The sequence below is a fragment of the Variovorax sp. OV084 genome (assembly GCF_900111625.1).
Taxonomy (GTDB): Bacteria; Pseudomonadota; Gammaproteobacteria; order Burkholderiales; family Burkholderiaceae_C; genus Variovorax.
Genome location: NZ_FOII01000002.1, coordinates 56,193 through 504,884 on the forward strand (window position 1 = coordinate 56,193; position 448,692 = coordinate 504,884).

The 448,692-nt window shown below is 66.8% G+C and carries 418 protein-coding genes, 5 tRNA genes and 2 pseudogenes (2 of these 425 running past the window's edge); 204 read left to right on the plus strand and 221 right to left on the minus strand.

Features of this window, described 5'->3' with window-relative positions; all coding sequences use genetic code 11:
- The 3 genes in view from dxs to xseB are tightly spaced (at most 20 nt apart) and all read right to left on the minus strand, a layout consistent with a single transcriptional unit that may run on beyond the window.
- On the minus strand, positions 1–1,107 hold the 5' portion of the coding sequence (gene dxs / locus BMW87_RS06585; RefSeq protein ID WP_093075345.1) for a 1-deoxy-D-xylulose-5-phosphate synthase. It extends 750 nt beyond the left edge of the window; only the first 1,107 of its 1,857 coding nucleotides appear in the window; the start codon lies at positions 1,105–1,107; its stop codon lies off the left edge, out of view.
- Between the two features lie 20 nt (positions 1,108–1,127).
- Positions 1,128–2,048 (minus strand): polyprenyl synthetase family protein, encoded by a 921-nt coding sequence (locus BMW87_RS06590; protein ID WP_093075348.1) that lies wholly within the window; start codon positions 2,046–2,048, stop codon positions 1,128–1,130.
- Positions 2,045–2,311: an exodeoxyribonuclease VII small subunit gene (gene xseB / locus BMW87_RS06595; RefSeq protein WP_007829283.1), complete on the minus strand. Its 267-nt coding sequence runs from the start codon at positions 2,309–2,311 to the stop codon at positions 2,045–2,047. The genes BMW87_RS06590 and xseB overlap by 4 nt, the downstream gene beginning before the upstream one ends.
- A 227-nt stretch (positions 2,312–2,538) precedes the next feature.
- Here xseB and BMW87_RS06600 point away from each other — a divergent pair, with 227 nt between their 5' ends.
- From BMW87_RS06600 to BMW87_RS06635, 8 genes are all read left to right on the plus strand, one after another.
- Positions 2,539–3,681, plus strand: a complete 1,143-nt coding sequence (locus BMW87_RS06600) for an aromatic ring-hydroxylating oxygenase subunit alpha (protein ID WP_093075350.1) — start codon at positions 2,539–2,541, stop codon at positions 3,679–3,681.
- Between the two features lie 58 nt (positions 3,682–3,739).
- On the plus strand, positions 3,740–4,672 hold the full coding sequence (locus tag BMW87_RS06605) for a DMT family transporter (RefSeq protein ID WP_256216693.1): 933 nt from the start codon (positions 3,740–3,742) through the stop codon (positions 4,670–4,672).
- A 39-nt stretch (positions 4,673–4,711) separates the two neighbouring features.
- Positions 4,712–5,620, plus strand: coding sequence for a sulfurtransferase (locus BMW87_RS06610; protein WP_093075353.1), 909 nt, complete (start codon positions 4,712–4,714; stop codon positions 5,618–5,620).
- Entirely contained in the window at positions 5,617–6,216 is a 600-nt protein-coding gene (locus BMW87_RS06615) for a DUF2796 domain-containing protein (protein WP_093049964.1), read from the plus strand. Before BMW87_RS06610 ends, BMW87_RS06615 begins: the two co-directional genes overlap by 4 nt.
- Before the next feature lie 4 nt (positions 6,217–6,220).
- Complete coding sequence (locus BMW87_RS06620) at positions 6,221–6,967, plus strand: ABC transporter ATP-binding protein (RefSeq protein ID WP_093075356.1); 747 nt, start codon at positions 6,221–6,223, stop codon at positions 6,965–6,967.
- Positions 6,964–8,226: an ABC transporter permease gene (locus tag BMW87_RS06625; RefSeq protein ID WP_093075358.1), complete on the plus strand. Its 1,263-nt coding sequence runs from the start codon at positions 6,964–6,966 to the stop codon at positions 8,224–8,226. Before BMW87_RS06620 ends, BMW87_RS06625 begins: the two co-directional genes overlap by 4 nt.
- A gap of 3 nt (positions 8,227–8,229) precedes the next feature.
- Positions 8,230–8,868 (plus strand): DUF3299 domain-containing protein, encoded by a 639-nt coding sequence (locus tag BMW87_RS06630; protein WP_093049955.1) that lies wholly within the window; start codon positions 8,230–8,232, stop codon positions 8,866–8,868.
- 180 nt (positions 8,869–9,048) lie between these two features.
- A complete protein-coding gene (locus BMW87_RS06635; RefSeq protein WP_093076051.1) occupies positions 9,049–11,025 on the plus strand; it encodes a DUF3300 domain-containing protein in 1,977 nt (658 codons plus the stop codon).
- Between the two features lie 27 nt (positions 11,026–11,052).
- On the opposite strand, the gene BMW87_RS06640 is transcribed toward BMW87_RS06635, so the two are convergent.
- Positions 11,053–12,321, minus strand: coding sequence for a M20/M25/M40 family metallo-hydrolase (locus BMW87_RS06640; protein WP_177142245.1), 1,269 nt, complete (start codon positions 12,319–12,321; stop codon positions 11,053–11,055).
- Between the two features lie 234 nt (positions 12,322–12,555).
- Between BMW87_RS06640 and BMW87_RS06645 the strand changes: the two genes are divergently transcribed.
- On the plus strand, positions 12,556–13,794 hold the full coding sequence (locus BMW87_RS06645) for an MFS transporter (protein ID WP_177192744.1): 1,239 nt from the start codon (positions 12,556–12,558) through the stop codon (positions 13,792–13,794).
- Positions 13,795–13,804: 10 nt separating this feature from the next.
- On the opposite strand, the gene BMW87_RS35335 is transcribed toward BMW87_RS06645, so the two are convergent.
- Positions 13,805–14,713 carry a LysR substrate-binding domain-containing protein gene (locus BMW87_RS35335; RefSeq protein ID WP_093075366.1) on the minus strand — a complete coding sequence of 303 codons (909 nt, stop codon included), beginning with the start codon at positions 14,711–14,713 and terminating at the stop codon, positions 13,805–13,807.
- Between the two features lie 111 nt (positions 14,714–14,824).
- Here BMW87_RS35335 and BMW87_RS06655 point away from each other — a divergent pair, with 111 nt between their 5' ends.
- The 5 genes from BMW87_RS06655 to BMW87_RS06675 are packed head-to-tail and all read left to right on the plus strand — an operon-like array spanning position 14,825 to position 19,902.
- Positions 14,825–15,670, plus strand: coding sequence for an HpcH/HpaI aldolase family protein (locus BMW87_RS06655; protein ID WP_093075368.1), 846 nt, complete (start codon positions 14,825–14,827; stop codon positions 15,668–15,670).
- On the plus strand, positions 15,654–16,655 hold the full coding sequence (locus BMW87_RS06660) for a Bug family tripartite tricarboxylate transporter substrate binding protein (protein WP_093075371.1): 1,002 nt from the start codon (positions 15,654–15,656) through the stop codon (positions 16,653–16,655). The genes BMW87_RS06655 and BMW87_RS06660 overlap by 17 nt, the downstream gene beginning before the upstream one ends.
- Before the next feature lie 42 nt (positions 16,656–16,697).
- The gene (locus tag BMW87_RS06665) at positions 16,698–17,591 is read left to right on the plus strand and encodes an amidohydrolase family protein (protein ID WP_093075373.1); all 894 of its coding nucleotides are present in this window, start codon (positions 16,698–16,700) and stop codon (positions 17,589–17,591) included.
- Between the two features lie 31 nt (positions 17,592–17,622).
- A complete protein-coding gene (locus tag BMW87_RS06670; protein ID WP_177192745.1) occupies positions 17,623–18,699 on the plus strand; it encodes a hypothetical protein in 1,077 nt (358 codons plus the stop codon).
- A 12-nt stretch (positions 18,700–18,711) separates the two neighbouring features.
- Positions 18,712–19,902 (plus strand): DUF5624 domain-containing protein, encoded by a 1,191-nt coding sequence (locus tag BMW87_RS06675; protein ID WP_093075378.1) that lies wholly within the window; start codon positions 18,712–18,714, stop codon positions 19,900–19,902.
- A 4-nt stretch (positions 19,903–19,906) separates the two neighbouring features.
- On the opposite strand, the gene BMW87_RS06680 is transcribed toward BMW87_RS06675, so the two are convergent.
- Positions 19,907–20,641 (minus strand): helix-turn-helix domain-containing protein, encoded by a 735-nt coding sequence (locus BMW87_RS06680; RefSeq protein ID WP_093075381.1) that lies wholly within the window; start codon positions 20,639–20,641, stop codon positions 19,907–19,909.
- A 203-nt stretch (positions 20,642–20,844) separates the two neighbouring features.
- Here BMW87_RS06680 and BMW87_RS06685 point away from each other — a divergent pair, with 203 nt between their 5' ends.
- The 8 genes from BMW87_RS06685 to BMW87_RS06720 are packed head-to-tail and all read left to right on the plus strand — an operon-like array spanning position 20,845 to position 30,506.
- Positions 20,845–22,002: an NAD(P)/FAD-dependent oxidoreductase gene (locus tag BMW87_RS06685; RefSeq protein ID WP_093075384.1), complete on the plus strand. Its 1,158-nt coding sequence runs from the start codon at positions 20,845–20,847 to the stop codon at positions 22,000–22,002.
- A gap of 44 nt (positions 22,003–22,046) precedes the next feature.
- Positions 22,047–23,498, plus strand: coding sequence for a M81 family metallopeptidase (locus BMW87_RS06690; protein ID WP_093075386.1), 1,452 nt, complete (start codon positions 22,047–22,049; stop codon positions 23,496–23,498).
- 43 nt (positions 23,499–23,541) lie between these two features.
- Positions 23,542–25,113 (plus strand): ABC transporter substrate-binding protein, encoded by a 1,572-nt coding sequence (locus BMW87_RS06695; protein ID WP_093075388.1) that lies wholly within the window; start codon positions 23,542–23,544, stop codon positions 25,111–25,113.
- Positions 25,114–25,140: 27 nt separating this feature from the next.
- A complete protein-coding gene (locus BMW87_RS06700) occupies positions 25,141–26,076 on the plus strand; it encodes an ABC transporter permease (protein ID WP_093075391.1) in 936 nt (311 codons plus the stop codon).
- Between the two features lie 19 nt (positions 26,077–26,095).
- A complete protein-coding gene (locus BMW87_RS06705; RefSeq protein WP_093075394.1) occupies positions 26,096–26,998 on the plus strand; it encodes an ABC transporter permease in 903 nt (300 codons plus the stop codon).
- Between the two features lie 10 nt (positions 26,999–27,008).
- On the plus strand, positions 27,009–28,040 hold the full coding sequence (locus BMW87_RS06710) for an ABC transporter ATP-binding protein (RefSeq protein ID WP_093075396.1): 1,032 nt from the start codon (positions 27,009–27,011) through the stop codon (positions 28,038–28,040).
- On the plus strand, positions 28,037–29,026 hold the full coding sequence (locus BMW87_RS06715) for an ABC transporter ATP-binding protein (protein ID WP_093049917.1): 990 nt from the start codon (positions 28,037–28,039) through the stop codon (positions 29,024–29,026). Before BMW87_RS06710 ends, BMW87_RS06715 begins: the two co-directional genes overlap by 4 nt.
- 22 nt (positions 29,027–29,048) lie before the next feature.
- Positions 29,049–30,506: an N-acyl-D-amino-acid deacylase family protein gene (locus BMW87_RS06720; RefSeq protein WP_093075399.1), complete on the plus strand. Its 1,458-nt coding sequence runs from the start codon at positions 29,049–29,051 to the stop codon at positions 30,504–30,506.
- Positions 30,507–30,521: 15 nt separating this feature from the next.
- On the opposite strand, the gene BMW87_RS06725 is transcribed toward BMW87_RS06720, so the two are convergent.
- The 5 genes from BMW87_RS06725 to BMW87_RS06745 all read right to left on the minus strand — a co-directional run bounded on the left by BMW87_RS06725 (position 30,522) and on the right by BMW87_RS06745 (position 34,537).
- A complete protein-coding gene (locus BMW87_RS06725; RefSeq protein WP_093049911.1) occupies positions 30,522–30,734 on the minus strand; it encodes a hypothetical protein in 213 nt (70 codons plus the stop codon).
- Between the two features lie 129 nt (positions 30,735–30,863).
- On the minus strand, positions 30,864–31,754 hold the full coding sequence (locus BMW87_RS06730; RefSeq protein WP_093049908.1) for a ZIP family metal transporter: 891 nt from the start codon (positions 31,752–31,754) through the stop codon (positions 30,864–30,866).
- Positions 31,755–31,875: 121 nt separating this feature from the next.
- On the minus strand, positions 31,876–32,772 hold the full coding sequence (locus tag BMW87_RS06735; protein ID WP_093075402.1) for a dienelactone hydrolase family protein: 897 nt from the start codon (positions 32,770–32,772) through the stop codon (positions 31,876–31,878).
- 102 nt (positions 32,773–32,874) lie between these two features.
- Entirely contained in the window at positions 32,875–33,615 is a 741-nt protein-coding gene (locus tag BMW87_RS06740) for an aspartate/glutamate racemase family protein (protein ID WP_093075405.1), read from the minus strand.
- 31 nt (positions 33,616–33,646) lie between these two features.
- Entirely contained in the window at positions 33,647–34,537 is an 891-nt protein-coding gene (locus BMW87_RS06745) for a transporter substrate-binding domain-containing protein (RefSeq protein ID WP_093075407.1), read from the minus strand.
- A 187-nt stretch (positions 34,538–34,724) separates the two neighbouring features.
- Here BMW87_RS06745 and BMW87_RS06750 point away from each other — a divergent pair, with 187 nt between their 5' ends.
- Positions 34,725–35,936, plus strand: a complete 1,212-nt coding sequence (locus tag BMW87_RS06750; RefSeq protein WP_093075410.1) for a D-amino acid dehydrogenase — start codon at positions 34,725–34,727, stop codon at positions 35,934–35,936.
- Between the two features lie 18 nt (positions 35,937–35,954).
- On the opposite strand, the gene BMW87_RS06755 is transcribed toward BMW87_RS06750, so the two are convergent.
- From BMW87_RS06755 to BMW87_RS06765, 3 genes are all read right to left on the minus strand, one after another.
- Positions 35,955–36,275, minus strand: a complete 321-nt coding sequence (locus tag BMW87_RS06755) for a DMT family transporter (RefSeq protein ID WP_093075413.1) — start codon at positions 36,273–36,275, stop codon at positions 35,955–35,957.
- A gap of 5 nt (positions 36,276–36,280) precedes the next feature.
- On the minus strand, positions 36,281–36,745 hold the full coding sequence (locus BMW87_RS06760) for a carboxymuconolactone decarboxylase family protein (protein WP_093075415.1): 465 nt from the start codon (positions 36,743–36,745) through the stop codon (positions 36,281–36,283).
- A gap of 107 nt (positions 36,746–36,852) precedes the next feature.
- Positions 36,853–38,274: a MocR-like pyridoxine biosynthesis transcription factor PdxR gene (locus BMW87_RS06765; protein WP_093075418.1), complete on the minus strand. Its 1,422-nt coding sequence runs from the start codon at positions 38,272–38,274 to the stop codon at positions 36,853–36,855.
- Positions 38,275–38,362: 88 nt separating this feature from the next.
- On the opposite strand from BMW87_RS06765, the gene BMW87_RS06770 reads away from it, so the two are divergent.
- Positions 38,363–38,965 (plus strand): FMN-dependent NADH-azoreductase, encoded by a 603-nt coding sequence (locus tag BMW87_RS06770; protein WP_093075420.1) that lies wholly within the window; start codon positions 38,363–38,365, stop codon positions 38,963–38,965.
- Here the strand turns inward: BMW87_RS06770 and BMW87_RS06775 are convergent.
- The 3 genes from BMW87_RS06775 to polA are packed head-to-tail and all read right to left on the minus strand — an operon-like array spanning position 38,962 to position 44,030.
- The gene (locus tag BMW87_RS06775) at positions 38,962–39,864 is read right to left on the minus strand and encodes a LysR family transcriptional regulator (protein WP_093049884.1); all 903 of its coding nucleotides are present in this window, start codon (positions 39,862–39,864) and stop codon (positions 38,962–38,964) included. The genes BMW87_RS06770 and BMW87_RS06775 overlap by 4 nt on opposite strands.
- A 13-nt stretch (positions 39,865–39,877) precedes the next feature.
- Positions 39,878–41,170 (minus strand): M20/M25/M40 family metallo-hydrolase, encoded by a 1,293-nt coding sequence (locus BMW87_RS06780; protein ID WP_093075423.1) that lies wholly within the window; start codon positions 41,168–41,170, stop codon positions 39,878–39,880.
- Between the two features lie 43 nt (positions 41,171–41,213).
- A complete protein-coding gene (gene polA / locus BMW87_RS06785) occupies positions 41,214–44,030 on the minus strand; it encodes a DNA polymerase I (RefSeq protein WP_093075426.1) in 2,817 nt (938 codons plus the stop codon).
- Positions 44,031–44,127: 97 nt separating this feature from the next.
- Between polA and BMW87_RS06790 the strand changes: the two genes are divergently transcribed.
- The 3 genes from BMW87_RS06790 to BMW87_RS06800 are packed head-to-tail and all read left to right on the plus strand — an operon-like array spanning position 44,128 to position 46,459.
- Entirely contained in the window at positions 44,128–44,499 is a 372-nt protein-coding gene (locus BMW87_RS06790) for a hypothetical protein (protein WP_093049875.1), read from the plus strand.
- 55 nt (positions 44,500–44,554) lie between these two features.
- On the plus strand, positions 44,555–45,613 hold the full coding sequence (locus BMW87_RS06795; protein ID WP_093075429.1) for a homoserine kinase: 1,059 nt from the start codon (positions 44,555–44,557) through the stop codon (positions 45,611–45,613).
- Positions 45,614–45,622: 9 nt separating this feature from the next.
- A complete protein-coding gene (locus BMW87_RS06800) occupies positions 45,623–46,459 on the plus strand; it encodes a BPSS1780 family membrane protein (protein ID WP_093075430.1) in 837 nt (278 codons plus the stop codon).
- 29 nt (positions 46,460–46,488) lie between these two features.
- Here the strand turns inward: BMW87_RS06800 and BMW87_RS06805 are convergent, their stop codons facing one another.
- Positions 46,489–48,909, minus strand: coding sequence for a UvrD-helicase domain-containing protein (locus tag BMW87_RS06805; protein ID WP_371258794.1), 2,421 nt, complete (start codon positions 48,907–48,909; stop codon positions 46,489–46,491).
- 206 nt (positions 48,910–49,115) lie between these two features.
- Here BMW87_RS06805 and BMW87_RS06810 point away from each other — a divergent pair, with 206 nt between their 5' ends.
- A complete protein-coding gene (locus tag BMW87_RS06810) occupies positions 49,116–50,093 on the plus strand; it encodes a GMP reductase (protein ID WP_093075435.1) in 978 nt (325 codons plus the stop codon).
- Positions 50,094–50,114: 21 nt separating this feature from the next.
- On the opposite strand, the gene BMW87_RS06815 is transcribed toward BMW87_RS06810, so the two are convergent.
- Entirely contained in the window at positions 50,115–50,981 is an 867-nt protein-coding gene (locus BMW87_RS06815) for an alpha/beta hydrolase (RefSeq protein ID WP_093075438.1), read from the minus strand.
- A gap of 90 nt (positions 50,982–51,071) precedes the next feature.
- Here BMW87_RS06815 and BMW87_RS06820 point away from each other — a divergent pair.
- A tRNA-Ala gene (locus BMW87_RS06820) sits at positions 51,072–51,147 on the plus strand.
- 52 nt (positions 51,148–51,199) lie between these two features.
- Here the strand turns inward: BMW87_RS06820 and BMW87_RS06825 are convergent.
- On the minus strand, positions 51,200–51,907 hold the full coding sequence (locus tag BMW87_RS06825; RefSeq protein WP_093075441.1) for an SDR family NAD(P)-dependent oxidoreductase: 708 nt from the start codon (positions 51,905–51,907) through the stop codon (positions 51,200–51,202).
- A 142-nt stretch (positions 51,908–52,049) separates the two neighbouring features.
- Between BMW87_RS06825 and BMW87_RS06830 the strand changes: the two genes are divergently transcribed.
- Positions 52,050–52,125, plus strand: a tRNA-Lys gene (locus BMW87_RS06830).
- A gap of 67 nt (positions 52,126–52,192) precedes the next feature.
- Here the strand turns inward: BMW87_RS06830 and BMW87_RS06835 are convergent.
- Complete coding sequence (locus BMW87_RS06835; protein WP_093075444.1) at positions 52,193–52,972, minus strand: AraC family transcriptional regulator; 780 nt, start codon at positions 52,970–52,972, stop codon at positions 52,193–52,195.
- A 129-nt stretch (positions 52,973–53,101) separates the two neighbouring features.
- Between BMW87_RS06835 and BMW87_RS06840 the strand changes: the two genes are divergently transcribed.
- Together BMW87_RS06840 and BMW87_RS06845 are read left to right on the plus strand one after the other, a co-directional pair.
- Positions 53,102–53,728 (plus strand): MSMEG_1061 family FMN-dependent PPOX-type flavoprotein, encoded by a 627-nt coding sequence (locus BMW87_RS06840; protein ID WP_256216716.1) that lies wholly within the window; start codon positions 53,102–53,104, stop codon positions 53,726–53,728.
- Positions 53,729–53,741: 13 nt separating this feature from the next.
- Positions 53,742–54,560, plus strand: a complete 819-nt coding sequence (locus BMW87_RS06845; RefSeq protein ID WP_093075449.1) for an SDR family NAD(P)-dependent oxidoreductase — start codon at positions 53,742–53,744, stop codon at positions 54,558–54,560.
- Positions 54,561–54,587: 27 nt separating this feature from the next.
- On the opposite strand, the gene BMW87_RS06850 is transcribed toward BMW87_RS06845, so the two are convergent.
- The gene (locus tag BMW87_RS06850) at positions 54,588–54,998 is read right to left on the minus strand and encodes a hypothetical protein (protein ID WP_093049845.1); all 411 of its coding nucleotides are present in this window, start codon (positions 54,996–54,998) and stop codon (positions 54,588–54,590) included.
- 274 nt (positions 54,999–55,272) lie between these two features.
- Here BMW87_RS06850 and BMW87_RS35060 point away from each other — a divergent pair, with 274 nt between their 5' ends.
- Complete coding sequence (locus BMW87_RS35060) at positions 55,273–55,443, plus strand: hypothetical protein (protein ID WP_176928697.1); 171 nt, start codon at positions 55,273–55,275, stop codon at positions 55,441–55,443.
- Between the two features lie 88 nt (positions 55,444–55,531).
- Here the strand turns inward: BMW87_RS35060 and BMW87_RS06855 are convergent, their stop codons facing one another.
- The 4 genes from BMW87_RS06855 to BMW87_RS06870 form a co-directional block, all read right to left on the minus strand.
- Entirely contained in the window at positions 55,532–56,095 is a 564-nt protein-coding gene (locus BMW87_RS06855) for an HNH endonuclease (protein WP_093075451.1), read from the minus strand.
- Positions 56,096–56,146: 51 nt separating this feature from the next.
- Positions 56,147–56,220: transfer RNA gene (locus BMW87_RS06860), tRNA-His, on the minus strand.
- Positions 56,221–56,245: 25 nt separating this feature from the next.
- Entirely contained in the window at positions 56,246–56,452 is a 207-nt protein-coding gene (locus BMW87_RS06865; RefSeq protein WP_093075455.1) for a short-chain dehydrogenase, read from the minus strand.
- A 41-nt stretch (positions 56,453–56,493) separates the two neighbouring features.
- Positions 56,494–56,570: transfer RNA gene (locus BMW87_RS06870), tRNA-Arg, on the minus strand.
- Between the two features lie 723 nt (positions 56,571–57,293).
- Here BMW87_RS06870 and BMW87_RS06875 point away from each other — a divergent pair.
- Positions 57,294–57,686 carry a hypothetical protein gene (locus BMW87_RS06875; RefSeq protein WP_093075458.1) on the plus strand — a complete coding sequence of 131 codons (393 nt, stop codon included), beginning with the start codon at positions 57,294–57,296 and terminating at the stop codon, positions 57,684–57,686.
- 7 nt (positions 57,687–57,693) lie between these two features.
- Here BMW87_RS06875 and BMW87_RS06880 read toward each other — a convergent pair whose 3' ends face one another.
- From BMW87_RS06880 to BMW87_RS06990, 23 genes are all read right to left on the minus strand, one after another.
- Positions 57,694–58,155 carry an acyl-CoA thioesterase gene (locus tag BMW87_RS06880; RefSeq protein ID WP_093049791.1) on the minus strand — a complete coding sequence of 154 codons (462 nt, stop codon included), beginning with the start codon at positions 58,153–58,155 and terminating at the stop codon, positions 57,694–57,696.
- A gap of 2 nt (positions 58,156–58,157) precedes the next feature.
- Positions 58,158–58,691 carry a MarR family winged helix-turn-helix transcriptional regulator gene (locus BMW87_RS06885; RefSeq protein WP_093049788.1) on the minus strand — a complete coding sequence of 178 codons (534 nt, stop codon included), beginning with the start codon at positions 58,689–58,691 and terminating at the stop codon, positions 58,158–58,160.
- Positions 58,688–59,464: an SDR family NAD(P)-dependent oxidoreductase gene (locus tag BMW87_RS06890; protein WP_093075460.1), complete on the minus strand. Its 777-nt coding sequence runs from the start codon at positions 59,462–59,464 to the stop codon at positions 58,688–58,690. The genes BMW87_RS06885 and BMW87_RS06890 overlap by 4 nt, the downstream gene beginning before the upstream one ends.
- Positions 59,465–59,517: 53 nt before the next feature.
- Positions 59,518–60,267: an SDR family NAD(P)-dependent oxidoreductase gene (locus tag BMW87_RS06895; protein ID WP_093075463.1), complete on the minus strand. Its 750-nt coding sequence runs from the start codon at positions 60,265–60,267 to the stop codon at positions 59,518–59,520.
- Between the two features lie 10 nt (positions 60,268–60,277).
- Positions 60,278–61,867 carry an ATP-dependent acyl-CoA ligase gene (locus BMW87_RS06900; protein WP_093075466.1) on the minus strand — a complete coding sequence of 530 codons (1,590 nt, stop codon included), beginning with the start codon at positions 61,865–61,867 and terminating at the stop codon, positions 60,278–60,280.
- Positions 61,857–62,588: an ABC transporter ATP-binding protein gene (locus tag BMW87_RS06905; RefSeq protein WP_007831224.1), complete on the minus strand. Its 732-nt coding sequence runs from the start codon at positions 62,586–62,588 to the stop codon at positions 61,857–61,859. The genes BMW87_RS06900 and BMW87_RS06905 overlap by 11 nt, the downstream gene beginning before the upstream one ends.
- Positions 62,585–64,375, minus strand: coding sequence for a branched-chain amino acid ABC transporter ATP-binding protein/permease (locus BMW87_RS06910; protein WP_093049776.1), 1,791 nt, complete (start codon positions 64,373–64,375; stop codon positions 62,585–62,587). The genes BMW87_RS06905 and BMW87_RS06910 overlap by 4 nt, the downstream gene beginning before the upstream one ends.
- Positions 64,372–65,427, minus strand: a complete 1,056-nt coding sequence (locus BMW87_RS06915; RefSeq protein ID WP_093075469.1) for a branched-chain amino acid ABC transporter permease — start codon at positions 65,425–65,427, stop codon at positions 64,372–64,374. The genes BMW87_RS06910 and BMW87_RS06915 overlap by 4 nt, the downstream gene beginning before the upstream one ends.
- Before the next feature lie 34 nt (positions 65,428–65,461).
- Positions 65,462–66,625: an ABC transporter substrate-binding protein gene (locus BMW87_RS06920; RefSeq protein ID WP_093049770.1), complete on the minus strand. Its 1,164-nt coding sequence runs from the start codon at positions 66,623–66,625 to the stop codon at positions 65,462–65,464.
- A 44-nt stretch (positions 66,626–66,669) separates the two neighbouring features.
- Positions 66,670–67,134 carry an aromatic-ring-hydroxylating dioxygenase subunit beta gene (locus BMW87_RS06925; RefSeq protein WP_093075471.1) on the minus strand — a complete coding sequence of 155 codons (465 nt, stop codon included), beginning with the start codon at positions 67,132–67,134 and terminating at the stop codon, positions 66,670–66,672.
- Positions 67,131–68,456 (minus strand): aromatic ring-hydroxylating dioxygenase subunit alpha, encoded by a 1,326-nt coding sequence (locus BMW87_RS06930; protein ID WP_093075474.1) that lies wholly within the window; start codon positions 68,454–68,456, stop codon positions 67,131–67,133. Before BMW87_RS06930 ends, BMW87_RS06925 begins: the two co-directional genes overlap by 4 nt.
- A gap of 28 nt (positions 68,457–68,484) precedes the next feature.
- Positions 68,485–69,630 (minus strand): ABC transporter substrate-binding protein, encoded by a 1,146-nt coding sequence (locus BMW87_RS06935; RefSeq protein ID WP_093049760.1) that lies wholly within the window; start codon positions 69,628–69,630, stop codon positions 68,485–68,487.
- A gap of 1 nt (position 69,631) precedes the next feature.
- Positions 69,632–70,798, minus strand: a complete 1,167-nt coding sequence (locus BMW87_RS06940; protein WP_093075477.1) for an ABC transporter substrate-binding protein — start codon at positions 70,796–70,798, stop codon at positions 69,632–69,634.
- 49 nt (positions 70,799–70,847) lie between these two features.
- Positions 70,848–71,579 carry an SDR family oxidoreductase gene (locus tag BMW87_RS06945; protein WP_093075480.1) on the minus strand — a complete coding sequence of 244 codons (732 nt, stop codon included), beginning with the start codon at positions 71,577–71,579 and terminating at the stop codon, positions 70,848–70,850.
- On the minus strand, positions 71,576–72,388 hold the full coding sequence (locus tag BMW87_RS06950) for a cyclase family protein (protein ID WP_093049750.1): 813 nt from the start codon (positions 72,386–72,388) through the stop codon (positions 71,576–71,578). Before BMW87_RS06950 ends, BMW87_RS06945 begins: the two co-directional genes overlap by 4 nt.
- A 16-nt stretch (positions 72,389–72,404) precedes the next feature.
- Positions 72,405–73,658, minus strand: coding sequence for an SDR family NAD(P)-dependent oxidoreductase (locus BMW87_RS06955; RefSeq protein WP_093075482.1), 1,254 nt, complete (start codon positions 73,656–73,658; stop codon positions 72,405–72,407).
- An 85-nt stretch (positions 73,659–73,743) separates the two neighbouring features.
- On the minus strand, positions 73,744–74,919 hold the full coding sequence (locus BMW87_RS06960; protein WP_093049744.1) for a thiolase family protein: 1,176 nt from the start codon (positions 74,917–74,919) through the stop codon (positions 73,744–73,746).
- Positions 74,916–76,541: an AMP-binding protein gene (locus BMW87_RS06965; RefSeq protein ID WP_093075485.1), complete on the minus strand. Its 1,626-nt coding sequence runs from the start codon at positions 76,539–76,541 to the stop codon at positions 74,916–74,918. The genes BMW87_RS06960 and BMW87_RS06965 overlap by 4 nt, the downstream gene beginning before the upstream one ends.
- A gap of 10 nt (positions 76,542–76,551) precedes the next feature.
- Positions 76,552–77,040, minus strand: a complete 489-nt coding sequence (locus tag BMW87_RS06970; RefSeq protein ID WP_093075487.1) for an aromatic-ring-hydroxylating dioxygenase subunit beta — start codon at positions 77,038–77,040, stop codon at positions 76,552–76,554.
- Positions 77,040–78,353 (minus strand): aromatic ring-hydroxylating dioxygenase subunit alpha, encoded by a 1,314-nt coding sequence (locus BMW87_RS06975; RefSeq protein ID WP_093049735.1) that lies wholly within the window; start codon positions 78,351–78,353, stop codon positions 77,040–77,042. Before BMW87_RS06975 ends, BMW87_RS06970 begins: the two co-directional genes overlap by 1 nt.
- Positions 78,354–78,376: 23 nt before the next feature.
- Entirely contained in the window at positions 78,377–79,369 is a 993-nt protein-coding gene (locus BMW87_RS06980; RefSeq protein ID WP_093075488.1) for a PDR/VanB family oxidoreductase, read from the minus strand.
- Between the two features lie 13 nt (positions 79,370–79,382).
- Positions 79,383–80,918, minus strand: coding sequence for an indolepyruvate oxidoreductase subunit beta family protein (locus BMW87_RS06985; RefSeq protein ID WP_256216694.1), 1,536 nt, complete (start codon positions 80,916–80,918; stop codon positions 79,383–79,385).
- A gap of 99 nt (positions 80,919–81,017) precedes the next feature.
- Entirely contained in the window at positions 81,018–83,210 is a 2,193-nt protein-coding gene (locus BMW87_RS06990) for a thiamine pyrophosphate-dependent enzyme (RefSeq protein WP_093075491.1), read from the minus strand.
- 144 nt (positions 83,211–83,354) lie between these two features.
- Here BMW87_RS06990 and BMW87_RS06995 point away from each other — a divergent pair, with 144 nt between their 5' ends.
- On the plus strand, positions 83,355–83,834 hold the full coding sequence (locus BMW87_RS06995; RefSeq protein ID WP_093075493.1) for a MarR family winged helix-turn-helix transcriptional regulator: 480 nt from the start codon (positions 83,355–83,357) through the stop codon (positions 83,832–83,834).
- A 26-nt stretch (positions 83,835–83,860) separates the two neighbouring features.
- Here BMW87_RS06995 and BMW87_RS07000 read toward each other — a convergent pair whose 3' ends face one another.
- The 6 genes from BMW87_RS07000 to orn all read right to left on the minus strand — a co-directional run bounded on the left by BMW87_RS07000 (position 83,861) and on the right by orn (position 90,563).
- Positions 83,861–84,745 (minus strand): quinone oxidoreductase family protein, encoded by an 885-nt coding sequence (locus BMW87_RS07000; RefSeq protein ID WP_093075494.1) that lies wholly within the window; start codon positions 84,743–84,745, stop codon positions 83,861–83,863.
- On the minus strand, positions 84,742–85,539 hold the full coding sequence (locus BMW87_RS07005) for an alpha/beta fold hydrolase (protein WP_093075496.1): 798 nt from the start codon (positions 85,537–85,539) through the stop codon (positions 84,742–84,744). Before BMW87_RS07005 ends, BMW87_RS07000 begins: the two co-directional genes overlap by 4 nt.
- Positions 85,536–86,540 carry a 3-hydroxybutyryl-CoA dehydrogenase gene (locus BMW87_RS07010; protein ID WP_093049717.1) on the minus strand — a complete coding sequence of 335 codons (1,005 nt, stop codon included), beginning with the start codon at positions 86,538–86,540 and terminating at the stop codon, positions 85,536–85,538. The genes BMW87_RS07005 and BMW87_RS07010 overlap by 4 nt, the downstream gene beginning before the upstream one ends.
- Positions 86,530–87,603, minus strand: a complete 1,074-nt coding sequence (locus tag BMW87_RS07015; protein WP_093075498.1) for an NAD/NADP-dependent octopine/nopaline dehydrogenase family protein — start codon at positions 87,601–87,603, stop codon at positions 86,530–86,532. The genes BMW87_RS07010 and BMW87_RS07015 overlap by 11 nt, the downstream gene beginning before the upstream one ends.
- 213 nt (positions 87,604–87,816) lie before the next feature.
- Positions 87,817–89,712 (minus strand): DEAD/DEAH box helicase, encoded by a 1,896-nt coding sequence (locus BMW87_RS07020; protein ID WP_093075499.1) that lies wholly within the window; start codon positions 89,710–89,712, stop codon positions 87,817–87,819.
- Between the two features lie 254 nt (positions 89,713–89,966).
- Complete coding sequence (gene orn, locus BMW87_RS07025) at positions 89,967–90,563, minus strand: oligoribonuclease (protein ID WP_093075501.1); 597 nt, start codon at positions 90,561–90,563, stop codon at positions 89,967–89,969.
- Positions 90,564–90,622: 59 nt separating this feature from the next.
- Between orn and BMW87_RS07030 the strand changes: the two genes are divergently transcribed.
- From BMW87_RS07030 to rsgA, 3 genes are read left to right on the plus strand one after another with little or no spacing between them, the layout of a single operon-like run.
- The gene (locus BMW87_RS07030) at positions 90,623–91,882 is read left to right on the plus strand and encodes a M48 family metallopeptidase (RefSeq protein WP_093075502.1); all 1,260 of its coding nucleotides are present in this window, start codon (positions 90,623–90,625) and stop codon (positions 91,880–91,882) included.
- Between the two features lie 31 nt (positions 91,883–91,913).
- Entirely contained in the window at positions 91,914–92,264 is a 351-nt protein-coding gene (locus BMW87_RS07035) for a 4a-hydroxytetrahydrobiopterin dehydratase (RefSeq protein ID WP_093075504.1), read from the plus strand.
- A 12-nt stretch (positions 92,265–92,276) separates the two neighbouring features.
- A complete protein-coding gene (gene rsgA / locus BMW87_RS07040) occupies positions 92,277–93,230 on the plus strand; it encodes a ribosome small subunit-dependent GTPase A (RefSeq protein ID WP_093075505.1) in 954 nt (317 codons plus the stop codon).
- 13 nt (positions 93,231–93,243) lie between these two features.
- Here the strand turns inward: rsgA and BMW87_RS07045 are convergent, their stop codons facing one another.
- From BMW87_RS07045 to rpsP, 8 genes are all read right to left on the minus strand, one after another.
- The gene (locus BMW87_RS07045; protein ID WP_093075507.1) at positions 93,244–94,269 is read right to left on the minus strand and encodes a hypothetical protein; all 1,026 of its coding nucleotides are present in this window, start codon (positions 94,267–94,269) and stop codon (positions 93,244–93,246) included.
- 14 nt (positions 94,270–94,283) lie between these two features.
- A complete protein-coding gene (hisC, locus tag BMW87_RS07050; protein WP_093075508.1) occupies positions 94,284–95,375 on the minus strand; it encodes a histidinol-phosphate transaminase in 1,092 nt (363 codons plus the stop codon).
- A 19-nt stretch (positions 95,376–95,394) separates the two neighbouring features.
- The gene (locus BMW87_RS07055) at positions 95,395–96,396 is read right to left on the minus strand and encodes a CobD/CbiB family protein (RefSeq protein ID WP_093075510.1); all 1,002 of its coding nucleotides are present in this window, start codon (positions 96,394–96,396) and stop codon (positions 95,395–95,397) included.
- A 62-nt stretch (positions 96,397–96,458) separates the two neighbouring features.
- Positions 96,459–97,202, minus strand: a complete 744-nt coding sequence (locus tag BMW87_RS07060) for a CoA pyrophosphatase (protein ID WP_093075512.1) — start codon at positions 97,200–97,202, stop codon at positions 96,459–96,461.
- Between the two features lie 130 nt (positions 97,203–97,332).
- Entirely contained in the window at positions 97,333–97,716 is a 384-nt protein-coding gene (rplS, locus tag BMW87_RS07065; RefSeq protein ID WP_093049685.1) for a 50S ribosomal protein L19, read from the minus strand.
- A 110-nt stretch (positions 97,717–97,826) separates the two neighbouring features.
- Positions 97,827–98,573: a tRNA (guanosine(37)-N1)-methyltransferase TrmD gene (gene trmD / locus BMW87_RS07070; protein ID WP_093075514.1), complete on the minus strand. Its 747-nt coding sequence runs from the start codon at positions 98,571–98,573 to the stop codon at positions 97,827–97,829.
- A 16-nt stretch (positions 98,574–98,589) separates the two neighbouring features.
- The gene (rimM, locus tag BMW87_RS07075; protein ID WP_093049679.1) at positions 98,590–99,144 is read right to left on the minus strand and encodes a ribosome maturation factor RimM; all 555 of its coding nucleotides are present in this window, start codon (positions 99,142–99,144) and stop codon (positions 98,590–98,592) included.
- A gap of 15 nt (positions 99,145–99,159) precedes the next feature.
- A complete protein-coding gene (gene rpsP / locus BMW87_RS07080; RefSeq protein ID WP_093049676.1) occupies positions 99,160–99,423 on the minus strand; it encodes a 30S ribosomal protein S16 in 264 nt (87 codons plus the stop codon).
- A gap of 179 nt (positions 99,424–99,602) precedes the next feature.
- Between rpsP and BMW87_RS07085 the strand changes: the two genes are divergently transcribed.
- Complete coding sequence (locus BMW87_RS07085) at positions 99,603–100,127, plus strand: GNAT family N-acetyltransferase (RefSeq protein WP_093049672.1); 525 nt, start codon at positions 99,603–99,605, stop codon at positions 100,125–100,127.
- Positions 100,124–100,570 carry a TM2 domain-containing protein gene (locus BMW87_RS07090; RefSeq protein ID WP_093049669.1) on the plus strand — a complete coding sequence of 149 codons (447 nt, stop codon included), beginning with the start codon at positions 100,124–100,126 and terminating at the stop codon, positions 100,568–100,570. The genes BMW87_RS07085 and BMW87_RS07090 overlap by 4 nt, the downstream gene beginning before the upstream one ends.
- Before the next feature lie 3 nt (positions 100,571–100,573).
- On the opposite strand, the gene BMW87_RS07095 is transcribed toward BMW87_RS07090, so the two are convergent.
- The 6 genes from BMW87_RS07095 to hda form a co-directional block, all read right to left on the minus strand.
- A complete protein-coding gene (locus BMW87_RS07095; RefSeq protein WP_093075515.1) occupies positions 100,574–101,584 on the minus strand; it encodes an inorganic phosphate transporter in 1,011 nt (336 codons plus the stop codon).
- A 13-nt stretch (positions 101,585–101,597) separates the two neighbouring features.
- Entirely contained in the window at positions 101,598–102,242 is a 645-nt protein-coding gene (locus BMW87_RS07100) for a DUF47 domain-containing protein (protein WP_012746613.1), read from the minus strand.
- A gap of 125 nt (positions 102,243–102,367) precedes the next feature.
- The gene (locus tag BMW87_RS07105; protein ID WP_093075517.1) at positions 102,368–102,976 is read right to left on the minus strand and encodes a trimeric intracellular cation channel family protein; all 609 of its coding nucleotides are present in this window, start codon (positions 102,974–102,976) and stop codon (positions 102,368–102,370) included.
- Positions 102,977–102,981: 5 nt separating this feature from the next.
- A complete protein-coding gene (folK, locus tag BMW87_RS07110; protein WP_093049659.1) occupies positions 102,982–103,620 on the minus strand; it encodes a 2-amino-4-hydroxy-6-hydroxymethyldihydropteridine diphosphokinase in 639 nt (212 codons plus the stop codon).
- Positions 103,617–105,251 carry a polynucleotide adenylyltransferase PcnB gene (gene pcnB, locus BMW87_RS07115; RefSeq protein WP_093075518.1) on the minus strand — a complete coding sequence of 545 codons (1,635 nt, stop codon included), beginning with the start codon at positions 105,249–105,251 and terminating at the stop codon, positions 103,617–103,619. The genes folK and pcnB overlap by 4 nt, the downstream gene beginning before the upstream one ends.
- Positions 105,252–105,278: 27 nt before the next feature.
- Complete coding sequence (gene hda, locus BMW87_RS07120; protein WP_305367572.1) at positions 105,279–105,965, minus strand: DnaA regulatory inactivator Hda; 687 nt, start codon at positions 105,963–105,965, stop codon at positions 105,279–105,281.
- Positions 105,966–106,095: 130 nt separating this feature from the next.
- On the opposite strand from hda, the gene purM reads away from it, so the two are divergent.
- From purM to BMW87_RS07145, 5 genes are all read left to right on the plus strand, one after another.
- Positions 106,096–107,136, plus strand: coding sequence for a phosphoribosylformylglycinamidine cyclo-ligase (gene purM / locus BMW87_RS07125; protein WP_093049650.1), 1,041 nt, complete (start codon positions 106,096–106,098; stop codon positions 107,134–107,136).
- 50 nt (positions 107,137–107,186) lie between these two features.
- Positions 107,187–108,272, plus strand: coding sequence for an AI-2E family transporter (locus BMW87_RS07130; protein ID WP_176928696.1), 1,086 nt, complete (start codon positions 107,187–107,189; stop codon positions 108,270–108,272).
- Positions 108,273–108,392: 120 nt separating this feature from the next.
- A complete protein-coding gene (locus BMW87_RS07135) occupies positions 108,393–108,953 on the plus strand; it encodes a cysteine hydrolase family protein (RefSeq protein ID WP_093075520.1) in 561 nt (186 codons plus the stop codon).
- A 5-nt stretch (positions 108,954–108,958) separates the two neighbouring features.
- Positions 108,959–109,588, plus strand: a complete 630-nt coding sequence (locus BMW87_RS07140) for a DJ-1/PfpI family protein (protein WP_093075521.1) — start codon at positions 108,959–108,961, stop codon at positions 109,586–109,588.
- Positions 109,552–110,553, plus strand: coding sequence for a GlxA family transcriptional regulator (locus BMW87_RS07145; protein ID WP_093075523.1), 1,002 nt, complete (start codon positions 109,552–109,554; stop codon positions 110,551–110,553). Before BMW87_RS07140 ends, BMW87_RS07145 begins: the two co-directional genes overlap by 37 nt.
- 6 nt (positions 110,554–110,559) lie before the next feature.
- On the opposite strand, the gene BMW87_RS07150 is transcribed toward BMW87_RS07145, so the two are convergent.
- The 7 genes from BMW87_RS07150 to murJ all read right to left on the minus strand — a co-directional run bounded on the left by BMW87_RS07150 (position 110,560) and on the right by murJ (position 117,493).
- Positions 110,560–112,167 carry a M14 family metallopeptidase gene (locus tag BMW87_RS07150; protein ID WP_177192746.1) on the minus strand — a complete coding sequence of 536 codons (1,608 nt, stop codon included), beginning with the start codon at positions 112,165–112,167 and terminating at the stop codon, positions 110,560–110,562.
- A 61-nt stretch (positions 112,168–112,228) separates the two neighbouring features.
- A complete protein-coding gene (locus BMW87_RS07155; protein ID WP_256216718.1) occupies positions 112,229–113,473 on the minus strand; it encodes an RNA polymerase sigma factor in 1,245 nt (414 codons plus the stop codon).
- Positions 113,474–113,543: 70 nt separating this feature from the next.
- Positions 113,544–113,969 (minus strand): YciI family protein, encoded by a 426-nt coding sequence (locus tag BMW87_RS07160; protein ID WP_093049636.1) that lies wholly within the window; start codon positions 113,967–113,969, stop codon positions 113,544–113,546.
- Positions 113,970–114,006: 37 nt separating this feature from the next.
- Positions 114,007–114,438 carry a YciI family protein gene (locus tag BMW87_RS07165; RefSeq protein WP_093049633.1) on the minus strand — a complete coding sequence of 144 codons (432 nt, stop codon included), beginning with the start codon at positions 114,436–114,438 and terminating at the stop codon, positions 114,007–114,009.
- Positions 114,439–114,582: 144 nt separating this feature from the next.
- On the minus strand, positions 114,583–115,011 hold the full coding sequence (locus BMW87_RS07170; protein WP_093049630.1) for a bleomycin resistance protein: 429 nt from the start codon (positions 115,009–115,011) through the stop codon (positions 114,583–114,585).
- A gap of 1 nt (position 115,012) precedes the next feature.
- Complete coding sequence (locus tag BMW87_RS07175) at positions 115,013–115,864, minus strand: SirB1 family protein (RefSeq protein ID WP_093049627.1); 852 nt, start codon at positions 115,862–115,864, stop codon at positions 115,013–115,015.
- A 75-nt stretch (positions 115,865–115,939) separates the two neighbouring features.
- The gene (gene murJ / locus BMW87_RS07180) at positions 115,940–117,493 is read right to left on the minus strand and encodes a murein biosynthesis integral membrane protein MurJ (RefSeq protein WP_093049624.1); all 1,554 of its coding nucleotides are present in this window, start codon (positions 117,491–117,493) and stop codon (positions 115,940–115,942) included.
- A 131-nt stretch (positions 117,494–117,624) separates the two neighbouring features.
- Here murJ and rpsT point away from each other — a divergent pair, with 131 nt between their 5' ends.
- The gene (rpsT, locus tag BMW87_RS07185; RefSeq protein ID WP_007831346.1) at positions 117,625–117,939 is read left to right on the plus strand and encodes a 30S ribosomal protein S20; all 315 of its coding nucleotides are present in this window, start codon (positions 117,625–117,627) and stop codon (positions 117,937–117,939) included.
- A gap of 145 nt (positions 117,940–118,084) precedes the next feature.
- On the opposite strand, the gene BMW87_RS07190 is transcribed toward rpsT, so the two are convergent.
- A complete protein-coding gene (locus BMW87_RS07190) occupies positions 118,085–118,414 on the minus strand; it encodes a DUF3579 domain-containing protein (RefSeq protein ID WP_093049621.1) in 330 nt (109 codons plus the stop codon).
- Between the two features lie 161 nt (positions 118,415–118,575).
- Here BMW87_RS07190 and BMW87_RS07195 point away from each other — a divergent pair, with 161 nt between their 5' ends.
- The 9 genes from BMW87_RS07195 (at position 118,576) to BMW87_RS07235 (ending at position 127,397) form a co-directional block, all read left to right on the plus strand.
- Positions 118,576–119,784, plus strand: a complete 1,209-nt coding sequence (locus BMW87_RS07195) for an aspartate aminotransferase family protein (protein ID WP_093075526.1) — start codon at positions 118,576–118,578, stop codon at positions 119,782–119,784.
- Positions 119,781–120,722 (plus strand): ornithine carbamoyltransferase, encoded by a 942-nt coding sequence (argF, locus tag BMW87_RS07200; protein WP_093075528.1) that lies wholly within the window; start codon positions 119,781–119,783, stop codon positions 120,720–120,722. Before BMW87_RS07195 ends, argF begins: the two co-directional genes overlap by 4 nt.
- 26 nt (positions 120,723–120,748) lie before the next feature.
- Complete coding sequence (locus BMW87_RS07205; protein WP_093049612.1) at positions 120,749–121,063, plus strand: YkgJ family cysteine cluster protein; 315 nt, start codon at positions 120,749–120,751, stop codon at positions 121,061–121,063.
- A gap of 74 nt (positions 121,064–121,137) precedes the next feature.
- Positions 121,138–121,788: an arylformamidase gene (gene kynB, locus BMW87_RS07210; RefSeq protein WP_093075529.1), complete on the plus strand. Its 651-nt coding sequence runs from the start codon at positions 121,138–121,140 to the stop codon at positions 121,786–121,788.
- 10 nt (positions 121,789–121,798) lie between these two features.
- Positions 121,799–123,085, plus strand: a complete 1,287-nt coding sequence (gene kynU / locus BMW87_RS07215; protein ID WP_093075531.1) for a kynureninase — start codon at positions 121,799–121,801, stop codon at positions 123,083–123,085.
- Positions 123,086–123,098: 13 nt separating this feature from the next.
- Positions 123,099–123,584, plus strand: coding sequence for a hypothetical protein (locus BMW87_RS07220; protein ID WP_093049603.1), 486 nt, complete (start codon positions 123,099–123,101; stop codon positions 123,582–123,584).
- A 16-nt stretch (positions 123,585–123,600) separates the two neighbouring features.
- Complete coding sequence (gene kynA / locus BMW87_RS07225; RefSeq protein ID WP_093075533.1) at positions 123,601–124,449, plus strand: tryptophan 2,3-dioxygenase; 849 nt, start codon at positions 123,601–123,603, stop codon at positions 124,447–124,449.
- 241 nt (positions 124,450–124,690) lie between these two features.
- The gene (locus BMW87_RS07230; protein WP_093075534.1) at positions 124,691–126,076 is read left to right on the plus strand and encodes a reverse transcriptase family protein; all 1,386 of its coding nucleotides are present in this window, start codon (positions 124,691–124,693) and stop codon (positions 126,074–126,076) included.
- A 70-nt stretch (positions 126,077–126,146) separates the two neighbouring features.
- On the plus strand, positions 126,147–127,397 hold the full coding sequence (locus BMW87_RS07235) for an SMI1/KNR4 family protein (RefSeq protein WP_093075535.1): 1,251 nt from the start codon (positions 126,147–126,149) through the stop codon (positions 127,395–127,397).
- Between the two features lie 22 nt (positions 127,398–127,419).
- On the opposite strand, the gene BMW87_RS07240 is transcribed toward BMW87_RS07235, so the two are convergent.
- The 5 genes from BMW87_RS07240 to BMW87_RS07260 all read right to left on the minus strand — a co-directional run bounded on the left by BMW87_RS07240 (position 127,420) and on the right by BMW87_RS07260 (position 131,754).
- Positions 127,420–128,604 (minus strand): FAD-dependent monooxygenase, encoded by a 1,185-nt coding sequence (locus tag BMW87_RS07240; RefSeq protein ID WP_093075536.1) that lies wholly within the window; start codon positions 128,602–128,604, stop codon positions 127,420–127,422.
- Positions 128,605–128,609: 5 nt separating this feature from the next.
- The gene (locus tag BMW87_RS07245) at positions 128,610–128,897 is read right to left on the minus strand and encodes a DUF6587 family protein (protein ID WP_093049590.1); all 288 of its coding nucleotides are present in this window, start codon (positions 128,895–128,897) and stop codon (positions 128,610–128,612) included.
- A gap of 28 nt (positions 128,898–128,925) precedes the next feature.
- Entirely contained in the window at positions 128,926–130,821 is a 1,896-nt protein-coding gene (locus BMW87_RS07250) for a ferrous iron transporter B (protein WP_093049588.1), read from the minus strand.
- The gene (locus tag BMW87_RS07255; RefSeq protein WP_093075538.1) at positions 130,814–131,116 is read right to left on the minus strand and encodes a FeoA family protein; all 303 of its coding nucleotides are present in this window, start codon (positions 131,114–131,116) and stop codon (positions 130,814–130,816) included. Before BMW87_RS07255 ends, BMW87_RS07250 begins: the two co-directional genes overlap by 8 nt.
- A 143-nt stretch (positions 131,117–131,259) precedes the next feature.
- Positions 131,260–131,754, minus strand: a complete 495-nt coding sequence (locus tag BMW87_RS07260; protein WP_093075539.1) for a metallophosphoesterase family protein — start codon at positions 131,752–131,754, stop codon at positions 131,260–131,262.
- Positions 131,755–131,823: 69 nt separating this feature from the next.
- On the opposite strand from BMW87_RS07260, the gene BMW87_RS07265 reads away from it, so the two are divergent.
- Positions 131,824–133,302, plus strand: coding sequence for a C13 family peptidase (locus BMW87_RS07265; RefSeq protein ID WP_256216695.1), 1,479 nt, complete (start codon positions 131,824–131,826; stop codon positions 133,300–133,302).
- Between the two features lie 27 nt (positions 133,303–133,329).
- On the opposite strand, the gene BMW87_RS07270 is transcribed toward BMW87_RS07265, so the two are convergent.
- Both BMW87_RS07270 and BMW87_RS07275 read right to left on the minus strand, forming a co-directional pair.
- Positions 133,330–136,194, minus strand: coding sequence for an aconitate hydratase (locus tag BMW87_RS07270; protein ID WP_093075541.1), 2,865 nt, complete (start codon positions 136,192–136,194; stop codon positions 133,330–133,332).
- 159 nt (positions 136,195–136,353) lie between these two features.
- Positions 136,354–136,788, minus strand: a complete 435-nt coding sequence (locus BMW87_RS07275; RefSeq protein WP_093049576.1) for a hypothetical protein — start codon at positions 136,786–136,788, stop codon at positions 136,354–136,356.
- Between the two features lie 131 nt (positions 136,789–136,919).
- Between BMW87_RS07275 and BMW87_RS07280 the strand changes: the two genes are divergently transcribed.
- Positions 136,920–137,771, plus strand: a complete 852-nt coding sequence (locus tag BMW87_RS07280; RefSeq protein WP_093075542.1) for a helix-turn-helix domain-containing protein — start codon at positions 136,920–136,922, stop codon at positions 137,769–137,771.
- Here BMW87_RS07280 and BMW87_RS07285 read toward each other — a convergent pair.
- The 6 genes and pseudogenes from BMW87_RS07285 to BMW87_RS07305 all read right to left on the minus strand — a co-directional run.
- Entirely contained in the window at positions 137,671–139,935 is a 2,265-nt protein-coding gene (locus tag BMW87_RS07285) for an acyl-CoA dehydrogenase (RefSeq protein ID WP_093075544.1), read from the minus strand. The two genes, BMW87_RS07280 and BMW87_RS07285, sit on opposite strands and share 101 nt — an antisense overlap.
- Before the next feature lie 110 nt (positions 139,936–140,045).
- Complete coding sequence (locus BMW87_RS07290; protein WP_093075545.1) at positions 140,046–140,639, minus strand: hypothetical protein; 594 nt, start codon at positions 140,637–140,639, stop codon at positions 140,046–140,048.
- Positions 140,640–140,647: 8 nt separating this feature from the next.
- Positions 140,648–141,802: a DUF2827 domain-containing protein gene (locus BMW87_RS07295; RefSeq protein ID WP_093075547.1), complete on the minus strand. Its 1,155-nt coding sequence runs from the start codon at positions 141,800–141,802 to the stop codon at positions 140,648–140,650.
- Positions 141,799–142,950, minus strand: a complete 1,152-nt coding sequence (locus tag BMW87_RS07300) for a DUF2827 domain-containing protein (RefSeq protein WP_093075548.1) — start codon at positions 142,948–142,950, stop codon at positions 141,799–141,801. Before BMW87_RS07300 ends, BMW87_RS07295 begins: the two co-directional genes overlap by 4 nt.
- An 82-nt stretch (positions 142,951–143,032) precedes the next feature.
- Positions 143,033–143,830 carry a YadA-like family protein gene (locus tag BMW87_RS35735; RefSeq protein WP_371258801.1) on the minus strand — a complete coding sequence of 266 codons (798 nt, stop codon included), beginning with the start codon at positions 143,828–143,830 and terminating at the stop codon, positions 143,033–143,035.
- Positions 143,828–150,421, minus strand: a pseudogene (locus tag BMW87_RS07305) (ESPR-type extended signal peptide-containing protein); the annotation flags it as partial. The pseudogene BMW87_RS07305 and the gene BMW87_RS35735, both read right to left, overlap by 3 nt.
- A gap of 501 nt (positions 150,422–150,922) precedes the next feature.
- Between BMW87_RS07305 and BMW87_RS07310 the strand changes: the two are divergent.
- Both BMW87_RS07310 and BMW87_RS07315 read left to right on the plus strand, forming a co-directional pair.
- Positions 150,923–152,059 carry a DUF2827 domain-containing protein gene (locus BMW87_RS07310; RefSeq protein WP_093075552.1) on the plus strand — a complete coding sequence of 379 codons (1,137 nt, stop codon included), beginning with the start codon at positions 150,923–150,925 and terminating at the stop codon, positions 152,057–152,059.
- Positions 152,060–152,079: 20 nt separating this feature from the next.
- A complete protein-coding gene (locus BMW87_RS07315) occupies positions 152,080–152,940 on the plus strand; it encodes a hypothetical protein (RefSeq protein ID WP_093075553.1) in 861 nt (286 codons plus the stop codon).
- A 75-nt stretch (positions 152,941–153,015) separates the two neighbouring features.
- On the opposite strand, the gene BMW87_RS07320 is transcribed toward BMW87_RS07315, so the two are convergent.
- From BMW87_RS07320 to BMW87_RS07340, 5 genes are all read right to left on the minus strand, one after another.
- Positions 153,016–155,601, minus strand: coding sequence for a bifunctional aconitate hydratase 2/2-methylisocitrate dehydratase (locus tag BMW87_RS07320; protein ID WP_093049553.1), 2,586 nt, complete (start codon positions 155,599–155,601; stop codon positions 153,016–153,018).
- 76 nt (positions 155,602–155,677) lie between these two features.
- The gene (locus BMW87_RS07325; protein WP_093049550.1) at positions 155,678–156,235 is read right to left on the minus strand and encodes a hypothetical protein; all 558 of its coding nucleotides are present in this window, start codon (positions 156,233–156,235) and stop codon (positions 155,678–155,680) included.
- A 34-nt stretch (positions 156,236–156,269) separates the two neighbouring features.
- Complete coding sequence (locus tag BMW87_RS07330) at positions 156,270–157,268, minus strand: HpcH/HpaI aldolase/citrate lyase family protein (RefSeq protein WP_093075555.1); 999 nt, start codon at positions 157,266–157,268, stop codon at positions 156,270–156,272.
- On the minus strand, positions 157,265–158,050 hold the full coding sequence (gene tam, locus BMW87_RS07335; protein WP_093075556.1) for a trans-aconitate 2-methyltransferase: 786 nt from the start codon (positions 158,048–158,050) through the stop codon (positions 157,265–157,267). The genes BMW87_RS07330 and tam overlap by 4 nt, the downstream gene beginning before the upstream one ends.
- A gap of 16 nt (positions 158,051–158,066) precedes the next feature.
- A complete protein-coding gene (locus BMW87_RS07340) occupies positions 158,067–159,053 on the minus strand; it encodes a malate dehydrogenase (RefSeq protein WP_042578072.1) in 987 nt (328 codons plus the stop codon).
- A gap of 184 nt (positions 159,054–159,237) precedes the next feature.
- On the opposite strand from BMW87_RS07340, the gene BMW87_RS07345 reads away from it, so the two are divergent.
- The 8 genes from BMW87_RS07345 to BMW87_RS07380 all read left to right on the plus strand — a co-directional run bounded on the left by BMW87_RS07345 (position 159,238) and on the right by BMW87_RS07380 (position 166,459).
- Positions 159,238–159,996, plus strand: a complete 759-nt coding sequence (locus BMW87_RS07345) for a GntR family transcriptional regulator (protein WP_093049541.1) — start codon at positions 159,238–159,240, stop codon at positions 159,994–159,996.
- Between the two features lie 235 nt (positions 159,997–160,231).
- Positions 160,232–160,678, plus strand: coding sequence for a succinate dehydrogenase, cytochrome b556 subunit (gene sdhC / locus BMW87_RS07350; RefSeq protein WP_093049538.1), 447 nt, complete (start codon positions 160,232–160,234; stop codon positions 160,676–160,678).
- A 13-nt stretch (positions 160,679–160,691) separates the two neighbouring features.
- Entirely contained in the window at positions 160,692–161,057 is a 366-nt protein-coding gene (gene sdhD / locus BMW87_RS07355; protein ID WP_093049535.1) for a succinate dehydrogenase, hydrophobic membrane anchor protein, read from the plus strand.
- Between the two features lie 7 nt (positions 161,058–161,064).
- Positions 161,065–162,873 carry a succinate dehydrogenase flavoprotein subunit gene (gene sdhA, locus BMW87_RS07360; RefSeq protein WP_093049532.1) on the plus strand — a complete coding sequence of 603 codons (1,809 nt, stop codon included), beginning with the start codon at positions 161,065–161,067 and terminating at the stop codon, positions 162,871–162,873.
- Between the two features lie 49 nt (positions 162,874–162,922).
- Positions 162,923–163,624, plus strand: a complete 702-nt coding sequence (locus BMW87_RS07365; RefSeq protein WP_093049529.1) for a succinate dehydrogenase iron-sulfur subunit — start codon at positions 162,923–162,925, stop codon at positions 163,622–163,624.
- A 28-nt stretch (positions 163,625–163,652) separates the two neighbouring features.
- On the plus strand, positions 163,653–163,967 hold the full coding sequence (locus tag BMW87_RS07370; protein WP_093049525.1) for an FAD assembly factor SdhE: 315 nt from the start codon (positions 163,653–163,655) through the stop codon (positions 163,965–163,967).
- A gap of 24 nt (positions 163,968–163,991) precedes the next feature.
- Positions 163,992–165,302: a citrate synthase gene (gene gltA, locus BMW87_RS07375; RefSeq protein WP_093049522.1), complete on the plus strand. Its 1,311-nt coding sequence runs from the start codon at positions 163,992–163,994 to the stop codon at positions 165,300–165,302.
- 98 nt (positions 165,303–165,400) lie between these two features.
- Positions 165,401–166,459 carry a purine-nucleoside phosphorylase gene (locus BMW87_RS07380; protein ID WP_093075558.1) on the plus strand — a complete coding sequence of 353 codons (1,059 nt, stop codon included), beginning with the start codon at positions 165,401–165,403 and terminating at the stop codon, positions 166,457–166,459.
- A 20-nt stretch (positions 166,460–166,479) separates the two neighbouring features.
- On the opposite strand, the gene BMW87_RS07385 is transcribed toward BMW87_RS07380, so the two are convergent.
- Positions 166,480–169,824 carry an autotransporter outer membrane beta-barrel domain-containing protein gene (locus BMW87_RS07385; RefSeq protein WP_093075559.1) on the minus strand — a complete coding sequence of 1,115 codons (3,345 nt, stop codon included), beginning with the start codon at positions 169,822–169,824 and terminating at the stop codon, positions 166,480–166,482.
- A 171-nt stretch (positions 169,825–169,995) separates the two neighbouring features.
- On the opposite strand from BMW87_RS07385, the gene BMW87_RS07390 reads away from it, so the two are divergent.
- The 12 genes from BMW87_RS07390 (at position 169,996) to accD (ending at position 184,027) form a co-directional block, all read left to right on the plus strand.
- On the plus strand, positions 169,996–170,817 hold the full coding sequence (locus BMW87_RS07390) for a helix-turn-helix transcriptional regulator (RefSeq protein ID WP_093075561.1): 822 nt from the start codon (positions 169,996–169,998) through the stop codon (positions 170,815–170,817).
- 141 nt (positions 170,818–170,958) lie between these two features.
- A complete protein-coding gene (locus BMW87_RS07395; RefSeq protein ID WP_093075563.1) occupies positions 170,959–171,903 on the plus strand; it encodes a LysR substrate-binding domain-containing protein in 945 nt (314 codons plus the stop codon).
- 62 nt (positions 171,904–171,965) lie between these two features.
- On the plus strand, positions 171,966–173,387 hold the full coding sequence (gene leuC, locus BMW87_RS07400) for a 3-isopropylmalate dehydratase large subunit (protein ID WP_093049506.1): 1,422 nt from the start codon (positions 171,966–171,968) through the stop codon (positions 173,385–173,387).
- 14 nt (positions 173,388–173,401) lie between these two features.
- The gene (leuD, locus tag BMW87_RS07405; RefSeq protein WP_093075564.1) at positions 173,402–174,052 is read left to right on the plus strand and encodes a 3-isopropylmalate dehydratase small subunit; all 651 of its coding nucleotides are present in this window, start codon (positions 173,402–173,404) and stop codon (positions 174,050–174,052) included.
- Between the two features lie 40 nt (positions 174,053–174,092).
- On the plus strand, positions 174,093–175,181 hold the full coding sequence (gene leuB, locus BMW87_RS07410; protein ID WP_093049500.1) for a 3-isopropylmalate dehydrogenase: 1,089 nt from the start codon (positions 174,093–174,095) through the stop codon (positions 175,179–175,181).
- A gap of 90 nt (positions 175,182–175,271) precedes the next feature.
- Entirely contained in the window at positions 175,272–176,414 is a 1,143-nt protein-coding gene (asd, locus tag BMW87_RS07415; RefSeq protein WP_093075565.1) for an aspartate-semialdehyde dehydrogenase, read from the plus strand.
- A gap of 169 nt (positions 176,415–176,583) precedes the next feature.
- Positions 176,584–179,406: a FimV/HubP family polar landmark protein gene (locus BMW87_RS07420; RefSeq protein ID WP_093075567.1), complete on the plus strand. Its 2,823-nt coding sequence runs from the start codon at positions 176,584–176,586 to the stop codon at positions 179,404–179,406.
- A gap of 33 nt (positions 179,407–179,439) precedes the next feature.
- Complete coding sequence (gene truA, locus BMW87_RS07425; protein WP_093075568.1) at positions 179,440–180,252, plus strand: tRNA pseudouridine(38-40) synthase TruA; 813 nt, start codon at positions 179,440–179,442, stop codon at positions 180,250–180,252.
- Positions 180,249–180,950, plus strand: coding sequence for a phosphoribosylanthranilate isomerase (locus tag BMW87_RS07430; RefSeq protein ID WP_093075570.1), 702 nt, complete (start codon positions 180,249–180,251; stop codon positions 180,948–180,950). The genes truA and BMW87_RS07430 overlap by 4 nt, the downstream gene beginning before the upstream one ends.
- A 47-nt stretch (positions 180,951–180,997) precedes the next feature.
- A complete protein-coding gene (gene trpB / locus BMW87_RS07435) occupies positions 180,998–182,284 on the plus strand; it encodes a tryptophan synthase subunit beta (protein WP_093075571.1) in 1,287 nt (428 codons plus the stop codon).
- The gene (gene trpA, locus BMW87_RS07440) at positions 182,284–183,129 is read left to right on the plus strand and encodes a tryptophan synthase subunit alpha (RefSeq protein WP_093049483.1); all 846 of its coding nucleotides are present in this window, start codon (positions 182,284–182,286) and stop codon (positions 183,127–183,129) included. Before trpB ends, trpA begins: the two co-directional genes overlap by 1 nt.
- Before the next feature lie 25 nt (positions 183,130–183,154).
- Positions 183,155–184,027: an acetyl-CoA carboxylase, carboxyltransferase subunit beta gene (accD, locus tag BMW87_RS07445; protein WP_012746558.1), complete on the plus strand. Its 873-nt coding sequence runs from the start codon at positions 183,155–183,157 to the stop codon at positions 184,025–184,027.
- Positions 184,028–184,091: 64 nt separating this feature from the next.
- Here the strand turns inward: accD and BMW87_RS07450 are convergent, their stop codons facing one another.
- Positions 184,092–184,652 carry a YggT family protein gene (locus BMW87_RS07450; RefSeq protein WP_093049480.1) on the minus strand — a complete coding sequence of 187 codons (561 nt, stop codon included), beginning with the start codon at positions 184,650–184,652 and terminating at the stop codon, positions 184,092–184,094.
- 49 nt (positions 184,653–184,701) lie between these two features.
- On the opposite strand from BMW87_RS07450, the gene BMW87_RS07455 reads away from it, so the two are divergent.
- The 4 genes from BMW87_RS07455 to BMW87_RS07470 all read left to right on the plus strand — a co-directional run bounded on the left by BMW87_RS07455 (position 184,702) and on the right by BMW87_RS07470 (position 188,801).
- Positions 184,702–185,346 (plus strand): LON peptidase substrate-binding domain-containing protein, encoded by a 645-nt coding sequence (locus BMW87_RS07455; RefSeq protein ID WP_256216697.1) that lies wholly within the window; start codon positions 184,702–184,704, stop codon positions 185,344–185,346.
- Between the two features lie 124 nt (positions 185,347–185,470).
- Positions 185,471–187,009 carry a lysine--tRNA ligase gene (gene lysS / locus BMW87_RS07460; RefSeq protein ID WP_093075573.1) on the plus strand — a complete coding sequence of 513 codons (1,539 nt, stop codon included), beginning with the start codon at positions 185,471–185,473 and terminating at the stop codon, positions 187,007–187,009.
- Positions 187,006–188,286 carry an Hsp70 family protein gene (locus BMW87_RS07465; RefSeq protein ID WP_371258797.1) on the plus strand — a complete coding sequence of 427 codons (1,281 nt, stop codon included), beginning with the start codon at positions 187,006–187,008 and terminating at the stop codon, positions 188,284–188,286. Before lysS ends, BMW87_RS07465 begins: the two co-directional genes overlap by 4 nt.
- Positions 188,283–188,801 carry a M48 metallopeptidase family protein gene (locus BMW87_RS07470; protein ID WP_093075576.1) on the plus strand — a complete coding sequence of 173 codons (519 nt, stop codon included), beginning with the start codon at positions 188,283–188,285 and terminating at the stop codon, positions 188,799–188,801. The genes BMW87_RS07465 and BMW87_RS07470 overlap by 4 nt, the downstream gene beginning before the upstream one ends.
- On the opposite strand, the gene BMW87_RS07475 is transcribed toward BMW87_RS07470, so the two are convergent.
- The 24 genes from BMW87_RS07475 to BMW87_RS07590 form a co-directional block, all read right to left on the minus strand.
- A complete protein-coding gene (locus BMW87_RS07475; RefSeq protein WP_177192747.1) occupies positions 188,802–189,617 on the minus strand; it encodes a glycosyltransferase family 2 protein in 816 nt (271 codons plus the stop codon).
- Between the two features lie 13 nt (positions 189,618–189,630).
- Positions 189,631–190,305, minus strand: a complete 675-nt coding sequence (locus tag BMW87_RS07480) for a class I SAM-dependent methyltransferase (protein ID WP_093075580.1) — start codon at positions 190,303–190,305, stop codon at positions 189,631–189,633.
- Between the two features lie 125 nt (positions 190,306–190,430).
- Positions 190,431–191,510, minus strand: coding sequence for a beta-N-acetylhexosaminidase (nagZ, locus tag BMW87_RS07485; protein ID WP_093049463.1), 1,080 nt, complete (start codon positions 191,508–191,510; stop codon positions 190,431–190,433).
- Entirely contained in the window at positions 191,507–191,899 is a 393-nt protein-coding gene (acpS, locus tag BMW87_RS07490; RefSeq protein ID WP_093049461.1) for a holo-ACP synthase, read from the minus strand. Before acpS ends, nagZ begins: the two co-directional genes overlap by 4 nt.
- A gap of 13 nt (positions 191,900–191,912) precedes the next feature.
- Entirely contained in the window at positions 191,913–192,680 is a 768-nt protein-coding gene (locus BMW87_RS07495; RefSeq protein WP_093075582.1) for a pyridoxine 5'-phosphate synthase, read from the minus strand.
- Positions 192,677–193,450 carry a DNA repair protein RecO gene (recO, locus tag BMW87_RS07500; RefSeq protein WP_093075584.1) on the minus strand — a complete coding sequence of 258 codons (774 nt, stop codon included), beginning with the start codon at positions 193,448–193,450 and terminating at the stop codon, positions 192,677–192,679. Before recO ends, BMW87_RS07495 begins: the two co-directional genes overlap by 4 nt.
- Position 193,451: 1 nt before the next feature.
- Positions 193,452–194,417, minus strand: a complete 966-nt coding sequence (gene era, locus BMW87_RS07505) for a GTPase Era (protein WP_093075586.1) — start codon at positions 194,415–194,417, stop codon at positions 193,452–193,454.
- Positions 194,418–194,424: 7 nt separating this feature from the next.
- Positions 194,425–195,111 carry a ribonuclease III gene (gene rnc, locus BMW87_RS07510; RefSeq protein WP_093049449.1) on the minus strand — a complete coding sequence of 229 codons (687 nt, stop codon included), beginning with the start codon at positions 195,109–195,111 and terminating at the stop codon, positions 194,425–194,427.
- 17 nt (positions 195,112–195,128) lie between these two features.
- Entirely contained in the window at positions 195,129–195,497 is a 369-nt protein-coding gene (locus BMW87_RS07515; protein WP_093075587.1) for a DUF4845 domain-containing protein, read from the minus strand.
- 39 nt (positions 195,498–195,536) lie between these two features.
- The gene (lepB, locus tag BMW87_RS07520; RefSeq protein ID WP_093075589.1) at positions 195,537–196,508 is read right to left on the minus strand and encodes a signal peptidase I; all 972 of its coding nucleotides are present in this window, start codon (positions 196,506–196,508) and stop codon (positions 195,537–195,539) included.
- Between the two features lie 8 nt (positions 196,509–196,516).
- Positions 196,517–198,328, minus strand: a complete 1,812-nt coding sequence (gene lepA / locus BMW87_RS07525; RefSeq protein WP_093049440.1) for a translation elongation factor 4 — start codon at positions 198,326–198,328, stop codon at positions 196,517–196,519.
- Between the two features lie 522 nt (positions 198,329–198,850).
- On the minus strand, positions 198,851–200,332 hold the full coding sequence (locus tag BMW87_RS07530; protein WP_093075590.1) for a DegQ family serine endoprotease: 1,482 nt from the start codon (positions 200,330–200,332) through the stop codon (positions 198,851–198,853).
- Between the two features lie 94 nt (positions 200,333–200,426).
- Entirely contained in the window at positions 200,427–201,512 is a 1,086-nt protein-coding gene (locus BMW87_RS07535) for a MucB/RseB C-terminal domain-containing protein (RefSeq protein WP_093049434.1), read from the minus strand.
- 25 nt (positions 201,513–201,537) lie between these two features.
- Positions 201,538–202,212, minus strand: a complete 675-nt coding sequence (locus BMW87_RS07540) for a sigma-E factor negative regulatory protein (RefSeq protein WP_093075592.1) — start codon at positions 202,210–202,212, stop codon at positions 201,538–201,540.
- A gap of 17 nt (positions 202,213–202,229) precedes the next feature.
- On the minus strand, positions 202,230–202,898 hold the full coding sequence (rpoE, locus tag BMW87_RS07545) for an RNA polymerase sigma factor RpoE (protein WP_093049428.1): 669 nt from the start codon (positions 202,896–202,898) through the stop codon (positions 202,230–202,232).
- 10 nt (positions 202,899–202,908) lie between these two features.
- Positions 202,909–203,391, minus strand: coding sequence for a hypothetical protein (locus BMW87_RS07550; RefSeq protein ID WP_093049425.1), 483 nt, complete (start codon positions 203,389–203,391; stop codon positions 202,909–202,911).
- A 13-nt stretch (positions 203,392–203,404) separates the two neighbouring features.
- On the minus strand, positions 203,405–204,649 hold the full coding sequence (gene fabF, locus BMW87_RS07555; protein WP_093049422.1) for a beta-ketoacyl-ACP synthase II: 1,245 nt from the start codon (positions 204,647–204,649) through the stop codon (positions 203,405–203,407).
- Between the two features lie 102 nt (positions 204,650–204,751).
- Entirely contained in the window at positions 204,752–204,991 is a 240-nt protein-coding gene (gene acpP / locus BMW87_RS07560) for an acyl carrier protein (protein ID WP_007830471.1), read from the minus strand.
- A 99-nt stretch (positions 204,992–205,090) separates the two neighbouring features.
- Complete coding sequence (gene fabG, locus BMW87_RS07565; RefSeq protein WP_093049420.1) at positions 205,091–205,834, minus strand: 3-oxoacyl-ACP reductase FabG; 744 nt, start codon at positions 205,832–205,834, stop codon at positions 205,091–205,093.
- Positions 205,835–205,862: 28 nt separating this feature from the next.
- Positions 205,863–206,816 carry an ACP S-malonyltransferase gene (gene fabD / locus BMW87_RS07570; protein WP_093075593.1) on the minus strand — a complete coding sequence of 318 codons (954 nt, stop codon included), beginning with the start codon at positions 206,814–206,816 and terminating at the stop codon, positions 205,863–205,865.
- Between the two features lie 55 nt (positions 206,817–206,871).
- Positions 206,872–207,852, minus strand: a complete 981-nt coding sequence (locus tag BMW87_RS07575; protein ID WP_093049413.1) for a beta-ketoacyl-ACP synthase III — start codon at positions 207,850–207,852, stop codon at positions 206,872–206,874.
- Positions 207,852–208,949 (minus strand): phosphate acyltransferase PlsX, encoded by a 1,098-nt coding sequence (gene plsX, locus BMW87_RS07580; protein WP_093049410.1) that lies wholly within the window; start codon positions 208,947–208,949, stop codon positions 207,852–207,854. The genes BMW87_RS07575 and plsX overlap by 1 nt, the downstream gene beginning before the upstream one ends.
- Before the next feature lie 61 nt (positions 208,950–209,010).
- Positions 209,011–209,193, minus strand: a complete 183-nt coding sequence (gene rpmF / locus BMW87_RS07585; RefSeq protein WP_007830466.1) for a 50S ribosomal protein L32 — start codon at positions 209,191–209,193, stop codon at positions 209,011–209,013.
- 155 nt (positions 209,194–209,348) lie between these two features.
- On the minus strand, positions 209,349–209,906 hold the full coding sequence (locus BMW87_RS07590) for a YceD family protein (protein WP_093075595.1): 558 nt from the start codon (positions 209,904–209,906) through the stop codon (positions 209,349–209,351).
- Positions 209,907–209,988: 82 nt separating this feature from the next.
- On the opposite strand from BMW87_RS07590, the gene BMW87_RS07595 reads away from it, so the two are divergent.
- From BMW87_RS07595 to BMW87_RS07605, 3 genes are read left to right on the plus strand one after another with little or no spacing between them, the layout of a single operon-like run.
- On the plus strand, positions 209,989–210,570 hold the full coding sequence (locus BMW87_RS07595) for a Maf family nucleotide pyrophosphatase (RefSeq protein WP_093075596.1): 582 nt from the start codon (positions 209,989–209,991) through the stop codon (positions 210,568–210,570).
- Entirely contained in the window at positions 210,567–211,334 is a 768-nt protein-coding gene (locus BMW87_RS07600; RefSeq protein ID WP_093075598.1) for an SAM-dependent methyltransferase, read from the plus strand. The genes BMW87_RS07595 and BMW87_RS07600 overlap by 4 nt, the downstream gene beginning before the upstream one ends.
- Before the next feature lie 2 nt (positions 211,335–211,336).
- Complete coding sequence (locus tag BMW87_RS07605) at positions 211,337–212,488, plus strand: MFS transporter (protein WP_093075599.1); 1,152 nt, start codon at positions 211,337–211,339, stop codon at positions 212,486–212,488.
- A gap of 4 nt (positions 212,489–212,492) precedes the next feature.
- On the opposite strand, the gene BMW87_RS07610 is transcribed toward BMW87_RS07605, so the two are convergent.
- From BMW87_RS07610 to BMW87_RS07625, 4 genes are read right to left on the minus strand one after another with little or no spacing between them, the layout of a single operon-like run.
- Positions 212,493–213,509 carry a S49 family peptidase gene (locus BMW87_RS07610; RefSeq protein WP_093075601.1) on the minus strand — a complete coding sequence of 339 codons (1,017 nt, stop codon included), beginning with the start codon at positions 213,507–213,509 and terminating at the stop codon, positions 212,493–212,495.
- A 1-nt stretch (position 213,510) separates the two neighbouring features.
- Positions 213,511–213,882 (minus strand): Rieske (2Fe-2S) protein, encoded by a 372-nt coding sequence (locus tag BMW87_RS07615; RefSeq protein WP_093075602.1) that lies wholly within the window; start codon positions 213,880–213,882, stop codon positions 213,511–213,513.
- A 12-nt stretch (positions 213,883–213,894) separates the two neighbouring features.
- Entirely contained in the window at positions 213,895–214,566 is a 672-nt protein-coding gene (locus tag BMW87_RS07620; protein WP_093075604.1) for an HAD family hydrolase, read from the minus strand.
- Positions 214,559–215,659 (minus strand): RluA family pseudouridine synthase, encoded by a 1,101-nt coding sequence (locus tag BMW87_RS07625; RefSeq protein ID WP_093076054.1) that lies wholly within the window; start codon positions 215,657–215,659, stop codon positions 214,559–214,561. The genes BMW87_RS07620 and BMW87_RS07625 overlap by 8 nt, the downstream gene beginning before the upstream one ends.
- Positions 215,660–216,221: 562 nt before the next feature.
- On the opposite strand from BMW87_RS07625, the gene BMW87_RS07630 reads away from it, so the two are divergent.
- Positions 216,222–219,419: an Rne/Rng family ribonuclease gene (locus tag BMW87_RS07630; RefSeq protein WP_093075605.1), complete on the plus strand. Its 3,198-nt coding sequence runs from the start codon at positions 216,222–216,224 to the stop codon at positions 219,417–219,419.
- A 46-nt stretch (positions 219,420–219,465) separates the two neighbouring features.
- On the opposite strand, the gene BMW87_RS07635 is transcribed toward BMW87_RS07630, so the two are convergent.
- On the minus strand, positions 219,466–220,332 hold the full coding sequence (locus BMW87_RS07635; protein WP_093049383.1) for a LysR family transcriptional regulator: 867 nt from the start codon (positions 220,330–220,332) through the stop codon (positions 219,466–219,468).
- 122 nt (positions 220,333–220,454) lie between these two features.
- On the opposite strand from BMW87_RS07635, the gene BMW87_RS07640 reads away from it, so the two are divergent.
- The gene (locus BMW87_RS07640) at positions 220,455–222,017 is read left to right on the plus strand and encodes an MFS transporter (RefSeq protein ID WP_093075607.1); all 1,563 of its coding nucleotides are present in this window, start codon (positions 220,455–220,457) and stop codon (positions 222,015–222,017) included.
- Positions 222,018–222,023: 6 nt separating this feature from the next.
- Here BMW87_RS07640 and BMW87_RS07645 read toward each other — a convergent pair whose 3' ends face one another.
- Genes BMW87_RS07645 through hemC form a run of 4 tightly spaced genes read right to left on the minus strand, consistent with a single transcriptional unit; the run spans position 222,024 to position 226,106 of the window.
- Entirely contained in the window at positions 222,024–223,307 is a 1,284-nt protein-coding gene (locus tag BMW87_RS07645; RefSeq protein WP_093075608.1) for a heme biosynthesis protein HemY, read from the minus strand.
- A gap of 6 nt (positions 223,308–223,313) precedes the next feature.
- Positions 223,314–224,414: a uroporphyrinogen-III C-methyltransferase gene (locus tag BMW87_RS07650; protein ID WP_093049375.1), complete on the minus strand. Its 1,101-nt coding sequence runs from the start codon at positions 224,412–224,414 to the stop codon at positions 223,314–223,316.
- Positions 224,411–225,184 (minus strand): uroporphyrinogen-III synthase, encoded by a 774-nt coding sequence (locus BMW87_RS07655; protein ID WP_093075610.1) that lies wholly within the window; start codon positions 225,182–225,184, stop codon positions 224,411–224,413. Before BMW87_RS07655 ends, BMW87_RS07650 begins: the two co-directional genes overlap by 4 nt.
- A 16-nt stretch (positions 225,185–225,200) precedes the next feature.
- Positions 225,201–226,106, minus strand: a complete 906-nt coding sequence (gene hemC, locus BMW87_RS07660) for a hydroxymethylbilane synthase (RefSeq protein ID WP_256216698.1) — start codon at positions 226,104–226,106, stop codon at positions 225,201–225,203.
- 112 nt (positions 226,107–226,218) lie between these two features.
- Here hemC and ppc point away from each other — a divergent pair, with 112 nt between their 5' ends.
- From ppc to BMW87_RS07685, 5 genes are all read left to right on the plus strand, one after another.
- Positions 226,219–229,062: a phosphoenolpyruvate carboxylase gene (gene ppc, locus BMW87_RS07665; RefSeq protein ID WP_093049367.1), complete on the plus strand. Its 2,844-nt coding sequence runs from the start codon at positions 226,219–226,221 to the stop codon at positions 229,060–229,062.
- Between the two features lie 163 nt (positions 229,063–229,225).
- Positions 229,226–229,444: a hypothetical protein gene (locus BMW87_RS07670; RefSeq protein WP_093049364.1), complete on the plus strand. Its 219-nt coding sequence runs from the start codon at positions 229,226–229,228 to the stop codon at positions 229,442–229,444.
- Complete coding sequence (locus BMW87_RS07675; protein WP_093075613.1) at positions 229,441–237,606, plus strand: glycoside hydrolase family 94 protein; 8,166 nt, start codon at positions 229,441–229,443, stop codon at positions 237,604–237,606. Before BMW87_RS07670 ends, BMW87_RS07675 begins: the two co-directional genes overlap by 4 nt.
- Before the next feature lie 109 nt (positions 237,607–237,715).
- A complete protein-coding gene (locus tag BMW87_RS07680) occupies positions 237,716–238,249 on the plus strand; it encodes a hypothetical protein (RefSeq protein WP_093075614.1) in 534 nt (177 codons plus the stop codon).
- A 197-nt stretch (positions 238,250–238,446) separates the two neighbouring features.
- Entirely contained in the window at positions 238,447–239,697 is a 1,251-nt protein-coding gene (locus BMW87_RS07685) for an MFS transporter (protein ID WP_093075616.1), read from the plus strand.
- 21 nt (positions 239,698–239,718) lie between these two features.
- On the opposite strand, the gene BMW87_RS07690 is transcribed toward BMW87_RS07685, so the two are convergent.
- Complete coding sequence (locus BMW87_RS07690; RefSeq protein ID WP_093075617.1) at positions 239,719–240,645, minus strand: LysR family transcriptional regulator; 927 nt, start codon at positions 240,643–240,645, stop codon at positions 239,719–239,721.
- 48 nt (positions 240,646–240,693) lie between these two features.
- On the opposite strand from BMW87_RS07690, the gene BMW87_RS07695 reads away from it, so the two are divergent.
- On the plus strand, positions 240,694–241,218 hold the full coding sequence (locus BMW87_RS07695; protein ID WP_093075619.1) for a GNAT family N-acetyltransferase: 525 nt from the start codon (positions 240,694–240,696) through the stop codon (positions 241,216–241,218).
- Entirely contained in the window at positions 241,205–242,461 is a 1,257-nt protein-coding gene (locus BMW87_RS07700; protein ID WP_093075620.1) for an MFS transporter, read from the plus strand. The genes BMW87_RS07695 and BMW87_RS07700 overlap by 14 nt, the downstream gene beginning before the upstream one ends.
- Here BMW87_RS07700 and BMW87_RS07705 read toward each other — a convergent pair.
- Positions 242,455–242,850: a tautomerase family protein gene (locus BMW87_RS07705; RefSeq protein ID WP_093049343.1), complete on the minus strand. Its 396-nt coding sequence runs from the start codon at positions 242,848–242,850 to the stop codon at positions 242,455–242,457. The two genes, BMW87_RS07700 and BMW87_RS07705, sit on opposite strands and share 7 nt — an antisense overlap.
- Before the next feature lie 99 nt (positions 242,851–242,949).
- Between BMW87_RS07705 and BMW87_RS07710 the strand changes: the two genes are divergently transcribed.
- Positions 242,950–243,441 carry a winged helix-turn-helix transcriptional regulator gene (locus BMW87_RS07710; protein ID WP_093049340.1) on the plus strand — a complete coding sequence of 164 codons (492 nt, stop codon included), beginning with the start codon at positions 242,950–242,952 and terminating at the stop codon, positions 243,439–243,441.
- Positions 243,442–243,678: 237 nt separating this feature from the next.
- Here BMW87_RS07710 and BMW87_RS07715 read toward each other — a convergent pair whose 3' ends face one another.
- From BMW87_RS07715 to BMW87_RS07725, 3 genes are read right to left on the minus strand one after another with little or no spacing between them, the layout of a single operon-like run.
- Entirely contained in the window at positions 243,679–244,962 is a 1,284-nt protein-coding gene (locus BMW87_RS07715) for an AI-2E family transporter (RefSeq protein WP_093075622.1), read from the minus strand.
- Positions 244,959–245,705 carry a LytR/AlgR family response regulator transcription factor gene (locus tag BMW87_RS07720; RefSeq protein ID WP_093049334.1) on the minus strand — a complete coding sequence of 249 codons (747 nt, stop codon included), beginning with the start codon at positions 245,703–245,705 and terminating at the stop codon, positions 244,959–244,961. Before BMW87_RS07720 ends, BMW87_RS07715 begins: the two co-directional genes overlap by 4 nt.
- The gene (locus BMW87_RS07725) at positions 245,702–246,775 is read right to left on the minus strand and encodes a sensor histidine kinase (protein ID WP_143062572.1); all 1,074 of its coding nucleotides are present in this window, start codon (positions 246,773–246,775) and stop codon (positions 245,702–245,704) included. The genes BMW87_RS07720 and BMW87_RS07725 overlap by 4 nt, the downstream gene beginning before the upstream one ends.
- 56 nt (positions 246,776–246,831) lie before the next feature.
- Here BMW87_RS07725 and argH point away from each other — a divergent pair, with 56 nt between their 5' ends.
- Together argH and BMW87_RS07735 are read left to right on the plus strand one after the other, a co-directional pair.
- On the plus strand, positions 246,832–248,229 hold the full coding sequence (gene argH / locus BMW87_RS07730) for an argininosuccinate lyase (protein ID WP_093049331.1): 1,398 nt from the start codon (positions 246,832–246,834) through the stop codon (positions 248,227–248,229).
- 19 nt (positions 248,230–248,248) lie between these two features.
- Complete coding sequence (locus BMW87_RS07735) at positions 248,249–249,727, plus strand: rhomboid family intramembrane serine protease (RefSeq protein WP_093075624.1); 1,479 nt, start codon at positions 248,249–248,251, stop codon at positions 249,725–249,727.
- A gap of 18 nt (positions 249,728–249,745) precedes the next feature.
- Here the strand turns inward: BMW87_RS07735 and BMW87_RS07740 are convergent, their stop codons facing one another.
- From BMW87_RS07740 to BMW87_RS07760, 5 genes are read right to left on the minus strand one after another with little or no spacing between them, the layout of a single operon-like run.
- A complete protein-coding gene (locus tag BMW87_RS07740; RefSeq protein ID WP_093075625.1) occupies positions 249,746–250,423 on the minus strand; it encodes a GntR family transcriptional regulator in 678 nt (225 codons plus the stop codon).
- Between the two features lie 57 nt (positions 250,424–250,480).
- Complete coding sequence (locus BMW87_RS07745; RefSeq protein ID WP_093075627.1) at positions 250,481–251,452, minus strand: Bug family tripartite tricarboxylate transporter substrate binding protein; 972 nt, start codon at positions 251,450–251,452, stop codon at positions 250,481–250,483.
- A 51-nt stretch (positions 251,453–251,503) separates the two neighbouring features.
- Entirely contained in the window at positions 251,504–252,490 is a 987-nt protein-coding gene (locus BMW87_RS07750) for a zinc-binding dehydrogenase (RefSeq protein WP_093075628.1), read from the minus strand.
- A 23-nt stretch (positions 252,491–252,513) separates the two neighbouring features.
- Positions 252,514–253,323, minus strand: coding sequence for an enoyl-CoA hydratase (locus BMW87_RS07755; RefSeq protein ID WP_093075630.1), 810 nt, complete (start codon positions 253,321–253,323; stop codon positions 252,514–252,516).
- Positions 253,324–253,333: 10 nt separating this feature from the next.
- Positions 253,334–254,524 carry a CaiB/BaiF CoA transferase family protein gene (locus BMW87_RS07760; protein WP_093075631.1) on the minus strand — a complete coding sequence of 397 codons (1,191 nt, stop codon included), beginning with the start codon at positions 254,522–254,524 and terminating at the stop codon, positions 253,334–253,336.
- A 137-nt stretch (positions 254,525–254,661) separates the two neighbouring features.
- On the opposite strand from BMW87_RS07760, the gene BMW87_RS07765 reads away from it, so the two are divergent.
- From BMW87_RS07765 to BMW87_RS07780, 4 genes and pseudogenes are all read left to right on the plus strand, one after another.
- Positions 254,662–255,354, plus strand: a complete 693-nt coding sequence (locus tag BMW87_RS07765; protein ID WP_093075633.1) for a GntR family transcriptional regulator — start codon at positions 254,662–254,664, stop codon at positions 255,352–255,354.
- 47 nt (positions 255,355–255,401) lie between these two features.
- Positions 255,402–256,376, plus strand: coding sequence for a Bug family tripartite tricarboxylate transporter substrate binding protein (locus BMW87_RS07770; RefSeq protein ID WP_093049305.1), 975 nt, complete (start codon positions 255,402–255,404; stop codon positions 256,374–256,376).
- A gap of 58 nt (positions 256,377–256,434) precedes the next feature.
- Positions 256,435–257,805, plus strand: a complete 1,371-nt coding sequence (locus tag BMW87_RS07775; protein ID WP_093075635.1) for an MmgE/PrpD family protein — start codon at positions 256,435–256,437, stop codon at positions 257,803–257,805.
- 20 nt (positions 257,806–257,825) lie between these two features.
- Positions 257,826–258,635: pseudogene (locus BMW87_RS07780) on the plus strand (ABC transporter substrate-binding protein); the annotation flags it as partial.
- A 19-nt stretch (positions 258,636–258,654) separates the two neighbouring features.
- Here the strand turns inward: BMW87_RS07780 and BMW87_RS07785 are convergent.
- Positions 258,655–259,965, minus strand: a complete 1,311-nt coding sequence (locus tag BMW87_RS07785; RefSeq protein WP_093075636.1) for a hypothetical protein — start codon at positions 259,963–259,965, stop codon at positions 258,655–258,657.
- Positions 259,966–259,995: 30 nt separating this feature from the next.
- On the minus strand, positions 259,996–260,535 hold the full coding sequence (locus tag BMW87_RS07790; protein ID WP_093049294.1) for a hypothetical protein: 540 nt from the start codon (positions 260,533–260,535) through the stop codon (positions 259,996–259,998).
- A gap of 166 nt (positions 260,536–260,701) precedes the next feature.
- On the opposite strand from BMW87_RS07790, the gene BMW87_RS07795 reads away from it, so the two are divergent.
- From BMW87_RS07795 to BMW87_RS07805, 3 genes are all read left to right on the plus strand, one after another.
- Positions 260,702–261,277, plus strand: a complete 576-nt coding sequence (locus BMW87_RS07795; RefSeq protein ID WP_371127341.1) for an RNA polymerase sigma factor — start codon at positions 260,702–260,704, stop codon at positions 261,275–261,277.
- 28 nt (positions 261,278–261,305) lie between these two features.
- Positions 261,306–262,067 (plus strand): anti-sigma factor, encoded by a 762-nt coding sequence (locus BMW87_RS07800; RefSeq protein WP_093075638.1) that lies wholly within the window; start codon positions 261,306–261,308, stop codon positions 262,065–262,067.
- Between the two features lie 101 nt (positions 262,068–262,168).
- Positions 262,169–262,927: an SGNH/GDSL hydrolase family protein gene (locus BMW87_RS07805; protein WP_093050382.1), complete on the plus strand. Its 759-nt coding sequence runs from the start codon at positions 262,169–262,171 to the stop codon at positions 262,925–262,927.
- Positions 262,928–262,937: 10 nt separating this feature from the next.
- Here BMW87_RS07805 and opgC read toward each other — a convergent pair whose 3' ends face one another.
- Positions 262,938–264,080 (minus strand): OpgC domain-containing protein, encoded by a 1,143-nt coding sequence (opgC, locus tag BMW87_RS07810; RefSeq protein ID WP_093049285.1) that lies wholly within the window; start codon positions 264,078–264,080, stop codon positions 262,938–262,940.
- Positions 264,081–264,345: 265 nt separating this feature from the next.
- On the opposite strand from opgC, the gene BMW87_RS07815 reads away from it, so the two are divergent.
- The 8 genes from BMW87_RS07815 to BMW87_RS07850 all read left to right on the plus strand — a co-directional run bounded on the left by BMW87_RS07815 (position 264,346) and on the right by BMW87_RS07850 (position 276,813).
- Positions 264,346–270,327, plus strand: coding sequence for an alpha-2-macroglobulin family protein (locus BMW87_RS07815; RefSeq protein WP_371258802.1), 5,982 nt, complete (start codon positions 264,346–264,348; stop codon positions 270,325–270,327).
- A 73-nt stretch (positions 270,328–270,400) separates the two neighbouring features.
- Entirely contained in the window at positions 270,401–271,090 is a 690-nt protein-coding gene (locus BMW87_RS07820) for a hypothetical protein (protein ID WP_093049279.1), read from the plus strand.
- Positions 271,091–271,199: 109 nt separating this feature from the next.
- Positions 271,200–271,568 (plus strand): nuclear transport factor 2 family protein, encoded by a 369-nt coding sequence (locus tag BMW87_RS07825; RefSeq protein ID WP_093049273.1) that lies wholly within the window; start codon positions 271,200–271,202, stop codon positions 271,566–271,568.
- A 47-nt stretch (positions 271,569–271,615) separates the two neighbouring features.
- A complete protein-coding gene (locus tag BMW87_RS07830) occupies positions 271,616–272,533 on the plus strand; it encodes a LysR family transcriptional regulator (protein WP_093049270.1) in 918 nt (305 codons plus the stop codon).
- Between the two features lie 144 nt (positions 272,534–272,677).
- On the plus strand, positions 272,678–273,358 hold the full coding sequence (locus BMW87_RS07835; RefSeq protein WP_093075641.1) for a DUF4286 family protein: 681 nt from the start codon (positions 272,678–272,680) through the stop codon (positions 273,356–273,358).
- Positions 273,359–273,395: 37 nt separating this feature from the next.
- A complete protein-coding gene (locus tag BMW87_RS07840) occupies positions 273,396–274,721 on the plus strand; it encodes an MFS transporter (protein WP_177192748.1) in 1,326 nt (441 codons plus the stop codon).
- Positions 274,721–275,464: a DUF2848 domain-containing protein gene (locus BMW87_RS07845; protein WP_093075642.1), complete on the plus strand. Its 744-nt coding sequence runs from the start codon at positions 274,721–274,723 to the stop codon at positions 275,462–275,464. The genes BMW87_RS07840 and BMW87_RS07845 overlap by 1 nt, the downstream gene beginning before the upstream one ends.
- Positions 275,464–276,813 (plus strand): amidase, encoded by a 1,350-nt coding sequence (locus BMW87_RS07850; protein ID WP_093075644.1) that lies wholly within the window; start codon positions 275,464–275,466, stop codon positions 276,811–276,813. Before BMW87_RS07845 ends, BMW87_RS07850 begins: the two co-directional genes overlap by 1 nt.
- A gap of 1 nt (position 276,814) precedes the next feature.
- On the opposite strand, the gene BMW87_RS07855 is transcribed toward BMW87_RS07850, so the two are convergent.
- Entirely contained in the window at positions 276,815–277,723 is a 909-nt protein-coding gene (locus BMW87_RS07855; RefSeq protein WP_093075645.1) for a LysR substrate-binding domain-containing protein, read from the minus strand.
- A 185-nt stretch (positions 277,724–277,908) separates the two neighbouring features.
- On the opposite strand from BMW87_RS07855, the gene BMW87_RS07860 reads away from it, so the two are divergent.
- The 9 genes from BMW87_RS07860 to BMW87_RS07900 are packed head-to-tail and all read left to right on the plus strand — an operon-like array spanning position 277,909 to position 286,157.
- Positions 277,909–278,973, plus strand: coding sequence for an ABC transporter substrate-binding protein (locus BMW87_RS07860; protein ID WP_371258798.1), 1,065 nt, complete (start codon positions 277,909–277,911; stop codon positions 278,971–278,973).
- Between the two features lie 6 nt (positions 278,974–278,979).
- The gene (locus tag BMW87_RS07865; protein WP_093075647.1) at positions 278,980–280,050 is read left to right on the plus strand and encodes an ABC transporter ATP-binding protein; all 1,071 of its coding nucleotides are present in this window, start codon (positions 278,980–278,982) and stop codon (positions 280,048–280,050) included.
- On the plus strand, positions 280,043–280,921 hold the full coding sequence (locus BMW87_RS07870) for an ABC transporter permease (protein WP_093049256.1): 879 nt from the start codon (positions 280,043–280,045) through the stop codon (positions 280,919–280,921). Before BMW87_RS07865 ends, BMW87_RS07870 begins: the two co-directional genes overlap by 8 nt.
- A 16-nt stretch (positions 280,922–280,937) precedes the next feature.
- The gene (locus BMW87_RS07875) at positions 280,938–281,732 is read left to right on the plus strand and encodes an ABC transporter permease (RefSeq protein WP_093049254.1); all 795 of its coding nucleotides are present in this window, start codon (positions 280,938–280,940) and stop codon (positions 281,730–281,732) included.
- A gap of 60 nt (positions 281,733–281,792) precedes the next feature.
- Positions 281,793–282,929 carry an NAD(P)/FAD-dependent oxidoreductase gene (locus BMW87_RS07880; RefSeq protein ID WP_093075648.1) on the plus strand — a complete coding sequence of 379 codons (1,137 nt, stop codon included), beginning with the start codon at positions 281,793–281,795 and terminating at the stop codon, positions 282,927–282,929.
- Entirely contained in the window at positions 282,919–283,284 is a 366-nt protein-coding gene (locus tag BMW87_RS07885) for a (2Fe-2S)-binding protein (RefSeq protein ID WP_093075650.1), read from the plus strand. Before BMW87_RS07880 ends, BMW87_RS07885 begins: the two co-directional genes overlap by 11 nt.
- On the plus strand, positions 283,274–284,653 hold the full coding sequence (locus tag BMW87_RS07890) for an NAD(P)/FAD-dependent oxidoreductase (RefSeq protein ID WP_093075651.1): 1,380 nt from the start codon (positions 283,274–283,276) through the stop codon (positions 284,651–284,653). The genes BMW87_RS07885 and BMW87_RS07890 overlap by 11 nt, the downstream gene beginning before the upstream one ends.
- Complete coding sequence (locus BMW87_RS07895; protein WP_093049242.1) at positions 284,650–285,807, plus strand: NAD(P)/FAD-dependent oxidoreductase; 1,158 nt, start codon at positions 284,650–284,652, stop codon at positions 285,805–285,807. The genes BMW87_RS07890 and BMW87_RS07895 overlap by 4 nt, the downstream gene beginning before the upstream one ends.
- The gene (locus BMW87_RS07900; RefSeq protein WP_093049240.1) at positions 285,804–286,157 is read left to right on the plus strand and encodes a RidA family protein; all 354 of its coding nucleotides are present in this window, start codon (positions 285,804–285,806) and stop codon (positions 286,155–286,157) included. Before BMW87_RS07895 ends, BMW87_RS07900 begins: the two co-directional genes overlap by 4 nt.
- A 9-nt stretch (positions 286,158–286,166) precedes the next feature.
- On the opposite strand, the gene BMW87_RS07905 is transcribed toward BMW87_RS07900, so the two are convergent.
- Positions 286,167–286,601, minus strand: a complete 435-nt coding sequence (locus tag BMW87_RS07905; RefSeq protein ID WP_093049237.1) for a MarR family winged helix-turn-helix transcriptional regulator — start codon at positions 286,599–286,601, stop codon at positions 286,167–286,169.
- A gap of 142 nt (positions 286,602–286,743) precedes the next feature.
- Here BMW87_RS07905 and BMW87_RS07910 point away from each other — a divergent pair, with 142 nt between their 5' ends.
- The 9 genes from BMW87_RS07910 (at position 286,744) to BMW87_RS07950 (ending at position 297,273) form a co-directional block, all read left to right on the plus strand.
- Entirely contained in the window at positions 286,744–287,853 is a 1,110-nt protein-coding gene (locus BMW87_RS07910) for a substrate-binding domain-containing protein (protein ID WP_093049234.1), read from the plus strand.
- 200 nt (positions 287,854–288,053) lie between these two features.
- Positions 288,054–289,571: an amidase gene (locus BMW87_RS07915; protein ID WP_093075653.1), complete on the plus strand. Its 1,518-nt coding sequence runs from the start codon at positions 288,054–288,056 to the stop codon at positions 289,569–289,571.
- Between the two features lie 84 nt (positions 289,572–289,655).
- Positions 289,656–290,882, plus strand: a complete 1,227-nt coding sequence (locus BMW87_RS07920; protein WP_093075654.1) for an urea ABC transporter substrate-binding protein — start codon at positions 289,656–289,658, stop codon at positions 290,880–290,882.
- 15 nt (positions 290,883–290,897) lie between these two features.
- Positions 290,898–291,764 (plus strand): ABC transporter permease subunit, encoded by an 867-nt coding sequence (locus BMW87_RS07925; protein ID WP_093075656.1) that lies wholly within the window; start codon positions 290,898–290,900, stop codon positions 291,762–291,764.
- Positions 291,761–292,858: a branched-chain amino acid ABC transporter permease gene (locus BMW87_RS07930; RefSeq protein ID WP_256216699.1), complete on the plus strand. Its 1,098-nt coding sequence runs from the start codon at positions 291,761–291,763 to the stop codon at positions 292,856–292,858. The genes BMW87_RS07925 and BMW87_RS07930 overlap by 4 nt, the downstream gene beginning before the upstream one ends.
- The gene (locus BMW87_RS07935) at positions 292,855–293,574 is read left to right on the plus strand and encodes an ATP-binding cassette domain-containing protein (protein WP_093049222.1); all 720 of its coding nucleotides are present in this window, start codon (positions 292,855–292,857) and stop codon (positions 293,572–293,574) included. The genes BMW87_RS07930 and BMW87_RS07935 overlap by 4 nt, the downstream gene beginning before the upstream one ends.
- Before the next feature lie 20 nt (positions 293,575–293,594).
- Positions 293,595–294,299, plus strand: coding sequence for an ABC transporter ATP-binding protein (locus BMW87_RS07940; protein WP_093049219.1), 705 nt, complete (start codon positions 293,595–293,597; stop codon positions 294,297–294,299).
- Positions 294,296–295,693 carry an amidase gene (locus BMW87_RS07945; RefSeq protein ID WP_093075657.1) on the plus strand — a complete coding sequence of 466 codons (1,398 nt, stop codon included), beginning with the start codon at positions 294,296–294,298 and terminating at the stop codon, positions 295,691–295,693. Before BMW87_RS07940 ends, BMW87_RS07945 begins: the two co-directional genes overlap by 4 nt.
- Complete coding sequence (locus tag BMW87_RS07950) at positions 295,690–297,273, plus strand: GMC family oxidoreductase (protein ID WP_093075659.1); 1,584 nt, start codon at positions 295,690–295,692, stop codon at positions 297,271–297,273. Before BMW87_RS07945 ends, BMW87_RS07950 begins: the two co-directional genes overlap by 4 nt.
- A gap of 8 nt (positions 297,274–297,281) precedes the next feature.
- Here the strand turns inward: BMW87_RS07950 and BMW87_RS07955 are convergent, their stop codons facing one another.
- On the minus strand, positions 297,282–297,704 hold the full coding sequence (locus BMW87_RS07955) for a hypothetical protein (RefSeq protein ID WP_093049210.1): 423 nt from the start codon (positions 297,702–297,704) through the stop codon (positions 297,282–297,284).
- 114 nt (positions 297,705–297,818) lie between these two features.
- On the opposite strand from BMW87_RS07955, the gene BMW87_RS07960 reads away from it, so the two are divergent.
- From BMW87_RS07960 to BMW87_RS07975, 4 genes are all read left to right on the plus strand, one after another.
- Positions 297,819–298,403, plus strand: coding sequence for a GNAT family N-acetyltransferase (locus BMW87_RS07960; protein ID WP_093075660.1), 585 nt, complete (start codon positions 297,819–297,821; stop codon positions 298,401–298,403).
- Positions 298,404–298,434: 31 nt separating this feature from the next.
- Positions 298,435–298,716, plus strand: coding sequence for a DUF2277 domain-containing protein (locus BMW87_RS07965; RefSeq protein WP_093050367.1), 282 nt, complete (start codon positions 298,435–298,437; stop codon positions 298,714–298,716).
- Positions 298,717–298,786: 70 nt separating this feature from the next.
- Positions 298,787–299,188, plus strand: coding sequence for a GFA family protein (locus tag BMW87_RS07970; RefSeq protein WP_093075662.1), 402 nt, complete (start codon positions 298,787–298,789; stop codon positions 299,186–299,188).
- Between the two features lie 46 nt (positions 299,189–299,234).
- On the plus strand, positions 299,235–299,861 hold the full coding sequence (locus BMW87_RS07975; protein ID WP_093050364.1) for a LysE family translocator: 627 nt from the start codon (positions 299,235–299,237) through the stop codon (positions 299,859–299,861).
- 69 nt (positions 299,862–299,930) lie between these two features.
- On the opposite strand, the gene BMW87_RS07980 is transcribed toward BMW87_RS07975, so the two are convergent.
- Entirely contained in the window at positions 299,931–300,140 is a 210-nt protein-coding gene (locus BMW87_RS07980; protein ID WP_093049198.1) for a thrombospondin type 3 repeat-containing protein, read from the minus strand.
- Positions 300,141–300,406: 266 nt separating this feature from the next.
- Here BMW87_RS07980 and pbpC point away from each other — a divergent pair, with 266 nt between their 5' ends.
- The 3 genes from pbpC to BMW87_RS07995 all read left to right on the plus strand — a co-directional run bounded on the left by pbpC (position 300,407) and on the right by BMW87_RS07995 (position 304,735).
- Complete coding sequence (gene pbpC / locus BMW87_RS07985) at positions 300,407–302,662, plus strand: penicillin-binding protein 1C (RefSeq protein ID WP_093075663.1); 2,256 nt, start codon at positions 300,407–300,409, stop codon at positions 302,660–302,662.
- 94 nt (positions 302,663–302,756) lie between these two features.
- Positions 302,757–303,437 (plus strand): FadR/GntR family transcriptional regulator, encoded by a 681-nt coding sequence (locus tag BMW87_RS07990; protein ID WP_093049192.1) that lies wholly within the window; start codon positions 302,757–302,759, stop codon positions 303,435–303,437.
- Positions 303,437–304,735 (plus strand): CynX/NimT family MFS transporter, encoded by a 1,299-nt coding sequence (locus tag BMW87_RS07995; protein WP_093049190.1) that lies wholly within the window; start codon positions 303,437–303,439, stop codon positions 304,733–304,735. Before BMW87_RS07990 ends, BMW87_RS07995 begins: the two co-directional genes overlap by 1 nt.
- Before the next feature lie 14 nt (positions 304,736–304,749).
- Here BMW87_RS07995 and BMW87_RS08000 read toward each other — a convergent pair whose 3' ends face one another.
- Positions 304,750–305,517 (minus strand): hypothetical protein, encoded by a 768-nt coding sequence (locus tag BMW87_RS08000; protein ID WP_093075665.1) that lies wholly within the window; start codon positions 305,515–305,517, stop codon positions 304,750–304,752.
- A gap of 65 nt (positions 305,518–305,582) precedes the next feature.
- On the opposite strand from BMW87_RS08000, the gene BMW87_RS08005 reads away from it, so the two are divergent.
- Positions 305,583–306,218: an ABC transporter ATP-binding protein gene (locus BMW87_RS08005; protein ID WP_093075666.1), complete on the plus strand. Its 636-nt coding sequence runs from the start codon at positions 305,583–305,585 to the stop codon at positions 306,216–306,218.
- Positions 306,219–306,227: 9 nt separating this feature from the next.
- On the opposite strand, the gene BMW87_RS08010 is transcribed toward BMW87_RS08005, so the two are convergent.
- Positions 306,228–307,088 carry an oxidoreductase gene (locus BMW87_RS08010; protein WP_093075668.1) on the minus strand — a complete coding sequence of 287 codons (861 nt, stop codon included), beginning with the start codon at positions 307,086–307,088 and terminating at the stop codon, positions 306,228–306,230.
- A 117-nt stretch (positions 307,089–307,205) separates the two neighbouring features.
- On the opposite strand from BMW87_RS08010, the gene BMW87_RS08015 reads away from it, so the two are divergent.
- From BMW87_RS08015 to BMW87_RS08025, 3 genes are all read left to right on the plus strand, one after another.
- Complete coding sequence (locus tag BMW87_RS08015) at positions 307,206–308,108, plus strand: LysR family transcriptional regulator (RefSeq protein ID WP_093075669.1); 903 nt, start codon at positions 307,206–307,208, stop codon at positions 308,106–308,108.
- A 150-nt stretch (positions 308,109–308,258) separates the two neighbouring features.
- Complete coding sequence (locus BMW87_RS08020; protein WP_093049177.1) at positions 308,259–310,496, plus strand: NADP-dependent isocitrate dehydrogenase; 2,238 nt, start codon at positions 308,259–308,261, stop codon at positions 310,494–310,496.
- 23 nt (positions 310,497–310,519) lie between these two features.
- The gene (locus BMW87_RS08025; protein ID WP_093076061.1) at positions 310,520–310,864 is read left to right on the plus strand and encodes a DUF1161 domain-containing protein; all 345 of its coding nucleotides are present in this window, start codon (positions 310,520–310,522) and stop codon (positions 310,862–310,864) included.
- A 12-nt stretch (positions 310,865–310,876) separates the two neighbouring features.
- Here BMW87_RS08025 and BMW87_RS08030 read toward each other — a convergent pair whose 3' ends face one another.
- Both BMW87_RS08030 and BMW87_RS08035 read right to left on the minus strand, forming a co-directional pair.
- Entirely contained in the window at positions 310,877–311,749 is an 873-nt protein-coding gene (locus BMW87_RS08030) for an alpha/beta hydrolase (RefSeq protein WP_093075671.1), read from the minus strand.
- Between the two features lie 56 nt (positions 311,750–311,805).
- A complete protein-coding gene (locus BMW87_RS08035) occupies positions 311,806–312,366 on the minus strand; it encodes a nucleoside 2-deoxyribosyltransferase (protein WP_093075672.1) in 561 nt (186 codons plus the stop codon).
- 202 nt (positions 312,367–312,568) lie between these two features.
- On the opposite strand from BMW87_RS08035, the gene BMW87_RS08040 reads away from it, so the two are divergent.
- On the plus strand, positions 312,569–312,928 hold the full coding sequence (locus BMW87_RS08040) for an Atu4866 domain-containing protein (RefSeq protein ID WP_256216700.1): 360 nt from the start codon (positions 312,569–312,571) through the stop codon (positions 312,926–312,928).
- Between the two features lie 162 nt (positions 312,929–313,090).
- Positions 313,091–313,849, plus strand: coding sequence for an SDR family oxidoreductase (locus BMW87_RS08045; protein WP_093049169.1), 759 nt, complete (start codon positions 313,091–313,093; stop codon positions 313,847–313,849).
- A 1-nt stretch (position 313,850) separates the two neighbouring features.
- Here BMW87_RS08045 and cynS read toward each other — a convergent pair whose 3' ends face one another.
- The 7 genes from cynS to BMW87_RS08080 form a co-directional block, all read right to left on the minus strand.
- A complete protein-coding gene (cynS, locus tag BMW87_RS08050; protein WP_093049166.1) occupies positions 313,851–314,294 on the minus strand; it encodes a cyanase in 444 nt (147 codons plus the stop codon).
- Between the two features lie 40 nt (positions 314,295–314,334).
- Positions 314,335–315,177 (minus strand): ABC transporter ATP-binding protein, encoded by an 843-nt coding sequence (locus tag BMW87_RS08055; RefSeq protein WP_093075674.1) that lies wholly within the window; start codon positions 315,175–315,177, stop codon positions 314,335–314,337.
- A 31-nt stretch (positions 315,178–315,208) separates the two neighbouring features.
- Positions 315,209–316,078 carry a nitrate ABC transporter permease gene (ntrB, locus tag BMW87_RS08060; protein ID WP_093075675.1) on the minus strand — a complete coding sequence of 290 codons (870 nt, stop codon included), beginning with the start codon at positions 316,076–316,078 and terminating at the stop codon, positions 315,209–315,211.
- 3 nt (positions 316,079–316,081) lie between these two features.
- A complete protein-coding gene (locus BMW87_RS08065; protein ID WP_371258803.1) occupies positions 316,082–317,365 on the minus strand; it encodes a CmpA/NrtA family ABC transporter substrate-binding protein in 1,284 nt (427 codons plus the stop codon).
- A gap of 218 nt (positions 317,366–317,583) precedes the next feature.
- The gene (locus tag BMW87_RS08070; protein ID WP_093075678.1) at positions 317,584–318,252 is read right to left on the minus strand and encodes a response regulator transcription factor; all 669 of its coding nucleotides are present in this window, start codon (positions 318,250–318,252) and stop codon (positions 317,584–317,586) included.
- A 129-nt stretch (positions 318,253–318,381) separates the two neighbouring features.
- Positions 318,382–319,560 carry a sensor histidine kinase gene (locus BMW87_RS08075; RefSeq protein ID WP_093075680.1) on the minus strand — a complete coding sequence of 393 codons (1,179 nt, stop codon included), beginning with the start codon at positions 319,558–319,560 and terminating at the stop codon, positions 318,382–318,384.
- 44 nt (positions 319,561–319,604) lie between these two features.
- Positions 319,605–320,030 carry a nuclear transport factor 2 family protein gene (locus BMW87_RS08080; RefSeq protein ID WP_093075681.1) on the minus strand — a complete coding sequence of 142 codons (426 nt, stop codon included), beginning with the start codon at positions 320,028–320,030 and terminating at the stop codon, positions 319,605–319,607.
- An 86-nt stretch (positions 320,031–320,116) separates the two neighbouring features.
- Here BMW87_RS08080 and BMW87_RS08085 point away from each other — a divergent pair, with 86 nt between their 5' ends.
- The gene (locus BMW87_RS08085; RefSeq protein WP_093075683.1) at positions 320,117–320,728 is read left to right on the plus strand and encodes a TetR/AcrR family transcriptional regulator; all 612 of its coding nucleotides are present in this window, start codon (positions 320,117–320,119) and stop codon (positions 320,726–320,728) included.
- Here the strand turns inward: BMW87_RS08085 and BMW87_RS08090 are convergent.
- Positions 320,706–322,367 (minus strand): L-lactate permease, encoded by a 1,662-nt coding sequence (locus BMW87_RS08090; protein WP_093075685.1) that lies wholly within the window; start codon positions 322,365–322,367, stop codon positions 320,706–320,708. The two genes, BMW87_RS08085 and BMW87_RS08090, sit on opposite strands and share 23 nt — an antisense overlap.
- A gap of 120 nt (positions 322,368–322,487) precedes the next feature.
- On the opposite strand from BMW87_RS08090, the gene BMW87_RS08095 reads away from it, so the two are divergent.
- The 3 genes from BMW87_RS08095 (at position 322,488) to BMW87_RS08105 (ending at position 326,120) form a co-directional block, all read left to right on the plus strand.
- The gene (locus BMW87_RS08095) at positions 322,488–323,372 is read left to right on the plus strand and encodes a LysR substrate-binding domain-containing protein (protein WP_093075686.1); all 885 of its coding nucleotides are present in this window, start codon (positions 322,488–322,490) and stop codon (positions 323,370–323,372) included.
- Between the two features lie 123 nt (positions 323,373–323,495).
- A complete protein-coding gene (locus BMW87_RS08100) occupies positions 323,496–324,653 on the plus strand; it encodes an alpha-hydroxy acid oxidase (RefSeq protein ID WP_093049139.1) in 1,158 nt (385 codons plus the stop codon).
- A gap of 132 nt (positions 324,654–324,785) precedes the next feature.
- The gene (locus tag BMW87_RS08105) at positions 324,786–326,120 is read left to right on the plus strand and encodes an MFS family transporter (protein WP_093076064.1); all 1,335 of its coding nucleotides are present in this window, start codon (positions 324,786–324,788) and stop codon (positions 326,118–326,120) included.
- An 18-nt stretch (positions 326,121–326,138) separates the two neighbouring features.
- Here the strand turns inward: BMW87_RS08105 and BMW87_RS08110 are convergent, their stop codons facing one another.
- From BMW87_RS08110 to BMW87_RS08145, 8 genes are all read right to left on the minus strand, one after another.
- Positions 326,139–326,579: a helix-turn-helix domain-containing protein gene (locus tag BMW87_RS08110; RefSeq protein ID WP_093075688.1), complete on the minus strand. Its 441-nt coding sequence runs from the start codon at positions 326,577–326,579 to the stop codon at positions 326,139–326,141.
- Between the two features lie 73 nt (positions 326,580–326,652).
- The gene (locus BMW87_RS08115) at positions 326,653–326,982 is read right to left on the minus strand and encodes an L-rhamnose mutarotase (RefSeq protein WP_093075690.1); all 330 of its coding nucleotides are present in this window, start codon (positions 326,980–326,982) and stop codon (positions 326,653–326,655) included.
- Positions 326,983–327,011: 29 nt separating this feature from the next.
- On the minus strand, positions 327,012–327,788 hold the full coding sequence (locus tag BMW87_RS08120) for an SDR family oxidoreductase (RefSeq protein ID WP_093075691.1): 777 nt from the start codon (positions 327,786–327,788) through the stop codon (positions 327,012–327,014).
- Between the two features lie 18 nt (positions 327,789–327,806).
- On the minus strand, positions 327,807–329,084 hold the full coding sequence (locus BMW87_RS08125) for an L-fuconate dehydratase (protein ID WP_093075693.1): 1,278 nt from the start codon (positions 329,082–329,084) through the stop codon (positions 327,807–327,809).
- 20 nt (positions 329,085–329,104) lie between these two features.
- Positions 329,105–330,058, minus strand: a complete 954-nt coding sequence (locus BMW87_RS08130) for an ABC transporter substrate-binding protein (RefSeq protein WP_093049126.1) — start codon at positions 330,056–330,058, stop codon at positions 329,105–329,107.
- A gap of 44 nt (positions 330,059–330,102) precedes the next feature.
- Positions 330,103–331,128, minus strand: coding sequence for an ABC transporter permease (locus BMW87_RS08135; RefSeq protein ID WP_093049123.1), 1,026 nt, complete (start codon positions 331,126–331,128; stop codon positions 330,103–330,105).
- A 16-nt stretch (positions 331,129–331,144) separates the two neighbouring features.
- Positions 331,145–332,671: a sugar ABC transporter ATP-binding protein gene (locus BMW87_RS08140; RefSeq protein WP_093075694.1), complete on the minus strand. Its 1,527-nt coding sequence runs from the start codon at positions 332,669–332,671 to the stop codon at positions 331,145–331,147.
- 12 nt (positions 332,672–332,683) lie between these two features.
- Positions 332,684–333,559 carry an amidohydrolase family protein gene (locus tag BMW87_RS08145; RefSeq protein WP_093075696.1) on the minus strand — a complete coding sequence of 292 codons (876 nt, stop codon included), beginning with the start codon at positions 333,557–333,559 and terminating at the stop codon, positions 332,684–332,686.
- 188 nt (positions 333,560–333,747) lie between these two features.
- Here BMW87_RS08145 and BMW87_RS08150 point away from each other — a divergent pair, with 188 nt between their 5' ends.
- Positions 333,748–334,527, plus strand: a complete 780-nt coding sequence (locus BMW87_RS08150; RefSeq protein ID WP_093076066.1) for an IclR family transcriptional regulator — start codon at positions 333,748–333,750, stop codon at positions 334,525–334,527.
- Here BMW87_RS08150 and BMW87_RS08155 read toward each other — a convergent pair.
- Positions 334,524–334,961 carry a helix-turn-helix domain-containing protein gene (locus BMW87_RS08155; protein ID WP_093075697.1) on the minus strand — a complete coding sequence of 146 codons (438 nt, stop codon included), beginning with the start codon at positions 334,959–334,961 and terminating at the stop codon, positions 334,524–334,526. The genes BMW87_RS08150 and BMW87_RS08155 overlap by 4 nt on opposite strands.
- A gap of 78 nt (positions 334,962–335,039) precedes the next feature.
- Between BMW87_RS08155 and BMW87_RS08160 the strand changes: the two genes are divergently transcribed.
- Positions 335,040–335,888: a class I SAM-dependent methyltransferase gene (locus tag BMW87_RS08160; protein ID WP_093075699.1), complete on the plus strand. Its 849-nt coding sequence runs from the start codon at positions 335,040–335,042 to the stop codon at positions 335,886–335,888.
- A 70-nt stretch (positions 335,889–335,958) separates the two neighbouring features.
- A complete protein-coding gene (locus BMW87_RS08165; RefSeq protein WP_093075700.1) occupies positions 335,959–337,845 on the plus strand; it encodes an ATP-binding response regulator in 1,887 nt (628 codons plus the stop codon).
- Here BMW87_RS08165 and BMW87_RS08170 read toward each other — a convergent pair.
- From BMW87_RS08170 to BMW87_RS08180, 3 genes are read right to left on the minus strand one after another with little or no spacing between them, the layout of a single operon-like run.
- Positions 337,817–338,794: a tripartite tricarboxylate transporter substrate-binding protein gene (locus BMW87_RS08170; protein WP_093075702.1), complete on the minus strand. Its 978-nt coding sequence runs from the start codon at positions 338,792–338,794 to the stop codon at positions 337,817–337,819. The two genes, BMW87_RS08165 and BMW87_RS08170, sit on opposite strands and share 29 nt — an antisense overlap.
- A 43-nt stretch (positions 338,795–338,837) precedes the next feature.
- The gene (locus BMW87_RS08175) at positions 338,838–340,133 is read right to left on the minus strand and encodes an alpha/beta hydrolase family protein (RefSeq protein WP_371258804.1); all 1,296 of its coding nucleotides are present in this window, start codon (positions 340,131–340,133) and stop codon (positions 338,838–338,840) included.
- A gap of 50 nt (positions 340,134–340,183) precedes the next feature.
- Positions 340,184–342,931 carry a tannase/feruloyl esterase family alpha/beta hydrolase gene (locus BMW87_RS08180; protein ID WP_093075705.1) on the minus strand — a complete coding sequence of 916 codons (2,748 nt, stop codon included), beginning with the start codon at positions 342,929–342,931 and terminating at the stop codon, positions 340,184–340,186.
- Between the two features lie 118 nt (positions 342,932–343,049).
- On the opposite strand from BMW87_RS08180, the gene BMW87_RS08185 reads away from it, so the two are divergent.
- Both BMW87_RS08185 and BMW87_RS08190 read left to right on the plus strand, forming a co-directional pair.
- Positions 343,050–343,970 (plus strand): LysR family transcriptional regulator, encoded by a 921-nt coding sequence (locus tag BMW87_RS08185; protein WP_093075707.1) that lies wholly within the window; start codon positions 343,050–343,052, stop codon positions 343,968–343,970.
- A complete protein-coding gene (locus BMW87_RS08190; RefSeq protein WP_093075708.1) occupies positions 343,967–344,959 on the plus strand; it encodes a Bug family tripartite tricarboxylate transporter substrate binding protein in 993 nt (330 codons plus the stop codon). Before BMW87_RS08185 ends, BMW87_RS08190 begins: the two co-directional genes overlap by 4 nt.
- Here the strand turns inward: BMW87_RS08190 and BMW87_RS08195 are convergent, their stop codons facing one another.
- On the minus strand, positions 344,960–345,523 hold the full coding sequence (locus tag BMW87_RS08195; protein ID WP_093076067.1) for a putative glycolipid-binding domain-containing protein: 564 nt from the start codon (positions 345,521–345,523) through the stop codon (positions 344,960–344,962).
- Positions 345,524–345,618: 95 nt separating this feature from the next.
- Between BMW87_RS08195 and BMW87_RS08200 the strand changes: the two genes are divergently transcribed.
- The 5 genes from BMW87_RS08200 to BMW87_RS08220 all read left to right on the plus strand — a co-directional run bounded on the left by BMW87_RS08200 (position 345,619) and on the right by BMW87_RS08220 (position 350,271).
- On the plus strand, positions 345,619–346,143 hold the full coding sequence (locus BMW87_RS08200) for a C4-dicarboxylate ABC transporter substrate-binding protein (protein WP_093075710.1): 525 nt from the start codon (positions 345,619–345,621) through the stop codon (positions 346,141–346,143).
- A complete protein-coding gene (locus BMW87_RS08205; RefSeq protein ID WP_093075711.1) occupies positions 346,144–347,631 on the plus strand; it encodes a TRAP transporter large permease subunit in 1,488 nt (495 codons plus the stop codon).
- Positions 347,632–347,661: 30 nt separating this feature from the next.
- A complete protein-coding gene (locus BMW87_RS08210) occupies positions 347,662–348,267 on the plus strand; it encodes a YiiX family permuted papain-like enzyme (protein ID WP_093075713.1) in 606 nt (201 codons plus the stop codon).
- 119 nt (positions 348,268–348,386) lie between these two features.
- Positions 348,387–349,580: a Y-family DNA polymerase gene (locus tag BMW87_RS08215; RefSeq protein WP_093049081.1), complete on the plus strand. Its 1,194-nt coding sequence runs from the start codon at positions 348,387–348,389 to the stop codon at positions 349,578–349,580.
- A gap of 7 nt (positions 349,581–349,587) precedes the next feature.
- Positions 349,588–350,271, plus strand: coding sequence for a TIGR02117 family protein (locus tag BMW87_RS08220; RefSeq protein WP_093075714.1), 684 nt, complete (start codon positions 349,588–349,590; stop codon positions 350,269–350,271).
- A gap of 10 nt (positions 350,272–350,281) precedes the next feature.
- Here the strand turns inward: BMW87_RS08220 and BMW87_RS08225 are convergent, their stop codons facing one another.
- The gene (locus BMW87_RS08225; RefSeq protein ID WP_093075716.1) at positions 350,282–351,325 is read right to left on the minus strand and encodes a purine-nucleoside phosphorylase; all 1,044 of its coding nucleotides are present in this window, start codon (positions 351,323–351,325) and stop codon (positions 350,282–350,284) included.
- 121 nt (positions 351,326–351,446) lie between these two features.
- On the opposite strand from BMW87_RS08225, the gene BMW87_RS08230 reads away from it, so the two are divergent.
- On the plus strand, positions 351,447–352,655 hold the full coding sequence (locus tag BMW87_RS08230) for a DNA topoisomerase IB (RefSeq protein ID WP_093075717.1): 1,209 nt from the start codon (positions 351,447–351,449) through the stop codon (positions 352,653–352,655).
- Here BMW87_RS08230 and BMW87_RS08235 read toward each other — a convergent pair.
- From BMW87_RS08235 to BMW87_RS08250, 4 genes are all read right to left on the minus strand, one after another.
- On the minus strand, positions 352,598–353,278 hold the full coding sequence (locus BMW87_RS08235) for a hypothetical protein (protein ID WP_093049069.1): 681 nt from the start codon (positions 353,276–353,278) through the stop codon (positions 352,598–352,600). The genes BMW87_RS08230 and BMW87_RS08235 overlap by 58 nt on opposite strands.
- Positions 353,279–353,389: 111 nt before the next feature.
- Entirely contained in the window at positions 353,390–354,919 is a 1,530-nt protein-coding gene (locus BMW87_RS08240) for a class I adenylate-forming enzyme family protein (protein WP_093075719.1), read from the minus strand.
- Positions 354,920–354,922: 3 nt separating this feature from the next.
- Complete coding sequence (locus BMW87_RS08245) at positions 354,923–355,909, minus strand: Bug family tripartite tricarboxylate transporter substrate binding protein (protein ID WP_093049060.1); 987 nt, start codon at positions 355,907–355,909, stop codon at positions 354,923–354,925.
- A gap of 43 nt (positions 355,910–355,952) precedes the next feature.
- Positions 355,953–358,280 (minus strand): acyl-CoA dehydrogenase family protein, encoded by a 2,328-nt coding sequence (locus BMW87_RS08250; protein WP_093075720.1) that lies wholly within the window; start codon positions 358,278–358,280, stop codon positions 355,953–355,955.
- A 107-nt stretch (positions 358,281–358,387) separates the two neighbouring features.
- On the opposite strand from BMW87_RS08250, the gene BMW87_RS08255 reads away from it, so the two are divergent.
- Genes BMW87_RS08255 through BMW87_RS08265 form a run of 3 tightly spaced genes read left to right on the plus strand, consistent with a single transcriptional unit; the run spans position 358,388 to position 361,727 of the window.
- Positions 358,388–359,170 (plus strand): citryl-CoA lyase, encoded by a 783-nt coding sequence (locus tag BMW87_RS08255; RefSeq protein ID WP_093075722.1) that lies wholly within the window; start codon positions 358,388–358,390, stop codon positions 359,168–359,170.
- Between the two features lie 14 nt (positions 359,171–359,184).
- Entirely contained in the window at positions 359,185–360,348 is a 1,164-nt protein-coding gene (locus BMW87_RS08260; protein WP_093049052.1) for an acyl-CoA dehydrogenase family protein, read from the plus strand.
- A gap of 14 nt (positions 360,349–360,362) precedes the next feature.
- Positions 360,363–361,727 (plus strand): MmgE/PrpD family protein, encoded by a 1,365-nt coding sequence (locus tag BMW87_RS08265; RefSeq protein WP_093075724.1) that lies wholly within the window; start codon positions 360,363–360,365, stop codon positions 361,725–361,727.
- Positions 361,728–361,733: 6 nt separating this feature from the next.
- Here BMW87_RS08265 and BMW87_RS08270 read toward each other — a convergent pair whose 3' ends face one another.
- The 10 genes from BMW87_RS08270 to yaaA form a co-directional block, all read right to left on the minus strand.
- Positions 361,734–362,441 carry an arylmalonate decarboxylase gene (locus BMW87_RS08270; RefSeq protein WP_093049049.1) on the minus strand — a complete coding sequence of 236 codons (708 nt, stop codon included), beginning with the start codon at positions 362,439–362,441 and terminating at the stop codon, positions 361,734–361,736.
- Between the two features lie 297 nt (positions 362,442–362,738).
- Complete coding sequence (locus BMW87_RS08275; protein WP_093075725.1) at positions 362,739–363,722, minus strand: Bug family tripartite tricarboxylate transporter substrate binding protein; 984 nt, start codon at positions 363,720–363,722, stop codon at positions 362,739–362,741.
- A gap of 36 nt (positions 363,723–363,758) precedes the next feature.
- Positions 363,759–364,913, minus strand: a complete 1,155-nt coding sequence (locus BMW87_RS08280; RefSeq protein WP_093075727.1) for a mandelate racemase/muconate lactonizing enzyme family protein — start codon at positions 364,911–364,913, stop codon at positions 363,759–363,761.
- 99 nt (positions 364,914–365,012) lie between these two features.
- Entirely contained in the window at positions 365,013–365,900 is an 888-nt protein-coding gene (locus tag BMW87_RS08285; RefSeq protein ID WP_093075728.1) for a LysR family transcriptional regulator, read from the minus strand.
- A gap of 13 nt (positions 365,901–365,913) precedes the next feature.
- Positions 365,914–366,804, minus strand: coding sequence for a LysR family transcriptional regulator (locus BMW87_RS08290; RefSeq protein WP_093049037.1), 891 nt, complete (start codon positions 366,802–366,804; stop codon positions 365,914–365,916).
- 79 nt (positions 366,805–366,883) lie between these two features.
- Positions 366,884–367,813, minus strand: coding sequence for an SDR family NAD(P)-dependent oxidoreductase (locus BMW87_RS08295; RefSeq protein ID WP_093075730.1), 930 nt, complete (start codon positions 367,811–367,813; stop codon positions 366,884–366,886).
- A gap of 116 nt (positions 367,814–367,929) precedes the next feature.
- Complete coding sequence (gene queF, locus BMW87_RS08300) at positions 367,930–368,799, minus strand: NADPH-dependent 7-cyano-7-deazaguanine reductase QueF (protein WP_093075731.1); 870 nt, start codon at positions 368,797–368,799, stop codon at positions 367,930–367,932.
- Complete coding sequence (locus BMW87_RS08305) at positions 368,796–369,698, minus strand: alpha/beta fold hydrolase (protein WP_093075733.1); 903 nt, start codon at positions 369,696–369,698, stop codon at positions 368,796–368,798. The genes queF and BMW87_RS08305 overlap by 4 nt, the downstream gene beginning before the upstream one ends.
- A 29-nt stretch (positions 369,699–369,727) precedes the next feature.
- Positions 369,728–370,570 (minus strand): 2OG-Fe(II) oxygenase, encoded by an 843-nt coding sequence (locus BMW87_RS08310; RefSeq protein WP_093075735.1) that lies wholly within the window; start codon positions 370,568–370,570, stop codon positions 369,728–369,730.
- Positions 370,570–371,352: a peroxide stress protein YaaA gene (yaaA, locus tag BMW87_RS08315; RefSeq protein ID WP_093075736.1), complete on the minus strand. Its 783-nt coding sequence runs from the start codon at positions 371,350–371,352 to the stop codon at positions 370,570–370,572. The genes BMW87_RS08310 and yaaA overlap by 1 nt, the downstream gene beginning before the upstream one ends.
- A gap of 106 nt (positions 371,353–371,458) precedes the next feature.
- On the opposite strand from yaaA, the gene BMW87_RS08320 reads away from it, so the two are divergent.
- Both BMW87_RS08320 and galU read left to right on the plus strand, forming a co-directional pair.
- Positions 371,459–374,338 (plus strand): valine--tRNA ligase, encoded by a 2,880-nt coding sequence (locus tag BMW87_RS08320; protein WP_093075738.1) that lies wholly within the window; start codon positions 371,459–371,461, stop codon positions 374,336–374,338.
- A 96-nt stretch (positions 374,339–374,434) separates the two neighbouring features.
- Complete coding sequence (gene galU / locus BMW87_RS08325) at positions 374,435–375,325, plus strand: UTP--glucose-1-phosphate uridylyltransferase GalU (protein WP_093075739.1); 891 nt, start codon at positions 374,435–374,437, stop codon at positions 375,323–375,325.
- 75 nt (positions 375,326–375,400) lie between these two features.
- On the opposite strand, the gene BMW87_RS08330 is transcribed toward galU, so the two are convergent.
- The 3 genes from BMW87_RS08330 to cysM all read right to left on the minus strand — a co-directional run bounded on the left by BMW87_RS08330 (position 375,401) and on the right by cysM (position 377,160).
- Positions 375,401–375,628: a sulfurtransferase TusA family protein gene (locus BMW87_RS08330; protein ID WP_056509850.1), complete on the minus strand. Its 228-nt coding sequence runs from the start codon at positions 375,626–375,628 to the stop codon at positions 375,401–375,403.
- On the minus strand, positions 375,618–376,193 hold the full coding sequence (locus tag BMW87_RS08335; protein ID WP_093075741.1) for an NUDIX domain-containing protein: 576 nt from the start codon (positions 376,191–376,193) through the stop codon (positions 375,618–375,620). The genes BMW87_RS08330 and BMW87_RS08335 overlap by 11 nt, the downstream gene beginning before the upstream one ends.
- Positions 376,194–376,257: 64 nt before the next feature.
- Entirely contained in the window at positions 376,258–377,160 is a 903-nt protein-coding gene (gene cysM / locus BMW87_RS08340) for a cysteine synthase CysM (protein ID WP_093049007.1), read from the minus strand.
- Positions 377,161–377,202: 42 nt separating this feature from the next.
- Between cysM and BMW87_RS08345 the strand changes: the two genes are divergently transcribed.
- A tRNA-Leu gene (locus BMW87_RS08345) sits at positions 377,203–377,287 on the plus strand.
- A gap of 130 nt (positions 377,288–377,417) precedes the next feature.
- On the opposite strand, the gene BMW87_RS08350 is transcribed toward BMW87_RS08345, so the two are convergent.
- Positions 377,418–378,359: an NAD-dependent epimerase/dehydratase family protein gene (locus BMW87_RS08350; RefSeq protein ID WP_093075742.1), complete on the minus strand. Its 942-nt coding sequence runs from the start codon at positions 378,357–378,359 to the stop codon at positions 377,418–377,420.
- 79 nt (positions 378,360–378,438) lie between these two features.
- On the opposite strand from BMW87_RS08350, the gene BMW87_RS08355 reads away from it, so the two are divergent.
- Together BMW87_RS08355 and BMW87_RS08360 are read left to right on the plus strand one after the other, a co-directional pair.
- Positions 378,439–379,503 carry a CDP-6-deoxy-delta-3,4-glucoseen reductase gene (locus BMW87_RS08355; protein ID WP_093075744.1) on the plus strand — a complete coding sequence of 355 codons (1,065 nt, stop codon included), beginning with the start codon at positions 378,439–378,441 and terminating at the stop codon, positions 379,501–379,503.
- Between the two features lie 31 nt (positions 379,504–379,534).
- On the plus strand, positions 379,535–380,512 hold the full coding sequence (locus BMW87_RS08360; RefSeq protein ID WP_093048997.1) for a Bug family tripartite tricarboxylate transporter substrate binding protein: 978 nt from the start codon (positions 379,535–379,537) through the stop codon (positions 380,510–380,512).
- Between the two features lie 107 nt (positions 380,513–380,619).
- On the opposite strand, the gene BMW87_RS08365 is transcribed toward BMW87_RS08360, so the two are convergent.
- From BMW87_RS08365 to BMW87_RS08400, 8 genes are all read right to left on the minus strand, one after another.
- The gene (locus tag BMW87_RS08365) at positions 380,620–381,387 is read right to left on the minus strand and encodes an ABC transporter ATP-binding protein (RefSeq protein WP_093050343.1); all 768 of its coding nucleotides are present in this window, start codon (positions 381,385–381,387) and stop codon (positions 380,620–380,622) included.
- Between the two features lie 16 nt (positions 381,388–381,403).
- The gene (locus BMW87_RS08370) at positions 381,404–382,177 is read right to left on the minus strand and encodes an ABC transporter ATP-binding protein (RefSeq protein WP_093048994.1); all 774 of its coding nucleotides are present in this window, start codon (positions 382,175–382,177) and stop codon (positions 381,404–381,406) included.
- 20 nt (positions 382,178–382,197) lie between these two features.
- Positions 382,198–383,406, minus strand: a complete 1,209-nt coding sequence (locus BMW87_RS08375; RefSeq protein WP_093075745.1) for a branched-chain amino acid ABC transporter permease — start codon at positions 383,404–383,406, stop codon at positions 382,198–382,200.
- A gap of 10 nt (positions 383,407–383,416) precedes the next feature.
- Positions 383,417–384,346 carry a branched-chain amino acid ABC transporter permease gene (locus BMW87_RS08380; RefSeq protein WP_093048988.1) on the minus strand — a complete coding sequence of 310 codons (930 nt, stop codon included), beginning with the start codon at positions 384,344–384,346 and terminating at the stop codon, positions 383,417–383,419.
- Positions 384,347–384,611: 265 nt separating this feature from the next.
- Positions 384,612–385,904, minus strand: a complete 1,293-nt coding sequence (locus tag BMW87_RS08385; RefSeq protein ID WP_093075747.1) for a replication-associated recombination protein A — start codon at positions 385,902–385,904, stop codon at positions 384,612–384,614.
- A gap of 9 nt (positions 385,905–385,913) precedes the next feature.
- Positions 385,914–386,546, minus strand: coding sequence for an outer membrane lipoprotein periplasmic chaperone LolA (gene lolA, locus BMW87_RS08390; RefSeq protein WP_093048981.1), 633 nt, complete (start codon positions 386,544–386,546; stop codon positions 385,914–385,916).
- Positions 386,547–386,702: 156 nt separating this feature from the next.
- Positions 386,703–389,138 carry a DNA translocase FtsK gene (locus tag BMW87_RS08395; RefSeq protein WP_093048978.1) on the minus strand — a complete coding sequence of 812 codons (2,436 nt, stop codon included), beginning with the start codon at positions 389,136–389,138 and terminating at the stop codon, positions 386,703–386,705.
- A gap of 100 nt (positions 389,139–389,238) precedes the next feature.
- The gene (locus BMW87_RS08400) at positions 389,239–389,913 is read right to left on the minus strand and encodes a Crp/Fnr family transcriptional regulator (protein ID WP_093048975.1); all 675 of its coding nucleotides are present in this window, start codon (positions 389,911–389,913) and stop codon (positions 389,239–389,241) included.
- 180 nt (positions 389,914–390,093) lie between these two features.
- Here BMW87_RS08400 and trxB point away from each other — a divergent pair, with 180 nt between their 5' ends.
- From trxB to rpmG, 3 genes are all read left to right on the plus strand, one after another.
- A complete protein-coding gene (gene trxB, locus BMW87_RS08405) occupies positions 390,094–391,053 on the plus strand; it encodes a thioredoxin-disulfide reductase (RefSeq protein WP_093075748.1) in 960 nt (319 codons plus the stop codon).
- Positions 391,054–391,225: 172 nt separating this feature from the next.
- Entirely contained in the window at positions 391,226–391,459 is a 234-nt protein-coding gene (rpmB, locus tag BMW87_RS08410; RefSeq protein ID WP_007830293.1) for a 50S ribosomal protein L28, read from the plus strand.
- 11 nt (positions 391,460–391,470) lie between these two features.
- Complete coding sequence (gene rpmG / locus BMW87_RS08415) at positions 391,471–391,644, plus strand: 50S ribosomal protein L33 (protein ID WP_007830291.1); 174 nt, start codon at positions 391,471–391,473, stop codon at positions 391,642–391,644.
- A gap of 135 nt (positions 391,645–391,779) precedes the next feature.
- Here rpmG and BMW87_RS08420 read toward each other — a convergent pair whose 3' ends face one another.
- From BMW87_RS08420 to BMW87_RS08430, 3 genes are all read right to left on the minus strand, one after another.
- Complete coding sequence (locus BMW87_RS08420) at positions 391,780–392,994, minus strand: DesA family fatty acid desaturase (RefSeq protein WP_093048969.1); 1,215 nt, start codon at positions 392,992–392,994, stop codon at positions 391,780–391,782.
- Positions 392,995–393,126: 132 nt separating this feature from the next.
- On the minus strand, positions 393,127–394,398 hold the full coding sequence (locus BMW87_RS08425; RefSeq protein WP_093048966.1) for an RsmB/NOP family class I SAM-dependent RNA methyltransferase: 1,272 nt from the start codon (positions 394,396–394,398) through the stop codon (positions 393,127–393,129).
- 41 nt (positions 394,399–394,439) lie between these two features.
- The gene (locus BMW87_RS08430; protein ID WP_093075750.1) at positions 394,440–396,293 is read right to left on the minus strand and encodes a M48 family metallopeptidase; all 1,854 of its coding nucleotides are present in this window, start codon (positions 396,291–396,293) and stop codon (positions 394,440–394,442) included.
- Positions 396,294–396,343: 50 nt separating this feature from the next.
- On the opposite strand from BMW87_RS08430, the gene BMW87_RS08435 reads away from it, so the two are divergent.
- Complete coding sequence (locus BMW87_RS08435) at positions 396,344–396,577, plus strand: DUF1653 domain-containing protein (protein WP_093048960.1); 234 nt, start codon at positions 396,344–396,346, stop codon at positions 396,575–396,577.
- 69 nt (positions 396,578–396,646) lie between these two features.
- Here the strand turns inward: BMW87_RS08435 and BMW87_RS08440 are convergent, their stop codons facing one another.
- The gene (locus BMW87_RS08440; protein ID WP_093048957.1) at positions 396,647–396,961 is read right to left on the minus strand and encodes an I78 family peptidase inhibitor; all 315 of its coding nucleotides are present in this window, start codon (positions 396,959–396,961) and stop codon (positions 396,647–396,649) included.
- 37 nt (positions 396,962–396,998) lie between these two features.
- Positions 396,999–397,595 (minus strand): phosphoribosylglycinamide formyltransferase, encoded by a 597-nt coding sequence (gene purN / locus BMW87_RS08445; protein WP_093075751.1) that lies wholly within the window; start codon positions 397,593–397,595, stop codon positions 396,999–397,001.
- Positions 397,596–397,727: 132 nt separating this feature from the next.
- On the opposite strand from purN, the gene BMW87_RS08450 reads away from it, so the two are divergent.
- The 4 genes from BMW87_RS08450 (at position 397,728) to BMW87_RS08465 (ending at position 402,299) form a co-directional block, all read left to right on the plus strand.
- On the plus strand, positions 397,728–398,909 hold the full coding sequence (locus BMW87_RS08450; protein ID WP_093048951.1) for an acyl-CoA dehydrogenase family protein: 1,182 nt from the start codon (positions 397,728–397,730) through the stop codon (positions 398,907–398,909).
- A gap of 12 nt (positions 398,910–398,921) precedes the next feature.
- Positions 398,922–400,037: an acyl-CoA dehydrogenase family protein gene (locus tag BMW87_RS08455; protein WP_093075753.1), complete on the plus strand. Its 1,116-nt coding sequence runs from the start codon at positions 398,922–398,924 to the stop codon at positions 400,035–400,037.
- Between the two features lie 95 nt (positions 400,038–400,132).
- Complete coding sequence (locus BMW87_RS08460) at positions 400,133–401,497, plus strand: alpha/beta fold hydrolase (RefSeq protein WP_093075754.1); 1,365 nt, start codon at positions 400,133–400,135, stop codon at positions 401,495–401,497.
- A gap of 13 nt (positions 401,498–401,510) precedes the next feature.
- Positions 401,511–402,299 (plus strand): enoyl-CoA hydratase, encoded by a 789-nt coding sequence (locus BMW87_RS08465; RefSeq protein ID WP_093075755.1) that lies wholly within the window; start codon positions 401,511–401,513, stop codon positions 402,297–402,299.
- 4 nt (positions 402,300–402,303) lie between these two features.
- Here the strand turns inward: BMW87_RS08465 and BMW87_RS08470 are convergent, their stop codons facing one another.
- Positions 402,304–402,864: an HNH endonuclease gene (locus BMW87_RS08470; RefSeq protein ID WP_093048940.1), complete on the minus strand. Its 561-nt coding sequence runs from the start codon at positions 402,862–402,864 to the stop codon at positions 402,304–402,306.
- 166 nt (positions 402,865–403,030) lie between these two features.
- On the opposite strand from BMW87_RS08470, the gene BMW87_RS08475 reads away from it, so the two are divergent.
- The 10 genes from BMW87_RS08475 (at position 403,031) to BMW87_RS08520 (ending at position 415,083) form a co-directional block, all read left to right on the plus strand.
- Positions 403,031–404,068: a bifunctional riboflavin kinase/FAD synthetase gene (locus tag BMW87_RS08475; protein WP_093048937.1), complete on the plus strand. Its 1,038-nt coding sequence runs from the start codon at positions 403,031–403,033 to the stop codon at positions 404,066–404,068.
- A 122-nt stretch (positions 404,069–404,190) separates the two neighbouring features.
- A complete protein-coding gene (gene ileS, locus BMW87_RS08480) occupies positions 404,191–407,040 on the plus strand; it encodes an isoleucine--tRNA ligase (RefSeq protein ID WP_093076069.1) in 2,850 nt (949 codons plus the stop codon).
- Positions 407,040–407,555 carry a signal peptidase II gene (gene lspA / locus BMW87_RS08485; RefSeq protein WP_093048934.1) on the plus strand — a complete coding sequence of 172 codons (516 nt, stop codon included), beginning with the start codon at positions 407,040–407,042 and terminating at the stop codon, positions 407,553–407,555. Before ileS ends, lspA begins: the two co-directional genes overlap by 1 nt.
- A gap of 146 nt (positions 407,556–407,701) precedes the next feature.
- A complete protein-coding gene (locus tag BMW87_RS08490; protein WP_093075757.1) occupies positions 407,702–408,727 on the plus strand; it encodes a LacI family DNA-binding transcriptional regulator in 1,026 nt (341 codons plus the stop codon).
- A 46-nt stretch (positions 408,728–408,773) separates the two neighbouring features.
- Positions 408,774–409,784: an ABC transporter substrate-binding protein gene (locus BMW87_RS08495; protein ID WP_093075759.1), complete on the plus strand. Its 1,011-nt coding sequence runs from the start codon at positions 408,774–408,776 to the stop codon at positions 409,782–409,784.
- Positions 409,785–409,800: 16 nt separating this feature from the next.
- Positions 409,801–410,640 (plus strand): ABC transporter permease, encoded by an 840-nt coding sequence (locus BMW87_RS08500; RefSeq protein ID WP_093075761.1) that lies wholly within the window; start codon positions 409,801–409,803, stop codon positions 410,638–410,640.
- Positions 410,641–410,651: 11 nt separating this feature from the next.
- Entirely contained in the window at positions 410,652–411,452 is an 801-nt protein-coding gene (locus BMW87_RS08505) for an ABC transporter permease (protein WP_093048921.1), read from the plus strand.
- Positions 411,442–412,503 carry an ABC transporter ATP-binding protein gene (locus BMW87_RS08510; protein ID WP_093075762.1) on the plus strand — a complete coding sequence of 354 codons (1,062 nt, stop codon included), beginning with the start codon at positions 411,442–411,444 and terminating at the stop codon, positions 412,501–412,503. The genes BMW87_RS08505 and BMW87_RS08510 overlap by 11 nt, the downstream gene beginning before the upstream one ends.
- Complete coding sequence (locus BMW87_RS08515; protein WP_093075764.1) at positions 412,500–413,357, plus strand: phosphodiesterase; 858 nt, start codon at positions 412,500–412,502, stop codon at positions 413,355–413,357. Before BMW87_RS08510 ends, BMW87_RS08515 begins: the two co-directional genes overlap by 4 nt.
- Before the next feature lie 64 nt (positions 413,358–413,421).
- Positions 413,422–415,083, plus strand: a complete 1,662-nt coding sequence (locus BMW87_RS08520) for a Na/Pi cotransporter family protein (protein ID WP_093048912.1) — start codon at positions 413,422–413,424, stop codon at positions 415,081–415,083.
- Between the two features lie 4 nt (positions 415,084–415,087).
- On the opposite strand, the gene BMW87_RS08525 is transcribed toward BMW87_RS08520, so the two are convergent.
- From BMW87_RS08525 to BMW87_RS08535, 3 genes are all read right to left on the minus strand, one after another.
- Entirely contained in the window at positions 415,088–416,092 is a 1,005-nt protein-coding gene (locus BMW87_RS08525) for a bile acid:sodium symporter family protein (RefSeq protein ID WP_093075765.1), read from the minus strand.
- Positions 416,093–416,276: 184 nt separating this feature from the next.
- Positions 416,277–416,678: a response regulator gene (locus tag BMW87_RS08530; protein WP_093075767.1), complete on the minus strand. Its 402-nt coding sequence runs from the start codon at positions 416,676–416,678 to the stop codon at positions 416,277–416,279.
- 117 nt (positions 416,679–416,795) lie between these two features.
- Complete coding sequence (locus tag BMW87_RS08535; protein WP_093050337.1) at positions 416,796–417,779, minus strand: quinone oxidoreductase family protein; 984 nt, start codon at positions 417,777–417,779, stop codon at positions 416,796–416,798.
- A 107-nt stretch (positions 417,780–417,886) separates the two neighbouring features.
- Here BMW87_RS08535 and BMW87_RS08540 point away from each other — a divergent pair, with 107 nt between their 5' ends.
- Positions 417,887–418,795, plus strand: a complete 909-nt coding sequence (locus tag BMW87_RS08540; protein WP_093075768.1) for a DMT family transporter — start codon at positions 417,887–417,889, stop codon at positions 418,793–418,795.
- Positions 418,796–418,828: 33 nt separating this feature from the next.
- Here the strand turns inward: BMW87_RS08540 and BMW87_RS08545 are convergent, their stop codons facing one another.
- From BMW87_RS08545 to BMW87_RS08560, 4 genes are read right to left on the minus strand one after another with little or no spacing between them, the layout of a single operon-like run.
- The gene (locus BMW87_RS08545; protein ID WP_093048901.1) at positions 418,829–419,620 is read right to left on the minus strand and encodes an SDR family oxidoreductase; all 792 of its coding nucleotides are present in this window, start codon (positions 419,618–419,620) and stop codon (positions 418,829–418,831) included.
- A 39-nt stretch (positions 419,621–419,659) separates the two neighbouring features.
- A complete protein-coding gene (locus BMW87_RS08550; protein ID WP_093075770.1) occupies positions 419,660–420,607 on the minus strand; it encodes a DMT family transporter in 948 nt (315 codons plus the stop codon).
- Between the two features lie 33 nt (positions 420,608–420,640).
- The gene (locus tag BMW87_RS08555) at positions 420,641–422,254 is read right to left on the minus strand and encodes a gamma-glutamyltransferase family protein (RefSeq protein WP_093075771.1); all 1,614 of its coding nucleotides are present in this window, start codon (positions 422,252–422,254) and stop codon (positions 420,641–420,643) included.
- Positions 422,255–422,279: 25 nt separating this feature from the next.
- Positions 422,280–423,251 carry a Bug family tripartite tricarboxylate transporter substrate binding protein gene (locus BMW87_RS08560; RefSeq protein ID WP_093075773.1) on the minus strand — a complete coding sequence of 324 codons (972 nt, stop codon included), beginning with the start codon at positions 423,249–423,251 and terminating at the stop codon, positions 422,280–422,282.
- Between the two features lie 95 nt (positions 423,252–423,346).
- Between BMW87_RS08560 and BMW87_RS08565 the strand changes: the two genes are divergently transcribed.
- Positions 423,347–424,270 carry a LysR family transcriptional regulator gene (locus BMW87_RS08565; protein WP_093075774.1) on the plus strand — a complete coding sequence of 308 codons (924 nt, stop codon included), beginning with the start codon at positions 423,347–423,349 and terminating at the stop codon, positions 424,268–424,270.
- A 63-nt stretch (positions 424,271–424,333) separates the two neighbouring features.
- Here BMW87_RS08565 and BMW87_RS08570 read toward each other — a convergent pair whose 3' ends face one another.
- The 7 genes from BMW87_RS08570 to BMW87_RS08600 form a co-directional block, all read right to left on the minus strand.
- On the minus strand, positions 424,334–425,845 hold the full coding sequence (locus tag BMW87_RS08570; protein ID WP_093048886.1) for a tripartite tricarboxylate transporter permease: 1,512 nt from the start codon (positions 425,843–425,845) through the stop codon (positions 424,334–424,336).
- Positions 425,846–425,864: 19 nt separating this feature from the next.
- The gene (locus BMW87_RS08575; RefSeq protein ID WP_093048883.1) at positions 425,865–426,353 is read right to left on the minus strand and encodes a tripartite tricarboxylate transporter TctB family protein; all 489 of its coding nucleotides are present in this window, start codon (positions 426,351–426,353) and stop codon (positions 425,865–425,867) included.
- A 136-nt stretch (positions 426,354–426,489) separates the two neighbouring features.
- Positions 426,490–428,286 carry a type IV pilus assembly ATPase TfpB gene (locus BMW87_RS08580; protein WP_093048880.1) on the minus strand — a complete coding sequence of 599 codons (1,797 nt, stop codon included), beginning with the start codon at positions 428,284–428,286 and terminating at the stop codon, positions 426,490–426,492.
- A complete protein-coding gene (locus tag BMW87_RS08585; RefSeq protein WP_093075776.1) occupies positions 428,283–429,068 on the minus strand; it encodes a class I SAM-dependent methyltransferase in 786 nt (261 codons plus the stop codon). Before BMW87_RS08585 ends, BMW87_RS08580 begins: the two co-directional genes overlap by 4 nt.
- Positions 429,069–429,076: 8 nt before the next feature.
- The gene (locus BMW87_RS08590; RefSeq protein WP_093048874.1) at positions 429,077–429,607 is read right to left on the minus strand and encodes a DNA-deoxyinosine glycosylase; all 531 of its coding nucleotides are present in this window, start codon (positions 429,605–429,607) and stop codon (positions 429,077–429,079) included.
- Positions 429,608–429,708: 101 nt separating this feature from the next.
- The gene (locus BMW87_RS08595; protein ID WP_093075777.1) at positions 429,709–430,116 is read right to left on the minus strand and encodes a hypothetical protein; all 408 of its coding nucleotides are present in this window, start codon (positions 430,114–430,116) and stop codon (positions 429,709–429,711) included.
- Between the two features lie 129 nt (positions 430,117–430,245).
- On the minus strand, positions 430,246–431,106 hold the full coding sequence (locus BMW87_RS08600; RefSeq protein ID WP_093075779.1) for a TatD family hydrolase: 861 nt from the start codon (positions 431,104–431,106) through the stop codon (positions 430,246–430,248).
- 88 nt (positions 431,107–431,194) lie between these two features.
- On the opposite strand from BMW87_RS08600, the gene BMW87_RS08605 reads away from it, so the two are divergent.
- The 4 genes from BMW87_RS08605 to BMW87_RS08620 all read left to right on the plus strand — a co-directional run bounded on the left by BMW87_RS08605 (position 431,195) and on the right by BMW87_RS08620 (position 435,386).
- The gene (locus BMW87_RS08605) at positions 431,195–432,205 is read left to right on the plus strand and encodes a S1C family serine protease (protein WP_093048866.1); all 1,011 of its coding nucleotides are present in this window, start codon (positions 431,195–431,197) and stop codon (positions 432,203–432,205) included.
- Positions 432,206–432,231: 26 nt separating this feature from the next.
- Positions 432,232–433,248, plus strand: a complete 1,017-nt coding sequence (locus BMW87_RS08610; RefSeq protein ID WP_093048863.1) for an AAA family ATPase — start codon at positions 432,232–432,234, stop codon at positions 433,246–433,248.
- A gap of 111 nt (positions 433,249–433,359) precedes the next feature.
- Complete coding sequence (locus BMW87_RS08615; RefSeq protein ID WP_093075780.1) at positions 433,360–434,352, plus strand: DUF58 domain-containing protein; 993 nt, start codon at positions 433,360–433,362, stop codon at positions 434,350–434,352.
- Entirely contained in the window at positions 434,349–435,386 is a 1,038-nt protein-coding gene (locus BMW87_RS08620; RefSeq protein WP_093075782.1) for a VWA domain-containing protein, read from the plus strand. The genes BMW87_RS08615 and BMW87_RS08620 overlap by 4 nt, the downstream gene beginning before the upstream one ends.
- Here BMW87_RS08620 and BMW87_RS08625 read toward each other — a convergent pair.
- Entirely contained in the window at positions 435,370–436,014 is a 645-nt protein-coding gene (locus BMW87_RS08625) for a TetR/AcrR family transcriptional regulator (RefSeq protein ID WP_093048854.1), read from the minus strand. The two genes, BMW87_RS08620 and BMW87_RS08625, sit on opposite strands and share 17 nt — an antisense overlap.
- A 65-nt stretch (positions 436,015–436,079) precedes the next feature.
- Entirely contained in the window at positions 436,080–436,682 is a 603-nt protein-coding gene (locus BMW87_RS08630) for a phenylacetic acid degradation protein PaaY (protein WP_093048851.1), read from the minus strand.
- 151 nt (positions 436,683–436,833) lie between these two features.
- Between BMW87_RS08630 and BMW87_RS08635 the strand changes: the two genes are divergently transcribed.
- From BMW87_RS08635 to paaZ, 13 genes are all read left to right on the plus strand, one after another.
- A complete protein-coding gene (locus BMW87_RS08635; protein ID WP_093075783.1) occupies positions 436,834–437,637 on the plus strand; it encodes an enoyl-CoA hydratase-related protein in 804 nt (267 codons plus the stop codon).
- A 3-nt stretch (positions 437,638–437,640) separates the two neighbouring features.
- Positions 437,641–438,096, plus strand: a complete 456-nt coding sequence (gene paaI, locus BMW87_RS08640; RefSeq protein WP_093075785.1) for a hydroxyphenylacetyl-CoA thioesterase PaaI — start codon at positions 437,641–437,643, stop codon at positions 438,094–438,096.
- A gap of 13 nt (positions 438,097–438,109) precedes the next feature.
- Positions 438,110–439,420 (plus strand): phenylacetate--CoA ligase PaaK, encoded by a 1,311-nt coding sequence (gene paaK / locus BMW87_RS08645; protein WP_093075786.1) that lies wholly within the window; start codon positions 438,110–438,112, stop codon positions 439,418–439,420.
- 34 nt (positions 439,421–439,454) lie between these two features.
- On the plus strand, positions 439,455–440,465 hold the full coding sequence (gene paaA, locus BMW87_RS08650; RefSeq protein ID WP_093075788.1) for a 1,2-phenylacetyl-CoA epoxidase subunit PaaA: 1,011 nt from the start codon (positions 439,455–439,457) through the stop codon (positions 440,463–440,465).
- Entirely contained in the window at positions 440,462–440,758 is a 297-nt protein-coding gene (paaB, locus tag BMW87_RS08655) for a 1,2-phenylacetyl-CoA epoxidase subunit PaaB (protein ID WP_081265691.1), read from the plus strand. Before paaA ends, paaB begins: the two co-directional genes overlap by 4 nt.
- Positions 440,759–440,772: 14 nt before the next feature.
- The gene (paaC, locus tag BMW87_RS08660; protein WP_093075789.1) at positions 440,773–441,552 is read left to right on the plus strand and encodes a 1,2-phenylacetyl-CoA epoxidase subunit PaaC; all 780 of its coding nucleotides are present in this window, start codon (positions 440,773–440,775) and stop codon (positions 441,550–441,552) included.
- A 14-nt stretch (positions 441,553–441,566) separates the two neighbouring features.
- Positions 441,567–442,085 (plus strand): 1,2-phenylacetyl-CoA epoxidase subunit PaaD, encoded by a 519-nt coding sequence (gene paaD, locus BMW87_RS08665; RefSeq protein WP_093076070.1) that lies wholly within the window; start codon positions 441,567–441,569, stop codon positions 442,083–442,085.
- Positions 442,086–442,100: 15 nt separating this feature from the next.
- Positions 442,101–443,186, plus strand: a complete 1,086-nt coding sequence (paaE, locus tag BMW87_RS08670) for a 1,2-phenylacetyl-CoA epoxidase subunit PaaE (protein ID WP_093075791.1) — start codon at positions 442,101–442,103, stop codon at positions 443,184–443,186.
- Positions 443,187–443,223: 37 nt separating this feature from the next.
- Entirely contained in the window at positions 443,224–444,372 is a 1,149-nt protein-coding gene (locus BMW87_RS08675; protein ID WP_093075793.1) for an ABC transporter substrate-binding protein, read from the plus strand.
- Between the two features lie 142 nt (positions 444,373–444,514).
- Positions 444,515–445,543 carry a branched-chain amino acid ABC transporter permease gene (locus BMW87_RS08680; RefSeq protein ID WP_093075794.1) on the plus strand — a complete coding sequence of 343 codons (1,029 nt, stop codon included), beginning with the start codon at positions 444,515–444,517 and terminating at the stop codon, positions 445,541–445,543.
- The gene (locus BMW87_RS08685; protein WP_093075796.1) at positions 445,540–447,456 is read left to right on the plus strand and encodes a branched-chain amino acid ABC transporter ATP-binding protein/permease; all 1,917 of its coding nucleotides are present in this window, start codon (positions 445,540–445,542) and stop codon (positions 447,454–447,456) included. Before BMW87_RS08680 ends, BMW87_RS08685 begins: the two co-directional genes overlap by 4 nt.
- The gene (locus tag BMW87_RS08690; RefSeq protein ID WP_093048821.1) at positions 447,453–448,184 is read left to right on the plus strand and encodes an ABC transporter ATP-binding protein; all 732 of its coding nucleotides are present in this window, start codon (positions 447,453–447,455) and stop codon (positions 448,182–448,184) included. Before BMW87_RS08685 ends, BMW87_RS08690 begins: the two co-directional genes overlap by 4 nt.
- A 42-nt stretch (positions 448,185–448,226) precedes the next feature.
- Positions 448,227–448,692, plus strand: partial view of a phenylacetic acid degradation bifunctional protein PaaZ gene (paaZ, locus tag BMW87_RS08695; protein ID WP_093075797.1) — the 5' end (the start) only. It continues 1,607 nt past the right edge of the window; the window shows 466 of its 2,073 coding nt (coding positions 1–466); it begins with the start codon at positions 448,227–448,229; the stop codon falls past the right edge of the window.

Sequence of the window (448,692 nt, forward strand, 5' to 3'; positions counted from 1 at the left end):
GGTCACGGCGTGCTGCTCGGCAATGCCGACGTCGTAGTAGCGATCGGGAAAGCGCTTCTCGAATTCAACGAGGCCCGAGCCTTCGCGCATCGCGGGCGTGATGCCCACGAGGCGGCCGTCGTGCGCGGCCGTGTCGCACAGCCACTGGCCGAATACCTGCGTGAAGGTCTGCTTGGCCACCGCGGCGGACTTGACCAGCCCCACCTGCGGATCGAACTTGCCGGGGCCGTGATAGGCCACCGGATCGGCCTCGGCCAGCTTGTAGCCCTGCCCCTTCTTCGTGACCACGTGCAGGAACTGCGGGCCTTCGAGGTGCTTGAGGTTCTCGAGCGTGGGCACCAGCGAGTCGATGTCGTGGCCGTCGATCGGGCCCACGTAGTTGAAGCCGAACTGCTCGAACAGCGTGGCCGGCACGACCATGCCCTTGGCATGCTGCTCCAGGCGCTTGGCCAGCTCGAACAGCGGCGGTGCGTTGCGCAGCATGCTCTTGCCGACGTTCTTGGCGGCGGCGTAGAAGTTGCCGCTCATCAGTTGCGCGAGGTAGCGGTTGAGCGCACCCACCGGCGGGCTGATCGACATGTCGTTGTCGTTCAGGATCACGAGCAGCTTGCAGTCGCACACGCCCGCATTGTTCAGCGCCTCGAAGGCCATGCCCGCCGTGAGCGCGCCGTCGCCGATGATGGCCACGGTGTGGCGGTCTTCGCCCTTCTGCTTGGCAGCCATGGCCATGCCGAGCGCGGCCGAGATGCTGGTCGACGAGTGGGCAGTGCCGAAGGTGTCGTACTCGCTCTCGCTGCGCTGCGGAAAGCCCGAGATGCCGCCGATCTGCCGCAGCGTGGGCATGCGCTCGCGCCGGCCCGTGAGGATCTTGTGCGGGTAGGTCTGATGGCCCACGTCCCACACCAGCCGGTCGTGCGGCGTGTTGAACACGTGGTGCAGCGCGACCGTAAGTTCGACCGTGCCGAGGTTGGAGCTCAGGTGGCCGCCGGTGCGCGAGACGTTGTCGAGCACGCTGGCGCGCACCTCGTCGGACAGCTGGCGCAGTTGCGCCCGGTCGTATTTGCGGATCGGCGAGGGGTCGTGAAGTGTGGGAAGCAGCGGAGCCATGTGGGGGTTGTTCTTTTCTCTCAGCGGTCGCGGTCGACCACCATGTGGGCCAACGCTCGCAAAGCGGCGGTGTCGGCCAGGCCGCTGCGCTCCAGGGCGGCGAGCGCATCGGCCAGCAGCTGGCGCGCCTGGGCGCGCGCGCCGTCGAGGCCGAGCAGAGACACGTAGGTGGGCTTGTCGGCCGCGGCGTCCTTGCCGGCGGTCTTGCCCAGGGTCTGCGAGTCGGCCGTGACGTCGAGGATGTCATCGACCACCTGGAACGCGAGGCCGATGGCGGCGCCGTAGTCGCGCAGCGCGGCCAGCGCCGCGGGAGTGACCGAACCGCAGGCGGCGCCCATCTCGACGCTGCCCTGAAGCAGCGCGCCGGTCTTCAGGCGATGCATTTCGCGCAGCTGCGTTTCGTCGAGCGCAATGCCGACGCTGGCCAGGTCGATGGCCTGGCCGCCGGCCATGCCCTGGCTGCCCGCGGCGCGCGCGAGCAGGCGGCACAGCAGGGCCTGGGTGGAGGCGGGAATCTCGTCGCCATCGGGCGTGAGCAGTTCGAAGGCCAGGGCCTGCAGCGCGTCGCCAGCCAACAGGGCATCGGCCTCGCCGAATTTCACGTGCACGGTGGGCTTGCCGCGGCGCAGGACGTCGTTGTCCATGCACGGCAGGTCGTCGTGCACCAGCGAATAGGCGTGAATCAGTTCGGTGGCGCAGGCCGCGCGCAGGGCAGCGGCCCGGTTGCCGCCGACGGCCTCGCTGGCGGCCAGCACCAGCAGGGGCCGCAGTCGCTTGCCGCCGTCGAGCACGGCATAGCGCATGGCGTCGCCCAGCAGCACGGGGGCGTCGACGCCGACCCAGCGCGACAGCGCCGCTTCAACATTCGCCAGGTGGGGGTCGCTCCAGCCGGCTAGCGTGCGGGCGTCCCAATGGCTGGAATTCAGCGCGGCGGCGCTCATTCAGGCGTCCAGACCTTCAGGCTGCCCGAATCGAGCACCTTGATCTGGTCTTCGACCGCCTGCAGCTTGTCGCGGCAGAAGGCGAGCAGCGCCGCGCCGCGCTGGTAGCTGACTAGCAGCTGGTCGAGGGGCAACTGGCCCGATTCGAGTTCCGCCACCAGTTGCTCCAGTTCCTGGAGCCCGGCTTCGTAACTGGCAGGCAGCGGGCCCGTATCGGGCGTTGCCGCCGGGCTGGACGAGGAAGGGGGGGGCACCTTGGGCATGCAAGCGAAACGTGGGTGAAATCGGGCATTTTAGGACTGGGATCGAAACAACTGGCGACCGCCGCCGGACCGGGTGAAAAGCCGGGGGCACAAAAATGCCCCCCGGGTACAATGCGAACTTCTCTCGTTGACGACGTCAACACATTCTTCGGGCCGCCGACCCTTCCTGGCGGCGCCTTCCGTTCTTTTCTCTTTTTCTCCCTGTGGGGAGCTTGGTCAGGTCCTCCATGTCTGATTTAAGTCTTCAACTGCAGCAGGCCGCGAGCCAACTTCCAGTTTCCGCGTATTTCGATGAGGCGCTCTACGCCCGCGAAATGCAAAACCTTTTCGCGCGAGGGCCCCGCTATGTCGGCCATCGCCTGGCCGTACCCGAAATGGGCGACTTCCACACCCTGCCGCAGGAGCATCAGGGCCGGGCGCTGGTCCATACGCCCAAGGGCGTAGAGCTGATTTCCAACGTCTGCCGCCACCGCCAGGCACTGATCCTCCAGGGCCGGGGCCAGCTCGACAACCAGGCCGGCGGCAACATCGTGTGCCCGCTGCACCGCTGGACCTACGCCGCGAGCGATTCGCGCACCACCGGCACGCTGATCGGCGCCCCGCATTTCGAGCAGGACCCCTGCCTGAACCTGCACAACTACCCGCTCACCGAGTGGAACGGCCTTCTTTTCGAGAAGAACGCAGACGGCTCCGGCCCCGACGTGGCGGCCGACATGGCCGGCCTCGGCCCGCAGGCCGACCTGGATTTCAGCGGCTACGCGCTCGACCGCGTCGAGCTGCACGAGTGCAACTACAACTGGAAGACCTTCATCGAGGTCTACCTCGAGGACTACCACGTCGGCCCGTTCCACCCGGGCCTGGGCAGCTTCGTCACCTGCGATGACCTGCGCTGGGAGTTCAAGCCCCGCTACTCGGTGCAGACGGTGGGCGTGGCCAACCGCCTGGGCCGCGCAGGCAGCCCGGTCTACCAGAAGTGGCAGGAGCAGCTGCTCAAGTACCGCGACGGCAAGCCGCCGAAGTACGGCGCCATCTGGCTCACCTACTACCCGCACGTGATGGTCGAGTGGTATCCGCACGTGCTCACGGTGTCGACCCTGCACCCCGTGAGCCCGACGAAGACGCTCAACATGGTCGAGTTCTTCTACCCCGAGGAAATCGTCGCCTTCGAGCGCGAGTTCGTCGAAGCCCAGCAGGCTGCCTACATGGAAACCTGCGTGGAAGACGACGAGATCGCCGAGCGCATGGACGCCGGACGCCGCGCGCTGATGCTGCGCGGCGACAACGAGACCGGCCCCTACCAGAGCCCGATGGAAGACGGCATGCAGCAGTTCCACGAGTGGTACAAGGCCGCGATGCAGAAACCAGCCTGAGACCGGCCCGCCCCGCACTCGGCGGGGCACTCTTTTTCCTTACCTTAGAGTCGAAACGATGCAAGCGCTGTGGATGGTGCTGGGGGCCTTTTTGTTCGCCACGATGAGCGTGGTCGTGAAAGTCGCCTCGGAGTGGTTCAACAGCGGTGAGATGGTCCTGGGCCGCGGCCTCATCGGCATCGTGTTTCTCTGGCTGCTGGCCCGCAATCGCGGCGTCTCGCTGGCCACCCGATACCCCGGCATGCACGCCTGGCGCAGCACCATCGGCGTGCTGTCGCTGGGCGCCTGGTTCTATGCCATCGCCCACCTGCCGCTGGCCACGGCCGTCACCCTCAACTACATGAGCAGCGTGTGGGTCGCAGCCTTCCTGGTCGGCGGCTCGCTGCTGGCCTGGGTGCCGGTGCCCGGGCGCGACGGCCGCGTGGAGCGCCCGCCGCTGCAGGGCACGCTGGTGCTGACCGTGCTCGCCGGCTTCGTGGGCGTGGTGCTGATGCTCAAGCCCAGCGTCAACGGCAGCGAGGGCTTCGCGGGCATGCTGGGTTTGCTGTCGGGCCTGACGGCCGCGTTTGCCTACATGCAGGTGATGGCGCTGTCGCGCATCGGCGAACCCGAGCTGCGCACGGTGTTCTATTTCGCGGTCGGCTCGGCAGTGGCCGGAGCCTTCGCCACGGCGGCCACCGGGTTTTCGGGCGGTGGCGCCTGGACCTGGCAGCATGCGCTGTGGCTGCTGCCCATCGGATTGCTGGCCGCCCTCGGACAACTCTGCATGACCCGCGCCTACGCCACCGCCAAGACCCAGGCCGGCACACTGGTGGTGGCCAACCTGCAGTATTCGGGCATCGTCTTCGCGGCGTTCTACAGCGTGGTGCTGTTCAACGACCGTATCGATGCCACCGGCTGGGCGGGCATGGCCCTTATCATCGCCAGCGGCATTGCTGCAACCGTGTTGCGACAACGGGCGGTGCCCAAGGCGCCGGCCGAGGAACATTGACTCTTTCTGCATTGACCTGACCAGAGAAGGACACACACCATGTACACCACCCTCATCAGCGTCGAACAACTCCGCAAGCTGCAATCGACGGACACGCCTCTCATGGTGTTCGACTGCACCTTCGACCTCATGAAGCCCGAGAGCGGCGCGCAGCAATACGCGGCCGCGCGCATTCCGGGCGCGCTGTACGCAAACCTCGACACCGACCTCAGCGCGAAGCACGGCGCCCCCGGCGCGCACGGCGAGGTGGTCGTGGCGCAGGAAGACGGCCTGCCCGCCTCGGGTGGACGCCATCCGCTGCCCAGCCGCGAGAAGTTCGCGGCCTGGCTCTCGAGCATCGGCTTCGCCAACGGCATGCAGGCCGTGGTGTACGACCGCAACGGCGCCAATTACTGCGGCCGCCTGTGGTGGATGCTCAAGTGGATGGGCCACGACGCAGTGGCCGTGCTCGACGGCGGCCTGCAGGCCTGGCAGGCCTCGGGCGGCGAAGTCACGAGCAGCGAGGAGCCCGCGCGCTTCCAGTCGAACTTCGTCATGGGCGAGCCGATTGCGAAGCTCGTCACCACCGACACCGTGGTGCGCCGGCTCGGCCAGCCTGACCAGAACCTGATCGACGCACGCGCCGGTGCACGTTACCGCGGCGAGGTGGAACCTCTGGACCCGATTGCCGGTCACATCCCCGGGGCCCTCAACCGGCCTTTCGCCGACAACCTCGGCCCCGACGGCAAATTCAAGCCGGCATCGCAATTGCGTGCCGAGTTCGAAGCGCTGCTCGCGGGACGCGATGCGGCGACAGTCGTCCACCAGTGCGGCAGCGGCGTGAGCGCCGTGCCGAATCTGCTCGCCATGCAGATCGCGGGATTCGGGACGACCGCGCTCTATGCCGGCAGCTGGAGCGAATGGAGCAACACGCCGGGGCTGCCGACCCGGCAAGGCGCTGAACCATGACATTGACGACGACGAATCGACGTTCCCGAAGCCTTGGCCGCACCACCGGCCTCGCCATCGCCGCCGCCCTCCTCGCGGCCGCCCCGTTCCTCACCGCACAGGCCCAGCAGCAGCACGCCCACGTGCACGGCCAGCTCAAGCTCGACGTGGCCGTCGACGGCCCCACGGTGGTGATCGACATGGAGTCACCGCTCGACAACATCGTCGGCTTCGAACGCGCACCCAAGACCGACGCCGAGAAGAAGCTCGTCGAGGAAGCAGTTGCGCAGCTGCGCGCGGCCGACAAGCTCTTCATCGTCGATCCCGCCGCCAACTGCAAGCTCGGCCCGGTCGACCTGCGCTCCGGCGCACTGGGCCTGGGCAACCCCGATCCGAGCGAGCCCGTCGGCCATGCCGACCTCGACGCCACCTTCTCCTTCAATTGCACCAACGCGGCCGCCGCGAAGTTCATCGACCTGAACCTGTTCAGCGTGTTCAAGGGCCTGCGCCAGATCGACTCGCAGATTGCCACGGCGCAAGGCCAGTTCAAGCGCCAGCTCAAGCGCCCGGCCGGCGCGCAGGCAAGCCAGCCCGCCCGGCTCAGCTGGGGCAAGTAACGCTGTGAGTACCCATCCCGAGGCAGAGTCGTCGCCCTTGCGCGTCGTGCTCGCCGCCGAAGCGCTGCGCTTCGCATGGCCCGGCGTGAAAACGCCGTGCATCGACATCGAGGCCTTTCGTATCACCGCAGGTGAATCGGTGTTCCTGCATGGCCCGAGCGGCTGTGGCAAGAGCACGCTGCTGTCATTGCTGGCCGGCGTGCTGGTGGCAGACGAAGGCCGCGTCACGCTGCTGGGACACGACTGGTCCAAGCTCTCGGGCGCAGCGCGCGACCGCAGCCGCGTGGCGCACGTGGGCTACATCTTCCAGCAGTTCAACCTGCTGCCGTACCTGAGCGTGATCGACAACGTACTGCTGCCCTGCCGCTTCTCGCAGCGGCGCGAAGCAAATGCCGCACGCAACGGCAGCTCGCGCGACGAAGCCGAGCACCTGCTTCACCAGATGGGCCTCGACCGCAACCTGTGGAAGCGCCAGGCGCTGCAGTTGTCGGTCGGCCAGCAGCAGCGCGTGGCCGCTGCACGAGCGCTCATTGGCCAGCCCGAAGTAGTGATTGCCGACGAGCCCACTTCGGCACTCGACGAAGACCGGCGCGAAGCCTTTCTCGACGTGTTGCTGACAGCCTGCGCCGAGAACCACAGCGCGCTCGTGTTCGTGAGCCATGACCAGCGCATCGCGCAGCGCTTTGTGCGACACGTGCTGCTGCCCGAGATCAACCGCGCCGCCACCAGCGCAATGGCGGTGGACGCATGAAAGCACTTTTCTCGATTGCCTGGCGCAGCGCCTGGAACCGCCGCTTCACGCTGGCACTCACGGTGTTCTCGATCGCGCTGTCGACCTTTCTTCTTCTGGGTGTCGAACGCATCCGCACCGAGCTGCGCGAGAACTTCGCATCCTCCGTCTCGGGCACCGACCTGATCGTGGGCGCGCGCACCGGCTCCACGCAGCTGCTGCTGTACTCGGTGTTCCGCATCGGCGCGGCCACCAACAACATCTCGTGGAAGAGCGTGCAGGCGCTGTCGGAGCACCCGGGCGTCGACTGGGTGGTGCCGCTGTCGCTCGGCGATTCGCATCGCGGCTTCGCAGTGCTGGCCACTTCCACCGACTACTTCACGCACTTCCGCTACGGCGACAAACAGACGCTGAAGCTGCGCGAGGGCAAGCCCTTCAGCGAACTGTTCGACGCGGTGGTCGGTGCCGAAGTGGCCGACAAGCTCGGCTACCACGTGGGCCAGAAGATCACGCTCGCGCACGGCAGCGGCGAGCTCAACGTGGCCGAGCATGCGGACAAGCCTTTCACCGTGGTCGGCGTGCTCGCGCGCACCGGCACGCCGGTCGACCGCACGGTGCACATCGGCCTCGCGGCCATGGAAGCCATCCACCTCGAATGGGTGGGCGGCGCGCCGATGCCGGGCGTGCACATTCCGGCCGAGCAGGTGCGCAAGTTCGACCTCACGCCCAAGAACGTGACAGCCGCGCTGGTGGGCCTGAAGAACCGCGCCGCCGTGTTCGGCGTGCAGCGCTGGATCTCGACCTACACCGGCGAGCCGCTGATGGCCATCCTGCCCGGCGTGGCGCTCGACGAACTGTGGAGCGTGATCGGCATCGGCGAGAACGCGCTGCTGCTGATGTCGGCGCTGGTCGCGCTGGTAAGCCTTGCGGGGCTGGTGTCTGTGGTGATGGCCGGCCTCAACGAACGCCGCCGCGAACTCGCCGTGCTGCGCGCCGTGGGCGCGGGCCTGCGCCACGTGCTGACGCTGCTCGCACTCGAAGGCGCGATGGTCACCGTGCTGGGCGTGGCCTTCGGCGTGGTGATGGCGGTGCTCGGCATCGCCCTGCTCTCGCCATGGCTGCAGGCACAGTTCGGGCTGACATTGAGCCTTTCAGAACCTACACTGAACGAATGGTTGCTCATGGCAAGCCTGCTGGTCGCTGGATGGCTGGCAAGCCTCTTGCCTGGCATCCGCGCCTACCGACTCTCCCTTGCCGACGGCCTCTCACCGAGGATTTGAACCATGCCCATTGCACACACGACGTCCAAGAGCAAAGCTTTCATCCGGCTTTCAATGCTGATCGCCGGTGCCGGCCTCACCGCCGCCGCCTGGGCCGCCGAGCCCGCGCCCAAGGACACCACCGCCACCAACCCATTGGGTGGCAAGGCTGCAGCACCCGCCGCCGCCAAGGCCGCACCGGGCCAGCCTCGCCAGATCACCTGGGAAGAACTGGTGCCCAAGGACTGGGACCCGGCCAAGGAGTTCAAGGGCATGGACCTGAGCGCACTCGACGATGGCGACCCGCGCGCCAACGAGCTGCTCATGAAGATGCAGGAGGTGTCGAACAACGCGCCGACCAACCCCGCGATGAATGGCACCGAAGTCAAGATTCCGGGCTTCATCGTGCCGCTCGAAGAGGCCAAGGGCGAAGTCACCGAGTTCCTGCTGGTGCCCTACTTCGGCGCCTGCATCCACACGCCGCCGCCGCCCGCCAACCAGATCCTGCACGTGGTGCCGCAGAAGGGCGCCAAGTTCCGCGCCATGGACACCGTGTGGGTCACCGGCAAGCTGCAGACCCTGCGCAACGACTCGATGATGGGCGTGAGCGGCTACCACGTGAGCGCCGCCAGCGTCACCAAGTACACGGGCGGCGCCAAGTAGCAGCAACGCAGCAGCGCGGGAGGCAGCGGCCTCCCTGCCGTGTGGTTCTGCGCCGACAGGTTTGACGGCGCACCACCGACACAGACCGTTGCATCCACGGCGCAGGCTTTGTCATCGCCTGCTGCCGCGCACCGTTGAAAGAGTTCCGGGCACGACGCCGGCGTCCTCATGGAACTCCAGATGACAAAAAATCTCCCCCTCGCTCCGCGACTGCTGACGATCTCGCTGTGCATCGGCGCCCTCGTCCTCGCAGGCTGCGACAAGACCCCCAGTACGCCGGCTGCCGCACCCACTGCCGCCGCCACCGACCCGGCAACCACCATTCCCGCGCCCTCGGTGCCGCAGACACCGGCCCCTGCCGCAGCCCCGGTGCAGGCTGCCTATACGCCGCCCGCCGCCGAGCAGCTCTACCAGATGGTCGCGCCCATCGCGCTCTACCCCGACAAGCTGGTGGCCCAGATCCTGGCCGGTGCCACCTACCCCGAGCAGATCACCGCCGCGCACGAATGGCTTGCGCAGAACCGCAACCTCAAGGCCGGTCCGCTGTCCGATGCAGCCAACCAGCAGCCTTGGGACCCGAGCGTGAAGTCGCTCACCGCATTCCGCCCTGTCATCGACCAGATGGCCGGCAACATCCCGTGGACCGAGGCGCTCGGGCAGGCCTACTACAACGACCCGGCCGATGTGATGAACGCGATCCAGGTCATGCGCCAGCGCGCATCGAAGGCGGGCCGCCTCAAGAACAACGACAAGCTGCGCGTGGCCAGCGCCGCGCCACCGCAGAACTACGCGCCCTCGCCGGACATGCAGCCCATGTACGCAGGCCCCGCGGTGATCGAGCCGCCGCCGCAGTTCATCACCATCGAGCCCGTGCAGCCTGACGTGGTGTACGTGCCAGCCTATGACCCGCAGGTCATCTACGGCGATCCGCAGCCGATCTATCCCGGCTATGCCTATGCACCGCCGGTCGAGGTGGTGTCGCGGGGCTACAGCGGCGGCCAGGTGGCGGCTGCCGGTGCGCTCGCGTTCGGAGCCGGCGTGATCGTGGGCGCCGCGCTGGAGCGGCACGACTGGGGCTGGCACTCGTGGAACATGAACTGGGGCGCGCCGCGCGGGCGTGACCGCGATCGTGGCCCCGCCGTGCAGCCAGCCTTCGCCCGGCCGGCCGTGGTCTACAACAACAGTACCTACATCTCGCGCTCGACGACGGTGGTCAACAACAACGTGCGCAATGTCTACAACAACAATGGCGGACCGCGCGGCGCGCTGCCGCCGGGAGCGCCGCCACCCAACTTCGCGGCCGGCCCGGGCCCTGCGCAACAGCAGCAGGCACTATTCGCGCAGCAACAGCAACAACGCCAGCAGCAACAGCAGCAGGCGGCGCTTGCGCAACAACAGCAACAACAGCAACAACAAGTCCGCCAGCAGCAAGCCCTGATGCATCAACAGCAGGCGCAGCAACAAGCCCAGCAACGTTCGCAGCAGCAGACCCAGCAGTTGCAGGCACAACAGCAACAACAGCAAGCGCGCGAGCAACAGCAGCAGGCACGCCAGGCCCGGCTCCAGCAGCAGCAAGACCCTGCGCGCCGCCAGCAAGCCCAACCAGCGCAACAACAGCTGGCCCAACAGCAGGCGCAGCAACAGCAGCGCCAACAGCAGCAGGCGGTACAGGAACAGCAACGCCAGCAACAGGCCCAGCAAGAGCAGTCGCGCCGCCAGCAGATGCAGCAGCAACAGCAGGCGCAGCAACAGGCCCGTGCGCAACAGCAGGCCCAACAACAGCAACAGCAGGTCCAGCGCCAACAAGCTCAACAGCAGCAGGCACAGAACCAGGCCCGGCAGCAGCAGCAAGCCCAGCAGGAGCAGCTACGCCGCCAGCAGCAGGCGCAACAACAGGCACAGCAGCAAGCCGCGCGCGCTCAACAGCAACAGGCGATGCAGCAACAGCAGCAGCAACGTCAGCAGCAGATGCAGCAGCAGGCCCGTGCCCAGCAACAGGCGCAGCAGCAGCAACAGCAGATCCAGCGCCAGCAGCAACAGCAGCAGCACCAACAACAGCAGGCCCAGCAGCAGCAACAGCGCGCGGCCGCAGCGGCTGCGGTCGCGGCGCGGCGCCCACCGGGACGGCCCGGCGAGCCCGGACAGCAACAGCAGTAGCGCGCCCGCGCCGCCGGGCGGCGTCTATCAGTTCTTGCCGATCTCGGTCAGCAGCCGCGTGACGAGGTAGAGGCGCGGCACGATCGAGTCGACTTCGATGTACTCGTCGCGCGCGTGGTAGCCGAAGCCCGCGAGACCGAAGCTCTCGACCACCGTCGCCTTGCCCGAACGACCCGCATAGCCCGCGTCGGTGCCGCCGCCGGTCATCGGCGTCAGCGCGAGGTCGCGGTCGATTTCCTTGTAGATGGCCTGCGCCTTCTCGGCCAGCGCGCGGCCCTTGTCGCCCGCGATGAAGGCCGGGCGGCCCACTTCCACCTTCACCGTGGTCTCGGTGTCGGGAATCAGCTTGCCGGCCGCAATCTTCGCCTGCAGCGCCTCGTTGAGCTTCTTCTCGGCGCCGGGCTGCGTGATGCGGATATCACCCAGCGCCTGCGCCTTCTCGGTGATCTGGTTGATCGGGCCGGTGGCGCGCGCCACGGTCCAGTTGAGCGTAACGCCGGGGATGTCCTTGGCGAGATCCTTGGTCTGGAGCATCTGGTACGACAGCTCGTACAGCGCGTTGCGGCCCAGTTCGGGCGCGGCGCCGGCGTGTGCCGCGCGGCCTTTCACTTCCATCGTGGCCTGCGCGATGCCGGCCGCGCCCAGCAGCAGCGACTCGCCCTTGACCACGGACTTCGCCACCGTCGGCTCGAACGACAGCACCGTGTCGTGCTGGTCGGCCATCGTGGCGATCAGCTCGCCGGAACCGACCGAGCCCACTTCCTCGTCGGGGTTCATCACAACAGTGAGCGTGTCGTAGTCGCGCCAGCCGGCATCGGCCAGGATCTTGAGCGAGGCCATCATCACGGCCAGGCCGCCCTTGTCGTCGGCTATGCCGGGGCCGTAGATACGGTTGCCGTCAACCTTGTAGGGCTGGCTGCTCAAGATGCCCGGTGAATACACCGTGTCCATATGGCCCTGCAGCATGATCTTGCGCTTGCCCGTGCCCTTGATGGTGCCGATCACGAGGTCGGCGCCCGCGCCGGCCGTGGCCTTGCGGCGCTCGGTCTTGAAGCCGGCGGCCTTCAGGCGCCCTTCCACCACGTCGGCCATCTTGAGCAGGCCGTCGACGTTGAGGCTGCCCGATTCGATCAGCACCATCTCCTTGAGGTTGTCGATCACCGCGGGCTGCGCCTTCTCGGCGGCGGCGAGCAGCTTCGCATCGGGCGCGGCGTGCGCGCCGGCGACAGCGCCGAGCGCGAGGCCACAGGCCAGGGCCATGGAGCGAAGCGGGAAGGAGGACAAACGCAAAGTCATGGTGTTTTTCTCGGGAGTGAATGACGGCACACAGCATAGCCACGCGCTCGTGCCGGGCGAGCAAATCGGAGACACGGCAACGACAGGGTTTGCCCGACTGGTTCACCGCAGGGCTCCATACGCAAAAGCTACCGCAATGCATTCCGGAAAATGTATTTGTGGATATGCATGGCGGCTCCTAGCATCGGCCGCATCAGCGCCAAAGAGCAGCTGCATCCATCAGGAGACAAAAACATGTCATCGCTCCCACTCGCCGGCGCCAGCCGCCCGCCACGCGCCCTCCCCTACGCCAGCCGCTTCTCGATCGTCGTCTGCTTCCTGATCGCATTGATCGACGGCTACGACACGCTGATGCTGTCCTTCGTCGCACCGCTCATCTCCAGGGAATGGGGCATGCCGCCCGGCGCCTTCGGCAAGGTGTTCGCCGTGAGCTTCGCGGGCGCTGTGGTGGGCGCACTCACCGTGGGTGCGGCGGCCGACCGCTTCGGCAGGCGCCGGCTGCTGCTTGCTTCGATCCTGGTGGCAGGCGGCTTCATCCTGCTGAGTGCGACATCGGCCAGCCCGGAGCAGCTGATGCTGTGGCGCTTTCTCTCGGGCATCGGCCTCGGCGGCGCGATTCCCACCATCTCGGCGCTGGCGGCCGAGCATGCGCATCCGGACCAACGCAGCGCGACGGTCTCGCGCATGTTCCTGGGCTTTCCCATCGGGGCCGTGGCCGGTGGCGCCATCACGGCAGCGCTGATGCAGTCGGTGGGCTGGCGCGGCATCTTCATCGGTGGTGGCACGTTCGCGCTGGCGCTGCTGCCGCTGGTGTTCGCGATATCCGAGTCGGGGCGCACGAGCACCACGGCAGCGGACGCAAGCCCCGTCCATGCCAGGCGCCCGCTCGCCGAACTCGTCGCCGAAGGACGCGGCCCCGGCACGGTGCTGATCGCCACCGCCGCCTTCATGATCCTGCTGGTCAGCTACTTCCTGCTGAGCTGGACGCCCAGCGTGCTCGCCATGAACGGCATGAGCCCGCAGCGCTCGGCGCTCGCTGGCGTGATGCTCAACGTGGGCGGCGTTGCCGGCGCCTTCGCCATGTCCTTCGTGGTGGCGCGGCGCAGCCCCTTCGGACCGGTGGCGCTGTGCCTGGCGCTGGGCGCTGCGCTCGTGCCCTTCTTCGGCTTCCACATCGTCGGCAGCGAGGTCGCCGCCTTCTGCCTGGTGTTCGCCATCGGCCTGCTGGTGATCGGCGGACAGATGAACATCCCCGCGCTGTGCGTGCACTACTACCCGGCGAGCGTGCGCGCAACCGGCGTGGGGCTGTCGATGTCCGTCGGCCGCATCGGCTCCATCGTGGGGCCGCTGGTCGGTGGGCTGCTGGTGGGTGCGAAGTTGCCGTGGGGGCAGCTGTTCTTGCTCGCCGCGATCCCGGCCTTCATCGCGGCGGCGGCCCTGGGCTGGATCGCTTACCGCAAGCCGCGCGGCTGACAGATCGTCGTCAGCGCTTGCGGCTCGACGCGACCTGCGTGCCGCGCAACAGCCGCAACAGGCTGTCGAGGTGCGGATTGGCGTCTGCATCGCGGTAGCCCAGATACAGGCTCGACACCGCGTCCTTGTCGAGGATGCGGCTGTACAGCACCCCTTCGAGCTGGATGCACTGCGTGTCGGCCGGCACGATGGCCACGCCGAAGCCCGCCGCCACCAGCCCGACCATGGTCGAGGCCTCCCGCGTCTCGTGCATCACCGCCGGGCGGAAGCCCGCCTTAGCGCACAGCTCTTGCACCTTCCAGTACAGGCCGATGCCCGCGTCGCGCGGATAGACGATCAGCGGCACGTCCTTCAGTTCGCGGATGTGGATGCCCTTGCCACGCGTGAGCACGTGCTGCTGCGGCATCGCCGCGACCAGCGGCGCCGAGTACCACTCCTCGATGGTCACGCCCACCGGAATGCTCACGTTGGGCTTGCGCAGCACGCCGAGGTCGAGCTCGCGGGCATTGATGGCGTCGAGCTGATGCATCGACGCCATTTCCCGCAACTGCAGCTCGACCGCCGGAAAGCTCGCGCGGTACTGGCGAATGCCCGATGGCAGCGCCGTCGTGAGCATCGACGAAGCGGTGAAGCCCACGTTGAGCTTGCCGACCTCGCCCGCTGCGGCGCTCTGCACTTCGTCTTTCGCGCTCTGCACCGAGGCAAGGATGGTGCGCGCCCGGTCGAGAAAGTGCCGCCCGGCCTGCGTGAGATACACGCGGCGCTTGTCGCGCTCGAAAAGCTGCACCCCCAGCTCTTCTTCGAGCCCCCGAATCTGCGTGCTCAGGGGCGGCTGTGCCATGTAGAGGCGTTCCGCGGCGCGGGTGAAGTTGAGTTCTTCCGCCACGGCAACGAAGTAGCGCAGGTGTCGAAGTTCCACGATATCTCCAGCGTATCGAATGCAATCCGAATCCGGTATTTCCGGATATGACGCCCATTCTCTAGCATCCCTTCACACCTTTACAACCACAGAGACAAAGGAAGAACCCGCATGGTGCAAGACAGCGCAACGGCGTCCGCCGACGCCGCATCGACCAATCTCGTCGTGAGCCGCCTGCGCCAGCGCCTGCCGGTGGCGGCACTGGGCATCCGCGCTTCGCGCACGCCCGACATCGCACGCATCGCCAAGGCCAGCGGCCACCACGCGATCTGGGTGGACCTGGAGCACAGCAGCATCGCCATCGACGCGGCCGTGCAGATCTGTGCCGCCGCAATGGACATCGGCCTCATGCCCTTCGTGCGTGTGCCGGAGCGCGAGTACGGCGTAATCGGCCGGCTGCTCGACGGCGGTGCGGGCGGCATCATCGCGCCGCGCATCGAGACCGTGGCACAGGCCGAAGACCTCGTGGCCGCCTGCCGCTTTCCGCCGCTGGGCCACCGCTCGGCCATCGGCACGCTGCCGCACGTGGGCTATCGCAAGATGGCCGCGGCGGATTTCAACGTCGCCATGAACCAGGCGACCGCGCTGAAGGTGCTGATCGAAAGCCCGCTGGGCATCGAGAACATCGAGCGCATCGCCGCGGTGCCGGGCATCGACATCGTGGGCATCGGCACCAACGACCTGACCGCCGAGCTGGGCGTGGCCGGTGACTTCAAGCACCCGCTGGTACGCGCCGCGCACGAGACTGCGCTGGCCGCCTGCCTGCGCGCGGGAAAGCCGCTCGCCATCGGCGGCATCGCCGACGCGGCCTACTCGGCCGAGCTGGTGCACCGTGGTGCAGCGCCTTTCCTCATGACCGGCATCGACACCGACATGCTGCTGGCCGCCGCGCACGAGCGCGTCGCGAAGGCGTTGAGTTCGGTCGGTGTGGAGAACGGCGATGCGGTCGTGCGCTGAAGCAGCCCTGCGCCGCACAGGCGCCGTGCTCGCGCTGCTGCTCGGAACGCTGGCCTTGCCCGGCCCTGCGCTCGCCCAGGTTGCACAAGGAGCGACGACCCTCGTCGTGCCGACGCCGCCGGGTGGCCCCATCGACCGCGTCGCCCGCATCGTGGCGCAGGGCCTGTCTTCCGTGCTGGGGGAACCGGTGGTGGTCGAGAACAAGGGCGGGGCCGCCGGCAAGATCGGCGTGCAGGCGGCTCTGCGGGCCGCACGCGACGGCCACACGCTGATTGCGGTCTCGCCTTCCATCGCATCGGTCAATCCGGTGGTCGACAAGGCGGCGGGCTATGACCCGCTCAAGGACTTCGATCCGCTCGGCATCGTCGCCTTCAACGACGGCGTGCTGGCGGTGCGCGCCGACCTGCCCGTGACCGACATGCCAGGGCTCGTGGCCTATGCGAAAGCACACCCCGGCGCGCTGACATACGGCTCCTTCGGCGTCGGCACCAGCCTGCACCTGCAGACCGAGGAGTTGCTGCACACGCTCGGCATCACGGCGCGGCACGTGCCCTACAAGGGCGAGGCGCAGGCGATGAATGCGCTGATCGCAGGCGAGGTCGACATGATGGCTTACGTCACCTCGCCCATCGTGCCCTTCGTGGCAAACGGCCGCGCGCGGGCGCTCGCCGCCACGGCATCGACCCGCTGGGCTGCGCTGCCCGCGGTGCCGAGCTTTGCGGAGACCGGCATCGACGCACTGCGCAACTACACCTACCGCTCGTGGGTCGGAATCGTGCTGCCGGCAGGCGTGCCGGCGGCTGCGCGGCAGCGTGCCACTGCGGCGCTGCGCGAGGTGCTGGCCCGGCCCGAGACGCTCAAGGCACTCGAGGCGCAGGGCTTCGCGCCGGTCACGCCCGACGCCGAGACGATGCGCCGCACCGTCACCGCCGAACTCGAGCGCAACCGCCGGCTGATTGCCGCCGGCGGTATCTCGCTCGAATGAGCCTTCATCGATTTCTTCCTTTCATCTTTTTCCTTCGACATCATGAGTTCCCAGATCCTCACTTCCACGCCCATGCGCGCGCCCGAAACGCTGGCGCGCCCCGCCTTCACCGTGCCTGCCGGCGCCTGCGACTCGCACGTGCACGTGTTCGAAAGCGAAGACCGCTACCCGCACGTCGACCAGCCGCACTACACGCTGCCCGACGGCCCGCTCACCAAGCTCGACGCCATGTGCGAGTCGCTGGGCCTGGCGCGCTATGTGATCGTGCAGCCCAGCTTCTACGGCACCGACAACCGCTGCATGCTCGACGCCCTGGAGATCGCCGGCGAACGCGCGCGCGGCGTGGCCATGGTGGACGACAGCGTCACCGAAGAGACGCTGCACGACATGCACCGCCGCGGCGTGCGCGCGCTGCGGCTCGACCTGTTTCTGCGCTCGGGCCTGCCGACCGCCGAGCTGGTGCAGTACATCCAGCGCAGCGTGCGCATGACGAAGACTCTGGGCTGGCACCTGCAGTTCTACACGCCGGGCTGGGTGGTGCGCGACCTCATTCCGTACCTGGGCGACATCGATGCCGACTTCGTCATCGACCACATGGGCTACATGCTCGAGAGCGACGGCCTCACGCGGCAGGACTTCGACCGCCTGCTGCGGGTGCTGGCCGACGGGCGCGGCTGGATGAAGCTCTCCGGCCCCTACCGCGTGGCCAAGGACGGCAACTTCGAGAAGCTGCGCCCGCTGGCGCACGCCATCGTCGACGCCCTGCCCGAGCGCACCATCTGGGGCAGCGACTGGCCGCACATTCCCGACGGCGCGCGCGACACCGGCGAGCTGCTGAACCTGCTCGCGCCGTGGGCGCCCGACGCACCGGCGCGCCAGCGCATCCTGGTGGACAACCCGGCGCGGCTGTTCGGCTTTGCGCCGATTCCGCAGTAAGGTGCGCATGCCGAACGAAAGAACGACCGCGATGAAAAACATCCAGGACCTCGACACCTCCGGCGCGCGCGCGGCGGAGACCTTCATTCACGGCGGCACGCGCTACCTCGTGGTGCCGCAGCTCGCAGTCGACGTGCCGGGGCAGCCCGCGATGATCACCGTGGGCAACAGCGATATCGACGCGCTGGTGTACCGCTGGCAGGGCGAAACCTTCGTGCCGCACACGCGACTGCCCGTGCCAGGTGGAGAAGACGCGGAGTTCTTCGAGATCGGCGGCCGCGCCTTCCTGGCCACCGCCAGCCTGAAGTCGGGAGCCGGTCCGTACGAGCTCAACGTCGACTCGGTCATCTTCGAACTGAAGGACGGCGCGTTCACCGAGTTCCAGCGCGTACCCACTTTCGCGGCCAAGCAATGGACGCACTTCACCATCGGCGAACGCCACTTTCTGGCGCTCGCACAAGGCGTGCCGATGGAAGGCACCGAGGCCCGGAATCCGTCGAAGTCGGCCATCTACGAATGGAACGGCCAGTGCTTCGCCGAGTTCCAGGTCATCGACTCGACCTGGGGCTACAACTTCGCGTTCTTCGAGATCGGCGGGCAGCGCTTCCTGGCCTATGCCGACCACGTGGCGCGCTCGCGCGTCATGCTGTGGAGCGGCACGCGCTTCGAAGACTTCCAGCTGCTCGACGGCAAGACCGGCCGCGCCTTCCAGTTCTTCGAGGCACAGGGCGAAGCCTGGCTGGCCTTCGCCTGCCTGCACGACGACACCGTGCTGCTGCGCTGGAACGGCACCGGCTTCGTCACGCACCAGACGCTGAGCGGCCCCGGCGGGCGCGAGTTTGTCTGGCGCGAAGATGCGCAGGGTGGCGAGCTGGTGCAGATCAACTTTCTGCTCGGCAGCCGCGAGGCACCCATTACCTCGCTGACCTCGGTTGGCTACCGCTTCGCCGACGGCAAGCTGGTGCCGCAGCGGGAGTTTCCGACCTCCGGCGGCACCGACGCCTGCGCCTTCGAGGACAGCGGCCACGCCTACCTGGTGGTGACCAACAGCCTCGGCGCCGACATCCGCTTTCGCACGCCGAGCAAGGTGTACCGGCTCGGCGCATAGACAGGAGCCACCATGACGGCAAACCCGAATTTCCAGAGCCCCGAGTTCCTGCGCCTCTTCGAGACCTACACCGCGAGCGCCGACAGCATCGGCGCGAAGATGACGCACGCCACCGCCGAGGCCGCGCCCGACGCGGCGCTGATCGTTGCCACGGCGGCCGACTTCATCCTGTTCCCCGGCAGGGGCAGGCCGCCCGAGGTCGAGGGCTACCGGCTCACGACGCGCGGCTTCAAGGAACTGGCGGCGGTGTCGCACCTCGGCCCCGCGCTGGCCTCGCTGGTGCGACTGCGCGAGCTCGACCCCGAAGGCACGCTGTGGCGCAGCGAAACCGAACGCCTGCTCGCCGCCACCGTGGCCGCGCGCGAGGCCAACAGCGTGGCGCTCTGGTGCGACGACATCGCAGTGCCCGCCTATCGGGGCCGCGAGACGGCGATCACGAACATGGTGCACTACGCCTGCGAAGTCACAGAGCGCTATATCGCGCGTGCCCTCGCCCACCCCGAGACCCTCACGGCCGCCGACCTGCGCACGCACTACCTCGAAGCCACGGGCGATGCCATCGGCGCGAGCGTGCCGATGAACAAGGTGATGATCGCCACCTTCTTCCTCGTCGGCCTGGACACCGGGCACCGCGTGATCGCATGGTTCGAGCGCCACCGCATCGACTGGGCGAACGCAATGGTGCTGATCGTGGGCAGACAGGGCCGCCCCACCGCGGGCGTTACCTGGAGCACCAACGCCGTGTGCTCGATGATCCTCGCCTCGTCGCACCATGCGCTGCCGCTGGAGCGCGTGTACATCGCACCGCATGCACCGGCGCCCACCTTCACCTACCCCGTCGACCTGCCGGCCGTGTCTGCCCACGAGGCGCCGATGCGCAAGCTCTGGTGGGCCACGCGGGCCATGAGCGACCTGGGGCCGATGATGTACGAGGGCTACCCGCGCTTCGCCCCCGGGCGCGGCGGCCGGCCGGTGCTGCAGCCCGACACCACCGAAGTCAGCGAGATGCCCGCCATCGGCGGACCGGAGGACTGGCATGCGCTCAACACCCGCATGCGCGTGATCCTCGAAGACCCGCGGCAGCTGCTGGCGGGTTGCGTTACCGACTACGCGGCGGACCAGCTGCAGGGCAATGGCAACGACCCGCTGAAGGCGGTGGTGCCGGGCCTGGACGGCACGGACTACCCCGCGTATTTCTCCTGAGGGGCTAGGCGCCCTTTCTGCTTGCTGGCGCCTTGGCCTTCACGGTCTTGCGTGCCGCAGGCTTGGCCGGCACCGGCGCCTTGCGCGCCTCTCCCTCGCGCGCGGACTGCATGTGCCGGCTCTCGCCAATGGTCATGCCCACGATCCGCGCGAGCTGCCGGCTCACGCTGATGTACGCATGGCCGAGGCGGCTGTCGAAGTACAGCGAATCACCGCGCGCCATGTGCAGCACTTCGCCGTTGTCGAAGTGCACCTCGATCTCGCCCGACAGCACATAGGCGAACTCTTCGCCCGCATGCCGCACGAAGTCTTCCGGCCCGTGGATGCGCCGCGCATGCACCGTGCCCACGATGGGGCTCATCTGCTTGCCCGCCGCCGTGGTGCCCAGGAACTCGTAGGCAATCGACAGCCCCCGGTACACCACGCCCTTGCCCGCGCGCGTGACCACCGGCCCGTCGAGCTGCGCGGGCTTGACGCCGGCGCCCGCGAACATCGCGTTCATGTCCATCTCGAGCGCACGGCCCAGCGCGGTGAAGTTTTCATAACCCAACGCGAGCTGCCCGCGCTCGGCGCGCGAGATGGTGGTGATCGACACGCCCGAGCGCTCGGCCAGCTGTGCCAGCGTCCAGCCGAAACGCTTGCGCGCGCTGCGCAGGCGATGACCGAAAGTGGTGCGGTCCAGCGTGGGCGGCTCGTCCTTCGGCTTCGTTGCCGTCCTGGTCCCTGTGTGTGGATTCACGCTTGGCTTTCTCTTGTGATGCAAGTGGATTCTGCCAGCCGGGCAGTGCGCCATCCATGCCAACCCGCGTGACGCAGGCGCGGAAGTTGCGTATACGCAAATTGCGTTGACGCAAATTTCACCGAAGCGGTGCACCATGGTTTCCCCTTGGTGCCACCAAATCAATTTGCGTATCCGCAAATTTCTACCTACACTTTTTGCCAATGACTTCCAGCACCCCAACGCCCGTCGTGGCAGATTTCCTCGTGATCGGCGGCGGCATCGCCGGGGCTTCGGTGGCCCATTGGCTCGCACCGCATGCCAGCGTGATCCTTCTCGAACGCGAGTCGCAGCCGGGCTACCACTCCACCGGCCGCTCCGCCGCCCTCTTCATGGAAAGCTACGGCACGCCGCAGGTGCGCGCCCTCACCATGGCGAGCCGCGCCTTCCTCGAACATCCGCCCGAAGGCTTCTCGGAGCACCCGCTGCTCACGCCGCGCGGCGCGATGATGGTCGCGAGTGCCGATCACATGGCCGAGCTCGAAGCCCACTGGGAGGTGCTGCGCGCCATGGACACCGGCGCCTCGCGCCTGAGCGGCGAGCAGGCCCGCGAGATGGTGCCGGCGCTGCGCCCCGAGCAGGTGATGGGTGCGGTGTACGAACCCGACGCGTCCGACATGGACGTGCACGCCATCCACCAGGGCTACCTGCGCGGCATGCGGCGCGCCGGCGGCAAGCTGGTGTGCGATGCCGGCGTTACGGCCATCGAACGCGTGGGCGAGCACTGGCGCGTGGAGGCCGGCGGCGCCGTGTACGAGGCGCCCGTGGTGCTCAACGCGGCGGGCGCATGGGTCGACACCGTCGCACGCATGGCGGGCGTGCCTCCGCTGGGCATCGAGCCGCGCCGGCGCTCGGCCTTCATCTTCGCGCCGCCCGAGGGCCAGAGCGTCGCGCACTGGCCCATGGTGTTCGGCGCCGACGAAGGCTGGTACATCAAGCCCGACGCCGGCATGCTGCTCGGCTCGCCGGCCAATGCCGACCCGGTCGAGCCGCAGGACATACAGCCCGAGGAGATGGACATCGCCATCGCCATGCACCGCATCGAGGAAGCGACCACGCTCGCCATCCGCCGCCCCACGCGCACCTGGGCCGGCCTGCGCTCCTTCGTGGCCGACGGCGACCTGGTAGGCGGCTTCGAGCCCGGCGTGCCCGGCTTCTTCTGGGTGGCGGCGCAAGGCGGCTACGGCATCCAGACCTCGGCCGCCATGGGCGAGGCCTGCGCCGCGCTGGCACGCGGACTGCCGCTGCCGGAGCGCATCGCCTCCTTCGGGCTCACGGCCGGGATGCTGGGCCCGCAGCGGCTGCGCACGGCCACCGCCTGACCACGCCCCCAATAACAAACACATCCAACCCACGAGACATCACCATGCGCGTTTTCAGTGCCTCCCTCGCCACCGAAACCAACACCTTCGGCCCGATGCCGACCGGCCTCGCCTCCTTCAAGGACCGCGGCTACTTCCCCGCCGGCAAGCACCCCGAAGCGATGACGCTGTTCTCGGGCCCGCTGTGGGCCGCGCGCATGCGCGGCGCCGACAAGGGCTGGACGCTCTTCGAAGGCATGGTGGCCGGCGCACAGCCCAGCGGCACCACCACGCGCCACGCCTACGAGACGCTGCGCGATGAACTGCTGGCCGACCTGCGCGCGGTGCTGCCGGTCGACATGGTGCTGCTCGGCCTGCACGGCGCGATGGTGGCCGACGGCTACGACGACTGCGAAGGCGACCTGCTGGCGCGCGTGCGGCAGATCGTCGGGCCCGGCGTGGTGATCGGCGCGGAGCTCGACCCGCACAACCACCTCACGCCCGCGATGGTGAAGAACTCCGACCTGATGATCTCGTTCAAGGAGTACCCGCACACCGACGTGCTCGAGCGCGGGCTGGAGCTGGTGGACATCTGCGCCGCCATGGTCGAAGGCAAGGTCAAGCCGGTGGCCGCGGTGGTCGACTGCGACATGATCGTCACGGTCCACACCTCGCGCCAGCCGGCGCGCGGCTTCGTCGAGCGCATGCAGTCGCTCGAGGGCAAGAACGGCGTGCTGTCGGTCTCGCTCACGCACGGCTTCTCTTGGGGCGACGTGCCCGAGATGGGCACCAAGGTGCTGGTCTACACAGACGGCAACCAGGCCCAGGCCGACGCTTTTGCGCGCCAGCTCGCCGACGAAGTCATCGCCATGCGCGACGGCCTCACGGTCAACTACCCGAGCATCGATGCCTCGCTCGACGAAGCACTGGCCTTCGACGGCGGCCCGGTGGTGCTGTCCGACGGTGCGGACAACCCCGGCGGCGGCGCGGCAAGCGACTCCACCTTCATCCTGCGCCGCATGGTCGAGCGCGGCATCACCAACGCGGCGCTGGGCCCGCTGTGGGACCCGATCGCGGTGCGCATCGCATTCGACGCAGGCGTGGGCGCCAGGCTGCAGATGCGCATCGGCGGCAAGATCAGCCCGCTCTCTGGCGATCCGCTGGACCTCGACTGCACCGTGAAGGCGCTGAAGCACGACCTGGTGATGACGGGCCTGGCAGGCACGCCCACGCTGATGGGCGACAGCGCGCTGATCGAGGCGAACGGCATCGAGATCGTGCTGATCACGCTGCGCAACCAGGCGATGGGCACCGATCTGTTCACGCAGCTGGGCTGCGACCTCGCCGCGAAGAAGATCATCGTCGTGAAGTCGTCGCAGCACTTCTACGCGTCGTACTCCAAGGTGGCGAAGCACGTCATCTACGCGGGCGCACCGGGCGCCGTGACGCTCGACCTGAACACGCTGCCGTACCGCAAGGCCCGCTTGCCCAAGTGGCCGATCGGCGTCGCCGCCTGACCTCCTCTTTTTCTTTCCTTCGCCCCCGACCGGAGAACCGACGATGAAACGACGAACGCTTGCCGCCCTCGCTGCCCTGGTGCTTTCTCTCCCGGCGTTCGCCCAGACGCCGCCTCCCAAGACGCTGAAGGTGGTGGCGCACGCCGACCTGAAGATCCTCGACCCGACCTTCACCACGGCGTACATCTCGCGCAACTTCGGCTACATGGTCTACGACACGCTGTTCGCGCAGGATGCGAGCGGCAAGCCCCAGCCGCAGATGGTCGACAAATACACGACCTCGAAAGACGGCAAGCAGTGGAGCTTCACGCTGCGCCCGGGCCTCAAGTTCTCCGACGGCAGCGCCGTGACTTCGGCCGACGCCATCGCCTCGCTGCAGCGCTGGGCCGCACGCGACAGCCTGGGCCGCGCGATGGTGGCGAGCGGCGCCGAGTGGAAGGCAACCGATGCGCGCAGCTTCACACTCACGCTCAACGAGCCCTTCGGCATGGTGCTTGAGGCACTGGCCAAGCCCTCGGGTTTTCCGCCGGTGATCCTGCCCGAGCGGCTGGCCAAGATGCCGGCCACCGCGCCGCTGACCGAGGTGCTGGGTTCAGGCCCCTTCATCTTCAAGCGCGAAGAATGGGTGCCGGGCAACAAGACGGTGTTCGTGCGCAACCCCAACTATGTGGCGCGCAGCGAACCGCCAAGCGGCCTGTCGGGCAGCAAGAAGAGCAGCTTCGATCGCGTCGAATGGCTCTACCTGCCCGACGCCAACAGCGCGGTGGCCGCCCTGAAGCGCGGCGAAGTCGACCTCATCGAACAACTGCCTCCCGACTACATCGCGCCGCTGCGCACCGACACCAGCGTGAAGATCGGCGCCTTCGGCACCTACCAGGGCTTCCTGGTGATGAACCAGCTGCATCCGCCCTTCGACAACCCGAAGGTGCGCCAGGCGCTGCTGCAGGCCGTGAGCCAGGAACGCTTCGTGGCGGCCATGGGCTTCCCGCTGGACATGCGCATGGCCTACTGCGCCACCTACTTCATCTGCGGCAGCCCCAACGACACGGCCGCCGGCGCCGACCCCTACCGCAAGGCCGACGTGGCCAAGGCCAAGCAGCTGCTCGCAGCCTCCGGCTACAAGGGCGAGAGGGTGGTGCTGATGGTGCCCAGCGACGTGCCCTACCTCAACGCAGAGGCACTGATGGCCGCGCAGACCATGAAGAGCATCGGCCTGAACGTCGATGCGCAGAGCATGGACTGGGCCTCCATCGGCGCGCGCCGTGCCAAGCGCGACGCGGCCGACGCGGGCGGCTGGAACATGTACGTCACCGTGGCCGGCGAATTCGACGCCAACTCGCCCATCGCCAATGCCTACCTGGGCGCGGCGTGCGGCAACACGCTGCCCGGCTGGCCCTGCGACAAGCCGCTCGACGAGCTGCGCACCGCATGGCTGAAAGAGACTGTGCCGGCCAAGCGCAAGGAGCTGCTCGACGCCTTCCAGCGCCGCGCCTACGAAGCCGTGCCGTACATCAACGCGGGCCAGTACTCGGCCGCGTTCGCCGCGCGCGCCAGCCTCAAGGGGCTGGACAAACTCTGGGCCGGCCTGCCGACGGTCTGGGTACTCGACAAGTAAGACGAAGCGCCAGCACAAGGCATCGCCATGGGCTACATCGTTCGACGCTTTCTCTCGACGCTCCCCGTCATGGCGGTGGTGGCCGTGGTGGTGTTCCTGCTGATCCACCTGTCGCCCGGCGACCCGGCCGCGCTCATCGCGGGCGACCTTGCAACCACCGAGGACATCGAGAAGCTGCGCGCCGCGCTCGGCCTGAACCTGCCGCTGTGGCAGCAGTTCGTGCTGTGGGTCGGCAAGCTGTTCACCGGCGACCTCGGCACCTCGATCTTCACGCAGATGCCGGTGGCGCAGCTGCTGGGGCAGCGGCTGGAGCCGACGGTGTCGATCGCCGCGCTGACCATGCTCATCACGCTGGTGGTGTCGGTGCCGCTGGGCACGCTCGCGGCGCATCGCGCGGGCAGCTGGATCGACCGGCTGGTGATGCTGTTCGCGGTGCTGGCCTTCTCAGTGCCGGTGTTCCTGGTGGGCTACCTGCTGGTCTACAGCTTCGCGGTCCAGCTGCCGTGGTTTCCGGTGCAGGGCTATGTGCACTTTGCCGAGGGTCCGGGCGAGTGGCTGCGGTCGCTGGTGCTGCCCTGCGTGAACCTGGCGCTGGTGTACATCGCTCTGGTGACGCGCATGACGCGCGCCACCGTGCTCGAAGTGCTGCACGAGGACTACATCCGCACCGCGCGCGCCAAGGGCCTGGGCGTGCTGCCGGTGCTGGGGCATGCGCTGCGCAACACGGCCATCCCCATCGCCACCACCGTCGGCGCGGGCATCGCGCTGCTGATCGGCGGCGTGGTCGTCACCGAAACGGTGTTCGCCATTCCGGGCGTGGGCCGGCTCGTGATCGATTCGGTGCAGCGGCATGACTACCCGGTGATCCAGAGCGTGCTGCTGCTCTCGGCGGGGGTGTATGTGCTGATCAACCTGCTGATCGACCTGAGCTACCGCCTGTTCGACCCGCGCATCCAGTACTGATGAAGAAGAACCCCACGCAATGTCCACGGTCCTTCCCTTGAACACCATCCAGACACCCGACGCCGCGGCCGACGACGAAGCCCCTTTCGTGCCGCCGCGCTGGCGCTGGGTGCGCAAGCACCCGACGCTGATCATCGGTGCGCTGCTGCTGATTGCGGTGGCCATTCTCTCCATCGCCGCGCCGTGGATCGCCACGCACGATCCGCAGGACATCGACCCGCTCGCGCGCATGCAGCCGCCCTCCGGCGAGCACTGGTTCGGCACCGATGCGCTGGGCCGCGACGTATTCAGCCGCGCCGTGTGGGGCGGGCGCGTTTCGATGATCGTGGGCGCCGCGGTCGCGGTGCTGGCCACCTTCTTCGGCATCGCGCTCGGACTGGTGTCGGGCTTCGTGCGCTGGGCGGACGGGCCGATCATGCGGGTGATGGACGGGCTCATGGCCATTCCCGGCATCCTGCTGGCCATCGCGCTCATGGCGGTGACGCGCGCCAGCCTGACGACGGTGATCATCGCCATCACGGTGCCCGAGATTCCGCGCGTGGTGCGGCTGGTGCGATCGCTTGCGCTCACGCTGCGCGAGCAGTTGTTCGTGGAGGCAGCACACGCGGTAGGCACGCGGCTGCCGGTGATCCTGGTGCGCCACGTGCTGCCGAACATCGTGGCGCCGTTGGTGGTGCAGGCCACCTTCGTGGCGGCGGCCGCCGTGCTGACCGAGGCCGCACTCTCATTCCTCGGCGTGGGCGTGCCTTCGCAGACGCCGAGCTGGGGCAACATGATGGCCGAGGGGCGCAACTTCGTGACGGTGGCGTTTCACATCATCCTGTACCCGGGGCTGCTGCTGGCGGCGACGGTGCTGGCGATCAACCTGCTGGGCGACGGTCTGCGCGATGCGCTGGACCCGCGCCTGGCACGGCAGCTGTGAAGGACATGTCATGACGATCACCATGTCCCACACCGCTCTCGCCCCCGGCGAGCCTCTGCTCGAAGTCGACAACCTGCGCACGCATTTCCACACGCTGGCCGGCGTGGTGCGCTCGGTCGACGGGGTTTCGTACACGGTGCGCGCGGGCCGCACGCTCGGCGTGGTCGGCGAATCGGGCTGCGGCAAGAGCGTGACGGCGCTGTCGATCCTGCGGCTGGTGCCGACACCGCCCGGACGCCACATGGGCGCGGTGCGGCTGCGCGGCACCGACCTGATGCAGCTCAGCGAACGCGAGATGCGGCAGATTCGCGGCAACCGCATCTCGATGATTTTCCAGGAGCCGATGACATCGCTGAACCCGGTGCTCACCGTGGGCCGGCAGATCGCAGAGACGGTGCAGTTGCACCAGAAGGCCAGCCGCGCCGATGCGATGAAGCGCGCGGTCGAGATGCTGCGCGTGGTGCAGATCCCCGAGCCCGAGCGACGCGTGAACGAGTACCCGCACCAGCTTTCGGGCGGCATGCGCCAGCGCGTGATGATCGCGCTGGCCCTGGCCTGCAACCCCGAAGTGCTGATCGCCGACGAGCCGACGACGGCGCTCGACGTGACGATCCAGGCGCAGATCCTCGACCTCATCAAGCGCCTGCAGAAGGAGCTGGGCATGGGCGTGGTGATGATCACGCACGACCTCGGCGTGGTGGCCGAAAGCTGCGATCGCGTGGTCGTGATGTATGCCGGCAAGAAGGTCGAGGAGGCTGACGTGATCGACCTTTTCGACCGCCCGCTGCACCCCTACACGCGTGCTCTGATGGCCTCGATGCCCGCGATGAACACCGCGAGCACGCGGCTCACCGAGATTCCGGGGCTGGTGCCGGCCGCACACGAACTTGGGCGCGGCTGCGCCTTTGCGGCGCGCTGCAGCCATGCGCGCGAACGCTGCCGCGCCGAGACGCCGCAGCTCGTGCAGCAAGGCGGCGACCATGTGGTGGCGTGCTTTGCAGTCGAAGAACACTGGGCAGGTACCGAGGAGATGGCTGCATGACAACGACCGCTGCAACGCCACTGCTGCAGGTGCGCAACCTGCGCAAGCACTACATCTCGCCCAAGCGCTGGCTGCGGCCGGCCAGGCCTTCGATCCAGGCGGTCGACGGTGTGTCGTTCTCTGTTGCGCGCGGCGAAACGCTGTCGCTGGTCGGCGAATCGGGCTGCGGCAAGACGACCACGGCCAAGTCGGTCATGCGGCTGGTCGAGCCGACCTCGGGCTCGGTGGAGCTCGAGGGCGAGGAGCTGCTGACGCTGTCCGCTGAGGACATGCGCATGCGCCGGCGGCAGCTGCAGATTATTTTTCAGGACCCGTATGCCTCGCTGAACCCGCGCCTGACAGCCGGAGACATCGTGGCCGAGCCGCTGCGAAACTTCGGCATGGGCATGGCAGCGGAACGGCGCGAGCGCGTGCAGTGGCTGTTCTCGCGCGTCGGGCTGCGGCCCGAGGCGGCGAAGAAGTTTCCGCACGAGTTCTCGGGCGGACAGCGGCAACGGCTGGGCATTGCGCGTGCATTGGCGCTGAACCCGAAGCTGATCGTGTGCGACGAGCCGGTGTCGGCGCTCGACGTGTCAGTGCAGGCGCAGGTGGTCAACCTGCTGATGGACCTGCAGGCCGAGTTCGGTATCGCGTATCTCTTCGTGGCGCACGACCTTGCGGTGGTGCGGCACATCAGCCATCGCGTGGCAGTGATGTACCTCGGGCACATCGTGGAAATTGCCGACCGCGACACGCTGTTCTCTTCGCCGCTGCATCCATACACCGAGATTCTTCTGTCGGCCGTGCCCGTGCCCAATCCACGCACGCCCGCACGCCGCATGCTGCTGCAGGGCGATCCGCCGAGCCCCGCCAACCCGCCTTCGGGCTGCCGCTTTCACACGCGTTGCCCGATGGCGCAGGCCGTATGCAAGGAGAAGACGCCCGAGCTGAGCGAGCGGCCGTCGTCCGCGAACGGCAGCCACTGGGTTGCCTGCCATTTCCGCTGAAGAAGAAAGAAAGGATCTTTCCGTGTCCGAAAAACCTCCCCACTACGACCTGCTGATCCGCGGCGGCACCGTCATCGACGGCACCAAGGCGCCGCGTTTCGATGCCGACGTCGGCATCGTGAACGGCCGCATCGCCGCCATCGGCAAGCTCGCGGGCCACACGGCCGAACAGACGCTCGACGCCACCGGCCGCATCGTCGCGCCTGGCTTCATCGACTCGCACACGCACGACGACCAGGCCGTGCTGTCGCAGGCGCAGATGCCGTTCAAGGTGTCGCAGGGCGTGACCACGGTGGTGGCAGGCAACTGCGGCATCAGCGCCGCACCGCTGCGCGCCGACATGGACCTGCCGATGCCGCTGAGCCTGCTCGACTCGCCGGCGGAAGGCCGCTTCACCACCTTCGCGGCGTACCTCGATGCGCTGCGCGCCACGCCCTCATCGGTGAACGTGGCGGCGATGGTGGGCCATTCGACCTTGCGCGCCGTGGTCATGGCCGACCTCGACCGCCCCGCCAACGACAGCGAGATCGCCGCCATGCAGGCGCTCGTCGAAGAAGCCATGCAGGCCGGCGCCATCGGCCTGTCGACCGGCACTTTCTATCCGCCGGCCGTGAAGGCGACGACCGAGGAGATCATCGAAGTCGGCCGCCCGCTCAGCTCGCGCAAGGCGCTGTACGTGACCCACATGCGCGACGAGAGCGACCGCGTGATGGAGTCGCTGGAAGAAACCTTCCACATCGGCCGCGCGCTCGACATTCCGGTCGTGGTGTCGCACCACAAGGTGCAGAACACGCAGAACTTCGGCAAGACGAAAGTCACGCTGCCTTTCATCAAGGAAGCGATGCAGCACCAGTGCATCGGGCTCGACTGCTACCCCTACACGGCCGGCTCCACCATGATCCGCACCGACCGCGGAATGATGGAAGGCCGCGTGCTCATCGCATCGAGCGTGCCGCACCCTGAATGCGCAGGCCGCGACCTGAAAGACATTGCAGCCGAATGGGGCGTGTCCGGCGAAGAGGCGGCCAGGCGGCTGCAGCCCGGCAGCGCGATCTATTTCATGATGGACGAGGACGACGTGCAGCGCATCCTCGCGTTCGACGAGACCATGATCGGCTCGGACGGCATTCCGCTGGGCGAGAAGCCGCATCCGCGCCTGTGGGGCACCTTTCCGCGCGTGCTGGGCCACTACAGCCGCGACATCGGCCTGTTCCCTCTGGAGACGGCGGTGTGGAAGATGACGGGGCTCACGGCGCGAAACTTCGGCCTGCACGAGCGCGGCACGCTGAAGCCGGGCCACCATGCCGACGTGGTGATCTTCAACGCCGCGACGGTGCGCGACACCGCGAACTACGAAACGCCGATGCAGCCGGCAGAGGGCATCGATGCGGTGATCGTGAATGGCGCCGTGACCTGGCGCGATGGGTCGCACTGCGGGGTGCGCAACGGGCAGGTGATCACGCGGCGCGCGACTGCCTGAATGGCTTGAACAGGCTCAGTCCGGAGCGTTCATCACGCGGTCGAATTCTTCGTCGGCCGGCACGTTGTCGGCATCGAGTTCGCTCGCATCGGTGAGATCGATGCCCGTTTCCTCCGACAGGTCGTCGGACACGTCGCTGTCCTGCTCCTCGAAGTCATCGGCGGGCGTGTCGTCCTCATCGTCTTCGGCGGGCGAGGCGGATCGCGCGGTGGCGTCGATGGTGTTCATGATCGGTTCCTCGGCTGATTTCTGACAGACCCCCTATGGTGCGCCTGTTTCGGCCGTTCCGGTTCATCCGGCGCGCAGCGTCGGTGTCGGAAAGTTTCCCGCGGGATTCGCTAACCGGCTGACCGACCGTCAGTCCTTGTGCACGTGGCCGTGCTCCCCGTGGCCCGGGTCGTCGTGGCCGTGGTCGTGCCCATGCTCGCCATGCGCCAGCCGGCTCACTAGCGTGACCAGCACGATGCCCGCGGCCAGCCACAGGATCTGCGCGGCGGTCTGGCGTGCCGGCAGGCGCTTCTGCAGCTGCGGAATCAGGTCGGCCAACGCCACGTAGACAAAACTGCTGCCGGCCAGCACCAGGAAGTACGGCAGCCAGCTGTGCAGCTGGTCGACCAGCCACCAGCCCGCGATGCCGCCCAGCGCGGTCATGGTGCCGGCGAGCGACACCTTCACCAGCGCCGCGCGCTGGTTGGCGGAGCTCTGGCGCAGCACGACGAGGTCGCCGATGTGGTGCGGAATTTCGTGCGCCAGCACCGCGATGGCGGCAACCAGGCCCAGGCGCAGGTCGGCGGTGAAGGCCGAGGCGATCAGGATGCCGTCGCCGAAGCAGTGCACGCTGTCGCCTGTGAGCACGGCCCAGCCACCGGTTCGGGGGCCGTGGTCGTGCGTGTGGCCATGCGAGTGCCCGTGGTCATGATCGTGCCCCTCGTGCGCGCTCTTCTCGTCGCCATGGTGATGTTCGTGCCCGTGGTGCCACAACTCGGCCTTGTCGAGCAGGAAGAAGAACACCAGCCCGAACAACAGCACCGCGAACAGCAGCGCGGGCTCGATGCGGCTCTCGAACGCCTCGGGCAGCAGATGCATGAACGCCGTGGCAAGCAGCGCGCCAGCTGCCAGGCTCAGCAGATGCTGCGGGTTCACGCCGCCCGAGCCGCTGCGCACGCCCACCTTCAGCAGGAGGGCCGCGAGCCAGACGCTTCCGATACCGGCAACCAGGGTCGCCGCGATGATGACTATCAAATTCATAGCTGCTTGCGCAAGAGGAGCGGCCGCTGAAACTGTTTCAACAAGGCCGTTGTCCGTTCATAAAAAGAGAAAAGGCCGTCATTCGACGGCCTTCGGCGGGGGTGGCTACAGGGCGCCGCGTTCAGGCGACGCCATTGGCTTTGAACCAGGCCGTGGCACGTTGCCAGCCGTCGTCCGCCGCGCTCTTGACATAGCTGGGGCGGTAGTCGGCATGGAATGCGTGGCCTGCTTCGGGGTACACGACGAAGCTCGACGCCTTGGCCGCCGGGGTTCCAGTGGCCAGAGCTGCTTTCATCTTATCAACCGTGTCAAGGGGGATCCCCTGGTCTTTTCCGCCGTACAGGCCAAGCACCGGCGCCTGCAGGCTGGCGGCGATGTCGATGGGGTGCTTCGGCGTCAGTTCGCTGGGCTGCCCGACCAGCCGGCCGTACCACGCCACGCCCGCCTTGACCTTGCCGGTGGCGGCATACAGCCACACGATGCGCCCGCCCCAGCAGAAGCCGGTGATGCCGGCCTTGCTGGTGTCGCCGCCGTTGGCCTTGGCATAGGCCAGCGCGCCGTCGAGGTCGGCCAGCACCTGTGCGTCGGGCACCTTGCTGACGATGTCGGCCTGCAGCTTGGGAATGTCGGTGTAGCCGCGCGGGTCACCCTGGCGCGCATACAGCTCTGGCGCGATGGCCAGGTAGCCGAGCTGGGCGAAGCGGCGGCAGGTGTCGGCGATGTACTCGTGCACGCCGAAGATTTCCTGGATCACCAGAATCACCGGCAGGCCAGTCTTGCCGGCGGGTGCCGCAGCGTAGGCGGGCACATCGAAGCCGTTGACGGTGTACTTGATCGGGCCGGCCTTCAGGCCTTCGGCCGAGGTGCTGATGGCAGTCTGCGCGGCCACCGGCAGCACGGCGGCGGCATAGCCCACGCCGATGGCGGCCTTGAGTGCAGTGCGGCGCGTGGCGCCCTGCTCGGTGCTCTCGCCGGGGCGAAGCGAATCGAAGTCGGAACGGCTGTCGTCGAGGGGCATGGGAAGGGCTCCAGTTGGATCGTCGGACAAGGGGCGTTGCGCTATCAAAAACGCACGCCGCAATGTAGGCGAAATCGACTCCTGCCTCTATGTCCCCTGGTTTCAGTGGGGTTGGTAGGCCCGCCGGGCCAGCGCCGCGGCCAGTACCTGCGCGGGGTCGACGAGGTCGAGGCCCGCCACCGCGGCCGAACCCTGCAGACCCAGCGGCACTTCGGTACAGCCCATGATGATGGTGACGGGGCCATGGCGCTCGGCCAGCCGCAGTGCCACATCGGAAAAGCATTGCTCGGCGAGCTGCATGTTGCCGGCCTTCACGCCGTCGAAGATGCCGCGCGTGATGGTGTGGCGCTCCGCCGGCGTCGGCACGTGGCAGCCCAGGCCCGCTTCGGCCAGCGCCTGTTCGTAGAGGCGCACGCGGTAGGTGCCCTCGGTAGCCATCAGCGCGACGCTGGTCGTGCCCTGCCCGGCCAGCTGTTGCGCGGTTTCGCGCGCCATGTGCAGCAGTTCGACCTGCGGAAAGCGCTCCTGCAGGTTGGCATGCCAGGCATGCGCGGTGTTGCATGCGATGGCCACGGCCCGGCTGCCGAGCGCGGCCAGCCGGCCCAGCGCCTGCAGCATCGGCTCCAGCGGCTGGTGCGCGCCCTGTTCCGCCGAAGCCAGCGCGTCGGTACGGTCGGGCACCGGCACCTGCGCGAGCCAGTGTTCGGGAAAGGACTGGTCGCGCACCGGCTCGCCGCGCGCGCGCATCTGCTGCGCGCAGGCCTGCACGAAGAGCCGCACGAAGTCGGCGCCCGCTGCGGGGCCCATGCCTCCAAGAATGCCGACCACCTGCGTCACTGCCATGTCCTTTTCTTATCTTCTCGTCGCGCCTGGATCAGGTCGCGGGCTTGTCGCTGAGAGCTTTCAGGTTCTCTTTCAGCTGCGGGCTCATCGGCAGGTTCAGCGGCACGTTCTTCGGCGGGATCGGCTGCATGAACCACTTGTTGTAGAGCTTCTCGAACTCGCCGCTCTTCATCAGGCCGGCGAAGGTGTCGTCGACCAGCTTCTTGAAGGCCGGGTCGTCCTTGGGCAGCATGCAGGCATAGGGCTCGACCTGCAGGGAATCGCCCACCACCTCGAAGTCGGCCGGCGTCTTGGCGTTGGCGATCAGGCCGAACAGCAGGATGTCGTCCATGGCGAAGGCCACCGCACGGTCGCTCTCGACCAGCAGGAACGAATCGGCGTGGTCCTTGCCGAGCACGATGTCCATGCCGAGGTTCTTCTCGGTGTTGTACTTGCGCATTACCAGTGCGTTGGTGGTGCCTGTAGTGCTGGCCACGGTCTTCTTCGCGAGGTCGGCGTAGTTCTTGATCTTCGAAGACTTCTTCACCAGCAGGCGCGTGCCGGTGTAGAAGTGGTTGATGGCAAAGGCTACGTCCTTGCCGCGCGCGGTGTTGTTGGTGGTGGAGCCGCACTCCAGGTCAACCGTGCCGTTGGTGATCAGCGGAATACGGTTCTGCGAGGTGACGGGCATGAGCGCGACCTGCAGGTTGGGCTTGTTCAGTTTTTTCTTCACCGCCTCGACCACGGCGTTGGAGAGTTCGACCGAGAACCCGATCGGCTTGTTGGGGCCGTCGAGATAGCTGAAGGGCACCGACGACTCGCGATAAGAGAGCGTGATCTTGCCGGACTCGGCGATCTTGGCCAGCGTGTCGGCAGCCTGCGCGCCAGTGGCGCTGAAGAGCACCGTTGCGGCCATGGAAGCCATGAGGACGGGGAGTTTCATGCGAGCCTTCATTCGGTTGGACTGAACATGCGGCCAGTTTAAGAAGCAGCGAAACAAAACAACAATTCCAATTGAAAGCCGACCCATGCCCAAAGGTTATGGGCGGGGGTTCTTTTGGCATTTCCGGCCGGAGCCCCGCGCGCCTACAGTCACGGCTCAAGTTCTCAATCTCCGGAAAGTTGCCTCCATGCATGTGTGTGTGCTCGGTGCCGGCATCGTGGGCCTGGCCACCGCCTGGCAGCTCGAACGCCAGGGCCACAAGGTCACCGTGATCGACCGCGCCGCCCCTGGCGCGGGCGCAAGCGGCGGCAATGGCGCGCAGCTCAGCTACTCGTACGTGCAGCCACTGGCCGACCCGTCGATCTGGAAGCAGTTGCCCAAGCTGCTGCTGTCGCCCACATCGCCGCTCAAGCTGCAGCCGCAGCTCGACCCGCTGCAATGGCGCTGGGGCATGGCCTTTCTCGCGGCCTGCAACGCGCAGACTTCGCGCGACACGACGGCTAGGCTGCTGGCGCTGGCCGCATCGAGCCGTACGGAGTTCGAGGCGATGCGCGCCGATATCGCACCCGATTGCGATTTCTCGGCCACCGGCAAGCTGGTGCTGTATGCCAGCTCGGCTTCGCTCGAGGGTGCGCGCGCGCAGCTCGAACTGCAGCGCGCCATGGGCAGCGAACAGCGCCTGGTAACACCTGACGAATGCATCGCCATCGAGCCCGCGCTTGCCAGCTACCGCGGCCAGATGGCGGGCGCCGTGCACACGCCGAGCGAGTGCGCGGCCGACTGCCTCAAGGTGTGCACCGAGCTCATGCGGGCATTGAGCGAGCGCGGCGTGCGCTTCATGCTCGGTGCCGACGTGCATGGCTTTGCACGCAGCGAGAACCGCATCGCGGCCGTGCACACCAGCGAAGGCGACGTGGAGGCTGATGCCTTCGTGATGGCGCTGGGCTCTGCCTCGCACAAGCTGGGCCGTGCGCTGGGGGCCTATCTACCGGTGTACCCGCTCAAGGGCTACAGCATTACCGTGGAGGTCGATCCGTCGCCCGGCGCCGCGCCGCACGTGAACGTGACCGACAGCGCACGCAAGGTGGTGTTCGCGCGCATCGGCTCGCGCCTGCGCGTGGCGGGCATGGCCGAGCTGGTGGGGCACGACGCAAGCATTCCTGCGACGCGCATCGAGACGCTGGCAACGGCGACGCGTGCCCTCTTCCCGCATGCGAGCCGGCTCGAGGAACTGCACCCGTGGACAGGCATGCGGCCCGCCACGCCGAAAGGATTGCCGATCATCGGCCGGCTGGAGAGCACGCCATCGAACATGCTGTTCAACACCGGTCATGGCGCGCTGGGGTTCACGCTGGCCTTCGGCTCGGCGCTGCGGATCGGGCAGGCCTTGCAGGCCTGAGCGCAGCCTGCCTCCTTCTCAGCTGGTGGTGACCAGCTTGAGCCCGATCACGCCGGCCAGGATGAGTGCAATGCACAGCAGCCGCATCGGTGCGGCCGAATCGCCCAGCACCACCATGCCCACGATCGCGGTGCCCGCGGCGCCGATGCCGGTCCACACTGCGTAGCCCGTCCCCATCGGCAATGTCCGCAGCGAGAGCGAGAGAAGCACCACGCTCGACAGGCCGGCAGCAACCGTGAAGAGCGCGGGCACCAGTCGCGTGAAACCTTCGGACGACTTCATCGCAAAGGCGAAGACGATTTCAAGAACGCCGGCAACGCCGAGTAATGCCCATGCCATGGCGTTCAGGCCTTGGCAGCGGCGGCAGTGGCAACGGGCGTCGAGCGGAACGTGATGCCGAAGCGGTTGAAGGCGTTCATCAGGCCGATCGCGTAGGTGAGGTCGGCCAGTTCCTTGTCGCTGAACTCGGCGGCAGCGGCTTCGTAGTCCGCATCGGGAACGCCGGTTTCAGCGACGCGCGTCACGGTTTCTGCCCAGGCGAGCGCGACCTGTTCGCGGCGGCTGAAGACGTCGCCCGCGTCGTGCCACACCGGAACCAGCACGAGCTTGTCGACCGCCAGGCCGGACTTGAGCAGGTCGCGCGAATGCATGTCGATGCAATAGGCGCAGCCGTTGATCTGCGAAACCCGCAGGTAGACGAGATCGACCAGTTGCTTGGGCAAGCCGCTTTTCTGGACGGCCATGTACACCCCTCCGAAAGCCTTGTAGACCTCGGGCGAAATCTTTGCGTAGTCGATGCGATTGCTCATGAAGAGTCCTTGTGTGTGCTGGTTGGAAAGGACTCCATGGTGTCGAATCTTGGTCTAGCCCAGAAGATCCATGAATGGCATTCGATACTGGGCCATGATCTTCCAGATCACATCAGGCTCAGGATGCGCTTTCCGAGCTTCTCGGCGGTGCGCCGGGAATCGATGTTCGTGAAGTTGACGAGCAGGGCCGAAGCGCCCTCGCCCTCCTTCGTCCAGTCTGACAATGCCTCCGCGTACAGGCCCTCTTCCCGCATGCGCGCCACGAGCTCGCGATCCGATTGCCGGCCTTGCAACCGCAAGATGAGATGCATGCCACCGGGTTGCGCGTCGATTCGCACATGCTGCCCGAGCACGCTCTGCAAGCCCGCGCTGGTCGCCTCGCGACGCTCGGCATAGAGCCTGCGCATCCGCTGGATATGCCGCGCGAAGTGCCCCTCCGTGATGAAGGCGGTGACGATGGCTTGCGTCAGTTCGGGGCTGCCCCCGGCGAAGGTCTGGATGATCTGCTCGAAGCGCTCGACCTGCGACTCCGGCACGACGAGATAGGCCAGCCGGATGCTCGGGAAAAGCACCTTGCTGAAGGTGCCCGCATAGAGCACGCGTCCGTCGCGGTCCAGGCTCTTCAGCGCAGGCAAAGGGCGGCTGACATAGCGGTATTCGCCGTCGTAGTCGTCCTCGACGATCCACGCGTTGTGCCGTCCGGCCCAGTCGAGCAGCGCCTGGCGCCGGGGCAAGGACAACGACACGCCCAGCGGGCTCTGGTGCGCCGGCGTAACCACGGCTGCACGCGCGCGCGGCGCCGACTTGATGCCCTCGGAAACGACCATGCCCTCCTGGTCTACATGCACCGGGACAGCCGCAATTTGCATGTGCGCGAGCAGCTCCCGCGTGGGCGGGTAGCCCGGGTCTTCGAGCCAGACGCGGTCTCCCGCCTTCAGCAAGGCGAGGCCGATCAGCTCGATGGTGTGGCGGTATCCCGAGGTCACGAACACCTGCGATGCAGCGCAGTTGATGCCACGCGACACCTGCAGATACGCGGCGATTTCCGCACGCAGCTTTGGCAGCCCGTAGATGGAGGGATGCGCCATGTCGGATGGCTGCATGGTACGCACGCAGCGCGCACCCAGGCGGGCCCATATCTTTCGAGGGAATTCGTCGAGGGCGGGCAGCCCCATCTGAAACGGAAGAATCGAATCCGGCCGGAAACCGATCGAAGAAATTCTCTTGTCGAGCGGAGGCTCCGGAATTGCCACTGGCGTTTGCGGCTTGAGGCCCGGCGCCACGATGGTCCCGGCCTGGCCACGTGCCTGGATGTATCCCTCGGCGACCAGCAAGGAATACGCGGCTTCGATCGTTCCTCTTGCCAGGCCCAATTCCTTGGCCAGTGCGCGGGCGGCGGGTATCCGGTCGCCGGGCTTGAGCAATCCGCTGGAGATGGCATTGCGAAACCGCTCGTAGATCTGCCGGTAGTAGGGCTCGGCCGCTGCGGGGTCCAGCGGTGATACGGGGCTGCTCTTCTTGGCGATCATGGATCAATCACAAGCTCCATTCTTGGCTCTGGAGTGTAGGCCATGCAAATTCTAGGATTGACGCTTCTCCCTTGCGGCCATATCAATCATGAAAATCCTGCACGTCAATTGCAGCTCCCGCGGGCAAGCCTCGGAGAGCTTCAAGCTTTCCCGAAAAATCGTCGATCTTCTGCTGAAGAAGTCGCCCGATGCCGTATTGGTCAAACGAGAAATTGGCGGCGGCGCCCTGAGGCATATCGACGCGAATTACGCGCTCGCCCAGCATTCGTCCGCGGCAGAAATAAATCAGGAAGGCTCGATTTCCACATCCGAAGAATTGATCCGGGAACTGGAGAACTCGGACGTCGTGGTCATTGGAACGCCCATGCACAACCTGAGCGTGCCCTCTGCGCTGAAGGCCTGGATCGATCATGTCGTTCGGGCGCGCCGTACGTTCAATGTGGGCGCTGCGGGCAAGGTGGGCACGCTGCGCGACCGCCCGGTCTTCATCGCCGTGGCTTCGGGCGGGAGATTTTCCGGGGAACATGCACGGCAGCCGGATTTCCTGACGCCATACCTGACGACCATCCTGAGCACCATCGGGCTGAAGGACCTGAATTTCTTCTCGATCCAGGGCACGGGCCTCGGCCCGGATGTCGTCGCGCACGCCAGGGCCAAGACCGACCTGGCGCTGCAGGCGTATTTCTCTTAGAGCGCCTCTTGGATCGCCTGCTGCATGCAGCGCGTGATGCCGCGCACCGCCACCGAATCGGGCCGCGCCGCAAAACGCAGCGCGCGAATCGGCACCGGAATGTGCGGCTCCAGCGTCAGCACCTCGACCTTCGCGCGGTCCGCCGATCGCGCCGTGCAACCGTCGACCAGCGCCACGCCGATGCCGTGGTGCGCCATGGCCAGTGCCGCGTGATAGGTCTGCACCGTGACCACCGCCTGCTGGAAGCCCACGCCCGCCTGCCGGCAGGCCTGGCTCAGGCTGGTGCCGACGGGGTCGCGGCTGTCGAGGCCGATCACCGGACGGTTGACGAGATCGTGCAGCGCCACCGAACCGTTGCGCACCAGCGCGCGCGGCAGCATGCCCTTGGGCGCAATGCACACCATGCGGCTGTCGGCCAGCGTCTCCTGCGTGAGCGAGGGATGCACCGCGGGGCTGAAGGCAAAGCCCACGTCGGCTTCCTGCAGCAGCAGCGCCGACATGATCTGCGGCGAGTGCAGCGACTCGACGGTGATCGCATAGCCCGGATGCTTTTCGCGAAAGGCCTTGAGCGCGCGCGGCAGGATGTCGTAGCTCAACGCCAGCACGCTGAGGATGCGCAGCTCGCCCGTGTCGCCCGCGGTGCGCAGGTTGGAAGCAAGCCGCTGCACCTCGTCGAGCTGCGCGAACAGCCGCTCGATGTGCGGATACAGCGTGAGCGCTTCTGTAGTCGGCGTGAGCCGGCCCTTGGCGCGCTGGAACAGGGGGAAGCCCAGTTGCAGCTCGGCATGCTGCAGCGTGCGGCTCACCGCCGGCTGCGTGATGTTGATGAGCCGCGCCGCCGCGCTCACGCTGCCAGTGAGCATGATCGCGTTGAAGACTTCGATGTGGCGAAGGCGCATCGCGAACAGTGGATCAGTTGCCCGAAGCGGTCTTGCCTCGTGCGATGTCCATGACCATGCGGGTGCCGAGGTACAGCCGCGGTTCGATGGAGTTGACCAGCACGTACTCGGCATCGGCCGAGTGCGCGCCGAAGCCCTGCAGGCCGAAGCGCTCGATGACGGGCGCCTTGGTCTTCAGTGCCGCGAAGGCCGCGTCGGTACCGCCGCCGGCGGCCTTGTCGTCGGCGCCCAGCGGCAGGCCGAGCTCGTCCTTGTAGATCTGCTGCGCATGGCGGGCCATGGCGCGCGAAGCGTCGGTGGCCTCGAGCGGTGGACGGCGGCGCTCGAAATTCATCTCGACCTTGGCCTCGGGAATCAGCTGTTTCTTCACGCGCTCGTTCACCTGCTGCTCGATGCGGTCGTAGTCGCTGACCTTCAGCACGCGCACGTCGGCGCCCGCGGTGGCGCTGGCCGGAATCACGTTGCGGTTGCTGCCCGACTTGGAGATGGTCCAGTTCATCTTCAGGCCGGTGGCCGGGTCGGACAGGTCGCGCATCTGCAGGATCTGGTGCGAAAGCTCGTACAGCGCGTTCACGCCCAGCTCGGGCGCCGATCCCGCATGCGAGGCCTTGCCCGTGACATGCAGCGTGACCGATGCAATGCCCGCCGTGGCGAGCGAGAGCTTGTCTTCCTTGACGTAGGCGCCTTCGAAGGACAGCACCGCATCGTGCTCGCTGCCCATGCGCGTGATGAGCGCGCGTGCGCCGGGCGAGCTGATTTCCTCGTCGCCGTTGATCAGCACGGTGAGCGTGCCGTATTCCTTGAACTTCATCGCCTGCAGCATCGACACGATGTGCGTGATGACGGCCACGCCCTGCTTGTCGTCGGCAATGCCCAGGCCGTAGGCCTTGTCGCCGTCGATGCGGAACGGCTGCTTGTTGAGCATGCCCACGGTGTAGACCGTGTCCATGTGCGCGATCAGCAAGATCTTCTTCTTGCCCGTGCCCTTGAAGGTGGCGCGCACCACGCGGCCCATTTTCTCGGGCGTGTCTTCCATGCGGTAGGCCTCGGCGCTCGGGTCGATCAGCTCGACCTGGCCGCCCAGCGCCTTGAACTTCGCGGCGATGAGGTCGGAGATTTTCTCGAGTCCGTCGAGGTCGCGGCTGCCCGATTCGATGGAGACCAGCTCCTTCAGCGTGTCGAGCAGCGCGGGCTTTTCCTTGGCGGCGAGCGAAGCGACTTGCGCGTCGGGTGCGGCGAAGGCGGTGCCGAAGCAGGCCGCGCAGACAGCGGCGAGCAGAAGTTTGCGGTGCGGAAATTGAGTCATGTGCGTACGTTCTTCTCGGTTGGTTGTCTCGTCTTTTTATTCATCAATGCGCCTTGTCCCAATTGGGACCGACACCGATCTCGGCCAGCAGCGGCACTTTCAGCGCGGCCACGCCGGCCATGAGACGAGGGATTTCGGTGCGCACCCATTCGATCTCGGCCTCGGGCACTTCGAACACCAGTTCGTCGTGCACCTGCATGATCATCCGGGTGCCGCGCTTCTCCTCGTCAAGCACGTTCTGTACCTTGACCATGCTGAGCTTGATCAGGTCGGCGGCCGTGCCCTGCATCGGCGCGTTGATGGCCGCGCGCTCGGCGCCTCCGCGTCGCGGGCCGTTGGGCGAATTGATCTCGGGCAGGTAGAGGCGGCGGCCGAACACGGTCTCCACGTAGCCCTGCTCCTTGGCAAGCGCCTTGGTCTCGTCCATGTAGGCCTTCACGCCCGGGTAGCGCGCAAAGTAGCGCTCGATGTACGAGGCCGCGGCCTTGGTCTCGATGCCGAGGTTGCGCGCAAGGCCGAAGCTGCTCATGCCGTAGATGAGGCCGAAGTTGATGACCTTGGCATAGCGGCGCTGCTCGCTCGACACCTGGTCGGGCGTGGAGCCGAACACTTCGGCGGCCGTCGCGCGGTGCACGTCGATGCCTTCGGTGAACGCGCGCAGCAGCGACTCGTCGCCACTGATGTGGGCCATGATGCGCAGCTCGATCTGCGAGTAGTCGGCACTGGCGATCACGCTGCCCGCCGGTGCCACGAAGGCCTCGCGCACGCGGCGGCCTTCTGGCGTACGGATCGGGATGTTCTGCAGGTTGGGGTCGTTGCTGCTGAGGCGGCCCGTGACGGCCACGGCCTGCGCATAGTGCGTGTGCACGCGGCCGGTGCGCGGGTTGGCGAGCTGGCCGAGCTTGTCGGTGTAGGTGCCCTTGAGCTTCGACAGGCCGCGGTGTTCGAGGATCTTGGCCGGCAGCGGATAGTCTTCGGCCAGTTTTTCAAGCACCTCTTCGTCGGTGCTGGGTGCGCCGCTCGGCGTTTTCTTGACCACGGGCAGGCCCAGCTTGGTGAAGAAGATTTCGCCGATCTGCTTGGGCGAACCGAGGTTGAAGGGCTGGCCGGCGATGTCGTAGGCCTCCTGCTCCAGCTCCATGATGCGCTTGCCGAGCTCATGGCTTTGCGTGGCAAGCGTAGGGGCGTCGATCAGCACGCCGTTGCGCTCGACGCGGTAGAGCGCCTCGCTCGAATCCATTTCGAGCTGGTAGATGAAGCGCAGTTTTTCGTCGGCTTCGAGGCGCGGCCACAGCGTGTTGTGCACGTCGAGCGTCTGGTCGCTGTCCTCGCACGAATACTCCGCCGCCTTGGCGATGTCGACCTGGCTGAACGGGATCTGGTGCGCGCCCTTGCCGCACAGGTCTTCGTACGAGATGCCGCTGCGACCCAGATGGCGCTCGGCCAGGCTGGAAAGACCGTGTGGCTTGTGCACTTCGAGCACGTAGCTCTGCAGCATGGTGTCGTGCGCGTAGCCCTGCACCTCGATGCCGTGGTTGGCGAACACGTGGCGGTCGTACTTGATGTGCTGGCCGAGCTTTTTCTTTGCACCGTTCTCCAGCCAGGGCTTGAGCTTCGCCAGCACCTCGTCGATGGGCAACTGCTCGGGCGCATCGGGGTAGTTGTGCGTGAGCGGGATGTAGGCCGCTTCGCCGGGCGTGACGCTGAAGCTCACGCCGACGATCTGCGCGACCATCTCGTCGAGCGAGGTGGTCTCGGTGTCGATGGCCGCGAGGTCGGCAGCTTCGAGCTTTGCGAGCCAGGCGTCGAACTGCGCCCAGTTCGTGATCGTGTCGTACTTGAGATTGCTCGCGGGCGAGGCGGCCTCCTGCGCTTCGAGCTCGGAGGGCTCGTCGAACAGGCCGCCCTGGTCGCTGTCGGCCTTGGAGGCAGCCTTCTTCTTGATGCTCTCTTCGATCAGCTCGGGCGGCACTTCCTGCGCTTCGAGCGACTTGACCAGGCTCTTGAAGCCGAACTTCTCGTAGAAGGGTTTCAGTTCGGCCGTCTGCGGCGCGCCGACGGGCAGGCCTTCGAGCGACGGCAGGCCGGTAACGTGGCCGTCGAGGTCGCAGTCGGTGCGAATGGTGACGAGGCGTTTGCTCAACGGCAGCTTGTCGATGGCCTGGCGCAGGTTCTCGCCCGCGGTGCCCTTCACTTCGGCTGCGCGTTCGATCAATGCATCGAGCGAGCCGTATTCGAGCAGCCATTTGGCGGCAGTCTTGGGGCCGACCTTCGGGACGCCGGGCACGTTGTCGACCGTGTCGCCGACCAGCGTCTGGTAGTCGATCATCAGGTTCGGCGGTACGCCGAACTCGGACGTCACACCCGCCACGTCGCGCTTCTTGCCGTTCATCGTGTCGATGATGGTGATGTGCTCGTCGACCAGCTGGCTCAGGTCCTTGTCGCCGCTGGACACGATCACCTCGACGCCCTGAGCGGCGGCGACCTTTGCGAGCGTGCCGATGACGTCGTCGGCTTCCACGTCGGGCACGCTGAGCACGGGCCAGCCGAGCAGCTTCACCACTTCGTGGATGGGGTCGATCTGGCTGCGCAGGTCGTCGGGCATCGGCGAGCGGTTGGCCTTGTACTCGGGGTACCAGTCGTCGCGGAAGGTCTTGCCGGGAGCGTCGAAGATGCAGGCTGCGTAGTCGGCGCGCACCTCGCGCCGCAGCGCGGTCATCATGTTGATCATTCCCCGGATGGCGCCGGTCGCCGGGCTCTTGGGATCGCCGGGCACGGCCCGCAGATCGGGCATCGCGTGGAAGGCGCGGTAGAGGTAGCTCGAGCCATCGACGAGCAGCAGCGTTTTCTTGTCGGTCATCGGGCCATTTTGCCGTGCCCGCGACGGCGTCCGAAGCCACGACGGCACGAGGTGTCAACCGACGCCCCGGAACCGGGGGCGAGCCTACAATCAAGGCATGCCTAGCTCCACACTCCTGGTCGCCCGCCGCATCCTGCTGGCGCTGGCTTTCGCAGCCCCCTTTGCCGCCGTACAGGCGCAGCAGCCCGCAGCCGCCCCCGCGGCGGCCCCGGCCGCATCGCTACCAAATCAGGAGCAGGACAAAGCCGAAGGCCGACGCAACCAGAAGGTCGAGAACATCCATACCGAGGACAGCGGTGCCTCGGTCGACGAAGTCCGCTACGGCGGCCGCACACAGAGCATCAACGTCACGCCCAAGGCCAACGTGCCGGGCTACGAAGTGCTGCCCGCCGACGCGTACACGGGACGCCAGGGTTCGTCCGAAACGGGCGCCAACGGCCCCCGCGTCTGGAACGTGATGAAGTTCTGACCGTGCGTTCTTTCGTCCTAGTTTTTGCAGCGGCAACGCGGCGCTGAGTACCGCGATGGCAGTTTTCACCGAAGTCAGTTTCGGCGAGGCAGACGCGCTCGTCCAACGCCTGGGTCTGGGCCCGCTGCGCGAACTGCGCGGCATCGAGGGCGGCATCGAGAACACCAACTACTTCGCGACCACCGAGTCCGGCGAGTTCGTGTTGACGCTGTTCGAGCGCCTGAGTGCCGAGCAGCTCCCGTACTACCTTTGTCTGATGAAGCACCTGGCGGCTGCCGGCCTGCCTGTTCCCGCGCCCGTGGCGGCAGCCGAGCCCGCCGCCGCCGAGAAGCCCAGGAAGAACCAGCCCCCCGTGCCCGCCGAAGCCGCGTGCGACCTGTTGCACATCGTGGCCGGCAAGCCTGCTGCGGTGGTGCAGAAGCTCTCGGGCCACAGCGAACTGGCCCCCGGCACGGCACATTGCGCCGAACTGGGCGCGATGCTGGCACGCATGCACCTCGCGGGGCGCGACTACCCCCGCATCCAGCCGAACCTGCGCGGCCTGCACTGGTGGAACGAGACGGTGCCGGTGGTGCTGCCGTACATCGAGGAATCGCAAGCCGCCCTGCTTCGTGCCGAACTGGCCTACCAGAACCACGTCGCCGAGTCTTCGGCCTATGCGGCCCTGCCGCGCGGCCCGGTGCATGCCGACATGTTCCGCGACAACGTGATGTTCGCGACCGGTGGCGACGCCGGCGCCGCACCGCGCCTGACCGGCGTGTTCGACTTCTACTTCGCCGGCGCCGACACCTGGCTGTTCGACCTGGCCGTGTGCCTGAACGACTGGGCCATCGACCTGCCGACCGGCCGGCACGATGCCGAACGCGCCGATGCGCTGCTGTCGGCCTACGAAACCGTGCGAAAGCTGAACGCGGCCGAGCGCGCCCTGCTGCCCGCGATGCTGCGCGCCGCGGCGCTGCGCTTCTGGATTTCCCGGCTCTGGGACTTCCATCTGCCGCGCGAGGCGAGCATGCTCAAGCCCCATGACCCCACGCACTTCGAACGCGTGCTGCGCGACCGCGCCACCCACCCGCATGCCATGGCACAGGCCCTCGAGCCGCTGCTGGCTGCCTGACCTCTACACATGAAACTCAACCTCGTGCCGGCGCGAACCGGCGTCGAATGGGTCCGCCTCGGACTCAAGAACTTCTGGCGGCAGCCGCTGGCCTTTGTCTCGCTGTTCCTGATGTTCATGGCGCTGATCACGAGCATTTCGCAGCTGCCGCTGATCGGCAGATTCATTCCGTTCGTGCTGCTGCCGTTCTCCACGCTGGGCTTCATGGTCGCGGCGTCGGTGGCCGACGCCTCGGCGACCGACGCCGATCTTCCTGGGGAAGCGGGCGGCGTGAAGAAGCCGACCGGCGCGCTCATGTTCCTGTCGGTGGCCCGTGCCATGCGAACGGAATGGCGCGCGCTGGCTGTACTTGGCGTGATCTCGGCGGTGTATTGCTTCCTGACCGTGTTCCTGACGGCACTGGTCGACGGCGGCCAGTTCATGCGCAGCTACCTGCTGGGCGAAACCCCGACCAAGGAAGTGCTGGAAAGCAGCCGCTTCCAGATGGCGAATCTGCTTCAGATGTGCCTCGCGCTGCCGCTGGTCGCGGCGATGTGGCATGCCCCCGCGCTGGTTCATTGGCACCGGGTGGAGCCGGTGAAGAGCATTTTCTTCAGCCTGGTGGCGATGTTCCGGAATTTCGGCGCCTATGCGCTGTACTGGCTCGCGTGGTGCGGCGTGCTGGTGCTTGGCCTGCTGGCGGCGGCGCTGGTCGGCACCATCGTGATCGGCGTGGGCTCTCTGGGCTCGGACACCGGCGCAATGGCCATCGGTAACATCCTGATGGTCGGCACGGTGCTGACGCTCGCCGCCATGGCGCAGGCGTCGAACTGGTTCACCTTCCGCGACACTTTCAATCCGGACTGAGTGCCGCCGCAGCAAGCGGCGCCCTGAACTCAGATCGGCGTGAGCTTGGCCACCGACAGCGCCAGCCACTTAACGCCGTGCCGCGCGAACTTGACCTGCGCGCGCGCATCGTCGCCGGTGCCTTCGAGCGCGGTCACCGTGCCTTCGCCGAACTTGTTGTGGAACACCTGCATGCCCGAGCGCAGGCCGTGTGAAAGCGCTGTCTTCTGCGGCGGCACGGGTGGGCTGGCGAAGGTGTCCTTGTCGCGGCTGCTGCCGCCGCCTCCATAGCCACCACCGCTGTAGCCGCCTCCACCGCCGCGCGTGCTCGCGTAGCCTCCGCCATAGCCGAAGGCCGATGGAGTGAAGCCCTGGTTCTTGGGCGTGAGCCACTTCAGCGCGCCTTCGGGCAGCTCGTCGAAGAAGCGGCTCTTGACGTTGTAGCGCGTCTGCCCGTGCAGCATGCGCGTCTGCGAATGGCTCAGGTACAGGCGCTTGCGGGCACGCGTGATCGCCACGTACATCAGGCGGCGTTCTTCCTCGAGGCTCTCGAAATCGCTCATCGAGTTCTCGTGCGGAAACAGGCCCTCTTCCATGCCGGTGATGAACACGCAGTCGAACTCCAGGCCCTTAGCGGCGTGCACGGTCATCAGTTGCACCGCGTCCTGCCCGGCCTGCGCCTGGTTGTCGCCCGATTCGAGCGCGGCGTGCGTGAGGAAAGCGGCCAGCGGGCTCAGCGTTTCGCCGGTTTCGGCGTCGGGCGCGAGCGGCTCGTCGAGCACCGGACGGCTCGGGTCAATGCCCTGGCTCGCAGGCGACTGGCGCAGCTCGTCGACCGGCAGCGCCACGGCGTCGCGGCCGAAGCCTTCCTGCGTGACGAAGCTCTCGGCCGCGTTCACGAGTTCGTCCAAGTTCTCGAGGCGGTCGGCGCCTTCGCGGTCGGCCTTGTAGTGCTCGACGAGGCCGCTGTGGTCGAGCACCAGCTCGATGATCTCGCGCAGGCTCACGCCTTGGGTCTGCTCGCGCAGCACGTCGATCTTGGCGACGAAACCCGTGAGGTTGGCGCCGGCCTTGCCGCCGACGACGCTCACCGCATCGTGCAGCGAGCGCCCGGCCGCGCGCGCCGCGTCCTGCAGGGTTTCGAGCGTGCGTGCACCGATGCCGCGCGGCGGGAAGTTGACGACGCGCAGGAAGCTGGTGTCGTCGTCCTTGTTCTCCAGCAGGCGCAGATAGGCCAGCGCGTGCTTGATTTCGGCGCGCTCGAAGAAGCGCAGGCCGCCGTACACGCGGTACGGCACCGAGGCATTGAAGAGCGCCGTTTCGATCACCCGGCTCTGCGCGTTGCTGCGGTAGAGCACGGCCATTTCCTTGCGCTCGTAGCCGTCGCGCGCGAGCTGGCGCATTTCCTCGACCATCCACTGGGCTTCGGCGAGGTCGGTGGGCGACTCGTACACGCGCACGGGCTCGCCCGGGCCCTGGTCGGTGCGCAGGTTCTTGCCCAGGCGCTTCTTGTTGTGGCTGATGAGCTCGTTGGCCGAGTCGAGGATGTTGCTGTAGCTGCGGTAGTTCTGCTCCAGCTTGATCTGGTGGCGCACGTCGAACTCGCGCACGAAGTCGGTCATGTTGCCCACGCGCGCGCCGCGGAAGGCGTAGATGCTCTGGTCGTCGTCGCCCACGGCGATCACGCTGCTGTTCTCGCTCGGTGTGAACTGGCCCGCGACGGTGTTGCCGGTGAGCATCTTGATCCACGCGTACTGCAGGCGGTTGGTGTCCTGGAACTCGTCGATCAGGATGTGGCGGAAGCGCCGCTGGTAGTGCTCGCGCACCGGGTCGTTGTCGCGCAGCAGTTCGTAGCTGCGCAGCATGAGCTCGCCGAAGTCGACCACGCCTTCGCGCTGGCATTGTTCTTCGTAGAGGCGGTAGAGCTCGACCTTCTTGCGGTCGTCGTCGCTGCGCACTTCTACGTCGCCGGGGCGCAGGCCGTCTTCCTTGGCGCCGGCGATGAACCACTGGGTCTGCTTGGCCGGGAAGCGCTCGTCGTCGACGTTGAACTGCTTCATCAGGCGCTTGATGGCCGAGAGCTGGTCTTGCGTGTCGAGGATCTGGAAGGTCGACGGCAGGTTGGCCAGCTTCCAGTGCGCGCGCAGCAGGCGGTTGCACAGGCCGTGGAAAGTGCCGATCCACATGCCGCGCACGTTGACGGGCAGCATCGCCGTCAGCCGCGTCATCATTTCTTTCGCGGCCTTGTTGGTGAAGGTCACAGCGAGGATGCCGCCGGCGGAGACCTGGCCCGTCTGCAGCAGCCAGGCGATGCGGGTGGTGAGCACGCGCGTCTTGCCGGAACCGGCGCCGGCCAGGATCAGCGCGTTGCCCTCTGGCAGCGTGACCGCGGCGAGTTGCTCCGCGTTCAGGTTCTGGAGCAGCGGCAGCGCTGGGGGGTGGGCGTCAGCCGCAGGATCGTTAAACAACATCATGCGATTGTAGAAACCACGGCGTATGCGGGTTATATGAAGAACCGGAAGACCTGCCTTTGCGAGACCGCGTAAAATCAATCACCGGGCCCAAGTTTCTTGCGCCCGGTTTTTTGTGGGCGTTTTCCTTGCAGAACGCACCGCGAAAGCCGGCCGGACCAAGCGCTCATTCGTTTCTTTCAACGATTCCTTTCAGGAGCCTGGTCATGCAAATTTTCGATTACGACAACATCCTCCTGCTCCCGCGCAAGTGCCGCGTGGAGAGCCGTTCCGAGTGCGACACCAGCGTCACGCTGGGCGAGCGCAGCTTCCGCCTGCCCGTGGTGCCCGCCAACATGAAGACGGTGGTCGACGAGTCGATCTGCCTGTGGCTGGCGCAGAACGGCTACTTCTACGTGATGCACCGCTTCGACCTCGACAACGTCAAGTTCGTCAAGGAGATGCAGGGCAAGGGCGTGTTCGCCTCCATCTCGTTGGGTGTGAAGAAGGCCGACTACGACACCGTCGACCAACTCGTGGCACAGGGCCTCGTGCCCGAGTACGTCACGATCGACATCGCACACGGCCACGCCGACAGTGTGAAGAACATGATCGGCTACCTGAAGGAAAAGCTGCCGAAGACCTTCGTGATTGCCGGCAATGTCGGCACGCCCGAAGCGGTGATCGACCTCGAGAACTGGGGCGCTGATGCGACCAAGGTCGGCATCGGCCCGGGCAAGGTCTGCATCACCAAGCTCAAGACCGGCTTCGGCACGGGCGGCTGGCAGCTGTCGGCGCTCAAGTGGTGCGCGCGCGTGGCGACCAAGCCGATCATTGCCGATGGCGGCATTCGCGACCACGGAGACATTGCCAAGAGCGTGCGCTTCGGCGCGTCGATGGTCATGATCGGCTCGCTGTTCGCGGGGCACGAGGAGTCGCCGGGCAAGACGGTCGAGGTCGACGGCGTGCTGTTCAAGGAGTACTACGGCTCCGCCAGCGACTTCAACAAGGGCGAGTACAAGCACGTCGAGGGCAAGCGCATCCTCGAACCCATCAAGGGCAAGCTGGCCGAAACGCTGGTCGAAATGGAGCAGGACGTGCAGAGCTCGATCAGCTACGCGGGCGGCCGCGCGCTCATGGACATCCGCAAGGTCAACTACGTCACGCTGGGTGGCGACAACGCGGGCGAGCACCTGCTGATGTAAGCCCCCGCCCCGGGGCACCGGTCAGGCTTCCAGCAACTGCACCGCGTGCCGGTGCAGGGTGTGAGCCGGATCGGCGAGCGCGTCGACCACATCGAAGTGGTTGAGCCCCGGGAGCACCTCGCACACTGGCACGGTGTTGCGTCCCCACGCCTCGCGGATCATCGCGTTGTGGCGGATGAACTCTTCGCTCTCCCCGCCGCCAGCAACGGCGTAGAGCTGGCCGCGTTTGGGCGCAGGCCACAGTGCCGGGCTGGCACGCAGGGCGTCTGCATCGGTCAGCTTCAGCACATTCTCGAGAAATGGCGTGCGCTGCAGCGGACGAAGGTCGTAAAGGCCCGAGATCGACAGCGCGTTGCGCACGAGCTGCGTGGGCAGATCGGGTGCGACCGCCTTCCAGTCGCAAGCCAACAGCGCCGCCGCCATGTGACCACCGGCCGAATGGCCTGCTACGGTGATCCGCGAAGGATCGCCGCCATGGGCCGCGATGTGGCGCCAGGTCCATTCGAGCGCACGCACCATCTGCAGCAGGATGCCGGGCACCGTGACAGGCTGCTCCGGCGTACCGGGGCACAGCGCGTAGTTGGGCTGGACCACGCAGATGCCGCGGTCATTGAACGCAGGCGCAATGAAGGAGTGGTCTTTCTTGTCCATGGCGCGCCAGTAGCCGCCGTGGATGAAGACCAGCACGGGCGCGTCGGGCACCGGTGCGGGAAAGATGTCGAGCGTTTCGTTCACGCCCTGGCCGTAGGGAAGATCGATCCGCGCCGGCAAGGCCTCGCGCACTGCGGCCGATTCGCGCGCCCATCGCTCGAAGTACGCGGGGTGATCTTTCACCCGTGCAAGGTTGTTGTACATGCCTTCCAGCCAGGCGGGGTCGAACGAGGCCATGCGGTCTTTGCTCCGTGTTTCGCGAGGCGCGCATCTTGGCACGGCAGGGTGCGCCAAAACAGGAGTTCCGGTTAAAATTCGCCTTGCGTTGGGGGGGTAGCTCAGCTGGGAGAGCGCCGCGTTCGCAATGCGGAGGTCGTGAGTTCGATCCTCATCCTCTCCACCAACCAATACAGAAAAGGCCTTGGCATCCGCCAGGGCCTTTTCTTTTTTCCGGCTCAGGTATCGAGCGTCAGATGCTGGCCGTGCAGCGCCGCGGCGCCCGGCGATGCAAGGAAGCCGATCGTCTGCGCGGCGACCGAGGTCGACACCCAGTCAGCCGGATTCGCGTCAGGCATCGCCTGCCGGTTGGCCGGCGTGTCGAGCACGCTCGGAGCCACGCTGTTGATGTTGACGCCATGCGGTGCCGCCTCGGCGGCCATGGCTTCCACCAGGCGCTGCAGCGCACTCTTCGAAGCGATGTACGCGGCCATGGCCGGAACGCCGCGCGCTGCGACCTTCGCCGTCACGGCGATGACGCTGCCTGCGCGTCGCTCGATCATCGAGGGCAGCACGGCCTGCGTCACCGCCACGAACGACCATGCGTTGAGATTCATCATCCGGTCCCAGCTCGCGCGCGTGAGCGCATGCGTCGCCTCGCCCATTTCGAAGCCGCCTGCGATGTGGACCAGCGTGTCGATGCGACCGAAAGACTTGAGCGCCTGCTCCGCGAGGGCTGCCATCTCGGACGCGGAAGTCACGTCGCCCGCCAGCAAGAGGTGCTGCGAGTTGTCGAGGCCCGGGAAGACCTCCGCAAGACGACCTGCATGGTGGTCGACCAGCGCAAGGCGCGCGCCCTGGTCGATGAAGTGCTGAGCCACGGCACGGCCCAGTGCGCCTGCGGCGCCGGTGATCAAGACATGGGGCGTGGTGTTGGCGTCGCTCATCGAAGTTCTCCTGGTTGAGAGGGCCGTGCCCCCGTCGGTGGTGGCGAATCCTAACGCCGCGACCTACAATTTTTTTGGACGAGCAGAAATTCTGGGATATACTCGTGGTCTTGCCAGAAAACACCAAACGTTTTCAACGCAAGGGCTCTTAGCTCAGTTGGTAGAGCAGCGGACTCTTAATCCGTAGGTCGAGTGTTCGAGTCACTCAGGGCCCACCAACCAACACCGCGTCATCGCTGGAACGCCCGCTACTCACAAGGTAGCGGGCGTTTTTCATTGTGGCTGCTACCGCATGTACTGAGTGGGAGTGGCACCAAACGTGCGCTTGAACAAGGCAATGAACGCACTGATGTTGCTGTAGCCGAGCTCGAGGGCAACGGTCGTGACGGAGCGTCCCTCAGCCAGGAGCTCCAACCCACGCAGCAAGCGCGCACGCTGCCGCCATGTTCCAAGGCTGTATCCGGTCTCCAAGGGAAAGCGACGGTTCAGCGTGCGAGGCGAAATATTCGCCAACCCGGCCCAGGCGTCCAACGAACGATCGTCAGCGGGCTGCGCCAGGAGCTCTTGCGCGATCTTCATCAGCGATGGGCTTGTCGGCATCGGCAGGCTGAGCTCTTCGATCGGCAAGGACCTGATCTCGTTGATCACGACGAGTTCGAGCAAACCTCGCATCGCTCCAGCAGGCTCACTGTTGAGACTTTCAAGCCGCCGCACTGTCTCGCGCAACAGGGCCGAGATACGAAGCGTCGCCGGTCGTTCAGGCAGCCCCTCACCCGCACCGCTCTGAACGTAGATGCTCCACGTGTCGACCTGTCCGTGCGCGCTCGCCCAGTGCAGTTGCCCGGGCGGTATCCACACCGCGTGCACGTTCGGCACGAGCCATTTGCCGAACTCCGTGCCAAGCGTCAGCAGGCCTCGCCAAACACCAAGGAGCTGCCCTCGTCCGTGGCTGTGAGGCTCCACCAGCGAACTCCCTTCGACGCATTGGGAAACAACGATCGCCAACGGCCCCGCGGCGCCATCTTTCAGGTCCGCAAGGTCGGGCTGCTGGGTTGTCGAGGACATGGCGCAAATGAGCTATTGAATGGCCTGAACAGCATAGCAACGCCAGGTCCAAAAACCTAGCATCGATCCAACACTTCAGAGCAGATGACCGCCATGCAAGCCCAAGACATCCTTCCCGACAGTGCCGACATGGAAGACAGAGCAAGAGAACGCAACGTCGTTGCACTCGGCGAGCTGTACGCCGAGCCATCCCCGATGATCCTGAAGGCGGTGTCTCGCAGGCTGACCGAGTACCACCGCCCCTACCTTGAAGCCGCGACCTTCTTCTGCCTTGCGACGGGGCGCGAGAGCTCGGGCCTCGACGCTTCTCCGCGCGGCGGTCCGCCCGGCTTCGTGCACATGCTCGATGCCCAGACGCTCGCGTTCGCAGATTGGCCCGGCAACAACCGCATCGAGTCACTGAAAAATCTGCAGGACGACGACAGGGTTGCAATGCTCTTTCTCTTTCCCGGGCTGGATGTGTTCATGCGCATCAATGGCCATGGGCACATCTCCACATCGCCGGATCTGCTTGGCAGACTTGTCGAGCGAGGCAAGCATCCCAAAGCCGCCGTTGTGGTCACGGTCGAGGAAGCCTTGTTCCACTGCGGCAAGGCCGTCAATCGCGCGCGGCTGTGGGATCCCACCGCACTCCTGGATCGCAACTCCCTGCCAACGGTCGGGACAGTGCTGGTCGCACTTGCAGAGCTGAACGACGTCTCTGCGTCGGTCCTTGATGCGAAGTACCAGGACGCGGTCAAACACGATTTGTACTAACACGGAGCAACACATGACATCCAAGGTTTGGTTCATCACAGGCACGTCGCGAGGACTCGGACGCGCATGGGCACAGGCGGCGCTGGAACGCGGCGACAAGGTCGTGGCAACAGCTCGCTCCATGGAGGCACTACAGCCGCTGGTGGCGAAGTACGGCGACGCCATCCTCCCGGTGACTCTCGACGTCACGGATCGCGACGCAGTATTCGCAGCGATGGACGCGGCGATTGCCCGTTTCGGCCGACTCGACGTCGTCGCCAGCAATGCCGGCTATGCGTTGTTCGGCACCATCGAGGAAAGCAGCGAACCGCAGGCGCGTGCGCAGTTCGAGACCAACCTCTTCGGAACTCTCTGGGTCATTCAGGCAGCGCTTCCCCACCTGAGGGCACAAGGCGGAGGGCACATCCTGGTGACCTCGAGCGTGGCGGGGATCATCACCTTCCCCACTGCCGGGGTCTACAACGCAACCAAATGGGCCGTCGAGGGACTCGTGGAGACGCTCGCATCGGAAGTCGGGGCCTTCGGCATCAAGGTGACGCTCGTCGAGCCCGGCGGCTACGACACGGACTGGCGAGGAGCCTCGGCCATCAGCGCTGAGCCGATGCAGGTCTACGAGGGGCTGCGCCAGAAGATCAAGGCCCTCAGCGCCACCCGAGCGCTAGGCAATCCGGTTGCCACGACTGCGGCGATCCTCGCTGTAGTCGACGCAGAGGAACCGCCGCTGCGACTCTTTCTCGGAAAGGCCTGCTTGCCTGCCGCGAAGCAGGCCTATTCGCAACGCATGTCGACCTGGGAAGCCTGGGCTGCCGTGTCCGAGGGAGCACAAGGCTGACCTGCGGACCGCCGGTGAGCCGGACTATCAGGAAGCGGCTCCCTGCCGCGCGATCCAGTCGTCGACACAGCGCTCGAGCAGATCGCGCCGCTCACCCACCTCGGCCATCAGATACTGGCGTGCGTGTGTCTGCGCCAGTTCGCTCGACAGGAACCATTGCTCGCGCTCCGGGCTTCCTTGTGCCGGCGGCGCGCCCCATGCCGAACTGCCGAGAAAAGCCTCGGTGACGGGCAGTCGCCCATCGGTCTTGCCGATGTCCGACAAGGCGTCTCGCGCGCCGCCGAGGACGATGCGCACCTGCACGACCTCATCGTCCGCCTCGATGGAGGCCGCGAGGCCGCCCGCTTGATGCACGTGCCAGAGTTGCGCTGCAGAAGCATTGCGAACCCAGCTCTCCAGCGCGCGCGTCAAACTTTCAAGAATGATTTCTTTGTTCATACGGGAATATTTCACGGTTTTGCCTATCACTTGCAACCTGCTTCGGCCCCGACCTGCAAAAGACACCCATTGGGCATGGCATCTTGTACCTGCTGTCACGCATCACAACAACAAGAGACACAGGGATATCAACTTCGAAGCCAAAAAGCTCGTTCGGCCCGCTCATGCGGGTATTTTTTTGCCCGGCCGCGACCAGGGCCAGTGACGATGTTCGGAGGCCACAGAATCTGACCTGCCTCGGACCACGCTTCGGGCGTGAGCTATATTTCCTCCCATGGAAAAGGCGTCCGACATAGGCAAACCCACCGTCCCCATCGACCTGATCGGGCCAGATCACTGGCCGCGCTCGAAGCGCGGTTCCGGTCGTGCCACCAAGGTGATCCTCGCGGTCGTGGGTGGCTTGGCGGCCGCAGGCCTGATCGCCTACCGCTTCTTCGGGCGCTGACCACCGATCCCCCGCACAAACAAAAGCCCGCCGTCCGGAAGACAGCGGGCTTTTTTCATGGGCATGGGTCAAGGTCACAGCCTAGCCCTCACTGAAGCCGCGAGCCCTTGGGCAGCCGCTTGGCCAGCCACTCGTGCACGTCCGCACGAATGTTGCGGCCTTCAAGCAGAAAGTTCTCATAGCGGCTCGGCACATAAGGCAGATAGACCAGCGGCATGCCTGCTTCCTCCGGCGTGCGCGCGGCCTTGCGGTTGTTGCAGACCGCGCATGCGCTCACGAGGTTGGTCCAGGTCCATGGGCCTCCGCGCGATTCGGGCAGCACGTGCTCGCATTGCAGGTCGCGCTCGTGGAACACGCCCGCGCAGTAGGCGCAGGTGTGACGGTCGCGGCGCAGCAGCTTGCTCTTGGTGACGCTCGGAATCACGTCGAAGAGGTTGATCTTCGACGCACCGCGCAGCGCGATGATCGGCGCCACTTCGACGCGCGACTGCACACCGCGCGCCACGTTGAAGCCGCCACGCAGCGTGGCCAGCGGCAGCTCGCCGTCTTCCCATGCGACCGAGCCGGTCGCGTAGTGCAACACCGCCTGCTCGAGCGAAATCCAGGCTTGCGGCGTGCCCTGAATATCGAGTTGCAGGACGTGAGGGCGCATGACTCGCCTCCTTTTGCGGCGATGGTTGTGAGGTTGAATGAAATGAAACCATGGGGTGCACGAACGGAATCGAACCGTCGTCAGCGGGACCACAACCCGCGGCTCTGCCGTTGAGCTACGTACACCATAAGAAAAAGACGAACAGCCGACTCACCACTCGCCGACCGCGCGCACGCGCTGGTCGAGATCGAGGCCTTCGAGTGGTGCCTCTCGGCCCGGCGACGTCGGCGCGCATTCGTTCGCGCGACGTGCATCGGACACGATGCCGAAGCGTTGGGCCAGGGCCAGCACCATGCGCTTGCGTGGTTGTGCCGGGCGCACGGTGATCATCCGGATCGGGGTGTTGCGCTTGCGCATGATGGCTCCTTGGTTGTGTGACAGCTGAACAGAGAAAGAAATGGCCCCACGTGCACGACTCGAACGTGCAACCCCTTGCTTCGTAGGCAAGTGCTCTGATCCATTGAGCTAACGCGGGTCGAAAACAAAAAAATGTCCGGTTACGAGTTCCGGCGCCGCCCAATCTTTGCGGCCGGTTTCCGCGGGAGGGCCATCTGCAATGGCCCGGTCCCGCTCGGGTTCGGTGTTGTTCAAAAAAGCGGTGGCCCGCTTTCCATTTCGGTTGTGTCCTCACGCGACGGACAGCGCGCTGGGCGCTGCCCCGTACGACGTCGCTGCACAGGAGTGATCAATTCCTGCACATCCCGCCAGACCGTCTACGCGGTGGGCTCTGGCGGTGTGGTGAAGGCACACCCGAAATGGCAAACAAGAAGCCAAAAACAAAAAGGCCCGGAACCTTGCGGTGTCCGGGCCTCTGCATGAGAGAGCTTGGAAGGTGTGCGCCTATGCGCAACCTCCACCCGGTAGCACCTGATCCTCGACTTTTCCAACGCGCAGGCTGGCTGCAGCTTTTGTGGAATACACGTGGCTCTGGTGCTGATTCAGTCGGAACGACGGCATGCCATCGAAACCACCACACGCCCAGACGCGCACGAGCGATCGGCCCGAGGCGGGTCGAATGCTGGTGAGGTTCAATGCGGTGTTCACGATGGTTCCTGAGTCAAAAATTGCCGCTGTCGGCTGTAAAGGGTTGGAAAAAAGGTACGGCTTTGGGCCGCGATTGAGGGCAACTGTAAATAGTGTTTACGACTGCGTCAACAACCGGGACAATCTTTTTTTGTCTTGTTGTTGTTTTTGAACAGTGCCCAATATCACCGTCGCGCGCCGCCGCAATGCTCTCGCGCTGCACCGCCGCTTTCTCGAAGAGGCCGTTGCCGCGGGCCTGCCTGCCAAGGGGCTGGACCAGGCGTTTGCGAAGAAGATTGAAATCTCCCCCAGCATGTGGAGCCAGATCAAGAGTTCCCGGCCCATCGGCGACAACCTGGCACGACAGATCGAACGGCACTGCAACGTGGAGCTGGGCTGGCTCGACAAGGAAGATCGCCCCTCCGAGGTGCCCGATGCAGCAGAAGAGCGCTTCATTGCCGCCGCGCGCGACGCATGGCGCATGGCCAATGCCAAGGGCAAGAAAGAGCTCAGCGGCTGGCTGAAGAAACGCGCGCAGGACGCTGCCGGCAACGAGCCCGCGCCCTGAACAAGGATCAGCCCAGTTCGGGCGCGTTGCGCAGGATGGCCACGCGCATGTCGTCCGGAATGGCGACGGCGCGATGCGTTTCGAGCGAAGTCGTCACGATCACCTGTGTCATCTGCATGCGCACTTCGCCCGTCTCGGCGCTGAAGCAGCGCACAGCCAACGTCATCGAACGCGAGCCCAGCCGCTGCACCGTGAGCCCGAGGAGCACCTGGTCGCCCATGCGGCTCACGGCGCGGAAATCGACATCGAGCTTCACGGTCGGCAAGCCGATGCGGCGCTGCGCCACCAGGCCGTGGTAGCTGAGCCCCAAGCCTTCATTGACCCAATCCTCGATCAGCCCGTTGAGCATCACGAAGTACTGCGGATAGAAAACGATGCCCGCCGGATCGCAATCCGAAAACCGGATCAGCCGCGGCCTGCAGAACTCGTTGCTCGCGGCCGCCAGATCGACGTGCGTGTCGTCGCTCATCCTCAACCCTCCTCGCCCGAAGGCTCGCCGCGCATCACATGCACGCGCAGCAGGCCCAGCTGCGTGTGCATCTGCTTGACCGTCTTCATGTCGAGCCCCGAGAACATCTCGAGGATCCACTGCTCGTGCTCGCTCGCCATCGTCTCGAAGGTGCGGCGCCCCGTGGGCGTGAGGCTCACGATCCACGCGCGGCGGTCGTCGGGGCTGGGCGCGCGCGCCACCATGCCTTCGCGTTCGAGCTCATCCGTCAGGCCCGTGACGTTGCCGCCGGTCACCATCAGGTAGCGCGACAGCACGCGCATCTTGAGCCCATCCTCGTAGCGGTAGAGCTGCGCCATGTAGTCGAAGCGCGCCAGCGAGATGCCGAAGCGCTCGCGCAGCCGGCGCCGGATCTCGGCCTCGATCTGCGTGGTGCTGGCCAGCATGCGCAGCCACAGCTTGAGCATCGCGTGGTCCTCGTGGCCTGCGCGGGCTTCGTGGCCCAGTTCTTCCGCATCGCTCAGCGCGGCGTGCGAAGCATCGTTGTTGCGTGTCATGTCACTTCTCCCCCCGAAACCGAGATGGACTGCCCGGTGACCGACGCTGCACCGGGCCCGCACAGCCAGCGCACGGCATCGGCCACCTCGGACGGTTGCACGATCCGCTTCTGCGGATTGACGCTGGAAAACTCCGCCAGCGCGTCGGCCTCGCTGCGCCCGGTCTTGCCGACCACATTGGCGACGCTGTTGCGAAGGATGTCGGTGTCGGTGTAGCCCGGACACACGGCATTCACCGTGATGCCCTTGCGCGCCACCTCGAGCGCCAGCGAGCGCGTGAGCCCGATCACGCCATGCTTGGCCGCGGTATAGGCCGCCACATAGGCGTAGCCCTTCTGCCCCGCCGTGCTGGCGATGTTGACGATGCGGCCCCAGCCGGTGTCGAGCATGTCGGGCAGTGCCGCCTGCGCGCACAGAAAGCTGCCGGTGAGGTTGACCGACAGCATCCGCTGCCAGAGCTCGAACGACGTCTTGAGGAAGGGCGCACTTTCGGCCGCGCCCGCGTTGTTGACGAGCACGGCGACCGGGCCTCGCGCAGCGCGGGCCTCGGCGAACGCCGCCTGCACCGCCTCGGGGCTCGCCACGTCGGCGGCCACGACGCCATGCCCGCTGCCCGCGAGCGAATCGGCCACGCGCTGCAGCGCCTCGCGGTCACGGCCCAGCAGCGTCAGGACGGCGCCCTCGGCTGCCAGGGTGCGGGCGATCTCGGCGCCGATGCCGCGTGCCGCGCCCGTGACGAGTGCGTGGCGGCCAGTGAGTGAATTTGATTGCATACCTGAATGTTTTAGTTCTGAATCATTTTAACGGAGTGCGCCGGCTCGGGTTGTCAGCGCATGAAACGGCCGCCGTTGAGGTCCAGCGTGGTGCCCGTCATGAAGGCTGCTGCCGGCGAAGCGAGATAGACCACCGCCGCGGCCACCTCCTCTGGCAATCCGAAGCGGCCGAGGGGAATGCCCGCCCGCAGCGCCCACTGCTTCGCTGGCTCCATGGCGTCGAGCGCCGGGCTGCGGATCGCCGCAGGGGCCAGCGCATTCACCGTCACGCCGTGCGGCGCCAGTTCCTGCGCGAACGATCGCGTCAGCGCCAGCAGTCCGGCCTTGCTCGCTGCGTAGTGCGCGCCGGTCACCGTGCTGGCCTGCTGCCCCGCCATCGAAGTCAGGTTGACGATGCGCCCCGCGCCGCGCTCACGCATGTGCCGCCCGGCAATGCGACAGCCGAAGAAGCTGCCACGCAGGTTGACGGCGAGCACGTCGTCCCACTCTTCAGGTGTGATGTCCCAGAGCGATGTGGTCGGCGTGCGCGCCGCGTTGTTGACCATGACGTCGACAGCGCCGAAATGTGCAACCGCCTTGTCGAAGCAAGCGGAGAACGCCGCCTCGTCGCGCACATCGAGTTGCAAGGCGAGCCCGCCGACCTCCGCCGCAACGGCTTCGGCATTCGCAAGCTCGATGTCGGCCAGGGCCACGCGCGCCCCGGCTTCCGCCAGCCCTCGCGCGATCGCCGCTCCCAGCCCCTGCCCCGCACCCGTCACGAACGCCACGCGGCTGGAAAGCGGGAGCAGCACTGCGCTCGTCATGCGATTCGCCTCAGGCCCTGGCGGGCCGTCCGTCCCAGGTCTGCGGCCCGACACCGCACTCACGCAGCTTGAACTTCTGCACCTTGCCGTTCTCGGTGCGCGGCAGGTCGGCCAGCAGGTCGATGTATCGCGGCACGGCGAAGTACGGCAGGCGCCCTTCGCAAAAGCGCGCGAGTTCGGCGGGATCGATCGACACGCCCTCGCGCGCCACCAGCGCAGCCATCACCTCGTCTTCGGCCAGCTCGGAGCGCACCGGGTACACCGCGCACGAGGCCACGCCCGGGTGGCTCAGCAGCACCTGCTCGACCTCGAACGAGGAGATGTTCTCGCCACGCCGGCGGATCGCGTCCTTGATGCGGTCGACAAAGCGGAATGCGCCGTCGGCATCGCGCACCACGCGGTCACCGGTGTGAAACCAGAGATTGCGCCAGGCCTCGACTGTCTTCTCCGGCATGTTGAAGTAGCCGCTCGCGAAGGCGTACGGCTCGTCCGCACGCAGCAGCAGTTCGCCCGCTTCGCCGGGCGGCAGCGCCACGTCGTCTTCATCGGCCACGCGCGCCTGGAAGCCCGGGCGCAGCCAGCCCATGACACCGCCGCGCGGCGAATCGGGCGCGGTGGCGATGGCGAAATTGGTTTCCGTCGAACCGTAGCCTTCGAGCAGCGACACGCCTGTGCGCGCCTTGAACGCAGCGCCTGCGACAGACGGCACGCCGGGCCCCAGCCCGATGCGCACGCGGTGGTCGCGCTCCCCAGGGCCTTCCGGCTGCGCGAGCAGGATCGGCACCATCGCGCCCAGCAGATACACCACCGTCGCCCCGCTCGAGCGCATCGTCGGCCAGAAGCCCGAGGCCGAGAAGCGCGACTCGAACACCACTTGTGCACCCGTCAGCGCGGCCTGCGCGAAGGTGTTGAGCGCGTTGATATGAAAGAGCGGCAGCGTGGTGCACAACACATCGTCGGCGCCGACGCCGAGCACCTCCGCGCTGTTCACGCCCCACCAGAAATACTGCGCGTGAGGACAGATCACACCCTTGGCCGGCCCCGTGGTGCCGGAGGTGTAGAGGATCGCGAGCGGATCGCCGGGCTGCACCGCAGCCGGATCAACGGGCTCCCCGCCCTCGGGATACGCCACGACGCGCACACCTTCAGGCGCTCGCCACGCGTTGGATGCCGCTTCACCAACCACCCAGACCTCGCGCAACGCAGTGCGCGTCAGGTCTGCCGTCGCGAGCCGCTCCAGGAAGCCCGCCTCGATCACCAGCAGCTTCGCCTCGCTGTTCGCCAGGAAGTATTCGATCTGCGGCCCCATCGACGCCGTGTTGACCGGCACCATCGATGCCCCCAACCAGCCTGCGCCGAGAAAGCTTTCGAGAAACTCGACACGGTTTCCGCACATCACCGCAATGCGGTCGCCGCGTACCACGCCAGCCGCCGCCAATGCCCCAGCACGCACAGCCGCAGCCCGCGCCGCATCGCCATGCGTCCACTCGCTCCCCGCGATCCGCAGCAACGCACGCGAGCCGAACAGCCCGGCCTGCCGCCGCAGCATCGCCGGCAGCGTGCGCAGGGCGGGCGGTACGGCGCGCGGGTCACTCGTCATCGTGCGTGCCTCCGCCGAGGTAGGTGGCCTGCACCCGCGGGTCGCTGGCCAGCTCGGCCGAAGCACCCGACAGCGCAATCTCGCCCGTCTCCAGCACATAGCCCTCGTCCGAGCTTTCGAGCGCGGCGCGCGCGTTCTGCTCCACCAGCAGGATCGACACGCCGTCTTCCCGCAGCTTGCGCACGATGGTCAGAATGTCGCGCACGATCAGCGGCGCCAGCCCGAGGCTGGGCTCGTCGAGCATCAGCAGGCGCGGCGCCGACATCAGCGCGCGCCCCACCGCCAGCATCTGCCGTTCGCCACCCGAGAGCGTGTCCGCGCGCTGCGAGCGCCGTTCGGCCAGCCGCGGAAAGCGGTCGTACACCGACTGCAGCCGCTTCTTCATCGCATCGCCACGCAGCCGCTTGGCGTACGCGCCGAGCTGCAGGTTGTCGAGCACGGTGAGCTCGCCGAACAGCTCGCGCTTCTCGGGCACGAGGCACAGGCCGCGCTCCACGCGCGCTTCCACATCCAACCCCTGCAGGTCTTCGCCTTCGAAGCGCAGCGTGCCCTTGCAGGGCAGCAGGCCCATGGCCGCGGCCAACAGCGTGGTCTTGCCCGCGCCGTTCGGCCCGATCACCGAAATGATCTGGCCCGGCTGTAAGTCCAGCGACACCCCGCGCACAGCCTCGACCTGCCCGTACGACACATGCAGATCGCCGATCTCCAGCATCGCGGTCATACAACGCTCCCCAGGTAAGCCGCCTGCACGCGCTCGTCCGCGCGCACCGCCGACGGCACGCCCTCCACGAGCTTGGAGCCGAAGTTCATCACCACCAGCCGGTCCACCAGTTTCATCACGAAGTCCATGTCGTGTTCGACGATGAGGATGGTCACGCCCTCCTCGCGCAGCTTGCGCAGCAAATCGCCGAGTGCCATCTTTTCCTTGCGGCGCAGGCCGGCAGCCGGCTCGTCGAGCACCAGCAGCACGGGGTCGGCGGCCAGAGCGCGCGCAATTTCCAGGATGCGCTGCGTGCCCAGCGGCAGGCTGCCCGCCAGTTCGTGCGCGCGGTCGCCCAGGCCGATGCGGTCGAGCTGGCGCTGCGCCTCCTGCAGGATCTGGCTTTCTTCCGTGCGGTCGAGCCGCAGGCCCGCCTTCAGGATGCCCGAGCGCGTGCGCGAGTGCGCACCCAGCGCCACGTTGTCCAGCAGGCTCATGTGCGGGCGCAGCTTCACGTGCTGGAAGGTGCGCGCCAACCCCAGCCGCGCCACCTCGCGCTGCGGCATGCCCGCGATGTCGTGGTCCAGGAAGCGCACCTGGCCCGCGCTCATCGGCAGCGTGCAGGTCAGCAGATTGAACATGGTCGACTTGCCTGCGCCGTTGGGCCCGATCAGCCCGACGATCTCGCCGGCCTTTACATCGAAGCTCACGTCGTTCACCGCAACCAGCCCGCCGAAACGCTTGACCGCACCATTCACCGACAGCACCTGCGAGCCGCGTTCGGGCAGCGTGCGGTGCGGCAGCGGTTCGACCGGCGGCGCCTCGTGGCGCGACGGTCCTTGCGCAGCACCGCGACGACGCGTCCAGCGTCGCAGCAGGCCCATCACGCCGCCACGTGCGAAGTGCAGCAGCAGAATGAACAGCGCGGCGAAGGCCACGGCCTCCAGCTGGCCAGCGCGTTGCGTGAGCATCGGCAGCACGTCTTGCAGGCCATTCTTCAGCACGAGCACCAGCGCAGCGCCCACCAAAGCGCCGCCCAGCTGACCGAGACCACCGGCCACCGCCATCAGCAGGTACTCGATGCTGGCGCGCACGTCGAAGGGCGACGGGCTCACGAAGCGGTTCATGTGCGCATAGAGCCAGCCCGCCAGCCCCGCGAACAGCGCGGCCGTCACGAACAGCGACAGCCGCACGCGGTACGCATCCGCCCCCACGCTCGCCAGCAGCGTCGCACCGCCGCGCAGTCCGCGAATCGCGCGACCCGGCCGCGACTGCAGCAGGTTGTAGCTGAACAGGCAGGCCAGGCCGACCACCACCCAGATCAGGTAGTACATCGCGCGCGGGTCGGCCAGCGACCATCCCGCGACCTGCAGCGCCGGAATGTTCGACAGCCCCGTGTGCCGACCGAGCGCATCGACGTTGCCGAACAGCATCGCGATCGACAGTCCCCAAGCGATGGTGCTCAGCGGCAGAAAGTGCCCGCCGAGCCGCAGCGTGAGCATGCCGATGGCAAGCGCCGACAGCCCCGTGAGCAGCAGCGCGAACAGCAGCCCGATCCAAGGCGACATGCCCTGCGTGGTCGTGAGCCACGCCGTCGCATAAGCCGCGATGCCCACGAAGGCCGCCTGCCCGAACGATGTGGCGCCGCCCACGCCCGTGAGCAGCACGAGGCCCAGCGCCACCAGCGCGCCAATGCCGATGTCGTTGAGCAGCGAAACGGTGAAGCTGCCCGCTAGCACCGGCACCAGTGCCAGCACGACGACGAGCCCGGCGATCCACGCCCGGCGCTTGTTCCGGTTGGCGTTCATTGGTCCACCTCGTCTTCTTCCTCTTCGGCGTGCGTGGCCATGAAAGACCGCAGCATGAGCACCGGAATCAGCAGGCTGAACACGATCACGTCCTTCAGCGCGCCGCTCCAGAACGAGGCAAAGCTCTCCACCACGCCAACCGCGAGCGCGCCAATGGCCGTCATCGGATAGCTCACGAGCCCGCCGATGATCGCGGCCACGAAAGCCTTCAGGCCGATGATGAAGCCCGAGTCGTAATACATCGTCGTCACCGGTGCGATCAGCACGCCGATCAGCCCCGCCAGCAGCGAGGCGCAGCCGTACGCCAGCAACGCCGTGCGCACCGGCCGTATGCCGACCAGCCGCGCGCCCACCCGGTTCACGGCCGTGGCGCGCAGCGCCTTGCCTGCCACCGTGCGCTCGAACACCAGGAAGAACAGCCCGCTCAACACGATGGCCGCTCCCACCATCAACACCACCTGCCCGCTGACCGTGAAGCCATCACCCAGCGTGAACACCGCACTGGTCAGCGGCGTGGTGCGCGAACCCTCGGGCCCGAAGAACAGCAAGCCCAGCCCCGACAGCAAAAAATGCAGTGCCAGCGACACGATCAGCAGCACCAGCACCGATGCATCCGCGATCGGCTGGAACACCACCCGCGCCAGCAGCGGCGCGATAGGCACCACCAGCAGCACCGCCACCGCGATGTGCACCGCCACCGGCACGCCCGGCCGCGCCGCCAGCCATGCGAGCACGCACGGAATGGCGGGCAGCACGCCCCACATCAGCACCGCCTTCGGAATGCGCGCGGCCTCGCCGCGACGCAGCAGGCTGCCGATCTCGGTGGCCAGGGCCAGCGCGGCCAGCACCGCGACCATGCCGATGGTCGGCGGCACGCGGCCGGTTTCGAAGGCCGCGAGCGACAGGGCCGCAAAGGCCGCGATGTCGCCGAACGGCACGAACACCACCCGCGTGACGGAAAAGATCAACACCAGCCCCAGCCCGGCCAGCAGATAGACGGCCCCGTTGGCCAGGCCGTCGGTGAGGAGAATCAGCGCCACGTCCCATGTCATCGCGCGGCCCTCCGGAAAGACAAAGGCGAGAGGTTCAAGGTGCGAGCTTCCATTGGCCGTTGTCGAGCTTGACGATCACGCGGGCGCGTTCGTCCACGCCGTAGAGACTGCCGGGCTTGAAGGTGTAGACGCCGTGCGTGCCCACCACTTCCTTCGTGCTGAAGATGGCATCGCGCAGCGCCACGCGAAACTCGGGCGTGCCCGGTTCCGCCTTCTTCATGGCGCGCGAGGCGGCATCGACGAACACCAGCCAGCCGTCGAACGAGTAGGCCGAGAAGGCGTCGCTGGTCGGTGCGTTGTTGACCTTCTGGAACACGGCGCGAAAGTCGGTCGCGATCTTCTTGGTCGGGTAGCTGTCCGGCAGTTGCTCGGCCACGATCACCGGGCCGGTGGGCATCAGCGCGTTCTGGCCGGCCGCGCCGACCACGCGCACGAAGTCGGGGTTGATCAAGCCGTGCTGGCCGTACACACCTCCCTTGAAGCCACGCTCCTGCAGCGCGAGAAACGGCAGCGCCCCCGGCGTGCCGGCGCCGCCGGTCATCACCGCATCGGGCCGCAACGCCACGATCTTCAGCACCTGCCCCGTCACCGAGGCGTCGGCACGCGCATAGCGCTCGTTGCTCACCACCTTGATGCCGGCGCCGGGCGCGGCCTTCATCAGCGCGTCGTAGACCAGGTCGCCCCAGGCGTCGGAGAAGCCGATGTAGCCCACGGTCTTCACGTTGTTGCGCTTCATGCGCTCGACGACCGCATCGATCATCAACTGCGTCGGCTGCGCCACCGTCATCACCCAAGGGTTCTCGTTGGGGTCGAGCAGGATGGGCGTGAGGCCGATCATCGGCGTCTTCGCCTCCTTGCCCACCTGCGCCATCGCAATGGCGGCCGGCACGCCCGATGTGCCCATGAGCACGTCGACCTTCTCTTCCTCGATCAGCTTGCGCGCGTTGCGCCCGGCCGTGGTGGGGTCGGAGCCGTCGTCGAGCACGACGAGCTGGATCTTGCGGCCGTTCACCTCGCCCTTGTAGGCCAGCGCGGCCTGCATGCCCTTGGCATAGGGCACGCCCAGCGAGGAGTTGGGCCCCGACAGCGACACGCTAAGGCCGACCTTGAGGTCGGCCGCGAACGCGCTCGCTATGCCACAGGCGGTCAGCGCCGCGGCGAGGGTGCCGCGCGTCAGGATCTGCATCAGGCTCTTCATGTCGTAGCTCCGGTGAGGATTGTTGGAATGGACAGGTGGGTAACTCAGATGAACAACTGGATGGCCGGCAACGCGCGCGGGGCGTTGAGCAGGTCGACGCGCTTCTCGCGGATCAGCCAGCCGGTGGAGGTGCGAACAAGGTGATGGCGGGCGGTGCCGCTCAGCAGGATCTGGTCTTCGCCGCGCGCCTCGACGTAGAGGAACGGCGTGCGCAGCCATGCTTCATCGCCCTCCTCGCGCTCGATGCGAGAAGGCTGCAGCACATGCTGGCTATGGCTCGCAGGATGCTGCGAATGCGCGCGCGGGTTCTTGAGGCGGTCTACGCGCAGCTGCAGCAGCAGCCGGTCTTCATAGGCCAGCGAGTTGTGCGAGAACGGGTCGGCCTGCGCCGCACCGAGCAGCGGCACCCAGTAGTGGCCGTCTTCGGCGAACAGGGCCAACCAGTCATCGAGCCGCCGCTCGTCGAGCAGCGCCGCCTCGTGGGCGACGAAATCCCGCGGGTCCGTCATGCCGCAGCCTCCATGCCCGCCGCCATGGACTTCGCCCAGGCGCGGAACTGGTTGCGCATCAGCAGTTCGTTGGTGCCGTTGGTGGTGACCGTGGTTTGCTGCGTCTCGGCCGGGTCGTAGTTGCGGTGCAGGCTCACCCACTCGTTGCCGGCGGCGCGCAGGCCCTGCTGGATGCTCTCGAACAGATGCACGTCGTCGTGCGCGACCACCGACATCGGCGAGAACACGAGGCGGTTGTAGCTCATGGCGCGCTCGAACAGCAGCGCGGGCGCGCCCGCCGCGCGGAAGCTCCAGGCCTCGATCAGCGTGCGGTTGGCCGCCAGCGGGCGAATCACGCGAATGGCCTGCGGCGAGCCCTTGACCGACAGGCTCGGATAGAAGACCGAGTTCTGCGGCGAGCGCTGCAATATCTCGGTGGCCCGCGCCTCGCCGTGCGCGGCGCGCATCGCGGCTTCGTACTCGGGCAGCTGCGCGTAGTTGGAGTGGATGCTGAAGTTCACCCCCAGCACGCTGTGCCCGTTGGCGAACACGCGGCCGCCCATCTTGTCGAAGAACTCGTAGCCCGAGCCGAATGGCAGTATCTGCTCCATTGCCATCGGCTTGGGGTCCGTGGGCGCATGGCCTTCCCACAGCGCCTCGGCCGCCTTGGTGGCCGACTCGTGCGTCGACATCGGGTGCACCGTGTCGTTGATGTTCTCCAGGTACATCTTCCAGTTGCAGTGGACGATGTTGCGCAGCACACCTCCACCCACTGTCAGCCTGCCTTCGGGCGAGCGGTCGACCATGTTGTCGATGGCGCCCAGCACCTCGCCGAAGTAGTCCTCGAACGAAGGCCCGGTGTCAGACAACCGCACAAACACGAAGTCGCGGTACACCTTCACATGCTTCACCACCGACAGCCCCTGCCCCGATTCGCAGGCCTTGAGCTGCGTGCCCTCGTAGCCGTTCTTCAGCGGCAGCCCGAGCGGCGCGCCGTCGAGCTTGTAGGTCCATGCGTGGTACGGGCAGCGGAAGAACCGGCCGGTGTTGCCGCTTTCGTCCGTCACCAGCTGCGTGCCCTTGTGGGCGCAGCGGTTGTAGAGCACGTGCACATCGCCATCGGGCTGGCGCACCATGAGCAGCGGTCGCCCCGCGATGTCCTGCGTGACGAAGTCGCCGGCCTCGGGCACCTGGCTCGCGTGGCCGAGGAAGACCCAGGTGTTGGCGAACAGGTTCTCCTGTTCCAGCGCGAAAAGCTCCTCGCTGAGGTACAGGTCGCGGTGCACCCGGTCGTCCTGCACCAGCGCCGCGACGAGATCGGGGCGGTTGCGATAAATGGTCATGGCGATGTGCTCGGTGGTTCGGCGAAGACTACGGAACCAGCTTCCACTGGCCCTTTGTCATCTGCACGATGACCACGCCGCGCTGGTCGGAGCCATAGCGGTCGTCGGGCTTGAAGGTGTAGATGCCGTGCGTACCCACCAGCTCCTTGGTACTCACGATGGCGTCGCGCAGCGCCGTGCGGTACTGCGGCGTGCCCGGCTCGCCCTTGGTGCGCGAGGCCGCATCGGCCAGCAGCAGGTAGGCGTCGTAGGTGTACGACGAGAAGGCATCCGTCGGCACCGCGCCATTGACCTTCTGGTAGGCGTTGCGAAAGCCCATCGACACCTTCTTGATCGGGTTGCTGTCAGGCAACTGGTCGGCCACCAGCACCGGTCCGCTCGGCACCTGCAGGCCTTCGATGGAAGCGCCACCCACGCGCACGAAGTCGGCGTTGATGAGGCCGTGCGTGCCGTAGATCTTGCCCTTGTAGCCACGCTCGGCCAGCGCGATGTAGGGCAGCGCGCCGGGCGTGCCCGAGTTGCCGGCGAACACTGCATCAGGCCGCGACGCGACAATCTTCAGAACCTGCCCGGCCACGGACGAATCACTGCGCGCATAGCGCTCGTTCGCCACCACCTTGATGCCGGCGGCGTCGGCGCTCTTCACCAGCGAGTCGTAGGCCAGGTCACCCAGTGCGTCCGAGAAGCCGATGAAGGCCACCGTCTTCACGCCCGACTTCTTCATGCGCTCGACCACGCCAGCGACCATGAGCGGGAACGGCTGCGACACCGTCACCGTCCACGCGCCCTCGGGGCCGGCGATGGTGACCGGCGTGGGCGAGATCAATGGCGTGTTCAGTTCCCTGGCCACCGCTGCGATGGCCATGGCGCCTGGCACGCCGGAGGTTCCGATGAGCACGTCGACCTTGTCTTCGGTCACCAGCTTGCGTGCGTTGCGCCCGGCTGTGGTGGGATCAGAAGCGTCGTCGAGCACGATCAGCTGTACCTTGCGACCGGCAATCTCCGGGTGCTCGGCAATGGCGGCGCGGATGCCCTTTTCGTAAGGAATCCCGAGCGCGGCCACGGGGCCCGAGAGCGAGCTGATGAAGCCGATCTTCAGGTCAGCCGCCATGGCCTGCGAGGCTGCCAGCGCAAGCGCTGTTGCGCCAAGGATGTGAGTTAGCTTGTTCTTCATCTCAGGGCACCAGCTTCCATTGACCCTTTTCGAGCTTCACGACAACGCGCGAGCGGTCATCCGAACCGTAGCGGTCAGTGGGCTTGAAGTTGTAGACCGAATGCGTGCCCACCAGCTCCTTGGTGCTCACGATGGCATCACGCAGCGCCAGCCGGAATTGCGGAGTGCCAGGCTCAGCCTTGCTGGCCAACGCGCGTTGCGCAGCGTCGAGATAGATCAGCCACGCATCGAAGCTGTAGGCCGAGAAGGTGTCGGTGGGCGCTGCGCCGTTGGCCTTCTGGTAGGCAGCGCGGAAGTCCATCGCGATCTTCTTCATCGGGTTGTTGTCGGGCAGCTGCTCGGCTACCACCACCGGGCCCGTGGGCGCCAGCAGGCCTTCGACCGACGGGCCACCAACGCGGATGAAGTCGGGGTTGATCAGCGAATGCATGCCGTAGATCTTTCCCTTGTAGCCGCGCTCGGTGAGCGCGAGGTACGGCAACGCACCGGGCGTGCCCGAGGCGCCGGTGATCACCGCGTCGGGGCGCAGCGCCACGATCTTCAGCACCTGGCCGGCCACCGACGAATCGCTACGCGCATAGCGCTCGTTCGACACCACCTTGATGCCCGCCGTGGGCGCCGACTTCATGAGCGCGTCGTACACCAGGTCGCCCCAGGCGTCGGAGTAGCCAATGTAGGCCACCGTCTTCACGCCGGCCTGCTTCATCTTCTCGACCATCGCGCCCATCATCAGCGGCGCGGGCTGCGGCAGCGTCACCATCCATGCGCCTTCTTCGCCTGCCAGGTCGGCATTGGCGATGGAGATCAGCGGGGTCTTGGTTTCACGCGCCACGCCGGCAATGGCCAGCGAGCCCGGCGCTCCGGCCGTGCCGATGATGACGTCGACCTTGTCTTCCTCGATCAGCTTGCGCGCATTGCGCGCCGCCGTGGACGGGTCTGACGCATCGTCGAGCTGGATCACCTGGACCTTGCGGCCTGCGACCTCCGACTTGTAGGCGACTGCCGCCTTCATGCCCTTGTCGTACGGAATGCCGAGCGACGACACCGGCCCCGACATCGAAGTGATGAAGCCGACCTTGAGATCGGCGGCCCACGCGCCCGCGGCGCTCAGCGCGCCGAGGCCCACGGCAATGGCCGCGAGTGTGCGAATTCGGTTCAGGACTTTCATGGCGAGGCTCCAGAGGTGGTTTTGGATGAACGTGAGGAAAGCAAAAAACTCAGAGGGCGAGACTTCCGACGCTGGTGCCGCCGCACACATACAGCACCTGGCCCGTGACGAAGCTGTTCTCGGCATCGGCGAAGAAACGCACGGCGCGTGCCACATCGGCTGATTCGCCGAGGCGCTTGACGGGCACCGAGGCTGCGAGCGCGCGTTCCTTCTCGCTGCCGGCTTCGACCACGTCGTAGAACATGTCGGTGCGGATCGGCCCCGGGGCCACCACATTCACCGTGATGCCGTCAGCGGCAAGCTCCAGCGCCCAGGTGCGCGCCATGCCCAGCATGCCGGCCTTGGTGGCCGAGTAGCTGGTGCGCGTGGCCAGCCCCAGCGCGGCGCGTGACGACAGCAGCACCACGCGGCCGAAGCGCTGCGCACGCATCGCGGGCAGCGCACCTTGCACGAGCTGAATGGCACAGCCCAGGTGCAGGTCGACCAGTGCGTCGAGGTCGTCGAGCTTTACTTCGGGCAGCAGCGCGGCGCGGATGACGCCTGCGTTGTGGACGATGGTGGTCGGCGCGAAGCGTTCGACCAGTTCGCGCACCGCCTCGCCGGTGGCGGCGCGGTCGCTCAGGTCGACCTCGATGCTGTGCAGCTTCGGGTGGTCGATCTCGGCCTTGCGGCGCGCGAGCGACACCACCTCGTAGCCCTGCGCGAGCAAGTCCTCGCAGATCGCCTTGCCGATGCCGGCGCTGCCGCCGGTGACGGCCGCGACCTTGGGCGCCGCGCTCATGCCGAGGCTCCCACCAGGGCCAGCACGCGCAGCGGGCTGCCGCTGCCCTTCTCGATCTTCAGCGGCGGGCAGATCAGCACCGCGCCGGCCGGTGGCAGCAGGTCGAGGTTGCTCAGGCACTGCAGTCCGTAGCGTCCCGCGCCGTGCATGTAGTAGTGGCACGGATACGGCGGCCGCAGGTGATAGCCCTGCCCCGCGTCGGTGCCGATGGCTTCGGAGCCGAAGCCCAGCACGTCGCGCTGCTCGACCAGGAAGCGCACGGCCTCGGTGCTCGGGCCCGGCGTGTGCTGGCCGGTTTCGTCGAAGTTCTGGTAGGCCTCGGGGTCGCTGCGCTTGGACCAGTCGGTGCGCATCAGCACCCACGCGCCTTTCGGGATGCGGCCATGCGCCGCCTCGTAGCGCTCGATGTCGGCCACGCTCAGCAGGTAGTCGTCGTTCGACTGCACATCGGCCGAACAATCGATCACGCAGGCCGGCGCCACGAAGTGCTGCACGGGAATGGTGTCGACCGAGTTGTTCGGCAGGTCGCGGCCCGAGATCCAGTGGATCGGCGCGTCGAAGTGCGTACCTGTATGTTCGCCGCAGGAAAAGTTGTTCCAGTACCAGCCCGGGCCGCGCTCGTCGTACTTCGACACTTCCTCGATGCGGAAGGGCCAGCACTGGCCCATCTCGGGCGGCAGCGCGATCTGCGGGAACTCGGGCGTGAGCGTCTGCGTGAGGTCGATCACGCGGATGCGGCCACTGGCCATCGCGGTCACCAGGCCGCCGAGGATTTCGGCGGCGGACATCAGTTCGGTTGTCGTGGTCATTCGTATGGCTCCTGTCTCAGCCGCCCGCCGCGAGCTCGCGCTCGAGCACCTTGGGGTTGTCGCGCCAGCGCTCCACCCACTCCTGCGCCACGTCACCGGGGTAGACGTCTTCCACGCCGTCGCGCAGCGCCTTCACGATGGCGTTGGCCAGCGCGGTGGGTGCGAGCTTGGGTGGTGGCGTGTGCTGGTTCCATTCATCGTCGATGGGCCCCGGGAACACATTGATCACGCGGATGCCGGCCGGCCGCATCTCGGCACGCAGGCACTGCGCGAGCGAGTGCGCTGCGGCTTTCGACGCGCTGAAGGTGCCGTGCGGCGGGAAGTTGCTGAGCGCGTAGATCGACAGCAGGTTGACCCAGGCCGTCGCGCCGGTTGCGCCGTCGGCCGAGCGGCCCTTCAGCGCGGGGCCGAACTCCTGCGCCAGACGAAGCAGGCCGAAGTAGTTGATGTCCATCTCGGCCTTGGCCACGTCGGTGCCGCGCCGCGCTCCGATGCCGAAGGTGCGGTGCACCTCGGCGTTGTTGATCACGATGTCGACCTTGCCGCCGATGGAGCCCGCAAGCTCCGTCACCTGGCGGCCGTTGGTCAGATCGAGCGGCACCAGCGTGACCTGCGGCAGCGCCGAGATGTCGTCGAGCCCCTCGCCCATCTTCTTCCAGGGCTCGGCATGGCCGACCCAGACGATGTCTGCGCCAGCCTTCACCAGCGCGCGCACGATGGCCTGGCCGGTCTCGGTCTTGCCGTCGGTCACCAGCGCCTTGCGGAACTTGGGGTCGCTGGTCATTTCGCGAAGCATCTTGTCGTCGGCCATATGGGCACTCCCTTCATTCGGAAAACCAATGAGAACGGCCTGTCCCGCGCGGTCGAGCCGGGCGCCGACACGCACGCGTTGCGGCGCATCGCCGACTTCGCCATGCAGGTGGACCATGAGCGTTGGCCCGGCATCGAGATGCACCAGGCCCAGCCGCCAGGGCAGCCGCTCGCGGAAGAACAAGTCGTTGCTGTGATGCAGCGTGGTGCTGCCGAGCAGCTCGCCCTCGCCGCTCTGCTGGCGCCAGCGCAAGGCGGCCGAGAGGCACTTGTGGCAGACCTCGCGCGGCGGGTACTGCACGGTGCCGCAGTCCTCGCAGGTCTGCAGTTCGAAGCGGCCTTCGGCTGCAGCGGCCGTGAGGCCAAGTGCCACGCGGCCACGCGCGCCGGGCGGCAGGTTCATCTGCCGGGTGCGCAGCACCGGGTTCTTGCGCGGGGGGCGCATCATCGGCATGGTCATAGCGCCTCCGCCGGGCCGCCCCAAGGCAGGCGCGCGGCCCCCTCGGGGGGCAGTGCAGCCGCGAAGCGGCAAACGTGGGGGTACATCATTCCGGTCTCCCCAGGATGACGGCGCCTGTGCACAGGCAGCGGTCGTAGGTCACCATGCCGAAGCCGGCGACCAGGCCCAGCTGTGCATCGGGCACGGTGCGTGGGCCTGCTTGATCAGTCAGCTGGCGGATCGTCTCGACCATGCCGAGGAATCCGCCCGCCGCGCCGGCCTGCCCTGCCGAGAGCTGCCCGCCACTGGTGTTGTTCGGAAAGCTGCCGTCGAAGGTCATGGTGTGCGACTGCACGAAGGCCGGGCCCTCGCCCTTCTCGCAGAAGCCCAGGTCCTCGAACTGCATCATCACGATGACGGGGTAGTCGTCGTAGGTCTGCACGAAGTCGAGCTCGATGGGCTGGATGCCGGCCTGCGCATACAGGTCGTCGCGGTCCTTGCGCCATCCGCCCTGCACCATCACGGGGTCTTCGGCGTAGGCGTTATGGCGCTCGATGGCGCCGCGGATCACCACGTGCGCCAGGCCCAGGTCGCGCGCGCGCTCCTCGCTCATCACGAGGAAGGCATCGGCGCCCGCACAGGGCATCACGCAGTCGAACAGGTGGATCGGGTCGGAGATGGGCCGCGCGGCCATGTACTCGTCGAGCGTCAGGCCCTTCTTGAACATCGCGTTCGGGTTGCCGAGCGCGTTGGTGCGCTGGTCCACACAGATACGGCCGAAGTCTTCGCGCTTCGCGCCGTAGGTGCGCATGTAGTTGGCGGTGATGAACGCGAAGATCGAGTTCGGGCCGCCCGAGCCGTAGGGGTAGCTGGCATCGCGCGCGAAGTTGCTGAAGCTGCCCAGCGTCTGGCGAAAGGAGTCGACGTGGTTGGTGTCGGCGCCCACGCAGGCCACGATGTCGGCATCGCCCGCCTGCACCGCCCGCGCCGCGCGGCGCAGGCACATCACGCCAGATGCACCGCCGGTAGGCACATGGTCGAGCCAGCGAGGCGACAGGCCCAGGTGCTGCGTGACACCCACGGCCGTGTCGGGCGCGAGCGAGAAGCTGCTGAGGCACAGGCCGTCGATCTGCTCCTTGGCCACGCCGCTGGCATCGACCAGCGCCTCGATGGCCTGCCCGATGAACCAGTGCGCGGTGCGCGTGGAGTAGCGCACGTAGGGCACGGTCACGGGCACCGCGACCGCGACGCCTTCGTAGGAGAGCCGTCGTTTCGTCGTCATGCCTGCCTCTTCTTCATGGCGCGTGTGTCGACGCAATGGCCCTGGCCCGGCAGCGACTGCGCCATTTCGCGCAGCTGGCCGCGCTGGATCTTCTGCGAAGGCGTGAGCGGCAGCGCATCGACAAAGGCCACGTAGCCGGGTGCCTTGTAGTACGCCAGCTGGGCCAGTGCGTGTTCGACGATGCTGGCGGCGATCTGCACGCGCTGCGAGGCATCGGCGCCTTCGCGCATCACGATGCAGGCCAGCACCTCGTCACCGCGCACCGCATCGGGCGTGGCTGCTACGGCCGAAGTCTTCACCGCCGGGTGCTGGTTGAGCACGCTCTCGACCTCGACGGCGGAGATGTTCTCGCCGCTACGGCGAATCACGTTCTTCTTGCGGTCGACGAAGAAGAAGTTGCCCTCGGCGTCGCGGCGCACCAGGTCGCCGGTGTGGAACCAGCCGTCGGCCCAGGCTTCGCGCGTGGCTTCCTCGTCCTTCAGGTAGCCGGAGAAGAAATAGCGCTTCGGGTCGTTGCCGGCCGAACGCACCAGCAGCTCGCCCGGTGCATCGACGCCGACGTCGCTGCCGTCTTCGCCCTTGAGGCGAATCTCGACGAAGTCTTCCTGCCGCCCGAAACAGCTGGTGCCCACGAGACGCGGCTCGCGGTTGGCCATGATGCAGGCGGCTGCGCCGGTCTCGGTCATGGCCCAGGCCTCGACCAGCGGGAAGCCGAAGCGCTCTTCAAAAGGCGAGTGGTTCTTGCGGTCCACGCCAGCGCCGAAGCCCCAGCGGATGGCGTGATCGCGGTCGGCCGCCGACTGTGGCGCGGACAGCAGCATGGCCGGCATCACGCCGAGGTAATGCACGATGGTCGCACCGCTTTCCTTCGCACTCGCCAGCCAGGTCTTCGGATGGAAGCGATCAAGCTGCACCAGGCAACCGCCCGCAACCAGCACCACCATGGTGGAGAAGGCCATTGCGTTCATGTGGTTCAGCGGCAGCGGCGTGATGACGCGCTCTGCATCGGGCCGGATGCTGCACACGCCGTCGAGCGACGCATACCACTCGCCCGCACGCAGGAAGTAGGCGTTGCTCAGGATGCAGCCCTTGGGCCGGCCCGTGGTGCCCGAGGTGTAGAGCAGGCCGCATTCGGTGTCGGCGCCCACGGGCTCATGGGCGCGCGGTGCGGCGGTCTTCGCTGGCGGCACGGCGTCTTCAAGCCCCATCGTCTCGAACGCCACGCCCGCCTGCGCCGCCGCGGCACGCAGGTCGGCCGCGCGCGCCGGCAGCGTCACGGCCAGGCCGATCTCGCTGTGGCCGATCAGGTAGACCAGCTCGGCCGAGCGCATCTCGGCGTTGATCGGCACCACGCTCACGCCCAGTGCGTTCAGCGCGAGCCAGTGGAAGATGAAGGCCGGCCGGTTCTCCAGCAGCAGGCCGACGCGGTGGCCGTGCCCGTAGCCGGCTTGCGCGTAGACCGCGCGCAGGCGTTCGATCTGTGCGGCAGCATCGCCCCAGCGGATGGCGCCCGCTTCGATGCCATAGGCGGCCGCAGTCACCGATTCGGTGAACAGGAATTCGGCTTGCGGCGTGCGCGCCGCGGTGGCCGCAAAGACTTGATGGACGGTGGCGTGTGACATCTCGTCCCAGTCAGATGAAGAGCTGCACGGCCGGCAGGGCCGCATCGCAGTTGAGCAGGTTGACGCGCTTGAGCGTCATCCGCAGCGCGCCATCCTGCATCGTGAGGTGGTGGAAGAAGGTGCCGACGTAGAACTGCAGTTCGTCACCATGCGATTCGGTGTAGTGGAATTCGGTGCGCACCACGTAGCGATTGGCCTCGGCATCGAACTGCTCGACCATCGGCACTTGCAGCAGGTGGTGGCAGCGGCTCGGCGGCTGCTGCGAGAAAGCGCGCGGGCTCTTGAGGCGCTCGATGCGCAGGTCGCGCAGGAGCTTGTCTTCATAGAGGTGCGAAGTGTGGTTGAGGCCGTCTTCCTGGTCGGGCACGAGCGGCACCCAGTAGAAGGCGTCGTCGGTGAAGAGCGCGTTCCACTCCTCGTAGCGGCGGGTGTCGAGCAGGTGTGCTTCGTTCACGACGAAGTCGATCAGGTCCTGGCGGGTGACTTCGGTGCCGGCCATTACATCGTCTCCGTCATGCGTTGCACCCAGCTGCGGTACTGGTTGCGCATGGGCAGCTCGTTGGTGCCGCCCGTGGTGATCTCGCCGCCTTTCAGCTCCGAAGGGTCGTAGTCGCGGTGCAGGCTCACCCACTCGTTGCCGCTCGCGTGCAGGCCGGCCTGCATGCCTCGGTAGGCCTGCAGGTCGTCATGCCCGACCACCGAGAACGGCGAGTTGATGAGCCGGTTGTACATGGTGGTGCGCTGCAGCAGCTCGGGCGGCGCGCCCTTGAGGCGGAAGGTCCAGCTCTCGATCAGCGTCTTGTCGGCCGAGATCGGCTTGACCACGCGGATCGCCTGGATCGCGCCCTTGATCGTGAGGTTCGGGTAGTACACGGTGTTGTGCCGCGCCATGCCGAGGATCTGCGCCGTCTTCTCCTCGCCGTAGCGCGCCTTCATGGCGTCGTCGTACGCGGGGATCGCCTTGTACTTGCTGTGGATGCTGAAGTGCACGCCCGTGAAGCTGTGGCCGTTGTCGTAGGTGCGGATGCCCATGTCCTCGAAGAACTTGTAGTCGGACATGAAGGGCGCGAACTGCTCGACCGCCATGGGCTTGGGCTCGTCCTCGGGCTTGTCGGCCCACATGCGCTTGGCGGTGCCGGCGGAGGATTCGTGCGCCACCATGGGGTGCATGGTGTCGTTGAGGTTCTCGACGAACATCTTCCAGTTGCACTGGTGCATGAAGCGCAGGCAACCGCCCGCGATTTCGAGCTCGCCTTCGGGCGAGCGGTCGGCCATGTTGTCGATGGAGCTCAGCGAGTCGCCGAAGTATTCGTCGAAGTCGGGGCCCGCGTCGTTGATCTTCACGAAGATGAAGCCGCGGTGGCTGCGCACGTGCTTCACAGTGGTGAGGCCCTTGCCCGACTCGCACTCGTGCAGTTGCGTGTGCTCATAGCCCGTCTTCAGCGGAATCGCCAGCGGTGCGCCGTCGGTCTTGAATGTCCAGGCGTGGTACGGGCAGCGGAAGAATTTTCCGGTGTTGCCGCAGGGCCCGTTCACGAGCCGCGAGCCTTTGTGGGCGCAGCGGTTCATCATGGCGCGCACGCTGCCGTCGGAGTGGCGCACGATGATCAGCGGGCGGCCCGCGATCTCGTTGCTGATCCAGTCGCCGGGCTTGGGCAGTTGGCTTTCATGGCCGACGTAGTTCCAGGTGTTGGCGAAGAAATGCTCCTGCTCCAGCTCGAACAGTTCCTGGCTGGTGTACAGGTCGCGGTGCACGCGATCATGCTGCACCAGCGCGCGGATGGCATCGGGGTTGTCTCGGTACGAGGTCATGGTTCTCATGGCTCCTTGCTTCATCAGATGTCGAGCACCAGGCGCGCACCCTTGGCGCGCGAGATGCAGATCTGCATGACGTTGCCCTCCGCCTTCTCACGGGCGGTGAGCACGTAGTCGCGGTGGTCGATCTCGCCTTCGAGCACCGGCACCGCGCATACGCCGCATTCGCCGCGCTTGCAGTCGAACATCGGGTCGCAGCCGTTTTCGATCAGGCAGTCGAGGATGCTCTGGTCGGCCGGCACGGTGAAGCGCTGGCCCGACTGGGCGAGCTCCACCTCGAAGGGCTGATCGCCTTCTTCCGCGACGGGCTCGGTGAAAAGCTCGAAGTGCACGCGGTCATGTTCCCAGCCGCGCGCCTGGGTGCGCTCGAGCACGGCGTCGAGCATGACCTTGGGGCCGCACACGTAGAGGCGGTCGCCGGTGGGAACGCTGTCGAGCAGCGCGTCGATATCGAGCGGCGTGCCAGCCTCGGCGTCCGCGTGCACGCGCAGGTCATCGCCGAGCAGGGTTTGAAGCTCGGGCAGGAAGGCCATCAGGTCGCGGCTGCGGCCGGCGTAGTGCATGCGCACGGCTGCACCTTCGGCGCGGCGGCGGGCGGCCATGGTGGCGAGCGGCGTCACGCCGATACCACCGGCCACCAGCACGGTGCCGCCGGGGCCGGTGTGCAGCGGGAAGTCGTTCTTGGGCGCCTCGATGGCGAGGGTGTCGCCCTCTTGCAGCTGCTCGTGCATGAAACGCGAGCCGCCCCGGCCTTCGGCCTCCTTGCGCACTGCGATCACATATTCAGCCGGCGCATTGGTGGCATTGCGCGCCGTGTCGAAGTTGATGAGCGAGTAGTGGCGCCAGTCGGTCTTGCCGTCTGGCAGCGACACCTGCACGCGGATGTGGGCGCCGGCTGCAAAGCCGGGCAGCGCGCGGCCATCTTCGGCGCGCAGGCGCAGCATGCGGATCAGCGAATTCAACGCCCGCGCCTCGACGACGCGCAGTGAGAGGGTGGCTGAGGGTGCGGTCATCTTCGTTGTCTCTTCAGGCCAGTGCGTGCTGTGCCAGTGCGGCCTGCAGCTTGTGGCCATGTTCGTCGGCCAGGGCCGCATCGCGCAGTTCGCGCAGCGTGGCCGGTGCCAGCGCTGTGCCGGCGCGCTCGACAGCACGCATCACGGTGTCGTAGTTGCGAATGCCGCGTTCGTGCGTATCGCTGTAGCCCTTGACGAGGCGCTGGCACTGGGCCAGCTCGACGGCCAGTTCGGGGTTGCGTTGCGCGGTGGCGGCGATGCGCTGCAGCCATTCCTCGATACGGCGGTTTTCCTCGGCATAGCGCATCGTCGACAGGCGCCAGCGCTTGCATGCCGCCACGATGCGCAGCATGAGGTAGCCGCGCAGTGAGCTGGTCTGGATCACGCGGCCGTGCTGCGTGAAGCGCTCGACGAGCTTCTTGGGCATCGTCGAGTTCATGAGCCAGCGGCCGATGCCGCCAGGCAGCGTCTCGCAGATTTCCTGCAGGCGCGGGTGCATGTATTCGTTGATGGCGAGCACCTGGCCCGGTTGTACGCGGGCCTCGCCGCGCACGCGCTCGAAGCGGGTGGCGCGGGTCTTCAGGGCTGCGACGCGGGCGGTGTCTTCGTAGGACATCCAGAGCGCGAGGTGGCGCGCGGTTTCGCGCAGCAGGCGATGGTCGTCGTTGCCCGGCAGCGCGGCGATGGCGGCCATGCGGTCCAGGTACAGGCTGGCGTAGGCCGGGTCCTGGTAGTCGATGAGACGGCGCACGCCTTCGAGCAGGAAGTCTTGCGCTTGCACCGGGAAGTCGTGTTGCGCCCGTTCGACCAGTGCCCGCACGGCCGGGTGGCGCGGTTGCGGTGCTGGCGCGGCGATAGGCACGTCTTTCGCAGGCTCGCCGTCGTCACCGCCCTGTGCGCGAGAGAACGCCGCGCCAAAGGCCTTGAGACTGGGCTTCACGCCCACGCCGCCGCGCTCGATGGTTGCCTCGAACTGCGCGCGGCTGAATGGCAGCACGCCCGAACCTGCCAGCGTGCCGAAGAGCACGGCGCTGATCACGCTGCCCGAGGCTTCGGCTGCCTGTGCCATGTCGAAACGGATGAAGCGCTTGGCTGCCTTGGCGGTGTGTGCGAGAAGCTGGTCGCTGTCGACGCGGCCATCGCCCAAGGCGCTTTTCTCCGCGATGGAGAAGACGCGGTGCGTGGATGCGATCAGCGTGGTGCGGTCGCGCGTGACGAGGCCGCGCTGCACGGCACGCCCGGCCTCCATGAGCTCCGACGCCAGCACCACGTCGACGTCGCCCGGCAGCGGCATCAGCGCGAGCACCGGCAGGCCGCCATCGGCCTCGGCCTGCGCCGCGGGATACAGCTCGACGTAGTAGATGGTCGCGCCGGTGCGCTGGGCCACGCCCGGCACCGAGGTGGTCTGGGCGACGTAGCCGTTGGCCTCGCCCATGTCGACGATCCAGTCGGCCAGCACGCCGCCGCCCTCCCCGCCCATGGCGAGGATGGCAATCTTGATGGGGCTCATGGCTCGCCCCCAGTCTTGCTCACTTCGTGTAGCCGCCAACCCCCTACCGGGGGCGATACCAGCGGCCCGGCAAAGCCGGTTCCGCGGTATCCCTGGCCATTTCCCGATGTCTTCCTATGTTGCATAAAGGAACTTCGTTCAGAAGGCATAGGCTTCACGGCGGCGCGCCTCGCCGCGTTGCAGCCAGCCGATGACGGCGGCGCGCACGCGCTCGCGCAGCACGTCCCAGCGGCTGGGGTTGCTCACGATCTGGGCTTTGTAGAACGACGGGCACAGCACGGCGGCATGCGAGACCTCGCCGCACACGCCGCAGCCCACGCAGCTGTCGAGCACGGTCGCAACGGGGTCGGTGCGCAGCGGATCGGGGTTGGGCTTGATCGACAGCGACGGGCAGCCCGACAGGCGAATGCAGGAGTGGTCGCCGGTGCATGTGTCTGAATCGACGCCGAACTTCTCGCGCACCATGCGCTTGCCGTCGGCAATGGCCTTGCGCACCAGCGGCTTCTCGCGGCGCTGCTTGTTGAGCATGCACTCCGACTGGGCGATCAGGACCTTGGGGCCCTTCTTCGTGGTGGTGAGTGCGTCTTTCAGCGCGTCGCGCATGCCTGCCACGTCGTAGGTGCGGCGCAGCGTCTTCACCCACTCCACGCCCACGCCGCGCACGGCGCGCTCGATTTCGTGGCCGGTGCTGCGCGTCTTGTTGACGGCGTGCGACGACAGGATGTCCTGCCCGCCCGTGGCCGAGGTGTAGTTGTTGTCTACGACGATGGTGAGGTTGTCGCTCTTGTTGAAGACCGCGTTCGCTACACCGCTGGTGAGGCCGTTATGCCAGAAGCCGCCGTCGCCCATCATCGAGATCGCGCGCTTGCCTGCCGGTGCATTGAGCGCCGCGGCACCTGCGCCGCCCAGGCCGTAGCCCATGGTGGTGTTGCCGATGTTGAAGGGCGGCAGGATCGAGAACAGGTGGCAGCCGATGTCGGCGCTCACGTGGTGCGCTCCGAGTTCGCGCTCGACCAGCTTCATGGCGCTGAAGATGGGGCGCTCGGGGCAGCCGGTGCAGAAGCCCGGCGGACGGGCGTGGACTACCTCGCCCAATGCTGTCGACGGTTGCGCGGGCTCGGGTGCGGCATCGACGCCGATGGCCGCCACTTCCTTCAACGGAATCACCTTGCGCACCGGCGCTGGCACCGGCAGCGGCGCCAGGCGTTCGTAGCGCTCGCAGAAGCTGCGCGCGCCCTTGAGCAGTTCGGACGCGGTGTACTCGCCGGCCACCGGCAGCATGTCCTTGCCGTGCAGCGCGGTGGTCGAGCCGGCCTGGCGCAGGATGGTTGCCAGGTTCTGCTCGACGAAGTTGGGCTGCCCCTCTTCCACGACCATCACGGCGCGCTTGCCTTCGCAGAAGCGGATCACCTCGCTCTCGATGACGGGGTAGGCCACGTTCATCACATAGAGCGGCACCTGCGTGTTGCCGTACACGTCGGCCAAGCCCAGTCGCTCGAGGGCACGCAGCAGCGTGTTGTAGCTGCCGCCCTGCACGATGATGCCGATGTCGTCGGCGTCTTCGGAGAAGAACTCGTTGAGCTTGCGCTCCTCGATGAAGCGCACGGCAGCGGGCCAGCGGTCTTTCACCTTCTCTTGTTCATGCACGAAGCTCGCGGGCGGCAGCACGATACGGCTGACGTCGCGCTGCGGGTTCTCGAGCGCGTCTTTCAGCGTGAACTTCGGGCGGCGGTTGTCGCCTGCAATGAAGTGGCCGTGCACGTGGCAGGCACGGATGCGCAGCTGCAGCATCACCGGCGTGTTGCTGGCCTCGGAGAGATCGAAGCCCTGCTTCACCGCGTCGACGATGCTCGGCAGGTTGGGGCGCGGATCGAGCAGCCAGATCTGCGACTTCATGGCGAAGGCATGGCTGCGCTCCTGCATGATCGACGAGCCTTCGCCGTAGTCTTCGCCGACGATGATGAGCGCGCCGCCGGTGACGCCGCCGGATGCCAGGTTGGCCAGCGCGTCTGACGCGACGTTGGTGCCCACGGTCGCCTTGAAGGTGACGGCGCCGCGCAGCGGGTAGTTGACGGAGGCGGCCAGCGTGGCAGCGGCGGTGGCCTCGCTCGCGCTGTTCTCGAAGCGGATGCCCTGCTCGGCGAGGATGTCCTGCGCGTCGGCCAGCACGTCCATCAGGTGCGAGATGGGTGCACCCTGGTAGCCCGCCACATAGGAAACTCCCGATTCGAGCAAGGCCTTGGTAACCGCCAGAATGCCCTCCCCACGGAAGACTTCCCCACCAGAAAGCCGCAGCTTCTTGACTTCTTCAACGAATGAACGCTCGGCCATCTGGGTCCTTGTTGTCTATCGTGGGACGATGAGCTTGGGGAGCTGCATCGCGGTTCATATAATGTTGACAAATGAATGTATCCACAATCATGAATTACCCTAGACATGCAAACAGCGTGCCCGCGGCGACTGTGAGGTGCCTTCATGGCTGAAGAACAATCCGTCGAATCGCATCGCTTCGTCGATGACTACCTGCCGGCACTGCTGGCGCAGGCCAGCCAGCTGATCTCCTCGGAGTTCCACGAGGTTGCGCGGCAGCAGGGCTTCTCCGTATCGGAGTGGCGCGTGATGGCATCACTCGCCGGCAGCGAGCCGATCAGCATCGGCCAGCTCGCGCAGGTGACAGTGACCAAGCAACCCACGGTGACGCGGCTGCTGGACCGCATGGAATCGCGCGGACAGGTCGAGCGCCTGCCCCACGAAAGTGATCGCCGCATCACGCTGGTGCGCATCACGCGCAAGGGACTGAAGGCGGTCGAGCACCTGATGGAACTGGCACGCGACCACGAGCGGCGCGTGCTCGAACCCTTCGGGCTGCGACGCGCCGAAGAGCTCAAGCAGACGCTGAGGCAGATGATCGACCTGCACGTGCATGTGCCGGTCGAGGAACCGCAAGAAGACTGAGCTTGCTTGCTCGCTCGCCTCTCCGCTCAGAGGCGGGGCACGAGGACGGCGCGGCCGCGGTGGCCGCGCTGTGCGATCCATTCAAGCGCGTGGGCCGCATCGGCAAGTGCGAACGGCTGCACGTCGAGGTGCAGGCGGCCATCGGCCAGCCTCGCGAGCAATTCGGGCGCCGCTGCACGGCCGGTGGCTTCACGTCGAAACATGTTGAGAGGCAACAACGCAACATCGCGTTGCAGGAAGTGCGCGATGTCGAGCTGCAGCGTCGGGCCGGCGGTGTAGCCGACCAGCACGGCACGGCCGCCTGGCCGCACCGAAGGCAGCACCTTGGCGAGCACATCTCCGCCGACCGTGTCGATCAGCAGATCGGCGCTGGCAGCGGGTGGCGGCGCGGCATCTGGATTCACTGCCGTCACCGTGCAACCTGCGTCGCGTGCGAGTTGCATCACGAGCGAGCCGACGGCGCCGCTCGCGCCAGTCACCAGCACCTGCTCACCGGCCTGCAGCTTCGCGACTTCGTGCAGCGCCACCCATGCCGAGGTCGTTGGCGAGAAGAACGCAGCGCCCAGCGCCATCGGCACAGCGTCGGGCAACAGGCCCAGCGCTTCGTCGGGCGCATCGATCTGCTCGCACCAGGTGCCGTCGAAGAGCGTGCCGAGCCCGCTGCCGCGCAGCCACACGCGCTGGCCGACGGCGTATCGCTCGCTTGCCATCACGACACCCGCAGCCTCGACGCCGGGCGTGTAGGGCAACGGCGGATGGCGAAGGAAACTCCCGCGCCACACTGTGCGGTCGATGTGCCCGACCGTTGCGGCTTCCATGCGCACCAGGGTGCGGCCCGGCCGCGCGACAGGGTCGGCAATCTCCTCCAGCACGGGGATCGCATCGAATCCGTGAATGCGCACTGCCTTCACGGCAGCGTCTCCAGAAAATCGAGCACCGTACGCGCGAAGGCTTCAGGCATCTGGTCGGGCAGCGGCACCATGCCGCCTTCGATGTCGACGATGCGTGCTTGCGGCAGGTGGTGCTGCAGCTCCTCGGCATGCGGCGCCGCGAACGGGTCGGCGGTGGCGCGAACGATCAGCGTGGGCTGCGTGACGCGACTGATGCGCTCTTCCATGCGATACGACGCCACGGCGCGATGGCCCTCTTCGACACGCTCGACCTTCAATGCATCGAGCACGAAGGCTTCGAGCAGATCGGGACGTCCTAGCGGATAGAAACCCTGGCGCTTTTGCCACAGCGCTGCGAGGTGAGAGCCGTCTTCGCTCGGCGCGACTTCGTCGATGGGTGGACGTTGTGCCCGTGCCTTGCGAAAGGGCTCGTCGGTGTACGGCGTCGAAGACAGCACCAGGCTGCGAACGCGCTCAGGAAACGCTGCCGCGAGCTCGACTGCGATAACGCCGCCTGTGTGATGCCCCACCACGTCGGCCTGCGCGATGCCCAGCGCATCCAGCAGTTCGCAGGCCACGCGTGCCCATTGCCCGATGCTCGCCGGCACTCCGCCGTCGACCGAATCGCCGAAGCCGGCTGTGTCCATCGCGATGGCCCGACGATGCGCGCCGATCAACGGCAGCACTGCGCGGTACTCGGCCCAGCTGCGCGGCGACTGATGCAGCAACAGCACGGCCGGCGCCTGGTGGTCGCCGCACGCCGCGTAGTGCACCTGCCCCACCGACAGGTCGGCAAAGGCGCGGCGGATGCTCATGGCAAGGTCTCGTCCGCAGGCGCGCGCCAAAGGCCCGCATGCCGCAGTTCGCCAAGCGTGCGCGAGAGCACGTCGCGCCGGTAGGCCGCGATGTCGCGGCCTTCGTAGTCGTAGAAGCCGCTGCCGCTCTTGAGGCCCAGCCGGCCCTGCTCGACCATGCGGCCGACGATGGCTGGCGCGGTGTAGCGGCCGGCGTCGAGCGAGGCCGACATCTCGCGGCTCGCGTGATGCAGGATGTCGCAACCGCCGAAGTCGATGAACTCGACCACGCCCAGCGCGGCGAAGCGCAGGCCCAGGCCGTAGCGCGTGGCCTTGTCGATTTCTTCGGCGGTGGCGGCACCTTCCTCGATCATTCGCGCGGCTTCGTTCATCACCAACGCCTGCAGGCGCGGCACGATGTAGCCCGGGGAAGCGCCGCAAACCACGGGCAGCTTGCCGATCTCTTCCATCAGCGTCTTGGTGCGGGCGAGCACGGCGGCGTCGGTGCCGGGGTGGCAGCTCAGCTCGACCACGGGGATCACGTAGGCCGGGTTGAGCCAATGCATGTTGAGGAAGCGCCCGGGCAGCCGCACCAATGACGCCAGCTGCGTCACGAGGATGCTGCTGGTGGTCGAGGTGAGGATCGCGTCGTCGCGGCAATGGCGGTTGAGCTGCTCGAAGGCCTCGCGCTTGGCTTCCATGGTTTCGGGGACGCCTTCGAACACGAGTTCGGCTGCGGCCAGCGCCTGCGGGGCGGCCGCGGCGTTGACGAAGTCCACGCGCGCGGCGATGCGCTCGATCTGCGATGCGTCGATCACGCCGAGTTGCGCGAGACCCGAGAGGCTGGCTTCGATCTCGGCCTTTGCTTCATCGCGCAGGCGCTGCCAGGCTTCGTCGCTGCGCGGGCGCAGGTCGATCAGCGAGATGCGATGGCCGGCATAGGCGAATGCGATGGCGATGCCGCGCCCCATGCGGCCCGCGCCGACCGCCGCGAACCGGGGGAGCGCGGCGTCATTCGCCATCGTGCAGCCTCTGCTTGAGTTGCGCCGCGCTCAGGTCGGCGAGGCCCAGGCTTTCGAAGGTGCGCGGCCCGCGCCGCAGGTCGCGCCCGAGAAAGCCGCCGACGATGGCCAGCAGGCCGTGGGCGATGGGTGCATCCACGCCCGCGTGGCGCGCGGCCGAAGCCAGAAAAGCCAGGCCGAGCTCGGTGTCTTCCGTGATGTAGCGGTGCGTGTGCAGGTCGATGTTCTCGCGCCAGTCGCCCGATTTGACGAGCTGCTTGTGCGCGTCGCCGTACATCCACTGGTCGTTGTTGTAGTGGTCGGCCAGCGGATAGTGCGGCGCGCCCTGCCCGAAGGCTTCGCGCACGGCAATGCGTTCCTGGTCGAGCCGGTCGGTCACGTCGCGCACGGCGCGCTGCGTGCCTTCGTTGTGGATGTCCCAGCGCTCGAAGTGCTGCAGCGGCGCGGCGTTCATCACCATCAACGGCGGGTGGATGACTGGGCCTGCATTCATCAGTGCACCCGAGAGCGCGTCGCCGCAGCCGTGCACGGACGGATAAGCCTTGCGGATCACCTCGATGGCTTGCGCCTCCTTGCGGGCCGGATAGACGCCGGTAGGCAGGCGAATGGCGCGGATGGTGACGTTGACTTCGCGCTCGCCGTGCTTGCGCGCCAGGTAAGGCAGGGTGCCGGTCTCGGCCCAGGCGACGTCGGCACGGCTGCCGGCCTCTTTCACCGTCTTCGCCATCACGTAGCTGCCGAAGGTGCCCGGCGGCAGGAACACGACCTGCCCGTCGACCAGATGCGGCGCCATCGCGAGTGCGATGTCGTGCTGGGCGATCGCGGGCGTGGGAATGACGATCAGCTCGGCGCCCTTCAGGGCTGCGCCGATGTCGGCGGTGGCCAGCGCAATGGGCACTTCGCGCGCGCCGTCGGCGTCCTTCAGCGTGATCGAGCCGGCACGCGCCAGCGGCTCGAGCGCCGCGGCGTCGCGGCGCCACAGGCGCACTTCATGGCCGGTTTCAGACAGGTCCGCGGCGGCCGCATAGGCGCCGTGGCCACCCCCAAGAATCGCAATTTTCATGTCGAAAGTCGAAAAGCAGGTGTCGATGAACCGGCGGCCGCAGGACGGACCCGGGGAAATAATGCCTTATTACATTACTTTTCATCGATTCAGATGTCAATCAAATTCGATGTCACCTGACTGCTCGGAAACCCGAAATGAAAAAGCCCGCGTTCGTTAGAAGCGCGGGCTTTCTGGGGGCGAGGCGGCCGTCAGGCCGCTCGGGAAGCAGGATCAGCGGCTGGGCTTGAACGCGCGCTTTTGCGCGTCGCGGGGCACGAACACCTTGCCTGGGCCGCCATGACCGGCAGCGCCATTGCCGCGGGGCGCGAAGCCCTCGCGCGGTGCGAAGCCGCCGTCGCCGCGGCCACCGCCGTGACCATGGCCGCCGCGCGGAGCGCTGTCGCCCCAGCCCGGCTTGCGGCCGTAGCCGGCACCGCCGCCGTTGCCGCCTTCGTCACGGCCGCCGCCGAAACCGGCGTTCTGGCCGCCCTGGAAGCCACGCGGGCCCGGTGCGGCCGGACCACGCGAGTTGCGGTCGTTGAAGCCGCTGGCGCCGGCATAGCCGCCGCCGTTGCCGCCACCATTGCCGCCGCGGTAGCCACCGCCACCGCCGCCACCGAACTTGCGGTCGCGCGATTGGCTGTCACCACGGCCGCCGCGGAATTCGCCTTGCGGCGGACGCGATTGCGGCATGCGCTGTTGCGGCTCCATGCCCGGCACCACTTCGGCCTTGAACTGCTGGCGGCTGTAGTGCTCGATGTCCATGATCTTGCGGCGATCGCGGAATTCGGCGAACGTGACGGCCAGGCCGTCGCGGCCGGCACGGCCGGTGCGGCCGATGCGGTGGGTGTAGTCCTCGGCCTTCATCGGCAGGCCGAAGTTGAAGACGTGGGTGATGGTCGGCACGTCGATGCCGCGGGCGGCAACGTCGGTGGCCACCAGGATCTGCACCTGGCCCTGGCGCAGCGCCATCAGGCGGCGGTTGCGCAGGCCCTGGCTCAGGGCGCCGTGCAGCGCCACGGCGCTGAAGCCTTCTTGCTGCAGGTCGTTGGCGAGGCCGTCGCACTCGACTTGCGTGCTCGCGAACACGATCGCCTGGTTGATGCTGGTGTCGCGCAGCCAGTGGTCGAGCAGCTTGCGCTTGTGCTGGCTGTTGTCGGCCCAGAACAGCACCTGCTTGATGTTGGCGTGCTTTTCCTGCGGGCTGTCGATGGTGATGCGCTGCGGTTCGCGCATCACGCGCTGGGCCAGCTGCTGGATGCGCGGCGCGAAGGTGGCGCTGAACATCATCGTTTGCTGGCGCTCGATGGTGAGCTGGTTGACTTCGGCCAGGTCGTCGGAGAAGCCGAGGTCGAGCATGCGGTCAGCTTCGTCGACCACCAGGAACTTGACCTGGTCGAGCTTGAGTTGCTGCGAGCGTTGCAGGTCGAGCAGACGGCCGGGCGTGGCAACCACGAGGTCGGCGTTCTGCAGCTTGGCAATCTGCAGTTGGTAAGGCATGCCGCCCACCACGTTGGCGATGCGCAGGCCGCGGCAGTGGCGAACCAGTTCGATGGCGTCGTGCGCGACTTGCTGCGCGAGTTCGCGCGTCGGGCACAGGATCAGGGCGCCGGGCGTGGCGGCCTTGAAATGGCGGGCGTTGGTCGGATCCTTGCGCTTCGGCTTCTTGGGCGGGGCTTCGCCGCGGGCAGCAGCTTCGGCGGCCAGGCGCTGGAACTCGGCCTTGGCTTCGGCTTCTGCCTCGGCCTGGCGCTTGAGCAGCGTGTGCAGCACGGGCAGCAGGAAGGCGGCGGTCTTGCCGGAGCCGGTCTGGCTCGAAACCATCAGGTCAACGAAGCGGGCAGCGCCCTCTTCGCCCATGGCGATCGGCACGACCTTTTCCTGCACGGTGGTGGGCTGGGTGAAGCCCAGGTCAGCCACGGCGGCGATCAGCTCGGGCGCAAGGCCCAGCTTGATGAAGCCGTTGGGCTTGGCGGGTTCTTCGGCCGCGGCAGCTTCGGGGGAAGCTGCATCCAGCGCCTCGAGGATGGGCGCCTCGGACATGGTGTCCGTGGCAGCGGTGAATTCGTTGTGGGTAGCGGATTGCACAGGCGCGAACTCGCCCTGCGCTTCAAAAGCGTCGGTCATGAATATCAATCTCAAACGCGAGCGCTGCCGTAGGCGGCGCCCCGTTGGTGGTTAAAAACATCAACCATCCAACGACATTCAACTTCGGGCTGACGCCTGAGGTTGCGGCCCTTTTTGATCAGCGAATGCGATCGGGCGCGGTGTGCAAGATAGGGAGATGCAAGAGACGCTGGCCGGGCTTGAAATACCTTCCCGATCAGCGAAGCCTGCGATTATGGCATGGATTCGGGTTTTTACCTAATTCCCGGCTTTACTCAATCCGTCAGGCGCAAAAAGGTCTCGCGGTAGTGCGCCAGTTCCTCGATGGATTCGTGCACATCGGCCAGCGCGGTATGCGCCTGCTGCTTCTTGAAGCTGCTGTAGGCCGTGGGTTTCCAGCGCTTGGCCAACTCCTTGAGGGTGCTGACGTCGAGGTTGCGATAGTGGAAGTACGCCTCCAGCTTGGGCATGTACTTGACCAGGAAGCGCCGGTCCTGCCCGATGGTGTTGCCACACATGGGCGAGCCGCTGCGCGGGATGTATTTGGCGATGAATTCCAGCAGTTGCTGCTCGGCGGCGGCTTCGTCGAGGGTGGATGCCTTGACCTTGTCGATCAGGCCGCTGCGGCCGTGGGTGCCCTTGTTCCAGGCATCCATGGCGTCGAGCACGGCGTCGCTCTGGTGAATGACGAGCACGGGGCCGTCGATGACGGGCGTGAGGTCGGGGCCGGTAACGACCACGGCGATTTCGAGCAGGCGCTCTTTTTCGGGGTCGAGGCCGCTCATTTCGCAGTCCAGCCAGACCAGGTTCTGGTCGCTTTTCTTCAGGGTGGGCACGGCTGCGAGGGGCGTCGGGTCAAGGGATTCAGGCATCGCAGGATTGTCGTCGAAGGGCTGCGGCCCCAGATAGCGGGGACTAAACTCGCCGCTCCATGTCCTATTCGCTCATCTTCACCATCGCCTTTGCGGCCGCATTGGTTGCAGGCCTGCTCGTGAAGTTCTGGCTGGCCACGCGGCAGGTGCGCCATGTGGCGCAGCACCGCGGCACCGTGCCGGCCGCTTTCGCGCAGACCATCACCCTCGCCGCCCACCAGAAAGCGGCCGACTACACCATCGCCAAGGCGCGCTTCGGCCTGGTCGAGATGGCCTGGGGCGCAGCGCTGCTTCTGGGCTGGACCTTGCTCGGCGGCCTCGACGTGCTCAACAAGCTTCTGCTGGCGTGGATCGGCGGCGGCATGGCGCAGCAGCTGGCATTGCTGGCAGCCTTCGCGGCCATCGGCGGCCTGCTCGAACTGCCCTTCACGCTCTGGCAGACCTTCAGGCTCGAAGATCGCTTCGGCTTCAACAAGATGACCTGGAAGCTCTGGCTGGCCGACACGCTCAAGTCGACGCTGCTGGGCGCGGTGATCGGCCTGCCGATCGCGGCGTTGATCCTCTGGCTCATGGGCGCGGCCGGGCAGCTGTGGTGGTTGTGGTCCTGGGGCGCGTGGATGGGATTCAACCTGCTGCTGATGCTGATCTACCCGACCTTCATCGCACCGCTGTTCAACAAGTTCAAGCCGCTCGACGACCCGACGCTCAAGGAGCGCGTGACGGCATTGATGAAGCGCTGCGGCTTCGCGGCCAAGGGCCTGTTCGTGATGGACGGCAGCACGCGCAGCGCCCATGCCAACGCCTATTTCACCGGCTTCGGCGCCAGCAAGCGCGTGGTGTTCTACGACACGCTGCTGCGCCAGCTCAACGCCGGCGAGGTCGAGGCCGTACTCGCGCACGAACTGGGACACTTCAAGCACCGCCATATCGTGAAGCGGCTGGTCGCGATGTTCGCCCTGAGCCTGGCTGGCTTCGCGCTGCTGGGCTGGGTGTCGACGCAGGTCTGGTTCTACACGGGCCTGGGCGTGCAGCCCAACATGACGGCACCCAACAGCGCGCTGGCGTTGCTGCTGTTCATGATTGCCGTGCCGGTGTTCGGCTTCTTCGTTGCTCCGCTGCCCGCACGACTGTCGCGCAAGCACGAGTTCGAGGCCGACGCCTACGCAGTGGCGCAAACCAGCGGCGCCGACCTGTCGGCCGCCCTGCTCAAGCTCTACCAGGACAACGCCTCGACGCTCACGCCCGATCCGGTGTTCGTCAAGTTCTACTATTCGCACCCGCCGGCTTCAGAGCGCCTTGCGCGCATGACGGCCGCCTGACCCGACTCCCCTCATTTCGAAGAAGCCCATCATGAACAGCATGTTCAAGCCCAAGGACTGGAAGAACCTCCCTCCCCGCAAGGCGCTGAGCGCCACCGAGATCGTGGCCGGCCTGGCGCGCCTCGACGGCTGGATGCTCACCGGTGACGGCGCCAACGTCGCCATCGAAAAAACCTTCAGCTTCGCCAACTACTTCGAGACCATCGCCTTCGTGAACGCGCTGGCTTTCGTGGCGCACACGCAAGACCACCACCCCGACCTGGCGGTGCACTACAACCGCTGCGTAGTGCGCTTCAACACGCACGACGTGGGCGGCCTGTCGGTCACCGACTTCGACTGCGCCCGCCAGGCCGACGCGCTGGTCGCGCCCCCCGCCGCATGACGGAACGAGCCCTTGGCTAAGCCCGGCCGCGCCGCGCCCGCAGCCGCTGCTGCGAAGGCACTCCACGAGGGCCTTGTCGTTGCCAGCCACGGGCGTCATTGCCTCGTCGAAACGCCCACGGGCGAGCGGCTAATCTGCCACCCGCGCGGCAAGAAGAGCCAGGCCGTGGTCGGCGACCGCGTGTACTGGCAGGCCAGCGAGGACGAAGGCACCATCGAGCAGGTGCTGCCGCGGCGCAACCTGTTCTATCGGCAGGACGAGATTCGCACCAAGTCGTTCGCGGCCAACCTCGACCACGTGCTGATCCTGATCGCGGCCGAGCCGGAGTTTTCCGAACATCAGCTGGCCCGCGCGCTGATCGCGGCGGAGGCCGAGCGCATCACGCCGATCATCGCGCTCAACAAAAGCGACCTTGTCGAGCCCTTCGAGCGCGCATGGACCAAGCTGGCACCCTACCGCCGCATGCACCACGGCGTGCTGCCCCTGTCGCTGAAGGCGTCAGGAGAGGCGGACTACGCCTCGCTGATGAAGCTTCTGGCCGGCAAATCCACGCTGGTGCTCGGTCCGTCCGGATCGGGCAAGAGCACGCTGACCAATCTGCTGGTGCCGGGCGCGACCGTGCTGACCCAGGAGATTTCGCAGGCGCTTAATTCGGGCAAGCACACCACCACGAGCACCACCTGGTACTGGATCGATGAAGCCCGCACCACCGGCCTGATCGACTCGCCGGGCTTCCAGGAGTTCGGCCTGAACCACATCGCGCCAATGCAGCTCGCCGGGCTCATGCCGGACATCGCCGAGCATGCGAACGACTGCAAGTTCTACAACTGCACGCATCTGCACGAGCCGGGCTGCGGCGTGATTGCGAACGTGGAAACAGCAAGCAGCGGACCAGGCGCCATCAGCGCGAGCCGCTACAAGATTTATGGCGAGCTGTTTGCCGAGTTGAGCCAGAAGCGGTACTGACCGAAAGGCAGCTTCAGCCGAGCCAGATGCGGTAGGACTTCCAGGTCGGGTCGAAGACGAGATCGAGCGTCACCGGCAGGTCCATGTCGTCCTGCAGCGATTGCGCATGCAAAATCGCTGCCTCAGGGTCGGACACCTGGAAGTGGACGGTGCGAACGCCCTCCTCCAGTACCACGTGCGTGCAGCAGCCTGCTTCGTGCGTCTGCAGCCGCGCCGTCAGCCGGTCTTCGTAGACGCGTGCCTCTTCCAGCTCCTCACCCGATTCGACCGGCACTGCCGTCGACAGGCGATGGCACAGGTCGGCGCGCCCCACCAAGGCCGTGGCCGCGTCATTGCGCATGACGATCACCTCGATCTCGCGGTCGTCCTCGGCCGTGCGCGTCGCGTTCATGCCCGACCAGGCGTGTTCACCCTGGGGAAACACACCGGTGTGGCCGAGTTCGTCGCGCCAGCAGGCGTCGAACACGGGCACGAAATCGTCGAGCGGCACGCCATCGAAATCCGCGTGCGCGTCGGCCTCGACGTAGTCGACCGCCCCGACCTTCACCGCGAAGTCGTACTCGCCCAGGATATGGTCGAGCATGATGAGGCTCATGTGGCGCGCATGGTCCTGCATGTCCATCGGGATGGGCTTGGCGAAGCCGATCTCCAGCGCCACCCGCCCCCGGTAGAGCTCGTGCTTCACAAGGACTTCGGAGCTTGCCAATTCGAAGTCGTTCATGCGCATGCCGAAACCATCGCTCGAACGCTGACGAAAGGCTTCCACCTCGACCTGCGGCAGCTTGGGGCTGCTTTGCACCAGCGCCATCAGATCCTCGAAGTCGTCTACCGAACCGTGCGCCGTCAGCACCAGCTTGAACTCAGGCGGCTCGCCAGCCACTTCGGCCGCCAGCCGCGGAAAGAAGGGTTCGAGCAGTTCGTTCAACCCTTCCATCAATTCGCGAGCGGGCAAGGCGCGCAGGCTCTCGAGCTGGGCGCTCACTGCTTGCCAGAAGCCTGTGCAGGCCGCTGTGCGCGGATCGGTGTCGTGGGTCGGCATCGCCAGGGGTTCCTTCAGGGGTTTGGAGTGAGGATGTCCTGCAGCCGCTGGACCAGCGTGCTGCATTGCTCGCGCGTGCCGATGCTGATGCGCAGGTACTGCGCGATGCGCGGCTGTTTGAAATGCCGCACCAGCACCGCACGCTCGCGCAGCAGGGCCGCCAGTTCGGCAGCGTCGCGCTGCGGATGGCGTGCGAAGACGAAATTGGCCTGCGACGGCAGCACCTCGAAGCCCAGGTCTTCGAGCTGCAGGCCGAGGCCCTCCCGGGTGTCGACGATCTTGTCGCGGGTGCTGCGAAACCAGTCTTCGTCTTCGAGCGCGGCGACGGCGCCGGCCGAGGCCAGCCGGTCGAGCGGGTACGAGTTGAAGCTGTCCTTGACGCGCGCCAGCGCGTCGATGAGGTGCGCCTGGCCGCAGGCAAAGCCGACCCGCAGGCCAGCCAGCGAACGCGACTTGGAGAGGGTCTGCACCACGAGCAGGTTCGGGTGCTTGCCGATCAGCGGCAGCGCACTCTCGCCGCCGAAATCGACGTATGCCTCGTCGACCAGCACCACGCGATCGGGGCAGGCTTCGAGCAGTTGATCGATGCGCGACAGCGGCATGCCGATACCGGTCGGCGCGTTCGGATTCGCGATGACGATGCCTGCGCAACCTTGGCGGGCACGCGCTGCAAGGGCGTCGACATCGATGCGCAGGCCCTCGTCCACCGGCTGCTGCTCGCAGACGATGCCGTACAACTGCGCGTAGACCTTGTAGAAGCTGTAGCTCACGTCGGGCATCAGCAGCGGCTCGGCCTGCTGGAAGAACGCGAAGAAGGCGTGCGCGAGCACTTCGTCCGAGCCGTTGCCCGCGAACACTTCGTCGACCCGCAGGCCATGCCGCCGCGCTACCGCTTCACGCAGCACGAGCGAGGTGGGGTCGGGATAGCGCTCCAGGCCGTTCTCGGCCGCACGCCGGATGGCCTCGATGGCGACCGGCGACGGCGGGTACGGGTTCTCGTTGGTGTTGAGCTTGACGAGGTTCGCGATGCGCGGCTGCTCACCAGGCACGTAGGGTTCGAGCGCGCCGATGCGCGGGCTCCAGAAGGCCGGCACTGGATGTGTCATGGTTCGTTCGCCGCTTCGCTCAACCGAGCAGGCGAGCCAGGGTGAGCAAGGCCAGCAGCACCATCCACATCACGACCGAGCGCCAGACCAGACCCACCACACTGCGCAGGTGGCCGGGCTCGGGCTCGCGCCCCGGCGTGCTGCCGGTGTCGGTGCGGCGGCCGTCGGCCAGCGATTCGCCGGCCTGGGCGCGCGGCAGCGGGTCGGTGACCGGAATCGGGCGCAGCGAACCGCCGCCCAGGCGCACGTTGACCGCACCCGACGTGGCAGCGAGGATCACACCGTCGTTCTCATTGGGAAAACGCTGTGCGTCATTGCGCCAGCAATCGATCGCTTCCTCGAAGCTGCCGACCACCGCGAAACCCAGCGCCGTGATGCGCGCGGGCAGCCAGTCGATCATGTGCCAGGCGCGATCCGCGGCCTGTTGCACAGAAACACTCGACGGCTGCACGGCAGCGCCGTTCTTGTGCGCCCAGTAGCGCGAGACGAACTCGCTCATGCGATAGAACACCGCGCCCGCCGGCCCAAGACCGATGGCCGCAATGATCGAGAACCACGCGAGCACGCCGAACACATGGCGATGCGCTGCGATCACCGAATGCTCGATCACGTGGCGCACGATCTCGCTGCGCGGCAGGTTGGCCGCATCAACGCCCTGCCAATGTGCGAGCAGCGAGCGCGCGAGCGGCTCGTCGCCTTCGTCGAGCGCGTCGCGGATGTCGGTGAAGTGATGGCTGAACTGCCGGAAGCCCAGCGTGACGTAGAGCACCGCAATGCTCCAGAGCACCGCGAACGGCAGGCCGAGCGTGAGCACCAGCAGCCAGTGCACGCCCAGCGCGCCGAGCGTGGGCACGAACACCGCGAGGCCCCAGGCGATCCATCCGTGATGCGGCTTGCCCGCGTCGAAGTTGCGGCTGGTCCAGCGTGTCCACGCCAGCACCGCGCCGTACACGGGGTTGTGCGGGCCCAGGGGCCGCACCTGCTCGATCAGCAGCGCGCACAGGATGGCAAAAAAGCTCATCCTTCGATGATAGCGAGAGCGCCTGAAGGTTCAGGCCATCTTCATTCGAGCCGCGGATTCAGTCAGGCCGCGAGGAAACGATAGAGATTGCGCAGCATGCCCGCGGTCGCGCCCCAGACGAAGCGCTCGTCCGGCCCGTCCTGGTAGGGCATCGAGTACCACTGGCGCCGGGTGCCATCGGGTGCGGGCACGGTGTGGTGGCGGTGATTGGCCGGGTCCATCAGCCATGCGAGCGGCACCTCGAAGGCTTGCGCGACCTCATAAGGATTGATGGTGAGCTCGAAGTCAGGTTGCACCAGCGCAACCACCGGCGTCACGATGAATGAGGTCACCGTCGTGTAGGTCGGCAGGTTGCCCAGAACCTCGATGTATTGCGCCGAGAGGCCGACCTCCTCCCAGGCCTCGCGCAAAGCGGCAGCCGCGATGTTGGCGTCCTCCGGGTCGACGCGGCCACCGGGAAACGCAACCTGCCCCGAATGCGTCGACAGATTCGAGGTCCGCTCGGTCAGCAGCACGGTCGCGCCCTGCGGGCGTTGCACGATCGGCACCAGCACCGCCGCCTGCGCGGGGACACGGTCGGTCATCCGCGGATCACGCCGCAGCTCCGGCGTCCAGGCAGGCGGTGTCGCGAAGCGCGTCCGCAATGCCTGTGCCGTCAGCTGCACGGCCGACACCGCCGGCAATCCCTCGACTCCTCCGGCCACAAACGGCACTTTGCGCGGGTCGAACTGCAGCAGCGTGGGCGGCGCCACGGCGTTGACGGGTTCGACGGATGCGGCCTGCAGAGGAATGGATGAGTTGGTCAAGAGATGAAACGTACCTGAGGCGGAGGAAAGAAAGAAGTAGAGCGGAAAAAAGGAAGGTTGTCGCTGAGCGGGGACAAGAATGCAAAAAGCCGCCAGAGCGGCGGCTTTTCTTGCACGGCAGGCGGACTGCTTACTTGGCAGCCGCTGCAGCAGTCGACTTGCTCGGCAGCTTTTCCTTGATGCGTGCCGAACGGCCACTACGGTCGCGCAGGTAGTACAGCTTGGCGCGGCGCACATCGCCACGGCGCTTGACTTCGATAGCGGCGATCAGCGGGCTGTAGGTCTGGAACGTACGCTCCACGCCTTCGCCACTGGAGATCTTGCGCACGGTGAAGCCGCTGTTGAGGCCACGGTTGCGCTTGGCGATCACAACGCCTTCGTAGGCCTGCACGCGCTTGCGGGTGCCTTCGACAACGTTCACGCTGACGATGACCGTGTCACCGGGCATGAAATCGGGGATGGTCTTGCCGAGACGGGAGATTTCTTCCTGCTCGAGGGTCTGGATGAGGTTCATGATTTCCTGAAAGTCGATCGTGTCGGGCTACACAAAAGGCGCCTTTGGCTTTCACGGGATGACCGGGAAAAGACCGGGCGCGGCCGGGCAGAGGATCGGGGAACCGAGGATTATAGCTTTTTTTTCAGCGCGGCCTCATCAGCCTTGCCAAGACGACCCGCCGCGCGGGCGGCGTCGATCAGGTCGGGGCGCCGTGCGGCCGTAATGGCCAACCGCTGGTCACGCCGCCAGCGCTCGATCTGCGCATGGTGGCCCGAGAGCAGCGGCGCCGGCACGCCCTGCCCGTTCCATTGCTCGGGCCGCGTGTAGTGCGGGCAGTCGAGCAGGCCGTCGAGCGCGGGGTTGAAGCTGTCCTGCACGTGGCTGGCCTCGTCGCCGAGCACACCCGGCTGCAGCCGGGCCACGGCGTCGAGTAGCGCCATGGCTGCAATCTCGCCGCCGGAGAGAACAAAATCGCCGAGGCTGATCTGGTGAGTGACGCGCGCGTCGATGAAGCGCTGGTCGATGCCTTCGTAGCGGCCACAGATCAGCACCGCGCCTTCGCTGGCCGACCACTTCTCGACCGCCTCATGGCGCAGCGCCTCCCCGATCGGAGAAAACAACACGACGGGCGCCTGTGCTCCGCGTGCAGCCAGCGCCGCATCAAGGCAGGCCGCCAACGGCTCCGCCATCATCACCATGCCTGGACCGCCGCCAAAGGGGCGATCGTCCACGCGCTTGTAATTGCCCTGCGCAAAATCACGCGGATTCCAGAAGACGACTTCGACCTGCTTCGACTCGTAGGCACGGCGCGTCACGCCGCTGGCCATGAAAGGAGCGAACAGTTCAGGAAAGAGCGTGAGGACGTCGAAGCGCATGCGCGCAAGGTCCGGATCAGAAATCGGGTTGCCAGTCGACCGTGATGAGACGGCCGGGCAGGTCGACCTTGTCGACGAAGACCGAGACGAAGGGCACCATGCGCTCGATGGCCTTGCCGTCTTCTTCGGCGGTGAGCACCAGCGTGGTCTGCGGGCCGGTTGCGAGCAGCTCGCGCACGGTGCCGAGCACCACGCCTTCGCGGTTGACCACCGACAGGCCGATCAGGTCGACCCAGTAGTACTCGTCGTCGCCGGCCGTAGGAAAGCTCGAGCGCGGCACGAACACGCGCGCACCGCGCAGCGCCTCGGCCGCATTGCGGTCGGGCACGTCCTCGGATGTGGCGACGATGCAGTCGGAATGTTCTTTGGCCTCGCGGATCGCGAGCCGGAAAGCGGTGCTTGCCGAGGCTCCGGGAGCCTGCAGGAACCAGCGCTTGGAAGAAAAAAGCGCCTCGGGCTGGGCGCTGTGGGGCAGGACCTTGAACCAGCCCTTGATGCCCCAGGCATCGGCGATGCGCCCTACTTCAATCGCATCCGCCGGCAATTCGGCGGTTTCGAGTGCGGGCAGCATCGCCGTGCGGACGGCTTAGGCCGCCGCCTTGGGAGCTGCCGAGGCAGCTTGACGGATCAGGCGCAGAACGGTGGGCGAAGCTTGTGCGCCGACGCTCTTCCAGTAGGCCAGGCGGTCCTGGGCGATACGGATGCTTTCTTCGTTTTCCTTGGCGGTCGGGTTGTAGAAACCCAGGCGCTCGATGAAACGGCCATCGCGGCGAACGCGCTTGTCCGACACGACGATGTTGAAGAACGGACGGCCTTTGGAGCCGCCGCGGGAGAGTCGAATGACGACCATGATTTATCCTTGGGTGGTCAGCAGGCCTTATGGATGAAGAAGAGGCCCGCTCACAATGTTCTTCCAGCGTCGAGACACGCGACATGGCCACCCGGCCAGCGACACGCTGAAAAGCCCGCGATTATAGCCCGACCCGCGTTTTCTCCGAATTCCGGCCTTGCGCCACCCGTTTCCACCGCATGCCCCTCACCATCCGCCCCAGCCGCGACGAAGACGTCGAGGCCATCGCCGCCATCTACGCCCACCACGTGCTGCACGGCACCGGCACCTTCGAAACTGAGCCTCCCTCCCCCGCCGACATGGCCGCCCGCCGGGCCGACGTACTGGGCAAGAACCTGCCGTATCTGGTTGCCGAAGAAAATGGCGAAGTGTTGGGTTTTGCCTACTGCAACTGGTTCAAGCCGCGCCCGGCCTACCGTTTTTCGGCCGAAGACTCGATCTACATGTCGGAGTCAGCACGCGGCAAGGGTCTGGGCGCCAAGCTGCTGGCAGCGCTGTCGCAGGCTGCCGAGGCGGCCGGTGTGCGCAAGCTGATCGCGGTGATCGGCGATTCGGCCAACGCCGGCTCCGTCGGCGTGCACCGCAGCCAGGGCTTCACGCACGTGGGCGTGCTGAAAGACTGCGGCTGGAAGTTCGGCGAATGGCGCGATGTCGTATTGATGGAAAAAGTGCTCGGCGAAGGCAGCACCACCAAACCCGAATGAAAAACAAGACTGTTGCCGCCTGGCTCTCCTTCCTCGGCGGCCCGCTCGGCCTGCACCGCTTCTACCTGCGCGGCATGGGCGACTTGCTCGGCTGGCTGCTGCCCATTCCCACGGCGCTGGGCATCTACGGCATCGAGCGCGTGCGCATGTACGGCGTGGACGACGGCGTTAGCTGGGCGCTGATCCCGCTGCTGGGCTTCACCATCGCAGGCTGCGCGTTGATGGCCATCATCTATGGCCTCATGACGCCCGAGAAGTGGAATGCCCGCTTCAACGCCAGCGCGCCGGCCGACGCGGAACCCGGCCGCACGAACTGGTTCACCATCGGTGCCGTCGTGCTCTCGCTCTTCTTCGGCAGCACGATCCTGATGGCCAGCATCGTGTTCAGCTTCCAGCGCTACTTCGAGCACCAGGTCGAAGAGGGCCGGAAGATCTCGCAGTAGCCGTCAGAACAGCTGGATGCTGATCCAGTAGGCAATCGCCGCCACGAACGCCGAGGCCGGGATCGTGAAGATCCACGCCCATACGATGTTCCCCGCCACGCCCCATCGCACCGCGCTCGCGCGCTGCGTCGAGCCGACACCGACGATGGCGCCCGTGATGGTGTGTGTGGTCGACACCGGAATGCCCAGCGCCGTCGCCAGGAACAGCGTCAGCGCCCCGCCCGTCTCGGCGCAGAAGCCGCCCACGGGCTTGAGCTTGGTGATCTTCTGGCCCATCGTCTTCACGATGCGCCAGCCGCCGAACATCGTGCCCAGCGCGATCGCGGCGTAGCAGCTCACGATGGTCCAGGTCGGCGGGCTCGCGTCGCCGGCATTGGCATAGCCGGTGGCGATCAGCAGCATCCAGATGATGCCGATGGTCTTCTGCGCATCGTTGCCGCCATGGCCCAGGCTGTAGGCGCCGGCCGAAACCAACTGCAGTCGCCGGAACCAGCGGTCCACGCGCGACGGCGTGGCGCGCCGGAAGCCCCAGGCCACCACGACCATCATCATCGAACCGAGCAGGAAGCCCAGCAGCGGCGACACGAAGATGAAGGCCACCGTCTTCCAGATGCCCGAGGCCACCAGGCCACTGGTACCGGTCTTGGAGATCACCGCGCCCACGATGCCACCGATCAGCGCGTGCGACGAGCTGCTCGGAATGCCGTAGTACCAGGTCACGAGGTTCCAGCTGATGGCGCCGACGAGCGCACCGAACACCACGTGCACGTCGACCACCCCCGGCTGGGCGATGCCCTTGCCCACGGTGGCGGCCACGCTCAAATGGAAGATGAAGATCGCGATCAGGTTGAAGAAGGCCGCGAACACCACGGCCTGCCCCGGCTTGAGAACCCCGGTGGACACCACCGTCGCAATCGAATTGGCGGCGTCGTGGAATCCGTTCATGAAGTCGAACAGGATCGCCAGCGCGACCAGCACTATCACCACCCAGAGGGCGACCTGAACCGTTGCCATCAGCGCTGCCCGCTCAGGAATTCTCGAGGACGATGCCCTCGATCACGTTGGCCACGTCCTCGCACTTGTCGGTGATCGTCTCGAGCAGCTCGTAGATCGCCTTCAGCTTGATCACCTCGCGCACGTCGGGCTCCTCGCGGAACAGCTTGCTCATGGCACTGCGCATCACGCGGTCGGCATCCGATTCGAGGCGGTCGATTTCCTCGCAGGTCTTCAGCGTGGCCTCGGCCACGGCCGGGTCGGCGATCTTGCCGAGGAACTTGACGGCGTCCTTCAGGCGGTCGCAGCACTTCACGCTCAGTGCCGTGAGGCGAACGATCTCGTCGGTCATGTGGCGCACGTCGTACAGCGCCATGGTCTCGGCCGAGTCCTGGATCAGGTCGGCCACGTCGTCCATCGTGTTGATGAGCTTGTGGATCTGCTCGCGGTCGATGGGCGTGATGAAGGTCTTGTGGATCAGCCGGTTGACGTCGTGCGTCACGCGGTCGGCGGCGCGCTCGGCGTTGTCGACGTCGCGGTTGTACTGCTCGCGCAGGTGCACGTCGCTGTAGTTGGCAACGAGCTGCTCGAAGGCCCTCGCCGCCTCCACGATGCGCTCGGCGTGCTGGTTGAACATCTCGAAGAAATTGCCCTCGCGGGGCAGCAGCTTGCCGAACATGAAAACTCCAGGGGAGCGCCAATCACAGTTTCATGACGCCTTGATGAAAAACCGGCGAAGTTTAACGGGCGCGCGACCCCTGCCCGGCCCGGCCGGCTTTTCGGGGCCGCCGGAACCCCCTCAATTCAGGCTGGCAAGCGCAGCACCGGCAGGTGCCAGCCGCCGTAGATTCCGCCCAGGCGGAGCGCCACGATCAGCAGCACGCCGGCGTGAAAGGCCCAGCGCCGCGGCGTTCCAGCCGCCTGCAGCAGAAGGTAGGCCGCGATGCCCGCGATGGCGGCCGAGCCGTAGATGCCGCTGCTCAGCAGCAGCGGAACGCGGGCGGTGAACACATCGCGCAGCAGCCCGCCGGCCGCACCAGTCATGGTGCCGACCAGCAGCACGACGACGGCCGGCAGGCGCCGCTCCTCGGCCACCTGCGCACCGGTGATGGCGAACAGGCCGAGCCCCAGGGCGTCGGCAACGGCCAGCGCATGCTCCGGCACTGGCAACAGGTGCACCCAGACGATGGTGAGCGCCGCAGCCGCGAGGATCACGTAGACATACCGGGTGTCGCGGATCCAGAACACCGGATGGCGGTCGAGCAGCAGGTCGCGCAGCGTGCCGCCGCCCACCGCGGTGACCGAAGCGATCACCACCACGCCCAGCCAGTCGAGGCCCGCATGGCCGGCCCCCAGCGCCCCACTGACCGCGAAGACCGCCACGCCGGCGAGATCGAGGACGTAGAGCAGCACGGCCTTCAGACGATGCGCTTGACCACCTGGCCCGTAACGCGTGCCAGCGCCGCGCGCGGCACCTTGTCAGGCGCGATTTCGGCGAGCGGCTTCAGCACGAAGGCGCGCTCGCGCATGCGGGGGTGCGGCAAGGTCAGCGTCGGCGTGTCGATCACCGAGTTGCCGTGCATCAGCAAATCGAGATCGAGCGTGCGCGGCGCGTTGGGAAACGGCCTTTCGCGGCCGGCCAGCGCCTCCAGGCGCTGCAACGCCACGAGCAGTTGCTCGGCATCCAGGCCGGTGCGCACCGCCACCACGGCGTTGATGAAATCGGGGCCTTCGGCATCCACCGGCTCACTGCGATAGAGCGACGAGCGGGCCGTCACCACGGTTCGCTGAAGCGCGCCGATGTCGGCCATGGCGGCCTTCACGGCTGCCTCGGCATCGCCCAGGTTGGCGCCGATGGCGATGAAGGCCTGTGCCGTGGGGTAGTCCTCCCGCGGGCCGCGCGGGCTGCGCGAAGGAGCACGGGTGGGCGCGCGGCGCGCGGGCGGTCCGCTCTTGGCGCCTGCAGACGGTGGCTTGGCACCACCACCCGCGCGCGGCGGTGCAGCCTTGGCCTTGGGGCCTGGCTTGCCGTCCTTCGGCCGGTTGGGCGTGCTCATGCGCCTCCGGCGCTCCCGCCGCCCCCACCACCAGCACCGCCACCACCTCCGGTGCGGGGCTTGCGGCGACGCCGGCGCTTGCGCGGTACCGCCTCGCCATCGGGCGGCACGGCGCCGGCTTCTACTTCAACCTCTTCGACTTCGTCGTCCTGCTCCGAATCGGGGGCCTGGCTCTTACGCGCAGCCGGTTCACCGCCGCGCGGCTTCGGCGCCGGGGTTTCGCGCACCCGCACGCGCTGACGCACCTTCTGCTCCTCGCGCACCTGCTCCAGCAGGTCCTGGCGGCGCACGTCGTCGGCGGTGCTGAATTCCTGCCACCACTCGGCAATCGCCTCGCTCACCTCGCCCACGTCGGCGCGCAGGCGCATGAAGTCGAAGGCGGCGCGGAAGCGCGCCTGCTCGACCAGGCTGTAGGGCGTGGAGCCGGTGCGCTTGTCGAAGCGCGGCTGCATCATCCAGATCTCGCGCATGTCGGCGGCCAGCTTGCCGCGGCCCGAGACATCCCCGATGCGGGCGTTGAACACGTCGTCGATGGCGTCCTGCAGCGCCGGAAATGGCGGTTGCGGGCGCTGGCCGTGGCGGCCTTCCTGGCGCTGGGCCCAGCCGTCGCGCACGTCGGCCCACAGCACGCATGCCAGCAGGAAGCTGGGCGCCACGGGCTTGCCTTCGCCCACGCGGCGGTCGGTGTCCTGCAGGGCGGCCTTCACGAAGGGCTGGTCGGCGCGCTCCACCACCACGTCGAGCAACGGATAGATGCCGCGGGCAAGGCCGAGCTTGTTCAGTTGCTCGACGGTCGCAATCGCGTGGCCGGTCTGCAGCAGCTTGAGCATTTCATCGAACAGGCGGCTTTGCGGCACGTCAGCCAGCAGCTTGCTCGACTCGATCAGCGGGGCCGCCGTCTTGGCTTCCATCTTGAAGCCCAGGGCCGCGAGCTTGGCCGAGAAGCGGATGGCGCGAATGATGCGCACCGGGTCTTCGCGGTAGCGCGTGGCCGGGTCTCCGATCATGCGCAGCGTGAGCTTCTGGGCGTCCTTGATGCCGTTGTGATAGTCGACCACGACCTGGTTGGCCGGGTCGTAGTACATGGCGTTGACGGTGAAGTCGCGGCGCGCCGCGTCTTCTTCCTGCGGGCCCCAGACGTTGTCGCGCAGCACCCGGCCGCTGGCGTCCACGGCGTGCTTCATGCTGGCAAGCTCGCCCTTGCTGGTGCGCTCGTTGCCCGCCACCTGCTCGGCCGCGGCGTTGTCCATGTAGGCACGGAAGGTCGAGACCTCGATCACCTCGTGTTCGCGGCCGCGGCCGTACACCACATGCACGATGCGAAAGCGCCGCCCGATGATGAAGGCGCGGCGAAACAGCGACTTGACCTGCTCGGGCGTGGCGTTGGTGGCCACGTCGAAGTCCTTGGGGCGCAGCCCCAGCAGCAGGTCGCGCACCGCGCCACCCACCACGTAGGCCTCGTAGCCGGCCTGCTGCAGCGTCGTGACCACGTTCTTCGCGCGTTCGTCGACCAGGGCCGGATCGATCTTGTGAACCTCTGCCGGCACCTCCTGGCGCTTGCCGAAGCGGCTCTTGCCCTGCGTGCCGCCGGCGGTCTTGCCGAGCAGCTTGTCGATGAATTTCTTGATCATTGTTGGTTGAAAGCCTAGTTCGCTCTTTTATTCGTTCTCGAGCATGGAGCGGATCAGCGGAATGGTGATCGCGCGTTGCGTCTGCAGGGCATAGCCGTCGAGCTGCGTGAGCAGCTCCATCAGGCTGCCGAGGTCGCGGCTGAATCGGTGCAGCATGTAGTCGAGCACGTCGTCGGACAGCATCACGCCGCGCGCATCGGCGGCCTGGCGCAGCACCGCGCGGCGTTCGCTTTCGCTCAGCACCTGCAAGTGGAACACGTGGCCCCAGCCGAGGCGGGTGCGCAGGTCTTCGCGCAGCGGCAGGTCGGCCGGCGGCAAGGCGCCAGCGGCGACCACGCCGCGCTGCAGGGTCTGGGCGTTGACGAACCAGTTGAAGGCCGCGTGCTGCTGCACGGCGGTGTAGAGGTGCACGTCGTCGAGCAGGACGGCGCCCCAGCGCTCGTCGAACTCGGGCGGCTCCAGCAGGCCGGCGTGCAGCCAGCCCACGCTGGCGCCCTGCTCGCGCAGTGCGACACGCACCGATTCGAGCAGATGGCTCTTGCCGCTGCCGCCTTCGCCCCAAAGATAGGTGGGCACCGGCGAGTGCAGCGCGGGGCTGCCGGCGCCGCCCACCCACACTTGCAGGTGCCGCAGCGCCGCCTCGTTGGGGCCGGCAAAAAAGGCGTCAAAGCTGGGGCCCGTCGCAATGCCGATATCGAGCGCGAGCTGTTTCATCCCGGGAAGGTTCATGGAGGGGGCCGCGAGGGCCCTTAAAATCGTGAGGAATTCTATCGGCCCGGCCACCATGGTTACCGGCGCCGCCTTCCGCTCCTACTCTTCGCGTCCTTCCCGACCTCGACCACCCATGACTTCCCCTACGCCCACTCCTCTCAGCTACAAGGATGCCGGTGTCGACATCGATGCCGGCGACGCGCTGGTCGACCGCATCAAGCCCCTGGCCAAGAAGACCATGCGCGAAGGAGTGCTGGCCGGCATCGGCGGCTTCGGCGCCCTGTTCGAGGTGCCCAAGCGCTACAAGGAGCCGGTGCTGGTGAGCGGCACCGACGGCGTGGGCACCAAGCTCAAGCTGGCCTTCGAATGGAACATGCACGACACGGTCGGCATCGACCTGGTGGCAATGAGCGTCAACGACGTGCTGGTGCAGGGCGCCGAGCCCCTCTTCTTCCTCGACTACTTCGCCTGCGGCAAGCTGGACGTGGACACGGCCGCTGCCGTGGTCGGCGGCATCGCCCGCGGCTGCGAACTCTCGGGTTGCGCTCTCATTGGCGGCGAAACCGCCGAAATGCCCGGCATGTACCCGGCCGGCGAGTACGACCTGGCGGGCTTTGCGGTCGGCGCCGTCGAAAAGTCGAAGATCCTCACGGGCCAGAACGTCAAGCCCGGCGACGTGGTGCTGGGCCTGGCCTCGGCCGGCGTGCACTCCAACGGTTTCAGCCTGGTGCGCAAGGTGATCGAACGCGCCGGCGCCGACCTGCCCGCCACCCTCGACGGCAAGCCCTTCCGCGAAGCCGTGATGGAACCCACCCATCTCTACGTGAAGCCCGTGCTCGAAGCGCTGGGCAAGCACCCGATCAAGGCACTGGCCCATATCACCGGCGGCGGCCTGCTCGAGAACATCCCGCGCGTGCTGCCAGAAGGCACCGCCGCCCACCTGAAGAAGGGCAGCTGGCCGCAGACCGAGCTGTTCGCCTGGCTGCAGAAGGTGGCCGGCATCGACGACATCGAGATGAACCGCACCTTCAACAACGGCATCGGCATGGTGGTCGTGATCGACGCGGCTGAAGCCGCCGCCTGCGCCGCTACGCTGCGCGCCGCTGGCGAATCGGTGCACGAGATCGGCGTGATCGCCGAGCGCGGCGAAGGCGCCGCGGTAGTCGTCGGCTGAGCGCCGGCTGCCCATCCACAATGTCCTGAACAGAGCACGCGACGCCCCGGATGGCCAAGAAGCCACAACCCATCAGCCCCGCCGTGACAACGGCCCCCGTCCACCGCCCGGCCGCCTCGCGCGGCGTGATGATCGCAAGCTACCTGCTGATGCTGGCCGCCTTGCTGCTGGTGATGTGGGAGCACCTGCTGCCGGGGCTGCTGTGCGTTTGCATCGGCTTCCTGGCCACGCGGTGGTTCGCACGGGTGCTGAGTGCGGGCATGCGGCGCATTCCGGCACTCGGCGGCCAGCGCGCCGATGGCTGGGCCGGCGTGCTGGCCGTCATCCTCGTGCTGGTGGGGCCGATCGCGCTGATCACGCTGCTGCTGTCGCAGGCCCGCGAATACATCGTCGACGCGCCTGACCAGTACCGCGAACTGCTCGACTACACGGCGCGCACGGTGCTGGAGCTGCGCTCCAAGCTGCCGGTCGAAATCGCTGTCTATCTACCCGAGGGCGCGGCCGAGGTGCAGCGGGTGATCGCCAATTACCTGCGCGCGCAGGCCGGCTCGCTGGCCGTGGCTGGGCGCGCCTGGCTGCACGGCATTCTCTTTTCGTACGTGGGCCTGATCGTGGGCGGCCTGGCCGCCGTGGCGCACGCGCCGCTGCGCCGCCTGCCGCTGGCCGACCAGTTGCACCAGCGCGTGCGGACCTTCGGCGAAGCCTTCGGCCAGATCGTGGCCGCCCAGTTCTGGATCGCGGCCTTCAACACGCTGCTCACGGCCATCTTCCTGCTGTTCATCATGCCGACGTGGGGGGCACACCTGCCGTACACGCCGGCGCTCATCACCCTCACATTCCTGGCGGGGCTGGTGCCGATCGTGGGCAACCTGGTCTGCAACTCGGTGATCACGCTGGTGGGGCTGTCGGTGTCGCCGGTCACGGCGGCGGCGTGCCTGATCTTCCTGATCGTGATCCACAAGGCCGAGTACGTCATCAACGCCAAGGTGGTCGGCGCACGCACGCAGATGAGCGTGTGGGAGCTGCTTGCCGTGATGTTCGTGGCCGAGGCGGTGTTCGGGCCGGCTGGGCTGGTGGCGGCGCCGCTGTACTACGCGTACCTGAAGAAAGAGCTGCAGGCGGCGTCGCTGGTCTGATGCAACCGTCGGGCAGCAATGTCCTGATCTGATCGGTTTTGGTCCGGCCGCGAGCGGACTGCGGGCTGGCAAGGCAGAAGAATAAGCGGCATCATTCACTTTGCCTCTGCGAGCCCCGTCATGAAAACCTGTCTGATTGTGATCGACGCCCAGGAATCGTTCCGCCAGCGCGCGTACTGGTCCGAGAGCCAGGCCACTCCCTACTTCGCCGCGCAGAACGCGCTGATCGAAGGCTGCGCCGCCGCCGGCGTGCCGATCGCGCGGGTCTTTCACACCGACGAGCCCTCCGATGCGAGCAACCCGTTTGCCGTCGAATCGGGCCACGTGCGCCCCATCGGCGGGCTTGCCGACTTTGCCGCAGCAGCCACCTTCACCAAGCACCGCCACAGCGCGCTGGTCAACAGCGGGCTGGACATCTGGCTCACGCAGAACGGCATCGGCCGGCTGATCGTGAGCGGCATCCGCACCGAGCAGTGCTGCGAAACCACAACCCGCCACGCCTCGGACCTGGGCTGGGAGGTCGACTACGTGACCGACGCCACGCTCACCTTCGACATGGTGCAGCCGAACGGCCAGCCGCTTTCAGCCGCCGACATCAAAGCACGCACCGCCACCGTGCTGCAGGGCCGTTTCGCCACCGTCTGCACCGTGGCGCAGGCACTCGAACGGGCCGTGGCGTGAGCGGCATGAGCTTGCGCGTGCTCATCCTCGCCTTCGACGGCGTCGAAGCGCTGGACTTCGCCGGCCCCTTCGAAGTGTTCACCACCGCGAGCCGGGTCAGCCAGCGGATGCAGCCGGGCACCGCGGCGCCGTTCGATGTCGCATCGGTGGCCCACGCTGCACACGGCCAGCCCGTGCAGGCGCGCGCCGGTCTGCAGCTGCTGGCCAACCACACGCTGGCCGACAACCCGAAGGCCGACGTGCTGATCGTTCCCGGCGGCGTGATCGACGCGCCGATGGCCAGCCCCCACACCCTGCGATGGATCGCCCACAGCGCAGCCGGTGCGCAGGTCGTCGCCTCGGTCTGCACCGGCGCCTTCCTGCTGGCCGAAAGCGGCGTGATCACGAACGACACCGTCACCACCCACTGGGAAGACATCGCCGACCTGCGCGAGCGCTTTCCTTCGCTCGACGTGCGCGACGGCCTGCGCTGGGTCGACAGCGGCCGCATCGTCAGTTCCGCGGGCATCAGCGCCGGCATCGACATGAGCCTGCACCTCGTCGAGCGGCTGGCCGGACGCGAACTGGCCGAGCGCACCGCGCGCCAGATGGACTACGCATGGACCCGCAACCCCGGCCACAACCCATCCGCGTAGTCTTCGTCCTCCTGCCCGGCAGCATCGTGCTCGACTGGGCCGGCCCGGCCGAGGCGCTGCGCATCGCCAACCAGCGGCTGCGCGCAATGGGCCAGCCCGAGCGTTTTGCCATCGAGTTCGCGAGCCCCCGGCCGACGACGATGGGCTCGGTCGGCGTCGCGCTGGCCGGGCTTTCGCCCTTGCCGACGCAGTGGGACGGCCCCGGCTGGATCGTGCTGGTCGGCCTGCCCGGCGACACCATCGCCATCGACAACCCCGAGACGCAAGACCTGCTGCACTGGCTGCGCGGCCTGCGCTTCGAACGCGACCGGCTGGAGCTGCTGACGATCTGCGCCGGCGCGGTGCTGGCCGCGCATGCCGGTGCGCTGGCAGGCCGACGCGCCACCACGCACCACCAGCACCTCGAAGAACTTCGTGCCGTGGAGCCGCGCTGCGACGTGGTCAGCAACCGCGTGTTCGTGATCGATCCGCCGCTGTACAGCAGCGCGGGCGTGACGACCGGCATCGACCTGGTCCTGCACCGCATCGCCGGGCTGTGCGGCGAAGCGCTCGCGGCGCAGGTCGCGCAGACCATGGTGGTGGCGCTGCGCCGCGGCCCGCACGACCCGGAGCTGTCGCCCTTTCTCGCCTACCGCAACCACCTGCATGCCGCGCTGCATCGCGTGCAGGACGCGGTCAGCGAACAGCCACAGGCGGACTGGAGCGTGCCGCGCATGGCCGAGGTGGGGCACACCTCGGCGCGGCATCTCACGCGGCTGTTCGTCGAGCATGCGGGCGTGGCGCCGCTGGCCTATCTGCGGCGGCTGCGGCTCGCGGCGGCTCAGCTCGCGCTGGCCTCGGGCGCGAGCGTGACGCGGGCGGCGGAGCAATCGGGCTTCGGCTCGGACACACAGCTACGCCGCGCGTGGCACCAGTTCGGGTTGCCGGGCTCGCCTTCGGAGGCGGGCTCGGCTTTCAAGGCCTGAAAACGCTCAGTGCCAGACGCCGACGGGCGCCGGCCCGGGCACGCGCAGCAGCCTGTCGTCGCCGATCTCCAGCAGCCGGTTGGCCGCATAGCTGTTCTGCGAGTCGGGCTCCAGCGCCGCGCTGACCAGCGGCGACAGCGGCTGCGCCAGCGACACGTAGAAGCTCCCCGGCTGCACCACCGCGCGACCGGCCCGCGGCCGCACGCGGAAGGCGCGGATCGCCTCGCCGTCCTCGATGGCACCACGCGCATCCTGCCGCTGGCCGTCGGTCTGCGACAGGATCTCGTAGCGCTCCACCTGCCAGGGCGCCGCGCTGTCGATGCGCTCCACGCGCACGCCCAGCATCTGCAGGCGCTGCACGGCCGTGGTCTCGCTGGCCGCGAGCAGATAGCCGCACGGGCGCGGGCGCGCGTTGGCAATCTTGAGCGGCTCGGCGGCGCGCCATTCGACGTCGACGGTCTTGTCTTCCCCGGTTTTCGCATCGAGGAATTCGAGGCGCTGCCGCATCGGCGTCTGCCAGGCCTCGACCACCAGATCGCCATGGCACGCCTCGGCCTTGGCGCGCTGGCCAGCCTGCGCGGTGAGCTGCATCAGCGCCGGCCCCTGCTTCGCGGCCGTCTCGATGACGGTGGTGGCGGCCAGTACCTGCGTGTGCACGCGGCGCGCAAAGTGCGCACGCCCGAGCCCCACGCCGCGCACTTCGAGCAGCAGGCTCACGGCCTGGCGCAGCGCGCTCACGTTGCGTCCGGTGTCGGGCTGCACGCCGCCCATCGACACGGTGCGGTCTTCGCTCTTGCCGCCGGAGGTGGTGTGGTACTTGAAGCCCTGCAGTCCGGCCTGCGTGAATGCGGCCTGGATGGCGTCGACATAGTCGCGCTGCGCGCTCAGGGCGATGGCGGAGTCGAGATTGCCCACGGTGGCAGGCTGCAGCAGGCCGTCGTACTTCATGACCGCGCCGAACTTCTCGATCCAGCGGCCGCCGACGGTGAACTCGTGCAGGTCGAGCACCACCTGCGGCTGGTAGCGCAAGGTGGCGGCCGCGAGCATGCGCGCCTCGGGGGTGCGCAGCAGCAGGTGGTCACGATTCACGTCGATGCCGTTGGCGGTGACGCGGGTGAAGCGCTCGGCGCCGTCCGGGTTGCCGCGCGGCACCAGCACCAGGTTCACCTTCTTCAGCAGCGCGGCGCCGGGCTCGCTGGCGAACTGCTGCGCCAATGCCAACACGGCTTCGCCACCGGCCGGCTCGTTGCCGTGCTGCTGGCCGATCACCATCACGGTAGGCCGCGCGGGATCGATTCGCCCCTGCTCGGCCAGCACCACCAGCGGCATCTCGCGCCCCTGCTGCGACAGGCCCAGGCGCTCGACGCGCACGTTCGGCGACTGGCGCGCGAGGTCGTTCAAGAAGGCCAGCACCTCGGCGTGCGAGGGAAAGTCGGTGCGCCCGGCGCGAAAACCCGGCGTGGCGTAACTCACCGGCGGATCGGGGAAACGCGCGGCGATGGCCTGCGGCTCGACCCACGCCTTGGCGGGGTCGAACTGGGCCTGGGCCGAAAGGGCCGGCAGCAGGGCCAGGCAGGAAACGCACAGGAGGCGGAGGGAGGGGGTGCGCAGCATGGCGCGCATTTTCTCCCGGCACCGGTCGCGCGGGCCAGCGCAGCTTCAGCCGGCGTTCAGCTCACCCGGCGGGGCCATCGAGGAGGCAGGCCCGCGCACGCGCGAGCAGCAGGGCCCGCTCGCGCGTGTTGCGCGTGAGCGCCGCGGCGCGGTCGAATTCCTTGCGCGCCTCGTCGCGGCGGCCGAGCTTGAAGAGCAGATCGCCGCGCACGGTCGGCAGCAGGTGGTAGCCCTTGAGCGAGGGCTCGTCCATGAGCGCATCGACCACCTCCAGCCCCGTCGCCGGCCCGAAAGCCATCGACAACGCGACCGCCCGGTTGAGCTCGACGATGGGCGACGGCGTGAGCTCGGCCAGCGCGTCGTAGAGCGCGGCAATGCGGCCCCAGTCGGTTTCGTCGGCGGTGCGCGCGCGGCCGTGGCAGGCGGCGATGGCGGCCTGCAGCGCATAGGGGCCTAGCGCGCCGCCGAGTACTTCAGCACGCGCGAGCGCCGCGAGGCCGCGACGGATCAGCATCTGGTCCCAGCGCGCGCGGTTCTGTTCGAGCAGCAGCACCGGCTCGCCCGAAGGCCCCATGCGCGCGGCCGTGCGCGAGGCCTGGATTTCCATCAGCGCCACGAGGCCGTGCACCTCCGCCTCCTTCGGCACCAGCTCGGCCACGATGCGGCCCAGGCGCAGGGCCTCGTCGCACAGCGTGGGGCGCATCCAGTCGTCGCCGGCAGTGGCCGAGTAGCCCTCGTTGAAGATCAGGTAGATCACTTCGAGCACCGAGGCGAGCCGGGCTTCGAGCTCGTGCCGGCGCGGCACCTCGAAGGGCACGCGCGCCTCGGCCAGCGTGCGCTTGGCGCGCACGATGCGCTGCGCCACGGTGGCCTCGGGCACGAGAAAGGCGCGCGCGATCTCGTCGGTGGTGAGGCCGCCCATCAGCCGCAGCGTGAGCGCCACGCGGGCCTCGGTCGACAGCACCGGGTGGCAGGCGGTGAACACCAGTCGCAGCAAGTCGTCGCCGATGTCGTCGTCCAGCGCGGCATCGACCGCCTCGGCGAAATCGTCTTGCGCCATTTCGTGCTGCGCGTCGATCTCGCGGCCGATTTCGCCGGCCTTGTGCTCGGCCAGCTGCAGGTGGCGCAGGCGGTCGAGTGCGCGGCGCTTGGCCACTGCCGTGAGCCAGGCCGCGGGGTTGTCGGGCACGCCGGATTCGCTCCATTGCTCGAGGGCCGAGACCAGCGCGTCCTGGGCCAGCTCTTCAGCCAGGCCCACGTCGCGCACCATGCGCGCGACGGTGGCGATGATCTTGGCGGACTCCATGCGCCACACCGCCTCGATGGTGCGGTGGATGGCGGCGACGTCCGCGCGGCCCTCTTCCCTGATCACAGCTTTACGGCTCGGTCTTCTTGACCGTCTGCATCGACGCGAACTCGCTGGTCAGCGCCTGCACGTCGGGTGGGTAGTCGCCGATTTCCTGGATCTGGCGCACCTCGATGACTTCGTTGTCGGAGCCGGGGCAGCGGGCGGCCCATTCGATGGCGGCGGCGCGCGAGGGCACGTCGATGACCCAGAAGCCGCCGAGCACTTCCTTGGCCTCGGCGAAGGGGCCGTCGACGATCTTGGGCTTCTTGTCCTTGAAGCTCACGCGCGCGCCCATGGAGGGCGGATGCAGGCCGTCGCAGCTGATCAGCACGCCGGCTTTCTGCATCGATTCGTTGTAGGCCATCATGGCCGACACCGCATCGACGTCTTCGGGGATGGTGCCGGGCGCGGCGGTTTCGTAGCCGTGGGGAATCATCAGCAGCATGAATCGCATGGTGGATCTCCTTGGGTTCGATTCGGTTGCGGCTGCTTCAGCTGCCGGCCTTGGCGCGGGCCTCGGTCTCGGCGCGCAGGCGGTCTTCCTGGGCGAGCAGCTCGGGCGTCATCGAATCGCCGAAGTCGGCGGCCTCGAACACCTGGCGGATCTCGATCTCGCCTTCCTGGAAGGGGCTGCGCTTGATCCACTCGATGGCTTCTTCCTTTGACTTGACCTGGAACAGCCAGAAACCAGCCAGCAGCTCCTTGGTTTCGGCGAAGGGGCCGTCGATGACGGTGCGCTTGGTCGGGCCTTCGCAGCGCACGCGCACGCCCTTGGAGCTGGGGTGCAGGCCTTCGCCCGCCAGCAGCACGCCGGCCTTGACCAGTTCCTCGTTGAACTTGCCCATGGCGGTGAGTATTTCGGTGCTGGGCATCACGCCGGCTTCGGAATCGGCGTTGGCCTTGACCAGAATCATGAATCGCATGTCGTTTCTCCTGAAGGTTGATGAGACTGGGAGCGGCTGACGAATGAAATTTGCCTGCTCCTGTTCACACGTCGGACGAGCGGAAGACGGATCGACACGATCGCATCGATCTATTTGTAATTTTGTGTTTCTGAAATTGAGGCTTCAGGGCAGGTAGCCGCAGAAGCGCAGCACGTGGCCGTCGGGCTCCCGGATCGCGAATTCGCGCAGTCCCCAGGGCTGGGAGGTCGGCGGCTCGATGACCGTCACGCCGCGCTTCACGTAGGCGGCGTGCAGGCCGTCGATGTCCTTGCCCACGTGGATCACGATTTCGCCGCGCCAGGGCTTGGCCTCGCGCGAGTTGCATTGCCACAGCCTCAGGTAGACCGGGTCGCCGTAGCTGCGGTCGCCCTTCTTCACCCGGGCGTAGCTGGGCGGCTCCCCCGCGATGAAGTCGAGCTCGAAGCCCAGCACGTCGCGAAACCAGCGCGCGGCGCGCGACACGTCCGACACCGGCAGCACCGGCTGCACGCCGTGGAATTCATGCAGGGTGCCCAGGTCGGGCGCCGGGCTCACACCGGCCTTGGTGTTCATTTCAGCTGGCCATTCGGCGCAACATGGCGACGCGCTCGGCGATCGCGTCGATGTCGAGGGCGTCCTCGGCCTTCCCCAGATAGGTTTCCAGGTCGCGCACGGCCTGCGCCGTGTTGCCCTGCTCGGCGTGCGCGATGCCGCGGTCGCGGTACTCGCCCCAGGCGCTGGGCAGCAGGGCGATCAGGCGGTCCTGCACGGCGATGACGCGCTGCCAGTCTTCCTGCGCGTGGTGCACTTCCTTCAGGTTGCGCAGCATGCGCGCGATGATTTCGCGCGGGCTTGCGGGCTGCAGGTACAGGCCCAGCGGCACGTCGAAATCGCCGACCAGGCCATTGCTGCGCTTGTAGGGTTCGAGCCGCTCGCCGAGTTCCTCGCGCGACAGCGACTTGCCGGTGAAAGGATCGATCACCACCTGCCCCTTGGGCAGTGTCACCTTGAGCATGAAATGCCCCGGAAACCCGATGCCGCGTGCCTGCAGGCCCAGGCCCTGCGCCAGTTCCATCCACAGCACGGCCAGCGAGATCGGAATGCCGCGGCGGGTGCGCAGCACGGCGTTCAGGTAGCTGTTGTCGGGGTCGTAGTAGTCGTTGACGTTGCCGCCGAAGCTCAGGTCATTGAAGAAGAACTGGTTCAGGGCGCGCAGGCGGGCCAGCGGTGCGGCGTCGGCCGGCAGGCGGCGCTTCAGGCGGGCCAGGAGCTGGTCTACATCGCCAAGCACCTGCTGAACGTCGAGATCGGGGTATTCGTCCTGCGCCAGGCTGGCAGCGGCTTCGAGCAACGGAAATTGATCGTCGCTGCGAACCAGCGATTCGAAATACTCCAGTGCGGTAGGAACCTGAAAGCTGAACGTCATGTGTCTTTGTAGAGGAGCATTCAGGGAGCGTCAAGGCGGAACACGTGCGTATTGCCAACGCCCTGCGCGCTGGCTTCAGCGGCGCAGGAAGCTGCGCAACCGCACGCCGACGGCCGCCAGCACGGCGAAATAGAGCAGCGCCGAGCCGGCGATCAGCGCGGCGAGCAGGCCGATGCGCAGCAGGCGCTGCTCGCGCAGGCCGACCCAGTCGAAATGGCCCGAGCCCCAGAACAGCAGGCCGGCCAGCACCAGCGTACCCGCCAGCACCTGCAGCGCGAACTTGCCCCAACCCGGTTCGGGCTTGTAGCTGCCGCGGCGCATCAGGCCGACAAGCAGCCAGGTCGAATTGACCAGCGCGCCGATGGCGATGGTCAGGGTCAGCGCCGCGTGCTGCAGCACCGGCACCAGGAAGATGTTGAGCACCTGCGTCAGCACCAGCACGCCCACGGCAATGAGCATCGGCGTGCGCGTGTCGTGCTTGGCGTAGTACCCGGGCGCGAGCACCTTCACGGCCACGATGCCGACCAGCCCGACGCCGTAGCCCATCAGCGCCAGGGTCGTGCGGCCCACGTCCTCGCCGGTGTACGCGCCGTTGTGGAAGAGCACCGCCACCAGCGGCTTGGCAAACAGCAGCAGCGCGATGGCGCAAGGCGCGGAAAGCAGCACGACGAGACGAAGGCCCCAGTCGAGCAGCGACGAATAGCGCGCGTCGTCCTTGGCGGCGCGGGCGCCGGCCAGCTGCGGCATCAGCACCACGCCGAGCGCGACGCCGAGCATGGCGGTGGGGAATTCCATCAGCCGGTCGGCGTTGGTGATCCAGGTGACGCTGCCCACCGCAAGGTGCGAGGCGATCTGCGTGTTGATGAGCAGCGAGATCTGCGCCACGCTCACGCCCAGCAGCGCGGGCAGCATCAGCTTGAGCACCTTGCGCGTGGCAGGGTCGGTCCATGCGGTCCGCAGCGCCCGGAAGCTCGCGCCGACACGCGGCATCAGCCCGAGCTTGCGCAGCGCCGGAATCTGCAGGGCCAGCTGCAGCACACCGCCCACCAGCACGCCCACGCACTGCGCATAGATCGGCTCGATGCCCCAGCGGCGAAACAGCGGCGCCCCGACCACGATCGCCAAAATCAGCGCGATGTTGAGCAGCACCGGCGACGCCGCCGGCACCGCGAACTTGCGCCAGGTGTTGAGAATGCCGCCCGCCAGCGCCACCAGCGACATGAAGCCGATGTACGGGAACATCCAGCGCGTCATGATCACGGCCGGGTCGAAGCCGGGCAGTCCGCTCGCCATGGCCCAGACCAGCAGCGGCGCGCCGGCCACGCCGGCCACGCACACGACCAGCAGCGTCCAAGTGAGCAGCGTGGCGACATGGTCGATCAGCTGCCGGGCGCCCTCTTCCCCGTCTTCGGCCTTGCGCGCGGCCAGCACCGGCACGAAGGCCTGGCTGAAGGCGCCTTCGCCGAAGACCCGCCGGAACAGGTTGGGGATGCGAAATGCGACGTTGAAAGCGTCGGTCAGCGCGCTGACGCCGAAAACCGAGGCAAACAGCACGTCGCGCACAAGGCCCGTGATCCGCGAAGCGAGAGTCAGCAGGGAGACGGTGGAGGCGGATTTGAGCAGGGACACGGGGGCCGAGTGTAGGGCCCGCGAAGGTGCCGAAACGGGCCGATTCGGGCGCGAATTGGGCAAAAGGGCCAACCCGGCCTATAATGGAGGGCTTTGCTGCATCATCCTCAGACACCTAAGGAACATTAAATATGGCATCCGCCAAGCCCAAGAAGAAGAACCCGCGCCTCGCCTCCGGCCGTAAGCGCGTCCGCCAGGACACCAAGCTCAACGCTGCGAACACCTCGCTGCGCTCCAAATACCGTACCGCTGTCAAGAACGTCGAAAAGGCTGTTCTGGCTGGCGACAAGACCAAGGCAAGCGAACTGTTCGCGAAGGCCCAGAGCATCGTCGACACCGTCGCCGACAAGGGCATCTTCCACAAGAACAAGGCAGCCCGCGACAAGAGCCGCCTGTCGGCCAAGGTCAAGGCCCTCGCCCTCGCGCCTGAAAAGGCCGCCGCCTGACACCTGTCAGGCAAGCCCGGACCGGAATCCTCCAGTCCGCCGTTTGATCGGGGTGCGCTGCAGCAAAGTGAAAAACCGCCTTCGGGCGGTTTTTTCATGCCCGTTCGATTTGCGCCCCAGGGCGACGGGCAAGAAAAAAGGCCGCTCAGGCCTTCTTGGGGGGGATGGGCGTGTCGGGCACCAGACAGGCCTCGGCCACCTGCAGGTCGTTGTCTCTCGCGAAGTTCACGCAGAAATCCCAGGCCATCGGCTCGGCATCGCGCAGCTCGCGGTTCACGATCACGCACTTCACGCCGTTGATGGTCGTCGGAATGCACCAGGGCGAGTAGCTCAGGTGGCTGCCCGGATAGGCGCCGCCGGGGCGAAAAGAGCACATCACGCCGGCCAGACGCTCGGCCCAATCGCTGGGGCGGAATGTCCGGCCATCCTTGGTGATGCCCTGGATGAAGATTTCTTTGGCAGTGGGGGAAATCATCGTTGAATGAGGCGACCGGAGCGGGTGCTGCGGTGCAGCAAGCGATTCTATCCGCGGCACTTTTTGCATCCTGAACATGGGGCATTGCTGTAATGCGGAATCCTCAACGAAGCCGTCAAACGGCACGCCTAGAATCCGCCTTCCCTATCTGGAGAACCCGAATGAGCGCTACCGCCCAGCCCACCTCGCCCCACGTCATGAACACTTACGGTCGCCTGCCGATCGCACTGTCGCACGGTCAGGGTTGCCGAGTCTGGGACACCACGGGCAAGGCCTACATCGACGGCCTCGGCGGCATCGCCGTGAACACGCTGGGCCACAACCACCCCGAGCTGGTGCCCGCCCTGCAGGACCAGCTGACCAAGCTGATCCACAGCTCCAACTACTACCACGTGACCGGCCAGGAACAGCTCGCCACCAAGCTGACCGAGATTTCGGGCCTCACCAACGCGTTCTTCTGCTGCACCGGCCTCGAAGCCAACGAAGCCGCCCTGAAGCTGGCGCGCAAGTTCGGCCACGACAAGGGCATCGAGCGCCCCGAAATCGTCGTCTACGAAGCCGCCTTCCACGGCCGCAGCATCGCCACCCTGTCGGCCACCGGCAACCCCAAGGTGCAGGCCGGCTTCGGCCCGCTGGTCGAGGGCTTCATCCGCGTGCCGCTGAACGACATCGAGGCGCTGAAGAAGGCCACCGAAGGCAACCCCAACGTGGTTGCCGTGTTCTTCGAAACCATCCAGGGCGAAGGCGGCATCCACCCGATGCGCGTCGAATACCTCAAGCAGGTGCGCCAACTCTGCGACGAGCGCGACTGGCTCATGATGATCGACGAAGTGCAGTGCGGCATGGGCCGCACCGGCAAGTGGTTCGCCCACCAATGGGCGGGCATCAAGCCTGATGTGATGCCGCTGGCCAAGGGCCTGGGCTCGGGCGTGCCGATCGGCGCCGTGGTGGCCGGTCCCAAGGCCGCCAACATCTTCGGCCCGGGCAACCACGGCACCACTTTCGGCGGCAACCCGCTCGCCATGCGTGCCGGCATCGAAACCATCCGCATCATGGAAGAGCACAAGCTGCTCGAAAACGCCGCCACCGTCGGCGCCCACCTCAAGGCCGCGCTGGAGCGCGAAATCGGCGGCCTGCCCGGCGTGAAGGAAATCCGCGGCCAGGGCCTGATGCTGGGCATAGAGCTCGACCGTCCCTGCGGCGTGATCCTGAACCGCGCCTGCGACGCCGGCCTGCTGCTGAGCGTGACGGCCGACAAGGTGATCCGCCTCGTGCCGCCGCTCATCCTGAGCATTGCCGAGGCCGACGAGATCGTTGCCATCCTCGCGCCCATCGTCAAAAACTTCCTGTCGGAGCCTGCCGCCCAATGACGACCGCCACGACGACCGCACCCGCCGCCATCCGGCACTACCTGCAGTTCTCGGACTTCACGGCCGACGAGTACGCCTACCTCTTCGATCGCATGGCGATCATCAAGAAGAAGTTCAAGACCTACGAAAAGCACCAGCCGCTGGTCGACCGCACGCTGGCCATGATCTTCGAGAAGGCCAGCACGCGCACCCGCGTGAGCTTCGAGGCCGGCATGTACCAGCTCGGCGGCAGCGTGGTCCACCTGACCACCGGCGACAGCCAGCTCGGACGCGCCGAGCCCATCGAGGACAGCGCCAAGGTCATCAGCCGCATGGTCGACATCGTGATGATCCGCACCTACGAGCAGACCAAGATCGACACCTTTGCCGCGCACTCGCGGGTGCCCGTCATCAACGGGCTGACCAACGAGTTCCACCCCTGCCAGATCCTCGCGGACATCTTCACCTACATCGAGCATCGCGGCTCCATCCAGGGCAAGACGGTGGCGTGGGTGGGCGACGGCAACAACATGGCCAACACCTGGCTGCAGGCGGCCGAGATCCTGGGCTTCACGGTGCACGTGAGCACGCCCAGCGGCTACGAGGTGGACCAGTCGATCGCCGGCATCCGCTCGGGCGACAGCTACAAGGTCTTCAAGGACCCGATGGAAGCCTGCCGCGGCGCCGACCTCGTGACCACCGACGTCTGGACCAGCATGGGCTACGAGGCCGAGAACGAGGCGCGCCGCAAGGCCTTTGCCGACTGGTGCGTCGACGAGGACATGATGCGCATCGCCCAGCCCGGCGCCCTGTTCATGCACTGCCTGCCTGCCCACCGCGGCGAAGAAGTGCAGGCCGAAGTCATCGACGGACCGCAGTCGGTGGTGTGGGACGAGGCAGAGAACCGCCTGCACGCACAAAAGGCGCTGATGGAGTTCCTGCTCCTCGGCAAGCTCTGACCACCTGAAGCACAAGGCGCAGCCGCATGTCCGATTGCCAGCAATGCGGCGCCTGCTGCGCCAGCTATCGCGTCGACTTCAGCGTGCATGAGCTCGACGACAACGGCGGCAAGGTGCCCTCGGGCCTCGCCGTCGAGGTGAACGACGCCATCTGCCGCATGCGCGGCACCGACCACACGCCCATGCGTTGCGCTGCGCTCACCGGCAAGATCGGCCAGTCCGTGGGCTGCGGCATCTACGAATGGCGCCCCAACCCGTGCCACGAGCTTCAAGCTGGCAGCGACGCATGCGAGCGGGCGCGGGCACGGCACGGGTTGCCGGCGCTGTCGTCGTTGCACTGATCCGTTCAACTCGTCACGTTCGGTGTTGGAAATAACCGACACCACGACCCCTCGCCCGGCGCTAACTTCGCGCCATGGCTCCATCACATCAGCAACGCATCTGGGACATCTCGCCGCCCGTGCATGAAGGCGCGCCGGTCTTTCCCGGCGACACGCCCTACCAGCAGCGCTGGGCGGCGACCATTTCACCGGACTGCCCGGTGAATGTCAGCGAGATCAAGCTCTCGCCCCACGTCGGCGCGCACGCCGATGCGCCGCTGCACTACGACCCCGAGGGCCAGACCATCGGCAACGTCGACCTCACGCCTTTTCTCGGCCCCTGCCGCGTAATTCATGCGATCGACAAGGGCCCGCTCGTCGAGTGGGATCACATCGCCCACGCCGTCGACAGCACCCTGCCCCCGCGTGTGCTGGTGCGCACGTACACCACCATGCCGGTCGGCCACTGGGACCCGCAACTTGCGGCCTACGCCCCCGCCACCGTCGAGCGCCTCGCGGCCATGGGCGTGAAGCTCATCGGCATCGACACCGCCAGCATCGACCCGGCCGACAGCAAGACGCTGGAAAGCCACCAACGCATTCGCCGCCTCGACCTGCGCGTGCTCGAGAACCTCGTGCTCGACGACGTGCCCGAGGGCGACTACGAACTCATCGCGCTGCCGCTCAAGCTGGTCAGCGCCGATGCCTCCCCCGTTCGCGCCGTGCTGCGCGAACTCCCCCGCTGAAAACTCCACCATGACGACCCTTGCAGACTGCCGCGCGCTCGACGCGCAAGACCCGCTGCGCGCCTTGCGCGACCAATTCACCATTCCCGAGGGCGTGCTGTACCTCGACGGCAACTCGCTCGGCGTGATGCCCAAGGCCGCACCGGCACGCATCGCCGAAGTCGTGACCAAGGAATGGGGCGAAGGCCTGATCCGTTCGTGGAACACCGCGAGCTGGTTCGACCTCCCGCAACGCCTGGGCGACAAGGTGGCCCGACTGATCGGCGCCGCGCCCGGCGAAGTGGTGTGCACCGACAGCACCTCGGTCAACCTCTACAAGGTGCTGTTCGCGGCACTCTCGCAACAGAAGGACAGCGGTCGCAAGCTGGTGATCAGCGAGCGCAGCAACTTTCCGACCGACCTGTACATCGCCGAATCGCTGTGCCGCGAGCGCGGCTTCACGCTGAAGCTGATCGATGCGAGCGAACTGCAAGGCCCGGATTCGGTGCTCACCGACGAAGTGGCCGTGCTGATGCTCACGCACGTCAACTACCGCACCGGCGCCATGCACGACATGAAGGCCGTCACCGCCGCCGCGCATGCCGTGGGCGCGCTGACCGTGTGGGACCTCGCGCACAGTGCGGGCGCCGTGCCGGTCGCGCTCAACGACAGCGAGGCCGACTACGCCATCGGCTGCGGCTACAAGTACCTGAACGGCGGCCCCGGCGCGCCGGCGTTCGCATGGGTGAACACGAAGCACGCAGGGCAGTTCGAGCAGCCGCTGTCCGGCTGGTGGGGCCATGCGGCGCCCTTCGAGTTCACGCCGCACTACCGGCCTGCCCCGGGTGTCGGCCGCTACCTCTGCGGCACGCAGCCGATCATCGCGCTGGCCGGGCTCGAATGCGGGCTCGACACCGTGCTCGCGGCCGAAGCCTTCAACGGCACGAACGGCGCGATGGCCGCGCTGCGCACCAAGTCGCTCGCGCTCACCGACCTGTTCATCGCACTGGTCGAAGAGCGCTGCGCCGGTCAAGGCCTCTCGCTCGTCACCCCGCGCGACCACGCACTGCGCGGCTCCCAGGTCTGCCTGAGCCGAGAAGAAGGCGCCTACGCCATCGTGCAGGCGCTGATCGCGCGCGGCGTGATCGGCGACTACCGCGCCGGCGACTCGCAGATGCCCGACATCCTGCGATTCGGTTTCACGCCGTTGTACCTGAGCTTCGAGGACGTGTGGAACTCGGTCGAGCACCTGGCGCAGGTGCTGGAGACGGGCGAGTGGAAGCGCGAAGAGTTCAACCGCAAGAACGCCGTAACCTGAGACGAAGCCAGCCATGAAATCCCGACTGATCATTCTGTACACCGCCTTGCTGATGCTGGCGGCACCCGCCCTTGCACAGCAACCGGCGTTCACGCTGCCGCAACTGAAGGCCTTCGCCGAACTGACGCCCGACGCCTTTCGCCAGCAGATCAAGAGCCAGGGCTTCTCGTATGCCGACAAGACCGTGACCGACGAGGTCAGCATGATCGAGTACGAGAAGTTCGTCGACGGCCAGACCACGCACCTGATGAAGTCCACCTACGTGGAAAGCCGCCGCAGCGAGGACGGCGTGCAGCTCTCGCTGACCGACAAGGCCGCCTTCGAGCGTCTCGTGAAGGAGGCACGCGACACCGGCTACAAGCCGGGCGAGAAGGGCCGCATTCCCGGCGGCGAGACCTACCAGGAATACAAGCGCAAGAACGAGGTCGTGCGCTTCGTCTATCCGAAGAAGGAGTCCGGCATGGGCCTTCCTTCCTATACCGCCGTGGTCTGGCGATGACCCGCCAGCAAACATCATGAGCACCGACAAGTCCCCCGAGAACATCGTCCACGAGGAAAAAGCGCAGCTGGACTTCAGCAAGTCCATGAGCTACGGCGACTACCTGCACCTCGACGAGATCCTCAACGCGCAGCACCCGCTTTCGCCCGCGCACGACGAAATGCTGTTCATCGTGCAGCACCAGACCAGCGAGCTCTGGATGAAGCTGATGCTGCACGAGCTGCGCGCCGCCACCGCCCACATCGCCGAAGAGAAGCTGGCCGACGCATTCAAGATGCTCGCGCGCGTGAGCCGCATCATGGAACAGCTGGTGAGCGCATGGACCGTGCTTTCGACCATGACGCCGCCCGAGTACACGGCGATGCGCCCCTACCTCGCGAACTCCAGCGGCTTCCAGAGTGCGCAGTACCGGTGCATCGAATTCGCGCTCGGCAACAAGAACGCCGCCATGCTCAAGCCGCATGCACACCGCGCCGATCTGCTGGCGCAGGTCGAAGCGGCCTATCGCGCGCCTTCGCTGTACGACGAGTCGCTGCGCCTGCTGGCACGCCACGGCCTGCCGGTGCCCGCCGACCGGCTGGAACGCGACTGGACACAGCCCTACGAATCGAGCGACGGCGTCGAAGCGGCGTGGCTTACGGTCTACCGCAATCCGCACGATCACTGGGACCTGTACCAGCTCGGCGAAAAGCTCACCGACCTGGAAGACGCGTTCCGCCTCTGGCGCTTTCGCCACGTGACGACGGTCGAGCGCGTGATCGGATTCAAGCGAGGCACCGGCGGCACGGGCGGCGTGAGCTACCTGCGCAAGATGCTCGACGTGGTGCTGTTCCCCGAGATCTGGAAGCTTCGCACCGACCTGTAATCTGGAAGACCGCGCGCGAAGTTGGCTCCTACAATCCGCGCGGCACCGGCACTTCAAGACTCGACAAGGCTCTGCGATCCGTCGCCTGGTCTTGTACTGCGGGGGAACCCCGTGGTGGATGGATGGCTACACATTCCGGCGCGTGAGCGGACCTGCGCTACCGCGCAGCCCAGCTAGCGCATCACCGGCTGGTTGAAGGGCCGGTTGCCACCCACCTTCACAGGCCTCGCCATCTTCATTCATGACGCGTGAACTGAGCTACAGCGAATGGATCGCCCACAGCCTCGCGCGCGCATTGCTTGCCGATGCGAGGCAACCCGGCGGCACCGCGCCCGGTGCGTTACGTGCGCGGGCTGCGGCAACGCTGGGCGCCGACGCGCCCTGGCTGAAGCCGCTGGCGGAAGCGCTCGGCAACCGGTCGCGAGCCACTTGGCGACGCACCGACCTGCCCACGCTGGCGAAGGCGATCCATGAAATGCCTGAGTTCGATGCGGCCTTCGAGCAGGACGAGGAGCCACGTGTGCGGCGAATCATCCTCCGGCCCGCGGAGATGTTCCCCCGCCCGATGGGGCTGGACCATTTCGCGCTGCCGAACATCCCGACGCTCGCCGACCTCGCGCAGTGGCTGGAGCTCGACGCGGACCGGCTGGCCTGGCTCACATCGCCGGCACAGGCTTTTCGCGCACCCAGCGATCCCAGCGTGCAGCCCTCATCGCACTACCGCTACCAATTGCAGCCCAAGCGCCTCGGCGGCCTGCGCCTGCTCGAGATTCCCAAGTCCGACCTGAAGCGCGCGCAGCGCCGCATCCTCGACGACCTTCTGCAGCACGTGCCCGTGCATGAAGCGGCGCACGGCTTCGTGCCGGGCCGCTCGGTCGCGAGCCACGCGGCCGCCCACGCCGGCCAGGAGGTCGTGATCGGATTCGACCTGCGCGACTTCTTCCCCGCGGTTCGCGCCTCGCGCGTGCATGCCACGTGGCGCACGCTGGGTTACCCCGAAGGCGTGGCGCGCGCCCTCACCGCACTGTGCACGCACCGCACCGATGCCGCCGTGATCGAACGCCTGCGCGACGACGGCGGGCTCGACTGGATGGGCGCCAAGCGCCTCGCCGCGCCGCACCTGCCCCAGGGCTCGCCCTGCTCGCCCGCGCTGGCCAACCTCTGCGCATTCCGGCTCGACCTGCGGCTCGAAGGCCTGGCATGGGTCTTCGGCGCCACCTACACGCGCTATGCCGACGACCTGGTGTTCTCCGGGCCGGCCTCGCTGCGCGCGCGGTTCACCGCCTTGCGCGCCTGGGTCGACGGCATCGCGGCCGACGAGGGCTTCGAGCTGCACCCGCGCAAGGTGCGCTGCATGCCTCAACACCGCCAGCAGCGCGTGACCGGCGTGGTCGTCAACGACAAGGCAAACGCGCCGCGCGAAGACTTCGACCGGCTCAAGGCCGTGCTGCATCGCTGCGCGCTCGACGGCCCCGCCGGCCAGAACCACGCAAAGGCGGCTGACTTTCGCGGTCACCTGCTGGGCCACATCGCATGGATCGGCCAGTTCAGCCCGACGCGCAAGGCCCGGCTGATGAGGCTTTTCGACCGCATCGACTGGACGAGTACCACGCAAACGCCCTCATGAAGCTGGGGTGGACCTGATTGTTCCGTCGGCGCAAAGCGCTACAGTTTTGAAAACAACGGAGGCCCCCGCCATGCACGACATCCGGTTCACACCCGACGAGCTCTCCACCCTGCGCGAACATGGCGTCGTGCTGTTCGCCGACCGCGTGATCTTCGACGCGCAGCCGCCAATGCCGCCGCAGCAGATCGACGCCGTGCAGGCCCTGTGCGCAGGCCCCATTCCCGAAGCGCTGCTCACGCTGTGGCAGCAGACGGCGGGCGGTCGGCTCGACTACGACCTGTCGCTCGAAATGAACGGCAACCTCGAAGCCATCAGCTGGAACGAGCTGTTCTGGAACGGCAGCGACGGCTACCACGACCTGCAGGGCTGGATCGAGCACGAACTGGAACTGGTCAAGGAAGCCGCCGAGGACGGTGGCAAGCCATCGAGCGGCAAGCTCACACACCTGCCCTTCGGCGGCTTCGAGTACACCGACCGCGTCTACGCGGTGGTCGAACCCGGTGCCGGGCACGGGCAGATCGTCGCGTGGAAGAAGGGCCTGCCACCGGCCTGGACGCACGCGCTGCATGAAGACAGCGTGAACACCATCGCGCCCGACCTGCGCGGCGCATTCGTGGCGCTGCAGCTCGACGAAGACCCGCTGGCGCCCACGAGCGACTACTTCTCGGGACAGACGCTGCTCGGCTACCTCGACGACCGCCACCAGGACCACGGGCTCGACCTCGACCTGATGGACAAGCTGGTGACCTTCTATTGCCACGCCGTGGTCGACTGGCGCACGCCGCTGGCCGAAGGCACGCTGCGCCACCATCCGTCGATCGCGCGCGTGGCCTTGCGCCATGCCATCGCGGCCGACGACGCCGGGCTGGTCGCCGAACTCGCCGCCTCGGGCGTGGGCTTCGACGGGCCGCATCAGGGCAGCGCGCTCGCGACCGACGTCGCGGTGGGGCACGGCGCCTTCGCCGCCGCAGCAGCGCTGGTGCGCGCAGGCGCGCCGGTGGCGGCCGACGCCCTGCGCAACATCGACGGGCAGATCGCTCCCGAACTCACGAGCGCGTTGCTTGCCAACGGCGCGGAGCCCAACGTGACGGCCATCGTCAAGTGCGCGGCGTGCGGAGCGCCCGCAAGCGCGCACCTGATCGCTGATGCCTGCGCGCAGGCGGGCATCGATGTGGCGCCCGCATTCGTTGCGGAGCGCGATGCGATGCTGCTCGAACTGGAGACCACGCTCGCGCAGATGCAGGACGGCACGCACGGGCACTACCTCGGACAAGAGGGGCTCGCAGAACGCATCGAGCACCTTCAGACATTCCGGCTCTGAAAGGCGCCGGCGCGCCGTTCGCTCAGCCGCCGTACAGCCAGGGCTGGTCGAGCAGCTTTGCGCCCAGCAGGCGCATCGCCATGTCGCGGCCCAGGCGCACGGCGCCCGTGGCATGGAAGATCTCGCCGTTGCGGCGCGCACGTGCCTGCACCTGCGCGTTGCGTGCCCAGCGCGCCTCGGCATAGCGCGCGAAGGCAGCGGGCACATCGGCCGCACTGCCGTCGGCTAACGAATCGGCCAGCGCCACCGCGTCTTCGATGGCCATGCCCGCGCCTTGCGCGAGGTACGGCACCATCGGATGCGCGGCATCGCCCACCAACGCGACACGCTCATGCGCCATCTCGGCTGCGCTGGTCATGGGGGCGCGGTCGCCGAGCGACCATGCGCGCCAGCCGGGCATGGCATCGAGCAACGACTGCAGTCCGGCGCAGCTGCGGCCCATGGCCTGCTTCAGGGCGGCGATGCTGCTGGACTGGTCCCAGTCGCGCGCGTCGCCGGCCGGGGCCGATTCGGCGATCACCACCACGTTGAGCCAGTCGCCGCCGCGCACCGGGTACGCCACGGCATGCAGGCGTGGACCGAGCCACACATCGACCCGCTTGCGGCGCAATGCGGCGGGCAGGCGCGATTGCTCGATCAACGCGCGCCAGGCCGTGTGGCCGGTAACGCGCGGTGGCTGCGCGGCAGACGCGCAATCGAGCTGCCTGCGCACCATGCTCCAGAGGCCGTCGGCTCCGACGATGGCTTCGCCCTCCCAGGCGCGCGCGTCGGTGCTCGACAGGCAGACGAGGTCATCGCTGGTTTCCACCTGCCTGATCTGCGCGCCAGTCACGAGCGTGCCGGTGCCGCGCGCACGCACGGCATCGAGCAGCAGGCCATGCAGGTCGGCGCGATGCACGCAGAAGTAGGGGGAGCCGTAGCGCTGCTGCATGGCATCGGCCAGCGGCATGCGGGCGAGTTCGGAGCCGCTTTCGGCGCTGTGCACCACCAGTGCATCGGGCCGCGCCGCGATGGCCGCGAGCCCGGGGCCCAGGTCGAGTTGCTGAAGACGCCGCGTGGCATTGGGCCCGAGCTGCACGCCGGCACCGATTTCGCCGAAGACGGCCGCCTGCTCGAAAACGTCGACCCGGTGCCGACCCTTGGAAAGCGCCAGCGCAGTGGCCAGCCCCCCGATGCCGCCCCCGGCGACGAGGATGTGCGCGGACATCGGTCTCAGCGGCCGTGCATGGACGGGCTGATGGTGGCCTGGTCGGCTTCCGGTTGTTTGAGAGGTGTCTTGGGGCCGCAGCTTCCGCAGCTGTCGCACGAGCCGCAGCCCGAGGTCTTGGCGAGCGATGCAGCCAGTTCCTTGGCGCGTTCTTCGTCGACCCAGCCCGCGCGATGCGTGCCGGCCGCGAGCTTCTGTGCCGCGCCGCGGCGCCAGCCTGCGGGCATCCAGCGCCAGACCGCGTAGAACGCGGCGGCCGCGACGATCAATCCGACGATCAGTTGCTGTGCCATTTCTTCTTCAAACCTTTCATGACAGGTTTTAACCCGCTCCGAGTGCCACCGCAACGCGGTAGGTGATGAAGCAGGCCATGTAGGCCAGCGCGAACAGGTAGCCAGCCATGATCCAGACGTACTTCCACGAGCCCGTCTCGCGCTTCACCGCAGCCAGCGTCGAGATGCACTGCGGCGCGAACACGTACCAGACCAGCAGCGACAGCGCGGTAGCCAGCGACCAGCTGCCGGCGATGAGCGGCTCCAGCTGGCCTGCCACGTCATCCCCCGTGGCCGACAGCGCGTACACCGTGCCGAGCGCACCCACGGCCACTTCGCGCGCCGCCATGCCCGGCACCAGCGCGATCGAGATCTGCCAGTTGAAGCCGATGGGCGCGAAGATGTGCTCCAGCCCACGGCCGATCATGCCGGCCAGGCTGTACTGGATGGCCGGGCCGGTCGCGCCTTCTGGCGGCGACGGGAAGGTGGACAGGAACCACAGCAGGATCGTCAGCGTCAGGATGATCGTGCCCACGCGCTGGATGAAGATCCACGCACGCTCGTACAGGCCCAGCGCCAGGTTGCGCGGGTTCGGCCAGCGGTAGGCCGGCAGCTCCATCAGCAGCGGCGAATGCTGCGTGTTGTCGCGGAAGCGCTTCATCACCCAGGCCACGGCCATCGCCGAGACGATGCCGAACACATACAGCGCGAACAGCACCACGCCCTGCAGGTTGAACACGCCGCCCACGGTGCGCGCCGGAATGAAGGCCGCGATGAGCAGCGCATACACCGGCAGCCGCGCCGAACAGGTCATGAGCGGCGCGATCATGATGGTCGTGATGCGGTCGCGCCAGTTGCTGATGGTGCGCGTGGCCATCACGCCCGGAATGGCGCAGGCAAAGCTCGACAGCAGCGGAATGAACGAGCGGCCCGACAGGCCCACGGTGCCCATCACGCGGTCGAGCAGGAAGGCCGCGCGCGGCAGGTAGCCCGAGTCTTCCAGCGCAAGAATGAACAGGAAAAGAATCAGGATCTGCGGCAGGAAGACGATGACGCCGCCGACGCCTGCGATCACGCCGTCGACCAGCAGGCTCTGCAGCATGCCCTCGGGCATGGCCGTCTTGAGCAGGTTGCCGAGCCCCTCGGTGCCGGCCTTGATGGCGTCCATCGGCACGTTGGCCCAGCTGAACACGGCCTGGAACATCAGGAACATGGTGACGGCCAGCACCAGCATGCCCCACACGGGGTGCAGCACCACGCGGTCAATGCGGTCGCTGGTGGCAAGGCTGCCGACCGGCTCCTTCACCGTGAGACCGAGGATGCGGCGCACCTCGCGCTGCGTGGCCAGCACGTCGTCGAGGCCCGGCGCCTGCCAGGGCTGCGGCGTGGCGGCGGCCACTGGCGTGTCGAGCGCTGCGAGCAGGCCTTGCGCGCCGCCGGTGTGCACGCCGACGGTTTCGATGACGGGTACGCCCAGTTCGCGCGAGAGCACGGCCGTGTCGACCACGATGCCCTGCTTCTTCGCCATGTCGGTCATGTTGAGCGCCACCACCATCGGCAGGCCGAGCCGCTTGGCTTCGATCACCAGCCGCAGGTTCAGGCGCAGGTTGGTGGCGTCGGTGACGCACACCAGCAGGTCGGGCAGGGCTTCCTTGCTCTGGCCGGTGACGATGTCGCGGGTGACGGCTTCGTCGGCGCTCAGCGCGTTCAGGCTGTAGGCGCCCGGCAGGTCGAGCACGAACACGCGACGGCCCGAGGGCGTGCGCAGCGTGCCCTCCTTGCGCTCGACGGTCACGCCGGCGTAGTTGGCCACCTTCTGGCGGCTGCCGGTGAGCAGGTTGAACAGTGCGGTCTTGCCGCAGTTGGGGTTGCCCAGCAGGGCGATGCGGCCCGGCTGCGCGGTGGCGGCGAGGCGGCCGGGGCCCTGGATGACGGCTTCAACCATGGTTTGTGGCTCCCGGCGTGACGTGGATCAGCGCGGCCTCGTGGCGGCGCAGTGCGAAGGTGGTGTGGCCGAGGCGCACCGCCAGCGGCTCGCGGCCCGGAATGCCGCTGGCGACGATGCGCACGGCCTCGCCCGGCACGAAGCCGATTTCTGTCAGGCGCAGGACGAGCTCACGGTCGTCGGCGTTGTCGGGGCGCGCCACGTCGAGCACGGTGGCCCACTGGTTGTTCGGAAGCTGGTCGAGGCGCAGGGCGACGGCGGTGGTCGGCGCTGCGCCGAAATCGTTGGTTCGCACGGTGAGAGGACGCCCGGGATATCGGGCGCGCCGGTAAGCAAAACCTAGATGCTAGCAATTCTCACTCACAAATACCTGACCAACCCCTCGAAATCAGGCTCTATCGACCCAGAAACACCAAGAAACCGGCTCAAGGCCGGGTCTCAGGTGCCTCCCCCGGTAGAGGGAAGACCACCCTGCGGGTCGATCGAGACGACGCGAGCAGTCACTGACGCACCGTCGATAACGAGTTCGGCGACGGAAATCGGCAGCTTGAACCGCCGCGGGCCCGCACTACCCGGATTGACGTAGAGCACACCAGCGCGCTCTTCGACTTTCGGCTTGTGCGAATGGCCCGAGACGACCACGCGCACGCCGGCTGCGGGCGGGTCGATGTCGAGCTGCGCAAGATCGTGAATGGCATAGAGGTGCACGCCGCCGAACTTCACAAGTTCGGTTTCCGCAATGGCATCTGCCCAGGGTTCGCGGTCGTTGTTGCCTCGCACGACCGTCAACGGCGCAATGGCCGCGAGCGCTTCGAGGATGCCGGCGCTGCCGATGTCGCCACCGTGCACGATGAAGTCGCTGCCCTTCAGGAAGGCGATGGCCTCGGGCCGCAGGAGCCCGTGCGTGTCGGAGATCAGACCGATGCGAAGCATGGGCAGAAGAAGAAAGTTATTCAGGCAAACCCGGGGCGACAGCCGGCAAGAAGCACGGCCCCCAAGGGCATGATCGACGACATGCCCGAAGACATCATCGCACCGCAGCAGCCTCCCGAGAACACCGAAGAAGCATCCGCTTCGCCTCCGCCCACGCAGGACACCCCGCCGCGCGCGAGCCTGTTGCACTGGCTGGTCGGCGGCCTGCGCGCCTCGCTCCTGCTGGAGCCGCGCGTCGATGCACGACCCGCGCCCTGGCAGTTGCTGCTGCTCGTGCTGCTGCCCGAACTCGTCTGGACTGGCTTGGCGCGCCTCGAAATCGCCGGCCCCGCACGGCTCTACGAAACCGTCGGCCTCAACACGCTCTGGGTGCTGGGCGTGCTCGCGTGGCTGGGCTGGTTCGCGCTGTCCGGGCGGGCCCGCGGCGGCGGACTGGCGCGCTGGTTCGTGCTGGCCACCTGGGCGATGTTCCCGGCCAACCTGGCGCTCGGCATGCTGGCGCTGGGCTACACGCGCGGCTGGTTGCCGTCGGCGATCGCCACCTCGCCCGGCTATTGGGTGGTCTTCGGCCTGGGATGCGCGTGGATGGTGCTGGCGCTGGTTCGGTTCACCGCGCGCGAAGCCGGCGCGCGCTGGCGGCTTGCGATCTTCGCGCCCGCGTTCGTCGCCCTGCTGACGCTGACTTTCTGGCAATCGCTCAACACGCAGGACCGCATGTGGCAGCCCGATGCCACCAGCGCATCCACCCAGCCCGAGCGTCCGCGCATGCAGCTGACGCAGGAACTCTTCGAGGAGCAACAGGCGCTGTGGGAGCGCACGGTCGCGGCCCTGCCCGCCGGCAAGCCGGGGCAAACCAACGTCTACGGGCTGGTGTTTGCGCCCTACGCGTCTGAAGACGTGTTCCTGCGCGAGAGCAACATGGTCACCCAGTTGCTGGAGGAACGCTTCGACGCCAAGGGCCGCGTGATCCACCTGATGAACCACGCGACCACAGCCGAGACGCTGCCCTGGGCCACCCCGCTCAACCTGCAGCGTGCCATTGCCGCGCTGGCCGAGCGCATGGACCGCGAGAACGACGTGCTGATCGTCTACCTCACCTCGCACGGCGCGCGCGACCACCAGCTGGCCGCCGCGCACTGGCCGCTGGCCGTGCCCTGGCTCACGCCGGAAGAACTGCGCGAAGCGCTCGACGAAGCCGGCATTCGCCACCGGGTGGTGGCGGTGTCGGCCTGCTATTCAGGGGGTTGGATCGAACCTCTGGCCAACGAAAACACGCTGGTGATGACCGCCGCCGACGCCACGCACACCTCGTACGGATGCGGCCGGCTGTCGGAGCTGACCTTCTTCGGCCGCGCGATGTTCAACGAGGAACTGCGCAAGACCCGCTCCTTCGAAACCGCCTTCGCGGCGGCCGTGCCGCTGATCAAGCAGCGCGAGATCGAGGCCGGCAAGGAAGACGGCTTCTCGAACCCGCAGATCCGCGTCGGCGAAAAGATCCGCCCGTTGCTCGACCAGCTTGCGCAGCGACTCGACGCCGCCTCGAAGTAGCAGCGTCGACGGGTCTGCTCCCGGGAGTTACTCCAGGAGCTGTCGCAGCACGAACGGCAGGATGCCGCCGTGCTTGTAGTAGTCGACCTCGATAGGCGTGTCGATGCGCAGGCGCACCGTCACCTCCTGGTGCGTGCCGTCGGGGCGGTGCACCACCAGCTTCACGTCCATCTGCGGCTTCAGCTCGCTGCCGATCACCACGTCGATCTGCTCGTCGCCCGTGAGACCCAGCGTCTGCCATGAATCGGCGCCGCGGAACTGCAGTGGCAGCACGCCCATGCCGACCAGGTTGGCGCGGTGGATGCGCTCGAAGCTGCGCGCCACGACGGCCTTGATGCCCAGCAGCTGCGTGCCCTTGGCGGCCCAGTCGCGCGAGGAACCGGTGCCGTACTCTTCGCCGCCGAACACCACCGTGGGCACGCCCTGCTCCATGTACTTCATGGCGGCGTCGTAGATGAACATCTTCTGGTTGCCCGGCTGGAACAGCGTGACGCCGCCCTCTTCCTGCGTGCCGTTGGCATCCGGCGGAATCATCAGGTTCTTGATGCGCACGTTGGCAAAGGTGCCGCGCATCATCACGTCGTGGTTGCCGCGGCGCGAGCCATAGCTGTTGAAGTCGGCCTTGGGCACGCCGTGCGCCTTGAGCCAGATGCCCGCGGGCGAACTTTCCTTGATGGAGCCGGCCGGCGAAATGTGGTCGGTGGTGATCGAGTCGCCGAACAGCGCCATCACGCGCGCGCCCTTGAAGCCTGCGTCCGACGCGTGCGGCTTCATCTTGAAGCCCTCGAAGAACGGCGGCTCGGCAATGTAGGTCGACTTCGGCCAGTCGTACACCTGGCCATCGGTGCCCTTGATGCTGCTCCAGAACTTGCCCGGGTCGGTCTTGACCTTGTCGTAATTGGAACGGAACGACTTGGCGTTCATCGCGTAGCGAAGGTTGTCGTCGATTTCCTTCGGCGTGGGCCAGATGTCGCCGAGGTACACGTCCTTGCCTTTCTTGCCCTTGCCCACGGGCTCGGTCATCAGGTCGGTCATTACGTTGCCGGCGATGGCAAAGGCAACCACGAGCGGCGGCGAAGCCAGGAAGTTGGCCTTCAGGTTCGGGTGGATGCGCGCCTCGAAATTGCGGTTGCCCGACAGCACGGCCGCGCCGATCAGGTCGTTCTTGGTGATGGCCTCGTTGATCTCGGGCGTGAGGTCGCCGGCGTTGCCGATGCAGGTGGTGCAGCCGTAGCCCGCAAGGTAGAAGCCGAGCTTTTCGAGGTACGGCAGCAGGCCTGCCTTCTCAAGATATTCGGTCACGATGCGCGAGCCCGGAGCCAGCGAGGTCTTGATGTGCGGCTTGACCGTGAGGCCAGCCTCGACGGCCTTCTTGGCCAGCAGGCCGGCGGCCAGCATCACGCTCGGGTTCGAGGTGTTGGTGCACGAGGTGATGGCCGCAATCAGCACGTCGCCGTTGCCGATGGTGACTTCGCCCTTGGGCGCCGAAGGCGCGGTGGCACTCACGTGCGCGGCGGCGTTGGTCGAGCGGTTCGCCACCATCTCGACCACGTCGAGCGGTGCGCCTGCTGGCGGCGGGGCGGCTTCTTCGTCACCGGCCTTGCCGGCCGCGACCAGCGGATAGCGCAGCTTGAGCTTGTCGGCCGGCTGGTTGAAGCCGTTGGCGTCGTTGGGCTTGCTGTAGAGCTCCGAGAACTTGGTGGAGAGGTGGCCGAGGTCGATGCGGTCCTGCGGGCGCTTCGGGCCGGCCAGGCTGGGCGAGACGGTGCCCAGGTCGAGCTTGACGATCTTCGTGTAGTCGATGTCGCCCGGGTTGGGCATGCCGTAGAGGCCCTGCGCCTTGTAGTAGGCGGCGAAGCGCTCGACCTCTTCCTTGGTGCGGCCGGTGCCTTCGAAATACGCCACGGTCATGTCGTCGACCGGGAAGAAACCCATGGTCGCGCCGTATTCAGGCGCCATGTTGCCGATGGTCGCGCGGTCGGGCACGGCAATGGATGCGGCGCCGGGGCCGAAGAATTCGACGAACTTGCCGACCACCTTTTCAGCCCGCAGGATGGAAGTGACGTACAGCACCAGGTCGGTTGCCGTGACGCCTTCGCGCAGCTTGCCGGTGAGCTCGAAGCCCACCACGTCGGGCGTCAGCATGTAGACCGGCTGGCCCAGCATGGCCGCCTCGGCCTCGATGCCGCCAACGCCCCAGCCGACCACGCCGATACCGTTGATCATGGTGGTGTGGCTGTCGGTGCCGACCAGCGAGTCGGGGTAATACGTTGGTTTGTCGTCCTTGTCGCTCGGGCTCTTGTAGACGCCGCGTGCAAAGTATTCGAGGTTGACCTGGTGCACGATGCCGAAGCCCGGCGGCACGACGCGGAACGTGTCGAAGGCCTGCATGCCCCACTTCATGAACTGGTAGCGCTCGTTGTTGCGCTGGAATTCCAGCTTCATGTTCAGGTCGAGCGCCTTGGGCGTGCCGTAGTAGTCGACCATCACCGAGTGGTCGACCACCAGGTCGACGGGCACCAGCGGCTCGATGGTCTTGGGCGACTTGCCCAGCTTGGCGGCCACGCTGCGCATGGCGGCCAGGTCGGCCAGCAGCGGCACGCCGGTGAAGTCCTGCAGCACCACGCGGGTGACGACGAAGGGAATTTCGTCTACGCGCTCGGCGTTGGGCGCCCAGTGGGCCAGCTCTTCGACGTGCTTGGCCGAGACTTTCTGCCCATCGCAATTGCGCAGCACCGATTCGAGCACGATGCGGATGGAGACGGGCAGGCGGTCGATGGTGGGGTATTGCTTGGCCAGTTCCTTCAGGGACCAATATTTGCCGGACTTGCCTGACGGGGTCTTGAAGGTCTTGAGGGTGGACGCAAACGCATGCGCCGGGGCTTTGGCCATGGAGAGACTCCTGTTTGTTCGTGGAAGCCTCTCAAAGATATCAGGGATCAATGTCAGCCGTTGTAGTCGGTCTTCTCCGATCCCGCCTTCTGCCGCCCTGTTCCTCATCGCGAAAAATGCCGGGTAAAGGGGTGTCGCCGGCATTTGCGCGAGATCGGATCACCAACGACCGGCCGGCGTCAGCCCGGTGACCGCGCCTGCACTGCCGCGGGTGCGGCGCAGGCCAGTCCATTGCAGCTCGGCCAACACAACCACGCACGCCACCTGCGCCAGCACCCAGGCCATGCCCAGCACAGTGATCGCAAACATGCCGCTCACCAGCAGCGCGATGCACGCCACGGCCCAGCCGAAGTTGCCGGCGACGACCAGGCCGATCAGCGTGCGTGGCGGCGTGCTGCGGCTGGCCATGAAGGCCGCGGCGGCGGCATAGACCAGCAGGAACACGCCCGTACCCATGAGCAGCGGCGCCGGCAGCCCGGTCAACCCGGCCAGTGCGCCGGTGAATGCCACCTGCAGCGCGCCGGTCGCGGCGCAGGAGGCGGCGTCGGCCCACATCACGGCGGGCAGGAAGCGGGGGGATGCGAAGACGGACATGAGGATCTCCTTGGTGGTTACGCGGCAGGCCAGTCCTGCCGCGTTGGAGCCAATGATTCCGGCCAGCATGGATCGCGTCGATGACCTGTGAGGTCATGGCGCCGCGCCGCTGCCACGCCAGAATGCGCCTCATGAACACCACCCACTCCCACCCGACCAAGGCCAGCCAGCCCGGCGCGCGCGACCCGTTCGGCGCCCACCTGCGGCACTGGCGCACCCACCGCCGCCTGAGCCAGCTCGACCTGGCGCAGGAGGCCGAGGTCTCGACCCGCCACCTGAGCTATGTTGAAACCGGCCGCGCCGCGCCGAGCCGCGAGATGGTGCTGCGCCTGGCCGAGCGGCTCGAGGTGCCGCTGCGCGAGCGCAATGCGTTGTTGGTGGCCGCCGGCTTCGCGCCGATGTATCGGCAGCGCTCGCTCGATGATCCGGCAATGGCCGCGGCACGCCGCGCTGTCGACTTGGTGCTGAAAGGCCACGAGCCCTTTCCCGCGCTGGCCGTGGACCGCCACTGGAACCTGGTCGCGCACAACGCGCTGGTGCCGCTGCTGATGGAAGGCGCATCGCCCGAGCTGCTGAAGCCGCCCATCAACGTGCTGCGCCTGAGCCTGCACCCCGACGGCGTGGCGCCGCGCATCGCCAATCTCGCGCAGTGGCGCACTCACCTGCTCGAACGGCTGCAACAGCAGATTGCCGCCACGGGCGACGCGGTGCTGCAAGCGCTGCACGATGAACTTGCGGCCTATCCCCCGCCCGCCGTGAGCCATGACGCGCCGGTCATCGACACCGCGCTGTCGGCGGTGGCCGTGCCCTTTCAGGTGGTCATGCCGAGCGGCGTGCTGAGCTTCATCAGCACCATCACGATCTTCGGCACGCCGGTCGACGTCACATTGCAGGAACTCGCGGTGGAGTCGTTCTTTCCGGCGGATGAGCAGACGGCTGCGGCGCTGATGGCACTGGCTGCGCAGCAGCAACAGGCGGGCTGAGGTCGGCCCTGCCGTCTGCATCGCGCGGCGGGCCTTCGAAGTCGTCCACCTGGATGACCTTGTCGGCTGCCTTCAGGTAGGCGAGCGCCAGTTCGGGGTCGGGTGCCGAGCGGGCCGCCTCTTCGAGCGAGTTCGTGCGGCGCAGCGCCTTGTTGAGCGCGACCGTGGCGTCGCCTAGCTGCGCGCCCAGTTCCATCGCGTACATCAGATCGCGCAGGCCACCCGCGGCGGGCTCGCTCAGGTCGGGCGCCAGGCGTTCGACGATGCGCGGGTCCTTGCGCAGCAGGTCGGCCAGTTCGAGCAGTTGCACGTCGCGCAGCGGCGCCAGGTGCGCGGTGCGGCGCAGTACCAGCGCACCGATCACGCGCCGGCTCGCCGTCGGCAGGTTGGCATACAGATCGCGCAGGATCTTGCCGGCCTCGTCGATCTGCAGGCGGATCGCAGCCCGTGCGAAGGGCAATAGTTCGGGCGCACCATCGACGCGATAGCGCCAAATGCACGAACTGGCCAGGTACAGGTGCGCGAGCACGTCACCCAGGCGCGCCGACAGCAGCTCCATGCGCTTGAGCTTGCCGCCGAGCATGCCCATCGCGAGATCGGCCGTGAGCGCGTACTTGGCGCTCATGCGCGCGAGGAGCCGCGCTTCGTGCATCAGCTCATCGGGCGGCGTGCCGAGCACCGGCGCGCCGAAGAGGCTGCGCCACAGGTTCACAGCCACGTGCCTGCCGTGCGCCATGAGCGCCTTGCCGAGCGCGGTCTCGTCCTTCGCTTGCACGGCTGCCATTTCGTCGAGCACATGCGGATGGCATCGCACCGCACCCTGCCCGAACACGATGAGCGCACGCGTGAGGATGTTCGCGCCCTCCACCGTGATCGCGATCGGCGCCTGCCGGTAGGACACGCCGAGCAGGTTCGACGGGCCGGAGATGATGCCCTTGCCGCCGAGGATGTCCATGCCGTGGTTGACCGCGCGGCGTCCGGCTTCGGTCAGCTGTACCTTGAGGATGGCGCTCGCCACGCTGGGCCGCTCGCCCTTGTCGAGCGCGGCGGCCGTGAAGCGCCGCGCCGCGTCGGTCGCATACAGCTCGGCCGACATCTGCGCCACCAGCCCCGCGACCGCGTGGAACTTGCCGACTGGCATGCCGAACTGTTCGCGAATCTGCCCATAGCCATTGCTCACGTAGAGCGCGGTCTGCTGCATCGCCGAGCCCAGCGCCGGCAGCGATATCGCGCGGCCCGCCGCCAGGCATTCCATCAGCATGCGCCAGCCCTGCCCGACCTGCTGCTCGCCGCCGATGATCCAGTCCATCGGCACGAACACCTGACGGCCGTGGATCGGGCCGTTCATGAAGGCGCTGTCCATCGGGCGATGGCGGCGGCCGATCTCCATGCCCTCGTGCGGCACTGGAATCAGCGCGCAGGTAATGCCGAGTTCGCGCTCGCCCTCGGGCCTGCTTTCGTCGATGGCGTGGAAGGCCAGCCCGACCACGGTGGCGACCGGCGCGAGCGTGATGTAGCGCTTGTCGAAATCGACCAGGAAGCCGCGCGTCATGCGGCCGTTGAATTCGCGCTCGACCACCACGCCACGGTCGGGAATCGACGCCGCATCCGACCCCGCATACGGCGATGTCAGGCCGAAGCACGGCAGCTCACGGCCGTCGGCAAGGCGCGGCAGGTAGTGCTCTTTCTGCGCATCGGTGCCGTAGCGCAGCAGCAGTTCGGCAGGCCCCAGCGAGTTGGGCACCATCACCGTGACGGCCGTGGCCACGTTGACGGTGGCGATGCGCGCCACCACCGTGGCGTGCGCATGGTGACCGAAGCCGAGGCCGCCGAACTCCTCGGGAATGATCATTCCGAAGAAGCGCTTCTCGCGCAGATAGCGCCACACCTCGGGCGGCAGGTCGTGCGCCTGGTCGATGGCGTGGTCGTCGAGCATGTGGCACAGCTCGCGCACTTCGTTGTGGAGAAAGGCCTGCTCGCGTTCGGTGAGCTGGTTGGGGCCCATGGCCGCCAGTGCATCGAAGTCCGGGCGGCCTGCGAAGAGCTGGCCTTCGAAGCCGACGGTGCCCGCCTCGAGCGCCGCGCGCTCGGTGTCGCCCAGCGGCGGGAGCGCCTTCGAGAATGGCTGCATGGCCCATCGGCCGATCAGTGTCGCCAGAGGCATGGTGCGTCTCCTTCCGCGACGAATGCGCGCGGATTGGCACCATTCTTGAGGCTTGTGGCTGGCCCCAAGGGCCGGTCAAGGGCTCCCCGGCCTGTCGGAGACGGACGCGCCTACCGCTTCTTCGGAGGCTGGGCCGCAGCAGCGGCGGCTGGATCCCGCCAGCCATATTCGACATAGCGCCGGATGACCAGGCAGCCCGGCGGCGAATCGATCAGCGAGACCGACGAGGTCGGCTCCTTCTCGTCGGTGTAGACCGCGTAGTTGGGCAGCAGCCGCGTCATCTTGTAGCTCGCCAGCTCCTGCTGGCCGACGCTCGCGCAGGTGAAGGGCGCGACCGAGATGCGCTCGGCCGACACGGTGCAGGCGCCGCTTTCATCGGGAATGGCGGTGATCGAAGCAGCTACGCCGGCGTTCGGAAACTCCATGCCGATCAGCGAGAACATCGGCCCTGCATCGGGGCGCTTGCGGTCCCAGTCGAGCAGCACGTCGTGGCTGCGAGCACCTTGCACGGTGAGCGTGGAAAGCCGCGTGATGGCCGGCAGGCAGCGCTTGATGCCCACGCTGGTGGCGGCGCGCGTGAGCGTGTCCTGCGGGGCCGCGGGCGGGGCCTGGGGCACCAGCACGCCTTGGGCAAGCGCCGCGGTGCCGGCGGCCCATGCAAGGGCGGCAATCAGCAGGCGGGAGATTCGTTGGGTCGGCTTCATCCCGGTCCTCATGCGTAAAGGTTTTCGATGGCGGCGGTGTAGGCGCGCACGTTGTCCTCGCCCTCGGGGTCGAGCGTGGCGATGAAGCGGCGCGCGCGCTCGCGGTAGGCCGGCAGATTGGCGTCGTGCTCGGCAAAGGCGCGCTGCAGGGCGCGGCCGCCCTCCTCGCAGTCGAAGCCGTGGTAGCGGTAGCCGCAGTCGCCGATGAGGTGCGAGTTGTGGACGAGCGGGTAGCCGCCGTACAGCGCCTCGTAGTAGAGGTAGTTCTGCGCGTTCTCCCAGTGGTGCGCGAACACGGCGTCGATCTTGCCGGGCATCACCTGGTACATCGGAAAGCGCCCCTCGAAGGTGGCCAGCCCGTGCTGCACGAGGTCCAGGCTCTGCGCGAAGCCGATGAACAGCGGCTTGTCCTTCAGGTGAAAGCTGTTGTAGACCCACATCTTCTCGATCAGCCGCGGCTGCGCGCGATGCGCCGCCTCGCAGCCGAGCATCGGGATGAAGCTTGTCTTCACCATGCAGATGTTCGGCTCGAAGATGGCAACGCGCCACTGCTTGCGGCCGGGCTCGTAGGCAAAGGGCGGGCTGTCCGCCGGCGCGCGGGTCATGGCGCGCTCCAGCACCATCGGGCTCCAGAGATGCGGCATGAGCCGCACCGGCGCGCGGAAGGTGCTCTCGAAGTAGGGCTTGCACGACACCTCGTACTCGGGAATCGTCCAGACCTCGTCGTAGGGCGCGCCTGAGATCAGCAGGCCGTGCGGCTTGTCGAAAATCATGCGCTCGATGTCGATCACGTAGTCGTTGCCCACGCGCATCGAGACGATCTTGCCGCCGCGCTCACGGAACGCCACGGACCACGGCATGGCCAGCTGGGCGCTCATCTCGATCATGAGGTCGAGCTCCTGCGCTGCCGTGGCCATGTCGATGATGGGCACCGGCGAATCGGCGAGGAAGTTGGTGGCGTCCGCCGGGCCGCCGTCGCCACCGCCGGCCACCAGCACGGCGCTTTCCACGCGCGGCGAACGCAGCAGCAGCATCACGAGGAACAGGCAGTTCTGGTAGACGCCGTTCTCCCACAGGCTCTGCTCACCCTTGCGGATGAAGATGGAAACGCCGACCTTCAGCCTGGCCGGCATGGCGGTCTTTTGTTGCTGCGCCTCGTTCATGCGGCAGCCTTCACGCCGTCGGCACGGAATGCGGCATTGCCACCCACCAGGTTCAGCAGGCGCTGCGCATAGCCGTCGACGTTCGCGGGGTTGAGCGGATCGACCGCGTCGAAGACGCGTTGCGAGCGGACGCGGTAGTCGTCCAGCTGCCGGTCGTGATTGCGCACGGCCTGCTGCAGTTGCGCGGCGCCGGCGGCGATGTCGAAGTCTGGGTAGTAGTAGCCCGCATCGCGCAGCCAGGGCGAGTTGTGCACCAGCGGGTAGTTGCCGTAGAGCGCATCGAGGTAGCTGTAGTTCTGGTCGTTCTGCCACTGGTGCGAAACCACGGCATCGGCAAACTGCACCATGAAGCCCGCGAAGTCGTGCCGGCCGTGGAAGATCGCCTTGTGCTGGCGCACGATGTCGAGCGAGTTCGCCAGGTACAGCATGGTCGGGTGGTCCTTGATGTGCAGGGTGTTGAGCACCTGCATCGAGGTCACGGCCGCCGGGTCTGCGCGATAGGCCCCGTCGCAGATCAGCATGGGCACGCTGCTGGACTTCACCACCGAGATGTTGGGCTCGAAGATCGCCACCCGAAAGCCCGGCTGCTGCGCCGTGCGCGGCGTGTAGCCGAAACGATGCCCCGCGGCCTCGACCTCCGCGACGCGCTGGGCCAGGAACTGCGGCGACCAGAGGTACGGCACCTCGAACACCGGGCAGCGATGCATGGTGCGCATCATGGGAGCGAACGCCTCGTCCTTGGGCAGCAGCCACACCTCGTCGCAGCGCTCGGGCTTGCTGAAGTGGCCCTTGTCGGTGAACACGATCGGCTCGGCCAGCGCCGCGAAAGGCTGGCCCACGCAATGGAACACCACGCGGCCGCCGCATGCGCGAAAGTAGGAGAGCCATTGCACGTCGAGCGCGCCGGCCATCTCGATGACTACGTCCAGCGCATCGGTCAGCTCGCGCGCCCGCCCGAAGGCCAGGCCCATGGCAGCCAGGTCGACCTGGGGCGGCATGCTCGGCTGGTCGCCGGCGTCGATCAGGGTGACGGATTCGACGAACCCGATGCGTTGCAGCAGCCGGGCGAGGAACAGGACGTTCTGCCCCATCCCGTTCTCCCAGATGTTCTGCCCCGCGTGGGTGAGGACTGAAATACCAATGCGCATGGGGGCGAAGTGTGTACCAAAAGAAAAGGCTCCCGCACCATCACAGCGCGGGAGCCGGCCGGTCGCTGGCCGATTCAGTGGCTTATTTCCACTTCCAGCCGATGCCGGCGTTGACGCCCCACTCCTTGCCCGTGGTCGTCAGGCCCGCGCCCCAGGACATCTTGCCGTCGTCGGACAGCGCCTTGAAGGTCAGCGCTACAGCGCTGTAGCCCTTGTAGCTGCCGAGGCCCACGCCCACCGTCTTCTCGCCGGGGTACAGCGTCGGCAGGTAGGTGCCCGACATCGCGAAGGCCATGGCCGTGCCCGAGTAGGCAATGCGGGCCACGTCGCCGACCTGGCTCTGCACCTGGTTCAGCTGGCTCATGTTGACCGCGTCGCCCGGCAGGATGCCCGGCGCCACGTTGCTGATGCGCGTGCCGCCAGTTGCCTGGCCGTTGCCCAGCGTGATCTGGTTGTAGTTGACCGAGCCGTCCGGGTTGGTCGCGTACTGCACGCTGCCGGCCTTCGCGGCGGCTGCCGATGCCTTGAGCTGCGCCACGTTGGTCGCGTCGCTGTCGGCCGTGCCTGCTGCCACGCCCGTGATCTGGCGGTACTGCCCGTTGGCCGCATCGCCCACCGACACCGCAGCCTGCGTGCTGGTGGTCGCATTGACGGCTGCTTGCTGCTGTGCCGACGCACCGCCCGGCACGTAACCGGCCACGCCCGCCGCGGTGGAAGCCACCGAGCCCGAGCCCAGTGCGACGCCGCCGCTTTGCGTCACGATCGCGCCGAAACCGATGGCCGTGCCCTGCGAGATGTTCTGCGCCTTGCTCAGCTGCGTGCCGCCGGCATCCGCGTTGTCGCCCAGCGCCACGCCGCCGCCGCCCGCGCGGGAGTTCACGCCGATCGCCTGCGAACCCGTGGCCAGCGCTCCGGTGCCGATGGCGATCGCGTTCGCACCCGTGGCCTGGGCGCCGAAGCCCACCGCCACCGCGCCGTCGGCCGTCGCCTTCGCACCGTTGCCGGCCGCAAAGGAGTTGGCGCCGCTGGCCACCGACTGCGGGCCGATCGCCACTGCTTCCTGGCCGGAGGCGTCTGCGTCTGCCGCCGTCGAGTTGGCGTGGAAGTACTTGGTGCCCGTGTTGTAGATGTTGTTGACCGACGTGCTCAAGCTGTTGACGTTGACATTGGTCGTGCTCAGGCCGGTCGACAGGCTGCCGACGCCGGTCGAGAGACTTGCGATGTTGCTGGTCGCGGTGCTCAAGCCGGTCGACAGGCTGCCGATGCTGCTGGTCGCGGTGCTCAAGCCTGTTGAAGTCGACGTGGACAGGCTGTCGATGCTGCTCGTGGCGGTGCTCAGCCCCGTGGAGGTCGAGGTCGAGAGGCTGGCAACGCTGCTGTTTGTCGTGCTCAGGCCGGTCGAAGTCGAAGTCGACAGGCTGGCAATGGCGCTCGTCGAACCGCTCAGGCTCGTCGACAGGCTCGCCACATTGCTGTTCGTCGTGCTCAGGCCGGTCGACAGGCTGCTGATGCTGCTGGTCGCCGTGCTCAGGCCCGTCGAAGTCGAAGTCGACAAGCTGTCGATGCTGCTCGTGGCAGTGCTCAGACCCGTGGAGACCGAGGTCGAGAGGCTGATCACATTGCTGTTTGTCGTGCTCAGGCCGGTCGACAGGCTGCCGATGCTGCTGGTCGCCGTGCTCAGGCCCGTCGAAGTCGACGTGGACAGGCTGTCGATGCTGCTCGTGGCGGTGCTCAGGCCCGTGGAGGTCGAAGTCGAGAGGCTGGAAACGTTGCTGTTGGTCGTGCTCAGGCCGGTCGACAGGCTGCTGATGCCCGTCGAAGTCGATGTGGACAAACTGCCGATGCTGCTTGTGGCGGTGCTCAGCCCTGTGGAGGTCGAAGTCGACAGGCTGGAGACGCTGCTGTTCGTCGTGCTCAGACCGGTCGACAGGCTGCCGATGCTGCTGGTCGCGGTGCTCAGGCCCGTCGAGGTCGACGTAGACAGGCTGTCGATGCTGCTCGTGGCGGTGCTCAGGCCCGTGGAGGTCGAGGTCGACAAGCTCGAGACGTTGCTGTTCGTCGTGCTCAGGCCGGTGGACAGGCTGCCGATGCTGCTCGTCGCAGTGCTCAAGCCAGTCGAAGTGGAAGTCGACAGGCTGGCAATACCGCTGGAAACCGAGGTCGACAGCGAAGTCAGTTGGCTGAAGTTCACCGCGTCGGTGGGGTTCACACCCGCGGCAACGTTGGTCAGGATGACCGGCGATGTCGCACCAGCGCCGCCCAGCGTGACCTTGGTGTGAGTCGCATCGTCGTACTGGACCGAGTTCGCGACGCCCGTGGACAGGCTGCCGATGCTGCTGTTGGCGGTGCTCAGGCCGGTGGACAGACTGCCGATGTTGCTGGTGGCGGTACTAAGGCCGGTCGAGGTCGAGGTCGACAGGCTGGTCACATTGCTGTTTGTCGTGCTCAGGCCCGTGGACAGGCTGCCGATGCTGCTTGTGGCTGTGCTCAGACCGGTCGACGTCGAGGTCGACAGGCTGGTCACATTGCTGTTTGTCGTGCTCAGGCCCGTGGACAGGCTGCCGATGCTGCTTGTGGCTGTGCTCAGGCCAGTCGAGGTCGAAGTCGAGAGGCTGGTGACATTGCTGTTCGTCGTGCTCAAGCCAGTCGACAGGCTACCGATGTTGCTGGTCGCGGTGCTCAGACCCGTCGACGTCGAAGTCGACAGGCTGGTCACATTACTGTTCGTCGTGCTCAAGCCGGTGGACAGACTACCGATGCTGCTCGTCGCAGTGCTCAGACCAGTCGACGTCGAAGTCGACAGGCTGGTCACGTTGCTGTTCGTCGTGCTCAAGCCAGTCGACAGGCTACCGATGTTGCTAGTCGCGGTGCTCAGACCAGTCGACGTCGAGGTCGACAGGCTGGTGACATTGCTGTTCGTCGTGCTCAAGCCAGTCGACAGGCTACCGATGTTGCTGGTCGCGGTGCTCAGACCCGTCGACGTCGAAGTCGACAGGCTGGTCACATTACTGTTCGTCGTGCTCAAGCCGGTGGACAGACTACCGATGCTGCTCGTCGCAGTGCTCAGCCCGGTCGAGGTCGACGTCGACAGGCTGGTCACGTTGCTGTTCGTGGTGCTCAGGCCAGTCGACAGGCTACCGATGCTGCTCGTCGCAGTGCTCAGACCAGTCGACGTCGAGGTCGACAGACTGGTCACATTGCTGTTGGTCGTGCTCAGGCCGGTAGACAAGCTACCAATGCTGCTCGTCGCAGTGCTCAGACCAGTCGACGTCGAAGTCGACAGGCTGGTCACGTTGCTGTTCGTCGTGCTCAAGCCAGTCGACAGGCTACCGATGTTGCTTGTCGCTGTGCTCAGACCCGTGGAGGTCGAAGTCGACAGGCTAGTCACATTGCTGTTCGTCGTGCTCAAGCCGGTCGACAGACTGCCGATGCTGCTCGTCGCCGTGCTCAGACCGGTCGACGTTGAAGTCGACAAGCTGGTCACATTGCTGTTCGTCGTGCTCAGGCCGGTCGACAGGCTGCCGATGCTGCTGGTGGCTGTGCTCAGACCGGTCGACGTCGAGGTCGACAGGCTGGTCACGTTGCTATTCGTCGTGCTCAAACCTGTAGACAGGCTACCAATGCTGCTCGTCGCAGTGCTCAGACCGGTCGAGGTCGACGTCGACAGACTGGTCACGTTGCTGTTCGTCGTGCTCAAGCCAGTGGACAGGCTACCGATGCTACTTGTCGCTGTGCTCAGACCCGTCGACGTCGAGGTCGACAGACTGGTCACATTGCTGTTCGTCGTGCTCAGGCCCGTCGAAAGGCTGGCAATGCTGCTCGTTGCGGTGCCGATGCTGCTCGACAACGAAGCTGTGACGGTCTTGACTTGCAGGACGTTGACGGCGTCCTGGTCCGCGCTGCCCGGCGCCACGCCTGTGATCTGGCGGTTGCCCACGTTCACTTCACCCGATGAGCTTTGCTTGCTCGTCAGGCCGAACGCGTCGTAGTTGGCCAACGCACCCACGCTGGCCACCGAGTTCGCACCCAGCGCCACGCTGTCGGGCTTGGTGGTCTGGGCGTTCTTGCCGACCGCCACGCTGTTGTCGCCGTTGGAGATCGCGTTCTGGCCGATGGCCACGCTGTCGGCGCCGTTGGCCTGGCTGTCCGCGCCGGTGCTGTTGGCGTGGAAGTACTTCGTACCGGTGTTGTAGATCGAGCTGACCGACGAGCTCAGGGTGCCAAGGTTGCTGTTGGTCGTGCTCAGGCCCGTTGACAGGCTGCCGATGCTGCTCGTGGCGGTGCTGAGACCTGTCGACGTCGAAGTCGACAGACTGGTCACGTTGCTGTTCGTCGTGCTCAAGCCGGTAGACAGGCTGCCAATGCTGCTCGTGGCGGTGCTGAGACCTGTCGACGTCGAAGTCGACAGACTGGTCACGTTGCTGTTCGTCGTGCTCAAGCCGGTAGACAGGCTGCCAATGCTGCTCGTGGCGGTGCTCAGACCCGTCGAGGTCGAAGTCGACAGGCTCGCAACGTTGCTGTTGGTCGTGCTCAGGCCTGTAGACAGACTGCCGACGCTGCTGGTCGCGGTGCTCAAGCCGGTCGAGGTCGAGGTCGACAAACTCGCAACGGCGCTGTTCGTGGTGCTTAAACCAGTGGACAGGCTGGAGACATTGCTGTTGGTCGTGCTCAAACCGGTCGAGAGGCTGCCGATGCTGCTCGTCGCTGTACTCAGACCGGTCGACGTCGAGGTCGACAAGCTGGTCACGTTGCTGTTTGTGGTGCTCAGGCCAGTCGACAAGCTACCGATGCTGCTCGTCGCTGTGCTCAGACCGGTCGACGTCGAGGTCGACAAGCTGGTCACGTTGCTGTTCGTGGTGCTCAGGCCAGTCGACAGGCTGCCGATGCTGCTCGTCGCTGTGCTCAAACCGGTCGAGGTCGAGGTCGACAGGCTGGAAACATTGCTGTTGGTCGTGCTCAGGCCAGTGGACAGGCTGCCAATGCCGCTAGTCGCCGTACTCAGACCCGTCGAGGTCGACGTGGACAGGCTGGTCACGCTGCTGTTCGTGCTGCTCAAGCCGGTCGACAGGCTACCGATGCTGCTCGCCGACGCGCTCAGGCCAGTGGACAGGCTGCTGACGGTGCTGTTGGTCGTGCTCAAACCAGTCGACAGGCTGCCGATGCTGCTTGTCGCCGTGCTCAAACCTGTGGAAGTCGAGGTCGACAGGCTGGAAACCCTGCTGTTGGTCGTGCTGAGCCCGGTCGAAAGGCTGCCGATGTTGCTCGTCGCAGTGCTCAGGCCCGTCGACGTCGAAGTCGACAGGCTGGTCACATTGCTGTTCGTTGTGCTCAGGCCCGTGGACAAGCTGCCGATGCTGCTCGCGGTAGTGCTCATGCCCGTGCTCAACTGAGCCACGGTCACAGCGTCCTGGGGCGCCGCGCCATCGGCAACGTTCGTGATTCGCCGCAGGGCGGAAGACGAACCCACCGAGACCTCGGACGCAGGCGCGTTGGTGTTGGTGAGGAACCCCTTGCCGGTAGGCGCCGCGGCGCCGGTCACGCTGCCCGCGCCAATTGCGACGCTGTTTGCATACGCTGCATTGGCGCTGTCGCCGACAGCAATGCCGGACGCGCCATTGACGGCTGATCCACGTCCGACGGCAATGCCGGAGGTTGCCGTCGCAGCGACAGCGGACTGCCCACCAATGGCGATCGAATCGTTCGCAAGCGCCTTCGCCCCGCTGGTGACGTTGGAGCCGATCGCGGTGGATCCGTCAGCGAACGAATTCGCTGTCCGGCCAAGGGCCACGGAGTAGGCGCCTGTGGCGTTGGCTCCCGAGCCAATGGCAGCGCTGCGGTCACCCATGGAAGAAGCATTGGTGCCGACCGCCAGGCCGTTTGTTGCACCGGCGCCGGTCTGCGCGGCATAACCGATAGCTGCGGAGGTGGCACCCTGGGCATTCGAAAGGGTCCCGAACGCCGTGGAACCGCTGCCCGTGGCATTTGCGCTGTTGCCGAAAGCGGTCGAAGGTGCCAGTCCCGATGCATCGCCAACGGCACGCGCGTTGGTGCCGAAAGCCATGTCGTTGCCGAAGGCTGCATTGGCGTTGTTGCCGAAGGCCGTCGCGCCGCCGCCATTGGCCTTGGCACCGGCGCCGACCGCGACTGCGTTGGCGCCAGAGCCAATGGCAGAAACGCCGAGGGCTATCGCGTTGAGGGCCGACGCATTGGCGCCGTCGCCAACGGCAACACCGGCTGTGCCGCTGACGATCGAGCCGCGACCGACCGCGATACCGGAGTTGGCGGCAGCCGCCACCGAAGACTGACCACCGATGGCGATGCCGTCGACGGCCGCCGACTTGGCCACGTCGGTGGTGTTGCTGCCGATGGCGATGGAGCCGGTGTTCGAAGCCAGCGTGCCATTGCCCGCTGCCAGCGAGTTCTGGCCCGTGGCCTTGGCTCCCACCCCGAAGGCGGTCGCGCCGCTGGCAGAAGCCGTGGTGCCGTTGTTGCCGATCGCCAGCGTGTTCAAGGCACTGGCCGTGGTCTGGCCACCGACGGCGGTCGAATCCTGGCCGGTGGCCTTCGCACCTGTGCCAACGGCGGTGGAATCGCCCAACGATGCAGCCGTACCCGTCGCCACGGCGCCCCAGCCGATCGCAAGATTCGAGGCGCCGGTGGTCGCAGCATTGGCATTCGTGCCGATGGCGATGGCATTGCTGCCGATCGCGTTCGCGCCGTCACCGAGCGCAATCGCACTGGTACCCGCGACGTTGGCGCCGCGGCCGATGGCTACGCCCGAAGTGGCCCCGGAACTGACAAAAGCCTGGCCGCCGATGGCGATGGAATCCGTCGCGGTCGCCTGCGCGCCCTTGGTCGCGTTGCTGCCGATGGCCACCGCCCCGCTGCCCGAGGCGGTGGTCGAGTTGGCAACGGTCAGCGGGGTGGTGCCGTCCCCGCCCGCGCCGCCGATGGCTACAGAATTGAGCGCGGCAGCGTTGCTGCCGAAGCCCATCGCGATGCTGGAGCTGCCGCCCGCGCTCGACTCCAGCCCGTAGGCGCTGCTCCACTTGCCGCTCGCGTTGCTGAGGAAGCCGAATGCGGAAGCCCCGGTTGCCCGGCCCTGGGCGAACGCGCCGTACACGGTCACCGCGGTCGAGCCCGTACCGGTCGCGTTGCATCCCGCCACCAGCGAGTAGGTGCCGGTACCGTCTTGCGTCGGTGCACCGGTCGCTCCACTGGTGCTTCCGGGATTCACGCGGCCGACGATGCCACTCGATCCCGTCACACAGGTGCCGTCGGTATTGATGACGTTGGCGTACGCCACCCCGGCTCCGCCCTGCATCACCCCATAGATGGCCGCCACGGCCAGGAGACGGAATGTCGACCGCTTCGCGCTACCGCTTCGCTTGCCGCGCGCCGATGTGAGCTCCGAAGCCGCCACCCACGCTCCCAGGGCTTCGTTCCATATGCTTCTGTATGACTTGTTCATTTGCTGTTCGGCTCGCGGTGAATGGATTGACGGGTTCAGATCGACAAAAAATGCGATGCCCCTGCGTCAGGTTCCATCGCTGAAGGCACGCGCTTGGGAGTGCCTCGATTACAGGAATGCTGGAATGTACGGACTTGTTTACATTTGAGTTCGCATGCCGCAATAGGGAAATTTCGAACCAATGATTTAGTTCACAAAAATGAAATATGAGTGAACTCATTCAGGCCCGAGGGTTGCCGACAAGCCACTGAAAGCGGGAGGCCACATAGAATCCAAAGCGCGGCTTCAGCGGACTTTTTTCACACAACTTCGCCGATAAGCCCTCTTTCTCCTTCTTCTTGCCGCCGACTCAAAGACAGTGCGTCTGCTCTTTGCAAGCCTCGAAGAATGACAAAGCCCACTGAAATAGGAATTTCGTCACATAGCAGTTAATTAATTGCCAATCCCAGAAAGCGATCTCCAATCGCCGCGGATGGCAATTAACATTCTTGAAACAATTAAATGAGGTCCGCCATTCAGCTGCGCATCGGCATCACCATCGGCCTCCACCACGAGGCCGAAACCCTCTGGAACAACGGCATCAAGCAGAACGCCGTGTTCCTGGCGGAAGCACTGAAGCACTGCCCGGATGTGGCCTCGGTGGTACTGGTCAACACCACGGCGATCCCGATCACCCCGGCCCTGCCCTGGGACCAGACACGCTGGCCTACCGTGACCTTCGAGGCGGCCAAGGACAACGTGCACGTGCTGATCGAGCTCGGCGGCCAGATCGACCCGGCGCAGACCGACTACCTGAAGCAGCGCGGCGCGCGGCTGGTGTCCTACTGCTGCGGCTTCGAATACGTGCACGCCATGGAGTCGATGCTGTTCAACAAGCCGCTCTGGGGGCAGAACCTGTTCGTGAACCAGCGCTACGACGACATCTGGATGGTTCCGCAGGTGGCGAACATCAGCCAGCCGTACTTCGAGGTGCTGCGCCGGGCCGAGGCGCGCCCCGTGCCTTTCGTGTGGAGCCCGGTATTCCTGGACGAACGCACGCGAGCCCTGCCCGACGCCGGCGTCTACCAGCCGCACGCCGGGCCGCGCCGCCTCAGCGTGATGGAGCCGAACATCAACGTGGTGAAGTTCTGCCTCTACCCGGTACTGATCGCCGAGTTGGCCTACCGCGCCCGGCCCGAAGCCGTCGCGCTGCTGCAAGTCACCAATGCCGAACGGCTGGCCAGGGAGAACATGGAGTTCATCACGCTGATGAACCAGCTCGACCTGGTGCGAGAGCACAAGGCGGTCTTCCTGGGCCGACATGAAACGCCCGTGTTCCTCGCGCAGAACACCGACATCGTGGTTTCGCACCAGTGGGAGAACCCGCTCAACTATTTCTATCTGGAAACCTGCTGGCAGGGCTACCCGCTGGTGCACAACGCGCACCTGTGCGCGGACCTCGGCTACTACTACCAGGGCAACGACGTGGCCGGCGGCAGCGCCCGGGTGCTCGAAGCCATCGACACGCATGATGCGCAGGCAATCGCTTATCGCGAGCGCCAGCGCAGCCTGATCGACCGCTACCTCCCCGGCAACGCCGCGGCCACCGAGGTCTACAACAACCTGCTGCTCGGCCTGATGCAGCGCCCCGCCCGATAGATAGGCACACGGAGCCCGAAATGCTTGACTCGTCCGAACTCCGGCAGTTCTTTCCCGTGGTCGTGACACCGAGCCACGACGGCAAGTTCTTCCAGAACTACGTCGCCTCGATGCTGAACTTCACTGTCCAGGCCGAGCGCGCCGGCATGCGCATGCAGGTGCTGATGCACCAGGGCGAGAGCCTGGTGACGCGTGCGCGGAACAACTGCGTGGCCCAGTTCCTCGCCAATCCGCAATGGACCCACCTGTTCTGGATCGACGCCGACATCGGCTTCTCGGCGCAGGCGGCCTTCCGGTTGCTGCTGTCGGGCTACGACATCGCGGCCGGCGTCTATCCGCTCAAGCGGGAGAACTGGCCCGACGACGGCGTGGCCGCGGGCACGACACAGCAGCAGTTCGAGGCCACCTTCACCCGCTACACGGTCAACGCCAAGGCCTCGGAGACCACTTCGCAGGTCGAACTCAAGATCCAGCCCGACGGCTTCATGGAGATGACCGAGGCACCGACCGGATTCATGGTGATCAAGCGCGCCGTGTTCGAGCGGCTCATGGCGAGCTACCCCGACCTCGCCTACGTGCCCGACAGCATCGGCGAGGCCGACCTGGGCCTGCACTACCGCTTCTTCGACGTGATGGTCGACCCGCAGACGCGCCGCTATCTCTCGGAAGACTACGGCTTCTGCCGCCTGTGGTCGGGGCTGGGCGAGTCGATCTACATCGACGCCAATTCCAACCTGACACACCAGGGCGCCAAGCTGTACCGCGGCGACTTCGCCAACTCGCTGCTGACCTCCCTGCCCCATGCGGTGGGCGGCCCGGTCGGAGCAAAGATGGTGCTCACGGGCCAGGAGTACCTGCAGCCCAACGCGCCCTCGCTCTGAGCTGAACGAAGGCGCATCGCCCACAAAAAAGCCCCGCCGAAGCGGGGCTTTCTGATTGGAGCGAGCCGAAGAAGATCAGGCCGCGACCGTGTCCGCCACGCCCTTGTAGTCCTCGATCTTGTCGAAGTTCAGGTACTGGTAGATCTGCGCGCTGGACGCATCGAGCACGCCCGTGGCGGCCATGTACTCCTCGCGGGTCGGGATGCGACCCAGGCGCGAGCAGATGGCGGCCAGTTCGGCCGAGCCGAGGTACACGTTGGTGTTCTTGCCCAGGCGGTTGGGGAAGTTGCGCGTGCTGGTCGACATCACCGTCGCGCCTTCGCGCACCTGTGCCTGGTTGCCCATGCACAGCGAGCAGCCCGGCATTTCGGTGCGGGCACCGGCATTGCCGAACACGCCGTAGTGGCCTTCCTCGGTGAGCTGCTGCGCGTCCATCTTGGTGGGCGGAGCGATCCACAGCTTGACCGGGATGTCGCGCTTGCCTTCGAGCAGCTTCGACGCGGCGCGGAAGTGGCCGATGTTGGTCATGCACGAGCCGATGAACACTTCGTCGATCACGGCGCCTGCCACGTCGCTGAGCGTCTTCACGTCATCGGGGTCGTTCGGGCAGGCCACGATGGGTTCGTGGATCTCGGCCAGGTCGATCTCGATCACGGCGGCGTAGTCGGCGTCGGCGTCGCCCTTGAGCAGTTGCGGGTCCGCAAGCCAGGCTTCCTGCGCGGCGATGCGGCGTTGCAGCGTGCGGGCATCGGCGTAGCCTTCGGCAATCATCCACTTCATCAGCGTGATGTTGCTGTTGATGTACTCGATGATCGGCTCCTTGTTCAGGTGCACCGTGCAGCCGGCGGCCGAGCGTTCGGCCGAGGCGTCGCTCAGCTCGAAGGCTTGCTCCACCTTCAGGTCGGGCAGGCCTTCGATTTCGAGGATGCGGCCCGAGAAGATGTTCTTCTTGCCCTTCTTCTCGACCGTCAGCAGGCCGGACTTGATGGCGTACAGCGGAATTGCGTTGACCAGGTCACGCAGCGTCACGCCGGGTTGCATCTTGCCCTTGAAGCGCACGAGCACCGATTCGGGCATGTCCAGCGGCATCACGCCGGTGGCGGCAGCGAAGGCAACGAGGCCCGAGCCTGCCGGGAAGCTGATGCCGATGGGGAAGCGGGTGTGGCTGTCGCCGCCCGTGCCCACGGTGTCGGGCGTCAGCAGGCGGTTGAGCCACGAGTGGATCACGCCGTCGCCGGGGCGCAGCGACACGCCGCCGCGGTTGGCCATGAACTCGGGCAATTCGTGGTGCATCTTGACGTCGACCTTCTTGGGGTACGCCGCCGTGTGGCAGAACGACTGCATGACGAGGTCGGCCGAGAAGCCCAGGCAAGCCAGGTCCTTCAGTTCGTCGCGCGTCATCGGGCCGGTGGTGTCCTGCGAGCCGACCGAGGTCATCTTGGGTTCGCAGTACGTGCCCGGGCGAACGCCCTGGCCTTCTGGCAGGCCACAGGCGCGGCCGACCATCTTCTGTGCCAGCGAGAAGCCCTTCTTGGTGTCGACCGGGCTTTGCGGCAGGCGGAACAGCGTCGACACGGGCAGGCCCAGCGCCTCGCGCGCCTTGGCCGTCAGGCCGCGGCCGATGATCAGCGGAATGCGGCCACCGGCGCGCACTTCGTCGAACAGCACGTCGCTCTTGACCTGGAACTCGGCGATGACCTTGCCGTCCTTCAGCGCCTTGCCTTCATAGGGACGCAGCTCGACCACGTCGCCCATGTTCATCTGCGCCACGTCGAGCTCGATGGGCAGCGCGCCCGAGTCTTCCATGGTGTTGTAGAAGATGGGAGCGATCTTGCCGCCGAGGCAGACGCCGCCGAAGCGCTTGTTCGGCACGAAGGGAATGTCTTCGCCGGTGAACCAGAGCACCGAGTTGGTGGCGCTCTTGCGCGAAGAACCCGTGCCGACCACGTCGCCGGCATAGGCCACGAGGTGGCCGCGGGCGCGCAGGTCTTCGATGAACTTCACGGGGCCGCGCTTGCCGTCTTCTTCGGGAACGATGCCCGGGCGTGCGTTCTTGTGCATCGCGAGCGCGTGCATCGGAATGTCGGGACGGGTCGTCGCGTCGGGTGCGGGCGACAGGTCGTCGGTGTTGATTTCGCCGGCCACCTTGAAGATGCTGACGGTGATGCTCTCGGGCACTTCGGGACGGCTGGTGAACCACTCGGCATCGGCCCAGCTTTGCAGCACGCCCTTGGCGTTGGCGTTGCCCTTGTCGGCCTTTTCCTTGACGTCGTGGAACTGGTCGAACATCAACAGGGTTTTCTTCAGGCCTTCTGCTGCCACAGCGCCGACTTCGGCGTCGTCGAGCAGGTCGATCATGGGGCTGATGTTGTAGCCGCCGAGCATGGTGCCGAGCAGTTCGGTCGCGCGGGCGCGCGAAATGAACTCGCTCTTCTCGGTGCCGTGGGCCACGGCCGCGAGGTAGCTCGCCTTGACCTTGGCGGCGTCGTCGACGCCGGCGGGCACGCGATAGGTGAGCAGGTCGAGCAGGAAGGCGCCGTCCTTGGCGTTCGCGCTCTTGAGGAGCTCGATCGCTTCAGAGGTCTGCTTCGCGCTCAAGGGCAGCGGCGGGATACCGAGCGCGGCGCGTTCGGCAACATGGTCAACGTAGGCTTGCAACATCTTCTTTTCTCCGGAAACTGAGCTGGCGGGCGTGCAGTACGGCAAGCAAGAGCCGCGCCGCACGCCGTTTCGTTACTTACTTCTTTTCGCCGTCGGCGCCTTCGAACAGGGCCTTCGGCGGGTTCTTCTTCATTTCTGCGGCAAATGCGACCTGGGCGTCGGTCTGGCATTCATCGGCAATGCGCAGGCCGGCCTTCTGGTTCATCAGCATCGACTTGTTGCCGAGCTGCAGCCACATGGCGCCGGCACGCGGGTCTTCGAGGCGGATGGCGCCGGTGCGGCTTTCGACCGGGTGCATGCGGTACTTCAGGCCCTTGGTGGTCACGGTGAAGAAGCCGGGCTTCTTTTCGTCGGGCGTGACGGTCACGTCGGCGCCGAGTTCGCACTGGGCGCGGCCGATCGACACGCGCTGGGCGACAGCCAGGTCGGCATCGGTGAGCACGACGTTGGTGTCGTCGGCGATCGGCGTGACTTCCTCGACAGCCTTGGCCGCCTTGCGGGTGACCTGGCGCTTGGGAGGCGTCTTCTTGGCTTCGGCCTTTGCCGCAGGCTTGGCCGCGGGCTTGGCGTCCTGCGCGACTGCTGCAAGCGGCAGGGCCAGGGCGACGGCGGCGATCAGGGCAATTTTCTTCATGTGTGGGTTTCCTTGAGGCTGGATTCAGAGAGTTTCAGGAGGCCGCGAGCGCAAACCAGGCTTTCGCCTCGGGGGGCAACGCGCGCCCTGTTGCGTGGGCGCGCATCAAGACCTGCCAAAAGTGGCGGTAGCTCGCGCGGTCGTGCAATGTGCCATCAATTTGTGTCGGAGCCCAATCAGCAAGCGCCGCTTTTGCAATGATTTGTGTGGCAACTTGAATCTGCGCCTCGTCGGGCGCAAAGGCCTCGAGGATGGGGCGGATCTGGTTCGGGTGGATGCTCCACATGCGCGTGTAGCCGAATTCGGTGGCCGCCTTGCGGGCCGCCGTGCGCATGGCATCGGTGTTGCTGAACTCGGTGACCACGCAGTGCGAAGGCACCTTGCCGTAGGCATGCGCGGCCGATGCGATGGCCAGCTTGGCGCGCACCACCAGCGGGTGGCTGAACTGCCCTGCCGCACCCATGCCATCGGCGGGGATCGCGCCGGCGTGGGCCGAGACGAAATCCATCAGGCCGAAGCTCAGCGACTGCACGCGCGGATGGGCGGCAATCTCGAAGGCGTTGTGCACGGCGAACGGCGACTCGATCAACACGTGCAGCGGCAATGCATCGGCATCCGCCGCCTCGAGCGCCGCGACAGCCTGCAACACATCGGCCACCGATTCGACCTTCGGCACCATCAAATGACTCAGGCGCTGGGCGGCACGGCCGGCAATGGTGATCACGTCGCCGGCAAAGGCGGGATGGTCGACGGGGTGCACGCGCACGCCGACGCGCATGCCGGGCCTGGCGGCCAGCGCCAGTTCGGTGACGAGCGCGGCATGCTCGGCCTCGCCGCCTACCGGGGCGCCGTCTTCGCAATCGAGGGTAACGTCGAACACGCAGGCGCCGAACTCCTCGGCCATCTCCGCCTGGAGCGCGAGGCTCTTCTTCATGCGCGCTTCGACGCCGCTGTAGTGGTCGCACACAGGCAACGTCACGGCGCCGGCTTGTGCGCCGAGCAGTACTTCAGCGGGATGCGCGGTCTTCGTCATGCCTTTTTCTGCGCCACGATGAACATGCGCGGAAAGGCGAGCAGCCGCTTGCCGTCGGTGCGCGCCGGATAGGCTTCGTTCACTCGACGCTCGTACTCGGCAAGGTAGCTCGCCTGCAGGTCCGGCGGCAGGCGGTCGACGAAAGGCTTCAGCCCCGTGCCGCGCACCCATTCGACGATGGATGCGGCATCGGCCATGCGGTGCTGGTAGATCGTGTGCCAGACATCGACGTGCACCGCACGCGGCGCCAGCAGGTCGTAGTAGCCACCGAGGTCGAGCAGCAGGGTGCGCAGCTTGTCGGCGTCGCCGATGCGTTCGGCCCACGGTGCTTCAGCGGCCAACGCACGCATCAGGCGATGCGTGGGCTCCTGGCGGTTGTCGGGCATCTGGATGGCGAGCACGCCACCCGGGGCCAGCGCGTCGAACAGGCGCGGGATCAGCTTTTCGTGATCGGGCACCCACTGCAGGGACGCGTTGGCATAAATGAGGTCGGGCGTTTCTTCCTGGGATTGCGGCGCCCAGGCCGCAATGTCGCTCAACTCGAAGCGCGCCTGCGGCAGGCGCTCGCGCGCGCTGACAAGCATGGCTTCGGAGTTGTCGGTTCCGAGGACTTGCGCCTTCGGAAACCGGTTGACCAGCAGCTCGGTGGAGTTGCCCGGTCCGCACCCGAGGTCGACCACGCGGGCGGCCTCGGTCAGTGGCACCCGCGCCAGGAGCTCCTGTGCGGGTCGGGTGCGCTCGTCCTCGTAGCGACGGTAGAGCGCGGGGTTCCAGTCGAGCATGCTGGCTGGTCGTGCTTTAGAGCAGGTGAGCGACGCCGGCGCGTTCGCCTTCCAGTTCTTCCAGGGTCTTGTTGATGCGTTCCTGGCTGAATGCATCGATCTCGAGGCCTTCGACCAGCTTGTATTCACCGTTTTCGCAGGTGACCGGGAAGCCGAACATCACGTCCTTCGGAATGCCGTACTGGCCGTCCGACGGAATGCCCATGGTGACCCACTTGCCGTTGGTGCCCAGGGCCCAGTCGCGCATGTGGTCGATGGCGGCGTTGGCAGCCGAGGCAGCCGACGACAGGCCGCGCGCTTCGATGATGGCAGCGCCGCGCTTGCCGACGGTCGGCAGGAAGGTGTTGGCGTTCCATTCCTGGTCGTTGATCATCTTGGCGACGCTTTCGCCGTTGATGGTGGCGAAGCGGTAGTCGGCGTACATCGTGGGCGAGTGGTTGCCCCAGACGGTGAGCTTCTCGATGTCGGCCACGGCCTTGCCGGTCTTGGCGGCGATCTGGCTGGCGGCGCGGTTGTGGTCCAGGCGCAGCATGGCGGTGAAGTTCTTGCGCGGCAGGTCGGGAGCGCTCTTCATGGCGATGTAGGCGTTGGTGTTGGCAGGGTTGCCGACCACCAGCACCTTGACGTTGCGGCTGGCGACGGCGTTGAGGGCCTTGCCTTGCGCGGTGAAGATGGCACCGTTGACGGCCAGCAGTTCGGCACGTTCCATGCCGGGGCCGCGGGGACGCGAACCGACGAGCAGTGCGTAGTCGGCGTCCTTGAAGGCGGTCATCGGGTCGCCGTGGGCTTCCATGCCGGCCAGCAACGGGAAGGCGCAGTCGTCGAGTTCCATCATCACGCCCTTGAGCGCCTTCTGGGCCTTCTCGTCGGGGATTTCGAGCAGTTGCAGGATGACCGGCTGGTCTTTGCCGAGCATTTCACCGGAGGCGATACGGAACAACAGGGCGTAACCGATTTGACCGGCGGCACCGGTGACGGCAACGCGGACGGGCTTTTTGCTCATGGGAAGACTCCAGAAGGTAATGAAACGGTGTCGGCGCTCTCGTGGGGCGCCAGGGGTTCTGCGGGCTGGGAATACTTCCCGCAGCGCGAGACCGGCCGCATTTTAAGCCGATTCAATGAGCCTCGTCTTATGTCTTATATAAGATATCCTCCGGGGGTCCGCCAAGGCGCACCCCACCGCTGCCATGAACACGCCCACCACATTCGACGAGCCCGCGACGCCGTCCTTCAGTCCGCTCTACCAGCAGATCAAGACATTGATCCTGCAGAGCCTGCAGGCGGGCGAGTGGAAGCCGGGCGAGCCCATCCCGAGCGAGATGGATCTGGCCGTGCGCTATCGGGTGAGCCAGGGCACGGTGCGCAAGGCCATCGACGAACTCTCTGCCGAAAACCTCGTGGTGCGCCGCCAGGGCAAGGGCACCTTCGTCGCCACGCATGCCGAGCAGCATGTGCAGTACCGCTTCCTCAAGCTCGTGCCCGATGCGGGCGACCCGAACACCGAGGGCCCGGCGGTGCGCACCATCGTCGACTGCAAACGCCAGCGCGCATCGGCCGACGTGGCGCGCGCGCTCGGCCTGCGCACGGGCGACGCGGTGCTGCAGGTGCGGCGCGTGCTCGCCTATGGCGGCGTGCCCACCATCCTCGAAGACCTCTGGCTGCCCGGCGCGCCCTTCAAGGGGCTCACCGCCGAGCGGCTGCGCGCGTGGCCCGGCCCGATGTACGCGTTGTTCGAAACCGAGTTCGGCGTGCGCATGGTGCGCGCAGAAGAAAAAATCCGCGCCGTGCTGCCCGATGCCGAACAGGCCGCGCTGCTCGACGTGACGCTGCAGATGCCCCTGTTGAGCGTGGAACGCGTGGCGCACACCTACCATGACATGCCGATGGAGCTGCGTCGCGGGCTCTATCGCACCGACACGCACCACTACAGGAACCAGCTGGGCTGATCCCGATGCAGACGAAGGCCGAATACCGCCGCGCCGATGTGCGCATACAAGCTGCGCATTGCGCTACGAAGTCAATAGCATCCGACTGCAACGGTGCGCCGACTCGTGCATGTCCGCTGCGCGATGGTGCATTGCAATAGAATTTTGCGTTGTTTGCATTTCCGCAGAAGAAACAAAAGCGTTCGCTCTCAGAACAAGCCAACAAGTCACAAAAGCCACGAAAGCACTTCCCCCAATGACAGAGCTTGCAACTCCCCCCCGGCCTCCGCGTCGCGAATTCCGCAACATCAATGCCTTCACCGACCTCACGACCTACCGGCTGCCGCCGGCCGGCATCGTGTCGATCCTGCATCGCGTCAGCGGCGTGCTGATGTTCCTGCTGCTGCCGTTCATCATCTGGATGTTCGACACCTCGCTGTCTTCCGACTATTCGTTCGCCAAGTTCAAGGCCGCCTTCAACAGCGGCCTTGGTTTCGTTCCGGGGTGGTTCTTCAAGCTGGTCGCGCTCGCGCTCATCTGGGCCTACCTGCACCACTTCATCGCCGGCCTGCGCCATCTCTGGATGGACGTGAGCCACGCTGCCGTGACCAAGGAATTCGGCCATACCTCGGCTGTCGTCACGCTGGCACTGAGCATCCTGCTCACCGTGGTGCTCGGCGCCAAGCTGTTCGGCCTGTACTGAGAAGGAGCCAACCATGTCTGTGAACTACGGCTCCAAGCGCATCGTCGTCGGCGCGCACTACGGTCTGCGCGACTGGCTCAGCCAGCGCATTACGGGCGGCCTGATGGCGCTCTTCACGATCGTGCTGCTCGCGCAACTGATCTTCACCCGCGGCCCCATCGGCTACGACCTCTGGGCCGGCATCTTCGCCGCGCAGTGGATGAAGGTGCTCACGTTCTCCGTGATCGTCGCCCTGCTCTACCACGTGTGGGTCGGCATGCGCGACGTCTGGATGGACTACGTCCAGCCCGTCGGCATCCGTCTCGTGCTGCAAATTTTCACCATCGTCTGGCTTGTCGGTTGTGCGGGTTGGGCCATTCAAGTGCTTTGGAAGATCTGACCCCACCATGACCTACACAAAAGAAAAAATCACCAAGCGCAAGTTCGACGTCGTGATCGTCGGTGCCGGCGGCTCCGGCATGCGCGCCTCGCTGCAACTCGCCCGTGCCGGCCTCAACGTGGCTGTGCTCTCCAAGGTGTTCCCGACCCGTTCGCACACCGTCGCCGCTCAAGGCGGCGTGGGCGCATCGCTCGGCAACATGAGCGAAGACAACTGGCACTACCACTTCTACGACACGATCAAGGGCTCCGACTGGCTCGGCGACCAGGACGCGATCGAGTTCATGTGCCGCGAAGCACCGAAGGTCGTGTACGAGCTCGAACACTTCGGCATGCCGTTCGACCGCAACCCCGACGGCACCATCTACCAGCGTCCGTTCGGCGGCCACACCGCCAACTACGGCGAGAAGCCCGTGCAGCGCGCCTGCGCCGCGGCCGACCGTACCGGCCACGCGATGCTGCACACGCTCTATCAGAAGAACGTCGAAGCCCGCACCCAGTTCTTCGTCGAATGGATGGCGCTCGACCTCATCCGTGACGACGAAGGCGACGTGGTTGGCGTGACCGCGCTCGAAATGGAAACCGGCGACCTGCACATCCTGCAGGCCAAGACCGTGCTGCTGGCCACCGGCGGCGCAGGCCGCATCTTCCAGGCCTCGACCAACGCCTTCATCAACACCGGCGACGGCCTCGGCATGGCGGCCCGCTCGGGCATCCCGCTGCAGGACATGGAGTTCTGGCAGTTCCACCCGACCGGCGTGGCCGGCGCAGGCGTGCTGCTGACCGAAGGCTGCCGCGGCGAAGGCGCGATCCTGCTGAATAGCAACGGCGAACGCTTCATGGAGCGCTATGCGCCCACCCTGAAAGACCTGGCGCCGCGTGACTTCGTGTCGCGCTCGATGGACCAGGAAATCAAGGAGGGCCGAGGCTGCGGTCCCAACAAGGACTACGTGCTGCTCAAGCTCGACCACCTGGGCGCCGAAACCATCCACAAGCGCCTGCCCTCGGTGTACGAAATCGGCGTCAACTTCGCCAACGTCGACATCACGAAGGAACCGATTCCGGTCGTGCCCACCATCCACTACCAGATGGGCGGCATCCCGACCAACATCCACGGCCAGGTCGTCATCCAGAAGGGTGAAGAGAACAGCGCAGTGGTGAACGGCCTCTACGCCGTGGGCGAATGCTCCTGCGTGAGCGTGCACGGCGCCAACCGCCTGGGCACGAACTCGCTGCTCGACCTGCTGGTGTTCGGCCGCGCGGCCGGCAACCACATCGTCGAGTTCAACGACAAGCTCAAGGAACACAAGCCCCTGCCCAACGATGCGGCCGACCGCACGCTGGAGCGCCTGAACCGCCTCGAATCGACCACCACCGGCGAATACGCCCAGGACGTGGCCGGCGAGATCCGCGCCGTCATGCAGCAACATGCGGCAGTGTTCCGCAAGCAGGCTTCGATGGACGAAGGCGTGACCAAGATCGCCGCCGTGCGCGAGCGCGTCAAGGCCATCGGCCTGAAGGACAAGTCGAAGGTGTTCAACACCGCCCGCATCGAAGCGCTGGAAGTCGACAACCTGATCGAAGTGGCGCAGGCCACCATGGTCTCGGCCGCCGCCCGCAAGGAATGCCGCGGCGCCCACACGGTCGAAGACTACGAACGCCCGGCGGACGACCCTGTCGCACCGCTCGGCCGCGACGACGTCAACTGGATGAAGCACACGCTCTGGTACAGCCAGGACAACCGCCTCTCGTACAAGCCGGTCAAGCTGCAGCCGCTCACCGTGGCCTCGGTTCCACCCAAGGTCCGCACGTTCTAAGAGAACGGCTCACAGTCAGCTCATACAAAGCATTCACAAGGTCACTACGATGAAGCGCACATTCCAGATTTACCGCTACGACCCGGACAAGGACGCCAAGCCCTACATGCAGACGGTCGAGATCGAACTCGACGGCCACGAGCGCATGCTGCTCGACGCCCTCATGAAGCTCAAGGCGCAAGACCCTACGCTGTCGTTCCGCCGCTCGTGCCGCGAAGGCGTCTGCGGCTCCGACGCGATGAACATCAACGGCAAGAACGGTCTGGCCTGCCTGACCAACATGAACACGCTCAAGGGCACCGTCGTGCTCAAGCCGCTGCCGGGCCTGCCCGTCATCCGCGACCTGATCGTGGACATGACGCAGTTCTTCAAGCAGTACAACTCGATCAAGCCGTACCTGCAGAACGACACCGTGCCGCCCGAAAAGGAACGCCTGCAGTCGCCCGAAGAGCGCGAAGAGCTCAACGGCCTGTACGAGTGCATCCTGTGCGCGAGCTGCTCCACGAGCTGCCCGAGCTTCTGGTGGAACCCCGACAAGTTCGTGGGCCCCGCCGGCCTGCTGCAGGCCTACCGCTTCATCGCCGACAGCCGCGACGAAGCCACCGCCGAGCGCCTGGACAACCTGGAAGACCCGTACCGCCTGTTCCGCTGCCACACGATCATGAACTGCGTGGACGTGTGCCCGAAGAGCCTGAACCCGACCAAGGCCATCGGCAAGATCAAGGAATTGATGGTGCGCCGCGCCATCTGACCCTGATCCATTTGTTCGAGAAGCCACCATGCAACCCGCCGCCGACTCCGCCGACCTGCTCAGTGAACGTGCGCTGAGCAAGCTCAAATGGCGCTGCCGGCGCGGACTGCTCGAGAACGACCTGTTCATCGCCCGCTTCTTCGAGCGGCACGAATTCCGCATGACCGTGGGTCAAGCGGGAGCGATGGAGACACTGATGGACCTGTCGGACAACGACCTCCTTGACCTCCTTCTGCGCAGGAAGGAGCCCGAGCCCGCATGGGCCGGGGCCGAGGTGGTCGCATTGCTGCAGCTGATGCGTACCGACGGCGCGCAGCGTCCCGCAATCTCTCCTTCGTCCTGAATCCACCTCTGAAAGTAAACCGAAATGAAAGCATCCGATACCAAGGCCACGCTGTCGTTCAGCAACGGCGGCGACAGCGTCGAACTGCCGATCTACAAGGGCACCGTGGGCCCCGACGTGATCGACATCCGCAAGCTGTACGCACAGACCGGCATGTTCACCTACGACCCGGGCTTCATGTCGACCGCCGCCTGCCAGTCGGCCATCACGTACATCGATGGCGACAAGGGCGAGCTGCTGTATCGCGGCTACCCCATCGAGCAGCTCGCGACCAACTGCGACTTCATGGAGACCTGCCACCTGCTGCTGTACGGTGAACTGCCGGACACGGCCAAGAAGGCCAACTTCACCAAGCTCGTGACCAACCACACGATGGTGAACGAGCAGATGCAGTTCTTCCTGCGCGGCTTCCGTCGCGACGCGCATCCGATGGCCATCATGACCGGCCTGGTGGGCGCCCTGTCGGCCTTCTATCACGACAGCACGGACATCAACAATCCCGAGCACCGCGAGATCGCCGCGATCCGCCTGATCGCGAAGATGCCCACGCTCGTGGCAATGGCCTACAAGTACACGATCGGCCAGCCGTACATGTACCCGAAGAACGACCTGAGCTACGCCGGCAACTTCCTGCACATGATGTTCGCCACGCCGTGCGAAGAGTACAAGGTGAACCCGGTGCTCGAGCGCGCGCTCGACCGCATCTTCATCCTGCACGCAGACCACGAGCAGAACGCCTCGACCTCGACGGTGCGCCTGTGCGGCTCGTCGGGCACGAACCCCTTCGCGGCCATCGCGGCCGGCGTGGCCTGCCTCTGGGGTCCCGCCCACGGCGGCGCCAACGAAGCGGCGCTGAACATGCTCTACGACATCCAGAAGGAAGGTGGCGTGGAGAAGATCGGCGAGTTCATCAAGAAGGTCAAGGACAAGAACTCGAACGTCAAGCTGATGGGCTTCGGCCACCGCGTGTACAAGAACTACGACCCGCGCGCCAAGCTGATGCAGGAAACCTGCAACGAAGTGCTGACCGAGCTGGGTCTGGAACAAGACCCGCTGTTCAAGCTCGCCAAGGAACTGGAAAAGATCGCCCTGGAAGACGAGTACTTCGTGTCGCGCAAGCTGTACCCGAACGTCGACTTCTACTCGGGTATCGTGCAGCGCGCCATCGGTATCCCGGTGCCGCTGTTCACCGCGATCTTCGCGCTGGCCCGCACGGTCGGCTGGATCGCCCAGCTGAACGAAATGATCGGCGACCCCGAGTACAAGATCGGCCGCCCGCGCCAGCTGTTCGAAGGTTCGCCGAAGCGCGACGTGAAGCCGATCACGGCTCGCTGAGCTTCCGTCGAATTTCGATGATCAGAAAAGCTGCCTTCGGGCAGCTTTTTTTTGGCCTGTAAATTGCGATCTCTTTGGGCTCAACAAGGAGAAGGCGAATGTCAGTTTTTCAACGCGTGACCTGGTTTGGCACGAGGGCGGCATTCATCGCCTTCGCGACAACGCTGCTGTTCGGCTGCGCTACCGATGCACCCGGCGCGAAGCCGCCACAGCAGATTGCGGTGAAGGTTCTCATCATCAGCATGTTCAAGCCCGAGGCACAGGTGTGGTTCGAGCCGCTGAAGCTGACCCGGGAGATCAAGGTGCCGGGCCTGTCCGCCGACGATCCGCTGGTCCGGTGCAACGCCGATTCGGTGTGCCAGGTCACCACCGGCATGGGCCATACCAACGCGGCGGCTTCCATCACGGCACTGGTGTTCAGCGGGAAGTTCGACCTCTCGAAGACTTACTTCCTGGTGGCCGGCATCGCAGGCGTCGACCCGAATGTCTCGACCATCGGTTCTGCCACCTGGGCCCGGTTCCTGGTCGACTTCGGCATCGCACACGAGATAGATGCGCGTGAAATGCCATCGACCTGGCGCTCTGGCTACTTCGGCATCGGCGCCAAGGATCCGGACTCGAAGCCCAAGTTCGAATACCGGACCGAGGTCTTCCGCCTCAACGAGAAGCTGCTGCAGAAGGCCCTGAAGCTCTCGGCCAATGCGCCGCTGGCCGACAACGACAAGGCACGCGCCTACCGCGCCAGGTATTCGCAGCCAACCGCCAAGGCCCGCCCGTCGGTCCTGCAATGCGACACCGCGGCCGGCGACACCTACTGGCACGGCAGGTTCCTGGGCGAAACCGCCACGCGCTGGGTTTCGCTCGTGACCGACGGGCAGGGCAAGTACTGCACCACCCAGCAGGAAGACAACGCCACCTACGAGGCATTGAAGCGAGGCGCCAGCGCGGGGCTGCTCGACCTGCAGCGCGTGGCGGTTCTCCGCACGGCCTCCAATTTCGATCGGCCCTACCAGGGGCAGACCGCTTACGCCTCGTTGAATGCCGAGTCGGGCGGTTTCCCGATCGCTACCGGCAATCTCCTGATCGCGGGACGCCCGCTGGTGGATGCGATCGTGGGCAACTGGTCCGCGTGGAGCGCGGGGGTTCCCGCGGACTGATCCGTTCCGGGCTCAGCCTTTCACCACTTCACCCGCACGCCGATCGACCCGTTGATCGAGCTCTTGACCTTGGCGTCGCCACCGCTGGCCCAGAGCTTGCCGATTTCGCCGTAGAGGCTTGTCGTCTGGCCCAGCGCCAGCGTGAAGCCACCTGCCAGCTCGGTGCTTGTGCCGCCCGTCGGCGCCGAGATATCGGTCGTCGTCGCCCCGTTCACGAAGCGCGCGATGTCCGCGCCGCTCGATGTCCTGTAGACATTGAAGCGGCCGTACGGCTGAAGCGCGCCGATGCCCGTGTCGATCTGGCCCTTGACCCGCACGCCCGCACGGGCGATCCAGCCGCTGTCGGCCTGCGGCTGCGCGATGGCGCCGACGATGGCGGAGTTGTTCAGATCCATGTGCTGGTGAATCAGCTGCAGCTGCGGCTCGACGCTCCAGCCACTGCCGCCCAACGCAAAGGCCTGGCCCACCTCGATCGAGCCCAGCAGGCTGTTGCCCTTGCCGCCGACACCCGGGCTCAGGAATGGCTCGACCGTGTAGCGGTGACGGCCCGACTGCACCACCGCATCGGCGTAGAAGCCGCTGTCGCTGGTGTAGGTGCCGTACACGCCCAGGTACTGGCTGCGCAGGTCGTTGCGGCCCACGGCCAGGTTCTGGATGCCGCTGGCGAAGCCTCTCACGCGGGCATCGCCGTCGAGCTGGCCGACGTAGAGGCCTGCGCGCCAGTTCGGCATGACCAGCAGGTCTGTGCCGGCCTGGAAGCCGGTGAGGCGCCCTTTGCTGGATGGCGAGACGGCACCGCCCTGCTGGATGTCGATGTCGGTGGAGAGCACGCGGGCCCAGGCGCGGCGATCAGAACCGGTCGGGGTGGTCGCGGTGCCCTTGACGTCGTCATCGCCCACGCGCTTGCGCAGGTCGCCCAGCATCGCGAGGTTGCCCTGTCGCAGCTGGCCCGCCAGCGCGGCGTAGAGCGAGGCTTCCGCGCGGTAGGTGACCACGGGCGCAGAGGGCGTGGGCGCACCTGGCGATGCTGTGGTGCTCGAACGCAGGAACCAGTTCTCGCCTGCGCCGTTGGCATCGGCCGCGTACAAGCGGTACTCGTAGGCGCCGGCATCCACGTGGCCATTGGCCAGCGAGAACGCATCCTTGGTCGTCTGCGCAGTGGTCGTCGCGCCGTTCTGCGCGGTGATCACCTCGATGCCATTGCCACTGGTGAGCGCACCCAGGCCGCCGAGGTTGGTGATCTGCACCGTGGTCTTGCCGCTGGCCACCGCAGTTGCGCCGTTGAGCACCAGACGATCCGACGGCCCCGTGCCGTTGAGCGCGGTGCCGAGCCTGAGCACGCCGTTGTTGCCGACGTACGCGCCCGTCACCGTCAGCGTGGTGCCTGCGGTCGCACCCACCAGCGAGACGGTGCCGCTGTTGGCTAGCGAAGCAACCGTCTGGTTGAACCCGGCGAGGTCCAGCGTCGCGCCCGAAGCCACGCTGTGCACCGAAGCCGCGCTGAAGGTGTTGGCGGCGCCCGCCTTGAGCGTGCCCTGCGCGACGTTGGTCGCGCCGGTGTAGTTGTTGGCGCCCGACAGCGTCAGCGTGCCCGTGCCTTCCTTCGTGATGAAGCCGCCGCCGCTGATCGCGCCGCTCAGGGTCGCGTTGAAGGCCCCGGAGTCGATGACCGGATCGTTGTTGCCCGTGAGCTGGATCGCGTTGGCGATCGTCAGCCCGTCGGCGCTGAAGCCCAACGTGGTGTCGTCGTCCATCGACAGCGTGCCAGTGCCCAGCGCCAGGTTGTTGCCGAGGTTCAGGCGCCCCTGGCGCAGCGCGGTGCCGCCGGTGTAGGTGCTGGCGCCCGAGAGCGTCAGCGTGCCGGTGCCCTGCTTGACGAGGCCGCCACCGGTGCCGATCAGACTGCCGCTGAAGGTTTGCGATGTGTTGTCGGTCAGGGTCAAGGTGTTGGCGCCCAGTGCCACCAGGCTGCCCGCCACGCCCGACAGGTGCGCCACCGACTGGCTGCTGCCGGTCGACAGGTCGAACACCGCGCTGCCCCCCGTCAGCGATACACCGGTCGCCCCGGCCAGGGTGCCCGCGCCGGCCAGTTTCAGCGTGCCGTTGCTGATGGTCGTCTCGCCCGTGTAGCTGTTCGCGTTCGTCAGCGTCAGGATGCCGGCGCCCGTCTTCGTCAGGCCGCCGGTACCGCTGATGCCGCTTGCCAGCGTCACGTCGTTGCCGTTGGTGTCGAACGTGCCGCCGCTTGCACCCAGCGCATTCAACCGGCCGGAAATGTCCGTCGTGTTTGCCGCGGCCCATTGCAGGCCGCCGCCGTTCAGGGTGATGCGGCCGGTACCGAGGTTGCCACCGTTGCTGAAGTTGATCAGGCCGGCATTGACGATCGTGGCGCCCGAATAGGTGTTCGCCCCGGTCAGGAAGGTGATGCCGCTGCCGTTCTGCACGACCGCGCCGGTGCCGGCGATGGCCGTGGCAAATGCGTAGGTGGCATCGGACTGGTTGAAGTTGATCGTGCCCGCATTGGTGATGCTGCCGACCAGCCCGGTGACGGTGCCGGCGGTCGTGCCGTTGGCCGTGGCATTGCCGATGTTGAACGTGCCGTTTCCATTGATGGTGAAAGCGGCGCCGGTCAGGTTCAGCGTGCTGCCATCACCCAGGTTGAAGACACCCGCGCCGCCCGCCCCGCCGTTGCCGGAGCAGCCGCAGTTGCCGCCCGTGCCACCCAGGCCGCCGATGTACAGCTGGGTGCCGACCGTGATGGTCGCCCCGCCGGTGGCAGTGAGCGTTCCACTGCCGCCCGTGCCGCCATTGCCGCCCCGTGTGAAGGGGGCTCCGCCCGAACCGCCACCGCCACCGGCACCGCCGATCAGCAGCGTGTTGGTGACGTTCAGGGCCGTGCCGTTGAGATTGAGTACCCCCGCACCTCCGTCGCCTCCATTCATGCCGCCCAGGTTGGCACCGTCCCCGCCGCCGGCGCCGCCCCCGATGCCGACGTAGTCGTAGATCGGCAGGAGGCTGCTGCCGCTGGCCGGGCTGGGGAGAGTCTGCGTCGGAGCGGGAACACCACCCGCACCACCAGCGCCTGGAAGGTAGAAGTCTGCCCCGCCACCGCCGCCGCTGATGCTGCCGTTGCCACCGTCACCGCCGCCCGTGCCGCCTGTGCCTATGAGGAGCACGTCGGCCGCGTACGCTAGCGGCGCGGCCAGGCCCAGCGACACCGCGAACATCGCGCTCGCCGCAGCGCGACGCCGTGCGCGGCGCTTCCCGCCCGCGCCTGCTCCTTTGACGGCCGACACGGCCAGTTCAGATACAGCCTGCCAGACGCCCAGACTCCCGTTCCAGACGACCCTGAAAGTGCGATTCATCCTGTTGATCCCGTTCTGTTTTGTTGGATCCGGCTACGTGGTCGCAGCCGCGTTCACGGAAAGCCACTCGAGGCACTTGCTCGCGACGGAGCGATGCCGGGCATCCGGGAGACTTAAAGGAGCCAATGTAAGATTTGCAACAGGACGATTCAATTACCCGAAAGAGTAGTCATGAACACCGACCCGCTCCTGTTGCAGGAAATCGTGCGCCTCTACGAGGCCGAACCTGACCTGCTGACGCTGCCGCGGCTTCTCTTCGAGGGTGTGGTCCGCCTGACGGACTCCGACGTGGTCGGCTGGACGGAGGTCCACCATCGCAGCGGCGAGCTGCGCGCGCTGCTGTCGGTCGAAGACGACCCGGATCGGCGCCAGGCGGCGTTCCAGGCCTACGCACGTCACGCGGGCAGCCACCCTTTCTGGCAGAAGGATCCAGCCTTCTACGGCGAGCGCGCGGTGCGTGAATCGGATGTCTTTACCGATGAGGAATTCATGGCGCTCCCCATGGCTCGCGACGTCTTCCTGCCATCAGGCGCCCACCGCATCATGGGCGTCCTGATTCAGCACGGCGAATACGCGTTGGATCTGAGCGCGCATCGGGTCATCGGGCGACCGGCATACAGCGATGCGCAGCGCGACCGGCTCCAGATCTACCGAGGGCACGTGCTGCGCGTATACCGCCAGGCGCAGCAGCGTACCGTCGACAACCTCCCCCCAGCCGACCGTCTTCGCTACGCCTTTCCGGAGTTGACGCAGCGTCAGGTCGAGGTTGCCGTGTGGATTGCCCAAGGCAACTCGAACGAGGCCATCGCCAGTGCCATGAACGTCACTCTGGATACCGTCAAGGCGCACTTGAAGGCGATCTTCAGCAAGATCGGCACCGACAGCCGGCTCGCCCTGGCCAAGCTTGTCCACACGGTGCCTCCGTTCTCGCAGATGCCGCCGCTGTGGAAGCTGCCGATGGGAACGTGGAAAACGCAAACCAGACCTGGGTGACGCGCACGGCGAAGCCGTGCAGCCGCAAAGCATCCCGTCGCCACCCGGCAACGATGCCATCGTGCATCGCGATGGATGCAGGGCAAAAACAAGGGGAAAATGGCAATCTCATCGCAAAGCGCGATGACTCCCCACAGCCCCATGAGCACATCCGAACGCAACTTCGCCCGCCGCATCGACCTCACGTCGCTGCAGCTGTTCGTTGCCGTGTGCGAACTGGGCAGCATCGGCCGCGCTGCCGAGCGCGAGTTCATCGCGGCCTCGGCCATCAGCAAGCGGCTGTCCGACCTCGAGGCCACGCTCGGCACCACCCTGCTCTACCGCCACGCGCGTGGCGTCGACCTCACGCCCGCCGGCGAAAGCCTGCTGCATCACGCCCGCTCGGTGCTCTACAGCCTGGAGAAGATGCAGGGCGAACTCAGCGAATACGCCGACGGCGTGCGCGGCCACGTGCGGGTGCACGCCAACATCTCGGCGATCGTGCAGTTCCTGCCCGAAGACCTGGGCGTGTTCACGCGCGCCCACGAGGCCATCAAGATCGACCTTGAAGAACACTTGAGCAGCGAAGTGATCCGCGCGGTGCAGGAAGGTGCGGCCGACCTCGGCGTGTGCCACGTGGCCGGCGGCGCGGGTGAGTTGCAGAGCCTCTCGTACCGGCACGACCGCCTCGCGCTGATCGTGCCCACGGGGCATGCGCTGGCGGCGCAGGGCGCCATCGATTTCGTGGATTCGCTCGACTTCGACCACGTCGGCCTGCACACCAACAGCTCGATCTACGTCGCGATGCACGAGGCCGCGCTCGACGCTGGCCGCAGCATCAAGCTGCGTATCCACGTGACGGGCCTGGACGCCATGTGCCGGATGATCGAGAACGGCCTGGGCATCGGCGTGATGCCGCAGCGCGCCTTCGAGCTCATGCAGAACGGCATCGGCCGCGGCCTCGTGAGCGTGGCGCTCAACGACGCCTGGGCGGCGCGCGAGATCCGGCTGGTGGCGCGCGACTTCTCCACCCTGCCGGTGGCGGCGCGCTCGCTGGTGAATCACCTGCACGCGGCTGCGGACGCCACAGAACAGATCGCGGCCTGAACCTCGAATTCACGGCCGCAACGACAGACAATCCATTTCCCCACGAAAGACAAGAGACCGACATGGCACGCACGCTCTACGACAAGATCTGGGACGAACACGTCGTCCACACCGAGGAAGACGGCACCGCGATCCTCTACATCGACCGCCACCTGGTGCATGAAGTGACCAGCCCTCAGGCCTTCGAAGGCCTGCGCGAAGCCGGTCGCAAGCTGTGGCGCATCAGCTCGGTCGTGGCCACCGCCGACCACAACACGCCCACCACGGGCTGGGAGCGCGGCTACGAAGGCATTGCCGATCCGACCAGCAAGGAACAAGTCACCACGCTCGACCACAACATCGCCGAATTCGGCGCGGCCGCGTTCTTCCCGTTCCTGAGCAAGCGCCAGGGCATCGTGCACGTGATCGGCCCCGAGTCGGGCGCGACGCTGCCGGGCATGACTGTCGTCTGCGGCGACTCGCACACCTCCACGCACGGCGCGTTCGGCGCACTCGCACACGGCATCGGCACCAGCGAGGTCGAGCACGTGATGGCCACGCAGACGCTGCTTGGCAAGAAGGCGAAGAACATGCTCGTGAAGGTCGAGGGCAAGCTGCCGCTCGGCTGCACCGCCAAGGACATCGTGCTGGCCATCATCGGCAAGATCGGCACGGCCGGCGGCACGGGCTACACCATCGAATTCGCTGGCTCGGCCATTCGCGACCTGAGCATGGAAGGCCGCATGACGGTCTGCAACATGGCCATCGAGGCCGGCGCGCGCGCCGGGCTGGTGGCGGTCGACGAAAAGACCATCAGCTACGTGAAGGGCCGTCCGCTCGCGCCCACCGGCGTGGAGTGGGACCAGGCCGTGACCTACTGGCGCACGCTGCAGTCCGACCCTGGCGCGACCTTCGACGCCGTGGTCGAGCTCGACGCCGCGCAGATCCAGCCGCAGGTGACCTGGGGCACCTCGCCCGAGATGGTGGTCGATATCAACGGCCGCGTGCCTGATCCCGACAAGGAAAAAGATGCGAACAAGCGCGGCGCCATCGAGCGCGCGCTGGTCTACATGGGCCTGGAGCCGAACAAGGCCATGAACGACATCTTCATCGACAAGGTGTTCATCGGCTCTTGCACCAACAGCCGCATCGAAGACATGCGCGAAGCCGCCGCCGTGGTGAAGAAGCTCGGCCAGAAGGTCGCGAAGAACGTGAAGCTCGCGATGGTCGTGCCCGGCTCGGGCGTGGTGAAGGAACAGGCCGAGCGCGAAGGGCTCGACCTGATCTTCAAGGCTGCAGGCTTCGAATGGCGCGAGCCCGGGTGCTCGATGTGCCTGGCGATGAACGCCGACCGGCTCGAGCCCGGCGAGCGCTGCGCATCCACCAGCAACCGCAACTTCGAAGGCCGCCAGGGCGCCGGCGGCCGCACCCACCTCGTGAGCCCGGCCATGGCTGCCGCTGCTGCCGTGCACGGCCACTTCGTCGACGTGCGCACCTTCGCCTGATCTGGAGACAACACATGCAGAAATTCACCGTGCACAAGGGCCTCGTGGCCCCGATGGACCGCGAGAACGTCGACACCGACGCGATCATTCCGAAGCAGTTCCTGAAGTCGATCAAGAAGACCGGCTTTGGCGTGAACCTGTTCGACGAATGGCGCTACCTCGACGCCGGCTTTCCGGGCCAGGACCCGGCCAGCCGCAAGCCGAACCCCGACTTCGTGCTGAACCAGCCGCGCTACGCCGGCGCCTCGGTGCTGCTGGCGCGCAGGAACTTCGGCTGCGGCTCGTCGCGCGAGCATGCGCCGTGGGCGCTCGACCAGTACGGCTTTCGCGCGATCATCGCGCCGAGCTACGCCGACATCTTCTTCAACAACAGCTTCAAGAACGGCCTGCTGCCAATCGTGCTGCCCGAAGCGCAGGTGGCCCAGTTGTTCGACGAGACCTTCGCGTTCCCGGGCTACCAGCTGACCATCGACCTGGAACGCCAGGTGGTCGTGAAGCCCGATGGGCAGGAGTTCGCGTTCGACGTGCAGGCCTTCCGCAAGTACTGCCTGATCAACGGGCTGGACGACATCGGCCTCACGCTGCGCCACAAGGACAAGATCAAGGCCTTCGAGGCCGAGCGCCTGGCGCAGAAGCCGTGGCTCGCGCACACGATGATCTCCTGATCGCGCGCATTTCCGTTTTCAAAAAACCTCAGACCAATTTATGAAAATCGCAGTTCTCCCGGGTGACGGCATCGGCACCGAAATCGTGGCGGAAGCCGTCAAGGTGCTCGACGTGCTCGACCTGAAGTTCGAGATGGAGTCGGCGCTGGTCGGCGGCGCGGCCTACGAGGCGCACGGCCACCCGCTGCCTGAATCGACGCTGAAGCTCGCGAAAGAAGCCGATGCGGTGCTGTTCGGCGCCGTCGGTGACTGGAAGTACGACAAGCTCGACCGACCGCTGCGCCCCGAGCAGGCGATCCTGGGGCTGCGCAAGAACCTCGGCCTGTTCGCGAACTTCCGTCCCGCCATCTGCTATGAGCAACTGGTGGATGCATCGAGCTTGAAGCCCGAGCTGATCGCGGGCCTGGACATCCTGATCATTCGCGAACTGACCGGCGACATCTACTTCGGCCAGCCGCGCGGCCGCCGCATCGCGACGGACGGGCACTTCCCGGGCGCCGAAGAGGCGTTCGACACGATGCGCTATTCGCGCCCCGAGATCGAACGCATCGCCCGCGTGGCCTTCGAGGCGGCCCGCAAGCGCAGCAAGCGCGTGACCAGCGTCGACAAGAACAACGTGCTGGAAACCTCGCAGCTGTGGAAAGACGTGATGCTCGACATCGCGAAGGAATATCCGGACGTCGAACTCGACCACATGCTGGTCGACAACGCGGCCATGCAGCTCGTGAAGGCGCCCAAGAAATTCGACGTGGTGGTCACCGGCAACATGTTCGGCGACATCCTCTCGGACGAGGCCGCGATGCTCACCGGCTCTATCGGCATGCTGCCCTCGGCATCGCTCAATTCGAGCAACCAGGGCCTGTACGAGCCCAGCCACGGGAGCGCCCCCGACATTGCCGGCAAAGGGGTTGCCAATCCTTTGGCTACAATCCTGTCCGCTGCCATGATGCTCCGCTTCTCACTCAACCAAGCCGAGGCTGCCGACCGTATCGAGTCGGCGGTCAAGGATGTGCTCGCCTCCGGGCTGCGCACGGGCGACATCTGGTCAGAAGGTACGAAGCGCGTCGGCACCCGCGAAATGGGCGACGCGGTCGTTGCAGCAATCACCAAAAAGACGATTACCGGCTAACCGCAGCCCGCTTCGTCACGCCCCTCCCCGGCTCGACGAGTCGGGGGCAAGAAAAGACAACTTTTTCTTTTTTCATAAGGGCAAACTGAAATGGCGAACGCATCTCAACCTCTGGTCGGCCTCGTGGGCTGGCGCGGCATGGTCGGCTCGGTCCTGATGGACCGCATGCAGGCCGAAGGCGACTTCGGTCTCATCGAGCCGGTCTTCTTCTCGACCTCCAACGCCGGCGGCAAGGCCCCGGCGATGGCCAAGAACGAAACCGCGCTGAAGGATGCGAACGACATCGAGGCACTGAAGAAGTGCGACATCGTCATCACCTGCCAGGGCGGCGACTACACCAGCGAGGTGTTCCCCAAGCTGCGCGCCGCCGGCTGGAACGGCCACTGGATCGACGCCGCCTCCACCCTGCGCATGCAGGACGACGCGATCATCGTGCTCGACCCGGTCAACCTGCCGGTCATCGAGAACGCGCTCGCCAAGGGCGGCAAGAACTGGATCGGCGGCAACTGCACCGTGAGCTGCATGCTCATGGGCGTGGGCGCCCTCTACAAGGCAGGCCTGGTCGAGTGGATGACCAGCATGACCTACCAGGCGGCCTCGGGCGGCGGCGCGCAGCACATGCGCGAGCTGCTGACCCAGTTCGGCACCCTCAACGCCGAAGTGCGCGCCCTGCTGGACGACCCGAAGTCGGCCATCCTCGAAATCGATCGCAAGGTGCTGCACAAGCAGCAGACGCTTAGCGCCGCTGAAACGGCCAACTTCGGCGCGCCGCTGGGCGGCTCGCTGATCCCCTGGATCGACAAGGACCTGGGCGACGGCATGTCCAAGGAAGAGTGGAAGGGCGGCGCCGAGACCAACAAGATCCTCGGCCAGGGCCCGGGCTTCAGCACCGCTGCCACGCCGGTCGACGGTTTCTGCGTTCGCATCGGCGCGATGCGCTGCCACAGCCAGGCCCTGACCTTCAAGCTCAAGAAGCACGTGCCGGTCGCCGACATCGAAGCGATGATCGCCGCCGACAACCCCTGGGCGAAGGTCGTGCCGAACACGCGCGAAGCCACCCTGAAGGACCTGACGCCGGTGGCCGTGACGGGCACCATGGACATTCCTGTCGGCCGCATCCGCAAGCTGGCGATGGGCCCGGAATACGTTGGTGCCTTCACCATCGGTGACCAGCTGCTGTGGGGCGCCGCGGAACCGCTGCGCCGCATGCTGCGTATCCTGCTTGAAGCCTGATGCGGGCTGCTCAGGGCCTTTTGAAACATGAATTGTTGCCTTACGGCAACATCGAATGTGTGCGTAAGTATGCGCGCACTGGGTAGAACAAGCGCATTGCCTTGTCAGTGCCCGGTGATGGTGCTAACGTCCTCTTACAAATTCTGGGCCTGAGCCGCCCCCTATCAGCATGACAAGACATCTGTTGCCTGCGGCCAGCCCATCGGCCGCTCGCCCGCCTCTGCCATCGAATGGCTGGCGCCTTTCCATCCTTGGCGCGGCGGCAGCCGTGGCCCTGGGCATCGTCAGCACCGACGCCAGCGCATTCGCGCTGGGTCAGCTGAAGGTGCAATCGGCGCTGGGCGAACCCTTGCGCGCCGAGATCGACGTGACCGAAATCGCCGCCAACGAGGCGGACGGTCTGAAGATCAACATCGCCACGGCCGAAGCTTTCAAGAGCGCGGGCGTTCCGTACAACTCGGCACTGAGCGACGTCAAGGCGACGCTTCAGCGCCGCGCCGGCGGCCAATACGTGGTGCGCTTGAGCGGTAACCGCCCGTTGAACGACCCGTTCATCGACCTGTTGCTCGAGGCCAACGGTTCGTCGGGCCGCATCGTGCGCGACTACACCGTGCTGCTCGATCCGCCGGCCACGCGCCAGGCGGCGGCACCGGCCACGCCCATTTCGCCCCAGATCGCCACGCCGACCGAACGCGTTGCCCCGGCAGCCCGTGCTCGCCGCGAGCGCCCTCCGGTGGTGCCGGCTGCGCCTTCGGCAGCCCCCTCTGCACCTGCGGCAGCTGCACCGGCGCCTGCGCCCGCTGCGGCAGCACCCGCCCCTGTCACCGCAGCCGCTCCGGCGGTTCGCAGCGGTGGCGGCGAACAAGTCACCGTTCAGCGCGGCGACACCGCCAGCAAGATCGCCGGCGCCCACAAGCCAGCCGACGTGTCGCTGGACCAGATGCTGGTGGCGCTGCTGCTCTCCAATCCCGATGCATTCGTCGGCGGCAACGTCAACCGCATGCGCGCCGGCGCGGTGCTCGACCTGCCGAGCGGTGCCGAGGCGGCCGCCATTCTGCCGGACGAAGCCCGCCGCACGGTTACGGCACAGAGCCGCGACTTCGGCGCCTACCGCCAGCGCCTGGCCGACAACGCGCCGACCTCGAATGTGGCCGCCGCCAGCCGCAAGGCCTCGGGCAAGCTGCAAGCCAACGTCGAAGACCGCAATGCAGCGGCCAGTGCCCCCGACAAGCTCACGATCTCGCAAGGCAACGCGGCCACCCGCGCCGCCGACGAGAAGGTCGCGCAGACCCGTCAGGCACAAGACAACAACAACCGCGTTGCGGAGTTGTCGAAGAACATCAACGAGCTGAACAAGCTCAAGGCTGCAACGGGCACCGGTTCGTCGGCACCTGCCGCTGCACCGGCAGCACCGTCGACGCCGGGCATCCCGGTTCCGGCACCGACCACCAGTGCCACGACCGCCCCCCCGGTCGCAAGCCCTGCTCCGGCACCTGCCGCTGCACCAGTCCCGGCTCCCGCCCCCGTTGCGGCAGCCGCGCCAGCCGCTCCCGCAGCAGCAGCACCGAGCCCCGCGCCCACGCCCGAGGCAACGGCTGCAGCCCCTGCTGCTGCACCGGCTCCGACGGCCGAGGCCGCAGTCGCTGCCGCGCCAGCTGCAACCGACGCCGGTGCCGCTCCCGCAACTGCGGCAGCCAGCGCCGCAGTGGCCGCCGCTGCACCGAAGCCAGCCGTGAAGAAGCCCGCTCCGCCACCCCCGCCGGAGCCCACCTTCCTCGAAGAACTGCTGGACAACCCGCTGATGCTGGCCGGCGCGGCGCTGATCGCGCTGCTGATCGGCTTCCTGCTGTACCGCGTGCTGGGCCGTCGGCGCGAGGAAATGAGCGAAAGCGTGTTCCTCGAAAGCCGCATCCCGAAGGACTCGTTCTTCGGCGCCAGCGGCGGTGAATCAGTCGACACCAAGCATCGCGGCGACTCCACCGTCTCGTCGCTGTCGTACTCGCCGAGCCAACTCGACGCGGGCGACGTGGACCCCGTGGCCGAAGCCGACGTGTACCTGGCCTACGGCCGCGACCTGCAGGCCGAGGAAATCCTGCGTGAAGCGCTGCGCCTGAACCCCGACCGCACCGCCATCCACCTGAAGCTGCTCGAAATCCACGCCAAGCGCCGCGATGTGCGCGCCTACGAAGGCCTGGCTACCGAAGTGCACAAGCTGACCGGCGGCCTCGGCTCCGACTGGACCCGCGTGGTCGACATGGGCAAGGATCTCGATCCGGGCAACCCGCTGTACGAATCGGGCGCTCCCCGCAGCGGTGGCGGTGCCAGCGCTGCCGAGACAGCCGCCTTCGCAGGCGCCCTCGCTTCGGCCGCCAAGCCGGCAGCAGTTCCGCCTCCCGCAGCACCGCCAGTGGCCGTTGCACCGCCCGCCTTCGTGCCCTCGGTGGCACCGCTGGACTTCGACCTCGACCTGACCACGCCGCCGGCACCCGCCCCTGCGCCGGTCCAGCACGCACCGGTCGGCGCCAGCCTGCCGAAGTCGGTCTACGCGCCCGCTCCGACGACAGCACGCCCCGCGCCGTCCCTGTCGAACGGCCACGCCGCAACGCCTGTCGATCTCGAGAACGACTTCGACACCGCCCCCGGCGCGCTGTCGGCAGACACGCTCCCCAGCTCGCTGAGCGATGCGGAACACAACACCCGCCCCGCCGCGCTGCGCAATGCGCTGCCGGCCGACTCGGGTTTCATCGAATTCGACATGAGCGCGCTGGCAGGCCTGCCCGCTGCCCGCTCGGCCGAAACTGCAAGGCCTGCGGCTACCGCGCCTGACGACGAAGGCGACGACAGCCCGCACGCCGTCAAGCTGTCGCTCGCTCGCGAACTGCAAGCCATTGGCGACGTCGAAGGCGCCCGCTCGCTGGTCGAGGAAGTCGAAGCCGAAAGCGCCGGCGACCTCAAGTCGCAAGCCCGTCAACTGCTCGCAGAACTGCGCTGAGCGATTGCCGCTCCTGTCGTTCTTCCTGAATTCGTGAGGCTGGCGCTCGGCATCCGGTACAACGGCCAAGCGTACGAGGGCTGGCAAAGCCAGCGCTCGGGCCGCACGGTGCAGGACAAGCTCGAAGCGGCCCTCACGAAGTTCGCCGCGCAGCCCATCGGCACGCTGTGCGCCGGTCGCACCGATGCCGGTGTGCACGCGCTGATGCAGGTGGTGCACTTCGACACCGCCGTCGAGCGCGAACCCTTCTCCTGGATGCGCGGCACCAACCGCTTTCTGCCCGACGACATAGCGGTGCAGTGGGCGCAGCCGGTGCCCGACGAATTCCACTGCCGTGCCAGTGCCCTGGCGCGCCGCTACCTCTACGTGCTTTCTCAATCGCCGGTGCGGCCCAGCCTCGATACGGGCCGGGTCGGCTGGTCGATGCATGCGCTCGACGGCGATGCGATGCGCGCCGCGGCCGCGCTGCTCGTCGGGCGGCACGACTTCAGTTCGTTCCGCGCCTCGGCCTGCCAGGCGCGCTCGCCGGTCAAGGACCTGCGGCGCATCGAGATCACGCGCGTGGGCGACGGCGAACGCTGCCGCTGGCATTTCGAATTCGAAGCCGACGCCTTCCTGCACCACATGATCCGCAACCTGATGGGTTGCCTCGTGCGCATCGGCCGTGGCGACGAACGGCCCGAGTGGATTTCTGAAGTGCTCGAGGCGCGCAGCCGCAAGGTGGCGGCGCCCACCTTCTCCGCGGACGGCCTGTATTTCCTGGGCCCGTTGTACGACGCCAAGTGGGGTCTGCCGGCGGAAGCCACGCTGCAGGCCGGCGGGGCTCCGTATGATGGTCCGCCATGACCGCGCCTCCCGTTCCCCGCACCCGCATCAAGATCTGTGGCCTGACACGTGAGGCCGACGTGGATGCGGCAGTCGAAGCCGGCGCCGACGCCATCGGCTTCGTGCTCTACGCGAAGAGCCCCCGGGCCGTGACACCCGAGCGCGCCGCCGAACTGGCCTCGCGCCTGCCCCCGTTCATCACGCCCGTGCTGCTGTTCGTGAACGAGGATGCTCCCAAAGTCATAGCAGCACTCAGCCGCGTGAAGGGCGCCATCGCGCAATTCCACGGCGAGGAGACGCCCCAACAGTGCGAAGAAGCCAGCGGCCCGGGGCGCTTTCGCTACATGCGCGCCGCCCGCATTCCGCTGGGGGCTGCCGGGGCCGGCTTCGACCTCGTAAAATACGCGTCCGATTACTCCCACGCCCAGGCCATCCTGCTCGACGCGCACGTCGAAGGTTATGGCGGTGGCGGCAAGGCATTCGATTGGTCACTTCTTCCACCCGCCGTCGACGCTCACCTCGTCTTGAGTGGTGGGCTCACACCTGCAAACGTGAGCGATGGCATTCACAGCCTGCGGACGCGCTGCAAGACGCTGTCCGTTGATGTGAGCTCGGGCGTCGAAATCGACGGTCCCGGGAACAAGGGCCTCAAGGACGCCGGAAAGATCCGGCAATTCGTCGCAGCCGTCAGGGCTGCCGACGCGTCCTTCTCCAGTTAGCCGCCGCAGCCGATCGTTGTCGGGCTGCGGCTCACCGATCGAGAACCATGCAAAGCCAATTCCAGGACTACCAGCAACCCGATGCCACCGGCCATTTCGGCAACTACGGCGGCACCTTCGCGAGCGAAACGCTCACCCACGCGATCAACGAACTGCGCGACGCGTACGCCAGGTTCAAGGACGATCCGGCGTTTCTCGCCGAATTCCACTATGAGCTGAAGCACTTCGTCGGCCGCCCCTCGCCGATCTACCACGCCGCACGCACCAGCCGTGAAATGGGCGGCGCGCAGATCTACCTGAAGCGCGAAGACCTGAACCACACCGGCGCGCACAAGATCAACAACGTGATCGGCCAGGCGATGCTCGCTCGCCGCATGGGCAAGCCCCGCGTCATTGCCGAAACCGGCGCCGGCCAGCACGGCGTGGCCACCGCCACCATCTGCGCGCGCTATGGCCTCGAATGCGTGGTCTACATGGGCAGCCAGGACGTGAAGCGCCAGAGCCCCAACGTCTACCGCATGAACCTGCTCGGCGCGACCGTGGTGCCCGTCGAATCCGGCAGCAAGACGCTGAAGGACGCGCTCAACGAGGCGATGCGCGACTGGGTCACCAATGTGGAAAACACCTTCTACATCATCGGCACCGTCGCCGGCCCCCACCCCTATCCGACCATGGTGCGCGACTTCCAGAGCGTGATCGGCACCGAGTGCATCGAGCAGATGCCGGCCATGCTCGCGGCCGACGGCATCACCGGCGAGGCCGAGGGCAAGCAGCCCGACGTGGTCGTCGCCTGCGTGGGCGGCGGCAGCAACGCCATGGGCATCTTCCATCCCTACATCCCGTTCGCTGGCACGCGCCTGATTGGCGTGGAAGCTGCGGGCGAAGGGCTCGACAGCGGCAAGCATTCAGCGTCGATCCTGCGCGGCAGCCCCGGCGTGCTGCACGGCAACCGCACCTACCTGCTGCAAAACGAGGACGGGCAGATCACCGAGACCCACAGCATCAGCGCGGGCCTCGACTACCCAGGCGTGGGCCCCGAGCACGCGTACCTGGCCGACATCGGCCGCGCCGAATACGTCGGCATCACCGACACCGAAGCGCTCGAAGCCTTCCACTACCTGTGCCGAACGGAGGGCATCATCCCCGCGCTCGAATCCAGCCATGCCCTGGCCCATGCAATGAAGCTCGCCAAGACCATGCGCCCCGACCAGTCGATCCTGGTGAACCTCTCGGGCCGCGGCGACAAGGACATCGGCACCGTCGCCGATCTGTCGGGCGTCGATTTCTACGACCGGCCCTCGATGCGCGGTCTGAGCGTGAAGGGAGGCAAGTGATGAGCCGCATTGCCGCCACCTTCGACGCGCTGAAAAAAGACGGCCGTCGCGCCCTCATCCCCTACGTGACCGCCGGCTTCCCTTTCGCCGACATCACGCCCGAGCTGATGCACGGCATGGTCGAGGCCGGCGCCGACGTGATCGAGCTGGGCGTGCCCTTCTCCGACCCCATGGCCGACGGGCCTGTGATCCAGAAAGCCGGCGAAGCCGCGCTGGCATTGGGCATCGGCATGAAGCAGGTGCTCGCCATCGTGGCCGCCTTCCGCCAGAAGGACTCGACGACGCCCGTGGTGCTGATGGGATACGCCAATCCGGTCGAGCGCTACGACCTCGTGCACGGCAAGAAAGCCTTCATCCGCGATGCGGTCGCCGCTGGCGTCGACGGCCTGCTGGTGGTCGACTACCCGCCCGAAGAGTGCGAAGACTTCGCCGCCGAGCTGAAGGCTGCCGGCATCGATCTGATCTTCCTGCTGGCGCCCACCAGCACCGACGAGCGTATGGCCCAAGTGGCTCGCATTGCCAGCGGCTACGTCTACTACGTGTCGCTCAAGGGCGTGACCGGCGCTGGCCACCTCGACACCGAGGCGGTCGGCCAGATGGTCCCGCGCATCCGCCAGCACTTGAGCATCCCGGTCGGCGTGGGCTTCGGCATCCGCGATGCGCGCACGGCGCAGGCGGTCGGATCGGCCGCGGATGCGGTCATCATCGGTACCAAGATCATTCAACTCATCGAAGACCAGCCCCGCGAGCGGGTGGTGCCGGCGGTGCGCGAATTCCTTGCGGGCATCCGCGAGGCGCTCGACGCGCTGCCTGCCGCCACGGCCAAGAACGCGGCTGGTCGATAATCACCGCCAACACAAGGAGCCCCTTATGAGCTGGCTTGAAAAACTGCTACCCGCCAAGATCGCACAAACCGACCCGTCCGAGCGCCGCCAGGTGCCCGAGGGCCTGTGGATCAAATGCCCCGCCTGCGAGACCGTTCTGTACAAGACCGATCTCGAGCACAACCAGAACGTCTGCCCCAGCTGCAGCCACCACCATCGCATCGGCGCCCGCGCGCGGCTCGACGCGTTCCTCGATGCCGAGGGCCGCTATGAAGTCGGCCAGGAAGTGCTGCCGGTCGACGCCCTGAAGTTCAAGGACAGCCGCAAGTACCCCGAGCGCCTGAAGGAAGCCCTGGAAAACACCGGCGAAACCGATGCGCTGGTCGTCATGGGCGGCTCGGTCCACAGCATCAGCGTGGTCGTGGCCTGCTTCGAGTTCGAATTCATGGGCGGCAGCATGGGCAGCGTGGTCGGCGAGCGCTTCGTGCGCGGCGTCGAGACCGCCATCGAGCAGAAGGTGCCCTTCATCTGCTTCACCGCCACCGGCGGTGCGCGCATGCAGGAAGGCCTGCTCTCGCTGATGCAGATGGCCAAGACGAATGCCGCGCTCACGCGCCTGGCGAAGAAAGGCCTGCCCTACATCAGCGTGCTGACCGACCCGACCATGGGCGGCGTGTCGGCAGGCTTCGCCTTCGTGGGCGACGTGGTGATCGCCGAGCCCAAGGCGCTGATCGGCTTTGCCGGCCCGCGCGTGATCGAATCGACCGTGCGCGTGACGCTGCCCGAGGGCTTCCAGCGCGCCGAGTTCCTGCAGACCAAGGGCGCCATCGACTTCATCAGCGACCGCCGCGAACTGCGCAAGACCATCGCCAGCACGCTGGCCATGCTGCTGCGCCAGCCGGCCGACGCGGTCAGCTGAGCGAAACAGGGCAAAAGCAAAAGGGCCCGGGTGCGATGCATCCGGGCCCTTTTTTATTTTCGCTTCAGAAAGTCAGTTGATAGGCAAACACCAGCAGGTTGCCCAGCACGATCGCGATCACCTGCAGCACGACGATGGCGGCCAACGGCGACAGGTCGACCCCGCCGATCAGCGGAATGAAGCGGCGAAACGGCCGCACCAGCGGCTCGGCCAGGCGCGAGATCAGGTCGAGCAGCATCGGCGAGGCGTTTGGAATCCACGACAGCACCGCGTAGACCACCAGCAGCGCGGTCAGGCCGGAAACCGCCAATTGCATCAGCCCGACCAGCGACACCAGCGGCAAGGTCGCGATGCGCCCCAGGTTGCCCACCAGCAGCCACAGCAGCAGAAACTTCAGCATCACCAGCAGCCAGGCCGCGATCAGGCTTGCCATGTCCCAGCGCTTCACCGCGGGCACGATGCGCCGCAGCGGCAGCACGATCCAGTCGGTGATGGCGAACACGAAGCGCCCGAGCGGATTGCCGAACGGCACCCGGTGGTACTGCATGTAGAGCCGCAGCAGACATGCGCCGCCGAGGAGGCCGACGATCACGTCGAGAAGGAACGAGGGAATCTGATAGAGCATGGGGCGTGGCCGTGAGCGGAATGCGATGATAGCCACGCAAGGCTCTTCGATGACGACACAACCCTTTTTGCATTCACTGCCATTGTTCCCGCTCGGTACGGTCCTGTTTCCGGGTGGCCTTCTTCCACTGCGCATCTTCGAGGTTCGCTATCTCGACATGATCGGCAAGTGCCGCAAGGCCGACGCGCCCTTCGGTGTGGTGAGCCTCACCAGCGGCAGCGAAGTGCGCAAGGCCGGCGCCGATGCGGAAAGCTTCGCCGCCATCGGCACGCTGGCCATGATCCGCGAGTTCGAATCGCCGCAGAGCGGCCTGCTGCAGATCGAATGCGTGGGCACGCAACGCTTTCGGGTTCGCAGCAATGAGCTGCAGAAGCACGGCCTGTGGGTAGCCGAAGTCGAGGCCGTGAGCGACGACGTCGCGCTTGAAATCCCCGACGACCTGCGGCACACCGCCACCGCGCTGCAGCGCCTGATCGACACGCTGGAAGAGCGCCGGCGTGCGCAAGGCGAAGCGGTGCGGCTGCCCATCGGCGCGCCCTATCAGCTCAACGATTGCGGCTGGGTGGCCAACCGTTGGTGCGAACTGGTGCCGATGCAACTCGAACTGCGCCAGCGCCTGATGGAGCTCGACAGTCCGTTGATGCGGCTCGAACTGGTCAGCGATCTGCTCGCACGCACGGGCATCACTGAATAGTCCGCTACTTTTTTTGTAGCACATTGCGCAGGATTGACGGGCGCTGGGCGCAGGTTTTATTCAAACCCGATGGGCTAAAATGCCAGCCCCGCGCACGCTCCCGGATGCGCGCCACCCGCCTCCCATGTCCGATCAAAAGACCCCCTCGCCTCCTCCGCCCCCCGTCGACGAAAACCAGCTCATCGCAGAACGCCGCGAAAAGCTTAAGCTGCTGCGCACGGCGCAGGCCGAGGGCAAAGGCGTTGCGTTCCCGAACGACTTCAAGCCTGGCCACCGTGCGGCGGCACTCGCCGAGGCGCATGACGCCACCGAGGCCGAAGCCCTCGAGGCGCAAGCCGTTGCAGTGAGCGTAGCCGGCCGGATGATGCTCAAGCGCGTGATGGGCAAGGCCAGCTTCGCCACCCTGCAAGATGCCACCAGCCGCATCCAGCTCTACGTGACGCGCGACGCGGTCGGCGAAGACATCTACGCCGACTTCAAGCGCTGGGACCTGGGTGACATCGTTGGCGCCGAAGGCACGCTGATGAAGACCAAGACCGGCGAGCTGTCGGTCAAGGTGACCAAGCTGCGCCTGCTCACCAAGAGCCTGCGCCCGCTGCCCGACAAGTTTCACGGCATGGCCGACCAGGAGCAGAAGTACCGCCAGCGCTACGTCGACCTGATCACCGACGAATCGGCACGCGTGCGCTTCACCGCGCGCAGCAAGGCCGTGAGCGCGCTGCGCGAGTTCATGGTGGCCAACGACTTCCTCGAAGTCGAGACGCCCATGCTGCACCCGATTCCGGGCGGCGCGAACGCCAAGCCCTTCAAGACGCACCACAACGCGCTCGACCAGGAGATGTTCCTTCGCATCGCGCCCGAGCTGTACCTCAAGCGCCTGATCGTCGGCGGCTTCGAGCGCGTCTTCGAAATCAACCGGAGCTACCGCAACGAGGGCATCTCGGTGCGGCACAACCCCGAGTTCACGATGATGGAGTTCTACGCGGCCTACTGGAACTACCGCGACCTGATGGACTTCACCGAGACGCTGATCCGCACCATCGCCGACAAGGCCGTGGGCACGCAGCAGCTCACCTACCAAGGCAAGCCGGTCGACCTGACCCAGCCCTTCGAGCGCCTGACGATCCGCGAGGCGATCCTGAAGTACACCGAGGCCGGTGATGGCGTCGACGACGCCGCCTGGCTCATCAACGCCCTGCGCAAGATCGGCCTGAGCGAAGAGAAGGACAAGCTCTCGCAGCGCAGTTTGGCCAGCCTGCAGGTGATGTACTTCGAGGAGACTGTGGAAGAGAAGCTCTGGCAGCCGACCTTCATCATGGAGCACCCGACCGAGATCTCGCCGCTGGCGCGCGCCAACGACGAGCGCCCCGAGGTCACCGAACGCTTCGAGCTGTACATCACCGGCCGCGAGTTCGGCAACGGCTTCAGCGAGCTGAACGACGCCGAGGACCAGGCCGCGCGCTTCAACGCGCAGGTGGCCGCCAAGGACAGCGGCGACGACGAAGCCATGTACTACGACCACGACTTCGTGCGTGCGCTCGAATACGGCATGCCGCCCACCGGCGGCTGCGGCATCGGCATCGACCGGCTGATGATGCTGCTGACGGATTCGCCGAGCATTCGCGACGTGATCCTGTTCCCGGCGCTGCGCAGGGAATCTTGAGCGTGTTGTCACCGTCGTCGCTGCCGACGATCGGCATCGACTTCGGCACCTCCAACTCCGCCGTGGCCTGCCGGGTCGATGGCGAGGCCCGCCTGTTGCCCATCGAAGGCGCGGCCACCACCCTGCCCACCGCGATCTTCTTCAACGCCGAAGACCGCACGACCCACTTCGGCCGCGACGCCATCGGCCAGTACCTCTCGGGCACCGAAGGCCGCCTGATGCGCTCGCTGAAGAGCCTGCTCGGCAGCGCGCTGATGCAGGAGAAGACCGCGATCTACGACGGCCTCGTGAGCTTCGAGGACATCATCGCGCGCTTCCTGCGCGAACTGGCCGTGCGCGCCAGCCGCGAGCTCGGCCGGATGCCCGAGCGCGTGGTGATCGGACGGCCCGTGCATTTCGTGGACGACGATGCCAGGCGCGACGAGCGTGCCGAAGAGAGCCTGCGCCACGCAGCGCGCGCGGCGGGGTTCCGCGAGATCGCCTTCCAGCTCGAACCTATTGCGGCCGCCTTCGACTACGAGCAGCGCATCGTCAAAGAGTCGATCGTGCTCATCGTCGACATCGGCGGCGGCACCTCTGACTTCACCGTTGTGCGCGTCGGCCCCGAGCGCGCCGCGCGCGAGGACCGCAGCGACGACGTACTGGCCACCAGCGGCGTGCACATCGGCGGCACCGACTTCGACCAGCGCCTGAACCTCGAGCGCGTGATGCCGCAATTCGGCTTTCGCCACCACGGCCCGCAGGGACGCGAAGTGCCGAGCAAGGTGTTCTTCGAGCTTTCGTCCTGGCACCTGATCAACTGGCTCTATGCTGCCAAAGCGGTGCGCCAGGCAAAGGACTTACGCACAAGCTACAGCGACACACAACTGCACGATCGGCTGATGACCGTGCTCGAAGAGCGGCACGGGCATCGCATCGCGAGTGCGGTGGAAGCGGCCAAGATCGATGCCTCGGTGACCGATGCGGCGACGGCCATCGACCTCTCCTGCGCCGAACACGGGCTGGTGGCCTCGCTCACGCCGGACGATATGGCACAGCAGCTGGCCGGACCGCTCGAGAACGTGATCGCGTGCGCACACGCCTGCGTCAAGCGCGCGGGCCTGCGCAGCGGCGACCTCGACGCGATCTACCTCACCGGCGGCTCTTCTGCGTTGCGCCCATTCCAGCACGCGCTGCGCAAGAGCTTCGCGGGCGTGAACCTGGTCGAGGGCGACCTGTTCGGCGGCGTGGCCACGGGGCTGGCCTGCGCGGCGCGCACGGAGCGCCGTCGCGCATGAAATACCTGGCGGGCTATCCGGCGCCCCTGCTGGACCAGGTCCGCCAGCTGATCGCCGAGGACAAGCTCGCCGTGCTGCTCGGCAAGCGCTATCCGGACGGAGTGCACAACGTGCAGACCGACCGCGCGCTCTACGAGTACGTGAACGAGCTCAAGAGCGAGTTCATGCGCAAGGCCGAACCGCTGTCGAAGGTGATGTTCGACAACAAGCTGCACGTGATCCGCAACGCGCTGGGCACGCACACCACGGTGTCGCGCGTGCAGGGCGGGAAGCTCAAGGCCAAGCGGGAGATCCGGGTGGCGAGCCTGTTCAAGGGCGTGCCGCTGGCCTGGTTGCGGATGATCGTCGTGCACGAACTTGCCCACATGAAGGAGCGGGAGCACGACAAGGCCTTCTATGCGTTGTGCACGCACATGGAGCCGGACTACCAGCAGCTTGAATTCGACCTGCGGCTGTATCTGACGCACCTGGACATGAACGGCCGTCGGCTCTGGGACGCCAGCTCCCGGCCCTGATCAGTCGGACGCGAAGAACGCGGACAGCTCGCGCGCCAGCACCTCGACCTCTTCCTGGGATATGGTCTCGATGGCATGCGACGCACGCAGGTTCTCGGTGCCATGAAGGCTCTCGATCAATTCATTGCGCGAACCCGAATCGTGGTGCAAGTGGAAAAGGGGCACGTGCATCGAGTGCCAACGCAGACCCAGCCGCCCTGCCCTGCGCAGCAGTTCATCGTCCTCGCCGCCCCATCCTTCCAGGCGTGCGTTGTACCCGCCGACTCGGATGTACTCGCTGCGCTTGAACAGCACGATGCCCCCATTGGCATTCGAGTACAGCACGCCGGCATCCGGAGGCAGTTGCTCCACGTCGATCGATGCGAATCGGGCGTAGTCGGGCAACTGCATGAAATCGCGCTTGAGTTCACCCGTCACGTTGATGACGCTCCAGTAGGGGCACAGCACCTCGCTGCTGTCCCGGTCCAGCAGCACATCGACACAGCCACGCAGCGTTGAAGGCTGGGCAATGGAATCGGCGTCGTGGAAGCAGATCACAGGGCTGCGGGCCAGCCGGACGCCCGTGTTGTAGAGCATCGACTTGGGAAACGGCCCACCGTGATGGATGAAGACATGCCGGATCTTCGGATCGCACAGCCGCTGCCAGTCGAAGCGCGGCGCCGTCGCCGCCTCCATCAACCACAGCCGGTAGTCGGTATAGGTGTAGGCCAGATGCGCCAGCACGGCATAGAGGTTCTCGCGCCGCTCTTCGGTCGCCTCCCTGTACGAAACGATGATGTCTATATCGCGAAGGGAGATCTTGTCGGTTGCCGTCATGAAACAACGTCCGTCAGAAGGGGCGGTACAGCACGACGTTGTGTTCGTCGGCCGGCTCCTTGTAGCGCGTGTCATGAATCGTCAGGTTGACGGCCTGCTTCTTGTCGCTGGAATGGTCGTTGAAAATTCCCGCTCCATTGACCGCACTCACTACCTCTGCCAGACCCGGCCCAGCCCAGTTGTCGTGCCCCCTGAGCAGATAGAAGTGCATCACGCCGCACTGCTGGTGCGCCCAGTAGTCGTGCCAGCCGAACGAATCGGGACGCCACAGCGAGTTGTGACCTTCGAAGAAGATGGGACGGCTCATCGGCATGCATTCCGGCGTGGAAATGATGAGATAGCGGGAGCGGTAGTTGAGAAATTCCAGCAGGTCGCGGCCTTGCGAATGGAGCATGTGCTCGATGACATCGCCCAGGATCACTACGTCGTAGAGATCGCCGCTGCGTTCATAGAGCTTGTCGGCCGCGATCGGAAGAATCTGGTGGTAGCCGACCTCGCGCAGTTGAGGGAACGCCACTTCGTCACACTCCAGCGCGGTCAGCTCGCATTCGGGCACGACGTTCTTGAGCAAGGCTCCATATTTGCCGCCCCCGGCACCGATGTCCAGGATGCGCTTGGGATTGATCGTCTTGACGACGTGCTGCGTCAAGCTGTCGAAAGTCAGCCAGGATTCGCCGATGTGCGCCATGAGAAATGTCCCCCGAAACTGCCCGATTCAGAACATTTGACTCTATAGGACGGCGCGGCTGACTTATCTGGCGTATTTGCCAGCTTGTTCACAAATGCGCCAATTCCGGATCGGCTGGACAGCCTTCAAACGTCCGTCATCCGCCTCGCATCGCGGTACCCGCGCGAAGCGACGAGCGTCGACCAATCGGGTGCGGCGCCCTGCGGCAGCAGCGCCTGGCGGCGCGCTTCGCTGCTCGCGTCCGGCAGCCATCGGCCCGCGCGCGCGGCAGCCTCGAAGCCCTCGAGAAAGTCGTCGAGCAGGCTCCCCTCGCCGATGCTCTGGTTGCACAGCAGCGCCATGTCGCATCCGGCTTCCAGCGCGGTCAGCGCCGCATCGGTATAGCTGAGCAGCCGGCCATCGATGTAACGGCCCGCCTCCATGCTCAGGTCGTCGCTGAACACGGCGCCGTCGAAGGCAAAGCGCTGCCGCAGGATCGCCTTGAGCCATTTCGACGAAAACCCCGCCGGCCGCTTGTCGACCTTCGGATAGATCACGTGCGCCGGCATCACCGCGCCGAGCGTGCCCGACAGCCAGTCGTACGGCCGTGCGTCGTCGTCAAGGATGGCCTTGAGGCCGCGCTTGTCCACCGGGATCTCGACATGCGAATCGGCCTGCACGAAGCCATGCCCCGGAAAATGCTTGCCGCAGTTGCGCATGCCCATCTGCAGCATGCCGTGCATCACGCTCTTGGCCAGCAGCGCCACCACGCGCGGATCGCGATGAAAGCTGCGGCTGCCGATGACGCTGCTGCCGCCGTAGTCCAGGTCGAGCACCGGCGCAAAGCTGAAGTCGACGCCGCAGGCGCGCAACTCGCCCGCCAGCACCTGTCCGACCGCGGTCGCGGTCTGGGTGGCGCGCATGGCGTCGCGCATCCACAGCTCGCCGAGTGCGCGCATCGACGGCAGGTGCGTGAAGCCGTCGGTGCGAAAGCGCTGCACGCGGCCGCCCTCGTGGTCGACGCAGATCAGCAGGTCGGGGCGGATCGCCTTGATCTCGGCATTGAGCGCGGTCATCTGCGCGCGGTCCTGCCAGTTGCGGGCGAAATGGATCACTCCGCCGACCAGCGGATTGGCGAGGCGACGGCGGTCGGCGTCGTTGAGCTCGGTAGCCGCCACATCGATGATCAGCGGCGCATGGGGGCGAGCGGCGGGCCCGGCAGTCATAGCTTCTCCACCACCACGAAGCTCGCGGCGTATTCGGTTTCGTCAGTCACGGTCACATGGGCCGTGAGGCCCTGCGCCTCGAACCAGTCCTTCAGGCCGCCATGCAGCACGATGACGGGCTTGCCACTGCGCAGGTTGGCGATCTCGCACAGGCGCCAGCTCATGGGCATGCGCATGCCCAGGCCGATGGCCTTGCTGAAGGCCTCCTTGGCGGAGAAGCGGGTCGCCAGATAACTCAGGCCGCGCTTGGGCCAGCGTTCGCTGCGAGCCTTCCAGACTGCGAATTCAGCGTCGCTCAGCACCTTGCGGGCAAAGCGTTCGCCCTGGCGCTCGAAGGTCGCGGCAATGCGACGCAGGTCGCAGATGTCGGTGCCAATGCCGTAGATCATGCGGCGCCGGCGCTCATTGCGCCTCGTTGATGCAGCGCAGGTAGTCGCGCGTGGCGGCCGTATAGCCAAGCTCGAGCGCGTCGGCCACGAAGGCATGGCCGATCGAGACCTCCTGCACGCCAGGCACGGCACGCAGGAAAGCCGTCAGGTTGTCGCGGCTCAGGTCGTGGCCGGCGTTGATGCCCAGGCCTGCGGCATGGGCCGCGCGCGCCGTGTCGGCATAACGCTGGAGCACGGCCTTCTCGTCGGGCGTTCCGCGCGATGCGGCATAGCCTTCGGTGTAGAGCTCGACGCGGTCGGCGCCCACGGCCTTGACCGCCGCCATCATTTCGGGAATCGGGTCCATGAACAGGCTGACGCGCACGCCCAGCGCCTTGGCTTCGGCGATCAGGGGGCGCAGGCGCTCGGCGTCGTCGGGGAAGGTCCAGCCGTGGTCGCTGGTCGACTGGGTTTCGCTGTCGGGCACGAAGGTGGCCTGGTGCGGCCTCAGCGTGCGCACGAAATCCATCAGGTTCTGGAAGGGGTTGCCTTCGATATTGAATTCGATCGCGGGCCAGTCTTTGGCGAGCAGCGCCGACAGGTCGCTCACGTCGTGTGCGCGAATGTGGCGGGCATCGGGCCGCGGGTGCACTGTGATGCCGTGCGCGCCGGCTGCCAGGCAGGCCTGGGCAGCTTTCACCACACTCGGGATGCCCAGGTGGCGCGTGTTGCGGACCAGGGCCACCTTGTTGAGGTTGACGGACAGCGAGGTGGCAGTGCCGGTGGTGCCTGAAGTGCTCATAGTGCTTGCAGATCTCTCATCATTTGCCGCGTGCGCAGCGTGGACACGCCGCAATGGTAGTTGAGCAAGGTGCGCAACTGGTTTCGCAGGGCACTGTTGCTGCCGGCGTTCATGGTGGCAATTTCACGCAACGTGGCGGTAAAAGGGGCGCGGTCGTCGAGAACTGCCTGCAGAGCCTGCCAGTCGGCGCCATTCAGCGCGGCCTCGTCGTCGGCGGCTTGGCGCAGGCCGGCTTCCGGCACGAGGCTGTAGCGCTGCTCGGCGGCAAGCGGCTCCAGCGTGAGGGTCTGCACATCGAGCGACGGCAGCAGGCCGACCTCGCGCAGCAGCAGCAACTCGAAAGCACGCAGCGCAGCAGCCTGGGTCGCGGCCTGCGCGCCGACGTGATCGCCTGCCAGCACCTGAACGACCCCGGCGTAGGCATCGAACAGCGCTTCATGGGCATCGTCACGCGCCAGCAGGCGCAGCAGCAGCTCGTTGACGTAATAGCCCGACAGCAGCGCCTCGCCGGTCGGCATCACATGGCCGCCCATCCATTCGGCGCCCTTGAGCGTGCGGATTTCGGCGTCGCCGCCGTAGTTGAGCTGCAGGGGCTGCAACGGCAGCAACACCGGCCGGAAGTTGGAACTCGGCCGCTTCGCCCCCTTTGCCACAAGCGCGATACGCCCGTGGTGGCGGGTGAAGACTTCGAGAATCAGGCTCGACTCGCTCCAGTCGTAGCGATGGAGCACATAGGCCGGTTCGTGCGAAACGCGGTGGGCAGCGGCCACTTCATTCGTAGCCGAACGAACGGACACGGGCTTCGTCGTCGGCCCAGCCCGAACGCACCTTCACCCACAGTTCGAGAAACACCTTGGCGTCGGCCAGCTTCTCGAGCTCGACGCGGGTTTCCATGCCGATGCGCTTGATGCGCTCGCCCTTGTCGCCGATCACCATGGCCTTGTGGCCGTCGCGTTCGACCACGATGGTGGCGGCAATGCGCAGCAGGCGCTTCTGGCCCTTCTTCTGGGGCGGCTCTTCCTCGAATTTGTCGATGATGACGGTCGAGGTGTAGGGCAGCTCGTCGCCGGTGAGGCGGAACAGCTTCTCGCGCACGAGTTCGCCGGCAAGGAATTTCTCGCTGCGATCGGTCAGTTCGTCCTCGTCGTAGAACCAGGGCTGTTCGGGCAGGTACTTCTCGCAGATGCCGAACAGGCGCTCGACGTCCTTGGCATTCTTCGCCGACATGGGCACGAACTCGGCGAAGCTGTGCTTTTCCTGCATGGTCTTCAGCCAGGGCGCGATGTCGCCGCGGCGGTGCACGTTGTCGAGCTTGTTGGCCAGCAACACGGTCGGAATGCCCTTGCCGAGCAGCTTGAGCACGCGCTCGTCGGCCGGCGTGAAGCTGCCGGCCTCGACCACGAAAAGAATCAGGTCCACATCGCCGACCGCGCCCTGCACCGTCTTGTTGAGCGACTTGTTCAGCGCGTTGGCGTGCAGGGTCTGGAAGCCCGGCGTGTCGACGAACACGAACTGCGTGGCGCCCAGCGTGCGCATGCCGGTGATGCGGTGGCGCGTGGTCTGCGCCTTGCGCGAGGTGATGCTGATCTTCTGGCCGACCAACGCATTGAGCAGCGTCGACTTGCCTACATTGGGCTTGCCGACGATGGCGATGAGGCCGCAGTGTTGGGGTCCGGTGGCAGGCGCATCGCCTGCAGTGTCTTCGGGTTCCGCTACGGGATTGATAGCATCGTTCATTCTGGTTTCACGCGGTGCCGCGTGCCTTGAGCCGGATCAACATGGCGGCCGCAGCCGCCTGCTCGCCGGCGCGGCGCGAGCCGCCGATGCCGCGTTCGCGAAGCCCCAACTCGGGCACCTCGCACTCGACATCAAAAGTCTGCTTGTGCGCTGCGCCCAGTGTGGCGGCCACGCGATACACCGGCAGCTTCATTTTGTGACCCTGCAGCCATTCCTGCAATTCGGTCTTGGGATCCTTGGCTGCGGCTTCCATGCGCGGATTGATTTCGACCGCCTCGTAGAGCCGGTGCACCAGCGACTGTGCGGCCGCAAAGCCGGCGTCGAGATAGACGGCGCCGATCAGCGCCTCGAGCGCGTCGGCCAGGATCGACGGCCGGTTGGGCCCGCCCGAGCGCGCCTCGCCTTCGCCGAGCCGCAGCAGCGGCGACAGCGCCAGCCCTACCGCCAGGCGGTGCAGGGTGTCCTGCTTGACCAGGTTGGCCCGCACGCGCGACAGGTCGCCTTCGGGCAGAGCCGACAGGCGCATGTAGAGCAGGTGCGAGACCGCCAGGTTCAGCACCGAGTCGCCGAGAAATTCAAGGCGCTCGTTGTGGTCGGCCGAGAAGCTGCGATGCGTGAGCGCGAGCTGGAGCAGCCGCGGATCGGAGAAGGTGTGCTGGAGGCGCGCCTGCAGCGCGGCGAGGCTGCCCTCCACCTTTTTGGGCGCCGTGTTCAGCGGGATTCGCCCTTGTACTTGAGCGTCAGGTAGGCCGGGCCGAACAGGGGGATCTCACGCTCGTACGAGTACGACACGACCACCTTGTCGCCGACCTTCTTGATGTCGAGATCCTTGCCGCTGACCGACTTGAAGTCGTCGATGGCCTGGGCACGATCGAAGATGGCGCGCACTTCAGGCACGGTCGTGCCTTCCTTGGCCTTGTTGACCGCCTTGTCGATGGCCTGCCATTCGATCAGCGTCGGGATGACCTGCGCGATGACCACGCCCAGACACCCGAGCACGACCGCGACGAACACCAAGCCGATGAACGAAATGCCGCGTTGTTGCGCAGCCCTGCTGCGAACGAACCGATGTGTTCTCATGCCCTCATACCCCTCGAACTGAACTATTCAGATGAATGCTTATTGAAACGGACCGATGCGACCCAGATCGCCGAAGTTCATCCAGACGAAGAACGCCCTGCCCACGATGTTCTTGTCCGGCACAAAGCCCCAGAAACGCGAGTCCGCCGAATTATCGCGGTTGTCGCCCATCATGAAATAGTTGCCGGCCGGCACCTTGCAGACCACACCCTCGACCGAGTAGCGGCAGTTTTCGATGCCCGGGAAATTGAAGCCACTGGCACCGGGAACGTAGGATGGCGTGGTTTCGTCGTTGAGGATCTTGTGCTGCTTGCCGCCGAGGTTCTCGGTGTACTGCTTGAGCAGGCGCATCGATTCGCCGTCGAGGTAGTCGGCATCCGACTCCTTGGACACCGGCTGGCCGTTGATCGTGAGCTTCTTGTTCAGGTAGGCCACCTCGTCGCCCGGGACGCCGACCACGCGCTTGATGTAGTCCATGCTCGGCTTGGGCGGGTAGCGGAACACCACCACGTCGCCGCGCGCCAGCGGCGTACCGTCGATGATCTTGGTGTTGATCACGGGCAGGCGCAGACCGTAGGTGAACTTGTTGACCAGGATCAGGTCGCCGGTCAGCAGCGTGGGCATCATCGAGCCCGACGGGATCTTGAAAGGCTCGTAGAGGAACGAGCGCAGCAGGAACACCACCAGGATCACAGGGAACAGGCCGGCGGTCCAGTCGAGCCACCAGGGCTGCATCAGCAGCCGTTCGCTCGCCTTCGCGTCGGCCGTGTCGACCTGCTTGATACCCTGCTCGGACAGGCGCGCATTGCGCTCGGTCAGCGAAGCTTCCAGCTTGGCGGCGGCCTGTTCGCGCCGGGGCAGGAAATAGAAGCGCTCGGCCAGCCAGTAGAGGCCGGTGACCACCGTCGCCAGGAACAGCAGCAAGGCAAAGTTGCCTTCGATCGCGTTGAAATACCAGGCGCCGACATAGGCGGCGAAGGCCGCGAGGACCAGGGTGGTGATGAATGCCATTTTTTTGATCAGTCTTCGACTTGCAGAATGGCGAGGAAGGCCTCTTGCGGGACCTCGACGGAGCCGATCTGCTTCATTCTTTTCTTGCCCGCCTTCTGCTTCTCGAGCAGCTTCTTCTTGCGGGTGATGTCGCCGCCATAGCACTTGGCCAGCACGTTCTTGCGAAGCGCCTTGATTGTCTCACGCGCAATGATGGTGACGCCGATGGCCGCCTGGATCGCAACGTCGTACATCTGGCGCGAAATGATCTCGCGCATCTTCGACACCACGGCCCGGCCGCGGTACTGCGACTGGCTGCGGTGCACGATGATCGACAGCGCGTCGACCTTGTCGCCGTTGAGCAGGATGTCGACCTTCACCACGTCGGACGCGCGGTACTCCTTGAACTCGTAGTCCATCGAGGCGTAGCCCCGGCTCACCGATTTCAGCTTGTCGAAGAAGTCGAGCACGATCTCGCCGAGCGGCATCTCGTAGGTCAGCATGACCTGGCGGCCGTGGTAGGCCATGTTCATCTGCACGCCACGCTTCTGGTTCGCCAGCGTCATGACGGAGCCGACGTATTCCTGCGGCATGTAGAGATGAACGGTGACGATCGGCTCGCGGATCTCCGCCATCCTGCCAACGTCGGGCATCTTGGACGGATTCTCGACCATGATCACTTCGCCGTCGTTCTTGACCACCTGATAGACCACGCTCGGCGCGGTCGTGATCAGGTCCTGGTCGAACTCGCGCTCCAGGCGCTCCTGCACGATTTCCATGTGCAGCAAGCCGAGGAAGCCGCAGCGGAAGCCGAAGCCGAGCGCCTGGCTCACCTCGGGCTCGTAGCGCAGCGACGAATCGTTGAGCTTGAGCTTTTCGAGTGCGTCGCGCAGCGAGTCGTACTCGCTCGCTTCGGTCGGGTACAAGCCCGCGAACACCTGCGGCTGGATTTCCTTGAAGCCGGGCAGCGCCTCGGTCGCCGTTGCCGCAGCGCCACCGGTGCCGGCCTTGATCAGCGTGACCGTGTCGCCGACCTTTGCAGCCTGCAGCTCCTTGATGCCCGCGATGATGTAGCCCACCTCGCCCGCTTCGAGCGAATTGCGGGGTTCGTTGGCGGGCGTGAAGACGCCGACGCTGTCGGCGTTGTACATCGCACCCGACGCCATCATCTTGATGCGATCACCCTTCGCGAGCCGGCCGTCGACCACGCGCACCAGCATGACGACGCCGACGTACGGGTCGAACCAGCTGTCGACGATCATCGCGCGCAGCGGGCCGTCGGGGTTGCCGCGCGGCGCGGGCATCCTGGCAACGATGGCTTCGAGAATGTCGTCGATGCCCACGCCGGTCTTTGCCGAGCACGGGATCGCATTGGTTGCGTCGATGCCGATCACGTCTTCGATTTCGGTGCGCGCGTTGTCGAGGTCCGCGTTGGGCAGATCGATCTTGTTGAGCACGGGCACCACTTCGACTCCGAGGTCGAGCGCGGTGTAGCAGTTGGCCACTGTCTGCGCTTCGACACCTTGCGATGCATCGACGACGAGCAGTGCGCCTTCGCACGCCGACAGCGAGCGGCTCACTTCATACGAGAAGTCGACGTGGCCCGGCGTGTCGATCAGATTGAGGTTGTAGACCTGCCCATCGAGTGCCTTGTAGTGCAGCGCAGCGGTCTGCGCCTTGATGGTTATCCCACGCTCTTTTTCGATGTCCATCGAGTCGAGCACCTGCGCTTCCATCTCGCGGTCTGCGAGGCCGCCGCAACGCTGGATCAAACGGTCTGCGAGCGTCGACTTGCCATGGTCGATGTGCGCAATGATCGAAAAATTTCTGATGTGATTCATCAACGGGAACGCTTAAGTACTTGAATTGGCTCGTGCGCAGAGTGCGACAGGCAAGAAAAAAGGGCGCGTCTTCTGGAGACGCGCCCTGAACCAACAAGCAATGGCAACTGCAGTAGTTGGAACTTCATTGTAGGCAAAAAGGGAAGCGCGTACATCCGGGAACGGGGTCCAAAGGGGTCGTTGCAGGTCCACAACATGAAAGATATGAACAGGTTATCAACAGGATCGGTGGAGCGGTCACTGAACAACTTGTGGGCGATCTGTGGAGCACCGGTGGACTGCTGTCTGACATCTCGCATGGTGAAGGTCAGGGCACTCCTTATGCGCCGACCGACCGCCGAGAGCGCCCTATTCTACCGAAATCCGTCCTTAGCCTCTTTAAAAGTTAGTGAGCACAAACAAAAATCGGCATTTCCGAGCCCTCAGATTTTTTTAGAGGCCGGCGCCTGAACGTCGTAAACACCTCAAAAAAACGGCCCCAAACCCGACTGCCGGGTGGGGCCACTTGACGCCAGCGCCAGATCAGCGTGCAGGGCGAATCAGCGCGTACTGCGCCCAATCGCCACGGCGGAACAGCACGCTGAGCGCCTTGCTCTTGTCGGCCTTGCCGATGGCGGACTCGAATTCGCGCGCATTCGACACCTCGACATTGCCAACCGACAGGATGATGTCGCCCTCGCGCAGGCCTGCACGGGCAGCAGCGTCACTGGCAGCATCGACCTTCACGCCGCCCTTCAGCTTGAGTTCTTTCTTCTGCGCGTCGGTGAGATCGCTCACAGCCAGACCGAGCGACTTGGCGGCTGCAGATGCGGGCGGCTTCGGCGCCGGCTCGTCGCGGTCGCCCGCACGCTTGCCCGGCTTGTCGGGCTCGATCTCGGCAATGGTCACGCTGAGGTCGCGCGAAGCGCCGCGGCGGAATACGGTGAGCGTGCTCTTGGTGCCCGGCTTGGTGTTGCCCACCAGGCGCGGCAGGTCGCTCGGCTTCTCGATGGGCTTGCCGTCGAACTTGGTGATGACGTCGCCCGGCTCGACACCGGCCTTTTCGCCCGGCGAGCCGGCTTCGACGCCGCGCACCAGCGCACCCTGTGCCTTGCCCAGGCCGATGGCCTCGGCCACGTCCTTGGTGACCTGGTCGATCTGCACGCCGATGCGGCCGCGCGAAACGCGGCCCGAGGTGCGCAGCTGATCGCTCACGCGAATCGCCTCGTCGATCGGGATCGAGAACGAGATGCCCATGAAGCCGCCCGAGCGCGAGTAGATCTGGCTGTTGATGCCGACCACTTCGCCGCGCATGTTGATCAGCGGGCCGCCCGAGTTGCCGGGATTGATGGCCACGTCGGTCTGGATGAACGGCAGGTACTCGCCGGTGTCGCGCTGCTTGGCGCTCACGATGCCGGCCGTGACGGTGTTCTCGAGGCCGAAGGGCGAACCGATGGCCATCACCCATTCGCCGACACGCAGCTTGGAGATGTCGCCAACCTTCACCGCTGGCAGGCCGGTGGCCTCGATCTTGACGACCGCGACGTCGGTGCGCTTGTCGGCGCCAACGATCTTGGCCTTGAACTCGCGCTTGTCGGGCAACGTGACCAGCACTTCGGAAGCGTCTTCGACCACGTGCGCATTGGTCATCACATAGCCGTCGGCTGTCAGGATGAAGCCGGATCCGACGCCACGCGGACGCTCTTCTTCCTGCGGCTGCTGCGGGCGCTTCGGGGTCGGGCCCTGACGCGGTTGGCCAGGCAGAGGCTGGCCGAAGAAACGGCGGAAGAACTCCTGCATCTCCTCGTCCATCTCGCCATTGCCACCGCGCTGGGCAACCTTCTCGACGGTGCGGATGTTGACGACGGAAGGGCCGACCTGGTCGACCAGATCGGTGAAATCGGGCAGCGTGCGTGTTTGCGCATGGACCGGCTCGACCGGAAGGAATGTGGCGCTTGCAGTCAGTGCGAGCGCGCAAGCCAGCAGACCGGAACGAAGCTTGTGTCCCTCGACTTTGAAGATCATCGGTTTTCTTTCAAAAGAACAGAGCGGCTGAAAACAAGTGCTATGAGTTTGCGCTGTGTGCTTGGTTCAGCGCAATTGGCGCCTATTTGGCCTGTCAGCGCGTGCGCGCGAGGCTTTGGGCGAATGCATTGAGCGTCTGCTGCGGCACCTCGCCGACTGCGGTCAGCCACCAGTCGCTGGCCGGCTCGGGCAGGCGCCGACGGATGGCGTTGGTCGCTCCGATGGTCAGCACGCCGTCGCGGGGCGCGCGCGCTGCGTCGTAGCGCTCGATGAAAAGCGACACCGAGGCGAGGCCATCGGAGAAGGTCCACTGGACCGTGGCCGCGTCCTGCTTCGACTTGCCGCTGCTGTCGCCATCACCGCCCGCTGTCGGGCGACGGAAGAAGCTTCGGGGCTTAAATCCGGCCACAGGCGTGCGCAGCGTCCAGCCTTCGTCCTGCGCATTGCTGCGCTCGAGCTCCAGCTTCTCGATGCGGTAGCCGGAGGTGTTGGACATCATCTGGGAGAGCGCCTGCGCCTTCACCGGCGCGTCGAGCTGCAGCTCGGAAAACGCCGACTGCTCCACCACGCGGGAGTCGCCGTCAATGGTCTGCAGCTTCACCACCAGGCCCGAACGGCGCTCGCTCCAGATGCGATAGCCGAAGCGCAGCGCGTCGTGCGGCACCAGTTGCACCACGTCGGCATCGAAGCCGGCCACGCGGTCCTTGCCGATCGCGCGCACGTCGTAGAAATCGCCAATCGACGAATCGGGCTTGTCCGGCAGGTTCGGGAAGAGATCGAGGTTCTCGCGCTTCTCGACCTTCACCACCTTCGCCTCCGGCAGGAAGGTCATGACATTGCGGTTACGCCGGAAGGTCGAGCGCGGCGGCCCCGAGAGAGCTTCGATGCGTTCGATCTGATGCTCGCCGTCGCGCACATGCCAGATGCGTGCGCTCGACAGGTCGCCGCCCGGCGCCGACACCACGAAGGTGCCCACGTAATTGCGCTGCCGGGCGCCCGCGTGCATGCGCTGCAACCACTCGGTCACGCTCATGGCCGGTGGCTCGTCCGTCTGCGCAGTTGCCGCGCTCTTCGTATTCGCAGCGCCCGAGCGGGTCTGCGCGGTGGCAGTCTGCGCAAGGCAAAAAGCAGCAAACACAAGCACGAAAGCGCGCGCGGAGATCGGCATCGGAACGGTCATTACGGGCAGCTAGGGGTGCGCGCACTCAGCGCGTCGGGCCCTCGAAGGTGGCATTGCGCAGGAAACCGGAAGGCATTTGCGAAGCACCGCCGGCTTGCTGATGCGCTTCGAGCAGTTGATCGAGCCGCGGGTCACGCAGCATGACCTGCGGATTGCCGTTACCCACGATCACGCGAGTCGGGGTCAGCGTGTTGCTCGCGGGTTGCGGGCTGTTGACCGCTGCCGCCGCCAACACCGAATTGACCGCCGGCTGCTGTTGCTGCTGGACTGAAGCCAGTTGCGCGCCGCTCTGCGGCACCGCTGTGCCGTTGCCGACCAGGGTCCAGCTGATGGCAGCCACGGCCATCAGCGACGCGGCACCAGCCACAAGCTTCCAGCGGAACACAGGCTCGTTGGCCGCTTCCGCCCTGCGCTGCGCGGGCAGTGCCACCGGTGCGGCGACCGGCACCGGCATGGGGGCGACCATCACAGGCTCCGCCGCCAATCGCTGCTGGAAGCGCGCCAGGAATGCCGAGGTGTCGCTGCACGGCGAATGAGAGCCCGAACGCAGCACATCGCCCACCACGTGGTAGGCCTGCCATGCCGCGCGCGATTCGCCTTCGGCGCAGACAGCTTCGATCGCCTGCGCGAACGCCTCGCCCTGCAAATGACCATCCGCAAGTGCGGACACCTGTTCCCGAACCGTCATCGTCTGATTCATTTCATTCACCTGCTTACTTACCAACGCTTGCCGGACTGGTTGTCCAGCAGCGGCTTGACCCTGGCCGAAATGGCCTCGCGCGCCCGGAAAATACGCGAACGCACCGTGCCGATAGGGCAATCCATGACCTCGGCAATCTCTTCGTAACTCATGCCCTCGATTTCGCGCAGCGTGACCGCCTGGCGCAACTCGGCAGGGAGTGCTTCCATGGCCGCCTCGACGGCACTGGCGATTTCATTCGCCGCCATGACCGATTCGGGGGTTTCGTCGGTGGTTGGTTCGTTTCCGGGACGGTAAGTTTCATCGTCGTCCTCAGAAGAAGGCCTGAGAGCGGCCTCGGAGACAGTCGGATCGCGCTTCATGTCCACCAGCGCCTTCTTGGCGGTGTTGACGGCGATCCGGTAGAGCCAGGTGTAGAACTGCGCCTCACCGCGGAACTGGTGCAGCGCGCGATACGCGCGAATGAAGGTTTCCTGCGCAATGTCCTCGACCAGGTCGACATCGCGCACCATCCGCCCGATCAGGCGCTCGATGCGGCGCTGGTACTTGATGACCAGCAACTCGAATGCCTTCTGGTCGCCCGCGACGGTGCGCTGGACCAGCTGGAAATCGACCTCGCCCGGACGCACCACGGCGGGCGCATCGTTCAGGCCGGAATCCGGCGGCACAGGCGGAGAAGTGGTCATCGACGGAGGATCAGGGCGCGTCGGCGGGAGCCGTCGCGCGCCAGGGGTCGCCCGCAGGTGCTGCGGACGGGGGGCGCGAATATACCGCACGGCGCACGTCGCGCCAGCGCTCAGGCATGGCCCGCTGCTCGATCCAGACCCAGCGGCGGGCGCGGCCCGGCTCGCTGAGCCGCACCAGCATCAGCGACTGGAAATCGAGCGCCACGAACGCCCTGGCAGCATGCACGGCCCGGGAGGCATGGCCTCCCGTCAACGACCAGTAGAGGCCGTCGAAATGCAGAACGCCCGCGCCATCGCGTCGCAAGCCGAAGCCCGCGGCGACACCTGCAAACACGACACTGAGAACCAGCAGCAGCTGGCGCCATCCGGCGCTATCGAAGAGATAGCAAGATGCACCCGCACAGCAAGCGCCCAGGGCCCAGAGGACAACGAGAATCCGGGTTGCGCCACGCGAGCGCCCCACCGGATAGGTCACCGACGGTGCGCTGTGCATGAAAGAGCGGTGCTCAAGCGCGCTTGAACACCAGCGTGCCGTTGGTGCCGCCGAAGCCGAAGTTGTTCTTGACCGCGACGTCGATCTTCAGATCGCGCGCCTCGTTGGCGCAGTAGTCGAGATCGCATTCCGGATCCTGATTGAAGATGTTGATGGTCGGCGGGCTCTTCTGCTCGTGCAGCGCCAGCACCGTGAACACCGATTCGATGCCGCCCGCGCCGCCCAGCAAATGGCCGGTCATGGACTTGGTCGAATTGACGACGAGCTTCTTCGCGTGATCGCCGAATGCCAGCTTGACCGCATTGGTCTCGTTGACGTCGCCGATCTGCGTCGAAGTGCCGTGCGCATTGAGGTACTGCACCTGATCAGCATTGACACCGGCATTGGCCAGCGCCATGGCCATCGAGCGGCGCGGGCCGTCGACGTCGGGCGCGGTCATGTGATACGCGTCGCCCGTCAGGCCAAAGCCCGCGACTTCCGCGTAGATCTTGGCACCACGTGCCTTGGCGTGTTCGTATTCTTCGAGCACCAGCACGCCGGCCCCCTCGCCCAGCACGAAGCCGTCGCGGTCCTTGTCCCACGGACGCGAGGCCGTGGCGGGATCGTCGTTGCGGGTGCTCAGCGCGCGAGGCGCGGTGAAGCCGCCGATGCCGAGCGGAGAAATGGTCGACTCCGCGCCACCCGCGATCATCACGTCGGCATCGCCGTACTCGATCATGCGTGCCGACGTGCCAATGGCATGCAGGCCCGTGGTGCAGGCGGTCACGACCGCGATGTTCGGGCCCTTGAAGCCGTACTTGATCGAGACGTGGCCCGAGATCATGTTGATGATCGATGCCGGCACGAAGAACGGCGAGACGCGGCGCGGGCCGCGGCTCATCAGTTCGCCGTGCGTCTCTTCGATCATCGGCAGGCCGCCGATGCCGGAGCCGATGTTGCATCCGATGCGCACGGCTTTTTCATAGGACAGCGCTTCGCCGGTCGGCAGTCCGCTGTCCTGCACCGCCTGGATGGCGGCGGCGAGACCCAGATGAATGAAGCGGTCCATGTGGCGCGCTTCTTTCTCCGAGATGTATTGGGTGATGTCGAAACCCTTGACCTCACCGGCGAACTTGCAGGCGAAGGCGCTTGCATCGAACGCGGTGATGTTCGCAATACCCGACTTCCCGGCCAACAGGTTGGCCCAGGATTCGGTTGCGGTGTTTCCGACAGGAGCGATGCAACCGAGTCCGGTCACGACGACGCGGCGTTTGGTCATGCCGGCAAACCTTTCTGGAAGCGCTGAACAGTTGCCTGTCGGCGCGTGCGGTTTTTAAAGGAAAAGCCGCCGGCCGCAGTTGCAGTGTTGTCAGCTGGCCTATCAGGCCTTTTGATTCTTGGTGGCGTAGTCGACGGCGTTTTGCACCGTGGTGATCTTCTCGGCATCTTCGTCGGGAATTTCGATGCCGAATTCGTCTTCGAGTGCCATCACGAGTTCGACCGTGTCGAGCGAGTCAGCGCCGAGGTCGGCCACGAAAGCCTTTTCGTTCGTCACTTGGGACTCTTCCACGCCGAGCTGCTCGGCGATGATTTTCTTGACACGTGCTTCGATATCGCTCATTTGGTTCCCTCTGAGGGTTGTAGGTAATCGGTGGATTTTAGCCGGGCGCATTGTGGCATTTGCCGCGCGTCCGGTACGGGAAAAACTTGCGCCTTGCGGCTACATGTGCATGCCGCCGTTGACGTGCAGCTCTTGCCCCGTGACGTAGGACGCCTGGGGCGATGCGAGGTAAGCCACCGCGTGCGCGATGTCGGCCGGCTTGCCCAGATGGCCCAGCGGGATCTGCTGGAGCAGCGCCTGTTGCTGGGCTTCGGGGAGGCTGGCCGTCATGTCGGTTTCGATGAAACCGGGTGCGACGCAGTTGACGGTGATGTTGCGGCTGCCCAGTTCGCGGGCCAGCGCACGGGTCATGCCCGCGACGCCTGCCTTGGCAGCGGCGTAGTTGGCCTGGCCGGCATTACCGGAAGCGCCGACCACGCTGGTGATGCTGATGATGCGGCCGTAGCGCTGCTTCATCATCGGGCGGATCACCGCGCGCGAGAGGGAGAAGACCGCCTTGAGATTGGTGTCGAGCACCGCGTCCCAGTCGCTGTCCTTCATGCGCATGGCGAGCGTGTCGCGCGTGATGCCGGCGTTGTTCACCAGCACGTGGATGGCGCCGTAGGCCTGCACGATCTCGTCGATCAGGGCCTCGACGGCGGCGCCGTCGTTCACGTCGAGCGCACGACCGCGGCCGCCGTAGGCGCTCAGGGCCGACGTGATCTTGGCCGCGCCATCGTCGGTGGTGCCGGTGCCCACGACCTTGAGGCCGCGCTGCGCCAGCTCCAACGCGATCGCCGCGCCGATGCCGCGCGTTGCGCCGGTGACCAGGGCGACTTGCCCTTCAAATTTGGGAATGCTCATAAGAAAAAGTGTCGGAGCCTTGCGCCGGTCAGCCGGCGAGCGATTGTCGGGTGTCCGCGAGCGTGGCCGGGTCGTACACCGACGCGGCTTCCAGATCGGGGGAGATGCGCTTCACCATGCCGGCCAGCACCTTGCCGGGACCGCACTCGATGATGGCGGCTACACCGCGCAGTTTCAAGGCCTGCACGCTCTCGACCCAGCGCACCGGGCCGGCGGCCTGGCGCACCAGGGCGTCGCGGATGCGGTCGGCATCGGTCTCGATGGCGACGTCGATGTTGTTCAGCACCGGAATTTGCGGCGTGGCCAGCGTGATGGAAGCCAGCTTGTCGCGCAGCGCTTCCGCGGCAGGTTTCATGAGGCTCGAATGGAAAGGCGCCGAAACCGGCAACAGCAGCGCCCGCTTGGCGCCGTTGGCCTTGAGCAGTTCGCAGGCCTTGTCGACCGCGGCCTTGCTGCCGGCGATCACTGTCTGCATGGGGTCGTTGAAATTCACCGCCTCGACGATTTCCGCGCTGCCAGAGCCAAAGCTGGCAGTGGCTTCCGCGCAGCCTGCCACCACCTTGCCCGACTCCATGCCGAGCACCGCAGCCATCGCGCCGACACCGACGGGCACCGCCTGTTGCATCGCTTGCGCGCGGAAACGCACGAGCGGCGCAGCCTGCGCGAGCGTCAGAACACCCGAAGCCACCAGCGCCGAATACTCGCCGAGCGAATGACCAGCCACCACAGAAGGCGCGGCACCACCCTCGGCCAACCAGGCGCGCCATGCAGCAACACCAGCCACCAGCATCACGGGCTGAGTGTTGGTGGTGAGCGCCAGCTCTTCCTTGGGGCCGTTCTTGATCAGCGCGCCGACGTCTTCGCCGAGCGCTTCGGAAGCTTCGCGCAGCGTTTCAGCCACGGTCGGGTGATCGCCCCAGGCGTCGAGCATGCCGACCGCCTGCGAGCCCTGACCCGGAAAGACAAAAGCAAAGGATTTCATTGTTGTATGCGCCATCTCGCATCGCGGCCGCCCTCTTCCAGGGCGACGCAACGCACTACAGATTCAATAGCACCGCGCCCCAGGTGAAGCCGCCACCCACGCCTTCGAGCATGAGCGTTTCGCCTTTCTTCACCTTGCCGGAGCGCACGGCCTCGTCGAGCGCCAGCGGAATCGAGGCGGCGGAAGTATTGCCGTGCTCGTTCACCGTGACGATCAGCTTCTCGCGCGGAAGCTTCAGCTTCTTCGCCGTGCCTTCCATGATGCGGATGTTGGCCTGATGCGGAATAAGCCAGTCGATGTCGGTGTCGACCTTGCCGGCCTTGGCCAGCGTGGCGCGCGCAGCCTCTTCGAGCACGCGGACCGCGAGCTTGAAGACAGCCTGGCCGTCCATGTGCAGCAGCGGCGTGCCCAGCACATTGCCGCCTGAAACGTGGCCTGGCACGCAAAGAATGCCGACGTGCTTGCCATCGGCATGCAGGTCGCTGGCCAAGATGCCGGGCTCTTCGCTGGCTTCAAGCACCACCGCGCCCGCGCCATCGCCGAACAGCACGCAGGTGGTGCGGTCGTTGAAATCGAGGATGCGGGAGAACACTTCGGCACCCACCACCAGCGCGCAACGCGCTGTGCCCGTGCGGATCATCGCGTCGGCGACGGTCAGTGCGTAGACGAAACCACTGCAAACCGCCTGGACGTCGAATGCCGGGCAGCCGGCAATGCCGAGCTTGTTCTGGAGAATGGCGGCCGACGACGGAAACACCATATCGGGCGTCGAGGTCGCGACGATGATCAGGTCGATGTCGCTGGCTTTACGGCCGGCAGCCTCCAGGGCGTGTCGGGCCGCTTCAAGACCAAGGTCGCTGCTCGTGACATCCGGCGCGGCGAAGTGCCGAGCGTGGATGCCGGTGCGCTCGACGATCCACTGGTCGGAGGTTTCGATGCCTCGCGTCGCCAGATCCTTGGCGAGATCGTCATTGGTCACGCGGCGTGGGGGCAGATAGCTGCCGGTGCCGGTAATGCGTGAATAAGAAGGGGTCATCAAACGTGAAGGGCCGTCGCGTCGACCGGCGCCGCCGGTTCCTGTCGCGCTAGCAAAGGCGCGGCGTGGGCGATGCGGGCCCGCACGCGATCGAGCAGGTTGTTGCGAGCGGCATCATAAGCGCGATCCAGCGCATGGCCGAAAGCCACTTCGTCAGCCGAGCCATGGCTCTTGAAAACCAGGCCACGCAGCCCCAGCAAGGCTGCGCCGTTGTAGCGACGATGATCCAGGCGACTTTTGAACGCTTTTAGAACCGGATAGGCAACAATTGCCGCCACCTTGGTAAAAATGCTCCGAGAGAATTCGACGCGAATGAATTCACCGATCATTGAAGCCACGCCCTCGCTGGCCTTCAGAGCCACATTTCCGACGAAGCCGTCACAGACAACGATGTCGGTCGTGCCCTTGAAGATGTCGTTGCCTTCCACGTTGCCGTAGAAGTTCAGATCCTTGGAGTTGGCAGCTGTACGCAGCAGTTGGCTCGCTTTTTTGATCGTTTCACTGCCCTTGATGGCTTCCTCGCCGATATTGAGCAGGCCGACCGAGGGCGCCTCATTGCCAGTCAGCGCCGACACCAGGGCCGAGCCGAGCACGGCGAACTGGAGCAGGTCTTCGGCGTCGCAATCGACGTTCGCACCCAAATCGAGCACGGTCGTTGCCCCGCCCTTGGCATTAGGAAGCTGCGGTGCGATCGCGGGGCGATCAATGCCTTCGAGCGTCTTGAGCAGGTAGCGCGCAATCGCCATGAGGGCGCCGGTGTTGCCGGCGGAGATGGCGGCTTGGGCGGCGCCGTCCTTGACCTGCTGGATCGCGACGCGCATTGAAGAGTCTTTCTTCTTGCGCAGGGCGATTTCAACCGGGTCATCCATGCCCACCACTTCGCTTGCAGCGACGATGCGGGCACGCGGATGCGCGGCAAACCCCGCCAGTGCGGCCGGCGCGCCGACCAGCAACAACGAGGCTTCGCTGTGCCGCTCGAGAAACGCGCGGCAGGCCGCGAGCGTGACGCGCGGCCCATGATCGCCTCCCATGCAATCCACGGCGAGCGTGATTGCAGAAGGCGCAGCAGTGATTTCGGGGGAAGAAGGCGTAGCCATCAAAACAAAGGCCCGACGCTACAGCAGAAGTAGCTTCGGGCCTTGGCCTTGGAATGCGAGATCAGGCTTCAGACTTGTTCTTGAGCACCTGGCGGCCACGGTAGAAACCGTTGGGGCTGATGTGGTGGCGCAGGTGCGTTTCGCCGGTGGTCGGTTCCACGGCGATGCCGGGCACGACCAGCGCATTGTGGGAACGGTGCATGCCGCGCTTGGAAGGCGACTTCTTGTTTTGCTGGACGGCCATGATGGCTCCTGGACTGTTAGGTGAGTGATTGGATGCGGGCTCAAGCGGTGGCAATACAAAAAATTTAACGGCATGTATGGAATGCCTTTATCTGTACTGCTGCTCACGGCGGCGCGCGCGAAGCCCATGATTATAGCCCAGCCTGCGGGAAAGGGCTACTTTCCCTCTTCGGGCTTGCGCGAACGCAACGCGCCGAGCACTGCGAAGGGGTTCGGCTTGGCCTCTTCAGCCGCCTTGAAGTCCTCGTCGCTGGACGAAAGTTGCACCGGCGTGGGGCAGACATCGTGGACGGGCATGACGGGGATTTCCATCAGCAGCTCGTCCTCGATCAGGGCACGCAGGTCGAAATCCCGGCTCACGACGAGCAGGTCTTCCTCGGATTCCTCGTCTTGCGCCTCGGCAGTGGCCTCGTCGGCCACGAAACGGAACCAGCGATCCACGGAAAGCAGCGTGTCGACCGGCGACAGGCAACGCTGGCAAACCAGCGGCACGGAGGCTTCAGCCTCCAGGTGCAGCCAGGGCGCGGCCTTGCCATCCGCACCGGGGCGCTCTTCCCCGTGGGCCTCCCATCGGACCACCGCGTCGGGCGCCGGGACGGCCAGTTCGGCGACCAGGCGTACATAGTTCGGAACCGGATCGGCGGCTTCCAGGGTGGCGGCAGCGGCGGTAAAGCCGGGCACATTGAGCCGTTCGGGGGCAAATTCTCTCTTCATCCGCGCCAGTCTAGCGTGCCGGCCATTTCACCGGCTTGGGGCATACCTGAGAGTTCTGGGCGGCTCACGCACAATCGTCACCATGCAACGCACCGTGATCCTCGCCTCGACCTCGCGCTACCGCCGCGAACTGCTCACCCGCCTGCGCCTGCCCTTCGATGTGCACTCGCCGGAAGTCGACGAAACGCCCCAGCCCGGCGAAACGCCGCACGACCTGGCCGTGCGCCTCGCGCTGGAAAAGGCAAACGCCGTGGCTACCCGCTTCCCAGAAGCCGTGGTCATCGGTTCGGACCAGGTGGCCGACCTGGCCGGCGAGGCGCTGGGCAAGCCCGGCGACCATGCCCGCGCCACCGCCCAATTGCGCCGCATGCGCGGCCAGACGCTGATCTTCCAGACGGCCGTGGCCGTCGTCTGCAAGGCCACCGGCTTCGTCCAGCGCGACATCGCGCCCGTGCGCGTGGTGTTCCGCGACCTCAGCGACGCCGCCATCGAACACTATCTGCAGGCCGAGCAGCCCTATGACTGCGCCGGCAGCGCCAAGAGCGAAGGCCTTGGCATCGCGCTGCTGAGCGCCATCGACAGCGACGACCCGACCGCACTGGTCGGCCTGCCGCTGATCCGCACCTGCCAGATGCTGCGCGCCGCGGGGGTCGATCTGCTGTGACACAACAAAAAGGCAAGCTCTACCTCGTTCCCGCGCCGCTCGACTTCGGTTGCGACGTGCAAGCCCCGCTGCAAGACGCCCTCCCGCTGGGCACGCTGCAGACAGCCGCCGGCATCACCCACTGGATCTGCGAGAACGCGAAATCCGCGCGCGCCTACCTGAAGCGCATCGACGAAGTGGCGCCACTGGCCGCTGCGCTGCAGGCGCAGAGCATCCAGGAACTGCCACGCGAAGTGCACAAGAAAGGTGATCACGCAGGCCAGTTCGACGCCCGCCCCCTGCTGGCCGCCGCGCTCGAAGGCCACGACATCGGCCTGCTGAGCGAGGCAGGCATGCCAGCGGTGGCCGACCCGGGCTCCTCGGTGGCGCGTGCCGCGCACGACCTGGGCCTTACCGTGGTTCCACTGACCGGCCCGGTCTCGCTGCTGCTCGCACTGGCCGCGAGCGGACTCAACGGCCAGAACTTCGCCTTCGTCGGCTACCTGCCGCAGGACGCCGGCGAGCGCCAGACCCGCATCCGCGAACTCGAAGCGCTCGCGCTCAAGTCGGGCCAGACGCAGCTGTTCATCGAGACGCCCTATCGCAACGCCGCGCTGCTGCAGGCCCTCGTGCAGACCCTGCAGCACAACACCCGGCTCGCCGTGGCACACGGCCTGACGCTCGCCACCGCCCACGTGCGCAGCGAAACGGTCAAATCCTGGCGCGCCAAGCCACAAGCCACCACAGACGAACGCCTGCCCGCCGTGTTCGCGATCGGCCGCTGACGATGGTGGGTGTTACCGCAGCCACGCGCTGGGCATCGCGCGCGCAGTTCTTTGCCGCCGGCTTCATCTTCGCGACCTGGGGCGTGCATGTGCCCACGGTCAAGGCGCACTACGGCATCGACGAAGCCCAGCTCGGGCTGGCGATGCTCGCGGCCGGTGCCGGTGCGATGTTCGGCCTGACCAGTGCAGGCCGCTGGATCGGCCGCCACGGCCCGCGTCGCGTGGCCGGCATCTGCGGCTGCATTTATGCACTGCTGCTGGCCGGCCTGATCGCGATGCCCGGCTATGCCGCGCTGCTGGTTCTGCTGGCGGCTTTCGGCCTCGTGACCAGCGTGTTCGACGTCTCGATCAACACCGAAGCCGCCCAACTCGAACTGCACGGCGACACGCCCCTGATGAGCGGCATGCACGGCATGTTCAGCCTGGGCGGCATGGCCGGTGCCGCGAGCGGCAGCGCCGCGCTGGCGGCCGGGCTCGGCGCGCAGGCGCACCTGCTGCTGGTCTCGGCCGCGATGGTGCTGCTCGTTGCCGTAGCCTCGACACGCATGCTGCCCCGCCCCGCCACCAGCGGCGCCACCGAGGCCGATCACGGCTTCCTGCTGCCCCGCGGCACGCTCGCGGTGCTGGGCGTGCTCGCCGCACTGGGTCTGATCGCCGAAGGCGCGATCTACGACTGGAGCGTGCTCTATATGCAGCAGGAGATCGGCAGCCCGCAGCAACAGGCCGCCCTGGCCTATGCAAGCTTCTCGGCCGCGATGGCCGCGGCGCGCTTCGGCGGCGACGCGCTGCGCGCCCGCTTCTCGCCGAGCACGCTGCTGCTCGGCAGCGGCCTGCTGGCCGCGGCGTCGATGGCGCTGGTGCTCATCACCGACCTGCCCTGGCTGGCGTTGGTCGGCTTCGCGGGCGTGGGGGTCGGCTTTGCGAACGTAGTCCCGATCCTGTTCTCGGCCTCGGCGAAAGTTCCGGGCATCGAGCCCGCACGCGGCATTGCGTCGGTCTCGGCCCTTGCCTATCTGGGGTTCATGGCAGGCCCGGCAGTGATCGGGCTGCTGGCGCGGGCGACCTCGCTGACCGCCGCGCTCTATGTCGTCGTGGTCTTCGCCGCGGCGCTGGCGGCATCTGCGCGCTACACCGCCAGCGGCGAAAACAAATAAGAGATCAGCGCAGGGCCGGCGCGGTATGCATCAGGCGCACCGTGGTTTCAGCCATCGCCGCGCCGAACTTCTTGGCCAGCTTCTCGGCCACGTTGTCGCGCCGCGTGTAGTCGATCACCTCTTCGGCCTTGATCACTTCGCGGGCCACGTAGTCGACGTTGCCCAGCTGGTCGGCCAGGCCGTATTCGACAGCCTGCTCGCCGCTCCAGAACAGTCCGCTGAACAGGCCGGGGGTGTCAAGCTTCAGGCGGTCGCCACGGCCGGCCTTCACCACATTGATGAACTGCGTGTGGATCTGGTTGAGCATCGTCTGCGCGTGCGCGCGCTGCGCATCGCTCATCGGGCTGAACGGATCGAGGAAGCCCTTGTTCTCGCCGGCGGTCAGCAGGCGGCGCTCGACGCCGACCTTCTCCATCACGCCGGTGAAGCCGAAGCCGTCCATCAGCACGCCGATGCTGCCGACGATGCTGGCCTTGTCGACATATATCTTGTCTGCGGCGGCGGCAATGTAATAGGCGGCCGAGGCGCAGGTCTCCTCGACCACGGCATAGACCGGCTTCTTGTACTTGGCCTTCAGGCGCTTGATCTCGTCGTTGATGATGCCGGCCTGCACCGGGCTGCCGCCGGGCGAGTTGATCAGCAGGACCACGCCCTTGGCGCCTTCGTCCTCGAAGGCCGTCTTCATCGCGGCGACCACGAACTCCGCGCTCGCATCCCCGCCATTGGCGATTTCGCCCTTGATCTCGACGACGGCGGTGTGCGCCGTGGTCTTGGCCGTGCTCGGCGCGCTGCGCGAGAGCGCGAACCACGCCAGGAAGACGAAGAAGGCAAGCCAGGACAGACGCACGAAGGTCTTCCAGCGGCGCGTGGCCTTCTGTTCGTTCAACGAAGCGAAGGCGAGCTTTTCGAGGGTGGCGCGCTCCCAACCGGGGCGCTGCGTGGGATCTTTGGCCATATTCGTGGGAGGGGCCTGCTCAAATGGTTCGAACCCGGCGGGTTCCGTTCGGTTCGGGTCGGTCATGTCAGAAGGTCAGGGGGTGAAGGTTCCAGCCAGTATGCCAGTGCACTACGCCGTCATGCTCGCTCAAGGCGATCTTCACGAGGCCGCCGCGGCACGGCCCGCCCGCGCATTCGCCGGTGTCGGGCTTGTAGACCGCGCCGTGCGTCGCGCACAGCAGCCACTGGCCGGTGTCGTCGAAGAAGCGGTCGGGCTGGAAGTCGAGTTCCATCGCGACGTGGCTGCACCGGTTGAGAAACGCATGCGGCTGCCCCTCGAAACGTATCGCGAAGGCGCGGCAGGTTTCTCCGCCATAGACCACGTCGAAGGGCACGGCCAGGCTGCCTTCAACCAGGTCCGCGGCATTGCACAACGGGATGTGTTCTTCGTCGCTCATGGCAGGACTTTTTCAAGCGTTTCCGAGGAGCCACGCCTCGAGGTCGGCCACCGAATGCGCAATGTGCAGCGGCTTGAATTCGTCGAAGCTGGCGGGTTCATGCGCGCCGTAGCTCACACCCACGTTGGCGCAGCCGGCGTTCTGCGCAAGCTGCAGGTCATGCGTGGTGTCGCCGATCATCAGGGTGCGTTCCGGCGGCACGTCGAGTTCTTCCATCAGCTCCAGCAGCATGCGCGGATGCGGCTTGCCGAAGGTTTCGTCGGCAGTGCGAGAGGCGTCGAAGCGGTCGCGCAGCGCGACCGACTTGAGCGCCTCATTGAGGCCGCGGCGCGACTTGCCGGTGGCCACGGCCAATTTGTGGCCGCGCGCGCGCAGGGCATCGAGCATCTGCAGCACGCCATCGAACAGCACGAGGTCGTCCTGGTGCTGAAGATAGTGGTAGCGGTAACGGGCGCCAAGCTCCGGGTATTTTTCTTTCGGCACGTCGGGCGCCGCACGCGCGAGCGCCTCGGCCAGGCCGAGGCCGATCACCCAGGCGGCGTCGTTCTCGCTCGGCTTGGCGCCGCCGACGTCGATCACCGCGGCCTGGATGCAGCGCACGATCAGACGCGTGGAGTCATAGAGCGTGCCGTCCCAGTCGAAGGCAATCAGGTCGAAGCGAAGAGGTCTGGAAAAATCAGTCATGGGCCGTGGGAGTGGGGTGTTGGGCCAGTGCCTCGAGGGCGGCGGGCGGCATCAGCGCGTGCAGTTCGGGCGGCAGGTCGGCCTGCAGCGCCACGCGATCGCCGCTGGCCGGATGGTTGAATTGCAGCCGCCAGGCGTGCAGGAACATGCGCCTGAGGCCGAGTTTCTGAAATGCGCGCTGGCGTTCGGACTCGCCGTACTTGTCGTCGCCGGCAATCGGATGCCCGGCCGACGCGAGGTGAACGCGAATCTGATGCGTGCGCCCGGTCTTGATAGTCACTGCCAGCAACGACAGCGGCGCGGCATCGCCCGGCAGCGAGAGCCGCGCCAGCACCCGCACCAGCGTGACGGCGCGCATGGCGTCCGGATGGTCCTTGGCGACCACGCGCACGCGGCGCTCGCCGGCGCCAGCGCCGGAACCGTCGGGCAGCAAATACTTGGCCAGCGGCGCGTCGAGCACCTTCTTGTTGGCGGGCCAAGCGCCCTCGACCAGCGCCAGATAGGTCTTGCCGGTTTCGCGTTCGCGGAACTGGTCCTGCAGCGCGACCAGCGCGCTGCGCTTCTTGGCGACGAGCAGGATGCCGGAGGTTTCGCGGTCCAGCCGGTGCACCAGTTCCAGGAACTTGGCGGCGGGCCGGGCGGTGCGCAGTTGCTCGATCACGCCAAAGCTCACGCCGCTGCCGCCATGGACGGCCACGCCGGCCGGCTTGTCGATGGCCAGCACGGCTTCGTCTTCGAGCAGCACCGGAAATTCGCGCGCCGGTGCCGGCGGGGTGCCGCCCTCTTCAGCGCGCGGCGAGATGCGGATCGGTGGCAGCCGCAGCACGTCGCCCGCCTCGATGCGGGTTTCGGCCTGCACCCGGCCCTTGTTGATGCGCACCTCGCCCGACCGGATGATCCGGTAGACGTGCGTCTTCGGAACGCCTTTCAGATGGCGGAAAAGGAAGTTGTCGAGCCGCTGCCCGGCAGATTCAGCGTCGACCGTGAGGAATGTGATGGCCGAATGCGGCGCCCCGGCTTCGCCTGGGGCTTTTTGGCCTGCGGGATTTGGAGCAGCCGCGGGGCCTTGCTTCGCACCTATAATGTTTTTCACCAGCGCGGTCATGTAAGTGCTTGATTAGACAGAAGTTTAGTCCACTGCCATCAAATACCCAGGACGGCGCTGTGAGGTCGATGCCGCTTTGGCGCCGAGCTGCAAACCCCGCGCAATTGCGCAAAGTGGCAGACCAGGCACCCAAGTCAAGCCGACACCCACGAAACACCGATACGGAATACCCAGCCTGCAGCTTCCAAGCTGCCGGCGGATCGAAGCGAGTCCCTTGTTGTGTTGATGCTGCTGATTCAAATGTGCCTGCGCTGGCCAACCTGGTTTCGACCAGTGGCCTCAGGCATTGAATCGTTGGCAGCGTGCGCCACTCTTGCGCAACCAGCTATCAAAAAGATAGCTGACCAACACCGAATCTGGCTCGCGCCCATCCACGCGCCCCCACCCCGGCTGTCTTCTTGAGCTAACGCTCGAGAGGCCTGCTCGCGCCTGGCGCGGCAGTGAACAGCATCCGGGGCCCAAGCGGCAATTCCCTGGTTTCGCGGGCGTCGTCCGTGCATCGTTGGCCCATCAAGGGCCGGTAGAACGATACATATAAGGACAACGCATCATGAAGCGGATGCTGATCAATGCCACGCAGGCCGAAGAACGCCGCCTGGCCATCGTCGACGGGCAGAAACTGCTCGACTACGAAATCGAAATCGAAGGGCGCGAACAGCGCAAGGGCAACATCTACAAAGCCGTCGTGACGCGCGTCGAGCCCTCGCTCGAAGCCTGTTTCGTCGACTACGGCGAAGACCGCCACGGCTTCCTGCCGTTCAAGGAAATCTCCAAGCAGTACTTCGCCGAAGGCGTGTCTGCCAGCCAGGCCCGCATCCAGGACGCGATCCGCGAAGGCCAGGAACTCACCGTCCAGGTCGAAAAAGAAGAACGCGGCAACAAGGGCGCGGCCCTCACCACCTTCATCTCGCTGGCCGGCCGCTATGTCGTGCTGATGCCGAACAACCCCCGTGGCGGTGGCGTTTCGCGCCGCATCGAGGGTGACGACCGCGCCGAACTCAAGGAGGCGATGGACCAGCTCGAGTACCCGAAGGGCATGAGCATCATCGCGCGCACCGCTGGCATCGGCCGCATTGCGTCCGAACTCCAGTGGGACCTGAACTACCTGCTCAAGCTCTGGACCGCCATCGACGGCGCGGCCAAGGGCGGCAAGGGTGCCTTCCTGATCTACCAGGAATCGTCGCTCGTCATCCGCGCCATTCGTGACTATTTCAATCACGACATCGGCGACATCCTGATCGACACCGACGACATCTACGACCAGGCGCAGCAGTTCATGGCGCACGTCATGCCCGAGCATGCCGCCCGCGTGAAGCGCTACCGCGACGACGCGGCCCTGTTCAGCCGCTTCCAGATCGAGCACCAGATCGAATCGGCCTACGCCCGCACCGTGCAGCTGCCTTCGGGCGGCGCCATCGTGATCGACCACACCGAAGCACTGGTCTCGGTCGACGTGAACTCGGCCCGCGCCATCAAGGGCGGCGACATCGAAGAGACCGCCACCCGCACCAACCTCGAAGCCGCCGACGAAGTGGCCCGCCAGATGCGCCTGCGCGACCTGGGCGGCCTGATCGTCATCGACTTCATCGACATGGACGAGTCGAAGAACCGCCGCGAAGTCGAAAGCCGCCTGCGCGACGCTCTGCGCCAGGACCGCGCCCGCGTGCAGTTCGGCTCGATCAGCAAGTTCGGCCTGATGGAAATGAGCCGCCAGCGCCTGAAGCCCGCGCTCTCCGAAGGCTCGTCGATCCCCTGCCCCCGCTGCGGCGGCTCGGGCCACATCCGCGACACCGAATCGAGCGCGCTGCAGATCCTGCGCATCATTCAGGAAGAGTCCATGAAGGACAACACGGCCGCCGTGCATGTGCAGGTGCCCGTGGAAGTCGCCTCGTTCCTGCTGAACGAAAAGCGCCCCGAAATCGCGAAGATCGAGCTCAAGCAGCGCGTCACCGTGCTGATGGTGCCCAACAAGACGCTCGAAACGCCGAACTACAAGCTCGAGCGCCTGAAGCACGACGATCCGCGCCTCGACCACATCGAAGCCAGCTACAAGATGGCCGACGAGATCGAAGACCCGACCTCGGTCACGCGCCGTTCGCAAGAGCCCACCAACAAGCAGACGCCGGTCATCAAGGGCGTGCTGCCCGATGCGCCCGCGCCCGTGGTGCCGCCCAAGCCCGAAGCAGTGCGTGCGCCTGTCGCAGCAGCACCCGCACCGGTCGCACCGCCCGTGGTGAGCGCACCGGTTCCGGCGCAGACCGGCTTCTTCGCCTGGATCAAGAACCTGTTCGGCGGCACGCCGGCCCCCGCTGCGGCGCCTGCGCCGTCCGCGATCCCGGTCGAGGCACCGAAGCCCCGTCGCGACGGCCGTCCTGGCCGCGACGGCGAAGCACGCGGCGGCGCACGTGACGGCGAACAGCGCCGTGGCGGCCGCGGCGGCGAAGGCCGCGGCGAGAACGGCGGACGCTCCGGCGGTCGCGACGGCGAACGCCGTGGCGGCCGTGGTGGCGAGCGCCGTGAAGGTCGCGAAGGCCGTGAAGGCCGCAGCAGCGAACTGCGCAACGACGACGCCAACCAGCCGCGTGAACAACGCGAACCGCGCGAGCAGCGTGAGCCCCGCGAGCCGCGTGAAGCGCGCGCACCACGCGACGGCGAGCAACGCCGCAACGGTCGTGGCGAGCGCCGCGAAGGCGAAGGCCGCGAAGGTCGCAACAACGCACCGGCCGAAGCACTCGACGGCAACGTCAACCTCGAAGCCCAGCAACTGGCGCCCGGCGCCGTTGCAGGCGACGAAGGCAACGCAGCGGAACGCGCACCCCGCGCCCGCGGCGAACGCCGTGAACGTGGCGAGCGCGGTGAACGTGGTGGCGAACGCAATGGCGCCGACAACAACGGCGCCCGCGAACGCAACAATGCCGAAGCCGGCGAAGGCGCCGCACAAGGCGAGCAACGCCAGCCCCGCAACGGCCGCGACGAGCAGCGCGCACCGCGTGGCGAACGCAGCGACCGCAACGACGGCCGCCGCGAACGCCGCAACGACGCACCTCAAGCCGAAGCGGATGCACGCGGCGCCGAGGCCGCAGCAGCCGATGTCGATCAAGGCGGCGAAGCCAGCATCAACGGCAGCAACGAGCAGGCACCGCGCCGCGAAGGCGACGAGCGCCGCGGCCGTTCGCGTGACCGCTACGGCCGTGACCGCCGCGAACGCGGCCCGCGCGATGAAGCCGAAGCCACCGCCGAAGGCGCCGCAACGGAAGCCACGGGCGATGCACAGCAGCAAGCCCCGCAGCAGCAACTGCCGCTGGCGTCGGAACGCTTCGAAGCAGTCGAAGCCGCTGCGGCACCGGAAGTCCGAGAACCCGTGGCAGCACCGCAGCAGGTCCGCGCTGAGCGCCCCGCGCCGGCACCGGCTGTCGTGGCAGCAGCTGCGCCGATCGTCGTCGAAAGCGCCAAGGCGCCTGTCGCCGCCAACGGCCGCGCACTGCCCAAGGTCCAGCCTTTCGAACTGCCGCTGAACGAGCTCGCGCAGATCGCCGAGAGCTCGGGCCTGCAGTGGGTCAATTCGGATGCCGAACGCATCGCGCAAGCACGCGCCGCCATCGAAGCCGAGCCGAAGCCGGTGCACGTGCCGCGCGAACGCCCGCCGGTGGTTGTGCTCGACGAGGGCCCGCTGGTGCTGGTCGAAACCCGCCGCGACCTCGGTTCGATGTCGCTGCCGTTCGAGCAAGAGCAGCAACGCAGCCTCTGAGCGACACACGCTCCCAAGTAAAAACGGCGCCAGTGGCGCCGTTTTTTTATGCCTTGTCGTGCGCCGGCAGTTCCGGCATCTCCAGGATCAGCTGGCCGAACCGGCAGGCGCATTCCGTCTTGCCGCCCTCGCTCCAGATCAGCGAAAAATCCACGTTCGGCAAAGGCGGCAGGCCATAGCGGCCGTCGACGATCTTCATGCCCGGCTCCACGTCCTCGCGCGTGAGCACCGTCACGGCCAGCCCCGCCAGCACGGCCGCGCGAATGCCATGCTGGCTCGCGGAGGTGAATACCACATGCCAGTCGACCGGCGTCGCATCCAGCGCTGCGCCGGCCAGTTCACGGTTGACGCAGGGCTTCGGAAAGTACGCCAGCGGCAGCGACGCGCCGGCGGGCGGCTCGAAAGTCTCAGCCGCCACCCACACCAGTTGCGTGCGCCGCAAGCGCGTGCCCTCCTCGCAATCGGCCGGCGACATCACCACCGCGAGGTCGAGCTCGCCCGCCTTGATCATTGCGCGAAAGTCGAGGTGCATGCTCACGCTGACCTCCATGCGCGTGGCGGGAAACGAGCGCGCGAACTGCGAGAGCAGCGGCGGCAGCCGGTCGCCCATGAAGGTGTCTGGCGCGCCGAAGCGCACCACGCCCGAGATCAGCGAGGGTTGAAAGCGCCGCGTCATCGTGTCGAGCGTGTCGAGGATCTGCTGCGCATAGCGAAGGAAGTCTTCGCCGTCTTCCGTCACCGTGAGGCGGCGTGTCGTTCGATGCAGCAGCGGCCGGCCCACTTGTTCCTCGAGCCGCCGGATCTGGTGGCTGATGGCCGACTGCGTCAGGTGCAGCCGCTGGGCGGCGCGCGTGAAGCCGCCGGTTTCCTTGACGGCCACGAAGGCTCGCAGCAGCGCGGGGTCGAAATCCATGGCAAGCAACCAATCAATGATGAATCGTCATGGATTCTAGGAAATTAAATCATTTCCATCATGAAGAGGCCTTCCCCAGAATCGCCCGGACCTCTTTGCCAAAGACTCCCGAAAGACTTCCGATGCCTCTCTCCCATACCGGCAAGAACCGGGTCGCGCTGGCCGCGATCTGCCTCATTGCCCTGATGTTCGGCCTGGAAATCTCCAGCGTGCCGGTCATTCTTCCCACGCTCGAACAGGCATTGCACGCCGACTTCAGCGACATGCAGTGGATCATGAACGCCTACACCATCGCCTGCACCACGGTTTTGATGGCCGCGGGCACGCTTGCCGACCGCTACGGCCGCAAGCGCCTCCTCGTCGTCGGCGTGGTGCTCTTCGGCCTCACCTCGCTGGCCTGCGGGCTGGCGCAGAGCGCGCCGGTGCTGATCGTCGCGCGCTTCCTCCAGGGCCTGAGCGGCGGCGCGATGCTGATCTGCCAGCTCGCCGTGCTCTCGCACCAGTTCCAGGAAGGCAAGCAACGCAGCAAGGCCTTCGCCATCTGGGGCGTGGTCTTCGGCATGGGCCTGGGGTTCGGGCCGATCATCGGCGGTGCCATCGTGGCGCTGTCGAACTGGCAGTGGGTGTTCCTGGTCCATGTGCCGCTGGCGGCGGTGGCCGTTGCCCTGGTGTTCCGCAGCGTGGAAGAGTCGAGCGACCCCGATGCGCAAAAGCTCGACCTGCCTGGCATCGTCACGCTGTCGCTTGCGGTGCTGGGCCTGACGTACTTCATCACGCAGGGGCCGGGTCTCGGCTTTGCGAGCCCGCTGGCCATCGGCGTGATCGCGGCGTCGGCCGCGAGCTTCGCGCTCTTCCTGTGGGTGGAAAAGATCAACCCGCATCCGATGTTCGACTTCTCGGTCTTCAAGATTCGCAATTTCTCGGGTTCGATCATCGGCTCCATCGGCATGAACTTCAGCTTCTGGCCGTTCATGATCTACCTGCCCATCTACTTCCAGGGCGCGCTGGGCTACGACGCGGTCACGGCCGGCTCGGCACTGCTGGCTTACACGCTGCCCACGCTCGTGCTGCCGCCGCTGGCCGAGCGGCTGTCGCTGCGCTACCGGCCCGGCGCGGTCATTCCCGCGGGCCTGTTCGTCATCGGGCTCGGCTTCATTGCAATGCGCTATGGCAGCGGCATGGTTCACGCGGGCTGGATGACGATGTTGCCCGGCTGCCTGCTGGCCGGCATCGGGCTGGGCCTGACCAACACGCCCGTCACCAACACCACCACCGGTTCGGTGCCGAGTTCGCGCGCGGGCATGGCCTCGGGCATGGACATGAGCGCACGGCTGATCACGTTGGCCATCAACATCGCGCTGATGGGCTTCATCCTGCTCGAAGGCGTTCATGCGCATCTGCGCGGCGCGTTGTCGGCATCGCTGGACGCAATGCAATTGCGCGCGCTGGCGGAAAAGATCGCGGCCGGCAACTTCGCATCGCTTGCCGAAGGCTTTCCGGCGCTGTCGCAGGCAGACCCGTCCGGCGCCGTCGTGCATGCGGCGCTGGTGAACAGCTTCGGGCTGGTGATGCTCTACGGGGGAGTCGGCGTCTGGGTGCTGGCCGGCGTCAGTCTGCTGATCTTCGGCAGTGGCAAACCACTGGCGCGGTCATCGGGCCTGAAGGCTGAAGGGTCCTGCCCCTGAAAACGCTCAGGTGTTCTCGATCTGCGCCGCGCGCTTCCACGCCTCGGCGGCTTGCTCTGCATCGTCGCGGTCTTCGGCCAACTGGGCCAAGGCGAGCCAGGCACGGCGGTACAGATCGGTGTCCTGCAGCCCAAGGCCGGCCTGCGTCAACAGCTGCTGGGCCTTGCCCCACAGCTGGCGCTTCATGCAGGCCATGCCTGCGAGGTATTGGAGGTTCGGGTCGCGCGGGTTGTTGCGCTGCGCGCTTTCGATGCGCGCCAGCCAGTCGGCATCGACCGAGTCGAGCCCTGCTTCGAGCGCACGCGCCAGCTTGACGCGCAGCGCATCGCCGAGCGCGCGTGGGTTGGCCACCATGCGCTCCCAGGCCGGCAGCAGCCAGCCGCGCGCCAGAGCAAGGTCGCCACGCAGCGCGACCATCCGTTGGGCAGCGTGAATCGCCACTTCGGGCATGTCGCGCTCATTGGCATCGAGCTCAGTCCACGCGCGAAGCAGCTGTGCCGGATCGTGTGCGCCCGTCAGCAGCTCGGTCGCCAGCCCACGCACGATGCTCTGTGCCGCGGCGTCAGAGAAGGCGCGGTGCTTGGCCAGCAGGCGCGCGGTTTCGAGCGCTTCGAGCGTGCGGCGATCCTGCCGTGCCGCCTTGAGCCGCAAGCGCAATGCGAGCGTGCGGCGTTGCGCGCCTTGCGGCAGTTCTTCGAGCCGCGCAAGTGCCGCGGCTGCATCGCGGTCTTCGAGCGCCCAGCGCGCCGCGCGCAGTTGCACGCCTTCGCGCGTCTCCGGGCTGGCGAGCACGGCGCGATCGGCGCTTTCGTTGAGGGCCTGCTGCAGATGGGCATCGCGAGCTGGCTTGTCTTGCAGTGCCTGTGCGCTCTCGGCCGCCAGCAGGTGCGACAGCACGCGCACCTGCTGCGCCTGCGGCAGGCTGGCGCCGAGCGCCGACAGCGTTTTCTCCTGCGTGAGCGCGGCCTGCGCGGCCTTGCGTGCACGCGAGAAGCGACCCGAGATCAGCTGCACCATCGCATCGAGCAAGGCTGCATGCAGCGTGCGCTCCTTCTGCTGCAGCCGCCACTGGCGCGCCTGCGTCGGCAGCGAGAACAGTGCTGCCAGTGCCCGCAAAGCCACGTGCATCAGCACGAAGGCCACCAGCAGGATCACGAGCACGAGGTTCAGCGACAGGTCGACACGCCAGGGCGGCCAGAACACGGTGATCGTGCCCTGGTTGTTGCCTGCGAAAAGAGCGACTGCTGCTGCAACAGCGAACAGCGCGAGGAGCCAGATTGCGGCGCGCATGTCCGATCAGCGTCCTGCTGCGGCGGTGGCCAGTGCCGCGAGCGTGTCGTCGATGCGGACCGGCTCGGACGTCTTCACCAGCGCCTGCAGCTGCTGCAGCTGCGTGGCGGCGGCCTGGGTGCGGCGCGATGCGGGATCGAAATAGCGGTTGAGCGAGGCAGTTACCTGCGACAGCTCGCCGCGCGTGGCCTCCATTTGCCGCGACAGCAGCGACAGGCGCGCATTGAGCAGCTTGAGCTTCAGGTTCTCGCGCAGGAAGTAAGACTGCTCGGGCGCCAGCAGGATCGCCTCCGGGCTCTGGATGCGGCCGACGCGCACCAGCGAGCGGGCCTCGCCGCGCACGGTGAGCAGCACGCGGCGCCACCACGGCGCGTCGGCGGGAATCGGCTCGGGCTGCCAGGCGTTGGTGCCGGTGCCGCGCACGGCAACGGCGTTGAGCGTGGGCAGGTCGTCCACGCCGCGCATCAGTTCGTCGAGCTTCTGCAGCGCTTCGGCGCTGTCGGTGCTTGCGGTGCTGCGCAGGCGGTCGGCATCGCGCTGCATGGCCCTCTGCAGTGGCGTCAGCCGCGGCTGCGCGGCGCGCGCGATGCGCACGTCGCCGGCCTTCAGCGCAGCCAGCAGCGGCTCGACGCTGCCGGTGACCTGTGCCTGCTGCAGGGCAAGGCGCACGGCCGACTCGATGTCGACCACGAGGTTCTCGTCGCGCGAACGCGAGAGGCTTTGAATGAGCTCTTCGAGCTGCGAGCGTTGCAGCGCGACTTCAGCCACGCGGGTTTCGACCAGAGCCACGCGGGCCGAGGCCTCGCGCACGGTGTCGCTTGCCTGGCGGGCCAGCGTGCGCGCCTCCATCGATTGCGCGATGGCATCGGCGCTCTGGCGTGCCAGCTGTTCCTTCATGCCGCCGACCTTCTGCCACAGCGCGATCGTCATCAGCAAGGCGGCCAGCGCCACGAGGGCCACGAGGCCGAATGCGATGCGAGAGAGGATCAGCGCCCCTGCTGCCTGTGCGGCCGGCGTCTGGTGCGGTGCCAGCGTGGCGGGCACCGGCGCCGTGGCAGCGGTTGGGGAAGGAGAGGAAAAATCGTCTGACGGGGACGCGGCGCTCATGCCAAGGATTCTATAGACGCGATCAGCCCATCCCGCAGTGGTGTGCATACACGCAACGCCCCGAAACCCGCGGCCCGTGCGGCTTCGCCGATTCGTGCATGCGTGGCGACCGCGCTCGCGGCGTGCCATTGCACACCGGGCATCGCGCGCTGCAGATTGCCGATGGCCTCTGAGCTGCTGAAGAGCCAGATCGCGCGGCCTTCGGCGCCATCAATGGCCAGCCGACGTTGTACGACATCCAGCGACGGCGGCAACCGGCGATAAGCCACCACGGTGTCGCGATGGCCGCCCGCGACATCGATTTCATTGGCGAGCCAGTCGCGCCCTGTGGGGTGCCCGGCTTCGTCGCCGCCACGCACGATCAGCACGCGCACGCCGGCAGACACCTGGGCCTGCACCCGCTCCCACAGCGCTTCGGAGTCGAAACGCGTGGCCTCAGGAGGTGGTGCGTCGATGAGTTCCAGCGGCACGCCGGCGCGAAGCAAGGCGCGCGTGGTGCCTGGGCCCGTGGCCCAGAAGCGGCGCCCTGCCAGCGTATCGGCAGCGTTCTTGTGCTGGAAGAAATGCTCGACGGCCGTGGCGCTCACGAACATCAGCGCCGCGTAATTCACCAACTGCCGCCACGCCGTGCGCAGCGGTTCGGCATCGACCACCGGCTCGATCACGATGAGCGGCAGCGCCACCGCATCGAGCCCAGCGGCGCGCAGGTCACTCACCCATTGCGCCGCCTCGCGCGCCGGCCGCGTGACGATGACGGGGCGGGCGGTCATACGATGACCACCGATCTCAGTGAGCCCCGGCGTCGCGCAGCAGCGCCGCGGCGCGCTCGCCGAGCGCATCGGCCTGCGCGAAATCGCCGGCCTGCGCCAGCGCATGCACCTTCACCAGCGGCGCGCTGCCCTCCGGATCGCCCCAAGCGGCGTCGATGCGCAGCGCGCCGTCGGCCTGCCAGCGTGCATGGGCCGCCAGCGGCATGGAGCAGCTGCCGCCCATCGCGCGACTCACAGCGCGCTCGGCGGCGGTGGAAAGCCAGTCGCCCTGGTGGGCCAGCGAGCGCAGCAATTCGATGAGTTCGGTACGGTCCGCGCGCACCTCGATGCCCAATGCGCCCTGCCCGGCGGCCGGCAGCATGGTGTCGGGATCGAAGGCCACGCGGATGCGGCTTTCCAGCCCCAGCCGCTTGAGCCCGGCCGCCGCCAGCACGATGGCGTCGTACTGCCCTTCGTCGAGCTTGCGCAGGCGGGTGTCGAGGTTGCCGCGCAGCGGTTCGATGCGCAGGTCGGGCCTCAGCGCGCGCAGCAGCACCACACGGCGCAGGCTCGAAGTGCCGACCACCGCACCCTGCGGCAGCGCGTCGAGCGATTCATAGCGGGGGGAGACCAGCGCGTCGCGCGGGTCTTCGCGCTCCAGCACGCAGGCCAGCGCGAAGCCTTCGGGCAGGTCCATCGGCACGTCTTTGAGCGAATGGACCGCGATGTCGGCACGCCCTTCTTCGAGCGCGAGCTCGAGCTCTTTCACGAAGAGCCCCTTGCCGCCCACCTTGCTGAGCGTGCGGTCGAGGATCTGGTCGCCGGTGGTCGTCAGGCCGAGCAGGCTGACCGTATGGCCCTTTTCTTGCAAAAGCGCCCGGACGTGTTCGGCTTGCCACAGTGCCAGGCGGCTTTCGCGCGTGGCGATCACGATATTGCTCAAGACCGGTTCCAAAAGTACATGTTCTAAACCGCCGGAATGCTAGCATGTTGCGCCGCAACAACGCAGGCGGCGCATCCATTCAAGAAGTCAAAAAGTCCAGGACAAACATCGAATGAAAGCCAGCAAGACCCCTGCTCCCCCCAAGCGCCGCCAGACCGAAGACCAGCCACTGATCGACGACATCCGGCTGCTGGGCCGGATCCTCGGCGACGTGATCCGGGAGCAGGAAGGAGACGAAACCTACGCGCTGGTCGAAAAGATCCGCACCTTGTCCGTGGCTTTCCGCCGCGACGCCGACCACGCCGCCGACCGCGCGCTGAAGAACCTGCTCAAGGGCCTGAGCGCGGCCGAAACGGTGCGCGTGATTCGCGCCTTCACCTACTTCAGCCACCTGGCCAATCTTGCGGAAGACCGCCACCAGATCCGCCGCCGCACGGAAACGGAACGCGCCGGCGAAAGCGTCGAGGGCGACCTGCAAACGGCACTCGCGCGCATCCGCAAGGCCGGCGTGAAGCCCGACGACATCGTCGCCTCGCTGGCCCACAGCTATGTGTCGCCGGTGCTCACCGCGCACCCGACCGAAGTGCAGCGCAAGAGCATCCTCGATGCCGAGCGCGCCATCGCGCAACTGCTCACCGTGCGCGACGAGATCAGGCTGCGCCAGAGCGCCTATGCGGGCGGCAAGGATGCGCTCTCGCCGCTCGAATTTGCCGAGAACGAAACGCAGATGCGCACCCGCGTCACGCAGATCTGGCAGACGCGCATCCTGCGCTTTTCCAAGCTCACGGTGGCCGACGAAATCGAGAACTCGCTGAGCTACTACGAAGCCACCTTCCTGCGCGAGATTCCGCGCGTCTACGCCGACCTCGAAAAGGCCCTCGCCCAGGGCGGCCACACGCCTTCGGTCGCGCCTTTCCTGCGCATGGGCCAGTGGATCGGCGGTGACCGCGACGGCAACCCCAACGTCACCGCCCAGACGCTCGAATACGCCCTGGGCCGCCAGTGCGAGCTGGCGCTGCGCCACTACCTCACCGAAGTGCACTACCTGGGCGGCGAGCTGTCGCTGTCGGCCACGCTGGTCGATGTGACGGTCGAGATGCAGGCGCTGGCCGAACGCTCGCCCGACACCAACGAGCACCGCAAGGACGAGCCCTACCGCCGCGCCCTCACCGGTGTGTATGCGCGCCTTGCGGCCACGCTGCGCGAGCTCACCGGCGGCGAGGCCGCGCGCCACGCCGTCGCGCCGCAGAACCCGTACGCCACGGCCGAAGAGTTCCTGGCCGACCTGCGCACCGTGGCCGAATCGCTCGAAGAAAAGCACGGCACCGTGCTTGCCGCGCCGCGCCTGCTGCCGCTGATTCGCGCGGTCGAGGTGTTCGGCTTTCACCTGGCCACGGTCGACCTGCGCCAGAGCTCCGACAAGCACGAGGCGGTGATCGCCGAGCTGCTGGCCACCGCTCGCATCGAGCCCTCGTATGCGTCGCTCGCCGAAGAGGCCAAGCAGACGCTGCTGCTCAGGCTGCTCGACGACGCCCGCCCGCTGCGCGTGCCCGACGCCGACTACTCGCCGCTTGCGAAGAGCGAGCTGGCCATCTTCGCTGCCGCCCGCGTTTCGCGTGCGCGCTATGGCGCCGCGGCCATCCGCCACTACATCATCAGCCACACCGAAACGGTGAGCGACCTGCTCGAAGCACTGCTGCTGCAAAAGGAAGTGGGCCTGCTGCGCGGCGCGATGGACAGCAACGCGACCTGCGACCTGATCGTGGTGCCGCTGTTCGAAACCATCGAAGACCTGCGCAACGCCGCGCCCATCGTGCGCGCCTTCTATGCGCTGCCGAACATCCAGGCGCTCGTCGAACGCTCGGGCGCCGAGCAGGACGTGATGCTCGGCTACTCCGACAGCAACAAGGACGGCGGCATCTTCACCAGCAACTGGGAGCTGTACCGCGCGGGCATCGCGCTGGTGTCGCTGTTCGACGAGCTCAACAAGAAGAAGGCCAACCCCATTCGCCTGCGCATGTTCCATGGCCGCGGCGGCACCGTGGGCCGCGGCGGCGGCCCGAGCTACCAGGCCATCCTCGCGCAGCCGCCCGGCACGGTGCGCGGCCAGATCCGGCTGACCGAGCAGGGCGAAGTGATCGGCTCGAAGTACGCCAACCGCGAGATCGGCCGGCGCAACCTCGAAACGCTGGTGGCTGCCACGCTCGAAGCCACGCTGCTGCCGCAAGGCAAGTCGGCGCCCGCCACCTTTCTCTCGGCTGCGGGCGAACTGTCGACCGCCAGCATGGCCGCGTACCGCAAGCTGGTCTACGAAACCCCGGGCTTCGGCGACTATTTCTTCGGCTCCACGCCGATCCGCGAAATTGCCGAGCTCAACATCGGCTCGCGCCCCGCCTCGCGCAACCCCAGCCACAAGATCGACGACCTGCGCGCGGTGCCGTGGAGCTTCAGCTGGGGCCAGTGCCGCCTCACCATTCCTGGCTGGTTCGGCTTCGGCTCGGGCGTCGAACAGTTCCTCGCCGCAGCGGGCACGGCTGCAGGGAAGAAGGAGCGCCAGGCATTGCTGCAGCGCATGTACGAGCAGTGGCCCTTCTTCCGCACGCTGCTGTCGAACATGGACATGGTGCTGGCCAAGAGCGACCTCGCGCTGGCTTCGCGCTACGCCGAGCTGGTCACCGACCGCAAGCTGCGCCAGAAGGTGTTCTCGATGATCGATGCCGAATGGCACCGCACCTCCGACGCACTCACACTCATCACCGGCGCGAAGCAGCGGCTCGAAGGCAATGCCGAGATGCAACGCTCGGTGCGCCACCGCTTTCCGTACATCGACCCGCTGCACCACCTGCAGGTCGAGCTGATGCGGCGCTACCGCGCGGGCGACGGCGGCGAGCGGCTGCAGCGCGGCATCCACATCTCGATCAACGGGGTGGCGGCGGGGCTGCGCAACACGGGCTGACCACACCCATTCCGACCACGGCAAAGGGCGCTTCGGCGCCCTTTCCTACGTCTGGCATCGGCAATCAGGCACCTGTAAGGTCATTTAAAAGGGTACGGTCGGACACGTTCACAGTTCTCGCAATCGCGCGGCAGCTCGAAGTCGTTACAAGGAGCCCGTTGCCATGCCAGTCCCGCAGTCCCTCACCCATTCGCCCATCGACTTCGTCGGCAACGACGCCGAGGCGCTGGCCTCCCACATGCGCCACTGCGCGCGCGCTCACGGGCGCTGGTTCTCGCTGCGAAGCCACATGCAACGGGTGCGCGCGCTCGCTGCGGGCCGCATCGTCACGATCGCCTGCGTGGCCGTGGTGCTGGGTATCGGTCTCTTCGCCATCGCTTGAGCGCCGCAGCCGTCGTCGACCGTCTCCAGGGACTCAGTCCGTACGCCCGGGCGCTGCTGCTCGGCCCGCATGATCCGGTAGCCGCACCGATCCGCGCCGAACTCTTCGGCATCCAGCGTTTCGAGCAGCACGGCCATAGCCTCGCCCGCGCCCAGGTGGTGGAAGAAGACCGCCGCCTCGCGCGCGAGGGCGCGCCCTTCTTTCCGCGCGTGGACGAAAACCTCGCGTCGCTGCGCAACGCCTTCGACTACATCGCGCTGATCTCGCTCAGCGGGCGCTACGTGTCGCCCGCGGCCGAGTGGCTGCTCGACAACTTCCACCTGGTCGAGGCGCAGCTCCAGCAGATTCACGACGGCGTGCCGCGCAGCTACTACGCGCGCCTGCCCAAGCTCGCCGCGCCGCCGCTGGCGGGGCTGCCGCGCGTGTACGGCATTGCATGGGCCTACGTGGCCCATACCGACAGCGTGCTCAACAAGACGCTGTTCACCGCCTTCCTCAATGCCTATCAGGACATCGACGAGCTCACGCTCGGCGAGCTGTGGGCGCTGCCCACCACCCTGCGCGTGGTGCTGCTCGAAAACCTGCGCCGCGTGGCCGAGAGCATTGCCGAGAACAAGGTGGCGCGCGAGATTGCGCATGCCGCATGGGACGCCGCGCCGCACCTTTCGGTGCAAGACCTCGACGTGCTCTACCGCGCGCTGCAAAGCCACGGCCTGCAGGACAACTACCTCACGCAGCTGTGGCAGCGCCTGCCCGTCGAGCACGGCGAAGACATGCCCGCGCTGGTGCGCTGGACCGAGCAGCACTGCCCCAACGGGCCGGCACTGATCGGCGAAGCGCAGAACGCACAGGCCGCCGCCAATCTCACGGTCGGCAACATCATCACCACGCTGCGCATGATCGGCCAGGTCGAGTGGAGCGACCTGATCGAGCCCGTGAGCCGTTCGCTGCGTGTGCTGCGCGAACTGCCGAGCTTCGCCAACGAGAGCGAACTCACGCGCCAGCAGATCACGCATGCGATGGAGCAAGTGGCGCGCAGCAGCGAACAGCCCGAGCGCGCCATCGCGCAAGCCGTGGTGCAACTGGCCGCCAGCGCGCCGGCCGACGACGCGGGCGCGGAGACCGACCGCGCCGACGGCACCGCCGGCTACTACCTCTTCGGCCAGGGCCGGCCCGCGCTCATCGCGGCGCTGCAATCGAACGGTCATGCGGGCCGTGCCGGGCGGGCGCCCGACACGCGGCAGGCACGCAGCCATCGCGGCTGGCGATTGCCCGTCTACGTCGGCTCCGTTGCGCTGGGCACCGCGCTGCTGCTGTTCGCCGTGGTGCACAGCCTGCCGCACCGCGAAGACTGGACCACCGTGCTGGCGCTCGTCCTTCTGGCGTGGCCGCTGTCCGAAGCGCTGCTCGCGCTTGCGCAACGCATCATGGCCGAGTCGGTGCGAGTGCAGGGCCTGCCGCGCCTGGACTTTGCGAACGGCATTCCCGAGCGGCACCGCGCGCTCGTCGTCATGCCCACGCTGCTGGGTTCGACCGCGAACAACGCGCAGCTCGCACACCGGCTCGAACTGCATTGGCTCGCCAACCGCGAAACAAATGCGCAGTTCGCACTGCTCACCGACTGGGCCGATGCACCGCTGGCCTCGCTGCCCGAAGACGGCCCCCTGCTCGACGACGCCCTGCAGCGCATCGCCGCGCTCAACACCAAATACCCCGTGGCGCCAGGCGAAGCGCCACGCTTCCTGCTGCTGCACCGCCCGCGCAGCTGGAGCGACACCGAGCAGCGCTGGATGGGCTGGGAACGCAAGCGCGGCAAGCTCGAAATGCTGGTGCGCCTGCTCGCAGCCGGTGACGCCAGCGGCTTCCTGCCGCTCGCACCGGGCCTGCGGCTCGCCGCCGGCCGCACGCCGTATGTGCTGACGCTCGACAGCGACACCGGCCTGCCGCCGGGCGCCCTGCGCGACCTGGTGTCGATTGCCGCGCATCCGCTCAACGCGCCCGAAATCGACGTGCAACGCCAGCGCGTGGTCGCCGGCTTCGGCATCCTGCAGCCGCGGATCGTCACGCCGTTTCCGCAGCGCCACGAGCGCTCCTTCTTCCATTGGGTGTTCGCCGGCCAGTGCGGGCTAGACCCCTACGGCAGCGGCGCCTCCGACATCTACCAGGACGTGTTCGGCAGCGGCTCCTTCACCGGCAAGGGCCTGCTGAACGTGCGTGCGCTGCACGCCACGCTCGATCGCCGCCTGCCCGACGGCGCAGTGCTCAGCCACGACCTGCTCGAAGGCACGGTCGCGCGCTGCGCGATGGTGAGCGACGTCGTACTTGTCGAGGACCATCCGCACCATGCCGGCGTTGCGGCGTCGCGCGTGCACCGCTGGGTGCGCGGCGACTGGCAGCTGCTGCCGCTGATGTGGCGCGCGCGCCGCTTCGGCATCGATGCGCTGGGTCTCTGGAAGATGAGCGACAACCTGCGCCGCTCACTGGTGGTGCCGGCTTCTTTCGCGCTGCTGGTGCTGGTGATCTTCACGCAGGCCATGCCGCTGGGCTGGGCGCTGGCGGCCGTGGCGTCGGCGCTCACACTCGGGCCCTTGCTCGGCGCGCTGGCCGGGCTGGTGCCCACGCGCCGCGCCATCGAGCTGCGCCATTTCTTCGACGTGGGCGCGGTCGAGCTGCTGCGTGCCATGGCCGGCGCGGCCTGGCAGTTCGTTCAACTCGCGGCGCAGACGCGGCTGCTGCTCGACGCATGGTTCCGCGCGACATGGCGCCTCGTGGTCAGCCGCCGGCATCTGCTCGAATGGACCACGGCCGCGCAGGCGCAGGCGCAATCGAGCGGTCGCCTCGCGCCCTTTGTGCGCAATGCCGCCGCGAGCAGCGTGGCGTGCCTCGCGCTCGCCGTGGCGGCGCACTGGAGCGCATACCCCGTGATCGGCACGCTGCTGTTCGTGCTGTGGGCGCTGGCGCCGGTCGCGGCCTGGTGGGGCAGCCGTTCTGAAGCAAAGGCACCTGACCCGCTCAGCACCGACCAGCGCACCTACCTCGAAAAGCTTGCGCACGACACATGGCGCTTCTTCGAGCACGTGGTGGGTCCGGACGACAACCACCTGCCGCCCGACAACCTGCAGCTGGAGCCGCAACCCACCGTCGCGCATCGCACCTCGCCGACCAACATCGGCATGTACCTGCTGGCTACCTGCTGCGCGCGCGAGTTCGGGTGGATCGACACCGCCGCCCTGCTCGCCCGCATCGCCGCCACGCTCGACAGCGTGGACCGCATGCAGAAGCACGACGGCCACCTGTTCAACTGGTACGACACGCAAACGCTGAAGCCGCTGCCGCCAGATTACGTGTCGAGCGTGGACAGCGGCAACTTTGCGGGCCACCTCGTGGCCGTGGCGCAGGCCTGCCGCGCCTTCGCCGCCGAAGGCTGCCAGCCGCATGAAGCGCCCGCGCTCGAAGCACTGGCCGTGCGCTGCGACGCACTGCACGCCGGCATGGACTTCAGCGGCCTCTACGACCCCAAGCGTCACCTGTTCCATATCGGCCTGCGGGTCGAGGAGAACGTGCTCGACGCAAGCTACTACGACCTGCTGGCTTCCGAATCGCGGCTGCTGAGCTTCCTGGCGATTGCCAAGGGCGACGTGCCGCGCCGCCACTGGATGGCACTGGGCCGACCGTTCCTTCTGGTGGGCTTCCGGCCCAGCCTGAAGTCGTGGTCGGGCTCGATGTTCGAGTACGTGATGCCCGCGCTGGTGATGACCGAGCCCACCGACGGCCTGCTGCAAGTGGCCAACGCCGCCGCCATCGCCGAGCAGCAGGCCTTCGGGCGGGCGCAGAACCTGCCGTGGGGCGTTTCCGAATCGGCCTACTTCGCACAAGACCACTCGTTGGCCTACCAGTACTCGCCCTTCGGCGTGCCGCGCCTCGCGCTGCGGCGCACGCCGCCCACCGACCGCGTGGTGGCGCCCTATGCGAGCGCCATGGCCGCGCCGTTCGCGCCCGGGGCGGCGGTGATCAATCTGGAACAGCTCGAATCGCTCGGCGCGCGCGGCGAGTTCGGCTTTCACGACGCGGTCGACTTCACCGTCTCGCGCCAACCCGAGGGGCAGGACTTCACCGTGGTGCGCAACTTCATGGCGCACCACCAGGGCATGTCGCTGGTGGCGCTGTGCAATGTGCTGTGCGCCGATGCGCCGCGCCGCTGGTTCGGCAGCGCCGCGCTGGTGCAGGCGCACGAGTCGCTGCTGCACGAGCGCACGCCGCGGCAGATCATCGGCAGCGCCGATCCGCGCACGCCGCCCGAGCCCAGCCAGGCCGAGCTGGCGCCGCTGTTCCAGCCCCGCCTTGTCGACCCGATGGCGCCCGGCTTCCAGCCCACGCACCTGCTGTCGAACGGCCGCTACACCGTTGCCCTGCGCGCCAACGGCGCCGGTGTGAGCCGCTGGCATTCGTTCAACGTGACGCGCTGGCGCGACGACCCGCTGCGCGACAGCTATGGCACCTTCTTCTTCGTGCGCGACGAGGGCACCCAGGAACTCACCTCGCTCACCGCCCTGCCCGCGCCGGGCGACGGCTGGCGCTACCGCACCCGCTTCCTTGCCGACCACGTGCAGTTCGACGCGACCGGCCCCGGCCTGCAGGTGCGTACCACTGTGCTCATCAGCCCCGAGGACGACACCGAGCTGCGCAACATCACGCTGCACAACTCGGGCGAGGAAACGCGCACGCTCGAACTGGTCTCGTACTTCGAGCCGGTGCTGTCGAACCCCAAGGCCGACGAGGCGCATCCGGCCTTCGCCAACCTGTTCGTCGAGTCGCGCTGGGAGCCCGCATGGCGCGCGCTGCTGATGTCGCGCAAGCCGCGCCTGCATGGCGACGCGGTGATGGCCGCCGCGCACTTCCTGGCCTCGGCGGACGCGCACGTGCTCTCGGTCGACTGCATGACCGACCGGCGCGCCTTCATCGGGCGCAACCGCACGCTGGCCAACCCCGCGCTCGACGCGCAGCCGCTCACGCCCAACGGCAAGCAGGTCAACGGGCTCGACCCCATCGCCTGCCTGCGGGTGCGGCTGTCGATTGCGCCCGGTGCCACCGCGCGCCTGAGCTTTGCCACCGCGGCCGACAAGAACATCGATGCGCTGATGCCCGGCATCGACCGCTACATGCAGCCGATGCACGTGGAGCGCGCCACCCGCATGGCCGCCACGCTGGCGCAGGTGCGGCTGCGCGACCTGAGCATCGCGCCCGCGCAGAACCTGGCGCTGCAGGACCTGACGACCATCCTCACCTACACCACGCCGCGCGTCATGCGCGACCGCGGGCTGATCGACCTGCGGCAGATCTGGCGCTTCGGCATCTCGGGCGACAAGCCCATCGTGCTGGTGCACATCCATTCGATGATCGGCATGGGGCTCATCAACACGCTGCTGCGCGCCCAGCCCTGGTGGGGCTTCGGCGGCGTGGCCTGCGACCTGGTGGTGCTCAACAGCGAGCCCAACTCGTACCTGATGCCGCTGCAGCGCGAAATAGAAAGCCTGCGCGCGCGCGTCGCGCAGCAGACGCAGAACAGCTTTCCGCGCAACGACACGGCCGGCTTCTACCTGCTGCGCGACCAGGACGTGGTGCCCTCGGAAAAGGCCGCGTTCTCCAGCCTGGCGCGCGCGGTCTTCACGGCCGACGGGCGCCCGCTCGAAGTGCAGGTGGCTGCGCTGCACGAGGCCCGCAACGACACGGCATCGATGGTCAATGACGCCGCCGCACTGCCGGGCGTGCCCCTGCTGCCGCGCCCTGCCCCGACGCCATCGGCTACCGCCCCGACCGGCGACTTCGACGCCGGCTCCGGCGAGTTCCGCTTCGAGGTCGGCGCGGGCCGGCGCACGCCACGGCCGTGGATCAACGTCATCGCCAATGCGGGCTTCGGCTTCCAGGTGTCCGAGTGGGGCACAGGCTTCACCTGGGCCGGCAACAGCCGCATGCACCAGGTGACGCCGTGGTCGAACGATCCGGTGCAGGACCCGGCCTTCGAGCACTACCTGCTGCAGGACCTTGCTTCGCGCGAGATGCTGCCGCTGACACCTGCCGGCGGCAGCGCGGGCAGCGCACGCCACCGTGTTCGGCACGGACAGGGCTACACGGTGTTCGAGCACAAGGCGAACGATCTCGCGCTGGAAACCACCTTCTTCGCGGACCGCGACGAGGCCGTCAAGCTCGTGCATGTGCGCGTGCGAAACGGCGGCACCGGCACGCGCCGCCTGCGCGCACTGGCCATGGCCGAGTGGCAGCTCGGCGACGCGCGGGGCACGCGGCGCACCGTGCATTGCTGGAAGCCGGAAGACCAGCCGGCAGTGTTCGGCCAGCAGCGCGAATCGGGCGCGGGCTTCGGCGGCAGCACGGCCTTCCTGCTGCTGGCGGGGCTGCAAGGTGCCACGCAATGGACCTGCGACCGCAATGAATTCTTCGGTGATCGCGGCATGGTCGAAGTACCCGACACGCTCGCACGGCGCGCCGGCAGCGGGCTCGACGCCTGCGCGGCCATCGGCGGCGAGTTCGTGGTGGCGGCCGGCGGTACCGCGGGCTTCACCTTCGTGCTGGGCCACGCGGACAGCGCCGACGCCGCACTCGAGCTCGCGCGCCGCTGGCGCCAGCGCGACGTGCCCGAAGCATTGGCGCAGGTGCGCGGCTTCTGGGACGAGCTGCTCGGCCGCCTGCAGGTGCGCACGCCCGATCCGCTGTTCGACGCACTGGTCAACCGCTGGCTGATCTATCAGACGCTGGCCTGCCGCCTCTGGTCGAAAGCGGGCTTCTACCAGGCAGGCGGCGCCTTCGGCTTTCGCGACCAGCTGCAGGACGCGATGGCCTTCGCGCTCACCGACCCGGCGCGGCTGCGCGAGCAGATCCTGGTCAACGCGGCGCGGCAGTTTCCCGAAGGCGACGTGCAGCACTGGTGGCACATGCCCGGCGGTGCCGGCGTGCGCACGCATTTCTCTGACGACCTGCTGTGGCTGCCGTACGCGTCGGCGCACTATGTCGAGGTGACGGGCGATGCATCTCTGCTCGACGAGATGGCCGGCTTCATCGAAGGCCCCGCCATTCCCGACGGTGCCGAAGACGCCTACTACGCGCCGCAGCGCAGCGGCCAGATGGCCAGCTTGTTCGAGCACGGCGCGCGCGCCATCGACCGCAGCCTGAAGACCGGCGTGCACGGCCTGCCGCTGATGGGCACCGGCGACTGGAACGACGGCATGAATCGCGTGGGCAACGAAGGCCGCGGCGAATCGGTGTGGCTCGCGTGGTTCCTGTGCAGCGTGGTCGCGCAGTTTGCGCCGCTGGCCCAGGCACGCGGCGAGCACGAACGCGCCGCGCGCTGGACCGCGGCACGCACCGGCTGGATCGCCGCGCTGCACGACGCGGGCTGGGACGGCGCGTGGTTCCGCCGCGCCTTCTTCGACAACGGCGCGCCGCTGGGCTCGTCGTCCAACGACGAATGCCGCATCGACCTGATTGCGCAGGCGTGGTCGGTGCTGTCGGGCGCCTCGGACGCGGCGCACACGGGGCCGGCCATGGAATCCGTCAAGAAACTGCTGCACGACGAACCGGCCGGCCTGTTGCGCCTGCTGACGCCGCCGTTCGCGCGTTCGGGCAACAACCCGGGCTACATCCAGGCCTACCCGCCCGGCGTGCGCGAGAACGGCGGGCAGTACTCGCACGGCGCGGTGTGGGCGCTGATGGCGCAGGCGCTGCAGGGCGACCACGAGGCCGCGTGGCGGAGCTTCGAGGGGCTGAGCCCTGCCCATCGCGCACAGCACCCCGAGCGCGGCCCGGCCTACGAGCTGGAGCCCTACGTGATGGCGGGCGACATCTACGGTGCCGCGCCCTACGTGGGCCGTGGCGGCTGGAGCTGGTACACCGGCTCGGCCGCGTGGCTGCACCGTGCGGCGGTCGAAACGCTGCTGGGCCTGAGCGTGAAGGGTCGCCAGCTCTCGCTGACGCCGCGCGTGCCTGCGCACTGGCCGGGCTTCGAGATCGCACTGCGACTCGGCGCGCGCAAGCTCACGCTGCAATGGGGCGATCTGCAAGGCGCTGCCGCCTCCACGCATCAGCTGGCGGTGGGCGAATGGATCGACTGGCAGGCGCTGCCGACCGATGCGGTGCTGCGGGTGGGATGAGCCGGCACTCGCGGTGGCCCTAGACTCGCAACCAGACCTCGCATCAGAAGTCGTGACTCGATCACGCATCCGACATTCCATCGCTTCCCGAAGCGGCGCCACCCAGAACATGAGCACCACCAAGATCCAGTTCCGCCGCAAGGTCATCGTCATCGTCCTGCTGTGCGTGGCCGTCGGTGGCGCCGTCGTCCGTCACTACGCGACACCCGGCACCACCACGCGCGACATCGCCACGCTGCTGATGGTGCTGTGGGTGCCGATCATCGGCAACGTGATTGCATGGCTCATCAGCAAGCGCCCGCGCCGTGCGCCGAGTGCGCCGGCCGTCATGCCGCCGAGCTTCGACACGGCAGGCGCCTTCACGCCGCATGCGCGCGTCGAGCTCACCTTCCGCAAGCCCGCGCTGCCCTCGCAGGACGTGCCGATTGCGCCGGGCGAATACCGCTGCGCACTGGTGATCGACAAGGAAGGCTTCTCGGCGCGCTGGGTCGTGCCACCGGGCGATGCGCTGGAGCGCGGCAAGCCTGCGGCGCTGGAGGTCGAATTCCTCTCGCCGGCCGTGGCGCAACCGAAGTTTGCGCAGGGTGCGGCCTTTCGTGTACTGATCGGCGACTCGTTCATCGCCGACGGCCGGGTGCTGTAGCTGCGGACCGCGCCAGCAAAGCCAGCAAATACGGATACGCGGATGGCTACAGCCATCAAAAGGGTCGATTGTTCGCCCCAGGGAAACTGACTACTGCTCCCCGGCGTCTTTGTCGCGGAGGCGACGGCTCGCACACTCCAATGCCTCTTCACCAGCATTGGCCCAGGCGTCGCCGATGCTTCCAAGGACCGCTTCCCATGATGAATTCCCCAAGCAGCAACCCGTGCATCGACGACCTCGCTGCACCGGCGCCGGTCTCCGCACCAGTGCCTGCGTCCCGCTCCGCATGGCTCGCCGTCAGCTCCATCGCCGTCGGCACCTTCGCGATGGTCTCGACCGAGTTCATGCCCATCGGCCTGCTGACCGACATTGCGCGCGGGCTCAACGTGTCCGACGGCACGGCCGGCCTGATGGTCACCATGCCCGGCGTGCTGGCCGCATTCGCCGGCCCGGCGTTGATCGTGGCGTCGGGCAAGCTCGACCGCCGCACCGTGCTGATCGCGCTCACCACGCTGCTGATTGCCTCGAACCTGCTCGCCGCCTTCGCGCCCAACTTCGGCACGATGCTGGTGGCGCGCCTGCTGCTCGGCCTGTGCGTCGGCGGCTTCTGGACTTTTGCGCCCGCCGCCGCCACGCAGCTGGTGCCGCATGCCTCGCAGGCACGCGCCATGTCGCTGGTGCTGGCCGGTGTGTCGGCCGCCACGGTGCTCGGGGTGCCGGCAGGTTCGTTCCTCGGCACGCTGTTCGGCTGGCGTGCCTCGTTCGCAGTGACCGGTGCGCTGGCGGCCGTCGTGCTGCTGGTGCAGCTGTGGCTGCTGCCCGCGATTCCGCCGGTGCGCGCCATCGGCGCACGCGACCTGCTGACGCCGCTCACGCGCCGCATGGCGCAGGTCGGCCTGCTCGCGGTGCTGTTCTTCATCGCCGGCCACTTCGCGGCCTACACCTACCTGAAGCCGCTGCTGCAGCAGGTGTTCGGCCTGGCGCCCAACTCGGTCTCGACACTGCTGCTGGTCTACGGCGCGGTGGGCTTCGTCGGCACCTTCGTCGGCGGCAGCCTGGTGGCGCGCAGCGTGCGCGGCACCACCCTGCTGGCGGCGCTGATGCTCGCCACTGCCTTGCTGCTGACGACGGTGATCGGCTCCGGCTTCGTGCCAGGCGCGGTGGTGGTGGTGATCTGGGGCGTGGCCTTCGGCCTGATCCCCGTGGCGCTCACGGGCTGGATGATGGAAGCGGTGCCCGACGCACCCGAAGCCGGCCAGGCCCTGCTGGTGAGCGGCTTCCAGGTGGCGATTGCCTCCGGCGCGCTGATCGGCGGCGTGACGGTCGACAACTTCGGCATCTCCAGCGCGATGGTGCTCAGCGGCGTGCTGGTGCTGATCGCTGCGCTCATCGTCGGTACGCTGGGCCGGGCACGCGGTGGTGCGTCGTTGGCTGCGGTTCCGGAATAACGCGGCACCGAAGAAGATCGATCAGCGGCGGCCGGGCTTCTTTCCGGCCGCCACGATCGCATCGAGCACCACGCGCAAGGCCTTGTTGACGGGCTTGTCCCGCCGGATCACCACGGCCAGCGTGCGGTGCATGCGGGGATTCAGGCGGCTGGTCTTCAGCTCGGGGTGGGCGCCGCGGCCCACCATCGACATGCCGGGCACGATGGCATAGCCCAAGCCCGCGGCCACCATCTCCTTCATCGCCTCGACGCTGCCCAGCTCCATTACGGGCTGCGGCTGCAGGCCACCGGCGGCGAACCAGCGGTCGACCAGCTTGCGCGTGTTGGCAGCGGGCTCGAACAGCACCAGCGGCAGCGCGCCCAGATCGGCCGGCGCCACCCTCGCCTTCAGCGGTGCGAGGTCTGCCCGGCCGATTGCGACGAACTCGTCGTCGAGCACCGGCATCACCGTCAACGAACGCCCAGCCGCCGGCAACGTGACCAGCACGAGGTCGAGGCTGTTCTCTTCCACCTTGCGCGCCTGGTCTTCGGTGTTGCCGGTGCTGACCACCACGCCCAGCTCCGGAAACTGCTCGCGCAGTCCGCGCAGCACGGCCGGCAGGAAATGCAGGCAGGCCGTCGCGCCAGTGCCCAGCCGCACGCGGCCCGCGATGCCGCTGGCATGGTCGGCCAATGCATCGACGGCGTTCTCGACCGCGGTCTCGATGTGTTGCGCGTGGCGCAGCAGCTCCATGCCCGCTGGCGTGGCCTTCGCGCGCTTGCCGACCCGCTCGACGAGGCGCACCGCCAAGTGGCGCTCCAGCTGGCGAATCTGCAGGCTCACGGCCGGCTGCGAGATGCCTAGCCGGTCGGCCGCTGCCGAGAAGCTGCCGGTTTCGATCACCAGCCCGAAGGACCTGAGCTGGTCTAGATTCAGTGATTTATCCAAAGTATTTCTTATGCCTTGCATAGCTCAGCGAAGCTTCACTTATCAAGTGTGGATCGTCAAGATCGGGCCATGTCATCTCCATGCCTCACTTCCGCCACCGTTGAAATCCTCGACGCCGAGCCGCATCACATGGCCGCCGTGCAGGCCATCTACAGCCACTACGTGCTGAACGACCTGTGCTCCTTCGAGGAAGAAGTACCCACCGTCGACCAGATGCAGGCGCGCCGCGCCGATGTGCTCCAGCGCGGCCTTCCCTACCTCGTCGCGCTGAAGGACGGCGAGGTGGTCGGCTATGCCTACGCCACCGCCTACCGCGCCCGCTCCGCATATCGGCACACGGTGGAAGACTCGATCTACGTCGCGCAAGGCATGCACGGCCATGGCATCGGCAAGGCGCTGCTGCGCGAAGTGATCCGGCGCTGCACCGACGGCGGCTTCACGCAGATGGTGGCGTGCGTGGGCAACAGCGCCAACGCAGGCTCGCTGCGGCTGCACGAGAGCCTGGGCTTCGAGCAGGTCGGCGTGCTGCGCGACATCGGCTTCAAGTTCGGGCAGTGGGTCGACACCGTGCTCCTGCAACGTGCATTGCGCTGAGCCCGCCCCGCAGCGCGGCTGGCTGGCATTGCTGTGCACGAGCCGGCTGCTGCAGGCGATGATCGTCACCGCCTATTCCGGCGTGCTGCCGTTCATGATGGCCGACTGGCACATGACGGCCGCGCAGGCCGGCTCGATCCAGAGCGCCTGGCACGTGGGCTACATGAGCTCGCTGTTCGCCGTGGGCCTGCTGGCCGACCGCTACGGGCCGCACCGCATCTTCTTCGCCGGCAGCGCCATCAGCGCGATGGCGGCACTGGCCTTCGCCATCTTCGCGCGCGACCATCTCTCGGCGATGCTGCTCTACGGCCTGGCCGGGCTGTGCGCGGGGGCCTCGTACACGCCGGGCCTGCAGCTGCTGGCGCGCAACACCGAGCCCGCCGTACGTGGGCGTGCGATGGGCCTTTTCATCGGTTCGTCGTCGATGGGCTATGCGCTCTCGCTTGCGGTGGTGGCGGCATTCAGCCATCTGCAGCACTGGCGGCTGGGCCTGCTGGTCGCGGCGGGCTGCACCGTGGCGGGCGCATTGCTGACGCTGCAGGCGCTGCGCCGCATGCGGCCGCCTTCGGCGCCCGTGCCTGGCGCGGTCCGCGAAGGCACCTGGCACGCGCTGGCCGCCACGGTACGCGACAAGCCCGCGATGGCTGGCAACTGGGCCTATGCCTTCCATTGCTGGGAGCTCATGGCGCTGTGGGCGTGGCTGCCGGCCTATCTGGTGGCGTCGTCGGGCACGGCGACATCGTGGCAAGGCGCGGGCATCGCGCTTGCCGCGCTGGCGCACCTCGTCAGCGTGTTCGGCAGCATCGCGGGCGGCGCAGCCTCCGACCGGCTTGGCCGCGCGCGGGTGATGATGATCGCCACCGTCGCAAGCCTGTGCATGTCCTTCGCCTTCGGCTGGATGTGGAGCTGGCCGCTGTGGCTTCTGGCTGCGGCCGCCGCCATTTACAACCTGCTCGCCATCGCGGATTCGTCGGTCTACTCGACCGCGCTGGCCGACGTGGTGGCGCCGCACCGGCTGGGCGTGGCGTATTCGGTGCGTTCGGTGATGGGCTTCGGCGCGGGTGCGCTCAGCCCGTGGGTGTTCGGCCTCGCGCTGGACTGGGGGCAGACGCGCTTCGGCCTGGGCAGCACGCACGGCTGGGTGGCGGCGTGGAGTTCGGTCGGGCTGGGCGCACTGCTGGGGCCGCTGATGATCGCGCGCTTCTCACGGCTGCACCGTGCACACGCGGCTGCTGCTCACTGAGCTTCTTCGCCCTCGGACCACTCGGGGCTGTAGCCGCCGAGCGTCGGGTGGTACATCTCGTCGCCCGAATGCTGGGTGAACTCGACGTTGAGCCGGTCTTCGCGCAGGCCCAGGATCTCGATGCAGTCGCGGCACAGCGCCTTGGCCACTTCGAGCCGCAGTTCGGCCGAACGGCCGCGCCGGATGTCGCACATGAGCACCGACACCTCGGCGGGCTCGCCGTCCACCATGCGCCACACGCCGCCCTCGCCCACTTCGCGGATTGCGATGCTGATGCGGCGGATGTCGACGCTCATCATCTGCGCGTAGGTTTCGCTGAGTTTCTTGGCGAGGCGTTTCTTGTCGGCCACGGGGTGGCGGCCGTTCACATCGAGTTGGAGATAGGGCATGTGGGGATTCCTTCAGGCTGATGCTAGTCATTGCAGTTTTACTCTGCAACCGAACGGCCATTGCGATCTAAACTCGCGCCCAACGCAGGAAGAAAAGCCATGGCCCGAAGAAGAAGCCTCAAAACCGACGCATGCCCGATGGCACGCGCGCTCGAGATCGTTGGCGACCAGTGGTCGCTGCTCGTCATCCGCGATGCGTTCGACGGCATGAAGCGCTTCGGCGAATTCCAGCAGAGCCTGGGTGTCGCGAAGAACATCCTGTCGGACCGGCTGAAAAATCTCGTGCAGGAAGGCGTGCTCGACCTCGTGCCCGCCTCCGACGGCTCGCTCTACCAAGAGTACGTGCTGACGGCCAAGGGCAAGGGCCTATTCCCCGTGGTGGTGGGCCTGCGGCACTGGGGCGAAGCGCACCTGTACGCCAAGGGCGAGCGGCATTCGGTGCTGCTCGAGCGCGACAGCGGCAAGCCGGTGCCGAAGATCGACCTGCGCACGCGCGATGGAAAGCCGCTGGACCCGGATCTCACCTTCGTGAAGAAACTGCCGGCAAGAACGGCAACGGCAACAACAGCGACTAAAGCAGGCTCTCGCTGATGAACGGGAAAAGCAGCCACAGCTGCAGCCGCGTACCGAAGTCGACGCCGGGGTCGCTCTCGTAGACGGTCTCGGCGCCGTTCACGTTCCCCACCCACTGCAGCCGGTCGCCCGATTCTCGGCGCTGTCTTCGCTGGTGGGTGCAGTGTCGCTGTCGCGTGCGGTCAACGACGAGGCTCTTTCGCGGGAGATCCTCACGGCTGCGGCTGGCGAGTTGAAGGCCCTGCTGGGCTAGGCCTACTCCCCCAGCAGCTCCCCGATCGGCTGCAGGTCTTCCACCCGGTCGCAGATCGACTTGATCACCATCGTGATCGGAATGCCCAGCAGCAGGCCCCAGATGCCCCAGAGCCAGCCCCAGAAAATCACGCCCACGAACACTGCCACCGGGTTCATGCGGCTGGTGCGGCTGGTGAGCCAGGGCATCAGCAGGTTGCCGATGATCGTGTGGATCGCCAGCGACACGCCGCCCACCACGATGCCCATCTGCAGGCTGTTGAACTGGAGGAAGGCCACCAGCCCCGCGGCCGCCAGCACGATCACCGAGCCGATGTAGGGAATGAGGTTGGTCACTGCCGCGATGATTCCCCACACCGCCGCGTTCTCCACGCCGAGGGCCCAGAACGCCAGCCCGGTCGCCACGCCCACCACCCCGCTCACCAGTATCTGCACCAGCAGGTAGCGCTCGATGTTGCGGGTGATGTCGTCCAGCACGTGCACCGTGACCTTCTTCTTCTGCAGGCTCGACCCGGTGATCTTGATGAGCTTGCGGCGGAAGGTGTCGCCCGAGCAAAGCGCGAAGTAAGTGAGGAAAGCCACCAGCGTGAGCTGCCCCATCGCGCTCAGCAGCCCGACGGTGCCGCTCAGCAGGTAGTCGCGCACGTTGAAGCCCGGCCGTTCGATGACCACGCGCGCCACGCCCTTGCGCGCTGCGACGCGGGCGGAGTTTTCTTCGGCTGCTTTTTCGAGCTGCGCGGCGGCCTGCTGCACGCTTTCGAGCGGCGTGGCGCTGGCGCCCTTGTCGCGGCGCATGGCCTGGCCGAGCTTCTGCGCGGCCACCGGCAACGAATCGAGCAATTGCGAGGCGCTGCCCGACAGCGAATAGCCGGTCCAACCCAGCCCGCCGAACAGCCCCACGAGGATCAGCGCCGCGCCAATCCAGCGCGGCAGCTTCCAGCGATGGAGCAGGTCCACCAGCGGCGAAAGCGCGTAGGTCAGCAGCAGGCTCAGCATCAGCGGAATGAACACGGCCTGGCCCCACTGCAGCGCGAACACGCTGGCCAGCACCGCGAGCACCACCAGCGAGGCGCTGCGTACGTCGACGGGCATGTGCAGCAGCAGGCGGTCGCGTGCGGGCGTGGGCGGCTCTGGCTCCGGTTCAGGCTCGGTGACCGGTTCGGGCTCTTGCGCCTCGGGCGCAGGTGCGGGCTCGACCGCTGCGGCCTGCGGTGGCTCGGCAGCCGGTTCCGGCTTTGGCTCAGGCGGCGGTGGCGCCTCGGCAGCCGCGGGCTTGTCGTCGCTCATCGCGCTTCCTTGAGCACTTCGCGCACCGCGGCAAGCTGGCGACGCGACACGGCCACGGGTTCTGGAATGGCGTCGAGGCGCAGGGCCCAGCCCTCGGCATCCTCGCCGTCGTCGTATTTCTCAAGCGCGCGAATCGCCGAGCGCGCCACCAGCGCATTGCGGTGCACGCGCAGGAAGCGGTTCGGATAGCGCTCCTCGAACTCGTTGAGCGAGCCGTCGAGGATGTGGCTGCGCGTGGCGGTGCGCACGGTGAGGTACTTGTATTCGGACTTGAGGTAGAGCACTTCAGACAGCGGCACGCGCTCGGCTCGGCCGCGGTCCTGGATCAGCACCGTCTCGGGCACGGCCTCGGCCTGCAGCGCGCGGCGCTCTTTGAGAAAGCGCTCGGCTTTCTGCAGCGCCTGCTGCAGGCGCTCGGCGCGCACGGGCTTGGTGAGGTAGTCGACCGCATCGAGGTCGAAGGCCGTCACCGCGTGGGTCGCGTGCGCGGTCACGAACACCACGGCCGGCGCATCGGAGCGGCTGCGCAGCGCGCGCGCCACCTCGATGCCGTCGACGCCAGGCATGTGTACGTCGAGCAGCACCAGGTCGAGTGCCATCGTCGTCAGGTGCTGCAGCGCCTCGGCACCCTGCGAAGCCTCGGCCACCACTTCGGCGGCGGGCGATGTGCAGTCGCGCAGCAGCGTGCGAAGGCGCGATCGCGCCAGGGCTTCGTCGTCAACTATGAGTGTCTTGAGGGTCATGATTCGGCGGGGATCGCTATGCGCACCCGGTAGCTTTTCTGGTCCATGCCGGCGCTGAACTGCATCTGCATGTCGTGCAGCAGCCGCAGCCGGTCGCGCACGTTGGCCAGCGCAATGCCGTGGCCGCGCGGCAGCGGCTCGTCGGCCCAGCGCAGCGGCGGCAGGCTGTTGACCACCTCGATCACCACCATGGAACCTCGCCGCTCGGTGCGGATGCGCAGCCTGGCGCCCTCGGGGCTGGGCTCCACGCCGTGCTTGATGGCGTTCTCGACCAGCGGCTGCAGCAGCAGGGGCGGCAGGCGCGCGTTGCTGGCGGCGGCGTCCAGGTCCCAGCGGATGCGCAGGCGGTCGCCGAAGCGCACCTGCTCGATGGCCAGGTAGCGCTCGGCCAGCGCGATCTCGTCGGCCAGCGTGCACGATTCGCCCGGGTCGGCCAGCGCCTGGCGGAACAGCTCGGCCAGGTCTTCGAGCATGGTCTCGGCCTTGGCCGGCTCTTCGCGCACCAGCGCGATGGCGCTGTTGAGCGTGTTGAACAGAAAGTGGGGGCGGATGCGCGACTGCAGTTCTTCGAGCCGCGCGGTGGTCGCCGCCGGCGTCTGGCCCCGGGCGCGCAGCACCATCGCGGCCATCACCAGCCCCGCGAACAGGGCTCCGGTCAACGCACTGGCCAGCCACGGCGCACTGGCAAGAACACCCGTCAGCCGCAGCAGGCCACAGCCATACAGCGCCGACACCGCGCCGAGCACGGCCCCGGCCGCGTACTGCCACTGCTTCGGCAGGCGCCGCAGCGGCTTCTTGAGCCCGCAGGCGCTCACCAGCCACATCAGGGTGGCTGGCAGGGCCCCGCCCGTGACCGTGGCCGTCTGCACGAGCCATTCGCCGGGCGTGGAGGCCACGAACAGGGTGGCGATGGCCACCACCGCCTCGACGAACACCACGGTGCGCAGCACCACCCCGATCTGGCAGGCGTCGAAGATCGATGGGTCGCCGCGCAGGGGCGTGCGCACCCTTTCCGACGATGACGGGGGCGTGGGGGTAGAGCTGGCCGATAAAATCGCCGGGTTGCGCATCGCAGACATCAGATCCATCGGGTGACCAACCCATTATTGCCTCCTGGACGGCTCCCATGACCCAAAACCAATTCGACAAGAAATCCGAAGCCTGGTCGGCCCTTTTCTCCGAACCGATGAGCGACCTGGTGAAGCGCTACACCTCCAGCGTCTTCTTCGACAAGCGCCTGTGGCAGGCCGACATCCAGGGCTCGCTGGCCCACGCCGGCATGCTGGCCGCACAGGGGATCATCGGCGTGCAGGACCACGCCGCCATTGAACGCGGGATGGCGCAGATTCGCGCCGAAATCGAATCCGGCGCCTTCGAGTGGAAGCTCGACCTCGAAGACGTGCACCTGAACATCGAGGCCCGCCTGACCCAGCTGGTCGGCGACGCCGGCAAGCGCCTGCACACCGGCCGCAGCCGCAACGACCAGGTCGCCACCGACGTGCGCCTGTGGCTGCGCGGCGAAATCGACCTCATCGGCGACCTGCTGGTCGAGCTGCAGAAGGCACTGGTGGACATCGCCGAGAAGAACGTCGACGTGATCCTGCCGGGCTTCACCCACCTGCAGGTGGCGCAGCCGGTGAGCTTCGGCCACCACATGCTGGCGTATGTCGAGATGTTCAGCCGCGATGCGGAACGCATGGGCGAGGTGCGCCGCCGCGTCAACCGCCTGCCGCTGGGCGCCGCCGCGCTGGCCGGCACCAGCTACCCGCTGGACCGCGAACTGGTCGCCAAGACGCTGGGCATGGACGGCGTGTGCCAGAACAGCCTGGACGCCGTGAGCGACCGCGACTTCGCGATCGAATTCACCGCTGCGGCCAGCCTGTGCATGGTGCACATCAGCCGCATGAGCGAAGAACTCATCCTGTGGATGAGCCAGAACTTCAGCTTCATCCAGATCGCCGACCGCTTCACCACGGGCTCGTCGATCATGCCGCAGAAGAAGAACCCCGACGTGCCCGAGCTGGCGCGCGGCAAGACCGGCCGCGTGGTCGGCCACCTGATGGCGCTCATCACGCTCATGAAGGGCCAGCCGCTGGCCTACAACAAGGACAACCAGGAAGACAAGGAGCCGCTGTTCGACACCGTCGACACGCTCAAGGACACCCTGCGCATCTTTGCCGAGATGATCGGCGGCATCACCGTGAAGCCCGAGGCCATGGAAATGGCTGCGCTGCGCGGCTACGCCACCGCCACCGACCTGGCCGACTACCTGGTGAAGAAGGGCCTGCCCTTCCGCGACGCGCACGAAACGGTGGCGCATGCCGTCAAGGCCGCCACCTCGCACAAGGTCGACCTGGCCGAGCTGCCGCTGGCCGTGCTGCAGCAGTTCAACCCGGGCATCGAGAAGGACGTGTACGACGTGCTGAGCCTGCGCGGCTCGCTGAACGCACGCAACATCCTGGGCGGCACCGCCCCGGCGCAGGTGAAGGCGCAAGTGGCGCGCCACCGCGCCCGCCTCGGCTGATCGCACCGGCGGCCGCACCGTGTTCTACGCCATCCCGCTCGAGAACAAACCGAGCTGGCGCAACCCACCGTGGATGACGGTGCTGCTGATCCTCCTGAACATGCTCGTGTTCTGGGGGCCGCAGCGCAGTGAAGAGAACACGCGCGAGCGTGCCGCCAACTACTACACGAAGAGCGTGCTGCCCGAACTGGAGCTGCCGCCCTTCGTCGAATGGCTGGAAAAAACCGACCCCAAGCGCGGCAAGCTGGCCCGGCGCATGCTGCCGCACGAAGAGGCCTATGCGCAGTTGCTGGAAGGCCTGCAGAACGACAAGAAGTTCCTGGCAAAGCTGCGGGCCGACGAGGTCATCAAGCCCACGAACCCGCAGTACGGCGAATGGAAGCGCGACCGCCAGCAGTACGAGGCGATGCTGCCGGCGCCCTTCACCGAGCGCTGGTCGCAGGACTACAACAAGGACGCCGAGTTCAAGCCCTGGACCTGGATCACCGCCGCCTTCCTGCACGGCAGCACCGGCCACCTGCTGGGCAACATGCTGTTCCTCTTCCTGTTCGGCTTCTCGGTCGAGCTGGCGCTGGGGCGCGGCACCTACCTGACGTTCTATCTGCTGGGCGCCGTCGGCTCCTCCCTGTTGGCCGGCTGGGCCTATGCCGGCAAGGAGGGCTACGGGCTCGGCGCCTCGGGCGCCATCTCGGCGCTGATGGGCATGTACGCGGTGATGTACCGGCTGCGGCGCATCCGCTTCTTCTACCAGCTGTTCTTCTATTTCAACTACGTCACCGCACCGGCCTTGCTGCTGCTGCCGGCCTGGATCGTCAACGAGCTGATGCAGCACTGGCTGGGCGGCCAGGGCATCGCCTACATGGCTCACCTGGGTGGCCTGCTGACCGGCGCTGCGCTGATGACCGGCGCCATGCTGCTGGGCCGCGTGAAAACGCCCGAAACCGTCAAGTCGGAAATGACGAACGACGACGACCACTTCGATGCGCACGTGGCCGCCGCACGCCGGCTGGCCGCCGCAATGAAGTTCGAGCCCGCCTGCGCCGAGTGGCGCGCCGCCGCCGCCCTGCGCCCCAACGACGCCGACACGCTGCGCGCCTGGTTCAACACCGCGCGGCTGCAGCCCGCGAGCGACGACTTCCACCAGGCCGCGCGCCGCATCTTCCGCCTGCCTGGCACCGACCCCGAGACGATCGCTCTGCAGCACACCAGCTACAAGACCTACCTCGACCAGGCCAAGCCGGGGCTGCGCCTGAAGCCCGACGACATGGCCCGGCTCGCGCGCCGCTTCGCCCGCATCCGCGAGTTCGGCGATGCCGACATGCTGTGCCGCATCCTGCTGAAGACCGCGCCCGATCATCCGCAGCTGGCCGACACACTCTCCGTGTGCGCGAACGGGTTATTGCATGCCGGCGAACGTGAAAAGGCATTGGGCCTGTTGCCGCACCTGCTGCGGCTGGCGCCGAACGACATGGTCACGCGCGCCCTGCAGCGCGCCTGACAAGCGCCTGAGCGGGCGTCAGCCGCCCGGCATCGGCTCTTCGAAATTCGACAGCAGCCGCGCCCGGCCAGCCAGCACATGGCGTTCGGCGGCAGAGCGCGCACGCGCGCGGTTCGACGCCACGATCGCCTCGAAGATCGCGCGGTGCTCGATGTTCGAGCGGCGCATGTTGCCCGGTGCGTTGAAGTACTTGCGCCGCACCAGGTGCAGTTCCTTCACGTAGTCGTCGTAGGCCTGGTGGGCGCGACGGTTGTTCGACAGCGTGAGGATCAGCGCGTGGAACTGCAGGTTCAGCTCGTAGTAGAGCGTGCCGTCTTCCGCGTCGCAGGCGGCGTCCATTGCCGACAGCAGCGACTCGAACTGCTTCTTGTGCTCTTCGGTGAGGTGCTCGCAGGCGCGGTCGGCCGCGTAGCCGAACACCAGTGCGCGCATCTCGTAGATCTCCAGCATCTCGCGCAGCGAAAGCTGCCGCACGTACACGCCGCGGTTGGTTACCGCATTGACGATGCCCAGCCCCGCCAGCACCTTGATGGCCTCGCGGATCGGTCCGCGGCTGGTGCCCATGCGCAGTGCCAGGGCCGCCTCGTTGAGCCGCTCCCCCGGCTTGAACTCCCCGGTGTAGATCAGCTGCTTGAGTTCATTGACGATGGCATCCGACAGTGCGGAACCACGGGTGCTGGAAGATGGCGGAGGCATGCGGCAATCCTAACTTCAGACCAACTGCGCTCCGCCCAGCCTCGCCTTGGCCGGCGGCTAGTCGACCTTGACGTTCGCGCTCTTCACCAGCTTCACCCAGAACTTGCCGTCCTCCGCCAGGAAGCTGCCGAACGCCTCGGGCGACGCGGAGACCGACACCTCGGTGCCGTCTCGCGCCAGCGAGGCCTTGACCGAAGGCTGCTGCATCGCGGTGACGGTCGCGTCGTAGATCTTCTTCACCACGGCCGGCGGCGTGCCGGCGGGCACGAACATGCCGTACCAGAACTCGAGGTGGTAGTCGGGCAGGCCCGCCTCCTTCATGCCCGGCAGCCCGGGCACCAGCGGCGAGCGCTCGCGCGTGCTGACGGCCAGCGCGAGCAGCTTGCCGCCGCTGGCCATGGGCAGCACCGAGGGCGAGGTGCCGAAGGTCAGCTGCGTGTCGCCCGCCATCACCGACTGGATCGCCAGGCTGCCGCCCCGGTAGGGAATGTGCGTCATCTCGGCACCGGTGATCTGGCCGAACAGCGCCGCGCCCAGGTGCGGCGCCGAGCCGTTGCCAGAAGTCGAGTAGTTGAGCTTGCCCGGGTCCTTCTTCGCCGCCGCGACAAGGTCGGCCACCGAGCGGATGCCGGTCGCGGGGTTGACGGCCAGCACCAGCGGCGAGGTGGTGATCTTGGTAACGGGCGCGAGGTCGCGCGCCGAGTGGGCCAGCCTGGGGTTGAGCGCCGGGTTCACCGAGATGCTGCTCGGGCTTGCGATCAGCAGCGTGTAGCCGTCGGGCGGTGCCTTGGCCACGATTTCCGCGGCAATGCTCGAGCCGTTGCCGGGCTTGTTGTCGATCACCACCGGCTGCCCGAGCGCCCTGGCGAAGGCATCGCCCATCGCGCGGGCCACATAGTCGGCCGCGCCGCCCGGGGCGAAGCCGATCACGAGGCGCACCGGCTTGCTCGGGTAGTCCGCCGGTTGCGCCCAGCCGGTACTCGCGAAGGCGCACAGCCCGAGGGTCATGACGAGGTTTCTGGTGTTCATGCGCTTGTCTCCTTCATTGTGTTTTTCGTCGCGCGCTTCGGGACGGATCGATCAGCCCGCGGGCGGCATTCGCAGCACGATCTTTCCGACATGGCCGCCGGCTTCCATCCGGTCCTTCGCTTCCTGCAGCCTGGCGAAGTCGAAGACGCGGTCGACGTGCGGCTTGATCCGCCCCGCGGCAATGTGCGGCAGCACGTCGGCCACGAAGGCGGGCAGCGCCGCTGCGCGCTGCGCCTTGCTGCGCAGCTTGTTGGACACGCCGAACACGGCCAGCCGCTTCGCATGCAGGGCCGCCAGGTCGAGCTCGGCCTTCACCACGCCGTCGACATAGCCGACGGTGGCGAGCCGGCCTTCGAAGGCCATGGCGCGGATGTTTTCCGCGAACACCGTGCCGCCGACGGTGTTGATGACGATGTCGGCGCCGTGGTCCTGCGTCACCTCCAGCACGGCGGCCGCGAAGTCGGGTGTGCGCGTGCAGATCGCGACATCGAGCCCCAGGCTTTGCAGCAGCGCCAGCTTGTCGGCCGAGCCCGAGGTGCCGATCACCTTGGCGCCGAGCGCCTTGGCAAGTTGAAGCGAAGCCACGCCCACGCCGGAAGACACGCCGTTGATCAGCACCCAGTCGCCCGCGCGCAGCCGGCCTTGCAGCACGAGCATGTCGTACGACACCAGGAAGGTCAGCGCGACGCTGGCGGCCTCTTCCCACGACAGGCTGGCCGGCATGGCCATCGCCTCGATGTCTTCCATCAGCGCGTATTCGGCAAAAGCCCCTGCGCAGCGGCCCATCACCCGGTCGCCCGCGCGAAAGCGCGTGACCTCCGCGCCGACGGCAACGACCTCGCCGGCCCCCTCCCCGCCGATCGCCTTCCAGCTCCCGGCCTGGCCGTGCAGGCCATGGCCCGACACGAACTCACCGCGGTTGAGCGACGCGGCCCGCATGCGCACCAGCAGCTGGTTCGCTCCCGGCTGCGGCACAGCCGTGTCGCGTATTTCGAGGGCCGCGGCCTCGTCGCTCATCTGCATCCAGTACGACTGCATGGTGTTTGTCTCCTTGCTTCTTCTCAGCGTCCGGTGAAGACCGGCTTGCGCTTCTGCATGAAGGCGGTGCGGCCTTCGGTGTAGTCGGCGCTTTCGAAGCAGCCGCGGATCAGCGAGTTGCACAGCGCCAGGTCGAGCTCCGGCGAGGGCTTGAGGATTTCGCGCGTGATCGCCTTGCCCGCCGCAATGGTGAGCGGCGCGTTCTCCGCCATCGCGCCGGTGTATTCGGCGAGCAGTTGTTCCAGCCCATCCGGCTCGCTCACGCGCGTTACCAGGCCCAGTGCCTTGGCTTCGGCTGCATCGATGCGGCGGGCCGTGAAGAACAGGTCTTTCGCCGCGCCGGGGCCGATCAGGTCGACCAGGTTCTTCATCGCGGAGTAGCGGTAGCCCAGGCCGAGGCGCGCCGCCGGAATGGAGAACACCGCGTCCTGCGCCGCGATGCGGATGTCGCAGCTGATCGCCACGTTCACGCCGCCGCCGATGCAGTAGCCGCGGATGCAGGCGAGCGTGGGCTTGGGAAAGTCGTGGATGCTCATCAGCGCGTCTTCGGCCATGGCCTCGTAGCGGGCCACGGCCTCGCGCGCCGCGCGCATGTCCTCGAACTGCGAGATGTCGGCGCCCGAGACGAAGGCCTTCTCGCCCGCGCCCGAAAAGACGACCAGGCGCACACGGTCGTCGTCCTGCGCCACGCGCAGCAGATGCGGCACAGCCTCCCACATGTCGACCGACAGCGCGTTGTGCCGCGCGGGGTTGTTGAAGCGGATGTGCAGCGTGCTGGCGTCGAGCCAGGTCTGCACGCGTTCGGTGCTGGGTGCGTAGGTGGGGTTGGTCATGCTCTTCTCTTCAATAGACTCCGGTCGCTTTCATTCGGGCAAGCTCGTCCGGGCCGAGGCCCAGTTCGCCGAGGACTTCTTCCGTGTGTTCACCGCGCCGCGGCGCTGCGCGGGCGATGGTGCTGGGCGTGCGTTCGAGCTGCATCGGCTGGCCGACCAACCGCTGCGGGCCGAGGCGCGCCGAGACCACGTCCTTGACCATGCCGAGGTGCCGGATCTGCGGCTCCTCGAACACTTCGCGCATGTCGCTGATGAGGCCGCAGGCCACGCCGCCGGCGTTGAACTGCTCGATCCAGTGGCTGCAGTCCTGCGCGGCCAGCCGGCGGTCGATCTCGGCGTTGAGCGTGTCTCGGTTGACGGAGCGCGAAGCCTTGTCGTGATAGCGCGGGTCTTCGGTCCATTCCGGCGCGCCGAGGATCTGGCAGAAGCGCTCCCAGATCTTGGAGCCGAACACGGCGATGTTGAGATAGCCGTCGCGTGCCTTGTAGACGCCGGTCGGGATGCTGGTCGGGTGGAAGTTGCCCGCCTGCGTGCCGACTTCGCCGTCGATCAGGTAGCGCGAGGTCTGGAAATCCATCATGTAGACCATCGCCTCCAGCAGCGAGGTGTGCAGCCACTGGCCGCGGCCCGATGCTTCGCGCTCCAGCAGGGCCACGAGGATGCCCTGCGCCGCGAAGATGCCGGCGCAAAGGTCGGCAATCGGGATGCCGACGCGCACCGGGCCGTCGCCCGGCAGGCCGGTCACCGACATCAGGCCGCCCATGCCCTGCGCGATCTGGTCGAAGCCCGGTCGCTTGGCAAGCGGACCGCTCTGGCCGAAGCCCGAGATGCTGGCGTAGACCAGGCCCGGGTTGTCGGCCGAGAGCGTTTCGTAGTCGATGCCCAGGCGGAACTTCACGTCGGGCCTGAAGTTCTCGACCACCACGTCGGCACTGGCGATCAGGCGCTTCAGGGTTGCGACGCCCTCTTCTTCCTTCAGGTTGAGCGTGATCGAGCGCTTGTTGCGGTGGGTGTACTGGTAGTCGGAGCCGTCCTGCCCGCCAAGCGTGTCGTCGCCGCGCATGTGCTCGGGCATCTGCACCTGGATCACGTCGGCGCCCCAGTCGGCGAGCTGCCTGCAGGCCGTGGGCCCGGCGCGCACCTGGGTCAGGTCGATGACGCGAAAGCGTTGCAGGGCGGAAGAGGCAGGCAGATGGGGCATGCGGGCTCGATGAAGAAGGACCTTGAACGGGCCAGATTGTTTTCATCGACAACCCAAAGTGTCAACACTTTTATATAAACAGTGGACATTAAAGGCGGCAATCGTATACGATATTCCGGCAAACAAAGGATCTCCGCATGCTGCCCTGGCTCGCCGAACAGGCCTCCGATCACCTCTCGACCGTGCGCGACACCCCGCTCGCAAAGCTGGTGCGAGACGACATGCTGGCGATGATCCTGCGGGGCGAATTGAAGACCGGCCAGCGCATCAACGAGCCCGACGTTGCCGCCCGGCTCGGCGTTTCGCGGGTGCCGGTGCGCGAGGCCCTGCGCGAACTAGAAAGCACCGGACTCGTGGTCGCGCGCAAGCACGCCGGCGTCTTCGTGCGCGAGCCGACCAGCGACGAAGTGCACGACCTCTACGAGATGCGCGGCCTGCTCGACGGCTTTGCCGGGCGCCGCGCGGCGCGGCTGGCCGAGCCGGAACGCATCGCGCTGGCCGATGTGCTCGACGCCTCCATCGCCGCCATGAACGCGGCCTTTGCCGCCCACGACGTGCAGCGCTACTACCGCGAGAACCTCGCCTTCCACTGGGCCATCGTCGAGGCGGCGGGCAACCACGCGCTGGCCCAGACCTACCGGACGATCGTGCAGAAGCTGCACCTGTCGCGCCTGAAGAACCTCTCGCAGGACATGGGCATGCGCGCGTCGATCGCCGAGCACACGCGCATTGCCCGCGCGCTGCGCAAGGGCGACATCGCCCGCTGCGAAGACCTCATGGCGCGCCACGTGAGCGACGCCTACGACCGCCTGCAGAGCCGTCGCCACTGAACGCGCGGCGCAGCCGCTCTTGCCCGAACAACTACCAGGAGACATTCATGCAACGCCGCGCCTTCACACTGGCCATTCCTACTTCCGCATTCCTCGGGATGCACGGTCTTGCGCGTGCGCAGGACTTTCCGAACAAGCCCATCCGCTACATCGTGCCGGTCGCGGCCGGCGGCGGCAGCGACATGGTGGGCCGCACCGTCACCGAGCGCTGGGGCAAGCTGCTCAACCAGACCTTCATCGTCGACAACCAGGGCGGCGGAGGCGGCGTGATCGCCTCGCAGAACACCGCCCGCGCTCCGGCCGACGGCTACACGCTGATGCAGGGCTACGTCGCCACGCACGGCACCAGCCCCGCGACGCGCCAGGTGCCCTACGACCCCGTCAAGGACTTCACGCCGATCGGCATGATCGGCGGCACGCCCAACGTGCTGGTGGTCAACGCCGACCTGCCCGCGAAGGACTTCAGGCAGTTCGTCGAGTACGCGAAGGCCAACGCGGGCAAGCTCAGCTATGGCTCGGCCGGTGCGGGCTCGCTGACGCACCTGACGATGGAGCTCTTCAAGCAGCAGACCGACCTGCAGATGACGCACGTGCCGTATCGCGGCGTGGCGCCAGCCTTCAACGACCTGATGGGCGGCCAGACGCAGGCCATGTTCCCCGGCCTGGCCGCGGCAATGCCGCACATCAAGTCGGGCCGCGTGCGTCCGCTGGCAGTGACCGGCAAGGCGCGCCACCCACAGATCAAGGACGTGCCCACGCTCGAGGAGCTGGGCTTGAAAGGCTTCGACGCGATGCAGTGGTACGGCGTGGTCGGCCCGGCCAACATACCGCCCGCCGTCGTGAAGCTGCTCAACGACACGCTCAACACCGTGCTCAAGGCGCCCGATCTCAGCGAGAAGCTGGCGATCGAGGCCGTCGAGCCCATGCCCATGAGCGCGCAGCAGTTCGGCGACTACATCCGCGCCGACGTCGCGCGATGGACCCAACTCGCGCGCGACCGCAAGATCGAGCTCACGACCTGAAGCCCGCCACAGTTTTCCTTTTTTCCTTCCCAGCTATCCACCAAAGGCTTTCACACACATGGCCCGCAATACCCAGGTCGCCGCAGACCACAACGCACCTCCCATCACCCGCATCCTTGCCGAGTACGTCGCGGGCCATGCCTCGCGCGGCTGGAGCGACGCGGTGGACCACGAGGCGCACCGCACCTTCCTCAACTGGCTGGGCTGCGCCGTGGGCGCCGCGCGGCACGAAGCCGTCGAGGCCGCGCTGGCTGCCGTGCAGATGCTGCAGCCCGCACCGCAGGCCACCGTGCTCGGCCGCACGGAGAAAGTCGACATCGCGAACGCGGCGCTGCTCAACGGCATCAGCTCGCACACCTTCGATTTCGACGACACGCACCTGAAGACCATCATCCACCCCGCCGGCCCGGTGGCCTCCGCCGTGCTGGCGCTGGCCGAGCACACCGGTGCGAGCGGCCGCGCGGTGCTCGATGCGCTGGTGCTGGGCATCGACGTTGCCTGCCGCCTGGGCAACACCGTCTACCCCGAGCACTACGACCGCGGCTGGCACATCACCGGCACCACGGGCATGTTCGGCGCCGCGGCGGGTTGCGCGCGCCTGCTCGGCCTGGATGCGGACCGCACGGCGATGGCGCTCGGCATCGCCGCATCGCAGCCGGTCGGCCTGCGCGAGCAGTTCGGCACCATGACCAAGCCATTCCATCCGGGCGGCGCGGCGCGCGCCGGCCTGATGGCCGCACTGATGGCCCGGCACGGCTACACCGCGAGCCCGAAGGCGATCGAGGCGCCGCGCGGCTGGGCGCAGGTGGTGTCGACCAGGTACGCATGGAACGAAGTCACCGACGAGCTCGGCGAGCGTTTCGAGATTTCATTCAACAGCTACAAGCCCTTTGCCTGCGGCATCGTGATCCACCCGAGCATCGACGCCTGCGTGCAACTGCGCGAGCGCGGCATTGCACCGGAGCAGATCGAACGCATCGAGCTCAAGGTGCACTCGCTGGTGCTCGAACTCACGGGCAAGAAGGAGCCGGCCGACGGGCTGCAAGGCAAGTTCAGCGTGTACCACGGGTGCGCGGCCGGCCTGCTGTTCGGCCGCGCGGCCGAGGAAGAGTTCGCCGACGACATCGTGACGCGGCCCGACGTGGTCGCCCTGCGTCGCAAGGTGGTGGCCACGGTGGACGACAGCATCGACGAAGCCAGCGCCGACGTGACCGCGGTGCTGACCGATGGCCGCCGCGAGCACGTGTTCATCGAACACGCGATTGGCTCGCTGCAACGCCCCATGAGCGACGCGGACCTGGAGCGCAAGTTCCATGGACTGTCTGACGGCATCCTGGGCGCGGAGCGCACGAGCGAGCTTCTTGCGGCCTGCTGGTCGCTGGGCACTGCCGCCGATGTGCGCAGCCTTGTGGCGCTGGCCCGGCCCTGATACGGAGAACGGAGGCACGCATGAAACCGTCCGACCTTTCCCACGCCATCGCCCGCCGCGCCTTCTGCGCCGCGGGCGGACTCCTGCTGGCGGGCTGCGCCGGCACCAGGGCCAGCTCGCAGGCAGCCGCGGCGGCGGAGCTCGGCGGCACCGGCAAGCTGCGCGCCGCCATCAACTTCGGCAACCCGATCCTCGCCAGCCGCGGCGCGGGTGGCGTGCCGAGCGGCGTCTCGGTGGACCTTGCGCGCGAGGCGGCGCGCCGCCTCGGCCTGGCCGTCGAGCTGGTGCAGTTCAACTCCGCCGGCAACGTGGTCGAAGCCGTCAAGGCGCGGCAGGTCGACATGGCCTTTGTCGCCATCGACCCGGTGCGCGCGGCGGACATGGAATACACCGCGCCCTACGTGATCATCGAAGGCGCCTACCTGGTTCGCAACGGCTCGCCGCTGCAGCGCAACGCCGATGTCGACCGTGCGGGAACCCGCGTCGTGGTGGGCCGCGGCAGCGCCTACGACCTGTTCCTCACGCGCGAGCTGAAGGCCGCCACACTGGTGCGCGCGCCGACCTCGCCCGAGGTCACGAACCAGTTCCTGGCCCAGAACCTGGACGTGGCCGCCGGCGTGAAGCAGCAGTTGGAAGCGGATGCCGCGCGAGTGGGCGGCGTGCGCCTGCTGCCGGGCCGCTTCATGGTGATCGAGCAGGCCATGGGCGTGCCGAAGGGCCGGCTCGCTGCGCAGGCGTGGCTCAGCGATTTCATCGAGGAGATGAAGGCATCAGGCTTCGTTGGCGAGGCGCTGAAACGGCACGGCATCGAGGGCGCCGCCGTGGCGCCGCGCCTCGTAATACCGCGCGCTAGGCCGCCGGGGTCGGCCGCAGCAACCAGCGCACTTCCTGCGTCTGCTCGCTGTCGGGGTAGCGCGACTCCATCGTCGTCAGGATGGGCTGCGCCATGTCGGCCCGGCCCAGCCCCTGCACCAGCGCGCGGGCGGCCAGCTCGTAGGCCTGCGGAATCGCCTCGTTGCCGCGAAAGCGCTTGTCGAAGCCCGACAGCAGTGCCAGCGTGGCGTGCGCATCGCCGTTGCGCCATTCGGCGCGCGCCATCGCGATCACCATGGCGGCATCGTCGAGCGCGAAGGCCTTGTCCTTTTCCTTGCAGACCTTGAAGACCTTGAGCGCCTCCGAGGCCAGGTCGCGCCGCATCAGCAGCGGGATGAAGCGCCGCGCCTGATCGAGCATCGTGTCCTTCTTGTCGGGCATCAGCGCCAGCACGCGGTGGTAGCGGCGCTGCGCCGCGAGGTCGTCGGACGCGGCCGTGCGCTGGGCCTCGTAGGCCGAGCCCAATGCGGCGGCGAGGTCGCCCTCGGTGATCAGCTGCGCCACTTCTGCGTCCATGCGCTGCGCGGCGATCTGCTCGGGCGTGCGGCGGTCGACCGTGGCGCCGTCGCCCAGCTCGCTGCCCGGCACGGCGTCGAAGCCGAAGGCGTCGTGGTGCTGGAACATCACGTAGCCCAGCAGGCTCGCCATGACCCAGCCGAAGTAGATGAAGGCGAAGTTGATCACCGGCAGCGCGATGCGCCCGTCGAACATCGGCAGCAGCATCGACAGCGCCACCTGCGCGCCCGTGCTCAGCAGGAACAGGAAGAAGCACAGCAGCGCATACGGCCAGCCGATGATGCGCATCGCGTCCATCACGTTGCCAGGGTTCATCGCCTGGAAGAAGCTGGCCGACTGCACCAGCACGATCACCGCCGCCGGGAACGTGAACGACATGACGAACAGCCCCACCGTGCCGAGGATCGGCGCGTACCAGGCAAGCCAGCCGATGAGAAAGGCCTGCACCATCGTGATCGCGAACAGCTTCCACGGCAGGTAGGTCCAGTCGTCGCTGGACTCGCGGCCGAAGTCGGCTGAATCGCGGATGCCGCGCGCGCCCAGCGCAATGATCTTGAAGCCGTAGCGGCTGGCCGCCAGCATGATGCCGACCTCGATGACGAAGAGCGCCAGCGCGTCGGGCAAAAAGAAGATGGCGTCGAAGAACAGGCTGCAGAACGACAGCAGCAGCCCATAGGCCAGCGGCCGCATCTGGAACGGAAAGGCGAAGAAGCTGTTCAGGCGGTGCCAGAACGGCGGTGGCGGCGGCGCCGCATCCTTGACGACGATCATGGCAACGACCCCCTGTTTTTATGGATTCGCTTACTTGCGGAAGAAATCGCTCTGGCTCATGGCGCCCCGGCCGCCCAGGCGCACCACGGTGGCCTCTTCGGCATGCACCAGGCGCATCTGGCCCAGCTCGCTCTCCAGACGCTGCGTGAAGCTGGTCTTGAGCTGAATGACCGACTCGCCCATCTGCAGCACGCTGGTGCCCTTGACGATGGCGCTCTTGCGGTTGGGCGCCACTTCGACGGAATCGATGTGGTAGTCGTAGTCGAGGGTGAGGATGCCGCCCATCTGGTCGCCGACGCGGCGCAGGATCTCGAAGGTCTTGTGCTGCGCCTCGCAGGCCTCGTCGCGGTTGTGCGAGGTCTCTTCCGTGCGGCCCATCATGGTCGTCTTGCTGTCGATGACGGCCTTGCGGCTGAGCTGCTTGCACAGCTTGTCGGCGTCGCGGGCGGCAATGGCGCGCGCTTCCTTCTGGTAGTAGTCGCGCACCATCGGCTCGTCGAGCTTGCGACCGCCGATAAAGAAATACCACGCGCCCACGCAGAGCACGATCGCAATCGCAATTTGCTTCATTTCCCCGCTCGCGCGTGTGCGCGTCCCTCTAAATTTTGCGGGCAGTATACGTTGCCGAATGTTTCCTAAAGACTGCATTCGACCTGAAATCGGGCCTGCAGCATGAATCCGGCCACCCGGGCGCCCCGTATATCTGGCATGTGCATCGATGCCCCACAATCCGCGGATGCCAGCTCCCAGCCCCGACGCCGAACTGATGGCGCTGATCGACCGCATCGGCCATCGCGACGAAGCCGCCCTGCGCCAGCTCTACGACCGCACCTCGCCCAGGCTGATGGGCCTGGCGATGCGCGTCGTGCGGCAGCGCGAATGGGCCGAGGACGTGCTCCAGGAGGCCTTCCTGACTGTCTGGCGAGTCGCTGGCGACTATCGCGCCTCGCTCAGCCCGCCGCTGGCGTGGCTCGGGCTGATCGTGCGCAGCCGGGCGCTCGACCTGCTGCGCCGCCGCACCGCCGACCGCGCCCAGCTGACCCAGGAATTCGACGAGCTCATGGCCGACCAGCTCGAATCGGACGCGCCCAACCCGGCCGACACCGCCGATGCGAGCGAGCAGGCCTGGGCGCTGCACCAGTGCCTGAGCCAGCTAGAGGGCCGCCAGCGCGAGGTGGTCAGCCTGGCCTACCTGCGCGACATGAGCCACGGCGAGCTGGCCGAGCAACTGAAGCTGCCGCTCGGCACGGTCAAGACGTGGATCCGGCGCGGGCTGGAAAAGCTGCGCGTCTGCATGGGGCGCTTTGCGTGAGAGCGACGATGAACAAGGCAGCCTCCCAATGAACCTCATCGCCCACCCCGAACTGCTCGAACTGCTGGCCGCGAGCCATGCGCTCGGCACGCTGCGCGGCGGCGCCCGACGCCGCTTCGAAGCCCTGGCCCGCGAACAGGCGCCGGTGCGCGCCGCCGCGCTGGTCTGGCAAGGCCGGCTCGCGGGCATGACCGAGCTGCAAACCTCGGTCGCGCCCGACCCGGCCGTGTGGACCCGCATCCGCAACATGATCGACGCCGAGCAGTCGGCACTCGCCATCGAACGGCAACGCGATGCCGCCAATGCCAAGGCCGACAGCGAGCCGCGCCAAGGCGGCTGGCTGCGCAGCCTCACGCTGTGGCGCGGCGCCACCGCCGCCGGCGCGCTGGCCACGGTGCTGGCCGTGGCGGTCGGCCTGAACCTGCGCGACCAGCTGCACAACGCCCCGGCGGTGCAGTACGTGGCCGTGCTGAGCGACGACAAGGACGCAGCCTCGATGCTCGTGACCTTCGACCCCAAGAAAAAGCAGCTGGTGCTTCAGCGCGTGGGCGGCTTCAATGAAGGCAACGACAAGTCGCTGCAGCTCTGGGCCCTGCCGCCGGGCGGCGCGCCGCGATCGCTGGGTGTGCTCGACAACGCCCCGGGCCTGCGCCTCGCGGCATCGGAGTCCGACGTGCATGCCGTGCCTGCGCTGGCCATCACGCTCGAAGCCAAGGGCGGCGTCCCGCCGGGCAGCGGGCCGAAAGGACCGGTCCTGTTCAAGGGCGCGCTCATCGAGAAAACCATCTAGGCGAGACCCGGCTGTCAACGATCACGGCCCCTTGGGCGTCGTGATGGAAAATCCGCCTACCGCTCGCTCCCCGCCCTTCTTCCGTTCTTCCGATGCATTCGATGAAAACCGCGCTGGCCGCGATCGCCCTGCTCGCCGCAGCGCTCACAGCGCACGCCCAGTCCAGCTTCTTCCCCCAGGAATCCGAGACGGCCGCTGCCGAGGCCGCGGCCGCGCGCGACTACCTGGCCGCCAAGGACCGCTGGCACAACGAGCTCGCGGCTTTTGCGCGCGCCGACCAGGAACGCTTTCCCGCGCCCGGCGGCGTGGTGTTCGTCGGCAGTTCCACGGTGCGCATGTGGACCCGCCTGCAGCAAGATTTCGCGCGCGTGCCCGGCGGCGTGATCAACCGCGGCTTCGGCGGCTCGACGCTGCAAGACTGCAGCCTCTTCGCGCGCGACCTCGTGGTGCGCTACAAGCCCCGGCAGGTGATGGTCTATGCGGGCGACAACGACCTGGCCGAGGGCCGCACGCCGCTGCAGGTGCTCGACAGCTTCGCGCGCTTTGCCAACGCGGTGCGCGCCGAGCTGCCGGATGCGCGCATCAGCTTCATCTCGGTCAAGCCCAGCCCCTCGCGCGAGCAGTTGATGCCGCAGATCCGCGAGACCAATCACGTGATCTCGGCCTACCTGAACCTGCTGCCCAACAGTGAGTTCATCGATATCTACACGCCGATGCTCGGCGCGGATGGCCGCCCGCGCATGGAGCTGTTCCGGGGCGACAGGCTGCACATGACGGACGAGGGCTACCGGCTCTGGCACTCGGTGATCGCGCCGCACCTGCCTGTTCCGCCCGCGCCGCCGACGGCCAGCCTGCCCTGAACCTGGGCGCTCAGGCCGGCGCGGGCTCCGACGGCACGTCGTCCGCCGGCGGCGGCACGTCCGCCCCACGCGTGAAACGCGCCACGAAGTACATCCCCGAGAACACCGCCAGCAGCAGCAGGCCGTCGCCCCACCATGGCCGCGCCGTCTGGCTGTCGCCGTAGAAGGCCAGCACCAGCAGCACCGCCACCAGGTGCGCGCAGAACACCGGCAGCGAGGCCGAGCCCATCGCCTCCAGCCAGCGTAGCCGCGGAATGCGCCGCATCAGCCAGGGCCCGAAGCGCACCGCCAGGATGCCCAGCGCCACCAGGTTCACCAGCCGCAGCGGCCCGAGCTGCCATTTGTCGAACAGCAGGTTCAGCTCCACGTCGCCGCCGAACGGCGCCTGCCCGTTGATGCCGGTGTGGCGCCAATAGACGCCGTACAGCGCGATGCCCGCCGCCAGCACCAGCAGCCACGCCGGAAAGCGCAGCGGCCGGGCTTCCGGCCCGTTGCGGGTGGCGCCGATGCACAGCCCCGCGAACCACAGGAACTGCCAGGCGTAGGTGTTGAACGCGCCCATCTCGTGGAACGGCACCGGCACACCCAGGTAGCGCTCTGCCAGCCCGTAGACCCATTCGCTGAGCCCGAACTGCGCCGCCGCCCACACGGTCGCGCTTGCCACCATCACCCAGGTCCAGCCATGGCGCATGGCGAAGGCCAGCACCCAGGGGCTCAAAAGCATGAAAAAGATGTACATCGGCAGGATGTCGAGCAGCGCCGGCTCGTAGATGAGCAGCAGCCCGAACAGGAAGCCCTCACGCGGCTCCGCCAGGTAGTAAGACACCAGGTTCTTCACGGCCGGCTGGTCGATGTGCAGCCCCACCGCCGCGATCACCGTGAACAGGAACAGCAGGATCGCCGCCTGGCACAGGTAGACCTTCAGCACGCGCCGCCAGAAGGCCTGGCGCATCGAATCGACCCCGCGCAGATAGCCGATGCGGCTGTACACCAGCCCGGCCACGAAGGCCGACAACAGCACGAAGCCCTCTGCCGCCGAAACGAACCCGAAAGGCTGGCCCAGCGGATCGGTCAGCCGGGTGGGAAGGTGGGTGACGGTCATCAGCACGAGCATCAGCCCGCGCAAGGCGTCTATTTCCCAGTAGCGTTTCATCGGTCGGCGGCGAGGTCTTGGTGGCGGTCCGCGCGGCGCACGCACGACAGCGGCTGATTGTAAGAAGGCCGGTGTAAAGACGTTCCGGGGTGCGCGCGAATGACACCGTCGTAGTGAGCGCACCTCCGGACAGCGCCGACGGCCTATGACTGTTGGCACTGCCGAAGCGTCGCGCAAATCGGCTACGCTGCGCGCTGCCTCAAGGTGGAGATACAAAAAAGTGAACCGTTTCCTTCCAACATTGCTCCTGGCCGGCGGCGTCCTCATGGCCGGCCCGGGCTTTGCCCTCCAGATCACCAGCCTCACGCCCCAGGGCGAGGTCGCGCGCGTACGCCAGGTCGTTGCCAAGTTCGACCAGGCCGCCGTCAACTTCGGCGACCCCAAGGCCCCCGCCCCGCTCACGGTGAGCTGCACCGACGCGCAGGCCGCCAAGGGCACGGGCCGCTGGACCGACGCCAAGGCCTGGGTCTACGACTTCGAGAACGACCTGCCGCCCGGCGTGCGCTGCACGGTCACCCGCATTCCCACCTTCAAGCCCGCCAGCGGCGAGCTGACCGGCCCCGAGCGCTACCAGTTCAACACCGGCGGCCCCTTCGTGCGCAACTACATGCCGGGCAGCTACAGCCGCATCGACGAACAGCAGATGTTCGTGCTCGAGCTCAACGGCGCGGCCACGCTCGACAGCGTGCGCCAGAACATCTGGTGCGCCGCCGACGGCGTGGGCGAGCGCATTCCCGTCAAGCTGCTCGACGGCGAGCAGCGCGCAGGCCTGCTCAAGGCCTTCGGCCGCGACAAGGCGGCCGAGAAAGACCCGCTGCGCTTCGTCACCATGCAGTGCAACCGCACGCTGACGCCCGGCGCCAAGGTGCAGGTCGTCTACGGCAAGGGCGTGGCCACGCCTTCCGGCGTGCCCAACAACGTGGAACGCCGCCTCGACTTCCAGGTGCGCGAGCCCTTCGCCGTCTCGTTCACCTGCGAGCGCGAGAACGCGCAGGCCGCCTGCCTGCCGCTGCGCCCGATGCAGCTGACGTTCAATGCACCGGTCACGCGCAAGCTGGCCGCGCAGATCCAGCTCAAGGGCGACAAGACCATCAAGGCCAAGCTCGAGAACGAGGGCGGCACGCAGAGCGACGATGACGTGGTCAACGGCGTGAGCTTCGAGCCGCCGCTGGCCGAGAGCACTCAATACAGCATCGAGCTGCCCTCCAAGTTCGAGGACGCCTCGGGCCGCCCGCTGGCTTCGCCCGGCACCTTCCCGCTGAAGGTGGCGACCGGCATGATGCCGCCGCTGGCCAAGTTCGCCGCCTCGCCCTTCGGCGTGGTCGAGCGACTGGCCGAGCCCGACACCCCGGCCATGATGCCGGTCACCGTGCGCCGCGTGGAGCCGAAGCTGATGGTGAACGCCCTCACGCCCGGCAAGGTGAGCGACATGAACCCGAAGACCGACGCGGAAATCATCGCGTGGTTCCGCAAGGTGCGCCGCTACGACAGCTTCACCATCTCGCGCGAGCAAGCCCGAAAGGACGTGAAGGGCCCGCTGCCGCCGGTCATCGACAAGGACGACCGCACCACGCTGCAAACGCGCATGCTGTCGCTGCTGGCGGGCCAGTCGGGCGTGAAGGCGCTCGACATGCCCAAGTCGGACGCCGGCGATCCGCGCCCCTTCGAAGTCATCGGCATTCCGCTGACTCCCGGCTTCCACGTGCTGGAAATCGCCTCGCAGAAACTCGGCGAGGCGCTGCTCGATGAGCGCTACAACGCCGGCCGCACGATGTACGTGCGCACCACCGCGCTGGCCACCAACCTGGCCGTGCACTTCAAGCTGGGCCGCGAGAACTCGATGGCCTGGGTGACCACGCTCGACAAGGGCAAGGTCGTGGCCGGCGCCGAAGTGCGCGTGTCCGGCTGCGACGGCAAGGCCGTGGCCAGCGGCACCACCGATGCGAACGGCATCGTCATGCTGAACGGCGTGTCGCCGCAGCCGCCGTCGTGCAACGGCCCGAACGAATACGAAACGGGCGCCTGGTTCGTCAGCGCCCGCGCCAAGGACGACAAGGGCGTCGAAGACCTCGCCTTCACCTGGAGCGACTGGCAGCGCGGCATCGAGCCCTGGCGCTTCAACGTGCCGACCAACCTGCAGGCCGAACCCGATCGCGTCGCCCACACCATCTTCGATCGCACGCTGCTGCGCGCCGGCGAAACGGTGTCGATGAAGAGCCTGATCCGCACGCAGACCAGCAAGGGCTTCGGCCTGCCGGAGAACCGGCCCGACACCCTCGTCATTACCCACACGGGCAGCGGCCAGCGCTTCACGCAGCCGCTGAACTGGCGCAAGACGGCCACCGGCGGCCTGAGCGCGGAGAACACATTCCCCATTCCACCGGCAGCCAAGCTCGGCGTGTACGAGGTGATGCTGCGCACCGGCAAAGGCAAGGATGCCAACGGAGAAGGCGAGTCCGACGGCGACGAGGACTACGCCCGCAGCTTCAGCACCGGCATGTTCCGCGTCGAGGAATTCCGCCTGCCCGTGCTCGAAGGCCGCATCTCGCCCACCGAGAAGAAGCCGCTGGTGGCAGCCACCAGCGTGCCCACCGACGTGCAGATCAACTACGTTGCCGGTGGCGGCGCCGCCAACCTGCCGGTGCGCGTGTCGGCCATGGTGCGCGGCAAGGCCCTGAGCTTCTCCGACTACGACGCCTTCAGCTTCAACCCGCCGCGCGCCACGCAGGGCGACGGCACCGAGGCCGCCACACCGGCCGCGGACACGAGCGCCGGCGAGGAAGACCTCAACAGCGTGAACGACACCCGCGTGATCGCCGACAAGCTGCCGCTCACGCTGAACAAGGACGGCGGCGGCAAGGTCACCATCGACAAGGTGCCCAAGGTCAAGGCCGCGCGCGAGCTGCTGCTCGAAGCCACGTACGCCGACCCGAACGGCGAGGTGCAGACCATCCGCAGCACGCAGACGCTGTGGCCCGCATCCGTCATCGCCGGCATCAAGACCGAGGGCTGGGTTTCCACCGCCCAGAAGCTGAAGTTCCAGGCGCTCGCGCTCGACCTCACGGGCAAGCCCCAGGCCAACGTAACGCTCAACGTGCGCGCCGTGGCGCGCATCACCACCACCAGCCGCAAGCGCATGGTGGGCGGCTTCTACACCTACGACAACAAGACCGAGACCAAGGACATCGGCACCGTCTGCAGCGGCAAGAGCGACGCACGCGGCCTGCTGCTGTGCGAGTCGGAGCTGAAGGAAGCCGGCGAAGTCGAACTCATTGCCAGCGCCACCGACAGCGACGGCCGCGACGCCAAGGCCGTGAGCTCCGTCTACGTGACGAAGCAGGGCGAGCTCTGGTTCGGCGGCGAGGACAACGACCGCATCGACGTGCTGCCCGAGAAGAAGAGCTACCAGCCCGGCGAAGTCGCCAAGTTCCAGGTGCGCAGCCCCTTCCGCTTCGCGACCGCGCTGGTCGCGGTGGAACGCGAAGGCATCATCGAAACGCACGTGGTGCAGCTCGACGGCAAGGACCCGACCGTCACCCTGCAGGTCAAGCCCGAGTGGGGCCCGAATGCCTACGTGAGCGTGCTCGCCCTGCGCGGCCGCCTGCGCGAAGTGCCGTGGTACAGCTTCTTCACCTGGGGCTTCAAGTCGCCGCGCGAGTGGTGGACGGCCTTCTGGTACGAAGGCAAGGAATACGTGGCGCCGACCGCCATGGTCGACCTGAGCAAGCCGGCCTACCGCCTCGGCATGGCCGAGATCCGCGTCGGCACGCGCGCCCACCAGCTCGACGTGACCGTCACCAGCGACAAGCCCAGCTACCCGATCCGCAGCAAGGCGCAGGTCACCATCAGCGCGAAGCTGCCCGACGGCAAGCCGGCGGCAGGTGCCGAAGTGGCGCTGGCCGCGGTCGACCAGGCCCTGCTGGAGCTGATGCCCAACGACAGCTGGAACCTGCTCAACGCCATGCTGCAGCGACGCAGCTGGGGCGTGAGCACCTCCACCGCGCAGATGGAAATCGTCGGCCGGCGCCACTACGGGCGCAAGGCCGTGCCCGCGGGCGGTGGCGGCGGCAAGGGCCAGACGCGCGAACTGCTCGACACCCTGCTGGTGTGGAACCCGAAAGTGGTGCTCGATGCCAACGGCCAGGCCGTGGTGACGGTGCCGCTGAACGACGCGCTCACCACCTTCAAGATCGTGGCGGTGGCCGATTCGGGCACCAGCCTGTTCGGCACCGGCCAGGCCAGCATCCAGGCCACGCAGGATCTGCAGATCATCAGCGGCCTGCCGCCGCTGGTGCGCGAGGACGACCAGTTCCGCGCGCAGATCACGCTGCGCAACACCACGCAGAAGCCGATGAAGGTCGAGGCCACGCCGCGCGCCACCCTGCTCACGCTGGAGCCGCAGACCGTGGACATTCCGGCCGGCGAGGCGCGTGAAGTGGCATGGACCGTGACCGCGCCCGCGCAGCTCGCGCAGACGCGCGCCGAAGCCATCCTGTGGGAGATCGAGGCGAAAGACATCATCAGCGGCGCGCAAGGTGCGAGAGATGCGCTCAAGGTGCGCCAGCGCATCGTGCCTTCGGTGCCGCTCACGGTGCAGCAGGCCACGCTGGTGCAGGTCGATGGGCCGTTCACGCTCGACGTGGCACCGCCCGCCGACGCCCTCCCCGGCCGCGGCGGCCTCAAGCTGTCTCTGCAGCCCAAGCTGGCCGAAGGCCTGCCAGGCGTGCGCGACTGGTTCGCGAACTACCCCTTCATCTGCCTCGAACAGAAGACCAGCAAATCGGTCGGCCTGCGCGACGCGAAGATGTGGCAGGGCGTGCTGGCCCAGCTGCCGACGTACCTCGACAGCGACGGCCTGGCCAACTACTTCCCGCCGCGCGACGGCGAGGCCAACCGCGGCAGCGACATCCTCACGTCGTACCTGCTCGCGGCGACGAACGAGGCCGCGCAGCTCAACCCGGCCTTCGCGCTGGCCGACGACGTGCGCGCACCGATGGAGTCGGGCCTGATCGCCTTCGTCGAAGGCCGCATCACGCGCGAGTTCTGGAGCCCGCGCAAGGACCTCGACGTGCGCAAGCTCGCCGCGCTCGAAGCGCTCTCGCGCTACGGCAAGGCCAAGGGCAGCATGCTCGGCAGCATCACCATCGCGCCGAACCAGTGGCCCACCAGCGCGGTGATCGACTGGCTCAACATCCTCAAGCGCGTGAACGACGTGCCGCAGCGCCAGCAGCGCCTGGACGAAGCCAACAACGTGCTGAAGGCCCGCCTCTCATACCAGGGCACCAAGCTGATCTTCAGCACCGAGCAGGACGACTACTGGTGGTGGCTGATGACCAACGGCGACGTCAACACCGCCCGCCTGCTGCTCAGCGTGATGGACGACCCGAGCTGGAAGGACGACATCGGCAAGCTCGCCAACGGCTTCATCGGCCGTCAGCAGAACGGCGCATGGCACACCACCACCGCCAACCTGTGGGGCGGGCTGGCGCTGGAGAAGTTCAGCAAGGTGTTCGAAAGCACGCCGGTGGCCGGCGTCACTGCCGCCACGCTCGGTGCAGTGAAGGCCCAGGTCAACTGGAGCCAGGTCGAACGCGTGAAGACCAGCGACCCGGCCGGTGCACCGAACCAGACCACCTTCTTCGGCGCGCCCGCATCGCCGGGCAACCTGAAGAACAACACGATGTTCCTGCCGTGGGCAGCATCGCCGTCGGGCGCACCGGTGCGCGACACCCTGCTGGTAACGCAGCAAGGCACCGGCAAGCCGTGGCTAACGCTGCAGTCGATTGCCGCCGTGCAGCTGAAGGCGCCGTTCGCGGCCGGCTACGCCATCAAGAAGACCATCACGCCGGTCGAGCAGGCCACCGCCGGCAAGTACACGCGCGGCGACGTGCTGCGCGTGACGCTGGAGGTGAACGCCAGCGCCGACATGACCTGGGTCGTCATCAGCGACCCGATTCCTGGTGGTGCCACCATCCTCGGCGGCGGCCTCGGCCGCGACTCGCAGATCGCCACCCAGGGCGAGAAGAAGTCGGGCGCCGGCTGGGCCGCCTTCGAGGAACGCAGCTTCGAGGCCTTCCGCAGCTACTACGAGTACCTGCCCAAGGGCGTGGTGAAGATGGAATACACCGTGCGCCTGAACAACGTCGGCGACTTCGCGCTGCCGCCAAGCCGCGTCGAGGCGATGTACGCGCCGGAGATGTTCGGCGAGGCGCCGAATGCACGGGTGAAGGTGGAGGCGGCGAAGTAACAATTTAGCGGTCATCGCTTCTTCACCGGCGGTCGTCACCATCGCGGCGAACCAACAACCTGGAGGAAAGATCATGGGTCTGGCTGTCTGTGTCGGCATGCTCGCCGAATTGCTCGAAGACGATCCCGAAAGCGCCGAGGGCTTCGAGGAAGAACTGGCCGAAGCCAACCGCGTGCTGGCCGCCGCGGGGCTTCCCCAGCACACGGAGCCACGCGAGCCGATGGAGCTCGACTCGCGCGCTTCGATCGACGGCTTCCCGTATTCCTTCATCCACTACCTGCGCCGCGCCTACGCCCACCGACTGCTCTCGCCCGACTGGGTAGCGACGCCGCTGCCGGACGACGTCGACCCCACGGCCGACCCGAAGATCCAGGCGCTGCTCGACGGCTCGGCAAGCCACCTGCTGTGCCACTCGGATGCGGAAGGCTTCTACGTTCCCATCGATTTCAAGGATGTGCTGTTCGACGGGGATGACAGCTGCGAAGAGGATGACGAGGACGACGAAGACGAGGAGGAAGAGGAAGCCGGCCTCCCCGGCGGCATGCTCGGCTCGTCCTACCGCCTGCTCGAAGAACTCGTGTTCGTGGCTCCGGCCCTGGGCATCCACCTCGACAACGGCAAGCTCTCGGACGAGGAAGCGGAACGCATCGACGCGCTGATCGAGGAAGACGGCGGCCTGTACCGGGAATACGTGTCTTGGCTGCTGCTGTATGAATCGGCGCGGCTGAGCATTGCGCACAAGACGGCGATTGTTTTCTGCTGACGCCGTCACTGAACCCCGGCTGACCGCGACACAGGCAGTGTTGAACGCCCTCTGACGCGCCCATCGGCCTAAACTGCTTTCCCACCCGCCCCTTCCCCAGGAGACAACCATGACCACGCTCGAAATCGCGAACAAGCTCGTCGCGCTGTGCAGAGAAGGAAAGTTCGAGGACGCGAAATCGCTCTACGCCGATGACGCGGTGAGCGTCGAGGCGGGCGCCCCGCCCGGCCAGCAGCGCGAAGCCGTCGGCCTGGCAGCCATCGAGGCCAAGGGCAAGTGGTGGAGCGACAACCACGAAGTGCATTCGTTCAAGATCACTGGCCCCTGGCCGCATGACGACCGCTTCATCGTCGGCTTCGATTTCGACGTGACCATGAAGCCCACGGGCCAGCGCTTCCAGATGGAAGAAGCAGGCCTCTACACCGTCAAGGACGGGGCCATCGTGCGCGAAGAGTTCTTCTATTCGATGGGCGGCTGAGGCGCCCCGGGGGCACGAACACCGGCAAAATGCCTGCAGGTGCCCCCATGAATACACGATTTGTAGAAGCCTTTCTCTGGGCCGCACGGCTCGGCAGCTTCCGCGCGGCGAGCGACCGGCTCCACATCACGCAGGCGGCGGTGTCCAACCGCGTCGCCTCCCTCGAAGAAGACATCGGCGCGCGCCTGTTCGAACGCGATGCGCGCGAGCTGCGGCTCACACCGGTCGGCGTGCGGCTGATGGACTACGGCGAGCGCCTGCTCGAGTTGCGCCGCGAGATCGTCTCGCTCGGCCGTCCGCGCGAAGACATCCTCGGCCTGGTTCGCATCGGCGCCATCGAGACCGTCGTCCATACCTGGCTGCTGGGCTTTCTCACCAACCTGCGCTCCACCTACCCGGGCATCGAGGTGCAGCTGACCTCCGAGACCACGCTGGCCCTGCACCGAGGCCTGCGCGAAGGCGCGCTCGACATCGCGCTGCAGACCGATCACATCGCCGGCGCGGGCATCGTGAGCACGCCCTGCCTGCCGATGCCCATGGGCTGGGTCGGGCCGCCCGGCGCCGAGCCCATGCAGACGGTCGAGCAGTTGCTGCGCCAGCCCGTGCTCACGATGAGCCCCGGCTCGCAGCCGCACGAGGCGCTGAAGAACCTGTTCCGCGCGGCCGGCATTCCGCTGGGCAAGGTGCACTGCGTGAGCTCGATCTCTGCATTGGCGCGGCTGGTGAAGGCGGGCTTCGGCAACGCGCTGGTGCCGCTGCCGCCCTGCTATGAATACGTGGCCATCGGCGACGTGCGGATCATCGAGTGCGACGCGCTCATCTCGCCGCAGCGCATCGTGGTGAGCCACCTCGAAGCCGCAGACTCCGACGCCATCCGGCTCGTGGCCGAGCTGGCGTGCCGCGCTTCCGACCAGTTCACCACGTCGGCAATCGCACCAACCTGGAGCGCATCGGCAGAGGGTTAACCCTCAAAACAGCGCATTTCGGCCCCGAAAAGGGGCCAGTAATTCTTGTGGCTGTAGCCCAGAAAAACTCGTTTGTGACAGTTCGACCCCGCGACGGAAGATCGCGCCTTCATTTTTCGAAGGCCCGCCTGCTCTTCCGCCGCCATGAACACACCTGACCTTTCTTTCCCCGCAGCGAACGCGAACGGCCTGCTGTTCGTCGCTTCCGATGTCGAGCCGGCCGACGATGCCGACTTCAACCGCTGGTACGACCAGGAGCACGTGGAAGAGCGCGTGCGCATCCCCGGCTTTCTCTCGGGCGCGCGCTACTTCTCGCTCGAAGGCGGCCGCAAGTACCTCGGGCTGTACCGCACCGAATCGCTGGCGGTGTTCGGTTCGCCCGGCTACCGCGCCGCTTTCGAGAAGCAGACGCCGTGGTCCATCGCCAACCTCGACCGCATGCGCCAGCCAGTACGCCGCGTCTGCGCCGTGCGCGCCGTCACGGGTTTCGGCAGCGGCAGCCACGTGGTCGTGCTGCCCCTGCCGGTGGCCGCCGACGCTGAAGCGCTGGTGCAAAGCGCAGAGCGCACCGGCCTTCAGCTGAAGAAAGAGCAGGCAGGCTTCGTGCAGTCGTACCTGCTCGTGCCCGACACCGCGCTCAGCACGCCGCTGCCGCGCGAATCCACCGAAGGCCGCGTGCTGCAGCCGATGCTGGTGATCGAAACCAGCAGCGCCGCTGCCGCACGCACCGCACGTGCCACGGCCGCCGGCGCCTTCGATGCCGACCCCACCACAGGCTGGCTGCTCGCTCTCGGCTGGAAGCTGAGCGCGGCCGAGCTGGGCTGACCCGACTTCCATCTCCTCCCTGAACAAAGGTATTCCGATGACCGAACATGTTCTCCCCGCTGCGGCCACCGCAGCCACGCCGCCCGCGCCCGGGTCCGCCAAGATGGGCCGCCTGGCCATGGCCAGCTCCATCGGCACCACGCTGGAGTGGTACGACTTCACCGTCTACAACATCATGGCCGCGCTGGTCTTCAACGCGGTGTTCTTCCCGTCGTTCGACCCGCTCACCGGCACCATCCTCGCGTTCTCGACCTATGCGGTCGGCTACATCTCGCGTCCGCTGGGCGGCATGGTGTTCGGCCACCTCGGCGACCGGCTGGGCCGGCGCTTCGTGCTGGTGGCCACGCTGGTCATCATGGGTGTGTCCACTGGCCTGATGGGCCTGCTGCCCACCTATGCGACCTGGGGCATCTGGGCGCCGGTGGCACTGGTTGCGCTGCGCTTCGTGCAGGGCGTGGCGCTCGGCGGCGAATGGGCCGGCGCGGTGCTGCTGTCGATGGAACACGGCAAGCCCGACGAGCGCGGCCGCAACGCCTCGTTCACGCAGGTCGGCCCGTCGTGCGGCACGCTGATCGGCACCGGCTTCATCGCCATCGTGTCGGCCTGGCTGAGCCCGGAAGAGTTCCAGGCCTGGGGCTGGCGCCTGCCGCTGATCTCCAGCGTCGCGCTGGTGCTGTTCGGCCTGTGGCTGCGCCGCGGTGTTGACGAGACTCCCGTGTTCCGCGAGATGGAAGAGAAGAAGGCCACCGCCAAGACCCCCATCAAGGAAGTGTTCACCCAGCACTGGCGCAGCCTGCTGGTGGCCGGCGGCTCGCGCATCGGCTCCGACGTGCTGTACGCGCTGGTGGTGGTGTTCACGCTGACCTACGTGACGACGGTGCTGCACCTGTCGCGGCCGCTGGCGCTCACCGCCACGATGATCGGCGCGGCCTGCAACGCGATTGCAGTGCCGTGGTTCGGCAGCCTGTCTGACCGCATCGGCCGCCGGCCGGTCTACATTGCCGGCGCGCTGCTGGGCATGGTGTGGGCCTTCGTGTTCTTCGTGCTGATGGACAGCGCGCAACTGGTCGCCATCTGCGCGGCGGTGGTGGTTGGCCTCTTGATCCACGCAATGATGTACGGCCCGCAGGCCGCCTTCGTGACCGAGCAGTTCCCCGGCCGCGTGCGCTATGCGGGCGCCTCGCTGGCCTACACGCTGGCCGGCATCGTGGGCGGTGGCTTCGCGCCGCTGATCATCGCGAGCCTGTTCAAGTCGTGGGGCACCACGGTGGCCGTGTCGTTGTACGTGGTGGCCGCACTGGGCCTGACGCTGATCGCCCTCGTGGTGGCCCGCGAAACCGCCAAGCGCCCACTGGAGAACTGATGACGACGAGCATGCATTCCCCTCTGCACTCCCCCCTGCGCTTCGCCTGCGAGAGCATTGCCGACGACGGCACCCGCTCTACCGCCCTGCACAGCATCGCGCCCCGTGCGCTGGTGGTGGCGGGCTGGACCGGCCGCGACATCGCTGCCATCGAGCACCACATCGAAGAACTGGTGGAGCTCGGCGTGCCGCGCCCTTCGAGCGTGCCGCTGTACTACCGCGTGGCGGCCCAGCTGCTGACGCAATCGCCGGCCATCGAGGCGCTGGGCGACCAGAGCTCCGGCGAGGCCGAGCCCGTGTTCTTCTTCTCGCAGGGCGAGTGGTGGCTGAGCGTGGCCTCTGATCACACCGACCGGCATGTCGAGAGCTATTCGGTGGCCGTTTCGAAGCAGATGTGCGCCAAGCCCGTGGCCGAGACCGCATGGCGCTGGCGCGACGTGCAGGCGCACCAGGACTCACTCGAACTGCGCTCGCGCATCTTCGAGGATGGCCGCTGGACCGACTACCAGCGCGGCACGCTCGCATCGATCCGGCCGCTGGCCGCGCTGCGCGACGGCATGCCCGGCGCCGGCAGCGCACCCGAGGGGCTGTTCATGACCTGCGGCACGCTGGGCGCACTGCCCAACGCGAAGGGCGAAGGCATCCGCCCCGCCGGGCAGATGGAAATCGAACTGCACGACCCGAAGCTGCAGCGCCGCATCGTGCATCGCTATGCGGTGGAAGCGCTGCCGGTGGTGGCGTGATGAAAGACGTCTTCACCATCGCAGCCCTGCGCGAACGCATCGCGCGCGGCGAGCTGTCGCACGAGGCACTGATCGAACAGGTGCTCGAAGCGGCCACGCAACCCGCTGCCGAGCACGTCTTCACGCGGCTCTACGCCGATGCCGCGCTCGCTACAGCCCGGCACGCCGATGCGGCGCGCAAGGCCGGCATCGAACTCGGCCCGCTCGCCGGCCTGCCCGTGTCGGTCAAGGACCTCTACGACGTGGCCGGCGAGACCACCATGGCCGGCTCCGCCGTCTGCGCAGGCGAGCCGCCGGCCACGCGCGACGCAGTCGCCGTGACGCGGCTGCGCACGCAAGGCGCCGCCATCGTCGGCAAGACCAACATGACCGAGTTCGCGTTCTCGGGCGTGGGCATCAACCCGCACCACGGCACGCCGCACAACCCGGCCGACGAAGCCACGGCGCGCATCCCGGGTGGTTCGTCGTCGGGCGCTGCGGTGTCGGTGGCGCTCGGCCTCGCTGTCGCGGGGCTGGGCTCGGACACGGGCGGCTCCATCCGCATTCCTGCCGCGCTGTGCGGGCTCGTGGGCTTCAAGAGCACCCAGTCGCGCGTGCCGCGCACCGGCGCCTTCGAACTGGCGCGCTCGCTCGACACGGTCTGCGCCATGGCCCGCAGCGTGGAAGACTGCCTGATCGCCGATGCGGCCATTGCCGATGCACCGCTCGCGGTGCGCCGCCGCCCGCTGCAGGGCATGCGCCTTGCCGTGCCGCGGACGATGATGTTCGACGATATCGAGCCCGCAGTGGCGCACGCCTTCGACCGCGCGCTGCAGGCCCTATCGGCCGCTGGCGCGCAGATCGTGGACATCACGCTGGCCGAACTCGCCGAGATCGCGACCGTCAACGCGCCCGGCGGCTTCTCGCCGGTCGAGGCCTCTGCGGTGCACCGCGAGCGCTTCGCCGCAAAGCGCAGCGGCTTCGATTCGCGCGTGGCCGCCCGCATTGCGCTCGGCACCGAAGTGCGCGCCGCCGACTACATCGCCATGCAGGACCGCCGGCGCGACTGGATCGGCCGCGTCGAACAGGCCATCGAAGGCTTCGACGCCCTCGTGTGCCCGACCGTGCCGATCGTCGCGCCGCCCATTGCGGCGCTGGCGGAAGACGCCGCCTTCTTCAAGGCCAACGGCCTACTGCTGCGCAACACCTTCGCGATCAACCTGCTCGACGGCTGCGCCTTCAGCCTGCCCTGCCATGCGCCGGGCAAACTGCCGGTGGGGCTGATGCTGGCCTCGGTGCGCGGCGACGACGCACGGCTCGCGGCGGTGGCGCTGGCTGTGGAGGCTGCGCTGCCCGAATCCGGAACGTAAATCAGGGGCTGACGAATCTCGGGTCGAGTTGCGCCACGGCGAACTTGCGCACGTGATCGACGAAGGCGCTCACCAGCAATGACGAGCTCCGCCGCACCGGCGTGAGCACGGAAAAATCCGTCACCATTTCCGGCTCGAAGGGCAGGAAGCTCAGGCCCTGGCCGGCGTGCTCCAGCGCGGTGATCGGGTCCACCAGCGACACGCCGAGGCCGGCAGCCACCATGGCGCAAACGCCGGCCGACACCTGTGTCTCGACCTGCAGCTTGCGCTCGATGCCGTAGGACGCGAAGAGCGCGTCAACATGCAGCCGCGATTCGATCACATGCGGATGCGAGACGAAGTGCTCGCCAGCCAGGTCCGGAGGACGGATCACCTTTTTCTTCGCGAGCCGGTGATCGCTGCGCATCACGCAGACCATCCGGGTCGCGATCAGCCGCTCACCGTGCGTGCTCGAATGGCTTACCGGCAGGATGACGAATCCGACGTCGCAGCGCTCGCCCACCACCAGGTCCACCACCGTGCGCGAGGAATGGTTGGCGAGCGACACCCGGATGTCGTTGTGCTCGGCCAGGAAGCCCGCAATTGCGCGCGGCAGGAAAGACAGCGCCAATGCCGGCGCGGCGGCAATGCGCAGCGCGCCGCGCTGCAGCGACCGGATCTCCTCGGCGGTTCGCGCAATGCGCTCCATGCCGAGCAGCGAGCGCTCGACCTCCTCGTTCAGCGCCTCGGCCTCCGCGGTGGGTTGCAGGCGCCCCCGCACACGCAGGAAAAGCGGGAAGCCCACGCTTTCCTCCAGGTCGGCAATCAGCCGCGTGACGGCAGGCTGCGACACGTGCAGCGACTCGGCCGCGCGTGTCACGGTTTGCCACAGCATCACGGCGCGAAAGGCCTCCAATTGACGAATCTTCATGTCGGGCACTCCATACATGAATGTTATGGCCTTCTGAAAAAAAACGATTGTTCAGCGAACAAACGCATCGTTAATCTGCGTTCTTCGAGTGAAACGAACTGCGGAACCCATTCTGGTGCACCATAAGAGAAACGCATCACGATAGGGAAAACCCGGACTTTTTGGTGCGCAACAAAGGAAATCCCATGATGCTTCGTCCCGTTTCCGCGGCCGTGAATGCGGCGCTGTCCACCGTGCTGGCCTTCTGCGCCCTTGCCGCAGCAACCATCGCGTCAGCCCAGCAGCCGACCACGCTCTACGTCGGCTCCTACGGCGGCTCGACCGAGAAGGCCTTCAAGGAGAAGCTGATCCCCGCGTTCGAGGCTAAGCACAACGCCAGGATCGTCTACGTGTCGGGCAACTCGACCGACACACTGGCCAAGCTGCAGGCACAAAAGGGCAAGCAGGAACTCAACGTCGTGCTGCTCGACGACGGCCCGATGTACCAGGCCGTGCAGTTCGGCTTCTGCGACAAGCTGGGCAACCAGCCGGTGCTGAAAGACCTGTACTCCGTCGCACGCATGACCGACAGCGCAGTCGGCGTGGGCATCGTCGCCGCCGGCATCGCCTACAACACCGAAGCCTTCAAGAAGGCGAACCTGCCTCCGCCGGATTCGTGGGAGGTGCTCACCGACAAGCGCTTCAAGCAGAAGGTCGCGATCCCGCCGATCAGCAACACCTACGGCCTGCAGACGCTGCTGACCTTCGCCAAGCTGCGCAAGGGCGGCGACAAGAACATCGACCCGGGTTTCACGGCAATGGCGCGCGAAGTCGGGCCCAACGTGCTGGCGTGGGAACCGTCGCCGGGCAAGATGACCGAGCTGTTCCAGAACAACGACATCATGCTGGCCGTGTGGGGCAGCGGCCGCGTGCAGGCGCTGAAGGACACGGGCTTCCCGGTGCAATTCGTGATTCCGAAGGAAGGCGCGCCGGCCCTGCTGATAGCTGCCTGCCCGGTGGCGCAGAACACCGCCCCGGCGCTCTCGCAGGCCTTCGTCAACTACCTGCTGACGCCTGAAGTGCAAGCCATCCTCGCCGACACGCAGGGCTGGGGCCCGGCCAACTCGACCACCAAGCTGGCACCGGCAGTGGCGGCCAAGGTGCCGTACGGCAAGGAACAGATGGACAAGCTGCTGCCCACCGACTGGACGCTGGTCAACGAGAAGCGCGCCGAGTGGACCAACCGCTGGAACCGCACCGTCGAACGCTGAGCAAGCATGACCTTCCTTCAACTCGATCAACTCGGCAAGACCTTCGGCGACTTCCGCGCCGTGGAGAGCCTGAGCCTGGACGTCGAGCGCGGCGAGTTCATCTCGCTGCTCGGCCCCTCGGGCTGCGGCAAGACCACCACCCTGCAGATGGTGGCGGGCTTCGTCGAGCCGACGCGCGGACGCATCCGCCTGAACGGCGCCGACATCACGGCCATGCGGCCGGAGAAGCGCGGCATGGGTGTAGTGTTCCAGAGCTATGCGCTGTTTCCGCACATGACCGTGGCCGACAACATCGGCTTCGGCCTCGAGATGCGCGGCATGCGGGGCGCCGAGAAGTTGAAACGCATCGACGAGACGCTCGAGCTCGTGCGGCTGCCGGGCCTGGGCAAGCGCTATCCAAAGGAACTCTCGGGCGGCCAGCGGCAACGCGTTGCCATCGCCCGTGCGCTGGCGGTGCGCCCCGAGGTGCTGCTGCTCGACGAGCCGATGTCGAACCTCGACGCGAAGCTGCGCGAGGACATGCACGTCGAGCTGCGCGGCATCCAGCGGCACCTTGGCATCACCACGATCCTGGTCACGCACGACCAGGTCGAGGCCATGACCATGAGCGACCGCATCGCGGTCATGCACGGCGGGCGCATCGTGCAGCTCGCCACGCCCTACGAGGCGTACGAGCGACCCGAATCCGCATTCGCCTCGTCCTTCCTCGGCAAGACGAACGTGCTGAAAGGTGTCGTCGAAGCCCGCAACATGCGCTGCTGCGAAGTGCGTGTCGGCGATTCGCTGCTGCACGTGCCGCACCAGGAAAAGCCGCTTGCGCGCGAGGTCAACGTCTATGTTCGGCCCGAGAAGGTGAAGCTTGCGCCGGCCTCGGCCGCGAACGGCATTCCGGCCACCATCCGCACGAGGCTCTTCCTGGGCAACCACTGGCTGGTCGAGGTCGACAGCGCGCTCGGGCCGATGCGCGTAAGCCATCCCAACATCGGCGCGGTGCCACCGGCCGAAGGCGAAGCCGTCGCGCTGCACTGGCTGGACGACGACCTGCGCCTGCTCGACACGGAGGCCGCGAATGGCTGAGGCAGCCTCCGGGCCGCGCGCGGGTTCTGCGCCCTGGTTCCTCAGCGCGCCCGCGCTGCTGCTGTTTCTCGGGCTGCTGGTGATTCCGCTCGCGCTCACCGCGGTGTTGTCATTCCATTCGTTCGACGGCACGCGCGGTGTGCTGCCGGATTTCACCGCGCGCAACTACTTCGAAGTTTTCTCGGACCCGTACTACTACGAGATCTTCCTGCGCACGGCCGGCCTGGCGCTCGCGGTCACGCTGCTGTCGGTGCTGTTCGGCGTCCCGGAAACCATCATCCTGTCGCGCATGAAGGCGCCGTGGCGCGGCATCTTCCTGATCGTCATTCTTGGCCCGCTGCTGGTCTCGGTCGTGGTCCGCACGCTGGGCTGGGCCATCCTCATGGGCAACAACGGGCTCATCAATGCGGGCCTGCGGGCGCTCGGCCTCACGGACGAACCGGTACGCCTGCTGTTCACGATGACCGGGGTGGTCATCGCGCTCACGCACGTGCTGATGCCGTTCATGGTGATCTCGGTGTGGGCCTCGCTGCAGAAGCTCGATCCGCAGGTCGAGAACGCGGGGCTCTCCTTCGGCGCGGCGCCTTTCACGGTGTTTCGCCGGGTCATCCTGCCGCAGATCCTGCCAGGCATCCTGTCGGGCGGGATCATCGTGTTCGCGCTGGCGGCCTCGGCCTTCGCCACGCCGGCCATTCTTGGCGGGCGCCGGCTCAAGGTGGTGGCCACGGCCGCGTACGACGAGTTCCTGAGCACGCTGAACTGGCCGCTGGGCGCGTCGATCGCGATCCTGCTCCTGGTGGCCAACGTCATCGTCATCGCCGGCTTCAACCGCTGGCTCGAGCGGCGCTACGCACAGGTCTTCGAAGGCTGAGAAAAAGAGGCACGACATGCGCAAGAACGGACTGCTCTCCCTCGTCTACCACGCGATCTTCATCGCCTTCATCCTGGCGCCGCTGGTCGTGGTGGTGCTGGTGTCGTTCACAGGCAAGGGCTACATCTCGCTGCCGACCGACGGCTTCTCGCTGCGCTGGTTCCGCGCCATCGGCGGCGCCACCGAGCTGGTCAACGCGTTCTGGATCTCGCTCTGGCTCGGCCTTGCGAGCGCGACCGTCGCCGTGGTGCTGGCAGTGCCGGCCGCGCTGGCGCTGGTGCGCTACCGCTTTCCGGGGCGCGGCGTGCTCGCGGCCTTCTTCATGTCGCCGCTGATGATTCCGCATGTGGTGCTGGGCGTGGCGTTCCTGCGCTTCTTCACCACGGTGGGCGTGTCGGGGTCGTTCGCGTGGCTCGCGCTGACGCACGTGGTGGTGGTCATGCCCTACGCACTGCGGCTGGTGCTGGCCTCGGCCACGGGCCTCGATCGCGATGCAGAGAAGGCCGCGCTCTCGCTCGGCGCGAACCGCATGACCGCGTTCCGCCGCATCGTGCTGCCGCTGATCCTGCCGGGCGTGGTCGGCGGCTGGATGCTCGCCTTCATCCAGAGCTTCGACGAGCTCACCATGACCGTGTTCGTCGCCACGCCGGGCACCACGACTCTGCCGGTCGCCATGTACAACCAGATCGCGCAGACCATCGACCCGCTGGTGGCGTCGGTATCGACCGTGCTCATCGCCGGCACGGTGGTGCTGATGGTGCTGCTCGACCGCCTCGTCGGTCTCGACCGCGTGCTGATCGGCAAGGGCTGAGCGCGCCCTGCCCGCCTCTGCCCATCTGCTCGCATCCGGGCATTTCTTTTTCTGCATTCCATGAACACAAGTGATTTGATCGTCGTCGGCGGCGGCCTGGTCGGCACCGCGCTGGCCTACGGCGCGGCGCGCAACGGCACTCGCGTGACCGTCCTCGACGAGGGCGACGATGCCTTTCGTGCGTCGCGCGGCAACTTCGGACTCGTATGGGTCCAGGGCAAGGGCTTCGGCATGACGCCGTATGCGCGCTGGACGATGAGGTCGGCCGCGCAATGGCCGCAGCTCGCCGAGGCACTGAATACCGACACCGGCATCGACGTGCAGCTGCGCCAGCCCGGCGGCTTTCATTTCTGCTTTTCCGACGAGGAGATGCAGGCACGCGAAGCGCGCATGCGCAGCATCAGCGACGCGCTCGACGGCAACTACTCCTTCGAAATGCTGGACCACGCATCGCTCAAGGCACGGCTGCCCGGCATCGGGCCCGCGGTCGCCGGCGCGAGCTATACGCGGATGGATGGCCACGCCAATCCGCTGAAGCTGCTGCGGGCGCTGCACGCGGCCTGCCGCCATCACGGCGTGCGCTTCGCGCAGGGCAGCCGGGCGATGCGGATCACGCCGCAGGCCGGCGGCTTCGAGATCGAGGCCGGCACGGCCATATGGCACGCGCCGCGCGTGGTGCTCGCGGCCGGCCTCGGCAACCGCGAGCTGGCGCCGCAGGTCGGCCTCTTTGCGCCAGTGCAACCCAACCGGGGCCAGGTGCTGGTCGGCGAACGCGTCGCCCGCTTTCTCGACCATCCGACCACCTACGTGCGCCAGACGGACGAAGGCACGATCCAGCTCGGCGATTCGCTCGAGGACGTCGGCCTCGACGACGGCACGACCGCCGACGTACTGAGCACCATCGCGCGTCGCGGCGTGCGCAGCTTTCCGGTGCTGGAGAGCCTGCGGCTGGTGCGCGCATGGGGCGCGCTGCGGGTGATGACGCCCGACGGCTTTCCGATCTACCAAGCATCGACGCAGTGCCCTGGCGCATTCGTCGTGACCTGTCACAGCGGCGTGACGCTGGCCGCCAACCATGCGTTCTCCATCGCGCCGTGGATCGCCGGCAGCGCCGGGGACGGCGCACCGGCCGGCATCGAATCTTTCAGCGGTGACCGCTTCCTCAACGGCAACGAGACCTTCCAACATGCCCACTAACGTCCGCTTTCGCTCCCTGGTTCCGGCCGATGCTTCGCCGCGCGGCGAGCCGATGGTCAACCTGTTTTTCGATGGCCGTGGCCTGCAGGCTCCGGCCGGTTGCAGCGTGGCCGCGGCCCTGCTCGCCAACGGTGTCTCTACCTTCCGCACCACGCCCGTGAGCGGGGCGCCGCGCGCGCCCTACTGCATGATGGGCGCGTGCTTCGATTGCCTGGTCGATATCGACGGCCAGCCCAACCGGCAGAGCTGCCTCGTCGCGGTGGCCGAAGGCATGCAGGTAAAGACGCAGGCCGGCCTGCGTTCCTTCGACGGCGCTGATGCCGTGATAGCCGAAGAGGCCGCGCATGTCGAATGAACGTTGCGACATCGCCATCGTTGGCGCCGGACCGGCCGGCATGTCGGCCGCCATCGTTGCCGCGCGGCTCGGCGCCAGCGTCGTCGTGCTCGACGAGCAACGCGGTGCGGGCGGGCAGATCTATCGCGCCATCACCGACGCGCCGGCGCGCCGGGTCGACCTGCTCGGGCCGGACTACGCCGCCGGCCGCTCGCTCGCCGATGCCTTCGCTGCAAGCGGCGCCCGGCACCTGACCAACGCCGCCGTCTGGCAGGTGACGCCCGACGGCGCTGTGCATTACCTGCGCGACGGCGCGACCTCAACGCTGCAGGCCGGACGCGTCGTGCTCTGCTCGGGCGCCATGGAGCGTCCGTTCCCGATCCCGGGCTGGACGCTGCCGGGCGTGCTCACCGCTGGCGCTGCGCAAATCCTGCTGAAGAGCGCCGACGTGGTGCCGGCCGAGCCCGTCGTGCTCGCGGGCTGCGGACCGCTGCTCTACCTGCTCGGCTGGCAGTACGTGCGCGCGGGCGTGCCAATTCGCGCGCTGGTCGACACGACGTCGATGGAAGACTACCGCCGCGCGCTCTCGCACCTCGGCGGCGCGCTGGCCGGCTGGCGCTACCTGAAGAAAGGGCTGTCGCTCATGCGTGTGCTGAAGCGCGCCGGTGTGCCCTTCCACACCGGTGCCGAGAACCTCGCAGCGGAAGGCGATGACGGCGTGGAGGCGCTGCGCTTCACGGCCGGCGGCAAGGCGCATCGCATCGAAACCTCGACCCTTCTGTTGCACCACGGCGTGGTGCCGAACACGCAATTCACCTGGTCGCTGCGGGCCAGACACACGTGGGACGATGCACAACTGTGCTGGCGGCCCGAGGCGGATGCCTGGGGTGCACTCGACGTGCCCGGCATCCACGTCGCCGGCGACGGCCTCGGCATCGGTGGTGCGCTGGCGGCGGCGCAGCAGGGCGAGCTTGCGGCGCTCGGCGCGATGCACGGGCTCGGCCGGATCACCACCGCGGAGCGCGACAAGCTTGCCGAGCCGCTTCGCGCGGCGCTGCGCGAGCACCTGCGCATCCGCCCCTTCCTCGATGCGCTGTACCGGCCCAAGAAGGCCAACCGCATTCCGGCAGACGACGTGATCGTGTGCCGCTGCGAGGAAGTCGCTGCCGGCGCCATCCGGCATTTCGTGGCGCTCGGCTGCGACGGACCGAACCAGGCGAAGGCCTTCGGGCGTTGCGGCATGGGCCCGTGCCAGGGGCGCCAGTGCGGCCTGACCGTGACCGAGCTGATCGCGGACGCGCGCGGCGTGACGCCGGCCGAAGTGGGCTACTACCGCATCCGGCCGCCGATCAAGCCGATCTCGCTGGGCGAGCTCGCGGGCGCGGAATGAAGCGATCGGCGGATGTGATCGTCGTTGGCGGCGGCCTGCACGGCCTGTCGAGCGCGTTGCATCTTGCGCAGCGCGGGCTGGCGGTCATCGTGCTCGAAGCCGAGTTCTGTGGCCGCCATGCTTCCGGCGTGAATGCGGGCGGCGTGCGAACGCTCGGGCGCCACGTCGCCGAGATTCCGCTCGCGCTGGCGTCGCGAACAATGTGGCACCGGCTGGCCGAACTCGTCGGCGATGACGCGGGTTTTGCGCCCAGCGGCCAATTGAAGGTTGCCGAGACCGATGAGGAACTGCAGACGCTGCGCGACACCGTTGCGCGTCTGCATTCGCTTGGCTTCGGCCATGAAGAACTCGTCGACGCCAAACAGGTGCGCGAACTCGTGCCCGCCATTGCGCCGCACGTCGTCGGCGGCATCTGGGTGCGCGATGACGGCCATGCCTTGCCGTACCGCGCCGTCACCGCATTCCGGCTGGCATCCCAGCGCGCCGGCGCAGAAGTGCACGAGGAGACGCGCGTCGAACGCATCGACCATCGCGCCGGCCGCTGGCACGTGGCAACCACGCGTGGCAGCTTCGATGCCACCCATCTGGTCAACGCCGCCGGTGCCTGGGCCGGCACGCTGGCCGCGCAGGCCGGTGACCCGGTGCCGGTCGAAGGGGGCGGGCTGATGCTCATGATCACGCACCGTGCACCGCCCTTCGTCACGCCGGTGCTCGGCGCGACCGGCCGGCCGCTGTCCTTCAAGCAGTTCGCGAACGGCACGGTGCTGATCGGCGGTGGGCTGCGCTGCACCGCGGACCTCGACGCGCGGCATGGCATCGTCGACATGCCGAAGCTCGCCCGCAGCGCGCGCACGGTGACCGACTTGTTCCCGCACCTGAAGCCGCTGGGCGTCAACCGCGCCTGGGCCGGCGTCGAGGCCTTCATGCCCGACGGTATTCCCGTGATCGGCCCGAGCCGCGCGGCGCCGAACCTCGTGCATGCCTTCGGCTTTTCTGCGCACGGCTTCGAGCTCGGGCCGATCGGCGGGCAGATCGTTGCCGAGCTCGTGACCGAAGGCCGCAGCACGCTGCCCATCGAAGCCTTTGCCGTCGACCGCTTCGCGCGTCGAGCGGCCGCAACTTTTCAACCACTCCAGCAAGGACAACCATCATGAGCGACATCCAGCGCTACGACTCCAACGCACGCCTTTCCCGCATCGTCGTGCACAACTCGGTGGTCTACGTCGCAGGCGTCACCGCGAACGACCGCAGCGGCGACGCCCAGGCGCAGGCCGCGGACATCCTCGCCAAGATCGACGGCTACCTTGCGAGCGTCGGCACGAACAAGTCGCGCCTGTTGTCGGTGCAGATCTGGCTGCAGGACATCGACCGAGATTTCGCCGGCCTGAACGCCGCCTGGGCAGAGTGGATTCCCGCCGATGCCATGCCCACACGGGCCACCTGCGAGGCCAGGCTGGCAGCGCCCGACCTGCGCGTCGAGATCATCGTGACGGCGGCGCTGTAGGGCGTCGCGTCAGGGCGCTTCGCACTCGTCGATGAAGTTCTCGAGCAGCTTCTTGAGCTGGCTGGTCTTGCGCGGGCCCAGCGCTTCTTCGATGACATCGTGGTGCGCGTCCACGCTTTTCTTCAGGCGCGAGACCGTTTCCAGGCCCAGGTCGCTGATGTAGACCAGCACCCTGCGGCTGTCGGTGGCGTCGGCTGCGCGCTGCACCAGCCCGCGGCTCACCAGCTTGTCGATGTTCTTGGTCAGCGCCGGGTGGTTCAGCAGCACGGTTTCCGCCAGGTCGCCCATGGAACGCCCCTGCTCGTCGGCCAGCACCTGCAGGATGCGCCAGTGCTCTTCCGTCACCTCTTCCGCGGCGATGGATTGGGCCAGGCCGATGCGCATGCGCCGGTTGGCGGAGGCCAGCAGGTAGGCCAGGTACTGGGAAATGTCTTGCTCGGGCATGGGCGGCGGGGCGGTCTGCGTCGGAATCGGATGCGGGTGAGTCTACGCAGAATCGTTTGCCTTGGAAAGTATTGGCGCGATTTTTGCAGCATGCTCAGCCCCAGTCGCCGTCCTTCCATCCTCCGCACCGGTCACTCGTCCCATGCCCGCCCTCTCATCGAACAGGATTGCGGCCCGCGCGCAACGGCCGCGGCCCCTGCTTGCGCGCCAGGAACTCAACATCGCGCTGTGCGTGCCGCTGGGCGGCACGGCCGGCATATGGGCTCCCTCTTCCCTCGCCTGCGCCAAGCTGGCGCAGGCCGAGCTCAACCGCGACGCGGGCATCGGGGGCCGCTCATGCCGGCTGCTGACCGTCAATGCCGCGGGCGATTCGGCCGACATCGAAGCCACGCTGACCGAACTGGTGCAGGCCGGCGACATCGACGCCATCATCGGCATGCACACCAGCGCCGTGCGCCACCGCATCCTGCGCGCCGTGGGGGGGCAGATCCCGATCGTCTATACGCCGCTGTACGAAGGCGGGGAATCCACGCCAGGTGTCTTCGCGATCGGCGAGACCGCCGCACGCCAGCTGCAGCCGGCGATCGGCTGGCTGGGCCGCCACAAGCACCCGCGGCGCTGGTTCGCGGTCGGCAACGACTACATCTGGCCGCACGTCTCGCACCGGATGGCGCGCGGCTACATCGCGCAAGCCGGCGGCGAGCTGGTCGGCGAGACGTACGTTCCCTTCGGAACCACGGATTTCTCGCAGGTGCTCGACGCGCTCCACAAGGGCAGCGTCGACGCCGTCCTGCTCTCGCTCATCGGACAGGATGCCATCGAGTTCAACCGGGCCTTCGGCCGCACGAGCCTGTCGCGCGCCATGCTGCGGCTGTCCTGCGCCATCGGGGAGAACGAACTCCTGGGCATCGGCGCCGACAACGCGGAAGACCTCTACATGGCCTGCGGCTACTTCGCCACGCTCGACACGGAGGCCAACCTGGCCTTCAAGGAGCGCTACCACGCGCATTTCGGCGAGCGCGCGCCGACCCTCAACACCTTCGGCCAGTCGACCTACGAGGGCATGCATTTCCTGGGCGCGCTGTTCGCCGGAAGCAGGCAGCCCATGGCCTGCCTGGAACACCTGGGCGGCACGCCGATCCACTACCGCAGCGCGCGGGAAGCCGACTACCAGGGCGGTGGAGTGAACCGCACGCCGATCTATCTGGCCCGGGCCGAAGGCAATGCGTTTCGCGTCATCACGCGACTTTGAGTGAGCTGAGAACGGGTCTGTTTTATTTTCCAAGGAAAATAAAATCCTTGACTTGGAAAATATCGGCACACAGAATAAAGCCGTGACGAGCCTGTAGGCGCCCGCTGCTTCGCACGGTGCGGCAAGGCCGACGCAACGCTGATCCGGCCGCCTCTTCGGGGCTGCCGGCGCCCACTCAACGAAGAACGCGGAGTCCGCTCATGGCCATCAAGCGCCCCACCCTCGACCAGCTGCAGGACGTTGCCCTGGGCCTGGGCATCCATCTGTCCGAAGCGCAGGCCAGCAGCTACAACGCGCTGCTGCAGGCCAACTTCGATGCCTACGATGCGGTCGACGCGATGCCCGACTACCTGCCTGTCGTGAGCTATGCGCGCACGCCCGGCTACCGTCCCCTGGGCGAAGAAAACAAGTACGGCGCCTGGTACGTCAAGACCACGATCAAGGGCAAGGCCGAGGGCAAGCTCGCCGGCAAGACCGTGGTGCTCAAGGACAACGTCTGCCTCGCCGGCGTGCCGATGATGAACGGCGCCTCCACGCTCGAAGGCTATGTGCCGAACGTCGACGCCACCGTCGTCACCCGGCTGCTCGATGCCGGCGCCACGGTGGTGGGCAAGTCGGTCTGCGAATACTTCTGCTTCTCGGGCGGCTCGCACACCAGTGCCTCCGGGCCGGTCCACAACCCGCACCGCATGGGCTACTCGGCCGGAGGCTCCTCGTCGGGCAGCGCAGCGCTGGTGGCCGCGGGCGAGGTCGACCTCGCGATCGGCGGCGACCAGGGTGGCTCCATCCGCATGCCGGCGTCCTACTGCGGCATCTACGGCATGAAGGCCACCCACGGCCTGGTGCCCTACACCGGCGTGATGCCGATCGAACTCACCATCGACCACACCGGCCCGATGACGGCCAACGTGACCGACAACGCGCTGATGCTCGAAGTGCTGGCCGGCCCCGACGGACTCGACCCCCGCCAGCATGCAGGCCAGGCCGCCAAGCCCTACAGCGAGCTCATGAAGGACGGCGTGCGCGGCCTGCGCATCGGCATCGTCAAGGAAGGCTTCGGCTGGCCCCAGTCGGACCCCGCCGTCGGTGCCAAGGTGCGCAAGGCGGCCGAGGTGTTCACCCGGCTGGGCGCGATCGTCAGCGAGGTGTCGGTCCCCATGCACTCGGTCGGCCCGGCGATCTGGCTGCCGATTGCCGCCGAGGGCGCCACCCAGCAGATGATGAAAGACAACGGCCACGGCTTCAACTGGAAGGGGCTCTACGTCACCAGCATGGTCGACTTCCACGCCGGCTGGAAGCACCGCGCCGACGAGCTCTCCGAAACGCTCAAGCTCACCATGGTGCTGGGCGAGTATTTCATCAAGCACTACCGCGGCCACTACTACGCCAAGGCGCAGAACCTGGCCCGCCAGCTGACCGCGGCCTACGACAGCGCCCTGTCCGATGTCGATCTGCTGCTGATGCCCACGCTGCCGATCACGGCCACGCCGCTGCCGGCGCCAGGCGCCAGCATCGAGGAGGTGGTCACGCGCGCCTTCGAGGTGCTGCCCAACACCTGCCCCTTCGACGTCACCGGCCATCCCTCGATGAGCGTGCCCTGCGGGCTGATCGACGGCCTGCCGGTCGGGATGATGCTCACCGGCCGCTGCTACGACGAGGCCACCATCTACCGCGCCGCCTATGCCTTCGAGCAGGCCGGCGACTGGAAAGCCATCTGACGCTTTCGCCCGCTTTCTTCTGTTCCTGCCCTTCCCGACAACACAGTGGCGGCTGCGCCCGCCGAGCAACGAGGAGTTAGTTCCATGGATCGTCGTTCCTTCATCCAGTCTTCGGCCGCTGCCCTGGCGGGCACCGCGGTGCCGCTGTTTCCGATGGCAGCCATGGCCGCCGACGAGATCGTCGTCGGCAGCATCGTCGACATGTCGGGCGGGCTGGACATCTACGGCAAGCCGATGGCCGACTGCATGACGCTCGCGGTCGAGGAGCAGAACGCCGCCGGCGGCCTGCTGGGCAAGAAGATCAGGCTGGCCACCTACGACCCGCAGTCGAACATGCAGCTCTATGCGCAATTCGCGCAGCAGTCGGCGCTGAAGGACAAGTCGACGGTCGTGATGGGCGGCATCACCTCGGCCTCGCGCGAGGTGATCCGGCCGGTGCTCACGCGCAACAAGACGCTGTACTTCTACAACACGCAGTACGAAGGAGGCGTGTGCGACCGCAACACCTTCTGCACCGGCGTCACGCCCGGCCAGACCGTCGCCAAGCTCATTCCCTACGCGATGAAGAAGTGGGGCAAGAAGGTCTACGTGGTGGCGGCCGACTACAACTACGGCCAGATCACGTCGCAATGGGTCAAGAAGTTCGTGCAGGAGAACGGCGGCTCGGTCGCCTCCATCGACTTCTTCCCGCTCGACGTGACCAACTTCGGCCCGACCATCTCGAAGATCGAGGCGGCCAAGCCCGACATGATCGTCTCGGCGCTGGTCGGCGGCGCGCACATCTCCTTCTACCGCCAGTGGGCAGCCGCGGGCCTGACGAAGAAGATCCCGCTCGCGTCCACCACTTTCGCGGGCGGCAATGAGCACATCGTGCTGTCGCAGGCCGAGGCCGACGGCTTTCTCATCTCCTACAACTACTTCCAGAACCTCGACACGCCGCAGAACAAGGCCTTCAAGGAGCGCTTCTACAAGCGCTTCGGCGCCGACTATCCCAACATCACCGAACTCGCGATGGGTACCTACCAGGGCTTCAAGCTCTGGGCCGAGGGCGTGAAGAAGGCCGGTTCACTGGACCGCGAGAAGATGATCGCCGCCCTGGAGACCGGCATCAGCATCGACGGCCCGAGCGGCAAGGTCTCGCTCGACCCGGCAACCCACCACTGCGTGCTGAACGTGAGCATCGCGGAGGTGCGCAACAAGCAGCTCAACATCGTCGAGACCTTTCAGCAGCTGCCCCCGGTGGACACCAGCGCGGTCTGCAACCTCGTGAAGAACCCGAAGGACAACCAGCAGTACGTGATCAAGGTCTGAAGGCAAGGCACCGGCATGGATCTCGCACTCGTCGTTCTCATCCAGGTGCTCTACGCGGTGGCGAGCCTGGTCATCGTCTCGGCCGGGCTGGCCGTCATCTTCGGGATGATGAAGGTCATCAACCTCGCGCACGGCGAGTTCATGATGCTCGGTGCCTATGCCGTCATCGCGGCGCTCAAGATCGGCATCAACCTGTGGATCGCGATGTTCATCGTCGCGCCGATCGCGGTGGGCCTGGTCGGCGTGGTGCTGGAGCGGCTGGTCATCCGCCGCCTCTACGGCCGCATGGTCGACACCATGCTGGCCACCTGGGGGCTGTCGCTGCTGCTGGTGGGCATCGTCACCTCGGTGGCGGGCAACACCACGGCCGGCGTCTCGGCGCCGCTGGGCAGCTTCTCCGTCGGCGCCTATTCGGTCAGCGGATACACGCTGGTGATCATCGCGGTTGCCGTGGCGCTGTCACTCGCGATCCGCTTCGTGCTCACGCGCACGCAGCTTGGCCTGATCGCACGCGGCACCATGCAGAAGCCCGACATGGCGAACGCACTCGGCATCAGCCCGAGCCGCGTGTACTCGGTCACCTTCGCGGTGGGTGCCGCGCTCTCCGGCCTGGCCGGCGGGCTGCTCGCGCCGCTGACGGGCGTGGTGCCGACCATGGGCGCCGCCTTCGTGGCCAAGGCCTTCATCACCGTGATCGGCGGCGGGCCGGCCATCCTGGCAGGCCTGATCGGCGCATCGGCGCTGTTCGGCGCCATCAACCAGCTCGCGACCTTCGTGACCACGCCGGTGCTGGGCGAGGTGGCGCTGCTCGTGGCCGCGATCGTGATGCTGCGGCTGCTGCCGCAAGGCATCACCGGGCGTTTCTTCAAGGGGTCCCTGTGAATCGTTTTGCCAAGTCCTGGGCCAGCGCGGCGATCAGCCTGGCCGTTGGCGTCGCGCTGCTCTTCGGCCTGCCCGGCGTGATGGACGACTACACGCTGATCGAAGTCACGATCTACGCCGTCATGTCGATCCTCGGCGTGAGCCTGGCCTTCATCTGGGGCTTCGGCGGCATCCTGTGCTTCGGGCAGGCAGCCTTCTTCGGGCTCGGCTCGTACACCTACGCGATCGCGATGATGAACATGGGCGACAGCACCGTGCCCTTCCTGCTCGCGATCGTGGTCCCCGCGCTGTTCGCCGCGCTGCTGGGCTACGTGATCTTCTACGGCCGGCTGTCGGACGTGTACATGGGCGTCATCACCCTCACCGTCACGCTGATCCTGTTCAACCTGATCAACTCGACCGCCGGGCCGGAGTGGCGCATCGGCAGCGCGCCGCTGGGCGGCTTCAACGGCATCCCGGCGATACCGACGCTCAACTGGCCCGGGCAGCAGGACGAGGTGCTCACGCCGAAGGACCTGTTCTACGTCACCTTCAGCTGCCTGCTGCTGGTCTATCTGGGGCTGCGCGTGCTGATCAGCTCGAAGATCGGCCGCGTGATCGTCGCGGCCAAGGAGAACGAGCAGCGCGTGCTGCTGCTGGGCTACGACGCGCGCGCCTACAAGCTCTTCAGCTTCACGCTGGGCGGCGCCATCGCGGGCCTGGCGGGCTGCCTGTTCGCGAACTGGGGCGCGTTCACGAGCCCCACCATCTTCGGCCTCGGGCAGTCGGCGCAGATCATCATCTGGGTCATCGTCGGCGGCCTGGGCACGCTGGTCGGGCCGATCGTCGGCTGCATCGCGATCCAGTGGCTCACCTCGCAGATCGGTACGCAGCAGACCTTCAATTCCAACCTGGTGCTCGGCGGCATCCTGGTGGTCTTCGTGCTGCTGGTGCCGCGCGGCATCGTGCCGACCCTCGGCGACCTGATCGACATGGCGTGGCGGCGCCTGCGCAAGACGCCGGCCCATGCCCCGAAGGTGGCCTCGCCCGCGGCAGTCCCCAAGGCCCCGGTCGAAGCGCCGCACGCGCTGGCCGCAACGGAGACGGCCCCATGACGACACCCCTGATCGAGACCCGCAACCTCAACGTGCGCTTCGGCGGCGTGCACGCCACGCGCGACGTGAACTTCACGCTGGCCGAAGCCGAGCTGCGCTGCGTGATCGGCCCGAACGGCGCCGGCAAGAGCACCTTCTTCAAGCTGCTGACCGGCCAGGTCAAGCCGACCTCGGGCCAGATCCTGTTCCGCGGTCAGGACATCTCGAAGATGCAGCCGCACGACCCGGGCCGCCTGGGCATCGGCATCAAGACCCAGGTGCCGAGCCTCTTCAACGGGCTGAGCGTGTGGGAGAACGTGTGGCTCTCGGCGCGGCGCCTGAACAGCACCGCGCAGGCCGACCGCATCACGCGCGAGACGCTCGAACGCGTGGGCATGCATGCCTACCGCGACGTCACGGCCGGGCTGCTGGCGCACGGCATGCGGCAGTGGGTCGAGATCGGCGTGGTGATCGCGGCCGATCCGCCGCTGATCCTGCTCGACGAACCAGCCGCCGGCATGAGCGACGCCGAAGTGGCGCGCACGGCCGAACTCATCCTGGAAATCAACCGCCAGCATGCGCTGGTGGTGGTGGAACACGACATGAACTTCATCCGCATGATCGCCAGGAAGGTCACCGTGCTGCACCAGGGCGCCGTGATCAAGGAGGACACGCCGGACCGCATCATGAGCGACCCGCTGATCCAGCAGATCTACCTCGGCAAGAAGCCGCACTGAACCCGAAGGCGCACCACAACATGCTGGACGTATCGGGTCTTCACGCAGGCTACGGGGCCATCCCCGTGCTGCACGACATCTCGCTGAAGATCGCACAAGGCGAATCGGTCGGCATCCTCGGCCACAACGGCATGGGCAAGACCACCATGCTGCGCACGCTGATCGGCGCGCTGCGTGCCACATCGGGCACCGTGCGCTTCGGCGATGCCGACGTCACGCGCCTTGCGCCGCATGCGCGAGCCCGCCTGGGCATGGCCTACGTGCCGCAGGGGCGCGAGATCTTTCCGACGCTGAGCGCGATGGACAACCTGCGCATGGGCCTGGTGAAGACCGGCGAGCGCACGCTGCACACCATCGAGGCGCTGCTGGAGGACTTTCCGCGCCTCAAGCCGCTGCTCGAACGGCCCGGCGGTTCGCTCTCGGGCGGCGAGCAGCAGTTGCTGGCACTGGCCCGCGCACTGGCCGGAAAGCCCACGCTGCTGCTGCTCGACGAGCCCACCGAAGGCATCCAGCCTTCGATCATCGAGGAGATCGCCGAAACGCTGGCGGCGCTGCGCGACCGCATGAAGCTCACGATCGTGCTGGTGGAGCAGAACCTCGAATTCATCGCCGCCGTGTCGCAGCGAGTGCTCGTCATCAAGCGCGGCCAGATCGGCGGGGAGATCCCGCGCGAGCACCTCGGCGATTTCGAAATCATGAGTCAATACACAGGAGTCCATGGATGAGCAACGAACTGCATTACCTCGAGCTGGTGGACATCGGCCAGCGCATCCAGCGCAAGGAGCTCTCGCCGGTCGAGGTCACGCAAGCGCAGCTCGACCGCATCGGCAAGGTCGACGGCGCGCTGAAAAGCTATGCGATCGTGACGGCCGAACAGGCGCTGGCCGAAGCGCGCCGCGCCGAGGCCGAGATCGCAAAGGGCCAGGTCCGCGGGCCGCTGCATGGCGTGCCCATCGCGGTAAAGGATCTGTGCTGGACCGAGGGCGTGGCCACCGCCGCCGGCATGACGCTCTACCGGGACTTCGTGCCCACCGAGGACGGCACGGCCGTGCGCAAGCTGCGCGAGGCCGGCGCCGTGATCCTCGGCAAGCTGCAGCTCACCGAGAGCGCATATGCCGACCACCACCCCACAGTCACGCCGCCGGTCAATCCGTGGAATGCGGCGCACTGGTCGGGTGCGTCATCGAGCGGCTCGGGCGTCGCGACCGCGGCGGGGCTTTGCTATGGCTCGCTGGGCACCGACACGGGAGGCTCGATCCGCTTCCCCAGCGCCGCCAACGGGCTCACCGGCCTCAAGCCGACCTGGGGCCGCGTGAGCCGCTACGGTGCCTTCGAGCTGGCCGCGACACTCGACCACATCGGCCCGATGACGCGCAGCGCCGCCGATGCGGGCGCGATGCTCGGCGCCATCGCGGGCGCCGACCCCAAGGACCCGACCGCGAGCCTGGCGGCCGTGCCCAACTACCTGGCGGGCATGCAGGGGGGCCTGCGCGGCTTGCGCGTGGGCATCGATGCGCGCTGGAATGGCGAGGGCGTCGATGCGCAGACCTTGAAGGTGATGGAAGGCGCGCTCGCGGCTGTGCGCGAGCTGGGCGCCGAGGTGCGCGAAGTTGCCTTCCCCGACCCGGCGCAGGTCATCGCCGACTGGTTTCCGCTCTGCGGCATCGAGGCGGCCGTGGTGCACGAGTCGACCTACCCCGCACGCAAGGACATGTACGGCCCGGCCCTGTCCGGCCTGCTCGACCTCGGCCGCGCGCAGAGCGGCATGGACTACCAGAAGATCGTGCTGAACCGCCATGCCTTCAGCGGCCGGGTGCGGGCGATGTTCGAGGGCATCGACCTGCTGCTAGTGCCGGCCCACGGCGTGGCGTCGCCCACGCTCGCGCGCATGGCCACCTTCGGCGAGGACGCCGCGCTGATGTCCGCCATGCTGCGCTACACATGCCCCTTCGACATGAGCGGCAGCCCCACGATCACGCTGCCGGGCGGCTTCACCGAGGCCGGCACGCCGGTTGCCTTCCAGTTCGTCGCCCGCCATTTCGAGGAAGAACTGCTGGTGCGCGCGGGCTGGGCCTTTCAGCAGGCGACCGACTGGCACCAGCGGCATCCGGCGCTTTGAAGGCGTACGACACGATCATCGTGGGCGCCGGCACAGCAGGCTGCGTGCTGGCGAACCGGCTGTCGGCCGATCCGGCCCGCAAGGTGCTGCTGCTCGAGGCGGGCAGGGCCGCGCCCCGCGCCTCCAGCATTCCGGCGCTGTGGTCGTCGATGTTGAACACCGAGGTGGACTGGAGCTTTCATACCGAGCCGCAGCCGGGTTGCAAGGGAAGGCGCCTGTACTGGCCCAGAGGCAGGATGGTCGGTGGATCGGGCGCCCTGAACGCGATGATCTACATGCGCGGCGTGCCCTCCGACTACGACCGCTGGGCAGCGGCCGGATGCGCCGGATGGAGCTGGAAAGAGGTACTGCCGTTCTTCAAGCGGTCCGAGCAGAACCTTCGGCTTGGCGCTTCGCCCCTGCACGGCAGCGAAGGGGAGCTGGTCGTCTCCGACATCGCGCACGTCGACGCGGTGGAGCGCCTCTGGCTGCAGGCCGCGCAGGCAGCCGGCTTGCCGGCGAACGAAGATTTCAATGGCCCGCGCCAGGAAGGCGTCGGGCTGTTCCAGGCCACGGTGAAGGACGGCGCGCGCTTCGGCACCGGCAGTGCGTTCCTGGCGCCCGCGCTGGCGCGTCCCAACCTGTCCCTGCACACCGGCGTGACGCTCCTGCGCCTGATCTTCGACGGTACGCGGGCGACCGGCGTGGAGTTTCTTCACAACGGGATTCCCGGACGCATCACCGCCTCTTCCGAGGTGGTGCTCTGTGCAGGCGCCGTGGGCTCGCCTCACCTGCTGCTGAACTCGGGCATCGGTGCGGCCGACGAGCTTTCCCGCGTCGGCATACGCCCGTTGATCGACCTGCCCGGCGTCGGCAAGAACCTGCAGGACCACGTCAACGCTTCCATCACCTGTGCCACGCACGAGCGGTTCGGCATTGCACAGGCTGCGGACGAGGAAGCGGCGCTCCACATGAAGCTGTGGGAGCAAGACCGCAGCGGACCGCTCGCCTCGAACTGGTCTTCATGCGGGGGCTTCGCGCGCGTCGGGCCCGGCACCGGCGACCCCGACCTTCAGCTCTATTGCATCCCCAGCGCCAACCGCGACCACAACCGCCATCTCTCGGCAGGCCCGGGCATCACGCTTTTCTCGGTCCTGCAGCGACCGCAGAGCCATGGCGAGCTGCGCCTGCGTTCCGCCGATCCGCTCGAGGCGCCGGCCATCGACCCTCGGTACTTCAGCGACGCGCAGGGTAGCGACCTGCAGCTTCTGGTGGAAGGCATCCGCCTGAACCGAGAGATCTTGCGCCAGGCGCCCATCGCCGAACACCTCGGCAATGAGATTTCAGCCAGTGCGGGCGCAGTCACCGATGCGCATCTGCGCGATTTCGTTCGCGGCCACGCATCCACCCTGTATCACCCGACCAGCACCTGCAAGATGGGCATCGACGACCTGGCAGTCGTGGACCCGACTTTGAAGGTTCATGGCATCGAAGGCCTCTATGTGGCCGATGCCTCGGTGTTCCCTTGCATGGTTTCGGGCAACACGAATGCACCGACGGTGATGGTGGCGGAGCGTGCGGCGCACTTCATCGCCCCCTGAGCCGCCCGTTACCGGCTCAAGGCGATAAGGCTCCACACGATCGCCACGAGCTGGGCGAGGTTGATCAGGATTGCGGTGATGTGGGTCCTGCGGAATCCCGGGATCGCATCCATGTAGTTGGACTGGATCTGCGCCCCGAGCGCGTCCATCTTGGGAATGACCTTCTTGCGCAGCGCGACGGCAATCAACGCCAGCGCCGCAGCACCCACCGCGAGCCCCGGGCGACCCGCAAATGCAAAGCTGACGGCCGTTGCAGCCGCGGTAACGAATGCGGCGCGGTAGTAGATGTTGAAGAAGCCACGCACAAAGCGGGCGTCGAGCGGCGTGTCGTGCTTCAGCACCAGGAGCGGGATGGAACCCATGATGAAGTAAGCCGTCGTGACGAGAAGTGCCACCGTGAAGAACAGGGCGGCAAACATGGCAGCAGACATCTTGGTTTTCCTCCACGCCATGGGGCTTGGGACGACCGGCACATTATGGGCATTGGCCCGCTGCCGTCCACTGGTGGCTGCCCTGCCCCGGGGTCATCGGCTATCGTCCTGTTCATGTCGCTCGCGCAACCCTCACTCACCGGCCCCCGCCTTCTGCTGCGCCCGCTGCTCGATTCCGACGCGGCGGCGCTCGTCGAGGCAGCCTCTGACGGCGAACTCTGGAGCCTGCCGTTCACCGTCGTGCCCTCGGCCGAAACCGTCGATGCCTACATCGGCAACGCCCTCGCCGGCCGGGACGCCGGCACCGTGATGCCCTTCGCCACCGTGCTGCGCGAGACCGGCAAGGTCATCGGCTCCACGCGCTTCTGGAAGATCGACCGCATCAACCGCAAGCTGGAAATCGGCAGCACCTGGATCGCGGCCTCATGGCAGAAGACCTTCGTCAACACCGAGGCCAAGCTGCTGATGCTGCGCTACGCTTTCGAAGAACTGCAATGCGTGCGCGTACAGCTCACCACCGACGAGATCAATGCCAAGTCGCGCGCGGCCATTCTTAGGCTCGGTGCGAAGCAGGAAGGCGTCGTGCGCAACGAACGGATCATGCCGGACGGCCGCAAGCGCAATTCGGTGCGCTTCAGCATCATCGACGACGAGTGGCCGGCGGTAAAACAGCAACTGGAAGCGCGAATCCGTGCATGAATGTCGCGCATGAACCAAATGGAGAGTGCCCATGTGCCGCAGCATCAAGACCCTCTACAACTTCGAGCCGCCGGCCACCGAGCAGGAGATCCGCGCCGCCGCGCTGCAGTTCGTGCGCAAGCTCAGCGGCTTCAGCGTGCCGTCCAGGGCCAACGAGGAAGCCTTCGAACGCGCTGTCGATGAGGTGGCCGCCACCGCGGCGCGGCTTATCGACTCGCTGGTCACCACGGCCGAGCCGCGCGATCGGGCCATCGAGGCCGAGCGCGCCAAGGCCCGCGCCGCCGTGCGCTTCGGCAGCAGCACCGCCGGATAACCTGCTGCCAGCGTCGCGGCATCGCCTTTGATATGGTGCTCTCCAGCACCACCATGCGAATTCCGAGCGTATGAAAAAGACCTACACGGGCGGCTGCCATTGCGGCGCCGTTCGATTCGAAGCCGATATCGACCTGAGCCTGGGCACCCTGCGCTGCAACTGCTCGATCTGCACCAAGACCCGCTTCTGGCCCGCCATCGTTGCGACCGATGCCTTCCGGCTGATCGAAGGCGAATCCGAACTCAGCGAGCAGATGCTCGACACCCGCAACAGCCACTACATCGTCTGCAGGCATTGCAGCGTGCGCTCCTTCGGCGTGGGCCATTCCCCCGAGACCGGCGCGAGCGCCTATGGCGTGAACGTGACCTGCCTGGACGACATGGACCTCGACGACCTCGCCAACTCGCCGATAAGCTACGTGGACGGACACCGCGGCACCTGGCACGTCGCGCGCACAGCCATCGGAATCTGACGAAGAGAACCGCTTCCCGCACAAACCACCATCTGGAGATATACACATGCCCATCGAACTCTGGCTCGCCTTCGTCGCGGCCTCCGCCGTCATGCTGATCATTCCGGGGCCGACCATCCTCACGGTGATCAGCTATTCCATGTCGCACGGCCGCCGCGCCAACGTGCCGCTGGTGGCGGCCGTGGCGCTCGGCGACTCGACGGCGCTGGTGGTGTCGCTGCTGGGGCTGGGTGCGCTGCTGGCCACCTCGGCCTTCTGGTTCACGGTAGTCAAGTGCGTGGGCGGGCTGTACCTGCTGTACCTCGGCATCAAGTTGCTGCGCGCGGGCATCTCGTCCACCGAGGTGGCCGCACCGGCCGCGCCCGCCTCGCGGCTGCGGCTGTTCGCCAACACCTACCTGGTGACGGCGCTGAACCCGAAGGGCATCGTGTTCTTCGTGGCCTTCCTGCCGCAGTTCATCAGCCCGGCGGCCGACGTGACGCGCCAGCTCTGGGTGCTGGCCGTCACCTTCGTGGTGCTGGCGGCGACCAACGCGACGCTCTATGCAGTGTTCGCTGGCTCGGCGCGCAAGCTGCTGTCGTCGCCACGCGCGCAGCGGCGCTTCAACTTCGCGGGTGGCTCGCTGCTGAGTGCGGCGGGCATCTGGGCACTGATGGCGCGCCGGCCGGTGTAGCCGACCCGCACAGCTCCATGAAAAAGGCCGCGAAGCGCCATGCTTCGCGGCCTTTTCTTTCGTTGCCGCTCAGTTGCGGTACGGGTTGTTCGGATTGCGGTCGTAGCGGTTGGGAACGCCGTCGTTGTCACGGTCCCTGTCATAGCGGTTCGGCACGCCGTCGCGATCGCGATCGCCGTAGTGCTGGCCGCGCGGCGGCGGCGGACGGTCGTAGGGTGCGACCACACAGCCGGCCAGGATGGCCGATGCGGCCAGCAGGATCGCCAATGTCTTCGTCATGTGAGTTCTCCTTGGAGTGTTTGTGAAACCGGGGTTCGCCTCCTGCGAGCCGGTACTGCATTGAAGGCCACGCCGGTACGCGTTGGGTTTCTCGATTGAGGCCCTTGCGTGAAGTTCGTTACCGGATGTGGAACCTGAAGAGAACTCTGAGCCGGAGTTCCAGCTCCGGCAAGGCGGCGGGCCGCCCGTCCCCGAGTAGGCGAGGTTCCCGTGGTGCATCGCCGAGAATGTCGTGGCCTCACGCCTTTCGGACACGAATCTTTTCGATGCAGCTCGCGCCCCTCATTCCCGCCCGCAAGACCCTCGCCGCTGCCTTGCTGGCCGTGGCTTGCGCGCACCCTGCCTGGGCTCTCGTCAGCTTCGAGGAAGTGAAGCGCGATTTCCGCTCGTCCGACACCGCGGTGCTCGACCGCAACGGCGAGCTGCTGCAGCGCGTGCGCACCGACCCCACCGTGCGGCGCGGCCAGTGGACCGCGCTGGCCGATGTGTCGCCAGCGCTGCGCACGGCCATGGTGCTGAGCGAGGACAAGCGCTTCTACGAGCACAGCGGCATCGACTGGCGCGCAGTTTCGGCGGCCGCCTGGGGCAACTTGTGGAACACGCGCACGCGCGGCGCCTCGACCATCACGATGCAGCTGTCGGGCCTGCTCGACGAAGACCTGCGCCGCAACTCGGGCGGGCGCAGCTTCACGCAGAAGATCGGGCAGACGGTGGCGGCCGCGCAGCTGGAGCGCAACTGGCGCAAGGACCAGATTCTGGAGGCGTACCTCAACACCGTGCCGTTCCGCGGCGAGATCGTAGGCATCGACGCGCTCTCGCGTACGCTGTTCGGCAAGGCGCCGAGCGGGCTCGATGCGCGCGAGGCGGCCGTTGCGTCGGCGCTGGTGCGCGCGCCGAATGCCAAGCCCGCCGTGGTGGCGCAGCGCGCCTGCGAGGTGCTGCGCGCGATGGAGCCGCAGCAGAAGACCGACTGCGAGGCGCTCGACATGTTCACCAGCGCGGCGGTGCAGCGAAAGGCCTTCGAGGCGAACGAAGGGATTGCGCCGCATGCGGCGCGGCGTGTGCTGCGGGAACTGAGGGACGCGAATGCGGGGGCAGCCCCCGCCCCGCCCCTCGCCCAGCGGCCGAAGGAGAAAGGCAGGGAAGTCGGCGTGCGAACCACGCTGCGCGCACCGCTGCAGCGCTTTGCGCTCGACTCCCTGCAGCGCCACCTGCGCGAATTGCGCGAGCGCCATGTGGAAGACGGTTCGCTCGTCGTGCTCGACAACGCAACGGGCGAAGTGCTCGCCTGGGTCGGCTCCTCCGGTCCGCTGAGCCAGGCGGCCGAGGTCGATGGCGTCACCGCCTTGCGCCAGCCTGGCTCCACGCTCAAGCCCCTGCTCTATGGCCAGGCGATTGCCGAGCGGCGCATTACCGCGGCCTCGCTGATCGAGGATTCTTCGGCGCAGATCAGCACCGCCAGCGGCCTCTACATTCCGCAGAACTACGACCGCCGCTTCAAGGGCCCGGTATCGGCGCGCACCGCGCTGGCAGCGTCGCTCAACGTGCCGGCGGTGCGCACGCTGGTGATGGTGTCGCCCGAGGCCTTCGCGCGCGAGCTGCGTGCAGCCGGCCTGCCGCTGCGCGAGAGCGGCGACTACTACGGCTACAGCCTCGCGCTGGGCAGCGCCGAGGTATCGCTGCTGTCGCTCACCAATGCCTACCGCATGCTGGCCAACGGCGGGCGCTACGGCACGACGACGCTGACCGCGCGGCCACCTGTGCCTGCGGACAAGACGAAGGCAGGCGCCCCGCCGCTGCTCGACCCGCGCGCCGCCTTCATCGTCGGCGACATCCTCTCCGACCCGAACGCGCGCACGCGCACCTTCGGCCTCGACAGCATCCTCTCCACCCGCTTCTGGACGGCCGTGAAGACCGGCACCAGCAAGGACATGCGCGACAACTGGGCCGTGGGCTGGTCGCAGCGCTACACGGTGGGCGTGTGGGTCGGCAACGCCAGCGGCGAATCGATGTGGGACGTGAGCGGCACCAGCGGCGCCGCGCCGGTGTGGGCCGAGGTGATGCGCTTCCTGCACGCACGCGAGCCGAGCCGCGCACCCGCGCCGCCGCCGGGCCTCGTCGAAACGCGCGTGAGCTTCGGCCCCGGCGCCGACGGCAACCCGCTCGAAGCGGCGCGCAGCGAATGGTTCCTGCAGGGCACCGAGCAGCCGCTGTTCGCGCTCGACACCGGCATGGCGGCCGACACCGTCTCGGCGCGCATCACCGCGCCGACCGACGGCACCATCATCGCGCTCGACCCCGACATTCCGCCCCAGCGCCAGCGCGTGCGCTTCGACTCGGAAGGCCGCGGCGTGCAGTGGCGCGTCGACGGCAAGCCCTTTGCGCGCGGCAACAGCGTGCAGTGGTTTCCCTGGCCCGGGCGCCACGTGATCGAGCTGGTGGACGCCAGCGGCAAGGTGGTCGACCAGCGCCGGCTCGAAGTGCGCGGCGCGGGCGTGGTGACGAAAAGCGCGCGCCGGTAATTGGCCCGGTTGCCGTCCGGGCCAATCAGCGGATGTACAGTCCGGGCTTTGGACGGCAAAATTCGTCCAATCATTGAATGACTAGGCCCACCTGATGCTTGCCCAAGCCCCTCGCACATCTCTGGCGGACACCGCTGCCGACAGCATCCGCGCCGAAATCTCCGCCGGCCGCTGGGCCGTCGGCTCCCGCATACCCATCGAGCCGCAGCTCGCACAACTGCTGGGCGTGAGCCGCGGCACGGTGCGCGAGGCGGTCAAGACGCTGGTGTCGCGCGGGCTGCTCGAAGTGCGCCAGGGCTCGGGCACTTACGTTCGCTCGGGTTTCGACCCGTCTTCCAGCCTGCAGAAGATGCGCCTGGCCAGCCTGCGCGACCAGTTCGAAGTGCGCCGCGCACTCGAAGTGGAGGCCGCGCGGCTCGCGGCGGTGCGCCACACGGCGCGCGACCTGCGCCGCCTGCACACCCTGCTCGACAAGCGCGGCACCTTCGACGCCAGCGACAACGGCGCGGGCTTCATCGAACGCGACCTCGCCTTTCACCTCGCCATCGTCGACGTGTCGGGCAATCTCGCGCTGGCCGAAACCTGCCGCTTCATCACGGGCTACATCAAGGAAACCATCGCGAGCTCGCTGGGCAGCAGCAACCTGCCCGAGCCCGACGAAGCCGCGCACCGCGCCATCGTCGAAGGCATTGCCAGCCGCGACCCCGACGTGGCCGCCGCGGCGGTGCGCACCTTCATGGCGCCGATGATCAACGCGCTGGCGCTGGGCTCGTGATGAGTTCGGCCACCTTCGCGCCGGGCAACGGCGCCACTACGCGCCACGCAAGCAACGACCTGCTGATCGACGCCGAAGCCGACAGCCTGCCCATGCCGCGGCCCACACCCGCGCCAACACTCGCCCGCCGAATCCTGCTCGGCGCGAGCGTGGTGCTGATCGCCTTCAACCTGCGCCCGGTGTTCGCCAGCCTCTCGGTGGTGCTGCCGGAAATCATCAAGGCCACCGGGCTCTCGTCCACCGCCGCGAGCCTGCTGACCACGTTGCCGATCGTCTGCCTCGGCGTGTTCGCGCCGCTCGCGCCCGGCCTGGGCCGGCGCTTCGGCACAGAGCGCACGCTGCTCGCGTGCATGGTGCTGATCCTGGTCGGCACGGTGCTGCGCGGCACCGGCAACATTCCGCTGCTGTTCCTGGCCTCGGCCATCGCGGGCAGCGGCATCGCGGTGTCGAACGTGCTGCTGTCAGGCCTGGTGAAGCGCGACTTCGCGGCGCAGGCGGCGCTGATGATGGGCCTGTACACCATGGCCGTGTGCGGCGGCGCGGCCAGCGCCGCCGGCCTCACAGTGCCCATCGAGCACGCGCTGGGCGGCGGCTGGACCATGGCGCTCGCTATGTGGGCGCTGCCGGCCGCGCTGGTCACGCTGATCTGGGCGCCGCAGGCGCTGCCGCTGAAGCCGGTAGCGAGCGAATCGGGCTTCACGGTGCGCGGCCTGTGGCGCGACAGGCTGGCGTGGCAGGTCACCTTCTTCATGGGGCTCCAATCAGCCCTTGCCTACATCGTGATGGGCTGGCTCGCGCCGATATTGCGCGAGCGCGGCCTCGGCAGCGAAACAGCCGGCTACGTGGTGTCGCTGTCGGTCATGACGCAGGTGGTCACCTGCCTCGTGGTGCCGGCGCTGGCGGTGAAGCTGCGCAACCAGCGCGGGCTGGCCGTGGTGCTGGCGATGCTCACGGTGGGCGCCATGCTGGCGATGCTGTTCGCGCCGCTCGGTGGGGTATGGGCCTGGGCCGTGCTGCTGGGCATTGCGCAGGGCGGCACCTTCGCGCTGGCGCTCACGATGATCGTGCTGCGCTCGCCCGACTCGCACGTGGCCGCGCACCTCTCGGGCATGGCGCAGGGCGTGGGCTACATGGTGGCGGCCTTCGGTCCGCTGGTGGCCGGGCTGCTGCACGGCTGGACGGGGAGCTTTCGCGCCTCGTCGTGGCTCTTCATCGGGCTGGGCATCGCGCTCGTCGTCGCGGGGCTGGGCGCCGGCCGCACGATGCACGTGGGCACGACGACCGTGCCGCGGCACTGAGCAAGTCTGCTTCCTTACTGCGGCCCGCCGCAGAAATCCGCGCGTTCGGTGGTCTTCGCGGTGAAGCGGATGCGTGTGCTGCTCGCTGAGCTTTTCGGCTCGTTCTGCGGCCACTCGCTCTGCAGCCAGGTGTATTGCCACTCATACGACGCACCCGGCTTCGCGGCTTCGCCGTAGGCGATGCGCAGGCTGCCGTTGCTTTCGTCGTGGCAGTGCTTCGAGGTCTTGTATTCCTTCTCGCTGAAGCAGGCGCGGATCATCTTGAAGCACGAGAACGGAATGCCTTCTTGCACGGCCTTGCCGCCTTCGAGCGGGATGAAGTCGGCCGTGTCGAACGAGGCGCCGCCGCCGGAGTACCCCTCGAACACGGTCTGCAGCACGGCCACGGCCCACTTGCCTTCAGCCAGCGGATAGAGCGCGGGCGCAAGCGACAGGTGCGTGTCGGGCCGGTCGGCGTCCTTCTTCAGGCCCTGCGCGTAGTCCGAGAAGTCATGGAGGCGATCGAGCTGCCAGCTCTTCGCATCGATGCCTCGCTTGATGCGCGCCATGACCAACGGCTCGCCAGAGAGCACCACATAGTCATTGGGCGAAGCGCCGCGCGGGCGGTACAGGCCGAGCTCCTGCACGTCGCAGGGCTGCGGCAGCAAGCCGCAGAGGTGCGCTCGCCATTGCGCATCGAGCGACTCGGGCTTCTTCACGGCATCGAACACCTGCGCGGACGGCGCGGCGAGCACGGGAGCGGCGAACGGCAGGGAGAGCAGCAGCGGCAACAGCTTTTTCATGGAGCCGAATGGTAGCCACGGCCTGGGCGTTGCGCGAGGGTAGCTTGCTAAAGTCGGCTCCGACCATGAATCTTTCTTCTCCTCCCCTCCTCCGGATCGATGCGCTGCGCTTCGCGTACCCCGACCAGCCTGCGCTGGTGTCGAACTGGAGCGCATCCATCGGCCCGGGCGTCACGCTGCTTTATGGCGACACGGGCACCGGCAAATCGGCGCTGCTCCAGGTGATTGCAGGCACGCTGCCCGCCACCGGGCGGCTGACGGTGGCGGGGGTGAGCCTCGATGCCGCGCCCGAGGCGTATCGCCGCCAGGTGTTCTTCGTCGATCCGGTGACCGACCGCTTCGACCAGCTCACCGCACGCGAATGCACGGCCTCGCTCGTCGAGGGCGACGCGGGCTTCAGCGACGCGAAGTGGCAGGCCATTGCCGACGGCTTTGCGCTCGCCCCGCATCTGGACAAGAAGATGTTCATGCTCTCGACCGGTTCGAAGCGCAAGGTGTGGATGGCGGCCGGGCTTGCATCGGGCCGCCCGCTCATCCTGCTCGACGAGCCGACGGCCGGGCTCGATGCACCATCGACCCGCTGCCTGTGGGCCACGCTCACCGGCTTTGCGGACCAGTCGAAGCAGGCGGTCATCGCGGCCAGCGCGGCGCGCATCGACACGGTGCCGCTCGCGGCCACCATCGAGCTGCCGCTCGGCTGAAGCGTCTCTTCAGGCCGCGTCGAAGTTCGTGCTGCGGCTCACGGCCTCCCAGGCCTCCATGTCCTTGAGCAGCGCCTGCGCATGCGCGCGCACCGCATCGACCGAATCGTCGCCCAGTTGCAGGCGCAGCGGTGTGTGTTCGGCGTCCAGCGCCTTCTCGATGGCCACCGCCGCCTTGCGCGGATCGCCGGCCTGCGTGTTGTGCATGGTGTGCGCGAACTCGCGCGTGGCGCCCACCACCGGCTGGTAGGCCTCGATCACCGGCATGTGGCGCATGCCGCTGCCCGCGAGCTGCGTGCGGAACTGGCCCGGCTCAACGATCAGCACCTTGATGCCGAAGGGCGCCACTTCCTGCGCCAGCGCTTCCGAGGCGCCTTCCAGCGCGAACTTGGAGGCCGAGTACGCGCTGAAGCCCGAGAACGACAACTGCCCGCCCAGGCTGGAGATGTTGACGATGGCGCCCGACTTCTGCGCACGCAGCACCGGCAGCGCGGCGCGGGTGACGGCCATGGCGCCGAAGAAGTTGGTGTTCATCAGGGCGCGCAGCTCGGCGTCGGGAGTTTCTTCTAGCGCGCCGACCACGCCGTAGCCGGCGTTGTTGATGAGCACGTCGATACGGCCGAAGCGCGCGACCGCGGCTTGAACGGCGGCTTCGGCTGCGCCGGCCACATCCACGTCGAGCGGCGTGGCCAGCACGCGGTCGGGCGCCAGCGCCACGAGATCGGCGAGGCGGCCGGCGTCGCGGGCGGTGGCGACCACGTTGTGGCCCTGCGCCAGCGCGTGTTCGGCAAAGGCGTGGCCGAAGCCGGAAGCAGCGCCGGTGATGAACCAGGTCTTGCGGGTTTCGGGAGTGTTGGCGGTGATGGGCATGAGGGTGGCTCCTTCGGTATTTGCGGGTTGTTGGAGAGGCATGGCGTGACTGTTCCAGCAATCGCATTCATCGACTAGACGGTTCAAATCGAATGCACCTTGCGATACAATGCATGAATGGACCGCACCCTGCTCCCGCACCTCACGATCGTGCTGGCGGTGCACCGGCGCGGCGGCTTCGCGGCTGCCGCGGCCGAACTGGGCATGAGCGCCTCGGCCGTGAGCCACGCGGTGCGCGCCGTCGAAGACCACCTGGGCCAGCCGCTGTTCGCGCGCACCACCCGCAGCGTGCGGCTCACCGAGGCCGGCGCCGGCTTCATCGGCATGCTCGGCCCCGCCATGGGCGAGATTGCCGATGCGGTCGACCGCTTTGGTGAAGCATTGGGGCGCGTGAGCGGCGTGCTGCGCATCAACGCGCCGCACGTGGCGCTGCCACTGGCCATGACGCCGCTGGTGGCCGAAATGTCGCGCCGCCACCCCGAACTCACGGTCGAAATTACCTGCGACGACGGCCTGGCCGACATCGTCGCCGGCGGCCACGACGCGGGTGTGCGGCTGGGCCACACGGTGGCGCAAGACATGGTCGCCGTGCGGCTCACGCCGCCCTTCCAGGCCATCATGGTGGCCACGCCGCGCTACCTGGCCACGGCCGGAGAGCCGCGCAACATCGACGCGCTGCAGCAGCACAACTGCATCGGCTTTCGCTTCGTGACTTCGGGCGGCGTGTACGCCTGGGACCTGCGCGACAAAGCAGGCGCCCACGTATCGGTCGAAGTGCCGGGCACGGTGCGCGTCACCGACGCGCTGTATGCCCGTGATCTGGCACTGGCCGACGTGGGCATTGCCTACATCTTCGAGCCGCTGGTGCGCACCGAACTGCGCGACGGCCGCCTGCGGCAGCTGCTGCCGCGCACGGCTTTCGACGAGCCGGGGCTGTTTTTGTACTTTCCGCGCCGCGCGGCGCAGGCACCCAAGCTGCGCGCTTTTGTCGACCTGGCGCGGGAAATGCTGAAGCCTTAAGACGCCCTCCAGTGGGGGGCATCGGGCCCAGCCCGGCCAAACCCGGCTCCAGCCGGGCGACAATCGGGGATTCCGGCGAAAACACCCCTATCCCCGTTCCGCCGGAAGTTCCAGCCAACCCGACAACCCAGGATCTACGGAAGCAAGCGCATGAGCTCGAAGCAACCCACCATCGTCTACACCCTCACCGACGAGGCGCCCCTGCTGGCGACCTACGCGTTTCTGCCCATCATCCGCGCCTTCACCAACCCGGCCGGCATCAACGTGGCCACCAGCGACATCTCCGTGGCGGCCCGCATCCTGGGCGAATTTCCCGAGCTGCTGAGCGACGACCAGAAGGTGCCCGACAACCTGGCCGAACTGGGCAAGCTCACGCTCAAGCCCGAGGCCAACATCATCAAGCTGCCCAACATCAGCGCCTCGGTGTCCCAGCTCAAGTCGGCCATCAAGGAACTGCAGGGCAAGGGCTACAAGATCCCCGACTACCCGGAGAACCCGACCTCGGACGAGGACAAGGACATCCGCGCGCGCTACAACAAGTGCACCGGCAGCGCGGTGAACCCTGTGCTGCGCGAAGGCAACTCCGACCGCCGCGCGCCCAAGGCCGTGAAGGAATACGCACGCAAGAACCCGCACAGCATGGCCGACTGGAGCCAGGCCTCGCGCTCGCACGTCTCGCACATGCACGGCGGCGACTTCTACCATGGCGAAAAGTCCATGACGCTGGACCGCGCGCGCAACGTCAAGATGGAGCTGATCACCAAGAGCGGCAAGACCATCGTGCTCAAGCCCAAGGTCGCGCTGCTGGACCGCGAGGTCATCGACTCCATGTTCATGAGCAAGAAGGCACTGCTGGCCTTCTATGAAAAGGAGATCGAGGACGCGCACAAGACCGGCGTCATGTTCTCGCTGCACGTCAAGGCCACCATGATGAAGGTCTCGCACCCCATCGTGTTCGGCCACTGCGTGAAGATCTTCTACAAGGAAGCCTTCGAGAAGCACGGCAAGCTGTTCGACGAGCTGGGCATCAACGTCAACAACGGCATGATCGATCTCTACAACAAGATCGCCACGCTGCCGCAGAGCACGCAGGACGAGATCAAGCGCGACCTGCACGCCTGCCACGAGGGCCGCCCCGAGCTGGCGATGGTCGACTCGGCCAAGGGCATCACCAACTTCCATTCGCCCAACGACGTGATCGTGGACGCCTCGATGCCCGCGATGATCCGCAACGGCGGCAAGATGTGGGGCGCCGACGGCCGCCTGAAGGACGTGAAGGCCGTGATGCCCGAATCGACCTTCGCCCGCATCTACCAGGAGATCATCAACTTCTGCAAGTGGCACGGCGCCTTCGACCCCAAGACCATGGGCACGGTGCCCAACGTGGGCCTCATGGCCCAGAAGGCCGAGGAGTACGGCTCGCACGACAAGACCTTCGAGATCCCGGAGGACGGCGTCGCCAACATCACCGACCTGGACAGCGGCGAAGTGCTGATGAGCGAGAACGTGGAGCAAGGCGACATCTGGCGCATGTGCCAGGTCAAGGACGCCGCGATCCGCGACTGGGTCAAGCTGGCCGTTACCCGTGCGCGCAACTCGGGCATGCCGGTGGTGTTCTGGCTGGACGCCTACCGCCCGCACGAGGCGCAGCTGATCACCAAGGTCAAGATGTACCTGCACGAGCACAACACCTCGGGCCTGGACATCCAGATCATGAGCCAAGTGCGCGCCATGCGCTACACGCTGGAGCGCGTCGTGCGCGGCCTGGACACCATCAGCGCCACCGGCAACATCCTGCGCGACTACCTGACCGACCTGTTCCCCATCATGGAACTGGGTACCTCGGCCAAGATGCTGTCGATCGTGCCGCTGATGGCCGGCGGCGGTCTGTACGAGACCGGCGCGGGCGGCTCGGCCCCCAAGCACGTGCAGCAGCTGGTGGAAGAAAACCACCTGCGCTGGGACTCGCTGGGCGAATTCCTTGCGCTGGCCGTGAGCCTGGAAGACCTGGGCCTGAAGACCGGCAACAAGAAAGCCGCCATCCTGGCCAAGACGCTCGACACCGCCACCGGCAAGCTGCTCGACAACAACAAGAACCCGTCGCCCAAGACCGGCCAGCTCGACAACCGCGGCAGCCAGTTCTACCTGGCCATGTACTGGGCGCAGGAACTCGCCGCGCAAACGGACGACAAGGAACTGCAGGCCCAGTTCGTGAAGCTGGCCGGCACGCTCGCCAGCAACGAGCAGAAGATCGTCGACGAACTCTCGGCCGTGCAGGGCAAGCCGGTGGACATCGGCGGCTACTACCTGGCGGACCCCGCCAAGTTCGAAGCCGTGATGCGCCCGAGCGCCACGCTCAACGCGGCGCTGGCGTCGGCCCAGGGCTGATGCGTATCGAGCGGGTGGCAGCCATGAAGCCTTGGCTCGCAATGCTTCCCGCCGCGCTGGCCCTGGCTGGCGCGGCAGGCACTGCGCACGGGGCCGAAGACTGCGAAGCCCTGCGCACCCGCGTCGAATCGAAGATTGCCGCGGCCGGCGTGGCGCGCTTCACCGTCACCGTCGTCGATGCCAACGCATCGGCGAACGGCCAGGTGGTGGGCAGCTGCGAGCTCGGCAGCAAGAAGGTCGTGTACCTGAAGGACGCCGGGTCCGGGCCGGGCTCGGCCCCGGCGGTCCCGCCCACATCGTCGGGCGAACCGATCCTCACCGAATGCAAGGACGGCACCGTGTCCGTCGGCGGCGACTGCAGGAAGTAGACGGGGCAGCGCTCAGCGCTTCCTCACCACCCGCGCAATCCAAGCCAGCAACACCGCCTCGACTTCCTCACGGTTGACCTCGTTCAGCGTCTCGTGTCGCGCGCCGCCGAACACGTGGCACGACACATCGCGCAGCCCCGCCTCGCGGTAGCGCTGCACCAGCGGATAGAACCACTCGGCCTTGTTGCTGACCGGGTCCTCATCACCGATGAACAGATAGAGCGGCAGCTCGGGCCGGATGTGCTTGCGCATCGCGGCAGGCGTCAGGTCGGCGAGATTCGCGAACATCGAACCCAGCCCCTCGGCCGATACCGTGAAGCCGCACAGCGGATCGGCAATGTAGGCATCGACCTGCGCCGGATCGCGGCTGAGCCAGTCGAAGGGCGTGCGAACGTCTGGCAATGCGGCGTTCATGTCTTCCAGCTTGAAGCCAGACTGCAATGCGGCACCCAGCAAGTCGAGCGCCGAAGTGCCCGAGAGCACCGCGCCCGCCAGCAGCGCGCTGTGTTTGACGAGGTAGTACTGCGTGGCGAACGAGCCCATGCTGTGGCCCACAAGAATCAGCGGCAGGCCGGGATGCACGCCGCGCACGTGATGGCTCAGCAGCGCCATGTCGTCCACCAGCCCGGCGAACGCGCGCGGTCCGAACTCGCCCAGCTCTCCGCGCTCCGAAGCGCCCTTGCCATGGCCGCGGTGCTCGTTCGCATAGACCACGTAGCCGGCCTGCACCAGCGCATCCGCCAGATGCCGGTAGCGCAGCGAATGCTCGCCCATGCCGTGCGCCAGCTGGATGACGGCCCGCTGCGTCGCGCCCTGCCAGCGATGGACCTCCACCGTGACGCCGTCGTTGGCGGTCAGTTCGAAGTGGGTCTCGGTGGTGGGCATGCGGTGCTCCGATTTGAAGGGAGCACCATCCTAGGTGCTGATGAACGGAGCTTCGATCAGGGGTTTCCAGCCTCTGTCGCGTGGCGGACAGCCAGTAGCGCGGCCATCTTCTTCAACGCAGCTTCCGGCGTCGGCTCGATGTGGATCGAGCAGGCCAGCATCAGGTTCAGCGGCTGGCCGAAGTCTTCGACCGCGATGCCCGTGCCGCTTTCGCGCAGCACGTCATTCGCGTCGACCTCGCACTGCAATGCCGCCCGCGCGCGATCTGCATAGCTGCCTTCGGGCACGCCGTAGGCCACCACCGGAATCCCCAGCGCAATCGCCGCGCCAACTTCGAACACCGTGCCGGAATCGGGCTCCATGCCTCTGAAGCACTGGAGGTTGGCAACGACGCCGTCTGCGCTGCGAAGGCGCTGCAGGTTGGCTTCGTAGATCTGCATTTCCGGGGCGTCGGGGGTTTGCTCCTCGTTGCCGTCGGCGGGTAGCAGTGCCGTGAGGCCGGCCGCATCGCACGCGGCAGTCAGCCGGATGAAGTGATCTCTCGCGTCGGGACGGAAGACGTCCGGGCCCGCCAGGTAGATGCGCGGGCGGGCCGGGATCTCGGGAGATTTGTCCATCGACAGAGCATCATCGATTTCCGAGCTCGGCTCAATCTCGGCAACATGGTGTGAAGCGACTTACCGATGGATGCATCAGGCGCACGGCACCAATCCCCGGCCTTCGGGGAATCAGGCAAGAAACTCGCATAAAGCGACTACCGCCCCGCTCGCGCCTTTTTCAAGAATGGACGCTCCCTCTATTCACGACCCAAGGCGCACCATGAACACCGCACATCGCACCGGCGCAATCACCGCGCTCTCGCTGTCCCTCGCCATGGCCTCCGGGCCTTCGCAGGCCCAGGCGCAACGCCCCAGGCTGCTCGAAGACCCGAAACGCTACGTGGGCATGTGGGTGACACAAGACGGCCATATCCGCCACGAACTGCTTCCAAACGGCCGCTACGACGAAGCCCGTGGCACGCGCCAGAGCGCCTACCAGGGCCGCTACACGCTCACTGGCAATCACATCGACTACGTCGACGACACCGGCTTCACGGCCGACGGCGAGTTCCGCGAAGGCGTGCTGTACCACGCCGGCATGGTGCTCTACCGCGAAAGCAAAAGCACTACGCGGCGCTGAGCGGCAACCGGATCAGCCTCGCGTTTTGCAGGATCAGGCAAAAACCACGTTCGATTCGGATACCACCTCAAGCACCTCGGAAGCGAAACTTCTTTCCATGCCCGGCTCATGCTCTTTTCTGCGTGAGCCCCACGGCAACCAGACCAGCACGAGGAGTTCTCCATGACCGCAATCCAGGAAAAAGTCGTTCTCATCACCGGCGCGAGCAGCGGCATCGGCGAAGCGACCGCGCGGCTGCTTGCGCGGCGCGGCGCCAAGGTGGTGCTCGGTGCGCGCCGCACTGACAGGCTCGCGGCACTCGTGGCCGAAATCGAGGCCACGGGCGGCACGGCGAGCTTCCAGCGGCTCGACGTGACGCACCGGCCCGACGTGGAAGCCTTTGCCGAATTCGCCCTCGAGACGCATGAGCAGATCGACGTGCTCGTCAACGCCGCGGGCGTGATGCCGATGTCGCCGCTGTGGAACCGCAAGATCGAGGAGTGGGAACTCATGATCGACGTGAATCTGCGCGGCGTGCTGCTCGGCATCGCGGCCGTGCTGCCGACGATGCAGGAGCAGGGCTGGGGCCACATCGTGAACGTGGCGCCGGTGGCGATGCAGGGCGTGTCGCCCAACTCGGCCGTGTACCACGGCACGCAGTACGCGGTGAACGCGATCTCCGAGGGGCTGCGGCAGGAGCACGCCGGCCGCCTGCACGTGACGGTGGTGAGCCCCGACGTGAACGGCCCGAGCGACCCGCTGGCCGAGCGCATCGCGGCCAGCTACGCCCGCGAACGCATGCGCACGAACCGGCGGCTTGCAGTGCCGGTGGATGCCGTGGCCCGGTCGATTGCCGGGGCCATCGAAGGCTATGGCATCACGGCCGGAGCGATGCGGCCGCCCAGCAGGCAGAAGCCGCATCCCTCCGTGTACGTCCAGTAATTCAATAAGTCTTGTACGGCAGGAACTTGCCCGACAGCACCACGTTGACGCGGTCGCCCTTCGGGTCGGCCTGGCGCTGGATGTCCATGCTGAAGTCGATGGCGCTCATGATGCCGTCGCCGAACTCTTCATGGATCAGCTCCTTGATGGTGGTGCCGTACACGCTCACCACCTCGTACCAGCGGTAGATGAGCGGATCGGTCGGCACAGGCGTGGGCAGCGAGCCCTTGTAGGGCACCACCTGCAGCCACTTCTGTTCCTCGACCGTGAGGCCGAAGATCTTGCCGATGACCTTGGCCTGCTTGTCGTCGAGCGTCATCTGGCCGAGGCAAGCGGCGGTGGTCCACTCTTTCGAGAGACCGACCTTCCTGGCCACGTCGGCCCACTGGATGCCCTTGCTCACCTTGACGGTGATGATTTTCTCGGTGACGTCGTTGCGGTTCATGCGGGTTTGCTCCTGATTGGATTGAAGAAAAGCGGAAGGCTCACGACGCCTTCGCGCGCGTGACGAGAAAGTCGACGATGTGATTGCGCAGCGCGTAGTAGCCGTCGAGGTGGTGCAGCGAGGCGCGCGTGCGCTCGCGCGGCAGCGGGTTGACCACCGTCTCGACGATGTTCCCCGCACGGTAGCCGCCCTGCGGCAGGTCGGCGCCATTGGTCATCAGCAGGATGCGGTCGGCCAGCAGGATGGCCTCGTCCACGTCGTGCGTGATCATGAAGACGGTCTGCTGCGTCTGCCGCACGATGGCCATCAATTCATCTTGAATGGTGCCGCGCGTGAGCGCATCGAGCGCGCCGAAGGGCTCGTCGAGCAGCAGCATCTTGGGCTGGATGGCAAAGGCGCGCGCAATGCCCACACGCTGCTTCATGCCGCCCGAAAGCTGCGACGGCTTCTTGTCGATGGCCGCCTGCAGGCCGACCATGGCAACGAAGCGCTCCACCTGCGCATCGACCTGCGCGGCCGACCAGTCGGGCCAGCGCGAAACCACGGCGAACGCGATGTTCTTGCGCACGGTGAGCCACGGCATGAGCGCATGGCTCTGGAACACCACGCCGCGCTCCAGGCTGGGGCCCGCCACCTCGCGTCCATCCATGAAGACGTGGCCTGCGCTGGCCTGGTCGAGGCCTGCCAGCACGTTGAGGATGGTGGTCTTGCCGCAGCCCGAGTGGCCGATGATGCAGACGAATTCGCCACGGTCGAGGGTGAACGACACGTCCGCGAACACAGGCCGTGTTGGCACAAAGGCCTTGGCGAGCCCTTCGATGCGCAGGAAGCCGCGGGCGCCTGGCGCCTCCACGGCGGCAGTGGATGCAACGGGTTGAGTCATGACTTCGCCTTGGGTCGCAAGATCGGTGCGCTCACTCCACATACGTCACCTTCCGCTGCAGGCCCGCGAAGGCCTGGTCGAGCAGCATGCCCACGACACCGATCAGCAAGATCGCGAAGATCACGTTGGTGAGCGACAGGTTGTTCCACTCGTTCCACACGAAGTAGCCGATGCCCGTGCCGCCCACCAGCATCTCGGCCGCCACGATGACAAGCCACGCAATGCTCATGCTGATGCGCATGCCCGTGAGGATGGTCGGCGCTGCCGCCGGCAGGATCACGCGGAACGCGCGGCGCAGCGGCTTCACCTCGAGCGTGCTGGCCACGTTGAGCCATTCGCGCTTGACCGAGGCCACGCCGAAGGCCGTGTTCAGCAGCATCGGCCACACCGAGCAGATGAAGATCACGAAGATGCCGCTGACCGACGAGTCCTTGATGGTGTAGAGCGCCAGCGGCATCCACGCCAGCGGCGAGATCGGCTTGAGCACCTGTATGAACGGATCGAATGCCTTGTGCAGCAGCGGCGACATGCCGATGACGAAGCCCAGCGGCACTGCAACCAGGCACGCCAACGCAAAGCCCAACCCCACGCGTGCCAGCGAATAGGCCAACTGGATGGCAATGCCCTTGTCGTTGGGCCCGTTGTCGTAGAACGGATTCGACAGGTGCTTCCACGCGGTGGCGCCCATCTCGGCCGGCGTGGGAAAGCCCGAACTCTTCACCTGGCCCTGCGTCGGGTCCTTGCCAAGCATCTTCTGGTATTCGATCTGCTCGGCTGTCATGCCTGCTACAGCGGAGGCACCGGTGGTCGGTGCGGTCGCCAGCTGCCACACGCCGACCAGCAGCAGGAACATCAGCAGCGACACCAGCGCCGCCTTGAACGAGAGGGCCTTCTTCGGCATGGCTCAGGCCATCTTCGCAATGGCGAAGCTCTTGACGTAGTCGTCGGGCTTCGCCGGATCGAACACTTTGCCCATGATCGTGAACTTGGGGTAGGCGCCATCGGGCACGGCCTGGCCCAGGTCCTTCATGCGCTTCTTCGCGTCGGTGAGCAGGAAGACTTTTTCGGCGATCTGCTTGTAGTTGATGTCGCCTTTCACGTAGCCCCAGCGCTTCATCTGCGTGAGCATCCACACGGCCATCGATTGCCAGGGAATAGGGTCGAAGTCGGCTCGGTCGGGCACGGTGCGGATGTTGCCCAGCCCGTCGGCAAACTTGCCGGTGAGCACCTGCATGAGCACGGTCTCGGGCTGGTTCAGGTACTGCGCGGGCGCGATCACCTTCGCGATGAGCTCGCGGTTCTTCGGATCGCGCGCCATGGCCGATGCGGTGAGCACCGAGCGCACCAGCGCGGCGAAAGTGTTGGGGTTCTTCTCGATGAACTCGGTCGAGGAGCCGAAGGCGCAGCACGGGTGGCCGTTCCACAACTCTTTGGTGAGCAGGTGGATGAAGCCGATTTCCTCGAACACGGCGCGCTGGTTGAACGGGTCGGGGCCGAGGTAGCCGTCGATGTTGCCGGCGCGCAGGTTGGCCACCATCTCGGGCGGCGGCACCACGCGGATCTGGATGTCGGTGTCGGGGTTCAGGCCCGCTTCCGCCACGTAGTAGCGCAGCAGGAAGTTGTGCATGCTGTACTCGAAGGGCACGGCGAACTTCATGCCCTTCCAGGTTTTCGGGTCGCGCTTGTCCTTGTGCTTGTTGGCCAGGGTGATGGCCTGACCGTTGGTGTTCTGGATGGTCGCGACGTTCATGGGCACCGCGTTGGAGCCCGCGCCCATCGAAATGGCCAGCGGCATGGGCGACAGGAAGTGTGTAGCGTCGTACTCCTTGTTGAGCATCTTGTCGCGGATGAGCGCCCAGCCCGCCGTCTTCACCACTTCCACGTCGAGGCCCTGCTTCTGATAGAAGCCCAGCGGGTGCGCCATGATGAGCGGCGTTGCGCAGGTGATTGGAATGAAGCCGATCTTGAGCCTGGTCTTCTCGAGCGGCGCTTTCTCCTGCGCCATGGCCTGCAGCGCGCCGAGCGGAAATACCGAGGCGATGGCGGCGCGCGCGGTGTTGGCGCCAACGGCGCGCAGGAAGCCGCGCCGCACGCTGTCGACAGGGAACAGCGCCTTCATGAGGCTGGCTTCGAGCTTGTCTTCTGGCAGCACCCCCGCGCCGTGCACGCGCCCGCAGGCGCAGCGCATCTTCAGTGGCCGGTCGGCATCGTAGGGATCGCAGGCGGTCTGTTCGCGCGGGCTGGACATGGTGGTGCACCTCGTTGGAAAGATGCAGCAGCCGTTGCAAGCGCCGGGCCGGAAATGCGCCGCAACTCCCTTTCGACACGTTGCGGCTCCAGATCGTGCCGCCGATGTCGAGGCCTTGTAGGGCTGGCACTACAAGCCGGTGCACACCGGCCGTGTTTTCAGCCAGTCGCACCCTGCTTGCCGTGGCGTTCGGCATACAGGGCCAGTTCCACGTCGTTCTTGGTGCCGGTCTTTTCGAGGATGCGCGCGCGGTAGGTGCTCACGGTGTTGGGCGCCAGGCCCAGCTGCGCACCGATTTCGCTCACGCTGTGCCCGGCGCTGAGCAGGCGGTACACCTGATGCTCGCGGTGCGAGAGCATTTCGGCGCCCTGCCCGGCGCCACGGCCCACGGCAGTGGCCAGTGCCTCGGCCGTGGCCGCCGACACATACAACCCACCGGCCGCCACCTTGCGCACCGCACCGACCATGTCGTCGGCGTCGGCGCTCTTGTTGAGATAGCCCGAGGCGCCGAGCTTGATGCAGCGTACGGCGTACTGCTTCTCGGGGTACGTGCTGAGCATCAGCACGGGGAGCGTGGGCCACTGTTTGCGCAAGGCTTGCAGCACGTCGAGGCCGTCGCGGCCCGGCAATGCGATGTCGAGCAGGACCACGTCGAGGCCTTCCTGGCCTCCGAGCGCCTGTACCGTTTCCAGCACTTCCGGGCCGGTCTGTGCTTCGGCGCGCACGGTCATGGTGGGCAGGCCGTTGGAGAGGTCGCCGAGCATCTGCTTGAGGCCCTCTCGCACGATGCGGTGGTCGTCGGCTATCAGTACGCGGATGTCGGTCATCTCATTTGTCCGTGTTTTCTTGTTCTTGTTCGGGGTGCGTGCGGATGACACCGGGTACTCCCCTCCGCGAATGTCCCCCGTCGGCGTGATCGCGCCCCAAACCGACGCAGCAAATCGAAAGACAGGGCTTCATGGCAGCGGCAGGTGCAAAAAGAAGGTGCTTCCCTCCCCCACGTGGCTTTCGATATCTATGCGCCCGCCGAAGTGGCGCGCACGCTCTCGCATGCCGAGCACGCCATAGGAAGTGGCAGCCTCGAAGGCCTGCGCCGGTGCACCGACACCGTCGTCGCGCACGCTGATGCTCAGTTGCTCTTGTTCGACACCGATGCGAATGTCGAGGCTGTGCGCCCGCGCATGCCGGCCGACGTTGCTCAGCATCTCCTGGAAGATACGGAACACTGCAATAGCCGCAGGCTCGGGCAGCTCCACGCCAGGCGGCACGTCGAAGCGCCAGTCCAGTTCGAGCTCCGCCGCCTGCACGAACTCGTGCGCCTGCCATTCGAGCGCGGCCCACAGGCCCTGATGGTCGAGGATGCTGGGACGCAGGTCGGTGATGATGCGCCCCACGTTGTCTACCGCGCGTTCGATGAGCTGGCTCATGTTCGTGCACTTGCAGCGCATCTGGTCGCGCATGGCTTGTGCCGCGTCGGGCGTGCGCTCCTGCTGTTCGCCCAGGCGCTTGCCGATCCAGTTGACGTCCATCTTCAGCGCCACCAGCAGGCTTCCGAGCTCGTCGTGCACCTCGCGCGCGATGCGGGTTCGCTCGTCTTCGCGCACCTTGTCGAGCCAGGCAGAGAGTTCGCGCAGTTGCACCAGCGCGTCGCTGAGTTCGCGGGTGCGCTCTTGTACGCGCAGGCCGAGTTCGTCCTTGGCCTGCTGCAAGGCTTCGGCCTGGCGGCGGCGTTCGGTGATATCGACAAAGGTGATGACGGCGCCGCGCACCTGCGCGCCATCCATGATGGGGTGGCTCGAATATTCGACCGCGAAGGCGGTGCCGTCGCGGCGCCAGAACACCTCGGTGTCGATGCGGCACGGCAGGCCGCGTCTGAAGGCGTTGAAGATGGGGCAGTCGGTGTCGGCGTAGTGCGAACCGTCGGGGTGCGAGTGGTGCGTGAGCTCGTGCATGTTCGAACCGAGCACGTCGCGCACCTCGTGGCCGAGCATCTGCGCGCCGGCCCGGTTGATGAACATGCAATGACCGTCCAGGTCGATGCCGAAGATGCCCTCGCCCGTCGACTCAAGCAGCAGGCCAAGCTGGTGCTGCCAGAGCGGGTGGCTGGCGGTCGGGTTCAGTAAGGGCGTCTCCATGCACCAAAAGCAAGCAACAGCCGTGCCCGCAGCACCCGGCAAGGTCAGGTGCGCGCCCAGTGGAACTTGCGATCCGCCTCCTTGATGGGCTGGTCGTTGATGCTCGCAAAGCGCCTTTGCATCAGGCCGTTCTCCGCGAACTCCCAGTTCTCGTTGCCGTGGCTGCGATACCAATGGCCCGCGTCGTCGTGCCATTCGTACTCGAAGCGCACCGCGATGCGGTTGTCCATGAAGGCCCACAGCTGCTTCTTCAGCCGGTAGTCGAGCTCGCGCACCCACTTGCGCGACAAGAATTCGACCACCTGCTCGCGGCCATTGACGAACTCGGCGCGGTTGCGCCATTCAGTGTCGGGCGTGTAGGCCAGGCTCACGCGCACGGGGTCGCGCGAGTTCCAGGCGTCTTCGGCAGCCTGGACTTTCCTGGTGGCCGATTCAAGGGTGAAGGGCGGCAGCGGCGGGCGGGATTCCATGAGGGTCTTTCGTTGAAGTGGTGAAGGGGAATGCGCCGCAATGTGCCACATGTAGACAGACCTGTCTACATGCCTACAATCGCGGCATGGACATCTCCGTCATCTCTGCGCTGCCTGCGCGCGAGCGCATCCTTCTCACCGCGCACGACCTCTTCTATGCCGACGGCATTCGCGCCACCGGCATCGACCGCGTCATTGCCGCGTCGGGCGTCACCAAGGTCACCTTCTACCGGCACTTTCCTTCGAAGGACGACCTGGTGCGAGCCTTTCTCGACCACCGGCACGGACGATGGATGGCATGGTTCATCGATGCGCTCGGCCGGCGCGGCGCGCAGCAGCGCATCGGCGACGCACAGGCGCTGGAGATGCTGGCCGACGTGATGGCCGAATGGTTTGCCGACCCGGTGTTCCGCGGCTGCGCGTTCATCAACTCGGTGGTGGAAGTGGGCACGAGCGTGGCCGGTGCCAGCGAAATCGCGCGCGAGCACAAGCGCGAGATGGTCGAGGTAATTGCGGGCCTCATGCCCGACGGACCACAGCGCACGGCCATTGCGCAGGCGGCCGCGCTGGGCGTCGACGGCGCCATCGTCAAGGCGCAGATGGGCGACGCCGCACTCGCGCGCGAAGCGGTCGACGACCTGCGCCGCTTGCTTCAGGCGCTGACAGCCGCGCTCGTCACTTCACGACCATCAGCGTGAACGGCCACACATAAGCCTGCAAGGTCACGTAGAAGCCCACGAGGCAGGCCAGCGCGATGGAGTGGAAGAAGACGTAGCGAAGGATCTCGCCTTCGTGGTTGAACCAGCGCGTGGCGGTGGAGGCAACCACGATCGACTGTGCATCGATCATCTTGCCCATCACGCCGCCCGAGCTGTTGGCCGCGCCCATCAGGTTCGGGCTCAGGCCCAGCTGGTCGGCAGCCACCTTCTGCATACCGCCGAAGAGCACGTTCGACGCCGTGTCGGAGCCCGTGAGCGCCACGCCCAGCCAGCCCATCAGCGTGCCGAAGAACGGGTAGAACATGCCGGTGTTGGCAAAGGCCAGCCCCAGCGTGGTGTCCAGCCCCGAGTAGCGCGTGAGCGTTCCCAGCGCGAGCATCAGCATGATGGTGAGCAGCGAGAACTTCACCAGCCACAGCGTGCGGCCATAGGCGGCCACGAGCTGGATCGGGTTGTACTTCATCACCAGCCCGCCCACGATGGCCGACACCAGGATGCCGGTGCCCGTGGCCGAGAGCAGCAGCAGCTGGTACACAGCGCCCTCCTTCGTCGGCTTGGGCACCACGGGCGCCACCTTCTCGATCATGTTGTGCAGCCCCTCGATGGGGAAGTTGGGCGCGAAGATGCCGTTGAGCCAGGTCTTCACCACAGGCAGGCCCCAGATGAACACGAACACCGTGAGAATGAGCCACGGCGTCCAGGCGCGGATCACGGCGGCGCTCGAATGCTTCGCGGGCGCAACGGCCGGGCCGGCCTCGCCGCCGTCGGTTTCGTGCCCCTTGAGCGACACCGAGGTCCAGATCTTCTTCGGCTTCCACACGCGCAGGAACAGCACCAGGCAAACCATCGACACGATGGCCGCGATGATGTCCACCAGCTCGGGACCGATGTAGTTCGACACCAGGAACTGCGGAATCGCAAAGGACACGCCCGTCACCAGGATGGCCGGCCACACCTCCATCATTCCCTTGCGCCCCGCGAAGGCCCAGATGAGCCAGAACGGCACCAGTAGCGAGAAGAACGGCAGCTGCCGCCCGATCATCGCGGTGACCGCCATCAGGTCGTAGCCGTGCACCTTGGCCAGCGTGATGACCGGTGTGCCCAGCGCGCCGAAGGCAACCGGCGCCGTGTTGGCAATGAGCGAGAGCCCCGAGGCCGCGAGCGGCGAGAAGCCCAGCCCGATGAGAATGGCCGCCGTGACCGCCACCGGCGTGCCGAAGCCGGCCGCACCTTCGAAGAAGGCACCGAAGGCAAAGGCGATGAGCAGCAGCTGCAGGCGCCTGTCTTCCGTGATGCCGGCAATGGAGTCCTGCAGTATCTGGAAGCTGCCGTTCTGCTGCGTGAGCTGCTGCAGGAAGATGATGTTCAGCACGATCCAGCCAATGGGCAGCAGGCCGGTGATGCCGCCCAGAAAGGCCGCCTTGCCCGCCATGTCGGCCGGCATGCCGAAAGCGAACACCGCGATGACCACCGCACTCAGCAGGCCGAGCCCCGCCGCGTAGTGCGCCTTGACGTGAAGCAACCCGAGGCACACCAGCATCACCACCACCGGTATCGCGGCCAGTGCCGTCGATACGATCATGTTGCCGAACGGGTTGTAAACCTGTTGCCAGACCATGCGCTTGTCTCCTCTTTGTTGGAATCTTTTTGAGTCGGCAACACGAGGCGGGAATGGTCCTGCCACGAGCGGCCGAAAGCGTTCGCTACCATCCTAACCCGCTCCCCTCGCCAGCAAAAGATGGTTTCTCCGCGTCTCCCCTCGACCCAGGGCCTGCAGGCCTTCGAGGCCGTTGCACGCCTGCGCAGCGTGAACCTCGCCGCCGAAGAGCTCAGCGTGACGCCCAGCGCGGTGAGCCACCGCATCCGCCAGCTCGAACTGCTGCTGGGGCTGAAGTTCTTCGTGGGTAGCGATTTCAGCCTCAGCGCCGACGGCATGGCCTACCTGGCGCGCGTGCGCGAGGCCATTGCGGCGCTGCAGCAGGTGCCGGGCCGCGAGCCCGAGTCGCAGGTGCGGCGGCTGCGCGTGGCGGTCACGCCGACCTTCTCGCGGCAGATGCTGCTGCCGCGGCTCGCGCGATTTCGCGACGCGTACCCGAACATCGAGCTGATGCTGCAGGTGACCATGCCGGTGCGCAACGTCACGGTCGAAGAGGCCGACATCGAGTTGCGCTTCGGCACCGGGCCCTTTCACGATCGCGAGTTTGTCCAACTGCTGGCCGACGAGGTCTCGCCGGTGTGCAGCCCCGCCTACCTGAAGCGCCACGGCCCCTTCGACGGCTTTGCCACCGATGCCGAGGTGTCGCGCGCGCAGTTGCTGCGCACGCCGCTGGAGTCGTGGCGCACCTGGTTCAAGGCCTGCGGCGTGGGCCTGCCCGAGCCGGCCACGGGACACCAGTTCAACGACCTCGGGCTGGCGCTCGACGCGGCGGCCGAAGATTTCGGCGTGGTGCTGATGCACCTGCGGCTGGGCAGCGCCTGGCTCGACAACGGGCGGCTGGTGCGGCTGTCGCAGCGCAGCGTGCCTTCGCCCAACGCCTACTTCCTGTGCTGGCGGCCCGGCGCCATGGAGCGCTGGGAGTGCGCGACCTTCGTCGAGTGGCTGCGCGAGGCCCTGCGCAAGTGAAGCGACCGATCTGAATTTTTTTCAGTTGCGAGCCCGGCTTTTTTCAGATGGCGCACCGGAGCGCCTGCCGATAATGGCCGGTTCGCCTTCGTCAATCCACAAGAACCAGCCAGGAGACAGCCCGTGTCCGACCTTTCCAAGATCACCAGCATCGAAGACCTGCGGGTGATCGCCAAGCGGCGTGTGCCGAAGATGTTCTACGACTACGCCGACTCCGGCGCCTGGACCGAGGGCACCTACCGCGCCAACGAGAGCGACTTCCAGAAGATCAAGCTGCGCCAGCGCGTGGCCGTGAACATGGAAGGCCGCTCCACCCGTACCACCATGGTCGGCCAGGAGGCCGCAATGCCCGTGGCCATTGCGCCCACCGGCCTCACCGGCATGCAGCATGCCGACGGCGAGATCCTCGGCGCGCGCGCAGCCAAGGCCTTCGGCATTCCGTTCACGCTGTCGACCATGAGCATCTGCTCGCTCGAAGACATTGCCGAAGGCACCGACCGCCATCCCTTCTGGTTCCAGCTCTACGTGATGAAGGACCGCGACTTCATCGAACGCCTGATCGAGCGCGCAAAGGCCGCCAACGTCACGGCCCTGCAGCTCACGCTCGACCTGCAGATCCTCGGGCAGCGCCACAAGGACATCAAGAACGGCCTCACAGCGCCGCCCAAGCCCACCATCAAGAACCTGATCAACCTGGCCACCAAGCCGCGCTGGTGCATGGGCATGCTGGGCACCAAGCGCCGCACCTTCGGCAACATCGCGGGCCACGCCAAGGGCGTGAAAGACCTGTCGTCGCTGTCGTCATGGACCGCCGAGCAGTTCGACCCCGCGCTGAGCTGGGCCGATGTCGAATGGATCAAGAAGCTCTGGGGCGGCAAGCTCATCCTCAAGGGCATCATGGACGTGGAAGACGCGCGCCTTGCAGCCTCGAGCGGCGCCGATGCGCTCATCGTGTCGAACCACGGCGGCCGGCAGCTCGACGGCGCACCTTCATCCATTGCTGCGCTGCCCGCCATCGTCGACGCGGTGGGCACCGAGATCGAGGTGTGGATGGACGGCGGCATCCGCAGCGGGCAAGACGTGCTTAAGGCCCGCGCGCTGGGCGCACGCGGCACCATGATCGGCCGCAGCTTCCTGTATGGCCTGGGCGCCTACGGGCAAGAGGGCGTAACGCGCGCGCTGCAGCTCATCCACAAGGAGCTCGACATCACGATGGCTTTCTGCGGCCGCACGAACATCGACGAAGTCGATTCGAGCATCCTGCTGCCGGGTACGTTCTAGGCTTGCCTGAAGGCCTCCCGAAGGCCACTTCGGGGGTAGGCCGATGCGGCGTTGACCGACACGCCGCAGCCTCTTGCCGGCGCAGAATGTTTTGGCAACAACAACATTGCCTGCACGGCACAAGAAGGCACCATGAGCGCAGTCACGCCTGTTCCGGGAGGCCCAGCGGCCTCTGCTTCGCCACTCCCGCACTACACGGCCGAAGAAAAGCGCCACCGCGTCTTCGCGATCATGGCGGCCTCTTCCGGCAACCTGGTCGAGTGGTTCGACTTCTATGTGTATGCGTTCTCGGCGCTGTACTTTGCGCCGGCCTTCTTTCCCAAATCGGACCCCACCGCCCAGTTGCTGAACACCGCCGGCGTGTTCGCGGCCGGCTTCCTGATGCGGCCCATCGGCGGCTGGCTCTTCGGCCGCGTGGCCGACCGGCTGGGGCGCAAGACGTCGATGCTGATCTCGGTGACGATGATGTGCGCCGGCTCGCTCGTCATCGCGTGCCTGCCGACTCACGCGCAGATAGGCGCGTGGGCGCCCTTCCTGCTGCTGATCTGCCGCCTGTTCCAGGGGCTGTCGGTCGGCGGCGAATACGGCACCACCGCCACCTACATGAGCGAGGTGGCACTGCGCGGCCAGCGCGGCTTCTTCTCGTCATTCCAGTACGTCACGCTGATCGGCGGGCAACTGCTCGCGGTGCTGGTGATCGTGGTGCTCGAACAACTGCTGACCGAGGCCGAACTCAAGGCCTGGGGCTGGCGTGTTCCGTTCGTCATCGGCGCCATCGCAGCGGTTGTCGCGCTGCTGCTGCGCCGCACGCTGCATGAAACGCAGACCGACGAAGCCAAGAAGAACAAGGAGGCCGGCAGCATGGCCGGCCTGTTCAGGCATCACACGCCCGCCTTCCTCACGGTGCTGGGCTACACGGCCGGCGGCTCGCTGATCTTCTACACCTTCACCACGTACATGCAGAAGTACCTGGTGAACACCGTGCACCTGCCCATCAAGACCGCAAGTTATGTGATGACCGGGGCGCTGTTCGCCTACATGTGCATGCAGCCGGTGTTCGGCGCGCTGTCGGACCGCATCGGGCGGCGCAACAACATGCTGCTGTTCGGCGGACTCGGCGCGCTGACGACCGTGCCCATCCTTACCGCACTGCAGCACACGACGAGCCCGGTGATGGCTTTCGTGCTGATCATCGTGGCGCTGGCCATCGTGAGCTTCTACACGTCGATCAGCGGGATCGTGAAGGCGGAGATGTTCCCGCCTGAAGTACGGGCGCTGGGCGTAGGACTGGCCTATGCCGTGGCCAACGCGATCTTCGGCGGCTCGGCCGAATACGTGGCGCTGGGACTCAAGTCACTGGGACACGAGTCGGCGTTCTTCTGGTACGTGAGCGCGATGATGGTGATCGCGTTCCTGGTGAGCCTGCGCCTGCCGAGGCAAGCGAGCTACCTTCATCACGATCACTGAACCAACACTGGCGGCTGGCTACTCGGCTTCCAGACGCTGCGCCACTTCGTGCTTGCTCAGCCCGCGCACCGAAGCAAGGTTCTCGAGTTGCGCTGCCCTGGGCCGGGCCTTGCCCTGTTCCCAGTGGTAGATCGTCTGGCCCGACACGCCCACCAGCTTTCCATAAGACGCGGCGGAAATACCCAGCTTCGTGCGATGCGCAGCCAGGCGCCCGGCACTGAAGCGGCGCTTGGTTCCGCCTTCATCCGACTCGTCTGGTTCGCTCGCGCGTGCACTGCGGGCCGTGCCTTTGGCAACGTTGCGCAGTTCCTTCTCCAGTGAACTCACTTGGCGGCGCAATGCCGCTATGGCCGCGCGGTGATGAACCGATGCCTTCTTGAGGGTTTCCATTTCTGCGCGGACTTCCTTGCGGGCGACACGCGAGATTTCAGATTTAAGGATGGATGCAATGTTTGGCATGCCGGCATTGTGCCCAGCAAATGTAAACACGGGACAAAAATGTCAAATCTTGGATCAAATTTGAATCTTTTGATTACAAAGCGAAGATCCGCGTCATCGCGACCCACTTCTCCCCTTCAGGCGTCCAGGGCGTGGGCGCCTGGAACTTCCACATCAGTTCTTCCCACTCCCTGATCTTTGGATTGCTCCGCGTGGCAAGCGCCATGGCATCGGCGTTGTAGCAGGCATCGTCCGTCTCCATCAGCATCACCATCCGCGTACCGAGCCGGTAGATTTCCATGGCCGTTATGCCGTGCGCATTCAGGTGCTCGCGCACCTCGGGCCAGATGCTGCGGTGATAAGCCTCGTACTCGGCGATCAATGCGGGGTCGTCTTTCAAATCGAGAGTCAGGAAATGGCGCATGGCTTGTTCCGATCAAAGCAGGGAATCAATCAGGTCAGCGCCCGATCCAGATGCGTATATCCGCCGTCCACAAACACCCATTGCCCGGTGGTGTGCGCGGCACGCTCCGACAACAGGAACACGACGTTGTCCGCAACCTCCTGTGGAGTCGTCATGCGGCGGCCAAGCGGGATCTTGTCGGTGATCTCCGCGAGCTTGCGATCAGGCTCGTCGAACGCGGAAATCCAGCGCTGGTACAGCGGCGTCATCACCTCGGCCGGGATCACCGCGTTCACGCGAACGCCGTCCTCCAGCAATGAAGCAGCCCACTCACGCGTCAGCGACAGTTGCCCGCCCTTGGCGGCGGTGTAGCCGCTGGTGTTGCCCTGCCCCGTTATTGCCGTCTTCGACGAGATGTTCACGATCGCGCCGCGGCTGGCCTTCAGGTGCGGCAGGCAGTAATGCGCCATCACGTAGCAGTGGACGAGATTGCGTTCGAGTGAACGTACGAAGGCCTCGCGTCCCGCCTCCAGCCCCACGCTGTCGTTCACGCCCGCGTTGTTGACCAGGCCATCGATGCGACCGAACTCGGCGGCGGTATCGGCAATGGCCTTGGCACAAGCGGTTTCTTCCATCAGCTCGAACTGGAAGAACCGCGCACGCGGCTGCAGCGAACGCAATGCCTCTTCAAAAGGCGCTTCGAGCGGATTCTTCCCGCAGATCACAGGCACCGCGCCCTCCTGTGCCAGCGTCATCGAAATGGCCGCGCCGATTCCGCTGCCGCCACCGGTAACGATCACCACCTTGTCCTTCAGATTCAGGTCCATGCTGTGCGATGCCTTTCCTTATCCACGAAAGCGGTATTTCTCCAGCGACTCCGGCTTCATCGTGATCGAGAAGCCCGCGCCCTTCGGCGGCATGTAGGCCGCATTGCGAATCTCGCAGGGCTCGACGAAGTGCTCGTGCAGGTGGTCGACATACTCGACCACGCGGCCTTCGCGCGTGCCCGAGATGCAGAGGTAGTCGATCATCGACAGGTGCTGCACGTACTCGCACAGCCCCACGCCCCCTGCATGCGGGCACACGGGCAGTTTGTACTTCGCGGCCATCAGCATCACTGCAAGAATCTCGTTCACGCCGCCTAGCCTGCACGCGTCGATCTGCACCACGTCGATGCCGCCGCGCATGATGAACTGCTTGAACATGATGCGGTTCTGGCACATCTCGCCCGTGGCCACTTTCACCGGTGCGATGCCCTCGCGAATCTTGCGGTGGCCTTCCACGTCGTCGGGGCTGGTGGGTTCCTCGATGAACCACGGCTTGGCAAACGCCAGCTGGCGCACCCAGTCGATGGCCTGGCCGACTTCCCACACCTGGTTGGCGTCGATCATCAGGTGCCGGTCGGGCCCGAGCACCTCGCGCGCCACGCGCAGGCGGCGGATGTCGTCCTGCAGGTCGCGCCCCACCTTCAGCTTGATGTGGTTGAAGCCCGCATCCACAGCCTCTTGCGCGAGGCGCCGCAGCTTCTCGTCGGAGTAGCCCAGCCAGCCGGCCGATGTGGTGTAGCAGGGGTAGCCCTCGGCCTGCAGCGTGGCGATGCGTTCGGCCTTGCCAACGGCCGCCGCGCGCAGCAGGGCCAGTGCCTCGTCCGGCGCGATGCAGTCGGTGATGTAGCGAAAGTCGATGCATCGCACCAGTTCCTCGGGGCTCATGTCGGCTACCAGCTGCCACACGGGCTTGCCTTCGGACTTGGCCCACAGGTCCCACATCGCGTTGACCACCGCGCCGGTCGCAAGATGAATCGCGCCCTTGTCGGGGCCGATCCAGCGCAGCTGGCTGTCCGATGTCACATGCCGCCAGAAGCGGCCCATGTCCTCGGCCACCCATGCCAGGTCGAGCCCCACGACCAGATGCCGCATCGCCTCGATGGCCGCGCAGCAGATCTCGTTGCCGCGGCCGATGGTGAAGGTGAGGCCGTGGCCTTCGAGCCCCGGCTGGTCGGTTTCGAGCACGACGTACGCCGCCGAATAGTCGGGGTCGGGGTTCATCGCATCGGAGCCGTCCAGATGCTGCGAGGTGGGAAAGCGCACGTCGAGCACGCGCATGGATCGGACGATGGTCATGGGACTTTGCGGGCGAGCGATCAGTCGTACAGCACCGCTGCGATCTTCGGATCGGCGATGTTGGTCTTGTCGTACCAGAAGAACCCGGTGTCGACCACCTTCGGCAGCTTCTCGCCCTTGATGGCCTTCACGGCCATCTCGACGGTCTTGTAGCCCATGCCCACGGGGTTCTGCGTGATGGCGCCGGCCATGCTGCCGTCCATGATGGCGTTCTTCTGCTGCTTGCCGGAGTCGTAGCCGATGATCACGACCTTGCCATTGCGCTTCATCTCCTTCACGCCGTTGACCACGCCGATGGCAGAGCCTTCATTGGCGCCGAAGATGCCCTTGAGGTTGGGCGAGGCTTGCAATATCGACTTGGTGATCTCGGTCGACTTCAACTGGTCGCCGCCGCCGTACTGCACGCTCACGATCTTGATGTTCGGGTAGGTCGACTTGATGCGGTTCACGAAGCCGTCGCGCCGGTCGACGCCCGTGCGGCTGGTCTGGTCGTGCACCACCAGCGCGACTTCGCCGCTCTTGCCGATCAGCTCGGCCATCTTGTCGGCTGCGAGCGCGGCGGCAGCCTTGTTGTCGGTGGTCGTGGTGGTCACGGGAATGTCGCTGTCCACGCCCGAGTCGAATGCCACCACCGGAATCTTCGCGGCCTGCGCTTTCTTCAGCAGCGGAATGGCCGCCTGGCTGTCGAGCGCGGCAAAGCCGATGGCCTGCGGCTTCTTGGCAAGCGCGGCAGAAAGCATGTCGATCTGCTTGTCGACCATGGCCTCGGTCTCGGGGCCTTCGAAAGTGACCTTGACCTTGTAGTCTTTCGCGGCCTGCTCGGCGCCCGACTTCACGGCCTGCCAGAACTGGTGCTGGAAGCCCTTCGACACGAGCGGGATGTAGACCTCTTGCGTCTGCGCCTGCGCGATGCCGGCAAGGCCGATGAGCGCCGCGCCCAGCGTGCACGCAACGGCTGTTCTTCTCTGGATCATGCGAAGTCTCCTGTGGTTGTAGAACGAAACGAAAGCGAGGGGAATCAATGCGTCTTGCTGCCGCGGCGGCGCAGGATGTCGGCGTACACGGCCAGGATGATGATCACGCCCGTGACCACCGTCTGCCACTCCTGCGCGACCGAAAGAATGCGCAGGCCGTTGGTGAGCACGCTCATGATGAAGGCGCCGATGATCGTGCCGACGATGGTGCCGGTGCCGCCGCTGAGCGACGTGCCGCCGATGACCACGGCCGCAATCGCGTCGAGTTCGTAGCCCTGCCCCAGCGCGGGCTGCGCCGAGTTCAGGCGCGAGGCAATCAACAGCCCCGCAATGCCGCAGATGCCACCGCTCACCGTGTACACCACGATCTTCCAGAAGTCGGTGTTCACGCCCGACAGGCGCACCGCTTCTTCATTGCTGCCGAGCGCGAAGGTGTAGCGGCCCAGGATGGTCTTGTTGAGCACGATGCTCGCGGCCACCGCCACCAGGAACAGGATCAGCACCGCATTTGGAATCGGCAGCGCCGGAATGAAGTAGCCGATGAGCGAGTCTTGCGAGATCGCCGGAAAGTCCGGCGTGTCGTTGAAGTAGATCGGCTTGGTACCCGAGATCACCAATGACAAGCCCTTGAGCAGCATCATCATGCCCAGCGTCGCGATGAAGGGCGGTATCTTGAGCTTGGCGATCAGCACGCCAGAGACAAAGCCTGCCAGCGCGCCGAAGAGAATCGCGGCCGCAATGCCGAGTGCGAGCGGCATGCCCATGTAGGTGAGCACCACGCCGGCCATGACGGCGCAGAAGGTCATCAGCGTGCCAACCGACAGATCGATGCCCGCGGTGATGATGACGAAGGTGCAGGCAATGGCCAGCACGCCGTTCACCGCTGTCGACTGCAGGATGCTCACGAGGTTGTCGGCCTGCAGAAACTGCGGCGACGCGACGCTGAAGAACACCATCAGCGCGACGAGGCTGGCAAAGGCCAGCAGCTTCTGCCTGGTGGCGGGGCGGAAGAGCCGTGCCCTCAGCGAGAAGCCGGGCGTGACAGCAGTGGTGGCGGTGGGGGTCGTCAAAGGGTGTCTCCAATCGTCATGCGGTGGCGGCAGCAGCAGCGGTGGTTTCACGCCGGGTGGCGAGCTGCATGATCTTTTCCTGCGAGGCTTCGCGCGCCGGCAGCTCGCCGGTGATGCGGCCTTCGCACATCACGAGCACGCGGTGGCTCATGCGCAATATCTCGGGCAGCTCCGAAGAGATGATCACGATGGCCTTGCCCTGCGCGGCAAGCTCGTTGAGCAGGCGGTATATCTCGGCCTTGGCGCCCACGTCGATGCCGCGCGTGGGCTCGTCGAAGAAGAGCACGCCGCAGTCGCGCAGCAGCCACTTAGCGATCACGATCTTCTGCTGGTTGCCGCCCGACAGCAGCCGCACCTGCTGGCGCACCGAAGGCGTCTTGATGCTGAGCTGCTTCACGTAGCGCTCGCCGGCCGCCTCGATGGCGCCCTGGTCGATGAACAGGCCCATCGACAGGAACTTCTTCATGCTCGGCAGCGCGATGTTGGTTTCCACGTCCATGCCGGTGGCCAGACCGAAGTGCTTGCGGTCTTCCGACAGATAGCCGATGCCGTGGGCCACCGCGTCCTCGGGCGACTTGATCGACACCTTCTTGCCGTGCACGAAGACCTCGCCCGCGTCGATACGGTCGGCGCCGAACACGGCGCGCGCCAGCTCGGTGCGGCCCGCGCCCATCAGGCCCGCAAAGCCGAGGATCTCGCCGCGGCGCAGCATGAAGCTCGCGTTGCGCACCATCGTTCCTCGGCAGATGCCCCTGGCCTCGAGCACGATCTCGTTGCCCGAGGTGTCGGGCATGTCGGTTTCCACTTCCGCGAGCTGGCGGCCCACCATCATGGCGATGAGCGAATCCATCGGCGTTTCGGCCATCGGCACGGTGGCGATGTACTGGCCGTCGCGCATCACGGTCACGCGGTCGGCGATGCGCTTGAGCTCGTCCATCTTGTGCGAGATGTAGACGATGGCCACGCCCCGCGACTTCAGCCGCCCGATGATGCGGAACAGGTCGGCCACCTCTTCGTTGTTCAGCGCGGCGGTGGGCTCGTCCATGATGAGCACGCGTGAGTCGAACGACAGCGCCTTGGCGATCTCCACCATCTGCTGCTTGGCCACCGTGAGCTCGCCGACCGGCGTGCGCGGGTCGAGCCGCAGGTTCATGCGCTCGAAGATGCGTTGCGTCTCGGCGCACATGGCCTCTTCGTCGATGAAGAGGCCGAAGCGCCCGCGCGGCTCGCGGCCGATGAAGATGTTCTGCGCGGCGCTCAGGTGGTTCATCAGGTTGAGCTCCTGATGGATGATGCCGATGCCCAGGGCCTGCGCAGCGCGCGGGCTCGCGATGTCCACTGGCTGGCCGTCGAGCAGCACTTCGCCGGAGTCCTTGCGGTACACGCCCGCCAGCACCTTCATCAGCGTGGACTTGCCCGCGCCGTTCTCGCCCATGAGCGCATGCACCTCGCCGGGCAGCAGATCGAACTGCGCCTTGTCGAGCGCGCGCACGCCGGCGAAAGACTTGCTCAGGTCGCGAAGGGTGACGATGGGTTGCGTCATGAACTTTCCCTGTCAGTGCAACGGCAGGTCGTAGAAGCGCTGCGCGGTGCCGTGCCACACGCTGGCCTGCTCGCTCGGCGAAAGGCTGCCGATGCAGGCCTCGCTCACTGCGACCCAGCCCGCGTAGTCGCCGGCCAGCGTGAGCACGGGCCAGTCGCTGCCCCACATCAGGCGATCGGGCCCGAACACGTCGAGCAGGTGCTCCCACACCGGGCGCACGGCGTGCACCGCCGCATTGACGTCGCCGTGCGTGAATGGCGGAGCCTCACCCCACAGCCCCGAGAACTTGCAGCACACCTGCGGCAGTGCCGCGACCGCCGCAATGCTCTTGCGCCATCGCTCGAAGTCTTCGCTGCCGTGCGCGCCGACGGGTGGCTTGGCCCCATGGTCGACCACCACCGGCAGCTCCGGCCATTGCTTCAGGAAGCGCAGCAGCGGCGGCAAGTGCCGTTGCTTCACCAGCGCATCGAAGCGCAGGCCGAGTCGCAGCAAGGTGCGCAGCGCATCAGGACGCGGCCGGTGCGCGATCCAGTCGTCGTCGGGCAGGTCCTGCAGCATCGGCCGCACGCCCTTGAACCTGGGGTGCCGCGCCATCCGCTCCAGCGAGGCGACGGCGCCGGGCCGGCTCAGGTCGACCCAGCCGACCACGCCGCCGATGACGTCGTGCGCCGTGGCCAGGTCGAGCATGAAGTCGGTTTCGGCCTTCGATTCGGCAGCCTGCACCAGCACGGTCCGGCCCACGCCGTGCGCCTGCAGCAGCGGCGCGAGGTCTTCGGGCAGGAAGTCGCGCACCAGCGGGGCCAGCGTCGGCACGCTCGCGCTCAACCACGTGTAGTCGCCGCGTGCGGGCCGCCAGAAATGCTGGTGCGAGTCGATGCGCTGGATCATGTCGGGTCGCGGGCAGCGGTATGCTGCCGAACGCCTTGCCTCTCTAGTCCATGTGTGAACAGAGTATTTACATACGAACTTTTAGCGTCAAGCGCACTTCATGGGTGCTTACCCGTAGAACGAAACTTGCAAAAAGCAATGTCTGCTGTTGAAATTCACCAGTGAACAAATCGATTCAAACCGACATCCTGAGCAAGCCCGCCGAAGACCCTGAGCGCTACCGCGCGCCCGCGCTCGACAAGGGCCTGGACATCCTCGAACTGCTGGCCGACCAGCCTGAGGGCCTGACGCGCGGCGAGATCGTGAAGGCGCTCGACCGTGGCCCGAGCGAGATCTACCGCATGCTCGAACGGCTGGTGGCGCGGCAGTACGTGCTGCGTTCGCTCGCGGGCGACCGCTACAGCCTGAGCCTGAAGATGTTCGACCTGGCGCACCGCTACCCGCCGAACCACCGGCTGGTCACGCAGGCGCTTCCGGTGATGGACCGCTACGTAAAGGAGGCCGAGCAGTCGTGCCACCTGGGCGTGTACGACCGGGGCAACGTTCAGATCGTGGCGCAGGTCAACAGCCCGGCGGCGAGCAACATGACAGTGCGGCCCGGCACACGCGTGAACCTGCTCGACACCGGCTCGGGCCAGGTGCTGCTGGCCTGCGAATCGGACGAGCGGCGCAAGCAGATGGTGGCCGAGCACGTGGCGCTCGACGGCGAGGTGCAGATACCGCCCGACGAGCTGGAGCACATGCTCGAAGCCGTGCGCGCCACGGGCTACCGGCAGCGCGAGAGCATGCAGTACTTCGGCGTGATCGACATCTCGTGCCCCATCCTCGGCCCGCACGGGCATGCGCTGGCGGTGCTCACCACGCCGTACATCCGGCGCATCGACCGCCATACCATTCCGTCGCTGGACCGCGCGCGCGAACTGATGCTGCAGGCTGCGCGCGACCTCTCGCTGCTCGCGAACGCCTAGTTCCCGGGAGGCTTGGGCGCCTTCTTCTTTCGCCCCCCGATGGCCCCGGACGCCGCAGCCCCGAGGATGCGGCAAAAGGTGGGGCATTCCATGTGACTGGGCGCGCGGCACACAGCAGCGTGCCGCAGGCCGTCGCGCATGGCGCTCAGGCTGCGGATCGTCCTGTCGAGTTCTTCCGCCTTGGCTGTGAGCATCAACCGGTCGATGCGCGGCTGCCCGTTGGGCCCGAACATGCGCGCGATCTCGTCCAGAGAGAAGCCGGCGGCGCGCCCCAGTGCAATGAGTGCGAGCCGCTCCAGCACGCCGGCATCGAACAGGCGACGCAGGCCTTGCCGCCCGGTCGAGGCGATCAGCCCCTTCTCGTCGTAATAGCGCAGCGTCGAGGCGGGCACGCCGGAGCGCTGCGCAACCTCGCCGATATCCAGATGTTTCATTACCCTCTTGACCTCAAGCCGACTTGAACTTGCATAGTGCGTTTTCCGCCTCATGAAGGCAAGCCAAAGGAAACGACCATGGACGACACCAACCCGCAGGCCGGCGACGAACAGGCAAGGCTCTGGAACGGCTCGGCCGGACGCGCCTGGGTCGACACGCAGGCAACGCTCGACCGCCTGTTCCAGCCCTTCGAAGACCTGCTCGTCGAGGCTGCGTCCGCCCGACCGGGAAGCTGCGTGCTCGACGTGGGCTGCGGCACCGGCAGCACCACGCTCGCATTCGCACGGCTGCATGGCGCCGAAGCAGGCTGCGTCGGCATCGACATCTCGGAGCCGATGATTGCCGTCGCCCGCAGCCGCGCCGAACGCGAAGGCTCGCCGGCAAGCTTCATCTGTGCCAACGCGCAGACCCACGCCTTCGAGCCCGCGAGCTTCGACAGCATCATGTCGCGCTTCGGCGTGATGTTCTTCGACGACCCCGCGCGGGCCTTTGCCAACCTGCGGACTGTCGCAAGGGACAACGCCGAGCTGCGCTTCATCGCCTGGCGCAGTGCGGCAGAAAACCCGTTCATGACCACCGCCGAGCGCGCCGCCGCGCCGCTGCTGCCGAACCTCCCCGCCCGCCGGCCGGATGCACCGGGCCAGTTCGCCTTCGGCGACAAGCGCCGGGTCCACGCCATCCTCGAAGAGAGCGGCTGGGCCGGCATCGAAATCCAGCCCATCGACGTGCCCTGCACCATGCACGAGAAAGAACTGCTCGGCTACCTGAGCCGGCTCGGCCCTGTCGGCAATGTGCTTCAGCAGGCGGACGAGCACATGCGTGCACAGGTAATCGACACGGTGCGTGCCGCCTTCGAGCCTTTTGTGCATGGCGACGAAGTGCGCCTGACCGCAGCCTGCTGGATGGTCGTTGCACGCGCACCTTGAAAGCACCGGAGCGCGCCGCACGAACTCCTGCAAGCCTTGCACACGTATCGCCTCCCTTACACTGCCCTTCATGAGTACGCAGGGCTCACCCTCATCCGCGCCAGGCAACACGATCACGGGCGCAGATGCACCGCCTGGCCCCGGCGACTCCCATGCCCAGCTGGTTCGCGAACGCCTGTTGCGCCGCATGTTCGTGATGGGCCCGCCCACGGTGCTCACAGCGCTGGCCGCGGTCATCGCGATGGCCGGCGTGTTCTTCTGGATGACGCGCGGCCTCGGCGCATTGATATGGGGCTTCGTGATCTGCGCGCTGCTCGGCCTGAGGCTGGTGTTCATGCGCTGGAACGCGCGTCTGTACCCGGAGCCCGAGTTCACCTTGCGCCAGCCCGATGGCGCGTGGCGTTTCATGTGCCCGCTGGGTGCCTACATGTCCATGTGGACACTGGCGCCCTGGGCGCTGATGCCGCCGGGTACGGAATCGCCCATGCGAATCTTGATACTGCTGCTGGGCATGTTCGCCGTGCTGATGGGCTCGGTGCCGGTGATCGCCACATGGCGCGCCATGGTGCCTGTGGTCACCATTCCGCTCACGCTGGGCGTGGTGACGCGCTTCGCGTGGATGGGCGGCACGGACGGCTGGTTCACCTGCGTGGTCGGCCTGCTGTTCGGCGGCTCGATGGCGCGCTACGCACTGTCGCAGCACCAGCTCATCCGGCGCAGCCTGTCTGACCAGATCGACAAGGAACTGCTGAGCGAACAGCTGCTGCGCCAGTCGTTCGAGCTGCAGCGGCTCAACCGCGAGCGCAGCCGGTTTTTCGCGTCGGCCAGCCATGACCTGCGCCAACCCGTGCATGCACTGGCGCTGTTCTCGCGCTCGCTGGAGCGCGACCTCGCGGACCACCCGCTTGCCCCCGTGGCCGGCCGCGTCGTGCAGGCGACCGACGCAGTGAGCGGCCTGCTCAACGCGATGCTGGACATCTCCAAGATCGATGCGGGCACGGTGGTGCCCCAGCCCATGGAGATCGCCGTGGACCCGCTGTTCCTGCGGCTGTCGCAACTCTTCGAGCCGCGTGCCCAGCAGGCGGGGCTCTCGCTGCGGTTCCATACCGGGCCCGAATGGCTGAAAACCGATGCCGACCTGCTGCTGCGCGTGCTGAACAATTTCGTCGACAACGCCCTCAAGTACACACGGCGCGGCGGCATTCTTGTGAGCGCGCGACCACGCGGCGACCGTTTGCGCCTGGCCGTGTGGGACACGGGCCTGGGTATCGCACCCGAGCATCTGCCTCATGTGTTCGACGAGTTCTACCAGGTCGACAACCCGCAACGTGATGTCGCGCGTGGCCTGGGCATCGGGCTGGCCATCGTCAAGCGCCTGGTCGACCTGCTCGGCGGTGAAGTCGGCGTGCGTTCCCGGCAGGACCATGGCAGCGTGTTCTGGGTCGACCTGCCGCGCCGACCACCGGCACCGGCAGCCCCGGCCCTCGCGCCCACGGCTACGCCCGCTCCCGCCTCGATCGACACCACGGAGCTACCGCTGGTGCCGCCACGCGTGCTGCTGCTCGACGACGAGCAACCTGTGGGTGAGGCGGTGCGCATGTGGCTGGCCCCCTATTGCGAGCGCATCGAAATCACCACCCGGCTGTCCGATGCCTGCGCACAGGTGCGGGCAACGCCGGAAGACTTCGACGCTTTCATCGTCGACTTTCGGCTTGCTGACCCGCAGGACGGCATCCAGGCGACCGCGGAACTGCGCCAGCTTGCCGGCCGTCGCGTGCCCACGATCCTGGTCACGGGCGATACCGACCCCGAGCGTGTGCGTGCCGCTTACGCCAGCGATCTGGTCGTGATGTTCAAGCCGGTTCAGCCGGAGGTGCTGCTGCGCACCCTGCACCAGATCATCCGCAGCGAGGAAAGAGAGCCAGCCCTCAGTCCGCGTAGACGCCAGCCGCCTTGATCACAGGCGTCCACTTGGCAATCTCATCGATCACGAACTTCTTGTGACCCGCCGGCTCGATGCGGCCATCGGTAGCCACCACGGCGCCCAGCAGCTCTTCACGATGGATGAAGTCCGGGTCTTTCAGCGCAACCTTCAGCGCGTCATTCAGCTTCTTCAGCACCGGCGCAGGCGTGCCCTTCGGCGCATAGAGACCGTGCCAGATGGTGACCTGGAAGTTCTTCAGCCCGGCTTCGTCGAGCGTCGGCAAATCTTTCAGCATCGGCAGCGCAAGCCGCTTCGATGTGGTGACGGCAAAGGCCTTCACCTTGCCGGCCTGGATCTGCGGCGTGGTGTTGGTGGTCTGGTCGCACAGCAGGTCGATCTGGCCGCCGATCAGGTCGGTGATGGCCGGGGCGGTGCCCTTGTAGGGCACGGGCGTCATCTCGGTCTTGGTGGCGCTCTGGTACAGCAGGCCGCACAGGTGCGAGGCCGAGCCCACGCCCGCGTTGCCGATGTTGATCTTGCCCTTGTTGGCGGCGATCCAGGTGCTCAGCTCCTTGTAGTTGCTGGCGGGAATGCTGGGCTTGGAGATGAGCGTCATCGGCACGTCGTTGACGATGCCCAGGTATTCGAAGTCGGTCTCGACCTTGAACGGCACGTTGCGCACCAGGCTCGGCACGGTGGCCATCGCGATGTGGTTCAGCAGCAGCGTGTAGCCGTCGGGCGCGGCGCGCGCCACCTTGGCCGCGCCGATGGAGCTGCCGGCGCCGGGCACGTTGTCGATGATGACGGTGTTGCCGCCGAGCGGCTTGCGCAACGCCTCGGCGAGGTCGCGCGCCACGCGGTCGGTCGGGCCGCCGGCCGCGAAGGGCACGACGATGGTGACGGGCTTGCTGCCCGGAAAGTCCTGCGCGTGGGCAGCGACGGCGGCAGCGGCGATCGCCGCGAGGGCGAACAGTTTCTTCATGGAGTCTCCGGGACGTTGGAAAAAAATGGATGAAAAAAGTAGATCAGGGCGCGCGTGACGGCACGCGGCTTTCGAGCGCGGGCGGCTGCCACGTGGGCTGGATGTGGCAGCCGTTCTTGCCGTCGGCATCGTAGCGAGGCATCAGCGACTTGCAGCGCTGCGCGAGGCTTTCGGGCGTGGGCTTCTCGCCCTTGTCGATCCAGTCGAGCAGCGCGGCAAAGAGCGCGGGGTATTCCGAATCGCTGAGGTAGCTGTGCTCGCGCTCGTTGCTGAAGCTCTGCACCAGCAGGTCGCCGGTGCCTGCCGCATCGCGGATGCGGCGATAGGAATTTTCCAGCTCGACGAAAGCGGTCGGGTCGTCGATGGCATGCAGGCCCACCGTGGGCAGCGCGGTGCGGCCGGTGGGCTGGCTGTCGGCCGCCAGTGCACCCTTGGCCTGCGGGTCGGCCGCGTAGCGCGCCACGCCGGCATTGAGCGCCGCGTCGTCGGCCGAGCCGCTGTAGACCACGCCGATGTTGCCGAAGGGGTTGCGGCCGTTCAGCCGTTTCTGCACCAGGTCCTGGAACAGCCAGGTCGCCCATGTGAGGTGCCCCACCAACGAGCGCTCCTGGATCTTCACGACCGAAAGAATGGTCTTCAGTTTCGCCGCCTGCTCCGGCGTGCGCTGCGCGGCGGGCAGGCCGACGCCGGTGCACTCCTGCACGCGCGCGGCGAGGTCGGCGCGTGTGAGCTTCGAGTCCATCGGCAGGCCCATCCACAGCGGGTACTGCGGCTCGTCGGGGCGCGGGTGGTTGCGGCAGACGTACTGGTACACCACGCGCAGGTCGAGCCGGAAGTCGTAGGCGCTGTTGCCGCCGCCGAGCACGCCGCTGGTCAGCAGCAGGCCGTCGTACGGGCTCTTCGCGCCGCCGGCCGGCGCATACAGCTCGGCCGCTTTCGCCGCCACGCCGGCGCCGTAGCTCTGCCCGTGCAGCAGCGTGCGGCGCGGCTGGCCGAAGTGGCTCACGAAGATCTGGCGCAGGCGCTCGGTGTCTTCGGCCGACATGGTCACGCCGTAGCCGCCGCGCCGGTAGGTGGAACCGGCCCAGGCGTAGCCGGCCTTCACGGTGACGGCCCAGCGCTTGAGGTCTTCCGCGCTGCGCTCGAGCTTGGGCGGTCCGGTCTCGGGGCCGCCGTGGGCGTGCATGACGAGCACGCCGCGGTTCCAGTCCTTCGGAATGGCGATCCAGTAGAGGGCACCCGTGCCGTCCTCACCGGTGTAGCAGCGCGCGGCCTCGGGCACCGGCGCGGGGCAGGTGGCGGCCTTGGGTACGGTCGCCGCCGCATGCGCAGACAACATCGGCGCAGCGCCGATCAGTGCGAATGCCGCGAGGCTGGACAGTCGTTTTTTCAATGGCGTACTCCGAATTCGAGCGCCGCGTTCGCTCCCGGGTCGGAGACGAAGGCGAGAACGCCGCTGTTGAAGATGAAATTGCCCGGTCGGCCCGCATCGGCCTGCACCACGCCCAGCACGGGCGCGTCGTAGCTCAGCACCGCGGCAGCACCCGCCAGATTGAAACCGTTGCCGGCCACCGTGGCATCGTGGTTCTCGCCCTTGACACTGACCAGCGCATAGCTCCCGTCGGCCGTGCCGGGCGTCAGGCTCTGCTGCAGGCCGAACACACGCAGCCCCGCATTCGCGGCCGACTCGCGCACCAGGTGCACCGGCACGGCGACGCCGTTGACCAGGCCGATCACCATCGAGCCGGTGAGCGTGCCGCCGGTGGTCACGGCGCTGCCCGTGGGCGAGGTGGTGAACAGGTCGAACGAGGCGCGCGTGGTGTTGTAGGCGACGTAGCCCTTCTCGGTCTGCGTGCAGTTGGCGTCGTAGATCATGAAGCCGCCCGACACCGGGTCGCGGCAGTACTGGAAGGTGCCCGCATTGCGCAGCCGCACGGCCAGCGACTGCGCGCTGGTGCCGCCCGTGCCCTGCTGCACGCCCACCGCGTTGAAGATGTTCGCCACCGACTTGAAGTCGCCCGACACCGGCGCCGCCGCGAAGGTGTTCTGGAACGCCACCAGGGGCGCAAAGCCGCCGCCGCTGGGCGCGTTCACGCCGCCCGACACCACGCCGCCGGGCCCGAAGCTGAACACCGCGCCGCTCTCGGCGCTCGAATAGCTGCAGTTGCCCTCGGCAATGAGCGAGCCGGTGCGTTGCGTGCCCACGGTGCGCTGCAGGCTGGCATCGATGGTCACGGTGTAGGTCATGGCGGCGGGGTCGATCTGCACGCGCAGCTCTTCGCCGAAGCTGTTGCCGCCCTTGTAGCTGGTGACGGAGGCGGGCAGGTTCGGGCAGGCCAGCGGGTCGCCGACCTCGGTCACGCAGCTGTAGTTGACGGCCGCGTCCAGGCTGCCGCTGCCGCGGTACTTGGGCCATGCCGGAAACCGGCACAGAGGGCGCGTGCGGCCATAGGTGCCGGCCACCGCGTCGGCCGCGATGCCGGTGGCGGGCGCGAGGCCGCCTTCCACCCAGCCTTCGAGCGCGGCGAGCGAGTCCCAGTTGGGAATGAAGCTGCCGGTGCCGTGGCCCATGCCGGGCACGGTGTAGAAGCGCATGCCCTGGTCGACCGCCGCCTGGCCCAGCGTGGCGACGACCTGCTTGTAGTAGTCGATGGTCGAGTTGTTGCTGATCACCTCGTCGGCCAGCCCGTGCAGCATGATGAGCCGGCCGCCATGGCCGAAGAACGGCGCCAGGTTGGGGTTGGTCGCGTCCGTGAGGTTCGATACCGCTGTCACTCGCGCGGTGTAGGCGCCCGGGTCGAGTGGGTCGAAGGTGAGCGAATCGAAGGCGTCGATGCGCGTGACGAAGTACTTCACCCACTGGTCGCCGGTGACGTACATGTTGGCGTCCAGCGAGGTCGCCGGGTTGCCCGGCACGGCGCGCGTGCCGAGGTCGCGCGTGGTGTACGGGCCGGCCACCAGCGTGCCTTCGAGGATGTTGTAGCCGCCCGCGCGCTTCACGCCGTTGGCCAGCGAGTAGGTCGTGAAGTCCAGCGGGTTCTCGATGGCGCGCACGGTGTCGAGCTGCGCGTCCGACAGGCAGGTGTTGCCCGTGTCCGTGCCGCCGGGGCAGCGCAGCGAGGCCAGGATCTGCGTGTTCAGCAGGCGGCAGCTCTCCACATTGCTGATGAGGTTGTCGGCTGCGCCGTCGAGCTTGTCGCAGGCGTTCATCACGGTCTTCTGCACCAGCAGCGTCTTGGTCAGGTTCATCCAGCCCGCGCCGCCGTTGCGGTACAGGGCGCGGCCCACGGCCACGTTCGACAGGCGCGTGCCGGTGTAGTTGAGCGCGGGCTCGTTGGCGATCACGCCGTCGTAGTCCAGCGGCCAGCGCTGGATGTAGCTCAGCGCGTCGCGCCCGCCGGTCGAGGTGCCGAGAAAGTAGGCGTGCTTGGGCGCCATGCCGTAGCGCGCGAGCACCAGCGCCTGCGCCACGTCGCGCGTCTTCTTGAGCGAGAGGCCGCCGTAGTTGGCAAGCTGCTCGTCGTTGGCCGCGAACTTGCCGTCGGTGATGCTGCCCGACTGGTGGCCCGAGTCGTCGCCGTAGGTGGCGTAGCCCAGCGCCAGCGGCGCGGGCTTGTCGGCGGGGCCGAAGCGGATGACCTCGGTGCCGTCGATGAGCACGCCGTCGAAGCCGCCGCCGCCGAAGTGGATGGTCTTCTGGTTCCACTTCTCGGGCAGGTTCACCGCGAAGTTGATGACCTGCGAAGCGGGGTCCACCGGCTGGATGGTGCCGCGCACGCGGCAGTAGTCGCCGAGCGTGTTGCCCACGTCGCCCGCGGCCACGGGCGTGGCACTGGTGACGGTGGCGCCTTGCGTGGGCAGACTGATGAGCGAGGCAGGCAGGCTCTTGCCCGACAGGTCGGCACACGAGACAACCGGCTGCACGGGCGGGGGCGGCGGGTTGTCGGGCGGGCCGTCCGGCGGGTTGTCGGCGGGCGGGTTATTGCCGTCGCTGGCGGGCGGGGTTGTGGGCAGGATCGGGAGGAAGCCGGCACCGCCGCCTCCCCCACCGCCGCCACCACAGGCGGCAAGGATCAGCGCAATACCGATCGCGGAAACGACGGCACGAAACATCGAGGCGGGGCGCGTTTTGCGCATGGATTTGTCTCCGGCATGCGGCCTCGGTGGGCCGCTTTTTGAATAGGCGGCCGGACGATAGATTCGGGGTGACTTAGGGTCAAATAAAATAACAAGGCACTCTTCATACGAAAAAAATATGGACATACGGGCACTGCGCTACTTCGCCGCCGTCGCGGAGACCGGCCACATGACACGCGCGGCCGAGCAACTGGGCATCCAGCAGCCGCCGCTCAGCCAGCAGATCAAGGCGCTGGAACGCGAGCTGGGTGTGCTGCTGTTTCGCCGCCATCCGCGCGGCGTGGCCCTCACCGACGCGGGCCGGCTCTTTCAGACCGAGGCGCTGCGCATGCTGCAGGACATGGACGCCATGAAACAGCGCATGGTGCGTGTAGCCAAGGGCCAGGCCGGCACGCTCGCAGTCGGCTTCACCAGCTCGGCCGCGGCGCACCGCTTCATGCCCGAGGCGCTGCGCGAGTTCCGCCGGGCGTACCCGGCGGTGGAGCTTCAGCTGCGCGAAGACAACGCCGCCGAACTCACCGAGGCGCTGGCCGCGGGCCGACTGCACTGCGGCCTGCTGCGCGTGCCGGTCGCGCGGCCCGAGGGGCTGGTGTTCGAGACGCTGCTGCGCGAGCCAGTGCTCGTTGCCATGCCCAGCGACCATCGCTTTGCCCTCGGCCGCAACAAGGCCTCGCGCCCGCTGCCGCTCGCGAAGCTGTGCGAGGAAGGCATCATCCTCGTGCGCCGCCCCGGCGCGCCCGGCCTCTATGCCGACCTGCTAGCGCTGTGCCACGCCAAGGGCCTGCGCCCGCGCGTGGTGGCCGAAGTCGATCGCATGATGACCAACCTGAACCTAGTGGCTGCCGGTGTCGGCCTGTCGGTGGTGCCGGCCTCGATGACCGGCGTGCACGCGCATGCCATCGCCTATGCGCGGCTGGCCGATGGCGGCCAGCTCGATGCGCCGCTCACGCTGGTGTCGCGCGTCGAGGAAGACAACCTGCCCGCGCAGCATTTCGCGGAGCTGCTGCGCAGGTTGGCTGTCGAAAATCCGGGGTCATGAGCTTGCTGCGGCGTCGTCATTTCATCCAGCGCGCGGGCGGCGCGCTCGCGGCGGCGATGTGCGCACTGCCGGAGGTGTCGCATGCCGCGCCATGGCCAAGCCGCCCGGTGCGCCTGATCGTGGTCTACCCGCCCGGCGGGGTGAGCGACGGCATGGCACGCGTGCTGGCGGAGCCTCTGGCGCAGTCGCTGGGCGTGCCGGTGCTGATCGAAAACCGTCCCGGTGCGGGCGGCAGTCTCGGCATGGATGCGCTCGCGCGCGCAACGCCCGACGGCTGCACACTGGCCTTCTCCGCCATCAGCCCGCTCACGCTGCACCCGCTGCTGGCGCGCGTGCCCTACGACCCGCAGCGTGCCTTCGTGCCCGTAGCCAGCGTGATGCGCACGCCGGTGCTTGTGGTGGGCACGCCGGCCTTCACAGGGCACGGCTTCGGCGAGCTGATCGCGCAGGCGCGCAGGCAACCGGGCGAGGTGCGCTGGGCCACCTCGGGCGTGGCGACCATCGGCCACCTGGTGCTGGCGCAGGTGCGCGTGCAGAGCCGCACCGACATCACGCACATCCCCTACCAGGGCGGCGGGCCGCAACTCAACGATGCGCTGAGCGGACAGTTCGAGGTGCTGTCGACCAACGTCGCGGCGCAGCAGCTTCAGTACATCGAAGGCGGGCGCTTCCAGGCGCTTGCAGTCGGCGCGCCTGCTCGCATCGAGGCACTGCCAGCGGTGCCCACGCTCGCGGAGCTGGGCTTCGAGAAGGCGAACCGCGATTCGCTCTTCGGCATCTTCGCGCCTGCGCGCACGCCGGTGGCGGTGGTGCAGCGGCTCAATGCGGAGATCAATCGTGTGCTGGACAGCAGTGTGGTGCGTGCGCGGCTGCGTGGGGCCTACAACCTGCCGGCCGGTGGTGGCACCGACGATTTCGCGCACGAGATAGCGGTTGATCGACGGCACAATCGCGAACTGGTCGCGGGCGACCGCTCACAGTTCGACTGATTACTTCTCGGCGACCCAGAGCCTCGGGTAGTCGCGCACGAAGCCGTCTTCCGTCACGCTCAACATCGCCGCATAGTCGAAGCGCTTGGCCTCATAGGCATATTCGCTCTCGCTACGCCGCTCGTAGCGCTGCGCCAGCTCGCTCAGCACGCCACCACCATCCAGATCGACCCAGGCCGCCGGAGCATCGGCGCCCTCGCCCTTCGCCAGGTTGAGCCGTCGCAACTGCAGCAGGTTGGTAGCAGGCGTGAAGCCCAGGTCGAGATCGACGCAGTGCGACAGGTCGGGCACCGCCTCGTCGTTGAGCTTCCAGTGGCCACGCGCGTCGCGGGCAATCGACAGATCGACGGCCGCGTCGCCCAGCCAGCCGCGCACGGTGCCCCATTGGGTGTGCCAGTGCAGGTCGCAGCGCACGCGGTAATGCAGCTGGCCGATGCGGCCGTCTTCCTGTCGGAACACGGCCGCGCCATCGAGTTGCCAGGCCGTGGCATTGCGTTCTAGACGGCAGGCGTCGTGGCCCGGTACATCGAGCCTGCGCCAGAGGATGGAGGCGACTGTTTGCATGGCGCGGATGATGGCACCGGCATGCTGCACCACGCAAGCAATGACCCGCGCGGCCGCAGGTGGTGGTCAGGTTCCGGGAAGACTATCGGCGTCGCATGACGCCGCCACCTGCCGATCTTCCAGCCCCTCCCCCGCCGCAGGCGCCGCGCTGGCTCGACTGGATCGACCGCGCGGCGATGCCCTTTGCCATCGCAATCGCCCTGCTGCTGTTCGCCCAATGGCCGCTGCGCGACCTGGCCGGCTCGGGCAATGGCCCCACGCAGGCCAACGACCTCGCGCAGTGGCTGTTCGCGCTGTACGTTGCGGTGGCGCTGCGGCACGCCGGGCGCCGCGGCGCGCACCTCGTGGCGCGGCCCGACCTGGCTGCCGACACCAGCGGGCGCTTTGCACGGGCGCGCCGCATCGGGGCGGCGCTGTGCGTGCTGCCGTGGGCTCTGTTCCTGATCGTGACGGCCACGGTGCCGGTGTGGCGCTCGGTGGCCGCGTTCGAGCTGTTCCCCGACACCTTCAACCCCGGCTATTTCATGATCAAGGTGGCGCTGCTGCTGCTCGCGGTGTTGCTGGCGGTGCAGAGCGCGCTCGATCTCCTGCGCGAACTGCGCCATCCACGCGGGCACTGAATGGCCTGGCTCGGACTCGCCCTGCTCGCGCTGGCCCTGGCGCTGATGATGACCACCGGCTGGCCGACTTATGCCGTGCTGCTCGGCGTGTGCACGCTGGGCGCGCTGGCCGGACTGGCGCTGGGTGCGTTCGATGCGGCGCTGCTGCAGAACCTTCCGTGGCGCATCGTCGGCCTGCTGGAGCACGACCTGCTTCAGGCGCTGGCGCTCTACGCGCTGGTGGGCGCGCTGCTCAACCGGCTGGCGCTGGCCGAGCACCTGTACAACGGCTTGCGCAAGGCGCTGGCTTTCGTCGCCCCGCGCGCCGCATCGGAGCTGGCCGGCATGGTGCTGGGGCTGATGCTCGCGCCGATGAACGGCTCGGTCGGCGCCAGCCTGCTGACGCTGGCGCGCACGGCCGGCAAGGGCTGGGCAGCCGAAGGCCTGCCCGCGGCACAACGCACCGCGCTCGTGGCCGTGACCAGCACGCTGGGCGTGATCGTGCCGCCATCGCTTGTGCTTCTGCTGCTCGGCGACGCGATGCTGCGCGCCCACACCGAGGGCGTGAACATGGCGCGCACGCTGGCCTTGCCCACAGCCAATGCCAACCGCATCGTCAACACACAGGACATCCTCCAGGCCGCACTGGTGCCAGCAGCGGCGCTGCTGATCGGCTGGCTCGCGGTCGCGTGGTTCGGCGCCCGGCGCGGCAAGCCCGCCGCCACTGCAGCACCGCGCGAGCCGATGCAGCCGCGTGAAGGCTGGACGCTGCTGCTCGTGCCCCTGCTGATCGGCGCCCTGCTCGTGCTGGTCACGCTGGGCAGGGTGCGCGCGGTCGAGGGCGCGGCCGCCGCCTGCGTGCTGCTGCTCGGCTGGGGCCTGGTGTCGCGCCAGCTCACGCGAGCGGTGCTGTGGCAGGTGCTCGACGACGCGATGGCGCTCACCGGCGCACTGTATGCGCTGCTGGTGGCGGCCACCACCTTCTCTCTGCTGTTGCGCGGCTTCGGCACCGACGGGCTGATCGCGCGGCTCATGCTGTCGCTGCAGGGCCACCCCATGGTCGGGCTCATGGCGGTGCTGGCCGTGCTGCTGGCCTGCGCCTTCGTTCTCGACGCCTTCGAACTGATCTTCCTCATCGTGCCCATCGTCATGCCGCCGGTGCTCGCCCAGCTCGACGACGCCGCATGGATCGCCACCCTGACCCTGCTGGTGCTGCAGGCCGGCTTCCTGCTGCCGCCTTTCGGCTATGCGCTGGTGCTGGCACGCGGACAGGTCGCGCCGCGCCCGCCGGTGGCTGCCGTAGCGCGGGCACTGGCGCCTTACCTGGCGGTGCTCGCCACCGTGACAGCACTGGTGATGGCGCTGCCCGAGACCACGCGCTGGCTGCGCACCTCGCCAACCGCGCTCGCGCCCGCCGAGCCGATGAACGATGAAGCGGTGGACCGCCTGATGCGCGAGATGGCGCCGCCCGACACCGGCGACAGCGCCGCTCCACCAGAGGAGAAATAGCGCCGCGGCGTGCCGCACAATGCGCGGCGTATGACATTCAAGCTCCCCGTCGCGCTCGCGCTCGTCCTGTCCTCCAGCGCCAGCCACGCGGCGGCGTTGAAAGACGGCGACATCATCTTCCACACCTCGCGTTCGGCGCAGAGCATCGCGGTGCAGCGCGCCACCGGCTCGCGCTACAGCCACATGGGCATCGTGCTGTTGCGGGGCGGCAAGCCTTATGTGTTCGAGGCGGTGTCGACGGTGCGCTACACGCCGCTTGCGCAATGGACCGCGCGCGGCAACGGCGGGCACTACGTGGTGAAGCGGCTGCGCAATGCCGACACGCTACTGACACCAGGCGCAGTGGCCAAACTGCGCGCGGGCACCTCTGACTTCGAAGGGCGGCCCTACGACCTGACCTTCGAATGGTCCGACAAGCGCATCTACTGCTCCGAACTCGTGTGGAAGCTCTACCAGCGCGCGCTGGGCGTGCGCATCGGCGAGCTGCAGAAGATCCGCGAATTCAACCTGGGCGACCCTGCGGTGCGCGCCAAGATGCGCGAGCGCTATGGCGACAAGGTGCCGATGGACGAGCCGGTGATCTCGCCGGTGGCGATGTTCGAATCGCCGCTGCTCGTGACCGTCGAAACCCGCTGACCGGATCTCCCCCGCACGGGCACACGCCGCCCGACCGCGAGACAATCGTGGCCGTGAGTTCACAGACCCAGCCACCGTCACCTGCGCCACCGCCGATCCGCCGCATCGCGCACCTCGACATGGACGCCTTCTACGCGTCGGTCGAGCTGCTGCGCTATCCGCAGCTCAAGGGCCTGCCGGTGGTGATCGGCGGCGGGCGGCGGCGCGTGGACGAAGCCATCCGCAACCTGCCCGAGGGCGGCACGCTGGCCGACATTCCGGTCGAGTCCTTTCCGCTGCTGAAGGACTACACCGGCCGCGGCGTGATCACCACCGCCACCTACCCGGCGCGGCAGTTCGGCGTGGGCTCGGCCATGGGGCTCATGAAGGCGGCCAAGCTGTGCCCGCAGGCCATCATCCTGCCGGTGGACTTCGACGAGTACCGGCGCTATTCGCGCGCCTTCAAGAACCTCATCCTGGAGGTCGCGCCGCTCATGGAAGACCGCGGCGTGGACGAGGTGTACATCGACTTCACCGACGTGCCCGGCGGCCAGCGCGACGGCGGGCGCTCGCTGGCACGACTGCTGCAAAAAGCCATCTTCGATGCCACCGGCCTGACCTGCTCCATCGGCGTGGCGCCCAACAAGCTCATCGCCAAGATGGCGAGCGAGTTCAACAAGCCCAACGGTATCTCCATCGTCTACGAGGACGATCTCGAATCGCGCATCTGGCCGCTGCCCTGCCGCAAGGTGAACGGCATCGGCCCCAAGGCCGACGAGAAGCTCAAGCGCTTCGGCATCGAGACCGTAGGCCAGCTCGCGGCGCGCGACCGCGACTGGCTCATTGCCACCTTCGGCAAGGCCACCGGCGCATGGATGCACGAGGTGGCCTGGGGCCGCGACAACCGCCCGGTGGTGACCGAGAGCGAGCCCGTGTCGATGAGCCGCGAGACCACCTTCGACCGCGACCTGCACGCGGTGCGCGACCGCGCCGAGCTGGGCGCGATCTTCACGCAGCTGTGCGAGCAGCTCGCCGCCGACCTGCAGCGCAAGGGCTACGTGGGCAAGACCATCGGCATCAAGCTGCGTTACGACGATTTCAAGATCGCCACGCGCGACCAGACCATCGACCGCTTCACGGACGACGCGAAGACCATCCGCCACACGGGCGGTCTGTGCCTGAAACGCGTGCCGCTGGAGCGCCCGCTGCGCCTCCTGGGCGTGCGTGTGGGCGCGCTGGCAAAGGCGGGCAGCCCCGAGGCGCTGGCGCCCGCCGGGGCCGGTGCGCATCGCGCCGCGTCGGAACCGGCGGCGACCACCGCGTCGCTGTTCTGAACACGCCATGGTGAAACGCTGGCTGCGGCGCATCGCCTTCACGCTGCTGGGCTTCGTCGCGCTGGTCGGCCTCTACGTGGCCACGGCTTGCGTGCTGGTATTCTGGCCGGCCAATGCGCAGCCATCGAACGATGCAACCGCCGACGTACAGGCCTGGGTGCTGAGCAACGGCGTGCACACCGACTACGTGTTCCCCATCCGCTCGGCCACCGTCGACTGGCTGCAGGTGTTCCCGCTGAAAGACTTCAAGGCGCCGCCGCCCGATGCCGAGTTCATCGCCATCGGCTGGGGCGACCGCGAGTTCTACCTGAACACGCCCACCTGGGGCGACCTGACGGCGGCGCGCGCCTTCGGGGCGCTGTCGGGCGGCAACCGCGCGCTGATGCATGTGAGCTACCTGCGGCGCAACCAACTGGGGCGCGGCGCCTACAGCCTGCCGCTCTCGCAGGCGCAGTACGCGCAACTGGCCGGCTACGTGCGCGCCGCGCTGCCCTCGGGCCAGGCCACGCCCATTGCGGGCGCGCACTACGACAGCCAGGACGCCTTCTACGAAGCCGAAGGCGGCTACAACCTCTTCGAGACCTGCAACACCTGGACTGGGCGCGGGCTGCGGCGCTCGGGCGTCATCGTCAGCCGCTGGACGCCCTTCGACTTCACGGTGACGTGGCACCTGAAGCCGGTGCGGCCCTGAGCGACGAAGCTCAGGGCTTGGGCACGCCGGCCGACCACTGCGGCCAGTTCGCGACGATGTGATCGACCACGCGGCTGCCCACCAGCTCGATGTTTTCCACCGTCTCGGCAAAGCCGCCGGCCGTTTCGCCCGGTGCAGGGTCCAGGTGCTGCAGCGTGGTTTCCTTCGGGCTGCCCTGGTCGAAGTTGACGGCGCCGCGCAGGCTCATCACGCGGTCGGTGCCGTGGGTGCGCTTGATCACGAGGGTGATGGCGGCGGCTTCCATTTCGGTGATGACGTAGTCGTCGGCACCGTAGAGCTTGGCGATGTACTGCGCCTGCTTCGACATGCCGGGGCCGTGGAAGAAGGTGTCGCCGGTCATGTGCGTGCCGGTACCTACGAAGGGCGCGCGGCGGGCCGCGGCATCGGGGTAGCGCAGGCGGTACTTGCGGGCCGAGTCGGCGTCTTTCAGCGGCGTGTCGGCCGAGAGCTTCATGGCCCAGCCCACGAGGTCGGGGTTGAGCTTGAAGCGGCGGTATTCCTCGTAGCCCTTGCGCGGCATGAAGGTCGGTTCGCCTGGCTTGTTCTCTTCGGGTGCCCAGCGGTGGCCCAGGTCGTAGTCGACCAGCCAGGTGGCCCAGCTCACTTCGCCGATGGTGCCGCGCGAGGGCGGCGTGCCGGCCACGCCCGAGATCACGTAGTAGCTCTGCGAGAAGTCGAACTGCGGGTTCAGCAAGATGGCCTGCATAGACGACGACGAGTTGACCTTGCCCATGCCGAGCACCGCGCCGCACACGCCGTCGGTGTTGCAGTACACGGGCTGCAGTGCGCCGGGCACCGCAATGGGCCTGGCGCCCTTCCAGTAGCGCTCGTACCAGTGCTGGAACTCGCCGGCGCGGTCACCGGTGTTCTGGCCGATCTCGAACATGGCGGCGACGAAGACCTTGACCTTCACGGGCGCAGCCGGGGCAGATGCGGTCGGGGTCGAAGTGGAAGCACAGGCCGTGAACAGCAGCGCCGCGGCGGGCACAGCCAGCCAGCGGGCGGTGAAAAAGGAGGACTTGGAAGAAGTCATTCTGGAACCCGTTAAGAAGGACAAAGACGGCAGGACAAGGACAACAAGCGCGCCCGGCGTCCTACAACCGCCGATTGTCGGTGCTGGCAAAAGCGCGATGTAACGCCATCACGCAAACACCATGCCGGACTCTTCCACTCCTGCAAAGCCTCCGTCAAAGCCGACGCCCATCGCCAACGGCCTCGTCTACGTGAACCCCGACATGCCCGGCATACGCCGCCTGAAGCACGGCGAGCGCTTTCGCTACCGCGATGCCAAGGGGCAATGGCTGCGCGACGTGGACGAGATCTCGCGCATCCGCATGCTGGCCATTCCGCCGGCCTACACCCAGGTGTGGATCTGCCCGCTGCCCAACGGCCATCTGCAGGCCACCGGCATCGACGCGCGCGGGCGCAAGCAGTACCGCTACCACGCCGACTGGCGCTCGATGAAGGACGAGACCAAGTTCGACCGCCTCGAAGCCTTCGCGCTCGCGCTGCCGCGCATCCGCGCCCGTGTGGCGCGCGACCTGCAATTGCCAAGGGGCCAGAAGGCGCCGGGCCGCAGCCAGGTGCTCGCGGCGGTGGTGCGCCTGCTCGACACCACGCTGCTGCGCGTGGGCAACGAGGAATACGCGAGCAGCAACGGCTCCTACGGCCTCACCACGCTGCGCAACCGGCATGCGGCCGTGCAGGGCCAGGCCCTGCGGCTGCGCTTTCGGGGCAAGAGCGGCGTGATGCACGAGGCGAAGCTCGACGACCCGCGCGTGGCCAGGGTGGTGCGGCAATGCCAGCAGTTGCCGGGGCAGGCGCTGTTCCAGTACGTGGACGAGGATGCAGAGGGAGGCGGAAATGGCGAACTGCGCAGCGTCTCGTCCACCGACGTGAACGACTACCTGGCCGAAGCCGCGCAGGGTGAGCGCTTCACCGCGAAGGATTTCCGCACCTGGCACGGCACCGTGCAGGCGCTGGAACTCACCCGGCTGGCCTGCGAGCCGGGCCGCGCCGCTGCCGACGGCACTCGCTACAGCGCAAAGGACATCCTCGCGGCCGTCGCCAGGCAACTCGGCAACACGCCAGCAGTCTGCAAGAAGGCGTACGTGCACCCGGCCGTGCTGGCGCTGGGCAGCGCGCTCTCGGAGGGCGACGAAGCCACCGGCGCACTGTTCGAAAGGATCGCCGGGCACGGCACGGCCAGGCCATCACGTGGGCTGCATGCGGCCGAACGGCGGCTGCTGGCCTTCCTGCGAGCGCCACGGCGGAGGCAGGCGGCGCGAGGCCGCAACAGCAAGGCTCAGTTACCGGTCGCGAGCACGAGGCGCACGCTGTCGCCATCCAGCGCCACGGCGTAGCCAAGGTCTTCAGCCAGGTTCTGCAGCGCGACGGCATCGATGGCCAGGGCGCGCGGTGCGCGGTGCGCATCGAGCACGGCGGGCGTGCCACCGGGTTCGCGCGGCAGGGCCGTGAGGCGCAGTGCATTCGCACCATCTGCCTCGACACGGATCGCCCCCGCCTCGGCCGCACCGTCGTGCAGGTACCCCAACGCCCCGAGGAACAGGTAGCGCAGGGCCGCCGCGGCAGGCCAGCGGTGCTCGTCTTCCTGCGGATCGAGCGAGGCATCGGCGTCGAGCGACACGCCGTGCAGATCGAAGGCCGAGCGCATCAGCGCCACGCATTGCGCCACCAGCGCGCTGCGGGTGATGCCGTCGTCGGTGGTGGCCAGTTCCCAATCGCGCAGCGAGCGGACGGCTTCGATCAGCTCCGACACCTGGTTGTCGATCAGCGCCACCCGCTCTTCGCAGGCCACGGCGTCGATGGTGGCGGCGCCAACCTGCCGCTTGAGCATCAGCAGCGCCATGCGGATCACCGAGACGGGCGCCGCCATGTCGTGCCGCAGGGCGGGCAACGCACGTGTGAGCAGTTCGTGGCGCACGCCGGCGGCGATCCAGCTGCGCGCACTGGGCGAGGCCTTCATTGCGCAGCAGCCACGGGCGTCGGGTTCATCGGCACGGTCACGAGGTACTTCCTGAAACGGGGGAGTTAACAAGTATCGTGCCCGCCTCTGGGCGCGGGTGTAGGAGCGTGCCTACGATGGCCCCGCGCACCGGTTGGGAATGTCCGGAAACGGCGTGCAGCGCGCCTGCAACTCGCGCTTGAGCAGCTTGCCGTTGGCCGTGGTCGGCATCGCGTCGATCACCTCGATGCGGGCCGGGCGCTTGTAGGGCGACAGGTGCTCGACAAGGTGCGCGCGCAGAGCCGCCTCGTCGAGCACCGCGCCGGGCTTCAGTTCGACGAAGGCGACGACCTGCTCGTTGCCGTCGGCCTCGGGCACGCCGACCACCGCGCACAGGTGCACGCCGTCGAAGCGGGCGATGACCGCCTCGATCTCCGCCGGGTATACGTTGAAGCCCGAGCGGATGATCATTTCCTTCAGCCGGCCGACCACGAACAGCGCACCGTCGCTGCCGAAGCGCCCGAGATCGCCGGTGGCGTACCAGCCGCCTGGGCGCATCACCTGCGCTGTGGCGGCGGCATCGCGGAAGTAGCCGAGCATGAGGCCGGGGCCGCGCAGCCAGATCTCGCCGGTATCGCCGGGCGCGGCGTCATTGCCGTCGAGGGTCACGATGCGGGCCTCGCCGCCTTCCACCGCGTAGCCCGCCGAGGTGTCTGCGCGCGGCGATTCGGTGCGCGTGAGAAACACCGAGCCCGCGTACTCGGACAGCCCGTAGCCATAGTGCAGCGGCTGGCCGAACAACTGCTCCACGCGCTGCTTGAGCGCCGGATCGAGCGGCGCCGAGCCGGTATAGACGTAGCGCAGCTGCGGAAAGCGCGGCGCCACGCCCTCCGCCTCGATGTGGGCCAGCAGGCGCGCATACATCGTCGGCGGCCCGAGCAGGTTCGACACCTGCTCGTGCGCCAGCGCCTGCAGCATGTCGGCCGGCGAGAAGCTGCCGCGCAGCACCAGCGCGGCACCGCCCGTGAGCGCGGCCATCAGCACCGTGCCGATGCCGAAGATGTGCGTCATCGGCAGGAAGGCATAGGCGCGGTCGCGCTCGCTCAGGGCTCGCACCTGGGCCGAAACGCGGCCAAAATGAAGCAGGCCGCGGTGCGACACCATCACGCCCTTGGGCGTGCCCGAGGTACCGGAAGTGAAGATGATGGCGGCCGTGTCGGCCAATGCCGGGTCGGGTTCGGTGCGTGCTTCGGCACGCACGGCCGAGCGCATCACGCCTTCGAGTGCGGAAGGCTCTGCACCGGCTCTCTGCGCATGCCTTTCAGCAGCTTCGGATGCCCCGGTCGTGAAGTAGCAAAGCCGTGCATCCGCACGCTCCGCAATGGCCGCGATCTCGCCCGGCGACATGCGCGCATTCACGCCGCACGACCAGGCCCCGACGCGGCTGCAGGCCATGAGCAGCGCGATGTGCGCGGCACAGTTCTCGGCCACCAGCACCACGCGGTCGGTCGGCCGCACACCGGCGGCCAGCAGGTCGTTTGCGGCGGCATCGACCATCGATTGCAGCGCCGCATACGTCGTCGTCCCAGCGGGTTCGAAAAGAAAGACAGCCTCCGGCGTGTGAGCCGCGCGTGCCTCCAACAACTGATGAATCTTCTGCATCGCCTATTCCGCCTCGATGCCCTTGGACGCCGTCGCCCAGAGCTGGCGATCTGACCTGCCCTTCGTCGCCAGCAGGTCGGCCGCACCAGACCACACGTCGTAGCCCTGCTCGCGCAGCCGGTGCGCGATGTCTTCGCGCGCCAGCATCTTCTGCGCCGCGGCGTTCATGCGCGCGACCAGCGCAGGGTCCATGCGCGCCGGGCCGTAGAGGCCGAACCAGCCGCCCACGTCGTAGCCGGGCACGCCCGACTCGATCATGGTCGGCACATCGGGCAGCATGCGGTTGCGCTGACGCGAGGTGACGGCCAGCGCGCGCACCTTGCCCGTCTGGATGAAGGGCTTCGAGGTGGCGATGATGTCGAACATCATGGTCACGGTGCCGCCCATCACGTCGGCGAGCGCCGGTGCACTGCCTTTGTAGGGCACGTGCGTCAGCTGCACGCCGGTCATCTTCTCCAGCAGCGCACCGCTCAGGTGGTTGGACGCGCCCACGCCCGCCGAGCCGTAGAACACCTTGCCGGGCCGCGCCTTCGCGTAGGCCAGCAACTCGGCGAGGTTGCGTACCGGCACTTCGTTGTTGACGACGAGCACGTTGGTGTAGTCCACCAGCGGCGCGATGGGCGTCAGGTCCTTCATCGGGTCGAAGGCCATCTTGCGCTGCACGTTCGGGTTGATGGTGATGGTCGGGCTCGCGCCGAAGAACAGCATCGTGCCGTCGGGCGCGGCCTTGGCGACCGCGTCGCCGCCGAGCGAGCCGCTGGCGCCGGGACGGTTGTCCACGATGACCTGCGTGCCCAGCTCCTGGCTCAGCGCGGGTGCGAGCAGGCGCGCGGCGCCGTCGACCGGGCCGCCTGCGGAATAGCCGACGACGAGCTTGATGAGCGGCGGCAAGGGCTGCTGCGCGAAAGCACGATGCGGCAATGCGGCCAGCGCCGCGCTGCCTGCCATCGCGGCCATGAGGTGTCGGCGCGAGAAGTGAGTCGATGTCATGAGCGTTGTCTCCTGTTGTGTATTTCTTCGTCGGCTACATCGCTCAGGCCGGCAGGTCGAGCACCTGCCGCGCGAGGATGTTGCGCTGTATCTCGTTGGTGCCGCCGTAGATCATTGCGGCGGTGGAGCCGATGAGCGGAGAGAGCACGTTGAAGCTCTGCCCGTCGAGCAACTGGTCGCCGGCCACGGCACCCTGCTCTTCGCCCGCCTCGACCAGCAGCGCGCCGATGCGGTGATAGGTCTCGCTCGCCCAGATCTTCAGCAGCGACACCGAAGCCGGCAGCGGCTTGCCGGCGCGCACGATGTTCGCGAAGCCCGTGTAGGCTGCCGACAGGTCGAGCACGTCGAGCCGCAGCGCCGCGAAGCGCTGCGCGAACACCGGGTCGGCAAACAGGCGCCGCGCCTGCGCCAGCCACGCCAGCTGGCCCAGCGCGTACTGCGACTGCTTGGGGCTGCCCAGGAAGATGCGCTCGAAGCCCAGCAGCGCCTTCGCGATGGTCCAGCCGCCATGCAGCTTGCCCACGAGGTTTTCTGCCGGCACGCGCACGTTGTCGAAGAACACTTCGCAGAACTCGGGCTCGCCGGCCAGCGTATGAATCGGCCGGATGGTGATGCCCGGCGTGCGCAGGTCGCACAGCAGGAAGCTGATGCCCTCCTGCTTGCGTGCGTCCTTGTCGGTGCGCACGAGCATGAAGATGTGGTTGGCGTCCTGCGCGAGCGTGGTCCAGATCTTCTGGCCGTTCACGACGAAGTGATCGCCCTGCGCGTCGCGCGCAGGCAAGGCTTCGGTGCGCAGGCCCGCGAGGTCGGAGCCGGCGTTGGGCTCCGAATAGCCCTGGCACCAGACATGCTCGCCGCTCAGGATGCGGGGCAGAAAGCGCTGCTGCTGCTCGGGCGTGCCATGCTGGATGAGCAGCGGGCCGATCATCACGATGCCCTGGTCGGGCGCGCGCGCCACGCCGTGCTGCTCCAGCTCCTCGATCCACGCGATGAGCTTGTCCGCCGGCAGGCCCATGCCGCCATGCGCCTGCGGCCACGCGGGCGCGATCCAGCCTTGCGCCGACAGCGTGAGATACCACTCGCGCATCTCGCTCCAGCGCGCGCGGTGCGAGAGATAACGCAGTTGCGGCGGATAGCGCAGCTGCAGGAAGGCGCGCACCATGCTGCGGAAATCGGCCTCGGGCATGGCTGACCAGTCGGCGGTGCGCGGGAAATTACCCTGCCACTCGGCCGCACCCGCCGTGGCTTCCGCATAGCCCGACAGCGACGCATGCCGGCGCTGATGCGCGCTGACGTTACCCAGCCAGGCCGACAGGCACAGCACACGCTTGTAGAACAGGCTCAGGTCGCACTCCTGCGTGTAGCCGATGGCGCCATGCAATTGCACCGATGCTCGCGACGCCTGCAGCGCAGCGGCCGTGCAGCGTGCGTTGACGCGGCTCGCCTCGGCTTCGATCCGGTCCGCCGGCAAGCCCTGTGCTGCCAGAGCCAGCACCTCGTTCAACGTGGCCTGCGCCACTTCGAGGTGGATGAACATGTCGACACAGCGATGCTGCAGCGCCTGGAAGCTGCCGATGGGCTTGCCGAACTGCGAGCGCGTGCGCAGGTAGGCCAGCGTCTGCGCCAGCATGGCCTGCCCCGCGCCCAGCAGCTCGGCTGATTGAAGGATCTGGCCGGCCGCAAGGGCATGGCGCAACGCATCCTGCGCGGCCGGGCCTTCGGCCAGCACTGCGCCGGGCGGCAACGCCACTTGCTCGAAGCGCAGGTTCGAGGCCTGGCTGCCATCGACCAGTGGCACCAGCGTTTCGGTCACGCCTTCGGTGCCGCGCCGCACCCACAGCAGCACCGCATCGTCCTCTCCGCGCGCCGACACCAGCCAGCCGCTGGCAGCCGCGCCGGGCAGCACCATGAGTTTTTCGCCTTGCAGCAGCACGCCGCCTGTGTGCCCGGGCCGTACTTCGCAGCCGCAGGCCAGCGGCACCGCACTCAGGTCGCCGGCGCTTTCCTGCCATGCCAGCGCGGGCAGGCTGCGGCCCGCGACCAATTCAGCGAGCAGGGCATCCGCGCCCGGCGTGCCGAGCCGCGCCAGCAGCAGCGCGCTGAGGCCGGCCACGGCCAGCAGCGGCTCGGGCGCCACATGCTCACCCGCAGCCCGCAGGATCTCCGCCGCGCCGTCGAGCCCCAACGCGAGGCCGCCGGCCGATTCGGGCGCCAGCATGCCGGGCCAGCCCAGCGCGGCGATGCCGCCCCAGCCTTCGGCCTCGTCGGCACCGGGTTGTTCCATGCATGCGCGCCGCCGCTGGATAGCGCGGCTGCGAACGAAGTAGTCGAGCGCCGATTCGCGCACTGCCGAAAGTGATTCAAGATCCATCGCCGCAGCGTGCCTGAAGACCCCGCGAGCGAGCATTTGCATTTGCCGAAGGGAGGGTTTCGCAATCAGAGAACCACCCCGCGCGAGGGCGGGCTAGATTCGCTGCCATGACGAAAATCAAGAAATCCCTGCACACCGAGCTGGGCCACAGCACGCCCGACAAGATCACCGTGCGCGGGCGCGACCTGCCTTCGGAAATCCTCGGCCACCTGAATCTCGGCGATATGGCCTTCCTGGAGCTGACAGGGCGCATCCCGACGCCGCAGGAATCCGTCACCTTCAACGCCATCGTCGTCACACTGGTGGAGCACGGCATCACGCCCAGCGCGCTGGCTGCTCGCCTCACTTATGCGGGCGCACCCGAAGCACTGCAAGCCGCCGTGGCTGCCGGTCTTTGCGGCCTGGGCACGGTGTTCGTCGGCAGCACCGAGGGCGCCGCGAAGATGCTCTACGAAGCGATTCCCTTCGGCGAGAAGCCCACGCGCCCGCTCGCCGACATGGCGAAAGACATCGTGGCCGACCACCGCGCGCGCAAGCAGATCGTGCCGGGCCTCGGCCATCCGCTGCACAAGCCCATCGACCCGCGCACGCCGCGCCTGTTCCAGATCGCGGCGGAGAACGGGCTCTCCACGCACTATGTCGCGCTGATGCAGGCGGTGCAGGAAGAAGCCGAGCGCGTGTCGGGCAAGTCGCTACCGATCAACGCGACCGGGGCCATCGGCGCCATTGCGGCCGAGTTCGGCTTTCCGTGGAAGATCATTCGCGGCTTCGGCGTGATGGCGCGCGCCATCGGCCTCGTGGGCCACATCCTGGAAGAGATCGACGACCCGATGGCCATCGAGATCTGGCAACGCGTGGAGAAAGAAGCCGGCGGCCCCCGCCTGGACTGACTGAGCAACGACCGATGAACAACGCCAACGACAAGAGCTTTCCCGACATCCGCGACGCCGTGCGCGACCTGTGCGCGCAGTTTCCCGATGCCTACTTCCGCAAGATCGACGAGGCACGCGGCTACCCCGCCGAATTCGTCGACGCGCTCACCAAGGCCGGCTGGATGGCCGCGCTGATCCCGCAGGAGTACGGCGGCTCGGGCCTGGGGCTGACCGAGGCCTCGGTGATCATGGAAGAAATCAACCGCTGCGGGGGCAACTCCGGCGCCTGCCACGGCCAGATGTACAACATGGGCACGCTGCTGCGCCACGGCAGCGAAGCGCAGAAGCGCAACTACCTGCCGAAGATCGCCAACGGCGAACTGCGCCTGCAGTCGATGGGCGTGACCGAACCCACCACCGGCACCGACACCACGAAGATCAAGACCACGGCGGTGAAGAAGGGCGACCGCTACGTCATCAACGGCCAGAAAGTGTGGATCTCGCGCATCCAGCATTCGGACCTGATGATTTTGCTGGCGCGCACCACGCCGCTGGCGGACGTGAAGAAGAAGTCCGAGGGCATGTCGATCTTCATCGTCGACCTGCGCGAGGCCATCGGCAAGGGGCTCACGGTACAGCCCATCCTGAACATGGTGAACCACGAGACCAACGAACTGTTCTTCGAGAACCTCGAGATCCCGGCCGAGAACCTGATCGGCGAGGAAGGCCAGGGCTTCAAGTACATCCTCGACGGGCTCAACGCAGAGCGCACACTGATCGCGGCCGAATGCATAGGCGACGGCTACTGGTTCATCGACCGCGTGACGGCCTACACCAAGGAGCGCGTGGTGTTCGGCCGGCCCATCGGTCAGAACCAGGGCGTGCAGTTTCCGATTGCCGAGGCGTTCATCGAAGTGGAAGCGGCGAACCTGATGCGCTATGAAGCCTGTCGCCTCTTCGACGCGCACCAGCCCTGCGGCGCGCAGGCCAACATGGCGAAGTACCTTGCGGCCAAGGCGAGCTGGGAGGCGGCCAATGCCTGCCTGCAGTTCCACGGGGGCTTTGGCTTTGCGTGCGAATACGACATCGAGCGCAAGTTCAGGGAGACGCGGCTGTACCAGGTGGCGCCGATCTCGACCAACCTGATCCTGAGCTACGTGGCTGAGCACATGCTCGGCCTGCCCCGTTCGTTCTGAAGGACTTCATCGCCATGAACCCAGTCGACCACCCGAGCAAGTTGCTCGCGACCTTCGCCGCCGAATTGCAGTTCGCCGACATCCCCGCCCCCGTGCTGCGCCGCACCGAAGACCTGATGCTCGACTGGCTGGGCTCCGTGCTCGCGGCCCGCACCGCACGGCCGGTGCGCAGCATCGAACGCTTCGCGCAGATGATGGGCCCCGCCGACGGACCCAGCGAGATACTGACCTCGCGCCGCACCAGCTCGCCAGTGTTCGCTGCGTTGGTCAATGCAGCGGCCTCGCATTTCGTGGAGCAGGACGATGTGCACAACGGCTCGGTGTTCCATCCGGCCGCCGTGGTGATTGCGCCTGCGCTGGCCGTGGCGCAGAGCCTCGGCGCGAGCGGCGCACAGCTGCTGACGGCCGTGGTCGCGGGCTACGAGGTGGGCATCCGCGTCGGCGAATTCCTCGGCCGCTCGCACTACAAGACCTTTCATACGACCGCGACTGCAGGCACGCTCGCAGCCGCCGCTGCGGTGGGCCGTTTGCTGGACCTCACGCCGCAGCAGATGCTGCACGCCTTCGGCTCGGCCGGCACGCAGTCGGCCGGCGTGTGGGAGTTCCTGCGCGACGCGGCCGATTCCAAGCAGCTGCACTGCGCGCATGCGGCAGCGAGCGGGCTGATGTCGGCCTACCTCGCGCAAGACGGCTTCACCGGCGCCGCGAAGATCCTCGAAGGCGCGCAGGGCCTGGGCGTCGGCATGTCGAGCGACGCCGACCCTGCGAAGCTCACCGACGGCCTCGGCACGCGCTGGACGCTGGCCGAGACCTCCTTCAAATACCACGCCTCCTGCCGTCACACCCACCCCGCCGCCGACGCGCTGCTGCAGGTGATGACGCAGAACAGGCTGAAGCCCACCGACGTGTCTCACGTGACCACGCACGTGCACCAGGGCGCCATCGACGTGCTGGGCCGCGTGACCGTGCCGGCCACCGTGCACCAGGGCAAGTTCTCGATGGGCACAGTGCTGGGCCTCATCGCCGTGCACGGCCGCGCGGGCCTAGGCGAGTTCGACCGCGACTTTCTCGCGCCCGAGGTCTCGGCCTTCCGCGACAAGGTGGCGATGCAGCTCGACGATGAAGTCGACACTGCCTACCCCGCACGCTGGATCGGCAAAGTCAGCGTGCAGACCACCGACGGCCGCACGCTGCAGGGCCGTGTGGATGAACCGAAGGGCGACCCCGGCAACAGCCTGGACCGCGCGGAGATCGAAGACAAGATGCAGCGCCTGGCGCACTACGGCGAAGGCGCCACCGCCGACGAGGCGAAGGCGCTGTGCGAGCGGGTCTGGCAACTGGCCGATACGCCGCGCGTGGGGCGCTGGCTTATCGGCTGAAGCGGCTCAGGCGAACAGGCGCCCCTGGCCGGGCACGCGCGGATCGAGCCCAGCGGTGCCGACGAGGTCCCAGAAGCCTGCGGGCGAACTCGAGACCACGGGCACCCGCAGGCGCGCTTCGACTTCGCGCACCGCATCGAGCGTGACCAGCCCGCCGCAAGAGATGAGAATGCCGTCGGCGCCGGGCTGGGCATCGAAGACCTTCAGGCACAGATCGACCAGCACCTGCGTCGGAACTTCGCCCACGGCCTTCACGTCGGAGATGGAAAGGCCTTCGAGCGCGAGGGGTTCGAAGTCGCTCTGTTCCAGGTACTTGCGCAGGTGCAGGTTGACTTCGTCGATGTACGCGGTGGCCACCGCCACGCGCCGCACTCCGAGGTGACGCAGTGCGCCGACGATGGCGTTGCTCATGGTGGTGCAGGGCAATCCAGTGGCACGCGCCATCTCGACTTCGAGTTGCCGGTTGAAGGCCGCACCGCGAAAGAAGCTCAGCGAGGTGCCCATGAGCGAGACCGCGCTCACGCCCTCCTCCTTGAGCGCCACGGCTTTCTCGACCACGGAGTCGATGACGTCGAGATAACCGCGTGTCGAGATTTCTCCAAGGCCCAGGCCTTTGGCACTGAAGCGGATGCGTTCGCCGTAAAGCAGCGGGCCGTCTACCGGCACTTCGCCGGCTGCCGGGGGGACGATCAGGCCCAGGTGAGGTGTGGTCATTTCGATGGCTCCATGCTTTTTTTGGCTCTTGTTTCGGGGTATGTGCACAGGCCACCGGGTACTCCCCTCCGCGAATGTCCCCCGGCCTGCGGCCTCCTCCTTTATTTCGCTGCGGGGAGCACCCGGCGCCCTGTGCACCGGACGTGCTGTCGGTTTGCGGCTGATTAACCAGTGCTCTGAACGATCACGACGGCGGGGTGCCTTGCGCAGCGAAATAAAGGAGGAGGGGCGAAGCCCCGGGGGACATTCGCGGAGCAAGGTACCCCGTCGGCGTGAGCGCCCCACGAACAAAAAAACTCAATTCCCCTCAGCCACGATGCGCTGATCAGAAATGATCTTCTTCCACCGAGAAGTCTCCGCAGCCATGTCCTTCCCAAGCTGCGAAGGCGTTGCATAGGCACGCAGCGTGCCCTGCGCCGCGGCAGCCGTGCCGGCCTCCGGCGTATCGAGCACCGACTTCACCGCAGCCGACAGCTTCTCGACCACATCGTTCGGCGTGCCCGCGGGTGCCAGCACAAAGATGCGCGGCGCCACATCGAACCCCGGCAGCGCATCGGCCAACGGCGGCACGCTCTCCGCGCCTTCCAGCTTGGCCGTGTTCATCAGCGCCACCGCGCGCAGCTTGCCCGCCTTGGCCTGCGCCATGCCCGCCGTCGCGCTCACCACGCCAAGAGGAATCTGCCCGCCGATCACGTCCGGCACGATCTGCGCGGCGCCGCGGTACGGCACATGCACCACCGAACTGCCGGTGGCCTGTTTGAGCATCTCGAAGCCCAGATGCTGCACCGTGCCGACACCCGACGTGGCATACGAATAGCGCGAGGCATTGGCCTTGAGCTCCTTCACCAGCTCGGCCGGCGTCTTCGCGGGAAAGTCGTTGTTGGCGACGATCATCAGCGGCGAGATGAAGGCGCCCGCCACCGGCTTGAAGCTGGTGAGCGGATCGATGCCGATCTTCGGCTGCAGCAGCTTGGCAATGAGCAAGGCGCTGTCGCCCATCATCAGCGTGTAGCCGTCGGGCGGCGCCTTGGCGACGAAGTCGGCGGCAATGATGCCGGTCGCGCCAGTGCGGTTCTCGACCATCACCTGCTGCCCCAGTATTGCGGGAAGGCGCGCGCTCAGCAGCCGCGCGGCGGCATCGACGCCGCCGCCGGCCGAGTAGCCGACCACGAGGCGGATGGGCTTGTCAGGGTACTTCTGGGCCCAGGCCATGGGCGCTGCGAGCAGCGCGCCGGCAAGGCCCAGGGCCACTGCCGCGCGAATCGCTTGTCTGGCTTTCATCGTGTCTCCGTCTTATTTTTTGATTCGCAGGGCGGCTCAGGCCTTGCCCTTGCCGTGCGAGGTCGGCAGCTTCGCCAGCTCTCGCACGCGCTCTGCATTGGGCGCGAAGCCCAAGCCCGGCGTCTCGGGCAGAGTCAGCCAGCCTTGCTCGGGCACCGGCAGGCCGTCGAAGATCTGCTTGAGCATCTGCACCGCGACGTAGTGATATTCGACCAGCCCGCCATTCGACACGCCCGCATGCAGATGCATGTTGTGAAAGGGCCAGGCACCACCGTTGTCGATGGGCACATTGAAAGCCTGCGCCATGCCCGCGATCTTCAGGCACTGCGAGTAGCCGCCCGAGATGGTCACGTTGGGCTGCAGCACGTCCGCCGCCTGGTTCACCAGCAGGTCGCGGAAGCGGAAGGCCAGCCCCTCGTTCTGGCCGCAGGCGAGCGGAATACGGGTGCGCGCGCGCAGCTGTGCCATCTGGCGCACGTCGTTCTGCGTGAGCGGCTCCTCGAAGAAGCTGATGCCGTAGGGCTCGATGCGGTGTGCGAGTTCGGTAGCATGGAACAGGTCGAGACCGCAGTTGGCGTCGACATACAGCTTCACGTCGGGGCCCACGGCCTCGCGCACAGCGGCGACGCGGCGCACGTCTTCGGCGATGACTTCGTCAAGCGGACGCGGCTCGTCGCGGCGCGCGAGTGCGTGGTTGCCGACGGTCATCTTCAGGCGCTGGAAGCCCTGCGAAACCCACAGCTTCGCGGCGGCCGCGAGCTGGTCGCGCTCGAAGAAGCCGAAGCCGAAGGTGGCGTACACCGGCACCTTGGCGCGCGCACCGCCGAGCAGGCGCCACAGCGGCTGGCCCAGCGCGCGGGCCTTGATGTCCCACAGCGCGATGTCGAGCGCTGCGATGGCATGGCTGGCGTAGCCGGTCTGGCCGCGTGGGGAAAGCAGCCAGTAGAGCTTGTCCCACAGGCGCTCGGTGGCCATCGGGTCTTCGCCGATCAGTGCGGGGCCCGCCACCTCGCGCACGGCTGCGCCGACGATTTCTTCCTCGGTGATGGCAGTCATGCCGTGGCCGACGAGGCCGGTGTCGGCCTCGATCTCTGTGAGGCACAGCGACAGCGAGGTCTGCTTGTTCAGGCCGACCACGTCGATGGTGACGGGAATGTTCAGCGGCGTGGCGCTGACGCGAACGATCTTCAAGGGTGTCTCCTTTGGTTTGCGCGATCTTTGCGCGCGGGCCGCGAGAGAACAATTCGTTTTTGGCGGGCGCGAGGCTTCGCGCGGCGCGAAGCCTCGTGCTCAGTCTGGCCGGCCGAGGTGCTCCAGCACCGAGCGCGCAGCCACGGTCAAATCTTGCTGCCTGCGCACGCACAGCAGGTGGCGGCGCATGGCCCAGGGTGCATCGAGCTTCAGGCAGCGCAGCTTCAGTATCTGCAGCTGCGGCAGGATGGCCGCATAGGGCAGCACGCCGATGCCCACGCCCTGCTCCACCATGCGGCACACCATGTCGAAGCTGCCCACCTGCATGCGCACCTTGAGCGGCACCTGCGCCTCCAGCGCAGCGGCCAGCAGCACGCGGTGCAGGGCCGTGCCTTCGCGCACCACGATATGGTCGTGGCGCAGCACCTCGTCTACATCGATGCGCTTGCGTCGGGCCAGTGGGTGGTCGCGCGCGATCACCACGGCCAGCTCGTCGTTGCGGTAGGGCAGGCATTCGAGGCCGTCGGCGGACGTGTTGCCCTCGATCACGCCGATGTCGGCCAGGCCTGCCTGCACGGCCTTCACCACCTCGGTGCTGGCGCGCTCCTGCAGGTCGATCTTCAGCACCGGGTGCAGCCGAAGGAAGGAGCCGATCTGCGCCGGCAGAAACTGCGCGATGGTCGATGCATTGGCCGTGATGCTGACCACGCCCGCCACGCCGTTCTGGAAATCGTCCAGCTCGGCGCCGAGCCGGTCCATGGCCGAGAGCACCGCGCGCGCATGCAGCAGCAGGCCATGCCCCGCCGACGTGAGCGTGACGCCGCGCGCATGGCGCACCAGCAGCGGCAGCCGCGCGCGGGCTTCAAGATCGGAGATTCGTTTGCTGGCCGCCGCGAGCGCGATATGGCAGCGCTTGGCGCCCTCGCTGATGCTGCCGTGATCGGCCACGGCCACGAACAGGCGCAGCGACTTCAGGTCGGCGGACATGACGGCCGCGCCCTCAATGCGCGACGAGGTGGTCGAACAGCTCGCGCGCCGAGGCCGGCAGCTGCTCGCGATTGCGCGCGATCAGCTTCAGCTCGCGCTCGGCCCATGCATCGCTGAGCGCCACGGTCGAGATGCGCATCGCCATCGATAACCGCTGCGCAGAAGACGCCGGCAGCACGCCGACCCCCACGCCCGCTTCGATCATCAGGCAGATGGCTTCGAAGCTGCTGACCTGGATGCGCGGGTTGAAGCCCCGTCCCGCGAGCTCGGCGCGGCGCTGCAGGAAGCGGTGGATGGCGCTGCCGTGGTGCAGGCCCACGTGCTGCTCGTCGAGCGTGTCGGCAAAGGCCACCGAAGACGCGCCCGCGAGGTGGTGCGTGGTGGGCACGACCAGCACGAGCTGGTTGCTGCCGAACGGGCGTGCATCGAAGTCGCCCGTGTGCACGTCGCCGGCGAGGATGCCGATGTCGGCCTCGCCGTCGGCCACCGCACGCACGATCTCTTCGCTCAGGTATTCACGCAGGTCGACCTGCACGGCCGGGTGCTGCGTGAGAAAGCCGGCCAGCTTCTGCGGCAGGTACTCGGTGATCGAGGTGGTGTTGGCGAACACGCGCACATGGCCCTTGATGCCCTTGCCGAAGTCCTGCATGTCGCAGCGCAGGTGCTCCATCTGCTGCATCACGCGCTTGGCGTGGTACAGCACCGCCTGCCCCGCGGCAGTGAGGCTCACGCCCTGCGCACTGCGGTGCAGCAGCTTGCCGCCCACGGCCTCTTCCATCTGCTTGATGCGGGTGGAGGCGGCGGCCAGCGAGATGCAGGCCTTCTCGGCGCCGCGCGTGAGGCTGCGCGCGTCCGCCACGTAGACGAACAGTTTCAGGTCGAACAGGTCGAAATGCAGGTTCACCGGGCGCGGGCATCAAAGAGGAAGGGAACGCGCATTGTCCGGCGAATGGTGCCGTGCGTACCCTCTTGCGGGTTTCTCCTCAGACCGGGTCCCAGCTGAACACGTCGGCCGAGCGGTCCAGCGGGAAGAAGCTGGCGCGCATCGCGGGCATGGCGTGCTCGGCGATGCTCTGCGGCGTCCAGCCTTCGGAGCGGTGGATGGAGCGCACCGGGCGCGGCTGGCTGATGAGCGAGATCTCGTTGTTGCGCACCGAAAAGATCTGGCCGTTGACCGCGCCGGCCGCATCGCTCGCAAGGTAGACGGCGAGCGGCGCGACCTTGGCGGGCGTCATCTGCTTGATCTTGTCGACGCGGGCGCGCTGCTCGTCGGTGTCGGTGGGAATGGCGCCGATCATGCGGCTCCAGGCAAAGGGTGCAATGCAGTTGGAGCGCACGTTGAATTTCTGCATGTCGAGCGCAATCGATTTCGACAGCGCCACGATGCCGAGCTTGGCGGCCGAGTAGTTGGCCTGGCCGAAGTTGCCGATGAGGCCCGAGGTCGAGGTCATGTGCACCAGCGCGCCCGAGTTCTGCTCCTTGAAATGCGTGGCTGCCGCGCGGCTCACGTAGTAGGAGCCGTACAGGTGCACCTTGAGCACCGAGTCCCACTCGTCGACCGACATCTTGTGGAAGAAGCGATCGCGCAGGATGCCAGCGTTGTTGACCACCGCATCAATGCACCCGAAGCTGTCGACCGCGCACTGCACGATGCGTGCCGCGCTGGCGGCATCGGCCACGTTGTCGGCGTTGGGAACAGCCTGCCCGCCGGCCGCGCGGATCTCGTCGACCACCTGCTGGGCCGGGCCTGCGCTGCGGGTTGGGCCGCTGCCTTCGGCGTCGAGTGCGCCATCGAGCGCGGCGCCGATGTCATTGACCACCACCTTCGCACCGTGGGCCGCCATGGCCAGCGCAATGTCGCGCCCGATGCCGCCGCCCGCGCCCGTGACGACGACCACTTTTCCTTCAACCATGTTTGTCTCTGCTCCGGATGTTCCGCTCGCGGGTTCGCGGGCGAATTTCAGAATGCCACAGGCGGAGCAGGAGCGGGTTTCGGGTTTCCGAAGAGGGGCTTAAGGGCTGCTTCGGCTTACTGCCGCGCCGTGCGGATATTCAACGGCAGCGCCTGCGGCCAGCTCGTGCGGAACGGATTGATGTCCAGCCCGCCACGACGCGTGTAGCGCGCATACACCATGAGCTTGGTCGGCTTGCAGCGGCTCCAGATGTCCGTGAACATGCGCTCGGCGCAGGGCTCGTGGAATTCGTTGTGGTTGCGAAAGCTCACGATGTACGCCAGCAGCCCGGCCTGGTCGATGGGCGGGCCGCTGTAGCGGATCTGCACGCTGCCCCAATCGGGCTGGCCGGTGACGAGGCAGTTGCTCTTGAGCAGGCGGCTGGTGAGGGTTTCGTTCACGTGCACCTGCGTGACGTCGCTGCCCAGCAGTTCGGGGGCGGGCTGGTAGTGGGTGCACTCGATGTCGAGGCGGTCGAGGTCGAGGCCGTCGAGTTCGTGCACCGGCTCGCGGTCGAACATGTCGGGGGCGAGCAGATTCACGCCGATGCCGGCCGACTGGTCGCTGCCGCGCCATGCGGCCTCCGACAGGTCGGCGCGCAGGCGCTCGCGCACCGCGTCGATGCTCGCGAACTGGCTGTTGTTGAAGCTGTTGAGGTAGAGCTTGAAGCTCTTGCTCTCGATGATGTTGGGCGTCTCGCACGGAATGGTGAAGTGCGCGATGGCCAGTTGCGGCTTGCCGCGCAGGTTGAGCCAGCTCACTTCGAAGGCGGTCCAGAGGTCGGCGCCGAAGAACGGCAAGGCGCCGGCCTTGATGCCCATGGCCTCGCGCTGCGTGGCGCGCGCGATGGGAAACAGCAGCGTGGGGTCGTAGTGGTCGGCGTAGGCCGAGGCGCGGCCGAGCTGCGATTGCTCGGGCGTGTTGGGGTTCGTCGGGTCGTGGCTCATGGCTTGGCTTCTCTGGATTCCGCCGCGTGCGCGAACGGAGCAATGTGGTTGGCGAGGATGGTGCACACCTCGGGCGGCAGGTCATGGCCCATGCCGGGAACGGGGACGAATTTCGAGCCCGGAATGCGTTTGGCCGTGTCCTCGCCGCAGGCGATGGGTACGAGCGCATCGGCCTCGCCGTGCAGCACCAGCGTGGGCGACTGGATGCGCGGCAGCACCTGGGGGCGGTCGGCATCGGCGCCGATGGCGAGCATCTGGCGCATCAGGCCGGCCGGGTGGTAAGAGCGCCGCATGCTGAAGGTGAGGCGCTCGGCCAGGTCTTCATCGCTTTGCGGATAGGCGGGGCTCTGGATGAGCCGCAGCAGCCTGATGCTGTGCGCGACCAGTTCGGGCTCGCTGCTGCCCGACGGACGGCGCATGAGCATGGAGGTGACTTCGCGGCGCGGCCCGGGCAGGCCGCGCGCACCACTCGAACTCATGATGCTCACGAGGCTGGTCGCGCGCTGCGGCGCGCTGGCGGCCAGGCGCTGGGCGATCATGCCGCCCATGGAGGCGCCGACGATGTGGGCCTTGGCTATGCCGAGTGCGTCGAGCACGCCGAGCGAATCGAGGGTCATGTCCTGCAGGGTGTAGGCCGAGCGCACCTTCAGGCCGAGGCGGTGGCGAATCGTTTCCCACACCAGGTTGCCGACGCCCGCGCGGTCGAAGCCCTGGCTCAGGCCGATGTCGCGGTTATCGTGGCGCACCACGCGAAAACCCGCCTCCACCAGTTGCTGCACGAAGCCGGTGGGCCAGGCCACCAGCTGCATGCCCAGGCCCATGATGAGCAGGATGACAGGGCGCCCTTCGCCTCCGGTGTCGTCGACTTCGATCTGCAGCCCGTTGGCGGTGACTTTCATTGGTTCCCTGGTCTTCTTTCTCTGGTCTTCTACTTGAACTCGCGCTCGCGCAGCCACTTGGTGGCGACCCACTTTTCGCCCGCCAGCACCGGCGCGCCGCCGTGCAGGGTGCGGGTGACGGGGTCGGGCCGGTCGTAGCTGAAGAACACGCCGCAGCCGCGCACGGGCGCCACTTCGAGGCCCACGTCGGGGAAGGTGGTGGCGCCGCCGCCCTCGGGCTCCTGCAGGTACATCACGAGCGTGGCGACGCGCTGGCCGCCGCGCTTGAGGATGGTGGGCGTGCCCGGCTCGTTCGGGTCGAAGTAGTCGTAGTGCGGGCGGTACTGCGCGCCGGGGGCATAGCGCAGGATCTGCAGGCCTTCGCCGAATTCGAGCGGCCAGCGCAGCAGCGCTGCGATGCGCTGCTCCAGGCGCGCGACGATCTCGTTCTCGCCACGTTCGAAGAACATGCCGTCGCTGGTGCGATCGACGTTGAGTACCTCGCCGCCGGTGCGCGTCTCCACGGTGAGCGAGCGCGCGAGCCGCACGCGCGCAGCGGCAATCAGGCCTTCACACTCTTCGCCAGACAGCAGGTTGCCAAAGACGATGACACGCGGATGCCGCATGGTCTGCAGCACCTGCACTCGGCGGTCGCCTGCGTCGAGGTGCAGCGGCGCGCCATCGAGGTCGGGGCCGGGCATTTCCGTGTGCACGGGCGGCAAGGCCACTTCCATGTTGGGGAAGCCGGCTTCGAGCTGGGCCAGCGCCGTGTCGGCGGCGGCATCGTGCCAGCCGGCCGCGCGCATGGACGCACGCAGCGCCGGCACCGAGTGCCCGGCCGCGAGCTGGGCCACCAGCCACTCGCGCAGTTCCGGACTGATTGGTTGGGACATCAGACTTTTCTCCTGAACACCAGCCTTTCGGCGGTTGACACCTGAGCGTCGAAACCATAACCCTCGAGGTCGAACTTTTCCAGTGCCTTGGGCGTGACCGCCTTGTGCTGCACGGCCCAGCGCGCCAGCAGCCCGCGAGCACGCTTGGCGAAGAAGCTCACGATCTTGTACTTGTCGCCCTTCCACTCCTCGAACACGCATTCGACCACACGGGCCTTGAGCACCTTCTTGTCGACCGACTTGAAGTACTCCTGCGAGGCGACGTTGACGACCACCGGGGTGCGATCGGCCGCCAGGCGCTCGTTCAGGTGCTCGGCGATGCGCGAGCCCCAGAAGGCGTACAGGTCCTTGCCGTGGCGGTTGGCCAACTGGGTGCCCATTTCGAGGCGGTAGGGCTGCAGCAGGTCGAGCGGGCGCAGCAGGCCGTAGAGGCCGCTGAGGATGCAGACATGGTCTTGCGCCCAGTCGAGCTGCGCCCTGGTGAGGGTGCGGGCGTCAAGGCCGCCGTACACGTCGCCGTCGAAGGCGAAAGCGGCCTGGCGGGCGTTCTTCGCGCTGCTCTTGCTGGACCAGGCCTCGTAGCGGGCCACGTTCAGGGCCGAGAGCTTGTCCGACAGGTGCATGAGTTCAGAAATCTGCTGGGGCGACTTCTCGCGCAGTAGCTTGATCAGCTCGACCGAAGGGCCGCGCGGAGACTCGAAATGGGGTTGGGTGGCGGGGAGTTCGGAGGGGAGCGGGGTGTCGTAATCGAGCGACTTTGCAGGGGAAAGCAGGAAGAGCATCCCGGAATTATCAGTGGCTGCCGTGACGCCAGGCCGCCCCGGTAAAATCGCGGGCTATCCCACCCTGTCCCCCAACGGCTCCCTGAAGGGCCGTTCTGCATTTCCCATGAGCGAACCCATCACCCCTTCCGCCCAGCCCGGCCTCGACAGCCTGTCGAAATCGTTCGAACCCGCCGCCATCGAGGCGCACTGGGGCCCGGAATGGGAGAAGCGCGGCTATGCCAAGGCCGGCTTCCGCGGCACGCAGCAACCCAAGGAAGGCGCAGAGTCGTTCGCGATCCAGCTGCCGCCGCCCAACGTGACGGGCACGCTGCACATGGGCCATGCGTTCAACCAGACGATCATGGACAGCCTCACGCGGTATCACCGCATGAAGGGCGACAACACGCTGTGGGTGCCGGGCACCGACCACGCCGGCATCGCAACGCAGATCGTGGTGGAACGCCAGCTGCAGGAGCAGAAGGTCAGCCGCCATGACCTGGGCCGCAAGAACTTCGTGGCGCGCGTGTGGGAGTGGAAAGAAAAATCGGGCAACACCATCACCGAGCAGATGCGCCGCATGGGCGACACGGTGGACTGGAGCCGCGAATACTTCACGATGGACGACGACCTCTCGGCGGTCGTGACGCAAACCTTCGTGAAGCTGTACGAAGAGGGCCTCATCTACCGCGGCAAGCGCCTGGGCAACTGGGACCCGGTGCTCAAGACCTCGGTGAGCGATCTCGAAGTCGAGAGCGAAGAAGAAGACGGCTCGCTCTGGCACATCGCCTACCCGCTGGAAGACGGCAGCGGCACGCTGACCGTGGCCACCACCCGGCCCGAAACCATGCTGGGCGACACGGCCGTGATGGTCCACCCGGAAGACGAGCGCTACAAGCACCTGATCGGCAAGCACGTGAAGCTGCCGCTGGTGGACAAACTCATCCCAATCATTGCCGACGACTACGTCGACAAGGAATTCGGCACGGGCGTGGTGAAGGTCACGCCCGCCCACGACTACAACGACTACGCAGTCGGCCAGCGCCACAAGCTCGAGATGATCGGTGTGCTGACGCTGGACGCGACCATCAACGACAACGCACCCGAGAAGTACCGAGGCCTCGACCGCTTCGTGGCGCGAAAGGCCATCGTGGCCGACCTCGACGCACTGGGCCTGCTGGTCGAGGTGAAGAAGCACAAGCTGATGGTGCCGCGCTGCGCGCGCTCGGGCGCCATCGTCGAGCCGATGCTCACCGACCAGTGGTACGTGGCCATGACGCGCCCCGGCGCCGACGGCCAGTCGATCGCGCAGAAGGCCATCGACGTGGTGAAGTCGGGCGAAGTGCGCTTCGTGCCCGAGAACTGGGTCAACACCTACAACCACTGGATGGAGAACATCCAGGACTGGACCATCTCGCGCCAGCTGTGGTGGGGTCACCAGATCCCGGCCTGGTACGACGAGGACGGCAACGTTTACGTGGCCGAGAACGAGGCCGACGCACAGGCCAAGGCGCCGGGCAAGAAGCTCGTGCGCGACGAGGACGTGCTCGACACCTGGTACTCGTCGGCGCTGGTGCCCTTCTCTTCGCTCGGCTGGCCCGCGAAGACGCAGGACCTCGACCTGTACCTGCCCTCGACCGTGCTGGTGACGGGCTACGACATCATCTTCTTCTGGGTCGCCCGGATGATCATGATGACCAAGCACTTCATCGGCAAGGTGCCGTTCAAGCACGTGTACATCCACGGCCTGGTGCGCGACGCGCAGGGCAAGAAGATGAGCAAGTCCGAAGGCAACGTGCTGGACCCGGTGGACCTGATCGACGGCATCCAGCTGCCCGAGCTGCTCGACAAGCGCACTCAAGGCCTGCGCAAGCCCGAGACGGCGCCTGCGGTGCGCAAGAACACGCAGAAGGAGTTTCCGGATGGCATTCCGGCCTTTGGCGCCGATGCGCTGCGCTTTACCTTCGCTTCGCTGGCTTCGCTGGGCCGCAGCATCAACTTCGATTCGAAGCGTTGCGAGGGATATCGCAACTTCTGCAACAAGCTGTGGAACGCCACGCGCTTCGTGCTGATGAATTGCGAAGGCCAGGACTGCGGCCTGCTGGAGCACACGAAGGAAGAGTGCAAGGTCGGCGGCCCGGCGCATGGCTACCTGAAATTCAGCCGCGCCGACTACTGGATCGTGTCGCAACTGCAGCGCGTGGAGGCCGAAGTGGCCAAGGGCTTCGAGGAATACCGCCTCGACAACGTGGCCAATGCGATCTACCAGTTCGCCTGGGACGAGTTCTGCGACTGGTACCTGGAAATTGCCAAGGTGCAGATCCAGACCGGCGACGATTCGCAGAAGCGCGCCACGCGCCGCACGCTGATCCGCGTGCTCGAAACGCTGCTGCGCCTGGCACACCCGGTGATTCCGTTCATCACGGAAGAGCTGTGGCAGAAGGTGTCGAAGGTTGCAGGACGTGAGGGCGAGTCGATCATGATCGCGGCCTATCCGAAGAGCCAGCCGGAGAAGATCGATGAAGCGGCCGAGGCATATGTGGCGCGGCTGAAGGCGCTGATCGATGCGTGCCGCACGTTGCGCGGAGAAATGAAGCTGTCGCCCGCATTGCGCCCGCCGCTCTATGCCGTGGCCGACGATGCGGAAAGCGCGGCTTTCCTGCGCGACGCCGCGCCAGTGCTGCAGGCCCTGGCAAAACTCAAGGAAGTGAAAGTGTTCGACGACGAAGCTTCGTGGGTAAAAGCCGCCGAAGCTGCGCCTACGGCTGTCGTCGGAACTGTGCGTGTTTGCCTGTTCGTGCCGATCGACAAGGAAGCCGAGTGCGCGCGACTCAAGAAGGATATCGAGCGAATCGAAAGCGAGAAGGCCAAAGTCGAGGCCAAGCTCAGCAACGAAGCCTTCGTCGCAAAGGCTCCGCCGGCCGTGATCGAGCAAGAACGTAAACGTCTGACTGACTTCACGGCCACTCTGGAGCGTTTGCGCGACCAGCTTGTGCGCCTCGGCTGACAGACGCAGGGCTTTGAGGGCGTTTAGGATTCCAGGAGCGGCTGCGCGCCGCTGCGCCTCCTAACTCCCCTCTTCAAGAAAGACGCTGAGCTGCCCATGTCCACTTCCTCGACCCGCATCCGCAAGGCCGTATTCCCCGTTGCAGGCTTTGGTACTCGCTTCTTGCCAGCCACCAAGGCGCAGCCGAAGGAAATGCTGCCGGTGGTCGACAAGCCGCTGATCCAGTACGCCGTCGAAGAGGCGTATGCCGCGGGCATCCGCGACATGATCTTCGTGACCGGCCGCAACAAGCGCGCCATCGAGGATCACTACGACACCGCCTACGAGCTCGAAAGCCAGCTCGAGGCCAGCGGCAAGACCGCCCTGCTCAACATCGCGCGCTCGGTCATGCCCGACGACATGACCTGCTCCTACGTGCGCCAGCCGCGCATGCTGGGCCTGGGCCATGCGGTGCTGTGCGCCGAACACCTGGTGGGCAACGAACCCTTCGCCGTGCTGCTGGCAGACGACCTGATGGTCGGCCCCGATGGCGGCGAGCCCGTGCTGGCGCAAATGACCGCAGCTTTCGCCCGCCTCGGCGGCTCGCTGCTGGCAGTGCAGGAAGTGCCGCTCGCGCACGTCAAGCGCTACGGCATCGTGGCCGGCGACGCGGTCGAAGAAGGCCTGATAAAGGTCAACCGCATGGTCGAGAAGCCCAAGCCCGAAGACGCGCCTTCGCGCCTGGGCGTGGCGGGCCGCTACATCCTCACGCCGGGCGTGTTCGACGAAATTCGCAACCAGCCCAAGGGCGCGGGCGGCGAGATCCAGCTGACCGACGGCATCGCGGCGCTGATGAAGAAGGAATCGGTCTACGCCTATTCGTACAAGGGCATCCGCTACGACTGCGGCAGCAAGGAAGGCTTTCTGCAGGCATCGGTGGAACTGGCGCTGGCGCACCCCGAAGTGGGCGCGGAATTCCGCGAATACCTCAAGAGCCTGAAGCTGTAATCGCCTCTGCTTCGAGGTGCCATCATGAACAAAGGGCCGCAGTAGCGGCCCTTTTCTTTTGTTTCTTTTGCTTCGTCAGCGGCGCTTGAGCACGTGGATGAAGTCGCTGCCGACGGTTTCCTGCTCCATCAGCTCGTTGCCCGTCTGGCGCGCAAAGGCCTGAAAGTCGCGGATCGATCCCGGATCGGTCGACACCACCTTCAGCAGTTGCCCGCTCGCCATTTCGTTGAGCGATTTCTTCGCCTTGAGAATGGGCAATGGGCAGTTCAGCCCGCGCGTGTCGAGCTCGCGGTCAACTTGCATTGCCCGGCTCCGGCGGCAGGTTCAGGCCGCGGCGGCGCTCTTCGTTTTCCGCGGCGGTGAAGAACACGGGCTCGTGCCCGCGCGTGCGCAGCCAGTCGGCCAGCGCATAGCCGGTGCCGGCGGGCCAGCACCGGAGATCGGGCAGGTCGTAGAGGCGGTAGTCGACCAGTTCGGGCGAGAGCTTCACGTCGCCATCGGCCACCACGTGGTACGCGATGATGATCTGGTTCATGCGCTGGAAGTCATACGCGCCGACGAGTTTGGTGGCGCTGACGTCGAGGTTGGTTTCTTCTTTCACCTCGCGCGCAACGCCTTCCTCGGGCGTCTCGCCGGCTTCCATGAACCCGGTGATCAGCGCGAACATCTTGCCCGGCCATGCCGCATTGCGCGCCAGCAGCACCTGGCCGCGGTACTCGACGATGGCCGCGAGCACGGGGGTCGGGTTGTTCCAGTGGGTGTGGCCACAGTTGGGGCAACGCAGGCGCTCCTTGGGGCCGCCGTCTTCCATTAACGCGATCCACTCGAGCGGCGTAGCGCAGACCTGGCAAAACTTGGGATGGGGCATGGGGTCTCTTTTCTTTTTTGTGGCTGCCTGAGCGCCTTGAGCAGGCGCCGCCGCCGTTCGTTGCTTATGCGGGAAAGACGCCCGTCGAAAGGTAGCGGTCGCCCCGGTCGCAGACAACGAACACGATGGTGGCGTTCTCGACCGTCTTCGCCACTTCGAGCGCGGCCCACAACGCACCTGCAGCCGAGATGCCGCCGAAGATGCCCTCTTCGCGCGCGAGGCGCCGGCACATTTCTTCTGCGTCGTCCTGGCTCACGCTGATTTCTTCGTCGACCCGGCTCGGGTCGAAGATCTTCGGCATGTATTCGGCAGGCCATTTGCGGATGCCCGGAATGCGCGAGCCCTCGGCCGGCTGCGCACCGATGATGCGCACTGCCGGGTTCTTCTCTTTCAGGAAGCGCGAGACGCCGGTGATGGTGCCGGTGGTGCCCATGGCGCTCACGAAGTGCGTGACCTTGCCCTTGGTGTCGGCCCAGATCTCGGGGCCGGTGGTCTCGTAATGGATGCGCGGGTTGTCGGGGTTGGCGAACTGGTCGAGCACCCGGCCCTTGCCCTGCGCAACCATCTGCTCGGCGAGGTCGCGCGCGTATTCCATGCCGCCGCTCTTGGGCGTGAGCACGAGCTCGGCGCCGAAGGCCTTCATGGTCTGGGCGCGCTCCACCGAGAGGTCCTCCGGCATGATGAGCACCATGCGGTAGCCCTTGATGGCCGCGGCCATGGCCAGGGCGATGCCGGTGTTGCCGGAGGTGGCTTCGATGAGGGTATCGCCAGGCTTGATCTCGCCGCGCTCCTCGGCGCGCCGGATCATCGAGAGGGCCGGCCGGTCTTTGACCGAACCAGCCGGATTGTTGCCCTCGAGCTTGCCGAGAATCACGTTGCCGCGCTTGGCGTTTTCTGCGGCGTTGATGCGTTGCAGGGCGACCAGGGGGGTCTTGCCAATGGCGTCTTCGATCGTCGGATAATTCATGGCAGCCACTGTGCCATAATTTTGGGCTTCGTTCAGAACCCTGCCCGGGTGGTGAAATTGGTAGACGCAGGGGACTCAAAATCCCCCACCGAAAGGTGTGCCGGTTCGATTCCGGCCCCGGGCACCACACTTTGGCTCGCCCCCAAGCTACGCGCACTTCGTGTCGCTTCGCCTTCCCCCTACCGGGGGCGACACCGGTGGCCCGGCGAAGCCGGTTCCACGGTGTCCCTGGAATGGGCCCCTTCCCCCTTCCCCCTTTATCTTGGCTCGGTCTGCTCGCGCAGCCCCGTATGCACCGTCGGGTGCGCAAGCCGCACCCGCAGTTCGCGCTTGAGACGTGTGTTGTCCAGCCGGCGCGATTCCCCCATGAAACTCAGCAGTTGCAGCGGCAGTTGCCGCTCGGCCTCGCCACGGGCCACTCGCGGCGGGCGGGGCATGCCGTACATGTCGGCGGCCAGGTCTACGTAGTCGCCCATGCGCAGTTCGGTGTCGTCCGAGGCATGCACGATGCGCTGTGGCTTGCCTCGAAACAACGCGGCGATACAGGCGCGCGCAAGGTCGTCTGCGTGGATGTGGCTGGTGTAGACGTCGTCTTCATGCCTCAGCACGGGCGTGCCGCGCTGCAGGCGGCCGCGCGGGGTGCCGTTTTCGCGGTCGGGGGCGTAGATGCCCGGAATGCGCAGGATGCTGGCGCGCACGCCCGCGCTGCGGCCCAGCCAGCGCACGGCTCGTTCGGCGTCCACGCGGCGGTGGGAGCGTGGGGTGTCGGGGCGCACGATGCGGGTTTCGTTCACGCGGGCGCCGCCGCAGTCGCCGTATACGCCGCTGGTCGAGCCGTAGACGAAGGCGGAAGGCACCGACCGCAGCCGCAGTGCCCGCGCCAGTGCAGTAGTGCGCTGGTCGCGCCACCAGGCGGCGCCACCGTCACGGGCGGGCGGTGCCAGGTGCAGCACCCGCGTTGCGATGCCCGCCAGGCGGCGCAGGGTTGCTGCGTCGTCCAGATTGCCCACCAGCGGGCGGATGCCGGCCGTGCGCAGGGCGCCCACGCGGTCGGCCGACGAAGTAAGCGCCACCAGTTGCATGCGGCCGCGCAGGTCGCGCGCCACGCGCTGGCCGACGTCGCCGCACCCGACGATCAGCAGGCGTTCGCGCCGGAAACGCGCTGGCAGAGCGCCGGAGGGGCTATTGATTGAAGGCAAAATCCTGTTCCTGTCCCAATTCAGTTGCTCACCGGGTCTTACGCACGGCCCGGGCAGAGTTCACCCTCGAAGAATACCGATGACTGCTACAGCGCCGCATGAAGCGGGCTTTTCCATCCACGTCGAACCCAGCGGACGCCATTTCGTGGTCCACGGCGACGAAACCATCCTGGCGGCCGGCATTCGCCAGGGCATCGGCCTTCCCTATGGCTGCAAGGACGGCGCCTGTGGCTCGTGCAAGTGCAAGAAGCTCTCGGGCGAGGTCACCCTCGGCCCGCACCAGAGCAAGGCCCTGAGCGCCGAGGAACAGCTCGCCGGTTACGTGCTGACCTGCTGCGCGCACGCCAGGAGCGACGTGGTGCTCGAATCGCGCCAGGTCACGGAGGCCGGAGCGCTGCCGATCCGCAAGATGCCGGTGCGGGTGCTGGCCCTCACGCGCCAGTCGCACGACGTGATGATGGTGCGCCTGCAGCTGCCGGCCGGCGAGCCGCTGCAGTTCTACGCTGGCCAGTATGTGGAGTTCATCCTGCGCGACGGCGCGCGCCGCAGCTACTCGATGGCCAATGCGCCGCACATGCTGGGCGAGCCCGGCACGGGCATCGAACTGCATCTGCGGCACCTGCCCGGCGGCAAGTTCACCGACCATGTGTTCGGCACGATGAAGGAAAAGGAAATCCTGCGCATCGAAGGCCCCTTCGGCAGCTTCTTCCTGCGCGAGGACTCCGCCAAGCCGATGATCCTGCTGGCCTCGGGCACGGGCTTCGCGCCGATCAAGGCGCTGCTGGAGCACATGCAGTTCAAGGCCATCGATCGGCCCGCCACGCTCTACTGGGGCGGCCGCCGGCCGGAAGACCTGTACATGGACGCCTGGGTACGCGAGCAGATGACGCAGATGCCGAACCTGCGCTACGTGCCCGTCATCTCCAACGCCACGCCCGAAGACAACTGGACCGGCCGCACCGGCTTCGTTCACCAGGCCGTGCTCGAAGACTTCGCCGACCTGTCGGGCCACCAGGTCTATGCCTGCGGCGCACCCATCGTGGTCGACTCGGCCAAGCGCGACTACGTGGCGCTGGCGGGCCTGCCCGAGGAAGAATTTTTTGCCGACGCGTTCACTACAGAGGCTGATAAAGCCCTTCCCTGAGACAAAACCAAAAAGAGAATCCCAAGAAAAAATGAAAACGAGACACTTCCTCCTCACCCTGATCGCAAGCACCACCGCCCTGCTGGGTGCCGGCCACGCCATGGCGCAGCAACAGCGCCCCATCCGCCTCGTCGTTCCCTACGCCGCAGGCGGCCCGATCGACAACACGGCACGCATCCTGGCCGAACGCGTCAAGGACACGCTGGGCCCGGTCATCATCGACAACAAGCCCGGCGCGGGCGGCAACATCGGCGCCGACATCGTGGCAAAGGCGCCCGCCGACGGCCTGACGATCGGCATCGCGGCCACCGCCACCAACGCGGTGAATCCGTGGCTCTACAACAAGATTCCGTTCAACGCCGCTACCGACTTCGCACCAATCACGCAGATGGTCCGCGTGCCCAACGTGCTGGTGATGAACGCCGACACGGCCAAGCGCCTGAACATCAACAGCGTGGCCGACCTGATCCGCTATGCCAAGGCCAACCCGGCCAAGCTCAACTACGGCAGCGGCGGCAACGGCAGCGCGGGGCACCTGGCGGGCGAGCTGTTCAAGAAAGAGGCGGGCATCTTCGCGCTGCACATTCCGTACAACGGCGGCAGCCCGGCGCAGCTGGCGCTGATCTCGGGGCAGGTCGATTTCAACTTCGACAACCTCGCCACCGCCGCGCCGAACATCCGCTCGGGCAAGCTGAAGGCGATTGCGGTGACGACGCTGCAGCGCAGCGCCTCGCTGCCCGACGTGCCGCCCATCGCCGACACGCTCAAGGGCTTCTCGATCGACACCTGGTGGGGCCTGGTCGCGCCAGCGGGTACGCCGCACGACGTGGTCGTGAAGCTCAATCAGGCCTTCGTGGCAGCCTTGAACGCACCGGAAACGAAGACGCGCTTCGCCGGACTGCTGGCGGAGCCGGTGGCCGGCTCGCCGGAGCAGTTCGGCGCTTTCATGAAGAGCGAACTCTCCAAGTACGAAGCGGTGGTCAAGGCCACCGGCGCGAAAGTGGACTAACCCCCAGGCTGCGCGCACTTCGTGTCGCTTCGCCCTCCCCCCTTGCAGGGGGCAATACCGGCGGCCCGGCAAAGCCGGTTCCGCGGTATTTCTTGAAGAGACCGGGACTACTCGCCCAAGTAAGCGGCCCGCACGCGCGGGTCGCTCAGCAGTTCCTTGGCATCGCCGTTCATCGTGATGAGGCCGGACTCCATCACGTAGCCACGGTCGGCCAACTGCAGTGCGCGGTTGGCGTTCTGCTCCACCAGCAGGATCGTGACGCCCTGCGAGGCCACGGTCTGCACCACCTCGAAGATCTTGTCGCACATGATCGGCGACAGGCCCATGGTGGGTTCGTCCAGCAGCAGCACCTTGGGGCGCGCCATCAGCGCGCGGCCCATGGCCAGCATCTGCTGTTCGCCGCCCGACATGGTGCCGGCCAGCTGGTCCTTGCGCTCGCGCAGGCGCGGGAAAGTGACGAACACGCGCTCCATGTCGCTCGCGATGGCGGCCTTGTCCTTGCGGATGTAGGCGCCGATCTGCAGGTTCTCGGTAATGGTCATGCGCGTGAACACGCCACGGCCTTCGGGCACCATCACGAGGCCCTCTTCCACCAGGTCCCACGCGCCGCGGCCCTTGATGCTGCGGCCCAGGAACTCGATGTTGCCGGCCCCGGCCGGCAGCGTGCCAGTGATGGCCTTCATGGTGGTGGTCTTGCCGGCGCCGTTGGAGCCGATCAGCGACACCAGTTCGCCTTCGCGCACCTCGAAGTCCACGCCCTTGACGGCCTGGATGCCGCCGTAGCCGACCTTCAGGCCGGAGACCTTCAGCAGCGTCTTGCCGGTGGCCTTGGCTTGTGCGGCATTGGCCCGGGTTGCTTCTTCAGCGCTTGTCATGGTTGCGGTGCTCATTTCAGTGGCCTCCCGTGCCGAGGTAGGCCTCAATCACTTTTTCATTCTTCTGCACGTCGGCGGGCGTACCTTCGGCAATCTGCTTGCCGTAGTCCAGCACGGTGACGCGGTCGCACAGGCCCATGATGAGCTTGACGTCGTGTTCGATGATCAGGATGGTGCGGTCGTCCTTGCGGATGCGGTCGATCAGTTCGCGCAGCAGCACCTTCTCGGTGGAGTTCATGCCGGCGGCGGGCTCGTCGAGCGCGATGAGCTGCGGGTCGGTGGCCAGTGCGCGTGCAATTTCGAGACGGCGCTGGTCGCCGTACGACAGCGTGCGCGCCTTGTAGTCGGCGAACTTGCCGATGCCCACGTAGTCGAGCAGTTCCTGTGCGCGCTTCGCAATGGCCTTCTCTTCAGCCTTGAAGCTGCCCGTGCGCAGCATGGCGCCGAAGATGCCCGACTGCGTGCGGATGTGGCGCCCGACCATCACATTCTCCAGCGCCGTCATTTCGGCGAAGAGGCGGATGTTCTGGAAGGTGCGTGCAATGCCGGCCTTGGCCACTTCATGCACGGCCGTCGGCTGGTAGGGCTTGCCTGCGAGTTCGAAGGTGCCGCTGTCGGGCGTGTACAGCCCGGTGATCACGTTGAAGAAGGTGGTCTTGCCAGCGCCGTTGGGGCCGATCAGGCCGTAGACCTGGCCGCGCTTGATGGTGATGCCCACGTCGGACAGGGCTTGCAGCCCACCGAAGCGCTTGGAAATTCCACGAACGTCGAGGATGGTGTCTGTCGTCATGTTGATTTTTCCTTCGGCGTTCAGGGATTGATCGACATGGGACGCGAAGCCGCACCCGGCACTTCGTCGGCAGGCGTATCGATGCCCGGCGCGTGCGTTTGCAGCGATCCGGGGGCCACGGCCGCATGGGTCGGGTCGACGGGCACGCCGCCCTTCTTCGTCAGCGTCTTGCCGTGCTCCGGCGAGGGCCAGAGGCCGCGCGGACGCACCAGCATGATGATGATCATGGCGAGTGCAATGAAGAGCTGGCGCAGGATGGACGCGTCGAGGCGGCCACCGGTCAGCGACTGCAGCGGGCCGGCAACGTAGCGCAGCACTTCGGGCAGCGCTGCAAGCAGCACGGCACCGAGAATGACGCCGGGCAGATGGCCAATGCCGCCGAGCACGACCATGGCCACGATCATCACCGACTCCATCAGGCTGAAGGATTCGGGCGACACGAAGCCCTGGAAGGCCGCGAACATCGCGCCCGACACGCCGCCGAAGCTCGCGCCCATGCCGAATGCCAGCAGCTTCATGTTGCGGGTGTTGATGCCCATCGCCTTGGCGGCGATTTCATCTTCGCGGATGGCCATCCAGGCGCGACCGATGCGCGAGACCTGCAGGCGGTGCGAAATGATCACGGTGGCGATCACCAGCGCAAGGAACAGGTAGTAGTACAGCGACACCGACGAGATCGAGAAGCCGTCGAACTTCCATGCCTTGCCGAGGTCCAGGCCCCAGAACTTGATGGAGTCGATGGCCGTGATGCCCTTCGGACCGTTGGTGATGTTGACTGGTTGGTCGAGGTTGTTCAGGAACACGCGGATGATTTCGCCGAAGCCCAGCGTGACGATGGCGAGGTAGTCGCCGCGCAGCTTGAGCGTGGGCGCGCCGAGCAGCACGCCGAGCACGGCGGCCACCACCAGCGCCAGCGGTATCACGATCAGCAGCGAGGTGTGCATGCCGTTCGGGAACATCTGCGCGAACCACGGGAAGGTCTCGGTCAGGTGCGACGAGCCCATGAGCGCGAAGAGGTAGGCCCCCACCGCGAAGAAGGCGACGTAGCCCAGGTCGAGCAGGCCGGCGTAGCCGACCACGATGTTCAGGCCCAGTGCCAGCAGCACGTAGAGCAGAGCGATGTCGGCGATGCGCACCCATGCGTTGCCCTGCATCTGCAGCAGCAGAGGCAGCGCGAGCACCGCGATGATGCCGATGACGTAGAGGGCGAGGTTCTTGCTGTTCTTCATGTCTCGCTCCTTACGCACGGTCCGCCACGCGTTCGCCGAGCAGGCCGGACGGACGCAGCGTGAGCATGACGATCAGCACGATGAACGCGAAGATGTCGCTGTAGTTGCTGCCCAGCACACCGCCCGTGATGGTGCCGATGTAGCCCGAGCCGATGGCCTCGATAAGGCCGAGCAGGATGCCGCCGACCACCGCGCCGGCCAGGTTGCCGATGCCGCCGAACACGGCAGCCGTGAAGGCCTTGAGGCCGGGCAGGAAGCCCATCGCGTGCTGCGCGATGCCGTAGTTGGACGCGTACATCACGCCGGCGATGGCCGCGAGCACGGCGCCGATGATGAAGGTGGCCGAGATGACCATGTCGGGGCGGATGCCCATGAGCGCGGCGACGCGCGGGTTCTCGGCGGTGGCGCGCATTGCGCGGCCGAGCTTGGTGTAGTTGACCAGCCACATGAGCACCACGAGCGAGAACGCCGTGACGCTGAGGATCATCACCTGCGTGGGCGAGATCACCGCACCGCCCACGTGGATGGGATCGGTCGACAGCAGGTTGGGATACGCCTTGTTGGTCGGCTTCCAGATGATCATTGCCAGCGTCTGCAGCAGGATCGACATGCCGATGGCGGTGATCAGCGGCGCGAGCTTGGGGCTGTTGCGCAGCGGCCGGTAGGCCACTTTCTCGATCACGAAGTTGAGGGTTGCCGCGACAACGCAGGCAATGATCAACGCGATGAGGAGGATCAGCCAGCCCGGTGTGTTGGGCATGCCGTCCTTCATGAGTCCGATGATGGTCCAGCTCGTGAGAGCCCCGACCATCAGCACTTCTCCGTGCGCAAAGTTGATCAGATTGATGATGCCGTACACCATGGTGTAGCCCAAGGCTATCAAGGCATACATGCTGCCGAGAACCAGACCGTTGATGATCTGCTGCAGCAAAATGTCCATATCGCGATTCCCTATGTGTTGCACCGTTGCGGGGTGCCATTCACCCACCAGGGCACCGGTTTGGCGCCCCTGAGCTGACAAGCAAAAAACCAGCCAACATGTGTCGCTGGCGGATTTGTGGGCGGGATTGTAAGCACGCACCAGCGCTGATTTGGTGCGCTTGGACCGGGGTTTACCCGCTCACGTCATGCTGTATGCGCGTGGGGTCATGCACGCTTTGCGCGCATGCTGCAAGACGGTATCGATGCGGGTATCGACGATCTTGTCAGCCGTTGCCTTCGGCGTTCCGGCGGCGCAGTTCGCGCAGCTTTTCCGCGATGCGGATCTCGAGTCCACGCTCTACAGGTTCGTAGAAAACCTGGCCTTCCAGCCCGTCGGGAAGGTAGCGCTCGCCGGCGGCGAAACCGCCCTCCTCGTCGTGCGCATAGCGATAACCCTTGCCGTAGTCGAGCTCCTTCATGAGCTTGGTGGGTGCATTGCGCAGGTGCATGGGCACCGGGCGTGTGCTGTCCGTCTTCACAAGGGCACGCACCGCGTTGTAGGCCTTGTAGACGGCATTCGACTTGGGCGCGATCGCGAGGTAGACCACGCATTCGGCCAGCGCCAGTTCGCCCTCGGGGGTACCCAGGCGTTCGTACACCTCGGCCGCATCGAGCGCCAGGCGCAGCGCGCGCGGATCGGCCAGGCCGATGTCTTCGCTGGCCATGCGAACCAATCGGCGCGCCATGTAGCGCGGATCGGCACCGCCGTCGAGCATGCGCACGAACCAGTAGAGCGCGGCATCGGGGTCGCTGCCGCGCACGGATTTGTGCAGCGCGCTGATGGTGTCGTAGAACTGTTCGCCGCCCTTGTCGTAACGCCGCATGCGCTCGCCGAGCACGCGCAGCAGCCACTCGTCGGTGATGTGGTCGAGCTTTTCGGCACGGGCCGCGACGGCGAGCGTTTCGAGCGTGTTGAGGAGCCGGCGCGCATCGCCGTCGGCATAGGCCACGAGGCGGTCGACCGCTGCGGCGTCGATGGCGGGCACGGCCTGGATGGCCTGCGCGCGCGCCACGATCTGCTTGAGGTCGTCTTCGCCCAGCGACTGCAGCACGTAGACGGCTGCACGCGAGAGCAAGGCCGAATTGACTTCGAACGAAGGGTTCTCGGTGGTCGCGCCGATGAAGGTGAAGAGGCCCGACTCCACGTGCGGCAGGAAGGCGTCCTGCTGGCTCTTGTTGAAGCGGTGCACCTCGTCCACGAAGATGATGGTGCGCCGCTGCTCCAGCCCGTCGCGCGCGGAGGTGGCACGGTCGACGGCTTCGCGGATGTCCTTCACGCCACCCAGCACCGCGCTGATGCTCAGGAACTGTGCGTCGAAGGCATCGGCCATGAGCCGCGCAATGGTGGTCTTGCCGGTGCCTGGCGGCCCCCAGAGGATGCAGGAATGCGGCTGGCCCGACTCAAAGGCGATGCGCAGCGGCATGCCCGGGCCGAGCAGGTGCTGCTGGCCGATCACCTCGCCCAGCGTCTTGGGACGCAGGCGCTCGGCAAGGGGTTGATGAGCAGTGTTGGCCAAGCCTGTGGCTTACTGCTTGACGACGTCCGCGCCGGCCGGCGGCTTGAAGTCGAACACGCTGGCCGGCAGCGAGGGGTTCACCTCGACCTTGCTGAACTTGAGCACCGAGCGCTGGCCGAAGCTGTCGAGGATTTCAAGCGCCGCCAGCGCATCGCCCTGGAAGCCGACCTGCACGCTCTGCAGTTGGCCGTCCTTGTTCTTCGGCGTTGCCTTGACCCACTGCAGGCCGTCGCGCTCCGGCGCGGCTTCGAGCGTGAAATCGGCCTGCAAGGCTCGCAGATCGGGCGCGGCGGCAATCAGCGCCGCGGGCGTGGAGCCCAGCGCCTGCGCCTGCGCGCGCTGCGTGACCTGGTTCAGGTCGGCGTCGTAGAGCCACAGCGTCTTGCCGTCGGCCACGATGTTCTGCGCAAAGGGCTTCTGGTAGTCGAACTTGAATTTGCCGGGGCGCTGGAATTCGAAGGTGCCGGTCGATGTCTTGGTGCGGCCCGGTTGCCCTTCGCGTGCCGGGGCGGTCACGGTCTGGGTGAAATCGGCGCGGCCGGATTTGACCGTCTTCACGAAGGTTTCAAGGCTTTCGAGCCCGCCGGCCCAAGCGTTGGCGGAACTCAGGAGGGCGATCAATAGCCAATGACGCAATTTCAATTTGGATTCCTCTGAATAGCTGTGGCACTGGGCTTCGACCCTACCCGCCGCGAATTGCGGCAGGTGTAGGCCTTGATGAAGATTTGCAATGCTGAAAGGCGTTTTTGCAAATTGCCTTTCAGCACGTAACCTGAATTACGAAAGCCCTGCGGCGAATTACTCCGCTGCGCGTGCCGGCACCAGGATTTCTCGCTGGCCGCTGCCGCTCATGGCGCTGACGAGGCCGGCCTTCTCCATGTCTTCGACAAGGCGCGCGGCGCGGTTGTAGCCGATCTTCAGGTGGCGCTGCACCAGCGAGATGCTGGCCTTGCGGTTCTTGAGCACGACCTCGACCGCCTGGTCGTACATCGGGTCTTTTTCGCCATCGCTGCCACCCAGCAGGTCGCCTTCACCATCGCCATCGACCGTCCCGCCTTCGAGCACGCCCTCGATGTAGTCGGGCTCGCCCTGGCTCTTGAGGTAGGCCACCACGCGGTGTACTTCCTCGTCGCTCACGAAGGCGCCGTGCACGCGGATCGGCAGGCCCGTGCCGCTGGGCATGTAGAGCATGTCGCCCATGCCGAGCAGCGCTTCGGCGCCCATCTGGTCGAGGATGGTGCGGCTGTCGATCTTGCTCGACACCTGGAAGGCGATGCGGGTAGGGATGTTGGCCTTGATGAGGCCGGTGATCACGTCGACGCTCGGGCGCTGCGTGGCAAGAATGAGGTGGATGCCGGCGGCTCGCGCCTTCTGCGCGAGGCGGGCGATCAGCTCTTCGATCTTCTTGCCGACCACCATCATCAAGTCGGCCAGCTCGTCGATCACGACGACGATGTGCGGCTCGCGCTTGAGCGGCTCCGGATCGTCGGGCGTGAGGCTGAAGGGGTTGTAGATGAACTCCTCGCGCGCCTTGGCTTCGTCGATCTTGGTGTTGTAGCCGGCCAGGTTGCGCACGCCGAGCTTGCTCATGAGCTTGTAGCGGCGCTCCATCTCGGCCACGCACCAGTTCAGGCCATGGGCCGCCTGTCGCATGTCGGTGACCACGGGCGCCAGCAGGTGCGGGATGCCTTCGTAGACCGACATTTCGAGCATCTTCGGGTCGATCATGAGCAGGCGAACGTCGCGTGCCTCGGCCTTGTAGAGCAGCGAAAGAATCATCGCGTTGATACCGACCGACTTGCCCGACCCGGTGGTACCGGCCACCAGCACGTGCGGCATCTTCGCGAGGTCGGCCACCACAGGGTTGCCGATGATGTCCTTGCCGAGGCCCATGGTGAGCATCGACTTGCCTTCGTTGTAGATCTGCGAGCCCAGGATTTCGCTGAGCTTGATCGACTGGCGCTTGGCGTTCGGCAGTTCGAGCGCCATGTAGTTCTTGCCCGGAATGGTTTCGACCACGCGGATCGACACCAGCGAAAGCGAACGCGCCAGGTCCTTGGCCAAGCCAAGAATCTGCGAACCCTTGACGCCGGTGGCGGGCTCGATTTCGTAGCGGGTGATCACCGGGCCGGGCGAGGCCAGTACCACGCGCACCTCGACGCCGAAGTCCTTGAGCTTCTTCTCGATCATGCGCGAGGTCATCTCGAGCGTGTCGGCCGACACCGTTTCCTGGCGCGTCTGCGCGGCATCGAGCAGGTCGACCTGAGGCAGCTTGCTGTCGGGCAGTTCCTTGAAGAGCGGCTTCTGGCGCTCCTTGACGACGCGATCGCTCCTGGGCACCTCGGTCATCGCGGGCTCGATCTGCACCGGCGGCGAAGGGGGGCGGCGCTTGGGGCGCGGCTCGATGCGGATTTCTTCTTCGTCGTCGTCGAAGGCGCCGGACGACGGTGCCAGCGAGGGCTCAGAGCGCCCCTGATCGCCACCGCGCGTGAATGCCGGTTCGTCAGCCTCGGCACGCTCGCGGGCGGCCTGCTTGCCCATGGCGATGTCGGCGGCCAGTTCGCGCTTCTCGCGACGCGACTCGAACAGCGAGTAGGCGCGCGCACCGATGCGCTCGGCGATCAGGCTCCAGGAGAAGCGGAACACCAGCGCCGAGCCGATCACGCCGCCTGCGATAGCCACCAGCGCCGAACCAGTGAAGCCCATCCAGCGCACGCTGGCCGGACCCACGAGGTAGCCCAGTGCGCCACCACCAGAGCCCGGCAGGTGGGCTTCAAGCCGGTACAGGCGCGACCATTCGAGCACGGTGCTCGCACACAGCAGCAGGATGAGGCCGAACCAGAAGGCGAGACGGCTGCGGTTGAAGCGACCGCGCGGCGCCGGTTGTTCGCCGGACGACGGTTCGCCGCCGCGCAGCCAGTTGGCCAGCGACGACAACCAGGCGCGCAACCCGGCGAATAGGCACCACCAGACGGAATAGCCTGCAACGTAGTAGCTGCCATCGGCCAGCCAGGCGCCAATGCGGCCGCCCCAGTTCTTGATTTCGCCCCCGGTGCCCGAAGTCGACCAGGCGGCATCGGAAGGCGTGAAGCTCAGCATTGCGAGCAGCCAGAACAACAGCGCTGCGAATCCTGCGATCAGCGTGATTTCGTGAGCGAAGCGCATCGCGCGCATGCGCACGGGTTGCCCCTCGGCAGCAGAAGAAGATTGAAGCGTATTGAGCGAATAGGTCATGAAAAACACGGCACCCGGCCCGGGAAATCAGGGGCCGGAGGCACGAACACTACAACAAAAGGCCGGGACCGCCGGTAACGGCGGGCCCGGCCCCGGAGGCTCAAGCCAGTGACAGGAGCCGTTCCTTGACGATCATCGATCCGTCATCCATGGTCTGCACGAAACCGCGCTCTTCGAGATCCTTCATCACGCGGCTCACCATTTCGCGCGAGGCACCGACCATCTTGGCCAAGTCCTGGCGGGAGATCTTGTCGCGCACCTTGAGATTGCCAGCGCCGTCGTCGATGGCGAATTCGAGCAGCGAGCGGGCCACGCGTCCGTAGACATCCATCAACGCCAGCGACTCGATCTTGCGGTCGGCATGGCGCAGGCGCTGCACCAGGCCGCGCATGATGTTGTAGGCCATCGAGGAGTTCTCGGGCAGGCAACGCGCGAAGGCGTCGCGGCCCAGCATGAGCACATCGCACTGGATTTCGGTGCGCACGGTGGCCGAGTGCGGCTCGTCGTCGATCAGGCTCATCTCGCCCAGGTAGTCGCCGGGATGCAGCGTGGCAAGGATGACCTCGCGCCCACGGCTGTCGGCGCTGGTGACGCGTGCGCGCCCGGTCAGGATGATGTACAGCGCATCGGACTTCTTGCCCTGCTCCACGACGACTTCTGCGCGCTTGAAGCGCTTCTTGATGATCGCGTCCGCGATGCTGGCGGACTGCGTGGCCGTCAGCGACGCGAACAAAGGAACGCGCCGAAGCAATTCGAGGTTGGACAGCATCGACATTTATCAATCCCTGAGACAGCGCACGGAGCGACCCAGAGGGCAAGCCAATGGATTACTACAATCGCGCGCATTGAAAACACCGTTCACCCGGTGTTGAACCGGGCAGTGATACTCCATATATATCGCTACCACCCTGAAAATGTACACGCTGACGCAGCGCATATCCTAGGTTTTCTACCCATGTCCGCTTCCCAACACGCCAAGGTTTTGATTCTCGGCTCCGGTCCGGCCGGCTATACCGCCGCCGTCTACGCAGCCCGCGCAAACCTTCAGCCCCTGCTCATCACTGGCATCGCCCAGGGCGGGCAATTGATGACCACGACCGAGGTCGATAACTGGCCGGCCGACGTTCATGGCGTGCAGGGCCCCGACCTGATGCAGCGCTTCCTGGAGCACGCCGAACGCTTCAAGACGCAGATCGTGTTCGACCACATCAACAAGGTCGACCTGAGCAAGCGCCCCTTCACCCTCACCGGCGACAGCGGCACCTACACCTGCGACTCGCTGATCATCGCCACGGGCGCTTCCGCGAAGTATCTGGGCCTCGATTCGGAACAAAAGTTCATGGGCCGCGGCGTCTCCGCATGCGCGACTTGCGACGGCTTCTTCTACCGCGAGCAGGAGGTCTGCGTGATCGGCGGCGGCAACACGGCCGTCGAAGAAGCACTCTATCTCGCCAACATCGCGAACAAGGTGACGCTGGTCCATCGCCGCGACAAGTTCCGCGCCGAACCCATCCTGATCGACAAGGTCAAGGAGAAGGTCGCCGAAGGCAAGATCGTGCTGAAGCTGCACAACGAACTCGACCAGGTGCTGGGCGACGACTCGGGCGTGACGGGCATCCGGATCAAGAACACGCAAACCGGCGCTACCGAGCAGATCGACCTCAAGGGCTGCTTCATCGCCATCGGACATCACCCCAACACCGACATCTTCCAGGGCCAACTGGAGATGAAGGACAACTACATCCTGACCCGCTCGGGCCTGCAGGGTTTTGCCACGATGACCAGCATTCCGGGCGTCTTTGCCGCCGGCGACGTGCAGGACAACGTATACCGCCAGGCCATCACGAGCGCTGGTACCGGCTGCATGGCGGCACTCGACGCCCAGCGCTTCCTGGAGCAGGACGGCACCCTGTAGCCAATGCGGCCCCCAAAAGGGCTATAATCCGAGGCTTTGCCGAAACAGGGCTCTCACACGAGCCGCGGCAAAGTCGGGGTACCGCCACCCGTTTCTGGCGAGGTCAAGCTGCAAAACACCCTGCAATCGCCCTGATTGCGCCGGTGCCAGCTGTTCAAGAAAGAGTGTCCTCATGGCACGCGTATGCGACGTAACGGGCAAAGGCCCGATGGTCGGAAACAACGTTTCCCACGCCAACAACAAAACCAAGCGCCGGTTCCTGCCGAACCTGCAATACCGCCGTTTCTGGGTCGAGACTGAAAACCGCTGGGTTCGCCTGCGTGTTTCGAGCGCTGCACTGCGCCTGATCGACAAGAACGGCATCGACGCCGTGCTCGCAGACCTGCGCGCACGCGGCCAAGCTTAAGGAGCTGAAACATGGCAACGAGCAAAGGCGGACGCGAAAAGATCAAGCTGGAATCCACCGCGGGTACCGGCCACTTCTACACGACCAGCAAGAACAAGAAGACGATGCCTGAAAAGATGTCGATCATGAAGTTCGACCCGAAGGCGCGCAAGCACGTCGAATACAAGGAAATCAAGCTGAAGTAATTCGGCTCCGGTTTTCCCAATAAAAACCCGCTACTAACCCAGCGGGTTTTTTGTTGCCCGTCGATTTGCAATGCAAGAACGGCGGACATAAAAAAGCCGACCCTGGGGTCGGCTTTTTCATTGAGCGCGGAACCGTCAGGCGCGGGCAGCGCGCAGGCGGGTCGAGAAGTCGCGCAGGCCGGCAATGCCGCTGGCTTCCGCCCGATGGCACCAGGCCGCCAGATCGGCCGCCAGCTGCTCGCGCGATTGCGAGGTGTTCAGCCACAGCTGACGCAGCTCTTCGCGCATCGTGACCATCTTGTCGAGCACCGGGTGGGCAGCGCGGGCCTGCACGACATGCGAGCGAGCCGAAGCAGGCACCTTGTCGTCGTCGCGGTGCAGCCAGCGCTTGGCGGCCTTGAGCACCGACAGGTCGGCACCCTTGGTCTTCAACGCATCCAGCTCCTGGCTGGTGGCACGGCGCATTTCGCGCGCATAGCCGGCCATGACTTCATAGCGGTTGGCGATGACGGCCTCGAGCGTCTTCTCGTTGGCCACGGGCTGGATGTCGCCCATCAACATCTTCGGCGGCACCTTCTTGACCTTGGCCCAGCCGAGCTTCTGGAGCGCCTGGATGTAGATCCAGCCGATGTCGAACTCGTACTTCTTGACCGAGAACTTGGCCGAAGTCGGGTAGGTGTGATGGTTGTTGTGCAGCTCTTCGCCGCCGATGATCAGGCCCCAGGGCATGATGTTGCGGCTGGCGTCGGGCGCCTCGAAGTTGCGATAGCCCCAGTAGTGACCAATGCCGTTGATGACGCCGGCAGCGGTGATGGGAATCCAGAGCATCTGCACAGCCCACACGGCCATGCCGAGCGTGCCGAACAGCGCCAGGTTGATCACCAGCATCAGGCCCACGCCTTGCCAGCTGTAGCGCGAATACAGGTTGCGCTCGATCCAGTCATCGGGCGTGCCGTGACCGTAGCGCTCCATCGTTTCCTTGTTCTTCGACTCGGCGCGATACAGCTCGGCGCCGCGCCAGAGCACTTCGTCGATGCCCTTGACCTGCGGGCTGTGCGGATCGTCCTGCGTTTCGCACTTGGCGTGGTGCTTGCGGTGAATGGCGACCCATTCCTTCGTCACCATGCCGGTGCCGAGCCACAGCCAGAAGCGGAAGAAATGCGACGGGATCGGGCCCAGATCCATGGCCCGGTGCGTTTGCGTGCGGTGCAGGAAGATCGTGACCGCGGCAATCGTGATGTGCGTGGTGACGAGCGTGTACAGCACGACTTGCCACCATGCGATGTCCCACAGGCCGTGTCCGAGCCATTGGATGGCCGCGTTCAAAACGGCGGAGTCAGGAAGCAACATTGAGTCAGGTACTCCATGGCCACACGAAGGTGCAGCCTTCAGATAACCCGCGATTTTAAAGCGGCAGGCCTAAAACAAAGCCTTTAAACCTTCAAGAAAAGCGCAGATTAACCCTAGTTTGGAGTCCCGCCCCTATTTGCGGTTCCACACCGCGGCAAAGAAACCGTCGGTCGAATGGCGGTGCGGCCACAGGCGCAGGTAGCGCTTTGCGCCCTCCCCGCCGGCGCAAAGCGCCTCGAAACCCTCGATTTTCAGGCCCTGCAGCAATTCCGCCACATCCACGGGCACGAAATCGGGATTGGCGGCGCTGAAAGCCTCCGCAATCGCCTCGTTTTCCTCCGGCAGCACGCTGCAGGTGGCGTAAACCAGACGGCCGCCCGATTTCACGAGCCGCGCCGCGCTTTGCAGGATGGCGGTCTGCTTGACCGTCAATTCCTCGACCGACTTGACCGATTGGCGCCATTTCAGGTCGGGATTGCGTCGCAGCGTGCCCAACCCCGAGCAGGGCGCATCGACCAGCACGCGGTCGATCTTGCCCGCCAGGCGCTTGATACGGTCGTCGCGCTCATGGGCAATGGCAGCCGGATGAACGTTCGAGAGCTTGCTGCGCGCCAGTCGCGGCTTGAGCGCGTCGAGCCGGTGCGCCGACGTGTCGAAGGCATACAGCCGGCCGGTGTTGCGCATCGTCGCGCCAATGGCCAGCGTCTTGCCGCCCGCGCCAGCGCAAAAATCGACCACCATCTCGCCGCGCTTGGCATCCAGCAGCAGCGCCAGCAACTGCGAGCCCTCGTCCTGCACCTCGATGGCGCCACGGACAAAGGCATCCAGCTTGGTCAGCGCCGGCTTGCCGTCGATGCGCAAGCCCCAGGGCGAGAACGGTGTCGCTTCCGATTTGATAGCAGCTTTCGCAAGCTCAGCCTTCACATCCGCGCGCTTGTCGGTCAGCGCGTTGACGCGCAGATCGAGCGGCGCAGGCTGTTGCAGGGCTTCGACCAGCGGCCAGAAACCATCGCCCAGTTGCGCCTTCAGCGGGGCCACCAGCCACTCGGGCAGGTTGTGGCGATGACGCTCCAGCAGATCGTCCGGCTTGACGGCGTCGCAGTTGTCGAGCCAGCGCTTCTCGGTGTCGTTGAGAGCGCCCTTCAAAAAGTCGCGCGGGCCGTGAAAGCCCAGGATCGCCATGCGGCGCTCCTTCGAGCCACTGCCCGAGGGCGAGAGGTGGTCGAACAGCAGCTTCTTGCGAAGCACGGTGTAGACGGTTTCGGCAAGCGTCGCGCGCTCGCGCGGACCGAACTCGCGGTGGTCGCGGAAGAACCGCGAAACGACCTGGTCGGCCGGGTGATCGAATTTCAGGACAAGGCCGACCAGATCGGCGGTGGCCTCCAACAGGGCTTTGGGGTGCATCCCCCGATTGTCTCAGCCGCCGCCCTGCCTGCCCCGAAGGGCTATGCGCCGCGCGTCCAGACCGCCCCGAAGGCTTCCCGTTCGATGTCTTCCAGCTTGGGCGAATGACCGGCCCACAGCACCAGCGCAGCGCCTGGCAGCGTGAGGGTCTGCTCCAGCTGACGGCACAGGTTCCAGCGGTCTTCGTCGTCGAGCCCCGGCAGTTCGACGAACACGATGTAGGCACGGCGCCACGGGAATTCGCGCAAGTTCTTGCGCACCAGCCAGGCCCGCGAGGCGGGCAGGCAACGCACGAGGTCAGCCCGCAGTTCGCCCAGCTCGTAGTCGTTGAGGTCGTGCCGCGAGATCTGGCTGAAAAACGGCGTGCCGGTGATCTCTTCCCAGGCGCGCTCCTCGGCCTCTTCTGCTTCCTTGAGGCGGCCGCGCCACAACTTCAGCGCCTCTTCATCGTGCGGGCCCGCGTCTGGATCTTCGAGCGAGGCCACGGCGCTCCTGGCCGCCCACCACCGGCTGGCCGCGCCGGAGCCATGCAAGCGCTCGAGCACGGCAAGGCGCGCCTCGCGATCGCTCGCGGGCAGCATCTGGGCCAGTCCCCGCAGCGCGCCGGGATGCTCCGGCGCGATCTGCAGGGCGCTCTCGTAGCGCAAGCGCACAGGAGCTGCCGGGTCAAGCCGCCGCTCGGAATCGGCCCATTCGACCATCTCGTCCGGCGTGTTGCGCTCGCCTCGCGCGGCCAGCACCGCGATGCGCTCGCGGATGCGCGCCCGGTGCGCGTGGTGCTGCTTCCAGTCGGCGGCATGGGCGCGGCGCCACTGGCTGTCGAAATACTCGATCCACTTCTTGCGGTCGGCCAGCAATTCGAGCGCCGGACGCATCGACCACTCGGGCATGGCCGCCTTCTGGCCGAGCGCCTCCAGGCGGTCCCGCAAGACCGGGTGGGTGTCCTCCAGGTCGCTGACGCGGCGCATCGCCTCGCGCAATGCCTGGCGCGCGAAGTCGTCGCCGGGCGGCGTGCGCACGCGCTTGCGCAGGGCCGCGAACGGGCCCGGCGGCTGCGGCTCGTGCTCGGCGCGGGCCCAGTGCCACGGCCAGAATTCGTTGGCGTACCAATTGCCCTTGATCGCGATCTCGGTCAGCGCGGCCGCCGCCACGGAACTGCCCAGCAGCCGGCCCGAGATGCGGTCGGCCTCGTACTCGTCCTGGCGGGCCAGCGCGAAAGTCTTGGCCGCAAAGCGCGGGAAGTACCAGCGGAAGAAGGCCTGCGAGAACAGCGCCATCACGCCTTCGTTGCGCTGCAGGTTGGCGTCGAGCTTGAGCCACGACAGCCGGGTGCGGTAGATCCACGCGCTCAGCTTGCCGTGGTTGCCGCGGAGGTGGCCGTACTCGTGCGCCAGCACCGACAGAAGCCGCCGCCGGTCGAGCATCATCAAGAGCGGCAGGCCGATGCTCAGCGAGTTGACCGCGCCGCCGAACAACCCGAAGCGCGGCACCTGCCGGATGCTGGCGTTGAATTCGTCGTCGAGATAGACGTGGTGGACCGGCGGCCCCTTGATCTTGCTGCGAATGCGGTCCAGCGCCTCGAAGAGTGCCGGCGCGTCTTCCCGATGGAGCTCGATGCCCTCAGGCTCGTCGAAGCGCACCCAGAGCGCTCGCAACGTGGCCCAAAGCAGGCCCGCGGCGAACAGCAGCAGCCAGCCCCGTGTGAAGTTGAATCGCACCTCCCCGATCGAGGAGAGCACCCAGACGATGAGGCCCACCGAGAGCCCGAGGCAGCCCAGCACCCACAGGTAGCCGAGCGCGGCAAAGGCCGCGACGCTGCGTCGATAGCGCGCACTGTCGTCCGCACTGGCATGCTCGCTCAGTCGAACCAGGTGAACAAAATCAGCGCGATCCATCCGACTCCCGTCAAATCAAGCCCCGACAGTTTTTGAAGAAAGAAGCCCCGTTGAACGACGAAGACCTCCCTCCCCTGATCGAAACGCCCCTCGGCCGCTACCGCCACTACAAGGGCGGCGAATACGAAGTGCTCGGCACCGTGCGGCACAGCGAGACGCTGGAGCCGATGACGCTGTACCGCGCCCTGTATGGCGCCCACGGCCTCTGGGTCCGGCCAGCCGCCATGTTCGGCGAAACCGTCGAGATTGACGGCGTGCCCCGGCGAAGATTTATTCCGATCTAGCCAGCCAGGCTGCGCACGCCCGTCCTGACTCAAAAGATTGCTACCTTTTCAGTAGCAATCCACATTCCTTCAACCGCAGCGGACGTCCGTTACGCGGCCGCGGGCGTCGACATCGAGATTGAGCCGTCCGCCATTGAGTTCCATCGTGGCCGCATCGCCAGGCTTCAGCACTCGCACGATTCCGGCGCCCGAGCGCACGCGGGCGGCGGCTTCGAGCTGGGGCGTCAGCGGCTGGCCTACGGCAAAGCGGGCGCCATCTGCGTTGCATTGGTAGACCGGTTCAGGCGGCGGCGCAGGTGCCGGGGCGGGCGCGGGCGCCGGAGCGGCACAGCCCGCCATCAGGGCAGCGCCGGCAACGGCCAACAGCAACGATTTGGTTTTCACTTTCTGGACTCCCGAAAACCCGCGAATATAAACAACTTTAAGGTTTGTGACTCAATGTATCTGACAACCATCCGGCGATGGCACGCGGATACAACAGATGCTCCTGCGCCAGGACCCGCCCGGCCAGGGTGGCCGCGGTGTCATCGGGCAGCACCGGCACGACGGCCTGCGCCAGGATCGGCCCGTGGTCGAGTTCGGTGGTCACCTGGTGGACCGTCACGCCCGCCACCTTGCAGCCCGCCTCTATGGCGCGCTGGTGCGTGTGGAGCCCCGGGAACGCCGGCAGCAGCGAGGGATGGATGTTCACCAGCCGACCTGCATAGCGGCCGACGAAGCCCGGCGTCAGGATGCGCATGAACCCCGCCAGCACCACCAGCGCCGGCGCATAGCCGTCGATCACCTTCGCCAGCGCCTCGTCGAAGGCCTCGCGGGAGGCGAAATCCTTGTGCGGGACCACGGCGGTGTCGATGCCGTGGGCCTTGGCGATCGCCAGCCCGCCGGCCTCGGCCTTGTTGCTCACTACTGCGGCAATGCGAGTGCCGAAACGCTCGGCCCAGCGGTCGCGCTCGGCGGCGCGCACGATGGCCGCCATGTTGGAGCCGCCGCCGGAGATCAGGATCACGATGTTCTTCATGGGAGGTGGGATTATCCGTGGCGCGTGTCTTGTCGCCGCGCGGACACCGATTCACAGCACGACCGTGCTAAAACTCGCAGTTCCGGAGACACACCGCGTCTGCGGTGAACCGATCAACACAGCGAGGCACGCATGGATTTGAGCTTCACACCCGAAGAACAGAAGTTCCGCGAAGAGGTTCGCGCCTGGGTCAAAGAAAACCTCCCCAAGGAGATTTCGCACAAGGTGCACAACGCGCTCGAACTGACGCGCGACGATCTGCAAGGCTGGGCCAAGATCCTCGGCAAGAAGGGCTGGCTGGGCTACGGCTGGCCCACCGAGTTCGGCGGCCCGGGCTGGACCGCCGTCCAGCGCCATCTGTTCGAGGAAGAAACCGCCCTCGCCGGCGCACCGCGCATCGTCCCGTTCGGCCCCGTGATGGTCGCACCGGTGATCATGGCCTTCGGCAATGCCGAGCAGCAGAAGCGCTTCCTCCCCGGCATCGCCAGCGGCGAAGTCTGGTGGAGCCAGGGCTACAGCGAACCCGGTTCGGGCTCCGACCTGGCGTCTGTCAAGACAAAGGCCGAGCGCAAAGGCGACAAATACATCGTCAACGGCCAGAAGACCTGGACCACGCTCGGGCAGTACGGCGACTGGATGTTCAACCTCGTGCGCACCAGCAACGAAGGCAAGCCCCAGACCGGCATCAGCTTCCTGCTGCTCGACATGAAGTCGCCCGGCGTCACCGTGCGCCCGATCAAGCTGCTCGACGGCGGCCATGAAGTGAACGAAGTGTTCTTCGACAACGTCGAAGTGCCCGCCGAGAACCTGATCGGCGAAGAGAACAAGGGCTGGACCTACGCCAAGCACCTGCTCTCGCACGAACGCACCAACATCGCCGACGTGAACCGCGCCAAGCGCGAGCTCGAACGCTTGAAGCGCATCGCCAGGAGCGAAGGCGTCTACGAAGACCATCGCTTCCGCGACGAGATCGCCAAGCTCGAAGTCGACATCGTCGCGCTCGAGATGATGGTGCTGCGCGTGCTGTCCGCCGCCACCTCGGGCAAGAACTCGCTCGACGTGGCTGGCCTGCTCAAGATCCGCGGCAGCGAGATCCAGCAGCGCTACAGCGAACTGATGATGCTGGCCGGCGGCCCCTATTCGCTGCCGCTGATCCGCGAGGCGATGGAAGCCGGCTGGCAAGGCAACTTCCCGGGCGGCAACCCGGCGCTCGCGCCGCTGACGTCGACCTTCTTCAACATGCGCAAGACCACCATCTACGGCGGTTCGAACGAAGTGCAACGCAACATCGTCGCGCAGACGGTTCTGGGCTGAGGAGACACGCACATGGATTTCAATTTTTCCGACGACCAGGAACAACTGCGCGACGCCGTTCGCAAGTGGGTCGACAAGGGCTATGACTTCGAGCGCCGCCGCGGCATCGAGGCCAAGGGCGGCTTCTCTCGCGAGGCCTGGGACGAACTGGCCGAGCTCGGCCTGGGCGGCCTCTATATCAGCGAAGACGACGGCGGCCTGGGCATGGGCCCGGTGGCCGGCATGGTCGTCATGGAAGAGCTGGGCCGCGGCATCGTGCTGGAGCCCTTCGCGCAGACGCTGATCGCCGGTGCCGTGCTCAGCGGCTATGCCGCTGCCGACACCAAGGACAGCTGGCTGCCGCGCATCGCGGGCGGCCAGGTCATCGTGGTGCTGGCGTACCAGGAACGCAAGGCACGCTACCGCCTCGACGTGTGCGACGCCCACGCAGCAAAGACCGGCACCGGCTGGTCGCTGAACGGCGCCAAGAGCGTGGTGCCCGTGGGCGACGAAGCCGACGCTTATCTCGTGCCCGCCAAGGTCGACGGCAAGATCGCCCTCTTCCTGGTCGAGCGCAGCGCCAGCGGCGTCGAAGCCCGCGGCTACGGCACGCAGGACGGCGCCCGTGCCGCCGAAGTGGTGTTCGACAAGGCCGACGCCACGCTGGTCACACTTGACGGCCTGGCCGCACTCGAGTACGCCGTGGACGTCGGCATTGCCGCCACCTGTGCCGAAGCGGTCGGCGTGATGGACAAGACCGTGGCCGTCACCATCGACTACATGAACCAGCGCAAGCAGTTCGGCGTGACCATCTCCACCTTCCAGGCGCTGCGCCACCGCGTCGCCGACATGAAGATGCAGCTCGAACTCGCGCGCTCGATGAGCTACTACGCGACGCTCAAGCTCAACGCCCCGGCCGACGAGCGCCGCCAGGCGCTGGCCCGCGCCAAGTACCAGCTCGGCGTGTCGATGCGCTATGTGGCCGCCAACTCGGTGCAGCTGCACGGCGGTATCGGTGTGACCGACGAATACATCGGCAGCCACTACTTCCGCAAGCTCACGCAGATGGAAATGACCTTCGGCGACACGCTGCACCATCTGGGTGAAGTGTCGGCCCGCATGCAGGACACGGCTGGCGTCTTCGCCTGACGGACTTTTTCCCCTAGCATCCAACGCCCGCCCGCCTTCGCGCCGGCGGGCGTTTTCACTTGGAACCCAGAACTCCAGGAACCCAGGAACGAAACATGCAATCCCGCCGCACCCTTCTTCTTGCCATGGCCGTCACAGGGACAGCCGCCACCGCCATGCTGACCGCCTGCGCCACCTCCCCTACGCCTTCGTACACCGAGCGCCCACCCATCGTGTTCATGCACGGCAACGGCGACTCGGCCGCGCTCTGGCAGACGACGATATGGCGCTTCGAGTCGAACGGCTGGCCGCGCGACCGGCTCTTCACGGTCGACCAACCCAATCCGGTCGCGCGCGACGACGACGCCGTGGCCCAGCCCGGGCGCAGTTCGACCGGCGAGTCGGCGGTGTTCCTCAAGGCTGAAGTCGACAAGGTGCTGAAGGTGACGGGCGCCAGCAAGGTCGTGCTGATCGGCAACTCGCGCGGCGGCAACACCATCCGGAACTACGTGCAGAACGGCGGCGGCGCAGCAGTCGTGAGCCACGTTGTGCTGGGCGGCAATCCGGCGCACGGCATCTGGGCGGTGAAGGGCTTCCGCGAGAACAACGAGTTCTCGGGGCTGTCAGGTTTCATGCAGCAGCTCAATGCGCCGAAAGGAGCGAACGGCGAAGAAGTCACGCCGGGCGTTAAATGGATGACCCTGCGTTCGGACAACAACGACAAATACGCGCAGCCCGACGGCGTGTGGATCGGCACGCCCGGCAAGCCGACGAACATCGGCTTCGACGGGCCGGCGCTCAAGGGTGCGACCAACATCGTGCTGCCGCGCGTCGACCACCGCGAGACTTCGTTCTCGCCCGCCGCATTCGCTGCGACGTGGCAATTCCTGACCGGGCAGGCGCCGCGCAGCACGGACGTCGCGGCGGAGACGGATGTGGTGCTCAACGGCCGTGCGATCGGCGCGGAAAACCTTTCGCTGAACGGCGCGAAGGTGACCGTCTATGCCGTCGACCCTGCCACCGGCGCGCGGCTCGGCGAAGCCGTCTTCACCAAGTCCGTCGGCGCCGACGGCCGCTGGGGGCCCTTCAAGGCGCGCGGCGACGCGGCCTACGAGTTCGTCCTGGCAACTCCCAGCTACGGCACCACGCATATCTACCGCAGCCCGTTCCCGCGCAGCAGCAGCGTCGTGAACCTGCGGCCGGAGCGCGTCATACCCGCCGACAACGGGGCCAGTGCCGTCGTCGTGTTCACGCGCCCACGCGGCTACTTCGACGCACAGCGCGACACCATGCGCTTCGATGGCAAGAGCCCGCCGGCCGGCGTGCCGCCGAAGGGGTCGGGCGTGTCGACATCGCGGCTGCGCATCGAGGGCGGCGGCGCCCCGCGCGCCGTGAGCGGCGAATTCAACGGCGAGCGCATCACGGGCCTCACCTGGCCGGCCGCGAGCGAACACACGACCGTGCTCGAGCTGACCTACTGAGGCACAGGCGGCCATGACCGACACGGACACCCCCTTCGTCCTGCAGGCGCGCGACGAGCGCGGCGTGGTCACACTGACGCTGAACCGGCCGGCCTCGTTCAACGCGCTCTCGGAAGGCATGCTGGGCGCGCTCGAACAGGCGCTCGGCGAGATCGCGGCCGACGAGACCGTGCGCGCCGTCGTCATCGCTGCGGCGGGCAAGGCTTTCTGCGCCGGCCATGACCTGAAGGAAATGCGCGCCGAGCCCTCGCTCGACTACTACCAGCAGCTGTTCGAACGCTGCGGCGCGATGATGCTGTCGATCCAGAAGCTGCCAGTGCCGGTGATCGCGCGCGTGCACGGCATCGCGACGGCGGCAGGCTGCCAGCTGGTCGCGGTCTGCGACCTGGCTGTGGCCTCGAGCGAGGCGCGCTTTGCGGTCAGCGGCGTGAACGTGGGGCTGTTCTGCGCCACGCCGAGCGTCACGCTCTCGCGCAATCTCGGCCGCAAGGAAGCCTTCGAGATGCTGGTGACGGGTAAATTCATCAGCGCACAGGAAGCGCGCGAGAAGGGGCTGGTCAACCGGGTGGCGCCGCCCGAAGAACTCGACGCGGCCGTCGAGACGCTGGTAGCCAGCATCGTTGCCAAGCCCCGCCAGGCGCTCGCTTTGGGCAAAGCCCTGTTCTACCGCCAACTGGAAACCGGCATCGAGGCCGCGCTGGCCGACGCCAGCCAGACCATGGCCTGCAACATGATGGACGAGAGCGCGCTGGAAGGCGTTCAGGCCTTCATCGAGAAGCGCCCGCCTGACTGGAGGCGCTGAGAAGCTAGGTGTCGTGCAGCCGCGAGCTTTGCGGCAGATGCGCCATCAGGAATTCCATCTGGTCGGCCAGGATGCGCCTGTTTCGCAGAATGAAATCTTCCCAGAGGCTGGGCACGTAGGGCGCGTACAGCAGCGGCATGTTCGCCTGTTCGGGCGTGCGGCTGCTCTTGCGGTGGTTGCACGGCTTGCAGGCCGTGACCACGTTCATCCAGGTGTCGATGCCCTTCTGGGCGAACGGAATGATGTGCTCGCGCGTGAGCTCGTCTTCGTGGAAATGCCCGCCGCAGTACGCGCAGATGTTGCGGTCGCGCGAAAACAACTTGCTGTTGGTGAGCCCGGGCCGCTGCGCGAAGGGGTTGATGCGTGGCACGCCCTTGGTGCCGATGATGCTGTTGATCGCAATCTGCGACTGCTCGCCCGTGATCGCGTTGTGGCCGCCACGGAACACCGCCACCTGCGCGCCCACTTCCCAGCGAACTTCGTCCGCCGCATAGTGGATCACCGCCTGTTCCAGCGAAATCCATGACTGGGGCAGCCCTTGGGCCGACAGCTTCAAGACCTTCACACACGCCTCCTCGAAAAGTGAGAGAACACGGAAAGACCAGGGACACGGAGCGCATTGAAGACCGACGCCAATCAACGCACTACGTCACAATATACCGGCTTTGTGACAAATCGGCCTGATTCGCCCATTTGACGGGCGAAAGGCGCTATCAAAAAGATACTCACCAATGCAGGTTTTTCGCGGCTTCCGGCACCCGGGCGTAGCTCCTGCCTGCGCCCTCACCATTGGCAATTTCGACGGCGTGCACCGTGGCCACCAGGCCATGCTCGCGCTCTTGCAGACCGAGGCCCGCCAGCGCGGGCTGCCGAGTTGCGTGCTCACCTTCGAGCCCCACCCGCGCGACTATTTCGCCGCCATCACCAAGAAACCCGACCTGGCGCCGGCGCGCATCGGCACGCTGCGAGACAAGCTCAGCGAACTGGCTGCCTGCGGCGTGGCGCAGACCATCGTGCTGCCGTTCGACGGCAGGCTGGCCTCCCGGTCGCCCGAGGAATTCATCCAGGAGGTGCTGATCGACGGCCTGGGCGCGCGCTACGTGCTGGTGGGCGACGACTTCCGCTTCGGCGCCAAGCGGGCCGGCGACTACGCCATGCTCGACGCAGCCGGCGATGCACGCGGCTTCGACGTGGCGCGCATGAACAGCTACGAAGTGCACGGCCTGCGGGTTTCGAGTTCCGCCGTGCGCGAAGCGCTGGCCGAAGGCCGCATGGCCGACGCCCAGACACTGCTCGGGCGGCCGTACACCATCTCCGGCCACGTGGTCCATGGCCGCAAGCTCGGCCGGGCGCTGGGCGCCTCGGCACCGGGCAAGGACGACGGTTTTCGCACCCTCAACCTGCGCTTCAAGCACTGGAAGCCGGCCGCCAGCGGCATCTTCGCGGTGCTGGTGCACGGCCTGGCTGACCAGCCGCTGCCGGGCGTAGCGAACCTCGGCGTGCGCCCCTCGCTGGACGCCAACGACGTCAACGCCGGGCGTGTTTTGCTGGAGACGCATTGCCTGGAGTGGCCCTCCCATCTGGGCGCCGAAGGGGCCTACGGTAAAATCGTCCGCGTGGAACTTCTGCACAAACTGCACGACGAATTGCGCTACACCAGCCTCGAGGCCCTCACTGCGGGCATCGCGAAGGATGGCCGCGACGCGCGCGCGTTCTTTGCATCGACCCACGCCGAAACCCACCGCCAGACCACGCGCGACCGAATTTAGCCCTGCACGCACCGTGCTGCCGCCCTTCGACAAGCTCAGGGCGAACGGCTTTACCTTCCGCACCGACACGCTTCATGCAGTTCGGGCTGAGCCTGTCGAAGCCCCCTGTTTCGCACCCCAACATGTCTGACGCTGCTTCCCCCAAAGATTACCGTTCCACGCTGAACCTGCCCGACACCCCCTTCCCGATGCGCGGCGACCTGCCCAAGCGCGAACCGGGCTGGGTGAAGGAATGGAACGACGAAGGCCGCTACCACCGCCTGCGCGACGCTCGCCACGGCGCGCCCAAGTTCATCCTGCACGACGGCCCGCCGTACGCCAACGGCCAGATCCACATGGGCCACGCGGTGAACAAGATCCTGAAGGACATGATCACCAAGGCGCGCCAGCTCGAAGGCTACGACGCGCTCTACGTGCCCGGCTGGGACTGCCATGGCCTGCCGATCGAGAACGCCATCGAAAAGCAGTACGGCCGCAACCTGAGCCGTGACGAGATGCAGGCCAAGAGCCGCGCCTTCGCCACCGAGCAGATCGCCCAGCAGATGGTCGACTTCCAGCGCCTGGGCGTGCTGGGCGAGTGGGACCATCCTTACAAGACGATGGACTTCGCCAATGAAGCCGGCGAGCTGCGCGCGTTCAAGCGCGTGATCGAGCGTGGTTTTGTCTACCGCGGCCTGAAGCCGGTGTACTGGTGCTTCGACTGCGGCTCCTCGCTGGCCGAGTTCGAAATCGAATACGCCGACAAGAAGAGCCAGACCGTCGACGTGGCCTTCAAGGCGCACGAGCGCGAGAAGGTGCTCAAGGCCTTCGGCACCGACCACACGATCCTCGGCGACGTCTTCGCCGTGATCTGGACCACCACCGCGTGGACCATCCCGGCCAACCAGGCGATCAACCTGAACCCCGACCTCGAGTACTCGCTGGTCGACACCGAGCGCGGCCTGCTGATCCTTGCCAACTCGCTGGTCGAGATGTGCATGACGCGCTATGCGCTCGACGGCAAGGTGCTGGCCACGGTCAAGGGCGAGAAGCTCGGCGGCCTCGAATTCGAGCACCCGCTGTACGACGTGGATGCCGGCTACAAGCGCCTGTCGCCCGTGTACCTGGCCGACTACGCCACCGCCACCGACGGCACGGGCCTGGTGCACTCCTCGCCCGCCTACGGCGTGGACGACTTCAACTCCTGCATCGCCCACGGAGTGGCGTACGACGACATCCTGAACCCGGTGCAAGGCAACGGCAGCTACGCGGCCGACTTCCCGCTGTTCGGCGGCCAGAACATCTGGAAGGCCGTGCCGGAAATCATCGCCGCGCTGCGCGACGCCAACCGTGTGCTGACAAGCGAGACCATCACCCACAGCTACCCGCACTGCTGGCGCCACAAGACGCCGGTGATCTACCGCGCCGCGGCGCAGTGGTTCATCCGCATGGACGAAGGCGAAGGCGTGTTCACCAAGGACAAGGCGCCCAAGACGCTGCGCCAGACCGCGCTCGACGCCATCGAGCAGACCAGCTTCTATCCGGAGAACGGCAAGGCGCGCCTGCACGACATGATCGCCGGGCGTCCCGACTGGTGCATCAGCCGCCAGCGCAGCTGGGGCGTGCCGATCCCGTTCTTCCTGCACAAGGATTCGGGCGAGCTGCATCCGCGCACGATGGAAATCATCGACCAGGCCGCCGACATCGTCGAAAAGGGCGGCATCGAGGCCTGGAGCCGCGCCACGGTCGAAGAGATCCTCGGCGCCGAAGACGCACCGCACTACACCAAGAGCACCGACATCCTCGAGGTGTGGTTCGACTCGGGCTCGACCTTCTCCCACGTGCTGCGCGGCACGCACCCCACCGTGCACCACGACACAGGGCCTGAAGCCGACCTGTACCTCGAAGGCCACGACCAGCATCGCGGGTGGTTCCACTCGTCGCTGCTGATCGCCTGCGCGCTGGAAGACCGCGCGCCGTACCGGGGCCTGCTGACGCACGGCTTCACGGTCGATGCCAAGGGCATCAAGATGAGCAAGTCGCTCAAGAACGGCATCGATCCGCAGGAAATCAGCAACAAGCTGGGTTCGGAAATCATCCGCCTGTGGGTGGCCGCGAGCGACTATTCGGGCGACATCGCTGGCGACGACAAGATCCTGGCGCGCGTGGTCGATGCGTACCGCCGCATCCGCAACACGCTGCGCTTCCTGCTCGCGAACACGAGCGACTTCGACGCCACCAAAGATGCGGTGCCGCTCGACCAGCTGTTCGAGATCGACCGCTATGCGCTATCGCGCGCGGCGCAGTTCCAGGCCGAGATCCTCGCGCACTACAAGGTGTACGAGTTCCACCCGGTGGTGGCCAAGCTGCAGATCTACTGCTCGGAAGACCTGGGCGGCTTCTACCTCGACATCCTGAAGGACCGGCTCTACACGACGGCCCCGGGCTCGCTGGCTCGCCGCAGCGCTCAAACGGCGCTGTGGCACATCTCGCAAGCCATGCTGCGCTGGATGGCGCCGTTCCTGAGCTTCACGGCCGAGGAAGCCTGGAAGTTCGTGAGCACCGGCAAGCCGGGCGAATCGATCTTCGCGCAAACCTACAGCCAGTTCGCCGCGCCCGACGAAGCCCTGCTCGCCAAGTGGAGCCGCATCCGCGAGATCCGCGATGCGGTGAACAAGGACATCGAAGCGGTGCGTGCCGAAGGCAAGGTCGGCTCGTCGCTGCAGGCCAATCTGCAGCTGACCGCGCCTGCCGACGACTTCGCGCTGCTGGGCTCGCTGGGCGACGACCTGAAGTTCGTCTTCATCACCTCGGCCATCGCGCTGGCCGCCGGTGAAACGCTGTCGACGGTGGTAACGCCAAGCGCCGCGCAGAAGTGCGAGCGCTGCTGGCACTACCGCGACGACGTGGGCCACGATGCGGCACACCCGACGATCTGCGGGCGCTGCACGAGCAACCTGTTCGGCGCCGGCGAATCGCGGAGCGTTGCCTGATGGCCGCCACCCGCTCCATGTCTTCTGCATCGCGTTCGCGCGGCGGCAGCATCTGGCCGTGGCTCGGGCTGGCGGTGATCATCGTGATCATCGACCAGTTCACCAAGACGCTGATCCTGGGCTACTACAAGCTCGGCGACGCGACCTATGTGACGAGCTTCTTCAACGTCGTGCGCGCGCACAACACAGGGGCCGCCTTTTCATTCCTCGCGGATCACTCGGGATGGCAGCGCTGGCTGTTCACGATCATCGGCGTGGCGGCTGCGGTGTTCATCGTGTGGATGCTGAAGTCGCACGCGGGGCAGAAGCTGTTTTCGTTCGCCATGGCCTGCATCCTGGGCGGGGCCATCGGGAACGTGGTCGACCGGATGATGCACGGCTATGTCGTCGACTTTCTGAGTTTCCACGCGGGGAACTGGTACTTCCCGGCCTTCAATGCTGCGGATAGTGCGATCACGCTTGGGGCGATCTGTCTGATCCTGGATGAGATCCGGCGGGTTCGTCGGGGCAAGTAAGTTTTCTCAGGGGCCCGATGGGCCCCTTCTTCTTTGGGTCCGCCCACCCTCACAAAGGCCCCTCGGGTTTCTCCCGCTTTCTCGCGATGTCATAACAAAGTCATACTGCGGCGGTCCAATGTAATCGATTACATGAACACCGCACAATGAGCATTCAAGCCGTTGCAGCCAAAGCCGGGGTCTCCGTGGCCACCGTCTCGCGCGCCTTCAATTTCCCCGACAAGGTGACGCCCGCCACGCGCGAGCTGGTGGAGCGTGTGGCGCACGAACTCAACTACGTGCCGAATGCCAGCGCGCGCACCTTGCGCACCCAGCGCAGCCGTGTGCTCGGCGTGGTGCTGCCCACGCTGCTGAACCCGACCTTCGCCGAGTGCCTGCAAGGCATTGCGCGCGCGGCCGTCGCGGGTGGCTACGCGATCATTCCCGTCACCACGGGCTACAAGCTCGACGAAGAAGAGCGTGCCGTTCATCTGCTGCTGGCCGGCAATGTCGACGGGCTGATCCTCGTGGTGTCGAACCCCTCCACTTCGGCCGCCCTGCCCCGCCTGCAGGCAGCCGGCGTGCCCTATGTGCTCGCCTACAACCGGCACCCGGACCACCCTTGTGTATCGGTCGACAGCGAAGGCGCGGTGGCCGACGCGGTCACGCGCCTCGTGCTGCTGGGCCACCGCCGCATCGCCATGGTCAGCGGCACGCTCGCCGCGTCGGACCGAGCGCAGCAGCGCTACCGCGGCTACCTGAAGGGCATGGCCGAAGCCGGGCTCGCGGCGCCCGCGCTCATCGAAGTGCCCTTCGTCGAAACGGCCGTCGATGCGCTCTCCAGCCAGCTGCAGGCGCGCAACCGCCCTACCGCGCTGATCTGCTCCAACGACCTGCTGGCCATTCGCAGCATCCGCGCCGCGCATCTCAGCGGCCTGTCGGTGCCCGGCGACCTCAGCGTCGTCGGCTTCGACGGCATTGCGCTCGGTGAAGACCTCACGCCCGCGCTTACCACCATCACCCAACCCAACAGCGACATCGGCCGCCACAGCGTAGAGCTGCTGATCCAGGCCATGGCCAGCGGCGCCACGCTGCAGGCCGATGCGAGCCTGCTGCTTCCCCATGCCTTCCGAGACGGCGAGTCGTGCGCTTCGGTGCACGAAGACAACAACGCCGCCATTTCACGACCCTGACCACTTCTCGTTCTTTGCCTACATCCATCCAAGGAGCTTCTTCATCATGTCTCTTCGCTTCCACCGCATGGCCCGCCTCGGCCTGCTCGCCGCCACGCTCGTCGCCGGCAGCGCCATGGCGCAGACCGCCATTTGCTACAACTGCCCGACCGAATGGGCCGACTGGGGCACGCAGCTGAAGGCCATCAAGGCCAGGACCGGCGTCACCGTGCCGCCCGACAACAAGAACTCGGGCCAGTCGCTCGCCCAGATGGCGGCCGAGAAGGCCAGCCCTGTGGCCGACGTCACCTACCTCGGCGTGACCTTCGCGGTGCAGGCAGCCAAGGACGGCCTGGTCGAGCCCTACAAGCCGGCCGCATGGAAAGACATTCCCGACGGCCTGAAGGACCCGGCCGGCAACTGGTTCACCATCCACTCGGGCACGCTCGGCTTCATGGTCAACGTCGATGCGCTCAAGGGCAAGCCGATTCCGAAGTCGTGGGCCGACCTGCTCAAGCCCGAATACAAGGGCCTGATCGGCTACCTCGACCCGGCCTCGGCCTTCGTCGGCTACGTCGGCGCGGTCGCGGTGAACGAAGCGCGCGGCGGCACGCTCGACAACTTCAAGCCGGCCATTGACTACTTCAAGGCGCTGCAGAAGAACGAGCCCATCGTGCCGAAGCAGACCTCGTACGCGCGCGTGCTGTCGGGCGAAATCGCGATCCTGCTCGACTACGACTTCAACGCCTACCGCGCCAAGTACAAGGACAAGGCCAACGTCGCCTTCGTGATCCCGAGCGAAGGCACGCTGGCCGTGCCCTACGTGATGAGCCTGGTCGCCAAGGCCCCGCACGCGGCCGACGCGAAGAAGGTGCTCGACTTCACTCTGTCCGACGAAGGCCAGGCGATCTGGGCCAAGGCCTACCTGCGGCCGGTGCGCGCCAATGCGATGCCCAAGGACATCGAGGCGCAGTTCCTGCCCGCGAGCGAATACGCCCGCGCCAAGAGCGTGGACTACGGCCGCATGGCCGCGGCGCAGCGCGCCTTCTCCGACGAGTACCTGAAGGAAGTCCGCTGAGCGGACGCCACGCGCGATGACGCAAGCCACTCTCTCCAACGCTTCCAACGCCTGGAACCCGCGCTGGCGCCTGCTGGCCTGCGTCGCGCCCGCGGCCGCCTTCTTCGCGGCCTTCTGGCTGCTGCCGGTGGTGCGCCTGCTCACGCTGCCCGCCGATAAGGGTTGGGCCACCTACTTCGCGGTGCTGACCGATGCGCGCTACCTCACGAGCATGGCCAACACGGTCGCGCTCTCGGTGGCCGTGACGCTGGCCACGCTGGTGCTGGGCGCGGCGGTGGGCATCTACCTCGCGCGCCATGCCTTTATCGGCAAGCGCGTGCTGCTGTCGCTGCTTACGCTGCCGCTGTCGTTTCCGGGCGTGATCATCGGCTTCTTCGTGATCCTGCTGGGCGGGCGGCAAGGCGTGGTGGCCGACATCGGCGACAGCCTGTTCGGCGAGCGCATCACCTTCGCCTACGGCCTGCTCGGGCTGTTCCTGGCGTACCTGTATTTCTCGCTGCCGCGCGCCATCGCAACTTACACGGCGGCAGCCGAGTCGATGAACACGCAGCTCGAAGAAGCGGCGCGTTCGCTCGGCGCCTCGCGGCTGCGAGTGGCACGCGACGTGTGGATGCCCGAACTCGCCCCCACCACGCTGGCCTGCGGCGCCATCCTGTTCGCCACCTCGATGGGCGCCTTCGGCACGGCCTTCACGCTGGCCAGCAAGTTCGAGGTGATCCCGATCACCATCTACAACGAGTTCACCAACTACGCCAACTTCGCGCTCGCCGCGTCGCTGTCGATCTCGCTGGGCATCGTGACCTGGCTGGTGCTGTTCGTGGCGCGCCGCTTCGGCGCGAACCCCGTCGCACGTTGAGACCCACGCACATGCGCAAGAACACACAACCGAAGGCCCCCTTCCTGCTCGCCGTCACGGTGATCGTGAGCCTTTTCATGATCGCGCCGATGTTGCTGTCGGTGATGGCGGGGCTCGTCAACAACTACAGCGCCGGGCTCAAGAGCGGCCTTACGCTGCGCTGGCTCGGCGAGGTGTGGGAGAACTACGGCGGCACCGTCGGCTGGTCGCTCGCGCTGGCCGTGGCCTGCGTCGTCGGCACCGTGCTGCTGGGCGTGCCCTGTGCCTATGCGCTGGCGCGCAGCCGCTCGCGCGCCGCGCGCATCTTCGAAGAGCTGCTGACACTGCCGGTCGCGGTGCCGGGCCTTGCGACGGCGCTGGCTTTGATCCTCGCCTACGGCCAGCTCACCGCCTTCCGCCAGAGCTTCGCCTTCATCCTCGTCGGCCACATGATCTTCACGCTGCCCTTCATGGTGCGCACCGTGAGCTCTGCCTTCCAGCGCGACGACCTGCTCGCGCTCGAAGAGGCCGCACGCTCGCTGGGCGCCAACTTCCGCCAGCGCTTCATGGGCATCCTGGTGCCGGCCGTGTTCCCGGCCATCGTGGCCGGCAGCCTGATGGTGTTCACGCTGTCGGTGGGCGAATTCAACCTCACGTGGATGCTGCACACCCCGCTCACCCGCACGCTGCCCGTGGGCCTGGCCGACAGCTATGCCTCGATGCGCATCGAGATCGGATCGGCCTACACGCTGGTCTTCTTCGCCGTCATTCTTCCGGTGCTGTGGGGCCTGCAGTACCTTGCCAACCTGATGCAGAAACGCCATGGAACTTGAACGCATCCCCGTCGACATTACGAACTGCGCAAAGACCTACGCAGACGGCACGCGCGGCCTGCAGCCCACCGACCTGAAGGTCGAGGCTGGCGAGGTGCTCGCGCTGCTGGGCCCTTCGGGCTGCGGCAAGACCACGCTGCTGCGGCTGATCGCGGGGCTGGAAGCGCCCGACGCGGGCAGCCGCATCGTGTTCGGCGGCCAAGACGTCACGCAGCGCCCGGTCGAGCACCGCGGCGTAGGCATGGTGTTCCAGAGCTACGCGCTTTTTCCGCAGATGACGGTGGCGGCCAACATCGGCTACGGCCTGCGCATTCGCGGCGTCTCGCCCGATGAGGAAAAGCACAGCGTCGGCGAGCTGGTCGACCTGGTGCGCCTCGGCGGCCTGGAAAACAAGCGCCCCGCCGAACTCTCCGGCGGCCAGCGCCAGCGCGTGGCCCTGGCGCGCGCCGTGGCCGTGCGCCCGCGCGTGCTGCTGCTCGACGAGCCGCTGGCCGCACTCGACGCCAAGCTCAAGGAATCGCTGCGCGACGAACTGGCCGAGCTGCTGCGTCGCCTGCACATCACGGCCATCCACGTCACGCATGACCAGCAGGAGGCGCTCGCCATCGCCGACCGGCTCGCGGTAATGCGCGCCGGCCGCATCGTGCAGGTGGGCCGTGGCGAAGACCTGTACCGCGCGCCCGCGCATCCTTTCGTGGCCGAGTTCCTGGGCCGGGTCAACCGCCTGGAGCGCGAGGCCGATGCCATCGCGCAAGGTGTTGTCCGACTCGGTGGATCAACCGTGCCCTGCCCGGGCGCGTGGCAAGGCCATGCGATGCTGCTCGTGCGGCCTGAAGACATCGAGGTCAGCGCGCCGCAGCCCGATTGGGGCGCCGCCATAGTCGAGCGCCGCACCTTCCTCGGCGACCGCGTGCAATTGCACCTGCGCCTGCGAGACCAGCCCGTGCTGGTGGCCGATGTAGGGCGCGACAATCCTTTTGGGCCGGGCGACGCGGTGGGTCTTCGCATCCACCCCGACCGGCTGATGAAGTCGCAGGAAACAAGCGCATGACGACAACTCAGAGCAAGAACACCTTCCTGGTCCAGCTGACCGACCTGCATATCCGCGAGCCGGGCCGGCTGGCCTATGGCCGCATCGATACCGCGCCCTACCTCGAGCGCGCCGTGCAGTCGGTGCTGGCCCTGCGCCAGCAGCCCGACGCGGTGGTCGTCACCGGCGACCTGACCGATTTCGGCCGCGCCGCCGAGTACGAGCACCTCGCCCGCCTGCTGGCTCCGCTGACCATGCCGGTCTGCCTGATGCCCGGCAACCACGACGACCGCGACCAGCTGCGCCGCAGCTTCCCCGGCCATGCCTACATGGGCACGGGCGCCAATACCGACGGCTTCATCCAGTACTCGGTGCGCGTCGGCGACCTGCGCCTGCTCACGCTCGACACCTGCGTGCCCGGTGCCAGCCACGGCTCGCTGTGCGAGAAGCGGCTGGCTTGGCTCGAGGCACAGCTCGACGCCTGCCGCAACGAGCCCGTCGTCGTCGCCATGCATCACCCGCCCTTCGAAACGCTGATCGGCCACATGGACGAGATCGGCCTGCTGCAAGGCGCCGATGCGCTGGAAGCCCTGCTCTCGCGCTACAGCAACGTCGAGCGTGTTATCTGCGGCCACCTGCACCGTGCCATCGACGTGCGTTTCGGCGGCACCATCGCCTCGACCTCGCCGGCGCAGGCCCATCAGGTCTGCCTGGATCTGGCCCCCAATGCTGACTCGGCCTGGACATTGGAACCGCCTTCATTCCGAGTGCACGCGTGGTCAGCGCGCGGACGCCGGCTCGTCACTCATCTCGCGGCATCAGGCAGCTTCGAAGGCCCCTATCCTTTCCACGACAACGGAGCGCTGATCGACTGAAGCGCTCACTTGTGGAAAATGGGGTCGAAACGAAGCAAAACGAAAAGGATAGAACCCGCCCCCCATGAAGCATCTCCTGAATCTGCTGGCAGCCGTTGCCCTGCTGGTATGGGGCACGCACCTGGTCCGCACCGGCGTGCTGCGTGTGTTCGGCGCCAACCTGCGCAAGATCCTCGTGCAGAGCATGCGCAACCGTTTCACGGCCGCCCTCTCGGGCATCGGCGTGACGGCCCTGGTGCAGTCGAGCACCGCCACCTCGCTCATGACCTCGTCCTTCGTCGGGCAGGGCCTGGTTACGCTGCCGGCGGCGCTGGCGGTGATGCGGGGCGCCGACGTGGGCACTGCGCTGATCTCGGTGCTGTTCTCGGCAGACCTGTCGTGGCTTTCTCCAATGTTCATCTTCGTGGGCGTGGTGCTCTTCATCACGCGCTCGGCCACCGTGGCGGGGCGCGTCGGCCGGGTGCTGATCGGGCTCGGGCTGATGCTGCTGGCGCTGCAGCTGGTGGTGGAGGCGACCGAGCCGCTGTTCTCCTCGCCGGCAGTGCGCGCGCTGCTCGCATCGATCAGCAGCGACGTGCTGCTTGAAATCACCATCGGCTCGGTGCTGGCCATCGTGGCCTATTCGAGCCTCGCGGTGGTGCTGCTGGTCGCGGCCATGGCTACGTCGAACGTGGTGCCGCTGGACGTGGCGCTCGGCCTGGTGCTCGGCGCCAACCTGGGCAGCGGCCTGCTCGCAGTGCTGACCACGGCCAAGTCGGCGGTGGCCGTGCGGCAGGTGACTGTGGGCAACCTGCTCTTCAAGGCACTGGGCGTGGCCGTCGTCGCCCCCTTCATCGGCCTGTGGATCCGCTACGTGCAGCCGCAGCTGCCCAACCAGACGCACGGGGTCGTGCTGTTCCACCTGGCATTCAACATCGTGATCAGCGTGGGGTTCATCGGCCTCACGCAGTGGGTCGCCAAGCTGGTAATGCGCATGCTGCCGGTACCGCAGCAGCCGGCCGGCACATCACGGCCGCATCACCTCGATCCGTCGGCGCTGTCGACGCCCTCGCTCGCCATTTCGAATGCGGCGCGCGAGGCGCTGCACCAGGCCGACATCGTGGAGACCATGCTGATCGGCACGCTCGACGTGATCCGACACAACGACCTGCGGCTCGCGCAGGAACTGAGGCAGCTCGACGACACGGTGGACGAGCTGTACTCGGCCATCAAGTACTACATGACCCGCATCTCGCGCGAGGCGCTGGGCGAAGAGGAAAGCCGGCGCTGGACCGACATCATCAGCTTCACGATCAACATGGAGCAGATCGGCGACATCATCGAGCGCGTGATCATTGACGTGGAAGACAAGAAGATCAAACCGCAGCGCAACTTCTCTGAAGCGGGCATGGCGGAAATCGTCGAGCTGCATGGGCGGCTGGTGGCCAACCTGCGGCTGAGCATGAGCGTGTTCCTGAACGGCAACGTGCGCGATGCGCAGAAGCTGCTCGAAGAGAAGGTGCGCTTCCGGAACCTGGAGCGGGCCTACGCCACAACCCACCTGGACCGGCTGTCGGACCGCACCACGCTGAGCATCGAGACCAGTTCGCTGCACATCGACCTGATCAGCGACCTGAAGCGGATCAACTCGCACATCTGCTCGATTGCGTATCCGATCCTGGAGTCGGCCGGAGCCTTGGCGCCCAGCCGGCTGAGAGAGTCTCGACTGGGAAAGATCGAGGGCTGACCGACTAGTCGGCCTGCTCGGCCGTCTTCAGCACGGAAGCCTCGCGCCCCCGCCGCGCATAGCGTTGCGCCAGCACGGCGCACACCATCAGCTGCATCTGATGGAACAGCATCAGCGGCAGCACGATCGCGCCCACCGCGTGCGAAGCGAACAGCACCTTCGCCATCGGTATGCCGCTGGCCAGGCTCTTCTTGGAGCCGCAGAACACGATCGTGATCTCGTCCTCGGTATCGAAGCCCAGCTTGCGCGCCAGCAGGGTCGTGAGGCTCAGCGCCAGCCCCAGCACCACCGCGCACACCACCAGCAACCCGACCAGCGCATGCGCGGGCACCTGCTTCCACAACCCCTCGATCACGGCCGCGCTGAATGCCGTGTAGACGACCAGCAGGATCGAGCCCTGGTCGACGAACTTCAGCACCGCGGCGCGGCGCTGTATCCACTTGCCGATCAACGGCCGCAGCAGATGCCCCGCCACGAACGGCACCATCAACTGCAGCAGGATGCGTCCGATCGAGTCCAGCGACGAGCTTGCGTGGCCGCCGTTCGGCAGCACCACCAGATTGACCAGAATCGGCGTGATGAACACACCCAGCAGCGTGGAGGCCGATGCACTGCAGATGGCGGCGGGCATGTTGCCCCGAGCCATCGCCGTGAAGGCGATAGCCGACTGCACCGTGGCAGGCAGCACGCACAGATAGAGCACGCCGGTGTAGAGCTCTGGTGTCACCAGCGGCAGGAGCAGTGGCTTGAGCACCAGCCCGAGCATGGGAAACAGCACGAAGGTGCTGCCGAACACCAGCAGGTGCAGCCGCCAGTGCGTGAGCCCGTTCAAGATCGCCTCGCGCGACAGCTTGGCGCCGTGCAGGAAGAACAGCAGCCCGATGGCGGCGGTCGTGAGCAGCTCGAAGAAATGCGCCACCTTGCCGCTTGCAGGCAGCAGGCTGGCAAAGGTCACGACCGAGAGAAGCGCGAAGGTGAAGTTGTCGGGAAGAAAGCGGGGGCGGGACATGTTGCAACTTGGGGCGCTGCGCGCGTTGCAGGCGCGCAGGCCGACTCAGCAGGGGAATGTGTGATTTCCGCGCATGAATCTCGTCGCCAATTTGCGGAGCCCGGCGCGTGCTCCTCGCGCCTTTGAGGGTGCATTTTCGGCGAAGTCCGGCAGCGGCTGCCGGTCGGCGAAAAATGCCCCTGCCTCAGTGTGCGGCGGGCGAACTGAACTGCGCCTGACGGTGGCGCAGGCAGTAGTCGATCAGGTCGTCGATTTCGGTGGCCTTGTCGAACACGGCATCGGCACCGAGGTGCACGCATTTGCGCCGCATGTCGGGCGTGGCGTAGTTGCTGAGCACCACCATCTTCTGCGACGGGTCGCGGTGGCGACACGCTTCGAGCACGCGAAAACCGGTGCCGTCCTTCAGGAACAGGTCGACGATGGCCAGGTCCCACTGCGACAGGTTGTCTGAAAGCCAGCGCGAGCCTTCCTCCTCTGACTCGGCCTCGCCGACCGGATCGACTCGCGCCACCTCGCGCAGCGTGCCCACAAGGCTCTTGCGGATGGTCGGGTTGTCTTCGACGATGAAAGTGCGAACTGTGGTCATGGGCTGGCTCGTCTCTACGCTGTGTTCACAGGCTACAAAGTGCACCCGGCACAAGTCGAAGGCATGACACCCCACCGCCGGTAGGACAAGACTGGCGCCCTGCCCCACCGGAGCCATTCAGAGCGTCAGGATCGTGCAGCCCGTGGTCTTGCGCGCCTCCAGGTCGCGGTGCGCCTGCTGCACGTCGGCCAGTGCATAGCGCTGGTCGATCGGGATCTTCACCGCGCCGCTTCGCACCACCGCGAACAGGTCGTCGGCCATCGCCTGCGTGCTTTCGCGCGTGGCCATGTGCGTGAACAGTGTTGGCCGCGTCACATAGAGCGAGCCCTTGGACGCCAGCAAGCCGAGGTTGACCGGCGGCACCGGACCCGAGCCGTTGCCGAAGATGGCAAGCAGGCCGAAGGGGCGCAGGCAGTCGATCGAGCCTTCGAAGGTGTCCTTGCCCACCGAGTCGTACACCACCTTCACGCCCTTGCCGCCGGTAATCTCCTTCACGCGGGCCGCGAAGTTCTCGGTACTGTAGTTGATGGCGTGCGCCGCGCCGTGCGCCAGCGCGAGCTTGCACTTGGCATCGCTGCCGGCCGTGCCGATCAGCTGCAGGCCCAGCGCCTTGGCCCACTGGCAGGCGATCAGGCCCACCCCGCCGGCCGCTGCATGGAACAGGATGAAGTCGCCGGCCTGCAGGCCTTCGGCCGGCAGCGTCTTCTTCAGCAGGTACTGGGTGGTCAGGCCCTTGAGCATCATGGCCGCGCCAGTCTCGAAGGAGATGTCGTCGGGCAGCTTGCACACGCACTTGGCCGGCATCACGCGCAGTTCGCAGTAGGCGCCCGGCGGCGGGCTGGCATAGGCGGCGCGATCGCCGGGCTTCAGGTGCGTCACGCCCTCGCCCACCGCCTCGACGATGCCCGAGGCTTCCATGCCCAACTGCAGCGGCATCGCGAACGGGTAGAGCCCGCTGCGCTGATAGGTGTCGATGAAATTCAGGCCCACGGCCTTGTGGCGGATGCGGATCTCGCCGGGGCCGGGCTCGCCGACTTCCACGTCGACGATCTTCAGTTCTTCGGGGCCGCCATGGCGGTCGATACGGACGGCTTTGCTCATCATCGTTGCAGTCTCCACACACAGGAAAAGAAGAGGGATGGGCATCCTGCCACGTCTGGGTTTCCCGTGGCGGCGCGGGGCATCATTGCCCGGTAGAGTCGGCGGCCATGCAGACACAGCCGCAGCGCCTCGCTCCCCTCACCGTTCTCCTGCTCGTCGTTCCGCCGCTGCTCTGGGCCAGCAATGCCGTGGTCGGCCGGCTGGTGCGCGACATGGTGTCGCCGCTCACGCTGAACTTCGTGCGCTGGGTCATCGCGTTCGCGCTGCTGTTGCCGCTGGCCGCGCCGGTGTTGCGCCGCAACAGCCCGCTGTGGGCGCACTGGAAACGCTACGCGGTGCTCGGGCTGCTGGGCATCGGCCTGTACAACGCGTTCCAGTACTTGGCGCTGCAGACCTCCACGCCCATCAACGTGACGCTGGTCGGCTCCAGCCTGCCGCTGTGGATGCTCGCGACCGGGGCGCTGTTCTTCGGCGCACGCATCAGTGCCCGCGAAATCGGTGGCGCGCTGCTGTCGATGGTGGGCGTGCTGCTGGTGCTCAGTCGCGGCGAATGGCAGCAACTGCTTGGGCTGCGGCTGGTGCCGGGCGACCTCTACATGATCCTGGGCACCATCGCCTGGGCCTTCTACAGCTGGCTACTGGCGCGCACGCACGAGCCCAAGGCCGTGCGGCAGGACTGGGCCGCGTTCCTGATGTCGCAATTGGTGTTCGGTGTCGCATGGTCGGGCGCGCTGGCCGCCGGTGAATGGACGCTGACACCCGCCCACATCGACCTGGGCTGGCCGCTCATCGCCGCGATGCTGTTCATCGGCATCGGGCCCGCGGTGGTGGCGTATCGCTGCTGGGGAACCGGCGTGCAACGCGCGGGCCCGCAGGCGGCAAGCATCTTCATGAACCTCACGCCGCTGTTCGCGGCGGTGCTGTCGGCGGCCTTTTTGCGGGAGCCGCCGCATTGGTACCACGGCGCGGCGTTTTTGCTTATCGTGGGCGGGATCGTGGTGGCGTCCCGGCGCTGAAAACACCGGGCCTCGCGCGGCCTGGGGGCGAGCTCAGTACGTGCCCGGGTAGGCCCCGCCGTCGGCGAGCACGTTCTGGCCGGTCATGTAGCCGGCCTGCATGCTGCAGAGAAACGCGCAGATGGCGCCGAACTCGGCCGGCGTGCCGAAGCGCTTCGCAGGAATGTTCTTCTTGCGGGCTTCCCAGACGGTATCGAAGTCCTGGCCCGACTTCTGCGCCGCGCCGGCCATCGTGCCCTTGAGGCGGTCGGTGTCGAAGGAACCCGGCAGCAGGTTGTTGATGGTCACGCCCTGCGCTGCGATGGGCGTGCGCGCCACGCCGGCCACGAAGCCGGTGAGGCCGCTGCGCGCGCCGTTCGACAGGCCCAGGATGTCGATGGGCGACTTCACCGAGCTCGACGTGATGTTCACGATGCGGCCGAAGCCGCGCTTGGCCATGCCGTCGACCGTGGCCTTGATCAGCTCGATGGGCGTGAGCATGTTGGCGTCGACCGCCTTGATCCACGCCTCGCGGTCCCAGTTGCGGAAATCACCGGGCGGCGGGCCGCCCGCGTTGGTGACGACGATGTCGAAGTCATGGCCCAGCGCGAACACTGCGGCGCGGCCGGCTTCGGTCGTGATGTCGGCGGCCACGTGCTTGACGAACGGGCCCGATGCGCCTGCAGCTTCCGTCAGCTTCTTCGCGGCCGCTTCCAGTGCCTCGGCGCCGCGCGCCACGATCACCACGTTCACGCCTTCGCGCACCAGCGCCTCGGCGCAGCCGTAGCCCAGCCCCTTGCTCGCGCCGCACACCAGCGCGGTCTTGCCTGCAATACCCAGATCCATGTTGTTGCTCCAGTGAGTAAGTCAGTACGGCAAGGGGCTTCAGCGCCCCTTGCGTGTGAAAACGAAAATGCCCGCGATGACGAGCACGGTGCCGGCCGCGATCCACGGCGTGAACGGCTCGCCCAGTATGACCACCCCCATGAGGATGGTCGACAGCGGCCCGATCATGCCGGTTTGCGCGGCCACGGCCGGGCCGATGCGCTCGATGGCCATCATCACCATCAGCACGGGCACTGCCGTGCAAAGCGTGGCGTTGAGCACCGACAGCCAAATGACCTCGGGCGCCACCTGCATCGCCACGCTCATCGGCCGCGTCAGCACGAACTGCAGGATGCACAGCACGCAGGCCACGGTGGTGGCCAGTCCCACGAGCCGCAGCGACCCCAAGCGCTTGACGAACTCGCCGCTGTAGACGAGGTAGCCCGCATAGCTCACCGCGCTCAGGAACACCAGGAACGCGCCCCACGCCGCCGCCCCGCCGCCCTTGCCGCCGCCCCCGGTCCACAGTTCGTGGCCGAACACCAGCAGCACGCCGGCATAGCTCACGACCATGCCCAGCACCTGCTGGCGCGTGGCGCGCCGCCGGTACATCAGCCAGCCGAACAGCAGCACCAGCGTGGGGTTGAGATACAGGATCAGCCGCTCGAAGCTGGCCGAGATGTACGCGAGCCCCGCAAAGTCGAGAAAGCTCGCGAGGTAGTAGCCCGAGAAGCCGAGCCCGATCACGCCGATCCAGTCGCGGCCGGTGAGCGCGGGCTTGCCGCGCCCCGCCCACAATGCCATCACGGCAAAGAGCGGCAGCGCGAACAGCATGCGCAGCATGATGAGCGTGATGGCGTCAACGCCGTAGCGGTACGCCAGCTTGACGATGATGGCCTTGCCGCTGAACGCGATGGCGCCCAGCGTGGCGAGTATCAGACCGGACGCATAGCCTTTTCTTGCGCCGTCGTGAGTTGGGATGCCGAGCGATGCGGCTGTCTTGTTCATCCCCCGATCATCGCGGGAACCTCGAGACCTTGCTCAATACCCTGCAGCCAGGCCGTCGCGGCGCGGATCGCTGGCAGCCACGTAGCCTTCCACCGAAGGCTCGCCCGCGCGCCAGATGAACTGACCGGCGCCGAAGTCCTGGTACGAGTCGTTGATCACTTCCAGGTGGTGGCCCAGGTCGCGCAGGCCCTGCACCGTGGCCGGGTTCATCGCGGCCTCGACGTTGATCTCGAGCCCCGCGTTGAAGCGCCAGCGCGGAGCGTCGCAGGCGGCCTGCGGGTTCTGCTTGTAGTCGAGCATGCGCACCAGCGTCTGCATGTGGCCCTGCGGCTGCATGTTGCCGCCCATCACGCCGAAGCTCATCACCGGCTGGCCGTCCTTGGTGAGGAAGGCCGGAATGATGGTGTGGAACGGGCGCTTGCCCGGCGCCACCACGTTCGGGCTCTCGGCCTTCAGGCTGAAGCCGTGACCACGGTTCTGCAGGCTGATGCCGAATTCGGGCTCCACGCAGCCCGAGCCGAAGCCCATGTAGTTGCTCTGGATGAAGCTCACCATCATGCCGCTCTCGTCGGCGGCCGTGAGGTAGATGGTGCCGCCCTTGACGGGGTTGCCGGCCTTGAAGTCTTGCGCCTTCTTCGCATCGATGAGGCGGGCGCGTGAGGCGAGGTACGCATCGTCGAGCATCTGCTCGGTCGTGACTTCCATCGTCTTGCGTTCCGACACGTAGCGGTACACGTCGGCAAAGGCCAGCTTCATCGCTTCGATCTGCAGATGCTGCGATTGCACCGAGTCGACCGGCAGCGAGGCGATGTCGAACTTTTCGAGAATGCCGAGCGCGATGAGCGCGGCAATGCCCTGGCCGTTAGGCGGAATCTCGTGCAGCGTGTGGCCGCGGTAGTCGCGCGATATCGGCTTGACCCACTCGGGCTGGTAGGCCGCGAGGTCGGCCACCGTGAGCGCACCGCCCTGCTCGGCCGAGAACTTCGCCAGCGCCTCGGCGATCTCGCCGTTGTAGTAGGCCTCGCCCTTGGTGCGTGCAATGGCCTTGAGCGCACGCGCGGCGGCCGTGAAGCGGAACAGCTCGCCCACCTCGGGCGCGCGGCCCCACGGCAGGAAGGTCTGCGCAAAGCCCGGTTGCGAGCCCAGCAACGGCGCGGCCGCAGCCCACTTGCCCTGCACCACCGGCGGCACAAGATACCCGCGCTCGGCGATGTCGATGGCCGGCACCAGCAGGTCGGCGAACGGCAGCTTGCCGAAGCGCTCGCTCATGGCCACCCAGCCGCGCACAGCGCCCGGCACCGTGACCGAGTCGATGCCGCGCATGGGCGGATTGGCCGCGTCGGCACCGTACTTGGCCTTGAAGTACTCGGGCGTCCAGGCCTTGGGCGCGGGGCCCGAGGCGTTGAGGCCGTGCAACTCCTTGCCGTCCCACAGGATGCAGAAGGCATCGCTGCCCAGGCCGTTGCTCACCGGCTCGACCAGCGTCATCACGGCGGCAGTGGCAATGGCCGCATCGACCGCGTTGCCGCCCTGCTGCAGGATGCGCAGGCCGGCCTGCGAGGCCAGCGGGTGCGAGGTCGACACCACGTTGCGCGCGAAGATCGGGATGCGGGTCGAGAGGTAGGGGTTGTTGAAATCGAAGTTCATTTCGGCGTGCTCTTCTTTCTCTGCTTCATTCGTTGGTGATCTTGCGGTCGACGACGATCTTCTTCCACTTGGCAGCGTCGGCGGCGACCATCTTCGCGAACTGGTCGGGCGTGCCCGGCGTCGCGGTCTCGATGCCCAGGCGCGCGAGTTTCTCTTTCACTTCAGGATCGGCAAGTGCCTCGTTGGCCGCCTTGTTTATCTTCGCGACGATGTCGGCCGGCAGGCCCTTCGGGCCGTAGAAGCCGAACCACGTGTTCGATTCGTAACCCGGCAGCGTGTCGGCAATCGGCGGCAGTTCGGGCGCCAGCGGGCTGCGCTTGAGCGAGGTAACACCCAGTGCGCGCAGGCGGCCGTCACGCACGTGCGGCATGCCGGTGGGCAGCGAGTCGAACAGCACGTCGATCTTGCCGCTGATCAGGTCGGGAATGGCCAGCGCCGTGCCCTTGTAGGGAATGTGCGTGACGAACACGCCGGCCTGCGCCTTGAACAGCTCGGCCGTGAGCTGCACGATGGTGCCGTTGCCGCTCGATGCGTAGTTGAGCTTGCCGGGGTTCTTCTTCGCGTAGTCGATCCACTCGCGCACCGTCTTGGCGGGCGAATTGACCGGCACCAGCATGATGCTGGCCGCGTCGCCTACATGCGCGATGGGCGTGAAGTCGCGCACCGTGTCGTAGGGCAGCTTGCTGACGGCCGGGCCGATCGAATGCGTGCTGGTGGTGGCCAGCAGGATCGTGTAGCCATCGGTCGGGGCCTTGGCAGCCTGGTCGGAGCCGATGGCACCACCCGCGCCGGGCTTGTTGTCGACCACCAGCGTGGTGCCGAGCTTCTCGCCCATCTTCTGCCCCAGCGTGCGGGCGAAGAGGTCGGTGGCGCCGGCCGCCGGGAACGGCACGATCAGGCGGATCGGCTTGTTCGGGTAGCCCTGGGCCAGGCTGGCGGACGAAGCGGCCATGCCGAGCGCAACGGCGAGCACCTGGAGGAACTGGAGGCGTTTCATGTACGGAATTCTTGCCTGTGAACGAAAAAAGGATGCTATGCAGCGGCAGCGCATCAAGCCAGATAATTCTGCTTATTCAACTATCAAAGCTGTTTATGGCAAGGAACACCGCTGAAGAGATCTCGCTGCAGCAGTTGCGGGCGCTGACGGCGGTGGCCGAAACGGGCAGCTTCACACTGGCGGCCGAGGCATTGCAGCTCACGCAGCCGGCCATCAGCCATCTGGTCAAGCGCCTGGAAGAAGAGCTGGCGCAGCCGCTGGTCGTGCGCGGCCGCCGCATCCGCATGACCAATGCGGGCCAGATGATGGTCGACACGGCCGTGCGTGCGCTGCGGCTCATCGATGAATCCGTCGATGCCTGCCGCTCGCAGTCGCAGCTGCGCGAAGGCCGCATCGTGCTGGCGGTGGGCCATCTGACTGCAGGCGCCCTGTTGCCGCCGTTGCTCGGCCGTTTTTCGCAGAAGCACCCGACGCTCGCGACCACGCTGCTCGACAGCACCGCGGATCAGATGATCTCGCGCATCCTCTCGCAGGAGGCAGACCTGGGCTTCGGCTCCGACATCGGCCAGAAGCACTCGGAGCTGGCAACGGAGCCGCTGTTCTCCGACCGCATGGCCCTCTTCGTGCGGGACGACCATGCGTTGGCGCAGCACGCCGTGGTCGAGGCCCGGCACCTGGAGGCGCTGCCCTTCATCCACGTCAACCCCGACGCCAATGTGTGGCGTGCGGTGAGCCGCCAACTGTCGAGCATGGCCAACGTGTACCCGCGCGTGGTGCATCACGTGTCGATGCTGTCGACAGCCTTCGGCCTCATCCAGGCGGGTGCAGGGGTAGCGCTGCTGCCGCGCTATGTGGAAGTGCTGATGCCGGCCAACCTGCGGGCGTTGGGCGTGGTGCGGCCCACGCTGGAGTACCCGGTGGTCGCCATCCGGCTGGCCAAGCACCCGCTCAACCCGGCTGCCATGGCTTTTCTGGCGATGGCTCGGCAGCATATGAAGCCGCCCCGAACGCTCACCTAAAGAGTCGTCGCATCAACGAAAAACGGCGCCCGAAGGCGCCGTCTTGAAGGGAGCAGAACGCCGTCAGTCTTCGACGAAGGCCTCTTCGCGCTTCGACTTCACAGCCGGCAGCAGCACGATGATCAGCAGCAATGCAGCCGCAGCCAGCAGGCTCGCCGAGATCGGACGCGTCACGAACACGCTCCAGTCGCCACGCGACAGCAGCAGCGAGCGGCGCAGGTTCTCTTCCATCATCGGCCCGAGGATGAAGCCCAGCAGCAACGGCGCAGGCTCGCAACCCAGCTTGAAGAAGGTGTAGCCCACCAGACCGAAGATGCCCACCATCCAGATGTCGAAGGTGTTGTTGTTGGTCGAGTACACGCCGATCGCGCAGAACAGCACGATCGCCGGGAACAGGTACTTGTACGGCACCGACAGCAGCTTGATCCACATGCCGATCAGCGGCAGGTTCAGGATGATCAGCATTGCGTTGCCGATCCACATCGAGGCGATCAGGCCCCAGAACAGCTCGGGGTTGCTGGTCATGACCTGCGGACCCGGCTGGATGTTGTGGATCGTCATTGCGCCCACCATCAGCGCCATCACCGCGTTGGGCGGAATGCCCAGCGTCAGCAGCGGGATGAAGGAAGTTTGCGCACCGGCATTGTTGGCCGACTCGGGAGCCGCCACGCCGCGGATGTTGCCCTTGCCGAAGGGCACTTCGCCCGGCTTCAGCTTGGTCTTCTTCTCGATCGTGTAGGCCGCGAAAGCCGCCAGCAGCGCACCGCCGCCAGGCAGGATGCCAAGAGCCGCGCCCAGTGCCGTGCCGCGAAGCACCGCGGGAACCATGCGCTTGAAGTCTTCCTTGGTCGGGAACAGGCCCGAGACCTTGGCAGTGAACACTTCACGCTCGTCATCGGGGCGCGAGAGGTTGGCAATGATTTCGCCATAACCGAACACGCCCATGGCGATGGCCACGAAGCCGATGCCGTCGGTGAGCTCCGGAATGTCGAAGCTGTAGCGAGCGACACCCGAGTTCACGTCGGTGCCGACCAGACCCATCAGCAGGCCCAGCACGATCATCGCGATGGCCTTGAGCAGCGAGCCCGAAGCCAGCACCACGGCGCCGATCAGGCCCAGGATCATGAGCGAGAAGTATTCGGCCGGGCCGAACTTGAAGGCCAGCTCGGTCAGCGGCGGTGCGAAGGCGGCCAGGATCAGCGTGCCGACGCAACCAGCGAAGAACGAACCCAGGCCGGCAGCGGCGAGTGCCGGACCCGCCCGGCCCTTGCGCGCCATCTGGTAGCCGTCGATCACGGTCACCACCGACGATGATTCGCCCGGCAGGTTGACCAGAATCGCGGTGGTGGAGCCGCCGTACTGCGCGCCGTAGTAGATGCCGGCCAGCATGATCAGCGCCGACACGGGCGGCAGCGCGTACGTGGCGGGCAGCAGCATCGCGATGGTCGCGACCGGGCCGATGCCCGGGAGCACGCCGATCAGCGTGCCCAGAATGCAGCCGACGAGGCAGTACAGCAGGTTGGTGAAGGTAAAGGCAACGCCAAAACCCATCGAGAGGTGTTCAACCAATTCCATGATGTGAGCAGCTTTCTTCTCAGCCGGTGATGAAGGTCGGCCAGACCTGGATCTGGAGCTTCAGCGCCCAGATGAACGCGACATAGCTGCCGACGGCCAGCACAGTGGCCAGGACGAGCACGCTGGGCAGCTTGAACTCATGGCCCGCAAGGCTGGAGATGATCACCAGCGCGTAGATGGCGATGATCATGCCCATGGCCGGCACGCCGATGCTCGGCAGGCCGCCGAGCAGAATGCCGAATGCGAGGTTGGCGCCCAGGATGAACACCACCTGCTTCCAGGCCCATTTGCCGATCTTTTCGCCGTCGGTGGTTTCAACGGTGAGCCCGCTGAACATGATCCCGAGGCCGATGAGGGCCATCAGGATGCCGAGCATCAACGGGAAATAACCCGGACCCATGCGGGCCCCGGTGCCCACGGTGTAGGTGGTGGCGCCCCATGCGAACGCCACACCCACCACCGTGAACATCAGACCCGAGAAAAAGTCTTTCTGACTCTTGATCTTCACGAACAGTCTCCTCGAACAAATTTCGATGCGGGATTGTCGAGTCAGCTTCCGGTCAGACTGATGTGGATTCCACTAACCGCCGGCCTAGGGATAACCCGAAAGGTCTCAGCGACCTCTTAGATGCTGAACTGCCGGATTATTCCAGCGGCGGCGTGGCGCTCAGCACCTCTTCGATGGTCGTCACGCCTTCGGCCACGCGCAGCGCGCCGGCCAGCCGCAGCGGCCGCATGCCGTCGATCACGGCCTGCCTGCGCAGCCCGCCCAGGTTGGGCTCCTTCGTGACCTGCGCCTTGAACGCCTCGCTGATGCTCAGCAGTTCGTACAGTCCCATGCGGCCCATGTACCCGGTCATGCGGCAATCGACACAACCCACCGGCTTGTAGGCGCGCACCGAGCCCGTGATCTGCCACGGCTTGACGATGGTCTCCAGCTTCTCGCGGGTGACGGTGTCGTCGGGCTGCTTGCAGTTGGGGCACAGCGTGCGCACCAGCCGCTGTGCGAGCACGCCCAGCATCACCGCGTTGATGAGGTACGAAGGCACGCCCAGCTCCATCATCCGCGTGATGGCGCTCGGCGCGTCGTTGGTGTGCAGCGTGCTGAACACCAGATGGCCGGTGAGCGCGGCCTGCACCGCCATCTCGGCGGTGGCGAGGTCGCGGATTTCGCCGACCATGATGATGTCCGGGTCCTGCCGCATCAGCGCGCGCAGGCCTTCGGTAAACCCGAAGTCCAGCTGCGGCTGCACCTGCGTCTGGTTGAACGAGGGCTCGATCATTTCGATCGGGTCTTCCACCGTGCTCACGTTGACCTCTTCGGTCGCGACGCGCTTGAGCGTGGAATACAGCGTGGTGGTCTTGCCCGAACCCGTGGGCCCAGTCACCAGGATGATGCCGTTGGGCCGCGTGACCAGCTGTTCCCAACGCTGCGCGTCGTGCTGCGCAAAGCCCAGCGCGTCGAGATCTTTCACTGCCGTGTCGGGGTCGAAGATCCGCATCACCATCTTCTCGCCGAAGGCGGTCGGCAGGGTCGACAGGCGCATTTCGACTTCGTCGCCGCGCATGTTGCGGGTCTTGATGCGGCCGTCGAGCGGACGGCGCTTTTCCACCACGTCCATGCGGCCCAGCAGCTTGATGCGCGCGACCATCGCGTTCATCACGCCCATCGGCATCTGGTAGGCCGGATGCAGGATGCCGTCGATGCGAAAGCGGATCACGCCCTGCTCGCGGCGCGGCTCCAGGTGGATGTCACTCGCGCGCTGGTCGAAGGCGTACTGCCACAGCCAGTCGACCACCTGCACCACGCTCTGGTCGTTGGCGTCGAGTTGCTTGTTGCTCTTGCCGAGCTCCACCAGCTGCTCGAAGCTCGCGCCGCCGGTGTTGCCGCCGGCCTTCTGCGCGGCGCGCACCGACTTCGCCAGCGCGAAGAACTCGGCCGTGTAGCGCTGGATGTCGGCCGGGTTGGCGACCACGCGGCGCACCGAGCGGCGCGCCTGGCGCTCGACCTCGGCGATCCAGTCGGTGAGGAAAGGCTCGGCCGTGGCCACCACCACCTCGTTGGGCAGCACCTGCACCGGCAACACCTTGTGGCGCTCCGCGTAGGCGGCGCTCATGGTGTCGGCCACCTTGCCCACGTCGACCTTGAGCGGGTCGATGCGCAGGTACGTGAGCCCGGCGCGGCCCGCGAGCCATTGCGTAAGCATTTCGAGGTCCAGCGGCTTGTTGTCGCTCTCTCGCGTCATGGCCACGTTGGCCAGCCGCACCAGCGGTGCCTGCCGGCTTTCGGCCTGTGCGCAGCGCGCGATGGTGCGCTTGGCTTCGACCGGGGAAATCACGCCATCGGCGGCGAGCCATTCAATAAGGCGCCGCAGGTCGAGCGGGCCTTCGTGGCGGGCGGCCAGGGGGGCGGGAGCAGAAACAGCGGGAACAGCGCTCATGAGCCGGCAGGTCGAGTGATTGAAATATTCAGGGGCTTGAAGACTCGCAACCATTTCGGCGCGGGCAAGCCCCAGCGAGTCTGGATCGTTTGGGCGCGCTCGGCAAGCGCCTCGCGCTTCGGACGGCTCGGCGTGCGCTGCGCGAGCACCACCGTGTTGCCTTCGCGCGTCGGCTTGAAGGCCCAGACGGCGTCGGCGCCGAATGCGCCGGCGATCTTTTCGAGGCTGCGCTCGTAGCTCGACGAGCGGCCGAAGAGATTGACCGTCATGCAGCCGTCTTCGGTGAGCAGCGCGCGGCAGTCGGCATAGAAGTCTTCGCTGTCGAGCACAGGCGCGGCGGCCTCGTGGTCGTACAGGTCGACCTGCAAGGCATCGACAGTGCCGTGCCATCCGGGCTTGCGGATCTCGGCTGCGGCGTCGGCGATCACCACGCGCAGCTTCGGGTCGTCAGGCGGCAGCTTGAACCAGCCGCGGCAGGCCGACACCACCTGCGGATTGAGCTCGATCGCGGTGGTGCGCATGCGCAGGATCTTGCGGCTGAACTTGGTGAGCGTGGCTGCCCCCAGGCCGAGCTGCATCGCATGGCGGGTGGCCACGGTCTTGCCGTCGGCAAACAGCAGCCAGGCCATCATGCGCTGCACATATTCGAGTTCGATCTCGAAAGGCGCGTCGAGCTTCATCGAACCCTGGACCCATTCGGTGCCCAGGTGCAGGTAGCGGATGTCGCCCCAGTCGGAGAAATTGACTTCGGGGAGAGAAATAGAAGTTTTGCTCGATGCCATCGATGCCGTCAGACGACTAGTTTGTGGGTGGCCAGCACCTCGCGCCACGCCGCAAGCTTGCGCTCGAAGCTCCACGACGCATTGGCAGGACTGGTGGAAGGCAGCTGGTAGACCGGCACGCCGAGGGTGCGCGTATGGCGCGCATGCTTGAAGCTCTCGCCGCCGTTGTGCGCAATGGCGGCGAGCTTCGGCAGATGCAGCCCGGCAATGTCGTTCGCCACGGGCGCGCGGATGGCCGAGTCGAGGCTGCCCTCGCGCTCGCAAGACGCGTACACGTCCCACACGCCCAGGCCGCGGTCGAGCAGCCAGCGGCAGCGCTGCGCGTAGCTGTCTACGCCCGACGGCAAAGGGACTTCGGGCCAGACAGCTTGCAAGATCTTCCAGAACTGGTTTTGGGGGTGTGCATAGTACTGCTGCCGCTCGAGCGACTTGACCCCGGGGAAGCTGCCGAGGATGAGCACGGCCGTTGCAGGCGAGACGATGGGCGCCAACCCCGTGAGCATGGAGCTGGCGGCATCGGATGCGGCGGGTGGATTCATGGGCGGCAATCGTGCCACCGTCCCGCGTGCACTTGCGCGGCCCATGAAAAAACCCGCCGAAGCGGGTTCTTTCGCGAAAGCCGAAGCCGGCTTGTCAGCTCTTACTTCTTGGCGGCTTCGTTCTCGGCCGTGCCGGGGATCTTCTCGCCGATGGCCTTGCCGGTGCTGCGCATGCCGTCGGCCGTCTTGTGGCCGGCGCTCTCGACGACTTCGCCGGTCTTGGTGGCTGCATGCTTGGTGGCGGTGGTCGCCTTCTTGGTCGTGCGCTTGGTGGCGCTCCAGGCCTTCTTGGCGCCCTTTTCGGTGGCGTTGACGGCCTTCTTGGTGGTGCGCTTGGTGGCGTCAACAGCGTCCTTGCCGGCTTCCTTCACCTTTTCAGTGGTGGAGGGCTCGGCCGGGGCCGGGGCGGTGGCAGCAGGCGCGGTGGTCTGGGCCACGGCCGACACGCCGATGGAGGCGAGCGCCAGCGCGAGGACGACGGGCACGGTGCGAATGAAAGACGTGGTCATGTAAAGCTCCTTGTTGGATGAAGTTTTGAGTGACTGACTTGCCACTGAACCAGCAACGAACTGGTGAAGTTCAAGGATGACAGCAAATCCACGGCATCTGCACGCATCCGGGCAGGTCGGGGCATTGGCCTACGCGGGTTGCGGCGGGCGCTCCGACATGGCCATGAGGTTTTCGAGACGCGGAAGCGTTTCGAGCGCGTTCCGGGTGGTGGCCGCGGCCAGTTCGTCGATGCCCATGCCCCGCAGGCCGGCCACCACTTCGGCGATGCGCGGCAGCTCGGCCGGCTCGTTGCGGCCCTGCGGTTGGCCGGCGTCGCGCTGGGCCTGCGTGCGGTACAGCCAGTGCGGCTGGATGTCGGGCGCATCGGTCTCCATCACGATCGATTCGATTGGCAGCGTGGTTGCCAGTCGCCGCAGCTGCAGGGCCCGCTCGAAGGTCACCGCGCCGCCGAAGCCCAGCTTCAACCCGAGATCGATGCACGCATGGGCTTGCTGCTCGCTACCGTTGAAGGCATGGGCAATGCCCTGCCACGGCCTGCCGCCCGCCGTCTGGCGAAGATGCTTGAGCACCTTGTCGACCGAGCGCCGCACGTGGATGAGCACGGGTAACCCATGCTTGCGTGCCAGTTGCAACTGAGTGTGAAAAAAGCGCTCCTGCTTCGGGCCGTCGAGCCCCTCGACGAAGTAGTCGAGCCCGATCTCGCCGACCGCCACGAGCCGCGGGTCGCCGCGCCGTGCGGTCAGTTCGGCATCGAGGGTTTCAAGGTCTTCGTCCTTCGCCTCGCCGGTGCACAACGGGTGGATTCCCAGCGCGTAGGCATCGCCCTGCGCGTGGGCCAGTTCGCGCACGGCGGCGAAATTGAAGACGGCCACCGCCGGGATCACGCACATCGCCACCCCCAGCCCGGCGGCGCGGGCGCGCAGGGCCGGCATCTCCGCACCGAATTCGGGCGCATCCAGATGGCAGTGGGTATCGACGAAGGTAGCCATCGCACGATGATGCCTGATGGGATGCGCAGGCGCGGAAAGCGTGCTACTGTGAACTCCTTCACGCGATTTTTTAGCCGGAGGTGCTCCGATGCGCAGGCCCGCTTTCTACAGCCGTTCGCCCCGCACGCTGCCACCGGCCGCAGACGAGGCGGCCGAACGGGCGGATGCGCCAGCATCGGCTGAAAACGCCGGCGGGGGCCAGTCCCTGCAGGCTGCTCCCGCGAAAAAACCCGGCTGGCAACCCGGTCGCCGCAGCTTCGCGCTGCTCTTCCTGCTGTCGGCCGCGCTGGTCACCGGCGCCGCCCTGTGGATGCCGCGCCCGGGCGCCAAGGCACTCACGCAAAAAGACATCGACGCGGCCGTGCTGCGCACGCTGCAGACCAACACCCTGCCCTCGCCCGCGGCCAAGGCGGCCGACATCATCCGGCCCTCGGTGGTACGGGTGGTGAGCTACGGCGAAGAAAAGCACACGCCCGAAGCCAAGACCCAGAAGCGCGGACGCAACATCGCCAAGGGCAAGCCGCCTGAAGCACCCAACGACGGCGAGGCCCCGGGCGAGGTCGAGCGCGGCGTGGGCACGGGCGTGGTGATCGTCGACAAGGGCGTGATCCTCACCAACCTGCACGTGGTCGCAGGCGCCGACAAGATCAAGGTCACCTTCTACGACGGGCTGGAAGCCATCGCCACCATCACCGGCGTGCAGCCCGAGAACGACCTCGCGGTACTGCAGGCGCAAAAGATTCCCGACGACCTGATCCCCGCCACCATGCGCTCGACCGCCGACCTGCGCCCCGGCGACCAGGTGGCGGCCGTGGGCTTTCCGTTCGGCATCGGGCCATCGGTGTCGGCTGGCGTGGTGTCGGGCCTGAAGCGCTCGTTCCGCTCGCCCGAAGGCAAGCAGGAGCTGGGCAACCTGATCCAGTTCGATGCCGCAGCCAATCCGGGCAATTCAGGCGGGCCGCTGATCAACATGGACGGCGAGGTGCTCGGCATCGTCACCGCCATCCTCAACCCGACGCAGCAGCGCACTTTCATCGGCATCGGCTTCGCGGTGCCCATCGAGAACGCCGCGTCCGCCGCGGGTTCGCCACCGTTCTGACCGATCCTTCTTCGAAAGTCCTTCGCATGAGCACAGCAGAGACCGTCAATCCCACGCCCGCCGGCACCGCCGAACTGATGGAGCAGATCCTCTATGAGGTGAAGCGCGTGGTCGTGGGCCAGGACCGCTTTCTGGAGCGCGTGATGGTCGGCATGCTTGCGGGCGGGCACCTGCTGGTCGAAGGTGTGCCGGGCCTTGCGAAGACGCTCACCATCAAGACGCTGGCCGACACCGTGCGCGGCCAGTTCAAGCGCATCCAGTTCACGCCCGACCTGGTTCCGGCCGACCTCGTGGGCACGCGCATCTACAACCAGAAGACCGGCGAGTTCAGCACCTCGCTCGGCCCCGTGTTCGCCAACCTGCTGCTGGCCGACGAAATCAACCGCGCGCCGGCCAAGGTGCAGAGCGCGCTGCTCGAAGTGATGCAGGAGCGCCAGGTCACCATTGCCGGCGAAACGCACAAGGTGCCGCGCCCCTTCCTCGTGATGGCCACGCAGAACCCCATCGAGACCGAGGGCACCTATCCGCTGCCCGAGGCGCAGGTCGACCGCTTCATGATGAAGGTGCTGGTCGACTACCCGAGCGACGAGGAAGAGTTCGTCATCGTCCAGCGCGTGATCGGCCCGCCCGTCAACGCCACGCCGGTCGCCACCACCGAGCAGCTCGCGGCGCTGCAGGCCGAGGCGCGGCGCGTGTACGTCGACCCTTCGCTCATCCAGTACGCCGTGAAGCTGGTGTCGGCCACGCGCACGCCCGAGAAGCACGGCCTGAAGGACCTGCGCCGCTTCATCACCTTCGGCGCCAGCCCGCGCGCGAGCATCAGCCTGACCGAAGGCGCACGCGCCCTGGCGCTCTTGCGTGGCCGCAGCTATGCGCTGCCGGAAGACATGACGGCGCTGGTGCCCGACGTGCTGCGCCACCGCGTGACGCTCTCCTACGAAGGCTTGTCCGAAGGCCTGACGCCCGATGGCCTGGTCGAGAAGATCATGCGTGCAGTCCCTGCTCCACCGAAACCGCTCGAACATGAAAAGCTGGTGGCCTGAAATGAGCACACCCCCAGTCTTCGCGCACTTCGTGTCGCTTCGCCACCCCCCTTGCAGGGGGCAACACCAGCGGCCCGGCAAAGCCGGTTCCGCGGTGTTCCCTGAAATCGCATGAAAAGCTGGTGGCGTAAGGCCCCCGCGGCCGCAAACGACGAACGGCTCGCCGCAGAAGCCGGTGGGGCCGAGCGCGCGCTGCGCCGGCTCGAATGGACCGTGATCCGCCGCCTCGACGGCCTGTTGCAGGGCGACTACCGCACGCTGATGCGCGGCACCGGACTCGACCTGGCCGACCTGCGCGAGTACCAGCACCACGACGACGTGCGCCACATCGACTGGAACGTCACCGCGCGGCTGCAGACGCCGCATGTGCGCGTGTTCACCGAAGACCGCGAGATGGCCGCGTGGTTCGTGCTCGACCTGAGCCGCTCGGTCGATTTCGGCTCGGGCCTGAAGGCCAAGCGCGAGATCTCGGCGGGCTTCGTCGGCGTGCTGGCACGGCTGCTCACGCGGCACGGCAACCGGGTCGGAGCACTGGTCTACGGCAGCGACCTCGAAGCGGTGATTCCGCCGCGCAGCGGACGGCGCCACGTGCTGCACCTGCTGCATGCGATGGAAAAGCGCGCCGGCAAGGCCGAGACCGCCCCCACGCAGAAAGGCATGACGCGCCTGGATGGCCTGCTCAAGTCGGCCGCCACGCTGATGCCGCGCCGCTCCACCGTGTTCGTGGTGTCCGACTTTTTGAGCGAACCCGGCTGGGAGCGCCCGCTGGGCCAGCTGGTGCAACGCCATGAAGTGGTCGCCGTGCGCCTGTTCGACCCGCTCGAACTCGAACTGCCCGACCTCGGCCTGGTGCCGCTGCGCGATGCCGAGACCGGCGAGCAGCTGTGGGTCGACACCCACGACGCCGGTTTTCGCAAGCGCTTCGCGCGCCTGGCGTCCGAGCGTGAAACCGCACTGCGCGAGGCGCTGGCAAGGGCAGGCGTCGACGCGCTCGAGCTCTCGACCCAGGACGACCTGGTGGAAGCCATCGTCCGTTTCGCCGATATGCGCAAGCGCCGCACGCGCATCGGAGGCCCAGCTGGCATGAAGGCGGTGGCAGCATGACTTTTCTCTGGCCTCAATTCCTCTGGCTGCTGGCGGCCCTGCCACTGCTGATCCTGCTCTATCTCTGGCTGCTGCGGCGCAAGAAGAAGCTGGCCGTGCGCTACGCCAGCCTGTCGATCGTGCGCGAAGCCATGGGCGCCGGGCAGAGCATCCGGCGGCACATTCCGCCCTTGCTTTTCCTGCTGGCCATGGCTGCGATGCTGGTGGCCGCAGCGCGGCCGATGGCGGTGGTGGTGCTGCCGTCGAACCAGCAGACCATCATCCTGGCAATGGACGTGTCGGGCAGCATGCGCGCGGCCGACGTGCAGCCCAACCGGCTCGTGGCGGCGCAGGAGGCAGCCAAGAGCTTCATCAAGGACCTGCCTCGCAGCGTGAAGGTAGGCATCGTCGCCTTCGCGGGCAGCGCGCAGGTGGCGCAACTGCCCACCACCAACCACGAAGACCTGGTGACCGCCATCGACAGCTTCCAGCTCCAGCGCGCCACCGCCACGGGCAATGCCATCGTGGTGTCGCTGGCCACGCTGTTCCCCGATGCGGGCATCGACGTCGAGCAGTTCAGCGCGCCGAGCCGCCAGCGCGGCATGCCGATCGACCAGAACGAGAAGAAGCTCAAGGACTTCACACCCGTGGCGCCGGGTTCCTTCACCTCCGCCGCGATCATCATGCTGACCGACGGCCAGCGCACCACCGGCGTCGACCCGCTCGATGCGGCCAAGGCTGCGGCCGACCGCGGCGTGCGCATCTACACGGTGGGCGTGGGCACCGTCGATGGCGAAACCATCGGCTTCGAAGGCTGGTCGATGCGCGTACGGCTCGACGAAGACACGCTCAAGGCCATCGCCAACAAGACGAACGCCGAGTACTTCTACGCCGGCACCGCGAACGACCTGAAGAAGGTCTACGAGACACTGAGCTCCAAGCTCACGGTGGAGAAAAAGGAAACCGAAATCTCGGCGCTGTTCGCGATGTGCGCGGCGGTGCTGACGCTGCTGTCGGCGGGGCTGTCGCTGCTCTGGTTCAACCGGATTCTTTAGAGGATCTGCGTGGCTTGGCCGCAGGCGCATCGGGCGTCTTGACCGCCCCGATGCCCCCCAGGAACAGATCGGCCACGATCGGCGCAATGGCCGCGTGGTCGAGCCGGCCGCCCGGCTTCATCCAGGTGAACATCCAGTTGATCATGCCGAACAGCAGCATGGTCAGCGGCTTGGCAAGGTCGTCACTCGGCGCACCGGGGCGCAGCGCAGACACCGCACGCGCAAAGCCCGCGACCACCTCGCGCTCCTTGTCGAGCACGCGTTCGCGGTCGGCTTCCGCGAGAAAGCGCACGTCGTCGGTCAGCACGCGGTGCGCGTCCTGCGCGCCGGCGTATTCCTCGACGATGCGGTAGATGAAGCGGCGCAGGCGCTGCTCGTCGGTGTGCGTCGAGGCCTCTTCCTCGGCCACCAGCGCCGCGAGCTTGGAGACGTGCGTCTCGGCGATGCTGATCAGCAGGCTGCTCTTGTCCTTGTAGTAGTGATAGAGCGTGGCCTTCGAGAGGCCGCAGGCCTCGGCCACCTGGTTCATCGAGGTGGCGGGATAGCCGCTGCGCGCGAACAGCTGGGCGGCCTGCGCGAGGATCAGTTCACGCTGATCGTCGTAAGTGGCGGATCTTCCACGCGGCATCGGGTCGGTTTCCTGGGTTGGACTGTTGGAGACAACGCGCGATCTTGCACGAAGCGCGAATGGGGTCAGCCCCGCTTGGTGGCAATGAGCGAACGCACCTCGGTGGCCGGCAGGCGCGGGCGGTCTGCCTCCACCTGCGCGAGCGGCGCCACCTCATGCAGGCTCGCCAGGCTGCGCACCGTGAGCTCCTGATAGGTCTGCGTGCCTTCGAGCTTCCACGCGATCTCGTCCTCGCTCAGCTCGCGCTTCACCTTTGCCGGAATGCCCGCGACCAGCGAACGTGCCGGCACCTTCATGCCGGCCGGCACGAAGGCACAGGCCGCGACGATGGCCTTCTCGCCGATCTCGGCCTCGTCCATCACCACAGCGTTCATGCCCACCAGCGCGTCGCGCCGCACGATGCAGCTGTGCAGGATCGCGCCATGGCCGATGTGGCCGTTGACCTCGATCACCGTGTCGTTGTCGGGAAAGCCGTGCACACAGCAGTGGTCCTGCACGTTCGAGCCCTCCTCCAGCACGATGCGGCCGAAGTCGCCGCGCAGGCTGGCGCAGGGGCCTACATAACAGTTCGGGCCGACGATCACGTCGCCGATCAGCACGGCAGTGGGGTGCACGTACGCGCTCGGGTCGACGACCGGAATTACGCCGTCGATGGAATAGCTGGGCATTCGGTCTCCTTTATTTTTTGCGGGACTCAGGGTTTGCCCTGAATAGCTCCAGCTTGTGCCGGTTGCAGGCTCGATACTAAAATCAACCGAACGGTCGGTCAATAGTGTTTGCGCTCCGATCCGCTCCCACAAAGGATGAAAGAGACACGCGATGACTGAGCCTTTGGTACTCACCGGCAACGCCGGCGCCGTGCGCACGTTGAGCCTCAACCGCCCCGCGGCGCTCAACAGCTTCACGACGCAGCTGCACGCCGAACTCATGGCGGCGCTGGAGCTGGCGGCTCAAGACGAAAGCGTGCGCTGCGTGGTGCTCACGGGCGCAGGCCGTGCCTTCTGCGCAGGGCAGGACCTGGCCGACCCTTCGGTCGCCCCCGACCCGACACCCGGCGCCGCGCCCAAGGACCTGGGCCACGTCATCTCCACTTACTACGCCCCGCTGGTCGCGCGCCTGCGCTCGATGCCGGTGCCGGTGATCGCAGCTGTCAACGGTGTTGCGGCCGGAGCAGGCGCCAATCTCGCGCTGTGTTGCGACCTCGTGGTGGCGGCCCGCTCGGCCAGCTTCATCCAGGCCTTCACCAAGATCGGCCTCGTGCCCGACACCGGCGGCACCTGGCTGCTGCCGCGCCTCGTGGGTTCGGCTCGCGCACTCGGCATCGCGCTGCTGGGCGACAAGCTGCCGGCGGAAGAAGCCGCTCGCATCGGCCTGATCTGGCAATGCGTGGACGACGCGGCGCTGACTGAAACCACGGCGGCGCTCGCACTGAAGCTGGCCGGCATGCCGACCCGCGCCCTCGTCGCCACGCGCCAGGCCATGGCCGCCGCGCAAGACATGGACCTTGACGCAGCACTCGCCGAAGAAGCCCGCCTCCAGCGCGACATGGGCAACGCCAACGACTACCGCGAAGGCGTCGAAGCCTTCCGCGCCAAGCGCGCCCCCGTGTTCAAGGATCGCTGAGCCATGACCGACACCACCCGCACACCCCAGCAGACGGCCGAGTACGTCCGCGACGGCATGTTCGAGAACGACAACGCCAGCAAGGGCCTGGGCATGCGCATCGTCGAGGTCGGCCCCGGCCAGGCCACCATCGAGATGCGCGTGCGCGCCGACATGCTCAACGGCCACGCCATTTGCCACGGCGGCTTCATGGCCACGCTGGCCGACTCGACCTTCGCCTTTGCCTGCAACTCGTACAACGAGCTGACCGTGGCCTCGGGCTTTGCCATCGACTTCATCGCCCCGGCGCGCGAGGGCGACCTGCTCACCGCGCGCTGCCACGAGGTGTCCAAGGCCGGCCGCACCGGCGTGTACGACACCGAAATCACCAACCAGCGCGGCGAGCGCATCGCGATGTTCCGCGGCCGTTCCTACACAGCCAAGGGCCGCCCCGCCGTCCCGAACGCCGCTGCCGCCTGAGGAGACAACAGACATGACCGTGAAGCACCCCGCCCCCGGCGACCTCGACCCCATCGAAACCGCCAGCCGCGACGAGATCGCCGCGCTGCAGCTCACCCGCCTGCGCGCCACGCTGCAGCGCGCCTACGACAACGTGCCGCACTACCGCAAGGCCTTCGATGCCAAGGGCGTGCACCCCGACGACCTGAAGTCGCTCGCCGACCTGTCGAAGTTTCCGTTCACGGTGAAGAGCGACCTGCGCGACAACTACCCCTTCGGCATGTTCGCCGTGCCGCGCGAAAACGTCGCGCGCATCCATGCGTCGTCGGGCACCACCGGCAAGCCGACCGTGGTCGGCTACACGCTGAAGGACATCGACACCTGGGCCAATCTCGTGGCGCGTTCCATCCGCGCTGCGGGCGGGCGGCCCGGCGACATGGTGCACGTGTCGTACGGCTACGGCCTCTTCACCGGCGGCCTCGGCGCGCACTACGGCGCCGAGCGCGCCGGCTGCACCGTCATCCCGATGTCGGGCGGCCAGACCGAGAAGCAGGTGCAGATCATTCAGGACTTCAAGCCGGACATCATCATGGTCACGCCCAGCTACATGCAGGTGATCATCGAGCAGTTCGAGCGCCAGGGCCTCGACGCCAAAGACAGCTCGCTGAAGGTCGGCATCTTCGGCGCCGAGCCGTGGACCGAAGCCATGCGCCGCGACATCGAGGCCAAGGCCGGCATCGACGCCGTCGACATCTACGGCCTGAGCGAAGTGATGGGCCCCGGCGTGGCCAGCGAATGCGTCGAGAGCAAAGATGGCCCCGTCATCTGGGAAGACCACTTCTACCCCGAGATCATCGACCCCGAGACCGGCGAGCTGAAGGCCGACGGCGAAGAAGGCGAACTGGTCTTCACCTCGCTGAGCAAAGAGGCCATGCCCATCGTGCGCTACCGCACGCGCGACCTCACGCGCCTGCTGGCGCCCACCTCGCGTTCGTTCCGCCGCATGGGCAAGATCGTCGGGCGCAGCGACGACATGATGATCATCCGCGGCGTCAACGTCTTCCCCACGCAGGTCGAAGAAATCGTGCTCGCGCACAAGGCGCTGTCGGGCCTCTACCAGGTGCACGTGAGCCGCGCCGACAAGCTCGACCAGGTCGAGGTGCACTGCGAGCTCAACCCCGCCGACGCCGCCTCGGCGGACCGCACCGCCATCGGCGAATGGGTGCAGCACCGCGTGAAGACGCTCATCGGCATTTCCACGCGCGTGGTGGTTCACGCGCCCAACGAGATGGAACGCACCCAGACCGGCAAGGCACGCCGCGTGATCGACACGCGCCCGCGCTGAGCCGCCCCTCACACCCCACCGAAAGGACACGCACATGTACACCCAGGCAATGGACACCATGGGCAAGGACGCAGGCGACGGCAAGCAGAAGGTCGTGCGCTCCGCCGAGGAAATGCGGCTCGAAGAGCGCTTCGACGCGCACATCGATGCCGGCGACTTCATCGAGGCAAAAGACTGGATGCCCGAGCACTACCGCAAGACGCTGGTGCGCCAGATCAGCCAGCACGCGCACTCCGAAATCGTCGGCATGCTGCCCGAAGGCAACTGGATCAGCCGCGCGCCCACGCTCAAGCGCAAGGCCATCCTGCTGGCCAAGGTGCAGGACGAAGGCGGCCACGGCCTCTACCTGTATGCCGCCGCCGAAACGCTGGGCACCTCGCGCGACCAGATGTTCGACGCGCTGCACAGCGGCAAGGCCAAGTACAGCTCGATCTTCAACTACCCCACGCTGACCTGGGCCGACATGGGCACCATCGGCTGGCTGGTCGACGGCGCGGCCATCATGAACCAGGTGCCGATCTGCCGCTGCTCGTACGCGCCGTACGCCCGCGCCATGATCCGCATCTGCCGCGAGGAGAGCTTTCACCAGCGCCAGGGCTACGAAGCCCTGCTCACCATGATGACCCACGGCACCGACGCACAGAAGGCGATGGTGCAGGACGCGGTCGACCGCTGGTGGTGGCCGTCGATCATGATGTTCGGCCCGCCGGACGACCAGTCGCCCAACAGCGCGCAATCGATGCGCTGGGGCATCAAGCGCTTCAGCAACGACGAGCTGCGCCAGAAGTTCATCGACGCCGCCGTCGAGCAGGCCGCCATCCTCGGCGTGACCCTGCCCGACCCCGACCTGAAGTGGAACGAAGAGCGCCAGGCGCATGACTTCGGCGCCATCGACTGGAGCGAGTTCTGGCGCGTGATCGGCGGCGACGGCCCCTGCAACCGCGAACGCCTGCAGGCGCGTGTCGACGCCTGGGAAGACGGCGCATGGGTGCGCGAAGCCGCGATGGCCCATGCCAACAAGCAACCAATGAAGGAGGCGGCATGACCGTCGAACAGAAACAAGAGTGGCCCCTGTGGGAAGTGTTCGTTCGCAGCAAGGCCGGCCTCGACCACAAGCACTGCGGCAGCCTGCACGCGGCAGATTCGAAGATGGCGATCCAGATGGCGCGTGACGTGTACACCCGCCGCCAGGAAGGCAGCAGCATCTGGGTGGTGCGCTCCGAGCAGATCGTGGCCAGCGACCCGGGTGACAAGGACATGTTCTTCGACCCGGCTGAAGACAAGGTGTACCGCCACCCGACCTTCTACGCGCTGCCCAAGTCGGTCGACCACATGTGAGCAAGGCCAGGACCATGCAAGCATCGATCGAACTGAACCGTACACCCGCCGTGCAGTACCTGCTGCGCATCGGCGACACATGCCTCGTGCTCGCGCAGCGCCTGGGCGAATGGTGCGGCCACGCGCCCGTGCTGGAGGAAGACATCGCGATGGCCAACATCGCGCTCGACCTCGTCGGCCAGGCGCGCGCGCTGCTCACGCACACCGGCAAACTCGAAGGAGCCGGCCGCGAGCACGACGAAGACCAGCTGGCCTACCTGCGCGACGAGCGCGACTACTTCAACCTCACCATCGCCGAACTGCCGCGCGGCGACTTCGCCTTTGCCGTCGTGCGCAACACGATGGTTTCGACGCTGCTCAAGCTGCTGTGGCAGCGCCTCGCCGCGTCGAACGACGCCGAAGTGGCCGCCATCGCCGGCAAGGCCGTGAAGGAAGCGCGCTACCACCAGCAGCACTCGGGCGACTGGGTGGTGCGCCTGGGCGACGGCACCGACGAATCGCGCCAACGCACTGAAAAAGCGCTGAAGCAGCTGTGGCTCTACATGCCCGAGCTGTTCGAAAGCGATGCGGTGGATGCCGAAGCCAGCGCCAGCGGCCTCGGCCCGGCGTGGAGCGAGCTGCGCGAACCCTGGCTGGCCGAGATGCAGCAGGTGCTCGACGCGGCCGGCCTCGCCATGCCCAAGGAAGCTGCCTTCCGCAGCAACGGCAAGCGCGGCGTGCACAGCGAGCACATGGGCTACATCCTCGCGGAGATGCAGCACCTGCAGCGCAGCTACCCCGGGGGCGTGTGGTGACCACGGCCGACCTCATGGCAGCCTCGCGCGTCGATGCCGCGTGGGCCGTGCTGCACACCGTGCTCGACCCCGAGGTGCCGGCCGTGTCGGTCTGCGACCTCGGCATCGTGCGCGATGTGATCGAGCACGACGACGGCCTGGAGATCGTGCTCACGCCAACGTACTCCGGCTGCCCCGCGACCGAAGCCATCGAGCACGACGTGCTGGCCGCAATCGAGCAGGCCGGCCTCGGCCGCGCCCGCGCCACCCTGCGCCGCGCCCCCGCCTGGAGCAGCGACTGGATCAGCGACGAAGGCCGCGCCAAGCTCAAGGCCTACGGCATCGCGCCACCGGCCCACCTCACACCCGAAGCCGCGGCCAACACCGCAATGCCGATCAAGCTCTTCGGCCGCATCGCAGGCGAACGCATCGCCTGCCCGCGCTGCGCGAGCGAGCGTACCGAGCGCCTTTCGGCCTTCGGCTCGACCGCCTGCAAGGCGCTCTATCGCTGCATGGCCTGCCGCGAGCCTTTCGAACATTTCAAGCCAATCTAAAAAGCGCCCCAAGCGATGAGCACCCTCTTCCACCCCTTGCGCGTGAAGGCCATCGAGCCCGATACGGCCGAGGCCGTCATCGTCTCGTTCGAAGTGCCGGGCGACCTGCGGCAAGTCTTCGGCTTCACGCAGGGCCAGTACCTCACCCTGCGCCACGACATCGACGGCCAGGACCTGCGCCGTTCCTATTCGATCTGCGCCGGCCTCGACGACGGCGAGCTGCGCGTCGGCGTGCGCAAGGTGCGCGGCGGCGTGTTCTCCAACTGGATCAACGCCAGCCTGCAGCCCGGCGACACCCTGCAGGTGATGGCGCCGCAAGGCCGCTTCTTCGTGCCCATCGAGCCGGCTTCGGCTCGCCATCACGTGGGCATTGCAGGCGGCAGCGGCATCACGCCCATCCTGTCGATCATGAAGACGGTGCTGGCGCGCGAGCCCGCGAGCCGCTTCACGCTGATCTACGGCAACCGCCAGCTCCAGTCCACGATGTTCAAGGAAGAAATCGAGGACCTGAAGAACCGCTACATGACGCGCCTCGTGCTGCAGCATGTGTTCTCCGACGAGCACACCGATTCGCCGCTGGGCTTCGGCGTGATGAACCGCGAGAAGATCGGCGAGTTTCTCAAGAGCGTGGTGCCTGCAGCGCAGATCGACCACGTGTACGTGTGCGGCCCGTTCCAGATGAACGACGAAGCCGAGGCCGCGCTGCTGGCAGCCGGTGTGCCCGAAGACCGCATCCACATCGAACGCTTCGGCGTCGCCCTGCCCTCGGCCACCCAGGTGGGCGCGGTGGTGCACGAGGCGCAGCCCGGAGACGCCAAGCAGGCGCGCATCGTCATCGTGCGCGACGGCCTGCAGCGCGAGATCACCTACACCGAAGGGCAGCCCAGCATCCTCGACGCGGCATCGGCCGCGGGCCTTGAAGTGCCCTTCTCTTGCACCTCGGGCGTGTGCGGCACCTGCCGCGCAAAGTGCGTTGACGGGGAAGTCCGCATGGAAAGAAACTTCGCGCTCGACAAGAATGAAGTAGCCGCGGGATTCATCCTGACCTGCCAGGCCCACCCCCTGACCGAACGAGTAACGCTCTCATTCGACGAGCGCTAGCACTTCAACGTTTTTTTCAACCCGGAGACAAGACCAAATGAAATTCTTCTTCAAGCCCCTGCTGATCGCCGCGCTGTGCGCCACCGCCGCCGCATCGTGGGCCGACGTCACTGTCGGCGTGACGGTCTCGGCCACCGGCCCAGCCGCCTCGCTCGGCATCCCCGAGAAGAACACCATCTCGCTGATGCCCAAGACTCTCGGGGGCCAGAAGATCAACTACATCGTGCTCGACGACGCATCGGACACCACCGCAGCCGTGGCCAACACGCGCAAGCTCATCACCGAGAACAAGGTCGACATCGTGCTGGGTTCTTCCACCACGCCCACCTCGCTCGCCATGATCGACGTGGTCAGCGAGGCCAAGGTGCCGATGATCTCGGTGGCCGCCTCGGCCCGCATCGTCGAGCCGGTGGACGCCAAGAAGCGCTGGGTGTTCAAGACGCCGCAGAACGACATCATGATGTCGCTCGCCATTGCCGAGCACATGGCCTCCAACGGCGTGAAGACCGTCGCCTTCATCGGCTTTGCCGACGCCTACGGCGAAGGCTGGTCTGAAGAATTCGCCAAGGCCGCCGCGCTGAAGAAGATCACCGTGGTCGCCAACGAACGCTATGCGCGCACCGACACCTCGGTGACGGGCCAGGTCCTGAAGATGATGGCCTCCAAGGCTGACGCCGTGCTGGTCGCGGGTGCGGGCACTCCGGCCGCGCTGCCGCAGAAGGCGCTCAAGGAGCGCGGCTACACCGGCAAGATGTACCAGACGCACGGCGTGGCGAACGCCGACTTCCTGCGCGTCGGCGGCAAGGACGTGGAAGGCACCTTCCTGCCGGCCGGCCCGGTGCTCGTGGCCGACCAGCTGCCCGCCAGCAACCCGGTGAAGAAGTCGGCCATGACCTATGTGACAGCCTACGAAGCCGCCTACGGCAAGGGCACGGTGTCGACCTTCGGCGCGCACGCCTGGGACGCCGGCCTGCTGATGAGCTCGGCCGTGCCGGTCGCGCTGAAGAAGGCACAGCCGGGCACGCCCGAGTTCCGCGCCGCACTGCGCGACGCGCTGGAGCAGACCAAGGAAGTGTCCGGCGCGCATGGCGTTTTCAACATGACCGAGAAGGACCACCTGGGCCTGGACCAACGCGCCCGCGTGATGGTGAAGATCGAAAACGGCGCCTGGAAATACCAGCCCTGATCAACTGGGCTCGCCCCCAGGCTTCGCGCACTTCGTGTCGCTTCTCCTACCCCCTACCGGGGGCAACACCGGAGGCCCGGCAAAGCCGGTTCCTCGGTGTTCCCGATCTGACTAACGGGCGCCGCCCGAAGGCTGTTGTTATATGGATTCGCAGATCGCCCTTTTGCTGGGGCAGGACGGCATCGTCAACGGTGCCGTCTACGGTTTGATGGCGCTCGCGCTGGTGCTGGTGTTTTCAGTCACGCGCGTCATCTTCATTCCCCAGGGCGAGTTCGTCGCCTTCGGGGCGCTCTCCATGGCGATGCTGCAGGCCGGCCGCGTGCCGGCCACGCTGTGGCTTCTGCTGGTGCTGGCTGTCGCGGTGCTGCTGGTGGAGTTCTGGCGCTGGAAGCGCGGCGCGGTGGTCGACTGGGCCTCCGCGCTCGCTTGGTGCGTGGTGCTGCCGGCGGCCGCGGCCGCGCTGGTGCTGCTGCTCAAGCCGACCTCGATGGCGGGCCAGACGCTCGCCACGCTGCTGCTCATCATGCCGCTCGGCCCGCTGCTCTATCGCCTGGCCTACCGGCCGCTGGCGGATGCCAACGTGCTGATGCTGCTGATCGTCTCGGTCGCGCTGCACGGCGTGCTGGTCGGCCTGGGCCTGCTGTTCTTCGGCGCCGAGGGTTCGCGCACCACGCCGTTCTCAGAAGCGCGCTTCGACATCGGCGGCATTCCGGTCAGCGGGCAATCGCTGGTAGTGGTTGGCGTCACGCTGCTGCTGGTGATTGCCATGTTCCTGTTCTTCGGCCGCTCGATGGTGGGCAAGGCGCTGCGCGCAACCGCCATCAACCGCGTAGGTGCACGGCTGTCAGGCATTCCGACCGAGCTGTCGGGCGACCTGAGCTTTGCGCTCGCGGCGCTCATCGGCGCCATCTCGGGCCTGCTGATCGCGCCGATCACCACGGTGTATTACGACACCGGCTTCCTCATAGGCCTGAAGGGCTTCGTCGCCGCCATCGTCGGCGGGCTCGCGAGCTATCCGCTGGCACTGGCCGGCGCGCTGCTGGTCGGCCAGCTCGAATCGTTTGCCTCTTTCTGGGCCAGCCCGTTCAAGGAAGTGCTGGTCTTCACCCTGATCATTCCCGTGCTGTGGTGGCGTTCGCTCAACAGCCATCATGTGGAGGACGAAGAATGAGCGCGTCTTCTTCGAACAACATTGCCGTGCCCGCACAACCCGAAGGCAAGCCGCTGGTCACGCCGCGCCAGCTCACGCTGGTGTGCGTGGTGCTGCTGGCATTGGCCTGGGGCTTCCTGCCCGAATTCACCGTCTCGGTGCTCAGCAACATCGGCCTGTATGCGCTGGTCGCGGCCGGGCTGGTCATGCTGACCGGCGTGGGCGGCATGACCTCTTTCGGGCAAGCCGCCTTCGTGGGCATGGGCGCGTATGCCACGGCGTGGATCTGCACGTCGCCCACCGCCGCCGCGTGGCTGGGCGGCGCGGTCAGCCCGGCGCTGCTGCCATGGGCGGGCCTGCTGCTCGGGCTGGTGTTCACCTTCGCACTCGCATGGGCGCTGGGTTCGGTCACGCTCAAGCTGCAAGGCCACTACCTGCCGCTGTGCACCATCGCCTGGGGCCTGAGCCTGTACTACCTGCTGGGCAACATGGACTTCCTGGGCGGGCAGACCGGCATCACCGGCGTGCCGCCGCTGGTGGTGGCCGGCGTGTCGCTGGCCACGCCGCGCATGCTGGGCGTGGTGATCTGGGCGGCGCTGCTGCTGGCGCTGTGGGCACTGCACAACCTGCTCGATTCGCGCGAAGGCCGCGCCATCCGCGCGCTCAAGGGCGGGCGGCTCATGGCCGAGTCGATGGGTGTGGACACGGCACGCCACCGCATCAAGCTCTTCGTGCTGGCCGCGCTGCTCGCGGCGGTGTCGGGCTGGCTCTACGCGCATCTGCAGCGCTTCGTGAACCCGACGCCCTTCAACCTGAACATCGGCATCGAGTTGCTGTTCATGGCGGTGGTCGGTGGCGCGGGCCATCTGTGGGGCGCGGTGCTGGGCGCAACGCTGATCACGCTGCTGAAGGAAAAGCTGCAGGACATCCTGCCCGCGCTGCTCGGCAGCAGCGGCAATTTCGAAGTGATCGTGTTCGGTCTGCTGATGCTCTTCGTGCTGCAGCGCTTCTCCGATGGCCTGTGGCCCACGCTGGCGCGCATCGTGCGCCGCTGGGTGCGCGATGACTCGGCGGGCAAGGCCGCCGCAGCAGCAGCGCTCGCCAAGACTCCCTCTACCGTGCAGCTCGCACAACGCGCCCTGCCACCCAGTGGTGAACTGCTGCTGCAAGCCAGCGACGTGAGCAAGCGTTTCGGCGGTCTCGTCGCCAACAACTCGATCTCGATGACGCTGAAAGCCGGCGAGATCCACGCGCTGATCGGCCCGAACGGCGCTGGCAAGAGCACTTTCTTCAACATGATCTCGGGCGTGGACGATCCCACCTCGGGCGAGGTGAAGCTCGCGGGCCAGTCGATGGCAACGAAGCCGTCGCGCGCCTTTGCCGCACTGGGCCTGGGCCGCACCTTCCAGCACGTGCGCCTGCTCGGCCAGCGCAGCGTGGTCGAGAACGTCGCGCTCGGCGCCCACCTGCGCGCAAAGCGCGGCTGGCTCGCGGCGATGCTGCGGCTGGACCGCGCCGAAGAAGCCGCGCTGATGGCCGAAGCCCGCAAGCAGATCGAACGCTGCGGCCTAGGCCCACATGCCGACACGCCCGCCGCATCGCTTTCCTTGGGACAGCAGCGCGTGGTGGAAATCGCCCGCGCACTCGCTGGCCAGCCTTCGGTGCTGCTGCTCGACGAACCCGCGGCCGGCCTGCGCCATCTTGAAAAGCGAGCCCTCTCTGTGCTGCTGAGCCAGTTGCGCGCCGAGGGCCTCGGCATCCTCGTGGTGGAGCACGACATGGAGTTCGTGATGAATCTCGCCGACCGCATCACGGTGCTCGAATTCGGCACCGTCATCGCCACCGGCACGCCCGCCGAAGTGCAGGCCAACCCGCGCGTGCTCGAGGCTTACCTCGGCGGCGCCGACGACGAACTGCTGGAAGACGCACGATGAGCCACCCTCTGCTTCAACTCGAGGACTTTTGCGTTGCCTACCGCACCGTGGAGGCGGTGCACAGCGTACGCCTGCAGGTGAACGAAGGCGAGATCGTCACCGTGATCGGCCCCAACGGCGCCGGCAAGACCACGCTGCTGTGCGCTGCCATGGGCCTGCTGCAGTCCACCGGCCGGCTCTCGCTGGGCGGCGAGCGCATCGCCCGCCCCGGCGTCGAAACGATGGTGGCGCGCGGCGTGGCGCTGGTGCCCGAGCGGCGCGAGCTGTTCGGCGAGATGTCGGTCGAAGACAACCTGCTGCTCGGCGGCTTCTACCAGTGGCGCAAGGGCAAGCGCGACCAGCGTGCGCGCATGGACGAGATCTTCGAGATCTTCCCGCGCCTGCGCGAACGCCGTCCGCAGATGGCATCGACGCTCTCGGGCGGCGAACGCCAGATGCTGGCCATCGGCCGCGCGCTGATGGCGCGGCCCCGCCTGCTGATGCTCGACGAACCCTCGCTCGGCCTTGCACCGCTGGTGGTGCGCGAAGTGCTGCGCGTGGTGTCGCAACTGCGCAGCCATGGCGTGTCGGTGCTGCTGGTGGAGCAGAACGCGCGCGCCGCGCTGCAGGTGGCCGACCGCGCCTATGTGCTCGAAATGGGCGCCGTGGCGCTCGAAGGCAAGGCGCGCGACCTGCTGCACGACCAACGAATCATCGACACCTACCTGGGCATCGGCAAGAAGGACTGACCCAGTCTTCGACCCGGCGCCATTGACCAAAGGACACGCACCATGACCACCACCCTCCAAAGCTACATCGCCGGCCGCTGGATCGGCCAGCAGGCCGCGCAGCAACTGCGCAGTGCCGTCAACGGCCAGCCCGTGGCGAGCACGCACGCCGAGGCCATCGACTTCGCCGAGGCGCTGCAGTACGCGCGCCGCACCGGCATTCCCGCGCTGATGGCGCTCGACTTCCAGCAGCGAGCCGAACGCCTGAAGGCATTGGCCAAGTACCTGGCCGCGAACAAGGAAACGCTCTACGCCGTCTCGGCCCACACGGGTGCGACGCGCGCCGACAGCTGGATCGACATCGAGGGCGGTGCGGGCACGCTGAGCGCTTACGCCGGCATCGGCACCAACGAGCTGCCCTCGGGCAACCTCGTGCACGAAGGCCCGGCCTTCCCGCTCGGCAAGAAGGGCGGCTTCGCGGGTACGCACATCCTGGTGCCGCGCGGCGGTGTGGCGGTGCACATCGACG

Bases quoted from the DNA above. Each gene is read 5' to 3' on its own strand.
- BMW87_RS07310 (WP_093075552.1), top strand. From the start codon at position 150,923: ATGAGGTCCGCCATTCAGCTGCGCATCGGCATCACCATCGGCCTCCAC.
- BMW87_RS07825 (WP_093049273.1), top strand. From the start codon at position 271,200: ATGACCACGCTCGAAATCGCGAACAAGCTCGTCGCGCTGTGCAGAGAA.
- BMW87_RS07515 (WP_093075587.1), bottom strand. From the start codon at position 195,497: ATGAGAACACATCGGTTCGTTCGCAGCAGGGCTGCGCAACAACGCGGC.
- BMW87_RS06655 (WP_093075368.1), top strand. From the start codon at position 14,825: ATGGTGCAAGACAGCGCAACGGCGTCCGCCGACGCCGCATCGACCAAT.
- fabD (WP_093075593.1), bottom strand. From the start codon at position 206,816: ATGAAATCCTTTGCTTTTGTCTTTCCGGGTCAGGGCTCGCAGGCGGTC.
- BMW87_RS07995 (WP_093049190.1), top strand. From the start codon at position 303,437: ATGAGTTCGGCCACCTTCGCGCCGGGCAACGGCGCCACTACGCGCCAC.
- BMW87_RS06670 (WP_177192745.1), top strand. From the start codon at position 17,623: ATGAAAAACATCCAGGACCTCGACACCTCCGGCGCGCGCGCGGCGGAG.
- BMW87_RS07595 (WP_093075596.1), top strand. From the start codon at position 209,989: ATGCAACGCACCGTGATCCTCGCCTCGACCTCGCGCTACCGCCGCGAA.
- BMW87_RS07640 (WP_093075607.1), top strand. From the start codon at position 220,455: ATGCCTCTCTCCCATACCGGCAAGAACCGGGTCGCGCTGGCCGCGATC.
- BMW87_RS06905 (WP_007831224.1), bottom strand. From the start codon at position 62,588: ATGACCGCGATGCTGGAGATCGGCGATCTGCATGTGTCGTACGGGCAG.
- BMW87_RS06915 (WP_093075469.1), bottom strand. From the start codon at position 65,427: ATGACATGGGACGTGGCGCTGATTCTCCTCACCGACGGCCTGGCCAAC.
- BMW87_RS06805 (WP_371258794.1), bottom strand. From the start codon at position 48,909: ATGTTGTTTAACGATCCTGCGGCTGACGCCCACCCCCCAGCGCTGCCG.
- paaD (WP_093076070.1), top strand. From the start codon at position 441,567: ATGGCAGCCTCGCGCGTCGATGCCGCGTGGGCCGTGCTGCACACCGTG.
- cynS (WP_093049166.1), bottom strand. From the start codon at position 314,294: ATGAACCGCAACGACGTCACCGAGAAAATCATCACCGTCAAGGTGAGC.
- BMW87_RS06935 (WP_093049760.1), bottom strand. From the start codon at position 69,630: ATGAAGAACAAGCTAACTCACATCCTTGGCGCAACAGCGCTTGCGCTG.
- BMW87_RS06930 (WP_093075474.1), bottom strand. From the start codon at position 68,456: ATGACCATTTATCGCAACCGCCCCGATCTCGTCGCGGCGCTGGTGCAG.
- accD (WP_012746558.1), top strand. From the start codon at position 183,155: ATGAGCTGGCTTGAAAAACTGCTACCCGCCAAGATCGCACAAACCGAC.
- BMW87_RS06685 (WP_093075384.1), top strand. From the start codon at position 20,845: ATGACTTCCAGCACCCCAACGCCCGTCGTGGCAGATTTCCTCGTGATC.
- BMW87_RS07685 (WP_093075616.1), top strand. From the start codon at position 238,447: ATGATGAATTCCCCAAGCAGCAACCCGTGCATCGACGACCTCGCTGCA.
- BMW87_RS08040 (WP_256216700.1), top strand. From the start codon at position 312,569: ATGAACACCGCACATCGCACCGGCGCAATCACCGCGCTCTCGCTGTCC.
- BMW87_RS06725 (WP_093049911.1), bottom strand. From the start codon at position 30,734: ATGAACACCATCGACGCCACCGCGCGATCCGCCTCGCCCGCCGAAGAC.
- kynU (WP_093075531.1), top strand. From the start codon at position 121,799: ATGACGACCCTTGCAGACTGCCGCGCGCTCGACGCGCAAGACCCGCTG.
- BMW87_RS06965 (WP_093075485.1), bottom strand. From the start codon at position 76,541: ATGTCACACGCCACCGTCCATCAAGTCTTTGCGGCCACCGCGGCGCGC.
- BMW87_RS08045 (WP_093049169.1), top strand. From the start codon at position 313,091: ATGACCGCAATCCAGGAAAAAGTCGTTCTCATCACCGGCGCGAGCAGC.
- rimM (WP_093049679.1), bottom strand. From the start codon at position 99,144: ATGCTGCCCGCACTCGAAACCGCCGAATTGCCGGCGGATGCGATTGAA.
- BMW87_RS08080 (WP_093075681.1), bottom strand. From the start codon at position 320,030: ATGGAATCCCGCCCGCCGCTGCCGCCCTTCACCCTTGAATCGGCCACC.
- BMW87_RS07155 (WP_256216718.1), bottom strand. From the start codon at position 113,473: ATGGAGTCCGCCAAGATCATCGCCACCGTCGCGCGCATGGTGCGCGAC.
- trpB (WP_093075571.1), top strand. From the start codon at position 180,998: ATGCAAAGCCAATTCCAGGACTACCAGCAACCCGATGCCACCGGCCAT.
- BMW87_RS06600 (WP_093075350.1), top strand. From the start codon at position 2,539: ATGTCTGATTTAAGTCTTCAACTGCAGCAGGCCGCGAGCCAACTTCCA.
- BMW87_RS06975 (WP_093049735.1), bottom strand. From the start codon at position 78,353: ATGACCTCGTACCGAGACAACCCCGATGCCATCCGCGCGCTGGTGCAG.
- BMW87_RS08160 (WP_093075699.1), top strand. From the start codon at position 335,040: ATGGACGACACCAACCCGCAGGCCGGCGACGAACAGGCAAGGCTCTGG.
- BMW87_RS08015 (WP_093075669.1), top strand. From the start codon at position 307,206: ATGGACCGCACCCTGCTCCCGCACCTCACGATCGTGCTGGCGGTGCAC.
- folK (WP_093049659.1), bottom strand. From the start codon at position 103,620: ATGAGCACGCCCAACCGGCCGAAGGACGGCAAGCCAGGCCCCAAGGCC.
- BMW87_RS08455 (WP_093075753.1), top strand. From the start codon at position 398,922: ATGGATTTCAATTTTTCCGACGACCAGGAACAACTGCGCGACGCCGTT.
- BMW87_RS08250 (WP_093075720.1), bottom strand. From the start codon at position 358,280: ATGGATCTTGAATCACTTTCGGCAGTGCGCGAATCGGCGCTCGACTAC.
- trmD (WP_093075514.1), bottom strand. From the start codon at position 98,573: ATGCGCTTCGACGTCCTCACGCTCTTTCCTGAACTGTTCGCTCCTTTC.
- ppc (WP_093049367.1), top strand. From the start codon at position 226,219: ATGAAAGCCAGCAAGACCCCTGCTCCCCCCAAGCGCCGCCAGACCGAA.
- BMW87_RS08400 (WP_093048975.1), bottom strand. From the start codon at position 389,913: ATGTCGATGCTGTCCAACCTCGAATTGCTTCGGCGCGTTCCTTTGTTC.
- BMW87_RS07365 (WP_093049529.1), top strand. From the start codon at position 162,923: ATGAAGCGCACATTCCAGATTTACCGCTACGACCCGGACAAGGACGCC.
- BMW87_RS07635 (WP_093049383.1), bottom strand. From the start codon at position 220,332: ATGGATTTCGACCCCGCGCTGCTGCGAGCCTTCGTGGCCGTCAAGGAA.
- polA (WP_093075426.1), bottom strand. From the start codon at position 44,030: ATGACCGACAAGAAAACGCTGCTGCTCGTCGATGGCTCGAGCTACCTC.
- BMW87_RS08075 (WP_093075680.1), bottom strand. From the start codon at position 319,560: ATGGAGACGCCCTTACTGAACCCGACCGCCAGCCACCCGCTCTGGCAG.
- era (WP_093075586.1), bottom strand. From the start codon at position 194,417: ATGAACGATGCTATCAATCCCGTAGCGGAACCCGAAGACACTGCAGGC.
- BMW87_RS07370 (WP_093049525.1), top strand. From the start codon at position 163,653: ATGCAACCCGCCGCCGACTCCGCCGACCTGCTCAGTGAACGTGCGCTG.
- BMW87_RS07815 (WP_371258802.1), top strand. From the start codon at position 264,346: ATGGCCGGCCCGGGCTTTGCCCTCCAGATCACCAGCCTCACGCCCCAG.
- BMW87_RS08475 (WP_093048937.1), top strand. From the start codon at position 403,031: ATGCAGGTTTTTCGCGGCTTCCGGCACCCGGGCGTAGCTCCTGCCTGC.
- BMW87_RS08560 (WP_093075773.1), bottom strand. From the start codon at position 423,251: ATGAAACGCCTCCAGTTCCTCCAGGTGCTCGCCGTTGCGCTCGGCATG.
- BMW87_RS06775 (WP_093049884.1), bottom strand. From the start codon at position 39,864: ATGCGCCTTCGCCACATCGAAGTCTTCAACGCGATCATGCTCACTGGC.
- ntrB (WP_093075675.1), bottom strand. From the start codon at position 316,078: ATGCCGAAGAAGGCCCTCTCGTTCAAGGCGGCGCTGGTGTCGCTGCTG.
- asd (WP_093075565.1), top strand. From the start codon at position 175,272: ATGGCGAACGCATCTCAACCTCTGGTCGGCCTCGTGGGCTGGCGCGGC.
- BMW87_RS06590 (WP_093075348.1), bottom strand. From the start codon at position 2,048: ATGAGCGCCGCCGCGCTGAATTCCAGCCATTGGGACGCCCGCACGCTA.
- BMW87_RS07300 (WP_093075548.1), bottom strand. From the start codon at position 142,950: ATGCGCATTGGTATTTCAGTCCTCACCCACGCGGGGCAGAACATCTGG.
- BMW87_RS07645 (WP_093075608.1), bottom strand. From the start codon at position 223,307: ATGCGCGCCGCAATCTGGCTCCTCGCGCTGTTCGCTGTTGCAGCAGCA.
- BMW87_RS08200 (WP_093075710.1), top strand. From the start codon at position 345,619: ATGACGCCGCCACCTGCCGATCTTCCAGCCCCTCCCCCGCCGCAGGCG.
- BMW87_RS08035 (WP_093075672.1), bottom strand. From the start codon at position 312,366: ATGGACAAATCTCCCGAGATCCCGGCCCGCCCGCGCATCTACCTGGCG.
- BMW87_RS06910 (WP_093049776.1), bottom strand. From the start codon at position 64,375: ATGAACGCCAACCGGAACAAGCGCCGGGCGTGGATCGCCGGGCTCGTC.
- BMW87_RS06800 (WP_093075430.1), top strand. From the start codon at position 45,623: ATGAAACTCAACCTCGTGCCGGCGCGAACCGGCGTCGAATGGGTCCGC.
- BMW87_RS08395 (WP_093048978.1), bottom strand. From the start codon at position 389,138: ATGACCTATTCGCTCAATACGCTTCAATCTTCTTCTGCTGCCGAGGGG.
- BMW87_RS07655 (WP_093075610.1), bottom strand. From the start codon at position 225,184: ATGACCGCCCGCCCCGTCATCGTCACGCGGCCGGCGCGCGAGGCGGCG.
- BMW87_RS07785 (WP_093075636.1), bottom strand. From the start codon at position 259,965: ATGATCGTCGTCAAGGATGCGGCGCCGCCGCCACCGCCGTTCTGGCAC.
- BMW87_RS08370 (WP_093048994.1), bottom strand. From the start codon at position 382,177: ATGACGACAGACACCATCCTCGACGTTCGTGGAATTTCCAAGCGCTTC.
- BMW87_RS08430 (WP_093075750.1), bottom strand. From the start codon at position 396,293: ATGGATCGCGCTGATTTTGTTCACCTGGTTCGACTGAGCGAGCATGCC.
- BMW87_RS07170 (WP_093049630.1), bottom strand. From the start codon at position 115,011: ATGAACACCAAGGCCGGTGTGAGCCCGGCGCCCGACCTGGGCACCCTG.
- BMW87_RS07575 (WP_093049413.1), bottom strand. From the start codon at position 207,852: ATGACCCCTTCTTATTCACGCATTACCGGCACCGGCAGCTATCTGCCC.
- BMW87_RS08550 (WP_093075770.1), bottom strand. From the start codon at position 420,607: ATGAACAAGACAGCCGCATCGCTCGGCATCCCAACTCACGACGGCGCA.
- BMW87_RS06675 (WP_093075378.1), top strand. From the start codon at position 18,712: ATGACGGCAAACCCGAATTTCCAGAGCCCCGAGTTCCTGCGCCTCTTC.
- BMW87_RS06790 (WP_093049875.1), top strand. From the start codon at position 44,128: ATGCCTAGCTCCACACTCCTGGTCGCCCGCCGCATCCTGCTGGCGCTG.
- BMW87_RS08110 (WP_093075688.1), bottom strand. From the start codon at position 326,579: ATGCCAAACATTGCATCCATCCTTAAATCTGAAATCTCGCGTGTCGCC.
- BMW87_RS06770 (WP_093075420.1), top strand. From the start codon at position 38,363: ATGAAAATCCTGCACGTCAATTGCAGCTCCCGCGGGCAAGCCTCGGAG.
- BMW87_RS07245 (WP_093049590.1), bottom strand. From the start codon at position 128,897: ATGGCACAGCAACTGATCGTCGGATTGATCGTCGCGGCCGCCGCGTTC.
- BMW87_RS06745 (WP_093075407.1), bottom strand. From the start codon at position 34,537: ATGAAACTCCCCGTCCTCATGGCTTCCATGGCCGCAACGGTGCTCTTC.
- rpsT (WP_007831346.1), top strand. From the start codon at position 117,625: ATGGCATCCGCCAAGCCCAAGAAGAAGAACCCGCGCCTCGCCTCCGGC.
- BMW87_RS07765 (WP_093075633.1), top strand. From the start codon at position 254,662: ATGCTGCCCTGGCTCGCCGAACAGGCCTCCGATCACCTCTCGACCGTG.
- BMW87_RS08585 (WP_093075776.1), bottom strand. From the start codon at position 429,068: ATGGCATCGAGCAAAACTTCTATTTCTCTCCCCGAAGTCAATTTCTCC.
- BMW87_RS07895 (WP_093049242.1), top strand. From the start codon at position 284,650: ATGAAGCGATCGGCGGATGTGATCGTCGTTGGCGGCGGCCTGCACGGC.
- BMW87_RS07345 (WP_093049541.1), top strand. From the start codon at position 159,238: ATGAACACGCCCACCACATTCGACGAGCCCGCGACGCCGTCCTTCAGT.
- BMW87_RS08565 (WP_093075774.1), top strand. From the start codon at position 423,347: ATGGCAAGGAACACCGCTGAAGAGATCTCGCTGCAGCAGTTGCGGGCG.
- BMW87_RS07530 (WP_093075590.1), bottom strand. From the start codon at position 200,332: ATGATCTTCAAAGTCGAGGGACACAAGCTTCGTTCCGGTCTGCTGGCT.
- kynA (WP_093075533.1), top strand. From the start codon at position 123,601: ATGAGCACCGACAAGTCCCCCGAGAACATCGTCCACGAGGAAAAAGCG.
- BMW87_RS08095 (WP_093075686.1), top strand. From the start codon at position 322,488: ATGGTTTCTCCGCGTCTCCCCTCGACCCAGGGCCTGCAGGCCTTCGAG.
- BMW87_RS07880 (WP_093075648.1), top strand. From the start codon at position 281,793: ATGAACACAAGTGATTTGATCGTCGTCGGCGGCGGCCTGGTCGGCACC.
- purN (WP_093075751.1), bottom strand. From the start codon at position 397,595: ATGAAGAACATCGTGATCCTGATCTCCGGCGGCGGCTCCAACATGGCG.
- BMW87_RS08105 (WP_093076064.1), top strand. From the start codon at position 324,786: ATGAGCGCAGTCACGCCTGTTCCGGGAGGCCCAGCGGCCTCTGCTTCG.
- rpsP (WP_093049676.1), bottom strand. From the start codon at position 99,423: ATGGTCGTCATTCGACTCTCCCGCGGCGGCTCCAAAGGCCGTCCGTTC.
- BMW87_RS08605 (WP_093048866.1), top strand. From the start codon at position 431,195: ATGCGCAGGCCCGCTTTCTACAGCCGTTCGCCCCGCACGCTGCCACCG.
- BMW87_RS08260 (WP_093049052.1), top strand. From the start codon at position 359,185: ATGAACAACGCCAACGACAAGAGCTTTCCCGACATCCGCGACGCCGTG.
- BMW87_RS08295 (WP_093075730.1), bottom strand. From the start codon at position 367,813: ATGGTTGAAGGAAAAGTGGTCGTCGTCACGGGCGCGGGCGGCGGCATC.
- BMW87_RS07760 (WP_093075631.1), bottom strand. From the start codon at position 254,524: ATGCCCCATCTGCCTGCCTCTTCCGCCCTGCAACGCTTTCGCGTCATC.
- BMW87_RS08525 (WP_093075765.1), bottom strand. From the start codon at position 416,092: ATGTCCCGCCCCCGCTTTCTTCCCGACAACTTCACCTTCGCGCTTCTC.
- BMW87_RS07650 (WP_093049375.1), bottom strand. From the start codon at position 224,414: ATGAGCGCCGCGTCCCCGTCAGACGATTTTTCCTCTCCTTCCCCAACC.
- BMW87_RS07680 (WP_093075614.1), top strand. From the start codon at position 237,716: ATGAGCACCACCAAGATCCAGTTCCGCCGCAAGGTCATCGTCATCGTC.
- BMW87_RS07340 (WP_042578072.1), bottom strand. From the start codon at position 159,053: ATGAGCAAAAAGCCCGTCCGCGTTGCCGTCACCGGTGCCGCCGGTCAA.
- BMW87_RS08130 (WP_093049126.1), bottom strand. From the start codon at position 330,058: ATGATCCAGAGAAGAACAGCCGTTGCGTGCACGCTGGGCGCGGCGCTC.
- BMW87_RS07135 (WP_093075520.1), top strand. From the start codon at position 108,393: ATGAAAACCTGTCTGATTGTGATCGACGCCCAGGAATCGTTCCGCCAG.
- BMW87_RS07745 (WP_093075627.1), bottom strand. From the start codon at position 251,452: ATGAACACCAGAAACCTCGTCATGACCCTCGGGCTGTGCGCCTTCGCG.
- BMW87_RS07820 (WP_093049279.1), top strand. From the start codon at position 270,401: ATGGGTCTGGCTGTCTGTGTCGGCATGCTCGCCGAATTGCTCGAAGAC.
- BMW87_RS08355 (WP_093075744.1), top strand. From the start codon at position 378,439: ATGACTGCTACAGCGCCGCATGAAGCGGGCTTTTCCATCCACGTCGAA.
- gltA (WP_093049522.1), top strand. From the start codon at position 163,992: ATGAAAGCATCCGATACCAAGGCCACGCTGTCGTTCAGCAACGGCGGC.
- BMW87_RS08070 (WP_093075678.1), bottom strand. From the start codon at position 318,252: ATGACCGACATCCGCGTACTGATAGCCGACGACCACCGCATCGTGCGA.
- BMW87_RS07495 (WP_093075582.1), bottom strand. From the start codon at position 192,680: ATGAGCACTTCAGGCACCACCGGCACTGCCACCTCGCTGTCCGTCAAC.
- BMW87_RS08025 (WP_093076061.1), top strand. From the start codon at position 310,520: ATGAAGCCTTGGCTCGCAATGCTTCCCGCCGCGCTGGCCCTGGCTGGC.
- BMW87_RS08465 (WP_093075755.1), top strand. From the start codon at position 401,511: ATGACCGACACGGACACCCCCTTCGTCCTGCAGGCGCGCGACGAGCGC.
- BMW87_RS08530 (WP_093075767.1), bottom strand. From the start codon at position 416,678: ATGACCACAGTTCGCACTTTCATCGTCGAAGACAACCCGACCATCCGC.
- BMW87_RS06920 (WP_093049770.1), bottom strand. From the start codon at position 66,625: ATGAAGAGCCTGATGCAGATCCTGACGCGCGGCACCCTCGCCGCGGCG.
- BMW87_RS08220 (WP_093075714.1), top strand. From the start codon at position 349,588: ATGGTGAAACGCTGGCTGCGGCGCATCGCCTTCACGCTGCTGGGCTTC.
- rpoE (WP_093049428.1), bottom strand. From the start codon at position 202,898: ATGACCACTTCTCCGCCTGTGCCGCCGGATTCCGGCCTGAACGATGCG.
- BMW87_RS07325 (WP_093049550.1), bottom strand. From the start codon at position 156,235: ATGAAGAAAATTGCCCTGATCGCCGCCGTCGCCCTGGCCCTGCCGCTT.
- BMW87_RS08545 (WP_093048901.1), bottom strand. From the start codon at position 419,620: ATGGATCTGGGTATTGCAGGCAAGACCGCGCTGGTGTGCGGCGCGAGC.
- rpmG (WP_007830291.1), top strand. From the start codon at position 391,471: ATGGCAACGAGCAAAGGCGGACGCGAAAAGATCAAGCTGGAATCCACC.
- BMW87_RS06630 (WP_093049955.1), top strand. From the start codon at position 8,230: ATGCCCATTGCACACACGACGTCCAAGAGCAAAGCTTTCATCCGGCTT.
- BMW87_RS08635 (WP_093075783.1), top strand. From the start codon at position 436,834: ATGACTGAGCCTTTGGTACTCACCGGCAACGCCGGCGCCGTGCGCACG.
- BMW87_RS07275 (WP_093049576.1), bottom strand. From the start codon at position 136,788: ATGTCCGTCTTCGCATCCCCCCGCTTCCTGCCCGCCGTGATGTGGGCC.
- BMW87_RS08240 (WP_093075719.1), bottom strand. From the start codon at position 354,919: ATGCAGAAGATTCATCAGTTGTTGGAGGCACGCGCGGCTCACACGCCG.
- BMW87_RS06795 (WP_093075429.1), top strand. From the start codon at position 44,555: ATGGCAGTTTTCACCGAAGTCAGTTTCGGCGAGGCAGACGCGCTCGTC.
- BMW87_RS07290 (WP_093075545.1), bottom strand. From the start codon at position 140,639: ATGAAGCCGACCCAACGAATCTCCCGCCTGCTGATTGCCGCCCTTGCA.
- BMW87_RS08140 (WP_093075694.1), bottom strand. From the start codon at position 332,671: ATGACGCAACCCATCGTCACCCTTCGCGACCTGAGCAAGTCTTTCGCC.
- BMW87_RS08630 (WP_093048851.1), bottom strand. From the start codon at position 436,682: ATGCCCAGCTATTCCATCGACGGCGTAATTCCGGTCGTCGACCCGAGC.
- BMW87_RS06840 (WP_256216716.1), top strand. From the start codon at position 53,102: ATGGAAGACAGAGCAAGAGAACGCAACGTCGTTGCACTCGGCGAGCTG.
- BMW87_RS07705 (WP_093049343.1), bottom strand. From the start codon at position 242,850: ATGCCCTATCTCCAACTCGATGTGAACGGCCGCCACCCCGTGGCCGAC.
- BMW87_RS06760 (WP_093075415.1), bottom strand. From the start codon at position 36,745: ATGAGCAATCGCATCGACTACGCAAAGATTTCGCCCGAGGTCTACAAG.
- BMW87_RS07270 (WP_093075541.1), bottom strand. From the start codon at position 136,194: ATGGCCAAAGCCCCGGCGCATGCGTTTGCGTCCACCCTCAAGACCTTC.
- sdhC (WP_093049538.1), top strand. From the start codon at position 160,232: ATGACAGAGCTTGCAACTCCCCCCCGGCCTCCGCGTCGCGAATTCCGC.
- BMW87_RS07140 (WP_093075521.1), top strand. From the start codon at position 108,959: ATGAGCTTGCGCGTGCTCATCCTCGCCTTCGACGGCGTCGAAGCGCTG.
- BMW87_RS08225 (WP_093075716.1), bottom strand. From the start codon at position 351,325: ATGACTTCTTCCAAGTCCTCCTTTTTCACCGCCCGCTGGCTGGCTGTG.
- BMW87_RS08595 (WP_093075777.1), bottom strand. From the start codon at position 430,116: ATGACCACGTCTTTCATTCGCACCGTGCCCGTCGTCCTCGCGCTGGCG.
- BMW87_RS07130 (WP_176928696.1), top strand. From the start codon at position 107,187: ATGGCCAAGAAGCCACAACCCATCAGCCCCGCCGTGACAACGGCCCCC.
- BMW87_RS07020 (WP_093075499.1), bottom strand. From the start codon at position 89,712: ATGACCGACGCTTTTGAAGCGCAGGGCGAGTTCGCGCCTGTGCAATCC.
- leuC (WP_093049506.1), top strand. From the start codon at position 171,966: ATGGCACGCACGCTCTACGACAAGATCTGGGACGAACACGTCGTCCAC.
- BMW87_RS07845 (WP_093075642.1), top strand. From the start codon at position 274,721: ATGACGACGAGCATGCATTCCCCTCTGCACTCCCCCCTGCGCTTCGCC.
- BMW87_RS08425 (WP_093048966.1), bottom strand. From the start codon at position 394,398: ATGCACCCCAAAGCCCTGTTGGAGGCCACCGCCGATCTGGTCGGCCTT.
- BMW87_RS06940 (WP_093075477.1), bottom strand. From the start codon at position 70,798: ATGAAAGTCCTGAACCGAATTCGCACACTCGCGGCCATTGCCGTGGGC.
- BMW87_RS08450 (WP_093048951.1), top strand. From the start codon at position 397,728: ATGGATTTGAGCTTCACACCCGAAGAACAGAAGTTCCGCGAAGAGGTT.
- BMW87_RS08000 (WP_093075665.1), bottom strand. From the start codon at position 305,517: ATGAAAAAGCTGTTGCCGCTGCTGCTCTCCCTGCCGTTCGCCGCTCCC.
- BMW87_RS08145 (WP_093075696.1), bottom strand. From the start codon at position 333,559: ATGATCCAGCGCATCGACTCGCACCAGCATTTCTGGCGGCCCGCACGC.
- BMW87_RS07945 (WP_093075657.1), top strand. From the start codon at position 294,296: ATGAGCAACGAACTGCATTACCTCGAGCTGGTGGACATCGGCCAGCGC.
- BMW87_RS06890 (WP_093075460.1), bottom strand. From the start codon at position 59,464: ATGCAATCAAATTCACTCACTGGCCGCCACGCACTCGTCACGGGCGCG.
- BMW87_RS06970 (WP_093075487.1), bottom strand. From the start codon at position 77,040: ATGGCCGGCACCGAAGTCACCCGCCAGGACCTGATCGACTTCGTCGTG.
- BMW87_RS07905 (WP_093049237.1), bottom strand. From the start codon at position 286,601: ATGCCCGAGCAAGACATTTCCCAGTACCTGGCCTACCTGCTGGCCTCC.
- BMW87_RS07480 (WP_093075580.1), bottom strand. From the start codon at position 190,305: ATGGCGCACATCGGCGAATCCTGGCTGACTTTCGACAGCTTGACGCAG.
- BMW87_RS08580 (WP_093048880.1), bottom strand. From the start codon at position 428,286: ATGAGCGCTGTTCCCGCTGTTTCTGCTCCCGCCCCCCTGGCCGCCCGC.
- BMW87_RS07605 (WP_093075599.1), top strand. From the start codon at position 211,337: ATGGTGGGTGTTACCGCAGCCACGCGCTGGGCATCGCGCGCGCAGTTC.
- BMW87_RS06855 (WP_093075451.1), bottom strand. From the start codon at position 56,095: ATGCGCCCTCACGTCCTGCAACTCGATATTCAGGGCACGCCGCAAGCC.
- queF (WP_093075731.1), bottom strand. From the start codon at position 368,799: ATGAGCCACGACCCGACGAACCCCAACACGCCCGAGCAATCGCAGCTC.
- yaaA (WP_093075736.1), bottom strand. From the start codon at position 371,352: ATGCTCTTCCTGCTTTCCCCTGCAAAGTCGCTCGATTACGACACCCCG.
- BMW87_RS07235 (WP_093075535.1), top strand. From the start codon at position 126,147: ATGCACGACATCCGGTTCACACCCGACGAGCTCTCCACCCTGCGCGAA.
- BMW87_RS08305 (WP_093075733.1), bottom strand. From the start codon at position 369,698: ATGAAAGTCACCGCCAACGGGCTGCAGATCGAAGTCGACGACACCGGA.
- BMW87_RS06665 (WP_093075373.1), top strand. From the start codon at position 16,698: ATGAGTTCCCAGATCCTCACTTCCACGCCCATGCGCGCGCCCGAAACG.
- BMW87_RS06605 (WP_256216693.1), top strand. From the start codon at position 3,740: ATGCAAGCGCTGTGGATGGTGCTGGGGGCCTTTTTGTTCGCCACGATG.
- BMW87_RS08230 (WP_093075717.1), top strand. From the start codon at position 351,447: ATGCCGGACTCTTCCACTCCTGCAAAGCCTCCGTCAAAGCCGACGCCC.
- BMW87_RS08265 (WP_093075724.1), top strand. From the start codon at position 360,363: ATGAACCCAGTCGACCACCCGAGCAAGTTGCTCGCGACCTTCGCCGCC.
- BMW87_RS08245 (WP_093049060.1), bottom strand. From the start codon at position 355,909: ATGACATCGACTCACTTCTCGCGCCGACACCTCATGGCCGCGATGGCA.
- BMW87_RS08570 (WP_093048886.1), bottom strand. From the start codon at position 425,845: ATGGAATTGGTTGAACACCTCTCGATGGGTTTTGGCGTTGCCTTTACC.
- BMW87_RS07015 (WP_093075498.1), bottom strand. From the start codon at position 87,603: ATGAAAATTGCGATTCTTGGGGGTGGCCACGGCGCCTATGCGGCCGCC.
- BMW87_RS07775 (WP_093075635.1), top strand. From the start codon at position 256,435: ATGGCCCGCAATACCCAGGTCGCCGCAGACCACAACGCACCTCCCATC.
- BMW87_RS07175 (WP_093049627.1), bottom strand. From the start codon at position 115,864: ATGACGTTCAGCTTTCAGGTTCCTACCGCACTGGAGTATTTCGAATCG.
- BMW87_RS06705 (WP_093075394.1), top strand. From the start codon at position 26,096: ATGTCCACGGTCCTTCCCTTGAACACCATCCAGACACCCGACGCCGCG.
- BMW87_RS07955 (WP_093049210.1), bottom strand. From the start codon at position 297,704: ATGTCTGCTGCCATGTTTGCCGCCCTGTTCTTCACGGTGGCACTTCTC.
- BMW87_RS06765 (WP_093075418.1), bottom strand. From the start codon at position 38,274: ATGATCGCCAAGAAGAGCAGCCCCGTATCACCGCTGGACCCCGCAGCG.
- BMW87_RS07925 (WP_093075656.1), top strand. From the start codon at position 290,898: ATGGATCTCGCACTCGTCGTTCTCATCCAGGTGCTCTACGCGGTGGCG.
- BMW87_RS07010 (WP_093049717.1), bottom strand. From the start codon at position 86,540: ATGGCGAATGACGCCGCGCTCCCCCGGTTCGCGGCGGTCGGCGCGGGC.
- BMW87_RS08495 (WP_093075759.1), top strand. From the start codon at position 408,774: ATGTCTCTTCGCTTCCACCGCATGGCCCGCCTCGGCCTGCTCGCCGCC.
- BMW87_RS07960 (WP_093075660.1), top strand. From the start codon at position 297,819: ATGTCGCTCGCGCAACCCTCACTCACCGGCCCCCGCCTTCTGCTGCGC.
- xseB (WP_007829283.1), bottom strand. From the start codon at position 2,311: ATGCCCAAGGTGCCCCCCCCTTCCTCGTCCAGCCCGGCGGCAACGCCC.
- pbpC (WP_093075663.1), top strand. From the start codon at position 300,407: ATGCAGCTCGCGCCCCTCATTCCCGCCCGCAAGACCCTCGCCGCTGCC.
- BMW87_RS07990 (WP_093049192.1), top strand. From the start codon at position 302,757: ATGCTTGCCCAAGCCCCTCGCACATCTCTGGCGGACACCGCTGCCGAC.
- BMW87_RS07790 (WP_093049294.1), bottom strand. From the start codon at position 260,535: ATGAAGCAAATTGCGATTGCGATCGTGCTCTGCGTGGGCGCGTGGTAT.
- BMW87_RS06740 (WP_093075405.1), bottom strand. From the start codon at position 33,615: ATGGCAGTGACGCAGGTGGTCGGCATTCTTGGAGGCATGGGCCCCGCA.
- BMW87_RS08625 (WP_093048854.1), bottom strand. From the start codon at position 436,014: ATGCCGCGTGGAAGATCCGCCACTTACGACGATCAGCGTGAACTGATC.
- paaI (WP_093075785.1), top strand. From the start codon at position 437,641: ATGACCGACACCACCCGCACACCCCAGCAGACGGCCGAGTACGTCCGC.
- BMW87_RS06885 (WP_093049788.1), bottom strand. From the start codon at position 58,691: ATGACACGCAACAACGATGCTTCGCACGCCGCGCTGAGCGATGCGGAA.
- BMW87_RS07450 (WP_093049480.1), bottom strand. From the start codon at position 184,652: ATGCTCTATCAGATTCCCTCGTTCCTTCTCGACGTGATCGTCGGCCTC.
- BMW87_RS07690 (WP_093075617.1), bottom strand. From the start codon at position 240,645: ATGCAAGGCATAAGAAATACTTTGGATAAATCACTGAATCTAGACCAG.
- BMW87_RS08600 (WP_093075779.1), bottom strand. From the start codon at position 431,106: ATGGCTACCTTCGTCGATACCCACTGCCATCTGGATGCGCCCGAATTC.
- BMW87_RS06825 (WP_093075441.1), bottom strand. From the start codon at position 51,907: ATGAGCGACGCCAACACCACGCCCCATGTCTTGATCACCGGCGCCGCA.
- BMW87_RS06715 (WP_093049917.1), top strand. From the start codon at position 28,037: ATGACAACGACCGCTGCAACGCCACTGCTGCAGGTGCGCAACCTGCGC.
- BMW87_RS06950 (WP_093049750.1), bottom strand. From the start codon at position 72,388: ATGACCACGACAACCGAACTGATGTCCGCCGCCGAAATCCTCGGCGGC.
- BMW87_RS08540 (WP_093075768.1), top strand. From the start codon at position 417,887: ATGCAGACACAGCCGCAGCGCCTCGCTCCCCTCACCGTTCTCCTGCTC.
- BMW87_RS08185 (WP_093075707.1), top strand. From the start codon at position 343,050: ATGGACATACGGGCACTGCGCTACTTCGCCGCCGTCGCGGAGACCGGC.
- BMW87_RS07280 (WP_093075542.1), top strand. From the start codon at position 136,920: ATGAACACCACCCACTCCCACCCGACCAAGGCCAGCCAGCCCGGCGCG.
- BMW87_RS08125 (WP_093075693.1), bottom strand. From the start codon at position 329,084: ATGACCATCGTCCGATCCATGCGCGTGCTCGACGTGCGCTTTCCCACC.
- BMW87_RS07755 (WP_093075630.1), bottom strand. From the start codon at position 253,323: ATGACCAACCCCACCTACGCACCCAGCACCGAACGCGTGCAGACCTGG.
- BMW87_RS07035 (WP_093075504.1), top strand. From the start codon at position 91,914: ATGAACAGCATGTTCAAGCCCAAGGACTGGAAGAACCTCCCTCCCCGC.
- BMW87_RS07095 (WP_093075515.1), bottom strand. From the start codon at position 101,584: ATGGCAACGGTTCAGGTCGCCCTCTGGGTGGTGATAGTGCTGGTCGCG.
- BMW87_RS07230 (WP_093075534.1), top strand. From the start codon at position 124,691: ATGACGCGTGAACTGAGCTACAGCGAATGGATCGCCCACAGCCTCGCG.
- BMW87_RS07285 (WP_093075544.1), bottom strand. From the start codon at position 139,935: ATGCCTCTGGCGACACTGATCGGCCGATGGGCCATGCAGCCATTCTCG.
- BMW87_RS07295 (WP_093075547.1), bottom strand. From the start codon at position 141,802: ATGAACGAGGCGCAGCAACAAAAGACCGCCATGCCGGCCAGGCTGAAG.
- BMW87_RS07090 (WP_093049669.1), top strand. From the start codon at position 100,124: ATGAAAAACAAGACTGTTGCCGCCTGGCTCTCCTTCCTCGGCGGCCCG.
- BMW87_RS07330 (WP_093075555.1), bottom strand. From the start codon at position 157,268: ATGACGAAGACCGCGCATCCCGCTGAAGTACTGCTCGGCGCACAAGCC.
- BMW87_RS07795 (WP_371127341.1), top strand. From the start codon at position 260,702: ATGCCAGCTCCCAGCCCCGACGCCGAACTGATGGCGCTGATCGACCGC.
- BMW87_RS07250 (WP_093049588.1), bottom strand. From the start codon at position 130,821: ATGGTTGAAGCCGTCATCCAGGGCCCCGGCCGCCTCGCCGCCACCGCG.
- BMW87_RS06995 (WP_093075493.1), top strand. From the start codon at position 83,355: ATGGCTGAAGAACAATCCGTCGAATCGCATCGCTTCGTCGATGACTAC.
- BMW87_RS07965 (WP_093050367.1), top strand. From the start codon at position 298,435: ATGTGCCGCAGCATCAAGACCCTCTACAACTTCGAGCCGCCGGCCACC.
- BMW87_RS08120 (WP_093075691.1), bottom strand. From the start codon at position 327,788: ATGGACCTGAATCTGAAGGACAAGGTGGTGATCGTTACCGGTGGCGGC.
- BMW87_RS07850 (WP_093075644.1), top strand. From the start codon at position 275,464: ATGAAAGACGTCTTCACCATCGCAGCCCTGCGCGAACGCATCGCGCGC.
- BMW87_RS07385 (WP_093075559.1), bottom strand. From the start codon at position 169,824: ATGAATCGCACTTTCAGGGTCGTCTGGAACGGGAGTCTGGGCGTCTGG.
- BMW87_RS08490 (WP_093075757.1), top strand. From the start codon at position 407,702: ATGAGCATTCAAGCCGTTGCAGCCAAAGCCGGGGTCTCCGTGGCCACC.
- BMW87_RS06695 (WP_093075388.1), top strand. From the start codon at position 23,542: ATGAAACGACGAACGCTTGCCGCCCTCGCTGCCCTGGTGCTTTCTCTC.
- hda (WP_305367572.1), bottom strand. From the start codon at position 105,965: ATGAAACAGCTCGCGCTCGATATCGGCATTGCGACGGGCCCCAGCTTT.
- lspA (WP_093048934.1), top strand. From the start codon at position 407,040: ATGGCCGCCACCCGCTCCATGTCTTCTGCATCGCGTTCGCGCGGCGGC.
- BMW87_RS07475 (WP_177192747.1), bottom strand. From the start codon at position 189,617: ATGACGGCAACCGACAAGATCTCCCTTCGCGATATAGACATCATCGTT.
- BMW87_RS06700 (WP_093075391.1), top strand. From the start codon at position 25,141: ATGGGCTACATCGTTCGACGCTTTCTCTCGACGCTCCCCGTCATGGCG.
- purM (WP_093049650.1), top strand. From the start codon at position 106,096: ATGACTTCCCCTACGCCCACTCCTCTCAGCTACAAGGATGCCGGTGTC.
- BMW87_RS08380 (WP_093048988.1), bottom strand. From the start codon at position 384,346: ATGGACATTTTGCTGCAGCAGATCATCAACGGTCTGGTTCTCGGCAGC.
- BMW87_RS07205 (WP_093049612.1), top strand. From the start codon at position 120,749: ATGTCCGATTGCCAGCAATGCGGCGCCTGCTGCGCCAGCTATCGCGTC.
- BMW87_RS07420 (WP_093075567.1), top strand. From the start codon at position 176,584: ATGACAAGACATCTGTTGCCTGCGGCCAGCCCATCGGCCGCTCGCCCG.
- BMW87_RS07150 (WP_177192746.1), bottom strand. From the start codon at position 112,167: ATGCTGCGCACCCCCTCCCTCCGCCTCCTGTGCGTTTCCTGCCTGGCC.
- lepB (WP_093075589.1), bottom strand. From the start codon at position 196,508: ATGGCATTCATCACCACCCTGGTCCTCGCGGCCTTCGCCGCCTATGTC.
- BMW87_RS08675 (WP_093075793.1), top strand. From the start codon at position 443,224: ATGAAATTCTTCTTCAAGCCCCTGCTGATCGCCGCGCTGTGCGCCACC.
- BMW87_RS07835 (WP_093075641.1), top strand. From the start codon at position 272,678: ATGAACACACCTGACCTTTCTTTCCCCGCAGCGAACGCGAACGGCCTG.
- hisC (WP_093075508.1), bottom strand. From the start codon at position 95,375: ATGACACATCCAGTGCCGGCCTTCTGGAGCCCGCGCATCGGCGCGCTC.
- BMW87_RS08030 (WP_093075671.1), bottom strand. From the start codon at position 311,749: ATGCCCACCACCGAGACCCACTTCGAACTGACCGCCAACGACGGCGTC.
- BMW87_RS08685 (WP_093075796.1), top strand. From the start codon at position 445,540: ATGAGCGCGTCTTCTTCGAACAACATTGCCGTGCCCGCACAACCCGAA.
- BMW87_RS08065 (WP_371258803.1), bottom strand. From the start codon at position 317,365: ATGCGCTGCGCCTGCGGGCGCGTGCACGGCGCGGGGGTGCTGCCAGAA.
- BMW87_RS08680 (WP_093075794.1), top strand. From the start codon at position 444,515: ATGGATTCGCAGATCGCCCTTTTGCTGGGGCAGGACGGCATCGTCAAC.
- argH (WP_093049331.1), top strand. From the start codon at position 246,832: ATGACCCAAAACCAATTCGACAAGAAATCCGAAGCCTGGTCGGCCCTT.
- BMW87_RS07055 (WP_093075510.1), bottom strand. From the start codon at position 96,396: ATGAGCTTTTTTGCCATCCTGTGCGCGCTGCTGATCGAGCAGGTGCGG.
- BMW87_RS06730 (WP_093049908.1), bottom strand. From the start codon at position 31,754: ATGAATTTGATAGTCATCATCGCGGCGACCCTGGTTGCCGGTATCGGA.
- BMW87_RS07720 (WP_093049334.1), bottom strand. From the start codon at position 245,705: ATGACCCTCAAGACACTCATAGTTGACGACGAAGCCCTGGCGCGATCG.
- BMW87_RS07390 (WP_093075561.1), top strand. From the start codon at position 169,996: ATGAACACCGACCCGCTCCTGTTGCAGGAAATCGTGCGCCTCTACGAG.
- BMW87_RS08055 (WP_093075674.1), bottom strand. From the start codon at position 315,177: ATGACTCAACCCGTTGCATCCACTGCCGCCGTGGAGGCGCCAGGCGCC.
- BMW87_RS07630 (WP_093075605.1), top strand. From the start codon at position 216,222: ATGAAGCGGATGCTGATCAATGCCACGCAGGCCGAAGAACGCCGCCTG.
- BMW87_RS06900 (WP_093075466.1), bottom strand. From the start codon at position 61,867: ATGACGAGTGACCCGCGCGCCGTACCGCCCGCCCTGCGCACGCTGCCG.
- BMW87_RS08610 (WP_093048863.1), top strand. From the start codon at position 432,232: ATGAGCACAGCAGAGACCGTCAATCCCACGCCCGCCGGCACCGCCGAA.
- BMW87_RS07045 (WP_093075507.1), bottom strand. From the start codon at position 94,269: ATGCCGACCCACGACACCGATCCGCGCACAGCGGCCTGCACAGGCTTC.
- BMW87_RS07980 (WP_093049198.1), bottom strand. From the start codon at position 300,140: ATGACGAAGACATTGGCGATCCTGCTGGCCGCATCGGCCATCCTGGCC.
- BMW87_RS06955 (WP_093075482.1), bottom strand. From the start codon at position 73,658: ATGACCATGCCGATGATGCGCCCCCCGCGCAAGAACCCGGTGCTGCGC.
- BMW87_RS07710 (WP_093049340.1), top strand. From the start codon at position 242,950: ATGGCCCGAAGAAGAAGCCTCAAAACCGACGCATGCCCGATGGCACGC.
- BMW87_RS07590 (WP_093075595.1), bottom strand. From the start codon at position 209,906: ATGAAGAGAGAATTTGCCCCCGAACGGCTCAATGTGCCCGGCTTTACC.
- BMW87_RS07535 (WP_093049434.1), bottom strand. From the start codon at position 201,512: ATGACCGTTCCGATGCCGATCTCCGCGCGCGCTTTCGTGCTTGTGTTT.
- fabG (WP_093049420.1), bottom strand. From the start codon at position 205,834: ATGAGCATTCCCAAATTTGAAGGGCAAGTCGCCCTGGTCACCGGCGCA.
- paaK (WP_093075786.1), top strand. From the start codon at position 438,110: ATGACCGTGAAGCACCCCGCCCCCGGCGACCTCGACCCCATCGAAACC.
- BMW87_RS06990 (WP_093075491.1), bottom strand. From the start codon at position 83,210: ATGGCCGAGCGTTCATTCGTTGAAGAAGTCAAGAAGCTGCGGCTTTCT.
- BMW87_RS07620 (WP_093075604.1), bottom strand. From the start codon at position 214,566: ATGACTGATTTTTCCAGACCTCTTCGCTTCGACCTGATTGCCTTCGAC.
- trpA (WP_093049483.1), top strand. From the start codon at position 182,284: ATGAGCCGCATTGCCGCCACCTTCGACGCGCTGAAAAAAGACGGCCGT.
- lepA (WP_093049440.1), bottom strand. From the start codon at position 198,328: ATGAATCACATCAGAAATTTTTCGATCATTGCGCACATCGACCATGGC.
- BMW87_RS07540 (WP_093075592.1), bottom strand. From the start codon at position 202,212: ATGAATCAGACGATGACGGTTCGGGAACAGGTGTCCGCACTTGCGGAT.
- BMW87_RS08375 (WP_093075745.1), bottom strand. From the start codon at position 383,406: ATGAAGAACAGCAAGAACCTCGCCCTCTACGTCATCGGCATCATCGCG.
- BMW87_RS08285 (WP_093075728.1), bottom strand. From the start codon at position 365,900: ATGTCCGCCGACCTGAAGTCGCTGCGCCTGTTCGTGGCCGTGGCCGAT.
- BMW87_RS07975 (WP_093050364.1), top strand. From the start codon at position 299,235: ATGCCCATCGAACTCTGGCTCGCCTTCGTCGCGGCCTCCGCCGTCATG.
- BMW87_RS08165 (WP_093075700.1), top strand. From the start codon at position 335,959: ATGAGTACGCAGGGCTCACCCTCATCCGCGCCAGGCAACACGATCACG.
- BMW87_RS08175 (WP_371258804.1), bottom strand. From the start codon at position 340,133: ATGTTGTCTGCGCATGCGGCGGCGACCGTACCCAAGGCCGCCACCTGC.
- BMW87_RS07940 (WP_093049219.1), top strand. From the start codon at position 293,595: ATGCTGGACGTATCGGGTCTTCACGCAGGCTACGGGGCCATCCCCGTG.
- BMW87_RS08005 (WP_093075666.1), top strand. From the start codon at position 305,583: ATGAATCTTTCTTCTCCTCCCCTCCTCCGGATCGATGCGCTGCGCTTC.
- BMW87_RS06980 (WP_093075488.1), bottom strand. From the start codon at position 79,369: ATGACCGCACCCTCAGCCACCCTCTCACTGCGCGTCGTCGAGGCGCGG.
- BMW87_RS07865 (WP_093075647.1), top strand. From the start codon at position 278,980: ATGACCTTCCTTCAACTCGATCAACTCGGCAAGACCTTCGGCGACTTC.
- BMW87_RS07430 (WP_093075570.1), top strand. From the start codon at position 180,249: ATGACCGCGCCTCCCGTTCCCCGCACCCGCATCAAGATCTGTGGCCTG.
- BMW87_RS35060 (WP_176928697.1), top strand. From the start codon at position 55,273: ATGGAAAAGGCGTCCGACATAGGCAAACCCACCGTCCCCATCGACCTG.
- BMW87_RS07805 (WP_093050382.1), top strand. From the start codon at position 262,169: ATGAAAACCGCGCTGGCCGCGATCGCCCTGCTCGCCGCAGCGCTCACA.
- BMW87_RS06815 (WP_093075438.1), bottom strand. From the start codon at position 50,981: ATGGCCTCGTTCGACCCCGCCTGGCTGGAAGGCATGTACAACAACCTT.
- BMW87_RS08210 (WP_093075713.1), top strand. From the start codon at position 347,662: ATGACATTCAAGCTCCCCGTCGCGCTCGCGCTCGTCCTGTCCTCCAGC.
- BMW87_RS08620 (WP_093075782.1), top strand. From the start codon at position 434,349: ATGACTTTTCTCTGGCCTCAATTCCTCTGGCTGCTGGCGGCCCTGCCA.
- BMW87_RS07615 (WP_093075602.1), bottom strand. From the start codon at position 213,882: ATGAGCGACGAAGAACACATCCCGTTGTGCAATGCCGCGGACCTGGTT.
- BMW87_RS07085 (WP_093049672.1), top strand. From the start codon at position 99,603: ATGCCCCTCACCATCCGCCCCAGCCGCGACGAAGACGTCGAGGCCATC.
- BMW87_RS08500 (WP_093075761.1), top strand. From the start codon at position 409,801: ATGACGCAAGCCACTCTCTCCAACGCTTCCAACGCCTGGAACCCGCGC.
- BMW87_RS08615 (WP_093075780.1), top strand. From the start codon at position 433,360: ATGAAAAGCTGGTGGCGTAAGGCCCCCGCGGCCGCAAACGACGAACGG.
- BMW87_RS08690 (WP_093048821.1), top strand. From the start codon at position 447,453: ATGAGCCACCCTCTGCTTCAACTCGAGGACTTTTGCGTTGCCTACCGC.
- BMW87_RS06780 (WP_093075423.1), bottom strand. From the start codon at position 41,170: ATGACTCAATTTCCGCACCGCAAACTTCTGCTCGCCGCTGTCTGCGCG.
- BMW87_RS07770 (WP_093049305.1), top strand. From the start codon at position 255,402: ATGCAACGCCGCGCCTTCACACTGGCCATTCCTACTTCCGCATTCCTC.
- BMW87_RS08255 (WP_093075722.1), top strand. From the start codon at position 358,388: ATGACGAAAATCAAGAAATCCCTGCACACCGAGCTGGGCCACAGCACG.
- BMW87_RS08460 (WP_093075754.1), top strand. From the start codon at position 400,133: ATGCAATCCCGCCGCACCCTTCTTCTTGCCATGGCCGTCACAGGGACA.
- BMW87_RS07740 (WP_093075625.1), bottom strand. From the start codon at position 250,423: ATGCCTCCGCCATCTTCCAGCACCCGTGGTTCCGCACTGTCGGATGCC.
- BMW87_RS07260 (WP_093075539.1), bottom strand. From the start codon at position 131,754: ATGCTTCGCATCGGTCTGATCTCCGACACGCACGGGCTCCTGCGGCCC.
- BMW87_RS07715 (WP_093075622.1), bottom strand. From the start codon at position 244,962: ATGAGCGACGACAAGCCCGCGGCTGCCGAGGCGCCACCGCCGCCTGAG.
- BMW87_RS07315 (WP_093075553.1), top strand. From the start codon at position 152,080: ATGCTTGACTCGTCCGAACTCCGGCAGTTCTTTCCCGTGGTCGTGACA.
- BMW87_RS06845 (WP_093075449.1), top strand. From the start codon at position 53,742: ATGACATCCAAGGTTTGGTTCATCACAGGCACGTCGCGAGGACTCGGA.
- trxB (WP_093075748.1), top strand. From the start codon at position 390,094: ATGTCCGCTTCCCAACACGCCAAGGTTTTGATTCTCGGCTCCGGTCCG.
- BMW87_RS06945 (WP_093075480.1), bottom strand. From the start codon at position 71,579: ATGAGCGCGGCGCCCAAGGTCGCGGCCGTCACCGGCGGCAGCGCCGGC.
- BMW87_RS08320 (WP_093075738.1), top strand. From the start codon at position 371,459: ATGAGCGAACCCATCACCCCTTCCGCCCAGCCCGGCCTCGACAGCCTG.
- BMW87_RS07935 (WP_093049222.1), top strand. From the start codon at position 292,855: ATGACGACACCCCTGATCGAGACCCGCAACCTCAACGTGCGCTTCGGC.
- BMW87_RS07380 (WP_093075558.1), top strand. From the start codon at position 165,401: ATGTCAGTTTTTCAACGCGTGACCTGGTTTGGCACGAGGGCGGCATTC.
- BMW87_RS08085 (WP_093075683.1), top strand. From the start codon at position 320,117: ATGGACATCTCCGTCATCTCTGCGCTGCCTGCGCGCGAGCGCATCCTT.
- BMW87_RS08190 (WP_093075708.1), top strand. From the start codon at position 343,967: ATGAGCTTGCTGCGGCGTCGTCATTTCATCCAGCGCGCGGGCGGCGCG.
- BMW87_RS07750 (WP_093075628.1), bottom strand. From the start codon at position 252,490: ATGCAGTCGTACTGGATGCAGATGAGCGACGAGGCCGCGGCCCTCGAA.
- BMW87_RS07395 (WP_093075563.1), top strand. From the start codon at position 170,959: ATGAGCACATCCGAACGCAACTTCGCCCGCCGCATCGACCTCACGTCG.
- BMW87_RS07900 (WP_093049240.1), top strand. From the start codon at position 285,804: ATGAGCGACATCCAGCGCTACGACTCCAACGCACGCCTTTCCCGCATC.
- BMW87_RS06835 (WP_093075444.1), bottom strand. From the start codon at position 52,972: ATGTCCTCGACAACCCAGCAGCCCGACCTTGCGGACCTGAAAGATGGC.
- BMW87_RS08590 (WP_093048874.1), bottom strand. From the start codon at position 429,607: ATGAATCCACCCGCCGCATCCGATGCCGCCAGCTCCATGCTCACGGGG.
- BMW87_RS06645 (WP_177192744.1), top strand. From the start codon at position 12,556: ATGTCATCGCTCCCACTCGCCGGCGCCAGCCGCCCGCCACGCGCCCTC.
- pcnB (WP_093075518.1), bottom strand. From the start codon at position 105,251: ATGATCAAGAAATTCATCGACAAGCTGCTCGGCAAGACCGCCGGCGGC.
- BMW87_RS06710 (WP_093075396.1), top strand. From the start codon at position 27,009: ATGACGATCACCATGTCCCACACCGCTCTCGCCCCCGGCGAGCCTCTG.
- BMW87_RS07165 (WP_093049633.1), bottom strand. From the start codon at position 114,438: ATGCGATTCATGATTCTGGTCAAGGCCAACGCCGATTCCGAAGCCGGC.
- BMW87_RS08365 (WP_093050343.1), bottom strand. From the start codon at position 381,387: ATGACAAGCGCTGAAGAAGCAACCCGGGCCAATGCCGCACAAGCCAAG.
- BMW87_RS07550 (WP_093049425.1), bottom strand. From the start codon at position 203,391: ATGCACAGCGCACCGTCGGTGACCTATCCGGTGGGGCGCTCGCGTGGC.
- BMW87_RS07160 (WP_093049636.1), bottom strand. From the start codon at position 113,969: ATGCGATTCATGCTGCTGATGATTCCCCACGGCTACGAAACCGCCGCG.
- BMW87_RS08520 (WP_093048912.1), top strand. From the start codon at position 413,422: ATGAAGCATCTCCTGAATCTGCTGGCAGCCGTTGCCCTGCTGGTATGG.
- BMW87_RS07915 (WP_093075653.1), top strand. From the start codon at position 288,054: ATGGCCATCAAGCGCCCCACCCTCGACCAGCTGCAGGACGTTGCCCTG.
- BMW87_RS07800 (WP_093075638.1), top strand. From the start codon at position 261,306: ATGAACCTCATCGCCCACCCCGAACTGCTCGAACTGCTGGCCGCGAGC.
- paaB (WP_081265691.1), top strand. From the start codon at position 440,462: ATGACCGTCGAACAGAAACAAGAGTGGCCCCTGTGGGAAGTGTTCGTT.
- BMW87_RS08155 (WP_093075697.1), bottom strand. From the start codon at position 334,961: ATGAAACATCTGGATATCGGCGAGGTTGCGCAGCGCTCCGGCGTGCCC.
- BMW87_RS08360 (WP_093048997.1), top strand. From the start codon at position 379,535: ATGAAAACGAGACACTTCCTCCTCACCCTGATCGCAAGCACCACCGCC.
- BMW87_RS06690 (WP_093075386.1), top strand. From the start codon at position 22,047: ATGCGCGTTTTCAGTGCCTCCCTCGCCACCGAAACCAACACCTTCGGC.
- BMW87_RS06865 (WP_093075455.1), bottom strand. From the start codon at position 56,452: ATGCGCAAGCGCAACACCCCGATCCGGATGATCACCGTGCGCCCGGCA.
- BMW87_RS08180 (WP_093075705.1), bottom strand. From the start codon at position 342,931: ATGCGCAAAACGCGCCCCGCCTCGATGTTTCGTGCCGTCGTTTCCGCG.
- BMW87_RS08170 (WP_093075702.1), bottom strand. From the start codon at position 338,794: ATGAAGAAACTGTTCGCCCTCGCGGCGATCGCCGCTGCCGCCGTCGCT.
- tam (WP_093075556.1), bottom strand. From the start codon at position 158,050: ATGCTCGACTGGAACCCCGCGCTCTACCGTCGCTACGAGGACGAGCGC.
- nagZ (WP_093049463.1), bottom strand. From the start codon at position 191,510: ATGACTGCCGGGCCCGCCGCTCGCCCCCATGCGCCGCTGATCATCGAT.
- BMW87_RS08235 (WP_093049069.1), bottom strand. From the start codon at position 353,278: ATGAAGGCCTCGCCCAGTGCGCGCAGCTGGATCGCCGCCGGCGTGCGC.
- BMW87_RS07910 (WP_093049234.1), top strand. From the start codon at position 286,744: ATGCCCGCCCTCTCATCGAACAGGATTGCGGCCCGCGCGCAACGGCCG.
- BMW87_RS07455 (WP_256216697.1), top strand. From the start codon at position 184,702: ATGACGACACAACCCTTTTTGCATTCACTGCCATTGTTCCCGCTCGGT.
- BMW87_RS06755 (WP_093075413.1), bottom strand. From the start codon at position 36,275: ATGGCATGGGCATTACTCGGCGTTGCCGGCGTTCTTGAAATCGTCTTC.
- BMW87_RS07030 (WP_093075502.1), top strand. From the start codon at position 90,623: ATGTCCTATTCGCTCATCTTCACCATCGCCTTTGCGGCCGCATTGGTT.
- sdhA (WP_093049532.1), top strand. From the start codon at position 161,065: ATGACCTACACAAAAGAAAAAATCACCAAGCGCAAGTTCGACGTCGTG.
- leuD (WP_093075564.1), top strand. From the start codon at position 173,402: ATGCAGAAATTCACCGTGCACAAGGGCCTCGTGGCCCCGATGGACCGC.
- BMW87_RS08505 (WP_093048921.1), top strand. From the start codon at position 410,652: ATGCGCAAGAACACACAACCGAAGGCCCCCTTCCTGCTCGCCGTCACG.
- paaC (WP_093075789.1), top strand. From the start codon at position 440,773: ATGCAAGCATCGATCGAACTGAACCGTACACCCGCCGTGCAGTACCTG.
- rpmF (WP_007830466.1), bottom strand. From the start codon at position 209,193: ATGGCCGTCCAGCAAAACAAGAAGTCGCCTTCCAAGCGCGGCATGCAC.
- paaA (WP_093075788.1), top strand. From the start codon at position 439,455: ATGTACACCCAGGCAATGGACACCATGGGCAAGGACGCAGGCGACGGC.
- BMW87_RS07265 (WP_256216695.1), top strand. From the start codon at position 131,824: ATGATCGACGACATGCCCGAAGACATCATCGCACCGCAGCAGCCTCCC.
- BMW87_RS06880 (WP_093049791.1), bottom strand. From the start codon at position 58,155: ATGAGCGACGACACGCACGTCGATCTGGCGGCCGCGAGCAACGAGTTC.
- BMW87_RS06660 (WP_093075371.1), top strand. From the start codon at position 15,654: ATGCGGTCGTGCGCTGAAGCAGCCCTGCGCCGCACAGGCGCCGTGCTC.
- BMW87_RS07860 (WP_371258798.1), top strand. From the start codon at position 277,909: ATGATGCTTCGTCCCGTTTCCGCGGCCGTGAATGCGGCGCTGTCCACC.
- BMW87_RS07240 (WP_093075536.1), bottom strand. From the start codon at position 128,604: ATGTCCGCGCACATCCTCGTCGCCGGGGGCGGCATCGGGGGGCTGGCC.
- BMW87_RS07890 (WP_093075651.1), top strand. From the start codon at position 283,274: ATGTCGAATGAACGTTGCGACATCGCCATCGTTGGCGCCGGACCGGCC.
- BMW87_RS06640 (WP_177142245.1), bottom strand. From the start codon at position 12,321: ATGACTTTGCGTTTGTCCTCCTTCCCGCTTCGCTCCATGGCCCTGGCC.
- BMW87_RS07670 (WP_093049364.1), top strand. From the start codon at position 229,226: ATGCCAGTCCCGCAGTCCCTCACCCATTCGCCCATCGACTTCGTCGGC.
- BMW87_RS08335 (WP_093075741.1), bottom strand. From the start codon at position 376,193: ATGCCCCATCCCAAGTTTTGCCAGGTCTGCGCTACGCCGCTCGAGTGG.
- BMW87_RS06750 (WP_093075410.1), top strand. From the start codon at position 34,725: ATGCATGTGTGTGTGCTCGGTGCCGGCATCGTGGGCCTGGCCACCGCC.
- plsX (WP_093049410.1), bottom strand. From the start codon at position 208,949: ATGGCTACGCCTTCTTCCCCCGAAATCACTGCTGCGCCTTCTGCAATC.
- BMW87_RS08310 (WP_093075735.1), bottom strand. From the start codon at position 370,570: ATGTCCCAACCAATCAGTCCGGAACTGCGCGAGTGGCTGGTGGCCCAG.
- BMW87_RS08115 (WP_093075690.1), bottom strand. From the start codon at position 326,982: ATGCGCCATTTCCTGACTCTCGATTTGAAAGACGACCCCGCATTGATC.
- lysS (WP_093075573.1), top strand. From the start codon at position 185,471: ATGTCCGATCAAAAGACCCCCTCGCCTCCTCCGCCCCCCGTCGACGAA.
- argF (WP_093075528.1), top strand. From the start codon at position 119,781: ATGACGACCGCCACGACGACCGCACCCGCCGCCATCCGGCACTACCTG.
- BMW87_RS07610 (WP_093075601.1), bottom strand. From the start codon at position 213,509: ATGACCGACCCGAACCGAACGGAACCCGCCGGGTTCGAACCATTTGAG.
- BMW87_RS06925 (WP_093075471.1), bottom strand. From the start codon at position 67,134: ATGACGGACCCGCGGGATTTCGTCGCCCACGAGGCGGCGCTGCTCGAC.
- BMW87_RS08275 (WP_093075725.1), bottom strand. From the start codon at position 363,722: ATGAAAGCCAGACAAGCGATTCGCGCGGCAGTGGCCCTGGGCCTTGCC.
- acpS (WP_093049461.1), bottom strand. From the start codon at position 191,899: ATGATCTACGGCATTGGCACCGACATCTGCGACCTGCGTCGCATTGCC.
- BMW87_RS08215 (WP_093049081.1), top strand. From the start codon at position 348,387: ATGGACGCCTTCTACGCGTCGGTCGAGCTGCTGCGCTATCCGCAGCTC.
- BMW87_RS06635 (WP_093076051.1), top strand. From the start codon at position 9,049: ATGACAAAAAATCTCCCCCTCGCTCCGCGACTGCTGACGATCTCGCTG.
- opgC (WP_093049285.1), bottom strand. From the start codon at position 264,080: ATGAAACGCTACTGGGAAATAGACGCCTTGCGCGGGCTGATGCTCGTG.
- orn (WP_093075501.1), bottom strand. From the start codon at position 90,563: ATGCCTGAATCCCTTGACCCGACGCCCCTCGCAGCCGTGCCCACCCTG.
- rpmB (WP_007830293.1), top strand. From the start codon at position 391,226: ATGGCACGCGTATGCGACGTAACGGGCAAAGGCCCGATGGTCGGAAAC.
- paaE (WP_093075791.1), top strand. From the start codon at position 442,101: ATGAGCACCCTCTTCCACCCCTTGCGCGTGAAGGCCATCGAGCCCGAT.
- acpP (WP_007830471.1), bottom strand. From the start codon at position 204,991: ATGAGCGATATCGAAGCACGTGTCAAGAAAATCATCGCCGAGCAGCTC.
- BMW87_RS08270 (WP_093049049.1), bottom strand. From the start codon at position 362,441: ATGACCACACCTCACCTGGGCCTGATCGTCCCCCCGGCAGCCGGCGAA.
- BMW87_RS06615 (WP_093049964.1), top strand. From the start codon at position 5,617: ATGACATTGACGACGACGAATCGACGTTCCCGAAGCCTTGGCCGCACC.
- rplS (WP_093049685.1), bottom strand. From the start codon at position 97,716: ATGAACCTCATCCAGACCCTCGAGCAGGAAGAAATCTCCCGTCTCGGC.
- BMW87_RS07970 (WP_093075662.1), top strand. From the start codon at position 298,787: ATGAAAAAGACCTACACGGGCGGCTGCCATTGCGGCGCCGTTCGATTC.
- BMW87_RS07100 (WP_012746613.1), bottom strand. From the start codon at position 102,242: ATGTTCGGCAAGCTGCTGCCCCGCGAGGGCAATTTCTTCGAGATGTTC.
- BMW87_RS06960 (WP_093049744.1), bottom strand. From the start codon at position 74,919: ATGACGACGAAACGACGGCTCTCCTACGAAGGCGTCGCGGTCGCGGTG.
- BMW87_RS08205 (WP_093075711.1), top strand. From the start codon at position 346,144: ATGGCCTGGCTCGGACTCGCCCTGCTCGCGCTGGCCCTGGCGCTGATG.
- BMW87_RS07920 (WP_093075654.1), top strand. From the start codon at position 289,656: ATGGATCGTCGTTCCTTCATCCAGTCTTCGGCCGCTGCCCTGGCGGGC.
- BMW87_RS07725 (WP_143062572.1), bottom strand. From the start codon at position 246,775: ATGCGCAACCCGGCGATTTTATCGGCCAGCTCTACCCCCACGCCCCCG.
- ileS (WP_093076069.1), top strand. From the start codon at position 404,191: ATGTCTGACGCTGCTTCCCCCAAAGATTACCGTTCCACGCTGAACCTG.
- BMW87_RS08555 (WP_093075771.1), bottom strand. From the start codon at position 422,254: ATGAACTTCGATTTCAACAACCCCTACCTCTCGACCCGCATCCCGATC.
- BMW87_RS07220 (WP_093049603.1), top strand. From the start codon at position 123,099: ATGAAATCCCGACTGATCATTCTGTACACCGCCTTGCTGATGCTGGCG.
- BMW87_RS07695 (WP_093075619.1), top strand. From the start codon at position 240,694: ATGTCATCTCCATGCCTCACTTCCGCCACCGTTGAAATCCTCGACGCC.
- BMW87_RS08510 (WP_093075762.1), top strand. From the start codon at position 411,442: ATGGAACTTGAACGCATCCCCGTCGACATTACGAACTGCGCAAAGACC.
- BMW87_RS07870 (WP_093049256.1), top strand. From the start codon at position 280,043: ATGGCTGAGGCAGCCTCCGGGCCGCGCGCGGGTTCTGCGCCCTGGTTC.
- BMW87_RS07005 (WP_093075496.1), bottom strand. From the start codon at position 85,539: ATGAGCATCCGCCGCGCCTTTGCCGACCTGTCGGTGGGGCAGGTGCAC.
- leuB (WP_093049500.1), top strand. From the start codon at position 174,093: ATGAAAATCGCAGTTCTCCCGGGTGACGGCATCGGCACCGAAATCGTG.
- BMW87_RS08535 (WP_093050337.1), bottom strand. From the start codon at position 417,779: ATGAGCAAAGCCGTCCGTATCGACCGCCATGGCGGCCCCGAAGAACTG.
- BMW87_RS07145 (WP_093075523.1), top strand. From the start codon at position 109,552: ATGGACCCGCAACCCCGGCCACAACCCATCCGCGTAGTCTTCGTCCTC.
- BMW87_RS08020 (WP_093049177.1), top strand. From the start codon at position 308,259: ATGAGCTCGAAGCAACCCACCATCGTCTACACCCTCACCGACGAGGCG.
- kynB (WP_093075529.1), top strand. From the start codon at position 121,138: ATGGCTCCATCACATCAGCAACGCATCTGGGACATCTCGCCGCCCGTG.
- BMW87_RS07840 (WP_177192748.1), top strand. From the start codon at position 273,396: ATGACCGAACATGTTCTCCCCGCTGCGGCCACCGCAGCCACGCCGCCC.
- BMW87_RS08090 (WP_093075685.1), bottom strand. From the start codon at position 322,367: ATGGTCTGGCAACAGGTTTACAACCCGTTCGGCAACATGATCGTATCG.
- BMW87_RS06610 (WP_093075353.1), top strand. From the start codon at position 4,712: ATGTACACCACCCTCATCAGCGTCGAACAACTCCGCAAGCTGCAATCG.
- fabF (WP_093049422.1), bottom strand. From the start codon at position 204,649: ATGACCAAACGCCGCGTCGTCGTGACCGGACTCGGTTGCATCGCTCCT.
- BMW87_RS08515 (WP_093075764.1), top strand. From the start codon at position 412,500: ATGACGACAACTCAGAGCAAGAACACCTTCCTGGTCCAGCTGACCGAC.
- BMW87_RS07855 (WP_093075645.1), bottom strand. From the start codon at position 277,723: ATGAAGATTCGTCAATTGGAGGCCTTTCGCGCCGTGATGCTGTGGCAA.
- BMW87_RS06625 (WP_093075358.1), top strand. From the start codon at position 6,964: ATGAAAGCACTTTTCTCGATTGCCTGGCGCAGCGCCTGGAACCGCCGC.
- BMW87_RS06850 (WP_093049845.1), bottom strand. From the start codon at position 54,998: ATGAACAAAGAAATCATTCTTGAAAGTTTGACGCGCGCGCTGGAGAGC.
- BMW87_RS06735 (WP_093075402.1), bottom strand. From the start codon at position 32,772: ATGCCCCTCGACGACAGCCGTTCCGACTTCGATTCGCTTCGCCCCGGC.
- BMW87_RS07885 (WP_093075650.1), top strand. From the start codon at position 282,919: ATGCCCACTAACGTCCGCTTTCGCTCCCTGGTTCCGGCCGATGCTTCG.
- BMW87_RS06810 (WP_093075435.1), top strand. From the start codon at position 49,116: ATGCAAATTTTCGATTACGACAACATCCTCCTGCTCCCGCGCAAGTGC.
- BMW87_RS07830 (WP_093049270.1), top strand. From the start codon at position 271,616: ATGAATACACGATTTGTAGAAGCCTTTCTCTGGGCCGCACGGCTCGGC.
- BMW87_RS06895 (WP_093075463.1), bottom strand. From the start codon at position 60,267: ATGACGAGCGCAGTGCTGCTCCCGCTTTCCAGCCGCGTGGCGTTCGTG.
- BMW87_RS08010 (WP_093075668.1), bottom strand. From the start codon at position 307,088: ATGCCCATCACCGCCAACACTCCCGAAACCCGCAAGACCTGGTTCATC.
- BMW87_RS07195 (WP_093075526.1), top strand. From the start codon at position 118,576: ATGAGCGCTACCGCCCAGCCCACCTCGCCCCACGTCATGAACACTTAC.
- BMW87_RS08330 (WP_056509850.1), bottom strand. From the start codon at position 375,628: ATGCAAGTTGACCGCGAGCTCGACACGCGCGGGCTGAACTGCCCATTG.
- sdhD (WP_093049535.1), top strand. From the start codon at position 160,692: ATGTCTGTGAACTACGGCTCCAAGCGCATCGTCGTCGGCGCGCACTAC.
- BMW87_RS08195 (WP_093076067.1), bottom strand. From the start codon at position 345,523: ATGCAAACAGTCGCCTCCATCCTCTGGCGCAGGCTCGATGTACCGGGC.
- BMW87_RS07190 (WP_093049621.1), bottom strand. From the start codon at position 118,414: ATGATTTCCCCCACTGCCAAAGAAATCTTCATCCAGGGCATCACCAAG.
- BMW87_RS07875 (WP_093049254.1), top strand. From the start codon at position 280,938: ATGCGCAAGAACGGACTGCTCTCCCTCGTCTACCACGCGATCTTCATC.
- galU (WP_093075739.1), top strand. From the start codon at position 374,435: ATGTCCACTTCCTCGACCCGCATCCGCAAGGCCGTATTCCCCGTTGCA.
- cysM (WP_093049007.1), bottom strand. From the start codon at position 377,160: ATGAATTATCCGACGATCGAAGACGCCATTGGCAAGACCCCCCTGGTC.
- BMW87_RS08420 (WP_093048969.1), bottom strand. From the start codon at position 392,994: ATGTTGCTTCCTGACTCCGCCGTTTTGAACGCGGCCATCCAATGGCTC.
- BMW87_RS07470 (WP_093075576.1), top strand. From the start codon at position 188,283: ATGAAATACCTGGCGGGCTATCCGGCGCCCCTGCTGGACCAGGTCCGC.
- BMW87_RS07320 (WP_093049553.1), bottom strand. From the start codon at position 155,601: ATGTTGCAAGCCTACGTTGACCATGTTGCCGAACGCGCCGCGCTCGGT.